At 60.6% G+C, this 445078-nt stretch carries 469 protein-coding genes, 5 tRNA genes and 4 pseudogenes (1 of these 478 only partly in view); 232 read left to right on the forward strand and 246 right to left on the reverse strand.

Annotated features, from left to right (window positions below; genetic code table 11):
* Positions 1-24 precede the first annotated feature (24 nt).
* The gene (locus SynRS9902_RS02625) at positions 25-660 is read left to right on the forward strand and encodes a protein phosphatase (protein WP_186509863.1); all 636 of its coding nucleotides are present in this window, start codon (positions 25-27) and stop codon (positions 658-660) included.
* Positions 661-666: 6 nt separating this feature from the next.
* On the opposite strand, the gene SynRS9902_RS02630 is transcribed toward SynRS9902_RS02625, so the two are convergent.
* A complete protein-coding gene (locus SynRS9902_RS02630) occupies positions 667-2874 on the reverse strand; it encodes an AAA family ATPase (protein WP_186509864.1) in 2208 nt (735 codons plus the stop codon).
* Positions 2875-3029: 155 nt separating this feature from the next.
* Between SynRS9902_RS02630 and SynRS9902_RS02635 the strand changes: the two genes are divergently transcribed.
* Genes SynRS9902_RS02635 through SynRS9902_RS02645 form a run of 3 tightly spaced genes read left to right on the forward strand, consistent with a single transcriptional unit; the run spans position 3030 to position 7837 of the window.
* Positions 3030-4103: an efflux RND transporter periplasmic adaptor subunit gene (locus SynRS9902_RS02635; protein WP_186509865.1), complete on the forward strand. Its 1074-nt coding sequence runs from the start codon at positions 3030-3032 to the stop codon at positions 4101-4103.
* 9 nt (positions 4104-4112) lie between these two features.
* A complete protein-coding gene (locus SynRS9902_RS02640) occupies positions 4113-7544 on the forward strand; it encodes an efflux RND transporter permease subunit (protein ID WP_186509866.1) in 3432 nt (1143 codons plus the stop codon).
* Positions 7544-7837 (forward strand): hypothetical protein, encoded by a 294-nt coding sequence (locus SynRS9902_RS02645; RefSeq protein ID WP_186509867.1) that lies wholly within the window; start codon positions 7544-7546, stop codon positions 7835-7837. Before SynRS9902_RS02640 ends, SynRS9902_RS02645 begins: the two co-directional genes overlap by 1 nt.
* 72 nt (positions 7838-7909) lie before the next feature.
* On the opposite strand, the gene SynRS9902_RS02650 is transcribed toward SynRS9902_RS02645, so the two are convergent.
* Complete coding sequence (locus SynRS9902_RS02650; RefSeq protein WP_186509868.1) at positions 7910-9568, reverse strand: alpha-D-glucose phosphate-specific phosphoglucomutase; 1659 nt, start codon at positions 9566-9568, stop codon at positions 7910-7912.
* A gap of 131 nt (positions 9569-9699) precedes the next feature.
* On the opposite strand from SynRS9902_RS02650, the gene SynRS9902_RS02655 reads away from it, so the two are divergent.
* Complete coding sequence (locus tag SynRS9902_RS02655) at positions 9700-10029, forward strand: hypothetical protein (RefSeq protein ID WP_255446178.1); 330 nt, start codon at positions 9700-9702, stop codon at positions 10027-10029.
* Positions 10030-10046: 17 nt separating this feature from the next.
* Complete coding sequence (locus SynRS9902_RS02660; RefSeq protein ID WP_186496112.1) at positions 10047-10286, forward strand: hypothetical protein; 240 nt, start codon at positions 10047-10049, stop codon at positions 10284-10286.
* Between the two features lie 12 nt (positions 10287-10298).
* Here SynRS9902_RS02660 and SynRS9902_RS02665 read toward each other — a convergent pair whose 3' ends face one another.
* From SynRS9902_RS02665 to SynRS9902_RS02705, 9 genes are all read right to left on the reverse strand, one after another.
* Positions 10299-10670: a hypothetical protein gene (locus SynRS9902_RS02665; RefSeq protein ID WP_186509870.1), complete on the reverse strand. Its 372-nt coding sequence runs from the start codon at positions 10668-10670 to the stop codon at positions 10299-10301.
* Between the two features lie 208 nt (positions 10671-10878).
* Positions 10879-12915: a class I SAM-dependent methyltransferase gene (locus tag SynRS9902_RS02670; RefSeq protein ID WP_255446179.1), complete on the reverse strand. Its 2037-nt coding sequence runs from the start codon at positions 12913-12915 to the stop codon at positions 10879-10881.
* 46 nt (positions 12916-12961) lie between these two features.
* Positions 12962-14284, reverse strand: coding sequence for a phospholipase D-like domain-containing protein (locus SynRS9902_RS02675; protein ID WP_186509871.1), 1323 nt, complete (start codon positions 14282-14284; stop codon positions 12962-12964).
* A 117-nt stretch (positions 14285-14401) separates the two neighbouring features.
* Positions 14402-14608: a hypothetical protein gene (locus SynRS9902_RS02680; RefSeq protein WP_115080616.1), complete on the reverse strand. Its 207-nt coding sequence runs from the start codon at positions 14606-14608 to the stop codon at positions 14402-14404.
* The gene (locus SynRS9902_RS02685) at positions 14599-15672 is read right to left on the reverse strand and encodes a DUF4912 domain-containing protein (protein WP_186509872.1); all 1074 of its coding nucleotides are present in this window, start codon (positions 15670-15672) and stop codon (positions 14599-14601) included. The genes SynRS9902_RS02680 and SynRS9902_RS02685 overlap by 10 nt, the downstream gene beginning before the upstream one ends.
* A gap of 184 nt (positions 15673-15856) precedes the next feature.
* Positions 15857-16627: a phycobilisome rod-core linker polypeptide gene (locus SynRS9902_RS02690; protein WP_370586318.1), complete on the reverse strand. Its 771-nt coding sequence runs from the start codon at positions 16625-16627 to the stop codon at positions 15857-15859.
* A 108-nt stretch (positions 16628-16735) separates the two neighbouring features.
* On the reverse strand, positions 16736-17329 hold the full coding sequence (locus SynRS9902_RS02695; protein WP_186509874.1) for a phycobiliprotein lyase: 594 nt from the start codon (positions 17327-17329) through the stop codon (positions 16736-16738).
* An 80-nt stretch (positions 17330-17409) separates the two neighbouring features.
* The gene (locus SynRS9902_RS02700) at positions 17410-17748 is read right to left on the reverse strand and encodes a hypothetical protein (protein ID WP_186509875.1); all 339 of its coding nucleotides are present in this window, start codon (positions 17746-17748) and stop codon (positions 17410-17412) included.
* Positions 17748-18392 carry a helix-turn-helix domain-containing protein gene (locus tag SynRS9902_RS02705; protein WP_186509876.1) on the reverse strand — a complete coding sequence of 215 codons (645 nt, stop codon included), beginning with the start codon at positions 18390-18392 and terminating at the stop codon, positions 17748-17750. Before SynRS9902_RS02705 ends, SynRS9902_RS02700 begins: the two co-directional genes overlap by 1 nt.
* A 158-nt stretch (positions 18393-18550) precedes the next feature.
* On the opposite strand from SynRS9902_RS02705, the gene SynRS9902_RS02710 reads away from it, so the two are divergent.
* From SynRS9902_RS02710 to SynRS9902_RS02730, 5 genes are read left to right on the forward strand one after another with little or no spacing between them, the layout of a single operon-like run.
* Positions 18551-18907, forward strand: coding sequence for a ferredoxin-thioredoxin reductase catalytic domain-containing protein (locus SynRS9902_RS02710; protein ID WP_038553034.1), 357 nt, complete (start codon positions 18551-18553; stop codon positions 18905-18907).
* Between the two features lie 5 nt (positions 18908-18912).
* Positions 18913-20352 carry a Fe-S cluster assembly protein SufB gene (gene sufB, locus SynRS9902_RS02715; RefSeq protein WP_186509877.1) on the forward strand — a complete coding sequence of 480 codons (1440 nt, stop codon included), beginning with the start codon at positions 18913-18915 and terminating at the stop codon, positions 20350-20352.
* Positions 20353-20394: 42 nt separating this feature from the next.
* The gene (gene sufC, locus SynRS9902_RS02720; protein WP_186509878.1) at positions 20395-21183 is read left to right on the forward strand and encodes a Fe-S cluster assembly ATPase SufC; all 789 of its coding nucleotides are present in this window, start codon (positions 20395-20397) and stop codon (positions 21181-21183) included.
* 2 nt (positions 21184-21185) lie between these two features.
* The gene (gene sufD / locus SynRS9902_RS02725; protein ID WP_186509879.1) at positions 21186-22364 is read left to right on the forward strand and encodes a Fe-S cluster assembly protein SufD; all 1179 of its coding nucleotides are present in this window, start codon (positions 21186-21188) and stop codon (positions 22362-22364) included.
* Positions 22361-23641 carry a SufS family cysteine desulfurase gene (locus SynRS9902_RS02730; RefSeq protein ID WP_186509880.1) on the forward strand — a complete coding sequence of 427 codons (1281 nt, stop codon included), beginning with the start codon at positions 22361-22363 and terminating at the stop codon, positions 23639-23641. The genes sufD and SynRS9902_RS02730 overlap by 4 nt, the downstream gene beginning before the upstream one ends.
* Before the next feature lie 6 nt (positions 23642-23647).
* Here SynRS9902_RS02730 and SynRS9902_RS02735 read toward each other — a convergent pair whose 3' ends face one another.
* Positions 23648-23845, reverse strand: a complete 198-nt coding sequence (locus SynRS9902_RS02735) for a hypothetical protein (protein WP_186510689.1) — start codon at positions 23843-23845, stop codon at positions 23648-23650.
* 77 nt (positions 23846-23922) lie between these two features.
* On the reverse strand, positions 23923-25860 hold the full coding sequence (locus SynRS9902_RS02740) for a prolyl oligopeptidase family serine peptidase (protein WP_186509881.1): 1938 nt from the start codon (positions 25858-25860) through the stop codon (positions 23923-23925).
* A 49-nt stretch (positions 25861-25909) separates the two neighbouring features.
* Here SynRS9902_RS02740 and def point away from each other — a divergent pair, with 49 nt between their 5' ends.
* The 4 genes from def to SynRS9902_RS02760 all read left to right on the forward strand — a co-directional run bounded on the left by def (position 25910) and on the right by SynRS9902_RS02760 (position 27626).
* Positions 25910-26515 carry a peptide deformylase gene (def, locus tag SynRS9902_RS02745; protein ID WP_186509882.1) on the forward strand — a complete coding sequence of 202 codons (606 nt, stop codon included), beginning with the start codon at positions 25910-25912 and terminating at the stop codon, positions 26513-26515.
* Between the two features lie 3 nt (positions 26516-26518).
* The gene (locus SynRS9902_RS02750) at positions 26519-26716 is read left to right on the forward strand and encodes a hypothetical protein (RefSeq protein ID WP_006850702.1); all 198 of its coding nucleotides are present in this window, start codon (positions 26519-26521) and stop codon (positions 26714-26716) included.
* A gap of 50 nt (positions 26717-26766) precedes the next feature.
* Positions 26767-27396 carry a DUF3747 domain-containing protein gene (locus SynRS9902_RS02755; RefSeq protein ID WP_186509883.1) on the forward strand — a complete coding sequence of 210 codons (630 nt, stop codon included), beginning with the start codon at positions 26767-26769 and terminating at the stop codon, positions 27394-27396.
* 80 nt (positions 27397-27476) lie between these two features.
* Complete coding sequence (locus SynRS9902_RS02760; protein WP_006851286.1) at positions 27477-27626, forward strand: hypothetical protein; 150 nt, start codon at positions 27477-27479, stop codon at positions 27624-27626.
* Here SynRS9902_RS02760 and SynRS9902_RS02765 read toward each other — a convergent pair.
* Complete coding sequence (locus tag SynRS9902_RS02765; protein WP_186509884.1) at positions 27620-29167, reverse strand: YifB family Mg chelatase-like AAA ATPase; 1548 nt, start codon at positions 29165-29167, stop codon at positions 27620-27622. The genes SynRS9902_RS02760 and SynRS9902_RS02765 overlap by 7 nt on opposite strands.
* A gap of 74 nt (positions 29168-29241) precedes the next feature.
* Here SynRS9902_RS02765 and SynRS9902_RS02770 point away from each other — a divergent pair, with 74 nt between their 5' ends.
* The 3 genes from SynRS9902_RS02770 to SynRS9902_RS02780 are packed head-to-tail and all read left to right on the forward strand — an operon-like array spanning position 29242 to position 31825.
* Positions 29242-29583: a histidine triad nucleotide-binding protein gene (locus SynRS9902_RS02770; protein WP_186509885.1), complete on the forward strand. Its 342-nt coding sequence runs from the start codon at positions 29242-29244 to the stop codon at positions 29581-29583.
* Between the two features lie 55 nt (positions 29584-29638).
* Positions 29639-31615, forward strand: a complete 1977-nt coding sequence (locus SynRS9902_RS02775) for an ABC transporter ATP-binding protein/permease (RefSeq protein ID WP_186509886.1) — start codon at positions 29639-29641, stop codon at positions 31613-31615.
* A gap of 9 nt (positions 31616-31624) precedes the next feature.
* Positions 31625-31825, forward strand: a complete 201-nt coding sequence (locus SynRS9902_RS02780; protein WP_186509887.1) for a chlorophyll a/b-binding protein — start codon at positions 31625-31627, stop codon at positions 31823-31825.
* Here the strand turns inward: SynRS9902_RS02780 and SynRS9902_RS02785 are convergent, their stop codons facing one another.
* From SynRS9902_RS02785 to psbX, 4 genes are read right to left on the reverse strand one after another with little or no spacing between them, the layout of a single operon-like run.
* Positions 31826-32302 carry a hypothetical protein gene (locus SynRS9902_RS02785; protein WP_115080593.1) on the reverse strand — a complete coding sequence of 159 codons (477 nt, stop codon included), beginning with the start codon at positions 32300-32302 and terminating at the stop codon, positions 31826-31828. It lies immediately after the preceding gene.
* Complete coding sequence (locus tag SynRS9902_RS02790) at positions 32299-32829, reverse strand: hypothetical protein (RefSeq protein WP_186509888.1); 531 nt, start codon at positions 32827-32829, stop codon at positions 32299-32301. Before SynRS9902_RS02790 ends, SynRS9902_RS02785 begins: the two co-directional genes overlap by 4 nt.
* 5 nt (positions 32830-32834) lie before the next feature.
* The gene (locus SynRS9902_RS02795) at positions 32835-33767 is read right to left on the reverse strand and encodes a Ycf66 family protein (protein ID WP_186509889.1); all 933 of its coding nucleotides are present in this window, start codon (positions 33765-33767) and stop codon (positions 32835-32837) included.
* Between the two features lie 49 nt (positions 33768-33816).
* On the reverse strand, positions 33817-33939 hold the full coding sequence (gene psbX / locus SynRS9902_RS02800) for a photosystem II reaction center X protein (protein WP_006851281.1): 123 nt from the start codon (positions 33937-33939) through the stop codon (positions 33817-33819).
* Between the two features lie 62 nt (positions 33940-34001).
* Between psbX and SynRS9902_RS02805 the strand changes: the two genes are divergently transcribed.
* Positions 34002-34349 (forward strand): YggT family protein, encoded by a 348-nt coding sequence (locus tag SynRS9902_RS02805; RefSeq protein WP_186509890.1) that lies wholly within the window; start codon positions 34002-34004, stop codon positions 34347-34349.
* Between the two features lie 2 nt (positions 34350-34351).
* On the opposite strand, the gene accC is transcribed toward SynRS9902_RS02805, so the two are convergent.
* Positions 34352-35698, reverse strand: a complete 1347-nt coding sequence (accC, locus tag SynRS9902_RS02810) for an acetyl-CoA carboxylase biotin carboxylase subunit (RefSeq protein ID WP_186509891.1) — start codon at positions 35696-35698, stop codon at positions 34352-34354.
* 120 nt (positions 35699-35818) lie between these two features.
* On the opposite strand from accC, the gene SynRS9902_RS02815 reads away from it, so the two are divergent.
* The 3 genes from SynRS9902_RS02815 (at position 35819) to msrB (ending at position 37624) form a co-directional block, all read left to right on the forward strand.
* Positions 35819-35900 (forward strand) — tRNA-Leu (locus SynRS9902_RS02815).
* A 9-nt stretch (positions 35901-35909) separates the two neighbouring features.
* A complete protein-coding gene (locus SynRS9902_RS02820; protein WP_186509892.1) occupies positions 35910-37193 on the forward strand; it encodes a glycosyl transferase in 1284 nt (427 codons plus the stop codon).
* A 29-nt stretch (positions 37194-37222) separates the two neighbouring features.
* Complete coding sequence (gene msrB, locus SynRS9902_RS02825; protein ID WP_186509893.1) at positions 37223-37624, forward strand: peptide-methionine (R)-S-oxide reductase MsrB; 402 nt, start codon at positions 37223-37225, stop codon at positions 37622-37624.
* Between the two features lie 25 nt (positions 37625-37649).
* Here the strand turns inward: msrB and SynRS9902_RS02830 are convergent, their stop codons facing one another.
* The 3 genes from SynRS9902_RS02830 to SynRS9902_RS02840 all read right to left on the reverse strand — a co-directional run bounded on the left by SynRS9902_RS02830 (position 37650) and on the right by SynRS9902_RS02840 (position 42823).
* Entirely contained in the window at positions 37650-38717 is a 1068-nt protein-coding gene (locus SynRS9902_RS02830; RefSeq protein ID WP_370586319.1) for a PRC-barrel domain-containing protein, read from the reverse strand.
* 90 nt (positions 38718-38807) lie between these two features.
* Positions 38808-42416 (reverse strand): chromosome segregation protein SMC, encoded by a 3609-nt coding sequence (gene smc, locus SynRS9902_RS02835; protein WP_186509895.1) that lies wholly within the window; start codon positions 42414-42416, stop codon positions 38808-38810.
* 50 nt (positions 42417-42466) lie between these two features.
* Positions 42467-42823 (reverse strand): hypothetical protein, encoded by a 357-nt coding sequence (locus SynRS9902_RS02840; protein ID WP_186509896.1) that lies wholly within the window; start codon positions 42821-42823, stop codon positions 42467-42469.
* Between the two features lie 59 nt (positions 42824-42882).
* On the opposite strand from SynRS9902_RS02840, the gene SynRS9902_RS02845 reads away from it, so the two are divergent.
* Complete coding sequence (locus tag SynRS9902_RS02845; protein WP_006850868.1) at positions 42883-43305, forward strand: YqjD family protein; 423 nt, start codon at positions 42883-42885, stop codon at positions 43303-43305.
* Entirely contained in the window at positions 43305-43691 is a 387-nt protein-coding gene (locus SynRS9902_RS02850; RefSeq protein ID WP_186509897.1) for a phage holin family protein, read from the forward strand. Before SynRS9902_RS02845 ends, SynRS9902_RS02850 begins: the two co-directional genes overlap by 1 nt.
* Here the strand turns inward: SynRS9902_RS02850 and SynRS9902_RS02855 are convergent, their stop codons facing one another.
* Positions 43692-44834, reverse strand: coding sequence for a class I SAM-dependent RNA methyltransferase (locus SynRS9902_RS02855; RefSeq protein WP_186509898.1), 1143 nt, complete (start codon positions 44832-44834; stop codon positions 43692-43694).
* Between the two features lie 411 nt (positions 44835-45245).
* Here SynRS9902_RS02855 and SynRS9902_RS02865 point away from each other — a divergent pair, with 411 nt between their 5' ends.
* Together SynRS9902_RS02865 and SynRS9902_RS02870 are read left to right on the forward strand one after the other, a co-directional pair.
* A complete protein-coding gene (locus tag SynRS9902_RS02865) occupies positions 45246-46202 on the forward strand; it encodes a tyrosine-type recombinase/integrase (protein ID WP_186509899.1) in 957 nt (318 codons plus the stop codon).
* 626 nt (positions 46203-46828) lie between these two features.
* The gene (locus tag SynRS9902_RS02870) at positions 46829-46990 is read left to right on the forward strand and encodes a hypothetical protein (RefSeq protein ID WP_170951979.1); all 162 of its coding nucleotides are present in this window, start codon (positions 46829-46831) and stop codon (positions 46988-46990) included.
* 906 nt (positions 46991-47896) lie between these two features.
* On the opposite strand, the gene SynRS9902_RS02875 is transcribed toward SynRS9902_RS02870, so the two are convergent.
* Together SynRS9902_RS02875 and SynRS9902_RS02880 are read right to left on the reverse strand one after the other, a co-directional pair.
* Positions 47897-48211 (reverse strand): hypothetical protein, encoded by a 315-nt coding sequence (locus SynRS9902_RS02875; protein WP_186509900.1) that lies wholly within the window; start codon positions 48209-48211, stop codon positions 47897-47899.
* 55 nt (positions 48212-48266) lie between these two features.
* Positions 48267-51149 carry an Ig-like domain-containing protein gene (locus tag SynRS9902_RS02880; RefSeq protein ID WP_186509901.1) on the reverse strand — a complete coding sequence of 961 codons (2883 nt, stop codon included), beginning with the start codon at positions 51147-51149 and terminating at the stop codon, positions 48267-48269.
* Between the two features lie 171 nt (positions 51150-51320).
* Between SynRS9902_RS02880 and SynRS9902_RS02885 the strand changes: the two genes are divergently transcribed.
* Both SynRS9902_RS02885 and SynRS9902_RS02890 read left to right on the forward strand, forming a co-directional pair.
* The gene (locus SynRS9902_RS02885) at positions 51321-51554 is read left to right on the forward strand and encodes a hypothetical protein (protein ID WP_186509902.1); all 234 of its coding nucleotides are present in this window, start codon (positions 51321-51323) and stop codon (positions 51552-51554) included.
* Between the two features lie 247 nt (positions 51555-51801).
* A complete protein-coding gene (locus SynRS9902_RS02890; protein ID WP_186509903.1) occupies positions 51802-52155 on the forward strand; it encodes a hypothetical protein in 354 nt (117 codons plus the stop codon).
* Positions 52156-52402: 247 nt separating this feature from the next.
* On the opposite strand, the gene SynRS9902_RS02895 is transcribed toward SynRS9902_RS02890, so the two are convergent.
* The 9 genes from SynRS9902_RS02895 to SynRS9902_RS02935 form a co-directional block, all read right to left on the reverse strand.
* Positions 52403-52549 (reverse strand): hypothetical protein, encoded by a 147-nt coding sequence (locus SynRS9902_RS02895; RefSeq protein WP_186509904.1) that lies wholly within the window; start codon positions 52547-52549, stop codon positions 52403-52405.
* Between the two features lie 382 nt (positions 52550-52931).
* The gene (locus SynRS9902_RS02900; protein ID WP_186509905.1) at positions 52932-53741 is read right to left on the reverse strand and encodes a glutathione S-transferase family protein; all 810 of its coding nucleotides are present in this window, start codon (positions 53739-53741) and stop codon (positions 52932-52934) included.
* Between the two features lie 77 nt (positions 53742-53818).
* Positions 53819-53971 carry a hypothetical protein gene (locus SynRS9902_RS02905; protein ID WP_186509906.1) on the reverse strand — a complete coding sequence of 51 codons (153 nt, stop codon included), beginning with the start codon at positions 53969-53971 and terminating at the stop codon, positions 53819-53821.
* Positions 53972-54313: 342 nt separating this feature from the next.
* The gene (locus tag SynRS9902_RS02910) at positions 54314-54727 is read right to left on the reverse strand and encodes a hypothetical protein (RefSeq protein ID WP_186509907.1); all 414 of its coding nucleotides are present in this window, start codon (positions 54725-54727) and stop codon (positions 54314-54316) included.
* 93 nt (positions 54728-54820) lie between these two features.
* The gene (locus SynRS9902_RS02915) at positions 54821-56812 is read right to left on the reverse strand and encodes a VapE domain-containing protein (protein ID WP_186509908.1); all 1992 of its coding nucleotides are present in this window, start codon (positions 56810-56812) and stop codon (positions 54821-54823) included.
* Positions 56813-56827: 15 nt separating this feature from the next.
* On the reverse strand, positions 56828-57076 hold the full coding sequence (locus SynRS9902_RS02920) for a hypothetical protein (protein ID WP_186509909.1): 249 nt from the start codon (positions 57074-57076) through the stop codon (positions 56828-56830).
* Positions 57051-57425: a hypothetical protein gene (locus SynRS9902_RS02925; RefSeq protein WP_186509910.1), complete on the reverse strand. Its 375-nt coding sequence runs from the start codon at positions 57423-57425 to the stop codon at positions 57051-57053. Before SynRS9902_RS02925 ends, SynRS9902_RS02920 begins: the two co-directional genes overlap by 26 nt.
* A 148-nt stretch (positions 57426-57573) precedes the next feature.
* Entirely contained in the window at positions 57574-58854 is a 1281-nt protein-coding gene (locus SynRS9902_RS02930) for a hypothetical protein (RefSeq protein WP_186509911.1), read from the reverse strand.
* Between the two features lie 1019 nt (positions 58855-59873).
* On the reverse strand, positions 59874-60098 hold the full coding sequence (locus tag SynRS9902_RS02935; RefSeq protein ID WP_186509912.1) for a hypothetical protein: 225 nt from the start codon (positions 60096-60098) through the stop codon (positions 59874-59876).
* A gap of 96 nt (positions 60099-60194) precedes the next feature.
* Between SynRS9902_RS02935 and SynRS9902_RS02940 the strand changes: the two genes are divergently transcribed.
* Both SynRS9902_RS02940 and SynRS9902_RS02945 read left to right on the forward strand, forming a co-directional pair.
* Positions 60195-60695: a hypothetical protein gene (locus tag SynRS9902_RS02940; RefSeq protein ID WP_186509913.1), complete on the forward strand. Its 501-nt coding sequence runs from the start codon at positions 60195-60197 to the stop codon at positions 60693-60695.
* 83 nt (positions 60696-60778) lie between these two features.
* Positions 60779-61303: a DUF2808 domain-containing protein gene (locus SynRS9902_RS02945; RefSeq protein ID WP_255446180.1), complete on the forward strand. Its 525-nt coding sequence runs from the start codon at positions 60779-60781 to the stop codon at positions 61301-61303.
* Positions 61304-61313: 10 nt separating this feature from the next.
* Here the strand turns inward: SynRS9902_RS02945 and SynRS9902_RS13570 are convergent, their stop codons facing one another.
* Entirely contained in the window at positions 61314-61448 is a 135-nt protein-coding gene (locus tag SynRS9902_RS13570) for a hypothetical protein (protein ID WP_255441776.1), read from the reverse strand.
* Positions 61449-61565: 117 nt separating this feature from the next.
* The gene (locus SynRS9902_RS02950) at positions 61566-61781 is read right to left on the reverse strand and encodes a Nif11-like leader peptide family natural product precursor (RefSeq protein WP_115081034.1); all 216 of its coding nucleotides are present in this window, start codon (positions 61779-61781) and stop codon (positions 61566-61568) included.
* Positions 61782-61864: 83 nt separating this feature from the next.
* Between SynRS9902_RS02950 and SynRS9902_RS02955 the strand changes: the two genes are divergently transcribed.
* Positions 61865-62551: an SDR family oxidoreductase gene (locus tag SynRS9902_RS02955; RefSeq protein ID WP_186509915.1), complete on the forward strand. Its 687-nt coding sequence runs from the start codon at positions 61865-61867 to the stop codon at positions 62549-62551.
* Between the two features lie 13 nt (positions 62552-62564).
* Here SynRS9902_RS02955 and SynRS9902_RS02960 read toward each other — a convergent pair whose 3' ends face one another.
* Genes SynRS9902_RS02960 through SynRS9902_RS02995 form a run of 8 tightly spaced genes read right to left on the reverse strand, consistent with a single transcriptional unit; the run spans position 62565 to position 71774 of the window.
* Entirely contained in the window at positions 62565-63416 is an 852-nt protein-coding gene (locus tag SynRS9902_RS02960; RefSeq protein ID WP_186509916.1) for a sulfotransferase domain-containing protein, read from the reverse strand.
* The gene (locus tag SynRS9902_RS02965) at positions 63400-64176 is read right to left on the reverse strand and encodes a sulfotransferase family protein (protein WP_186509917.1); all 777 of its coding nucleotides are present in this window, start codon (positions 64174-64176) and stop codon (positions 63400-63402) included. The genes SynRS9902_RS02960 and SynRS9902_RS02965 overlap by 17 nt, the downstream gene beginning before the upstream one ends.
* A gap of 3 nt (positions 64177-64179) precedes the next feature.
* A complete protein-coding gene (locus SynRS9902_RS02970) occupies positions 64180-65097 on the reverse strand; it encodes a hypothetical protein (protein WP_186509918.1) in 918 nt (305 codons plus the stop codon).
* The gene (locus tag SynRS9902_RS02975) at positions 65094-67379 is read right to left on the reverse strand and encodes an N-acetylneuraminate synthase family protein (protein WP_186509919.1); all 2286 of its coding nucleotides are present in this window, start codon (positions 67377-67379) and stop codon (positions 65094-65096) included. The genes SynRS9902_RS02970 and SynRS9902_RS02975 overlap by 4 nt, the downstream gene beginning before the upstream one ends.
* Before the next feature lie 39 nt (positions 67380-67418).
* A complete protein-coding gene (locus tag SynRS9902_RS02980) occupies positions 67419-68738 on the reverse strand; it encodes a DUF6716 putative glycosyltransferase (RefSeq protein ID WP_186509920.1) in 1320 nt (439 codons plus the stop codon).
* A complete protein-coding gene (locus SynRS9902_RS02985; RefSeq protein ID WP_186509921.1) occupies positions 68735-69763 on the reverse strand; it encodes a DUF6716 putative glycosyltransferase in 1029 nt (342 codons plus the stop codon). Before SynRS9902_RS02985 ends, SynRS9902_RS02980 begins: the two co-directional genes overlap by 4 nt.
* Entirely contained in the window at positions 69760-71067 is a 1308-nt protein-coding gene (locus tag SynRS9902_RS02990) for a DUF6716 putative glycosyltransferase (protein WP_186509922.1), read from the reverse strand. Before SynRS9902_RS02990 ends, SynRS9902_RS02985 begins: the two co-directional genes overlap by 4 nt.
* A 26-nt stretch (positions 71068-71093) precedes the next feature.
* Positions 71094-71774, reverse strand: a complete 681-nt coding sequence (locus tag SynRS9902_RS02995) for a cytidylyltransferase domain-containing protein (RefSeq protein WP_186509923.1) — start codon at positions 71772-71774, stop codon at positions 71094-71096.
* Positions 71775-71806: 32 nt separating this feature from the next.
* Between SynRS9902_RS02995 and SynRS9902_RS03000 the strand changes: the two genes are divergently transcribed.
* A complete protein-coding gene (locus tag SynRS9902_RS03000; RefSeq protein WP_186509924.1) occupies positions 71807-73804 on the forward strand; it encodes a capsular polysaccharide biosynthesis protein in 1998 nt (665 codons plus the stop codon).
* Between the two features lie 67 nt (positions 73805-73871).
* On the forward strand, positions 73872-75863 hold the full coding sequence (locus SynRS9902_RS03005) for a capsular biosynthesis protein (RefSeq protein WP_255446181.1): 1992 nt from the start codon (positions 73872-73874) through the stop codon (positions 75861-75863).
* Here the strand turns inward: SynRS9902_RS03005 and SynRS9902_RS03010 are convergent.
* The 3 genes from SynRS9902_RS03010 to SynRS9902_RS03020 are packed head-to-tail and all read right to left on the reverse strand — an operon-like array spanning position 75814 to position 78368.
* Positions 75814-77088, reverse strand: a complete 1275-nt coding sequence (locus SynRS9902_RS03010; protein WP_255446182.1) for a beta-ketoacyl-[acyl-carrier-protein] synthase family protein — start codon at positions 77086-77088, stop codon at positions 75814-75816. The genes SynRS9902_RS03005 and SynRS9902_RS03010 overlap by 50 nt on opposite strands.
* A gap of 11 nt (positions 77089-77099) precedes the next feature.
* Complete coding sequence (locus SynRS9902_RS03015; RefSeq protein WP_255446259.1) at positions 77100-77384, reverse strand: acyl carrier protein; 285 nt, start codon at positions 77382-77384, stop codon at positions 77100-77102.
* A gap of 42 nt (positions 77385-77426) precedes the next feature.
* A complete protein-coding gene (locus tag SynRS9902_RS03020) occupies positions 77427-78368 on the reverse strand; it encodes a GNAT family N-acyltransferase (RefSeq protein ID WP_186509927.1) in 942 nt (313 codons plus the stop codon).
* Positions 78369-78479: 111 nt separating this feature from the next.
* On the opposite strand from SynRS9902_RS03020, the gene SynRS9902_RS03025 reads away from it, so the two are divergent.
* Positions 78480-79622, forward strand: coding sequence for a polysaccharide biosynthesis/export family protein (locus SynRS9902_RS03025; protein ID WP_186509928.1), 1143 nt, complete (start codon positions 78480-78482; stop codon positions 79620-79622).
* Here SynRS9902_RS03025 and purB read toward each other — a convergent pair whose 3' ends face one another.
* The 4 genes from purB to SynRS9902_RS03045 all read right to left on the reverse strand — a co-directional run bounded on the left by purB (position 79623) and on the right by SynRS9902_RS03045 (position 83032).
* A complete protein-coding gene (gene purB / locus SynRS9902_RS03030; RefSeq protein ID WP_186509929.1) occupies positions 79623-80918 on the reverse strand; it encodes an adenylosuccinate lyase in 1296 nt (431 codons plus the stop codon).
* Between the two features lie 95 nt (positions 80919-81013).
* Positions 81014-81250 carry a hypothetical protein gene (locus tag SynRS9902_RS03035; RefSeq protein WP_186509930.1) on the reverse strand — a complete coding sequence of 79 codons (237 nt, stop codon included), beginning with the start codon at positions 81248-81250 and terminating at the stop codon, positions 81014-81016.
* Positions 81247-81654: a hypothetical protein gene (locus tag SynRS9902_RS03040; protein WP_186509931.1), complete on the reverse strand. Its 408-nt coding sequence runs from the start codon at positions 81652-81654 to the stop codon at positions 81247-81249. Before SynRS9902_RS03040 ends, SynRS9902_RS03035 begins: the two co-directional genes overlap by 4 nt.
* Positions 81655-81826: 172 nt before the next feature.
* Positions 81827-83032 carry a glycosyltransferase gene (locus SynRS9902_RS03045; protein ID WP_222929474.1) on the reverse strand — a complete coding sequence of 402 codons (1206 nt, stop codon included), beginning with the start codon at positions 83030-83032 and terminating at the stop codon, positions 81827-81829.
* A 71-nt stretch (positions 83033-83103) separates the two neighbouring features.
* Here SynRS9902_RS03045 and SynRS9902_RS03050 point away from each other — a divergent pair, with 71 nt between their 5' ends.
* Positions 83104-84192, forward strand: a complete 1089-nt coding sequence (locus tag SynRS9902_RS03050) for a hypothetical protein (protein ID WP_186509933.1) — start codon at positions 83104-83106, stop codon at positions 84190-84192.
* Here SynRS9902_RS03050 and SynRS9902_RS03055 read toward each other — a convergent pair.
* The 5 genes from SynRS9902_RS03055 to SynRS9902_RS03075 are packed head-to-tail and all read right to left on the reverse strand — an operon-like array spanning position 84189 to position 90405.
* Positions 84189-84968: a peptidylprolyl isomerase gene (locus tag SynRS9902_RS03055; RefSeq protein ID WP_186509934.1), complete on the reverse strand. Its 780-nt coding sequence runs from the start codon at positions 84966-84968 to the stop codon at positions 84189-84191. The two genes, SynRS9902_RS03050 and SynRS9902_RS03055, sit on opposite strands and share 4 nt — an antisense overlap.
* A complete protein-coding gene (locus SynRS9902_RS03060; RefSeq protein ID WP_186509935.1) occupies positions 84968-85291 on the reverse strand; it encodes a hypothetical protein in 324 nt (107 codons plus the stop codon). The genes SynRS9902_RS03055 and SynRS9902_RS03060 overlap by 1 nt, the downstream gene beginning before the upstream one ends.
* A 16-nt stretch (positions 85292-85307) precedes the next feature.
* A complete protein-coding gene (locus tag SynRS9902_RS03065; RefSeq protein ID WP_186509936.1) occupies positions 85308-86642 on the reverse strand; it encodes an HlyD family efflux transporter periplasmic adaptor subunit in 1335 nt (444 codons plus the stop codon).
* Complete coding sequence (locus tag SynRS9902_RS03070; RefSeq protein ID WP_186509937.1) at positions 86642-87568, reverse strand: hypothetical protein; 927 nt, start codon at positions 87566-87568, stop codon at positions 86642-86644. The genes SynRS9902_RS03065 and SynRS9902_RS03070 overlap by 1 nt, the downstream gene beginning before the upstream one ends.
* Positions 87568-90405, reverse strand: coding sequence for an ABC transporter transmembrane domain-containing protein (locus tag SynRS9902_RS03075; protein ID WP_255446184.1), 2838 nt, complete (start codon positions 90403-90405; stop codon positions 87568-87570). The genes SynRS9902_RS03070 and SynRS9902_RS03075 overlap by 1 nt, the downstream gene beginning before the upstream one ends.
* 185 nt (positions 90406-90590) lie before the next feature.
* Here SynRS9902_RS03075 and SynRS9902_RS03080 point away from each other — a divergent pair, with 185 nt between their 5' ends.
* From SynRS9902_RS03080 to SynRS9902_RS03115, 8 genes are all read left to right on the forward strand, one after another.
* Positions 90591-92054: a mannose-1-phosphate guanylyltransferase/mannose-6-phosphate isomerase gene (locus SynRS9902_RS03080; protein ID WP_186509939.1), complete on the forward strand. Its 1464-nt coding sequence runs from the start codon at positions 90591-90593 to the stop codon at positions 92052-92054.
* Positions 92055-92056: 2 nt separating this feature from the next.
* Positions 92057-93193 carry a GDP-mannose 4,6-dehydratase gene (gene gmd, locus SynRS9902_RS03085; protein WP_186509940.1) on the forward strand — a complete coding sequence of 379 codons (1137 nt, stop codon included), beginning with the start codon at positions 92057-92059 and terminating at the stop codon, positions 93191-93193.
* Complete coding sequence (locus tag SynRS9902_RS03090; protein WP_186509941.1) at positions 93193-94152, forward strand: GDP-L-fucose synthase; 960 nt, start codon at positions 93193-93195, stop codon at positions 94150-94152. Before gmd ends, SynRS9902_RS03090 begins: the two co-directional genes overlap by 1 nt.
* A gap of 22 nt (positions 94153-94174) precedes the next feature.
* A complete protein-coding gene (locus SynRS9902_RS03095) occupies positions 94175-96424 on the forward strand; it encodes a glycosyltransferase (protein WP_186509942.1) in 2250 nt (749 codons plus the stop codon).
* A 140-nt stretch (positions 96425-96564) separates the two neighbouring features.
* The gene (locus SynRS9902_RS03100; RefSeq protein WP_186509943.1) at positions 96565-97497 is read left to right on the forward strand and encodes a hypothetical protein; all 933 of its coding nucleotides are present in this window, start codon (positions 96565-96567) and stop codon (positions 97495-97497) included.
* A 357-nt stretch (positions 97498-97854) separates the two neighbouring features.
* Positions 97855-98934 (forward strand): polysaccharide pyruvyl transferase family protein, encoded by a 1080-nt coding sequence (locus SynRS9902_RS03105; protein WP_186509944.1) that lies wholly within the window; start codon positions 97855-97857, stop codon positions 98932-98934.
* 1351 nt (positions 98935-100285) lie between these two features.
* Positions 100286-101443 (forward strand): polysaccharide pyruvyl transferase family protein, encoded by a 1158-nt coding sequence (locus SynRS9902_RS03110; RefSeq protein WP_186509945.1) that lies wholly within the window; start codon positions 100286-100288, stop codon positions 101441-101443.
* Between the two features lie 251 nt (positions 101444-101694).
* Entirely contained in the window at positions 101695-104118 is a 2424-nt protein-coding gene (locus SynRS9902_RS03115; protein ID WP_186509946.1) for a glycosyltransferase, read from the forward strand.
* Between the two features lie 322 nt (positions 104119-104440).
* Here the strand turns inward: SynRS9902_RS03115 and SynRS9902_RS03120 are convergent, their stop codons facing one another.
* Entirely contained in the window at positions 104441-105913 is a 1473-nt protein-coding gene (locus SynRS9902_RS03120; RefSeq protein ID WP_186509947.1) for a hypothetical protein, read from the reverse strand.
* Between the two features lie 49 nt (positions 105914-105962).
* Between SynRS9902_RS03120 and SynRS9902_RS03125 the strand changes: the two genes are divergently transcribed.
* From SynRS9902_RS03125 to SynRS9902_RS03135, 3 genes are all read left to right on the forward strand, one after another.
* On the forward strand, positions 105963-107591 hold the full coding sequence (locus tag SynRS9902_RS03125; RefSeq protein ID WP_186509948.1) for a hypothetical protein: 1629 nt from the start codon (positions 105963-105965) through the stop codon (positions 107589-107591).
* A gap of 4 nt (positions 107592-107595) precedes the next feature.
* On the forward strand, positions 107596-108225 hold the full coding sequence (locus SynRS9902_RS03130; protein ID WP_186509949.1) for a hypothetical protein: 630 nt from the start codon (positions 107596-107598) through the stop codon (positions 108223-108225).
* Between the two features lie 85 nt (positions 108226-108310).
* Positions 108311-109111, forward strand: a complete 801-nt coding sequence (locus SynRS9902_RS03135; RefSeq protein WP_186509950.1) for a rhamnan synthesis F family protein — start codon at positions 108311-108313, stop codon at positions 109109-109111.
* Positions 109112-109120: 9 nt separating this feature from the next.
* Here SynRS9902_RS03135 and SynRS9902_RS03140 read toward each other — a convergent pair whose 3' ends face one another.
* Both SynRS9902_RS03140 and SynRS9902_RS03145 read right to left on the reverse strand, forming a co-directional pair.
* A complete protein-coding gene (locus SynRS9902_RS03140) occupies positions 109121-110398 on the reverse strand; it encodes a hypothetical protein (RefSeq protein WP_186509951.1) in 1278 nt (425 codons plus the stop codon).
* 44 nt (positions 110399-110442) lie between these two features.
* Complete coding sequence (locus tag SynRS9902_RS03145) at positions 110443-113748, reverse strand: glycosyltransferase (RefSeq protein WP_186509952.1); 3306 nt, start codon at positions 113746-113748, stop codon at positions 110443-110445.
* 137 nt (positions 113749-113885) lie between these two features.
* Here SynRS9902_RS03145 and SynRS9902_RS03150 point away from each other — a divergent pair, with 137 nt between their 5' ends.
* A complete protein-coding gene (locus tag SynRS9902_RS03150; RefSeq protein WP_255446185.1) occupies positions 113886-114443 on the forward strand; it encodes a hypothetical protein in 558 nt (185 codons plus the stop codon).
* Between the two features lie 479 nt (positions 114444-114922).
* Here the strand turns inward: SynRS9902_RS03150 and SynRS9902_RS03155 are convergent, their stop codons facing one another.
* A complete protein-coding gene (locus SynRS9902_RS03155) occupies positions 114923-115261 on the reverse strand; it encodes a P-II family nitrogen regulator (protein WP_006851285.1) in 339 nt (112 codons plus the stop codon).
* A 125-nt stretch (positions 115262-115386) separates the two neighbouring features.
* On the opposite strand from SynRS9902_RS03155, the gene queF reads away from it, so the two are divergent.
* Positions 115387-115776, forward strand: coding sequence for a preQ(1) synthase (gene queF, locus SynRS9902_RS03160; protein WP_006851779.1), 390 nt, complete (start codon positions 115387-115389; stop codon positions 115774-115776).
* On the opposite strand, the gene SynRS9902_RS03165 is transcribed toward queF, so the two are convergent.
* From SynRS9902_RS03165 to SynRS9902_RS03180, 4 genes are all read right to left on the reverse strand, one after another.
* The gene (locus SynRS9902_RS03165) at positions 115764-117062 is read right to left on the reverse strand and encodes a cytochrome c biogenesis protein ResB (RefSeq protein WP_255446260.1); all 1299 of its coding nucleotides are present in this window, start codon (positions 117060-117062) and stop codon (positions 115764-115766) included. The two genes, queF and SynRS9902_RS03165, sit on opposite strands and share 13 nt — an antisense overlap.
* 5 nt (positions 117063-117067) lie before the next feature.
* Positions 117068-117781, reverse strand: coding sequence for a cytochrome c biogenesis CcdA family protein (locus tag SynRS9902_RS03170; protein WP_186509953.1), 714 nt, complete (start codon positions 117779-117781; stop codon positions 117068-117070).
* A 54-nt stretch (positions 117782-117835) separates the two neighbouring features.
* Entirely contained in the window at positions 117836-119074 is a 1239-nt protein-coding gene (locus tag SynRS9902_RS03175) for an FtsW/RodA/SpoVE family cell cycle protein (protein ID WP_370586320.1), read from the reverse strand.
* Positions 119075-119183: 109 nt separating this feature from the next.
* Entirely contained in the window at positions 119184-119384 is a 201-nt protein-coding gene (locus tag SynRS9902_RS03180) for a hypothetical protein (RefSeq protein ID WP_114989513.1), read from the reverse strand.
* Between the two features lie 96 nt (positions 119385-119480).
* Here SynRS9902_RS03180 and SynRS9902_RS03185 point away from each other — a divergent pair, with 96 nt between their 5' ends.
* Positions 119481-120287, forward strand: coding sequence for a TlyA family RNA methyltransferase (locus SynRS9902_RS03185; protein ID WP_186509954.1), 807 nt, complete (start codon positions 119481-119483; stop codon positions 120285-120287).
* A 57-nt stretch (positions 120288-120344) separates the two neighbouring features.
* Here SynRS9902_RS03185 and SynRS9902_RS03190 read toward each other — a convergent pair whose 3' ends face one another.
* The 4 genes from SynRS9902_RS03190 to SynRS9902_RS03205 form a co-directional block, all read right to left on the reverse strand.
* Positions 120345-120545, reverse strand: coding sequence for a phycobilisome linker polypeptide (locus SynRS9902_RS03190; RefSeq protein WP_114994657.1), 201 nt, complete (start codon positions 120543-120545; stop codon positions 120345-120347).
* 5 nt (positions 120546-120550) lie between these two features.
* Positions 120551-121039: an allophycocyanin subunit beta gene (gene apcB / locus SynRS9902_RS03195; RefSeq protein WP_006849956.1), complete on the reverse strand. Its 489-nt coding sequence runs from the start codon at positions 121037-121039 to the stop codon at positions 120551-120553.
* Between the two features lie 39 nt (positions 121040-121078).
* Positions 121079-121564 (reverse strand): allophycocyanin, encoded by a 486-nt coding sequence (locus SynRS9902_RS03200; protein WP_114989510.1) that lies wholly within the window; start codon positions 121562-121564, stop codon positions 121079-121081.
* 408 nt (positions 121565-121972) lie between these two features.
* Positions 121973-124927 carry a phycobilisome rod-core linker polypeptide gene (locus SynRS9902_RS03205; protein ID WP_186509955.1) on the reverse strand — a complete coding sequence of 985 codons (2955 nt, stop codon included), beginning with the start codon at positions 124925-124927 and terminating at the stop codon, positions 121973-121975.
* Positions 124928-125073: 146 nt separating this feature from the next.
* Here SynRS9902_RS03205 and SynRS9902_RS03210 point away from each other — a divergent pair, with 146 nt between their 5' ends.
* From SynRS9902_RS03210 to SynRS9902_RS03275, 14 genes are all read left to right on the forward strand, one after another.
* A complete protein-coding gene (locus SynRS9902_RS03210) occupies positions 125074-126243 on the forward strand; it encodes a class I SAM-dependent methyltransferase (RefSeq protein WP_186510497.1) in 1170 nt (389 codons plus the stop codon).
* A gap of 46 nt (positions 126244-126289) precedes the next feature.
* Positions 126290-126628: a hypothetical protein gene (locus SynRS9902_RS03215; RefSeq protein ID WP_186509956.1), complete on the forward strand. Its 339-nt coding sequence runs from the start codon at positions 126290-126292 to the stop codon at positions 126626-126628.
* A gap of 24 nt (positions 126629-126652) precedes the next feature.
* Positions 126653-127378, forward strand: a complete 726-nt coding sequence (gene atpB, locus SynRS9902_RS03220; protein WP_006852023.1) for a F0F1 ATP synthase subunit A — start codon at positions 126653-126655, stop codon at positions 127376-127378.
* A 170-nt stretch (positions 127379-127548) separates the two neighbouring features.
* A complete protein-coding gene (gene atpE, locus SynRS9902_RS03225) occupies positions 127549-127797 on the forward strand; it encodes an ATP synthase F0 subunit C (RefSeq protein ID WP_006851467.1) in 249 nt (82 codons plus the stop codon).
* A 69-nt stretch (positions 127798-127866) separates the two neighbouring features.
* A complete protein-coding gene (locus SynRS9902_RS03230; RefSeq protein ID WP_114989507.1) occupies positions 127867-128331 on the forward strand; it encodes a F0F1 ATP synthase subunit B' in 465 nt (154 codons plus the stop codon).
* Positions 128331-128813, forward strand: coding sequence for a F0F1 ATP synthase subunit B (locus SynRS9902_RS03235; RefSeq protein ID WP_186509957.1), 483 nt, complete (start codon positions 128331-128333; stop codon positions 128811-128813). The genes SynRS9902_RS03230 and SynRS9902_RS03235 overlap by 1 nt, the downstream gene beginning before the upstream one ends.
* Positions 128813-129361: an ATP synthase F1 subunit delta gene (gene atpH / locus SynRS9902_RS03240; protein ID WP_115010103.1), complete on the forward strand. Its 549-nt coding sequence runs from the start codon at positions 128813-128815 to the stop codon at positions 129359-129361. Before SynRS9902_RS03235 ends, atpH begins: the two co-directional genes overlap by 1 nt.
* Before the next feature lie 57 nt (positions 129362-129418).
* Positions 129419-130939, forward strand: a complete 1521-nt coding sequence (atpA, locus tag SynRS9902_RS03245; protein WP_114989504.1) for a F0F1 ATP synthase subunit alpha — start codon at positions 129419-129421, stop codon at positions 130937-130939.
* A 13-nt stretch (positions 130940-130952) separates the two neighbouring features.
* Positions 130953-131903 (forward strand): F0F1 ATP synthase subunit gamma, encoded by a 951-nt coding sequence (locus SynRS9902_RS03250; RefSeq protein WP_186509958.1) that lies wholly within the window; start codon positions 130953-130955, stop codon positions 131901-131903.
* A 103-nt stretch (positions 131904-132006) separates the two neighbouring features.
* The gene (locus SynRS9902_RS03255) at positions 132007-132717 is read left to right on the forward strand and encodes a TIGR02466 family protein (protein ID WP_186509959.1); all 711 of its coding nucleotides are present in this window, start codon (positions 132007-132009) and stop codon (positions 132715-132717) included.
* 32 nt (positions 132718-132749) lie between these two features.
* Positions 132750-133079 (forward strand): 2Fe-2S iron-sulfur cluster-binding protein, encoded by a 330-nt coding sequence (locus SynRS9902_RS03260; RefSeq protein WP_114989502.1) that lies wholly within the window; start codon positions 132750-132752, stop codon positions 133077-133079.
* Positions 133076-133261: a hypothetical protein gene (locus tag SynRS9902_RS03265; RefSeq protein ID WP_186509960.1), complete on the forward strand. Its 186-nt coding sequence runs from the start codon at positions 133076-133078 to the stop codon at positions 133259-133261. Before SynRS9902_RS03260 ends, SynRS9902_RS03265 begins: the two co-directional genes overlap by 4 nt.
* A gap of 11 nt (positions 133262-133272) precedes the next feature.
* A complete protein-coding gene (locus SynRS9902_RS03270; protein WP_255446186.1) occupies positions 133273-134310 on the forward strand; it encodes a DUF3326 domain-containing protein in 1038 nt (345 codons plus the stop codon).
* Positions 134310-134738: a YchJ family protein gene (locus tag SynRS9902_RS03275; protein ID WP_186509962.1), complete on the forward strand. Its 429-nt coding sequence runs from the start codon at positions 134310-134312 to the stop codon at positions 134736-134738. Before SynRS9902_RS03270 ends, SynRS9902_RS03275 begins: the two co-directional genes overlap by 1 nt.
* Here the strand turns inward: SynRS9902_RS03275 and ald are convergent.
* From ald to SynRS9902_RS03300, 5 genes and pseudogenes are all read right to left on the reverse strand, one after another.
* Positions 134735-135873 (reverse strand): annotated as a pseudogene (ald, locus tag SynRS9902_RS03280) (alanine dehydrogenase). The gene SynRS9902_RS03275 and the pseudogene ald sit on opposite strands and share 4 nt — an antisense overlap.
* 73 nt (positions 135874-135946) lie before the next feature.
* Positions 135947-137632: an NAD+ synthase gene (locus SynRS9902_RS03285; protein WP_186509963.1), complete on the reverse strand. Its 1686-nt coding sequence runs from the start codon at positions 137630-137632 to the stop codon at positions 135947-135949.
* On the reverse strand, positions 137632-138213 hold the full coding sequence (locus tag SynRS9902_RS03290; RefSeq protein ID WP_186509964.1) for a nicotinate-nucleotide adenylyltransferase: 582 nt from the start codon (positions 138211-138213) through the stop codon (positions 137632-137634). The genes SynRS9902_RS03285 and SynRS9902_RS03290 overlap by 1 nt, the downstream gene beginning before the upstream one ends.
* A 1-nt stretch (position 138214) precedes the next feature.
* Positions 138215-139510: a GTP-binding protein gene (locus SynRS9902_RS03295; protein ID WP_186510498.1), complete on the reverse strand. Its 1296-nt coding sequence runs from the start codon at positions 139508-139510 to the stop codon at positions 138215-138217.
* A complete protein-coding gene (locus SynRS9902_RS03300) occupies positions 139507-140505 on the reverse strand; it encodes a CNNM domain-containing protein (protein WP_186509965.1) in 999 nt (332 codons plus the stop codon). The genes SynRS9902_RS03295 and SynRS9902_RS03300 overlap by 4 nt, the downstream gene beginning before the upstream one ends.
* Before the next feature lie 87 nt (positions 140506-140592).
* On the opposite strand from SynRS9902_RS03300, the gene SynRS9902_RS03305 reads away from it, so the two are divergent.
* On the forward strand, positions 140593-141918 hold the full coding sequence (locus tag SynRS9902_RS03305; protein ID WP_186509966.1) for an aminopeptidase P N-terminal domain-containing protein: 1326 nt from the start codon (positions 140593-140595) through the stop codon (positions 141916-141918).
* Positions 141919-141936: 18 nt separating this feature from the next.
* On the opposite strand, the gene SynRS9902_RS03310 is transcribed toward SynRS9902_RS03305, so the two are convergent.
* Positions 141937-143100 carry a calcium:proton antiporter gene (locus SynRS9902_RS03310; RefSeq protein ID WP_186509967.1) on the reverse strand — a complete coding sequence of 388 codons (1164 nt, stop codon included), beginning with the start codon at positions 143098-143100 and terminating at the stop codon, positions 141937-141939.
* Positions 143097-143843, reverse strand: coding sequence for a TIGR01548 family HAD-type hydrolase (locus tag SynRS9902_RS03315; RefSeq protein WP_186510499.1), 747 nt, complete (start codon positions 143841-143843; stop codon positions 143097-143099). Before SynRS9902_RS03315 ends, SynRS9902_RS03310 begins: the two co-directional genes overlap by 4 nt.
* Before the next feature lie 78 nt (positions 143844-143921).
* Here SynRS9902_RS03315 and SynRS9902_RS03320 point away from each other — a divergent pair, with 78 nt between their 5' ends.
* Positions 143922-144437 (forward strand): 30S ribosomal protein PSRP-3, encoded by a 516-nt coding sequence (locus SynRS9902_RS03320; protein ID WP_115010092.1) that lies wholly within the window; start codon positions 143922-143924, stop codon positions 144435-144437.
* A 169-nt stretch (positions 144438-144606) separates the two neighbouring features.
* Here the strand turns inward: SynRS9902_RS03320 and atpC are convergent, their stop codons facing one another.
* Together atpC and atpD are read right to left on the reverse strand one after the other, a co-directional pair.
* The gene (gene atpC, locus SynRS9902_RS03325) at positions 144607-145017 is read right to left on the reverse strand and encodes an ATP synthase F1 subunit epsilon (protein ID WP_186509968.1); all 411 of its coding nucleotides are present in this window, start codon (positions 145015-145017) and stop codon (positions 144607-144609) included.
* A gap of 74 nt (positions 145018-145091) precedes the next feature.
* Positions 145092-146555, reverse strand: coding sequence for a F0F1 ATP synthase subunit beta (gene atpD, locus SynRS9902_RS03330; protein WP_186509969.1), 1464 nt, complete (start codon positions 146553-146555; stop codon positions 145092-145094).
* Between the two features lie 223 nt (positions 146556-146778).
* On the opposite strand from atpD, the gene groES reads away from it, so the two are divergent.
* From groES to SynRS9902_RS03345, 3 genes are all read left to right on the forward strand, one after another.
* The gene (groES, locus tag SynRS9902_RS03335; RefSeq protein WP_006850452.1) at positions 146779-147090 is read left to right on the forward strand and encodes a co-chaperone GroES; all 312 of its coding nucleotides are present in this window, start codon (positions 146779-146781) and stop codon (positions 147088-147090) included.
* A 77-nt stretch (positions 147091-147167) separates the two neighbouring features.
* Complete coding sequence (gene groL, locus SynRS9902_RS03340; RefSeq protein WP_006851861.1) at positions 147168-148802, forward strand: chaperonin GroEL; 1635 nt, start codon at positions 147168-147170, stop codon at positions 148800-148802.
* 154 nt (positions 148803-148956) lie between these two features.
* On the forward strand, positions 148957-149379 hold the full coding sequence (locus tag SynRS9902_RS03345) for a hypothetical protein (RefSeq protein ID WP_255446187.1): 423 nt from the start codon (positions 148957-148959) through the stop codon (positions 149377-149379).
* Positions 149380-149404: 25 nt separating this feature from the next.
* Here the strand turns inward: SynRS9902_RS03345 and SynRS9902_RS03350 are convergent, their stop codons facing one another.
* Positions 149405-150832 carry a hypothetical protein gene (locus tag SynRS9902_RS03350; protein WP_255446188.1) on the reverse strand — a complete coding sequence of 476 codons (1428 nt, stop codon included), beginning with the start codon at positions 150830-150832 and terminating at the stop codon, positions 149405-149407.
* Between the two features lie 141 nt (positions 150833-150973).
* Entirely contained in the window at positions 150974-152137 is a 1164-nt protein-coding gene (locus SynRS9902_RS03355; protein WP_186509971.1) for a hypothetical protein, read from the reverse strand.
* A 135-nt stretch (positions 152138-152272) separates the two neighbouring features.
* Between SynRS9902_RS03355 and SynRS9902_RS03360 the strand changes: the two genes are divergently transcribed.
* Complete coding sequence (locus tag SynRS9902_RS03360; protein WP_186509972.1) at positions 152273-153385, forward strand: hypothetical protein; 1113 nt, start codon at positions 152273-152275, stop codon at positions 153383-153385.
* Positions 153386-153395: 10 nt separating this feature from the next.
* Here SynRS9902_RS03360 and secG read toward each other — a convergent pair whose 3' ends face one another.
* Positions 153396-153626 (reverse strand): preprotein translocase subunit SecG, encoded by a 231-nt coding sequence (gene secG / locus SynRS9902_RS03365; RefSeq protein ID WP_186509973.1) that lies wholly within the window; start codon positions 153624-153626, stop codon positions 153396-153398.
* Positions 153626-155263, reverse strand: a complete 1638-nt coding sequence (gpmI, locus tag SynRS9902_RS03370; RefSeq protein WP_186509974.1) for a 2,3-bisphosphoglycerate-independent phosphoglycerate mutase — start codon at positions 155261-155263, stop codon at positions 153626-153628. Before gpmI ends, secG begins: the two co-directional genes overlap by 1 nt.
* 107 nt (positions 155264-155370) lie before the next feature.
* Here gpmI and pyrR point away from each other — a divergent pair, with 107 nt between their 5' ends.
* Complete coding sequence (gene pyrR / locus SynRS9902_RS03375) at positions 155371-155922, forward strand: bifunctional pyr operon transcriptional regulator/uracil phosphoribosyltransferase PyrR (protein ID WP_186509975.1); 552 nt, start codon at positions 155371-155373, stop codon at positions 155920-155922.
* On the opposite strand, the gene SynRS9902_RS03380 is transcribed toward pyrR, so the two are convergent.
* From SynRS9902_RS03380 to SynRS9902_RS03390, 3 genes are all read right to left on the reverse strand, one after another.
* Positions 155906-156127, reverse strand: coding sequence for a ferredoxin-thioredoxin reductase variable chain (locus tag SynRS9902_RS03380; protein ID WP_115010087.1), 222 nt, complete (start codon positions 156125-156127; stop codon positions 155906-155908). The two genes, pyrR and SynRS9902_RS03380, sit on opposite strands and share 17 nt — an antisense overlap.
* A 30-nt stretch (positions 156128-156157) precedes the next feature.
* Positions 156158-157003 carry a hypothetical protein gene (locus SynRS9902_RS03385; protein WP_186509976.1) on the reverse strand — a complete coding sequence of 282 codons (846 nt, stop codon included), beginning with the start codon at positions 157001-157003 and terminating at the stop codon, positions 156158-156160.
* Positions 157004-157077: 74 nt separating this feature from the next.
* On the reverse strand, positions 157078-158652 hold the full coding sequence (locus tag SynRS9902_RS03390; protein WP_186509977.1) for an Hsp70 family protein: 1575 nt from the start codon (positions 158650-158652) through the stop codon (positions 157078-157080).
* 62 nt (positions 158653-158714) lie between these two features.
* Here SynRS9902_RS03390 and SynRS9902_RS03395 point away from each other — a divergent pair, with 62 nt between their 5' ends.
* From SynRS9902_RS03395 to SynRS9902_RS03410, 4 genes are all read left to right on the forward strand, one after another.
* Positions 158715-158999: a hypothetical protein gene (locus SynRS9902_RS03395; RefSeq protein ID WP_186509978.1), complete on the forward strand. Its 285-nt coding sequence runs from the start codon at positions 158715-158717 to the stop codon at positions 158997-158999.
* 42 nt (positions 159000-159041) lie between these two features.
* Entirely contained in the window at positions 159042-159269 is a 228-nt protein-coding gene (locus SynRS9902_RS03400; RefSeq protein ID WP_025362489.1) for a DNA-directed RNA polymerase subunit omega, read from the forward strand.
* Between the two features lie 10 nt (positions 159270-159279).
* Positions 159280-159651: a DUF1818 family protein gene (locus tag SynRS9902_RS03405; RefSeq protein ID WP_186509979.1), complete on the forward strand. Its 372-nt coding sequence runs from the start codon at positions 159280-159282 to the stop codon at positions 159649-159651.
* A 312-nt stretch (positions 159652-159963) separates the two neighbouring features.
* Complete coding sequence (locus tag SynRS9902_RS03410) at positions 159964-160209, forward strand: DUF2811 domain-containing protein (protein ID WP_006851681.1); 246 nt, start codon at positions 159964-159966, stop codon at positions 160207-160209.
* Here the strand turns inward: SynRS9902_RS03410 and SynRS9902_RS03415 are convergent.
* The 6 genes from SynRS9902_RS03415 to SynRS9902_RS03440 form a co-directional block, all read right to left on the reverse strand.
* Positions 160161-160889, reverse strand: a complete 729-nt coding sequence (locus tag SynRS9902_RS03415) for a hypothetical protein (RefSeq protein ID WP_186509980.1) — start codon at positions 160887-160889, stop codon at positions 160161-160163. The genes SynRS9902_RS03410 and SynRS9902_RS03415 overlap by 49 nt on opposite strands.
* A complete protein-coding gene (locus tag SynRS9902_RS03420; protein ID WP_186509981.1) occupies positions 160873-161319 on the reverse strand; it encodes an EVE domain-containing protein in 447 nt (148 codons plus the stop codon). Before SynRS9902_RS03420 ends, SynRS9902_RS03415 begins: the two co-directional genes overlap by 17 nt.
* A gap of 85 nt (positions 161320-161404) precedes the next feature.
* Positions 161405-162790, reverse strand: coding sequence for a UDP-N-acetylmuramoyl-L-alanine--D-glutamate ligase (gene murD / locus SynRS9902_RS03425; RefSeq protein WP_186509982.1), 1386 nt, complete (start codon positions 162788-162790; stop codon positions 161405-161407).
* Between the two features lie 42 nt (positions 162791-162832).
* Positions 162833-162904, reverse strand: a tRNA-Val gene (locus tag SynRS9902_RS03430).
* A gap of 73 nt (positions 162905-162977) precedes the next feature.
* Complete coding sequence (locus SynRS9902_RS03435) at positions 162978-163754, reverse strand: photosystem II S4 domain protein (RefSeq protein ID WP_186509983.1); 777 nt, start codon at positions 163752-163754, stop codon at positions 162978-162980.
* A complete protein-coding gene (locus SynRS9902_RS03440) occupies positions 163754-164254 on the reverse strand; it encodes a hypothetical protein (protein WP_114989480.1) in 501 nt (166 codons plus the stop codon). Before SynRS9902_RS03440 ends, SynRS9902_RS03435 begins: the two co-directional genes overlap by 1 nt.
* 106 nt (positions 164255-164360) lie before the next feature.
* Here SynRS9902_RS03440 and serA point away from each other — a divergent pair, with 106 nt between their 5' ends.
* The 4 genes from serA to SynRS9902_RS03460 all read left to right on the forward strand — a co-directional run bounded on the left by serA (position 164361) and on the right by SynRS9902_RS03460 (position 167775).
* A complete protein-coding gene (serA, locus tag SynRS9902_RS03445; RefSeq protein ID WP_114989479.1) occupies positions 164361-165947 on the forward strand; it encodes a phosphoglycerate dehydrogenase in 1587 nt (528 codons plus the stop codon).
* On the forward strand, positions 165947-166834 hold the full coding sequence (prmA, locus tag SynRS9902_RS03450) for a 50S ribosomal protein L11 methyltransferase (protein WP_186509984.1): 888 nt from the start codon (positions 165947-165949) through the stop codon (positions 166832-166834). The genes serA and prmA overlap by 1 nt, the downstream gene beginning before the upstream one ends.
* A gap of 155 nt (positions 166835-166989) precedes the next feature.
* Positions 166990-167289 carry a ferredoxin gene (locus SynRS9902_RS03455; RefSeq protein WP_006043345.1) on the forward strand — a complete coding sequence of 100 codons (300 nt, stop codon included), beginning with the start codon at positions 166990-166992 and terminating at the stop codon, positions 167287-167289.
* Between the two features lie 99 nt (positions 167290-167388).
* Entirely contained in the window at positions 167389-167775 is a 387-nt protein-coding gene (locus SynRS9902_RS03460) for a hypothetical protein (RefSeq protein WP_115010139.1), read from the forward strand.
* A 49-nt stretch (positions 167776-167824) separates the two neighbouring features.
* Here SynRS9902_RS03460 and psbV read toward each other — a convergent pair whose 3' ends face one another.
* Positions 167825-168337 (reverse strand): photosystem II cytochrome c-550, encoded by a 513-nt coding sequence (gene psbV / locus SynRS9902_RS03465; RefSeq protein ID WP_222929014.1) that lies wholly within the window; start codon positions 168335-168337, stop codon positions 167825-167827.
* Between the two features lie 73 nt (positions 168338-168410).
* Complete coding sequence (gene rnz, locus SynRS9902_RS03470) at positions 168411-169370, reverse strand: ribonuclease Z (RefSeq protein WP_186509985.1); 960 nt, start codon at positions 169368-169370, stop codon at positions 168411-168413.
* An 83-nt stretch (positions 169371-169453) separates the two neighbouring features.
* Between rnz and SynRS9902_RS03475 the strand changes: the two genes are divergently transcribed.
* The 3 genes from SynRS9902_RS03475 to SynRS9902_RS03485 are packed head-to-tail and all read left to right on the forward strand — an operon-like array spanning position 169454 to position 171870.
* Positions 169454-170863 (forward strand): SpoIID/LytB domain-containing protein, encoded by a 1410-nt coding sequence (locus tag SynRS9902_RS03475; RefSeq protein ID WP_370586322.1) that lies wholly within the window; start codon positions 169454-169456, stop codon positions 170861-170863.
* Complete coding sequence (locus tag SynRS9902_RS03480; protein ID WP_222929475.1) at positions 170823-171590, forward strand: glucosamine-6-phosphate deaminase; 768 nt, start codon at positions 170823-170825, stop codon at positions 171588-171590. Before SynRS9902_RS03475 ends, SynRS9902_RS03480 begins: the two co-directional genes overlap by 41 nt.
* 19 nt (positions 171591-171609) lie before the next feature.
* The gene (locus tag SynRS9902_RS03485) at positions 171610-171870 is read left to right on the forward strand and encodes a hypothetical protein (RefSeq protein ID WP_186509987.1); all 261 of its coding nucleotides are present in this window, start codon (positions 171610-171612) and stop codon (positions 171868-171870) included.
* Positions 171871-171900: 30 nt separating this feature from the next.
* Here SynRS9902_RS03485 and SynRS9902_RS03490 read toward each other — a convergent pair whose 3' ends face one another.
* The 3 genes from SynRS9902_RS03490 to truB all read right to left on the reverse strand — a co-directional run bounded on the left by SynRS9902_RS03490 (position 171901) and on the right by truB (position 173882).
* A complete protein-coding gene (locus tag SynRS9902_RS03490) occupies positions 171901-172071 on the reverse strand; it encodes a Nif11 family protein (RefSeq protein ID WP_071823080.1) in 171 nt (56 codons plus the stop codon).
* 105 nt (positions 172072-172176) lie between these two features.
* On the reverse strand, positions 172177-172920 hold the full coding sequence (locus SynRS9902_RS03495) for a YebC/PmpR family DNA-binding transcriptional regulator (RefSeq protein WP_186509988.1): 744 nt from the start codon (positions 172918-172920) through the stop codon (positions 172177-172179).
* Positions 172921-172973: 53 nt separating this feature from the next.
* A complete protein-coding gene (gene truB, locus SynRS9902_RS03500; RefSeq protein ID WP_186509989.1) occupies positions 172974-173882 on the reverse strand; it encodes a tRNA pseudouridine(55) synthase TruB in 909 nt (302 codons plus the stop codon).
* Between the two features lie 41 nt (positions 173883-173923).
* Between truB and SynRS9902_RS03505 the strand changes: the two genes are divergently transcribed.
* Positions 173924-174676 (forward strand): bifunctional 2-polyprenyl-6-hydroxyphenol methylase/3-demethylubiquinol 3-O-methyltransferase UbiG, encoded by a 753-nt coding sequence (locus tag SynRS9902_RS03505; protein ID WP_186509990.1) that lies wholly within the window; start codon positions 173924-173926, stop codon positions 174674-174676.
* 77 nt (positions 174677-174753) lie between these two features.
* Here the strand turns inward: SynRS9902_RS03505 and rpmA are convergent, their stop codons facing one another.
* Both rpmA and rplU read right to left on the reverse strand, forming a co-directional pair.
* On the reverse strand, positions 174754-175020 hold the full coding sequence (gene rpmA, locus SynRS9902_RS03510; protein ID WP_114989469.1) for a 50S ribosomal protein L27: 267 nt from the start codon (positions 175018-175020) through the stop codon (positions 174754-174756).
* 46 nt (positions 175021-175066) lie between these two features.
* Positions 175067-175432: a 50S ribosomal protein L21 gene (rplU, locus tag SynRS9902_RS03515; protein WP_186509991.1), complete on the reverse strand. Its 366-nt coding sequence runs from the start codon at positions 175430-175432 to the stop codon at positions 175067-175069.
* Positions 175433-175564: 132 nt separating this feature from the next.
* Between rplU and SynRS9902_RS03520 the strand changes: the two genes are divergently transcribed.
* From SynRS9902_RS03520 to kaiC, 3 genes are all read left to right on the forward strand, one after another.
* The gene (locus SynRS9902_RS03520) at positions 175565-176449 is read left to right on the forward strand and encodes a circadian clock protein KaiA (RefSeq protein WP_186509992.1); all 885 of its coding nucleotides are present in this window, start codon (positions 175565-175567) and stop codon (positions 176447-176449) included.
* Positions 176446-176811: a circadian clock protein KaiB gene (gene kaiB / locus SynRS9902_RS03525; protein WP_186509993.1), complete on the forward strand. Its 366-nt coding sequence runs from the start codon at positions 176446-176448 to the stop codon at positions 176809-176811. The genes SynRS9902_RS03520 and kaiB overlap by 4 nt, the downstream gene beginning before the upstream one ends.
* Before the next feature lie 65 nt (positions 176812-176876).
* A complete protein-coding gene (gene kaiC, locus SynRS9902_RS03530) occupies positions 176877-178415 on the forward strand; it encodes a circadian clock protein KaiC (protein WP_186509994.1) in 1539 nt (512 codons plus the stop codon).
* Between the two features lies 1 nt (position 178416).
* Here kaiC and SynRS9902_RS03535 read toward each other — a convergent pair whose 3' ends face one another.
* Positions 178417-180483 (reverse strand): ATP-binding protein, encoded by a 2067-nt coding sequence (locus SynRS9902_RS03535; protein WP_186509995.1) that lies wholly within the window; start codon positions 180481-180483, stop codon positions 178417-178419.
* The gene (gene purD, locus SynRS9902_RS03540; protein ID WP_186509996.1) at positions 180480-181787 is read right to left on the reverse strand and encodes a phosphoribosylamine--glycine ligase; all 1308 of its coding nucleotides are present in this window, start codon (positions 181785-181787) and stop codon (positions 180480-180482) included. The genes SynRS9902_RS03535 and purD overlap by 4 nt, the downstream gene beginning before the upstream one ends.
* Before the next feature lie 58 nt (positions 181788-181845).
* On the opposite strand from purD, the gene SynRS9902_RS03545 reads away from it, so the two are divergent.
* The 8 genes from SynRS9902_RS03545 to msrA are packed head-to-tail and all read left to right on the forward strand — an operon-like array spanning position 181846 to position 189660.
* Positions 181846-182754, forward strand: coding sequence for a hypothetical protein (locus SynRS9902_RS03545; RefSeq protein WP_186509997.1), 909 nt, complete (start codon positions 181846-181848; stop codon positions 182752-182754).
* Positions 182751-183503: a phosphoribosylaminoimidazolesuccinocarboxamide synthase gene (gene purC, locus SynRS9902_RS03550; RefSeq protein WP_186509998.1), complete on the forward strand. Its 753-nt coding sequence runs from the start codon at positions 182751-182753 to the stop codon at positions 183501-183503. The genes SynRS9902_RS03545 and purC overlap by 4 nt, the downstream gene beginning before the upstream one ends.
* A 42-nt stretch (positions 183504-183545) precedes the next feature.
* Positions 183546-185744: a BamA/TamA family outer membrane protein gene (locus tag SynRS9902_RS03555; RefSeq protein ID WP_186509999.1), complete on the forward strand. Its 2199-nt coding sequence runs from the start codon at positions 183546-183548 to the stop codon at positions 185742-185744.
* On the forward strand, positions 185744-186571 hold the full coding sequence (lpxC, locus tag SynRS9902_RS03560; RefSeq protein ID WP_186510000.1) for a UDP-3-O-acyl-N-acetylglucosamine deacetylase: 828 nt from the start codon (positions 185744-185746) through the stop codon (positions 186569-186571). The genes SynRS9902_RS03555 and lpxC overlap by 1 nt, the downstream gene beginning before the upstream one ends.
* Entirely contained in the window at positions 186568-187023 is a 456-nt protein-coding gene (gene fabZ, locus SynRS9902_RS03565; RefSeq protein WP_114989460.1) for a 3-hydroxyacyl-ACP dehydratase FabZ, read from the forward strand. Before lpxC ends, fabZ begins: the two co-directional genes overlap by 4 nt.
* 5 nt (positions 187024-187028) lie before the next feature.
* Positions 187029-187853, forward strand: coding sequence for an acyl-ACP--UDP-N-acetylglucosamine O-acyltransferase (lpxA, locus tag SynRS9902_RS03570; protein WP_186510001.1), 825 nt, complete (start codon positions 187029-187031; stop codon positions 187851-187853).
* Positions 187853-189034 (forward strand): lipid-A-disaccharide synthase, encoded by a 1182-nt coding sequence (gene lpxB, locus SynRS9902_RS03575; RefSeq protein WP_186510002.1) that lies wholly within the window; start codon positions 187853-187855, stop codon positions 189032-189034. Before lpxA ends, lpxB begins: the two co-directional genes overlap by 1 nt.
* Positions 189031-189660 (forward strand): peptide-methionine (S)-S-oxide reductase MsrA, encoded by a 630-nt coding sequence (gene msrA, locus SynRS9902_RS03580; protein WP_186510003.1) that lies wholly within the window; start codon positions 189031-189033, stop codon positions 189658-189660. The genes lpxB and msrA overlap by 4 nt, the downstream gene beginning before the upstream one ends.
* Positions 189661-189838: 178 nt before the next feature.
* Here the strand turns inward: msrA and SynRS9902_RS03585 are convergent, their stop codons facing one another.
* Positions 189839-190078, reverse strand: coding sequence for a hypothetical protein (locus tag SynRS9902_RS03585; protein ID WP_186510004.1), 240 nt, complete (start codon positions 190076-190078; stop codon positions 189839-189841).
* Between the two features lie 369 nt (positions 190079-190447).
* Positions 190448-190600: a hypothetical protein gene (locus tag SynRS9902_RS03590; RefSeq protein WP_186510005.1), complete on the reverse strand. Its 153-nt coding sequence runs from the start codon at positions 190598-190600 to the stop codon at positions 190448-190450.
* 231 nt (positions 190601-190831) lie between these two features.
* On the opposite strand from SynRS9902_RS03590, the gene SynRS9902_RS03595 reads away from it, so the two are divergent.
* From SynRS9902_RS03595 to SynRS9902_RS13575, 5 genes are all read left to right on the forward strand, one after another.
* Positions 190832-191122: a DUF3104 domain-containing protein gene (locus SynRS9902_RS03595; protein ID WP_186510006.1), complete on the forward strand. Its 291-nt coding sequence runs from the start codon at positions 190832-190834 to the stop codon at positions 191120-191122.
* 172 nt (positions 191123-191294) lie between these two features.
* Complete coding sequence (locus SynRS9902_RS03600) at positions 191295-191462, forward strand: DUF4278 domain-containing protein (protein ID WP_244272886.1); 168 nt, start codon at positions 191295-191297, stop codon at positions 191460-191462.
* Positions 191463-191597: 135 nt separating this feature from the next.
* The gene (locus SynRS9902_RS03605) at positions 191598-191750 is read left to right on the forward strand and encodes a hypothetical protein (protein WP_186510007.1); all 153 of its coding nucleotides are present in this window, start codon (positions 191598-191600) and stop codon (positions 191748-191750) included.
* 194 nt (positions 191751-191944) lie between these two features.
* Complete coding sequence (locus SynRS9902_RS03610; protein ID WP_170950489.1) at positions 191945-192112, forward strand: hypothetical protein; 168 nt, start codon at positions 191945-191947, stop codon at positions 192110-192112.
* Positions 192113-192334: 222 nt separating this feature from the next.
* Positions 192335-192517 (forward strand): hypothetical protein, encoded by a 183-nt coding sequence (locus SynRS9902_RS13575; protein ID WP_115010059.1) that lies wholly within the window; start codon positions 192335-192337, stop codon positions 192515-192517.
* Between the two features lie 31 nt (positions 192518-192548).
* Here SynRS9902_RS13575 and SynRS9902_RS03615 read toward each other — a convergent pair whose 3' ends face one another.
* The 7 genes from SynRS9902_RS03615 to SynRS9902_RS03645 form a co-directional block, all read right to left on the reverse strand.
* The gene (locus SynRS9902_RS03615) at positions 192549-192785 is read right to left on the reverse strand and encodes a hypothetical protein (RefSeq protein ID WP_114989453.1); all 237 of its coding nucleotides are present in this window, start codon (positions 192783-192785) and stop codon (positions 192549-192551) included.
* Positions 192782-194251: a leucyl aminopeptidase gene (locus tag SynRS9902_RS03620; protein ID WP_186510502.1), complete on the reverse strand. Its 1470-nt coding sequence runs from the start codon at positions 194249-194251 to the stop codon at positions 192782-192784. The genes SynRS9902_RS03615 and SynRS9902_RS03620 overlap by 4 nt, the downstream gene beginning before the upstream one ends.
* Before the next feature lie 63 nt (positions 194252-194314).
* Entirely contained in the window at positions 194315-194758 is a 444-nt protein-coding gene (locus SynRS9902_RS03625) for a hypothetical protein (RefSeq protein WP_186510008.1), read from the reverse strand.
* On the reverse strand, positions 194755-195327 hold the full coding sequence (locus tag SynRS9902_RS03630) for a GIY-YIG nuclease family protein (protein WP_186510009.1): 573 nt from the start codon (positions 195325-195327) through the stop codon (positions 194755-194757). Before SynRS9902_RS03630 ends, SynRS9902_RS03625 begins: the two co-directional genes overlap by 4 nt.
* A complete protein-coding gene (locus SynRS9902_RS03635) occupies positions 195327-195896 on the reverse strand; it encodes a hypothetical protein (RefSeq protein WP_186510010.1) in 570 nt (189 codons plus the stop codon). The genes SynRS9902_RS03630 and SynRS9902_RS03635 overlap by 1 nt, the downstream gene beginning before the upstream one ends.
* Positions 195897-195944: 48 nt before the next feature.
* Complete coding sequence (locus tag SynRS9902_RS03640) at positions 195945-196259, reverse strand: hypothetical protein (protein WP_186510011.1); 315 nt, start codon at positions 196257-196259, stop codon at positions 195945-195947.
* Positions 196260-196296: 37 nt separating this feature from the next.
* Entirely contained in the window at positions 196297-196998 is a 702-nt protein-coding gene (locus SynRS9902_RS03645; RefSeq protein ID WP_186510012.1) for a response regulator transcription factor, read from the reverse strand.
* Between the two features lie 320 nt (positions 196999-197318).
* On the opposite strand from SynRS9902_RS03645, the gene SynRS9902_RS03650 reads away from it, so the two are divergent.
* Positions 197319-198785, forward strand: coding sequence for a hypothetical protein (locus SynRS9902_RS03650; RefSeq protein ID WP_186510013.1), 1467 nt, complete (start codon positions 197319-197321; stop codon positions 198783-198785).
* Positions 198786-198889: 104 nt separating this feature from the next.
* Here SynRS9902_RS03650 and SynRS9902_RS13495 read toward each other — a convergent pair whose 3' ends face one another.
* The 3 genes from SynRS9902_RS13495 to SynRS9902_RS03670 all read right to left on the reverse strand — a co-directional run bounded on the left by SynRS9902_RS13495 (position 198890) and on the right by SynRS9902_RS03670 (position 203654).
* Entirely contained in the window at positions 198890-200917 is a 2028-nt protein-coding gene (locus tag SynRS9902_RS13495) for an acyltransferase family protein (protein ID WP_222929476.1), read from the reverse strand.
* A 789-nt stretch (positions 200918-201706) separates the two neighbouring features.
* Positions 201707-202405, reverse strand: a complete 699-nt coding sequence (locus SynRS9902_RS03665) for a hypothetical protein (RefSeq protein WP_186510015.1) — start codon at positions 202403-202405, stop codon at positions 201707-201709.
* A 658-nt stretch (positions 202406-203063) separates the two neighbouring features.
* Positions 203064-203654 carry a site-specific integrase gene (locus SynRS9902_RS03670; protein ID WP_186510016.1) on the reverse strand — a complete coding sequence of 197 codons (591 nt, stop codon included), beginning with the start codon at positions 203652-203654 and terminating at the stop codon, positions 203064-203066.
* Between the two features lie 460 nt (positions 203655-204114).
* On the opposite strand from SynRS9902_RS03670, the gene SynRS9902_RS03675 reads away from it, so the two are divergent.
* From SynRS9902_RS03675 to pyrF, 6 genes are all read left to right on the forward strand, one after another.
* Entirely contained in the window at positions 204115-204444 is a 330-nt protein-coding gene (locus SynRS9902_RS03675; RefSeq protein WP_011365051.1) for a DUF1825 family protein, read from the forward strand.
* Positions 204445-204519: 75 nt separating this feature from the next.
* Positions 204520-205767, forward strand: a complete 1248-nt coding sequence (gene tyrS / locus SynRS9902_RS03680) for a tyrosine--tRNA ligase (protein WP_186510017.1) — start codon at positions 204520-204522, stop codon at positions 205765-205767.
* 77 nt (positions 205768-205844) lie between these two features.
* Positions 205845-206087: a hypothetical protein gene (locus SynRS9902_RS03685; protein ID WP_186510018.1), complete on the forward strand. Its 243-nt coding sequence runs from the start codon at positions 205845-205847 to the stop codon at positions 206085-206087.
* A complete protein-coding gene (locus SynRS9902_RS03690; protein WP_186510019.1) occupies positions 206084-206518 on the forward strand; it encodes a TA system VapC family ribonuclease toxin in 435 nt (144 codons plus the stop codon). The genes SynRS9902_RS03685 and SynRS9902_RS03690 overlap by 4 nt, the downstream gene beginning before the upstream one ends.
* 244 nt (positions 206519-206762) lie before the next feature.
* Positions 206763-207749 (forward strand): phosphotransferase family protein, encoded by a 987-nt coding sequence (locus tag SynRS9902_RS03695; RefSeq protein ID WP_255446189.1) that lies wholly within the window; start codon positions 206763-206765, stop codon positions 207747-207749.
* Between the two features lie 76 nt (positions 207750-207825).
* Positions 207826-208551, forward strand: coding sequence for an orotidine-5'-phosphate decarboxylase (pyrF, locus tag SynRS9902_RS03700; RefSeq protein ID WP_186510503.1), 726 nt, complete (start codon positions 207826-207828; stop codon positions 208549-208551).
* 50 nt (positions 208552-208601) lie between these two features.
* Here the strand turns inward: pyrF and plsY are convergent, their stop codons facing one another.
* The 7 genes from plsY to SynRS9902_RS03735 all read right to left on the reverse strand — a co-directional run bounded on the left by plsY (position 208602) and on the right by SynRS9902_RS03735 (position 213581).
* Complete coding sequence (plsY, locus tag SynRS9902_RS03705; protein ID WP_186510021.1) at positions 208602-209213, reverse strand: glycerol-3-phosphate 1-O-acyltransferase PlsY; 612 nt, start codon at positions 209211-209213, stop codon at positions 208602-208604.
* Positions 209210-210229, reverse strand: coding sequence for a DUF3086 domain-containing protein (locus tag SynRS9902_RS03710; RefSeq protein WP_186510022.1), 1020 nt, complete (start codon positions 210227-210229; stop codon positions 209210-209212). The genes plsY and SynRS9902_RS03710 overlap by 4 nt, the downstream gene beginning before the upstream one ends.
* A 109-nt stretch (positions 210230-210338) precedes the next feature.
* Positions 210339-210731, reverse strand: a complete 393-nt coding sequence (locus SynRS9902_RS03715) for a HEPN domain-containing protein (protein ID WP_186510023.1) — start codon at positions 210729-210731, stop codon at positions 210339-210341.
* Complete coding sequence (locus SynRS9902_RS03720; RefSeq protein WP_186510024.1) at positions 210728-211069, reverse strand: nucleotidyltransferase domain-containing protein; 342 nt, start codon at positions 211067-211069, stop codon at positions 210728-210730. The genes SynRS9902_RS03715 and SynRS9902_RS03720 overlap by 4 nt, the downstream gene beginning before the upstream one ends.
* 39 nt (positions 211070-211108) lie before the next feature.
* Positions 211109-211510: a DUF3119 family protein gene (locus tag SynRS9902_RS03725; protein WP_186510025.1), complete on the reverse strand. Its 402-nt coding sequence runs from the start codon at positions 211508-211510 to the stop codon at positions 211109-211111.
* A complete protein-coding gene (locus SynRS9902_RS03730; RefSeq protein ID WP_186510026.1) occupies positions 211507-212256 on the reverse strand; it encodes an ABC transporter permease in 750 nt (249 codons plus the stop codon). The genes SynRS9902_RS03725 and SynRS9902_RS03730 overlap by 4 nt, the downstream gene beginning before the upstream one ends.
* Entirely contained in the window at positions 212253-213581 is a 1329-nt protein-coding gene (locus tag SynRS9902_RS03735; RefSeq protein ID WP_186510504.1) for an MFS transporter, read from the reverse strand. Before SynRS9902_RS03735 ends, SynRS9902_RS03730 begins: the two co-directional genes overlap by 4 nt.
* A gap of 131 nt (positions 213582-213712) precedes the next feature.
* Between SynRS9902_RS03735 and SynRS9902_RS03740 the strand changes: the two genes are divergently transcribed.
* A tRNA-Gly gene (locus SynRS9902_RS03740) sits at positions 213713-213783 on the forward strand.
* A 4-nt stretch (positions 213784-213787) separates the two neighbouring features.
* Here SynRS9902_RS03740 and SynRS9902_RS03745 read toward each other — a convergent pair.
* Entirely contained in the window at positions 213788-215893 is a 2106-nt protein-coding gene (locus SynRS9902_RS03745; RefSeq protein ID WP_186510027.1) for a glycogen-debranching protein, read from the reverse strand.
* 41 nt (positions 215894-215934) lie between these two features.
* On the opposite strand from SynRS9902_RS03745, the gene SynRS9902_RS03750 reads away from it, so the two are divergent.
* The 5 genes from SynRS9902_RS03750 (at position 215935) to SynRS9902_RS03770 (ending at position 218697) form a co-directional block, all read left to right on the forward strand.
* On the forward strand, positions 215935-216594 hold the full coding sequence (locus SynRS9902_RS03750; RefSeq protein WP_186510028.1) for an MBL fold metallo-hydrolase: 660 nt from the start codon (positions 215935-215937) through the stop codon (positions 216592-216594).
* A gap of 133 nt (positions 216595-216727) precedes the next feature.
* The gene (locus SynRS9902_RS03755; protein WP_006850925.1) at positions 216728-217003 is read left to right on the forward strand and encodes an HU family DNA-binding protein; all 276 of its coding nucleotides are present in this window, start codon (positions 216728-216730) and stop codon (positions 217001-217003) included.
* 66 nt (positions 217004-217069) lie between these two features.
* Positions 217070-217951 (forward strand): tRNA glutamyl-Q(34) synthetase GluQRS, encoded by an 882-nt coding sequence (gene gluQRS, locus SynRS9902_RS03760; protein ID WP_186510029.1) that lies wholly within the window; start codon positions 217070-217072, stop codon positions 217949-217951.
* A gap of 66 nt (positions 217952-218017) precedes the next feature.
* Positions 218018-218206, forward strand: a complete 189-nt coding sequence (locus SynRS9902_RS03765; RefSeq protein WP_115080922.1) for a hypothetical protein — start codon at positions 218018-218020, stop codon at positions 218204-218206.
* Between the two features lie 218 nt (positions 218207-218424).
* Complete coding sequence (locus SynRS9902_RS03770) at positions 218425-218697, forward strand: hypothetical protein (protein ID WP_255445891.1); 273 nt, start codon at positions 218425-218427, stop codon at positions 218695-218697.
* Between the two features lie 9 nt (positions 218698-218706).
* Here the strand turns inward: SynRS9902_RS03770 and SynRS9902_RS03775 are convergent, their stop codons facing one another.
* The 4 genes from SynRS9902_RS03775 to SynRS9902_RS03790 all read right to left on the reverse strand — a co-directional run bounded on the left by SynRS9902_RS03775 (position 218707) and on the right by SynRS9902_RS03790 (position 222867).
* Positions 218707-219486, reverse strand: a complete 780-nt coding sequence (locus SynRS9902_RS03775) for a prohibitin family protein (protein WP_186510030.1) — start codon at positions 219484-219486, stop codon at positions 218707-218709.
* Between the two features lie 113 nt (positions 219487-219599).
* Entirely contained in the window at positions 219600-220328 is a 729-nt protein-coding gene (locus SynRS9902_RS03780) for a succinate dehydrogenase/fumarate reductase iron-sulfur subunit (RefSeq protein ID WP_186510031.1), read from the reverse strand.
* A complete protein-coding gene (locus tag SynRS9902_RS03785; RefSeq protein ID WP_186510032.1) occupies positions 220325-222244 on the reverse strand; it encodes a fumarate reductase/succinate dehydrogenase flavoprotein subunit in 1920 nt (639 codons plus the stop codon). Before SynRS9902_RS03785 ends, SynRS9902_RS03780 begins: the two co-directional genes overlap by 4 nt.
* Entirely contained in the window at positions 222241-222867 is a 627-nt protein-coding gene (locus tag SynRS9902_RS03790; protein WP_186510033.1) for a succinate dehydrogenase cytochrome b subunit, read from the reverse strand. Before SynRS9902_RS03790 ends, SynRS9902_RS03785 begins: the two co-directional genes overlap by 4 nt.
* Before the next feature lie 184 nt (positions 222868-223051).
* Here SynRS9902_RS03790 and SynRS9902_RS03795 point away from each other — a divergent pair, with 184 nt between their 5' ends.
* A complete protein-coding gene (locus SynRS9902_RS03795) occupies positions 223052-224089 on the forward strand; it encodes a hypothetical protein (RefSeq protein ID WP_255446190.1) in 1038 nt (345 codons plus the stop codon).
* Between the two features lie 20 nt (positions 224090-224109).
* Positions 224110-225195, forward strand: coding sequence for a hypothetical protein (locus SynRS9902_RS03800; RefSeq protein ID WP_186510034.1), 1086 nt, complete (start codon positions 224110-224112; stop codon positions 225193-225195).
* 22 nt (positions 225196-225217) lie between these two features.
* Here SynRS9902_RS03800 and SynRS9902_RS03805 read toward each other — a convergent pair.
* Positions 225218-225290 (reverse strand) — tRNA-Thr (locus SynRS9902_RS03805).
* Between the two features lie 97 nt (positions 225291-225387).
* Between SynRS9902_RS03805 and SynRS9902_RS03810 the strand changes: the two genes are divergently transcribed.
* Positions 225388-225606, forward strand: a complete 219-nt coding sequence (locus SynRS9902_RS03810) for a DUF3493 domain-containing protein (RefSeq protein ID WP_370586331.1) — start codon at positions 225388-225390, stop codon at positions 225604-225606.
* Between the two features lie 603 nt (positions 225607-226209).
* On the opposite strand, the pseudogene SynRS9902_RS13580 reads toward SynRS9902_RS03810, so the two are convergent.
* The 9 genes and pseudogenes from SynRS9902_RS13580 to grrP all read right to left on the reverse strand — a co-directional run.
* Positions 226210-226767 (reverse strand): annotated as a pseudogene (locus SynRS9902_RS13580) (low-complexity tail membrane protein); the annotation flags it as partial.
* 14 nt (positions 226768-226781) lie between these two features.
* Positions 226782-230135: a translation initiation factor IF-2 gene (gene infB, locus SynRS9902_RS03815; RefSeq protein ID WP_186510035.1), complete on the reverse strand. Its 3354-nt coding sequence runs from the start codon at positions 230133-230135 to the stop codon at positions 226782-226784.
* 69 nt (positions 230136-230204) lie between these two features.
* Complete coding sequence (locus SynRS9902_RS03820; protein ID WP_114989435.1) at positions 230205-230483, reverse strand: YlxR family protein; 279 nt, start codon at positions 230481-230483, stop codon at positions 230205-230207.
* The gene (gene nusA, locus SynRS9902_RS03825; RefSeq protein ID WP_186510036.1) at positions 230480-231931 is read right to left on the reverse strand and encodes a transcription termination factor NusA; all 1452 of its coding nucleotides are present in this window, start codon (positions 231929-231931) and stop codon (positions 230480-230482) included. Before nusA ends, SynRS9902_RS03820 begins: the two co-directional genes overlap by 4 nt.
* A gap of 54 nt (positions 231932-231985) precedes the next feature.
* Positions 231986-232453 carry a ribosome maturation factor RimP gene (gene rimP / locus SynRS9902_RS03830; protein WP_186510037.1) on the reverse strand — a complete coding sequence of 156 codons (468 nt, stop codon included), beginning with the start codon at positions 232451-232453 and terminating at the stop codon, positions 231986-231988.
* Between the two features lie 110 nt (positions 232454-232563).
* The gene (locus SynRS9902_RS03835) at positions 232564-232821 is read right to left on the reverse strand and encodes a hypothetical protein (protein WP_186510038.1); all 258 of its coding nucleotides are present in this window, start codon (positions 232819-232821) and stop codon (positions 232564-232566) included.
* A 115-nt stretch (positions 232822-232936) separates the two neighbouring features.
* The gene (gene grrM, locus SynRS9902_RS03840; RefSeq protein ID WP_186510039.1) at positions 232937-234136 is read right to left on the reverse strand and encodes a cyclophane-forming radical SAM/SPASM peptide maturase GrrM/OscB; all 1200 of its coding nucleotides are present in this window, start codon (positions 234134-234136) and stop codon (positions 232937-232939) included.
* Positions 234133-234534 carry a GrrA/OscA1 family cyclophane-containing rSAM-modified RiPP gene (grrA, locus tag SynRS9902_RS03845; RefSeq protein ID WP_186510040.1) on the reverse strand — a complete coding sequence of 134 codons (402 nt, stop codon included), beginning with the start codon at positions 234532-234534 and terminating at the stop codon, positions 234133-234135. The genes grrM and grrA overlap by 4 nt, the downstream gene beginning before the upstream one ends.
* A gap of 40 nt (positions 234535-234574) precedes the next feature.
* Entirely contained in the window at positions 234575-235435 is an 861-nt protein-coding gene (gene grrP, locus SynRS9902_RS03850; RefSeq protein ID WP_186510041.1) for an extracellular substrate binding-like orphan protein GrrP, read from the reverse strand.
* A 183-nt stretch (positions 235436-235618) separates the two neighbouring features.
* On the opposite strand from grrP, the gene SynRS9902_RS03855 reads away from it, so the two are divergent.
* Together SynRS9902_RS03855 and rpiA are read left to right on the forward strand one after the other, a co-directional pair.
* Positions 235619-236683 carry a trypsin-like peptidase domain-containing protein gene (locus tag SynRS9902_RS03855; protein WP_186510508.1) on the forward strand — a complete coding sequence of 355 codons (1065 nt, stop codon included), beginning with the start codon at positions 235619-235621 and terminating at the stop codon, positions 236681-236683.
* A gap of 38 nt (positions 236684-236721) precedes the next feature.
* The gene (gene rpiA, locus SynRS9902_RS03860) at positions 236722-237441 is read left to right on the forward strand and encodes a ribose-5-phosphate isomerase RpiA (RefSeq protein ID WP_186510042.1); all 720 of its coding nucleotides are present in this window, start codon (positions 236722-236724) and stop codon (positions 237439-237441) included.
* Here rpiA and hisD read toward each other — a convergent pair.
* Complete coding sequence (hisD, locus tag SynRS9902_RS03865; protein WP_186510043.1) at positions 237434-238741, reverse strand: histidinol dehydrogenase; 1308 nt, start codon at positions 238739-238741, stop codon at positions 237434-237436. The two genes, rpiA and hisD, sit on opposite strands and share 8 nt — an antisense overlap.
* Before the next feature lie 108 nt (positions 238742-238849).
* Between hisD and rpsT the strand changes: the two genes are divergently transcribed.
* From rpsT to SynRS9902_RS03930, 14 genes are all read left to right on the forward strand, one after another.
* Entirely contained in the window at positions 238850-239146 is a 297-nt protein-coding gene (rpsT, locus tag SynRS9902_RS03870; RefSeq protein ID WP_011365018.1) for a 30S ribosomal protein S20, read from the forward strand.
* A gap of 48 nt (positions 239147-239194) precedes the next feature.
* Positions 239195-239983, forward strand: a complete 789-nt coding sequence (locus tag SynRS9902_RS03875) for a TatD family hydrolase (protein WP_186510044.1) — start codon at positions 239195-239197, stop codon at positions 239981-239983.
* 281 nt (positions 239984-240264) lie between these two features.
* Entirely contained in the window at positions 240265-243558 is a 3294-nt protein-coding gene (rpoB, locus tag SynRS9902_RS03880; RefSeq protein WP_038553495.1) for a DNA-directed RNA polymerase subunit beta, read from the forward strand.
* A 48-nt stretch (positions 243559-243606) separates the two neighbouring features.
* The gene (locus SynRS9902_RS03885) at positions 243607-245511 is read left to right on the forward strand and encodes a DNA-directed RNA polymerase subunit gamma (protein ID WP_115080893.1); all 1905 of its coding nucleotides are present in this window, start codon (positions 243607-243609) and stop codon (positions 245509-245511) included.
* A gap of 47 nt (positions 245512-245558) precedes the next feature.
* The gene (locus tag SynRS9902_RS03890) at positions 245559-249647 is read left to right on the forward strand and encodes a DNA-directed RNA polymerase subunit beta' (RefSeq protein ID WP_186510045.1); all 4089 of its coding nucleotides are present in this window, start codon (positions 245559-245561) and stop codon (positions 249645-249647) included.
* Between the two features lie 35 nt (positions 249648-249682).
* Complete coding sequence (locus SynRS9902_RS03895) at positions 249683-249835, forward strand: hypothetical protein (RefSeq protein WP_006850847.1); 153 nt, start codon at positions 249683-249685, stop codon at positions 249833-249835.
* A complete protein-coding gene (gene rlmN / locus SynRS9902_RS03900; protein ID WP_186510046.1) occupies positions 249832-250890 on the forward strand; it encodes a 23S rRNA (adenine(2503)-C(2))-methyltransferase RlmN in 1059 nt (352 codons plus the stop codon). The genes SynRS9902_RS03895 and rlmN overlap by 4 nt, the downstream gene beginning before the upstream one ends.
* Before the next feature lie 54 nt (positions 250891-250944).
* Complete coding sequence (locus SynRS9902_RS03905) at positions 250945-252699, forward strand: sodium:solute symporter family protein (RefSeq protein ID WP_186510047.1); 1755 nt, start codon at positions 250945-250947, stop codon at positions 252697-252699.
* Between the two features lie 30 nt (positions 252700-252729).
* Positions 252730-252855, forward strand: a complete 126-nt coding sequence (locus SynRS9902_RS13585; RefSeq protein ID WP_011365010.1) for a hypothetical protein — start codon at positions 252730-252732, stop codon at positions 252853-252855.
* A 30-nt stretch (positions 252856-252885) separates the two neighbouring features.
* Complete coding sequence (locus SynRS9902_RS03910; protein WP_114989424.1) at positions 252886-253698, forward strand: HEAT repeat domain-containing protein; 813 nt, start codon at positions 252886-252888, stop codon at positions 253696-253698.
* A 75-nt stretch (positions 253699-253773) separates the two neighbouring features.
* Positions 253774-253977 (forward strand): DUF2997 domain-containing protein, encoded by a 204-nt coding sequence (locus tag SynRS9902_RS03915; protein WP_186510048.1) that lies wholly within the window; start codon positions 253774-253776, stop codon positions 253975-253977.
* A complete protein-coding gene (locus SynRS9902_RS03920) occupies positions 253977-254369 on the forward strand; it encodes a DUF1257 domain-containing protein (RefSeq protein WP_011365007.1) in 393 nt (130 codons plus the stop codon). The genes SynRS9902_RS03915 and SynRS9902_RS03920 overlap by 1 nt, the downstream gene beginning before the upstream one ends.
* 3 nt (positions 254370-254372) lie before the next feature.
* Positions 254373-254723: a ferredoxin gene (locus tag SynRS9902_RS03925; RefSeq protein ID WP_255446261.1), complete on the forward strand. Its 351-nt coding sequence runs from the start codon at positions 254373-254375 to the stop codon at positions 254721-254723.
* A complete protein-coding gene (locus SynRS9902_RS03930) occupies positions 254723-255922 on the forward strand; it encodes an aldo/keto reductase (protein WP_186510049.1) in 1200 nt (399 codons plus the stop codon). Before SynRS9902_RS03925 ends, SynRS9902_RS03930 begins: the two co-directional genes overlap by 1 nt.
* Positions 255923-255931: 9 nt before the next feature.
* On the opposite strand, the gene rsmG is transcribed toward SynRS9902_RS03930, so the two are convergent.
* Positions 255932-256663, reverse strand: coding sequence for a 16S rRNA (guanine(527)-N(7))-methyltransferase RsmG (gene rsmG, locus SynRS9902_RS03935; protein WP_186510050.1), 732 nt, complete (start codon positions 256661-256663; stop codon positions 255932-255934).
* A gap of 25 nt (positions 256664-256688) precedes the next feature.
* On the opposite strand from rsmG, the gene SynRS9902_RS03940 reads away from it, so the two are divergent.
* Both SynRS9902_RS03940 and SynRS9902_RS03945 read left to right on the forward strand, forming a co-directional pair.
* The gene (locus tag SynRS9902_RS03940; protein ID WP_186510051.1) at positions 256689-257228 is read left to right on the forward strand and encodes a J domain-containing protein; all 540 of its coding nucleotides are present in this window, start codon (positions 256689-256691) and stop codon (positions 257226-257228) included.
* The gene (locus SynRS9902_RS03945) at positions 257200-257442 is read left to right on the forward strand and encodes a DUF3143 domain-containing protein (RefSeq protein WP_370586332.1); all 243 of its coding nucleotides are present in this window, start codon (positions 257200-257202) and stop codon (positions 257440-257442) included. The genes SynRS9902_RS03940 and SynRS9902_RS03945 overlap by 29 nt, the downstream gene beginning before the upstream one ends.
* Before the next feature lie 11 nt (positions 257443-257453).
* Here SynRS9902_RS03945 and bioA read toward each other — a convergent pair whose 3' ends face one another.
* Entirely contained in the window at positions 257454-258752 is a 1299-nt protein-coding gene (gene bioA, locus SynRS9902_RS03950) for an adenosylmethionine--8-amino-7-oxononanoate transaminase (protein ID WP_186510052.1), read from the reverse strand.
* Here bioA and SynRS9902_RS03955 point away from each other — a divergent pair.
* A complete protein-coding gene (locus SynRS9902_RS03955; protein WP_255446193.1) occupies positions 258727-259044 on the forward strand; it encodes a hypothetical protein in 318 nt (105 codons plus the stop codon). The two genes, bioA and SynRS9902_RS03955, sit on opposite strands and share 26 nt — an antisense overlap.
* Before the next feature lie 4 nt (positions 259045-259048).
* On the opposite strand, the gene SynRS9902_RS03960 is transcribed toward SynRS9902_RS03955, so the two are convergent.
* Genes SynRS9902_RS03960 through SynRS9902_RS03980 form a run of 5 tightly spaced genes read right to left on the reverse strand, consistent with a single transcriptional unit; the run spans position 259049 to position 262428 of the window.
* On the reverse strand, positions 259049-259204 hold the full coding sequence (locus SynRS9902_RS03960; RefSeq protein WP_186510053.1) for a hypothetical protein: 156 nt from the start codon (positions 259202-259204) through the stop codon (positions 259049-259051).
* A complete protein-coding gene (gene bioD / locus SynRS9902_RS03965; protein ID WP_186510054.1) occupies positions 259201-259860 on the reverse strand; it encodes a dethiobiotin synthase in 660 nt (219 codons plus the stop codon). Before bioD ends, SynRS9902_RS03960 begins: the two co-directional genes overlap by 4 nt.
* Complete coding sequence (locus SynRS9902_RS03970) at positions 259857-260621, reverse strand: methyltransferase (RefSeq protein WP_186510055.1); 765 nt, start codon at positions 260619-260621, stop codon at positions 259857-259859. The genes bioD and SynRS9902_RS03970 overlap by 4 nt, the downstream gene beginning before the upstream one ends.
* On the reverse strand, positions 260603-261292 hold the full coding sequence (locus tag SynRS9902_RS03975; RefSeq protein ID WP_186510056.1) for a S9 family peptidase: 690 nt from the start codon (positions 261290-261292) through the stop codon (positions 260603-260605). Before SynRS9902_RS03975 ends, SynRS9902_RS03970 begins: the two co-directional genes overlap by 19 nt.
* A complete protein-coding gene (locus tag SynRS9902_RS03980) occupies positions 261289-262428 on the reverse strand; it encodes an 8-amino-7-oxononanoate synthase (RefSeq protein ID WP_186510057.1) in 1140 nt (379 codons plus the stop codon). Before SynRS9902_RS03980 ends, SynRS9902_RS03975 begins: the two co-directional genes overlap by 4 nt.
* A gap of 54 nt (positions 262429-262482) precedes the next feature.
* On the opposite strand from SynRS9902_RS03980, the gene SynRS9902_RS03985 reads away from it, so the two are divergent.
* A complete protein-coding gene (locus tag SynRS9902_RS03985) occupies positions 262483-263403 on the forward strand; it encodes a bile acid:sodium symporter family protein (protein WP_186510058.1) in 921 nt (306 codons plus the stop codon).
* A gap of 9 nt (positions 263404-263412) precedes the next feature.
* On the opposite strand, the gene SynRS9902_RS03990 is transcribed toward SynRS9902_RS03985, so the two are convergent.
* Entirely contained in the window at positions 263413-263643 is a 231-nt protein-coding gene (locus tag SynRS9902_RS03990; RefSeq protein WP_114989413.1) for a hypothetical protein, read from the reverse strand.
* A gap of 246 nt (positions 263644-263889) precedes the next feature.
* On the opposite strand from SynRS9902_RS03990, the gene SynRS9902_RS03995 reads away from it, so the two are divergent.
* Positions 263890-266664 (forward strand): RNA helicase, encoded by a 2775-nt coding sequence (locus tag SynRS9902_RS03995; RefSeq protein WP_186510059.1) that lies wholly within the window; start codon positions 263890-263892, stop codon positions 266662-266664.
* Between the two features lie 2 nt (positions 266665-266666).
* Here the strand turns inward: SynRS9902_RS03995 and SynRS9902_RS04000 are convergent, their stop codons facing one another.
* Positions 266667-268100: a class II fumarate hydratase gene (locus SynRS9902_RS04000; protein WP_255446194.1), complete on the reverse strand. Its 1434-nt coding sequence runs from the start codon at positions 268098-268100 to the stop codon at positions 266667-266669.
* 60 nt (positions 268101-268160) lie between these two features.
* Here SynRS9902_RS04000 and SynRS9902_RS04005 point away from each other — a divergent pair, with 60 nt between their 5' ends.
* From SynRS9902_RS04005 to SynRS9902_RS04020, 4 genes are read left to right on the forward strand one after another with little or no spacing between them, the layout of a single operon-like run.
* Positions 268161-268676 (forward strand): DUF1997 domain-containing protein, encoded by a 516-nt coding sequence (locus SynRS9902_RS04005; protein ID WP_255446195.1) that lies wholly within the window; start codon positions 268161-268163, stop codon positions 268674-268676.
* A gap of 22 nt (positions 268677-268698) precedes the next feature.
* Positions 268699-269526 (forward strand): hypothetical protein, encoded by an 828-nt coding sequence (locus tag SynRS9902_RS04010; RefSeq protein ID WP_186510060.1) that lies wholly within the window; start codon positions 268699-268701, stop codon positions 269524-269526.
* A gap of 23 nt (positions 269527-269549) precedes the next feature.
* On the forward strand, positions 269550-270374 hold the full coding sequence (locus tag SynRS9902_RS04015) for an ABC transporter permease (protein WP_255446196.1): 825 nt from the start codon (positions 269550-269552) through the stop codon (positions 270372-270374).
* Between the two features lie 45 nt (positions 270375-270419).
* A complete protein-coding gene (locus tag SynRS9902_RS04020; protein WP_255446197.1) occupies positions 270420-271628 on the forward strand; it encodes a sugar ABC transporter in 1209 nt (402 codons plus the stop codon).
* A gap of 32 nt (positions 271629-271660) precedes the next feature.
* Here the strand turns inward: SynRS9902_RS04020 and SynRS9902_RS04025 are convergent, their stop codons facing one another.
* The 8 genes from SynRS9902_RS04025 to SynRS9902_RS04060 are packed head-to-tail and all read right to left on the reverse strand — an operon-like array spanning position 271661 to position 284031.
* Positions 271661-275140: a rhamnan synthesis F family protein gene (locus tag SynRS9902_RS04025; protein ID WP_255446198.1), complete on the reverse strand. Its 3480-nt coding sequence runs from the start codon at positions 275138-275140 to the stop codon at positions 271661-271663.
* 42 nt (positions 275141-275182) lie between these two features.
* A complete protein-coding gene (rfbB, locus tag SynRS9902_RS04030) occupies positions 275183-276319 on the reverse strand; it encodes a dTDP-glucose 4,6-dehydratase (RefSeq protein WP_186510063.1) in 1137 nt (378 codons plus the stop codon).
* A gap of 58 nt (positions 276320-276377) precedes the next feature.
* The gene (gene rfbD, locus SynRS9902_RS04035) at positions 276378-277262 is read right to left on the reverse strand and encodes a dTDP-4-dehydrorhamnose reductase (RefSeq protein WP_186510064.1); all 885 of its coding nucleotides are present in this window, start codon (positions 277260-277262) and stop codon (positions 276378-276380) included.
* Entirely contained in the window at positions 277259-277849 is a 591-nt protein-coding gene (rfbC, locus tag SynRS9902_RS04040; RefSeq protein ID WP_186510065.1) for a dTDP-4-dehydrorhamnose 3,5-epimerase, read from the reverse strand. Before rfbC ends, rfbD begins: the two co-directional genes overlap by 4 nt.
* Entirely contained in the window at positions 277839-278777 is a 939-nt protein-coding gene (rfbA, locus tag SynRS9902_RS04045) for a glucose-1-phosphate thymidylyltransferase RfbA (RefSeq protein ID WP_186510066.1), read from the reverse strand. The genes rfbC and rfbA overlap by 11 nt, the downstream gene beginning before the upstream one ends.
* An 8-nt stretch (positions 278778-278785) precedes the next feature.
* On the reverse strand, positions 278786-281797 hold the full coding sequence (locus SynRS9902_RS04050) for a rhamnan synthesis F family protein (protein ID WP_186510067.1): 3012 nt from the start codon (positions 281795-281797) through the stop codon (positions 278786-278788).
* Entirely contained in the window at positions 281794-282804 is a 1011-nt protein-coding gene (gene dusB, locus SynRS9902_RS04055) for a tRNA dihydrouridine synthase DusB (protein WP_186510068.1), read from the reverse strand. Before dusB ends, SynRS9902_RS04050 begins: the two co-directional genes overlap by 4 nt.
* Before the next feature lie 3 nt (positions 282805-282807).
* The gene (locus tag SynRS9902_RS04060; RefSeq protein WP_186510069.1) at positions 282808-284031 is read right to left on the reverse strand and encodes a sulfotransferase family protein; all 1224 of its coding nucleotides are present in this window, start codon (positions 284029-284031) and stop codon (positions 282808-282810) included.
* 237 nt (positions 284032-284268) lie between these two features.
* Here SynRS9902_RS04060 and SynRS9902_RS04065 point away from each other — a divergent pair, with 237 nt between their 5' ends.
* Positions 284269-284718: a DUF1823 family protein gene (locus SynRS9902_RS04065; protein ID WP_186510070.1), complete on the forward strand. Its 450-nt coding sequence runs from the start codon at positions 284269-284271 to the stop codon at positions 284716-284718.
* A gap of 14 nt (positions 284719-284732) precedes the next feature.
* On the opposite strand, the gene SynRS9902_RS04070 is transcribed toward SynRS9902_RS04065, so the two are convergent.
* On the reverse strand, positions 284733-285116 hold the full coding sequence (locus tag SynRS9902_RS04070; RefSeq protein ID WP_186510071.1) for a L,D-transpeptidase: 384 nt from the start codon (positions 285114-285116) through the stop codon (positions 284733-284735).
* A 129-nt stretch (positions 285117-285245) separates the two neighbouring features.
* Between SynRS9902_RS04070 and der the strand changes: the two genes are divergently transcribed.
* From der to proC, 6 genes are all read left to right on the forward strand, one after another.
* Positions 285246-286613, forward strand: coding sequence for a ribosome biogenesis GTPase Der (der, locus tag SynRS9902_RS04075; RefSeq protein WP_186510072.1), 1368 nt, complete (start codon positions 285246-285248; stop codon positions 286611-286613).
* Positions 286614-286616: 3 nt separating this feature from the next.
* Positions 286617-287525: an energy-coupling factor transporter transmembrane protein EcfT gene (locus SynRS9902_RS04080; protein ID WP_186510073.1), complete on the forward strand. Its 909-nt coding sequence runs from the start codon at positions 286617-286619 to the stop codon at positions 287523-287525.
* Positions 287526-287539: 14 nt separating this feature from the next.
* Positions 287540-287806 (forward strand): PipX family protein, encoded by a 267-nt coding sequence (locus SynRS9902_RS04085; protein WP_025362464.1) that lies wholly within the window; start codon positions 287540-287542, stop codon positions 287804-287806.
* Between the two features lie 4 nt (positions 287807-287810).
* Positions 287811-288473, forward strand: coding sequence for a YggS family pyridoxal phosphate-dependent enzyme (locus SynRS9902_RS04090; RefSeq protein WP_186510074.1), 663 nt, complete (start codon positions 287811-287813; stop codon positions 288471-288473).
* Positions 288474-288548: 75 nt separating this feature from the next.
* Positions 288549-289115, forward strand: coding sequence for a cell division protein SepF (locus SynRS9902_RS04095; RefSeq protein ID WP_114989400.1), 567 nt, complete (start codon positions 288549-288551; stop codon positions 289113-289115).
* Between the two features lie 44 nt (positions 289116-289159).
* A complete protein-coding gene (gene proC / locus SynRS9902_RS04100; protein ID WP_370586333.1) occupies positions 289160-289936 on the forward strand; it encodes a pyrroline-5-carboxylate reductase in 777 nt (258 codons plus the stop codon).
* On the opposite strand, the gene cobI is transcribed toward proC, so the two are convergent.
* The gene (gene cobI / locus SynRS9902_RS04105; protein WP_186510076.1) at positions 289933-290643 is read right to left on the reverse strand and encodes a precorrin-2 C(20)-methyltransferase; all 711 of its coding nucleotides are present in this window, start codon (positions 290641-290643) and stop codon (positions 289933-289935) included. The genes proC and cobI overlap by 4 nt on opposite strands.
* 68 nt (positions 290644-290711) lie before the next feature.
* Here cobI and SynRS9902_RS04110 point away from each other — a divergent pair, with 68 nt between their 5' ends.
* The 4 genes from SynRS9902_RS04110 to SynRS9902_RS04125 all read left to right on the forward strand — a co-directional run bounded on the left by SynRS9902_RS04110 (position 290712) and on the right by SynRS9902_RS04125 (position 292870).
* Positions 290712-291272, forward strand: coding sequence for an acireductone dioxygenase (locus SynRS9902_RS04110; RefSeq protein WP_186510077.1), 561 nt, complete (start codon positions 290712-290714; stop codon positions 291270-291272).
* A 21-nt stretch (positions 291273-291293) separates the two neighbouring features.
* Complete coding sequence (locus SynRS9902_RS04115) at positions 291294-291677, forward strand: hypothetical protein (RefSeq protein WP_186510078.1); 384 nt, start codon at positions 291294-291296, stop codon at positions 291675-291677.
* Between the two features lie 107 nt (positions 291678-291784).
* The gene (locus SynRS9902_RS04120; RefSeq protein ID WP_255446199.1) at positions 291785-292351 is read left to right on the forward strand and encodes a L,D-transpeptidase; all 567 of its coding nucleotides are present in this window, start codon (positions 291785-291787) and stop codon (positions 292349-292351) included.
* Positions 292352-292870 (forward strand): isoprenylcysteine carboxylmethyltransferase family protein, encoded by a 519-nt coding sequence (locus SynRS9902_RS04125; protein WP_186510079.1) that lies wholly within the window; start codon positions 292352-292354, stop codon positions 292868-292870.
* A gap of 9 nt (positions 292871-292879) precedes the next feature.
* On the opposite strand, the gene SynRS9902_RS04130 is transcribed toward SynRS9902_RS04125, so the two are convergent.
* The 5 genes from SynRS9902_RS04130 to hpf are packed head-to-tail and all read right to left on the reverse strand — an operon-like array spanning position 292880 to position 297546.
* Positions 292880-294049: a glycosyltransferase family 4 protein gene (locus SynRS9902_RS04130; protein ID WP_186510080.1), complete on the reverse strand. Its 1170-nt coding sequence runs from the start codon at positions 294047-294049 to the stop codon at positions 292880-292882.
* A gap of 32 nt (positions 294050-294081) precedes the next feature.
* Positions 294082-295461, reverse strand: a complete 1380-nt coding sequence (locus tag SynRS9902_RS04135; RefSeq protein ID WP_115080824.1) for an MFS transporter — start codon at positions 295459-295461, stop codon at positions 294082-294084.
* Positions 295462-295489: 28 nt separating this feature from the next.
* Positions 295490-296263, reverse strand: coding sequence for a DNA repair protein RecO (recO, locus tag SynRS9902_RS04140; RefSeq protein WP_186510081.1), 774 nt, complete (start codon positions 296261-296263; stop codon positions 295490-295492).
* On the reverse strand, positions 296264-296944 hold the full coding sequence (gene deoC / locus SynRS9902_RS04145) for a deoxyribose-phosphate aldolase (RefSeq protein ID WP_186510513.1): 681 nt from the start codon (positions 296942-296944) through the stop codon (positions 296264-296266).
* Positions 296945-296958: 14 nt separating this feature from the next.
* Positions 296959-297546 (reverse strand): ribosome hibernation-promoting factor, HPF/YfiA family, encoded by a 588-nt coding sequence (hpf, locus tag SynRS9902_RS04150; protein WP_186510082.1) that lies wholly within the window; start codon positions 297544-297546, stop codon positions 296959-296961.
* A gap of 11 nt (positions 297547-297557) precedes the next feature.
* Here hpf and lipB point away from each other — a divergent pair, with 11 nt between their 5' ends.
* From lipB to queA, 5 genes are all read left to right on the forward strand, one after another.
* Positions 297558-298256, forward strand: coding sequence for a lipoyl(octanoyl) transferase LipB (gene lipB, locus SynRS9902_RS04155; RefSeq protein ID WP_186510083.1), 699 nt, complete (start codon positions 297558-297560; stop codon positions 298254-298256).
* A 28-nt stretch (positions 298257-298284) separates the two neighbouring features.
* Positions 298285-300198 carry an AMP-binding protein gene (locus SynRS9902_RS04160; protein WP_186510084.1) on the forward strand — a complete coding sequence of 638 codons (1914 nt, stop codon included), beginning with the start codon at positions 298285-298287 and terminating at the stop codon, positions 300196-300198.
* A gap of 92 nt (positions 300199-300290) precedes the next feature.
* Positions 300291-300734 carry a YlqD family protein gene (locus SynRS9902_RS04165; RefSeq protein WP_114989554.1) on the forward strand — a complete coding sequence of 148 codons (444 nt, stop codon included), beginning with the start codon at positions 300291-300293 and terminating at the stop codon, positions 300732-300734.
* Positions 300735-300790: 56 nt separating this feature from the next.
* Positions 300791-302116 carry a dihydrolipoamide acetyltransferase family protein gene (locus tag SynRS9902_RS04170; RefSeq protein WP_186510085.1) on the forward strand — a complete coding sequence of 442 codons (1326 nt, stop codon included), beginning with the start codon at positions 300791-300793 and terminating at the stop codon, positions 302114-302116.
* A gap of 12 nt (positions 302117-302128) precedes the next feature.
* The gene (gene queA, locus SynRS9902_RS04175) at positions 302129-303229 is read left to right on the forward strand and encodes a tRNA preQ1(34) S-adenosylmethionine ribosyltransferase-isomerase QueA (protein WP_186510086.1); all 1101 of its coding nucleotides are present in this window, start codon (positions 302129-302131) and stop codon (positions 303227-303229) included.
* A 74-nt stretch (positions 303230-303303) separates the two neighbouring features.
* On the opposite strand, the gene cysK is transcribed toward queA, so the two are convergent.
* The 5 genes from cysK to psbD form a co-directional block, all read right to left on the reverse strand.
* Entirely contained in the window at positions 303304-304290 is a 987-nt protein-coding gene (gene cysK, locus SynRS9902_RS04180) for a cysteine synthase A (protein ID WP_186510087.1), read from the reverse strand.
* Between the two features lie 94 nt (positions 304291-304384).
* On the reverse strand, positions 304385-305842 hold the full coding sequence (locus tag SynRS9902_RS04185) for a PLP-dependent transferase (RefSeq protein WP_186510088.1): 1458 nt from the start codon (positions 305840-305842) through the stop codon (positions 304385-304387).
* Positions 305839-306981, reverse strand: a complete 1143-nt coding sequence (locus tag SynRS9902_RS04190) for a PLP-dependent aspartate aminotransferase family protein (protein WP_186510089.1) — start codon at positions 306979-306981, stop codon at positions 305839-305841. The genes SynRS9902_RS04185 and SynRS9902_RS04190 overlap by 4 nt, the downstream gene beginning before the upstream one ends.
* A 109-nt stretch (positions 306982-307090) precedes the next feature.
* The gene (psbC, locus tag SynRS9902_RS04195; RefSeq protein ID WP_011364942.1) at positions 307091-308479 is read right to left on the reverse strand and encodes a photosystem II reaction center protein CP43; all 1389 of its coding nucleotides are present in this window, start codon (positions 308477-308479) and stop codon (positions 307091-307093) included.
* Positions 308463-309518 carry a photosystem II D2 protein (photosystem q(a) protein) gene (gene psbD, locus SynRS9902_RS04200; RefSeq protein ID WP_006851499.1) on the reverse strand — a complete coding sequence of 352 codons (1056 nt, stop codon included), beginning with the start codon at positions 309516-309518 and terminating at the stop codon, positions 308463-308465. Before psbD ends, psbC begins: the two co-directional genes overlap by 17 nt.
* Positions 309519-309706: 188 nt before the next feature.
* Here psbD and SynRS9902_RS04205 point away from each other — a divergent pair, with 188 nt between their 5' ends.
* Both SynRS9902_RS04205 and SynRS9902_RS04210 read left to right on the forward strand, forming a co-directional pair.
* Positions 309707-310243, forward strand: coding sequence for a photosystem I assembly protein Ycf4 (locus SynRS9902_RS04205; protein ID WP_115009215.1), 537 nt, complete (start codon positions 309707-309709; stop codon positions 310241-310243).
* Positions 310244-310247: 4 nt separating this feature from the next.
* Positions 310248-310919 (forward strand): peptidylprolyl isomerase, encoded by a 672-nt coding sequence (locus SynRS9902_RS04210; RefSeq protein ID WP_186510090.1) that lies wholly within the window; start codon positions 310248-310250, stop codon positions 310917-310919.
* Between the two features lies 1 nt (position 310920).
* Here the strand turns inward: SynRS9902_RS04210 and ilvN are convergent, their stop codons facing one another.
* Both ilvN and SynRS9902_RS04220 read right to left on the reverse strand, forming a co-directional pair.
* Complete coding sequence (gene ilvN / locus SynRS9902_RS04215) at positions 310921-311451, reverse strand: acetolactate synthase small subunit (protein ID WP_011364939.1); 531 nt, start codon at positions 311449-311451, stop codon at positions 310921-310923.
* Positions 311423-312388 carry an alpha/beta fold hydrolase gene (locus SynRS9902_RS04220; RefSeq protein WP_186510091.1) on the reverse strand — a complete coding sequence of 322 codons (966 nt, stop codon included), beginning with the start codon at positions 312386-312388 and terminating at the stop codon, positions 311423-311425. Before SynRS9902_RS04220 ends, ilvN begins: the two co-directional genes overlap by 29 nt.
* A 37-nt stretch (positions 312389-312425) precedes the next feature.
* On the opposite strand from SynRS9902_RS04220, the gene SynRS9902_RS04225 reads away from it, so the two are divergent.
* The 5 genes from SynRS9902_RS04225 to SynRS9902_RS04245 are packed head-to-tail and all read left to right on the forward strand — an operon-like array spanning position 312426 to position 315801.
* Positions 312426-313556: a N2,N2-dimethylguanosine tRNA methyltransferase gene (locus SynRS9902_RS04225; protein WP_255446200.1), complete on the forward strand. Its 1131-nt coding sequence runs from the start codon at positions 312426-312428 to the stop codon at positions 313554-313556.
* 28 nt (positions 313557-313584) lie between these two features.
* Entirely contained in the window at positions 313585-313686 is a 102-nt protein-coding gene (gene petM / locus SynRS9902_RS04230; RefSeq protein WP_011364936.1) for a cytochrome b6-f complex subunit PetM, read from the forward strand.
* A 56-nt stretch (positions 313687-313742) separates the two neighbouring features.
* The gene (locus tag SynRS9902_RS04235; protein WP_186510515.1) at positions 313743-314705 is read left to right on the forward strand and encodes an NAD(P)H-binding protein; all 963 of its coding nucleotides are present in this window, start codon (positions 313743-313745) and stop codon (positions 314703-314705) included.
* A gap of 53 nt (positions 314706-314758) precedes the next feature.
* The gene (locus tag SynRS9902_RS04240) at positions 314759-314974 is read left to right on the forward strand and encodes a hypothetical protein (RefSeq protein ID WP_114988609.1); all 216 of its coding nucleotides are present in this window, start codon (positions 314759-314761) and stop codon (positions 314972-314974) included.
* Complete coding sequence (locus SynRS9902_RS04245; RefSeq protein WP_186510092.1) at positions 314974-315801, forward strand: methyltransferase domain-containing protein; 828 nt, start codon at positions 314974-314976, stop codon at positions 315799-315801. The genes SynRS9902_RS04240 and SynRS9902_RS04245 overlap by 1 nt, the downstream gene beginning before the upstream one ends.
* Here the strand turns inward: SynRS9902_RS04245 and SynRS9902_RS04250 are convergent.
* Positions 315734-316396, reverse strand: coding sequence for a pseudouridine synthase (locus tag SynRS9902_RS04250; protein ID WP_255446201.1), 663 nt, complete (start codon positions 316394-316396; stop codon positions 315734-315736). The genes SynRS9902_RS04245 and SynRS9902_RS04250 overlap by 68 nt on opposite strands.
* Positions 316397-316597: 201 nt before the next feature.
* On the opposite strand from SynRS9902_RS04250, the gene infA reads away from it, so the two are divergent.
* Positions 316598-316867, forward strand: a complete 270-nt coding sequence (gene infA, locus SynRS9902_RS04255; RefSeq protein WP_006041809.1) for a translation initiation factor IF-1 — start codon at positions 316598-316600, stop codon at positions 316865-316867.
* Positions 316868-316892: 25 nt separating this feature from the next.
* Here infA and trxB read toward each other — a convergent pair whose 3' ends face one another.
* From trxB to SynRS9902_RS04270, 3 genes are all read right to left on the reverse strand, one after another.
* Positions 316893-318275, reverse strand: a complete 1383-nt coding sequence (trxB, locus tag SynRS9902_RS04260; RefSeq protein ID WP_186510094.1) for a thioredoxin-disulfide reductase — start codon at positions 318273-318275, stop codon at positions 316893-316895.
* A 107-nt stretch (positions 318276-318382) separates the two neighbouring features.
* Positions 318383-318631 (reverse strand): hypothetical protein, encoded by a 249-nt coding sequence (locus SynRS9902_RS04265; RefSeq protein ID WP_186493679.1) that lies wholly within the window; start codon positions 318629-318631, stop codon positions 318383-318385.
* A gap of 96 nt (positions 318632-318727) precedes the next feature.
* The gene (locus SynRS9902_RS04270) at positions 318728-320083 is read right to left on the reverse strand and encodes a DEAD/DEAH box helicase (RefSeq protein WP_370586334.1); all 1356 of its coding nucleotides are present in this window, start codon (positions 320081-320083) and stop codon (positions 318728-318730) included.
* A gap of 144 nt (positions 320084-320227) precedes the next feature.
* On the opposite strand from SynRS9902_RS04270, the gene SynRS9902_RS04275 reads away from it, so the two are divergent.
* On the forward strand, positions 320228-320461 hold the full coding sequence (locus tag SynRS9902_RS04275; protein ID WP_186510690.1) for a hypothetical protein: 234 nt from the start codon (positions 320228-320230) through the stop codon (positions 320459-320461).
* A 48-nt stretch (positions 320462-320509) separates the two neighbouring features.
* On the opposite strand, the gene SynRS9902_RS04280 is transcribed toward SynRS9902_RS04275, so the two are convergent.
* The gene (locus SynRS9902_RS04280; protein WP_115008613.1) at positions 320510-321088 is read right to left on the reverse strand and encodes an EF-1 guanine nucleotide exchange domain-containing protein; all 579 of its coding nucleotides are present in this window, start codon (positions 321086-321088) and stop codon (positions 320510-320512) included.
* A gap of 125 nt (positions 321089-321213) precedes the next feature.
* Here SynRS9902_RS04280 and SynRS9902_RS04285 point away from each other — a divergent pair, with 125 nt between their 5' ends.
* Genes SynRS9902_RS04285 through SynRS9902_RS04300 form a run of 4 tightly spaced genes read left to right on the forward strand, consistent with a single transcriptional unit; the run spans position 321214 to position 325101 of the window.
* Positions 321214-322353 carry a Re/Si-specific NAD(P)(+) transhydrogenase subunit alpha gene (locus SynRS9902_RS04285; RefSeq protein ID WP_255445630.1) on the forward strand — a complete coding sequence of 380 codons (1140 nt, stop codon included), beginning with the start codon at positions 321214-321216 and terminating at the stop codon, positions 322351-322353.
* The gene (locus SynRS9902_RS04290; protein ID WP_011364925.1) at positions 322353-322649 is read left to right on the forward strand and encodes an NAD(P) transhydrogenase subunit alpha; all 297 of its coding nucleotides are present in this window, start codon (positions 322353-322355) and stop codon (positions 322647-322649) included. The genes SynRS9902_RS04285 and SynRS9902_RS04290 overlap by 1 nt, the downstream gene beginning before the upstream one ends.
* Complete coding sequence (locus tag SynRS9902_RS04295; RefSeq protein ID WP_186510095.1) at positions 322649-324070, forward strand: NAD(P)(+) transhydrogenase (Re/Si-specific) subunit beta; 1422 nt, start codon at positions 322649-322651, stop codon at positions 324068-324070. Before SynRS9902_RS04290 ends, SynRS9902_RS04295 begins: the two co-directional genes overlap by 1 nt.
* Entirely contained in the window at positions 324070-325101 is a 1032-nt protein-coding gene (locus SynRS9902_RS04300; protein WP_186510096.1) for an alpha/beta fold hydrolase, read from the forward strand. The genes SynRS9902_RS04295 and SynRS9902_RS04300 overlap by 1 nt, the downstream gene beginning before the upstream one ends.
* Positions 325102-325136: 35 nt before the next feature.
* Here the strand turns inward: SynRS9902_RS04300 and SynRS9902_RS04305 are convergent, their stop codons facing one another.
* From SynRS9902_RS04305 to SynRS9902_RS04315, 3 genes are all read right to left on the reverse strand, one after another.
* Positions 325137-326282, reverse strand: a complete 1146-nt coding sequence (locus SynRS9902_RS04305; protein WP_186510097.1) for a fatty acid desaturase — start codon at positions 326280-326282, stop codon at positions 325137-325139.
* A gap of 222 nt (positions 326283-326504) precedes the next feature.
* A complete protein-coding gene (locus tag SynRS9902_RS04310) occupies positions 326505-326867 on the reverse strand; it encodes a ferredoxin (RefSeq protein WP_186510098.1) in 363 nt (120 codons plus the stop codon).
* 2 nt (positions 326868-326869) lie between these two features.
* Positions 326870-328117, reverse strand: a complete 1248-nt coding sequence (locus SynRS9902_RS04315; protein WP_186510099.1) for a 1-deoxy-D-xylulose-5-phosphate reductoisomerase — start codon at positions 328115-328117, stop codon at positions 326870-326872.
* Between the two features lie 79 nt (positions 328118-328196).
* Here SynRS9902_RS04315 and SynRS9902_RS04320 point away from each other — a divergent pair, with 79 nt between their 5' ends.
* Positions 328197-329516 carry a sodium-dependent transporter gene (locus tag SynRS9902_RS04320; protein WP_186510100.1) on the forward strand — a complete coding sequence of 440 codons (1320 nt, stop codon included), beginning with the start codon at positions 328197-328199 and terminating at the stop codon, positions 329514-329516.
* On the opposite strand, the gene SynRS9902_RS04325 is transcribed toward SynRS9902_RS04320, so the two are convergent.
* From SynRS9902_RS04325 to SynRS9902_RS04360, 8 genes are all read right to left on the reverse strand, one after another.
* On the reverse strand, positions 329488-329952 hold the full coding sequence (locus SynRS9902_RS04325) for a DUF2721 domain-containing protein (RefSeq protein ID WP_186510101.1): 465 nt from the start codon (positions 329950-329952) through the stop codon (positions 329488-329490). The genes SynRS9902_RS04320 and SynRS9902_RS04325 overlap by 29 nt on opposite strands.
* On the reverse strand, positions 329949-330191 hold the full coding sequence (locus tag SynRS9902_RS04330) for a hypothetical protein (protein ID WP_255446202.1): 243 nt from the start codon (positions 330189-330191) through the stop codon (positions 329949-329951). Before SynRS9902_RS04330 ends, SynRS9902_RS04325 begins: the two co-directional genes overlap by 4 nt.
* 356 nt (positions 330192-330547) lie before the next feature.
* Positions 330548-331306: a beta-1,6-N-acetylglucosaminyltransferase gene (locus SynRS9902_RS04335; protein ID WP_186510102.1), complete on the reverse strand. Its 759-nt coding sequence runs from the start codon at positions 331304-331306 to the stop codon at positions 330548-330550.
* Between the two features lie 32 nt (positions 331307-331338).
* Positions 331339-334260, reverse strand: coding sequence for a glycosyltransferase family 2 protein (locus SynRS9902_RS04340; RefSeq protein ID WP_222929477.1), 2922 nt, complete (start codon positions 334258-334260; stop codon positions 331339-331341).
* Positions 334250-335809, reverse strand: coding sequence for a sulfotransferase family 2 domain-containing protein (locus SynRS9902_RS04345; RefSeq protein WP_186510104.1), 1560 nt, complete (start codon positions 335807-335809; stop codon positions 334250-334252). Before SynRS9902_RS04345 ends, SynRS9902_RS04340 begins: the two co-directional genes overlap by 11 nt.
* Positions 335810-336136: 327 nt before the next feature.
* The gene (gene cysS, locus SynRS9902_RS04350) at positions 336137-337618 is read right to left on the reverse strand and encodes a cysteine--tRNA ligase (RefSeq protein ID WP_186510105.1); all 1482 of its coding nucleotides are present in this window, start codon (positions 337616-337618) and stop codon (positions 336137-336139) included.
* A 46-nt stretch (positions 337619-337664) separates the two neighbouring features.
* Complete coding sequence (gene polA, locus SynRS9902_RS04355; RefSeq protein WP_186510106.1) at positions 337665-340625, reverse strand: DNA polymerase I; 2961 nt, start codon at positions 340623-340625, stop codon at positions 337665-337667.
* A 24-nt stretch (positions 340626-340649) separates the two neighbouring features.
* Entirely contained in the window at positions 340650-341816 is a 1167-nt protein-coding gene (locus SynRS9902_RS04360) for an efflux RND transporter periplasmic adaptor subunit (protein WP_255446203.1), read from the reverse strand.
* 51 nt (positions 341817-341867) lie between these two features.
* Between SynRS9902_RS04360 and ychF the strand changes: the two genes are divergently transcribed.
* On the forward strand, positions 341868-342959 hold the full coding sequence (gene ychF, locus SynRS9902_RS04365) for a redox-regulated ATPase YchF (protein WP_186510107.1): 1092 nt from the start codon (positions 341868-341870) through the stop codon (positions 342957-342959).
* 19 nt (positions 342960-342978) lie between these two features.
* On the opposite strand, the gene SynRS9902_RS04370 is transcribed toward ychF, so the two are convergent.
* Both SynRS9902_RS04370 and SynRS9902_RS04375 read right to left on the reverse strand, forming a co-directional pair.
* A complete protein-coding gene (locus SynRS9902_RS04370) occupies positions 342979-344115 on the reverse strand; it encodes a hypothetical protein (protein ID WP_186510108.1) in 1137 nt (378 codons plus the stop codon).
* Positions 344116-344121: 6 nt separating this feature from the next.
* Entirely contained in the window at positions 344122-345357 is a 1236-nt protein-coding gene (locus SynRS9902_RS04375) for an MFS transporter (protein ID WP_370586323.1), read from the reverse strand.
* 137 nt (positions 345358-345494) lie between these two features.
* On the opposite strand from SynRS9902_RS04375, the gene SynRS9902_RS04380 reads away from it, so the two are divergent.
* Positions 345495-347069 (forward strand): alpha/beta hydrolase, encoded by a 1575-nt coding sequence (locus SynRS9902_RS04380; RefSeq protein ID WP_186510520.1) that lies wholly within the window; start codon positions 345495-345497, stop codon positions 347067-347069.
* Here the strand turns inward: SynRS9902_RS04380 and SynRS9902_RS04385 are convergent.
* The 13 genes from SynRS9902_RS04385 to SynRS9902_RS04445 form a co-directional block, all read right to left on the reverse strand.
* Positions 347063-348082, reverse strand: coding sequence for an ABC transporter permease (locus SynRS9902_RS04385; RefSeq protein ID WP_186510109.1), 1020 nt, complete (start codon positions 348080-348082; stop codon positions 347063-347065). The genes SynRS9902_RS04380 and SynRS9902_RS04385 overlap by 7 nt on opposite strands.
* Positions 348082-349641 carry an ABC transporter substrate-binding protein gene (locus SynRS9902_RS04390; protein WP_186510521.1) on the reverse strand — a complete coding sequence of 520 codons (1560 nt, stop codon included), beginning with the start codon at positions 349639-349641 and terminating at the stop codon, positions 348082-348084. Before SynRS9902_RS04390 ends, SynRS9902_RS04385 begins: the two co-directional genes overlap by 1 nt.
* Before the next feature lie 88 nt (positions 349642-349729).
* On the reverse strand, positions 349730-349966 hold the full coding sequence (locus SynRS9902_RS04395; RefSeq protein ID WP_041435076.1) for a hypothetical protein: 237 nt from the start codon (positions 349964-349966) through the stop codon (positions 349730-349732).
* 101 nt (positions 349967-350067) lie between these two features.
* Entirely contained in the window at positions 350068-351375 is a 1308-nt protein-coding gene (locus tag SynRS9902_RS04400) for a homoserine dehydrogenase (RefSeq protein ID WP_186510110.1), read from the reverse strand.
* Between the two features lie 93 nt (positions 351376-351468).
* The gene (locus SynRS9902_RS04405; protein WP_114988587.1) at positions 351469-351891 is read right to left on the reverse strand and encodes a SufE family protein; all 423 of its coding nucleotides are present in this window, start codon (positions 351889-351891) and stop codon (positions 351469-351471) included.
* Positions 351892-351898: 7 nt separating this feature from the next.
* Complete coding sequence (locus SynRS9902_RS04410; RefSeq protein WP_186510111.1) at positions 351899-352342, reverse strand: hypothetical protein; 444 nt, start codon at positions 352340-352342, stop codon at positions 351899-351901.
* A gap of 11 nt (positions 352343-352353) precedes the next feature.
* Positions 352354-352902 carry a 5-formyltetrahydrofolate cyclo-ligase gene (locus SynRS9902_RS04415; protein WP_186510112.1) on the reverse strand — a complete coding sequence of 183 codons (549 nt, stop codon included), beginning with the start codon at positions 352900-352902 and terminating at the stop codon, positions 352354-352356.
* A complete protein-coding gene (gene ruvC / locus SynRS9902_RS04420) occupies positions 352899-353363 on the reverse strand; it encodes a crossover junction endodeoxyribonuclease RuvC (RefSeq protein ID WP_186510113.1) in 465 nt (154 codons plus the stop codon). The genes SynRS9902_RS04415 and ruvC overlap by 4 nt, the downstream gene beginning before the upstream one ends.
* A gap of 18 nt (positions 353364-353381) precedes the next feature.
* Positions 353382-354470, reverse strand: a complete 1089-nt coding sequence (bchI, locus tag SynRS9902_RS04425; protein WP_186510114.1) for a magnesium chelatase ATPase subunit I — start codon at positions 354468-354470, stop codon at positions 353382-353384.
* 20 nt (positions 354471-354490) lie between these two features.
* Positions 354491-355843: a DUF3370 domain-containing protein gene (locus tag SynRS9902_RS04430; protein ID WP_186510115.1), complete on the reverse strand. Its 1353-nt coding sequence runs from the start codon at positions 355841-355843 to the stop codon at positions 354491-354493.
* Complete coding sequence (locus tag SynRS9902_RS04435) at positions 355840-356985, reverse strand: serine hydrolase (protein WP_186510116.1); 1146 nt, start codon at positions 356983-356985, stop codon at positions 355840-355842. Before SynRS9902_RS04435 ends, SynRS9902_RS04430 begins: the two co-directional genes overlap by 4 nt.
* A gap of 28 nt (positions 356986-357013) precedes the next feature.
* The gene (locus SynRS9902_RS04440; RefSeq protein WP_186510117.1) at positions 357014-357760 is read right to left on the reverse strand and encodes an RNA methyltransferase; all 747 of its coding nucleotides are present in this window, start codon (positions 357758-357760) and stop codon (positions 357014-357016) included.
* A gap of 9 nt (positions 357761-357769) precedes the next feature.
* Positions 357770-358183 (reverse strand): c-type cytochrome, encoded by a 414-nt coding sequence (locus SynRS9902_RS04445; RefSeq protein WP_025362444.1) that lies wholly within the window; start codon positions 358181-358183, stop codon positions 357770-357772.
* A 56-nt stretch (positions 358184-358239) separates the two neighbouring features.
* On the opposite strand from SynRS9902_RS04445, the gene petG reads away from it, so the two are divergent.
* Complete coding sequence (petG, locus tag SynRS9902_RS13590; protein WP_071823076.1) at positions 358240-358356, forward strand: cytochrome b6-f complex subunit V; 117 nt, start codon at positions 358240-358242, stop codon at positions 358354-358356.
* 10 nt (positions 358357-358366) lie between these two features.
* On the opposite strand, the pseudogene rsmD reads toward petG, so the two are convergent.
* The 5 genes and pseudogenes from rsmD to SynRS9902_RS04470 form a co-directional block, all read right to left on the reverse strand.
* Positions 358367-358906: pseudogene (rsmD, locus tag SynRS9902_RS04450) on the reverse strand (16S rRNA (guanine(966)-N(2))-methyltransferase RsmD); the annotation flags it as partial.
* The gene (hisH, locus tag SynRS9902_RS04455; protein WP_186510119.1) at positions 358903-359544 is read right to left on the reverse strand and encodes an imidazole glycerol phosphate synthase subunit HisH; all 642 of its coding nucleotides are present in this window, start codon (positions 359542-359544) and stop codon (positions 358903-358905) included. The gene hisH and the pseudogene rsmD, both read right to left, overlap by 4 nt.
* Positions 359545-359570: 26 nt before the next feature.
* Positions 359571-359894: a thioredoxin gene (gene trxA, locus SynRS9902_RS04460; protein WP_006851354.1), complete on the reverse strand. Its 324-nt coding sequence runs from the start codon at positions 359892-359894 to the stop codon at positions 359571-359573.
* A 180-nt stretch (positions 359895-360074) separates the two neighbouring features.
* Complete coding sequence (locus SynRS9902_RS04465; RefSeq protein WP_115081876.1) at positions 360075-361238, reverse strand: GuaB3 family IMP dehydrogenase-related protein; 1164 nt, start codon at positions 361236-361238, stop codon at positions 360075-360077.
* Between the two features lie 63 nt (positions 361239-361301).
* Entirely contained in the window at positions 361302-361856 is a 555-nt protein-coding gene (locus SynRS9902_RS04470; protein ID WP_186510120.1) for a CAAD domain-containing protein, read from the reverse strand.
* A 91-nt stretch (positions 361857-361947) separates the two neighbouring features.
* Here SynRS9902_RS04470 and gyrA point away from each other — a divergent pair, with 91 nt between their 5' ends.
* Positions 361948-364545 carry a DNA gyrase subunit A gene (gene gyrA, locus SynRS9902_RS04475; protein ID WP_186510121.1) on the forward strand — a complete coding sequence of 866 codons (2598 nt, stop codon included), beginning with the start codon at positions 361948-361950 and terminating at the stop codon, positions 364543-364545.
* Positions 364546-364547: 2 nt separating this feature from the next.
* On the forward strand, positions 364548-365786 hold the full coding sequence (gene crtL, locus SynRS9902_RS04480) for a lycopene beta cyclase (RefSeq protein ID WP_186510122.1): 1239 nt from the start codon (positions 364548-364550) through the stop codon (positions 365784-365786).
* Positions 365787-365867: 81 nt separating this feature from the next.
* Here the strand turns inward: crtL and SynRS9902_RS04485 are convergent, their stop codons facing one another.
* Positions 365868-367463, reverse strand: coding sequence for a glycoside hydrolase family 57 protein (locus tag SynRS9902_RS04485; protein WP_186510123.1), 1596 nt, complete (start codon positions 367461-367463; stop codon positions 365868-365870).
* A 109-nt stretch (positions 367464-367572) separates the two neighbouring features.
* Here SynRS9902_RS04485 and SynRS9902_RS04490 point away from each other — a divergent pair, with 109 nt between their 5' ends.
* The gene (locus tag SynRS9902_RS04490; protein ID WP_115081872.1) at positions 367573-369195 is read left to right on the forward strand and encodes a 2-isopropylmalate synthase; all 1623 of its coding nucleotides are present in this window, start codon (positions 367573-367575) and stop codon (positions 369193-369195) included.
* Positions 369196-369205: 10 nt separating this feature from the next.
* A complete protein-coding gene (locus SynRS9902_RS04495; RefSeq protein ID WP_186510124.1) occupies positions 369206-370030 on the forward strand; it encodes a carbohydrate ABC transporter permease in 825 nt (274 codons plus the stop codon).
* On the opposite strand, the gene SynRS9902_RS04500 is transcribed toward SynRS9902_RS04495, so the two are convergent.
* Complete coding sequence (locus SynRS9902_RS04500) at positions 369947-370261, reverse strand: hypothetical protein (protein WP_186510125.1); 315 nt, start codon at positions 370259-370261, stop codon at positions 369947-369949. The two genes, SynRS9902_RS04495 and SynRS9902_RS04500, sit on opposite strands and share 84 nt — an antisense overlap.
* Before the next feature lie 61 nt (positions 370262-370322).
* Here SynRS9902_RS04500 and SynRS9902_RS04505 point away from each other — a divergent pair, with 61 nt between their 5' ends.
* A complete protein-coding gene (locus tag SynRS9902_RS04505; protein ID WP_186510126.1) occupies positions 370323-370568 on the forward strand; it encodes a Nif11-like leader peptide family natural product precursor in 246 nt (81 codons plus the stop codon).
* Between the two features lie 54 nt (positions 370569-370622).
* Here the strand turns inward: SynRS9902_RS04505 and SynRS9902_RS04510 are convergent, their stop codons facing one another.
* Both SynRS9902_RS04510 and SynRS9902_RS04515 read right to left on the reverse strand, forming a co-directional pair.
* A complete protein-coding gene (locus SynRS9902_RS04510; RefSeq protein WP_186510127.1) occupies positions 370623-370832 on the reverse strand; it encodes a hypothetical protein in 210 nt (69 codons plus the stop codon).
* A gap of 70 nt (positions 370833-370902) precedes the next feature.
* A complete protein-coding gene (locus tag SynRS9902_RS04515; RefSeq protein WP_255446204.1) occupies positions 370903-371421 on the reverse strand; it encodes a hypothetical protein in 519 nt (172 codons plus the stop codon).
* 18 nt (positions 371422-371439) lie between these two features.
* On the opposite strand from SynRS9902_RS04515, the gene SynRS9902_RS04520 reads away from it, so the two are divergent.
* The 4 genes from SynRS9902_RS04520 (at position 371440) to SynRS9902_RS04535 (ending at position 373175) form a co-directional block, all read left to right on the forward strand.
* Positions 371440-371688: a hypothetical protein gene (locus SynRS9902_RS04520; protein ID WP_186510128.1), complete on the forward strand. Its 249-nt coding sequence runs from the start codon at positions 371440-371442 to the stop codon at positions 371686-371688.
* Positions 371688-371990: an MTH1187 family thiamine-binding protein gene (locus SynRS9902_RS04525; protein ID WP_186510129.1), complete on the forward strand. Its 303-nt coding sequence runs from the start codon at positions 371688-371690 to the stop codon at positions 371988-371990. The genes SynRS9902_RS04520 and SynRS9902_RS04525 overlap by 1 nt, the downstream gene beginning before the upstream one ends.
* Before the next feature lie 82 nt (positions 371991-372072).
* Complete coding sequence (locus SynRS9902_RS04530) at positions 372073-372561, forward strand: hypothetical protein (RefSeq protein WP_186510130.1); 489 nt, start codon at positions 372073-372075, stop codon at positions 372559-372561.
* Between the two features lie 26 nt (positions 372562-372587).
* Positions 372588-373175 (forward strand): RluA family pseudouridine synthase, encoded by a 588-nt coding sequence (locus SynRS9902_RS04535; RefSeq protein ID WP_186510523.1) that lies wholly within the window; start codon positions 372588-372590, stop codon positions 373173-373175.
* Positions 373176-373189: 14 nt separating this feature from the next.
* Here the strand turns inward: SynRS9902_RS04535 and SynRS9902_RS04540 are convergent, their stop codons facing one another.
* Positions 373190-375280, reverse strand: a complete 2091-nt coding sequence (locus SynRS9902_RS04540; protein ID WP_186510131.1) for an HDIG domain-containing metalloprotein — start codon at positions 375278-375280, stop codon at positions 373190-373192.
* A gap of 70 nt (positions 375281-375350) precedes the next feature.
* On the opposite strand from SynRS9902_RS04540, the gene folD reads away from it, so the two are divergent.
* The 5 genes from folD to SynRS9902_RS04565 are packed head-to-tail and all read left to right on the forward strand — an operon-like array spanning position 375351 to position 379806.
* Positions 375351-376232: a bifunctional methylenetetrahydrofolate dehydrogenase/methenyltetrahydrofolate cyclohydrolase FolD gene (gene folD, locus SynRS9902_RS04545; RefSeq protein WP_115161470.1), complete on the forward strand. Its 882-nt coding sequence runs from the start codon at positions 375351-375353 to the stop codon at positions 376230-376232.
* 8 nt (positions 376233-376240) lie between these two features.
* Positions 376241-376918 (forward strand): TIGR02466 family protein, encoded by a 678-nt coding sequence (locus SynRS9902_RS04550; RefSeq protein WP_186510132.1) that lies wholly within the window; start codon positions 376241-376243, stop codon positions 376916-376918.
* Between the two features lie 40 nt (positions 376919-376958).
* Positions 376959-377849, forward strand: a complete 891-nt coding sequence (gene crtE / locus SynRS9902_RS04555) for a geranylgeranyl diphosphate synthase CrtE (protein WP_186510133.1) — start codon at positions 376959-376961, stop codon at positions 377847-377849.
* Positions 377846-378358 (forward strand): divergent PAP2 family protein, encoded by a 513-nt coding sequence (locus SynRS9902_RS04560; RefSeq protein ID WP_186510134.1) that lies wholly within the window; start codon positions 377846-377848, stop codon positions 378356-378358. The genes crtE and SynRS9902_RS04560 overlap by 4 nt, the downstream gene beginning before the upstream one ends.
* The gene (locus SynRS9902_RS04565; RefSeq protein ID WP_186510135.1) at positions 378355-379806 is read left to right on the forward strand and encodes an ATP-dependent RecD-like DNA helicase; all 1452 of its coding nucleotides are present in this window, start codon (positions 378355-378357) and stop codon (positions 379804-379806) included. The genes SynRS9902_RS04560 and SynRS9902_RS04565 overlap by 4 nt, the downstream gene beginning before the upstream one ends.
* 1 nt (position 379807) lies before the next feature.
* On the opposite strand, the gene SynRS9902_RS04570 is transcribed toward SynRS9902_RS04565, so the two are convergent.
* From SynRS9902_RS04570 to SynRS9902_RS04600, 7 genes are all read right to left on the reverse strand, one after another.
* Positions 379808-380494, reverse strand: a complete 687-nt coding sequence (locus tag SynRS9902_RS04570; RefSeq protein WP_186510136.1) for a GAP family protein — start codon at positions 380492-380494, stop codon at positions 379808-379810.
* Between the two features lie 146 nt (positions 380495-380640).
* Positions 380641-381015 carry a hypothetical protein gene (locus tag SynRS9902_RS04575; RefSeq protein WP_186510137.1) on the reverse strand — a complete coding sequence of 125 codons (375 nt, stop codon included), beginning with the start codon at positions 381013-381015 and terminating at the stop codon, positions 380641-380643.
* 100 nt (positions 381016-381115) lie between these two features.
* Positions 381116-381436 (reverse strand): acylphosphatase, encoded by a 321-nt coding sequence (locus tag SynRS9902_RS04580; protein ID WP_370586335.1) that lies wholly within the window; start codon positions 381434-381436, stop codon positions 381116-381118.
* Positions 381364-382791, reverse strand: a complete 1428-nt coding sequence (locus SynRS9902_RS04585; protein WP_186510138.1) for a cobyrinate a,c-diamide synthase — start codon at positions 382789-382791, stop codon at positions 381364-381366. The genes SynRS9902_RS04580 and SynRS9902_RS04585 overlap by 73 nt, the downstream gene beginning before the upstream one ends.
* Positions 382792-382805: 14 nt before the next feature.
* The gene (locus SynRS9902_RS04590; RefSeq protein ID WP_186510139.1) at positions 382806-384092 is read right to left on the reverse strand and encodes a glucose-6-phosphate dehydrogenase assembly protein OpcA; all 1287 of its coding nucleotides are present in this window, start codon (positions 384090-384092) and stop codon (positions 382806-382808) included.
* Between the two features lie 56 nt (positions 384093-384148).
* Positions 384149-385672, reverse strand: coding sequence for a glucose-6-phosphate dehydrogenase (gene zwf / locus SynRS9902_RS04595; RefSeq protein ID WP_186495812.1), 1524 nt, complete (start codon positions 385670-385672; stop codon positions 384149-384151).
* 168 nt (positions 385673-385840) lie between these two features.
* A complete protein-coding gene (locus tag SynRS9902_RS04600) occupies positions 385841-387031 on the reverse strand; it encodes an FAD-binding oxidoreductase (protein ID WP_186510140.1) in 1191 nt (396 codons plus the stop codon).
* A 161-nt stretch (positions 387032-387192) separates the two neighbouring features.
* Between SynRS9902_RS04600 and SynRS9902_RS04605 the strand changes: the two genes are divergently transcribed.
* On the forward strand, positions 387193-387714 hold the full coding sequence (locus SynRS9902_RS04605; RefSeq protein WP_186510141.1) for an SRPBCC family protein: 522 nt from the start codon (positions 387193-387195) through the stop codon (positions 387712-387714).
* Positions 387715-387841: 127 nt separating this feature from the next.
* On the opposite strand, the gene SynRS9902_RS04610 is transcribed toward SynRS9902_RS04605, so the two are convergent.
* Positions 387842-387914, reverse strand: a tRNA-Glu gene (locus SynRS9902_RS04610).
* Positions 387915-387961: 47 nt separating this feature from the next.
* On the reverse strand, positions 387962-389113 hold the full coding sequence (locus tag SynRS9902_RS04615) for a histidine kinase (RefSeq protein WP_186510142.1): 1152 nt from the start codon (positions 389111-389113) through the stop codon (positions 387962-387964).
* 108 nt (positions 389114-389221) lie between these two features.
* On the opposite strand from SynRS9902_RS04615, the pseudogene SynRS9902_RS04620 reads away from it, so the two are divergent.
* The 3 genes and pseudogenes from SynRS9902_RS04620 (at position 389222) to pepN (ending at position 393103) form a co-directional block, all read left to right on the forward strand.
* A pseudogene (locus SynRS9902_RS04620) lies at positions 389222-389808 on the forward strand (hypothetical protein).
* 106 nt (positions 389809-389914) lie between these two features.
* A complete protein-coding gene (locus SynRS9902_RS04625) occupies positions 389915-390325 on the forward strand; it encodes a cAMP phosphodiesterase (RefSeq protein ID WP_255446206.1) in 411 nt (136 codons plus the stop codon).
* 174 nt (positions 390326-390499) lie between these two features.
* Entirely contained in the window at positions 390500-393103 is a 2604-nt protein-coding gene (gene pepN, locus SynRS9902_RS04630) for an aminopeptidase N (protein ID WP_186510144.1), read from the forward strand.
* Here the strand turns inward: pepN and SynRS9902_RS04635 are convergent.
* From SynRS9902_RS04635 to SynRS9902_RS04660, 6 genes are all read right to left on the reverse strand, one after another.
* Positions 393093-393302, reverse strand: a complete 210-nt coding sequence (locus SynRS9902_RS04635; protein ID WP_115081849.1) for a transcriptional regulator — start codon at positions 393300-393302, stop codon at positions 393093-393095. The genes pepN and SynRS9902_RS04635 overlap by 11 nt on opposite strands.
* Before the next feature lie 91 nt (positions 393303-393393).
* Entirely contained in the window at positions 393394-393663 is a 270-nt protein-coding gene (locus SynRS9902_RS04640) for a hypothetical protein (RefSeq protein WP_186510145.1), read from the reverse strand.
* An 8-nt stretch (positions 393664-393671) separates the two neighbouring features.
* Positions 393672-393869 (reverse strand): hypothetical protein, encoded by a 198-nt coding sequence (locus SynRS9902_RS04645; protein WP_244273020.1) that lies wholly within the window; start codon positions 393867-393869, stop codon positions 393672-393674.
* Positions 393870-393996: 127 nt separating this feature from the next.
* Entirely contained in the window at positions 393997-394233 is a 237-nt protein-coding gene (locus SynRS9902_RS04650; protein ID WP_186510146.1) for a hypothetical protein, read from the reverse strand.
* Between the two features lie 75 nt (positions 394234-394308).
* A complete protein-coding gene (locus SynRS9902_RS04655) occupies positions 394309-394536 on the reverse strand; it encodes a DUF4278 domain-containing protein (RefSeq protein ID WP_186510147.1) in 228 nt (75 codons plus the stop codon).
* A 199-nt stretch (positions 394537-394735) separates the two neighbouring features.
* Complete coding sequence (locus SynRS9902_RS04660; RefSeq protein WP_186510148.1) at positions 394736-395134, reverse strand: hypothetical protein; 399 nt, start codon at positions 395132-395134, stop codon at positions 394736-394738.
* An 83-nt stretch (positions 395135-395217) separates the two neighbouring features.
* On the opposite strand from SynRS9902_RS04660, the gene SynRS9902_RS04665 reads away from it, so the two are divergent.
* Entirely contained in the window at positions 395218-395949 is a 732-nt protein-coding gene (locus tag SynRS9902_RS04665; RefSeq protein ID WP_186510149.1) for a peroxiredoxin-like family protein, read from the forward strand.
* A gap of 44 nt (positions 395950-395993) precedes the next feature.
* Here the strand turns inward: SynRS9902_RS04665 and SynRS9902_RS04670 are convergent, their stop codons facing one another.
* Positions 395994-396533 (reverse strand): rhomboid family intramembrane serine protease, encoded by a 540-nt coding sequence (locus SynRS9902_RS04670; RefSeq protein ID WP_186510150.1) that lies wholly within the window; start codon positions 396531-396533, stop codon positions 395994-395996.
* A gap of 44 nt (positions 396534-396577) precedes the next feature.
* Here SynRS9902_RS04670 and SynRS9902_RS04675 point away from each other — a divergent pair, with 44 nt between their 5' ends.
* Together SynRS9902_RS04675 and SynRS9902_RS04680 are read left to right on the forward strand one after the other, a co-directional pair.
* Positions 396578-398113 carry an NAD(P)/FAD-dependent oxidoreductase gene (locus tag SynRS9902_RS04675; RefSeq protein ID WP_186510151.1) on the forward strand — a complete coding sequence of 512 codons (1536 nt, stop codon included), beginning with the start codon at positions 396578-396580 and terminating at the stop codon, positions 398111-398113.
* A 43-nt stretch (positions 398114-398156) separates the two neighbouring features.
* On the forward strand, positions 398157-398357 hold the full coding sequence (locus tag SynRS9902_RS04680; protein WP_114988545.1) for a hypothetical protein: 201 nt from the start codon (positions 398157-398159) through the stop codon (positions 398355-398357).
* On the opposite strand, the gene SynRS9902_RS04685 is transcribed toward SynRS9902_RS04680, so the two are convergent.
* Positions 398348-398599, reverse strand: coding sequence for a DUF6737 family protein (locus SynRS9902_RS04685; RefSeq protein ID WP_186510152.1), 252 nt, complete (start codon positions 398597-398599; stop codon positions 398348-398350). The genes SynRS9902_RS04680 and SynRS9902_RS04685 overlap by 10 nt on opposite strands.
* On the reverse strand, positions 398577-399185 hold the full coding sequence (locus tag SynRS9902_RS04690; RefSeq protein WP_186510153.1) for a PCC domain-containing protein: 609 nt from the start codon (positions 399183-399185) through the stop codon (positions 398577-398579). The genes SynRS9902_RS04685 and SynRS9902_RS04690 overlap by 23 nt, the downstream gene beginning before the upstream one ends.
* 81 nt (positions 399186-399266) lie before the next feature.
* On the opposite strand from SynRS9902_RS04690, the gene SynRS9902_RS04695 reads away from it, so the two are divergent.
* A complete protein-coding gene (locus SynRS9902_RS04695; RefSeq protein WP_115009451.1) occupies positions 399267-399503 on the forward strand; it encodes a CopG family transcriptional regulator in 237 nt (78 codons plus the stop codon).
* A 19-nt stretch (positions 399504-399522) separates the two neighbouring features.
* On the opposite strand, the gene SynRS9902_RS04700 is transcribed toward SynRS9902_RS04695, so the two are convergent.
* Positions 399523-400596, reverse strand: coding sequence for a transporter substrate-binding domain-containing protein (locus SynRS9902_RS04700; RefSeq protein ID WP_186510154.1), 1074 nt, complete (start codon positions 400594-400596; stop codon positions 399523-399525).
* Positions 400597-400683: 87 nt separating this feature from the next.
* A complete protein-coding gene (locus SynRS9902_RS04705) occupies positions 400684-400911 on the reverse strand; it encodes a hypothetical protein (RefSeq protein ID WP_186510155.1) in 228 nt (75 codons plus the stop codon).
* Between the two features lie 41 nt (positions 400912-400952).
* Between SynRS9902_RS04705 and pdeM the strand changes: the two genes are divergently transcribed.
* The 5 genes from pdeM to SynRS9902_RS04730 all read left to right on the forward strand — a co-directional run bounded on the left by pdeM (position 400953) and on the right by SynRS9902_RS04730 (position 404178).
* The gene (gene pdeM / locus SynRS9902_RS04710; protein ID WP_186510156.1) at positions 400953-401627 is read left to right on the forward strand and encodes a ligase-associated DNA damage response endonuclease PdeM; all 675 of its coding nucleotides are present in this window, start codon (positions 400953-400955) and stop codon (positions 401625-401627) included.
* Between the two features lie 77 nt (positions 401628-401704).
* Positions 401705-403081 carry a hypothetical protein gene (locus SynRS9902_RS04715; RefSeq protein ID WP_370586336.1) on the forward strand — a complete coding sequence of 459 codons (1377 nt, stop codon included), beginning with the start codon at positions 401705-401707 and terminating at the stop codon, positions 403079-403081.
* 2 nt (positions 403082-403083) lie between these two features.
* Positions 403084-403653: a 4'-phosphopantetheinyl transferase superfamily protein gene (locus SynRS9902_RS04720; RefSeq protein ID WP_186510158.1), complete on the forward strand. Its 570-nt coding sequence runs from the start codon at positions 403084-403086 to the stop codon at positions 403651-403653.
* Positions 403654-403693: 40 nt separating this feature from the next.
* Positions 403694-403879, forward strand: coding sequence for a hypothetical protein (locus SynRS9902_RS04725; RefSeq protein WP_115009445.1), 186 nt, complete (start codon positions 403694-403696; stop codon positions 403877-403879).
* A gap of 56 nt (positions 403880-403935) precedes the next feature.
* Positions 403936-404178, forward strand: coding sequence for a hypothetical protein (locus SynRS9902_RS04730; protein WP_186510159.1), 243 nt, complete (start codon positions 403936-403938; stop codon positions 404176-404178).
* A 274-nt stretch (positions 404179-404452) separates the two neighbouring features.
* On the opposite strand, the gene SynRS9902_RS04735 is transcribed toward SynRS9902_RS04730, so the two are convergent.
* Both SynRS9902_RS04735 and SynRS9902_RS04740 read right to left on the reverse strand, forming a co-directional pair.
* Positions 404453-404851, reverse strand: coding sequence for a hypothetical protein (locus SynRS9902_RS04735; RefSeq protein ID WP_186510160.1), 399 nt, complete (start codon positions 404849-404851; stop codon positions 404453-404455).
* The gene (locus tag SynRS9902_RS04740) at positions 404851-405294 is read right to left on the reverse strand and encodes a hypothetical protein (protein ID WP_186510161.1); all 444 of its coding nucleotides are present in this window, start codon (positions 405292-405294) and stop codon (positions 404851-404853) included. Before SynRS9902_RS04740 ends, SynRS9902_RS04735 begins: the two co-directional genes overlap by 1 nt.
* A 469-nt stretch (positions 405295-405763) precedes the next feature.
* Here SynRS9902_RS04740 and SynRS9902_RS04745 point away from each other — a divergent pair, with 469 nt between their 5' ends.
* The 4 genes from SynRS9902_RS04745 to dcd all read left to right on the forward strand — a co-directional run bounded on the left by SynRS9902_RS04745 (position 405764) and on the right by dcd (position 407620).
* Positions 405764-406189 (forward strand): cupin domain-containing protein, encoded by a 426-nt coding sequence (locus SynRS9902_RS04745; RefSeq protein ID WP_186510162.1) that lies wholly within the window; start codon positions 405764-405766, stop codon positions 406187-406189.
* A gap of 81 nt (positions 406190-406270) precedes the next feature.
* Complete coding sequence (locus tag SynRS9902_RS04750) at positions 406271-406612, forward strand: hypothetical protein (RefSeq protein ID WP_038023460.1); 342 nt, start codon at positions 406271-406273, stop codon at positions 406610-406612.
* 246 nt (positions 406613-406858) lie between these two features.
* Positions 406859-407059, forward strand: a complete 201-nt coding sequence (locus SynRS9902_RS04755) for a hypothetical protein (protein WP_186510163.1) — start codon at positions 406859-406861, stop codon at positions 407057-407059.
* 36 nt (positions 407060-407095) lie between these two features.
* Positions 407096-407620 (forward strand): dCTP deaminase, encoded by a 525-nt coding sequence (dcd, locus tag SynRS9902_RS04760; protein WP_186510164.1) that lies wholly within the window; start codon positions 407096-407098, stop codon positions 407618-407620.
* A 541-nt stretch (positions 407621-408161) separates the two neighbouring features.
* On the opposite strand, the gene SynRS9902_RS04765 is transcribed toward dcd, so the two are convergent.
* Entirely contained in the window at positions 408162-408452 is a 291-nt protein-coding gene (locus SynRS9902_RS04765) for a 2Fe-2S iron-sulfur cluster-binding protein (RefSeq protein WP_025362165.1), read from the reverse strand.
* Between the two features lie 11 nt (positions 408453-408463).
* Between SynRS9902_RS04765 and SynRS9902_RS04770 the strand changes: the two genes are divergently transcribed.
* Complete coding sequence (locus SynRS9902_RS04770) at positions 408464-408604, forward strand: hypothetical protein (RefSeq protein ID WP_186510165.1); 141 nt, start codon at positions 408464-408466, stop codon at positions 408602-408604.
* Between the two features lie 122 nt (positions 408605-408726).
* On the opposite strand, the gene SynRS9902_RS13500 is transcribed toward SynRS9902_RS04770, so the two are convergent.
* Positions 408727-408936, reverse strand: coding sequence for a hypothetical protein (locus SynRS9902_RS13500; protein ID WP_114987942.1), 210 nt, complete (start codon positions 408934-408936; stop codon positions 408727-408729).
* Positions 408937-409073: 137 nt separating this feature from the next.
* Here SynRS9902_RS13500 and SynRS9902_RS13505 point away from each other — a divergent pair, with 137 nt between their 5' ends.
* Positions 409074-409226, forward strand: coding sequence for a hypothetical protein (locus SynRS9902_RS13505; RefSeq protein WP_186513271.1), 153 nt, complete (start codon positions 409074-409076; stop codon positions 409224-409226).
* Here SynRS9902_RS13505 and SynRS9902_RS04780 read toward each other — a convergent pair.
* Both SynRS9902_RS04780 and SynRS9902_RS04785 read right to left on the reverse strand, forming a co-directional pair.
* Positions 409223-409492 carry a hypothetical protein gene (locus SynRS9902_RS04780; protein ID WP_186510167.1) on the reverse strand — a complete coding sequence of 90 codons (270 nt, stop codon included), beginning with the start codon at positions 409490-409492 and terminating at the stop codon, positions 409223-409225. The two genes, SynRS9902_RS13505 and SynRS9902_RS04780, sit on opposite strands and share 4 nt — an antisense overlap.
* A 34-nt stretch (positions 409493-409526) precedes the next feature.
* A complete protein-coding gene (locus tag SynRS9902_RS04785) occupies positions 409527-410000 on the reverse strand; it encodes a CBS domain-containing protein (RefSeq protein ID WP_186510168.1) in 474 nt (157 codons plus the stop codon).
* 31 nt (positions 410001-410031) lie between these two features.
* Between SynRS9902_RS04785 and SynRS9902_RS04790 the strand changes: the two genes are divergently transcribed.
* The gene (locus tag SynRS9902_RS04790; RefSeq protein ID WP_186510169.1) at positions 410032-410568 is read left to right on the forward strand and encodes a CDP-alcohol phosphatidyltransferase family protein; all 537 of its coding nucleotides are present in this window, start codon (positions 410032-410034) and stop codon (positions 410566-410568) included.
* On the opposite strand, the gene SynRS9902_RS04795 is transcribed toward SynRS9902_RS04790, so the two are convergent.
* Positions 410537-411457, reverse strand: a complete 921-nt coding sequence (locus SynRS9902_RS04795) for an NAD-dependent epimerase/dehydratase family protein (RefSeq protein ID WP_186510524.1) — start codon at positions 411455-411457, stop codon at positions 410537-410539. The two genes, SynRS9902_RS04790 and SynRS9902_RS04795, sit on opposite strands and share 32 nt — an antisense overlap.
* 71 nt (positions 411458-411528) lie before the next feature.
* On the opposite strand from SynRS9902_RS04795, the gene hisA reads away from it, so the two are divergent.
* The 19 genes from hisA (at position 411529) to fba (ending at position 427676) form a co-directional block, all read left to right on the forward strand.
* A complete protein-coding gene (gene hisA, locus SynRS9902_RS04800) occupies positions 411529-412296 on the forward strand; it encodes a 1-(5-phosphoribosyl)-5-[(5-phosphoribosylamino)methylideneamino]imidazole-4-carboxamide isomerase (protein ID WP_114987937.1) in 768 nt (255 codons plus the stop codon).
* Positions 412297-412424: 128 nt separating this feature from the next.
* Positions 412425-412793: a Fur family transcriptional regulator gene (locus SynRS9902_RS04805; protein WP_226424454.1), complete on the forward strand. Its 369-nt coding sequence runs from the start codon at positions 412425-412427 to the stop codon at positions 412791-412793.
* 68 nt (positions 412794-412861) lie between these two features.
* Positions 412862-414457: a DUF3685 domain-containing protein gene (locus SynRS9902_RS04810; RefSeq protein WP_186510525.1), complete on the forward strand. Its 1596-nt coding sequence runs from the start codon at positions 412862-412864 to the stop codon at positions 414455-414457.
* A gap of 15 nt (positions 414458-414472) precedes the next feature.
* Complete coding sequence (locus SynRS9902_RS04815) at positions 414473-415039, forward strand: thylakoid membrane photosystem I accumulation factor (protein WP_186510170.1); 567 nt, start codon at positions 414473-414475, stop codon at positions 415037-415039.
* Positions 415040-415103: 64 nt separating this feature from the next.
* Positions 415104-416264 (forward strand): F420-0:Gamma-glutamyl ligase, encoded by a 1161-nt coding sequence (locus SynRS9902_RS04820; RefSeq protein ID WP_186510171.1) that lies wholly within the window; start codon positions 415104-415106, stop codon positions 416262-416264.
* A 38-nt stretch (positions 416265-416302) separates the two neighbouring features.
* Positions 416303-417334, forward strand: a complete 1032-nt coding sequence (locus tag SynRS9902_RS04825; RefSeq protein WP_186510172.1) for a hypothetical protein — start codon at positions 416303-416305, stop codon at positions 417332-417334.
* Complete coding sequence (gene ruvX, locus SynRS9902_RS04830) at positions 417334-417810, forward strand: Holliday junction resolvase RuvX (RefSeq protein WP_115132089.1); 477 nt, start codon at positions 417334-417336, stop codon at positions 417808-417810. Before SynRS9902_RS04825 ends, ruvX begins: the two co-directional genes overlap by 1 nt.
* 20 nt (positions 417811-417830) lie before the next feature.
* Entirely contained in the window at positions 417831-418385 is a 555-nt protein-coding gene (locus SynRS9902_RS04835) for a DUF3727 domain-containing protein (RefSeq protein WP_186510173.1), read from the forward strand.
* Positions 418373-418894: a YqeG family HAD IIIA-type phosphatase gene (locus SynRS9902_RS04840; RefSeq protein ID WP_186510174.1), complete on the forward strand. Its 522-nt coding sequence runs from the start codon at positions 418373-418375 to the stop codon at positions 418892-418894. Before SynRS9902_RS04835 ends, SynRS9902_RS04840 begins: the two co-directional genes overlap by 13 nt.
* Positions 418891-419964 carry a glutamate 5-kinase gene (gene proB / locus SynRS9902_RS04845; RefSeq protein WP_186510175.1) on the forward strand — a complete coding sequence of 358 codons (1074 nt, stop codon included), beginning with the start codon at positions 418891-418893 and terminating at the stop codon, positions 419962-419964. The genes SynRS9902_RS04840 and proB overlap by 4 nt, the downstream gene beginning before the upstream one ends.
* A 35-nt stretch (positions 419965-419999) precedes the next feature.
* Entirely contained in the window at positions 420000-421043 is a 1044-nt protein-coding gene (gene lpxD / locus SynRS9902_RS04850; protein WP_186510176.1) for a UDP-3-O-(3-hydroxymyristoyl)glucosamine N-acyltransferase, read from the forward strand.
* A 32-nt stretch (positions 421044-421075) separates the two neighbouring features.
* Positions 421076-422149 (forward strand): 3-isopropylmalate dehydrogenase, encoded by a 1074-nt coding sequence (gene leuB / locus SynRS9902_RS04855; protein ID WP_186510177.1) that lies wholly within the window; start codon positions 421076-421078, stop codon positions 422147-422149.
* 64 nt (positions 422150-422213) lie between these two features.
* Complete coding sequence (locus SynRS9902_RS04860) at positions 422214-423116, forward strand: phosphoribulokinase (RefSeq protein ID WP_186510178.1); 903 nt, start codon at positions 422214-422216, stop codon at positions 423114-423116.
* 67 nt (positions 423117-423183) lie between these two features.
* The gene (locus tag SynRS9902_RS04865; RefSeq protein ID WP_186510179.1) at positions 423184-423471 is read left to right on the forward strand and encodes a hypothetical protein; all 288 of its coding nucleotides are present in this window, start codon (positions 423184-423186) and stop codon (positions 423469-423471) included.
* On the forward strand, positions 423446-424153 hold the full coding sequence (locus tag SynRS9902_RS04870; protein ID WP_186510180.1) for an A24 family peptidase: 708 nt from the start codon (positions 423446-423448) through the stop codon (positions 424151-424153). The genes SynRS9902_RS04865 and SynRS9902_RS04870 overlap by 26 nt, the downstream gene beginning before the upstream one ends.
* A 55-nt stretch (positions 424154-424208) precedes the next feature.
* Positions 424209-425090 (forward strand): acetyl-CoA carboxylase, carboxyltransferase subunit beta, encoded by an 882-nt coding sequence (accD, locus tag SynRS9902_RS04875; protein WP_115081815.1) that lies wholly within the window; start codon positions 424209-424211, stop codon positions 425088-425090.
* A complete protein-coding gene (locus SynRS9902_RS04880) occupies positions 425087-425458 on the forward strand; it encodes a hypothetical protein (protein ID WP_186510181.1) in 372 nt (123 codons plus the stop codon). Before accD ends, SynRS9902_RS04880 begins: the two co-directional genes overlap by 4 nt.
* A gap of 1 nt (position 425459) precedes the next feature.
* Positions 425460-426542, forward strand: a complete 1083-nt coding sequence (locus SynRS9902_RS04885) for a Gfo/Idh/MocA family protein (protein ID WP_186510182.1) — start codon at positions 425460-425462, stop codon at positions 426540-426542.
* A gap of 60 nt (positions 426543-426602) precedes the next feature.
* Positions 426603-427676, forward strand: a complete 1074-nt coding sequence (gene fba / locus SynRS9902_RS04890; RefSeq protein WP_186510183.1) for a class II fructose-bisphosphate aldolase — start codon at positions 426603-426605, stop codon at positions 427674-427676.
* A gap of 87 nt (positions 427677-427763) precedes the next feature.
* On the opposite strand, the gene SynRS9902_RS04895 is transcribed toward fba, so the two are convergent.
* The 4 genes from SynRS9902_RS04895 to purS are packed head-to-tail and all read right to left on the reverse strand — an operon-like array spanning position 427764 to position 430811.
* On the reverse strand, positions 427764-428912 hold the full coding sequence (locus SynRS9902_RS04895; protein ID WP_255446208.1) for a CARDB domain-containing protein: 1149 nt from the start codon (positions 428910-428912) through the stop codon (positions 427764-427766).
* A gap of 44 nt (positions 428913-428956) precedes the next feature.
* Positions 428957-429910: an LD-carboxypeptidase gene (locus SynRS9902_RS04900; protein ID WP_186510184.1), complete on the reverse strand. Its 954-nt coding sequence runs from the start codon at positions 429908-429910 to the stop codon at positions 428957-428959.
* Positions 429910-430560, reverse strand: a complete 651-nt coding sequence (gene purQ / locus SynRS9902_RS04905) for a phosphoribosylformylglycinamidine synthase subunit PurQ (protein ID WP_186510185.1) — start codon at positions 430558-430560, stop codon at positions 429910-429912. The genes SynRS9902_RS04900 and purQ overlap by 1 nt, the downstream gene beginning before the upstream one ends.
* Positions 430557-430811 (reverse strand): phosphoribosylformylglycinamidine synthase subunit PurS, encoded by a 255-nt coding sequence (purS, locus tag SynRS9902_RS04910; protein ID WP_186510186.1) that lies wholly within the window; start codon positions 430809-430811, stop codon positions 430557-430559. Before purS ends, purQ begins: the two co-directional genes overlap by 4 nt.
* Positions 430812-430866: 55 nt before the next feature.
* Between purS and SynRS9902_RS04915 the strand changes: the two genes are divergently transcribed.
* Together SynRS9902_RS04915 and SynRS9902_RS04920 are read left to right on the forward strand one after the other, a co-directional pair.
* The gene (locus SynRS9902_RS04915; RefSeq protein WP_222929478.1) at positions 430867-431271 is read left to right on the forward strand and encodes a hypothetical protein; all 405 of its coding nucleotides are present in this window, start codon (positions 430867-430869) and stop codon (positions 431269-431271) included.
* Positions 431272-431309: 38 nt separating this feature from the next.
* On the forward strand, positions 431310-431624 hold the full coding sequence (locus SynRS9902_RS04920) for a Tat pathway signal protein (RefSeq protein ID WP_186510188.1): 315 nt from the start codon (positions 431310-431312) through the stop codon (positions 431622-431624).
* Here the strand turns inward: SynRS9902_RS04920 and SynRS9902_RS04925 are convergent.
* From SynRS9902_RS04925 to SynRS9902_RS04935, 3 genes are all read right to left on the reverse strand, one after another.
* On the reverse strand, positions 431585-432610 hold the full coding sequence (locus tag SynRS9902_RS04925) for a mechanosensitive ion channel family protein (protein ID WP_186510189.1): 1026 nt from the start codon (positions 432608-432610) through the stop codon (positions 431585-431587). The two genes, SynRS9902_RS04920 and SynRS9902_RS04925, sit on opposite strands and share 40 nt — an antisense overlap.
* 65 nt (positions 432611-432675) lie before the next feature.
* The gene (locus tag SynRS9902_RS04930; protein WP_186510190.1) at positions 432676-433293 is read right to left on the reverse strand and encodes a DUF938 domain-containing protein; all 618 of its coding nucleotides are present in this window, start codon (positions 433291-433293) and stop codon (positions 432676-432678) included.
* Positions 433294-433295: 2 nt separating this feature from the next.
* Complete coding sequence (locus SynRS9902_RS04935; RefSeq protein ID WP_186510191.1) at positions 433296-433613, reverse strand: metalloregulator ArsR/SmtB family transcription factor; 318 nt, start codon at positions 433611-433613, stop codon at positions 433296-433298.
* Between the two features lie 60 nt (positions 433614-433673).
* On the opposite strand from SynRS9902_RS04935, the gene SynRS9902_RS04940 reads away from it, so the two are divergent.
* The 3 genes from SynRS9902_RS04940 to SynRS9902_RS04950 all read left to right on the forward strand — a co-directional run bounded on the left by SynRS9902_RS04940 (position 433674) and on the right by SynRS9902_RS04950 (position 436292).
* A complete protein-coding gene (locus SynRS9902_RS04940; protein ID WP_186510192.1) occupies positions 433674-434696 on the forward strand; it encodes an ArsJ-associated glyceraldehyde-3-phosphate dehydrogenase in 1023 nt (340 codons plus the stop codon).
* Positions 434693-435943: an organoarsenical effux MFS transporter ArsJ gene (gene arsJ, locus SynRS9902_RS04945; RefSeq protein ID WP_186510193.1), complete on the forward strand. Its 1251-nt coding sequence runs from the start codon at positions 434693-434695 to the stop codon at positions 435941-435943. Before SynRS9902_RS04940 ends, arsJ begins: the two co-directional genes overlap by 4 nt.
* A 127-nt stretch (positions 435944-436070) precedes the next feature.
* Entirely contained in the window at positions 436071-436292 is a 222-nt protein-coding gene (locus SynRS9902_RS04950) for a hypothetical protein (protein WP_041435027.1), read from the forward strand.
* 32 nt (positions 436293-436324) lie between these two features.
* On the opposite strand, the gene SynRS9902_RS04955 is transcribed toward SynRS9902_RS04950, so the two are convergent.
* The 3 genes from SynRS9902_RS04955 to SynRS9902_RS04965 form a co-directional block, all read right to left on the reverse strand.
* A complete protein-coding gene (locus SynRS9902_RS04955; protein ID WP_186510194.1) occupies positions 436325-439579 on the reverse strand; it encodes an efflux RND transporter permease subunit in 3255 nt (1084 codons plus the stop codon).
* A 4-nt stretch (positions 439580-439583) separates the two neighbouring features.
* Positions 439584-440708 (reverse strand): efflux RND transporter periplasmic adaptor subunit, encoded by a 1125-nt coding sequence (locus SynRS9902_RS04960; RefSeq protein WP_186510527.1) that lies wholly within the window; start codon positions 440706-440708, stop codon positions 439584-439586.
* Between the two features lie 361 nt (positions 440709-441069).
* The gene (locus tag SynRS9902_RS04965) at positions 441070-441282 is read right to left on the reverse strand and encodes a hypothetical protein (protein WP_011364797.1); all 213 of its coding nucleotides are present in this window, start codon (positions 441280-441282) and stop codon (positions 441070-441072) included.
* A gap of 162 nt (positions 441283-441444) precedes the next feature.
* Between SynRS9902_RS04965 and SynRS9902_RS04970 the strand changes: the two genes are divergently transcribed.
* Positions 441445-441756, forward strand: coding sequence for a hypothetical protein (locus SynRS9902_RS04970; protein ID WP_186510195.1), 312 nt, complete (start codon positions 441445-441447; stop codon positions 441754-441756).
* Positions 441757-441885: 129 nt separating this feature from the next.
* Here the strand turns inward: SynRS9902_RS04970 and ppk2 are convergent, their stop codons facing one another.
* From ppk2 to SynRS9902_RS04985, 3 genes are all read right to left on the reverse strand, one after another.
* Positions 441886-442803: a polyphosphate kinase 2 gene (ppk2, locus tag SynRS9902_RS04975; RefSeq protein ID WP_186510196.1), complete on the reverse strand. Its 918-nt coding sequence runs from the start codon at positions 442801-442803 to the stop codon at positions 441886-441888.
* Between the two features lie 68 nt (positions 442804-442871).
* Positions 442872-444197 (reverse strand): ATP-binding protein, encoded by a 1326-nt coding sequence (locus SynRS9902_RS04980; RefSeq protein WP_186510197.1) that lies wholly within the window; start codon positions 444195-444197, stop codon positions 442872-442874.
* 1 nt (position 444198) lies between these two features.
* Positions 444199-444924 (reverse strand): response regulator, encoded by a 726-nt coding sequence (locus SynRS9902_RS04985; protein ID WP_186510198.1) that lies wholly within the window; start codon positions 444922-444924, stop codon positions 444199-444201.
* A 136-nt stretch (positions 444925-445060) separates the two neighbouring features.
* Here SynRS9902_RS04985 and SynRS9902_RS04990 point away from each other — a divergent pair, with 136 nt between their 5' ends.
* Positions 445061-445078, forward strand: partial view of an EF-hand domain-containing protein gene (locus tag SynRS9902_RS04990; protein WP_186510199.1) — the start only. 447 nt of this gene lie beyond the right edge of the window; 18 of the gene's 465 nt are visible here — the first part of the coding sequence; its start codon is at positions 445061-445063; its stop codon lies beyond the right edge, outside the window.

Consider the following 445078-nt stretch of genomic DNA (forward strand, 5'->3'; position numbering starts at 1 on the left):
ATTGACGTGCTTGTTTGTCGTCCCGTGTTTTCTCGTCTCGCTGCTGGCCTGCTGGCTGGTGCATCCCTCGCCGCTCTGGCCGTTCCTGCTGAAGCAGGCACCTCCCGCCCCGTTCGCTGGAACACCGGCGGCGCCGTCTGGACCACCACGTCTTCTGAATTCAAAACCTTCTTCAGCAACGGTTACATCACCGATCGTGCTTTGAGCTCCGGCATCAGCAGCTCCGGTTGGACTGCCGAGGAAATTCAGGAAGGCATGACCAAAACCTATGTCGTTGACATCATCGGCGTCTCCCACTTCCTGTACTCCGACGATGGCGTCAGGTTCCTGAAGGACCAGACCCGTTCTTACTTCCCCTACTGGAAGATGAAATCCACCTCTGTGGTGGCCTTGCGTTCCGCGATCATTGCCGACTCCATCGACGGTGCAATCTCTTCCGCCGGGATCATGGCCGAGCTGCCCGTGGACTTCCGTCTGGCTGACACCTGCGGCACCTTCGACGGCATTCAGAACGTCTGTGCCCCCAACCATTGCCAAGGCGAGGCCCAGTGCACCTCGCTGCTCTCCTGGTTTGTCTTCCTGCCCGCTTGTGTTCAGGCCAACTCTGGGCTGCCCGAGCCCGCACCTCGGGCTGTCGCGCCCGCCCGTCCTCTCTGGTGATCAGGCTCAGATCCCTTTACTTTTAGCCCCGGCTTCGGCCGGGCTTTTTTTTGGCCTGCCTCGCTCGCCTTGAATCAGTTGATGGCGCATCGGTAGTCGTAAACCGACTTCGCCCAGGCCGTTCAAGGATCGGCGCAACTGCGCTAGCACCTCCGTGCTGATCTCCCCCATGGCCTGCCGGTAGGGCGACCCTTCGGTCAGCCATCGCTCAGCCAGTTCCGTGCCCCCTGGAAGCGTGAGATGTTCCAGCCACTCCTCACAACGGAGCTGCCAGCCGGCGTTCTTTAAGGTCTCGTCCGGCCGCTGCTGCTGCTCAAGCCACTGCTGTTCCTGAGCCACAAGATCGCTGAACAGCTCTTTGGGATCGCCGTCTTGGAGCAATGCACCAGCGGGCCCCAGTTCGGCGCGGCTGATCAGCAGCCGTAAGCCTGTTGTCGGCTCGGCATGTTGGTTGATGGCCTCCAGCAGTGCTGTCCAGTTCTGCCCTTGCAGGTCGGCAGCGGCGAGGCGTCCTGCGATCCAATCGAAGGCCTGGAGTGCGGGCAGAGCGTCGAGGTTGCCGGTCAGCAGCTCTGGCCGATGTTCCGGCTCGAGCAGATCCATCTGTGCTGCCAGCCGGCTCCGGTCTGCTTCGTTCTCGCAAAGCACGGTCACGCCACCTTCCGGGGCGGCCCTCAATGGATCGAGGGCCCAGATCAGCGAGCGCATCCCCAGCAACAGCACCCGATCTCGACGGGTCCAGGGGATGTCCCGCCAGAGCCGCTCGCGCAGGCGCTGCAGTCGCTCTCCCTCCTGCCCGAGTTGACGCTGCACCCAGCGGTCCACGCCCGGACGGTCGGGCCCACTGCTCAGCAGCAAGGGCTGGTCGGCCGCCAGTTCTGCGGCTGCGGCGAGTTGGGCGGCCCGGCGTTCGGCCATCCGTTCGCGTCGTTCTCCTTCCCACCCGAGTTGTCCGGGCTGCCAGAACACTTCCCCTTGCAGGGCTGTGGGGAGGTATTGCTGCTCCACCCAGTGTTCGGCGTAGGCATGGGGGTAGCGGTAGCCCGCGCCATCGCCGAAGGCGGCTCCATCCCGATTGGCATCGCGCAAATGCCCGGGCACGTCCTGTTTTTGCGCATCGCGCACGGTTTTGAGGGCATCAAAGAAGCCCAGAACGCTGTTGCTCTTTTCGGTGCCCGCCAGGTACAACGCAGCCTGGGCCAAGGGATACAAGCCTTCGGGCAGTCCCACCCGTTCGAAGGCCGCGGCACAGGCTTCCACCACAACCATGGCCTGCGGGTCGGCCAGGCCGATGTCTTCCCCCGCTGCAATCAGCATCCGCCGAAAAATGAAGCGGGGGTTTTCACCGGCCTCCACCATGCGTGCCAGCCAGAACATCGCCGCATCGGCATCGGAGCCCCGCAGTGATTTGATGAAGGCGCTGATCGTGTCGTAGTGGGCATCGCCGTGCTTGTCGTAGAGCACGGCCCGCTGCTGGATGGATTCCTCGGCGATGGCCAGAGTGATCTGAATCACGCCATCGCCATCGGGTTCGGAGCTCTCCACCGCCAGTTCAAGGGCGTTGAGCAGGCTGCGGGCGTCTCCGCCTGCCACATCAACGAGATGGGTGGCGGCATCGCTGCTGATGGCGATGGCGCGGTCGCCGTAGCCCCGCTCGTCGTCTGCAAGGGCGCGTTGCAGCAGCCGCTGCAAATCCTCTGGTTCCAGAGGCAGTAAACGAAACAGCCGCGAGCGGCTGACCAGTGCCTTGTTGACTTCGAAATAGGGGTTTTCTGTGGTGGCGCCGATCAGGGTGACGGTGCCGTTCTCCACCCATGGCAACAGCGCATCCTGCTGGGCGCTGTTGAAGCGGTGCACTTCGTCGATGAACAGGATTGTGCGCAAGCCATGCCGTTCAAGGCGTTGGCGTGCAGCATCTACCTCGATTCGTAAGTCTTTGACGCCTGCCAGTACGGCGTTGAGGCTGCTGAAATGAGCGCGGGTGTGATTAGCAATGATCCGCGCCAGGGTGGTTTTGCCGACCCCGGGGGGGCCATGCAGGATTAGGTTGCCGACCCGATCAGCCTTGATGGCACGGTGTAGGAGCCGTCCGTCGGCAAGGATCCCGCTCTGGCCCTCAAATTCCTCCAGCGTGCGCGGGCGCATGCGATCGGCCAGGGGGGCCAGCCGCCTCCGTTGCTGCTCACCGTGAAAAGCGAAGAGGTCCTGGCTCAACGAACAATCGACGTTGACCCAGTGTCCCTGACGTTCTCAATCAGCGCTTGAGCTGGGCCGAATCGAACATTTTTTGGATGCCTGTTTCGACACGTCGAAACCTTCGCGGACAAGGTCTTATGAACTCCCCATAATCCGGCAAAAGCCTTTTTGCCGTGCGTCATCCGCAGCGACTCCTGCTCACCCTCGCGGCTCTGATCACGGTCAGTTCCTGCAAGAGCGAACCGCCGAAGCCGCCGCCGCCGAAGGTGCAGGCCGTCTCCACCCAGTTGGCTGAATTCACTGAGGGTGTCGACACCGTCAGCACCTTGGAGGCCAGCAACCTGGTCGAGCTCGCTGCTCAATCGGGGGGTCGGATTGAGGAACTCAAGATCAGCCAGGGTGATGAAGTTGCGCCCGGTCAGCTACTGGTGGTGCTCGATCAAGTTGAAAAAAAAGCCAAAGCCGACAACGCCAAAGCCAACTACGAGCGCTACGCCTACCTGGCTGAGACGGGCGCTGCGTCGCAGAAGGATCTGGATCGCTATCGCACCCAATACATCTCCGCCAAGGCGGAGCTCGACTACAGCAATCTCACCTCACCCGCCGCCGGCACGGTTGCTGATGTGAATGTGAAGGTGGGCGACGTGATTCGGCAGGGCCAGGTGTTCACCAGCCTCGTGCAGAACAACGAACTGGAAGCTCAGGTTGAGGTGCCGGCGGTGTTCTCGACGCGTCTGTCCCTGGGCCAGCCCGTGTTGCTCAGTGCCCCAGGCAGTGAGGATGTGATTGCAACTGGGCAAGTCGGTTCGATTGATCCCCGGATCAACAAGCAGACCCAGGGATTGTTGGTGAAGGCGATCTTCCCGAACACCGATGGGCAACTGAAGGATGGCCAGCGTCTGCGCACGCGGGTGCAGATCAAGGCTGAGCAACAACTGGCCGTTCCTTTCGCCGCTGTCACCCAGACCTCTGGTCAGAGCTTCGTCTTCCGCCTCGGCAGCTTTGAGGAACTCAAAGAAAATCCGGGCAAAGCTGATCTCGAGAAGCTCGAGAAGGGCATCAACGCCGGCAAACTTCCCGCCGATACCAAGTTCGCCCTGCAGACGCCGGTCATGGTGGGCGAATTGGAGAACCAGCTGTACCCGATCACCAAAGGCCTTGAAGCCAATCAGATGGTGGCCACAACCAATCTGCTCAACCTGAAACATGGCATGCCCGTGCAGGTGCAACCCGCCAAGGCGAACTGAGGTTGATCGATGTCTGCTTCCAATAACTTCATCACCCGGCCGGTTCTCAGCACGGTCTGCAGCCTGCTGATCGTGATCGTTGGTTTGATCGCGATTCCGATCCTTCCGATTGAAAACCTTCCCGACATTGCACCTCCAACGGTGAAGGTGCAGGCCACCTATGTGGGTGCTGATGCTGTTGCCGTTGAGCAGGGGGTCACCTCCGTGCTCGAGCAGCAGATTAATGGGGTGGAGAACATGGACTTCATCACCTCCAATAGTTCGTCCGATGGTGTGAGTTCGATCTCAGTTTCGTTCGACAGCGGCACCGACGGCAACATCAACCAGGTGAACGTGCAGAACCGCGTTTCCCTGGCGGAACCTCAGTTGCCGGAGGAGGTGCGCAAGTCGGGTGTCACGGTCAACAAGGCCTCCAACTCGATCCTGCTCGTTTACAACTTCGTCAACGAAGACCCCGCCAAAACCGAATATTCGGTGGAGACGATCAGCGGTTATCTCGACAAGAACCTCACCGACAACGTCAAACGGGTGAAGGGCGTCGGCGATGTCACCTACTTCGGCAACCGCAAGATCGCCTTCCGCCTTTGGCTGGACCCCGAGAAGCTGGCCGCCAACAACCTCACGGCCACCGATGTGGTCAATCAGCTGCGAAGTCAGAACCGTCTGGTGCCCGCCGGCAAGATCGGCGGCGCCCCTGCCCCTGAAGGTCAGGAATACACCTTCACGGTGCAGCTGCAGGGTCGTCTGACCAGCACCCAGGAGTTCGAAAACATCATTCTCAGAACCACTGATGCCGGTGGCTTGGTGCGACTCAAGGATGTGGGCCGCGTTGAGCTCGGCGGTGAGGCCTACGGCATTGATGCCATGGATCTCAAAGGCACGCCTTCTGTTGGCATCGCGATCTACCAGCTCTCCGGAAGTAATGCCATCGAGGTCTCCAATGGCGTCAAGGAGGTGCTGAATGAGTTCGAGCAGACCCTGCCGGTTGGCCTCGGGGTCCAGAAGATTTACGACACCACCGACTTCATCAACCAGTCGATCAAAGGGGTGACCAACTCCCTTCGGGACGCAGTGATCCTGGTGGTGCTGATCCTGTTCCTCTTCCTGCAGAACTGGAAAGCAACGTTGGTTCCGGCCATTGCGATTCCGGTGGCCTTGATCGGCACCTTCGCCCTGGTGCTGGCCTTCGGTTTCTCCCTCAACCAGCTCACGCTGTTCGGTCTTGTGCTGGCCACCGGCCTTGTGGTGGATGACGCCATCACCGTGGTGGAAGACACCTCCGCCAAGAAGGCGGAAGGGATGACCTCGGTGCAGGCCGCCATGGAAACCATGGATGAGCTGTTCGGGGCTGTGATTGCCACTTCCCTGGTGAAGATGGCGGTGTTCCTGCCGGTGTTGTTTTTCCCAGGTGCCACCGGCACCATCTACAAGCAGTTCGCCGCCACGATCCTTTTCTCGATCGGCATCTCCACCTTCAACGCTCTGACCTTCTCGCCGATGCTGTCGGCCCTGCTGTTGTCTCGCGAAACCAAGGAGCTCAGCCGCAATCAGTACGCCACGGCCGGTGTGGTGCTTGGTTTCATTTACGGCTTGCTCAGTGCTGGCAATGGAGCTGCAGCAGCGTTGATCCCAACGGTGATCGGTGCGGTGGCCGGCTTCATCGCCGGCAAGATCAGCGGTCTGCCCCTGCGTCTTCCCTTCACCGCCGGTGGTGCTGCGGTGGGTGTGATCACCACAGGGGTGATCGTCTCCAATCCGATCCCGGTGGTGCTGTTCACCGCCATTGGAGGTGGCGTTGGCTACTTCATCCCGGTGATCTTCACCAACTTCAACCGTTTGTATGGCGGCTTTGAGAAGCGCTATGCGTCGATTCTCGACGCAGTGCTCAAAGCCCGCCCGATTGTGATGGCGGCCCTGGCTGCCGGGATCCTGCTGACGGGATTCGCCTTCACCCGCATTCCCGGTGGATTCGTACCGATCGAAGACCAGGGCTATGCCATCGGTTTCGTGCAGGCTCCTGAGGGTGTCTCCAACGAGAAAACCCTGGCGATCAACCGTCAGGTGGCTCAGGTGTTGCGTTCCGAGGAGGACATCGCATCAGCGGCCTTGTTCAGCGGCGCCAGCCTCGATGGCAACGCCCCCAACAAGGGTCTGTTCTTCATCGGGATGAACCACTGGGATGATCGGCCCGGCAAGGACCACACCGTGGGAGCGGTGGTGAAGCGTCTCAACGCCAAGTTGTATGGCGCGATTGATGGGGGTCGGGTGTTTGTTGTTGAGCCCCCGTCGATTCCCGGTTATGGCACCGGTGGTGGTTTCGAGTTCCAGCTGCTCGACCAAAGCAGTGGCGTCTATTCGTTGAATGAGTTTTTCGGATCTGCTCAGCAGATCATTCAGACGGCGAACAGTGATTCCGTTCTCAATCAGGTTTACACGCTGTTCTCCCCCCAGGCTCCGCAGTACAAGATCGATGTGGACCGGGAGCAGATGGCTTCGCTCGGTGTCGATTTCGCCTCCGCGATGTCTGTTTTCAGTGTCAACTTCGGTGGGCAATACGTGAATGACACCTTCCAGGAGGGCAAGGTGCGTAGGGTGTATGTGCAGGCAGATGAGGTCAGCCGGGCCACCCCCCAGCGGCTGTCCGCCATCTATGTCGCCAATGCCAAGGGAGAGCAGATTCCCCTCTCGGAGTTCTTCACCGTGAAGCAGACGGTGGGGCCCAGTGTCATTCCCCACTTCAACCTCTACCGCTCGATCAAGATCGACGGCACCCCCAAAGAAGGCAACAGCTCCGGTCAGGCGATCGGGGCGATGAAGCAGATCTTCAATGCGGGTAGTTACCAGGGTCTTGGTTTCGACTGGACCGGTATCTCCCGCGAAGAAGTGAAGGCTGGATCCCTGGCGGTGGTGATCTTCGCGCTCGGCATCCTGGCGGTGTTCCTGGTGCTGTCGGCTCAGTACGAGAGCTACACCGACCCGATCATCATCTTGCTGACTGTGCCGACGGCCTTGCTGGGGGCCCTGGTGTTTCTCGGCGGTGCCGGCCAGGTGCTCAACATCTACGCCCAGGTGGGTCTTGTGATGCTGATCGGTCTGGCGGGCGGCAACGCGATTCTGATCGTCGACCTGGCCAACCAGAAGATGGGGGAGGGCGAGTCGGCGCTTGAGGCTGCCAAGTTCTCCGCCAAGTCGCGTCTGCGGCCGATTCTGATGACGGCGATTTCCTCCCTCACGGGCTTCCTGCCCCTGATGCTGGCCAGTGGTGCGGGTGCCCAGAGTCAGTCGTCCCTGGGCCTGGTGGTGTTCGGTGGTCTTTTGGTGGCCACCTTCCTCTCCACCCTTGTGGTGCCTGTCTTCTACGTGGTGATGAAGACGTTGCTGGGCCAGGCCGATGCCAAGCCTCTTGAGGACGGTCCTACCCCCACCCCGCAACCGAGCTGATGGTTGAGTTGAACAACGAGGTGAATAAGCGCAAGCCCTTCAGTGGCATGCGTGTGTTGATTGCAGTGGCCATTGGTGCCGGTCTTGGCCTTGCTGTGGCCTATTTCCTCAAGGTGCTGATCGACAACAGCCCGGCCGAGATTGCGCTGGGCCGTTTACGCCTCTTCTATCTGATGGTGATCAGCTCAGGTGGTCTTGGGGGCTTTGCGATTGAGACGATGCGTCAGCTGCAGGAGGAAGCCACTGATCCCGCCTATCGGCACAGCAAGTCCAACCGCGGCCGTCGTCCCTGAGGGATCCACAAGAGCCATCAAAAAAGCCACCCCGAGGGGTGGCTTTTGCATGTCAGACGTGATGGTCCGGGTTCAGGTGATCACGGTGGGTTGATCCATGCTCGTGCGTTGCTTGATCTCCGCCAGGTCGTTGATGGCACTGATCATGTCCGCTAGGGCGACCTGGGGATCCTGGTTGAGGTCACCGCTGCTGGGCACGTAGCTCTCCAGGTAGACGCGAATCGTGGCGCCTTTGGTGCCTGTGCCGGAGAGGCGCACCACCACCCGGCTGCCGTCGTCCAAAAGGATGCGCAGACCCTGGCCCGTTGTCACAGAACCATCAACCGGATCTGTGTAGCTGAAGTTGTCGGCTGTGCTGATCTTGCGCCCGGCAAAGGCTTGGCCAACCAGGCCAGGCAGCATGGATTCGAGGCGGTTGTAGAGGCCATGGGCGGCGTCGCTGGCGACGGCCTCGTAGTCGTGACGCGAGTAGTAGTGGCGTCCGAAGCGCTTCCAGTGTTCGGCCATGATCTCGGCGACGCTGCAGCGGCGCACGGCCAGGATCTGCAGCCAGAACAGCACGGCCCAAAGGCCATCTTTCTCGCGCACGTGGTTGCTGCCGGTGCCGAAGCTTTCCTCACCGCAGAGGGTGATCTTGCCGGCATCCAGCAGGTTGCCGAAGAATTTCCAGCCCGTGGGGGTTTCGAAGCAGTCAATCCCCAGCTCTTTGGCCACCACATCCACCGCAGCGCTGGTGGGCATCGAACGCGCCACCCCGGCCAGGCCATCGGCGTAGGCCGGAGCCACCGTGGCGTTCGCAGTGAGCATAGCGAGGCTGTCGCTGGGGTTCACAAAGCAGCGCTGGCCCAGAATCATATTGCGATCGCCATCGCCGTCGCAGGCGGCGCCGAAGCGGTACTCATCTCCCTCGAGCAGCAGTTCAGCCAGCTCGTGGGCGTAGGTGAGGTTGGGGTCGGGATGACCGTTGCCGAAGTCTTCCAGCGGTGTGCCGTTGCGCACGCTTCCCGCCGGTGCACCCAGCAGCCCCTCGAACAAGCGAGTGGCATAAGGCCCGGTGACGGCATGCATGGCGTCGAAGGCCAGGGGGAAGTCGCTGCGAAGCAGATCGCGGATCTGATCAAAGTTGAACAGCTCCTGCATCAAGTCGACGAAATCGTCGACACCGTCGATCACCTCCACCTGCATCGCGCCGATGCTGTGCAGACCAGGGGCATCCAGTGGGATTTCTGGAGCCTCAACAATCGTGTATTGCTCCAGGGTCTTGGTGCACTCGAAGACCGCATCGGTGAAGGAGGCGGGGGTGGGGCCACCGTTGGCGCCGTTGACCTTGACGCCGAAGTCACCGTTCTCACCACCCGGGTTGTGGCTGGCGGAAAGGATGATGCCGCCGATGGCTTGGCGCTGCCGGATCAGATTGGAGGCGGCAGGCGTGGAGAGGATTCCGCCGGTGGTGATGATCACCTTGCTGAGGCCGTGGGCCGCGCCCATCCGCAGGATCACGTCGATGGCACGGCGGTTGCCGTAACGGCCGTCTCCCCCCACCACCAAGGTGCCGCCCTGTACGCCCGGCAGCGTGCGAAGCGACGCCTCAATGAAACTCTCCAGGTAATGGGGCTCCTCGAACTGGCGACTGCTCTTACGGAGGCCGGAGGTTCCTGGCTTTTGGTCGGTGAAAGGGGTGGCCAGGGGCACCTGGCGTTGGGTCGATTCCGCAGGGGCCGAGGTGGTCATCACGACGGAGGGGTCTGTATGCGGAACCTAAACATGGAAATCCATTTGCATGGCGTCGGTCGCGACCAGTTGACGCCGCTACCCTTTGGCCCGCACCTATTGCGACGACCATGCATCGCTGTCTGCTGCTGTTGTTCGTCGGAATGGCCTGCACAACATCGTCAGTGGTTGCATCACAGAGCTGGAAACAGGCCCTTCCCCTGCCGGAGGCCTCTCAGGAGGCTGTGACTGCTGCCAATGCTGTAATCAATCAGTCAGGTTCGGAAGAGTGCCTGCGCGGCAAGTTTTCCAATGCCATCTTGAGATTGTCCAACAGTTGTGATGTCTCGGGCCACTTCTCCACCGCGTGTGAGTTGGCCTCCGAAATTGCTGGTCAGGAAAGCGAACTCAGCACGGGCGACATGATCGCCACATCCGAGACCCTGCTCGATCTGCTTGGCGATTCGGAGACATCCCACTGATCGCCTCTGTTTCTTCGATGGACGTCACCCATCCCGGTTCCAAGCCACTAGACGCTGATCAACTCAGTCTTCTCGAGACGTTTCGCGGCAAAGTTGACTCCAGGATCACCAACCACGGACTGACCGCTGCCGACGTGCAGATGTTTGTGGACGAAATCAAGAAGCACCCCGACGTCAGCGTTGCGCTCTTGGATGCCGTTCGCGGTGAGGTGGCCACCCTGATGCAGGGCCAGCGGTTCAGTTTCGACTTTGATTGATGCCCGTCAGGCTCAGGCCTGACGCGATTTGGGCTTTCCCTTTTTCATCACCGGCTCGGCGCAAACCCTTGGGATCCGCCGGGCGGTGTTTGTGATGGCGTCCTTACGGCGAAAGTCGTTTCTGTTGGCAACCTTGGCTTGATCCATCAGGGACCACAGCACGTCTTTGCAGAGCCCCGGCAACCTGGAGTGATCCATCAAAGGGTCAGCGAGCTGACGCACCAGCCTGCAGGCTTGCGTTGAGTTGTCGCGGGAGCAGGCATAAGCGGCCTGTTCAATTCTGCGGAGTTGATCCTTGGTGGGCCAGGGCTCGTAGGGCTTAGCCGCGGTCGCGGGACTGGCCATGGCGAGCAGCAGCAGGACCCGCGTGATCGTGGATGTCATGAAACCAGTCTGGCGTTCTTTTGTGCAGTTGAGCCAATCAATCGTTTGGAAGATCAATCAGCGAAGTACTGGACGATGCCATGATGGTGAAAGACTCCGAATGATCTGCTCGTCTCAGGCCAGAAAAATCATTCGTTTCAGTTCGTTGATAGCAATAGGTGGTTTTGTCATTAGTTGCTTTGGTCTTCGTTTGCCTTCGCGAATCTTCCTACAAAGGTTTGTAGGCCCAGAATTGATACATGCTTTGAAAAGTTGATGGATTGTTGCTCTCGAATTCACCCCAGTTGCTGAGTGAGGTGCCATTGGAGTCTTCGGGGAAGCAGTGCTGGTAAGCAGCTTTGATGGATTTCGGAAGCATGAATCCGCAAAATGTCAAGCGCTCGGCCTCTAAAAGTTTTTCCAGGGTCTCGGTGGTGAACTGATGCTCCTGAACGTGAAAGCAAAGGTCGCGACACTCGGAGAGCGAATAGAAGTCACTCGCAAGTTCAGATAAATCTTTTAGTTCGTGCTGATCATCGTCAAATACTTGCTTGCGAAAATTTCTGATGCCTTCTGGTGTGCTTTGAATGCCCAGGTTTTTGATCAGTTTTCGTGCTGCAGAGACTTTCTGTCTGGCAAGTTTGCTGTATAGACCAATCTTGAAATAGCCTCCCGGCTTGAGTTTGCTGTTCAGTGCTGCCAGGCCCTTGGCGGGGTTTTGCATGTGATGCAGCACCCCGCTGCACTCAATCACGTCGTAGATGTCTTGAAGCTGATTGGCATCCAGGATGTCCAGTTGCTGGAGCCGAACATTGCGCATGTTGGTCTCCTGAATTTTTCTTGCTGCGTAGGCCAGGCTGTTGGTGCTGATATCAATTGCCGTGATTTGCGCGTTTTTATAGCGACTGGCGTTAATGATTTGGTTGCCCGTTCCGCATCCGGCGATCAAGATCTTTGGGCTGGAGTTGGGTGTTGAGAGTTCATTGCAGAAGGAGGGATTTTTAATGGTTGTCTCTAAGGAGATAAACTCAGCTGTTGGTTTTGCAAAAAGCGGGTGAGTATGGTCTGCGTGTTTGTATCGAGGGTAGGGATTTTCTTCGTACATTTGTTGTACGTCGAGTGACACCTCGTTGGTTATTTTCTTGCTATGGCCGAGGCGGGCTTTGATGCCCTGCTCTGTTTCGATCTCGTTGAATTGGGTGTTGACGAAGGCTTTGCTCTCATCGCTGTTGACGGGATATGAGTTGATTGCTTCTTTCGTGGCGATGCTGTGGAGTGGGCGATAGCAGCCAATCATGGGCAAGTATTGATTGAACTCCTCTTTCACCTTCTTTGCATGTTTAATCAGATCATCGATCCATTGTCGCTCCTCATCTGATTGCCAATAGACGTATTCGTTGAGGAAGCATTGCGTCGCAAGCGCCTCCAGCAGGGGTTTGAGCTCTGGGGGTGTAGAGCTGTGGTTTTTGATGTGCGCTAGGAATTCCTTTCTTAGGCGTGTGAGGAATTCCTCTGTCTCCTTGTGGGTTGGGATCAGTAAGGTCAGCGCTGTTCTGAACCTCCAGTCTGATGCGAGTCGATGAAAGGCCTGGTTTTGGTCTGAAATGATTGGGTTTGAACCTACGGCCGCTTGGATGTCATCCAGGTGGACTTGCACGAAGAGTTGGCCGATTTTGCGATGGGAAAAGTCATCGCAATTGAGAAGCTTTTCGTAGGCTTTGTTGGCGGAGTCTCTGTTGAATGCGTTTACCTCGATGTCGCTGGCGAGGCTTTTCAGGTTCTGCAGCGCTTCGATGTTGCCTTCATCGCATTCAATGGCCTTGATGGTGGCTGTTAGCGCTTCGTCTGTTTTTCCCAGGTCTCTGTAAATACTGCCGAGATTCATCTGGACAGTTGATGATTCGTGATCCAGATCGAGTGATTTCAGCGTGAATTTCAGGGCTTGATCAAGATTTCCGGTGCCTCGGTGTAGATTTCCGATGTTGCTGTAAATCTGGGGGTCTTCAGGCTCGAATTCCAGAGCTTGTTCATAGTATTCCAGGGCTTCGTTAATTCGGCCGCTGTTTTTGCAAAGGATTCCAAGATTGCAAAACACGGCAGGATCAGATGTTCCTGCGGTGATCATTTTTTTGTAAATCGCTTCGGCTTCTCTAAGCCGGCCTGTTTTGTGGGAATAAATGGCCTGGTTGAACCATTTCTGAAAGTTCAGTTGCGGCTTTTTGGTTGATTTTCCTGCTTTACCATCTTCTCCTCCAAAACCAGCCACTACATTTTCCCACTCTAGGTTGAGTTTAAGGCTAAGCCAGTTCTCCTTACCGTCTCATTGCTCCGTCTCCGCATCGAATGTTTTGATGCTCAAGTTTGCGTTGGATCCGTGGCGTGATCCCCAGTTCAGCGCTTCCCCAAAGGCGATCCATTTCGCGGGTGAAGTGTTTGGCGAGTTGTGGTGAGTGGATGACCAGCAAGGTTTCGTCGTTGGTGTGAGCAGCGGAGGGCGACCAATTGAAGCTCCCCGTGATCACTGTTTTGTTGTCGATCACGGCAAATTTGTGGTGGAGTTTGTCGCCACGGGCAAGGCGGGGAGTGCCGACGCCTTTGAGGGCTTGATCCAATGGCTGATTACCCGCTTCCACTTTGCAGTTGTGATCAGGAAGGCTGACCCCTAGCAGGTCGAGTACTTCCGAGAAGGGGCGGCTCGCAAACCCAGGATCGGCGACCAGCCTGATTTCAACGCCTTGTTCGATCTTCCCCCGCAGCACGTTAGTGAGTTGCTGCGCGGAAAACACAAACAGGGCCATATCAAGGCTCTTTTTTGCGGGTTTCAGCTGCTCTGCCAACAAGTTGAGCCCGTGATTGCTGTCCCTCCTGGGATGGGGTGAAAACAGCACATCCATACGGATGTCGCCCGCCTTCACGGTTTGCACGCTCCCTTTTGCCTTCTGCAGGCCAAAGCGACTGTCTTGTTTGCTGCCAGGGCCATCGCCCCACATCTGGGTGAATTCCTGACGGAACACCAGGGCCAGCTCAGGGCTGTTGACCCGCAGCAGGTGATTCACATTGCCGCGACTGGACGGCCGGCCCGCATCACTGTGAAGGCCAGAACTGGTGAGATTGGCGCTGCCTGTAATCACTGTCATCTGGTCGATCACCAGAAACTTGTGGTGCATCAGGCCGCTGCCGCTGCTGCCGTCTTCGGTGTCGTCAATCAGCGGACTGTTCGCTGCTTGGAGTAGCGCCACGGCATCACCTTGGAAGGCTTCGTCGGCAGTGGTGGTGCCGTTCCGATCGCTGTCGGCCAGGCGGTTTAACTGATGCCAGCGCTGTCGTTCCCGTTGGTTCAACCGGCTGGGTCGTTGCTCACTCCAGGCCTGCCGGTAGTTGTTCTCGAGGATCACCTGAACAAGAACACCGCGGTGTTTTGCCGCGATCAGGGCTTGGGCAACCCTTGGCAGGATCAGCTCCTGAACGGCCACCAGCACCTCCTCGGTGGCGCCATCAATGGCTTCAATCAGCCATGCCTCCATGTCGTCACCATTGCGCCACTCCCCTGTCAGGGGTGAGCGGTAGCGCGATCTGGCGTTGTGATTGAAGACCACATCGATCTGCTTGGGCATCGGCAGTTCTGCCGGAGCCATGCCCACAATCGATCCCGGCTGGCTTCAACCTCCGCAGACAAGAGCCGCTGCCATCCAACCCAGCGTGTTCTTCAACATCGAGACCAAGACCTTGCCTTGATCAGAGTTCCCCGATTTTCAGTGGGGCATCTCCGATGTCTTCAGCATTGCCACAAACCAAAGTCCACTCAGAACAAGGGCGACGCCCACACCGGCTCCGATGCCCACCCGGGCCATCACCAAAGGCACCACCAATGGAAAGACCATCGCCCCCGCGAGGGGGGTGATGGCCACGAACCAGCGCAGGGTTGCTGGTGCTTTGGAATCGGAAGGGTTCAGAACCACTCGGCGCGAGCTTCGCTGGCAGGGTTGCTGTTGTCTTCAGGGGTCTCACGCTTGAAGTTGAGCGTGATGTTGCGCTTCTGCTCTCCATCTGAAGCCGTGGCTTCGATGGCATACATCTGCTCGCCATCCCGGAACGGCACCTGAATTCGGAAAGTACCGTCGGTGGAGAGAGGCACTTCTTCACCACCGATGGTGAGGCGAGCGGAAGGGTCGGTGGCGCCGTAGACGATCAGTTCGGCGTCAGCCACCAGCCAGAAGGAGCGTTGGCGGGGAGCCACGCCACCAAGGCCAGACTCGTTGCGGCCGCTGGCCCAGAGGCCAGCCCCCGAGTCATTCAAGCCACTGCTGTCGCCGGAAACGTCAAAGCCCTCCTGGAATTCTTCCGAGCCAACCCGACGGCGGCGGAACTGAACCGTGGCGCTTTGGTAGAGCCGCTCGTGCAGGCCACTGTTGCTGGACTCGATCGGCGCGACGGGAGCTGGAGCGGATTCAGCCGGTGCTGCCTCAAGGCTGAAGGGGACGAACTGATCAAGGATCTGCTCGCTCGGGTGAAGAGCAGGCACGCGGGCCACGGAGGAGAAGGCCAGGGACATCCAGCTGGCGCCGATGCGATAGCCCAACTCCACCCGGTAATCCCGGTCACAGAGAGGCACTGGCAGGTACCACTCGGTGCTGTGGCTGTCGACGGGGACTTCCTGGAGGGTGTGGGGATGGGCATTCCCGTCTTGCATGCCGGTTACGTCAGCCAGGCGCAGGCAAAGTCGGCTGGCGCCATCCTTCTGGGCCACCTTGCGATCGGCGTCGGAAATTTCCCAGAACACGTAGGCCCACTGGGGGTCGCGAGGCAGGAACACCACGCGGGTGTCGCTGCTGCCCATGGCCGGCGCATTGAGTTCCGCCTCGATCGCCTTTAGATCTCCACCACGCTTTTGCTGACGCTGGGCAACCTCGTCGACCAGGGTCTCCTTGCTTTTGCGGCTGTAGAGCGGCACCCCTAGGTCGCTGGCGATCTGACGCCGTTGACGAAGGGTGAGACGTGCCAGGGATGACAGGGTTTGGGACACGTCCAAAAACTCCAGGTTTCGTTTGGGATCATTGTGATCCGAAAAATTCCTTTTCGAAGCGTTAAGGGGCCAAGGGTCAGTGGATGCTGACCACTGGATGAACTTCGATCCCGGGGATCACAGTCAGAGGCACAAAAAAAGCGGAGCCGAAGCCCCGCTTTTCTGAACAAGTTTGGTGCTGGGATCAGCGACCGATGGTGCGATAAGGCACCTTGGTCAGGTAGTCCATATCGGCGCTGGTGCTTGGGCCGACTCGGCGGGGATTGCCGATTTCGCTCACCCAGGCCATGTAGTCCTGCGGAGACCCACCCTTTTTGATCTTCGCGCGTTCCGGCAGCCGCTTGGCAGGCCCGCCAGTAAAAACGAGTTGGGGGAAGCCAAGAATGTTCCGGTAGTACTCGTCGTAGCGGGGGGTGGTGATGTTGAAGGGAGTGTCACCGAGCTCGCGGCCGGGAAGCACACGGTTCCGCTGGTAGGGAACCGTGTCGTAACCGAAGGCGTCGAGGTACTCGGTGCTGTCAAGCAGAACATCCACCAGACCTTCCAGGCCTTTGGTCGCAATCACGATCGACCAGGAGAGCTCTTCACCCTTGCCGTTCACCTTGCGGCCAAGAATTCGTTCGCAGAGATGGCGAACAACCTTGTAGTTGCTGTTGAATCCGTAGAAGGTGCGCTTGAAGGTGTCGGAGAGCAGCAGGCCGCGAATGAAATCGCGAACGGTGATCTGGCCATCCTTCAGCTGGGACTCAAGGTTGACGTCCCGATCGGTTTTGAAGGCGTGGAAGAAGATCTGCCGGTAAGCGGCCTCCACGACGGTGTCGAAATTGTCGCGATCGTCTGCGATTTCCAGGGAGTAAGCCCGGGATCCCTCGTCGGAGCCGACACGAAGGTTCGGAACACCAGACCTCAGAGAGTTCTGAGTAATCGGTGCGTACTCCAGAAGAGGAATGGCCACGCGAGCTACAGCATCCACTGTGGGCGATCGTAGAAGTGCTCGGTCTTGCCCCCTTCAGCTGCTGTTGCAGCGATTACATGCCGTAATACTTTCTCTAAGTACTTCTGCTTACCAGCCGAAGGGGGCGAGGGCGGACCCATTTGAAGCCATCACCGGGCTGGGCTGGTCAACATCGTCCAGCTGCCGGGTCTCGATGCAGAAGGAGGCGTTGTTGGAGAGCCCCTGCACCGTGCTGGTGCGCAGCCGCACGTTCTCGCTGGCGAACCAGAAGCGCTCCAGCGAGCTCATCATTTCGTAGTCGGTCGTGAGGATCAGGCCGTTTTCGTCATCCATGCGGAACTGACCCGCCACCGGCGCTTTCTCGGCGTAACCGCGATCCCGCAGCAGCAGTCCCCGTCGTCCCGTTTCGTCTTCGGGGATCAGTCCGAACATGGTCTGGTCCTCGTGGGATTCACCGGCCCGATCCCAGGCCATCGATCCGCTCCAGCGCACCCAGCAGCCCCCCACGACCTGCTCAACGCTGGCGTTGTTGCGTTCGGCGATCTCCGCAAGGCGTTCGTCGCCTTTGAGCAGTTCCTCCACAACGATGAAGGAGGCGCCGGCTTCGGCGCGGCGATGCAGCAGGTGGTGCTGGCTGCGCTGTGAGGTCCAGCGGCCACAGCTCAGGCGAAAGAAGCTGAGGGCGTCAGAGATCTCAAGCATCGCCGGCGTTGAGGAAGTGAAGTGATGATGGCAGCCCGACCAGGTCAGTCACGACAGCCAGGCCACCCCCGACGGCCATGTCAGCCACGGCAGCGGGCTTCGGCGGCGCTGATCAGATCGTCGAGGGTCAGCGCCAATGGAAGCTTGCCCAGTTCAAGCGCCAGTTGATCCAGTTGATCGGCGGCAGCATTGAGCTGCAGCAGCAAGGTATCGAGGAATGCCGGATCGTCAGCGACCACGGGTTGCTGCTGGCACCAGCGGCGCCGTTGGTTTTCGTCCGGGATTGCACCAGTGCTCCCTGGAGCTGCCATGGATTGGAAGCTGTCCAGGCAGTGGCTCAGCAGCCGCAGGTGATGCCGATCGAGCTGGGGCAGCAGGGTGGAGTCGATGCGTTCAATCGCGGCTCGGTCGATGGCCATCAGCCCTGCGCCAACGGAGTGATGCGGAAGCCGCAGGCGTGGCCGCCCTCGAGCCGCCAATGCACCCGTTCCACCCGGCAGTCCGGCACGGTGCGCCGAATCAGCAGCAATTCCTGGTCGCAGACCGCGGGAAATTCTTCAGCAATGCGCTGCACGGAACAGTGGGCCTCCTCGAGCCGCCAGCTCACGCCGTCATCGTCCCGGCTGCAGACGGTCACATAGCCCTCGTCGCGCCGCAGCCGTGCCAGGTGTTCAAGGCGAGCTTCCAAGGAGGCTTCGCCAAGGCTTTGCCGGTACTGGCTGGCCTTCGACTCCGCCTGCTGATTGAGCAGCTGGCGCACGGTCGCTTCGGGGAGATGGCTGCGCATCGAATCCAGCAGGCCGAGGGCAAAGCGGCCGCTGCCGTCGGGGAACTGGGCCCGTCCTTCGTTGGTGAGGCACCAGCGGTTGCTGGGACGCCCCGGGCCGCTGGCATTGCTGCTGGCGCAGACCAAGCCGCTGTCGGCGAGGGAGCGCAGGTGCCGCCGCATGGCCTGAACGGAAATGCCCACGGCATCGGCAAGGGCGCCAGCATCCTCCTCCCCGCGCTCCAGCAGCAGGGAGAGCACGGCGTCGCGGGTGCTGGCGGGGGCCGAGGCGCTCATGAGGAGGCGAAACCTCCCCACACGATGCCATCGAATTGCCACGTCATGTCGGCCGTGTTGAGGGTCACAATGGGGAACCCGCTGACCGGAGGCCTGTTGGCCTAGGCTTCCAGTAAGGTAACCGCGGGGTTTCGTAATTCGCCGCTCCCTCCACCTCCATGTCCGACGCCCCTCAAGAGCCGACAGCAGAAAGCCTGGAGGTCATCCGCAAGTTCGCTGAAACCTACGCCCAGCGCACCGGCACGTATTTCTGTGCTGACCCCAGCGTCACCGCCGTTGTTCTGAAGGGTCTGGCGCGTCACAAGGACGATCTGGGCGGAGCGCTGTGCCCTTGCCGCCATTACGAAGACAAGGAGGCCGAGGTCTCCCAGGCCTTCTGGAACTGCCCCTGCGTTCCGATGCGCGAGCGCAAGGAATGCCACTGCATGCTCTTCCTCACCGAGGACAATCCCTTCGCTTGCCCTGAGAAGACGCAGACCATCACCACCGAAACGATCAACGCCACCGCCGGCTGAGCTGAATGACCAGTACCTCCACACGGGATCTCGTCAGCCAGCCGTACAAGTACGGCTTCGTCACCGAGATCGAGACCGACAAGATCGCCAAGGGTCTCAGTGAAGAGGTCGTTCGCCTGATCTCGGCCAAGAAAGAGGAGCCGGATTTCCTGCTGCAGTTCCGGCTCAAGGCGTTTCGCCACTGGCTCACCCTCGAAGAGCCCGACTGGGCTGCTCTGGGTTATCCCGAGATCGATTACCAAGACATCGTTTATTACTCGGCTCCCAAGCAGCAGGAGAAGAAGGCCAGCCTCGATGAGGTGGACCCGAAGCTGCTGGAGACCTTCGACAAGCTCGGCATCCCGCTGAGCGAGCAGAAGCGCCTCAGCAACGTGGCGGTGGACGCTGTTTTCGACAGCGTTTCGATTGCCACCACCTACAAGGAAAAGCTGGCCGAACACGGGGTGGTGTTCTGCTCCTTCAGTGAGGCGGTCAAGGAGCATCCCGAGCTGATCGAGCGCTACCTCGGCACGGTTGTCTCCAGCAACGACAACTATTTCGCCGCTCTGAACTCAGCTGTGTTCAGCGACGGATCCTTCGTCTTCATTCCGAAGGGCGTTGAGTGCCCGATGGAGCTCTCCACCTACTTCCGGATCAATTCCGGCGACACCGGACAGTTCGAGCGCACCTTGATCGTGGCCGAAGAGGGTGCCTCGGTGAGTTATCTCGAAGGCTGCACGGCACCCATGTTCGACACCAACCAGCTGCATGCGGCGGTGGTGGAGCTGGTGGCCCTCGACGACGCCTCAATCAAATATTCCACGGTTCAGAACTGGTACGCCGGTGATGAAAACGGCGTCGGCGGGATCTACAACTTCGTGACCAAACGAGGCCAGTGCCGCGGTGATCGCAGCCGCATCAGCTGGACCCAGGTGGAGACCGGTTCAGCCATCACATGGAAGTACCCCAGTTGCGTGCTGCAGGGTGCTGATTCGGTGGGTGAGTTCTATTCCGTGGCCCTCACCAACAACTGCCAGCAGGCCGACACCGGCACGAAGATGGTTCATGTCGGACCGCGCACCCGCTCCACGATTGTGAGCAAGGGCATCAGTGCAGGCCGCTCCAGCAACAGCTACCGCGGTCTTGTGCAGATGGGGCCCAATGCCAAGGGCGCCCGCAACTACAGCCAGTGCGATTCGATGCTGATCGGCGATCAAGCCGCTGCAAACACCTACCCCTACATCCGTTCGCAGCAGCCGCAGGCGGCCATCGAGCACGAGGCCAGCACCTGTCGCATCTCCGAAGATCAGCTCTTCTACCTGCAGAGCCGTGGCATCGGGTTTGAAGAGGCCGTCTCGATGATGGTCAGCGGCTTCTGCCGCGACGTCTTCAATCAGCTGCCGATGGAGTTTGCCGCTGAGGCCGACAAATTGCTGGCCCTCAAGCTTGAGGGGTCTGTGGGCTGATCCCCTCCCCCACCTTGTCTCTGTTTTTTAACGACGCCTTCCGTGATTCGCCCTGACGCTGAGCTGCTGCTCGACATCCAAGACCTGCATGCCTCCGTCGAGGACAAGCCCATCCTCAAGGGCGTGAATCTGCAAGTGAGGGCTGGTGCAGTCCATGCCGTGATGGGTCGCAACGGCAGTGGCAAGAGCACGCTCTCCAAGGTGTTGGCCGGACATCCGGCCTACCGGGTCACGGGCGGCAGCGTTCGTTATCGCGGCCAGGATCTGTTTGAGCTTGAGCCTGAAGAGCGGGCCCGTCTGGGGGTGTTCCTCGGATTTCAGTACCCCGTTGAAATTCCTGGCGTCAGCAACCTGGAATTCCTTCGGGTGTCCACCAATGCCCGGCGCGAAAAACAGGGGGAAGAGGAGCTCGACACCTTTGCCTTCGAGGATCACGTGCACGACAAGCTCAAGGTGGTGCAGATGGACCCTGCCTTCCTTGAGCGCAGTGTGAATGAAGGCTTCTCCGGGGGCGAGAAAAAGCGCAACGAGATTCTGCAGATGGCGCTGCTGGAGCCGGTGGTGGCGATTTTGGATGAAACCGATTCCGGCCTGGATATCGATGCCCTGCGCATCGTGGCCGGTGGTGTGAACCAGCTGGCGACGGAAGACAACGCCACGCTGCTGATCACCCACTACCAACGTCTTCTCGATGAGATCACTCCGGACTATGTGCATGTGATGGCGGCAGGCCGGATCCTGCGCACCGGCGGACGGGAGCTGGCCCTTGAGCTGGAGCAGACCGGATACGACTGGGTGGATCAGGAGCTGGCCGCTCAGGGAGCAGCTTGACCATGGCGAGCAGTGTTCTGGCGCCAGTGCAGGAGCGCGGTCGAGCCGCGCTCGAACAGTTTGGTCTGCCCAACCGCCGCCAGGAGCCCTGGCGTCTCACCGACCTCAAACGGCTTGCGGCGGTCTCGGAATTGCCGGCCAGTGCCTCGCCACTGTCGACGTCTCTGCCGGCCAGCCTGGATGGGGTGACCCGTCTGGTGCTCGATGGTTTTGATGATCCCCTGGCCAGCCAGGTGCTTCCGGAAGGAATCACGGCGCTGAATGCTGAAGAGCTGCAGCAGGCCCTCGGCCACACCCTCGATCGCTGCGGTTGTGCCCAGGTCTGGCCCGTGGAGTTCAACCACGCCAAAGCCCAGCAGATCCTGGCCCTCAGGGTGCGGGGACGGGTTGGTCCGTTGGAGCTGGTGCTGGCGGCCGGTGCCGGGTTGAACGCCACGCGGGTGTTGCTACTGCTGGAGGAAAAGGCTGAGCTGGAGCTGATGCAGGTGCTGCTGGCTGAGGGGGCGTCGGCCCACAGCCATGTGCTGGAAGTGCATCTGGGACAGGAGGCCCAGCTGCGCCATGGCGTGCTGGCGACGGCGGATGGCGCGTCATCGCTGATGGCCCATTTCGCTGTGGAGCAGGAGCCCCGCAGCTCCTATGCCCTCACTTCGGTGGTTCAGGGCTGGAATCTGGGACGGGTGGAGCCCCGGGTGGTGCAGGTGGATGGCCAGGCGCAGACCGTGCTTAAAGGTCTGGCCGTCACCGGCGCCGAGCAGCAGCTGGCCACCCACACCGCGGTGCGCTTCGACGGGCCGGAGGGGGAGCTGGATCAGTTGCAGAAATGCCTGGCCGGCGGCCAGTCCCACGCGATTTTTAACGGGGCCATCAGTGTTCCCCGCGATGCTCAGCGCACCAACGCCGCCCAATTGAGCCGCAACCTGCTGCTGTCTGATCGGGCCCGGGTGGACACCAAGCCCGAGCTGGAGATCGTGGCGGACGATGTGCGCTGCGCCCACGGCGCCACCGTGTCGCAGCTTCAGGACGATGAGCTGTTCTATCTCCAGAGCAGGGGCATTGCTGCGGCGGATGCAACGGCGCTGCTGCTGCGCGGGGCCTGCCAGGAGGTGATCGCCCAGCTTCCTGCTGCCGCGCAGGCGTGGCGCCCCCTGGAGCGCGTGATGGAGAGCCTCGCCCCATGACGATCGCCGCCGAAGCACGGTCCAGTGCTGATTTCGTGGACGTATCGTCTCGATATCGTGCTGATTTTCCGATTCTCGAGCAGCTGGCTCCGGACGGTCGCCCGCTGATCTATCTCGATCACGCTGCCACCAGCCAGAAGCCCCGTCAGGTGCTCGAAGCGCTGCAGCAGTACTACAGCTGCGACAACGCCAACGTGCATCGCGGTGCGCACCAGCTCAGTGCCCGTGCCACCGATGCCTTTGAGGCGGCCCGCAGCACGACGGCGGCCTTCGTGGGTGCGGCCAGTTCCCGCGAGATTGTCTTCACCCGCAACGCCAGCGAAGCCATCAATCTGGTGGCGCGCACCTGGGGGGACGCCAGCCTCAAGGAGGGGGACGAAATTCTCCTCACGGTGATGGAGCACCACAGCAACCTGGTGCCCTGGCAGCTGTTGGCGCAGCGCACCGGCTGCGTGCTTCGCCATGTGGGCATCACCGAATCCGGTGAGCTGGATCTGGAGGATTTCCGGGCCCAGCTCAATGAGCGCACCCGACTGGTGAGCCTGGTGCACATCAGCAATTCACTCGGTTGCTGCAATCCCCTGGATCAGGTGATCCCCGCAGCCCATGCCGTTGGCGCCTGTGTGCTCGTGGATGCCTGCCAGAGCCTGGCCCACAAGCCGATGGACGTGGCGGCCATAGACGCCGACTTTCTCGTCGGCTCCTCCCACAAGCTCTGTGGCCCCACCGGCATGGGTTTCCTCTGGGCGCGGGAGGCGCTGCTGGAGGCGATGCCTCCCTTTTTGGGCGGTGGGGAGATGATTCAGGACGTTTTCCTGGACCACAGCACCTGGGCGGTGTTGCCCCACAAGTTCGAAGCGGGCACCCCCGCCATTGGCGAGGCGGTGGGCATGGGAGCCGCGATTCGCTACCTGCAGGCGGTGGGTCTGGAGGCGATTCAGGCCTGGGAAGCTCAGCTCACCCGGCATCTCTTCGCCCGGTTGCAGGCCATTGATGGTGTGAGGGTCCTGGGGCCGACGCCGGATCAGCAGCCCGAGCGAGGTGCCCTCGCCACATTCCTTGTGGATGGCGTGCATGCCAACGACATTGCCGCTCTGATCGATGCCTCCGGGATCTGCATCCGCAGTGGTCACCACTGCTGTCAGCCCCTGCACCGCATGTATGACGTGACGGCTTCAGCGCGGGCCAGCCTGAGTTTCACCAGCACTTTTGAAGAGATCGACCGTTTCAGCGAAGAGCTCGCTTCCACGGTCGCCTTCCTGCGCGAGCACAGCTGAGCTGGCTCAGGCCGCCAGCTGATCGTTGCTTGCTGCGGCCTCGCGTTGACGCAGGGGAACAACCTTGTTGGTCTCGATTGCGTACTTCACCCAGCGGTAGGAGCGTGCGCCGGGACGGGGAGCTTCAGCGGACGGTTCAGGGCTGGCATAGCTGTTGCCGCGATAACGCAGGATCCGCATCGGTGCTGTCGAAACAGCTGCCACCTTTTCAGGCTTACCGCTTTTTCATGGGTTCCGTGGAGCACAGGTTGATGGTTCCTGCTGGTTGCTCGCTCAACCGATTACATCTGCTGAACGGGGTTGTGTGCTTTGTAACCGTCTGTTAGCCCCAATTCCCGCCTGAAAAAGGCCTCTGTTTGCTCGAGCACCTCGATCTGGGTGGCCTGGTTGCGGAAGCCGTGGCCTTCCTCCTCGAACAGACGCACCTCCACCGGGATGCCGTTGCTGCGCAGCGCCTCGGCCATGCGTTCGGTTTGTTCCGGAGGCACAACCTTGTCCTGCAAACCCTGGAAAAACAGCACCGGACAGCGGATTTGGTCGGCATGCAGCAGCGGCGACCGCTGCTCGTACAAAGCACGCGCTGCGGGCCATTCCCCCACCAGGCCATCCACGTAGCGCGCCTCAAACCGGTGCGTGTCCTCAGCCATGGCTGTGAGATCACAGACCGCATAGCGGCAGGCGCCGGCCCTGAACACCTCGGTGAAGCACAGCGCTGCCAGGGTGGTGAAGCCGCCGGCACTGCCGCCTTCGATGGCGATCTGGCCGGGATTGGCGCGACCGGCCTCGATCAGGGCCTGCGCTGCGGCGGCGCAGTCGGCCACATCCACCAGGCCCCAGCCCCCGTTGAGGCGCTCCCGGTAGTCCCGGCCAAACCCCGTTGAGCCGCCGTAATTCACATCCACCACGCCCCAACCCCGGGAGGTCCAGTACTGAATCGCCAGGCTGAGGCCGCGGCGAGCCATGGCCGTTGGTCCGCTGTGGCTTTTCACCAGCAGTGGTGCAGGCCCTGGTGGTTTGCCGCTGGGGGGGTAGTACCAGGCATGGGTGCGTTCACCCTGGTGACCGTTGAACCACAGCGGTTCGGCCACGCTGATCGCCTCAACCGACAAAGGTGACGTGATGGCGGGGCTGTGGCTCCAGATCGGGGTGGCCGGTCGCAAATCGATTTCCAGCAGCCCGGCCACGCTGGTGCTGTTGCTGGCCACGGCCACGGCGCGGCCGTGGCAGGCGCTCAATCCCGCAAGGTCGTCAAACGGTTGCGGCAACGGCTGCACCGTTCCATCCAGGCTGAGCCGTTGCAACGACCAGGCCCCGCGGCTGCAGACGGCGGCGATCAGCTGCTCGCCATCCCAGGCCGTGGTGCTCATCCCATAGATCCACTGGGGCATGGCCGTTTCGGCAGGCATCGGCCAGGGCCTCTCCCAGGCGGCGTCGGCACTGGGCTGGAGCATCAGGTTCCACCAACCGGAGCTGTCCTCCGCCACAAGCAACTGCCCGTCGGGCAGCCATTGGGGTTGAAACACCGAGATGCCATCGCCTCCGGCCAGCTGACGGGTCTCGACCAGTTCGCCCGTGTCGCTGAACTCCGCGCACCAGAGACGGCTGCTGTCCCAGGGCATGGCAGGTTGCTGCCACTCCACCCAGGCAAAGCGCTGGCCGTCTGGGCTCAGGCAGCCATAGCCGGCAAAGTCCGTCGGCTGGTGCAGCAGCAGCGGCGTCTGATCCGTTGCGTTCAGCGCCAGGCTCACCAGCTCGTCACGGCCTTCGATTTCACGGATTCCGATCCAGCGCTGCCTGGGCAGATCAAGCACGCCATCCGCCAGCTCCCAGTCCCCTTCCCTGCTGAGCCGTTGGGGTGCTGCCAGGGGCGTGGGTTGCTGGGGGCCGGTCTGCGGCAGGCGCCAGTCCTGACGCCAGAGGCAGCCGCGCTCGATCCAGGCCAGGATCAGCCTGTCCTGCTCCACCGCGGTGGCGAGTACGCCGCCGCCGTAGTCATGCACGCGGCTGCGCAGATTGCTGGGGGCCGGCGTCAGCTCCTGTGGTTCTGCTTCGGAATCACCGAAACGCCTGATCAAGGCAGTGGTGCGGCCGCGCTCCTGGGGGCGCTGTTCCAGCCAGATCAGCCACAGCGTTGCATCGGGGCCACTGACCAGGGTCGGTTCCTTGAGTCCCGGCAAACGGCCGACGGCATGTTGCGCGGATAACGGAGCGGCTCCCATAACGGCTGATTCAGGCCGCTTACCATGCTGAATCAACGCGGCGTTGGTCTTGGCAGGAAGCTTTGCAGAGTTGGCCCGTCAGGCCGATAAGTCGCGGGACACGATGCTGGTGCCCAAGACGGCCCTGGAAACCCCGCCGCTGGAGATTCACACCCTGGGCGATGACGTGTTGCGGCAGCCTGCGCGCCGCATCGGCAAGGTGAATGAGCAGGTGCGGGAGCTGGCTCGCGACATGCTGCGCAGCATGTACACCGCCAAGGGCATTGGCCTGGCGGCTCCTCAGGTGGGGATTCACCAGCAGCTCCTGGTGATTGATCTCGACCTTGAAAATGCCGCCACGCCGCCCCTGGTATTGATCAATCCGGAGATCACGGCAGCCAGCGCCGGGCTCGACACCTACGAAGAGGGCTGTCTCAGCATCCCCGGGGTGTATCTCGATGTGGTGCGCCCCACCGCGATTGAACTGAGCTTCCGCGATGAGATGGGTCGGCCCCGGAAGATGAAGGCCGATGGCCTGATGGCCCGTTGCATTCAGCACGAGATGGACCATCTCAATGGCGTGTTGTTCGTCGATCGCGTCACTGATGAAGACGGTCTGCAGAAGGAGCTCAAGGAGAAGGGCTTCGAGCGCCAAGATGTGCGGAGCGTCGCCTGAGTTATGCCGATGAAACCCCTGGCCGGCGTCTTCCTGGCCCTCGCCTGTGTTCTGGGTATCGCCAGCACCGGTTGTGTGTTTGAACTGGCCTACGGCGATCCTGATCTCGGGGTCAAAACCACCAGCTGGATCCTGGCCCTGGCGGCCCCTGGAACGGTGGGGACCCTTCTGTTCGCCATTCGCCTGAACAAACCGGCCTGATTGGGGGCGACCGATTCAGGCATCACTTTTACGATCCGCTCAGTTCCTCCATGGACGTGATGGCACGCTTTCGAACCGTGGCCGCTGCCGGCCTCGCTCTCGCAGCGACCTCTGCACCGGTGGCCCTGGCCCAGGGTTCGCTGTTCACGGCGGTGCCCGTCGAGTTGAGCAAGTTCGTGTTGGTGTCGGCCCCGATCGGTCAGGGCGAGCGTTCGCAGTTGAACATCTACGAGCAGCGCACCACAAAACGCCCCTGTTTCGCTGTGGCCGCGGGATCACCGGCCATGGTCGATCCCTTGTTGTCCACGTTTGATTTCACCGGGGTTTGCAACCGCTACATCGATGGCAATGGCTACTCCCTGCGGATCGGTGGTGACGACCTCGGCACCCGCTACCGGCTCAGCGTGGTGAACACCGGTCGGGATATCGAGTTGCTGGCCACGCCCACCAAGAATCCCTCCCAACCGACCATGCTCGTGGCTCGGGCCGGTGGCGCCGCCAGCGGATTCGTTCAGCTCAAGCTTGAGCCGGGCTGGACCTTGAAGCGACGGGCCTACGGCAAGAAGAGCCTCGGCCATCTCTACGTTTATCGGGACAGTGCGCCAGTGGCCGGATCCAGCCCAGCCAGCGAGCCGGTTGAGACTGAACAGAGTGAGAGTTCCGTAGCTCCGTCCTACTGAGCTGGCGCAGAACCGGTGAAAACACCTGTTGTCGTCCTCTGTCAGTGATTTCACACTGAAGACAGACCCCGGAGGACGTGATGAAAACAACGGTTGTTCAGTGGTTCCAGTGGTTCGGTGAAGCGATGACCCATGCCCTGGGTTCGTTCAACGACCGTCATCTCCAGCCCCCGCCGATCGGCACCCAGCCCTACAGGGACACGCCCGACAAGCGAGCCCGCGACTACTGAGCACCAGGCTGCTTGAGCAGATCAGTGCAGCGGAAGCAACTCGCTTCCGCCACGGCGTTTCGATCGATGCTGGCCCGGTCGTTGAGATCGGCAATGGTGCGCGCCACGCGCAACAGTTGAAGGCTGCTGCGCGTACTTAGCCCACGCTGGTTGATCAGCTGTTCCCAGAGCTCGAGTGCCGCCGCTTCGATGGCTCCGGTCTGCCGTAGCGCTGCTGCCGACAGCCGCCCGTTGCTGTCTCCACCGGGATTGCGCCTCTGCATCCGCTGCCGGGCTCGTTCAATTTGTGCGGGGGTGCACCAGGACGCTGCAGCTTGCGTGGGGCTGGGCTGCTTCAGCACCTCTGCCACCTCCTTGGCGGAGCGCCGTTCCAGTCGCAGTTGCAGATCGAGCCGATCCAAGAGCGGACCGGAGAGCCGCTGCCAGTAGCGCTGGCGCTGGCTGATGCTGCAGCGACAGCCATGGTCGCGGTCGCCATGCCAGCCGCAGGGGCAGGGATTGGTGGCGGCCACCAGGGTGACCAGGGCTGGGAACACCGTGCTCTGCTGGGAACGGCTGATCTGCACAGCGCCGTTTTCTAAGGGCTGCCGCAATTGATCCAGGACCGTCCGCGGAAATTCCGCCAGCTCATCAAGGAAAAGCACGCCACCGTGGGCCAGGCTCACCTCCCCAGGACGGGGCGAGCGTCCGCCGCCGAGCAAGGCGGCGGCGGAGCAGCTGTGGTGCGGCGATCGAAAGGGGCGCTGCTGCTGCAGTTGATCGATGCCATGCAGTTGGCCGGCGACGGAATGGATGCGCGTGATCGAGAGCGCTTCCTTGTGGCTCAGGGCCGGTAGCAGTCGCGGCAGTTGATGGGCCAGGCGGGTCTTGCCGCAGCCGGGAGGACCCACGAGCAGCAGATGGTGGCCGCCGGCTGCCGAGAGGGCCAGGGCGCGGGAGGCGAGGCTGCTGTCCAGGCAGGGCCAAGGCTCCGGCTTGGTTGGCTGGGTTGAGGATCGGGTGCTGCTGCAACCGGTCGCTGGCCAGGGTCGTTCGCCTTTCAGCTGCTCCACCAGCGTGCGCAGGTTGGCGGCGGTGCGGATGGTGAGCCCCTCAATCAGGCTGGCCTCCTGAGCATTCTCAGGGGGAACCACCAGGGCCTGGGCCTTGTGCTGCTGGGCCTTTGCAGCAAGGGCAATCACCCCGCGACAGGGCCTGAGGCTGCCGTCGAGCCCCAATTCGCCCGCACACCAGAGGCCCTCCAGCAGAGGGCGGGCGAGTCGCCCGCTGGCCACCAACAGGGCCAGGGCGATGGGGAGGTCAAAGGAAGGACCTTCCTTGCGCAGATCGGCCGGAGCCAGGTTGATCACCACGCGCACCAGGGGGCCGCGGAAGCCGCTGTTGCGCAGGGCGGATCGGACCCGCTCCCGTGATTCCTGAATGGCCTTGTCCGGCAGACCCACCAGCTGAACGCCCAGCAGGCCCGGGGCAAGATCCACTTCCACCACCACTGGTCTGGCCTCCAGACCTTGCAGGGATGCACTGAGACAACGTGCCAGCATTCTGTGGAGGGTGATGCAGGAGATTCATGCCCCTGCTGTCACACCGGTCCGGCTGTTCCCTCTTTTCAAGGCCCATGGCAGACGACACGATCTTCGGGAAGATCCTTCGTGGCGAGATCCCGTGCGATGAGGTCTACAGGGATGAGCAGTGTCTGGCCTTTCGCGATGTCGCGCCCCAGGCACCCGTTCATGTGCTGGTGATTCCGCGCAAGCCGATCGAGAGCTTGCGCTCCGGTGCTGCTGAGGATGCGGCCCTGCTGGGCCACCTCTTGCTGGTGGCTGCCCGCGTAGCCAAACAGGAGGGTCTGGACGATTTCCGCACGGTGATCAACAGTGGCGCCGGTGCTGGCCAGACGGTGTTTCACCTCCATGTGCATGTGATCGGTGGACGTCCTCTGGCGTGGCCTCCCGGTTGAGGTCAGCGGCGAAGCGGCGCGGCGACAGCCAGACTGAGCACAGTTCAGCAGTGGCATGACCCACCAGCTTCAGAACCTGCGCAATCAGGCCGCCAAGCTGCGTCGGCTTTCGCAGCCCTACTTCTTCCCCTACACCGAAGACAACGGCTGGCAGTTCCTTGGACTGCTGGTGAGCCTGCTCTTCTGTGTGGCCGGGATCGTGCTGTTCCTGGTCACCGGCTTGATGAACGGCCTGTCGTGGCTGTTGCCGGAGTTGTCCGGCCAGTACCTCGGTGGCGTCCAGTCGTCCCTGGCCATGCTCTGGTCCCGTGGATGGGGGGCGGGCATCAGTGCCCTGTTCGTGCTGGGGGCTGTGGTGTTTGCCTCCGTGCGGGGCCAACTCAGGCATCGCCGCTGGTTGCCTTGGCTGTTTCTCGGCCTGATCATCCTGATGCTGTTGAGCGTGAACGGCATCAACGCCGGCATCACATTCCTCGCCAGGGATCTGACCAATGCGTTGATCGCCAGGGATGGCGATGCGTCGTATCGCAACCTCTGGATCTACGGCGCCTGTTTTGCTGTGGCACTGCCAATTCGCAGCCTGCAGTTTTATTTCACCCAGAAACTTGGGCTGTTCTGGCGCGAATGGTTGTCGCTGAGCCTGGTGGACGATTACCTGCGGGATCGGGCCTATTACGTGCTCAATCCCAATGATGAAGCGGCCACCAATGTTGATAACCCCGATCAACGTATTTCCGAGGATGTGCGTGATTTCACGGCGCAGGCCCTTGGTTTTGCGCTGAATATTTTTGATTCGATCCTCACCTTTTCCCTCAATATCCTCATCCTTTATTCGGTGAGTGAGGGGCTCACCTTTGCCCTTCTGGCCTATGCAACCGGGGTGTCTGTCCTGATGATTGTGGCTGGCCGCAAGTTGGTGCGGTTGAACAATTTCCAACTGCGTTTTGAAGCGGATTACCGCTATGGCCTCGTACGGGTTCGTGACAACGCCGAGTCAATTGCCTTCTACGCCGGTGAGCAGCAGGAAGCCAAGGAGGTGACGCGTCGCCTGGCCACCGTCGTTGAAAACTTCAATCTGCTGATTGTCTGGGAAGTGCTATTGCGGGTGCTGCAGCGCTCCAGCATTTACGCCAGCAATTTCATCCCCTATCTGATCCTTGCGGCACCGATTCTCGCCGGTGAGATGGATTACGGCGGCTTCGCCCAGGCGAACGTCGCCTACAACCTGGTTGAGGGATCGTTGTTTTTCATCATTTACAACATCGAAGCCCTGGCCCGGTTCTCGGCATCGATCAACCGGCTGGAAGGATTTCAATCCAACATCTCCAACCTCGATCCGGAGGAGTGGAGTGATTACGTGCCGCGGATCGTTTCCTCGGAGCGCCTGGCGCTGCAGGGGGTGACGGTCAAAACACCGCGCACCGACAACGTGCTGGTGCGCGACCTCAGTTTTTCCCTGGGCAACGCTGAAGGGCTGTTGGTTGTGGGACCCTCCGGCTGTGGCAAGACCTCGCTGCTGCGGGTGGTGAGTGGCCTGTGGGGCTCGCCGACGGGCATCGTTTATTCCCCGGGGCAGGGCGATCTCCTTTTCATCCCCCAGAAGCCCTACATGGCACTGGGATCTCTGCGCGAACAGCTCTGTTATCCGCTTGATCAGGCCCGTTTCAGCGATGAACAGCTACGGGCGGTTTTGGATCAAGTGATGTTGGGCAAACTTCTGCAGCGCTATCCCGACCTCGACATCAAGCAGGACTGGCCTCGGCTGCTCTCTCTGGGTGAACAGCAGCGACTGGCCTTTGCGCGGCTGCTGCTCAATTCGCCCAAGGTCGTGGTGCTGGATGAAGCCACCAGTGCCCTGGATGTCGAGACCGAATCCCGTCTTTATTCCCTGTTGCGGGATCGGGAGGTGGCGTTCATCAGCGTGGGCCACCGGCCAACCCTGAAGGCCTTCCATGACACCGTTCTGGAGCTCAGCGGTGATCACGACTGGCGGCTGATCCCGGCGACCAGCTATGACTTCGGGCGTTCTTGAACCGGCCGGATGACCTCCACCAGCGAGACCCCTGAAACCACGTCCGTTCCGGAGACGTCCGCCACCACCAACGATGTGCCTGCCTTCGGCTGGAGTGGCTATGCCGAGCGGGTGAATGGCCGCTTCGCCATGGTGGGCTTTGTGGCGGTGCTGCTGATCGAGGTGCTCAGCGGCGACACCTTTCTGCACTGGGCAGGGCTGCTGCCCTGATCAGGGCAGGCGGATCAGATCCACATCCCAGCGTCCGTTGCGGCTCACCTGCACCGCCAGCCGCCGGCCCGAGCCATCCAGGCTGACGCTGCGGGGTACACCCGGTGGGTCCAGGGGCAGCCGTTGCGTCGCTCCGACGTTGCGCCGGTAGAGCACCAGTTCCGTGCGGTCCTCCCGTTGCTGGACAACGGCCAGGCGTTGTCCATCGGCACTGACGCTGACGCTGATCGGCTGGGCATCAGCACGGTTGAGGCCCGGCAACGGCACGGGGCTGCGGCTGCGCAGGTCGATCAGTTCGACCCGCTCCCGCCCATTGCGTTGGCCCAGGCTGGCCAGCCAGCGTCCCCCCAGGGAGGGATCCCTCCGGCTGTTCACGGATTGACGCAGCAGGCCGTTGAGGTCGGGCCGGGGAGTGGGCCTTGGGCTGCTGCACCCGCTCACCAACACCAGACTGAAAAGCAGAGCGACGCGGATCATGGCTCTGACGACAGCGCCGGTGTGGAGAGGCTCTGTCCCGGAGGACGGTCCGGCTCGAGCAGATCACTCAGATCCAGCAGTTCCACGCGCCATCGGCCCTGATCCGTCACCTGCAGGGCGATCTGCTGGGCATCCGGCGCCAGGCTGAGCTGCACCGGGTCCCTCCCCCCCGGCAGCGGCAGGGGGTGCATGCGTCCGTTCAGGCGGTCGGTGACCACCGCGAGTCGGCGGCGCCCCCTCTGGGTGATCGCTGCCAGGTAACGGCCGTTCCAGCTCAGGGAGGGCGAGCTATGGGGCTGATGTCGGCTCAGCTGGGGAACGGAGACAACCGATCCGTCGCTCAGGCGGCGCAGCTGCACCGTGGGTCGGCCGCCGCGATCGCTGACGACCGCCAGCCACTCACCACTGCCACTCAGGGCTGGGGCCTGCTGACTGGTGGCGAGCAATCCACCACCGGTCCGTTCACGACGACCGTTGCAGCCCATCAGCGCCAGGCTGGCGAGCAGGATCAGCAGCGGACGAGGCAACGGGCTCAGTCGTCGAAGCGGGAGCTGTTGTCTCGCGGTCTGCCGGACGAAGGCCGTGAACTGCGGGGGGGTTGGCGGTTGCTGCTGGGCCGGTTCGACGCCAGGGGCGGCTCAGGGGATCGCCTGGAGTCGCTCGCGGCGTTCGGGTTGGCGCTGGGGCGTCCCCGGTTCGGGGCCGAACTGCTCGGCGCTGAACTGCGGCTGGGGGCAAAGGCGGCATCCTCGGCTCCTGAAGGGGCGCGTTCGCCGGAAGGACGCTCAGGCCGCCCCATGGGACGGCTGCCACGGCGTTGTTCCTCTCGATCCGTCCGTCTGGAGCCAAAGTCGGGGCGTCGCTCATCTCTGGCTTCGCCGGCACGGAAACGAGCCATGCGGCGGGAGCGCTCGTCGTTTTGGTCCCAGCCGGAATCGCCTTGATCACGGTCTGCGGAGCGACGGCTGGCGGCTTCCTCAGGAATGGCGGCACGGCTGGCGCGGCGCGGTCGGTAGAACTCCTCTTCCGGCCGTTCTTCGGCGTCATCGTCACGGCCTGAGAAGCGCCGCCGCACCGGCTGGGGCTCATCAAAACGGTCGTAACCGCCGTCATCCCAGCCGCCCCGTAGGCCCCCAGGGCTTCCGCCCCGGGCCGGTGCTGGTTCGTCATCGAAATAGGCGGAACGCCGGGCCTGCTCCGTGGCCACGCCGCGCAGTCGCACGCTTTCGTAGGCGAAGAAAACTGTGGTTCCCGCCAGCAGGAACTGGCCGAACTGAAGAATCGGGTCGAGGCGCCAACCCTGGAAGAACAGGATGCCGCCGCACAGCAGCCCGATGGCTGCAAAGAACACGTCGTAGTCCCGCGCCAGGGCGGGCTTGAACGACCGCATGAAATAGAGCAGAGCTCCGCCAACGGCCAAAACGATGCCGACGATGCTGGCCCAATTGAGACTGGCGTTAACCAAAGCTCTGCTCCCGCTTAGGAGTCAGTCTACGAGGGGCGCCAGGGGCGGATCAGAGCTTGCGGTCGACCTGGTCGGTCTGGCTCAGCAGGAACAGGGCGATGGACGCAGGAATCACGACGATCACACCTCCCCAAAGGAGGCTGCTCAGGAAGTTGGAGAGGGAGGGGGTCATGGGGTTGCTGCCGTCTGCTTCAAAGCCGCGCCGATCTTAAGAAGCGATGCCGTCTTTCTACGATGAGGGGACGATTTGCTTTGAGCTTTGTGACGCCGCTGCTGCTGCAGGCCCTGCCAGTCCTCCATTTGCTTCTGGGCTTGCTGCTAGCAGCCTGGACCCTGGCGTTTCTGCTGCGCATCGTGCTCACCTGGTACCCCCAGGTCGATCTGAGCCAGGGCGCTTGGCCCCTGGTGGCATGGCCAACGGAACCTGTGCTCTCGCTGAGCCGCCGCGTGATCGCACCGATCGGTGGAGTCGACGTCACTCCAGTGATTTGGGTGGGCTTGATCAGCCTTGTGCGTGAGTTGCTGGTCGGCCAGCAGGGGCTGCTCTCCCTGATCCTGATGCACGCCCAGGCAGTGGCCTGAGCTCAGGGGAGCATCTCCTGCTCCACGAATTTGGTGTGCACATCGCCGTTGATGAACTCCGGCCGATCCAGCATCTCCAGATGGAATTCCACCGTGGTTGGAATCCCGGTGACGGCACATTCATTCAGGGCCCGCTTCATCCGGGTCATGGCGTGGTCGCGGTCCTTGCCCCAAACGATCAGTTTGCCGATCAGCGAGTCGTAGAAGGGCGGGATGTCGTAGCCCGTGTAGACGTGACTGTCGACGCGCACACCTGGTCCGCCGGGGGGCAGCCATCCCGTGATGCGTCCGGGGGCGGGACGGAAGTTGTGCCGGGCATCCTCAGCGTTGATCCGGCATTCGATCGCATGGCCAGTGAGCTGGATGTCCTCCTGGCGCACGCTGATGGGTTCGCCACCGGCGATGCGCAACTGCTCAGCGATCAGATCCACACCCGTCACCATCTCAGTTACGGGATGCTCCACCTGGATCCGGGTGTTCATCTCCATGAAATAGAAGCCACCGCTGCGATCCAGCAGGAATTCCACCGTTCCGGCTCCCTCGTAATTGATGCTTCGGGCGGCAGCAACGGCGGCTTCGCCCATGCGGCGGCGCAGGTCCGGATCCAGGGCCGGGCTGGGGGCTTCCTCCAGCAGTTTCTGGTGACGGCGCTGAATCGAGCAGTCCCGTTCACCAAGGTGCACCACGTTGCCGTGGCGGTCGGCCAGCACCTGTACTTCCACGTGGCGGGGCCGATCGATGAATTTCTCCATGTAGAGGCCGGGGTTGCCGAAGGCGGCTTCCGCCTCCCCCTGGGCCGCTTTGTACAGGCTCTCCAGCTGGCTGGCGTCCGGTACGAGGCGCATTCCGCGACCACCACCGCCGGCGGTGGCTTTGATCATCACGGGATAGCCCATTTCCTCGGCCAGGGTGGCTGCCTGGCTGGTGCTGCTGAGCAGACCCTCGCTGCCGGGCACCGTGGGAACACCCACCGATTGCATGGTCGATTTGGCGGTCGACTTGTCCCCCATCGAGCGAATCGCGTGGGGGGACGGCCCAACGAAGGTGAGGCCGTGATCACGGCACATCTCGGCGAACTTGTCGTTCTCCGCCAGAAAGCCGTAGCCGGGGTGGATGGCGTCAGCACCGCGGGAGGTGGCGGCCGCCAGGATGTTGGGAATGTTGAGGTAGCTCTTGCTGCTCAGGGCTTCGCCCACGCAGACCGCTTCATCGGCGAGCTGCACGTGCAGAGCGTCCTTATCAACGGAGCTGTACACCGCCACGGTGGCGATGCCGAGCTCGCGGCAGCTTCGAATGATCCGGAGGGCAATCTCGCCGCGGTTGGCGATCAGCACTTTGCCGATGGGCATCCCGCAGCATGTTCAGGCCTGACGCCGGATCGTATCAGCGCCGACCGAAGTTGCCGAGGAGCGAAGACCCCGCCCGGTATGATCTGACCTCGACAGCACCCGAGCGGTGAAGTCGACCACGCGGATGTGGTGGAATTGGTAGACACGCACGTTTGAGGGGCGTGTGGCTTCGGCCTTGCGAGTTCAAGTCTCGCCATCCGCATTTTTTTCTTTGGCCCGTCCCCGCGCAGCAGAACCAGGACCAGCCGTTGTTCTCGTTTCGAACGGTCCCGGTGAACTGACCACCTGGGTTCGACCCCTGGCTGAACGGCTGCACGCCAGCCTTCGCCTGCGTCCCCGGTCTCAGAGTGCGTCAGCGTCCCTGCAGCTGGTGTTGGTGCCCTGCCCCAATGCCACGGGCCAGGAGCGTGCGGCCGCGGAGCCTTGGGGCTTGTTCGAGCGCATCGTGCCGGCAGGACGCTTCTGGTCGCTGCTGCTGCGTCCCCAGCGCTACGGCCCATGGTCGCAGAAGGGTGTGGTGGTGTTTCTGGGCGGTGATCAGTTCTGGACCGTTCTGCTTTCGGCTCGTCTCGGCTACCGCCACATCACCTATGCCGAGTGGGTGGCGCGTTGGCCGGGCTGGAACGATCGGATTGCGGCGATGTCGGACGCGGTGCGGCGTCAGCTGCCGGTCCGTTACCAGCCCCGGTGCCGCGTGGTCGGTGATCTGATGGCGGATCTGTCGTCCTTCGCTCGTCGCGAGGAGCCTCTCCCCGAGGGTCAGTGGGTGGCCCTGTTGCCGGGATCGAAGCCGGCCAAGTTGAGCGTCGGCATGCCGTTTCTGCTCGATACCGCCGATCGTTTGGCCCGATTGCAACCCGGATGCCGTTTTTTGTTGCCGCTGGCTCCCACCACCAGCGTTGATGAACTGCTGCGTTTCGCCGGCGCATCCAACCCGATTGCTGCCCGCTATGGCGCCTCCGTTGCATCTGTGGAGCAAGGGGAGTTGGGGACGGAGTTGGTGACGGGTGCGGGCACACGGATTCGTCTGCTGGAGCAGCATCCGGCCCATGGCCCTCTGAGCCAGTGCGCCCTGGCCCTGACCACGGTCGGCGCCAACACGGCCGAACTCGGCGCCCTTGCGGTGCCGATGATCGTGATTGTTCCCACCCAGCACCTGGAGGTGATGCAGGCCTGGGACGGCGGGCTGGGGCTGCTGGCGCGTCTGCCGGGTCTGCGGCGTCTGATCGGGGTTCTATTGACCCTCTGGCGTTTGCGCAACAACGGGTTGATGGCCTGGCCCAACATCAGTGCAGGCCGTGCTGTGGTGCCGGAGCGGGTGGGGGCGATCACCCCGGAGGAGATTGCGAAGGAGGCCTGCGATTGGCTGAACGCCCCCGAGCGGCTTGAGGGCCAGCGCCAGGACCTCCAGGCGTTGCGGGGAGAACCCGGGGCGGTGGCCGCATTGGCCGCCGAGGTGAGGGGTTTGCTTCCCCGAGAGCTCAACGCTTCCTAGGCTGCGCCCCCAATCTGGTTCCGACGACCATGTCCCCGTCCAATCCGGTCGAACGCAGCGCCGAGGAGTGGAAGCAATCCCTGACGCCGGAGCAGTTCCAGGTGGCTCGCTGCGGCGGTACCGAGCGGGCGTTCACCGGGGCTTACTGGAACAACAAGGCCACGGGGATGTACCACTGCGTCTGCTGTGGTGCGCCGCTGTTCAGCTCTGAGACCAAGTTCGATTCAGGCACGGGTTGGCCCAGCTTCTGGGACGGTGTGAGTGCCGAGGCGATCACCACCAAAGAGGATCTGACCCACGGGATGGTGCGCACCGAAATCAACTGCGCTCAATGTGATGCCCACCTCGGACACGTCTTCCAGGATGGTCCCGCCCCCACGGGCCAGCGTTACTGCGTCAACAGCGCATCGTTGAACTTCAAGGCGTCCTGAACACCGTTCAGCGCCTCAGGCCCGATCACCAGGGATCGTCGAGATCCTGGCTCCGGCGCTGGGGCGCTGCATCCTCCATCGGTTCCACATCCAGGGGTTCGCTCGACTGCTGAACCGCGCGACGGGAGGCTGGCATCGCACGCCGTGGCGGCTGCTCTTCATAAGCAGGCTGTTCCTCGTAGGCAGGCTCCTGCTCGAAGGGTGCGGGTTCGTTGTAGGTCCGTGCTCGCTCAGTAGACCGCTCGTCGTAGCGGGCTGGTTCGGCGTAGCGCTGCTCGTCGTACCGCTGGGGCTCATCGAGGTAGCGGCGTTGCTGGATGGATTCCTGCCGCCGGTCCTCCAGCTCCACATATTCCAGTTCTGCATCAGCCTCAAACCGCTCGGCTTCTGAAGCCTGGAGACGCCGTTGCTCCTGCTCCTGGGGTTGTCCGGAGGTGAGCTGATTTTCCACGGGCACCAGGTTGACCCGGTAGCGCTCCCGCTCCTGCTCTTCCCAACTGGGGCCACCGACGCCCAGTTTTTCCAGAACGCCGCTGTTCAGCTGTTTGAGCTTGTCTTCGGCTCCCTCGTAAACAATGATCCGGTCCGGCCCGCTGCTGACGATCTCCTCCACCGGCATTTCCCAGGTGCTCAGCACCCCTTCCCCCAGCAGGGGCACGCCAAGGGCGCCCATCACCAGGGTGGTGAGCTCGCCGGTTTCAATGTCAAAGGCGAAGCCGAGCACCCGCCCCAGCTGTTCACCGGACTCGGTGATCACCTGGCAGTTGATCACTCGGCTGTAGCGCTCAGGGTTGAAGTTTTCGCTGAGGGAGTCGGCCGAATCCACCAGGATCACGTCGCCCACCTGACGGATCCGGTCCAGCGGCATCCAGCGCGGCAGGCCGGGCAGGAAACGAGTCAGGGGGTTGTCACGCAGTCCCACAGCCACCACTTCACGGCGGTCGATATCGACGATCACTTCACCCACCACCCCAAGACGGCGGCCGGTGTCACGGGTGATCACCTGGGTGCCCATCAGTTCGGAGCGCAACCAGAGGCGATCGCTGGGTACGCCAGTGGTGATGGTGTCGTTTGGGGTAGGGGTCGGGGTCAAGCGCGGGCCCTCGGCCATGGACATTCAGACCATTGTGGCGCAGGGGTTCCGCCTGTCACGTTCAGATTGCACAGCGAAAACTCCGATCGTTCAGGCGGCATCCGGTAAACCCACCACCTGGGTGTGGGCGCCGCGGGCCTGGGTCACCCCGATCGTGCGCTGGGCTGCGCCGATCATCGGGCGGCGGTGGCTGACCACCATGAATTGGGCTGCCTCGGCCTGACGGGCGATCAGAGCCGCCAGGCGCTCCACATTGACGCCGTCGAGGAAGCTGTCCACCTCGTCGAGGGCATAGAACGGCGACGGCCGGAAGCGCTGCAGGGCGAACAGGAAGCTCAAGGCGGTGAGTGATTTCTCTCCCCCCGACATCGAGGCCAGGCGCCGCACGGTTTTGCCCTTGGGATGGGCCACCAGGGTGAGGCCACCTTCCAGGGGCTCCTCCGGGTTCTCCAGTTGCAGGTGGCCATCACCATCGGAGAGCGAGGCAAAGATCTCGCGGAAATGGCCATCCACGGCGGTAAAGGCTTCCATGAAGGCGTCCTGGCGCAGGGTGGCCACGGTTTCGATCCGCAGCAGCAGTTCCTCCCGCTCGCTGTTGAGCACCTCGAGCCGTTCGTTGAGTTCGTTGAGCCGCTCTTCGAGGGCCTCGAGTTCCTCCAGCGCCAGCATGTTCACGGGTTCCAGCGCTTCCATGCGTTGCTGGATGGCCTGCAGATCGGTCTGCAAGGCTTCCAAGCCCGCCAGCCGCAGGGCTTCCGGGATCTCCGGCCTCGGGTCCGGCAGGGCCTGTTCCATCTCCTGCAGGCGCACCGCACCGCTGCGCTGTTCTTCAATCAATCCTTCGCGGTCTTCCTTGAGCCGCTCCAGATTCCATTCGGCCTGCTGCAGGGCCTGACGCTGGCGGCCCACCTCGGCTTCCGCGGCGTCCCGGGCCCGGCGCTGGCTGCCGAAGCGCTCCTGCAGGTCGGTCTGCTGTTGCTCGAGCTCTTTGCGCTTCTCCTGGAGGTCGGTCTGCTGCTGGCGCCAGGCCCCATGGGCACTGGCGAGGGCCTTCACCGCCTCCTGCAAGCGGGTTTTTTCGGCGGCCAGAGCCTTTTCTTGATCCCCCAGGCGTTCAATCGCCAGCTGCCGCTCGCGGCGGGCATTCAGCAGCTGGTCGCGTTCGCGGCGGGCCGCCTCCAGCCGTTGGTCGGCGGCTTCCTGTTCCGTCTGAAGTTGGGCCCAGGCGGCGGCATCGTCGTTGTTGCCGCTGTTGCGCTCCGCCTCATCCAAGGCCTGTAGTTCCGCGGTGAGTGGGGTGAGTGCAGTGCTGATGGCTTCGAGCCGCTGCTGTTGCTCGGTCTGGTCCTGCTGCAATTTGCTGAGCCGTTCGGCCCGCTGGCGGCTGCGCTCGAGCAGGGGGCCGTGGTTGCGCCGGGCGGCATTGCGCTCGGCGATCAAGGCCGCCTGTTGCTTTTCCAGTTCGCGCAGCTGGGGTTTCTGCTGCTCGATCAGTTGGGCCAGCTTTGACTCCTCCCGCCGGCAGGCCACCAGGGATTCCCCCAGTTCCAGCAGGCGCCGCCGCAGGGGTTCAGCTTCGTCCTGATCGCTGCTGCGGCCGAAGCTGAGGCTGCTGCTGCGCTGGGAGAAACTGCCGCCGGTCATGGCGCCGCTCTTCTCCAGAAGCTCCCCATCCAGGGTCACCGCCCGGGAGCGGCCCAGTTGTTGACGGGCGCTGGCCAGGTCGGAGAACACCAGGGTGTCGCCGAAGACGTAGGCAAACACCTGGTCATAGACCGGTTCGAAGCGCACCAGTTCCACGGCCCGGCCGATCAGGCCGGCACCGCTGTCCCCACCGGGGCGTGCTCCCCGGGCAAAGGCGGCTGAAGAGCCGCCGCCCCCTGGCGCGCGGATCTTGTTCAGGGGCAGGAAGGTGAGCCGGCCAGCACGGCGGCTCTTGAGCAGTTCGATGGCGCGGGCGGCGATGCGATCGTCGTCGACCACCACCTGGCCGAGACGGGCCCCCGCGGCCACTTCCAGGGCGAGGCGATGGCGATCCTCCACCTCTCCCAGCTGGGCCACAGGGCCGTGGATGCCATCGAGGCCGGCCTCCAGCAGCAGGCGCAGGGCTCCGGTGCCGCGGCTTTCCTGAAGGGCATCCCGCCGGCTCTCCAGCCGAGCGATCTCCCGTTCCAAGCGGGTCTGCTCCTGCTCCAGCCGGCTGCGGGTGCGCTGTTGGATGGCCAGTGATTCGGCGGTCTGCTGGAGCTCCTGTTTGCCGTAGGCAATGGCTTGCAGCAGGGTTTGCCAGGTCTCCTCCAGGGTTGCGAGCTGTTGCTGCACGGCGTCGCCGTCGGCGCCGTCCTGGTGCTGCTCCTGGGTGAGCTCTTCCAGCCGTTCCCGTTCCTGGCGCAGCCGTTCCTGCAACTGCTGCTGCTCCTCCAGTAGGGGAGCGACGCTGCTTTGCAACTCCTGCCGGCGACCGCTGCGGCGCTTCTGTTCCTCCACCCAGGCGCCGGAGCGGCCCGCCACATCCGCCAGCCGGCGGCGGGACATGTCCACCGCGGCTTCAGCGGCCCGGCAGTTGTCTTCGGCGGCGCTGAGGGCGTCCTGATGGGGATCGCGTTCCAGTTCCCGTGATTGCAGCTGCCACTGCTGGCGACGGGTGGCGAGGTCCTGGCGCTGCGCCTGCAGTTTCTGGCCTTCGTCCTGGTGGAGGCTGGCCTGGCGCTCCAGTTCACGGCTGCTGGTGTCGAGGCCAGCCAGTTCCGCCTGAACCGCCAGCAGCTGGTCTTCCCCCAGGGCCTTCACCTGCTCCTGGAGCAAGTCCAGTTCGGCCACGGCATTGTTCAGCTGCTCTCGGCCGCTGGCAATGGCCGCGGCGTCCCTCTGTTCCTGGGCTTCCAGCGCCTGTTGGCGCGTGGCCAGATCCTTGAGGGCCTGCTGGGCGGCTTCGTAGGCCAGCACCATCTCCTGGCGGCGTCCCAGTTGCAGCCGTTCCCGCAAGTCCTGGTATTGCCGGGCCTTGGCGCAGTCCTTCTCCAACCGTTGGCGGCTGGCCAGCAGTTCCTGCTCAATGATCCCGCAGCGCTCCTGGCGCTCCTGCACGTCATCGAGCTTGCGGCGGGTCTGTTCGATCCGGGTGTCGAACAGGGCAACACCGGCCAGTTCATCGATCAGGCCGCGGCGGTCGCGGTTGCTCATCGAGACGATGCGGGTGACGTCCCCCTGCATCACCACGTTGCTGCCCTCGGGATCAATCCGAAGGCGGCGCAGCTGGGTCTGCAGCTGCTGCAGGTTGCAGGGCACCCCGTCGGCGCTGTAGCTGGAGCTGTAGGAGCCCCCTGGCATCACCCGCAGTTTGCGGGTCACCGTCCATTCCGTTTGTCCCGGTTGAATCCAGGGCCCCTCCGCTGGTGCCTCCATGCCTTCCTCGGCGGCATCGGGTGTCCAGTCGCTCAGGTCAAAGCGGACGCTGACGGTTGTTTCAGCGGCCTTGCCGGCCTTGAGCATGCCGCTGTTGACCAGGTCCGGCAGGCGGTCAGCCCGCATGCCACGACTGGTGGCCAAGCCCAGGCAGAACAGAACGCCATCAAGGATGTTGCTTTTGCCGGAGCCATTGGGTCCGGTCACGACGGTGAATCCCTCTTCAAGAGGGATCGTCATCGCTCCGCCGAACGACTTGAAGTGCGTCAGCCCAACCTGATTGATATGAACCAACAGGATCTGGGGCTGTCAGCGAGTCGAAATTAGCGGAACCCACGAAAAGCTCAAGGGTTCGATAAGGAGCAGTGCCCGGAATTGATGCGCAGGCAGCCCTGAAGGTCGCCCTCGAGCTGCAGGGTGATGTCTGCATTCTCGGCTTTCGGGAGCACCCCGCAGTAGCTGCCGGCATGGATGCGTTCGGCCCAGCCCCGATTGCCCGAAACGGCAGCACTGCGGGGTTCCAGCCAAACCTTTCGATGGGCAGGCAGGGGAACCGCTGGTTGGGCCTCTGCGTTGAGTTGCGGCACTGTGGCCAGTCGCCATGTTCGGCAACTGTCCCCGTCCTCCAGCAGCAGATCGATATGGCATCCGCTGGGGTCGTCCGGAGCCCCGGTGTGACGGAGGAGGGCGTATCGCGGCAAAGACTTTCCCTCAGCCTTCAGTCTACCTACTCTTCTAAAGCTTCCTGCCAATGGTCTTCATGGCCTCGCCATCGCCGCAGTCCAACGGCAGATTCGAGCACCACTTCCGTGAGCGCTTTGAAAGCCTGCTGCCGACGATCCAGGAGCGCTGGCCGGATCTGGCAGAGCACACCCTTGAAGCCACCAGGGGCAGTGTGGATGAGTTGGTTCGTTTGATCGAACAGAACACGGGTCTGACGCCCCAAGGGGTTCGAGAGCAACTGGAGGAACTTCTCCACAGCGCCGGTGATCGCAGCCGCGACTGGGCTGACAGCCTGGATCCCCTCGAAGAGCAACTGGAACAGCTGCTGGATGAGTTGAACAGCACCCTGCGGCCGAAGATCGAGGCGCCGGTGCGCCAGCGACCACTGCTGGCTGTGGGTGTTGCCCTTGGTGTTGGCTTGCTGCTGGGCAGCATGCTTCGCGGGGGGCGGCGTTCCTGATGGCCGATCAGAACTCTCCCCGCGGATTTGGAGCTGCAGCTCGGGTGACCGCACTGGCGGCGTCCGTGATGGATCTGCACGTGCGGATTGCCCTGCAGGAAGTGGATCGGGAAAAACGCCGACTGATCAGCGGTGGCCTGTTCCTCGCCATCGGCGGCACGGCCATGTTCCTGGCCTTGCTGGCTGGCGAAGCGTCGTTGCTGCTTTGGATTCAGGCCCAGTGGGATCTGGATTGGATGCGCGCACTGTTGAGCCTCGCCGTGGCCAATCTGGTGCTGGCGGGCATCAGTTTGCGCATTGGCGGCCAGGTGCTGAAGGGTCCGTTCCTGCCTCAGACGTTGGAGGGATTGATGAAAACGGTACGGGCAGTGATGGGCCGGGTCTGATCAGCGAATGTCGTAGTGCAGCCAGCGGCAGTCAATGCCGCCGTTGCTCACGGGAATCCGTTGCTCGGCCTTCAGACGCAGGGCTCCCGTCAGGTTGCGATTCCCGCTGAGCAACCAGAGCTTCCAACCCTTGGCCTGGCCTTTTGCGTAGTTGCCAAGCTCTCGATACAACGCCTCCAGCTCCGCTTCATCGCCGATCCGTTGGCCGTAAGGGGGATTGCAGACCAACACCCCCGGCCCCTCCGGAAGGGGTTGATCGCTGAACGAGGCCGTGCAGATGCGGATGACTCCACTCAGCCCAGCGGCTTTCACATTGCCCCGGGCCTGATCGGCAATGGTGGGATCCGCCTCGATCCCCAGGAGTGGGGGAAGGGTGAGGTCTCCCCTGCGCCGTTGCCGGGCGCGATCAGCTTCTCGGTCCCAGAGCTCGGGCTGGAAATCGGCCCAACCCTCGAGGGCAAAGCGGCGCTCCAACCCCGGGGCCTGCTGCAAGGCGGCCAGGGCCGCTTCGATCAGGAGAACTCCTGAACCGCAGCAGGGGTCCACGAGGGGTTGGCTTCCATCCCAGCCCGTGAGGCGGATCAGCCCGGCCGCCAGATTTTCCTTCAACGGTGCCGCTCCCATGGCGGCCCTGTACCCACGACGGTGCAGGCTGCCGCCACTGCCATCAAGGCTTAGCTGGGCTTCCCCGCGGCCGAGGTGCAGGTGCAGGGAGAGATCGGGGTCGTCGAGATCGATGGAGGAGCGCTCCCCCCAGAGATCCCGTTGTGCGTCCACGAGGGCATTTTTGACCTGCAGCGCCGTGAAGTGGCTGTGGTTAAGCCCCGGGGCCGTTCCGGTCACATCCACTCGGAAGGTCATTGAGGGATGCAGCCAGTGCTCCCAGTCGAGCGCTTGACGGATGCCGTCGTAGAGGTCGTCCCGGCCCTGGCAGGGGAAGCACGCCACCTGGCGCAACAGCCTGAAGGGTAGTCGAGCCTGCAGGTGCAGCCGGTAGAGGCAGGCCATATCCGCTTGGAAGCTGACGGCACGCCTGCCGGGCTTCACGGCATGGGCCCCAAGGGCGCTGAGTTCGTCGCCAGCGGCTGCTTCCAGGCCTTGTGGCACAACTGCCACGGCGGATAGCCGGTTTGTTCGACCCAAGGGCGTTGTGCTCCAGGTCACCACTCCTGTCAGAATGACAGGGTCCGGCATCGTCGGACTAGGTGATCCACACCAGTGTTTCGGACAGCGGTTCGATTCCGCTCAGCTCCATTCCCCCTCACGGGGCTGCAATGGTTTCGACGGGGCATGAGGAGGGTGACTGAAGCCTGCTCGGTAAGAGCAAACCCGTAACTGCGAACAACATCGTTCGTTTCTCCCGTCAAGCAGCCCCTATTGCTGCCTGACCCTTTAAGGGAGATGGGGTGAGGTCAGCCTTATCACCCAAATGACTCGCGGGGGCTGGAAGGCCCCTCAAACCATTCCACCGCAAGGGAAGACGGCATTACGCCACTTCCCAAAAATCGCAGTGATGCCATTCCTGATGCCAACATCCCGCCTGTCCTGGCGGGCATGGATAAGGCGGAGGCCCTGGCGTACGTCAGCCGCCTCTTCGATGCCGCCCAGGCCGGTGCCGTGCTCTGGGGGGACAAGCTCCTCCTGAACCGATACTTGGCACAGTGCTCCCGCACCGGTTCAGCCGAGACCCAGGCGGGCTATCGGCGAGAGCTGCGGCACTTCACCCGCTGGCGGGATCAGCACCATCCCCACCTGCATCTGCGCGAGCTGGACCCTGCCCTCGTGGATGACTGGGTGTCCTCCCTGCGGGAACAAGTTGCCGCTGGCCTGATGAAGCCGCGGACCTACAACCGCCGGATCGCTGCCATCAGCTCGCTCTACCGCTGGGCTTCGGAGCCCACGCGGTCAGCAGTGACCGGCATCCCCCGGAACCCGATGCCGCGCCGCGCCACCTATGTGGTCCCGAAGCTGGCCAAGCCGATGTCAGAGGACGATCTCGGCATGGTGCTGGCCACCATCGCCAGAGCTGCTGCCACCAGCACCACCGCACGCCGTGACTTCGTGATGGTGAAGGGCAGCTATCTCCTGGGCTGCCGGGTTTCCGAGCTGTGCCGCTTGCAGTGGAAGGACATCGAGCCGCTGGATGGCGCAGGCCAGGTCCACCTCCTCGGTAAGGGCAGCAAGCCCCGCACCGTTCGCATAAGCACCACCACGCTGGAGCTGTTCGAGTTGTTGGGCCGCGGCGCTCCTGAGGACTGGCTCTTTCCAAGTAATAAAAGGAATGGGCCATTGACCCGGCAGGGGGTGGCCGCTCGCATGGCCAGATGGGGAAAGGCTGCCGACGTGCACCTCTACCCGCACCGTTGCCGCCACACCCATGCCACTCATGCAATTCGGCGGGGGGTGGATGTTTTCACGCTCTCGGCGACGCTCGGCCACAGCTCGACGGGAACCACGTCTAATTACGTTCTTGCTGAGCCTGGTGAGAGTTCATCTCTCCGGCTGGGTTAACGGTCCTTTCTGAGCCCGCCGATCACCTGATCCGGCGACCAGCTGGTGGCTCGCTCTGCCGGCACGTGCCGGTAAATCGGTCAGGCCCGGGCCTGTCGGTCGTAACAATCAAAACTCCTCTTGCGCATGAAAAAGCCGGGTGCAGTTCCCCCGCAACCCGGCCTCGACGCAAATCAAGTCGTTCTGAAGCTGGACTTGGCCCGTCCCGTAGTGACTCAGTTCTGGCTCAACTGTTCAGCTGAATACATGAGCTGAATGGCGCATTGACTCAGGGGACGCAGACGGCACCGACGCCGCGTAACTTCAACCTTGGGTATTAATTCTCATCGTGGGTGCTGAATCCACAGTTGCAACAACGGGTTTTCTACATTTCCGTAAGGCAGATTTTGCGACTTCTCCGGACAGCTCGACTGGAGAATTCAGATCAGGCGGGTAATGCACGATCCGCCTTTTTTGTGCCCGTTTCTCGACACCGCGTGGCTCTTCTGTGGAGGCTTAGCGGTCATCCGTACCTCCGCACCCAGGCCTCACTTCATAGCTTCAACGGGTCTGAATGCAGAGCTGCATCAGGCAGTTCGACGGTCTCCAGTTCTGAGGGGTTCTGGAGATTTTTTTATTTGCTTCCCATGGATCAAGCCGAAATCGACAACTGGAAGACCATCGCCGAAAGCATGGAGGCCAAGGGGGACACGGAGAGTTGGTTTTACCGTCGCGCTCGAGCAATTGCTGATGGCCAGCCTGATCCCATGCCCAACGTGTCAGAACTCATGGGAGGCACTGCTGCCTGATCGCATGTGTGGGAGACGCGGGCGAGGGAACCCGCGAACATTCCGTCTCCCAGAGCGTTTGCTGTGGTGCTCGCGCCGGATAGATCATCACCTGGATTCGCATGGTCCCCACCAAGGCCTACTAAGGCTTAATGCCTAATTTGTGTTCAGAGGGTTACATATGGGCACCCGCCAAACCAATGTCTTAGGGAAGGCTGTGGTGCCTTCATTGCGTCGCGCATGAGGGGGTATGGCTGAGGGGCCTACCCCTTTTTTTTGGCCGCCTCGTGCGCAACCCACCACCCGTCAAATAACGCTGAACTGACTCCCCGACCGGAAAGAAAGGGAGTCAGCTTTTTTGGACAGCGCCCCAATGACTGTGGATAGGCCATTGGATGGAGATGCCCAGCACAGGAACCTCCAAAGACACCATCGCCCCTGTCGTGGGCTGCGCTTTTTCAGATGAGGCGATGGCAGCGACCAAATGAATCGCTGAAACGTTGTGGCAATTGAAAACGCTGAACTGACCCCTCAGAGGAAGTAAGGAGCCAGCTTCTGATCAGCGCCCAATGGCATTGCCTAACCATTGGATGGAAGGCCCATGCGATTGAAACTTCCGCAGACACCATCACCCCGGCTGGGGGTGCACTGCCGTTCAGATGACGCGATGGCAGTGGCCAAATGACTCGTCGAGATGTTTTGGCCAACCGAAACGCTGATCTGACTCCTCGCATCGCTCATGACAGAGGAGTCAGTGGTGTTATCAGCGCCCAATGGTTTCGCTCCATTGGATGGAAGGCTCATGCGACTGAACTTCCGTTGACACCATCGCGGAGGCGATGGATGCAGTGACGTTCCAAATGACGCAATGGCAGCGACCAAAAGAGACGTCGGACCACCAGTAAGGACAGTTGTGCTGGTCCTTTCTTAGCGCCGGTATTGCTGGTTTGAGTGACCACGGAAACCCTTCTGGTCAGCACCCAACGCCATCATTCGATTCAGCGCCGTAATGGCACCGACTGCCGCTGAAAACTGACCTGCATTTTCAGCCTTGCGGGCGATGCGCTCTAAGCGTCCCACCTGCTGGAAAAGCAAGTCCCGCTGGTCGATCTCATCAGAGCCGTAGCAAGCGTCCAACCAGTCCTTGTGGGCCGCAGCGACGACATACCGTTGCTTGGAGACCCGTCCCGTGTGCGGGAAGAAGTTCCAGCAAAAGCGCAGCTCAGCTCTGTACTGCTCCATAACCTTCAGTCATCCTCATTTATTAACAGAAAGAGTGGATTTGTTTGCTGCCTCACTAAACGGGTTGAACAAAGAGATCCATACCAACAGCCCTTACATCGCTGTACTCTTGACCCTCAAGAAGTATTCCCCTCTTAGAGTTGACTGTGAGCAACACGCCATCTTCGTCTCCAATGATTTTATATTTTCCAGATTTAGGCAGGGCGATTCTGTCTCCTTGCTGAAGACTAAAGTCCACAACAAGGTCGAGCCCCTTTGAGTTCTTAAATACATCAGCTCCCGCACCACCGATGAGGACATCTCGACCTTTCGATCCGTTCAAGTAATCATTGCCATTAGAGCCCTTGAGGGTGTCTCTTCCGCTACCACCTCGAATTATATCGTTGCCATTTGATCCTTCCAGGATATCATCACCTTTTTTGCCAAATATATAATCAGACTTATTAGTGCCAGTCAAAATGTCATCACCCTTGGTTCCTCCGATATCATTTTCAGCATCGGGAAATTCATAGCTTTCGGCTGGCCCCTCTTGAAGGTCATTAATGGCTAATGAAACAGATTTCTCCGAGGAGTTACCAGCAGCATCGGTAGCTACGATAGCAAAAGAATAGGAAGATTTTGTTTCGAAGTCGGGATCATGGTTAAGAGAAACCTGTCCTGATTGTTCATCAATTGAAAAGGAACTTGCATCGTCGTTCCTGCCTGACTTAAGGCTATAGAAAATAGAAGAGTTATCGATTGCTTCAGCGGTATAGATGACCTGAGCTGCACCACTATGTTCATCAATAGCTGAAACAACTTCCGCTGATGTAAAGGATGGTGCAGTAGTGTCGATCGTTATGGCAACCTTGCCAGAATTAGAGGTGAGAACAGATTCGGTTATTGCAGGAATAAGGCGATCTTCCCACAATGGATCGGCAATAGAGACTACGCCAGATTGGAGCTGATCAGCAACTACACTGCTATCACCGCCAGAGGATTTATCACCCCAAGTTACAACAGAGCCGTCATCTTTGAGCGCTGCAAATGCCTTTTCGTTAGAAAAGATTTTGGTGACACCACCGCTAAGCTTGTCGGCCACTTCACTGCTATCACCACCAGATGATTTATCACCCCAAGTTACAACAGAGCCGTCATCTTTGAGCGCTGCAAATGCCTTACGGTTAGAAAAAATCTCGGTGACACCACCGCTAAGTTTGGCTGCCTCTTCTCCACTTATTTCTGGAAAATATAAGGATTCATAGCGGCGGATGCTGCTTTCTACGGTCGCCCAAGTGACCACAGAACCATCTTCTTTTAGTGCTGCGAACGCGTATTCGCTGGGGACAATATTAACTACGCCAGATTGAAGCTGTGAGGCGACGCTGCTGCTAGGGCCAATAACGGTGACTTCATCGTAGATTTCAGAGTAGAATGTTTCGTCTTCCCAAGTGACCACAGAGCCGTCTTCTTTCAGCGCTGCGTAAGCATGTGTGTTTGTAAATACATGGACTACGCCGGAACTTAACTTTTGTTGAGTAATCTCAGGTAAGTCACTATAATTATCCAACACGACGACTGAACCATCTTCCTTGAGCGCTACAAATACAGAATTAGTGGTAAATATTTTTCTGACACCGCCGTTAAGCTTAAAGGTCAACTCACGGTCGCCGCCAACCCTCTTGTTCGTAACAAAAATAACAACAGAACCGTCATCTTTCAATGCTGCAAATTTTGATTGATTGCTATATATACTGATGACGCCATCATTAACTTTGGCAGAATCAAAAGCATCATCAAAAGTCGGATATTGTCCCCAGGCGACAACAGAGCCGTCTTCCATAAGTGCTGCAAAGTCATTACTAGTGGCGACGACAGTGCTGACGCCTCCGTTCAATTCTTCGGGTAAACTTCCTTCGTATAAAGAAAAACCCCATGAAAAAACGGAGCCGTCATCTCTTAAGGCTGCATAACCTCTTTCGCTAGAAAAAACCTTAATGATGCCTGCATTGATTTCACCATAGGAATCTGGATCAGAACATGCGCTGTCTCCCCAGGGGACTAATAAACCATCATCTCTCAGCGCAACAAATGAGCCTATGGTGCTAAATATCTGAACAACATCAGAGTCGACCAGCCATTCACGTGTAAGGAGTCTACCACCACCACTGTTACATAGATTCAAACCAAAAGGTTCTCCCCAAGCGACGACAGATCCGTCGTCTTTCAGAGCTGCAAATGCCGATGTATTACTTTTCTCTTCATAAGTATTTTGCCAATAAGACCGAGTATTTGGGGTACTTTCAAGGCGAGCATCTGTTGCTTCAATGACCGTTGAGGTTTTGGCCGTGATGAAATATGATTTTTCGGCCAGCTCAGATTCATCTGGAACTGTAAATCTCCAGTTTCCGCTACTATCGGCCGTTGTACTACCAAGGGAACTCATACCCGCGAATAACTCAACCGTGACGCCAGGTGCTGCGGTACCTATAAAAGTGGGAGTAGTACTGTTGGTGAGATTGTCGACATCAGAGCTACCGACATCAGATAAAGTTTCCAGATCAGGAGTTGAAGGAGCAGACGGAAAATCTGAATTGTCAAATATGGCTACATTACGAGTAGGCATTGGATAATAATTACTATTGAAATACCATAGTTTTTCAACATCTTTGGCAGTTCCAATAAATTCGAGCTTAAAGGATTGATTGCCAGTAATGCCACTTAAAGGGCTTCCATCGCCAGTGAGAAGCAGGTCATCGGATGGGTGCTGCTGCCAGCCCCTATCAGAGATATAAAATGGATGCGAAGTCTCGTTGTCAAAGCGGTAAAAGGTATAACTTTTACTTGTATTGAATACAAGCTTTTCGATTTCTTGGCTGCCGTCTGAATTGGCATAAAAACGGTAATTAAGACCATTGTCAGCCGCAGAAACCCATATATTTTCGTTTTGAAGTGACATTCGGCTCTACAGGTGAAGTGAATTCATACTTTAGCGACTATCCTCTATGCAATTTCACATATTTGTATTTTTGTTTTTTCTCCAGCTATGAGTAAAAAAACTGCAATCAGCCCTGCAAGTGACGGTATCTGATTAGCCTGAGTCCCTATCGGTCATCAGAAGTAACAAGGATTGGTCAAGCGCAACGGCCAAGCGGCAACGCGTTTACGCGGCGTGCGCCATGGCGACAAGTGGTATGAGGAGAAGACCGAGAACGACGCCATGCACAAAGCTGCCGCTGAGGAAGGAGGCGACGCAATTCCGTTTGCTTCAGACAGTTGGTGTCGGTTGTTTGCAGTAGTCCCTAGTAGCGAAGTGACATTAAAAAAGGGGACGACTTTGAAAGTCAGCCCCCTTTTTTGTTGATTGCTAGGGCACCCCTCGCATCTATATTTTACTACGGATAGTTGTTATTTTTGGGTTGTTGCTTATGGGGAGTTATCTCCTTGTTAATGATTTCTCCCGAGCTGCGGAACGTTGTAAGCGTTCTTGCGTCAACTCATCGGCGCTACCCCGACGCGTTGCCCGACGTATTGCCCTTGTTCGCCGGGATCGTGTTGTTCACCCACCGCGAGCTGATCGCCCACCTGCTGAATACGGAACCTGACTAGCCATGGCACGCGCCACCGCACAAGAGACAGCGGATCGGGTTGAACTCCTCGCCGGAATGATCCTGGCCGGTTCCAACAACACCGAATGTCTCGCATATACGAGACATTCGTGGGGGGTCTCTAGGGCACAGGGCTACAAGCTCGTGAAGCGGGCCTGGGCGCAGATCAAGGACGACATCGGCGAGAGCGGCATCGACCGGCAGGAGCTGCTGTCGTGGTCAATCCAAACGCTGATGGCCGCGGCTGGACAGGCGATGCAGCAGAAGAACCCGGGCGCTGTAGTGAGTGCCATTCGCCAGCTCGATCACATGACTGGTACTGGGTACAACTCCCACCGCGGCCACCTACGGCACTGAATCGAATGATGGCCTTGCGCGCTGACCAGAAGGCTTTTCGCGGTCATCCATCCTCTGAACTGCGATCTCGCCGATACCGATCAGGGCTGAAAAACCAAATGATCAGCCGGGTGGTGAACCAGGCGAGCAAGACGCCCAGAACTATCGAGACAAGCGCCTCCACAACAAGTATTCAGAGAACATCAGCCGGAGCTGGATGTCCTCAATATGCCGTGCTGATCAAGGGCTGAAGAGCGACCGTTAACGGTCAGTCGCGAACTGGTTCGTCCTTGTCTTTAGAGGCCTCGACCTGAGGCTGAGGTTTGGCTGCTGACTTTGAAGCCAGAGTCGCCTCAAGACGCTGCAGCTGCGCTTCACGCAGTGCGGCGGAAATGCTGAGGGTGTGGTCAGTCATCGATTGGCGTTTCCAAAAGCGGAGGCGCAGGGCCTAATGCTGTTGAAAGGGGGCCTACGGGTCAGAAGACTGACGAACCATAAGGAACTACAGTTAGCTGACCAGCGAGCATTAATACCTAGGGTCAGCAACCCCTGACTGCTCAAGCCCTTGGACAGATGTGGTGGTGATGCCGCCCCCTGAGTCAATGCGCCAGTCAGCTCATGTATTCATCTGAACAGTTGAGCCAGAACAGAGTCACTACGGGACGGGCTAAGTCCAGCTACATAAACGACTGATTGCGTCGAAGCCGGGTTGCGGGGGGAACTGCACCCGGCTTTTTCATGTGCAATATGCGTTACCTCAACCGGCCAGGATTCATGGAGCCGAGACGCCTGGCAGATCAACTGGGAGATTTAGAAACCACAGCGAACTGTCCGGCGTTACGCGCAATCTCCACCTCGATTTCCTCCGGTGTTGCATACGGAGGGCCAAAGAAAGCAGGCCGAGAGAAAGGCACGGTGAGACCGGTACTAAAGGACGCACGCTGGTGGAGCATCTTGATCCAGGCGAGCAGATGGCTCATCGCCGAGATGTCGACATTTGCCCAATAAGCACTAGCGCAGTAAGGGAAACAAGCGACATCCACGAGTGTGCAACGCTGACCGAGCACAAAAGGGCCGCTCGATGACGCGAGCTGGTCGTCGAGCATGTGCAAACAGCGTTCCGCTTCGGCAATGAAGCGACCAATTGCGAAGGGATCGTTTTGGCCGCGAACCTTGGCGATTCGCTGAAAGTACATGGCTTGCCCCATCGAAGGTCCAAGGGCGCTGACCTGCCAATGGAGCCATTGCTTCGTCTGCAGGTGCAGCTGCAGGTCCTCATCGGCAGGGGGCAGCAAAGGGCTGGCGAAGCGAGCCGCGCTGTACTCCAGGATGGCTGCCGACTCGGCGACTGTTACTCCGCGCGCACGATCAATCAGTGCCGGAATCCGACCGTTTGGATTGATGGAAAGAAAACCTTTACTGCGCTGTTCACTCTTCTCAAAGTCCACCAGTGCCCAGTCATAAGGCACACCCATTTCTTCAAAAAGGATTGGGAGCTTCCAGCCGTTTTGGGTGGCATAAATCAGACAGCAAATTTCACTGTGTTCTGAAGACGACCACGCTTCCTCAAGCGTCACCTGCCTGGCGAGCCTTGATTTTTGGCTCATGTCATCGCCTCACTAATTACTCCATCCCAGATGAACGCTAGGGAGCCGATCCGATCGTTCAACTGAGTTACGTCCAGTCAGTAGGTGGAATCCTTGAAGCCGTAGCGATTCATGAGTTCCTCGGTTGAGATCGGTGTGCCCGACCCCTCCGCGAGCCCGGGGATGCATTTGAACTTGATCTCGCGGTAAAGCTTTTGGAGCGCAGCGCCGTTTTCTTCGCACTGCTCCATCGATGCCTGGGGAACCTGATCGGTAAAGGCGGCCCCCCTCGTGACAAAGAAAAAGATCAGGTATATGACTTCCATCGTTTGGCGATCCCTATTGCTGGCATAGCCACGCCTGGCACCTCCAACCTCACAGCACGGGCGGTGTGATGGTCCCCATCAAGGTCCCGACGCCAACCACCACAAACACCAGAAGCAGCATCCACTTCATCGATAAAAAGCCCTGCCTTGCGACGGGGCGATCCAACCCTGTGGGCAATGGTGAAGACCTCAGCCGGTTGTGGATCACCGGGTCAGTGAGCCCTCACCGGTTTGACGCAAGTAACGGTCGTAATGGGGTTGCGACTGTCACTCGGGTTGCGTCAACCTCCCGGCTTGGGCCTCGTCGGACTGTTGCTGCGCGGCCTCCATCTTTTCGTTCATGTCCTCGTGCCAGTCATCGGCGATCTTGTAACCGCCGAGGAAAGCCACAGCCTCTGAAACGTCCTGGAAGGAATACGCCGTGCCGGTTAAATTGACGACGTACTGCCAGCAGTTGTCGCCGTCGCCGTACTTCCTCCCGGTGATGGTGTTCTGGAAGGCCGTCCAGGTCCCGTCACCGATGTATTCGGCTTGGTCTGGGAGGGATTGGTAGCTGTCCGTGTATCGGAGCAGCTCTTGTTCCAGCTCCTGTAGAGCTGCGCGTTCTTTCGCGTAGGTGTCGCGTGCCTGATGGAATCTCTCCGCAGCGGAGAAGAACTGATCGCCAAGAGTGATGGCCATGATGTGGGTTGCAAAAAATGGATTGCTTAACCACCCGCACCACCCATTTCTCCAACTCTTGAAGAAAGGGTTGAGGGGTAAAAGAGAGAGTTGCTATTCCGGGCGGCACGGGTTCCAGAAGGCCCGGACCCACTTCTTGTTGATGCGGCAACGGTCGTACTTCCACCCGTGGTTCGCCATCAGTTCCCTGATGCGCTGGGCGTTGTAGTTGTTCTGCCGCTCAGGGGCGATGTCCAGGAAGGAATAGATCTGATCCCGGCTGACGTAGGCGGCGGTGCCATGCCGCTGGAGCCATTCCCCCAGGAGGTCCGACCACGGATCGATGAGATCGAAGTCACTGTTCCTGGCGAGGATCGCGTCCATCTCTTCATCGGTGCTCCAGTACTGGAACCCGTTGCGGAACTCGGCGTAGGCCCGAGCCCAGATGGAGTCCCTGGCCGCCGCCACGCGAGCCACCGGCAACTTGTCATCGCCGAGCGGGATCATCACGAAGCGGGAGCTGCCGGTGTTGTCCGACAGCGGGGATTTGTTGGTCGTCGCCCAGAACGTCGAGCGCCGCTGGATGGGCTCAGTGCCGGGAGCGTATTTACGCCGCACCAGATCCACCCGCCTGCTGAGGAAGGCTTTGAGCTTTTCGACCTGAGTCCGGCGTGTGATGCCGTTCAGCTCGTCCAGCTCCATCCCCCAGACGTGCTGCAACTTGGTCACGTCATCGATGTCCAGCGCCGGGGTGAGCCCGTCGCCGTAGAAGTCGTGCCCAAACAGCGCACGGCCCAGCTCGGTCTTGCCGATGCCTTGGCCGCCTTGCAGCACCGGCGTCTGCCGAAGCTGGCAGCCAGGAGTCAGGACCCTGGCCACGGCTCCCACCAGATAGCGGGGCATGAACTGGTCGGCGATCTCATCGTCGATGTCGAACAGGAACCGTGAGAGGTGGTTCCAGTCCTCATCGGGCAGAGGGTCTGCCTTGAGATTGTGCAGATAGACCGCGACGGGATCGAACTCGTTTTCGTTGGCGAGTTCGATGAAGGCATCGCGGGCCATCTTCTGGCTCCACCGGTGTGGGCTCGGTGGCACCGAAAGCCGGAGGTAGAGGTTCTCCGTCTGGGTGGGTGTTGCCTCGCGCCCGTTGATGTGAATCCCGCGGGTGCGGATGTTCAGCCGCGGCATTTCGCCGAGCTGCTCAGCCATGACCCTCAGGGCCTGGCCAGCCTCCACTTTCTTTTGACGTAAATCCTGATTTGACTCTTCCTCGTGGATCCGGAACACCGCGGCGTTGCCAACGGCTATCTCGCGATCCCCGCAGTAGGCCCAGGTGATCCCGCCCTTAACGATCGTCTCGCCCTTGGCCATCACTGGTGGACTCCAGCGAGAGCCGTAGTGGCAGAGGATCACGCGCCCGTCGACGTGGACCCGACAATCAGGCTCAGTCCGCCCACAGATTGGGCAGGGGATCGAATCCCTCCATTGGCCATCACCTGACGGCCTCATGAGCCTGGGGCTCATGCCGGTGTCTTCGCTGTTGATCGCCTGGAGCCAAAGGGACATCCACTCATCCGGGATGGTGGCGATCTCCTGTGGGCTGCCTTCCTGCCAGATGTATTCACCGCCTGATTGGCGGTGCTCACCGACAACGATGCACTGGCCCGTGGTCCAGAAGATCTCGACCTTCTCGTTCCCCTCGGCCTTGATCTCAGACTTGCCGCGAAGGTGCTCCCACTGCCCCCGGGGGACCCGGAAGAACAGCTTGTAGCGGTGTCGGTCAGTCGTTCTCCCCACACGCCATGTCGACGTGTCGGGATCGAGCCCAAGGTGGATCAGTTTGTGGATGGCGCTGAGTCCATCGATGTCGAAGCCGACGATGCCGCCAGCGTCTGGGCCGAGGCGCATGCCGACGCACAACACTCGATCACCCATCTCCGCGATCTGATCGGGAGTGAATGACATGTGTTGCCAGCCCTTCGCAGCGAAGCCGGTGGAAGGGTCAATGGGCGCCTTGTACTTCTCCCCTGCACCACAGGGGATGAGAGGGAGGCCAGTGAGCTGCGGGAGCAGCTCCTGCCTCCAGTAGTTGCTGACTGGTTTCATGCGAGGGGGTGCTCCTCAAACCGTCAGCGGCGCAGGGTCTCTGCCGAAGGTTTCCACCTCCGCCGAAGACTCCCGCTTGTGGTTCCACAGGCTTTGGATTGCCTGTTCCTTGTTCCATCTGACCTTGCGAGTGCCGAGGCCGATGAACTGCCAATCCCGGTGCTGTTGGAAGGGACCGTTGGGGTCCCGCCTCATCCGAAGAAGGGTCTCTGTACTGAGCTGAGCCGCCTCGGCGACTTCAGCGGTTGTGGACGCAATGTCCATTGCTCTGTTGGCGTCCCGATCCCGTGGACTTGTCTCGGTTGGCCTTCTCCAACGCCACCCACTTCTGAACAATTCGCCAGAAGTGCAGCCGCTGGCCACGAGTTAGGCGGTCAGCGTGTTGTGGCATGTCATGGCCGCTTTTGAACACCAGCACCACGCCCTTCTCGCCGAGTTGGACATGGCACCGCTGCCAGTGCGGTTCTGAAACGTCCCAGCCAAACCGGAAGGCGATGTTCACGAAGTGGATGAACTTCTCCCGATGCGGTTCAAGCCATGCGGGGAGCTTTTCGCCCTCCGTCCCGTGGATGGGGCGAAGGTGTCTTCCGGTGGGGGCGTTGAGGGTGGTCACCCGAAACGGTGGAATCAGGGTGGATGGGAATCACCCGCCAAAGCGGTGGCGGTGACAACTGGCCGCCTGTGTTCCTGTCCGAGGGCAACGTAACACCACTGGAGTGGTCAGGCAGCAATTAACGCTGCAATTACCACCACCGGTGGTGTCAGGGCAGCGGCATCGTGCTGGTCTCGGCGGCGAAGTCTCGGGTCCTGATCTTCAGGGTCATGGTCCGATAGCTGCGGGCGTGCACCGCCTCGCTGTGTCCCATCGCGTGGCAGATCGACGCCACCGCCACCCCCTCTCGGTGGCAGCGGATTGAGTAGGTGTCCCGGAAGCTGTATGGCCGCAACCACTCACTCGGGTCTTGGCTGGCGTACTGCTCCACCAGTTCCGCCCAATAGATCTGGACCGCACCGCTGGGCTTGCCGGTCGAACGTGACTTCCGGTGGATGTAGGTGTTCACCGAACTCCCGGAGAGCTTGCGGGCATCGCCATCCCTGCCGGTTGGGAGCTGCAAGGTTCCGTCGGCCATTGCCTGCTCCAAGGGCCACACCACCGGCTGATCGTTGGCGTCGCGGATGTACATCGCCTCCAGGAATCGGGGCTCGGTCTCCTCTTCGCCGCCCACCTTGCAGTAGTTGCACCAGATGGCTGGCTTGCCGGTTTCCGGGTGCGGGCGGCTGCTCAGGTGCTGTAGCTCGATGGGTCTTAACCCAAATTGCGTCAACAGCCTGAACACGTTGCCCCACCTGGGGTTTACGGAGTCCGCTAGCTCAATCAGGCGCAGCATCTCGGCGTCGCTCATCACCGCCTTGAGCTTTGGCTTCGGTGCCTTGGGGATCAGCTCGTCCTTGTCGAACTCGGTGATGAGCCAGCTCGCTGGAGCCTTGTGCCGGGACACCGCGAACTGCATGAACAGGCCCAGGTAGCGCCCGCACTCCACCTTCATCGTGGGAGCCCCGTCCCAGTTTTTCAGAGCTGCCTTCAACAGGCTGTAGCCATCGTGGGCCTTGCCGGTGTTGATGAGCTTCACGGCGTGGTCGATGAACGGGCGCCAGTTCTTCCGGAAGGTGGCGGCGCTGCACTTCTGCGACTGCTGCACCCGGGACGCCTCCATCGCGTCGGCAATTTGTGCCCAGGTCTTGGCCTTCTCCTCACCCTGGAGATCGCTTGTTGCGTGAGCGTCGGCGATCGCCGCCTTCAGTGTTTTCTCACCGTTGTCCCACGCCTTGTAAACACCCTCAATCCACCGGATGGCGTTGCGGTGGTGCACCTCGTCCCAGGTGTTGGGCCGCGGCAGGTAGGCGGTCTCAGCGGGGCGGCCACGCTCCCTGACGCGCAACACAATCCGGTCGCGGACGCGGGAGATGCTCCAACCGTTCCAGGGCTCTGTTGTCTCAATCAGGCGCTGTTCCCAGCGGGGGCGCGAGTCATCCGGAGCCAATGGAGTGATGCCAAAAGTGATGCCAAAAAGATCCTATTCAGTCGTCCTCTGTCGTCAAGGGTTGCCAACAGATCAAGGCTCTGACTATGTTCTGCCCGTGATCGTTGTTTCCGTAAGGAAAGCAGTCAGTTGTATCACCCAAATGACTCGCTGGGGCTGGAAGGCCCCCTCAACCATTTCAGGGCACGCGACTCAGCGGTCGTCCTTTTCGTTGTTCAGACGCTTAGGGGCTCATGGTCAGGTCAGCCGCCCTTGCAATACCTGATTCTCTCCGGAGACAACGGTGGGTCCCAACCAGCTCTGGGAGTCAACACGCAGATCGCTGAAGGGATGGTCTGAAGCAGCAAGCAAAACGCAATGACCAGCAACGCGAAGCCTGTGCCGGGGGCGTGGATGTTGGCTTGGAACCAGGGTTTATGAGCCATGCCATCAGTGTGCCGCTTATATGGAACCTCGTCCCGCCAGATGCGCGCCAGAAAGAGACATGCCTAATGGTGTCAACGGTTGGGCGACAGAGGATCAGCTGAGGCTGGCTTCTTGCTGAAAGCTCGTTTTATTGGGGCAGTAGCTGACGCAACGTGGTCCGCGCCCTCAAAGATCAATGGTTTGCTTTGGCCTTGGGAGCCGCTGCGCTTACTGCACTGTTCTGGCTTGAGTTGCTGGCCACCTAACAAGGATTTTTGAGACCAGATGTTGTCCTCACGCTGCTCTGTTTGGTTGATTGCTGTTGGGGTACTGGTGACTTGTGCTCCGGCTGCTCGTTCTGATGCGTGGGTGAGTTGCAAGCGTGATGCTTCTACAGGGCAGCTGCTCTGGCTGCGGGGGAAGTCAACGGAGCTTCTGAAAAATGCTGAGTACCGACCTGGTGCAACCAATCCTGATCTGGGCACTTGCTTGGTGAGCAATGACCAGCTGCGTCAAGCTCACGGTCTGAGGTTTTGATTGCCGCATGGTTTGGCGGCTGAGCCATGCCAGTTGGTTGATGAGATTGAACCTCTGTTGAGGCTTGGTTCAACGCATCAGCGACCCCAGCGACGCCTCAGCGGTGGGATCACCAGAAAATCCATCACCGCATAGGTCAACAGGCAGGGCAGAAATCCTTTTTCGACCAAATGGCAAATCTGCCGTTCAGGGGCCCATTTGCACAACGCCAACTCAAGCAGCCAGAACAGGGCCACCTTCACCGCAAATGGCGTCAGGGCAAATCGCCATTCCGATGCGCTCAGGCGCACGATGAACGGCACAGCACTCTTGAAACTGCTGAAAGTCTGATGGCGGAACCGCGCACAAGCGTAGGCTCAGACTGCGTCTGATGCGTCTCGCCTTTGCTGATTCATCTGGTGCTCGCTTCTGCCTTGCTGGCTTCCTGGGCGGCCCCTGCTCGAGCGATTTCACTGTCAGCGCGCACGGATCGGTTGATTGATCGGCTTGAGCAGCTGGGTGTTGTGATCGATCGGCTCGAGCGGTGTGGCCCCGGGGCCGAACGCGCCGCTTACAACATGGGCGTGAACCGTCTCTGTTTGTCGCAGGGGCTGCGCGATCAGCCAGGGCTTCAGTTGGATGTTCTGACCCATGAGGCCATCCATGTCGTTCAAGACTGTCTGGATGGCTTGGAGACGCCGTCGTCCTCCACGATCAGCTTGATGTTGCAGGCGCAGGGTGGTTTCAGCCCCGCGCAGGTTGATCGGTTTTTGACACATCATCTCGACCGTTCTACGGCTGCCCACGTGCTGATGGTGACCCAGTCGCTCGGGCCGCTGCAGCGCCAGCGGGAAGTGGAGGCCTATGCGCTTCAGGGCCAGACCGGCATGGTCGAATCCTTGCTGGCCAGGCATTGCTGATCCCCATCGAAGGATGGAGCTTGATCCTGAGATGTTGTTCTGTTTGGTATCGCTAGCCTAGATTGATTCGTTGGAACAATCGGGTGAAGCACCAGTGGATTGCGATGCTTTTGTCGGCTCCACTGATCGGGCTGCAGGTGCCCTCATCATTCGCGCAGTCGTTGTTTGATCGTCCCCCAACCCGGGTGATGATTCACAACCCTCAATCAACCGAAGGCTTGCGCAATCGCACCACGATTTCGGTTGTGGTTCCTGAGGATTCTGGTCATTCCTTGGGCGCGATTGTTTTGCGGCAGTTGCCCAATCTTGATCGGTGGGATTGGGGTCGCCTGGATCCTCGGGTTTATCTCGGCGACTATTCCCTTCGCGGCAAAGGAGTACGGGGCTTGGCCACCGCTTTTGTCTCAGTTTCTGAAGAGGATTTGAGTATCCAATTCAATCCAGCGATTGAGCCCGGACAAACTGTGAATGTTGTGTTCCGTGGCTTTAACCCGCAGTCAAGTATTTATCAATGGTCAACAGAACTGCTCGCGGATGGTGAGGACCCCGTCCGTTATCTCGGGCCCACTTTGCGTTTGAATGTTTATGAGCAGGATCCGTACCGTTAGTTCTTGTTCCCTAGAGCAAGTTTGGGTAGGCATTCAGGAGTCCCCAGATCACCAGTGCGGTGATTGAGGCAAAGATCACGGCTGTCCATGCCGCCAGATCGGCGTTGTTGCTGGACCCTTGCAAAAGCTGAAGTAGGCGTGCCATCAGAAGGAGTGCAAGCCCTTCGGTTCTGGCTCAGCTTGAGGACAAATTCCAGTCTTGTATGCGAGTCCTCATACGTTTTGGAGGCTCGACAGGTCCGAACGCCGTGCTCTAGTTCCTTTAGTGATATTCCCCGGGGTGCTGAATCTTGGTGACGCTGACGCCAGAGGAACTCTTGCCGGAGAACCGCAGAAGTTCATCGCCGGAGACTTCATAACCCAGTTCTTGGGCAATCAGGGCCGCAGCATCGGCGCTCACCGCCTGCAGCACTTGCTCCCTCAGCGAAGGATCTCTGGAGATGTGAGCAAAAAATTGCCGGAGTTGGTCCGTGCTCATGCGGTTGGGGATGTCGTGCCGATTCTGCCCGGTCTGGTGTTTCCTTTTGCCTGTTGACTGGTGCGCAGATCAGGTCTGATGGGATGACGCAACTAGCGGTGTCTGGCGCCTCCGGCAAAACCGGATGGCGAGTGGTGGTGGAGGCGCTCAAGCGTGGTCGGTCGGTTCGAGCCATCGTTCGCCCCGCTTCCGTGCTGCCACCTTCGTTGGCCCAGGCCGAGCAGGAGGGGCGCCTCGAGGTGCGTCGCCTGGAGCTGGACACGGCGGAAGCATTGCTCCATGCCTTGCAGGGCTGCACGGCCTTGGTTATCGCCACGGGTGCTCGCCCTTCGATCAATCTGGCGGGTCCCTTGCAGGTGGATGCCTGGGGCGTGCAGGCGCAGGTTCAGGCCTGCCGCTCGCTGGGGCTGAAGCGCGTGGTGCTGGTGAGCTCCCTCTGTGCCGGTCGTTGGCTGCATCCCCTCAATCTGTTCGGCCTGATCCTGGTTTGGAAGCGGCTGGGTGAGCGCTGCCTGGAGCGCAGCGGTCTGGATTGGACTGTGATCCGGCCTGGAGGCCTGAGTGAAGACGACAGCCGCAGCACCACGGAGGGAGTGCTGGTGACCGACGCCGATCAACAGCAGAGCAACAGCATTCCCCGCCGCCTTGTGGCACAGGTGTGCCTGGATGCTCTGGAGCAGCCTCAGGCCTGTGGTCGCATCCTGGAAATCACCAGCTCCCCAGCCCAGCCCAAGCAGCCGCTGGGCCAGTGGCTGGATCAGAACGCTTGATCTGAGAATGGGCTCAATTCCAAGCCCAGGTTGTGCTGGGCCGGCCTGTGCTGGCCAGGAAGCGTTCGCTGTCGGGGCGAATCAGATCAATGGTTTGTTGTTTGAGCTCGTCGCTCCAGCCGGGTGCCGCAACGTTTTTTCGTCCTTTCGATCCCGCTGGATTCAACAGCGGCAGTTGCCCCTTCTCCAGCAGTCCGGCGCAATCAGGCGTGGCGCCGATGAAGCGGAGGATGCGTTCCAGGCTGGTTTTGGGGTTCGCGCTGAGCTCTTCCGTCGTCATGCTCATCATCGATTGCTCCGGAAAGACGCGGCGGTAGCGCTGCCATTGCTGGTGATACAGCGAGGCATCGATGACGCGTTGCCTCAGGCGGGGAGAGCGGAGCAGTTGATCAAACGGCGGGCAGTCTTTGATGCGTCCGCGCCAGTGGCGCCAGTGGGATTCAATCCGGCGAAGGGGGTGGCGCACCAGATAGATCAGCGGAATGGGGCCGAGGTGGTGATGAATCAGCTCCGGAGTGCTGGCGTAGGTGCCGTAGGACGAGCTGTACATCGTGCTGGCTTCGCCCCGCAGGGGGCGTTGGGGATCCTCCGCAAACTGACTTGCGTACCACTGCCAGCCCCGCAGGTAGTGACGTCCGAAGAATTTCGGTTCCATCGACCGGCTGATCTGGATCTCGGGATGGCGGCCCAGGGCCGTGGCCAGGCTGGTGGTGGCTGACTTGGCTGCTCCGATGATGATGAAGGTGGGCAGCCGGGAGCGGTACAGCGCCGCAATGTGATCGTGCCTCCCCTGCAGGCTGCGCTTGATCTGATGCCGGCAACGCCAGGTGTCCAGCCAGCTCGTTGGATCAGCGTTCGAAGCCATGGGTCCGCAGCCAGTTGGACAGCTTCAAGCCCGTGCTATGCAGGGGGTTGATCGAAGGCAGAGGGGCGTTCTGGATCAAGTGATCCAGAGAAACATCGTTGTAAAAAAGGCGCACATCATCGCCATAGATCCGCATCGTTTTTTCGATCAGAGCATCGCTGTTGAAATAATCCTGCAGGCCGCCACGATCACTGCGCCGAACATTTTTCTGCGGTAACGACTCCATGACATCGATGCCGCGTCGAGCCAGGATGTCGCGCAGTTCTGCCCAGTGCTCGTTGATCTGTTCAACGCGCCCCACAAACTTCGGCACGATCTGATTGCCGATGCACAACAACTGATTCTGGGGCAAGACGTGAACGTCGTAGTGCTTGAACGGCGTTTCGATCAAGACATCGAGGAAGGCTTCAAACGACATGCCATGGGTGATCCCCATGTTTTGCATCGGTAGAGGTGGCGCCTCGATTTCGATCACTTTGTTGTTGTAGGCCGCGATCAGTCGGTCGAACGGGTTGCGCACGAAGCTGAAGCTGAAATGGCTGCGCCGATACTTGCGGGCACGGCGCAAGGTGATCAGTTCTGTTTCCTGATTGGTTTCGTGCTGCCAGAACTTGTCTGATGTTGTTTTGGTTCCTTTGGGAGGCCTCTCACTGAGCAGACGGCACAGGGCTGCTTTGATCGAGGAATTGGCCGCTTTGGGAACCCGCCCATAGAGCAGGTTGTGGCGCTTCATCCGGATGAAGTGGTGCGGTTGAGCCATGGATCAGCGGCTTTTGGCGAAATTCTTTTCGAGGAATTTGCGAAACAGTTTCCATTCGCTGCGATTGAACAAGGGCCGTGCTTGCACCGCCAGTTCAAGCCCCCTTTCGTTCAGGCCTGGATTGGTGGTTTTGTTCAAATTCTCGTTCTCGGTGTTGTCTTCCAGTTGCCGCTGGAGCAGGGGGGCTTGTTCAGGCAGTGCCTGCTTCAGCAGATTCCATAGGAATGTGCTGGGTTGATGGGGATCACTGAGCTTGTCGTAATTGATGCTCGCAAAATGAACCTCCCGTTTAGCGCCCAGCCGGCTCAGACTTTCGGCCAATGTTGTGGGGTTGGTGTAAGAAAAATCGGCGGTTTGACGGAATGACTCGAAACGGCTGGTTTCGGGCGTGTGGCGGCCTTCTTTCAGCAGTTGGGTGTGGCAGGAGCGGATGAAGGCCTCTGGATCTCTGCTGGCAAACAACACGGTCCATGCGATCGATCGCTGTTCGAGGCTGTCTTCCAGGCCGATCATCAACCGTTTGGTGCGTGACTTGGCGTAGCGATACAAGCCCGTTTTGCCTTCTTTGTTGGGTACTTTTTTGCGTCGTTCGTCGACAAGGCCGCTGCGCAAGGTTCCAAAAATGGCTTCGAAGGAGAAAAAGATGGTGTGGATCCTCTCCGGGTGCTCCCCCGCCAGCTCCAGCAGGGTGGCGCGGGTTTGGGATTTCAAGCTTTGGGGGGTCTTGCGATCCCAGCGGCCCCATTGCAGGTGTCGCCATAACTCCGGGCACCGCTTTTTGAAGGTGTTGGGGCCCAGATAGAGCACGCCATGCTGCAGCAGAAGCTTGCGGTTGGTCTGCAGGTTGCGCTGGATGTAGGTGCTGCCTGTTTTGTGCAGACCGCAGTGCAGCACGATCCGATTCGGTTTGAGCTGACTCATGCGACCTGCTGTTGTGGGCTGGCGGCAACACAGCTCTCGAGCCGTTCGAGGGCGAGCCAGGCCCCTTCGCCGTTGTTCTTGTGGCCCTGCCAGATCTCGGGGATGAATGAGGCGTTGGGGGCCAGCTTGTCCATGAGGCTGAACAGCTGAACCCAGTCGATTTCACCGTCGTGAATCTGCAGGCCCTCCCCATCGACCCCTTTGGCATCGGCCAAGTGCAGATGGGCCGTGACGGGAAGGATCGCCTGGAGGAAGGCGCTGAAGGAGGCGTTGAGATGGGTGCAAGCGAGCTTGGAGTGGGACACATCCAGGCAGACCCGCATGCCTGTCTCCTCGCAGAACTCCTGGATGAAGTCGGTGTCGACAAAGAGGTTGTGATAACGCTGCCCGCCGAAATGCCAGGGGAAGGGGGGCATGGTCTGGGGAATGATCTCCACCTCACCAGCGGTGTTGATCTGCTCAAGGCTGTCGATCAGCCGTTGGCGCAGCGGTCTCAATTCATGCGCCTCGAGGTGGTGGTGTTCTGAGAAACCGCCGACGTTGGTCACCAGCAGAACGGGATCGGGGCAGCGGAAGCGGCGGCGCAGGTCGCGGGAGATGTCGACCACGCGTTGGAGTTCCCGAATCGAGTGGCTCCGGTAGTCGTGATCAGCCGTGCAGAGATCCAGGGTGTGATCACCGGCGAAGAGTTCGGGGGCATGCACCACCAGCCCGAGTTGTTGCGGCGTGGGCAGCACCTGATCGAGCTCGACTTCGAGATCCTTGTAACTGAGGTGAATCTCCACGAGATCGAGATTGCTGCTGGCGGCAAAGCTCTGGATGTCGTGATATCTCACCGGCAGGCCAAAGCGATGCTGGAAGCGGTAGGTGCCAGGGCTGGCTGCTGGGGTTTCGAGGTCGGAGGGGAAGAAGAAGTCGCCGGCTGCTTTGCTCACCGGCAAGGTCTTGCCGAGCAGGTCGGCCAGACGGTTGGGCTGCAGCCCTTGCCCGGGGCTCTGGATGCCGACCATGGCCTCGGTGATCTCTGTGCCGGCGGGGACGTCGCAGGTGGCGACCAGGCTCTTGGCCAGCACCTCACGATTCATCATTTCGCCCTGGCTGATGCTGCGCTCGTCGCTGCTGCCCATCGACTCCTCCACCCGGCGGATGCCCTGGATCATCTGGGCAAATTCGTCGGGCAGCAGGCTCACCTTGTGGTCGTTGCCCTCCATGGCGCGATCAAGGGTGATGTGCTTTTCGATCACCACCGCGCCGAGGGCGGCGGCGGCGATGGGAACTTCGATGCCGCGTTCATGGCCGGAGTAGCCCACGGGCGCTTCGGCCAGGTCCCGCAGCCGCTCGAGATAGCGCAGGTTGACGTCCTTGAACGGGGTCGGATAGGTGGAATTGCAGTGGAGCAGCACGTAGCCGGCGCCCTCGTTTTGGAGGTGGCGGATCCCGGAGCGGATCTCCACTTCCGAGGCCATGCCGGTGGAGCAGATCAGCGGTTTGCCGGTGGCGGCCAGGCTGGAGAGCAGGGCGTGGTTGGTGAAGTCGGCAGACGCCACCTTGAAGCCTTCCATCCCCCAGCGGTTGAGCTTGTCGAGGCTGGCCTCATCCCAGGGGGTGCAGAGGGGCACCAGACCTTTGCTCGCCGCGTGGTCAAAGCAGCGGAACAGCTCGTCGTCGCTGAGCTGGAAACGTTCGAGCAGATCCAGGGTGTATTGGGTGCCCAGATCGGACGCCATGTCGTTGCTGTCGCCCGCATTGCGGTACAGCCGACTCATGTCCCGCATCTGGAACTTGGCGCAGTCCGCTCCCGCGGCGTGGGCCGCATCGATCAGTTGCAGGGCAGTGTTGAGATCGCCGTTGTGGTTGTTGCCGATCTCGGCGATCAGGAAACAGGGGGCGTCATCGCCGATGCGGTGGGAGCCGATCTGGAGTCCATCGGTGGCCCGCCGTGCCACGGCGACGATGCGGCCATGGCTGTCGAGCAGCGGCAGCGCAATGATGCGGGAATTGAGCAGGGCGCTGAGATCACTGGCGCTGGTGCCTTCGGGGGCAGAGCGGCAGTTGGCATTCATGGCCGCGGTGACCGGCCGGTTGAGGTCGATCTCGCCACACCCGGCAATCCAGCGGCGGAAGTCGCCATCGGTGAGCACCCCCTGGAGGATGCCGCTTTCTGAGACAACGAAGATCAACCGTGATTGGTTGGCCGTGATCTTGCTCAGCGCCGAAAGAATGCTGTCTTCGGCGAAGACAACGAACTGGGTGAAATTCCGCTCAATCAGGATGCCTCTCACCGTTCTGTCCGGCCACCTGGGTTGAGTCAGGCGTTGAACTTACTTCAGTTCTCTGTACGAGATCAGCAGGGCGATCTGCCGCAGCAGGGGGTTGGCTTGGCGCACGGCCCAGTAGCGGCGAGCGACGCCGCGGTGCAGGGGGCGCATCAACCGGGCCTGGCAGAGCAGCTCCCGGGCATTGCTCCAGTCGCCGGTGGCAATGGCGGCTTCAGCCCCCAGGCGCAGTTGGTTGAAGCTGGATTGGGCGTTGCCCGGGTAGCCGATGCTGCTGGGCAGGGGTTGTGGCGGTTGTTGTTTCAGCTCGTTCAGCGCCACGAGCAGGGCGGAGGGGCTGAACCGTTGCCCGTAGCCCATCCACTCCAGCCAGCGCGGATCGGGTGCTGGGCCTTCGGCATCGAGGGCATCCAGGTTGGCCATGGCCTCCAGGGAGCGCCAGACACCACTGCCGGCATAGACGTGGCCCCCATAGGCCGGCTGCAGGCCCAGATCACTGATGGCAATCGCCCGGCAGCCGAAGTCAAGGGCGTCGAAGAATGCCGTTGAGGAGAGGGTGGCCAGCAGCCTGGCCTGCTTCAGCAGCACCGGCAGGGGGCGGTAGTCCAGCCGCAGGTTGGCCGGAGGTACCCCCAGGGTTTGCTTCAGGGTTGTGCTGATGTGGGTGTCGACGTCATGAAAGGTGGCGTCTCCCGGGGCGATCCGGGGTTTGATCAGCACCTCCCAGTTGGGGGAGCGGCGGGCCAGATCGCTGAGCAGGCGCACGAGCCGGGCTCGCTCGGTGGTCGATGCCGGCATGATCACCTGCTCGGCAAACACCAGTCGTCTCGGCCGCTGGGACAGAGGGGCCAGGTCTGGCGAGGGCGCATTGCGCCGTAGACCGGTGAGCACGGTGCGCTGCTGCGCAAACGGTGTCCCCGCCACCAGCTGCTTCAGGGCGTCCTGATCGCGCGGGCCGCTGAGGCAGATCAGGTCGTAGCCCAGCCTCCAGCTCAATCCTTCAATGAAGTGGTCCAGCACCACACCGTTGAAACCACAGAACAGCAGGGGGCGCTGGGGATTCCGCTGCAGGGCGAGGCGGATGTCGTTGAGCTTGCTGCCCGTCAGGAAGACGCCGATGGCATCAAAGCCCTGCAGCCGGCGGTCGCGCAGCAGCCGGGCCAGGCTCTGACGGTGCAGGGTGGCCCGCTGGGCGAGACGCTCCAACAGGGCCTGGGGGGTTCCATCCCGCGGAATCACGTTGATGGTCCAGTGCACGTGCAGTGCGATCGGCGCGCTGCAGAGGGCCTCGCAGGCCAGCAGTTGGCTGTCGCTGTCGGCCACCAACAGCAGCTTGAGCGTGGGCCGGGTGGGGATCGCCGTCATGGATTCTCCCGGCGGGCGATGGCGTTCAGGGCTGAGAGCAGGCGGTCGGGCCCATCGGCGATCGCTGCGCCCATGCCATCAAGCCAGGCCTGGTTGGCCATCGGCAGCTCGCTCACGGCATCGAGGTGGGGGATGCTGCGCAGGCGGTGCATGGCGCCGCAGCCGAAGAAGCCTGTCGTGTTCTGTTCATCGTGGATGCCGTAGTCGCCCACGATGATCGGGATGCGGCCCCAGGCCATGGCCGCCAGGCTCCAGGGTGAGCTCACCGTCAGGCAGGCGCTGCAGGATCCCAGCAGTGGCAGCAGCTGTTCAGGGGTGGCTTCCACCAGGTTGTCGGCCAGGGGGGCGTCAGGGGGTAGCAGCGGCGTCGTGCCGCTCCAGCTGTGATCGCGTTGCAACATCACGGTCCAGTGGGGCCGTTGCCTGGCCCAGGTGTTGAGTTGGCGCAGCAGCTGATCGCGGGCCCCCAGGTGGGTGGGGATCTGCTCCTGGATCAGGGCGAGCAGGAGGGGCTGGTCCGCCGGGGCAGACGGTGCTGTTCTGGCAAACCAAAAGCCCGTGCTTATCACGGGGGGCACCGGCAGGCTGGCGGGCCAGTTGAAGCTGAGCGATTGAAGTTGACGGAGCTGGTGGTCGCCGCTTACCAGCAGAAGATCACAGCCCAGGCGCAGGCTGAGATCGCGGATCAGGGCGTCCCCCACCAAGGGCACGAGGGGACCGCTGAACACCAGCGCTGGAGCCCGCCCGCGGGCGCTGCAGAGGCCTTGATAGCTGCGAATGAACGGCTGGAGCTGATCGGGGTTCTGCAGGAACAGGCCAATGGCGGAGACCTGATCCAACAGGGGATGGGTGGGCAGATGCTGCAGGGTGATCTCCAGCTGAGCTGCAGGGGTGGCCAGGGGCTGGTGACCCTGGAGTGGTGGCCCTGCCGTGATGCAGCGCTGCCCCTGCTGTTCCAGCGCTTCTGCCATCAGCCCGCAGGCCGAACGCTCCAGCCCTCCGTCGCTGACCAGCAGCAGGGTCATCGTTCCCGCAGCAGTTTGGAGAGCCAGCCGAAGCCCACCACGCTGTCGCGCAGGCTGCGCAGCATGCGCCGGGTGCGGTGACGTTTGCGCTGGCTGGAGCGGGCACCACCGGAGCTGAGCATGCGCCGGCCTCCGTTCTGCAAGGCGGCCTTCTGCCAGGCAGTGCTGCCCCAGCTCAGGGGGCCATGGCCGGAGTGTCCAAGGGGTGCCGCCGGTCTGTTCAGCCGGTCCACCAGGGCCGTGATGAAGCGATCTTCACCGTCCCGTTGCAACCCTTGCTGCTCGAGCCAGTGGGCATCGTGGATCAGTTCGAAGGGGTTGGCCTTGATCGCGGCAAAGCTGGCGATGGCCCCCGAACTGGCGAAGAAGTGGTTGCCAAGGGTTTCGGTCACCCCCAGATCACCGACGATGCGGGTACTGATGCCCATCGCCATCGATTCCATCGCCGCCGTTGACGAGACGGTGATGGCGCAACCGCACTGGCGCAGCAGCAGGGTGGCAGGTTTGAAACTCAGGCGCAGATTCGGCTGATCGCGCGTCATCTTGTCGATCACGCCGGCCATCTCCCCATGGCGACGATGCAGGGTGCTCTCGATGCTCGACGTGCGCGGTTTGAAGATCACGGGGTGATCGGGCCAGGCTGCGGCCAGCTCCCTGATCTGCTCACACAGGAACCTCCGCTGCAATGGATGCACCGGAATCGAGGGCTGCTCGAAGAACACGATCGAGGGGTGCTCCGGGGCTTCCGCGCGCTGTTTTGTGCGCCAGAGAATCGGCAGCCCCGTCACCTCGGCATTGCTGCTGTCGAGGCCCAGGGCTTTGCGGCCACGGCCGTAGAGGGCCAGATCGTCTGCACTGTTGAGGCAGAGCAGATCGGCGCCCGAGCGGTCCATCATTCCTTCAAGGCCGAAGCGGAACAGGATCCCCGGGTACGCGCTGACCAGGCGTGGGCGCTGCTCCTGATCGCCCCAGAGCGCCTTCAGCTGCAGCAGGGCATCGCGGCTTCGCTGACCGTCCAAACCCAGGATCAGCGCATCCATATTGCCCGTCATGGCCTGACAGAGCTGGCGCAGATCGTTCCAGTTTTGTTTCTCGATGCGGGTCTTGGGGTCGATCCGCCGAATTTCGAGCCGCTGGCGCCGGGAGAGAGCCCTGTTGTTCAGCTGCAGCAGCAGCAGGGTGGTCTCGGCGCCCTCACGCCGGCAGGCCGCCAGCATGGTCATGGCCAGCTTGCCGAAGGAGTCGAAGCAGGCGACGGCGGTGACCTTGCGGCCGGCGAGGCGCTTTGGTTCTTCGGGCGCCATCAACTTCGAGCCTTTCCTCGGCAAAATTACTCGGATTTCTGGGCCGCGATGCTGCGGCAGAGGGCCAGATCCTCGGGCGTGTCGATTTCCGGCCCCACCTGCTCCAGCACCACTGGCCTGGCTGGGGGACAGAAGCGGCTACCGCTGCGCCGGAATGCAGCAACGTCCATGGCGTAGATCGCGCCGGTTTCGAGAAACGCCGGTTCGAGGTCCTGGCGGCGCTGGCGGGGCAGCTCAGGGTTGTGGTTGATGCCTCGCCCATCGGCCCGCCAGAGGAAGCCATGCCAGGGGGTGACGGCGAAGCTGCTGTTGCAGTCGTCTTCCTTCAACGCGGCCAACACCGCATCGATCTGGACCCCGGTCGTGAAGGGGGAGGTGCATTGCAGGAACACCATCTCGGCCTCGAGAGGGCCCTGCGCTTCCAGCAGGTCGAGGGCATGCAGCAGCGCTGATTCCGAACTGGCCGTGTCGCCGGCGATGGCGGCAGGGCGTTGAATCACCCCGGCGCCCTCGGCTTCGGCGGCCGCCGCGATGGCGTCATCGTCGGTGCTCACCATCACTCGGCCCACGGCCTTGCTGGCTTGGGCTGCCTGGATGCTGCGGCAGACCAGGGGCACATTCCCCACCGTTTGCAGGTTTTTGCCTGGAATGCCCTTCGATCCACCGCGGGCGGGGATCAAGGCCAGCGCGCCATGGGGGACTGCCATCGGTGAAGATTCAGTGCGACCTGTCTTACCCGATGACCAGGCCTGCTGCTCTGCGGCTCGGGGTTCCGGCCCAGGGAATGCTTGCGCACCGCACACTCCCGCAGCTCCTGGCGCCGGACCGTTTGGTGCCGGGGCGTCGCCGAGATGTGGACGTGCTGTTGGCCTGGGGGCGGCGACCCAGTGCACTGCGGGTGGAGTGCCTGGCCCGCCAGTGGGATCTGCCGGTGTGGCATCTCGAGGACGGTCTGCTGCGCTCGGTGGCCAAGGGTCGGGAGCATCCACCGCTCGCTCTGTTGGTGGATGAGCTGGGGGTGCATTTCGATGCGACGGCCCCCAGTCGAATGGAGCAGTTGATTGCGGCCCCGATCACGGTGGCTGAGGCCGACCGTGCTCGTGCGTTGCAAAGGCTCTGGTGCGAGCAGCGGCTTAGCAAAGTGAATCCCCCGATGGAGGCGCAGGCTCCGCATGAGCCCTACGTGCTGGTGGTGGATCAATCCGCCGGGGATCGATCGATCGCGCTCGGCTTGGCCGATGCCAGCAGTTTTCGGCGGATGCTTCAGGCGGCTTTGGATGATCATCCCGACTGCACCGTGGTGCTGAAGGTGCATCCGGATGTGATCTCCGGCCGCGCCCGGGGGCATTTCAGTGGCAAGGACCTGGCCCACCCTCGGGTCCGCTTGAGTGCGGATGGTGGCCATCCGGCTCGGCTGCTCGAGCGAGCCCGGGCGGTGTATGTGGTCACGTCCCAGATGGGGTTTGAGGCTTTGCTCTGGGGTCGTCCGGTCCACTGCTTCGGTATGCCGTTCTATGGCGGCTGGGGGCTTACCCACGACCGATGCGAAGCCCCACTCCGGCGGCGCCAGGGCGCCAGCCTTGAAGCTCTGGTGCATGCCGCGCTGGTTGGTGCCTGCCGTTGCATCGACCCCCACCGGCATCAGCCCTGCAGCATCGAAAGCTTGATGGCCGCCATCGGTTTGCAGCGACGCCTGCAGGCCCAACAGCCGCGGCGGTGTGTGGCCTTCGGCTTCACCCCTTGGAAACAGCGCAATCTGCGCCGCTTTTTGGCGGGCAGTCAGGTGCGGTTTCGCGCCCGCTGGCGGCGAATTCCTCAGGGCGTTGATGCCGTGGTGGTTTGGGGGCGGCGGGCCCGACCGCGGCTGCTCGAGGCCGCCGCGCGGCGGCAGCTGCCGGTGCTCCAGGTGGAAGACGGCTTCCTGCGCTCGGTTGGACTCGGGGCTGATCTGGTGGATCCGGTGTCCTGGGTGGTGGATCACCAGGGCGTCTACTACGACGCCACCCGCCCGAGCGATTTGGAAACGCTTCTGGCGACGGGGCAGTGGACGCCAGCCCAACGCCAGCGGGCCGCGGCATTGCGTGAGCGGTTGGTGGAGGAGGCGATCACCAAATACAACCTGCAGGCGGAAGCTTGGATTCGTCCTGCTGGAGCGCACCGGGTGGTGTTGGTGATCGGTCAGGTGGAAAGCGATGCCTCGATCCGTTACGGGGCTCCTGGCCTGCGTACGAACCGGGCCTTATTGGAAGCGGTGCGGGCAGCCGAGCCGGAGGCCTACCTGGTGTACAAACCGCATCCTGATGTTGTGGCGGGGCTTTGCCGTGCTGGAGCCGGCGAGGACGATGCCGCTGAACTCTGCGATGAGGTGCTGACGCAGGGCTCCATCCAGCAACTGTTCACTCAGATCGATGCCCTGCATGTGCTCACATCCCTGGCAGGGTTTGAGGGCCTGCTGCGCGGCCTGGACGTGCATTGCTGGGGCTTGCCGTTCTATGCCGGCTGGGGCCTCACCCACGACCGAGAGCGTTGTGGCCGCCGTCAGCGGCAGCTGTCGCTGGATGAATTAGTCCATGCGGCCCTGATTGAGTATCCCCGCTATGTCAGTCGCGATAGCGGATGGTTCATCACGCCGGAGCAGGCCATCGACGATCTAGTGGCTTGGCGGGAGGCTCCCCCGCAGCGGCGCACGCTTGTGCAGGCCCTGTTCCGCCACTGGGGACGGCTTCGGCGCCGTTGAGCCGTGCCAGGATTTTGCCCATTCATGGGCGGGTCGCAGTTTGGGCAGGGGACGGGCGCCAGCTCTCGTGCAGGTTCGAATCGACGGACCGGTGCTGCTGTTGATGGGCCCCATCGGTCTGTTCTTCGCCCGCTTCTGCCGCTATTTGCAGGGGTGTGGCATCCCCGTCACCAAGGTGGCGTTCCCGCTGCGGGAATTCGGCTTCCCAGGCGATGTCTGCGTGCCCTACAGCAAGGGGATGGATTCCTGGCGCCCCTTCCTGCGTCGGCTGATTGAAGAAAGGGGAATTCGCCACATCTTTATGTATGGCGACTTCATCATTCCCCACCGGATCGCCATTGAAGAAGCTCGCGCCCTCGGCGTTGAAGCCTGGGTGTTTGAGCTGGGCTATCTGCGCCCGAACTACGTGACGCTGGAGCGGGATCGGGTCAATGCCCGTTCCAATCTCAACAAGCCTGCAGCCTTCTACCGGGAGCTGCCCCCGTGTGACCAGCTGCCCCAGAACATTGTTCTGGACCCCGGTTGGCGCTGGCGCAAGGCCTGGAAGGCACCGACTTTTATTCAGCATGCCTTCACCCGCTACCCGATCATCGAGGGGGAGCACAAGCTTCAGCCTTCACCGGGATTTCTCTGGTGCCAGGTGCGTGGCACCTGGCGCTACTGGCTTTACCGCTGGCAGGAAAAAGCGGTCAAGCAGCGGTTGCTTGAGCACTGCTCGTTCTTTCTCGCGGTTCTGCAGGTCTCCAGCGATTCCCAGATTCAAATGGGGTCGCCTTACCGAGGCATGCACGACTTCATCGAAGACGTGATTCGATCCTTTGCCGGCCATGCCCATGCCTCCGACCATCTGGCCTTCAAGCACCATCCCAGGGATCGCGGCTACAACAACTACGCCTCATTGATTCGGCTGCTCGCCAAGCAATACGGCGTTTCTGGCCGGGTGCATTACTTCCACGACGGCCCCCTCAGCCGCTATCTGCGCACCTGCCGTGGGGTGATCACGGTGAACAGCACCGTGGGGCTTCAGGCCCTGTTCCATGCGGTGCCCACCAAGACGATGGGAGACACCTTCTACAACCTGGAGGGATTGACGGACCAGAAACCCCTCGACAGGTTTTGGTGTGATCCCCAGCCCAGCGATCGAGCCCTTTTCTATCGCTTCTACAACCATCTGGTGCTCACCACGCAGGTGAATGGCAATTTCGATGGAGATTTCCCTTTCCGCACCACATTTCCGATCGGTCCGGAAGCCCGTCAGCTTCCCCCCACCCCCATGCTGCCGACCCCGAGCTCAGGCAAGTTGCGGAACCCTGTTTTGTTGCTGGGGCGGCTGCTTTCCCGGCTGACTTGGGCTGGCCTGGGATTCACCTTGTATGGCCTGCAGCTGCCGGCGATGCTGCTGCGGAGACCTGACTGGGCCGCTGCATTGATGACCATGGCCTCCTCCGTGGCCCTGCGGGCCCTGGGCATTCAGGTGGTGGTGGATGACAGCCAACCCTCGGAACCGGCCGGCATGCCTTTGGTGCACATCTTCAATCACCGCAGCCCCTGTGACGGCTTGGTGATTCAAGGGGTTCTGCGCATGCCGGGGCTGACCACGGCGCAGCTGCACCTGCGTTGGGTGCTGCCGGGCTATGCCGCTGCCGCCCGCAATGCCGGTTCTGCGGTGTTGGATCACCGCCAGCCCCAGTCGCGCCTGGCCGGAATGATGAGTGCCTCCACGCTGTTGCGTGACCACGGCGAAATCATGATTGCCCCCAACGGTTCGCTGGTGACACCGATCGAGGAGCGGGTGTCTCCCAGTGCCTGGATGCTGGCCCAGCATTACGGCGGCCGGGTGGTGCCCTGGTTCTTCAGTTACGACGGATTGGAGGGGGCCGTCGGTGCCCGCTACAAACCGCTGCAGCTGTTGCTGGGTCGTTTAACGGCACCGTTGGGCACGATTCACTGCCGCCGTGGTCGAGCCGATGATCTCCGCCTGCCCGATGATCCTCGCGACCGGGAGGGATTCAGCGCTGCTGTTCAGCAGTACTACCGGGAGCAGACAGCACAAGGCTGATGTTGTGACCGCCAAAGCCAAAGGCGTTCTTCAGCATCAGTCGCTCGGAGCTTGAAGCAGCCAGCTCTACGGGCCCCTGGCAGGTCACCGCGAGCTCCACTTCAGGGTCGAGGGGGTCGGAATTGATGCTGCGGGGCAGCACCCCTTGCCGCAGTGCTTGCACGCTAAGAATCGCCTCCACCGCTCCCGCGGCTCCCAGCAGATGGCCAAGCTGGCCCTTGGGGGCAAAGACGGGGATGTGATCCGCGGCAGCCCCCAGGCTGCGGCGCAGCGCCCTCGCTTCGGCGAGGTCTCCCAGGCTGGTTCCGGTCGCGTGGGCCTGAACGGCGCAGAGATCGCCAGGCTCAACCCCCGCGCGCCTCAAGGCATCTTCAATCGCCAGGCTGGCCTGCGTGCCCTGGGGTTCAGGCGCCACGATGTGATGGCCGTCGCTGCTGCTGCCGCAGGCCAGCTGCCAACCCAGGGCTGCACCGCTGGGGGTGTCCTCCTCCCGCATCATCGCGAGAACGCCGGCTCCCTCGGAAAGCACAAATCCATCCCGGTCTTCGCTGTAGGGCCGGGAGGCCTGGTCAGGAGCATCGTTTCGGGAGGACAGGGCCCGCATGGCGGAGAAGCCCACGAGTCCCAGTCGGTTCACCGGCGCTTCGGTGCCGCCGGCAAGCACGAGATCGGCCCGCCCGTCGTTGAGCAGCATCTGGCCCAGCATCATCGCTTCGGCTCCTGATGCGCAGGCCGAGACAGGGGTGTGCGCGCCGCCATGCAAGCCCAGGTCGATCGCGACCTGCCCCGCTGCTGCATCGGGGATCAGCATCGGCACGGTGAGTGGGTTGACCCGGCTCGGTCCTCCCGCGGTCAGTTGGTTGTGCTGTTCATGCATCGTGTGGAGCCCCCCGATGCCGGTGCCCAGCACCACGGCCACGCGGGCTGGATCAATCCCGCTGGTGAACGCGGAAGCCATGGCCCAGGCCTCCCTGGCGGCCAGAAGTCCGAGCTGGGCGCAGCGGTCGGAGCGCCGCAACAGCAGAGGTTCCAGGGATGCGGTCGCTGCCTCGGGCACGCAGCCCGAAATTCGCACAGGCAGGTCTTCGCTCCAGGCTTCCCTCAGAGCTCGGATGCCGGAGCGGCCAGCCAACACGCCATCCCAGGTGGCCGCGGCGTCACTGCCGAGTGGGGAGACGGAGCCCCAGCCCACAATCGAAACCCGCTGGGAGAGTTGCTGTCGCACTGCTGCCACTCTCAGGCGGTTTGGGAACTGGGGGGATCGATGTTGAGTGATTCCAGATGGCGCTGGATGTCACCCACCGTCTTGAACTGCAGGAGCTGCTCTTCTTGGATGCGGATGCCGAAGCAGGTATCGGCCTCGATCAGAATTTCGTAAAACCCGAGGGAGTCGATCCCGATGTCTTCCATCAGGCGGGCATCGGCGGTGATGACCGCAGGGTCGGCGCCGGAAATGCGATGCAGGATCTCGACAAGTCGTCCCTCCAGCTGATGCTTATCGGGAGTTCCCTCGGCCAACACCACCACCCTTTTAATCAGGCCAAAGTACCAGTGTCGCTTCGTTTATCCCTCGCCTCGGTACCAGCTGAACCGCTGGTAGACGGGTTGGTGGTCAACCTCGATGAAGAAGCCGAGCCGGTCCTTCGGCAGGGCTGAGAGGTCGGCGGCCATCAGGATCTCCGTGATCTGGTTGAAATCCTTCGCCAGAGAGAGGTCGCAGACCTTGGCTTCCATCAGGTTGAAGTATTGGCGCAACAGCACCGGCAGACGGAAGTCCTCGCTGTGCTCCTGGCGGATCGCCACTTCAAGAGCCTGAACGTTGCCGATCGGGTGGGTGCTGTCGCTGGGCTGGATGTCGTTGATCGGGTGACGCGGTGGCGGCAGTGCTGGGCTCGTTCTGCGGTACGGAGGCCGCATCAAGGCACTGAGGAAGGTTGTATTTACGGCGTCGCTGTGGGCGAAGTGGTTGTAGGAGACCAGTCCGTGCAGGATGCTGAATCCTGAGCGGGCTGCGATCAAGAGCCCGCCGCGGAACAAGGCCATCAGGGAATGCGGTTGGCGTTGAAAGCGGTGGGCCAGGGCCACCCGACCGATCTCCACGTGGTGGGTCTGCTCCGCCAGCATCATCTTGATGCCTGGGTAGACGTGCTCCAGGTAGGATTGCTGGGTGCCGGGCAGGTCTTCCGCTGCCGTGCCTTGGGGGATGAACTGCAGCCGGGCGGATCCGGCAAGGGTTCTGCTGCTGGGTTCCAGCAGAATCAGATGGTCGTAGGCCCCATCCCGGCCGTCGAGGTCCCGGGTGCTGCCAGATCCGGAGAGCTGCTGACGGTAAGTGGATTCCCGCAGGGTGCCGACCGCATCAGCAACGTCCTCAAATCTTGAGCCGGGGATCAGATGCAGCTCAAGACCGTCGAGATGGAACAACAGGCTTCCAGCCGAGTTGATTTGGCTCCAGCCCGGAGGGAGCAGGACGTCGTGCTGCGCTGCTGGTCCGGTCTGCGTCATGGCCCATATGCCTGAACCGCATTATGCGGGAAGATTGGCGTCCATTTGGCCGCTGTTTGAGATCCATCCATGGTTGTGCCCAAAAGGACAGGTTTTACCGCATCTGTTGCTATGGCGGTTGTGCTCGCGGTGCCTGGGTTGTTGGGCGTTGGTTTGAAGGCTGAAGAGAGGATTAACTGGCTGAAGACACCGACGGCTTCTACCAGGTCTCCTCAAGCTCCGCCACCGCTGCCATCCACGCCCAGCCTGCCCCCCCAGACCTATCGCTACCGCTTGGCGCCTGGGGATCGACTGGTGACATCGGTGTTCAAGATTGAGGGCTATGAGGCTCAGGTTCAGGTGTTGAGCGATGGCACCATCAACCTTCCGAGGCTTGGCACGGTTGAAGTATGGGGCTTGACCCTGGAGGAGGCTCGCCAGCGGATCAAGGCTGGCTACAGCCGATTCCTTCGTCGCCCCCTCGTCTATCTCGACCTTGTTCAGCAGCGACCGGTTCGGGTGACGGTGACGGGAGAGGTCCTGCGCCCCGGCGTGTTCACGCTGCCGGTCGACAGTCAGGGATCCATTGGCATATCCAGTGACGCGACGAGCGTCGGCGCCGATGGTGGCGGCTGGCCGACGATGATTGATGTGATTCAGAAGGCTGGTGGAATATCTGCCACAGGTGATCTGGCCCGTTTGGAGTTGCTGAGGCCGTCCCCCACTCCTGGTGGACCAACCCAGAGCTACGTCTTTAACTACCTCACCGTTCTGAAAGACGGAGGCTTTGCCCCCAATCCGTTGATCTATGACGGCGATAGCATCCGGGTCCACAAAGCAACATCACCGGTCAATGTCGACCTGCTGACGACTGCTGCCTCCAACTTCGCGCCCGCAGTGATCAATGTGCAGGTTGTCGGAGAAGTCTTCTCACCGGGAATGGTTCAAATTGGATCCAACGATCCGTTATCTCGCGCGATCCTGGCGTCTGGAGGTGTGACCCGCCGGGGCAGCGTGAAACGGGTTGAATTGATCCGAATGGACCGTGAGGGACGCACCACTGTGAAGCAGCTGCGTTACGACCCCAATGCTCTGCTCAGCAGTGCCAACAACCCGCCGCTGCGAAACGGTGATGTGGTGGTTGTGGACCGCAATACCTTCACGAAGGTCACCGACACCATGAGCGACGCCATGCTGCCGCTCGAGCCGATCGTGGATGCGGCATCGGTTTACCGGTTGCTGGGTCTCCCGATGCCGTCGAACGGTGGTCGCTGATTAGATCCCCAGTCGCTCCCAGATCACGCCCAGGTTCTCCTGGTGCAGTGCTGTGCTGAAGCAGTCGGCCAGCTCAGCTGCGCTGAGTCGGCTCGTCACATCCTCATCTGCTTCGAGGTTGGCGCGGAAGTCGCCGCCTGCAGTGTTCCAGGCTGTGTGGGCGTTTCGTTGAACGACCTGGTAAGCCTTTTCGCGGCTCATGCCGGTGCCCACAAGAGCGAGCAACACCCGCTGGCTGAACACCACACCGCCATACACATTCATGTTGCGGCGCATGTTCTCGGGGTAGATCCCAAGACCCTTCACCACGCTGGTCATTTCCCGGAGCATGAAGTGCAGGGTCACCGAGCAATCGGGAAGCATCATTCGCTCCGTGGAGCTGTGGCTGATGTCGCGCTCGTGCCAGAGGGCTACGTTTTCAAGGGCAGCAATGGTGTAGCTGCGCAGCACCCGGGCCAGACCGCTGATCCGCTCACTGCGGATCGGGTTGCGTTTGTGGGGCATGGCGGAGCTGCCCTTCTGGCCCTTGGCGAAGTTCTCCTCCACTTCCAGCACGTCGGTGCGTTGGAGGTTGCGAATCTCGGTGGAGAAGCGCTCCAGGGAGGCGCCCACCAGGGCGAGGGTCTGCACGTAGTCGGCATGGCGATCGCGGGAGATCACCTGGGTGCTGGCGGTGTCGGGGGTAAGCCCGAGGATCTCGCAGGCGATGGCTTCCACCTGGGGATCGGTGTTGGCATAGGTGCCCATGGCGCCGCTCACCTGGCCCACGGCCACATCTTTCTCAAGCCGCTCTAGTCGGATACGGTTGCGCTCGGTTTCCGCCAGCCAGCCGGCCACTTTGAACCCGAAGGTGATCGGTTCGCCGTGGATGGCATGGGAGCGGCCGATCATTTCGGTGCCCTTATGGGCCCGGGCCAGTTCGCGCAGGGCGTCGGCCAGGGCATCGAGTTCGGTGCGCAGAAGGGCCACGGAACGTTTCAGCTGCAGGGCTACGCCCGTGTCCAGCACGTCGCTGCTGGTCATGCCCACGTGGATGTGACGCCCGGCATCACCCACGTGCTCATTCACGTTGGTGAGGAAGGCGATCACGTCGTGGCGCACCTCGGCTTCAATTTCGAGGATGCGCTCAACCTCGAAGCTGGCTTTGGCCTTAATGGTGTCGAGGGCCTCCTGGGGCACTCGACCCAGGCGACAGTTGGCTTCTGTGGCGGCGATTTCCACGTCAAGCCAGCTCTGGAACTTCGCCTGCTCACTCCAGACGGCTCCCATCTCGGGAAGGGTGTAACGCTCAATCACCGGCGCGCTCGGTTGAACAACCCAACAAATCTATGCTGCGACGTTCAGGCAAAAAAAAAGCCCCTTCCGTAGAAGGGGCTTTGAAGTGATAAAAATCAATCGGCAAAGTCGATTTCGATTCCTTTGAAATCTTCCTTCTGAAGTTTGTTATACCCAAACTTCTGATCGTTGATGATGAGCTTGTCTTTTTTATCGAAGTTTTCGATGGTAAGTCCCCCTTTCTTGAAGTCCTTGAAGTTTTTGAACTCGACTTTATCTTTGCCCCCTTCGCCAAGATCAATAGTGGAATCTCCGCCTTTGAACTTGAGCTTGGTGTTACCGCCAAAGGTCACAGTGTCTGAACCTTTTCCTGTTTTGATATCGACACCTTTAAGTTTTGTTTTGCTTCCAAACTTAATAGAATCAGACTTTTTTGTACCTTTGATTCAGTGTCAATGTAAGTTCCAGTTCGGGCTTGGAAATTCAGATCACCCTTGCCAGTTGCTTTGAAGGTTGATTTTTCAACTTTAGTAGCTTCAATACCGATTTCAAGCGTTTCACCCTTCTCAGTAGCCGCTTTGATGCTGGCATTCTTGAGGGGCTTTGAAGCAATGATGCCGGTAGGCCCATCAATGATTTTCGCTTCAAAGCCTTTGCTGGCGCTGCCAGTGAACAGAAGCTCGGCGAAAGAGTCAGTCGTAACTATCTCTGGAGGATTGGATCCTTCATCGATAATGACGGGTGGCTGAACAGACATCGTGAGTTAGGCGATGCGGTGAATGTAGCCCCCGGAAGTGGGTATTGGTGCTCATGAGGACGTTTCGGCAACCGTCTTTGCCTGTGTCGGTCATTGAGTCTCGTGCGGCACTGGTTCAGATCGTTTGATGCGACTGGGAATTGAGTGATGGGTGACGCTCGTCAGCGAGCGGTCAGGTTTTGCTGACTTTGGTGAGCTGGCAAAACAGGGTGTCGAAGTTTTTCAGTGCCACCTTCTGGCTGAAGCGTTGTCGCACAAGGCGTTGTCCTGCTTCTCCCAGTCGTTGTTGGAGTTCGGGTTTGTTCAGGAGCTCAAGAACGAGTTCGGCTAGCCCGCGCACATCCGAAAAGCTGTAGAACAGTCCATTCTCGTTGTCTGAAAGCTCAAGGCTTAGGGCGCTGCCGAGGTTGGTAATCACCGGAGCACCGCAGGCCAGAGCTTCAAGGTTGCTCCACGAGAGGGTGTAGGGATAGCTCGGGGCGAGGTGACAGGCGCTGCACTGAAGCAGCGTCACTAGGGAGGTGTGGTCGAGCATTCCAAGTACGCGGATGCTGCTGCGATCGGTCTGATTTGGTAATGCTGCAAGGGAATCCTCTAAAAAGCTTGTACCAATGGGTGTCTCAATGCCGTACCCGGGAGGGTCGCAATCACCTACTAAGAGAAGTTGGGCATCGGGTCGCTGTTCCAGCACCAACGGCCAGGCCTTTAGTACCTCGCGGATTCCCTTCAGCGGTTCCAGCGTTCTGGCCACGAACGTGACCAAGGGTTCCCCGGCTGAGAAGTAGTTCGCCCCGTACTGAAGCTGTGCCTGGCGGTTGGTTCCGTAATTGTCTAAAGGCAGACCTTCAGGTTGAACAATGATTTTCTGTCGGAGATGTGGTGGAAAGCTGGATTTTTGGCTGCGGCTGGCCACCAGAGCCGCTTGGCTCAGGTGGATCGCCTTAGCGGATATTGCGTTGTCTGCCGTAAAAAAATCTGGATCTGATATGTCGTCAGGCAAGGCAGGATCAAAGCCAAAACCAAGAGACTTGGCTGATCCCCAGAGTTCCGGCATCACCACCAATGGGACTTCTTCCCAGATCCCACTCAGGTGCAACGCCTCCCCCCAGCCGCTGTGTGCGATCACCACATCCGGAGAATGGCCGTTGTTGCGGAGTTGTTGGCAGAGTGCAGCAACGATCCGTCCGCGATCGTCCTTACTGGGTTGACTGTCTTTTGGCCAGGTGTAGCGAAAATGTTCAAGTCCGCTCCAAGCTGTTGAATCTTTAGGAGGAGTTGTGTAAGCAATAGCTGTTAATTGGTGACCTTCGGCGAGCCAGGCAGGGCCAAGATCCCTGAACTGGGCGGGAAAGTTCTGGTGGATCAATAGCAGATGCATGGGTGTCACCTTATTGCCTATGAGTGCGGCGGATGACCCGTACCATTGAGGGCCTTATAAGTTAGAAGTTCATGGGTCTGCGCACCTGGGTCAAGCAGCAGCTGGGGATGGCGCCACTCCCTGACGCGGTTGATTTGTTGGGGGCGCCTTCGATCTCTATGCCTGCGCCCAAGTGGATGGGTCTTGACCTAAGCATTCCCGACCGCTCTTGGTCTGTGGCTAGGTTGGAAGCATTGTTCTGGGACGCCGCCCAGCTCCCTACACCAAGCAGTCTGCAGGCGGCGCGGGTGGCACGGCATCGTTTGTCTCAATTCTGGCTAACGGCGCCGGTGGACCAGCTTGAGTTCCTCTACGTCAGCCCCTTGGGGGACTTGCAGCGGATGCTGTTGGAAGGACCGCTGCCGCGTCAGCCTTTGGCTGATGATGAACGTCAGTGGAGGGAATTGCTCGCAGAACGGATGGTGCAGCCAGAGCAGCATTCCAGGCTGCTGAATCTGCTGCTGGCTCTCATGCCTTACACAGGTCCCGATAAATTCAAACTGTCGCAGGCTGAAACCTTGCTGCCGGAGTGGCTTGTTTTGGACTACGCGACTCATTGTGATCCAGCTCTGAAGCTTCGGCTGGAGGGCCCTGCTGGTTATCTCAATCCAGCGGCTGAATCAGTAGGTGAAGCAAATGGTTCAGGTGATCCCGCTCTGCAGGATTTTGAATTGCCCGTGCTGTGTCAGCAACGGGGTGAAGAGGCATTGGCAGTGCTCAGCGATGCTGAAGTGGTGCGCAAGATCAAAGCCCTGATCACGTTGTATGGCCTGGCTCCTGATGACCAGGAGACTTTGGATGAACTAAGCGGTTTGCGGCGAGTGTTGGCGCAGTTGTGGCTTGATGTTGACGCTTCAGACCTTGAGGATCTGTTCAACACCGATGTGGGTGAGATCACCAGCCAGCTGATTAGCTCTGGTTTTGGTGCTGTGCTGGTGAATGCAGATGATGAAATGACCAGACCGCAACTCAAACGTTGTGCCGAGCAGCTGGATGTAGCCGAGCCTGACTATCAGGGTTTGATTTTTGCAACCTTGTTGTATTTCCCGGCCAACAAAATCGAATTCGATCAAGTGGAAGGTCTGCCGAATTGGTTGGTTGAGGCTCTAGGACACCTCTAAGGCGTATACGGCAGGGGGCTTGGGGTGTTGCCGGCCAGAAGCTGCGACACCCTCTCCTCCACCCATTCGTCAAACAGCTCATCAAGTAGTTCGTTGCGTGTTGCGTCGTTGAGTCGCGCACCCTCCCATTGGTCGAGCCGCAGAATCAACCAGATGTTCTCCAGGAAAAAAGGAGGCCAGAGTTGTCCTGGTTGGCTGGTGCGCAGCTTGTTCGCCACGGTGGGATGAGCCTGGGTAACGGGCACCGGGCCGATGCTGCCGCCGCTGCTTTGTTCAGCCCCCTCCGAGAACTCAGCCGCCAGCTGCTCAAAGCTGGCTTCAGCTTCTTGAAGACGTTGATGCAGCTCGAAGGCCAGGTCGCCATCACTAACCCGGATCAGCGAGTAGCTGATCTGATCGCGGTCCAGTTTGGTTTCAAGAAAGCGCAGGCTCACATCGTTACTGAACACCTGTTCCTGGAACCGTTGCAGGCGTTCGCCTTTGGTGGAGAAATAGGTGAGATCGGCCTGGCTCCAACCCTTGATTTTGAGGAATTGCTCTAGATCACGCTTATCGTGAATCTCCTGCTGCGCCACATAGGTGCGCACCGCTTCCATTTCCTCGTCTTGGCTGAGGTTCACGGCCTGACAGATCTCGTCGTAGACCGCGGCCTGGGCGATGGCGAGGCAGAGGCCCTGCTGGCGTGCCAGTCGATTCAGTTCTTCTGGCGATGCCCAGGGAACCCCCGGCATAAGTTCGATCCAGCCGTTGTGATTGGCAGTTGAGGAGGCCGGCATCAGGCGTGAAACTCGTTCCAGACCAGCCAGTAGACCAGATAACCGACCGGTGGCACCAGCAATAACGGCAGAACGGCAAAGGCTGACAATATTGGTTCGCCGGCCAGCAGTGGTATCGACCAGATCAGCAGATACAGAATCACCACTAGTCCGATGCGTTGGCGCTTCTGTTTGAGCCAGGCCCAGAGCCGGCGGCGGCGCAGATGGAATAGGGCCTGGCGCGAGCGACGTTCGCTGGGGAGGAAGGTCCAGAGCGGATGGATAGGGATCTCGCTGTTGTGCTGCAGTTGCGACGTGATCGAACGATGCTTCAGAGCTGACATGCTTTCGTTTTTTTCATTAGCGCAGCCTCTCCAGGCTGCGTAGGCGTTTCTCCATGGCGCCCGTGATCGTGGAGATGAAGCGGCGTTCCCTCAGGAACACATCGGCAGTGAGGCTCATGCCGGGTTGCAGAGGTACATTGCGTCGGCCTGCCTTCAGGGTCTGACGTTCCAGCTTTAGAACAGCGGGGAAATGCAGCCCCTGGGCCGATGTGCCTAGAACCCGTTGCTGCTCTTCCGAGGTGAGGGCATCTGAGCCGATGCGTTGCACGGTGGCAGGGATGAAGCCGTACTCATCGCGGGGAAATGACGTTAGCCCCACATCGGCCCGTTGGCCGGGTTGGATGAAGCCGATCGCGGAGTTGGGCAGATAGACCTTGGCCTGGAGAGGACCTGCCGGAATGATCTTCAGCAGGGGCTTGGCTTCGCCTTGGGGTTGCACCACACTGCCGCGGCTGACGCTGACATCAAACACGGTGCCCCCTACCGGTGCTGTGACCTCGATGTTTGAGATCAGCACATTGGTTTGTTCAATCTCTTCGCTGAGGTCCGCAATGGCCCTCAGGTTGGTTTCAATGGCCTTGCGCAGCTCAGCCTCATTCCCCGAAATGGTGGCCCTGGCTGTGGCTTCGAGGCGAGCCACTTCCCGCTCCTCGGCCTGCACTTCGCTGCGGAGTTTGTCCACTTTGGCTTGGGATTCCAAAGCTTGGAGTGCACTGGTAGCGCCATCGGCAAGCAGGCTCTGGTAGCGCTGAGCAATGTTCTCTGCTGTCGCGAGTGCCTGATGCAGGCCTTGTAGGCGCACTCGGCTGCGGGCCAGGGCCTCGCTTGCTGCGTTGTTCTCGCCGGTTTGCTGGCGGCGCTGGTTGAGCAGCTGCAGTTGTTGATTGGCGGTGAGCTTCGCGGCGTCTTGCTCCCCCAGGATCACGCGGTTGATCGCCACTTGGTTCTGAAGGCGGTCGCGGTTGCTGCGGGCGGCCTCCAAACGCGCATTAGCAGCGCGCGAATCAAAGCGAAGCAGCACGTCGCCCTGCGCGACCCGCTCTCCATCGTTAACCAACACGGTCTCGACGACCCCTGGGACCAGGGCTTCGATGTCCTGCACCGCCTGAATCGGTTGCAATTTGCCTGATACGGCTACGGTTTCCTGAAGTGGTGCGATCGCCGACCAGACGCCTGCAAAGGTCACGCTCCCTACGAGGCTCCATACGAGCACATTGCGGTTGCGATTGGTTTTCTTGAGCAGCACCGGCTGGCTGAAGCTCCAGGGCTTTGGTGTTGGCTCAACTGTGTTCGATGGTTCCTCGATGAAAGGATTGGGGCGTTGTTCTGGCTGCGGTTCGATGGCTGCCATTACTGACCTACCGAGATCTCTTGTTCGCTGGGTTGCAAGTCAATTTCTTCCAATTCTCCTAATCCGAGGATGTGAAGAGTCCGTTGCAACAGATCTCTGCTGACGGAGCCGGATGTGCGGCGGAGTTGCCGCTGAATCGAATCGACTTTGAAGCCCATCTGTTTGCTAATGGAGTTCAGATAAGTATCAGCATTTTTGCAGAGATCGTGTTCATATTCCAGGCTTATGTTGCAGTCAATTCTTGTTGTCTTGTTCAGCGTAACTTCCAGGAGGTGGCACTGGCTAAGGATGATGCGCAGTTGGTCGATCACCATCAATTCGAGCTGAGGATAAGCTGCTAGTTTTTCAACTAAATTGGTGTCGAAACTTTTTTGATCATCGTCGCTGCTGATGTGGGTTGGAAGTCCCATGCTGTTGAACAGGCGAGAGATCGCCTGCTTCAATTTGTGTTTCCGCTTCAGCTGAATAAGGTGGAAACCCTCAGGGCTATGTGTCTGAATGAGTTGTAGAAATCTGGCCGACAGCTCGGTGTAGGAGGCGCTGAGGGCTTGCTGTTTGGGTGTGCAAAAGAATCCAAGCCAGCCGATGTAATCAGCCATGAGTTTGAACACACTGCAGGAAGCTTGGTTGTGTTGTTTGAGGGTGTTGGCGAGTTGTTGGTGTAAGTCTTGCGGTGGGATGCCGTTGTTAAAAATGCCGGTGAGCGGGGGGATGAAAGACTCCGTGGGTTGATAAGGGAGCTGCCAGGCGGATGCGATGTCCTGGCAGAGCAGCGTGGAGCCTGTGCGTTGGGTGGTGAGGATCAGGATCAGTGGTTTGGACAGCATGGGCCACTGGGCTGGATCCACGCAGCCGGCGTAACGCTCCATGGTTGGACGCAGGTGCGCGAACTGCTGTTCGCTGTGAATGAGCTGGATCGGTGCCATTAGCTCAATCCCTCCTCGCTCTGGCTCTGATAGAGGGCGTAGTACCAGCCTTCTTGTTCCATGAGAGCTTTGTGTGTGCCCACTTCCATTACAGCTCCCTGGTCCATCAGCACAATCATGTCGGCCGGCCGCACGGTGGAGAGGCGGTGGGTGATGAAGAAGACGGTGCGACCTCGAAAGGCCTCAAATAGGTTCATACACACCTGGCGCTCGGTGCGGGCGTCGAGGGCACTGGTGGCTTCATCAAGAATGAGCATGCGTGGGTTCTGCAGCACCGCCCTGGCCAGGGCCATGCGCTGGCGCTGGCCACCGGAGAGTCCGGCGCCTCTCTCGCCCACTGAGGAGTTGTAACCCTGGGGCATGGCCATGATGAACTCGTGAGCGCAGGCCACCTTGGCAGCGCGGATCAATTCATCGGCGCTGGCATCGGGCTTCACCATCAGCAGGTTGTCCTTGATCGTGCCGTCGAAGAGCAGCGAATCCTGTGGGACGACACCGATCTGGCGGCGCAGGGAGTACAACTCAACTTTGTTGATGTCCATGCCATCAATCAGCAGGCGGCCAGCATCTGGCTCGTAGAAGCGAGGCAGCAATTTGAGAATTGTTGATTTCCCGGACCCGGAGCCTCCCACCATGCCCACAAAGGTGCCCCGGGGCACCTCAAGGGATACGTTATGGAGAATCTGGGGACCGCCGCTGCTGTAGCTGAAATCCACGGATTGGATGGAGACATTACCGGCTATCGGCGGCATCGGGATGTTGCTGGCCTGTAGGGCGGACTGTTCCGTGGGCCTGTCAACAACATCGGCAGCAAGCTGCAGGTTGCGGCTCTGAATCTTGAATTGCTGCCAGGTCTGCACCAGCTGGATCATCGGGCCTGTGACTCGGCCGCCTAATATTCGGAAAGCAAATAATGCTCCGATGCTGAGTTCACCTTTGCTGATTAGGTAAATCCCCACAACCATTAAGGCGATCTGGGTGAGTTCGCTAATGAACTTGGCGAGTGCTCCGATCGTTTCACTGCTTACCTTGAGCTTGAAATCTTCGCCGATGTAGCGGGAATATCGATCTTGGAACTGCCAACGGGTTTTGAGTTCCGCATTCTGAGATTTGATCGTCTGGATGCCGGTGATCGCCTCGGTGAGATAGCTGTTGGTGCTGATGGCTTCCTGCACAGTTCGTCCGATCTGATCGTCGATCAGGGGATTGGCGATGAACGCCAGCACGATGAACAGTGGTAATGAGCTGAGGGTGATCAGGGTGAGGGTGGGGCTGATCCACCAAAGCACTACTAGGAAGAAAAAACTAAATCCAAAATCAAGGATTGAGGTGAGTGCCTTGCTGATTAGGAAGTCGCGCAGCTGATCAAGTTTGGTGAAGTAGTAGGTGATCTGGCCTACAGGCCGTTCATCGAAAAAGCCTTGGGGAAGACGCACCATTCGATCAAGGATCGTTTCGCGCGTGTCCATGTCCACCCGGTTGGCCACTCCGGTGAAGATCAGGCTTCGCAGCACGGATACCACCGCTTCCATGACGCAGGCGGCGATGAGGATGATGCCAATGCTGATGACACCGTTGATCGAGTCAGTGCCCCCGCCCTGCGCCTGAACCATGCGGAAAATGCCGAGGCCGATCACGAGACCGAGCACGGTTGTGATTGCGGTGCAGGCGAGCACCTGGATGAGTTCCTGGCGATGGGGGGCCAGGTAGGGGCCATACCATGACCAGCTGAAGCGCCGCTCCTTGCTGCCGGGGCGGCGACGGAAGAGCAGCAGCTGCATCCGTTCGGCACCCGGTGCAATCAGCGCTGTGGGGGGGACAAGCAGGGGGCCCAGTTCTGGCTCGAGCAGGCGTAGACGGCCATCGGGTTCGATGCCTTCCAGCACGGCGAAATGGCCTTGGTGCTCTAGAACAGCCGGAGTTGGCACCCGCGCCAACTGGCCCATGGGGATTTGGCTGAGGGAAGCGGAAAGATCGAGGCTGCTGATCAGTTGGCCGATGTTGAACAGATTGAGTTGGGGCTGCCGCTCCAGCACCGCATTGATCTGATCGAGCAGGTTGTCGCGATTGAACGGCACACCCATATGCAGGGCGATGGCCTGGCAGATGGCCAGCGGAATGTCGCGGGGGCCGCTGGCCCGCGGCAGCTCGAAGAACTCAGGAGTAACCGTTGTGGATCTGGCTTGTTCAGCTGCTGCAGCCACGAGCTGGCCCATTTCTGCCTTCACTAGGGCCTGCTCGCGCTGCAGCCGGGGATCGGGCAGCCAGATCAGGCGTTGATGGCGAGAACTGGGTTGCGTGTCAGAGCCCCAGGGCGTGCCATCGGGCCAATACCACTGGCCGGGGGCCTCCAGGTCTGCGGGAGTGGGATTCACATCCACAAGCCAACGCAGCTGAGGCATCAGCCGTTTCCACTGCTCCAGCTGCTTCGCGCGTTCCTGATTGGCGTGGCTGAGTTGCTGAAGCAGATGAACAGCTTCGATTGCTGGAGTTTGCTTGGCGCAGAACTGTTCCAGTTCGGGAGTTTTGCCCCAGAGCTCATCGACTGCTTCGGCAGAAAGGTGCCAGACCGTAGTGGGTTCAGCCGCTCGCAGAACCTCGATCGGACGTTGATGCAGCCAATTGAGCCAGCCCACCAGTTCTCCGTCCCGGTGGCGCTGGACAGTGCACCATTGCTGGCTGGGAGGAAGTGCAGCAAGGCTGCGCAGGCTGCCGTCCTTGATCAGCAGCCATCCACCTCGAAGGTCGATTTCAGTACCAGTGTCTAATTTTTCGGCTGTTCCAAGGCCCTTGATCAGGCTGTGGAGCAATTCAGATTGCGTTGTTGATTCGCTCACCACAGGGCTGGATCGTCTAGCGAATTAACCGTCAAGTTACTTGGAATACACATGGCTCTCATCGCAAGTTGCGCCGGGTTTTCGGGTCTTCCCCCAAACCGGGGACAAAATCGCTGTTGCCTCTGATTGTCAATAAGGACTTTAGATAATCCGCGATGATATGGGCCTGCTCTTGGATCAATGTGATGAACACACCGCTGATCCCTGTGATCCTTTGCGGAGGCACCGGCACAAGGCTTTGGCCGCTGTCACGGGCGAGTTACCCCAAGCAGTACTGGCCGTTGAGCGGAGAGGGGGAGGCCACGTTGCTGCAACAGACCCAACAGCGGCTCCATGGCCTTGATGCCCTGGCGGCCCCCCTGCTGATCTGCAATGAAGACCACCGCTTCATCGTGGCCGAACAGATGCGGCAGATCGGAGTCGAGCCGAACGCAATTCTGCTGGAACCGATGGGCCGCAACACCGCTCCGGCGGTGACCGTGGCCGCACTGCAGGCCACGAGCAACGGCGAGGACCCGCTGCTACTGGTGCTGGCGGCAGATCATCTGATCCGCGATGCCGCCCAGTTCCGCCAGGCCATCGACGCTGGCCGCCAACCCGCCGAAGAGGGACGTCTGGTGACCTTCGGGATCGTGCCAACGGCTCCGGAAACCGGTTACGGCTACATCGAAGCCAGCGAACCCTTCTCCCTTGGGGGACCGGCCCATGTGCCGATCAAGCGGTTCGTGGAGAAGCCCGATCAGGCCACAGCAGAGCAATTCCTGGCCACCGGCCGCTTCACCTGGAACAGCGGCATGTTCCTGTTCCGCGCCAGCGCCATGCTGGCGGAATTGGAGCGACTGGCCCCGGAAGTGGTGAGCTGCTGCCGGGCAGCACTGGAGCAAGACACGGCCGACCTGGAATTCCATCGGCTGGAGCGGGAGGCCTTCGCCAAGTGTCCCAACGTGGCCATTGACGTGGCCGTGATGGAGAAAACGGAATTGGGCAGTGTGCTGCCGCTGGATGCGGGCTGGAGCGATGTGGGCAGCTGGAGCGCGCTCTGGGAAACCTCAGAACAGCGGGATTCTCAAGGCAACGTGCTGCAGGGCCATGTGATCGCCGAAGGCAGCCGCGACTGCTACCTGCGCAGCGAACACCGCTTGGTGGTGGGGCTGGGGGTGGAGAACCTGGTGGTGGTGGAAACCGACGATGCCGTGTTGATTGCGGACCGCTCGAAAGCGCAAGAGATCAAAACCGTGGTGAAGCAGCTAGAGGCCGAAGGCAGCCCGGAGGGCAAGGCCCACCGGAAGATCTACAGGCCATGGGGCTCTTACACGGGTGTGGTGGAGGACAGCCGCTGGCAGGTGAAGCGAATCTCCGTGAAACCCGGCGCCAGCCTGTCGCTGCAAATGCATCACCACCGGGCCGAACACTGGATTGTGGTGCGCGGAACAGCCATCGTCGAACGGGATGGAGAAGAGCAACTGCTGGGTGAGAACCAGAGCACTTACATCCCCCTGGGCTGCAAGCACCGCCTGTCAAATCCAGGGAAAATCCCCGTGGAGCTGATTGAGGTGCAAAGCGGCGAGTACCTCGGCGAAGACGACATCGTTCGATTTGAAGATCGCTACGGACGAAGTGATGTAATAATGGGAAGTACTCTGTCTTAAAGATGAAAAAGGCATTAATTACCGGTATCACAGGCCAGGACGGAAGTTATCTGGCTGAGCTGCTCTTGGAGAAGGGTTATGAAGTTCATGGCATCAAGCGTCGTGCAAGTAGTTTCAATACAAGTCGCATTGATCATCTCTATCAGGATCCGCATGAAACAGATCCACAATTAATTCTTCATTATGGAGACTTAACAGATAGTACCAACTTGATAAGAATTGTTCAATTAGTCCAGCCTAATGAGATTTATAATTTAGGTGCTCAAAGTCATGTGGCTGTCAGCTTTGAAGCACCGGAGTATACGGCCAACAGTGATGCATTGGGAACGCTCAGAATCCTTGAGGCTGTGAGGATTCTTGGTTTACAGGAGACTTGTCGCATTTATCAGGCCAGCACCAGTGAGCTTTATGGCCTCGTGCAGGAAGTGCCTCAAAAAGAGAGCACTCCTTTCTATCCGAGAAGTCCCTACGGTGTCGCAAAACTGTACGGTTACTGGATTACGGTGAATTATCGTGAAGCTTACGGGATGTATGCCTGCAATGGCATCCTGTTCAATCACGAGAGCCCCCGGCGTGGTGAAACCTTTGTGACGCGAAAAATTACGCGTGGCATGGCGCGGATCAACGAAGGGCTCGAAGATTGTCTTTATATGGGCAATCTCGATTCCCTGCGCGATTGGGGGCATGCCCGGGATTACGTGGAAATGCAGTGGCGGATGCTTCAGCAGGAGGGACCGCCTGAGGATTTCGTAATTGCGACTGGCCGGCAAGAAAGTGTTCGGAGGTTCATCGAACTCACCGCAGAAGCCCTGGGATGGGGTCCTTTGGAATGGGAAGGACAGGGATTGGATGAAGTGGGTCGTCGCAGCAGTGGTGAAGTGGTGGTCCGCATTGACCCTCGCTACTTCCGCCCGGCTGAGGTTGAAACTTTGCTTGGCGATCCAAGTAAGGCCCATAAAAAGCTGGGATGGACACCTACGACCACCTTGGAGGAGCTAGTAGCTGAGATGGTGGATGCGGATCGTGAAGAAGCACGCAAAGAAGCCATTCTGCGTTTGAAAGGATTCAAAGTGGTTGGATCAATGGAAAATCCACCGACTACTTCTGCAGCAATTCAGGCTGGGCGGAGCAAGGGCTGATGGAGAAGCTCATCAACAAAGATGATCGTTTTTTCGTTGCTGGCCATCGAGGTATGGCTGGTAGTGCCATCTGCAGGGCCTTACAACGCAGTGGTTATGAGAATCTGCTCTCAGCAAGTCGTGATCAGCTTGACTTGTTGGATCTTCAGGCGGTGCAACATTGGTTTGATGAAAATAAACCCACTGTGGTTGTTTTGGCTGCTGCAAAGGTGGGCGGCATTCATGCGAACGATACGTATCCGGCGGATTTCTTGCTGCAGAATCTGAAAATACAAACCAACGTGATTGAAACCGCATGGCGTGGTGGAGTTAAGCGCTTGTTGTTTTTGGGTAGTAGTTGCATTTATCCAAAATTTGCTGATCAACCGATTAAAGAAGAGGCTTTGTTGACTGGTGCTCTTGAGCCGACTAACGAGTGGTATGCCATTGCAAAAATTGCTGGAATTAAGCTCTGCGAATCATTGAGAAAGCAATACGGCTTCGATGCGATCAGCTTGATGCCTACCAATCTCTATGGTCCTGGAGATAACTATCACCCCGAGAATAGTCATGTTTTACCTGCTTTGATTCGTCGATTCCATGAAGCAAAGAAATCAGGTGCTGACAGTGTGACCTGTTGGGGAACAGGTACACCGCTGCGTGAGTTTTTGCATGTGGATGATTTGGGTGAGGCATGCGTATTTGCCTTAGAAAGTTGGAAACCAGACTATAATGATCTTCATTATCTTAATGTTGGCACAGGTAATGATGTTACAATTAAAGAGTTGGCTCAGGCTGTAGCACGGGCAACGGATTTCCAAGGTAAAATTATATGGGATAAAACCAAACCGGATGGAACACCTAAAAAACAACTTGATGTAAGTCGGCTAAAAAAGATTGGTTGGTCCGCCTCCATAACCCTCAGCCAAGGACTCCCTGATACTGTATCAATATTTTCCTCGCAAGTACGTCGAGGCTGAATTCGTCAATTTTAAATCTGCTATGAACATCACTGATTTCTCGCAAATTAAGTCCCCTCTTGATACCAATTCAATCTTGCCATGGGAATCAAGTTTAGAGCAACATCAACAAGCCATAAATGAGCAATTGCGCGATGATTTTGTTAATGTGCGATTTTCCTTAGTCATTCCCTTCTACAATTCAGGTAATTTTCTTGAGAAAACGATTAGAAGTATTCAATATAGCAATCTTGAGAACGTTGAAATAATTGTCTCGGATGGTGGAAGTTCTGATAATACCCATGAAATACTAAATCACTATAAAGAGCTTTTTGATGTCGTCATTTCCGAGCCTGATAAAGGTCAAAGTGATGCTATCAACAAAGGCTTTGCTTGTGCAACAGGTGAACTTCTTGGTTGGCTAAACGGAGATGATTTGTTACTGCCATATGCACTTGATTTTGTCAGAAGTAAATATCTTGATCTTCAAATGCCCAACTTCATGGTAGGAGATGCATATATGGTTGAGAAAAATTTTTCTATCATATCTCACAAGAAGTATTCAGAAGAGAGCATTAAATTTGAAAATCTGTTAGATTGGGCTACTAACCACTTGGTTCAGCCAAGTGTTTTCTTTTCTAAATCTGCTTGGGATGAAGTAGGTCCGTTAGACATCCATGATCACTATGCGATGGATGCAGATTTATTTCTTGGTTTAGCAAAAAAATACGGCGCAAAGCATTTAAAGCATCCAGGTCTTTCTTATAGTGTATATCATCCAGATTGTAAAACTCGTGGAAAGCAAGCTGAATCAATAACACAACTTTCGATAGTTCAATGTAAATATGGTGGTTTCAAGCAAGCCAGAAAATCTCTTGACTACCTTGTTGAAATTCATAATCAATATAAAGAAGCTTTTGATAATGCCAATAATACCCCTTTAGAAGTTGACACTTCTACTGATAATAGTTCGATTGTAAAACCAGATTCATCATGCGAATCTTCTAAATCGGAGTCTGATCAAAAGTTATCATTCAATATTGGAATTTTTAACACTTTTTCTTCTGGTGGAGCTGCTATTGCAGCTAGTCGTCTCAGAATTGGCTTACAAGAAAACTCATTTTCTGCACAATCATATTCATTATTTAATCAGACTCCAACTAAATCCCATGCTTTAGTTCGACCGTGGGATTCCCAAGCATCTCCTGAAGACCTTCAAGAGTCATGGAGTACAAAAAACTTAGGCCCAGTGTACGGTACCCATCAAACTACAGCACGAGAACTCTTTTCTTCAACTTATTCATCGGCTAGCAAAGAGCATTTAATAGAGCTGTTCGATTTCTTTGATATTTTACATTTTCACTGGGTAAGTGGATTGCTAGATTACAATCTTTTAAGCAATATACCAGATAATAAGCCTATCGTGTGGACACTACATGATATGAATCCCTTTACAGGAGGCTGTCATTACAGTGAAAACTGCCTAAATTTTGTTGAAGATTGCTCTAAATGTCATTTATTAAAAGCCGGCTCACTGTTTGCACAGGAGCAGCTTGATATAAAAGTTAGTGCGTTAAAAAGATTAAATAATATTCAAGTAATTACTCCCTCCTTGTGGCTTAAATCTTTGGCAGAGCAAAGCATTGTTTTTGGCGGAAGACCCGTCCACCATATTCCTAATATTATGCCTACTCATATTTTTAAGCCACATAACAGTGCTGTATCTCGCATTAAACTTGGTCTACCTCTTGACAAAAAATTATTGTTGTTTGGCGCTGATAATATCACTAATTTGCGAAAGGGTGGAGATTTACTACAATCTGTAGCTCAATTATTGTCTGAAGAATTTAGTCCAGACGATATAGAGGTTGTGTTTTTCGGGAATGGTCATTTAAACATCCCCTTCAGATCTCATAATCTTGGCCATATTAATGATGAAGAGAAGCTTGCATATATTTATTCTGCAGCCGATCTATTTATTTTCCCATCTAGAGAGGACAATGCCCCCATGTCGCTAGTAGAATCAATGCTTTGCGGTACTCCAGTCGTTGCAAGTGATGTAGGCAATGTGAGTGAGCTTGTTAAGCATAAAAGTAATGGCTATATATCTAAGTCAGAGGACATCTCAGACATGTGCGCTGGTATCCGTTGGTTGTTGGGTCTTAGTAAAATGCAGATGAGTAGAGTAAGAAGTTCTTGCCGCCTAGTTTCTGCTAGATACCATGATGAGTCTAGAATCATAGATCAATTATCATCAGTATATGACTCATCTCTTTCCTATAAGAATTTTTAGCAGAAATGAAACAAAAGCTTTTTTTTCACATAGGAACTCAAAAGACTGGGACTACTTCGATACAACGTGCCATGAGGTTACTTCGCCCTATACTTGGCAGGTATTATTTATATCCTGAACCGCTCATTGAAGAGAGCCATATGGTTGAAACCTGTTTGTTCTGTAAAGAAGCAGAATTTAAATTGCCAGAGCTTTCTTGGGCTCCTCGAATCGTAGATTACTTGAAAAATAAACCTCTTCCAAGCTTAGATACTCTAATTGACTCATGGTCTGAGCAAACTAAATCATATCAAGCCGAGATAAATTTACCTTATATTCCACCATTAGTGCTCAGCTGTGAGTTTGCGTACACAGCCTTGGAAGATTTTGAAACACTTGTATATCTAAAAAATAAATTTGTCGACTATGATGTTAATTTTGTAATTTATCTCCGGCGAGTAGATAAACATTGCAATTCCGATCTCTTGCAAACTCTCAAGTATGGAGATTGGTCCAATGTAGATGAATTTCGTCAAATAAAAAAAGATCGTAGGCATGATATTTGCAACCTTCACCTAGATTTGCCTAATATTCTTGGTACAATGGGTGCAGTATTTGGTAATAAAAAAATCATTGTTAGACCTTTTGAAAAGTCCTCTCTTTATAAGTCTGATGTTGTTGCTGATTTTCTTCGCATTATCGGCGTAGAGTTACCCCAATCTTATGAAGATACGCAGCAAAATGTAACTGCTCCTTATGATTTTCTCATCCATTACGTAAATAAGTTTGGAAACCCTATCAAGCGGAGTGCCCCAGTGTCTCAGTTGTTTGAAAAAATATTGTCCGAACGAGAATTACTCGAAATGCATACAGATGGATCAAAGTATGCTTACTCACCGAAGGAACGGTCCGAGATGATTGCATATGTAGGTGGATCATATAAAACTATTATGAATAAATTTTTTATGGTGGATTCGTGTTCCCTTGATTCGCAAGTGCAAGAAAATACAAACTGGGTAAATCTATCTAATTTAGATCCCGAGAGAATCAAACTATTTGATAAAATTATCGATAAAGTTTCGGAAACTATTTAGTCAGATATCTAAAGTCTTTAGTTCTTTCTTGTTTTAGTAGTAACGCCTGTTTTTTGCTTCTGCTCTGAAATATTGTTTTAGTTTATTCGTGGTCAAGCTGAACGGCTTATTTTCTTGATGTCTATGAGCTTTGTCGTTTATTTTATTTGATGTTTTATGCGGGACGCCCCGAATAAATTTTATTTCTAGCACTATTGCCTCATAATCTCTGATGGACTTTTAATCTTGACTTTTCCGATGGGCCCATGCTCCGTGCTATAGTGAGACTTCTTATGATTGCGTATGAATAAATATTGGCTTGATCTTAATTGTGCATCGAGTGTCCCTAACGCATATCAATATGGTTCTGATTTTTTGATGAGTCAAAGTGGTAAAAACGTTGGTAATTTTGTTTTTAGAAAAGCTGTTGATTCGCTGTTAGCTGATGTCTCTGACTTTCAACTTGTCGACTGGTCTAAGGCTGGTCAAGTAGATTTTAATGACGATACTCAAACAATTATATCCTGCGCAAATTGGCTTGGCATGACTGATGATGACGAAGACCGTAATTTATTTAGAGCTCAGATCGTAGAAAATATTTCTGGTAGATGCATTGTCTTAGGATTAGGTTCGCAAGCTTCTTCTGGGCAAGAGCTTTCTATAGGCCCAAATACTATCAGGCTTGCCAAGGCTCTTTCTACTAAAACAACTGTATTAAGCGTAAGGGATGCAACCACTGCAAATGCTCTGAAGGGGCTTGGAATTGATAATATTGTTGTAACTGGTTGTCCCTCAAACTTTATCAATACTAAATTGACGAAAGATTCATTTGAACGGAGTTCTATAAAGGGAAGTTCCTCATGGGGTGAGACTAAATTGTTTATAAGTGAAGCATCTGGAGGCAATCCACTTTCTGTCAAAGTAGTTAATAGAATTTTGTCGGTTTTAGACAAGAGTCCTGGTAGTAGATATGTCTTGCAATCTCCTCAATTACTTGAGTATCTTTATGGTGAGTCTGATGTTTTTCCAGGTTTTTACGAGTCTACACAAAAGTCTAATTTTCAGTCGGCAAAAGAAATTATTAGAAATTCCTCTCTTGTATTTTCAAGTGTTGACGAATGGTTGTTTAGTGCGACCTTTTATGATTTAGCATTCGGTATGCGTATCCATGGCACGATGGTTCCCCTTCAAGCGGGAGTGCCAAGTGTCTTAATCACTCATGATAAGCGAACAGCTGGATTGGCCTCAACAATGAGTATTCCGTCGTTGACTTGTGATGAATTCTTGGATTTGCAAAGCTTTCCGAATCCGTCAGCTCTCTTTGATCTTTTCATGGGAAATCTAAACAAATATTTTGATAAAAGGTATGAACTTGCTTTTATTTTTAAGGAACTAATCAATGCTAATGGCTTTAGCACTAAGCCTTCTTTTGCTAGCTTCTGTGAAAACTTGTGCTGAGATGTCGGCTTATTCTTTTGAGAGCTTTATTTAGTACCAAGTTTTGTCGTGCTTGCTGAACTATTCCAGCCTCAATAAAAACTCCCTTTCACAGTGGAGACTCTCATTGTTATTTTTATTTGCTTAAAATATTTAATGTTGGATTTCCGAATGCATTTACTGTCGCTTGATATTTCTTTAAGAGCCTTGTTGTCAGATCTAGGTTGGTATCCTTGAGTCTATAAATATTGGATCTTCTATCGCAAGCTTGTACGCTATTGATATAAACTGCATTGATTTTTAAAGCCAAAGTTTTGTTGATTACTGCTGCAATTGGTCTCTTTGTTTGATGTTATGTATCTCTATTACTTTAAATTCTTGAAGTTGGCAATAGGGTTCGGTCTCAATGTAGACCTCATTGGAAGTGTCACTTCTTAGAAAGCTGTTTGACCTTGCGTCGCTCTATTTCGTGGGGCAGCTTTTCAGCTTGGCCTCAAACACCCGTTATTCGTTAACGTCATATAGGCCTAAGAATGGATATTTAAGTGTCGCCTCTACCTTTCTTTGATAGGCTTTTTGCAATGGTTTTTCTGCTTGACCAGCTAATTTTGATGCCTTCTGTATGCATTTTCGCCGAGCTAGAAGATGTGGATTGATAAGCCTTATTGCAATGGAATATTTCCTACTAATTGTCATTATTGAGAGCAATCTTGAATGAGTGTAGACAAAATTCTATCTAGATTGTTTGAAGTTTTTCGTCAAGAGAGTTTTGGGGAAATGATTATAAGGTTCAAAAAACTAGATTGTTTGATATCACTTTACCGATCACTAGATTTCAATTTTGAGAGTTGTATACGATATTCTTAATTGGGATGAATCTTGATTTTATGCGAGCTTATATGCATTGGCTTTTGACAAATAATCTTCTACAAGATGGGTATTGAGTAATCTTTGTGTTGCCACCATCGTATAACTGAAATTTTGCGTTCTGATTTCACAGGGGCTTTGTATTAATACCTTCCCTCTTAATTACAGTCTTTTTACTTTGGAAGCTACTACTTCGTATTTCTACTAGCTGTAGTGGCTTTGGTTGCCTTTGGCCTTCTTCAACCAATTTAAGCAGCCTGGAGGAGAAAGAGCTATGTCCCAACTGACTGCTAATCGTTGCTTATCACAGCGGCATTGACCTTGCAACCGCTAGACGACGCTCTAGGGATTCATTGTTCATCTACGCTACAATTATTTCAATAACTGTTTAAAACCTCACCTGACTCAGAGTAGTTCTTGCATCACCTCCTCCTATTTTTCAATACTTTCTGTAGTTGCGGTGGGAGTGCCGGAGTTTATGCTAAAATAAAGAAAAATTGTCAAGATGAACAAATATTGGCTCGATCTGGCAAATGAATCAAGCGTTCCTAACGCTTACCAGTTTGGATCTGATTTTTTGATGAACCGAACCGGGCAAAATGTTGGCAATTTTGTTTTCAGGAAGGCTGTTAGTTCGTTATTAGATAATGTTTCAGATTTTCAACTTCTTGGCTGGAGTAAAGCTAAGAATGTTGTTTTTGATGATAATTCCGAGATAATTATTTCATGTGCGAATTGGCTTGGAATGAGCGACAAAGATGAGCAATCTAATTTAACTAGGGCTAAGGTAGTTGAAAATCTATCTGGTAAGTGCATTGTTTTAGGGCTTGGGTCACAGGCTTCGTCTGGACAAGAGCTTTCATTTGGTCCTAACACTTGCAGGCTTGCTAGGGCTCTTTCTTCTAAAACCACTGCTTTGAGCGTTAGGGATCTCAATACAGCGAATGCATTGAGGGGCCTGGGTATTACTAATGTAGTTGTAACAGGATGTCCCTCAAATTTTATCAATACTCAATTGACAAAAGATCTGTTTGAACGAAATTATTTGCAGAAGAGTACTTCATGGCGTACTGCTAAATTATTCATTAGTGAGGCCTCTGGAGGTAACCCTCTTTCTGGAAAGGTTGTTAAAAGAATGCTGTCAATATTGAGTCAAAGTCCAGGCAGTAGATATGTGCTTCAATCGCCTCAATTGCTAAAATATCTTTATCGAGAGTCTGATATTTTTCCGGCTTTCTATGAGAGGGCTATTGACTCTAGTCCGCAAATAGCAAAAGCAATTATTAAAAACTCTTCTCAGGTCTTTTCGAGTGTTGATGAGTGGTTGTTCAGTGCTTCTTTTCATGATTTATCTTTTGGCATGCGAATACATGGCACTATGATACCTCTTCAGGCGGGAGTTCCTAGTGTTTTGATAGCTCATGACAAGCGTACTTCGGGGTTAGCCTCAACAATGAGCATTCCATCCTTGTCTTGTGATCAATTTTTGGATTCGCAAGCTTTTCCAAGCCCCTTTTCCTTTTTGGAGCTTTTCATGGACAACTTGGATGCATACTTTGCCAGAAGATATGAGCTTGCTTTTGTTTTTAAAGAATTAATTGAGGCAAACGGTTTCCAAGTTAGCGACTCATTCTCCAAGCTTTGTCAGGTAACCAGAAGATAGATTGATGGCTTGCTGTCTAATTTTAGAATATTCTAAATTCTTTCTGTTTTATTGAATTGAGTGTCTATTGAGTTTTTCTGTTTTTCAATCTTGCTTCAAGGTATTCTTTTGCCTCGAGTCTTTGTACTGGTTTCTATTGCTTTTCTATGTGTTCAATGATGTGTTTTTAGATTTTTAGCTATTTGAGCTGGTATATTGAGTTTACGGGTGGGTAAGTCTTGTGCGCACCAATTTTATGATTGATTAACGAGTTGGAACCTTTTCAGTTCAACTGCATTCAATCCTTCCCTCAGGCAGCCTCTTCAGGAGGCACAAATTTTTATTCTGCGATTCGGCCTTGCGTGTCAGTAATGATGCCTTGTCTCAACGCAGCTCCTTTCCTGAATGATGCTGTGAGCTCAGTTCTTGAGCAGACAGCTTGCCTGGAATTACTCGTATCGGATGGCGGCTCCACCGATGGAAGTTTAGAGGAGCTTGAACGTTGGCACTTAATAGATCCTCGAGTAAAAATAGTTAGCCGCAGTGATAGCGGACCTGCTGATGGCCTTAACAAAGCTTTCAAGGCTGCGCGTGGTACTTTTATTGGTTGGCTCAATGCTGATGACCTTTATCCATTAGGCGCACTAGCTCGTGCGGTCTCTGCTTTTGATGCCCACCCCCATTGGTTGATGCTTTACGGAGAAGGTGAGGAATTCAATAGCGTCTCAGGCTTGCAGCGTCGTTACCCAACTTTTCCTCCTTCAGTTGGAATAGGTCGCTTTCGATTTCACTGTTTCATATGTCAACCGTCTGTTGTTTTTCGCCGCAGCATGGGTCTAATGCTTGGACCGTTTGATGGGCACTTGAGAACATCCTTTGATTTTGATTATTGGCTCCGTGCATTCGCTGCCTTCCCCCACAGGATTGGTTATGTACCTCACCTTCAAGGCCGTACTCGCTTGCATGATCAAACCATTACCAACACGCAACGCAGCCGGGTCGCTCTAGAGGCCACAGAGTTGATCGCCCGGCACTTCGGATCAGCACCAGCCACGCGTCTCCACAACCTTGGTCTGGAGTTGCAGCTCGGCCTTGCTGAAACCAAGCCCGGCCAATCCCAGACTGAGCTTCTACGTGAACTCACAGATCAGGTAGCTCCTTTACTTGATCCCGAAGAGCTAGAAAATTTTCGACATAACTGGCAGCTCAACGATCACCAGCTAGGTAAAGCGAGGATTTCCTCCAAACCATTTCATGGCAACACAGCACCTGAACAACCGATCGCACTACGGCTACTTCAAGCACTTCATCCTCAGCTGAACCCAGAGGCTCCAGGCTCACCCGTTGAACGCCATTTGCGCTTGCAGCAATTCCTTGATAACAACAGCAAGCGTTACCACTTGCTGAATATAGACAATTTATCATCGTTGGAACAACCGGCTTCACGAGGGATCTGTGCCCTGAAGAGAACTCGTCCCTTTGGTGTGAACTTGATTGGTCACGCCTTTGAGGTTTTCGGCATCGGTGAAGATATCCGCATGGCAGCGCGAGCACTGGAGTCTGCTGGTGTGCCCTGTTGTGTGATTCATTATCCTGCTGGCAATGGAGCCGCCTGCATAGACCTCAGTCTTGAGCACTTGGTTTGCAGTGATCCTAATTGTGGACCATACGCCTTCAACTTAGTGTGTATGGCTGCTCCTATCCAGGCACGCTGGCTGCTTGAAATGGGCTTCGATCAGCTGTATGAGAGATACACGATCGCATCCTGGCCTTGGGAAACGCGTCAGTGGCCAGGGGTTTGGGAGCCACTGTTTGATGTTGTTGATGAAGTCTGGCCATCATCCACCTTTACAGCCCACGCACTTCAAGAACCTGCAGCCATGGCAGGTGTACCAATGCGCGTGATGCCTATGGCTGCGGAGATCTCTGATCCAGAGCATTTCTGCTCGCCAACAACGCGTCAAGCAACACGTGACCATCTTGGTTTGCCTAGTGATGCCCTGGTGTTCGTTTACAGCTTCGATCTCAACTCCACAGCCATTCGCAAAAATCCGATGGCCGCTTTGCAGGCCTTTCAACAAGCCTTTCCCCTGCCCCAGTTGCTTTCTAGCCAGGGTCGCTTCCCTAACACACATCCACTCTCGGAACGAGTGGTATTGCTGATCAAGACCTTTCCCCCGCGCAACTTCGATCCGGAGTGGAACTGGTTACAGCTCAGAGCCCAGGAAGACCACCGCATTCATTTGCTCGAAGCTCATTTGGATAGAAATGCATTGCTTGCCACGTTTGGCTGTTGCGATGTGTTTCTCTCCCTGCATCGCTCAGAGGGCTTTGGCCGCGGCTTGGCAGAAGCGTTGCAACTCGGCCTTGATGTGATTGCTACGGACTACGGCGGTCACACCGATTTCTGTAATGGGCCTCTCTCACATCCCGTACGTTGCCTGGAAGTGCCTATCCCCCATGACACCTATCCTTTCGCAGATGGACATTACTGGGGTGATCCTGATCTTGATCACGCAGTTCAACTGATGCAAGATGTAGCAGAACGCCGCATAAATCTTGCGGTTAATTCAAATAATTATTATGCTAATATAACTTCTAATTGCAAAATTTTAACTGATTATCGAGAACGTTTTTCGCTGTCTTCTGTTGGTGAAAGATATAAGGATCGCTTGAGACAGCTATGGAGTGATTGAATTAAGCATGTCGCCTACGTTTCTCGGCCTAAATGATGCTGTTTCTTTTTACGCTTATTCAAATGAATATTGTTGTCATTATTTTTGCTCAAAATTCCTGCTAATTGTGTGTCGACCAGGGGTGAAACAAACGCATTCGTGATGAGTTTCAAATCGTAATCATCCGACTATATAATTCGGTGCAGTGTTTAATAAAGATGCATAGAACTATTTGAATACTATAGTTGGTGTTTTTTGTCGGCTGGAGCTGTCCTGGCGACGCGAGATTTCATGTCAGTTGTTTTTTTACAGAAGCACGACGATTTTTTCGCGATTATTAAATTTAATGATCATAGCCAAGTTTTTTGAGCAATTCAAAATAGTGATCTGACCTGCTGATTTGACTTGAAATCTCTCTTGGGATAGGTCTTCTTGGACGCGCCTCTATTTTTGTCACATCCTTCCGTCCACTGTCGCCACTTAGTCGTTGTTGCCCGAATCTTTCTTGGAAGCCATCGAGGAAATTGATTTTCAAAATATTACACAATTCCTTCATGGTTTCGCTTGGATCATTGCAAAATGTCTCGTATTTTATGATATTTAATGAGTTGTACTTTTGGATAAAAGATAGATATCTCTTGCTATACTCATTGAGAGTGTTCGGTCTGAACTGATTATTCCACCCTGCGTTTACGATGCCAAGATAGCTGTCAAGTGGATGTCTAACTGAGACAACTGAAACTAGTTCGTAGTCGTCTTGCAAGTAATCATTTACGGGGCAGGTTTCGGATATTTTTCTCCCTGTGCAAAAATCAGTGTGACTGTGGTCTCTTAGAATTAAGTCAAGATCTTTTCTCTTGCAGATTTCTATTATTTGTTGAATCTGAGATTTGAAATTACGTTTTATATCTTCCTCGCTTGGGTCCATTGTACTCCGCTCAAATAAAAGCAGCGGGTTGGTCGGTTCAAATTCATTTCCGCTTCTATTGAATGGATTTATTTCACTGACTAAAGCAACTTCTGGCATTGATGCAATGCACTTACTGATCAATGTTCCGCCAGTGCAGGCTAAGTGGTGAATTGTCCTTATTAATGGCTTATCGCGGTTCTTTGCTTCTTTCTTTCGCCGTTTTCTCCTTTCCATTGCATAAGTCAAAATCTCTTGATGGGTTGCGCTCTCTGTAGACGCATTAGTATGTCTTAAATACTTTGCAAGTTGTTTGATCTCATTCGTTAAATCACCGCAATTTGTGACGTCATTGTGATTCAGGAGGGCAATATTGAAAATCTTTGCGACTTGCTTGTTTAGCGCCAATTCTTGAAGAAGCCGTTTTTGGTCGCGTAGATGAATTGTTTCAATCTGTTCGGAATCGAGTTTTGAAACCAGTGGTTCAAGCCCTGCCAGGGTTACCCCCAATATATCTCTTGAATGGAGATTTTTTAGATTTAACGTACGAATGATTGCGCTTACTGCTAAATCCTTGTAGCCAGCCTTTCCAAGTATTATTGCTGTTGTTAGGAGACAGTATTTGTCTTCACTGCCTATCGCGATTAACTTTGCTGCAAGGTATGTATTTTTCTGTTTTGCTCGAGCTTCTGCTTCAATAAATAATGTTGCGTGTTTCGTCCACTCTGCGTTGCCCTGAAGTATTTTATGCATATTTTCGCCAGATTTATTGGTCCTATTCTTGTTATGATGGTTTTTGAAATAGGCATTCAGCAATTGTAGTTCTTTGGTCGCTGTCGTACATTTTTTTATCCATAACGCACCGTTATCTGTGTAATTACAAGAAATTGCTGCATCGCAATTGTCCATATGACCGTCGGATGTGCTAAAATTATAGCACTTTACTAGTTGTAGAGCTATGGATACTTTGGCTCTCCAGGAGTCGTTCGAGGCTTTAGAAGAGCGTTATGAGCTTTTGCTCAAGATAAGTGAAGATAATTCGTTGAATTTTTCGGTTCAAATAAAGGATCTTTCCGATGAGTGTAAGAAGGTTTCTAGCGAGAAAGCAGAGGTTCAGAAGATCGCTGAAGACCTGAGGATGCAGTTGTCGGCTCAGGCTTTTGAATTGGATTCAGAGCGAAAGATGAGGGCAGATGGAGTGCGGCGTGTCAAGGCTCTAGAGGTTGAGCTGGCCGGTATCAATAATTCACGAGTGAATGAGAGCGCAGAAGCGGCGAAGGCGCTTCGAGAATTGAAGCGACGGCTATCAGACAAATCCGACGAGCTTGAGAAAGAGTTAAGGCGTAAGGCATCTTTGTCAGCGCGTGCACAAGTCTTGGACGCAGCCTTGGCTGCTGCTGCTAGTGAGAATAGGTTACGTGAGAATGAAAAAAAAGAGTTGCTAAAGCAAGTTGAGGGGTTGCAGCATCAGGTTTCACTGACGTCAGCTGAACTGGAGAGCGAAAGAACGGAGAGGATGGCTACGGCTGAGCATCTGCAGGTTTTGGTTGGAGAATTAGCAGGAGTAAAGGAAGAGCATGAAGTGCAAGCTAAGGAGAAAGTAGAAGCGCAGAAGATTGTTGAAGAGCTTCAGCATCAGGTTTCACTGACGTCAGCTGAACTGGAGAGCGAAAGAACGGAGAGGATGGCTACGGCTGAGCATCTGCAGGTTTTGGTTGGAGAATTAGCAGGAGTAAAGGAAGAGCATGAAGCGCAAGCTAAGGAGAAAGTAAAAGCGCAGAAGATTGTTGAAGAGCTTCAGCATCAGGTTTCACTGACGTCAGCTGAACTGGAGAGCGAAAGAACGGAGAGGATGGCTACGGCTGAGCATCTGCAGGTTTTGGTTGGAGAATTAGCAGGAGTAAAGGAAGAGCATGAAGCGCAAGCTAAGGAGAAAGTAGAAGCGCAGAAGATTGTTGAAGAGCTTCAGCATCAGGTTTCACTGACGTCAGCTGAACTGGAGAGCGAAAGAACGGAGAGGATGGCTACGGCTGAGCATCTGCAGGCTCTTCAAGAAGATCTTTCGCTTTTGAATCATGAATTGGCTTCCTGTGAGGGAGTCTTGAAGCGTGCTCAACAAAGCCGGGATGATCACGCTCAAAGCCGTTACAACTTGGCGCAGCAAATTAATGAGTTAAAAAGTAAATTAATATTGACGAATGAAGCTCTTCAGATTGAGTCCAAGAAAGCTGGCTCTGCTTCGGATCATGTGAAGGTTCTTGAAGGAGAGTTGGCTCAAGTCAAATTCGAGCGTGATGTGCAAGCGAAGGATAACGATGACGTTAAAAAAGAAATTGAGCATGCGTTTTTTCAGCTGAATCAAGTGCAGGATGAGTTAGAGAGTGTGTTTCATGCTGACCAAACAAAGCAAAATTATATTGACGAATTGGAGCAGCGCTTAAATAGTGTTGAGCTCGAGCTGTCTCAAGTGAAAGTCGAGTGTGATGTTCAAGCGAAGGAGAAAGACGAAGTCAAAGAAGAAATTGAGCATACGTTTTTTCAGCTGAATGAAGTGCAGGAGGAGTTAGAAAAAGCAAAATTATATTGACGAATTGGAGCAGCGCTTAAATAGTGTTGAGCTCGAGCTGTCTCAAGCGAAAGTCGAGTGTGATGTTCAAGCGAAGGAGAAAGACGAAGTCAAAGAAGAAATTGAGCATACGTTTTTTCAGCTGAATGAAGTGCAGGAGGAGTTAGAAAGTGTGTTTCATGCTGACCAAATAAAGCAAAATTATATTGACGAATTGGAGCAGCGCTTAAATAGTGTCGAGGTCGAGCTTGCTCGAGTGAATGTCGACCTTGATGTGCAAGTCAAGGAGAAAGACAAGGCCAAAGAAGAAATTGACCATAAGTTTTTTCAGCTGAATCAATTGCAGGAAGAGTTAGAAACTGTGTTCCATTCTGACCAAGCAAAGAAAAATCATATTGAGGAGTTGAGGCAGCATCTAAATAGTGTCGAAGTCGAGCTTGCTCGAGTGAAAGTCGAGTTTGATTCTCAGGTCAAGCAAAAAGAAGAAGTCAACGAAGAAGCAGAGCTCACCTTGTTGCAGCTTCATCAGGTGCAGGAGGAATTAGAGCGCTCCTTCCTTGAGTCGCGAGTGCAAGGCGACCTGTTGCGTCAGCACAACACGCACGCTCTTGCTATGAGGCAGGCGATAGCTAATCTTATTGTTCGCTGTGTATAAACGCCTTCTGCAAATAATTTTGTGCTTTTAAAGGTACTTTCGTGTGAAACGTAGTAGTGGGTCGTTCGGCCTTGGAGATAATTTTATGTCTACTGCTGATTGCTTGAATCGTGAATCAGGACTTGCAGTTAGCCCTGAAGAGTATCGTCCTGACATTGCTATCGTTTTGCATCTCTTTTATGACGATCATCTGGATTTGTTCCTTGGGCAATTGGCTAATATTCAAGTCGAATTTGATTGTTTTGTTTCAGTAGGCTTATTTGGGTTTGACCGGGTTGTGGCTGGCTTTCAAAGGCTAGCTCTTCTACGCAGGCTTCAGGTGAAGCAGTTCCCCAATGTTGGCCGCGATATGGCACCCCTTTTTGCTGGTTTTGGGACTGAGTTGTTGAAGTATGAGTTGGTTCTGAAATTGCACGGAAAAAAAAGCTCGCACAGTGATCAACTGAAAGATTGGCTAAGCCTATGTCTGCATGGCTTGGTGGGATCTCCATCGATCGTTCAGCAGCACTTGTCTTTGCTTTCCGAAACAAAGCTTGGAATCATTTCCGTTCCTCCCCCGCAGCCTGTGGCATCAGCTATTGATCGAGATGGATGCTGGGGGGATAAGGCCCGAAGTTTTCATCGTTGTTACCGCGAGAGGGAGCGTCTGGGTCTGTCAGCCCTTCAGCCTGATGAACGGTTCAGTTTCCCCGTTGGATCGATGTTCTGGTGCAAGCCCGAGGTACTAAAGCCCCTCATGGACCTCAACCTCCGCTGGACTTCTTTTGATCGGGAGGCTGGTCAGTTGGATGGCACCTTGGCTCATGCTCTCGAGCGCTTGGTGGGTTTGGTTTGTACGCACAAACTTGGATTGGATTGCCGTACGGTTTGGCCTGTGGAGGATTGATTGGTTGGCTCAATCGCTCATGATTGAGTCTGCTGCAGCAAGGCGTTGTTCGGCCTGCATCAGGAAAACGTGATTAAGATCTAGCTCGTCCAGATGATCCTCCATTGGTGAAGTTTCGGTAGGCACCTGGCCCCCGTGACGCCGTTTGCGCAGCATGGCTTTCAAGGTCGTTTCAATCACTGCTTGATTCGGATCATTCAGGAGTGCATCGGCGAGTGTTTCGATCGCAATTTCAAGGTCGCCTGATTCCTCGATTTGCTGTGCTCTTTCTAGAACCAGCTCCTGCTCGGCGATGCTCAGGGCCGATTGAACATTGCTGGTAAATACTTCAATCTTGTGATGTAATAGGCCGTTCCAGATGGCGATGGCCGCTTCCAGTTGACCCAGATTGTGCAGTGCCAGCGCTTTGTTATGCAATAACCAAAGAGAATCGCAGCCGTAATCAAGTGCAAGGTTGATCAGGTCCAGCGAGAGCTGGGCTTGATCCTGGTTCCTTTGTGTTTCGGCCTCCTGCAGGATCAGGGTTTGCAGATCAGCGTCGTCGCTGAGCTCACCCGCACTCGGAAGAACCTGTGGTTGCAGATGGTGTTGCTGGATGCGTCCGATCAGGGCCTGCAGCAGTGGGGTGGACTTGATGGATTGCTCGCGCTGCTCTGAAGCTCGGTAAGCGGATTCTGCAACAGCAACAAAATTGGGTAGATCGTCGTGTTGAATCAGTTCATCCCAGAGGGTGTGGGCCAGGTCGAACCGCTTCAGAGAGCTCAGAGCAAGGGCTTTGTTGTGCAAGATCCACAGGGATGGACAGTCGTGTTGCAGCGCCAAATCCATCAGCGACAGCGAGAGCTCCACAGCGCCATTGCTGCGAGTTGCCTGCGCTTCCTTCAGCAGCTGTGTCTCTAGCTCATCCCGGGGCCTTGCTGCCAGATCGGAGCTGAGAAACTGCGGAGACCAGTTCCGTGATGCGCAGGCATTCAGCAGGGCGTCGAGAAGGCCTTGTTCAGAGTCGCCCGCCTCGATGGCTTCCGGATCAGGTTCGCGGTCTTGGCCTTGGCGTTGCAGCAGGCTGAGGGCTGCGGCTTTCAACTCCAGCTGTTCAACGCTATGGAGATCGAGGGCCTGTGCGATCTTGATCAGTCCGAGGCACAAGTCTGGCCGGCTGGCATCGAGGGCAGATTTGGCCTCATTGGACACCTGTTCGGCTGATAATGGATGCTCTCCGCTTGCGTCGAGATGGCGGGGCTGCCAGTGCTTCAGACTGCAGTAGTTCAGCAGCGGGTGGAGCGCCATATAATTGGAACACTTTGCTTCAATTTAGCATCGGCAATAGGTCTTTATTTGTTGGCATTCTTCCAGCCAAGATGTTTGGCGATGATCGATTGATAGCTGTGGTCTAGTTCGTTGACAGTATTGTTTGTTTTGTTGCGCATGGCTATTGCTGATGCCGCTTTGCAATCATTGCTGATCGCCGCATCCATCGCTAGGCGGCTGCGGTGCAGGGTGTGGCCGAAACAGGTTCGGAAAAATTCAGCTTCGATGGCGGAGCGTTCGTAGGTTTCCGCTGGGGAATAGTGATGGGAATGCTTCACGACCGCATCTTTGGCGTACACCTTGGCGTAGCCGCGGCGAATGATCGCTTCAGCCCAGAGTTGGTCTTCCCCAAAGGGAACGCAGGGTAAAGGCATCTCTTGCCAGATTGATTTACGCAAGCAACTGTTGTTGTCGCTGTAGAAGTGCAGCACCTGGCGCCAGGCCTGGTCATCAGCGCAGATCAACTCCTGTTTGCTGTTAAGACTTAGGGCTTTTGGGAACTTGTCGAGCCCAGCGAAATGACATTCGAGTTCGTTTTGAATCATCGGGCTGGCACCATCGTGGGCGATGTGACGGCCGAAGGCCCCTGCTGCCGCCGGTTGCGACTCCAGGGCGGAGACGAGGTTATCCAGCCAGTGCTCATCGGCAGGAATTGCATCCTGGGTGAGAAACGCCACAAACTCCGCATCACTATCCGCCACCCCGCGGTTGCGGGTGTGGCCGTGCTGAAACTCCCACTTGGCGATCTGTTGGATCGTCACATTCGGCTGGATTGCAGCAAAGGCTTGCAATTGCTCCAGGGTTCCATCGGTGCTGTTGCTGTCGATCAGCACACACTGAAATTCCCAGGGTGTTTGTTGTTGTTGGATTGCTGAAAGCACCGGAGCCAGGATCGTGCCGGCGTTATGGGTGGGTATCACCACCGAGGCTTTGTACTGCGGTTGCTTGGGTTGAACCGTTAGGGGCTGTTGGAACGCAATCCCTTCGCATGTGCAGGCACCATCCACCTCGCTGATCCGCCTAATCAGAGCCTGTTCAACAGCAATGCCAGCTTTTTCCCAGCTGAATTGGCTGACCCACTCCAGCCCAGCCTCGGCTTGTTTCTGCAGGGTTTCTGGAGAGTCCAGTAGCAATTGGATGGTGTTGGCCAGTCCTTCAGCGCTTGGAGGAGCCAGAGCAATGACCCCCTCCGGGTAGATCGCTTCGGTGCTCTCCACTGCCAGATCCACCACCGGCAGCCCGCTGGCCATCATTTCCTGGGGGATCAGCGAATAATTTGTGGCGGAGAGTGAAATGCCCAGGTCGCAGAACTGATAAAGCTTGGCCAGTTGCGCCGCATTGATGACGCCGTGATGGATGGCCGGACAACCCAGATGTTCGGGAGGCCGCGGATCACCGAATAGGTGCACCACAATATTTCGGTTGGTTCGGCACAACCGTTCAAGGCCGGCGAAGGCGAGTTCAACGCAGCGCCTTTCGGTGAAGCGCCGCGCGTAGACCGCCAGATGAAATGCTTGGTCATCTTCATGTTGACGCTGCCAACGCTCCCGCAGCTGTTCGGCGGTGCAGTTGTAAATGCGATGGTCGAACGCCAGCCAAAATGGGCGTGACCAGGCCCCGTAGCGTTCACGCATGATGTGATCCAGCCAGGGGCTGGCACAGATGCAGGCCAACCCCTGTTTGTAGGTGGCTTCGGCCTGCACCGCCTCGCTGCCGCGGGCATAGAAGAAGGGCTCGTAATCCTGGATGAAATAGAAACGCTCCTTGAAGCCCTGGGCTTGTGTCACCGCCTCCACCGTTTGCCAACTGGTGGCGATCACCGCATCCCCACTGCTGAAGAAGAAGGAGGTATCCAGCGGCAGCACCTTGGCCTGGATCGGCTGGTAATGCTTGAGCACGTCGTCGCGCAGATCAGCGGCATGGCGGCTGCGAACCGGATTCAGCACCCAGATCGTGACCCGATGCCCCTGACGTTCGAGGTGTTTCACCATCCGAAAGATGGTCATGTGGCCCCCGCCGCCGGGGCTGAAGTCGGGGATCACCCAGTGCAACTGCAGTGAGCTGTGATCTCCGGTGGGGGATGCGTTGAACCAGGTGAATTTTGGGTTGAAGTAAGCGCTTTCTGTGAACCGCGTCAGATGGGCGTTGCCTAATTCTTGGTGTTCGCTCAGGCTGACCACCGCGCCGCTTCCGAAGCGCTGCACCGTTTGCTTCAGCAACCGTTGTTGGCCTGCGTCACTGTTGTTGCAAAGCGAGGCGTAGAGCGGGTTGATCCCGAACTGGCGAAGCAGTGGTTCCTTCCCCAGAGCTTCATTGGTGCTGAACTCTGGGCTGGGGTCCAGACCTCTTTTCCAGCCTTTGTTCAGGTAATGGGTCAAGGCCGTCTCGGCCGAAACTGTTTGCCAGCGCTCCCTCTGTTTGAGGTAGAAGCTGCTGTTGAAGCTTGCGGCGCAGCGCAGGGCCATCGCTGCCGTAGGAACCCCACCATCGTTGGCGATCGCCTCCAGCAGGCAGCGCCCATGGAACAGCTTCTGCACCAATACGTAACGGGCGGCCTGCTGAAGGGAGCTGTCTTTGCGGAAGTCGGCCCAGATCAGGGGATTGATCTCCGGGCTGAGCAGCGCTTCTGCTTCTACATCGTGCTCCCAGAATGCTTTGGCTGCCTCCGTTGGTCTTGCAAAAGGGAGGGGTTCTGGCCCGATGTGGGTGAGAAAGCATTCCTCGAACAGCAGATGGTCGAATTCCATCACCACCCGCTGCTGCTTCAGCGGCTCGCTGGCGTCCAGCGCCTTCAAACGGCCTTGGGCATGAACGGCGATCGAGGCGGGGGGCTGACTCTGCAATACGTGGTGCCAGTGCTCCCGTGCCGCCAGCCAGTGCTCCTCTGCTTCGGCGGTCTCAGCCAGAGCCTGCTCGATCCGTGGGCTGTAGGGGCAGACCTCCGCGTGAGAACAGAGCAGATGCACGGCAGTGTTCACCTGCATGCTGTTCAAGAGGCCTGCAACGGTTTTGAGCACCTCCTCTGTTGTTCCCGATCGCGCTGATTCCTGAACACCGCGGTCCTGGTTGAGCCGCTGCAGGCGGGCGCGCAGGATCGCCCCTTGGGCGTACTCCTGCAAGCCGATGGCGTCTCGGGTTGTGGATGAAGGCAGTCCGGCGCGCTGTTGTAAGGCTGAGGCCAGCGCCTTCTGGTTGTGTCGTTGCAGCAGCTGGATCTCCTGCTGCACCGCAGCCGCCAAGGTGTCTGCTCCGGTCTGCTCGACCGTCAGATGCTGCGGTGTGTGGCCCGCCTCCAGCATCCAAAGCACCAGCTCCCGTGCAGACGCCAACACAACCCCAAAAAGTGGCCGAATCGTAAGGCCGTCGTTGGAATTCCCGCCACCGGTTACGACTGGCTTCGTCCCGGCCATTACCACTCGATCATCGCTGGGGATGGACGGTTGACGAGATCACGATCCAGCGGGTGATGACCCACGCCGAAGCCGCCTCCAACCGTGATGGCCGCTGGATGCATGACAACTTTGGACCGGTGGTGTGGGGAGGCAGTGGTGAACGCTGGGATCTGCTGAAGCTGGAACGCGATGGCCCCCTCGATGGCGGCGAACAGCTGCGGCGCCGGATTCAGGCGTTTCTCAATGGCACGGCTGAGCAGCCCGGTGCTGAACCCCTGGCTTTTAGTGGCACCACAGAGATTGAGGCGCGCTCCCAGCCGCTCAGCGTGCAACTGGATGCGATGAGGCGATCCTGGGCCCTGGCCACCGATTTGCTCGATTGCTACGGCCTCTCTTACGCCTGGGATGGTGAGCGCCGCAGGATGCTGCTCTGTGCGCTGGATGTGGCGCCCACCTACCGGGACGATGCTGTCCAGGCCGACGTTGGTTGCCCCCGTTTTGAGATGTCCCTCCAGGCTGCTTCAGCGCCGGTGATCCTGGTGGGCATCATCCGCTCCTCCTCTCAAGGGGGACCGGGCCTGGTGCCGGGTGTTGGAATTCGCCGAGGAATTCGGGATCTCGGTGCGCTTTGATCCCTTCGCCCTCAGGGAACGTCGCGGCGGGTAGGGCGGGGTCACCAGCTGCTCCAAGGGGGCCCCTGCATCCCGATGGTCAGGGCTTGGGGCGATTCCCGTCATCGGGTGCTCGATGCCTCTACATCCCCAGGCGAGATCTCGATGGCCACCCAGTTGGTACACCCACCAATCACTTCGGTCGTCTGAAAAGTTCAGACGCCATCAGCCATGCCCGAACGCTCGTTGGAGCAATCTGTCTTGCGCTGGCCCGAGCCTGAGCGGGTGCCACATGATGCCCATGCCTGAGCCCAGCAACAACAGCAGGGTGAATCCACCCTGCTGCAGGTCAGTGTTTTCGAGAGAAAGTGCGGGTGCAATGGCGCTTTTGGCAGCGATCAACGCAAGATCCCGTTGGATGAGGCCACTGGCGCCTCAAGCAACTGCAGCTATGGCACACGGGTGAGATGTCTTGCTGCTTTGATTCTCTCTCCCTTGTTTTAAAGAGCCGTGCTGTCGCGGTCGCCGGTGCGGATGCGAACCACTGATTCCACAGGGCTGATGAAGATCTTGCCGTCACCGATCTCACCGGTGCGGGCGGCATCGGCGATCGACTTAACCACCTCTTCGACGCGGTCGTCCTCGACCACCACTTCAATCTTCAGTTTCTGCAGAAATTCAACGGTGAATTCCGAGCCGCGGTAGCGCTCCACCTGACCTTTCTGGCGGCCGAACCCCCGCACCTCGCTCACAGTCATGCCGATGATGCCGGCCTCAACCAGCGCCACCTTGACGTCTTCCAGCTTGAAAGGACGAATGATTGCTTCGACCTTTTTCATGGGGGGAATACGGATCTTGTTTCAAGGATGCCGCGGTTCTCAGAGCCGTGCGTGGCCGCTGTTACAGAACGCTGCCGAAGCTTGACTTCCTAGGGTCGCTGATCAGAACTGGCCCCTACAGCCCTTTGACCCAGACCCCCCTCTACGGCGAACGCGCCATCGCCGAAGCCGAGCTGATCTGCTTCGACAACCCCCGGCCTGGGCGCCCCTACGAGGTGTCGATCGAGTTGCCGGAATTCACCTGCAAATGCCCCTTCTCCGGCTATCCCGATTTCGCGGTGCTGCGCCTGATCTATCAACCCGGGCCGCGGGTGGTGGAGCTGAAGGCGATCAAGCTGTATGTGAACAGCTACCGCGACCAGTCGATCTCCCATGAGGAGGTCACCAACCGCATCCTTGATGATCTAGTGGCGGCCACTGATCCGGTGTGGATGCAGCTGGAAGCCGATTTCAACCCCCGCGGCAACGTGCACACCGTGGTGCGGGTGAGTCACGGCACCCGTCAGCCCTGCTGATCGACCACCACCCGCTGCAGCAACTGAGGCAATTCAGTGGCGAAGGCGGCGAGGTTGCGGTTGCAGAGGCCACCCACGCTGAGGGTTCCATCGGCAGCGATGGCCCATAGCTGCCTGGTGGCCACGAGGCTCAACCCACCGCCCACTAGCAGCACTGCGAAGCCCAGGTACACCAGCGGTACTCCTGGATCCCGTTTGAGCAAAAGTCCGCTGGCCGGCAGCACCGCATCCACCCTCATCGGCAAGCCTTTCACCTCAGCTGCGGGACCACCCGGTCGCAGTCGGGCGAGCTGTTGGCCGTCGGCATCGAACACTGTGGCAGGCCCTTGTTCGCTCTCCAGGCTCAGAAACACCGGTTCCGTTCCATCGGGGCGTGTCGGCAGCACCAGGCCCCAGATCTGATCACCCAACTCCGGATAGGTCTGTAACGGCAGCTCCAGCACGGGGCTGCGCCCGATCTGCAGGCTGATCGTCGCCAGTGACCAATCGGCCTGGTAAATGGTGATGCCCCGGTGCCGCAGCGGGTGATTGACGCTGATCTCGGCATCCAGGCTTTGGTTGGGGCCCTGCAGCTGCAGAGCGGAGCGGAACTGTTCCGTGCGGCCCGCAGGGTCCCGATCGATGGCGAAGCGGTCCAGGGTGATGGTCAGTTGGGTTGTGCCATCGCGATCCAGCAGATCGAGGCTGCGGCCGGGGGCCAGGAAGCGTTCCAAGCGGTTCCCCGACAGCGCCCCCCAGGCTGCGCCAAGCATCAGCAGCACCAGGCCCGTGTGCACCAAGAGGGGCCCTACCCTGCCGATGGCGCCGCGCCTGGCCGCCAGCCGTTGTGGCTTGCGTTGCACGTCCCATCCGCCGGCCCGCAGCACCGTCTCCAGCTGCGTCAGACCCTGGCTTGGGTCAGCACAGGGCTGACTTTCGGCGATGGCCAATTTGCTCAGCTGGCGTGGGGTGCGGTAGTCGATCCAGCGCCGGGCCGCCATCAGTGCTGGCCACTGACGGCGCCAACTGCAGAGGATCAGGGCGAGACCCAGCCAGGCCAGCAGGGCCAGAAACCAGCCGCTGGAATACACATGATCGAGCTGCAACTGCAGCACCTGTTCGCCGTTAAGCAACCCCAGCCAGGGGGTATCGGCGTAGGCATCGATGTAGCTGGAGGGCGGATCCCCCTGGGGGATGCCGGTGCCCACGGCACTGGCCAGGGCAATCAGCAGCAGCAGCACGATCGCCAGCCGCAGATCGCTGAGCCAGGCGGCCAGGCGTTTCAGTGGGCCCATCCCGTTCGTCATTCCCATCAGCTCCAGCGGGCGAGCAGGGTGAGCAGACCGCTGGTGAGCAGCACCACTCCACTGGCTGGCGGCACCCAGCGACTGATGCCCCGCAGGGCGAGCAGTTTGGGAATGGCTGCTGCAAAGGTGCCCGCCAGCAACAGGGGCAGCACCTGGCCGATGCCGAAGCTGCTGAGCAGGGCTACCCCTGCCAGGGGACGTCCACTCTGGGCAATCCAGCCCAGCAGGACCGCCAACACGGGGGTGGTGCAGGGTGAAGCCGCCAGCCCGAAAGCCAGTCCTGCTGCAACCGGCGCCAGCGGGGCCGGCACCTTCTGACGCCATTGCTCAGGGTCTGGACCGCTGGGTAGTGGAATCCGCAGGACTCCCAGCAGGTTGAGCCCCATCGCTACCGCCAGGATCGCCACCAATGTTGGGATCAGTGCCGGCACCTGGCCGTAGATCCGGCCCAGCAATCCGCTGATGCTTCCCAGCAACACCAGGGCGCCGACGATGCCGCCGCAGAAGGCGAGGCTGCGCTGCCAGGCCGGTTGGCCATCGTCAAAGCCTGCCAGGTAGGCCAGCGTGACCGGCAGCAATGACAGGGAACACGGCCCAAGACTGGTGAGGGCGCCGCCACCAAACACCAATGCAAGCGTCAGTGGACCTGGATCCGCCAGGGCGCGCTGCAGCAGCTGTTCGCTGCTCTGGGCCAAATCGGAGAGCAGCAGCAGATCCACAGGTGCCCTTGAGTACGCAAAGCCTATCCAGGCAAGCCTGTCACCAGACCAGGCTCAGCGTTGACGCAACGACCGTTGGCGCCCGTTGGATCGTCGCCCGATCAAGCCGGTGGATTCCAGTGAACAGCGGATCAGCAGGCCCAGGATCACCAGGCTCGACATCAGCGAGTTGCCGCCGTAGCTGATCAAGGGCAGTGGCAGACCGGTGGTGGGCATCGCTCCAGAGGCCACCGCGATGTTCAGGATCGACTGGCCCACCAGGATCGTGGTGCAGCCGATGGCCACGAGCCGGGCCTGGTTGCTTCGGCAGCGCAGGGCCACCCGCAGCCCCACCCAGGCCACCATCATCAGGAACAGCAGCAGCAGCACCGAGCCCACGAATCCAAATTCCTCAGCGAACACCGCGTAGATGAAGTCGGTGCTCTGGATGGGCAGGTATTGGAGCTTTTGGGTGGAGAGGCCATAGCCCTGCCCCATCCAGCCGCCCGATCCGATCGCCAGCAGGCTCTGCACCAGCTGATAGCCATCTCCCATCGGGTCGTTCCAGGGATTCAGAAACGACACCACCCGGATCCGCTGGTATTCATTGATCAGAATGCTTGCGGTGCCCAGCAGCGATCCCGCCAGGGCGGTGCCCAACAGGCTGCGCCAGCGCAGCCCAGCCGCCAGGGCCACCATCCAGAGGGTGAGTCCCATCAGGGCCGCTGTGGAAAGGTTGGGTTGTTTGAGGATCAGCAGCAGCAGCCCTCCGAAGCTCCCCAGCCAAAGCAGCTTCTGGTCGAGGCTCATCCGGCTCCAGGGGGCGAACAGGTTGGCGGCCTGGAGCACCACGAAGGGTTTCACCAGCTCCGAGGGCTGCATCTGCAGTGGACCCAGCACCAGCCAGCGGCTGGCGCCGTTCACCGTGGTGCCCATCACCAGGGTGGCGGCGATCAGCAAGCAGCCCATCCACAGCCCTGGGCCTGACCAGCGCAGCCAGCGCCGCAGGTTGGTAGAGATCGTGATGCCCAGCAAACTCCAGCTGGCCAGGAGCCAGATCGCCTGCCGTTTCAGATAGAAACCGCCATCGCCCATTTCCCGCAGGGCCACCCACCAACTGGCGGACGCCAACACCACCAGCCCTGCCACACTCCAGAATCCTGCCAGCCCCATCAGCAGGCGAGCTTCTGCTGGCCAGAGCTGCCACGGCAAGGGCAGCAGCCGCTGGATCAGAGTCGACTTCTGAGTCTCTTGCTTACCCCGTCGTCTTGAAGCTCTGTGGAGGGCTGTCGCTTGACCCAAACGTTTGCTCAAACAGCATCAATGTTCCATTGAGCCGTGAAATGGTTGCCTTGCCAAGGCACTGATTGAACAGAATTGTTGGCTGGGAGTCTTTACACGACTTTGTGAGCAGCGGTTTCGCTTATGCAACGTTCAAGCGCTCATGCTCAACTTCCCATTGCACGTGGGATCCCCAGGATTGCTGGCGCACCCAGCAGCGTCCGCCGCGGCAGTGAAGCACCTGGAAAGGCGGCAGGTCGCAGGGCTGGTTGTCGAGTCGCACAAAGCTGCCTGGCTGCAACAGCGGCACCACCTTGGCGGGTTGGGGGCGGTGGTTGGACACGTCCTTCGACGCGAAGTGAGGCAATCCTCTTGGCAGAACAGGCTTCAGCCGTTGGATCGCCGGTTTTCTTCGGGATCGGTCTGCTTTTATGTCGCAATGGCGTCCAAACAGCGTCTTGATCTGGAACTCCTGACCCGTGGATTGGTCAGTTCACGCCAACAGGCGCAGCAGTTGATTCGTGCTGGAAAGGTGCGGGATGCCGCCGGCACCCTGTTGGATAAGCCCGGAACGGAGATAACGCCGGAGCGAGAACTGCGGGTGGAGCAGCCCCCCCGCTTTGTCTCCCGAGGGGGCGAAAAACTGCTAGAGGGTTTGAGGGCTTTCCCTGTGCCGGTGAAGGGGCGTGTCTGCCTGGACGGCGGCATCTCCACAGGGGGATTTACCGATTGCCTGCTGCAGCACGGTGCTTCTCGTGTTTATGGCGTTGATGTGGGTTACGGCCAGACGGCCTGGAGCTTGCGGACTGACGAACGGGTGGTGCTGCGGGAACGCACCAACCTGCGCCATTTGCAGCCCGACGATCTCTATGGAGCTGACGACCCCTGGCCCAGTCTGGCGGTCACCGATGTGTCGTTCATTTCCCTTCGGCTGATTCTTCCGGCGTTGCGCCGGTTGTTGCGGGGGGGCGAGACCGATGCGCTGGTGCTGGTGAAGCCGCAGTTTGAGGTGGGCAAGAGCCGCGTTGGCAAGGGCGGCGTGGTTCGTGACCCTGCGGCCCACCGGGATGCCATTGAATCCGTGATTGGAGCGGCGGCTGAATCGGGTTGGCAGCCCCAGGGCTTGGTGGCTTCGCCGATCACAGGGCCTGCCGGCAACCACGAGTACGTGCTCTGGTTGGGGGAGGGAGATGTCGCTGTTCTTCCGGATCTCGATGCTTTGGTGGCGCAGACCCTCCAGAGTTGATGGCCAATAAAAAAGCCCGGTGTTGAACCGGGCTCGGAATTCGCTTTGGAGCGGAGTTCAGTTGCCGACGTTGACCTGCTGACTCCCAGTGCAGAGCTCCACCTTGATGATGCGGCCACCCTGCTTTTGGATGCGCTGCTGTTCAGCGAACCAGCTGTCGTAGGGCACCCACTTGGTGAAGAAGGTGTTCTGCAATTCGCGCTGCGTCCGAACCTTTTCAGGGCTGGGGATGCAAGCGGTGACTTTGAACAACCTCATGGGGCTCAGTTGCCGAGACCGGAGCAGATGTAGTCGAAGTAGACACCCATTTCCTTGCCGGCATCAGGGCCGACCAGTCCGGCAGTGACTTCCTTCATGGCCTGGATGGCCTGGACGGTGGCGCCAATGGGCACACCCAGGGAGTTGTAGGTCTCTTTGAGGCCGTTCAGGACACGCTCGTCGAGGATTGAAGTGTCTCCAGCCAGCATGGCGTAGGTGGAGTACCGCAAGTAGTAGTCCAGGTCGCGGATGCAGGCGGCGTAGCGGCGAGTGGTGTACATGTTGCCGCCGGGACGGGTGATGTCCGAGTACAGCAGGGCCTTGGCGACAGCATCACGGATGATGGCCGAAGCGTTGGCGCTGATTGTGGCGGCAGCGCGCACACGCAGTTCGCCACTGGCGAAATACGACTCGAGGCTGCCCATTGAAGCCGTGTCCAGGTAGAGGCCCTGGACGTCCGACTTGTTGATGACGTTGGTGATGGCGTCTTGCATGGATCCGTGAGGAGGCGAGAGGGAAAATCAGCGTGAGGTTCAGGCGAGGGCGCCAACCACGTAGTCGAAGTAGGTGCCGGCTTCCTCTGCGTCGGCTCCGGTGAGGAGGCCCATGGCGACGATTTTCATTTCGCGCACGGCTTCTGCCATGGCTTCCAGGGGAGTGCCCAGGGAGCGATAGAGCTCTTTCGCGCCGATAACACCGATCTCTTCGATCGGAGTGACATCACCGGCAACGATGCCGTAGGTGACGAGGCGGAGGTAGTAGTCCATGTCACGCAGACATGTGGCGGTCATCTCTTCGCCGTAGGCATTGCCGCCGGGGGAGATGACGTCGGGACGCTTCTGGAACAGCTGACCACCAGCCTGCTTGACGATGCGCTCGCGGCTCTCGCACAGGACCTGGGCCACGCGCAGACGGCGTTGACCGCCGGTGACGAAGGCTTTGATCTGGTCGAGTTCGCCAGGGCTGAGGTAGCGGGCTTCGGCGTCCGCGTTGATGATCGAGTTGGAGACGATGCTCATGCAGTTCTGCCTCGAAACAAGCGGCCGCCCGTAGGAGACCGGTATCCGGTGAATAAGGGGTGATCCCGAAGGATCGCGTCCCAGACTAAAGGCTGGGACAGGGGGTCGAAGCGTTGGGAGTGAGACTTGTTCACATCGGTCAACACTGACCGTGGTGAGCTCGCTCCCTTGGATTCGGCTGATGCATTCTGCGCTGGCGATGGCCAGGGAGATTTGGCCGGGTAACAGTTCTTCACGGCGCATTTGTTCTGCGGAGAAGCCTTGGCATCACTGCGATTTGTGAGATCGCCCCTGATGTGTTCACGACGCACAAAATGATCCCGGTGAAGCCTTACTTCACCGGGATCGGATCACAAAAACCACCGTGATTTGTGGATGCTGTTTGTCAGCGAAATGGAGACCTGAGGATCAGATCGCGTCGCCTGTGGGAGGAGTCAGGCCTGCATTGCCGCGGTAGAGCGAGGCCGTGCGCTGGATGGTGGCTTGGTTGACCCCTGATGCGGTCGCCATGCCGTCGATGCGGGGCACCGTCGTGGTCATCCGTTCCGCCAACAGTTCAGTCACGGCAGCGCCATGACCCGCTTGAGCGCGGGTGATCAGGAAGCGGCTGGTTTCCGCTGGGGTGGTGGCCCGTCCCAGCAGAGCCAGACCTGCCGCGGATGCGGCCCGAAGCGGTGCCATCGTGGCGATTCGGTTCTGGAACGCTTCGCTCATCGCTACTTCAGCAATGAACTCGGTCAGGTCAATGTCCTGATTGCGCAGCCGTGATTCCGCGCTGATCAGACGCTCATTCCCTGTGGGGACACGGTTGAGAAGCTGCTTGTAAGTTGCATTTACAGCAGTCTGGAGTTCATCTTCGCTGCACGGCTGTTTCAGCTCCAGCGTCGCGGGAAGTCCACCCCGCAAACGGAATCCTTCAGCGCCTTCTGTGACAAGAGCCATCCCCATGCGTGGGAGTGCTTGACCGCTCCGCGCATTGGAAGAAATCAGCTCAACGCTCCACGACCGGCCACCAATGCTGGTTGGCGTTGAGTTGCTGGCTCGCCGCATCGGGAAGCCAGTCCTGTTGGACGCAAGACGTTGTTGACGCACTACTGACAGCCAACTGGGCGCAGCGGCGCTTCCGCTCATCGTTGTTGTGAACTCTTGGGTGGCTGTTTTTTGCGTGTCCGGCAGGTTGCGTGGCGTTACATCGCCACTGCTGCGGAATGCTTCGGATCGCTGTTGTGTTTCAGGACGGCTGCTGAGGGTGAGGTCAGCGGCAGCCTCGAGATTGAGAGCACGTGACCAGCCTGGAGTGCGGCGTGCAGTCACATCACCGGGTGTGATGAAACGTTCGTAGGGGACTGTGTCGGCCCCAAAAGCTTCGCTGTAGTCCTTGCTGTCGATCAGGGCGTCAACCACCCCGTAGAAGCCGTGGCGGGCAGCGGTGTCAAACAGGGCGTCGATTTCCCAGCGGCCGAAGGTGGGGCGTCCCAGCAGACGGCGGTGCATGACTTCGATCGCCTTCACGATGTAGAGGCCGCTCCAGTAGCGGCGTCGGAAAGCATCGGATTTGGCGACTGCCCGAACAAAATCCTTGAGGGAGATGTCTCCGTTTTCTAGGCGGGCTTCATCAGAGCTCATCCGTTCTCCCGCATAGCCGCCGTTGCCTAGCACTTGCACGTAAACAGCCTTGATCACAGCTTGGGTGCTGGCCTCAGTCGTACGGACGCTGGGCTGACCACCTCGCCCTGGATTCACAGTGCCACCCGTGGCGATCTGCTGAAGTCGCATCACACGCGGACCACCCTTGCGGGGGCGGCTCTTGCGGAAACTGTCGCTGTCCAGTTGGCCAGGGCTGTTGAGGCCGTTGCTCACGAGCAATCGGCGACTGTCGTAGCCGTAGGGGGCTGGTCGGGTGGCGACTGAGGCGGTTCCGCTGGGGAAGATGGCGCCGAATTTGTTCGCCACCGGATCATTGCCACCGCCGTAGACGTGCTGGTCGGCAAAGGGCTGGCGGTAGGAGGCGTAGAGGGTGACGTATTGCGGTGCGCCATCGAACGGGGCGCTGAAGTTGAACAACTTGCGGTTGGAGCCCCAGCCGGCACTCTCCTGAGCTTCCGTGCCGAGATCGCGCAGGTAGGGAACGGTTTCCTCTCCGAAGGCCTGGGCGTACTCCGAGGAATTCACCAGCACATCCACCAGACCGTTGAGGCCCTGGTCGCTGAGGATGGCGAACGACTTGCGGAATTCCTCAAGGGAGCTGATGCCCCGGCCGAGGAAGTGGCGGTAAGCCAGTTCCACCACGCGGCTGTTGACGAAACCGTCGTGGAACTGCTGGCGGTATTCCTTGCTGCGGCCAAGGGCGCGAACGAATTCGCGCATTGAGATTTGGCCCTGGCTGACAGCGCTGGCCTTATCGGCACAGGGAGTCTGGGAGTAGCCCTTGGCGATGTCGCGCTCAAACACCTGGCGGTAGGCGGCGCGGATGATTTCTGCTTTTTCGGCTCCGGACAGACCGGGACGCATTTCAAACAGCTGGCGTCCCTCTGAAGCCAGGGCATAGATCGCCGGCAGCTGCAGGCCCTGCTGCACTGCACTCCCCTGGCGTTGTTTGGTGCTGGGAGTGGGGATGGCCAGCTCCTGCAACAGCACGTTGAAGCAGTCGATGGTCATCTGACGGGCTTCAGGGCGATCCCTTAGCAGCTCAGCTGAGGCGGCACGCATTTCCTGAAGGGCCACATTGGTGGCGGCCAGGGAGCAGTTCTCGAGAAGGATGTCCCGGAGCCCGCGGGTGTTCACCGCAAGGATGCTGGGGTCTCCGGCGACCAGTGCGTAGCCCACGTAGCGCAGGAACCAACCCATGTCGCGCACCGACTTGCGCATGAAGGCCGGGCCGTATTTGGCCACGCTGATGGCGTTGAAGCCTGTGGGAAGTACCACTCGAATATCAGCATCCCCTCCGGCCCCTTCGAGAAGACGGGTCAGAAAGTTGCCTCTTTTTTTTGTGCCGCTATCGCCAGTAAACGTGCGCACCGACTGCTCAAAGGCGGCTTGGTCAGCTGCCAACGGAGTGCCTTCCTGACGTGTTGAACGTCCGGTTTCGCCCGTTGTTAGAGGCGCTTCAAGGAAGGAGAGGGGCGTTCCCCCCACAAAAATTCTGTTGGCGGCGCGGGCCACGATGGCCTCGGCGTTGGCCGCAATGATCCGGGACGCTTCGATCCGGTCCTGACCGGTGCGGAAGAAGGTCACAAGACTGTCCAACTCCCCGTTGTCAGGGAATCGGTCCTGCTGCTCTGCCTGACGGACGCTGGAGAGCGGCAGCGTGTCGAACAGTTGGGGAGACACGCGCGGGCTGCCGCTGCTGGCGGTCACTGTCATCGACGAAAGCAAGCCGGATCGCGCCACGTTACGGCTGCTGGGATGGCCCTCCGTGGCCCCATGAACAAATGTTTGCAGGCCTTGCGGTGCTGCAGGGGATCCACGGGTCTGACGTGAAAAGCTCGCAGGCGCGAAATCAGCGCTGCATGACCCACCCCAAGCCCAGTGATGCTGCGACTCCCGTGGTGAGTGCGTTTTATGACCGCTTCCCCTTCCCGGGGGATCCTCTGCAGGACGGACCGCCACCTGGATACAACTGGCGCTGGTGTCATCGCAGCGTTCTAGCTGCCGTGCACGGATCGATCCCTGCAGGGATGAACGCGCCGCGGATCCTCGATGCCGGCTGCGGAACCGGGGTGAGCACCGATTACCTCTGCCATCTCAACCCGGGGGCTGACGTGCTCGGGGTGGACATCAGTGATGGGGCTCTGGCGGTGGCCCGGGAACGTTGCCAGCGCTCCGGGGCGGCCGAGCAAGTGACCTCCCTGCGTCAGGAGCAGCGCAGTCTTCTCGATCTGGCCGACGAAGGGGCCTTCGACTACATCAATTCGGTGGGGGTGCTGCATCACCTAGATCAGCCGGAGGCTGGGCTGCGCTCCCTGGCGGATCGCCTGGCTCCGTCGGGTCTGCTGCATCTCTTTCTTTACGCCGATGCCGGTCGCTGGGAGATTCATCGCATCCAGAAAGCGCTGAGTCTTCTGAATGCCGGTACAGGCTCGGAGGGCCTGCATCTGGGCCGGGAGCTGTTCGAGACCCTGCCGGAAGGCAACCGCCTGGCCCGCCATCACCGGGAACGCTGGGCTGTGGATTGCGCCCCTGACGCGAATTTCGCGGACATGTACCTGCACCCGCAGGAAACCAGTTACAACCTCGAGCGCCTCTTCGCGTTCATCGAAACGGCGGGCCTGCATTTCGCCGGCTTCTCCAATCCGGAGGTTTGGGATCCAGCCCGCCTTCTTCAGGGAGAGCTGCTCGAGCGAGCCCAGGCCTTGCCACCGCGTCAGCAGTGGGAGCTTGTGGAGCAGCTGGATCCCGACATCAGCCACTTCGAGTTCTTTCTTTCCGCGGCACCGGTGGAGCGAGCTCGCTGGAGTGATGAGGCCCTCGGCCTGGCCAGAGGTTCGGTTCAGCCTTGCCTCTGGGGTGAACCCGATCCGATTCTTGGTCGCAACATGGAGCCCATTCAGCTCAGTGATACCGACCGCGCTTTGCTGCGGACTGTTGCTGAGCAGCCGGAACAGAGTCTGGGGGCCCTTGCGTCTCCTGATCAGATCCGCGATCTTGTGGATCGCCAGCTGCTGCTGTTGCAGGAATAACAGCAGCGAACGCGTGATAGATTCCGCGCGCCATTTCAGGCAGCGCTTGGAAGATTTTTACCGTCTTCAACGTCGCCTGCTGTTGGCCACCGTTCTGGTGTCATTCGTCACGGTTCCGATCGTGGCTCTCACCATGAATCTCTCGGTGGCCGGCAGTGTTCTTGTGGGCTCCTGCGCCGGACTTCTGTACGTGCGCTTGCTGGCTCGCAGTGTGGCCCGGCTCAGTGACCAGTCCCGTGGACTGGGGCGTTTTCAGCTCATCGTTCCAACCCTGCTTGTGGTTGGTTCGGCCAAGCTGCCCCAGCTCGATCTGCTGCCGGCCTTCCTGGGATTCCTTCTCTACAAGCCCGCCCTGATTCTTCAGCACGTCTTCGACGACCGCTGAGTCTGAGCACTTTCCTCTGCACCCATGGCTTTGTTGCCCTTACCACTCCCGTTCGCTGAACTGGAAGTGGGTCATCACCTGTACTGGCAGATCGGCGATCTGTATCTGCACGGCCAGGTGTTCCTGAGCTCCTGGATCCTGATCGGCATCCTCCTTGCTGTGGTGCTTGTCGGCACCCGCGGGATGAAGCGTGACCCGATCGGTCTGCAGAACCTGCTCGAATTTCTCTGGAATTTCATCCGCGACATCGCCCGCGACAACATCGGCGAGAAGTACTACCGCGACTGGCTGCCGTTCATCGGCACCTTGTTCCTGTTCATCTTCGTGAGCAATTGGGGTGGAGCCCTGATCCCCTGGAAGATCTTCGAACTCCCTGAGGGTGAGCTCGGCGCTCCCACCGCAGACATCAACACCACCGTGGCGATGGCTCTGCTGGTGTCACTGGCGTACTTCTATGCCGGCTTGAGCCGTAAGGGCCTGCGCTTCTTCGAGCTTTACGTGGAGCCGACCCCGATCATGCTCCCGTTCAAGATCATCGAGGAATTCACCAAGCCTCTCTCCCTCTCCTTCCGTCTGTTCGGAAACATCCTTGCCGACGAATTGGCTGTGGGCGTGCTGGTGTACCTGGTTCCGCTGATCGTGCCCCTGCCTGTGATGCTTCTGGGTCTGTTCACCAGTGCCATTCAGGCTCTGATCTTCGCGACCCTGGCGTCCTTCTACATCGGTGAAGGCCTCCACGAGGCCCACTAAAAACCGATCCCCTCTATCGCCAGAGAACGGCGATCTGCTAAACACATCCGCGCGCAGGTCCGGCATTGCACCCGGGCCCGTTCCTTCGGGAATGTCCCTGCGCGGGGGGAACCGATCCCCAAGTCCATTCCGTACAGCGCTTCCCAGCGCTTCCCCTTACACCACCCAACATGGATTCCATCACCTCCGCCGCTTCCGTTGTGGCTGCTGGCCTGGCAGTCGGCCTCGCCGCCATCGGCCCTGGTATCGGTCAGGGCACCGCGTCCGGCGGCGCTGTTGAGGGCATCGCCCGTCAGCCCGAAGCCGAAGGCAAGATCCGCGGCACCCTGCTGCTGTCCCTGGCATTCATGGAATCGCTGACCATCTACGGCCTGGTGGTGGCTCTGGTGCTTCTGTTCGCCAACCCCTTCGCCGGCTGATCAGTGCAGGGGGATCGCTGATCCCCCTCCTGAACGTCTTGTTTCGATTCCTTCCCAGCGCACCTTTCCATGACCTGGCTTCTGCTCGCTGAAGCAGGTGTTCCGGAGGGAGGTCTTTTTGACCTCGATGCCACCCTTCCGCTGATGGCGGTTCAGGTGGTTCTCCTCACCTTCCTGCTCAATGTCCTCTTCTTCCGTCCGGTCGGCAAGGTCGTGGAAGATCGTGAGGGCTACATCTCCACCAGTCGTGCTGATGCCAAGCAGAAGCTCGCCCAGGTTGAACGCCTGGAGGCTGATCTGGCTGAACAGCTAAAAGGTGCCCGCCAGGCCGCTCAGGCCGTGATTATTGAGGCGGAACAAGAAGTTGACCGGCTTTACCGCGAAGCACTGGCTCAGGCGGAAGCTGAAGCCAACCGCACCAAAGAGGAAAGCCGTCGTGCCATCGAGGCCGAGCGTGAGTCCGCCCGAACCCAACTCAAGGGCCAGGTGGATCAGCTGAGCACCACGATCATCAACCGTTTGCTGGCCGCGTGATGTCTCTGAATTTCAATCCGCTCGAAACCAATCTGGTCAACCTGGTCATTGTGATCAGTCTCCTGGTTTGGTTCCTGCGCGGTTTCCTGGGAGGAATCCTGGAACGCCGCCGCGCCGCCATCCTTCAGGACCTGCAGGACGCAGAGTCCCGCCTGAAGACCGCCACTGAAAACCTGAGCCAGGCTCAGTCCGAGTTGGCTGCTGCCCAGCAGAAAGCCGAGAAGATTCGTGCTGATGGTCAGGCCCGCGCCGCAGGCATTCGTGCCGAAGGCGAGAAGCGCACCATCTCCGTGATGGCTGCGATCAAGGCCGGTGCCGATGCTGATGCAGAGGCCGATGCCGCCCGGATCAAGGACAGCCTCCGTCGTGAAGCTGCTCTGGCGGCAATCGACAATGTTCTTGCCCAGCTTCCGGGTCGTCTCGACGCCAGTGCTCAGGCCAAGTTGATCGATTCCACCATCAAAAATCTGGAGAACGCCTGATGCCTCTCCTCAACTCTCTGGCCACCCCCTACGCCGAAGCATTGCTTCAGGTCACCGAAGCCCGAGGTGAGTCTGAAACCGTTGCTGATCAATGCAAGCAACTGCTTGCGATCTGGAACGATTCCGAAGACTTCCGCGACGCCATGGTGTCTCCGGTTCTTGAGCCGGATGCCAAAAAGCAGGCCCTCAAGGCCCTCGTGGGTGAGCAGGTCACCCCGTCCGTTCTCAACCTTCTCAAGGTCTTGGCGGATCGGCAGCGACTCCTTGCCTTCGATGCGGTGATGCTTCGCTACCTCGAGCTCTATCGCGAGCAGCAGGGCATCACCCTGGCTCAGGTCCGCTCAGCCCAGGCTCTCAGCGAAGAGCAGCAAGCGGCCCTCTCCAAGAAGGTGCAGGCCATGGCCGGCACCAACAAGGTCGACATCGACCTCAGTGTGGATCCGTCCCTAATCGGCGGTTTCGTCGTGAGTCTCGGATCTCAGGTGATCGACGCCAGCCTGTCTGGCCAGGTTCGTCGCCTCGGTCTGGCACTCGCCAAGGCGAGCTGACCTCACTTCTTCCTCCACCGCTTCTTCCCCCCCCACTCCCAGCTGGGATCACACGCCATGGTTTCCATCCGTCCCGACGAGATCAGCGCCATCCTCAAGCAGCAAATTGAGGACTACGACAAGTCGGTTTCCGTCAGCAATGTCGGCACCGTTCTCACCGTGGGCGACGGCATCGCCCGCGTTTACGGCCTGCAGCAAGCCATGGCCGGTGAGCTCCTCGAATTCGAGGACGGCACCGAAGGCATTGCCCTGAACCTCGAAGACGACAACGTCGGCGCGGTGCTGATGGGTGAGGGCTATGGCATTCAGGAAGGCAGCACGGTGAAGGCCACCGGCAAGATCGCCGCTGTGCCCGTGGGTGAAGCCATGCTGGGCCGGGTGGTGAACTCCCTGGGCCGTGCCATCGACGGCAAGGGTGAAATCGCCACCAGCGAGACGCGCCTGATCGAATCCATGGCGCCCGGCATCATTCAGCGCAAGTCGGTGCATGAGCCGATGCAGACCGGCATCACCGCCATCGACGCGATGATCCCCGTCGGCCGTGGCCAGCGCGAGCTGATCATTGGTGACCGCCAGACCGGCAAGACCGCCATCGCGATCGACACGATCCTGAACCAGGCGGATCAGGACATGATCTGCGTCTACGTCGCCGTGGGTCAGAAGGCTGCTTCTGTGGCCAACGTCGTTGAAGTGCTGCGTGAGCGCGGCGCCCTCGACTACACCGTGATCGTCGCGGCCAACGCGTCCGAGCCCGCTGCGCTGCAGTACTTGGCTCCTTACACCGGCGCCTCCATTGCCGAGTACTTCATGTACAAGGGCAAGGCCACCCTGGTGATTTACGACGATCTCTCGAAGCAGGCTGCTGCCTACCGCCAGATGTCGCTCCTGCTGCGTCGTCCGCCCGGTCGTGAGGCCTACCCCGGCGACGTCTTCTACTGCCACAGCCGTCTGCTCGAGCGTGCAGCCAAGTTGTCTGACGCCATGGGCAAGGGTTCCATGACCGCCCTGCCGATCATTGAGACCCAGGCCGGTGACGTTTCGGCCTACATCCCCACCAACGTGATTTCGATCACGGATGGTCAGATCTTCCTCAGTTCTGACCTGTTCAACTCCGGTCTGCGTCCTGCGATCAACGTGGGTATCTCCGTGAGCCGGGTGGGCGGTGCTGCCCAGACCAAGGCCATCAAGAAGATTGCCGGCACCCTCAAGCTGGAGCTGGCCCAGTTCGACGAGCTGGCCGCCTTCTCCCAGTTCGCTTCTGACCTGGATGCTTCCACCCAGCAGCAGCTGGAGCGCGGCAAGCGTCTGCGTGAACTGCTCAAGCAGCCTCAGTTCAGCCCCCTGATCCTGGCTGAGCAGGTCGCCATCGTTTACGCCGGTGTGAAGGGCCTGATCGACGACGTCCCCGTCGACAAGGTTGTTGATTTCTCCCGCGAACTGCGTGAGTACCTCAAGTCCAACAAGGCTGAGTTCATCACCGAAATCCAGGAGAAGAAAGTGATGAGCCCTGAGGCTGAGGCGATCCTCAAGGACGCCATCACCGAAGTCGTGTCCACCATGGTCGCCTCCGCGGCCTGAAGGAGCTGCCGACATGGCGAATCTCAAGGAAATCCGAGACCGAATTAAGTCGGTCAAAAACACCCGCAAGATCACCGAGGCCATGCGCCTGGTGGCTGCGGCCAAGGTGCGCCGCGCCCAGGAGCAAGTGCTCCGCAGCCGTCCCTTCGCGGATCGGCTGGCCCGGATCCTGGAAAACCTCCAGTCCCGCATGGGTTTTGAAGATGCGGCATCTCCCCTGATGCAGCAGCGCAATGTGGAGACCATCACCCTGGTGGCGGTCACCGGCGATCGCGGCCTGTGTGGTGGCTACAACGCCAACATCATCAAGCGCACGGAACAGCGTTTTGCTGAGCTGAAGGGAAAGGGCTTCGACGTGAAGCTGCTGCTGATCGGCACCAAAGCCATCGGCTACTTCACCCGTCGGGACTACCCGATCCAGGCCACCTTCTCCGGTCTGGAACAGGTGCCCACCGCCGATGAGGCCAACGCGATCTCCACAGATCTGCTGGCTGAGTTCCTGGCCGAAAGCACCGACCGCGTTGAGCTGATCTTCACCAAGTTCATCAACCTGGTGAGCTGCAAGCCCGTGGTTCAAACCCTGCTGCCCTTGGATCCTCAGGACATTGCTGATCCCGAGGATGAGATCTTCCGTCTCACCACCAAGGACGGCCTTCTGACGGTGGAGCCTGGTGCAGGCCCTGCCAACACCGAGCCGAAGATTCCTTCGGACATCGTGTTTGAGCAGACCCCTGAACAGTTGCTGAATGCACTGCTTCCGCTGTATCTGCAGAACCAGATGCTGCGTTCCCTGCAGGAATCGGCAGCCTCCGAGCTGGCCAGCCGGATGACGGCCATGAACAACGCCAGCGACAACGCCAAGGAATTGGCCAAGAGCCTCACCCTTGACTACAACAAGGCCCGTCAGGCTGCGATTACCCAGGAGATCCTGGAAGTTGCAGGCGGTGCGGCCGCTGTTGGCTAACCATTTCGGTTGATCTTTTTGGTCGATCAATTCATAGACAGCCGGCCCTTCGGGGCCGGCTTTTTTGTGCTGTGTTTACGGTGAAGCGGAGCGGTTTGAGGGCGTGGGCGTGCTTCAGCTTCATCAGCTCTTCCCCACCGTCGTGGCAACGACGCAACTTCCTCTCGACCCTCTGCAGCAGGCGTCCTGCATGCAGGCTCTGCTGGAGCTTCGCGGCGAGGCCGAGGGCAACCCCAATGAAGGCTGCGCCTGGACGGGGGACCTGCATGGGGTGTGGCAGCTGCATCAACAGCAGCCCTTTCAGGCCTTGGCTCAGTTGGTGGTTCAGCAGGCCTGGAGTTATCTCGATTCGCTTGGGTTTGAGCGAAGCCAAGTGGCCCTGCATCTGCAGCGTTGCTGGCCGGTGATCAGTGATTGGGATCAAGCGGTTGGCCGCCACCATCACCCCAATGCCCATCTCAGTGCTGTTCTGTACCTCACGGGTAACGGCTCAGGAGAAGAAGGCATGTTGCGGCTGCATGCGTCCGATCAACCCAATGAGTTGGTGGCGGGTTTGGCGGTGGGTTACGGCGGCCCGATTGCTGAAGGCCACCCGTTTAATCAGGCCCACTGGGATCTGGCCCCACGCCCCGGTTTACTGGTGCTGTTTCCGTCGAGCCTGCACCACAGCGTTCTGCCCAACGACGCCCCAGACGAGCTGCGCTGTTCCATCAGTTTTGATTTCGTGCTGACAGCACCCGTGCAGGGTGGTTCGCCGGAATATCTGGCGCCCCACCCCCGCCATTGGGACTCGCTGGACGAGCCCATTGCCTGAGAGAATGTTGCGTCTTCCTTGTTGAGCCCGGCATGTCCGACGTGGCCACTTACACCGTCCGCGCCGAGTTCGAAGGCGAAACCCACAGCTTTCCCTGCCGCGCTGACCAGACGGTGCTGAATGCTGCTGAGGCCGCTGGCATCACCCTCCCCAGCTCCTGCTGCTCCGGGGTGTGCACCACTTGTGCTGCGGTGATCAGCGAGGGCAGTGTTGAGCAGCCCGATGCCATGGGCGTGAAGGGTGAGCTTCAGCAGCAGGGCTACAGCCTGCTCTGTGTAGCTTTCCCGCGGGCTGATCTCACCCTCAAGGCGGGGCAAGAGGATGCGCTCTACGAAGCTCAGTTCGGTCAATACCAGAAGTGAGGCTCCACAGCCTGCAACGCCAGTTTCCTTGGCCCGCTGATGTGCCATTGGTTGAGCTGCGCAGCTGGATCCGTCAGCAGTTGGCTCAGGAGGGTGATCTGCTGCGGTGGGCTCTTACCGCAGTGCACTCCAGTGTCGATGGTGCTCGCACCCTTCAAGTGGAGGCAGTGATCAGCGCGTGAGCTCGGCACCGATGCCAACGCTGATGCTGGTGCCCACGGGCATCGGTTGTGACATCGGTGGCTACGCCGGTGACGCCCTGCCGTCTGCACGCTTGCTTGCTGCAGCGAGCGGCTGCCTGATCACCCATCCCAATGTGATGAACGGGGCTTCGCTGTATTGGAGTGATTCCCGCGTGCTCTATGTGGAGGGTTATGGCCTCGATCGGTTTGCCGTGGGTGACTGGGCCCTGCGGCCGGTGCGAAGGCAACGGATCGGGTTGCTGCTGGATGCCGGCATCGAGCCCGAGCTGGCCCAGCGCCAGATTCAGGTGGCTGAGGGCTGCCGCGCCAGCCTGGGTTTGGAGATCGGCCCGGTGGTTTCCACGGATGCGCCGCTTGAGGTGACGCTTGAGTGTGGTGCCAGTGGCGCCAGCTGGGGGCGATTGGGGTGTCCTGATGCCTTGTTGCGGGCCGGTGAACGCTTGAAGCAGGCCGGGGCAACGGCGATTGCGGTGGTGGCCCGCTTCCCGGAGGATCCGGAGAGTGACGCGTTGGCGGCGTATCGCCAGGGCAGTGGCGTGGATGCTCTGGCCGGTGCTGAAGCGGTGATCAGCCACCTGCTGGTGCAGCACCTACAGATCCCCTGTGCCCACGCTCCGGCCTTGGACCCTTTGCCCCTGGATCCGCAGCTGGATCCAAGGGCGGCGGGTGAGGAGCTCGGCTACACCTTCCTGGCCTGCGTGCTGGTGGGGCTGAGCCGAGCACCGGATCTGGTGAGCCTCCCCCGGCAGCCTGGCGATCTTGATGCGGCGCAATTGGGGGCGGTTGTGGTGCCCGCAGGCGCCCTAGGGGGTGAAGCGGTGCTGGCTTGTCTGGAACGGAATGTTCCGCTGATCACAGTGGAGAACCCCGCGGTGCTGTCGGTCACGGCCGATGCCCTTGGTTTGAGCCAGGGCGTTCTCCATGCCAGCAGTTACAGCGAGGCCGCAGGGTTGGTGCTGGCGCTGCGGGAGGGCGTGAGCCCGGCATCCCTTGGCCGGCCACTGCCACCGTTACAACGGTTGGACTGATGCCTGGCGGTTTCGGTGGAGCCCTCGATCAGAGCACTTGCCCCTGTGGGGGTGGTGTTTATCGCAGCTGCTGCGGGCCCTTGCATCGCGGCGATCAGCGTGCCGAAACGGCTGAACAGCTGATGCGCTCCAGATATTCAGCCTTTGCGCGTGGCGAGATCGACTATCTGCTGGCCACCCACCCCGAGCCGGATGTTCCAGCACAGCAGCGGCGTCGTTCCCTGGAGCGGAGTTGCCGGCAGACCCGTTGGCTCGGCCTGCAGGTGCTTGAGGTAATCGCCGGCGGCTCGCGGGATCTGGAGGGAACGGTGCGGTTTGAAGCGCGTTATCGCGGTGGGGTGCTGAAGGAAACCTCCCTGTTTCAGCGTCGCGATGGTGCGGAGGATGGTCCTTGGCTTTATGTGGGTGCACTCCACTTGGAGGGCTAACGCAGGCACGCCATCGGATGCCGCGGCGGCACCCCCAGTGCTTTGGCCACGCCGGGGTGGCAGACCGATCCCTGCACCGTGTTCAGGCCGGAGATGAGTTCCGGTCGTTCCGTCACCGCCTCCTCCAGGCCCCGCCCGGCGATGCCCAGGATGTACGGGAGGGTCACGCTCACCAGGGCTTCGGTGGAGGTGAACGGCACAGCTCCTGGCATGTTGCCCACGGCGTAGTGCTGCACGCCGTGGATGGTCACGGTGGGATTGCGGTGGGTTGTCTCCTGGCTGGTGGCGATGCAGCCGCCTTGGTCGATGGCCACATCCACGATCACCGAACCGGGCCGCATCTGCTTCACCATCTGCTCGTCCACCAGGGTGGGGGCGCGCCCACCGGGGGTAAGCACGGCTCCGATCACCAGATCTGCCGTTGGCACCAACCGTTCCAACAGCCCGCGGCTACTCACCACACTCATCAAGCGACCGCGCCGGTCGGCCTCCAGGCTGCGCAACCGCTGGGGTGAGCGGTCGAGCAGCAACACCTCGGCATCCATCGCGGCGGCCGTTCGTGCGGCATTCCATCCCACGGTGCCGGCGCCAAGCACCACCACCCGGGCCGGTTGCACGCCGGTGCAGCCCCCCATCAGCACGCCGCGGCCGCCGTGGGGTTTCTCCAGCAGGTGAGCTCCAACCTGGGCCGCCAAGCGCCCCGCGATTTCGCTCATCGGTGCCAGCAACGGCAGGCTGCCGTTCTCCAGCTGCACGGTTTCGTAGGCGATGGCGGCGGTGCCCGCCTCCAGCAGGGCCTCGCCAACGTTTGGATAAGCCGCCAGATGCAGGTAGGTGAACAGCACCATGTCTTTCCGCAGTAGGCAAATTCCTCCGCCTGCGGTTCCTTCACCTTCACCACCAAATGGGCGCCCCAGGCCTCGTCGCGGCTCACCATCTGAGCACCGGCGGCGGCAAAGGCATCGTCACCGATTCCCGCTCCGGCTCCGGCTCCGGTTTCGATGCGCACCTCCAAGCCTTGGCTCACCAGCTCCCGTACCGCATCGGGAGTCAGCGCCACGCGCTGCTCATCGAGCTTGATCTCCTTCGGCACACCGATGCTGGCCATCGGGGCCGAGAGAACGGAGGCTGCCATGGCGGCTTCAAGGGGATCCCTTCAATCTGGCTCCGCTGCGCGCAACCCGCCACTTCTCAAGGCTGGGATGGCTTTAGGCCGCTGCAATGGGCAACCGCCAACCGCTGCCGAAAGCCTGGGGGCTCACCTTGAGCAAGGGTGCCGCTTGGTGTCGCTTGAACTCGGCCCTTTTCAGCAGCCGTTCCACCCGTTCAACAAGGGCGGGATCATGGCCGGCCGCCACCAGGGTTGCTCCAGACTGGCGCTCCTGGATCAGGGCTTTGAGCAGGGCGTCCAGAGCGTCGTAGTCGGGCAGGGAGTCGCTGTCTTTCTGGTTGGGCCTGAGCTCGGCGCTGGGGGGTTTGCGTCGAATCGCCTCCCCCACCAGCTCCCCGTGGGTCGGGAGTCCCAGCGCCTGGCGGCAGCCCCGGGCGGCGTCGCTGTCGAGCCAGTCGCACAGGGCAAACACGCTGGTTTTGTAGAGATCGCCAATCACCGCGAGCCCGCCGTTCATGTCGCCGTAGAGGGTGCAGTACCCCACGGCCAGCTCGGATTTGTTGCCGGTGGTGAGCAGCAGTTGGCCCTGCTGGTTGGCCACGGCCATCAGCAGGGTGCCGCGAATGCGTGATTGCAGATTTTCCGCCGTCACGCCCTGGGGCGTTGCTCCGAGCGGGGCGGTCAGGGCCTGGTCGTAGCTCTCCATCAGGCCGGCGATCGGCACTGTCTTGGTCTGCAGCCCCAACCGTTCGGCCAAGGCCAAGGCGTCTTCGATGGATCCAGCCGAGCTCCAGGGGGAGGGCATCAACAGCGCTGAGACCGCCTCGTTCCCAAGGGCTGCGCTGGCGATCACGGCCACCAGCGCTGAGTCGATGCCGCCGCTCAACCCCAGCAATGCCTTGTTGAACCCGCATTTCCGGGCGTAGTCACGCACCCCAAGCACCAGGGCGCGGAACAGCCGCTCCAGGGGATCCATGGGTTGAATCTGGCCGTGGGACTGCACAGGGGTGGGATGGCCGCTGTCCCAGACCGCCAGGTGCTCTTCACAGACGGGGAGCTCCAGCTGCACGTCGCCATCGGCTCCCACCACAAAACTGGCCCCGTCGAACACCAGCTCGTCGTTGCCCCCCACTTGATTGAGGTAGATCAGTGGGCAATTGAGGCGTTGCGCCGCCGCCGCCGCCAGCTGTTGGCGCAAGGCTGGTTTGGAGGCATCGAAGGGGGAAGCCGCCAGATTGATCACCAGATCCGGCTGTTCGGGGATCAGTTGATCGATGGGATCCGGTCCGTCCAGGCGCTCGCGCTGCAGGCCGTCATCCACCCAGAGGTCTTCGCAGATGGTGAGGCCCAGTCTCTTCCCGTTGGGCAGGCTGAGCAGGCAGGGGCCATCACCGGGGCGGAAGTAGCGCCGCTCATCAAAGACGTCGTAACTGGGCAGCAGTTGTTTCTGGGCAATCGGCCGCCAGCCCAGGCGATTCACCAGCACCACACCGTTGTGCAGCCGTGGACTGCGGGCATCTGATGCGGGCAGCGCAGCTCCCACCAACAGGGTGACGCTGCTGTTCAGTTGGTTCACCAGCCACTGCAGCACCGTGTTCTGTTGCTGGATGCGGCTGGGCTCGAGCAACTGGTCCCGGGGGGGATACCCCCAGAGGGAGAGTTCAGGGGTGAGCACCAGCTCAACAGCCTGCTCTTCTGCCCTGCGCACGGCCTCCAGAATCCGCTTCGCATTGCCCTCGAAGTCGCCGACCACGGGGTTGAGTTGCGCCAGGGCGATGCGCATCAGCAGAGGCTCCCCGAAAGGCCGTAAAGATTGTGCTGGAGCAACAGCGGCCACACCGCTTCAGGGATCTGAGCTTGATTCGGTTGCTGGCGCAGTTGCGAACTGGCGGTGGCGGGAACCTCCAGATCCAGCAGCTCCACCCGTCCGCCCAGATCGCGCAGGGCCTGCAGCGTCGCCTCCTCGAGGGGCCAACCCTTGCGGGGGGCGATGACCAGGCGGCACTGCGGCAGCCAGCAATCGCTCTGTTTCCAGCGGGGAATCTGGCCAGCGAGATCACTGCCCACCACAAACACCAGCTCCCGATCAGGCCAATGCTGGGCGGCCCGTTGCAAGGTGATCATGGTGTAAGGGCTGCTCAGATGCTGGGCCAGCTCGAGACGTTCATCCTGCAGTTGCTGCACCAGCTGGCCGAGCAGCATCGCTCGCAACTCCAGGGGGGCATCGTGCTGTTTCAGGGGATTGTCGCTGGCCCATGTCGCCACCTGGCCGTAGCGGTTCAACAGCCCCTCCAGCAGCACCTGATGGCCGCGGGTGGGTGGATCGGCGCTGGTGCCCAGCAAAGCAATGGCAGCAGCGGTCATCTCAGGGCAGCAGTGGTTGGAGATCCTGTTCCAGGGCATTCGGCCAACGCAGCAGCCAGTGGTGCACCACGGGATCCCGTTCGGCCAGGCGGCGCAACAGCGCACCGGGTTGTCCACCGCGCCGTCGCAGCAACTGCTGGGCCACCAGACGCCCCGTTCGGCGGCTGGCATGCACCGCCAGGGCTGCCTGGGCCAGGGCCACCGGGGCTGCAGGGGCCAAGCTGCCGCCGCCGCTTACCGGCACCAGCAGCAGCAGGGCCTGCTTGAGGGCCGCCAGCCCCAGCTGCACCCCGCCCAACAAGGCGTTGTGGCTGGAGAGTCGGGTGAGAAGCAGCCGTGCCGCCGCTGGCGTCATCGGCAGGTTGTAGAGACGGCTGAGCTGCAGCACAAGGGCGGTGTCGCAGGCCATGCCTCCCGCCATATCCAATGCCATCACTGGGTTGACCGCCACACCGGTGGCCTTGGCGGCCGCATAACGACCGATCAGGCTCTGGGCCGTGCGGCGGTGCTGTTGCAGCCGCAGTTCTTGGCAGGCCCTCTGGAAGCGGTCGGCCTGGCGCAGCGACTGGATCGCCAGCAACAGGGTGCCTTCGTTCTCCAGCTGCCGGCAGAGCTGCTTCTGCAGGTTCTCCACTTGTGGCGTCGTGATCCTGCTGCGCACCCGCCCATCGGTCTGGATCTGGGGGATGCGGGGTGCTGCCGCTGACGCGGTGATCGGCAGATCCATCGGCAGCCGGGCGCGGATGCTGCGCAGCAGTTCGGCACGTTCCTGCTCTGGCCAGCGGTCGCTCCGGTTCAGCACCAGCTGCAGGGGCTTGCCGCTCTCCAGCAGCGTTTGTAAGGCCTCCAGGTCGGCCCGGGTCAGGTCGCTATCCACCACCAGCAGCACCAGATCAGCCCCCATGGCCACGCGGGAGGCCAAGCGAGCCCGCCCGGCGGCATCGATTTCATCAATGCCGGGGGTGTCCACCAGTTCCACCCTGGTCAGCCCGGCAATCTCCACGGGCCAGTCCACCGCCTGCTGATGGCGGGTGCTGCCGTGGGCGACATCCGTTGCCAGCAGGGGCTGATGGATCAAGGCATTGATCAGGCTGGATTTGCCGACCCCCACCCGACCGAATAGCGCAATGCGCAGGCGCCGTTGCTGCAGCCGTTGCAGCTGACGATCCAGTAGCTGCAGTTCACCCCCCAGCAGTCCCTGGTCCCGTGGACTCAGCTGAAGCTGACTGCGCCAGTGCTCCAGCAGCAGCTGGCAGCGCTCAACGGTATGGGGCGGGGTGGGTTGCATCCCGTTCATGCTGCCGGCTTGCGCCACCAGCCAGCCAGCACGGCCAGCACCGATTCGGCACCGATCACGCCGACAAAGCCACCGAATTCATCCACCACCACGCGCACGCCACCGCTGTCGCGCCGGAAGCCCGTCAGCAGCCGATCGGCCCGGATCATCTCGGGCACGTATTCCACCGGTTCGCAAAGGTCAACGGGTGTGAGCAGGCCGCGGTTCTCCAACAGAGCGGTGAGCACCCTCTCGCGGCTGGCCACACCAAGCACCTTGTCCACTTGATCGCCGAGCACCACCCACCAGGGGTCGTTGGTGCTCATCAGCTTGGCCCGTTGGGCTTCGATGCTGAGGCTCCCATCCAGGGTGGGTGCCGCCACCCGCGGCGTCATCAGGTCGCGGGCGGTGAGGTCGTTGAGCTGAAAAACCTTGCCGATCATCGCGGCTTCATCGGCTTCGATCTCCCCCTTCTGAGAGCCCAGGCGGGCCAGCAGACGGATCTCCTCTTCATTGGTGCTGAGTTCCGCTTCGGCGGTGATGGCCGGCAGCATCCGTTCCAGCAGCAGCACCAGCGGCCGCAGCGCCAGGCCGAGCCAATGCAAGAGGGGTGCGCTGGCCAGGGCCACCGGCAGGGCCAGACGGCTTCCGAGGGCTTTGGGCAGGATTTCACCCAGCAGGATCACCAGGACGGTGAGTCCCACCGAGAACACCGGCAGGGCCACACCGCTGATGTTTCGCTGCTCGAACACCCAGGCGGCATAACCGCCCAGCATCAGGCTGCCGAAAATATTGAAGCCGTTGTTGGTGATCACCAGAGCCGACAGGGTTCTGCCAAGTCGCTTGCGTAATTGCGCCAGCCGCCGGGCCCCGGCCACGGGGCGTTCCCGGGCCGCCAGCTCGTGCACCCGGATCGGACTCACGGTCAGCAGGGCAGCTTCCACTCCGGAGCAGAGGGCCGAACCCAGCAGCACCACCAAAACCAGCAGCAACAGCACCAGGAGATCGGAGCTCATTGCTGTCTGAGACTCCCTTCATCGTAGAGGCCCTGGCCAGTTCGGCCTTGCCAACTGCCATCCTGTTCCCCTGAATGCTCTGCTGCTGTGAACGGTTTCGACTCCGGCATCCACGCGCGTCGTCGCACCCTGTTCATGGAGCATCTCGGCGCTGCCGCCGCGGTGATTCCGGCCGCGGCCTTGGCGACCCATCATGCCGACTGCGAATGGCCCTTCCGGCAGGACAGCGATTTCTTTTATCTCACCGGTTTTGATGAACCGGACGCGGTGGCTCTGCTGCTCCCGCATCGACCGGAAGGCGAGCGCTACGTGCTGTTCGTGCAACCCAAGGACCCTGCTGCTGAGGTATGGACCGGCTTCCGCTGGGGCACCGAAGGCGCGGTGGAGCGCTATGGGGCGGACCTGGCTCATCCGCTGGATCAGCTGAGCGAAAAACTGCCCGAGTACCTCGCCGGTGCTGAAGCCATCGCCTTCCGGGTGGGCCGCCATACATCGGTGGAATCGATGGTGCTTTCGGCCTGGGGGCGGCAACTGGATACCTTTGCCCGCACGGGGACGGCGGCCCTGGGCCTGGTGGCACCAACGCCGATCCTGCATCGCCTGCGGCTGCGCAAGGAGCCCCATGAGTTGGAGCGTTTGCGGGAGGCCTGCCGCATCTCCTCAGAAGCCCACGAGCTGGCCCGATTGATCACCCGCCCGGGCATGAACGAAGCCGAGGTGCAGGCGGCAATGGAGGCCCATTTCCGCAGCAACGGGGCCCGCGGTCCTGCCTATGGATCCATCGTCGCTGGCGGTGATAACGCCTGCGTGCTGCACTACACCGCCAACACGGCCCCGCTTCAGGACGGTGACCTGCTGCTGATCGATGCCGGCTGTTCGCTGGAGGATTACTACAACGGCGACATCACCCGTACCTTCCCGGTGAATGGCCGCTTCACGGCGGAACAGAGGGAGCTTTACAGCCTGGTGCTGGAGGCTCAGGAAGCTGCGGTTGCCGTTGTGGCTCCCGGTGGCACGGCGGAGGCGGTACACGACACCGCTCTGCGAATTCTGGTGGAGGGCCTGGTGGACCTGGGCCTGCTGATCGGGGATGTGGACGGCATCATCGAGCGAGGCGACTACCGCCACCTGTACATGCACCGCACCGGCCATTGGCTGGGTCTGGATGTGCATGACGTGGGGGCCTACAGGCTTGGTGAGCAACCTGCGCCACTGGAGCCAGGCATGGTGCTCACCGTTGAGCCCGGTCTTTACGTCAGCGATCGCCTCAGGGTGCCGGAAGGACAGCCAGAGATCGACGATCGCTGGAAAGGCATTGGCATCCGCATTGAAGACGACGTTGCCGTCACCGAGGCCGGCCATGAGGTGCTCACTGCTGGCGCCCTCAAGAGCGTTGCTGCGATGGAGCGCTGATCTGAATCAGCTGGTGGATCAGCTCACCACCTGCAGGGCCACCCAGACCACGCCCACGGTGAGCAGCATCAGCCCATCCATTTCGCTGACGCGGCCGCTGATTGGCCGCACCAGGACGAGGGTCAGCACCAGCAGCACCGATTCGAGCGGATCCAGGCCGAGGATCACATCGGTGCCTGTGAATTCGCCGATCGCCAGCACCGCCGGCACCGTCAGGCAGAGGGTCGACAGGGACGATCCATACAGGGTGTTGAGCGATCGCTGCAGCTCCCCCTTCCCTGCGGCCTGCAGTGCATTGAGGGCTTCCGGTGCCACCACCAGCACACCCACCAGCAGCCCACCGAGGGAGCTGGGCAGGCCAAGGTCGTTGATGCCGGTTTCGATCAGGCTCCCCATCGATTCGGCGATCAGCACCAGCACCAACAGGCCGGCTGCCATCAGCACGCCGCTGTGCAGGATGGAGCCCTGGGGGCCATGTGAGAGCGTGGGGTCCTCCATCGGACCTTCCGCTAACGACAGGGTCCCGGAGGCCTGGGGCTGCGTGGTGTCGATGAACAGGTTGCGGTAGCGGCCCACCTGGCCGCGCAGAAAAATTCCGTAGAGGCTGATCGAAACAAATGTCAGCAGCCAGTTGATCGGAAGGGAGTAGTTGGCTTCGAGGCTGTCCTGGCTGAAGTTGGGCAGCACGAGCGCCAGAACACTGATGGTGGTGATCAGATTGATGTAGGCACTCGAGCCGCTCTGATTCACAGACGCCAGATCTTCCGGCTGCATCGGCTGGGTGCGCCCCTGTCGCTGCACCCTCGCCGCCACGATCAAGGTCATGCCCTTGACCCCCGTCAGGACGATCATTAGCACCGAGAACATTGAGTCGCGGGCCAGGGTCGGGTTGCTTTCACCCGTCAGCATCGTGGAGGCGATCAGGGCCAGTTCAATCACGATCACGGACCCCGTCAGCACCAGGGTTCCAAGAGGCTCCCCGAGCTGCTCCGCCAGTTGATCGGCATGGTGTGCCACCCCCCGTGCCATCAGCAGCACCAGCAGGCTGAGCAGGGCAAGTCCTGTCAGCACGGGCAGGGCGGGCTGCAGCAGCAGCCAGTCGAGCAGGTGGGTGGTTTCCAGGCCGATCAGGGTCAGAAGTCCGATCAGCAGCGGAGTTTCGCGGAGGACAGCTGCCCTCACGCCGTAGTTGGCTCCCAGGACAGCAAGGCTTTGGTGCTGGTCAGCACCTGATCAGCTCCTGCCTCCCTAAGCCGTTGTTCATAGATCCTGCGCGCCGGTGCCTGTTCTGGGGTATGCAGATGAGGCGGCGCCACCGCCAGGCTCACGAACCGTTGTTCCGGCCAGCGTTCCCGGGCCTGGATCACGGTGTGCACATCGGCCACGGTGTCGCCGAGATAGGCCACCTGTGCCTCCTCCGCATTGGCACCAAGGGTCTTGGCCAGGCGGATCAAGCCTGTGGGGTCCGGTTTGTCGGGGGCATCTCCCATCGCGATCAGGGGCGGGTCCTGGAGCCCCAGGCGCTGCTGCAGCACGAAGCGGGCTGAGGGCGGCTCAGCTCCACTCACAAATCCCCAGCGCAGCTTGCGGTTCGACAGCGTGGCGAAAAAGCTGGCGTCCACCAGAAGAGGCTCATCACCGATGAAGCCCGTCCATTGGCTGGGGTCTCCGTCCGGATCTCCGCCGAAGTAGAAGCCGCTGAACACATCAATCAGCGCGGCGCGTTCCGGCAGCTCGGCGCCATGGCGCCGCAGCAGTTCAAGGCTGGCGTCCCAGTCGTTGTTCCAGGCTCCCTCAGCCTTCAACGCATCGATGACATCAGCGCCGGGCTGCCAACCGCAGTAGTGCTGCACAGTGCATTGAAGGGCCCGTCGATAGCTTCCCGCGACATCGCGGATAACACCATCGATGTCGAACAGCAGGATGGTTGGGGATCCCAGAACGTCCTATGGGGAGCGGCTGGTAGGTTAGTTGTTTGTATTTCTGTCTTGAGCGCTGACACCATGACGGTCACCGAAGGCGCTGCCCCTACCGACCAGGAGGTCGCGACTCCGTCCGCCGACGCGGCTGAAGGCGCCACCCAGGCAGCTGAAACCACTGAAAAGCCTGCAGCCAGCGAAGGCGAAGGCCGTCCTGTGCTGAAGGGCGCCGCCGCGGCCCTGGCCACGGCCACCATCGATGCTGATGGTGTTCCTTCTGGTTACACCCCCAAGGCTGATGAGGGCCGCTTCCTGCTGAAGATCCTCTGGCTTCCCGACAACGTGGCCCTTGCGGTTGATCAGATCGTTGGCGGTGGCCCCAGCCCCCTCACCTCCTACTTCTTCTGGCCCCGTGAGGATGCCTGGGAAAGCCTGAAGACCGAGCTGGAAGGCAAGAGCTGGATCACTGACAACGAGCGGGTTGAAGTGCTCAACCAGGCCACTGAAGTGATCAACTACTGGCAGGAAGAGGGAAAAGGCAAGAGCCTCGACGAGGCCAAGGCCAAGTTCCCCGACGTCACCTTCTGCGGTACCGCCTGATTCCGCTTTTCAATTTGATCAAGCAAACCTGCCTTCGGGCAGGTTTTTTTATGCCTTCCCGTGGCTTGGCTGGTGTTGGGATGACGAACGGACAAACCACACCACGCAAAAGGCCAGGGGTTACCGCCCCTGGCCTTTTGCGACGTCATCCTTGAAATAGGGAGATGACTCAGTCGGCGGTTTTGCTGGCCTGAAGGCGAGCGCGGGCTTCATTCAGCTGTTGCTGCGCCTTGAGTTTTTCCGCCGAGGCAGGTTGGCCTTCCATGCCAGCCACCACGGTGGAGGCCTTCTGGAAAGCGGCTTCGGCGGCAGCGGCATCGATGGAGCTGCCAAGTTCGGCCTTGTTCACCAGAACGGTGACTTCATCGGCATCCACTTCGGCGAAACCACCCATCAGAGCGATGGAGTTCCATGCACCGTTGGCACGCACCCGCAGTACACCGATGTCGATGGCGGTGAGCAGGGAGATGTGGCCGGGCAGGATGCCGAGTTGACCGGTGGTACTGGGCAGGATCACCTCGTCGGCGCTGCCATCAAAGACGTTCTGGTCTGTTGCCAGCACGCGGAGGGTGAGGGACATGAACCTTGGTTCGAAAAGAGAATGGACTGTCGAGAAACACGTGATCGGGGGTGTGATTCACACCCCCGCAGGGATCACTTAGTTTCGGCGGCGATCTTCTCGGCCTTGGCTTTCACTTCCTCAATGTTGCCCACCAGGTAGAAGGCGGCTTCGGGGAGGCTGTCCAGCTCACCGGAAAGGATCTGGTTGAAACCAGCGATGGTCTCCTCCAGCTTCACGTACTTGCCGGGCATGCCGGTGAAGATTTCAGCCACGAAGAAAGGCTGGGAGAGGAACTTCTCCACCTTGCGGGCACGGTCCACGGTGCGACGGTCGTCTTCCGACAGTTCGTCGAGACCAAGAATCGCGATGATGTCCTGCAGTTCCTTGTAGCGCTGCAGGGTGGACTGCACGGCGCGGGCGGTGCGGTAGTGCTCGTCACCCACCACAGCTGGCTGGAGCATGGTGCTGGTGGAATCCAGAGGATCCACAGCGGGGTAGATGCCCTTGGAAGCCAGGGCACGGTTCAGCACCGTGGTGGCGTCGAGGTGGGCAAAGGTGGTGGCCGGTGCGGGGTCGGTCAGGTCGTCAGCAGGCACGTAAACGGCCTGGATCGAGGTGATCGAACCTTCAACGGTGGATGCAACACGCTCCTGCAGGGCACCCACGTCGGTGCCCAGGGTGGGCTGGTAGCCCACAGCGGAAGGCATGCGACCCAGCAGTGCGGACACCTCGGAGCCGGCCTGCACGAAGCGGAAGATGTTGTCCACGAACAGCAGGACGTCCTGCTTGTTCACGTCGCGGAAGTGCTCAGCCATGGTCAGAGCGGAGAGGCCCACACGCATCCGGGCGCCGGGGGGCTCGTTCATCTGGCCATAGCAGAGGGCCACCTTCGACTTGGACAGGTCGTCGGCGTTGATCACGCCGGATTCCTTGAATTCCTCGTAGAGGTCGTTGCCCTCACGGGTGCGCTCACCCACACCACCGAACACAGACACACCGCCGTGCTCCTTGGCGATGTTGTTGATCAGCTCCTGAATCAGCACGGTCTTGCCCACGCCTGCGCCGCCGACCAGGCCGACCTTGCCGCCCTGGCGATAGGGAGCCAGGAGATCGATCACCTTGATGCCGGTCTCGAACACCTTGGGCTTGGTCTCAAGCTCAGTGATGTTGGGGGCATCCCGGTGGATGGGAGCGGTGGCCGTGGTGTTGACGGGGCCCTGCTCGTCGACGGGCTCGCCCAGCACGTTGAAGATGCGGCCGAGGGTGCCTTCACCAACGGGCACGGAGATCGGTGCACCGGTGTCAACGGCTTCCATGCCGCGCACCAGACCGTCGGTGCCACTCATGGCAACGGCACGAACCCGGTGATCACCCAGAAGCTGTTGAACCTCAGCGGTCAGGGCGACGTCGTCACCTGCGGGGTTTTTCCCCTCGATGCGCAGGGCGTTGTAGATCTTGGGCAGTTTCCCGGCGGGAAATTCCACGTCCAGAACCGGGCCGATCACCTGACGGATCACACCCTTGGTGCCAGCAGATGCAGGAGCAGAAGCGACCATAGGAAGGAGAGTTGCGGGAACAGGCGCTGCGCGCTCGGACCCATTCAGAGCGGCGCAACCATACCACCGCTGTGGTTGCACCCCCTCCGGTTCGGTCACCCGCACAGCTTGGGGTATGGCCCGAGGGGTGGTCGCTTGCATACGTTGGCACTCATCGGCATCGAGTGCCAACTCGCGTCGATGCGTGGCGCATTGCGCCCTGTCCCTGCTCCTGCAAGTACCCATGGCTGCTGTTTCTCTCAGCGTCTCGACCGTTAAACCCCTCGGCGACCGCGTGTTCGTCAAGGTCTCTGAATCCGAAGAGAAGACTGCCGGCGGCATCCTTCTGCCTGACACTGCCAAAGAAAAGCCCCAGGTGGGTGAAGTGGTTCAGGTGGGCCCCGGCAAGCGCAACGACGACGGCAGCCGTCAGGCTCCCGAAGTTGGTGTGGGCGACAAGGTCCTCTACAGCAAGTACGCCGGCACCGACATCAAGCTCGGCAGCGATGAATACGTGCTGCTGTCCGAGAAGGACATCCTGGCTGTCGTCAACTGAGATCAATCCCGCTGCATTGCGGCTTGAGTCTCAGCTCAGCCTCCCTTAACCATCCTCTTCATTAGGAACCGCCTTCCATGGCAAAGCGCATCATCTACAACGAGAACGCCCGTCGCGCTCTCGAAAAAGGCATCGACATCCTCTGCGAAGCCGTTGCCGTGACCCTGGGTCCTAAGGGCCGCAACGTGGTGCTCGAGAAGAAGTTCGGTGCACCCCAGATCATCAATGACGGCGTCACCATCGCCAAGGAGATCGAGCTCGAAGACCACATCGAGAACACCGGTGTTGCTCTGATCCGTCAGGCCGCCTCCAAAACCAACGACGCAGCCGGTGACGGCACCACCACCGCCACCGTTCTGGCCCACGCCATGGTCAAGGCGGGTCTGCGCAACGTGGCTGCCGGTGCCAACGCCATCACCCTGAAGAAGGGCATCGACAAGGCTTCCGATTTCCTGGTCAGCAAGATCAAGGAAATGGCCAAGCCCATCGCTGATAGCAATGCCATCGCTCAGGTCGGCACCATCTCCGCTGGTAACGATGAAGAAGTCGGCAAGATGATTGCCGATGCCATGGACAAGGTTGGCAAGGAAGGTGTGATTTCCCTCGAAGAGGGCAAGTCCATGGAGACCGAACTCGAGGTCACCGAAGGCATGCGCTTCGATAAGGGCTACATCTCCCCTTATTTCGCCACCGACACCGAGCGGATGGAAGCCGTCCTCGATGAGCCTTACATCCTTCTCACCGACAAGAAGATCGGTCTGGTGCAGGATCTGGTGCCCGTGCTGGAGCAAATCGCCCGCACCGGCAAGCCTCTGCTGATCATTGCTGAGGACATCGAGAAGGAAGCCCTCGCCACTCTGGTGGTGAACCGTCTGCGCGGTGTGCTGAACGTGGCCGCTGTGAAGGCTCCTGGTTTCGGCGATCGCCGCAAGGCCATGTTGGAAGACATGGCTGTGCTGACCAACGGTCAGCTGATCACCGAAGATGCCGGTCTCAAGCTGGAGAACGCCAAGCTCGAGATGCTGGGCACCGCCCGTCGCATCACCATCAACAAGGACACCACCACCATCGTTGCCGAGGGCAACGAGGCGGCTGTCGGCGCCCGCTGCGAACAGATCAAGAAGCAGATGGACGAGACCGACTCCACCTACGACAAGGAGAAACTGCAGGAGCGCCTGGCCAAGCTGGCCGGTGGCGTGGCTGTGGTGAAGGTGGGTGCAGCCACCGAAACCGAGATGAAGGACAAGAAACTCCGTCTCGAGGACGCCATCAACGCCACCAAGGCGGCTGTTGAGGAAGGCATCGTTCCTGGCGGCGGCACCACCCTGGCTCACCTGGCTCCGGCCCTGGAGCAGTGGGCAGCCTCCAGCCTGTCCGGCGAGGAACTGATCGGCGCCAACATCGTGGCTGCTGCTCTTACCGCTCCGCTGATGCGCATTGCTGAAAACGCAGGTGCCAACGGCGCTGTTGTGGCTGAGAACGTCAAGGCTCGCGCTGGTGCCGAAGGTTTCAACGCTGCCTCCGGTGAGTACGTCGACATGCTGGCTGCCGGCATCGTCGATCCCGCCAAGGTGACCCGCTCCGGTCTGCAAAATGCCGCATCCATCGCTGGCATGGTGCTCACCACCGAGTGCATCGTGGCTGATCTGCCTGAGAAGAAGGAAGCAGCTCCTGCCGGCGGCGGCATGGGCGGCGGCGACTTCGACTACTGATCGACGTTCGGGTGGTCGGGAGACTACCCGATCACCCCAACTCAAGTTATGCCAAGAGGTCCTGCGGGGCCTCTTTTTTATGTTCTGATGCTGTCTTGCAAGAACTAGTTTTTACAAGACATCTGGTGTCTGGGGGCGGCATTGGTTGCCGGCCATGAAGGATGAGGGGTGCGGAAAGGTGCCGGCTAACGTCTTGCTGTGTATCGATGTGTCGGGACAAATGCCTCAGCGCCCCGGAGCTTTTGCCGCCCAGTTCGCTCCAGAGACGCTGCAGCGTTTCAAGGCCCTTTGTCGACAGCAAGACAAGGCCTACTCCAAGGTGTTGGAGCGTCTTGCTTTGTTGTACGTCGAAACGGATGGAGGCATTCTTTCCCCGGCCAGCACGGCTTCTGCTCCCTCAAAAGGCGTGCAAAAAAGGCAAGTTCAGGTTGAATCTTTGCAAAACAAGTTGCTGGAGGATCTGTTGAAGCGGGTTGAAATCCTTGAAAAGAAGGAAACAAAAGCGTTGTACGAGCTTGATAGGGTCTACAAGGAAATTGCTTTTCTGAAATCAGGTCTGAAAGTTCCAGATATCTAATTTCTTGCTATGAAAGTTTTGATGATCAGGGGTTTGACGCAGTTTGATCTCCCTCATCGCGCAATTCCAACATTTCTATGACCATGTTGATTATGACTTCACTCTTGATGCTATAGCTGATTAAACCAGTACCTGATCTCTCGGCTCTCTTGCCTTTTGCAAATAAATTTCCGACATCTTTGACGAGTGTTTTGTCTACTAACTTCACGGTTGTGTTGTTAATGCCTGTTGGGAAAACACAATGCTTTTCGTTTGAATGAAGGATACCTGGCTTTTTGCAAAATCGATGAGGTACAAGTTGACCAGCACCGGCATTTGCGATGAAAAAATCAGCAGATTGGCAGTATTGAATTTTTTTTCGATAGGTTTCTCCTACCAACGACAAAACAGAAGTGTTTGGAAATGGCGAGAGTTTTTTGCGTATTGAATTGATTACCTCAAGATCTTGTTTTATTGGTATCAATTTGCTTCCTTTTTCTGTTTTGTATGTACTGTTTTCGTAATTCGTGAATCCATCAATCAAAAAAACAAATGAATCGAACCAAGGCTTTAATTGTTCTATCAAGATAGGAAGAAATTCCTCTTGTTCGATCCAAATCCTTTTTTGACCGGAAATCCCAAACCAAAGTGTGAGAGTTTTGTTTTTTCCTGATGTTTTTTTGATATTTTTGATAAATTTATTCCATTGAAAATTGAGCGTATCAATACCTCGGGACCTCAGGCTGTCTTGATAGACGACTTTTTCCAACTTATTGGTGTATTTGTCAAGCCTCATTCCCATTTGGTTTGAACCAATGACTGATGGAAACATAGAAAATGTTGGTTCAGTTATGCGTTTGAGTCTCATTCCTTTGCCTAGGTATTTAGGCCTGAAAAACGAATTCTTGCTGACAACGGGCTTCGTATTTTTCAGGTGTACCATCCATTTAAGTTGGTCGTAGAAATGATGATAGGGCCTTGTTTGGTCAAGTAGATATCCAGCGAAAACTGCTTTATTGTTTTCCTGGCTTGTTTGGTTTTGTTTGTTTTCTTTTTTCAATGCTCTTTTCAATGAATTTATTATGGTTTTATCGTTGATGGATAACTTGTGTTTTCCGGAGTATGTTGAAGAAAATATCGCATCTGCAAACGATGTGCCTTGACACAAAATCCATTCATTGCTATTGTTTAAGTCGCTAAAAAATATAAAATTGCACATGCCCTCGCGTATACTTTTGGTGGGAAATGTGTCTATAGATTCCCGGAAAGGGTGAGGTAAGCATGGTGAATTTTGTGATTTATCAATTTTGTTGATCAACTCGAGTATTGGCTTAACCTTTTGATGCTCAATCGCATAAATAATCTTTTTCCACTCTGAGTTGCGGACCTTTTGAGTCAGTGTATTTGGTAGTTTTTTCGACGGAATGTTGAATTGAAGCTTGGCTGGAATGTGTGAATCAGTATTTGCTTTCACTTGCTTTTGGTTCTGATTTTGAAGGTATAGCATACACGCTCATAGCTTGTTTTTTTTATGCTTTCACGTAAAATGGGGAAAATTGATCTATCGTGGCTGTTGTATGAATGCTATATTGACATATGTATTCTGATACAGATGTCAGGGTTTCGCAAATTCTGTTTTTGCGCGTTCTAGTAGTCTTGAGATTTTTAGTGCTTGCGGTCGGTTCTGTCTTGCCAGTTGCAACAGTTCAATTTCTGTTTCTTTAGATACTCGTCCCGACTGGCTTAATTCGATGATTGCATTAACCGTATTATTAGAGAGTTTTTGTTGCGAATCATGGGTTAGGACCTCTGAGAGTATGTCTCCGATAAGATTTATGGATATGGTTTCTTCCTCAGCTATTTCTTTAAGGTTAACTGGTGGATTGGTTTGAGTGGCTGATTCTTGGGTAAAGTTTGATAGTGAGGCTAGCTTTTCGCTTGAATCAAGAAATTGATTGATTGATTGAATGTATGTTGCGTTGGTTTTGTAAATCTTCTTTAGCTGTTGTTTCGATATTCTGCATTGTTGTGATTTAACTTTTGGGTGATTTGTAATTAGTTCGTCTGAGATCCTTGTGCTAATCCACGGAAATTTCTTGGCGTAAAGTGCATTGATTACAGTGAGAGCTTCAAGCTCTTTGCGGCTTAAGCTCCTGTTGATAACCGCATCCTTCATTTTTGCCTCAGGGTAGACTTTTTCGGCTCCGATAATTTTGAAAAGCAGTTGCGAAATGTCCTGTTTGTGTTTTGAGTAGTTGATTAGCGTGTGTGGAATATTAAATTGTTGTATTAAGCTCATTGTTTCCGCTGCTTTGGCGTGATGAGATGAAATAAAGTTTCTTCTGCGAAGAAATTGGCCTAGGGTAATGCAGTCTCCATGTCGCTTGACGCGCTGTTGGTATTCAGAGGAGAGCATCTCATCAATCTCTCTGACCGCTAGGATCACATGAATGTCAAAATATTTGTCCCATATGTCTTTGTCTTTGATGAGTTCCGGCGTCAGCCAAAAAAGTGATTCGGAGCTTAAAACTATTTTAGAGCTATTTTTACTATTTTTTGTTAACTCAAGAAGTTGCTCGGCCAAGGTTGATCCTGGCTGTGCTCTCCAATTCCCAGAAGTTATTTCAAGGTGCGAGGCCTTATCTCGAAGGGATTTTGATATCGGATACTGTATGCCTATCTTGAATAAATCTTTGGCAGCGATAGCGAGAGCAGATTGAATTGCAGTAGTTCCGGTTTTTCCATGGCCAATGTGCAGGAAAAGTTTCGTTTTTTTCACTGCACTCCCTTATGTCTTTCTTACTTTAGCATCGGCTCTCGCGGGGGTGTTTGTATCGTGTCGTTTGAGATTCGGGTGTTGCCTTTGGTTGCTATTTTGCCCTAATCTCTGGTGAAAGAGGAGCGTGAGTTTTAGGTGGAGAGACGGCTGGTTATTCATGTTGGGGCTCAGAAGTGTGCATCCTCTTCGCTGCAAGCTTCTCTTCGGCTTGTGGTGCAAGCTTCAAAGGGCGCTCTCGGATTTTGTTTTTTGAATCCTGATCAACTTCGCAATGCTGATCAAGCCCTGCGCCAAAACCGTGACATCGCTTTTGACTATGTTGATCGTGTTTTGTCTGTCGAATCAAGCGCGCAGGTTGTTGTAAGCCACGAAATGCTGGGTAATCGACCGGCATTGGTGAGTTCGATTGCAGAGCGTGCATTGACTCGCCATGATTTTGGTCATGTTGTGATCTCTGGGTATTCAAGATTGCAGTCTAGCTATCATATTTCTGCTTTCTCACAGTGGTTTTTCCGCGATAGGAAAAGACTTCGCGAAGATCTCAAGGTATTGGCTAGGCATGGTCTGGATTGGAGGAAGTTTACGGCGTTAGAGCGAAGTCTTCTCTCGCTCTCACTTGTTGGGAAAGACCGCAATTGGTTTGGTAACTATCAACGTTTTTGTGGCGGTGTCAAAAGCCTTGGTGACTCCGTCACTGTGGTGAGTTCCCATATCCCAACACGATCTCTCCCTTATTCCTTGCTTGAGCACTTCCTGTCTTCGGCCGGCCTGTCCCTTGATCTTGATGACCTCAGCTCATTCGATGTTCGCAAAAATCCTTCCTTCAATCAAGCACTGATTCATGCCATGTCTGCCCATCTCAGCGCTATGCGGCCACATCAGCAGTCTTTCTTCCCAGGGCCCCACGAAGGCAATCGCTGGCTCTTTCGTGTGTGTAAACGACTCGCATCTGCAGATCAATTGATGACTGAATTTGATGCATTATTTTCCCCCGATCTTCAAAAGTCTCTTGTTGGACACCTGGATAGCAGAGCCTCTTTCAGCAACCAGCAGTATTGCGAGTTGATGTCTGTCGACTTTAACTATTTCAAGCCGTCGGATCAGGCCAAGCTGTTATCGGAAGACGAATTAATTGCTCTGGCTGGTGATGTCTCGCAGAGTCGCAATGATCAAGAAATAGCAAAATTCAATCGCCAAATTGAAAATGCCTGCATGCAGAGCATGCGTGCTGAAATTGTGAGTACCTAGACGGGTTCCTTCAGTTCAGCCAGCCTGCACTCAGGATCACGGCCAAGGAAAGGAATAAAGCGAGACAGCTCCAGGTCAGCTGGTTCAACGTTGCTTCTGCACTGCTGGCGCTGCTGAACATGGAGCTGCCGCTTGCCGCCAGGCCGCCCATGCCATCACCCTTGGGGCTATGCAGCAACACCAAGACGATCAACAGAAGGCCGGTGCCGATCCAGCTCCAGGACAAAATTGAGGTGAGCATCAAACGGAAAGAGGAAGGCGAGCGGTTTTGGGGGTGGAGTCCATGTTGGACATGGGTGCAATCAGGCTTTGGCCAGTCATGGCCGCCGGTTGCGGAAGGTCAAGAATTTGCAGCAACGTCGGAGCGATGTCGGCCAGCCCCCCGTTGTCGCGAAGTGTGATGGCGTTGCCATGGCCAGGCAGTTTGCGCCGTTCCCCTTCGATCAGGATCGCTGGCACAGGATTGGTGGTGTGGGCTGTCCAGGCTTGGCCATCCGGACCCTGCATCAACTCGGCATTGCCGTGATCAGCTGTGATTAGCATCGTTCCGCCTTGACGTCCGACAGCGTCAAGCAGGCGACCAATGCATCCATCAACGGTTTGGATGGCTTTCTTGGCGGCCTCCATCACCCCGGTGTGTCCCACCATGTCGGGGTTGGCGTAGTTGATCACAATCAGCGAATAGTCCGCCTTCTCAATGGCAGAAATGCAGCTGTCGGTGAGTTGCTTGGCCGACATCGCCGGTGAGAGGTCGTAGGTGGCGACCCTCGGCGAGGGAACCAGGTGACGGTCTTCTCCCGCCAGTGGCTGTTCGATGCCACCGTTCATGAAGTACGTGACGTGGGGATACTTCTCTGTTTCTGCGGTGCGGTACTGCTTCAGCCCTGCGTCGGCCACGACCTGCCCCAACAGTTGGTCGAGCGGCTCGGGAGGGAAGGCGACTTGAACGGGTAGGTCTTGTTCCACCTGGGTGAACGTGACCACATCCAACTCCGGCGTTTGGCTGCGCTCGAAGCCCTCGAAATCGGAAAGGCATAGCGCCTGCACGATCTGGCGTGCGCGATCCGGCCGGAAGTTGAACACCAGAACGCTGTCGCCGTCCTTGATGACGCTGTTCTGAAGCCGCACCGGTTCGAGGAATTCATCGGTGATGTTCTCGGCATAACTGTCCGCTAACACCTGCTCTGCCGTCCGGCTGTCAACGGCGATGTTGGGATCGGTGTAGAGGTTGTAAGCCTTTTCGATTCGTTCCCAGCGCTGGTCACGGTCCATGGCCCAGTAGCGGCCACAGAGGCTGGCAATGTGACCGACGCCGCTTCGGCTCAGGGCTGCTTCCACCTGGCTGATGTACCCCGGTGCGCTTTGGGTGGGTGTGTCGCGACCATCGGTGATGGCATGCACGGCGACATCGGAGATGCCTCTGTCGGCTGCCCACTGGATCAATCCAAAGAGATGGTCCACATGGCTGTGGACGCCCCCATCGGAGCAGAGGCCGAGCAGGTGCAGGGTGCCGCCCCGCCCTTGGGTACGTTCCGCCAGTTGCTTGAGCGCTTGGGTGTCGCCCAGTTGGTTGCTGCGCACCGTGTCGCTAATTCGCACCAACTCCTGGCGGATGATGCGGCCGGCTCCGATGGTGAGGTGGCCCACCTCAGAGTTGCCCATTTGTTGATCGGGCAGGCCCACATGGGAGCCACTGGCCTCAATCAACGTGTGTGGATAGGCATGCCAGAGGGCATCCATCACAGGAGTGCCGCTTTGCTGAATCGCGTTGTGCTCGCTTGCGTTTCTGTAACCCCAGCCATCAAGAATGGCGAGAACGACCGGTGCCACTGTCCCGGAGCGTCCTGAACCGTTGGTAGTGCTTTTCCCCACGTTCACCCGCGACCGACGGTTTTTAAGGACTCTTGCAGAATCAACTTAACACCACGCCAGCCCTCAAGCTGCAGTTTCAGCCAATTCCCACACCCCGCAGCGCTCAATCCTCCATGGCCGACCCTGAACGGATCGAAATTCTCTCGGAGCGTGAGCTTGGTCTAACGCTGTCGCGTTTGGCGTCGCAGGTTATGGAGAGTGCCGAAGACAGCCGTCGATTGATGCTGTTGGGGATCCCCACCCGCGGCGTTCAGTTGTCCAGGGTTTTGGCGCGGGAATTGGAGCGGTTAACAGGCCACGCCATCTCCCAGGGGGCCATTGATCCCACGTTCCATCGCGATGATCTGGAGCGCATCGGCACCCGTCTGCCCCAGCTCACGACTCTCCCCACCAGCATTGAGGACCGCCTGGTGATTCTGGTGGACGATGTGATCTTCACGGGGCGGACGGTGCGTGCCGCCCTGGAGGCCATGCAGAGCTGGGGGCGGCCGCAGCGGGTGATGTTGCTGGCCATGGTGGATCGAGGCCATCGGGAGCTTCCGATTCAGCCTGATTTCTGTGGTCGCGTTGTGCCGACCCGACGCAGCGAAACCATCGAGCTCCGCCTCAGGGATGTTGATGGTGAGGAGGGGGTGTTCCTGAGCCGACTCAGCCGGCAGGCTTGAGTTCGTCGGCGCGGAAATGGGCTTTGTAGCGGCCGAAGGCAACGATCACAGGAAGCGTTGGGCTGATCACCCGACCCTTCCAGTCATTGAGAACGTTCGCCACCTCTCCGGTCTGCCCTTTCATGTCAAAGGCTTTGCCCCGGTGTTCGGGATGGTTGAACACAACGACGGATGCCTCCACCGTCACCCTGTCGCCCGCCTGCATTGCACCTGAGTCATCCACGGGCTCATCTTGTCACGGGCTTGGGGACGAGCGTCGACAGAAACTTTCCGGTCCGTCCTCTTCGACGCGACCGCCAAGGTCGCTGCAGCCCATCGAAAAGGCCGTCCAGGGGTCCAGACCTTGGAGCAACTGATCCTCTACGGCGGCATCCAGCCGGTCACCGCTGATGACGTCGGCACGCACCGCTGGGTGCTGTTGGTGTTGCTGGGCCTCATCGAGGGCCTGAATGGCACTCTCTACCTCTTGACGGGTGGCACTTGCCTGCTGCTGCCACCAGGGATGGTCGAGTTTGTTGAGGCTGTCCAAGGCCTCCCACCAGCGTTCTTGCTCCACCAGTTGAACCAGCCGACGCTGTTCCAATTGGTTGCGGTTCCAGATCTCCATCAGCGTTGCACTGAGTTGGCTGATGGAGCTGCGCGCGCTGCCTTTGAGGGGATCCAGCAACGCGAGTGCCTGCTGCAGGTCTCCCTCACGAAACAGAGCAATCGCCTGATCCATCAGAGCCTGGCGCCAGCGTTCGAGGGTCTTGCGATGGAGGGCAAGGTCGCCATGGCCCGAGGCGACCAGTTGCTGCTGCAGCGTGAGGGCAGCGATCGAATCGCCTTGGTCCCAGAGATGTTCGGCGTGCTTCTGGCGGCAGAGGGCCTGCTCCTGCGGTGCGCCCTCCCCCAACCAGCGCAGGGAGGCGAGTTGCTCACTGGTGCGGATGCAGGCCTCGTAGTCGTTGGCAGCGAGGGCGTTCTGCAGCCGCTTCGGCAGTTGTTGTTCCCACCAATAGGCACCTGTCGCAATCGCCAGCACCAGTCCCAGGGTTCCAACACCCCAGAGCCGAAGCAGCAGTTGACGCGGTGCCGCCACGAAGGGTGGAGCTGAACGTTGGTTCTGTTCTATGGAGTGTCGGCTCCCGTTCCAAGGGCCTGTGGACGGACGTCTTATCGGACAGCCCCCAGCGTTGGCTGGGACCACGTCCGACCTGAACGCAGATCGTTGATCTCCAGCTGAAGCTGCGCTTCTTGATCAATGCTCCAGCGCAGCCGCAGGCAGTCTTCGCCCTGCTCTCCGGCGGGTTCTAGAGGCAGCACCAGCTCGGTGCCCGGCCAAGGCTGGTGGGAGACCTCCCCGGCGGTCTGCTCCTGCAGGGTCGGCAAACCATCAATGAAGACCACGCTGTGGCTCCCCTGGGGGATGGGCTCCCCCAGCACCAGCTCCAAGCTGCGTTGGCCGGTCCGGCTGGCGGCCAGCACCAGCTCGAGGGGGGCTGGGCTCGGCCAGGGTTGACCGGCCACGAAGAGGGGATGCCAGCGGTGGCTGTTGCTGCGCTGATCCCAGAAACGGAGGGAAACGCCGTGTTGCAGCACATCCCGAATGGCGACCCCTGGCGTGAGTTGAAGTGCACCCAGGGCCACGGCCTCCACTGGTGGCGGGGTGAGCAAGGGCGCTGGCGCCGTGTGCTCGGAGAGCCACTGGCGCAGGAGGGGCAGCTGGGCACCGCCGCCGACGGCTACTACGCCCTCCAGATCTTCAAGGCTGCAGTTGTTGCGGCGACCGCCGGCGAGACAGGTCTCCAGCAATTGTTCGAGGGCGTCTGCGAAGCCGCGCTCCAGCAGAAGCGCGTTGAGTTCGCTGCGCGACAGGCGGAGCACATGCTCCTGCTCATCCACCGCCAACTCCATCAGGGGCTCGCGTTCGGCCAAGGCGGTGTCGCTCAGCCGGCATTTGAGCCGTTCGGCGGCATTGAGCAGGGGGGTGCTGGCGGTTTGACCCGGGCAGCAGCGGTCCACAATCCAGCGATCGATGTCACGGCCCCCGAGGCGCAGCCCTGCCTTGCCCAGAACCTTTGCTGTGCGCAGCATCTGGCGGCTGTTGTCCCCCAGGCTGCGCCCCCCCAGCCGCAGCAGTTGGGCGATCGGTGCGGCACGACCTTCTCCTCCCTCCAGAGCCACCAGGGCTAGATCAAGGGTGCTTCCGCCCAGGTCCACCACCAGCAGAGTGGAACCAGCGGGAAGCCCTGCACCCATGGCGGCTGCCGTGGGTTCATCCACCAGGGCGATCTCGGCCACCGGCAGCGTGGTGCAGGCCTGCAGCAACCAGCTGCGATACGCCCGATAGCACTCCACTGGGGCGGTCAGCACCAGCCGCTCGACCGGGAGATCGCTGGGGAGCCGGCTCCAGATCTGTTGAAGCAGCTGTTCTCCTGCCCAGCGGGCTGCTTCTTGTTCTGGGGCATCCGCTTGACCGATGTGGCCTTTGAAGTCGCGATGTAGACGGCTGTCCACGGAGTCATTGAGGCCTGACTCGAGCACCTGCCGACCAATCAGGGGGCGTTGGGATGCCTCCCACACCAGGCTGGGAATTTCACCGGCCCGGCTGCAGATGGCGGGCAGGTTCAGCAGATCGGCCGTTGTGGAGGTCGCTCCCTGATAGGCCACCACCGTGGTGGTGCTGCCTAAATCGATGGCGAGTGTTCCGCCCCGTTGGTCTGAATGCTGAAGCTTTTCTTCGCCCACGCGATCTCGGACCGTGCTCAGGGCACGGTGAAGTCAGGATGAGACTAGGGGGACTGGCGGCCATGGATCGATTGCAACAGCTGATCTTCTCCTTTTACCGGGAAGATCCTGAACTGCAGGAGAGGCTGGAGCCGCTGCGGAGCTGTCGCATGCGTCGCAGCTGGGGCAGCATCCGCATCGAGTGCATCGACGATGCACATCTCGAGGAATTGAGTGGTTTGGTCACTGATCTGCGCTTGCCCCTGGCGGCCTTGGGAATGGGGCGCCAGATCGTGTTGCGGGTTCCAGGCTCCCGTCAGCGGGCTTACCCCATGCACGTGCCTTTTCACACCGACCAGCTGGCCTGAGACGGCCACCACTTAGTCTCAAGTTGTTTGATCTAGAAGCCTGTGCTTTCGGCCGGAGTCGATTCCAAGGATCTCGCCAAACGTGGCGAAAGCTTGATTCGTCAATCAAGCAACCGTTATCTGACGACGGTGCGGATTGCCTTCCGGGCCAAGCAGCGCCGCTTCGACGACTTTGACGGTCTGCTGGAGGAGTCCAGCGTTAAGCCGGTGCAGCGGGCCATCGTCGAATTGAGCGACGAGCAAGACCAGCCCGATCTGCTGCCTGGTTGATCCATCGGTTGTGATCCAGCAGGAGGGGGACGGATGGCGGGTGTCGCACGACCCCTCCCGCGGCGAATTTTGCGTTCTTGTGGGGGGAGAGCGCTGGGCGTTTGAGTTGACCGAGCCGGAGTGGCGGGATTTGGTGGAACTTGTGGCAACCCTGGAGCAGCAGCACAGGGGTCTGGTTGACCAACTGATGCCCGAAGAATCGATCGAGCTGGAGCTGGATCGTGGCGTGTGGTGGGGATGCTTGAGCGGTGATCGCAGCCAATGGGAGTTGCGCATCCTGCTCACCCCGTTGGAGGGACGTGCGGCGCAGGGGGAGTGGCCGGCCCCAGCGGCGGCGGCGGCCGTAGCGGCCTTGAGAACGTTGTGGGACTCGCAGCATTGATTAATCCAGCTAATCGTTTTTGAGTCATTGATTTCCCCGCCCTTTCCCCGTTGCTCTGCACAGTTTTTCCACAGGCCATGGGCCGTTAACGCCGCCCTGGCGGGTTTCTGTGGAAATCACCCGTTTGTCGTTGTTTTTGCTTGACGATGGCGGCGGGCTGCGCAGCTCCGTCTAGGCCGGCGCTTCGACCAGTGCAGGAGTGGCTTTCTGGCAGGGATCTCGCTTGGAGATTCGTGAGAATGGCCCCGTGTTGGTGGTTCTTGACGGCGGCGCCGTGGTGTGGAGAACTAGTGTTCGTTTCGAAAAGAAAAGATGCCGGAAGGCCTTGAGCAAGCCGCGGCTGAGACCAGTGTTGTGAGTTTCCAATCGGAAGTGCCGCAGCCCCTCCAGCAGGCCATGACCCAGTTCATCGAAGGACATCCGAACTGGGATCAATACCGTTTGGTTCAGGCGGCGCTTGCCGGCTTCCTGGTGCAGAACGGCCAGGCATCGCGGGAGATCACCCGGGTTTACGTTGGAAACATGTTCCGCCGGGAATCGCTGATCAATGGCGTCTGAGGCCGGCAGCAGGCCATCAGCACCAGGGCGCTGAAGGGGAGGCTGAGCAGCAGCCCCAGGGTGGCCCCGATCAGCCCCAGAAGATTGAGGCCGAGCAGCATCCCCAACAGCGCCAGCACCTTGAGCCCATTGCGGTGCACCAGCTGTCGGCTGTGGTCCATCGCCTGAAGCGCTCGGCAGCGCTCGTGCACGAGCAGGGGCAGGGCCAGGGTTTGGCTGAACAGCCAGCTCAGCAGCACCACTCCCCCTAGCAGCACGCTCAGACCTGCCAAGGCCGTGCTCCAGCGTCCGAGCGCCCAGCTCAACGACTGAGTCAATCCGACGCCCCCCAGCACCAGCACCAGCTCAAGCAGCACCAGGGTGAAGGCCTGGCGCAGCAGCTGTCTCCAGCTCTGTTGGGGGCGGTCGTCGCGTCGGTCGGGGAGCAGGCCATCCGTCAGTTGCAGCAGGCCCAGGAGAGGCAGCAGCGGAAGCACCAGGCTGATCAACACTGAGAGGTCCCCCAGCCGATTGAGCCATGGGGATCCCGCCAGGCGCAGGTCGTGGCCGATCACCGCAGGGCCGCTGGCACTGATCAACACCAGCGCCGCCAAGCCCACACAGCGCCAGGGCCCCCGGCTGAAGCCGATCCAGGCCCGTGGCAGCAGCGTGACCAGTGGGATTTCAGTGGAGCTGGCCAAGCCGTGAAAGGAGGTCGTTGGCGGTGTCGGTGGGGACCGGAAGGATCGAGAGCCTGTTGCCGCGTTTGATCACGGGCAGCTGCTCTTCGCTGTAGAGCTCCCGCAGCTGGTCGAGGCTGAGCAGGGCGTAGAATTCGCCGAGGAATCGCAGCCGTGCGCAGTCCCAGCGTGGTTTCTCGGGGCTTGATTTGGGGTCGTAGTACTTGGCCGTGGGATCAAATTGCGTGGGGTCCACCAGGCCGGTCTCCATCACTTCCATCAGCCCGATGATCCCGGGGGGCTTGCAATTGGAGTGATAAAAAAATGCTTGGTCTCCCACCTCCATGCTGCGCATGAAATTGCGGGCCTGGTAGTTGCGAATGCCGTCCCACAGCGTGGTGCCCTCGCGCCGCAGATCATCGATCCCGTAGGCGTCGGGTTCGCTTTTCATCAACCAGAAGGCCACGTCGCAAGGCTTGTTTCACACCATCATCGGACCGTTAGGCCCAGATGCATCCCATTGCGTTCGTTTGGTCTCAGGCGACGTCCAGCAGGGGGGTGATCAGGGTGCGGAAGTGGTCTCCTCTGGCCTCGAAATCCCTGTATTGATCAAAGCTGGCGCAGGCCGGTGACAGCAGCAGCGATGAGGCCTGATGCCGCTGCACGGCCGTTTCAGCCAGGTTCACAGCGCTTTCGAGCTCGGGGCACTGCAGCAGTTCGCCGGGGTATCCAGCTGCTTTGGCCAGGCTGGCTAGCTCATCGGCCCCCGCACCGAACAGGATCAGGCTGCAGGCCTTGCTGTGCAGCTGCTCGAGCCAGCCCCTGGCATCGCCCTGTTTGGTCTGCCCCCCGGCCAGCACCACGACGGGCCCCTGCACGGCCCGCAAGCCAACCTCGGCTGCGTCGTAATTGGTGGCTTTGCTGTCGTTGAACACGCTGGCTCCTGCCAAAGTGCCCAATTGCTCAAGCCGGTGCGGTACGCCCGGAAATGTGCGCAAGGCGTCGGCGATCTGCTGCGGGGAGAGGCCGACCTCGAGGGCGGCAGCGGTCACCAGTAACAGGTTTTGGCGGTTGTGGCAGCCCGGCATCGCCAGGGCATCAGCCGCAAACAAGCGGGTGGCGTTGTTGCGCACCATGCCCTCGTCATCAATCCAGAGGTCGGCGGGCTGATGGTCCGGACGCGTGCCCTCGGCGCTCACCCAGGTGCCGCGGTCCCAGCTGCTGCGTTGCTGGCGCAGGTCTGGATCATCGGCATTGAAGAGGGCGCACTCCGAGCGCTCGAGCAGCCCGCGTTTGATGGCCCGGTAGGCCTCCAGGCTGCCGTGGCGTTCGAGATGGTCTGGGGTCAGCGTGGTCCAGATGCCGATCTTGGGGGCCACGGCGGGGGCCGCCTCGATCTGATAACTGCTCAGTTCCATCACGAGCCAATCCGGCCGCGGTGTGGCCCCTGAGCCGATCTGGCAGGCCAGTTCAGCGGCGGAGAGGCCCATGTTTCCCCCCATCGGTGCCGTAAGGCCTGAGGCCTCCAGCACGTGGTGGAGCAGGTGGGTGACCGTGGTTTTGCCGTTGGTTCCAGTGATGCCGATCCAGGGGATCTGTTGAAGGGCATCCCAGGCCAGATCCATCTCGCCGCGCACCTGGATGCCCTCCGATCGCAGCTCAACCAGGGTTGGATGATCCCAGGGGATGCCGGGGCCGATCACCACAGCGTCCAGGTTGTCGCTCCAGGCGTGAAAGCTCTCCAGGGTCAGGGGCTGCCCCAGCACCACCTCAATGCCCTCTTCAGCGAGGGTTTTCGAAGTGTGTTGGAGGGCTTCGTTATCGCCCCGTTCGAACACAACTACATCGCGATTCTGCTGCTTGAGCAGACGCGCAGCCCCCAAACCTGAGCGACCCAAGCCAACGACAATCGTGCGTGTCATTGCGAGGTCTGAAGTTCGAAAACGCAGTCCCGACAGGGAAAGTGGGCGATACTGGATTTGAACCAGTGACTCCTACAATGTCAATGTAGTGCTCTACCCCTGAGCTAATCGCCCGACATCGATCAATTTGAAATCTTGTGATTTCATCGACCGAGGCTGAACAGTAGCAGCTGGTGGGCAGCTCAACTCAACTGCGGCGCAGTTCAACGCGCCAGCGCTCCCGTTTGGTGCGCGTGAGCGAGAGCACCTCCACCGAGCCGCGATCCTGCAGCTGCAGCCGGTCGCCCACCACCAGTTCACGGCTGGCTTGACGCACGTTGCCCCAGTTGAGCCGAAGGCGCCCGGCTTTGACGTGGGTGACGATCTTGGCTCGGGACAGCCCGAATCCAGCCGATGCAATCGCATCCAGGCGACAGGAGGCCTCCACTGTCTGCAGGGTGCGGACGCTGCGTTGCACAGGCTGCTGCAACTGCTCCACAGGACGGGCTTCGCAGCGAATCTCCACCTCGCGCACGGCCCCCAGGCGGCCATGCAGGGCTTCGGCAGCACTGGGGGTGCAGACCCCTTGCCCGCCGCGATCGCCGCGCACCCAGAGATCGCCGATGTTGTCTGCGTCGACGCCCATGGCCTTCAACGCTTCGCGCAGGTCCTCGGGGGAAAGGGGGTCGAAGAGGAAATTGCCTTCAATCAGCAGGCCTTGAACCGGGGCTGCTGGATCAGGGCTGTCGTCGCGACGGTGGCAGAGCAGCCGTTGGCGTTCGGCGCCTGGATAGCCGCCATCACTGATCCAGGTCAATTCACTGAGGCTGCCCAGGCGAGCCAAGGCTTCCTCCCGCAGCGGTGCGCTGAGGAAGGGACTCCAGGCCGGTTGCCAGGTGCGCAACACCTGCTCCGCGAGATCGACCAGCAACGTCAGCCTTTCCTGGTTCTGGGCCCCCGCCAGCAGCTCCTCCCGGGGCAGCATCACAGGTCGTCGAGGCGAACCACCTGCTGCGGCCGCGACTTTTGAATCACTTGCCAGGGGGCCTCGATGCCATTGGGTGTTTCCAGCAGCACCAGCCAGCGTCCTTCGTCGCGGCGGTTGCGCAGGATCCGCACGCCTGCATCGTTGTCTGAATCCACGCTGGCGGCTGCGGCGTAGCTCCCCATCAGGCCGGAGCCCATGCCCAGCAGGCCGCCGATCAGGGTTTCACCCCAGGGGCCAAAGCTGGCGAAGGTGGTGAGGGTGGTGATCTTGGTGAAGGTGACCCCTGCCAGGAAACCGAAGGGCATCAGCCAGCGGGCCATGCCCCTCTGCCGCTGTTGCCGCGTGAGGTTGGGGTTCAGCAGGGCAACCTTGTCGATGGCATCCCCGTCAGGGGGGATTGTCAGACACTTCAGCAGCGGCAGATCGGTGTCCCGGAGCCGCTGGGTCAGGCCTTCCGCCGCAGGGGCATCGGCCATCACCATCACACAGACGGGCATGGGGCATTCAGATCCAATGCGCTGAATTCTGAACCCTGTGCTTCGAACTGGAGGGGGTGGAGGATGTCGATCTCTACAGTTCACCGCGGCAGTTCTGCGCCTTTCGATGACGAAAGTTCTTGTCTCCGATCCGATCGACCAGGCCGGGATCGACATCCTTGGCCAAGTGGCGCAGGTGGATCAGCGCACCGGCCTCTCGGAGGAGGAGCTGATCGGGATCATCGGTGAGTACGACGGATTGATGATCCGTTCCGGCACCCAGGTGACCGCAGCGGTGATCGCGGCGGCGAGCCGTCTCAAGATCATCGGCCGCGCCGGCGTCGGCGTCGACAACGTTGATGTGCCTGCGGCCACCCAGCGGGGTGTGCTCGTGGTGAACTCGCCGGAGGGCAACACCATCGCTGCAGCGGAGCACGCTCTGGCGATGATGCTGACCCTCTCGCGGCACATCCCTCAGGCCCATGGCGGCATGCGGGCCGGCAAGTGGGACCGCAAGAAATACGTCGGCAACGAGCTCTACAAGAAGACTCTGGGGGTGGTCGGTCTCGGCAAGATCGGATCCCACGTCGCCCGGGTTGCCCAGGCCATGGGCATGGATGTGATCGCCTACGACCCCTTCATTGCTGCTGACCGGGCTCAACGGATGCAGGTGAAGCTGCTGGAGCTGGATGAGCTGTTCCGCACCGCCGACTACGTCACCCTGCACATCCCGCGCACCAAGGACACCGAGAACCTGGTGAATGCGGAGCTGCTGCGCACGATGAAGCCCACGGCGCGGATCGTGAACTGCGCCCGCGGCGGCGTGGTGGATGAGGCGGCGATCGCTGAAGCCATCAACAACGGTGTGATCGCCGGTGCGGGCCTGGATGTTTACGCCAGTGAGCCCCTGGCGGAAGACTCCCCCCTGCGGGCGGTGGAGCGTGGTCTGGTGCTGACGCCCCACCTCGGTGCATCGACGGAAGAGGCCCAGGAGAATGTGGCGATCGATGTGGCGGAGCAGATCCGTGATGTGCTGCTGGGTCTGCCGGCCCGCAGTGCGGTCAACATTCCCGGCCTCAGCGCCGAGATCATGGAGCGGCTCAAGCCCCATCTCCAGCTCGCCGAGACGGTCGGTCTGCTCGTCAGTCAGCTGGCTGGGGGTCATGTGAAGGAGATGGAACTACGCCTGCAAGGTGAATTCGCTAGCCATCCCTCCCAGCCTCTGGTGATTGCCGCTCTGAAGGGTCTGCTCAGCGCTGGTCTGGGTGACAGCATCAACTTCGTGAATGCCTCGCTGGAGGCCAAGGCCCGCGGCATTCAGGTGCTGGAGGTGAAGGATGAGAGCAGCCGCGACTTCGCCGGGGGCTCATTGCAAATCACCACCCGTGGTGATCAGGGCAGCCGCAGCGTCACCGGTGCCGTCTTTGCCGATGGCGATCTGCGCATCACCAGCATCGATGCCTTCCCGGTGAATGTGACCCCCAGCAGCCACATGCTGTTCACCCGACACCGGGACATGCCCGGAATCATTGGTCACCTGGGATCCCTGCTGGGCGAACACAACGTCAACATCGCCTCCATGCAGGTGGGCCGCAAGATCGTGCGCGGCGATGCGGTGATGGTTCTCAGCATCGATGATCCGATCCCAGCAGATCTGCTGCAGACGATCACGGCCATCGATGGCATCCAGGAAGCACACCCGGTCACGCTCTGATGTGGTGGCGTCTCACACTCCCGTTTCCTCCAGAACTGGAGGAATCGCTGGTGTGGAAACTGACGGATCTGGGGCTGCATCGCCATGCGGTGCAGCATGCGCCGGAAACGCCTGATCGCAAGACGCTGTTGGTCTGGCTCTCGAAACCGGAGTGGCCGGAGCCGCAGCGGCGGGAGCTGGTCGCCAGCCTGCAGCCGCTGGCGGAGCCCTTTGGTCTCAGCCTGCCCGATGGACACTGGGACGATGTGGCCGACGAGGATTGGAGCCTCAGCTGGAAACAGCACTGGCAGGCCGATCCTGTCGGTACGGGGCTGTTGATCCTGCCGGCCTGGCTGGAGGTTCCGCCGGAGCATGCCGATCGGCTGGTGATCAAGATGGACCCCGGCAGTGCCTTCGGCACCGGAAGCCACCCCACCACCCGGCTCTGCCTGGAGGCGTTGGAGCAGTCGCCTCCCGTGGGGTCGCTTGTGGCCGATCTGGGCTGCGGCAGCGGGGTGCTGGGCCTCGCTGCGCTGGGTCTGGGGGCGGAGTCGGTGGTGGCCGCTGACACCGATACCCTGGCGGTGCGTGCCACAACGGACAACCGCGGCCTCAACGACCGATCGGAGGCTGAGCTTCAGGTGGCTCTCGGTTCTGTGGAGACCCTGAGCGATCTGCTCGCGCCCCGCCGCGCTGATCTGCTGCTCTGCAACATCCTGGCTCCGGTGATTGAAGCCCTCTCCCCGGGTTTCGAGGGGCTGCTTCAGCCCGATGGGCGCGCTCTGCTCAGTGGGCTCCTGGTGGATCAGGCACCGCGCCTGAAGGAGGTTCTTGGGGGCTTGGGCTGGTCGGTCGCCGCCGAGGCGGCACAGGGCCGCTGGGGGCTGCTGGAGATCCGCCGCTGCTAGACCCTGCCCTATAAGCCAGGCTTATCAGAGTGGGGTCTCCGATTGGTCCTCCTCCCCAGTGGCCCCGGAATCGTCAGGTTGAGCACTTATTTGAAGTAAAAATGTGGCGTTCTGCAGGACCGGGTTTTCCGGAACCCTGTACGCATTCATCAATCATGGCTTCTTACAAGGTCACCCTGGTCTCCGAGAGCGAAGGTCTGAACAAGACCATCGAAGTGCCCGACGACCAGTACATCCTCGACGCTGCTGAAGAGCAGGGCATCGACCTCCCCTACTCCTGCCGCGCTGGCGCTTGCTCCACCTGCGCCGGCAAGATCACCGCTGGCACCGTCGACCAGTCCGACCAGAGCTTCCTGGACGACGACCAGATCGAAGCTGGTTTCGTGCTGACCTGCGTCGCCTACCCCACCAGCGACTGCACCATCAAGACCCACGCCGAAGAAGAGCTCTATTGAGCCTCTGTCCTTCAACAGGACGTGTCCTCAACCACCCCTTCGGGGGTGGTTTTTTTTGGTCTGGTCGTCTTCCATGCGTGTCCCTTGTCTTCTCCTGCCGTGAGCCGCCCCGAAGTCGACGATCTTCTGGAGCCCGGCAGCGTTCACACCAGCCCCGGCGGTCAGTACAGCTTCCGCGTCATCGGGCCCTGTTGCCGGTTGTTTGATCGCGAAGAACTGCCCTGGCCCTGCTGTCGTCTGGCCTGGCGCAGCAAGGAGCCGAGCTGGCGACGGATCGGACGGCGGTTTGTGCCCGACCTGGCGGCCCGGCGTTGCCCCTCCTACGCCGTGGAACTGCTGCAGCCGGGAGGACGACCCACACCCACCGTGCTGACCCTGTTCTCCGTTCGTTTCAGCCGGGATCTGCAGGAGTGGTGGTACAGCCGCCATCCCAGCTCCATGGCCCCTGAGCAGGTGAGTCCCCAACAAAAAGCCCCGACGACCTGAGGCCGCCGGGGACAAACGAATTTGATTGGAGTTGATCGGCAGAAGCTGATCAGAAGTAGATCTTTCCACCACCCCAGGCGCTGCCCTGGACTTTGGGCGACACCAGGATGTAGCCAGCCATCAGGCGCAGGTCCTCATCATCGAGATCGCGCATAGCGGGGTAGAGCTCAGCGTCGCGCATGCTCGGGTGCAGGTCAGCAATGCTGTACTCACCGTCGTAGGAGGTGGGGTCCTTCATGTAGTCGACCAGGGCCTCAACGTTGTCGCGGGCCGGGGTGGCCAGGGCCAGGGTCTCAGGATCCAAGCCCACGTTGTGGTTGGTCTTGGTGATGCCGCCGGCGTGGCAGGTGCCGCAGCTGGTGTTGAACACCTTGCGGCCAGCATCGATTTCACGATCGCTGAAGGTCACCTCTGTGCCGGAGGGATCTGCCGGAACCGTCAGGGTCTCAGCGTCCCACTGGGCCGCCTGAGCCGGAGAGATAACGGCTAAACCGATCAGCACCGGGATGAGGACCAGAAGGCCCTTCAGGGACCGTCGCAAGGAAGAGAACACAGAGGCCATGAAGGTAAGGGGGTGTGACGCATTCACCGCACCAAGCTCTTGTATCACGGGGAAGTGACCCTCTGTGGCCGGATCACGAACTGTTGCAGCGTGGTTTGACGTCAATGCTGAGGAAGTCCTTGGCCAGCAGCGTGTTGGGGAAGATCGCCTTGGCCTCGTTCAACAGGTCTTGGGGCGTGACCGGGTTGCCCGGCACGTAGCGCGGGCTGAGGTGGGTGAGCACCAGCTGCCCCACACCCGCTTCGGCGGCCGTCTGGGCAGCCATGGTGCTGGTGGAGTGCTGTTTCTGGAACGCCATCTCCGCCTCGCCATGGGCAAAGGTGGATTCATGGATCAGCAGATCCGCGCCGCGCGCAAGCTCGACGGCCGCTTCGCAGAACACGGTGTCGGTGCAATAGACGACGCTCACACCGGGCCGCTCCTCACCGCAGAGGCTGGTGCCGTCGATGCTGCGACCGTCCTCCAGGGTCACCGTTTCACCCCGCTTCAACTGGGCGTACACGGGGCCGGGTGGGATGTTCAGTTCCCGTGCTTTCTCAATGTCGAAGCGACCGGCCAGGGGCTTCTGTTCGATGCGGTAGGCGTAGGCCGGCACACGGTGGGTGAGCGGGGTGCAGCGCACCGTGAAGTCGTCGTCCTCGAACAGCAGCGTGCCCTGCTCGGCTGCATCCCGGACCCTGTGGACGGCGAGGGGATAGCCAATCCGGGTGGAGCTGGTGCGCAGCACACCATTGAGGTAACTCTCCAGGGGGTCCGGCCCGTAGAGATCCACCCCTGCGGCGCTGCTGCCGGCGAGCCCGAGGCTGGCGAGCAGACCAGGCAGGCCGAACACGTGGTCGCCATGCATGTGGGTGATGAACACCCGGCGCAACTGCGAAAGCCGCAGATCACTGCGTAAAAACTGATGTTGGGTTCCCTCGCCGCAGTCGAACAGCCACATCTCCGAGCGCTGCGGCAAGCGCAGAGCCACGGCTGAAACGTTGCGGGCCCGGGTGGGTACCCCAGAACTCGTACCGAGAAATGTGACCTGCAAGGCCGGTGCTCCTCAGGACTCATGCTGCCATCTGGCTGAACCCTGGAACAGGCGGCAAACTGGGATGCCTGTTGATCTCCAGCATGCGCCGCGCCTCCGTTGCCGTCGGGCTGGTGCTCGTCGCTGTGATCGCTCCATCACCGGCGGTGCTGGCCCGCGGCCGCGAGCCGCAGATGCGCGTGCTGCTGCTGGAGAACAACCGGGTCAGCCTGCGCTCCGATGGTGCACAGCCGCTGCGGGTGCAGGGACTCCCCGGCGGCGAGCGACGGCCACAGCGGCTGCAGCTCAGCCTTCAAGGGGCCCGCCTGAGCGCCACTGTCGATGGCCGATCGATGCGGCTGGCCCCGAGCACCCTGGTGACGGTGCAGAACGACGATCCACGGGGCATCTGGTTGGGGGGGCGTCGCTACCGCGGTGTGCTGCGCATCAGCGGCCGCGGCGGCACCTTGCGGGTGGTCAACAGCCTGGGCGTTGAGACCTATCTCGCCAGTGTTGTCGGCAGCGAAATGCCCCACCGCTGGCCCCTGGCTGCCCTGCAGGCCCAGGCCGTGGCCGCACGCACCTATGCGTTAAAACAACGCAGCCGCGGTGGTGCCTGGGATGTGAAGGGCACGGTGGCAAGTCAGGTGTACCGCGGTGTGGAGTCGGAAACCCCGAGCACACGCAAGGCGGTGGCGAGCACCCGTTCGCTGGTGCTCGTGCATGGCGGTCGCCTGATCGATGCCGTCTTCCACAGCAGTTCTGGCGGGGTGACCGAGGCGAGTGGGATGGTCTGGCGCCGCCAGCACCCCTATCTGGTCAGCGTCCCCGATCACGATCAGCACAGCCCGGTGCACCGCTGGGAACAATGGTTTGATTCAGCCGGGCTGCGTCAGCGGCTGCCCGAAACCGGTGGTCTCCAGGACGTTGAGGTGCTGAGTCGTTCCGCCAGCGGACGGGTGCGTGAGGCCCGCTTGCGCGGGCCCCGCGGATCGCTCGTGCTCAGCGGCGGCGAGCTGCGCAAGCGGTTGGGCCTCAAAAGCACGCTGGTGAACTTTGAGATGGTGACGGGGGAGCAGCGCCCCCCCATGGAGCTTCCGGTGCGGCGGGTGACTGCAACCGCCCGCCCGGGATCCCGTATTGAGCGGATCACCGCATCGGTGGCTCGCCAGCGGGGAGCACGGCTGCCCCTGTTGGTGGCCCCTCCGCCGGTGCTGGTCAGCAAGACGTCGGTGCGTCGTTGGTCCGCTGGCGGACTCCAGCTGCTGGTGAAGGGCCAGGGCTATGGCCACGGCGTTGGCATGAGTCAGTGGGGAGCCCATGGTCTGGCGGAGCAGGGGGCTCACTTCCGCTCGATTCTTCGGCACTACTACCGCGGGGCTGAGGTTGTTCCCTACCAGCCGCACCACGATCCATCGCTGGCGCTGAAGCCCCCAACGAAGCCACTCTGGAGAGACATGCCGGTCTGGCCCTTTGGCACGGTTTCCCTGTCGTCTGCAACGCCATTCCAGTGACACGGATCTCTGCGCTGTGTTGGCGGCCCATCTGGAGCGTCATCTGCGCAGTTGGCAGGGGCCTGATCCCCTGAAGCCCTTGGGCCTCGCCACGGGACGCACGATGGAGCCGCTCTATCGCACACTGGTGGAACGGCTGCTGTCGTGGTCTGCCGATGAGCTGGAGGCCCTGCGGGGCCGATGGTGCAGCTTCAATCTGGACGAATACCTCGGACTTTCGGCGGACGATCCCCGGGGCTACAGGGCCTACATGACCCACCACCTCGCTGCACCCCTGGGCTTGCCCGCCTCAGCGGTGCATCTGCCCGACAGCACTGCCGCTGACGGAGCGGTTGCCGCGCGGCGCTACGGCGAGCAGCTCAGCGGCTGCGGGGGTATCGGCCTGCAGCTTCTGGGGCTCGGCAGCAATGGTCATGTGGGTTTCAACGAGCCGCCTTGTCCCCCTGATCAGCACTGCCATGAGGTGGAGCTGACCCCTGCAACCCGGCAGCAGAACGCGGTGCTCTTCGATGATTGCGTTGAGGCTGTGCCGCAGCGGGCCATCACCCTGGGCCTGTGGGAGATCCTCGAGGCTGCTGAGATTCATCTGGTGGTGACCGGCGCCGCCAAGGCCGGCATCCTCAAGCGGTTGTTGGACTTAAGGGAGCCGGATCCTGCGCTGCCCGCCAGCTGGCTGCTGACCCATCCCAACGTCTGGCTCTGGTGCGATGCAGCGGCTTTAGCTTGAACAGCCGAAAGCAGCGGCGATGAGCATCGACCCCGTGGAACGGCGCCTTGAGCAGAGCTTTGAGGCGGAACGCTGGACGCGCTTCATTCAGGACTGTCAGGACCTTGAGCAGTTGCGCGAGACGGCTCTGGCGTTGGTGCAGCAGCTGGCCCAGCAGAAGGCGGCCAGTGCCTGGATGGCCACCCGGGCCTCGGAATCGGAAAACGCCAAGTTGGAGATGCTGGCGCGGATGATCCGTCAGCAACCCGATGGCGAGGAGAAGGCGACCGAGTCCCCCTAAGGGGGCCCCAGCCGCCGGCTTGGTCGGGTGTCAGTGTTCCTTTTGCCAGCGGCTCAGGTGTGCGGGCGAGAACTTGTGGCCGTGTTTGGCCCCGACCTTGACCACGCAGGAGTTGTCCTTGCCGCAGCGCTGCACCTCATCGCGGATCGAGTCGTTGCTCTGCACCCGCGACATGAACGTCTCCAGCTGTTTCATGGACATGGCGATCCTCCAGAAGGGATGTCTTCGGCCTAGCGCTGGGGGCGATCGGGGCTCAGGGCCTCAAGCTTTGGTGCGGATTTGCTGACGACAAACTTCAAGGAGGCGTCAGTCGAGCTCCAGTCCGTCGGCGAGATCGAGGTTGGCGCTGACGCTGCGCACATCGTCGAGCCCGTCGAGGGCATCCAGCAGCTTGAGGCAGCTGCGGGCGGTGTCGGGATCGTTCACAGTGACGCTGGTCTGGGCGGACCAGTGATGGCCCCATTCCCGCAAATCCCAGTCAGCCCGCCGCAAGCCGTCCTGAAGGCTCTCCAACGCCTCGAACGGGCCATGCACCATCACGGCCTCGTCCAACAGCTCATAGCCATCGGCGTCCAGCTCCAGGAGGCTTTCCAGTAACCGTTCCTCGTCGTCGGGGCCGGCGTTGAGGATCACTTCGCTGCGGTGTTCAAACAGGTAGGCCACGCAGCCGTTTTCCCCCAGGTTTCCGCCGTTCTTGCTGAAGGCCAGCCGCAGATCCGCCGCGGTGCGGTTGCGGTTGTCTGTGAGCGCCTCCACCAGCACCGCCATGCCGCCGGGGCCATAGCCCTCGTAGCGCACCTCCTCCAGTTGGGCCCCATCACCGGCTTGACCTGACCCCTTGGCGATGGCCCGCTCGATGTTGGAGGCGGGAACCCCTGCAGCGCGGGCTTTGCTGATGGCCGTGCGCAACTGAAAATTTCCGGCGGGATCGGCTCCGGCACGGGCCGCCACCATGATTTCCCGCCCCAGCCGGGTGAACACTGCCCCACGTTTGGCATCAACGACGGCCTTGGTGCGTTTGATCTGGGACCATTTGCTGTGGCCAGCCATCGCGTCAGGGCAGGGCGGGATGCGCTTGGAGAGTACTGAGCGACCGGGTGACCTCAGCCTGCTGCATCGAAGACCACCTTGGGGCGCAGCAGACCTCCGCTCTCGCGATGGCCGATCCCGGCCATGCTCCCATCCGCATTGCACACCACCACCGCCTCGCCAGCACCGGGATCCATTGCGATGCGTCGGCCGCAGCGCCAGTCGATCTGCTCGGCTTCGCTGAGATCACGCCGGGGCAGGCCCCCAAGGGCCAGCAGCGGAGAAAGGGGATCGGGCGGCACAGCGTCTTGCTCCGGCAGGGGATGGGCCTGGTGTGCATGGAACCCCAGGGCCTGGGTGCGGCGCAGGGAGGCCAGACAGCCTCCGCAGCCGATGCGGTCCCCCAGATCCCGGGCGATCGAGCGGATGTAGGTGCCGGCGGAACAGTGCACCTCGATGCTCAGCTGCCCCAGGGCTGCATCCCAATTCAACAGCTCCAGCCGGTGCACGGTGACGACCCGTGGCGGCAGATCCATGGCTTCACCGCGCCTGGCTCTGGCATGGGCCCGTTCGCCATCCACATGGACGGCGGAGACCTGCGGCGGACGCTGCTCAATCGCGCCCCGGAACGCCTCCAGGCTGCTGTTGAGCTCGGCTTCGCTGAGGGACGGCCAGGCCTGCTGCTCCAGCAGCTCTCCGTCCAGATCGTCGCTGCTGGTTCGCCGACCCAGCTGAATCACCCCGGTGTAGGTCTTCTCCCCGGGGAGGTAGGGCAGCAATCGGGTCGCCGGTCCCAGGGCAATGGGGAGAACCCCTGTGACGGCAGGATCAAGGGTGCCGCCATGGCCCACCCGTTTGAGGCCGTAGCTGCGGCGCAGGCGGCTGATGCAGGCATGGGAGGTGAGGCCTGCGGGCTTGTCGATCACCACGAAGCCGAAGGGGCCGTTCACCGGGGCTGGAGCGGGATGCCCTGACTGTTGCATTCCGCCGGCTGCGTAGGTTGGCCGCTCCCTGATGCTCATCCATGCCCCAGCTCCGCAGCAGCACGGATGTGGACGTCTCCGCTTTCCTGGCGGACGGTCTGGGCATCAAGCAACACCTCAGCCGCTACCTCGACCTGACGCTGGAACAGCTCGAGCAGCGATTGCCCAGCAGCACCGACGACCTGGCGGACCTGCACCCCGGTGCGTTCCGGCCGGAGGACGCCACATCCTTCTATGAGGACACGGTGGGGACGGGGCACCTGCTGGAGCTGGCGGCCTGGCATCTCTCCAGTGCGGACTACATCGCCGACACCCTGCGGCTCCAGGGCATGGCGGTGCAGGGCCAGGTGCTGGATTTCGGCGGAGGCATCGGCACCCATGCCCTCTCGGCGGCGGCGCTGCCGGAGGTTGACCACGTCTGGTTTGTGGATCTCAATCCCCACAACCAGGCCTTTGTTCAGCAACGGGCGCAAAGCCTGGGGCTGGCGGACAAGCTCTCGGTGCATCGCGACCTCAGCAGCACGGGCGATGTTCGTTTCGATGCGGTGGTCTGCCTCGATGTGCTGGAACACCTGCCGGATCCCTCGGCGCAGTTGCTGGAGTTTCACCAGCGGATGGCCCCCGGGGCCATCGCGCTTCTGAACTGGTACTTCTTCAAAGGCCATCAGGGCGAGTACCCCTTCCATTTCGATGATCCGGCCCTGGTGGATGGTTTTTTCCGCACCCTGCAGGCTCAGTTCCTGGAGGTGTTTCACCCCCTGTTGATCACGGCCCGGCTCTACCGGCGTTCCTGAGGCTGCGGCAACACAAGCTGCCAACAAAAAAGCCCCGGTGCCAGCTGGCACCGGGGCTTTTTTGTTGGCCTTGAAACTCAGACCGCTGCAGTGATGTTGATGCGCTTGCGGTTGCGCAGGCCACGGCGGATCGATTCGAACTTCACGATGCCGTCGGTGAGGGCAAACAGGGTGTCGTCCTTGCCTTTGCCGACATTGACGCCGGGCAGAACGGAGGTGCCGCGCTGGCGGATCAGGATGGAACCGGCGGTGACGGTTTCGCCGCCGTAGGCCTTCACACCAAGGCGTTTGGCGTTCGAGTCGCGGCCGTTACGGGTTGAGCCTGTGCCTTTTTTATGTGCCATGAGAAGAGATGCTGGTGGGGCGGTTGATGGAGAAGGGGGGGAGAGGTCAGCTGATGGCCTTGCCGCCCACGGAGATGGACTCAACCATCACCCGGGTGAGTTCCTGCCGGTGACCATTCTTGCGGCGGGTTTTCTTTTTGGGGCGCATCTTGTAAACGATCACCTTGGGTCCACGGCGATGGGCCATCACCTTCAGGGACACGGTCGCGTCCTTGATGTAGGGCTGGCCGAGGGTGGTGCCCTTGCCGTCCTTCACCAGGAGAACGTTCTCAAGCTTGATGGTGTCATCCACCTCAGCTTGAAGCCGATCGATGTCGTAGTAGCGGTTGGGCTGCAGCCAGATCTGGGTGCCAGACGCCTCAACGATTGCGTAGGTACCGCTCTGTTCCGCGGCTGGTTTGGTGTCGGCCATAAGGTGAGAAGACGCGTTCAGGCTCGGCGAACCGATTCAGGCCTGAGCCGCAATCGAAAGACAAACAAAGATCTTCGTCTCTGACGCGCCCCATCGTCAAGATTCAGATACTTCGATCTTCCGGACGCTCGGATGGCCAGGCCGGCCCTCACTGTTGCTCTTGTCTTGGGCAGCCCTGCTTTGGTGGAGTCCTGCCGTCAGTGGCTGCCGTCCAACCGTTATGAATCGGTTGTTTTAACCCTTGAGCCTGGCGAGGCTCTGGCGGATCTTCTGGGTCCCCGCCAGGACGACTTCGACGCTGTGGTGCTCGAGCAGAGCCTGCTCGATGCTTCAGCCAAGGAGCAACTGCTGGCGGCGGGTCTGCTCTTCCCCGCCGTGATCGTTGGGGAGGTGAAGGGGCAGGTGGATTACCACCCCGAGGAGTTGCATCTGCCTGACGACCAGCTGGCCCAGCTGGGATACAACGTGGATGCGGCCATTTCGCGTTTTCTGCGCCAGACTCGTGCTGACGGACGCACGGAGGACAGCAGCTCCTCTTCCCGCGCCGTCAGCAACCTTTCCGATCGCCTGCAGGAGCGACTCGGCTACCTAGGGGTCTTTTACAAGCGAGATCCATCGCGCTTCCTTGGCAGCCTGCCCCCCGAGGAGCGCCGGGATCTGCTGCTGTCGCTGCAACGCACCTATCGAGACCTGCTGGCGAGTTATTTCAGGGATCCGGCCGCGGCCAATCAGGCCTTGGAAAGCTTCGTCAACACCGCTTTTTTCAGTGATCTACCGATCACCCGCACCGTTGAGATCCACGTGGATCTCATCGATGAATTCTGGAAACAACTGAGTTTGGAGGGCCACAAACATGACTTTCTTCAGGATTACCGCCTTGCGCTCCTTGATGTGATGGCGCATCTGTGTGAGATGTACCGGCGCTCCATTCCGCCGGACCTTCCTCTGTCGGGCACGGCCTCCAGCCGTGTACGTCGCCCGACGGATCAGCTCGATGCCTCGGAGGAGTCGTCATGAGTCCCCGCAAGACCTACATCCTCAAGCTTTATGTGGCGGGCAACACTCCCAATTCGATGCGGGCGTTGAAAACGCTGCGCAACATCCTCGAGACCGAATTCCGGGGGGTGTATGCCCTCAAGGTGATTGATGTGCTGAAAAATCCGCAACTGGCGGAGGAAGACAAGATCCTGGCCACGCCGACGTTGTCCAAGATTCTTCCTCCGCCGGTGCGCCGCATCATCGGTGACCTCTCCGATCGCGAGCGGGTGCTGATCGGTCTGGATCTGCTTTACGACGAGCTGTCTGATGCGTCGCTCAGTTCGAGCTTGATCGATGCGGTCGATGAGGAGACCGACACGACGATTTCTTCAGATCCTTAAGCCACATGGTGCGCTCCAGCACGGTTCATCTCCTGCTCACTACGGTCAAGTCATAGGTGGTTGCCATGCAGTTCCCCCCGACCAGCGGTCAGCCTCAGATGCAGGTTCAAAAGCTCCCGACAGGGATCGAGGGCTTTGATGATGTGTGCCAGGGCGGCCTGCCGATCGGCCGCAGCACGCTGATCAGCGGCACGTCCGGCACCGGCAAGACGGTGTTTTCGCTGCATTTCCTCCACAACGGCATCAAACAGTTCGACGAACCCGGCATCTTCGTCACCTTTGAGGAATCGCCCCTCGACATCCTGCGCAACGCCGCCAGTTTCGGTTGGAACCTGCAGGAGATGGTTGAGCAGGACAAGCTCTTCATCCTCGACGCCTCACCGGATCCTGACGGCCAGGACGTGGCCGGCAGTTTTGATCTCTCCGGTTTGATTGAGCGGATCAACTACGCCATCCGCAAATACAAAGCGAAGCGCGTCGCCATCGACTCGATCACGGCGGTGTTCCAGCAGTACGACGCTGTGTTCGTGGTGCGCCGTGAGATCTTTCGGCTGATCGCGAGGCTCAAGGAAATCGGCGTCACCACGGTGATGACCACCGAACGGATTGACGAGTACGGACCAATTGCCCGCTACGGCGTTGAGGAATTCGTCTCCGACAACGTGGTGATTCTGCGCAATGTGCTCGAGGGAGAGCGGCGTCGGCGCACCGTTGAGATTCTCAAGCTGCGGGGCACCACCCACATGAAGGGCGAGTTCCCCTTCACCATGGGAACCCACGGCATCAGTATCTTCCCGCTCGGGGCCATGCGCCTCACCCAGCGGTCATCCAACGTTCGGGTCAGTTCAGGCGTGCCGCGCTTGGACGACATGTGCGGCGGAGGTTTCTTCAAGGACTCGATCATCCTGGCCACCGGAGCCACTGGAACGGGCAAGACGATGCTCGTCTCCAAATTCATCGAAGACGCCTGCCGCAACAAGGAACGCGCGATCCTGTTCGCCTATGAGGAATCTCGGGCTCAGCTGCTGCGCAACGGCACCAGCTGGGGCATCGACTTCGAGCAGATGGAGCAGGACGGGCTGCTCAAGATCATTTGCGCCTATCCCGAATCAACGGGCCTTGAGGATCACCTGCAGATCATCAAGACGGAGATCAGCCAGTTCAAACCGTCGCGGATGGCGATCGATTCCCTCTCCGCCCTGGCGCGCGGTGTGAGCCACAACGCCTTCCGTCAGTTCGTGATCGGGGTGACCGGCTACGCCAAGCAGGAGGAGATCGCCGGCTTCTTCACGAACACCTCCGAGGAGTTCATGGGCAGCCATTCGATCACCGACTCCCACATCTCCACGATCACCGACACGATTCTGCTGCTGCAGTACGTGGAGATCCGCGGAGAGATGGCCCGCGCCCTGAACGTTTTCAAGATGCGCGGTTCATGGCACGACAAGGGCATCCGCGAATTTGTGATCACGGGCAATGGCCCTCAAATCAAGGATTCCTTCTCCAACTTCGAGCGGATCATTTCCGGTGTGCCCCATCGGGTCACCACCGATGAGCGCAGCGAGTTGTCGCGCATCGCCCGCGGCGTCTCCACCGAGGATTGATCTAAAGCTCGACGGCCTCGGTAATGGCGTTGCGGCTGCGCCGTTCCGCCTGAAGTTGCAGCTCATCCTTGTCGGCCTCTGCCAGGGGCAGGTCGAACCAGAACGTAGTGCCAACCTCGGGTTCACTCGCCATTTGAACCTGGGCGCCGTGTTTCTCGAGAATCCCGCGCACAATCGAGAGCCCCAGCCCGGTGCCCACTTCCGTGTGAACGGCGTTCTCGACCCGGAAGAATCGATCGAAGATCCGTTCCTGATCGGAGCTACTGATGCCACAACCTGTGTCGGCAATCTCCACCCTCAACTTGGGCAGCGGTGAGGTGAGAGCGCAGGTTGGACCGTCAGTGCCGGTGATCGCGGTTCCCTCCACCGAACAGGTGTCGGGCCAGGGATAGGCCCGCAGCGCCAGGGGGCCACCAGGACGGCTGAACTTGAGGGCATTGCCCATCAGGTTGTCGAGCACCTGGAGCAGCAGGTCCCAGTTGCCCAGCACGTCAGGCAGATCTTCGGGAACATCGAGCACCAGTTCCACCTGGCGATCCTCGGCGTTTAGCCGGTAGGTGCGCAGGGTCTGCTCCATGGCCGGGCGCATGCTGATCGGCTCGAACTGCAGCGTCCGGCCCGACTCCAGCCGGGAGAGGTCCAGCACATCGTTCACCAGCCGGGTGAGTCGATCGGTTTCGTCGTTGGCGACCCCGAGAAATTCCTTCTGTTCATCGGGGCTGAGCTGATCGCCGAGGTCGTGCAGGGTTTCGACGTAGCTCTTGATGTTGAACAGCGGGGTGCGCAGTTCATGGGAGACGTTGCTGATGAAACGGCTCTGGGCCGCATTCAGCTCCACCTCCCGGGTGAGGTCCTGAATGGTGACGGCGATGCCCTTGAGGGTTTCACCACTGGCATCACGCACCGCTTGCAGGACGATGCGCAGGGTGCGGGCCGGTTCCCCCACGCTGCAGCGCAGGTCTTCGCTGTCAGAGCCGCCACCGAGCAGAGCATCGAGGGGGCTGTGTAGCTCGATGGCCAGCAGTTCCGGTAGTTCCCCCACCAGCTCCTGGCCTTCCAGGCTGCGCCCTTCCCAGCGGAACAGACGCCGCGCGGTGGGATTGGCCAGCACGATGCGGCCATCGGCATCCAGCAGCATGGCTCCGTCGGCCATGGTGGCGATCAACGACTGCTGCTTCACCTGGGCAGCGGTGAGCTCCTCGATGTTGGCCTCGTCGTAGGCCTCGAGCTGGGAGGCCATGGCGTTGAAGCCGGTGAGCAGTTCCCCCAATTCCCCCCCAACTGGTAGGTCAACCCGGGCACCGAAATTGCCGGAGGCAACGGAGCGCACCCCCCGCAGCAGTTCCTTCACGGGACGGGTGATAGTGAGGGCGTTGAACACAGCGCCCAGGATCACCAACACCCAGATCGAGATGAACACGGCCACGGTCACCTCCCGGGTGAGGGCTGCGCTGGCCAGGGCGGTCTCATTCGGGTTCACCCCGAGGCCTAGGACGCCGTAGTACTGCCCCCCCCGGATCAGGGGGACGAACACATCGGTGACGGCACCCTGAGGTGTGAGGTGTTGCCGCACCAGGGGGTTCTGGGGGCGTCGGCGCAGCTCGTCGGGCAGCTCCAGTCGTCGGTTGAGACGAAGCTCTCCATCGCCACTGCTGGGGGTAGCGCTGATCGGGATCCCTAGATAAACGACGCCTTCGGGGTCGGCGAAGAAGATGTAGCGGACGCTGCGGCTGGAACGCCAGAACTTTTCGGCGACGTTGGCCAGCTCACGGTCCTGGCCCTGCGCCACCAGCTCTGTGACATTGCCGGCCAGCAGCAGGCCCAGATCCCGGGCGTAGCGCGTATCATTCATCACGGCATCGCGCTGAATTCCGTTCAGCGCGAAGAAGGTGATGCCCGTCATCATCAGGCTCACCACCAGGGTGGCAATCGCCAGCAGCTTGGTCTGGAGGGTGAATTCCGCCCACCAGGCAGTAATGCGGTCCCAGAGGTTCTGGTCGTCCCCTGGCGGCTTGCCATTAGGGGGAAGCGCCCAATCAGCGATTGCTGCTCCGCTGCCGCTGCTCATCCGCCCGAGCGCACCTGATGGCCGATGTCTCGACGGTAGGTGATTCCGGCGTAATCCAGCTGATTGAGGCCGTTGTAGGCCCCGGCAAAGGCGGCATCGAAGTCATCGCCCTGGGCGACGACGGCCAGCACCCGGCCCCCTGCGGTGAGCAGTTCGCCGGAGCTGTCTCGGCGGGTGCCGGCATGAAACAGCTGATGGTTGGGGCTGGGGGAGAGATCGATGCGAATCGCATCGCCTTTGCGGGGAGCCTCCGGGTAGCCCTCGGCAGCCGCCACAACGCAGGCACTGCAGCGTTCGGCGATGCTCAGATGCGGGGCCAGATCGAGGCGTCCCAGGGCACAGGCCTGCAGTACGGCGCCAAGCTCAGGGCCGAGCAGGGGCATCAAGGTCTGGCATTCGGGATCGCCGAAGCGACAGTTGAACTCGATCACCTGGGGGCCGTCGGCCGTGATCATCAGGCCGGCATAGATCACGCCCCGGTACTCGATGCCCCGTTGGCGTAGGGCCTTGAGGGTGGGTTCGAGCACGATGCGGCGCACCTCCTCGAAGCCTTCGGCATCCAGAAGCGGGGCGGGGGCATAGGCACCCATGCCGCCGGTGTTGGGGCCGCGATCACCGTCCTTGAGCCGTTTGTGGTCCTGCGCCGGTGGCAAAAGCACCATCCGCTCCCCATCACAGAGGGCGAACACCGAAACTTCAGGGCCTTCCATCCGCTCCTCCAGCACCAGCTGGGAGCCCGCAGCACCGAATCGTCCTTCAAAGGCTTCGCGGATGGCGATTTCCGATTCCTCCACGGTGTCCGCCACCGTGACGCCCTTGCCAGCGGCCAAGCCATCGGCCTTGACCACCAGAGGCCGTTGCACCTCCTGCAACACCGCCAGGGCTTCGGCTTCACTGCTCACCGCCCAGTGGCCAGCCGTGGGTACTCCCGCCTCTTGCATCAGCTGTTTGGCCCAGGCTTTGCTCGCCTCCAGCTGGGCCCCCTCCGCTCCTGGGCCGAAAACGGCAAAGCCTGCATCGCGCAGGGCATCGGCGACGCCAGCGGCCAGCGGTGCTTCCGGACCTACCACCACCAGATCGACGTCGTTCTGCTGGCACAGCGCGATCAACCCACCGCTATCGGTTTCGCCTACCGCGAGGGCGCTGCCTTCCGTGCCTCCGTTGCCAGGGGTGATCCAAACCGTGTCCAGGCCCGGACAACGGCCTAGAGCCCAGGCCAGGGCCTGTTCCCTGCCGCCGCCACCGACGACGAGGGCACGTTGGAGGGTGGGCAGCGTGGTGGGACGGGTGGACGACATGGCCATGGTTGCGGGAGGAACGGTTTGGGCCTCGTAGGTTTTCCTTTGTAGACCGCAGCCCGCCATGGGGACTCCCCTTTTCCCCTTCGCCCTCACCCTTCTGGCTGCTGTCACAGCAGCCCCGGATCCGCAGGTGATGCGCGAGGAACGCTTTCAGAGCGTTCTCGCTGAATTGGATCTGGCCGCGGCGGAGCAGGCCTGTCTCAACCCCCGCATCGCCAACTCCGATGGCCGTCGCCAGGCCTTGCGCGATCGGCTTCTGGAATTGCATCCGGTGATCGATTCCTTGGAGCTGGTGCTGGCGAACGCCGAAGCCCTGATGAGCTGCGGTGCCCCCGAAGCCGCGGCCGTTGTGCTCAACCGCTACATCCCCCGCGTTGGCGATGAACGGCGTCAGTGGTTGTTGCTGCGATGGCGTGCAGCAGCGGCGGCCCTGGATCACCGCCAGGCGGCTTTGGCGCTGCGCCGTTTGGTGGATGGCGACCTGAAGGCCCTGGATGCGCCTCTGTTCCCTGATCAGCCGTTGCCGGATCAGGGCAATGGGCTCGATCAGTTGGCTTGGCATGAAGCGGCTCTGGGCCACAACGCTGTGGCTGTGGAGCTGCAGCTGTTGGGCGATCTGACGGGCGTTCAGGGGGCGAAACGACTGGCGCGGGCGGCGCAATGGCTCGATGCCGATCAGTTCGAGCAGGCCGATCAGCTGCTGGAAACCGCCTTGGACCAAGCCGCGGCAGCGGAGGCCTGGGGACTGGCCATGGACCTGCTGCACCAACAGCTGCAAATGCAGTTGGTGGCTGGGGGCGATGGCGCGCGGCCGCGGCAGCGGATCCAACGGCTGGCCACTGTTCTCGATGATCGTTATGCGCTCCAGCAACTGCAGCCGGAGGCCGAACCCGATCCCCTGCTGCGTTCACCGCGGGATCCCGGAGGCCATGCTGATGTAAGACCATCAGCCGTTGCACCGTCGCCATGACGCCCGATCACGGAGAGCTGCTTTACGAAGGCAAGGCCAAGCGGGTGTTCGCCAGCGCGGATCCCGACCGGGTGCTGGTGGAGTTCAAGAACGACGCCACCGCCTTCAATGCCCAGAAGAAAGCTCAGCTGGACGACAAAGGTCGGCTGAACTGCCAGATCTCAGCGCGGTTGTTCGAGCTGCTCGAGCGTGAGGGCGTGCCGACCCATTACTGCGGTCTGGCTGGGGAGTCCTGGATGCTGGTACGACGGGTGGAGATCATTCCCCTGGAGGTGGTTCTGCGCAACACCGCCACGGGATCGCTGTGCCGTCAGACGCCGATCGCGGAGGGCACAGCCATCGAACCCGCCCTCCTGGATCTTTATTACAAAGATGATTCCCTGGGCGATCCACTGCTCACTGATGCGCGCGTGCAGCTGTTGGGGGTGGCAGACCCGGCGCGACTGTCAGCGATTGAACAATTGGCCCGCCGGGTGAATGCCGTGCTCCTGCCGTTCTTCGAAGGGCTCGATCTGCAACTGGTGGATTTCAAGCTGGAGTTGGGTCTGGCCTCGGATGGAACACTCCTGCTCGCCGACGAGATCAGCCCTGACACCTGCAGGCTCTGGGATCGCCGCAACAGCAACGCCGAAGACCGGATTTTGGACAAGGACCGCTTCCGCAAGGATCTCGGTGGGGTGATGGAGGCCTACGGGGAGGTCCTTAAACGAGTCCAAGGCAGCTGCCCCAATCCCCGCAACTGCCTGTAAGGTCAGCGCACCTTTTGTGGCTTCGGCCCAGCCTGCGTCTCGATGACCCGCCGTTCGTCCCGCCGCTCTTCGGTTGCTGTTCGTCGCACGGTTCTGGGTCTGATTCTGGGGATCCCCCTAGTGGCTCCACCCGTGATGGCTAAGGAGGCCATACCAGGGAACCAACCAGCTGAGGGGGAAGAGGTCGTTGTCGACGACACGGTTAATGAAGTCACCCTGATGGAACAGCCCCGGGTGCTGATCTCCGAGGTGCTGATTGAGGGCATCGAGGGCCACCCGGAAGAGGAACGTCTCCAGATCTCCACCTACGACGCCATGCAGGTGCGTCCGGGGATGCGTGTGACCCGTGAGGAGCTGCAGAACGATCTGAATGGCATTCAGGCCACAGGTTGGTTCTCAGATGTGCGGATCGTTCCTCAGAACGGACCGCTCGGGGTTCAGGTGGTCGTTCAGGTGCAGCCCTTCCCTCCGCTGAGTGCCGTGGAGATCAGCGGTGAAGATGAGAATCTCCTCTCGGATGAGCTGATTGAGGAGACGTTTGCCTCCGATTACGGCCGCACGCTGAACCTCAACGATCTGCAGCAGCGGATGAAGGCCCTGCAGGCCTCCGTGGCCGATCAGGGCTATTCGCTGGCTCGGGTGTCCGGGCCGGAACGGGTCAGTCCTGCGGGTGTGGTCACGCTCAAATTGCTTCAGGGCAGTGTGTCTGCCGTTGAGGTGAAATTCCTCACCAAAGAGGGTGACGACACCGATGAGAAGGGCAATCCCATCCGCGGCAAGACCAGGGAGTGGGTGATCACCCGGGAGGTCTCGATTCAGCCCGGCGATCCCTTCAACCGCAACCAGCTGGAGCGGGACATCAAACGCCTGTACGGCACCCAGCTCTTCAGTGACGTGAAGGTCACCCTGCGGCCTGTTCCTGAAGAACCCGGCGACGTGGTGATCGTGCTGGGCATCGTCGAGCAGTCCACCGGCCAGCTCTCCGGCGGTCTCGGCTACAGCCAAAGCCAGGGTGTGTTTGGCCAGGTTCAGTTGCAGGAAACCAATTTCCTGGGCCGGGCCTGGAATCTGGGCACCAACATCACCTACGGCCAGTACGGCGGTCTGGCCAACCTCAACTTCACGGATCCCTGGATCTACGGCGATAAGCACCGCACGCGCTTCAGCACGTCGGTGTTCCTGAGCCAGCAGGTGCCCCAGGTTTTCCAAAGCGAAGACAACGGCAACATCCGTACAGCGAAGGACTACGCCGACAACGGCTCCAACAAGGCTTATGAGACCGGCCGCAGCTACGGATTCACCAATGGAGACAAGGCTCCGGGCGAGGTCAACAAGGCCGACAGCGAGTACCCCAACCGCAGCTGGTTCGACTACGAGGGCGACACGGTGGTGCTGCGCAAGATCGGCGGCAACTTCTCCTTCTCCCGCCCCCTCAACGGTGGTGATCCCTACAAGGACAGCAAGTGGAATGTGCTGGCCGGTATGTCGTTCGCTGAAGTACGGCCGATCAATTTTGCCGGCGATACCAGGCCCTATGGCGTCTCCAACAAAAAACTGCGCAAGGGCAAGGTCAACAACAACGACGTCATTTGCGTGTCGTACAACTGCGCCGACACCAACAGCCTGATGGGGGTGCGTTTCGCCACCACCTACAACAACTTCAACAATCCTCGGAACCCCACCAGCGGCAACTTCTTCACTGCCGGAACCGAGCAGTTCCTCGGCATCAACAACGACTCTCCCACCTTCAACCGGCTGAGGGCGAGCTACACCCAGTTCTTCCCCGTGGACTGGCTGAAGATCCACAAGGGTTGCCGTCCCAAGGCCGGTGAGCAGGCCGATTGCCCCCAAGCCATCGGAGTGCAGGTCAAGGGTGGCGCGATCATGGGCGAAGCGCCTCCTTACGAGGCGTTCTGCATGGGTGGATCAAACTCCATTCGTGGCTGGTACGACTGCGATATGGCGGTGGCCAAGGCCTTCAGCGAACTCACGATTGAGTACCGCTTCCCGCTGATCAGCATCTTCTCCGGCGAGGTGTTCATGGATGCAGGCACCGATTTCGGCACCCAAAAGGATGTTCCCGGCAAGCCTGGTTTGCTGCTGGGCAAGGACGGTTCCGGTGTCTCCCTGGGTACCGGTGTGATCGTGACCACGCCGGTCGGTCCGATCCGCGTTGAGGTGGCCACCAAAGACTTCACCTCCGATTACCGCTTCAACCTGGGCGTGGGCTGGAAGTTCTAGTGACCAGCTGGCCTCAGGACTACTCCGCTGCCTGGACACTGGCGGCGGAGACATCACGCTCTGGCGTTGGCCTCCACAGTGGAGCTGAGGCCACGGTGGAGCTTCGGCCGACGGATCAGCCGGGGTTCCACATGCGTTTGCCGGGGATGGAGCAGCCGATCCAGCTGCGGCCGGATCAGGTGCGCGACAGTCAGTTATGCACCACCTTGGATCTGGGTTCCAGCAAGGTGGCCACCGTCGAACATCTGCTGGCAGCCCTGGCCGGTTGTGGGCTCAGCCATGTGGAGATTGGCCTTAACGGCCATGAAGTTCCGCTGCTGGATGGCTCAGCCCTGGGTTGGGTGGAGGCGATCGCCAGTGTTGGGTTGGTGCCGGCGGCCACCCCGAGGCCGGCTGCACCGCGGCTGGAGCAACCCCTGTTGCGCACTCGCGGCAACAGTGTGATCACCGCCACCCCGTCCGATCGCTTTGGCGTAGTGGGCATCATTGATTTCCCGCAGGCGGCCATCGGGCGACAGCAATTCGCCCTGGAGCTCACGCCCCAACGCTTCGTTGACGAGATCGCTCCAGCGCGCACCTTTGGTTTCCGGGAGCAGGTGGAGCAGCTGCGTGCAGCCGGATTGATCCAGGGTGGAGCCCTGGACAATGCCCTGGTCTGTGACGGTGATCAGTGGATGAATCCACCGCTGCGGTTCGAGGATGAACCGGTGCGCCATAAGCTCTTGGACCTAATCGGCGACCTGGCCCTCGTCGGTTTTCCCCAGGCACAGGTTCTCGTGTACAAGGGATCCCACGGTCTTCACACTGATCTCGCAGCCGCTTTGTGACTGAATCCACCACCCCAAACGTCGTGCTTACCAGCGAGCAGATCGCCGGTTTGCTCCCGCACCGTTACCCCTTCGCGCTGGTGGATCGGGTCATCGCCCATGAGCCGGGGGTTTCGGCCACGGCGATCAAGAACGTGACCATGAACGAGCCCCAGTTTCAGGGGCATTTCCCCGAGCGTCCCCTGATGCCAGGGGTGCTGATTGTCGAGGCGATGGCCCAGGTGGGTGGTCTGATCGTGACCCAGATGCCTGATCTGCCGAAGGGACTGTTCGTTTTTGCCGGGATTGACGGGGTACGCTTCCGGCGCCCTGTGGTTCCTGGAGATCAGCTGGTGATCCGCTGTGAACTGCTCAGCCTCAAGCGCAAACGTTTCGGCAAGGTGAAGGCGGAAGCCACCGTGGACGGGGATCTTGCCTGCTCCGGGGAATTGATGTTCTCCCTGGTGGATTGAGCGGGATGTCGCAGCAAACGGCGTCACAGCAGATCCACCCCACGGCGGTGGTGGACCCCAAGGCCGAGCTGGCCTCCGGCGTGGTGATCGGCCCGGGTGCGGTGGTCGGCCCTGAGGTGGTGATCGGAGAGAACACCTGGATCGGTCCCCATGCCGTCTTGGACGGTCGGCTGACCATGGGCCGTGACAACAAGGTGTACCCAGGCGCCTGCCTTGGTCTTCCGCCGCAGGATCTCAAATACCGCGGTGCCAACACCGAGGTGTTGATCGGTGATGGAAACACGCTGCGGGAATGCGTGACGATCAACCGCGCCACCGAAGAGGGCGAGGTGACCCGTATCGGCAACGGCAACCTGTTGATGGCCTATTGCCATCTGGGCCACAACTGTGATCTCGGCAACAACATCGTGATGTCCAATGCCATTCAGGTGGCGGGTCACGTGGTGATCGAAGACCGTGCGGTGGTGGGTGGCTGTCTGGGAATTCACCAGTTCGTCCACATCGGTGGGATGGCGATGGTGGGCGGCATGACCCGCGTCGACCGGGATGTTCCCCCCTATTGCCTGGTAGAAGGCCATCCGGGCCGGGTGCGGGGGTTGAACCGTGTGGGCCTGCGGCGCAGTGGTTTGGCTGCCAACCATGACGGCGCTGAACTCAAGCAGCTTCAGGAGATCTGGACCCTGATGTATCGCTCCGACCTCGTGATTGCCGATGCGCTTCAGCAGGCCCGCAGCCAGACCTTGCTGCCGGCGGCTGAGCACTTCTGCCGGTTCCTTGAAGCCTCCACCGGTCAGGGCCGACGGGGTCCGATGCCGGTGCAGGGCCGCTGATGGTTCGGCTGCTGATCAGCACCGGGGAGGTCTCCGGTGATCTGCAGGGCAGCCTGTTGATTCGCGCCTTGCGGTTGGAGGCGGAACGACGGGGGCTTGAGCTGGAGGTGCTGGCTCTGGGTGGCCCGCGCATGGAGGCGGCGGGTGCGGTGTTGATCGCCGACACCGCGCCGATGGGGGCCATCGGCCTTTGGGAGGCTGTTCCGCTGATTCTTCCCACGCTGCGGCTGCAGTCCCGGGTGGATGCGCTGTTGGAGCAACAGCCCCTTGATGGGGTGGTGCTGATCGACTACGTCGGGGCCAATGTGCGCTTGGGCACACGGTTGCGGCGCCAGCAACCCGAGCTGCCGATCACGTATTACATCGCCCCCCAGGAATGGGCCTGGCGCTTTGGCGATGGCAGCACCACCCGTCTGCTCGACTTCACCGACAGGATCCTGGCGATCTTCCCGGCAGAGGCCGAGTTCTATGCCGCCCGCGGTGCGGATGTGAGCTGGGTGGGCCATCCGTTGCTGGACAGCTTCCAGAACCTGCCGGAGCGCGCCAGCGCCCGCCGTGAACTTGGCCTGGATCCTGAGGCGCCGGTGTTGTTGCTGCTGCCGGCTTCAAGGCCCCAGGAGCTGCGCTACCTGATGCCCCCGTTAGCCCAGGCGGCAGCCCTGCTGCAGCAGCGCCACCCCGATCTTCAGGTGCTTCTTCCCGCTGGGCTTGCAGAGTTCGAAGCGCCCCTGGCAGCAGCGCTGCAGGAAGCCGGCGTGCGCCATGGCCGGGTGATTCCCGCCGCTGAAGCGGATGGGTTGAAGACCACCTTCTGTGCGGCGGCGGATCTTGCTCTGGGCAAATCCGGCACGGTGAACCTGGAGCTGGCCCTGCAGGGGGTTCCCCAGGTGGTGGGGTACCGCGTGAGTCGACTGACGGCCTGGATTGCCCGCAACGTGCTGCGCTTCCAGGTGGATCACATCTCGCCGGTGAATCTGTTGCTCAAGCAGCGGTTGGTGCCGGAGCTGCTCCAGGACGAACTCACGGCCGAAGCTCTGGTGGAGAGGGCGCTTCCTCTGCTGACTGACACCCCAGAGTGCCAGGCCATGCTGGAGGGGTACGCACGGCTGCGGACCACCCTGGGTGCTCCTGGGGTCACCGATCGGGCAGCCAAGGCCATCTTGGATCAGGTGATCGGATGAAACGAACCCTGCTGCTGCTGTTCACCTGCCTGATGCTGCTCAGCTGGCCCCAGCGCACCATGGCTGAGCTGCAGACGGCGGTCTTTGCCGGTGGCTGTTTCTGGTGCATGGAGCACGACCTGGAACATCTTCCCGGGGTGCGTGATGCCGTGAGCGGCTACAGCGGCGGGCAGCTGGAGCGCCCCACCTACCGGCAGGTGAGCAGTGAGACGACGGGGCATCAGGAAGCGGTGCAGGTGCGCTTTGACCCGGATCAGATCAGCTACGCGGAGCTGCTGCGCAGCTACTGGCGCAATGTGGACCCCCTCGATGGCGGCGGCCAGTTCTGCGACCGCGGTGATTCCTACCGGCCGGTGATCTTCACGGCTGATGACGTCCAGGCGCAGGCGGCTGAGGCCAGTGCTGTGGCGGCGGCCCGTGAGCTCGGACAACCCCGGTCTGCCTTGAAGGTGGAGCTCCGGCAGGCGGCTCGCTTCTGGCCCGCCGAGGGATACCACCAGAACTACGCGGAGAACAACGCCGTCAAATACAACTTCTACCGGTTCAGCTGCGGTCGTGACCGCAGGCTCGATAGCGTCTGGGCCGACAACGCTGGCTCCGGTAACGCCTGGGGGAAGAAGGACTAAATCTTGATTACTGTCTGTATCGGTTGTGGATGAGACGTCACCCCTTGCTTTGACAGTGTGATGTCCGACATTTCAGCGATAAGTAGCACTTGTGTTGTTGTCACTCTTTCATTTGCGTTGATTGCTGTGATTTCCAGCAACCAAAACTTCATTGCTTCAAAAACTGGTGTCCGCCTTTTTACTCATCAGAACCTGTTCCAGCAGTGAAGCGGCCGGCAATGAAGCCGATGCCACCCGCAATAACTGCAGCCTGGAGTTGCCACATCAGACGCCGATGACGCCAGGCCGTTTTATTGAGCCAGATCCCAGCGCCTAATGCCAAGACCAGCAGGATGATCAGGCCAGCCTGATTTATTTTTTTCACGTGCCTTAGTGCTCCCCATGGGGTGGGAGCTCTATTTTTATTGAACTTGCTCAATCGGCCAACACCTTTCTCACTAGAAATTGGTGGTTTGTTGTCTCAGAAGTCTCCGCACAACCTCGCTTTAAATCGAGCCCCACACCAGGGTGGTTGTTCGCATCCAGCGCATGCTTCGTGCAGCTGAGCTCTTGTGCTGCATGGGGCGGTTCAAATCAAAACGATGGCAGCCTCATTCCTCGGCAGAGCGCCCCCGGATGCGCGCACGGTCGCTTAGCCAGATGATCACCCGCGAAATCGCCCACGCGAGGGCGACGCCTAACAGGATCGAGAGCAGCGACTCCAAGCACAGCACTTGAGGACACCGGCAACTGCCGGATGCTCCTCAATATGCCGATCTGATCAAGGAATGCGTCGGGACTGTTGCGATCAGTCGCTTGCTTTGGCGTCCTTGTTCTTGTCTGTTGCTGGCTGTGTTGTGGCCTGAGGCTTGGATGCTGCCTTGCAGGCCAGGGAGGCTTCCAGGCGCTGGAGCTGCGCTTCGCGCAGGGCATCGGAAATGCGGAGAGTGCGGTCAGTCATCGATTGGCGTTCTCGACGGCGGCAGGATCAGGACCTTGTGCGATCGAAAGGGGGCCTTCGGGTCTGAAGACTGTCGAAACTTAGACGCCAACGGGTCAACGTCCAGGGAGCAAAAGTGCTTACGTCAGTGTCTGGCAACGCGTCTGCGCTTCAACGCCAGCGCGATTGACGGCTTGCCAAACCCATATCGCCATGACTATAAGTACAGGTGTACTGATTCTTGGGTGGCTCATGTCGGTTGATCACGGTGATCTCGCGGTGAAGGCGGAGGCTCCCTTTCTCCACGTCCGCCCAGGGCACTTTGTGATCGTCGCTGGAGGCCAGCTCGATCAAGGGGATTGGTGGATGGGGCAGGTGCTCTTCTGCGAGGGAAGTGCTCGCCACCCCAGGCTTCCGTCGCTGTTTCAGGTGGCTGACGTGGATACGGGCGTTATCAAATGGATCAATGCCGACGCGGTCTCGGATGTGATCTGGTCGATGGATGGATGGCCCACCAGTGCGTCTGTCTCTTCCGGCTGTTGATCGAGTGGGGCCTTGATCAAGGGGCGGTGTGTATTCGCATGAACGACACGGGCTTGACGGTTGCCTTATGAGTAGTTTGTAGCGGTTGCTACAAAACGTTCACCCCCTCTTGAGGGGGCGCAGATGCTCCAAGCCATGGAACGGGGACTTGGATTTCTTCGAGGAACATCCAATGACTGCACTTCTCTATCGAGGCCACACCTACGCAGCTGCTCCAGCCACTCCCAAGGCCTGCGTTGAATTGACCTACCGCCGCGAGCACTACAACACCTGCCGCCAGGAACTTATCGGCGAAAGCCGCCGCACCCTCACCTACCGGGGCGTCACCTACACCAAGTAGCCCGAAGCACCCGTTGGTGCCTGCCCCTGCCCCCTTTCAAGGGCAGGGGCTTTTTGTTGGGCAGTCGGATGGAGGCAAGCCACGGTCCAAGGGAGATACCGACATCCTGTAGGGCGAGCCAGTCAGCATTCGCCGATGGAATCGGATCTCACCGCCATCGTGATCTCCTCGGTGTTTCTTGGGGTGGGTTTTGTGATTGCCAAGTTCTTCCCCGAAGCCGCGTTGCTGGCGGCGGTGTTCCTGGTGGGGTTGGCGATTCTCAACGTCGCCCTTGTTCTTGTGGCCTGATGCCCAAAAAAAGAGGGGGTGTTCCCTAAGCGCCCCCGCTCGACGCATTGCCACTTCACCGAAAGAAGCCCCGCAGGATGGCCTGGGCTCCCGTGGCTGGTCGTCGCCATTACGAAAAAAGGCCGGGCTCTGCGGGCGCCCTCGCTGCGTTGACAGGGGCCGCACCATACGCATGTTCATTATGAACTTTTTTCATGGCAAACGTCCGCGAGATGGTCAACACCCATCTGCCCGTCGCGCTCAAGCTGATCAACAGCGCCGCCCTTGTTGCGATTGCGCTTTCAACCCTCTGTGCTGCTGGCTCTCTGCGTGAGATGTCTGGCAGGTCTGCTGCTCCAGCGGCTGTCACTGAAGCCAACTGATCCCAATGAAATAGAGCGATACCCCGTATCGCTCCAGGGGATTTGCCGCCCGTTACTTGATCAAATCTGGTCGAATTCCTTAAGAAACCAACATCCAACCTGTTGAAAAGATTAAGCGCGGCAACCTGATTGATTCAGCAAGTTCTCAGTGAACAGACGGGTTTCCGGCCATCGACGATGCTTCAGCCCATGCTTACGATCAGGCGGTGAGAGGAGGGTTGTATGTATCTGCTGACCATTAAGGATGGTCTTGGTACCCGTCATATCGGTCCCTACGCGTCGCCGAAGCACGCATCGGATGATCTCGATCGGGTGTTGGAAACCTGCTCCGAGCGAGCACGGTGGCAGATTCATGCATTGGAAACCCCAGACCGCTCCCTCGAATTGCAGGCTGTCGCTTCCTGAGGATTTTTCGTCCTGAACCTGGGCGCCCTGATCAGTTCTGACGTCGTCCCGGGAATCCCCGGGTCAGACCGCTGTCGATCATCAGGCCGATGCCGGCATTGATGCAGATCAGGCTGAGGGTTCCGTACCAGAACCAGGGGCCTGCGTCCTTGCCCAGCATTTGAACAACCTTGCGGCTCACCGCTTCGCCGAACAGGCAGAGGCCCACCGGGAGCAGCAGCACCCCCAGCTGGGCCTTGATGTACCAGCGCACCGGGGAGCGGCTCATGACTGGGCCAGCACCCAGTTCACCAGGGTGCGCACCCCGTAACCGGTGGCACCAGCGGGATTGACGCCTTTGCCCTTGTCGCTCCAGACCGGCCCGGCGATGTCGATGTGGGCCCAGGCGGTGTCTTTGGCCACGAACTCCTTGAGGAACAGGGCCGCTGTGATCGAACCGCCGGGGCGCGGGCCGGTGTTCTTCATGTCGGCCAGCAACGACTTCAACCCATCCTTGTAGGACTGCCGCAGTGGCATGCGCCAGAGTCCTTCCCCGCCCGTCTGAGCGGCAGCATCAAGGGCCTCTGCCAGGTCGTCGTTGTTGGACCACAGCCCGGCCATCTCATCCCCAAGGGCAATGACGCAGGCTCCGGTGAGGGTGGCCAGATCGACCACGGCATCGGGCTTCTGCTCACAGGCGTAGAGCAGGGCATCGGCGAGGGTGAGGCGGCCTTCGGCGTCGGTGTTGTTGATCTCGATCGTCATGCCGTTGGCGGCCGTGACGATGTCGCCAGGGTGGACGGCGGAGCCGTTCACCATGTTTTCGCAGGAGGCCACCACCATGTGCACCTCAACGCCGGCTGGCTTGAGTTCGGCGATGCTGCGCATGGCACCAATCACAGCGGCACTGCCGCCCATGTCGAACTTCATCATGTCGATCTGGGCTGCCCCCACCTTGAGGTTGTAACCGCCGGAATCGAAGGTGAGGCCTTTGCCCACCAGGGCAACGCGGCGTTTCACCTCGCCCTCGGGGCGATAGATCAGGTGGATGAACTTGGGGGGCAGATCGGAGCCCTGGCTCACGGCCAGGAAGGCACCCATGCCCTTGGCTTCGCAGTCGCTGCGCTCGAGCACCTTGAGGTCAAGGCCATGGTCCTTGGCGATGCCAGCAGCCGTTTCGGCGAGGGCGGCCGGGGTGACCACGTTGGGGGGGGCTGCCACCAGCTCCCGGGCCAGTTCCACACCGGCGCAGGTGGCATTCACCGCCGCAAAGCCGCTTTCGGCGGCGGGGCTGAGGTCGATCAGCTCCAGGGCCTCAGGGATCCGGCGCGGGTCCGGCTCCTTTCGGAAGCGCTGGTCTTTGTAGAGGCAGAGCCGCACCGCTTCAGCACAGATCCGGGCGGCTTCCGTTGCATCGGTTCCCGCCCAGGGCAGTTGCAGGCCGAGGCTGCCCTCACAACCGATGGCGGCTTTGGCGGCCCGGGCAGCGGCACCGCGCAGGCGGTCGGTATCGATGGCGTCGCTCTCGCCCAGACCCAGCACCACCAGCCGTTGCGGTCCCCCACCCAGGGGCGTGATCACCAGTTGGTCCCCGGGCTTGCCTTTGAACTCCTGCTGCTTGAGGGCATCGGTGATGCCGGCAAAGCGTTGTTCCAGGGCCGTTGCCATGGCATCGACATCGCCCTGGGGCAATCCCACCGCCAGCACATCGCCGTTCCACTCCTGCAAACCGGCGGAGGACAGGGAGAAGCGCATGGGTGGACGCGTCAACAAAGGATGAGCGTAGCGATCCCGCGTGATGGGTTTGGTCCCTGCTGATCAGGGCGAACAGCGCTGATCCAGGGCGGTGATGATCAATTGCTCGGCATCGGGCTGGCTCTGAATCACAAAAGCCTCCTGTTCCACTGCGGCACTGTTGGGCTTGTAGTGGTTGCTCAGCAGGTAGCGGATCCGGCTGGCCACTGCTGGATCAACCGAGCGTTGCACGCCGATCAGCGTGAGCGACCCATGGGGACAGCTCTGGGCGGCATGGACCGCTTCGTGCAGCAGCACGGGGCGGGTGATGCCCAGCTCTTGCACAAGTGGAGAGATCTCCAGCCGTTTTTCTGCCGATATGAAGCGTCCGTAGGCCTGACCCGGGGGGTGTCGGACGTCGATCGTGAAGCCATGGCGCAGCAGGCTGCGTTGCAGCTGTTCCAGATCAGCTGCGGGGGCAGGAAGGCCAAGCAGCAGCAGGGCCAGCACCGTGCGGATTGAGGTCACAGATCGGCGGTGAAGGGGGTGGCCCAGCGCTGGCGGGTTTCCTTGTTGAACGGAGGCCACCAGCGTTGGATCAGCTGCTGCTCCAGGGCCCGCCGGGCGCGGGTGGCTCGGGGTACATCGCAGCTGAAGCGGATGCTCAGCTGGGCGCTCAGTTCACAGCGCTGCAGGGCTTCGCCGTAGGCGGCGAGGTAGGCCTTGCAGTCGTGATCGCCTTTCCAGCGGCGCTCGGCGGCCAGGGTCTCGCCCACATACAGCAGAAGCGGCTGCTCCAGCTGGGCTGGTCTGTCCATCACCAGGTAGATCGCGGCTCCACGGTGAGACGGCTCCGGCCAGCGCCAGAAACTCATCGCCAGCGGGGTTAGGGCCAGTGGATCGATGGCCGTGGCAGCGTCATCGGGGCTTGCACCGAACAGATCCCCCTGGGCCGCGCCGGCGCTTTCGCCGCGGAACAGCGGCGCCTGATGGGTATGCAGCCGCTCTTGCCAGGCGAGCAGCTGCTCCCGTTGCAGGGGCAGGTCGGGCCCATTGCTGAAGGCCAGCGCGCCAGTGGAGAACAGATCTCCCTGCATCAGGGCAGCGGCAGGCTGGGCCCGGCGCGTCGGCTGCCGAAACTCACCCGGCCGATCAGGGCTTCCACGCTGCTGGCGGGCAGGCAGAGCCGCTCCTGCAGATCGGCCAGATCCTTGAAACCGGCGCGTCGGCGTTCCCGCATCAGGTTGGCAAGCCGTTGTTCCGGCCAGCCAAGCAGGGCCAGCTGATCGGCGTTGGCGTTGTTGAGGTCGAGGGGAGCGGCCTGCGGCTGCGGTGGAGCATCGCCGTGCCACTGGAAGAGCAGATGGGGGGTCCAGAGCCTGGCCAGATCACTCGGCAGCTCAAGTAGCCGGAACAGATCATCGGCACTGGCGAATTGCACCCCACCCCGCTGCAGGCGCACCAGCAGATCGGCTGTGTCCTGGCTGCAGCCGGGCAGCTGCAGCCACTGATCACGGCTGGCCCGGTTCACATCCATCACCCAGGCCGGCGGCTCGGGCGCGATCGGTTCAGGCTGCGGCAACGCCGGCCGGGGTGGTGCTGGCAGCTGCCCTGTGGCCTGCAGCACCCGCCTGGCCAGGGGATCCAACCAGTGGCTGCGGGGCATTCTGCTCAGCAGAGATGGGCCGACCTTAACGAGGGTGCAGGGGCCGCGTCAGCGGAGCTGGCGCACAAGCTCCTCGCAGCCTCCCTGTTCCTCGATGTAGCGGAGCATCAGATCGCCGTAGCCGGGAGCGCTTTTCACCTCGTTCCGGTCGGTGTCGCTCACGCCCTTGCTGGTTAAAAAGCGAGTGGCGATGTCCTGGGCCTGGGCGGCCTTCATCTGTTTGGTTTCGATCAGGCAGCGGGCATTGGCCTCAGCAATGGTCACCAAAGCTGTGGTGCGCTCGCTGGCAGCGAAGCCGGCCTGTTGAACGAGGCTGCTGACGCTGAGGACCACCAGAACTGTGGTGGCGGCGCGTTGGAGCATGGCGTCTGCACCGTTGGAGTCCCCTCAGGATGCTCTTTCAGGGGGTCCAGCGGGGAATCGGCAGCGGTGGATCCACCAGGTTGCGCTGAAAGGCGATCAGCACCGCCTGGGTGCGGCTCTTGGCATCGAGTTTGCGCAGCAGCCCCGTGACGCAGTGCTTGGTGGTTTCAATCGAGAGATGCAGCTGATCGGCAATCTCCTGATTGCTGAGGCCTTTGCAGAGCCCGCGCAGCACGTCCTCTTCCCGCAGGCTCAGCACGTCGCTGAGGGAACGGGTGGCGCCTCTGGAGCCGCGGTCGTGGTTGGCCACGCCGGCAATCACCGGATCCATGTGGCTGCCATCGCTCTCCATGGCGCGCAGCACGCTGAGCAGGCCGCCATTGCCGATCCGCTCATGGCTGCAAAGCCCTTCGCATTGCGCCTTGGCCGCGGCGTGAATCGTGCTGAGCAACGGGCGTTGAATCAGCATCAGGCAGCGCAGCGAGGGCTGCTGGGCCTTGGCAGCCGCCACCAGGGAGGGGCCGTTGCCGCGCTCGAGCTGGTCGCTGCAGATCAGCAGATCAGCGGTTGTGTGGCTGAGACAGGCGAGGGCTTCCGCTTCGGTGCTGGCGGCCCCCACCAGGGAGCCGATGCCGTTGAGGCTGTGCACCAGGCCGCTGATCAACACGCGATCGGCGGAGGCCACCACGATGCGGCGCCTCTCCAACAGGGGCCGGTGGCGCTGGGGAAGCTCACGCATCGCGCCGAGCTGAGCGGTGAAGTCCACATCCTGGAGGCGGCCCGAAACTCACCATGAATCGGATGCCACCGGAGGGTGGTGCGGGTCAGCAAGACCGTACAAAACCTTCCCGTGAACGGCCATCAAAGGTGCGGCGATCACCCCCGTTGCCACTGGCACATCCTTGGCAGACTTTGCTGAAGCAGTGCGTTATGCCGACGATGGCCTTCTTCGAATCAGAAGTCAGGCAGGTGTGAAAAACCCAGTAGTGGTCTTGATAGTTCAGTTCCATTGAACTATTCTTTGAACTGCTAAGGCAGGGGTCTTTCTTGGTTGTCTCAATGTTGGAACTGCCTGCTGACCCCACAGAAGAGCAACTAAAAACACTTCAGACTTATCTAAAACTACAGAAGCAAAAGCATAAAAGTCAGTACGGGAAACAGGACTATTACCAAGAGCGTATTGAAATCACTAAAGGACTAATCCTCTTCCGACACAAACAAATGAAGTCGGATGTTTGGTACATGAGATTTTATGTTGGGGATAAAAAGTACAAGACACTTTCCCTTAGGACTTCTGATAAAGAAGTAGCAAGAGGTAGAGCATTAGATAGATGGAGGCAACTGACGAACCATCTTGAGCAGGGTGGTGAAGTCTTTGAGAAGACGACGATGGAATCGTTGGATCAGTACCTTGTCCACTTAGACGAACTGCTTGAGAGTCAGCAACTCAAGAAGCACACCATCAATGGTAAAAAGACAAGTCTGAAGAAGTTGAGGGTGTTTCTTGAACCCTATGGAAAACCAAGCGAGATTCCAGCACTTGTTCTGACGGACTACACAAAGTGGCGTCGTACTAAAAATTGGAACAAGAGCAAGCATAGGAATAATCACAAACCTCCAACAGATCAGACAATCAACAAGGAACTTACTGACTTCAAAGGTTTTTTTGATTGGTGTAAGTCTAAGAGAATCTATGTACAGGATATTGAGTATCCTTTTAGAAAGATTGATTGGAGTAAGTCTAAGGAGAAGAACCCTTCATTTGAAGTAGATGACTGGTTGTCTATCGTTTACTACCTCCGTACTTGGACAAGAAAAACTGAAAACCGAAAGGTCTACGGGATCTTTTATAGAAAAGTCTTTGCTGAGTTCCTAAAAGTCATGGCGAACAGCGGACTCAGGATCCAGGAGAATCTTTTGCTTAGATGGTCTGATATTGAACTTAGATCCAAGACGGAGAAGTCTTCTAAAGGTGATCGTGAACGAATCATTGCTCATATACAAGTTTCTCCAGATACGAAGACAGGAAGACGCTTAGTAATTTGTCCTGCTGGTGTGTACTTCAAGCGGATTCGTGATTTGTATTGTGCTCAGGAAGGCAAGGCACCTTCAAAGAATGATTATGTTTTTAGAAATATTGGGACAACACATTCAAGAGAAGATCATTTTATTGGTAGAGCATTGACTGCTGATCATTTTAGAAAGTTATGGTACGAACTATTGGAAGATCTGAGAGTTGATAAAGGTATTGAGTTTGAGAATCAGTACACAATTTATTCTTGCCGAGCGTTCTTTATCAATCAAAGATTGGAACTTGGTATTCCACCAGCAGTAGTTGCTGATCTTGTTGGAAACTCTATGAAGACTATGGAGAAGTTCTACAAGAATGTGAAACTGAAGAACATGGAGTCCGAGTTGGTCGTGATGAGAAAGAAGAAGTTAGAGGACGGCGACTTCCAGACCTTTGACTTAGAGCAGATGCCTCTTCCACAGGACAATAATAGGTGCTGTCAGGGAAACAAATAAATATCTCGAAGGCAAGGTGAAGCAGTAATTACATATTTTTTGTGACAGAACAAATACAAAAAGTTTTCGGATAATAGATTTTATTTTAAACGCTATTTAATCTTCTACTTTGTCGATATTAGATTTCTGCTAATCAGGAAGTTCTCGAGGTGATCACTAACGAATTTTCTTGAAGCATGTACCGATATGTGCCCGCTGTTATCTCGGTATAATCTAACTGAGTCAATATGACTGGGGCAGGTAGATGAATTGCATAGAAATTCGTGTAATCTGTAGACATGAAAATAAGGATTGCTGCGCTCGAGGTTGTTTAAAGTTTGAATTGTATTAGAAATTTCTTTGTCGTACGACTCTCTCGAAATTTCTGAATAAAGTGAACAACTATTGCCTTCGCCTTCCAATTCAAACCATTCTTTTGTCGCTCCCTTTTTGCATTTGTTGTCAATAAATTCTTCTAATCTATCCCATTTTGGTATTGGAGTAAGGAAAATAACATGCGCCTTAAGTCTTTGTCCCAGGGCGGCAATTGTTTTGACTGAATTTGGATTTATTTGGTAACGGATTGTGCCTACGAATATTATGTCGCCGTTTTTGGCATTCTTGATTAAATGATCTTTTCGGATAGCATTAGTTTCTTTGCAAGTTTTGCGCTTGTTTTCTTTTAAAAGCAAAGGATCAAAACTACAACTACTTTTGACTGACATCGTAATGCCAAGTCCGTATTCTTCTCGAAGTGATTCGAAGGCAGGTGACAAGTGATGCACATAACTGCTTCCAACGACGAAAACATTTGGAAAGTCCTTGATTTTTGGTGGCACACTGCATTGATTGATTATTGATTCACTTATTGGACCTTCATATATAAAGCAATCATTCCTCTGTATTGAAGTTCCAGTTATGAATGGAGTTGTTGCCTCGTGAGGTCCATCAATCTCGGTACAAGTGTTGTATTGGTAAGGTATGCAATCTGTTTTACTGCCAGAATAGAGTTTGCCTTTAAGCGGTATATAAAGCACAATAAGAACTCCCGAGAGAGTAACCAATACCCCTCCACCAACTATTAATGTTTTCCATCGCTTCCCAAACCAGTTGCCTTTACGAAGTGGGGTCTCAATCCATCGATAGGAAGTAACCGCCAGACCAAGCATCAGGGCGACTTGCAAAGGCACCGACCACCAGTGGATGCCAATAGTCCAGCGACTAATCGAGAGCACGCCCCAGTGCCATAGATAGAGCGAATATGAGATTAGTCCGATATAGACAACCTTGGGATTAGTGAAGACCTTGAATGCTGCTGTATGTCTTTTCAAGCAGGCGATTAGAATGGATGAAAAAGCAACAATTGCAATGGTTGATGCAGATGCCATAGACATCGGTAGAAACATCACACCAACCATCAATGCCACCACCAGAAGAGGTGGAAACCTCTCTAGAAATTGTTCAACAGATGGTCGTTTCTGAAATCCAACAAAGATTAGACACCCTGCTGCCATCTCCCAAAATCTGGATGGCATCAGGAAATATGCTGCCGATTGGTTAGTTGGATAGAGATAAAGAAATCCAATTAGCGATGCAATCGTTATTGCACCAACTGCTAAGAGTAGGTTGCGAGCACCATTCTTGGTTTGTCGTCCAAATCCTGAGAACCAAATCAGAAATGGAAATAAAATATAGAACTGCTCTTCAACTCCTAGAGACCATGTGTGTGTGAAGACATTTAGTTCTGTAGACTGAGCGAAATAATCTGTCGATTGATTTAGTAGATAAAGATTAGAAAGTCCAAATAGTGATGTTAGACCAGTTTTCAAAGAGGATTCCGGGGATGGATTGAACAAGCAGATCGCAATGCTCGTTATAAGAACAAAAACTGATAGGGCAGGGACTAGTCGTTTGATCCTTCGCTCATAGAACCCACTAATGAAATCTTTGAAATCTTTGCTTGGTCGACCAAACAGCGATGATGTTATGACATACCCAGATATAACAAAGAAAATATCAACACCTAGGTATCCACCTGGCAGGACATGTTTGTTGAAATGATTTATGATGACTGCAATTACAGCAAATGCTCGTAAACCATCAATCTCAGGTCTGTACCTGTTCTTTGCTGTCGATACGCCTGGCGAATTCATCTATCCTGATGTTAATACAATAAATTGTACTATAGTTTTAATTGTGCCTGGTCCGGCAGTATTGCGACAAATTATTTGCTGATTAGTCAATTTCATCAAGTAATTCGCCCATTACTTCAATCCACTCCTTACAACTAAACTTTCTCCCAGATTGATAGAGACTTCTAAACTTCATGTACGCTTTATTCAAACCAGCGATGTCTTCGTTGAGTTGTGAATGGTCAATATGCTCAAGACCTTTCCAGTGTTTGTCCAGTGAACTTAGTTTGTCGATTTTTTCTTTACGCTTCTGCTTCTTGGTCTTCTGCTTATTTGATTCTTCAACTCTCTGTTTGAATTGTCTAAGGGTGTTTGTATGTTCCATTCTTAGGTAAGCGGATTCTTGGGATTCTTTGATAGTCGTGTGATGTCCATGCTCATACGATCTTCAATGTATTGTTGGGCGGTGGTGTACTTGAATCTAAAAGCATCAAACTTTTGAAGTTTGTTTAGAGGGTCTTTTACTTTTTGGTTTGATGTGAGTGTGTTGTTTAACGCCATATTTATTTGCTTTGTGTGTGTGTTCCGAGTCTTAATAAATGACTGCTGATGTGCTGGGCGGATACTTCTTCTTTCCACCATTACACTTCATTCGCTGGTAGTCATTTATGAAGAGTCTTTTAGCATATCCTGATCTTGTGAATGGAAGTTCTTTGACTTGTTGATTTACCCATTCGTACAACCAATGTTCGTCCTTAGAAAATGTGATTGAGAATTGCTCCTGCTGTTCGTTTTGTAAGTAGTCTTGATTCATGGTTCGTTGTCGTTGTTGGAAAGGTCTGAATATTTGAAGCACAGATGACTGGGTGCTTGGTGCTTGAGATGATGCTTCTTGAAGTTCTTATCTTTGTTTAGGTAGTCAATCTTGTTGATGACTTCCTCCTCACGCTCCATAACTTTTGAATTGATATTGTTTGGAGAATTGGTAAGTCTGTCTAGTCCCCAGTGTTCGCCATTTCTTTTGTTGTTGTGAGTAATGTACTCACAGATGAAGCGAGCGATCAACCAATAGTCATAACGATTTAGTTGTGAAAATGCCTTTTGATAGTGGTGATGATATTTGTATTCAGGGTGCTTCTCAAGCATTTTGCTTGTGATCACTTGTTGATCTTTAGTGTCTCGCTTACATATCTTCTGTCTAACAATTCTGTTCCAAATTAGTTGGAATCTTTGATTGTGAAATCCTCTGGCGAGTAAGTCTGGATCTACTGGTTCCATGATCAGATGAATATGGTATTGACCATCAGCATGAGGTTCAATAACAAACCACATTTTTGGGAAGTCTCTGGTTGGTCTGTTGTCCTTCCAGTCTTTGAAGTTTTGATAGAAGAGATGGATGATTCGTTTACGAATCTGTCCAATATCTTTTTCAACTTCGTCGTAATGTCTTCCCCAGACTTTCTTGGCGTATGTCCAAGTAATGAAGTAGAGACCTTCTTTGATACTCATTGACTTCAGCATTATCTCTTTGTATGAATCCTTCAGTCTCTTGTCAATACCTTTTGTGTTTTGAGTTGAGTTGTGTACATGTTCTCTCTGTGTACATGTACTTGATTCTCTTTTCTCTCTACATAAACTTTTTTGTGTTCATGTGTTGGATTCTCTTTGTAGTAGCGAATGTGAACATCTCCATGAATATGAACCTCATGGGGATAATTGAATTGTTCATCCATACGGAACTTCGCCCACCACTCTGGGTAGGAATAAGGGTCAGGTATTTTCAAGACTTATGTTCTTCCGAAAACCAACTCGGGGTATGTCGTACTACGAGGTATTATCTGTCTCTATTTATTGTTATTATATCGTATTTATATTGTTCCGTCAACAATTAGACACGAAATCTTCTGTGTTCGCTGACTAAGAGCGAATGCTCAGTATAGTTTTATAAGTGATAAAAAGGTATGGCGGGTATCTGTGGCGGGCAATTTTTTTATATCGGGCGATACATCACCCCCAAAAGCAGTAGCGCTGGAGGTCGTAAAGGTTCCATGTTTTTGGAAAGGGGGGTCTTGTAAAAACTTTGGTGATTCAGTCTGTTGATCCGCTTTGAGCAGAGACTCCTGATGCTGTCTGTGCTCTTGGGCGGAAAAACAATGTTTGTCTACTCTTACTCATCATCCATGATCCGCCTGTACTTCTCAAATGTCTCTTCCCTGTCGCTGTCCAGATATTGCTGTAAAGAGACAATGCTTTTGTGTCCGCTTATGTCTTTGATCTCTCTAATATTCATGCCCCTTTGGAGCATGTGAGTCAAACGACTCCGCCTGAAACTATGGGTTGATGCTCCGATTACGCCATTCCAGTCAAATGCCTTCCTGAAGTATTGATCAACAGATTGGGTGGACACTGCCTTCTCACCCTTTTGGTATTTGGTGTTCTTGCTGTCTGTGAAGAACACATAGTCATCTTCCGTGAGTTGGTTGCTGTTGATCCAATGCTTCAACTCTTCCATCACTCTTGGGTGGACTGGGACTTGTCTTGTCTCCCGTGTCTTTGTTGAACCCTTCTCCAGAGTGATGAGTTGCTTGTTGAAGTTCAGGTTCCTCACTCGGATTGTCGTGATCTCTTTGACCCTGCCTGCTGAGTAGTACATCAACTCCGCCAGCAGTCCGTATTTCAAAGGCAGGTTGGAAGCGATGGTCTCTACCTCTTGCTTTGAGAGGCAAGTGGACTTGCCCGAACGATTCGTCTTGCTCATCTGATTGCTGCTGGAAGGTCTTTGAACCGAGTGGGCGACCTCTATCCGTCGCCAGATGGTTCAAGCACCAGTTTACTTGGTGTTTTATTTAAAAGACCAAGTATCAGATTCAGTAATGACGGGGTTTTGCCTTGCCTCCCTCAGGTCAACGCCTTTGACTGCCTCTTAGTAAAGAAAAACAACAAGTCTGTTTGACTTCTCAGGCATGGATCTGTACCTGAACCCAGTTGTTGACCGAACAACATGAAGTGTGGTCTTTCCCACCTCCCTGTTCTCAGCAATTTGGGCAGAATCCTTCCGACAAACCTTGAATTCAGATCTGAAACCCCAGCCGTCTCGGTCTTTGGGCAGTCATGAGACAGCAAAAGTTCAAATCCTTTGAACTGCTGCCTTCGCTCTCCAAGTCTGACTTGCTGCTTCGGTACTGAGTTTTCTATGTCCCTCTTTTCTGGAAATCAATATGGCGTTCTTTGATTCCGACATCGTTCAGGACGAAGCCAAGCGCCTGTTCAGCGATTACCAGCAGCTGATGCAGCTGGGCAGTGAGTACGGCAAGTTCGACCGGGAGGGCAAGAAGAAGTTCATAGAGACGATGGAAGAGCTGATGGGCCGCTACCGGGTGTTCATGAAGCGCTTTGAACTCTCGGAGGATTTCCAGGCCAAGCTCACGGTGGAGCAGCTGCGCACCCAACTCAGCCAGTTCGGCATCACCCCCGAGCAGATGTTCGATCAGATGAACTCCACGCTCGAGCGGATGAAGGCGCAGATCGAGCAGCCGCCTTCCAGTTGAAACAGCCCCAGCTGAACCAGCTCGACCTGAGCCGAGACTCGTACGATCGCCAGCGCTCGCTTGTTGCGTCTCCCCATGCCGGACTCCATCCCGTCATTGCCGGATTGGTTGTCGCGGGGCATGGCCGACCTGTTCCCGGCCGGGGATCCCAGTGATGCGGATCAGGCCCTGGCGGCCCGGTTGGCGCAGGCCGACAAGGAAGGCCGGCCGCTGCGGGTGAAGCTGGGCATTGACCCCACCGGCAGCAACATCCACCTGGGTCACAGCATCCTGTTCCGCAAGTTGCGGGCCTTCCAGGATGCGGGCCACACGGCGGTGCTGATCATTGGCGATTTCACTGCGCGGATCGGCGACCCCACCGGCAAGAGCGCCACGCGGGTGCAGCTGAGCAAGGAGCAGGTGGCCGCCAACGCCTCCACCTATCTGCGCCAGTTGGGACAGGACCAGCCCAAGGAAACGGCGCTGCTCGATTTCGAAACCCCCGGCCGCCTGGAGGTGCGATACAACTCTGAGTGGCTGGAGGGCATGGACCTGCCGGCGGTAATCGGCCTGCTCGGCACCGGCACCGTGGGCCAGATGCTGGCCAAGGACGACTTCTCCAAGCGCTACGGCAGCGGCACCCCGATCGCCCTGCATGAATTCCTCTATCCGCTCCTGCAGGGCTACGACTCGGTGGCGGTGAATGCGGATGTGGAGCTGGGCGGCACCGATCAGAAGTTCAACGTGGCCATGGGCCGCGACCTGCAGCGCCACTTCAACAAGGGCACCCAGTTCGGCCTGCTGCTGCCGATCCTGGTGGGTCTGGACGGGGTGCAGAAGATGAGCAAGAGCCTCGGCAACGTGGTGGGGCTGGAGGAGGATCCGCTCTCGATGTACTCCAAGCTCGAGAAGGTCGGCGACGGGGCGATCGACGACTACGTCACGTTGCTGACCGACCTGGATCTGGCCTCCTTGCCGGAGAACCCGCGCGAGAAGCAGAAGGCGATGGCCCTGGCGGTGACCGCCAGCCGTCATGGCATCGAAGCCGCCCAGAAGGCCCAAAGCGATGCTGCCACCCTGGTGGGCGGCAGCGGTGATGCCGGCGCTGATGTGCCCGAGGCCTCCCTGGCGGCGGTGAACTTCCCGGCCAAGGCCTTTTATCTGTTCAGTGCCGTGGGCATCTGCGCCAGCAGCAGCGAGGCCCGCCGTCAGATCAAGGGTGGTGCGGCGCGGCTGGAGGGGGAAAAGATCACCGACCCCAACCAGGAGTTCGCTTCCGCGGCGGAACTGGAGGGCAAGGTGCTGCAGCTGGGCAAGAAAACCTTCCGCCGCTTGGTGGCCTGAGAACGAGCTTGGCGCACATCATTGGGTGCTTTTTGAATTGATGCGCATTAATGTGCGCATCAGAGAGGCGATCGGCCATGCGTACAACGCTTGAGTTGCCGGATCCGCTGTTCGCGCGGTTGAAAGCAAGAGCTGCGATGAAGAAGGTGAGCCTGAAGCAACTTCTTCATGACTACGTGGAGCAAGGGCTGGATGCACCTGATCCCTCTGCCGCTCAGGCCTGCCGTTCCGCCCGTGATTTGCCGACACTTCAAGTGCCGTTGCAACAGCAGAACGTCACCTTCAGCAATGCGGGTTTGTTTGAGCTGTTGGAGTCTTGAGCGCTATCGCTGATCTGCCGGATCTCAACGTTTGGCTGGCGTTGGCGTCGCCGGCGCACCAGCACCACTCCAGTGCTGTGACGTATTGGGAGGAGCAGGCAGCCCAACAGGTGCTGTTCTGCACGGTCACGGCCCTGGGCCTGGTGCGATTGGTGATGCAGCCGAAGGTGATGGGTGATGCTGCATTGACAGCAGCTGAAGCCTCAGCCCTGTTGGCGAAGTTTGTGCAGCAACCTGGGGTCAGCTATGCACAACCATCCAACGAGGGCTGGGAGGTGTTCCATGGTTTCATGCACCAATCAGAGATATCGCCACGCCTGTGCACCGATGCCCACTTAGCGGCACTAGCGATCACGAACCAATGGCGCTTGGTGAGTTTCGATCGAGACTTTCAATTGTTTCCAGGGCTGAATCTGCTGCAGCTGCGTTGATTCCTTCGTTGGAGCAGGCGAGCATGGCGGCATGGTCGCTGGCTGATCTGATGCAGCGCAGGGCGGGCGAACGATGATTCCAGGGTTGCCTGATGCAGATAGCGCTGCGGTGTTGGCTTTGCTCAATGCACCGGTGGCGACCAGACCATCGGCAGCTGGAGATCTGAATCATTCGTAATCCCCCTTTTGGTGGATCCGCCGAACAAGAACGGGCGCGATGGTGTGTTCATCCGAGCGAAGAACAATGCCAGCACTAGCCCTTGAGCCTGAGTTCAGATCCGATCAGCAGATCACGGCTGATTTCTTGTCTTACCTGCAATCGCAATGGTCAGACTGCGTCGCCTATGAGGTTGAACCGACGCGGCTGACTGGTGGTGCTGATGCCCGGCTGTATCACTACAAGCTGATTGACCAGGAGCCAAGGGTTCTTCGCATTCTGCGTCCAGCGCGTGAGGTGGAGGAGCTTTTGCATCATCAGGTTGTTCATCAGATCCTGAATCAGCAGGGCCTCAATGCCCCCGTGATTCATCACGTTTGTGCAGATAAATCGGTCTTGGGAGGTGTTTTTGCGGTGATGGAGCTGGTGCCCGGTCAAACGGTGTTTGGGCTGGCTCCTGAGCTTCATGCCAAGGCCGTGGGTGAGTCGATGGCCACCATGCATGAGCTGGATGTGAGGCCCATTGTTGAGTCGTTCAGGCGGGCTGGTGTTCCGGATGAGCGATTTTTGGACCCTTTTGTTCGTCAAAAGGCATTGGATTTTTTTGAAGAGAAGACTCACTGGGCTGCTGATCTGATGGCTTGGCTGCGGGATCATTTGCCCCTTGATGGTGGGAATCTTGCTGTGATTCATGGTGATTACCAAGGCGGTAATCTGATGTTTGAAAATGGTGCTTTATCCGGGGTTCTGGATTGGTCGTTTTGTATTTCTGATTCCGCTGTTGATCTTGCTCACACAATGAATGATTATCTGGTTTTTATCCCCCAGATTGAATGCGGGATGTCATCTCATTTGTGGGAACAGATCATGGATGGGGTTCTTCAGGCTTATCAAGCCATCAGGCCTTTGAATCATGAGCACATCAAGGCCTGTCGTGTTTTTCATCTCTTTGGGGCGTTAACTGCCGGTCTTGCTGGTGGTGGCATCGAATTCATGCGAAAGCCTGAATCGCAGCGCGACTATCTGAGCTTCATTGAGCAAGCAACTGGCATCAGGCTTTCGCCCTCAGCCTGAACATCCGCTGAGGTTGAACATCCGTCGAGATGGGCTGGCCGGCGCGACAGGATGGTCTCCGGATCAATCGCTTGCCTTGGCTCCGTCGCTCTCCGCTGACCCCGCCGATCGGATCATCGTGGCCCTCGATGGCATGGCCCCGGATCAGGCGCTGCGCTTTGCCGCCCAGGTGGACGGGCTGTGCTGGGTGAAGGTGGGCCTGGAACTGTTTGTGCAGGCCGGCCCAGAAGTGGTGGCGCAGCTGCGCGAGCAGGGGCTGCGGGTGTTTCTCGACCTCAAATTTCACGACATCCCGGCCACGATGGCTGGTGCCTGCCGGCGGGCGGCGGCGCTGGGGGCCGAACTGATCACGGTGCATGCCTGCGCCGGCAGCGAAGCGCTCAAGGCAGCTCAGGCCGCGGCAGAGGAAGGAGCCCAAGCTGCTGGTCAGCCCGTGCCCACGTTGCTGGCGGTGACGGTGCTCACCAGCTGGGAGGAGCAACGGCTGCAACGGGAACTCGCCATCACCCAGGGCATCGCCGAACGGGTGCCGGCGTTGGCGCAGCTGTCGGCGACCGCCGGCATCGGTGGCTGTGTCTGCTCACCCCTGGAGGCCGCGGCATTGCGTGCGCAGCACCCTGAACCGTTCGCGTTGATCACCCCAGGCATCCGCCCCAAAGGTGCTGCTGTTGGTGATCAAGCCCGGGTGATGGGGCCGGCTGAGGCAATTGAAGCCGGGGCCAGCCAGCTGGTGATCGGCCGGCCGATCAGCAAGGCCGTCGACCCCAGAGCTGCTTTTGCAGCCTGTTGCGGGGAGCTCTAATCAACGCGCGTCACCTTTTTGGCTGAGCTGGTGGTGCTTAAGGAGCCAGCTCAGCCCTTGGCCTTTTGGCCAATCTTGGGTTCGGTGCCCGCCAGCAGCCGCTCGATGTTGCTGCGATGGCGCCAGAGCACCATCAGGCTGGCGACCAGCGACACCACCACGTAGGCGCTGCTGCCGCCGGAGAGCAGCATCAACAGCGGTAATCCGATGGCGGCCACCACGCTGGAGAGCGACACGATCCGGAAGATCGAGATCACGGCCATGAACAGGCCAAAGCAGGCCAGCCCCACCGGCCAGGCCAGCCCCAGGAACATGCCCAGGCCGGTGGCCACTGCCTTGCCGCCCTTCCAGCCCAGCCACACCGGCCAGATGTGCCCGGCCAAGGCCGCCAGGCCCGCCAGCACCTGCAGCCAGTCGCTGAGGCCAACGCTCTTGGCCAGCAGCACCGCCAGGGCGCCTTTGCCCAAATCGATCAGGAACACCACCAGGGCTGGGCCCTTGCCCACGTTGCGCAGCACGTTGGTGGCACCGGTGCTGCCGGAGCCGCAATCGCGCAGGTCGATGCCCTTGAGCCAGCGACCTGCGAGGTAACCGCTGGGGATGGCTCCCAGCAGGTAGCCGATGGCCAGGAGCAGCAGGGAGGTGAGGGCTGTTTGTATCACAGCAGGTCGTCGTCGTCGAGGCGTTCACCCGGTCCGGCCGCGAAGGCCAGCCAGAGGGGGAACTGAAGCACAGGGATGTCGACGCTGCGCTCGGCCGCATCGATCAGGATCAAGGGCACTTCGCCCCGCTCCTCCAGTCGGTCGGCCCGCTCCACCAGGGCTTCCGGGCGCTCGAACAGCACGATGCCGCTGCTGGGGCCGAAGTCTTCCCGGCCCAGGCCCAGGGCATCCTGCAGGCCGCGTCGCCATTCGCCGAGCCGTTCGGGGCCGCCGGCCAGCACCAGGCACTGGAACTGATCGCCGTATAGCTCACCGATCACCGCGATTAGAGCCGCGCTCGCCAGGATGTTGCGCGGCCGGGTGCCGCGGCTGGGCTGGGCGCCACGTCCGCCCTGATTGAAGAACCAGTCCTCCAGCAGGGCTGTGTCGCGGGCGTCGATGCTGCGCCGCAGGTTCCAGGGGTCGGCGTAGACATCCGGCTGCTTGAGGAAGCGCTCCAGGGTCTGTCGGATCAGCTCTTCATCGGGGCGGAAGGTGTCGGCTACTGCTGGCGGCGGTGCGCTCTCGCCAGCCTTCTCTGGCGCTGCTGCGTTGTCTGCTGCCTGATCGAGGGGGGAGGGCTGCACCACCATCGGCTGCACCACCAGCTCCAGGTTTTCCACGCTCTGCACAAGGTCCTGCAGGGCGCCGCCCAGGTACTCCTGGAAGCCCTTCACGCGTCGGGCAATCGCATCGGACTGGCCGGCGAAGTTGGCCTTCAGCTCGCTCTCGAGTTGCTGCTTGCGGGAGCTGAGGGCGGTGATCTCCGCCTGCAGGGCATCGCGGCGCTCCTGCAGATCCTTGAGGGCCAGCTCCATCACGGGGTTGGCCTCTGCGGCGGCGGGCTCGGCACCGGTGGCGCCGGCGGGGTCAGTGCTGGTTTCGCCGCTGGATTCCGCCGGAGCCTGCTCTGGTTCAGGCGCCTTGGGGGTCAGGTCGGTGTCGTCGGGCATTGCGTCAGCTGCCGTGCTCTCCATCCCTCCATTCCAGCCGACCAGAGGCCAAGACACCAGCAGGGACCTGGGTTTTTATCGATTTGGTGCAATATCGAGAGAATATCGATCCAAAATCGTGTAAATATCGTGCCTACGGTTGAAGGCTGGCTCTGGCGAAGGCCAGCACATGCTCTGCAACGCTGCGTGCTTGCTCGCTGTCCTGCTGGTCAAAGCGATCAGCTGGGGCTTCGCTGTCGCTCGAATAGCGCGTCTCGCTGTTCATTCGGCTGAGTGCTTTGAGCCGTATCTCGCGCAGTGGTTGAACATCCAGCCCTGCTGATTCGAGACTGTCGACCAAGCGTTCCAAGACGTGGCTGTAGGGCGGCAGTGAGCCCAGCGAAATCAACAACGCCTTGAGCGCTTTTTCGGTTGCCTGGCCGTAGTGGTAACAGGCCTGGCTGTGAAAGCCCTGTTCTGCCGTGAGTTCAGCCACGGCCCAGTCGCTGTTGGCCTGGCGCATCCAGGCGTCAACGCGTGGGGTCATGGTGCGCTCAGGCGAACGGCATCGCGTCCGATGGCGCGCCAGTAGGGGTCATCCCCGTTCCGCCGCTCCTGCCATTCCTGCTCCGTGAGGGCCAGCACGTCATCGGCCATCCCATGCCGCAGCACCGCATCCGCCAGGTCGCTGGCTTGATCGCGGTTCGAAGCAACGGCCAGCACATCCACATCCGAAAAACCGTCCCAGTCGCCCCTGGCCCAGGACCCGAACAGCCAGAGGCTGCCGCCAGGTTCCTCGCCCAGCACAAGGTCGGCCTGCTGCTGCAGCGCGCTGAGCCGCTCGGCCTGCTTGCGGCGGCGGATGTCGGCAACCGTGATGGCCATGCTCCGACGCTATGGGCAGATCGCCCTTGTCGCAAGCGTTCAGTCAGCGCTGGTGGCTGGCACTTCCAGCTCTCCCACCCGCAGTTCCAGTTGTTCCCGCAGCTCCTTGGGGCTGAACAGAATCGGCAGGAAGTGAATGCTCTGGGTTTCGCGGAAATAAAACAGGCCCGGCAGCCAGGGGGCGAACAATCGCCAGCTCAGCCATTGGTCGTAGGGGAAACGCCGTAGTTCGCGGCTGTTCTGCCACACGATCAGAGCGTCTTCCTTGAATTCCAGCCGCAGGCTGGCGCTCTGGATCAGCAGAAACAGGCCGAACAGCGCCACCACCAAGGTGGGCCAGGGGGAGAAAGGCAACGGCAGCAGCGCCAAGCCGAGGGCCACCACCAGCAGCGGCAGCCGCACATCCGGTTTGAGGGTGACGGGGGCGGGGGTTGAACTCATGCTCCGAACAGCACCTGGGTAAGAACGACATCCATCAGGGCCACCAGGATCAGGATCATCACCACCGCTCCGGTGGTGCTGGTGCCCACTTCCTTGGGGCCGCCACGGGTGGTCAGGCCCCAGCCGCAGGCCACCGTGGCGATGATCATCCCGAAGACCACGGCCTTCACCAGCATGAACGGCATGTCCAGTGGGGCCATCCAGGTGCGCACCGAAGTCCAGAAGACCGCCGGCGGAATGTTGTAGAGGGCTGTGCTGGTGAGTTGGCCCGACCACACCGCCACCAGGAAAAAGAAGAAGCACTGCACCGGTGCCATCACCACCATCGCGATCATCCGGGGCACCACCAGGTACTCCACTGGATCGGTGCGCAGCATCGTGATCGCATCGATCTGTTCGGTCACCCTCATCGTGCCCAGCTGGGCGGCGTAGGCGGTGGCCACCTTGCCGGCCAGCAGGCAGGAGGTGAGCAGGGGGGCGATCTCCCGCGCCAGGCCGATCGCCAGGATGCCGCCCACCGTTGATCCCGCCCCCTGGCGGGTGAGTTCTGCGGCTACCTGGATGTTGAACACCGAGCCGGCGGCCACCGAGATGATCAACACGATCAGCACGCTGCCCGGGCCAGCGTCCAGCAGTTGCTCAAACAGCTCGCCCCGATCAATCCGGCCGCGCAGGGTGGCGGCCACGGCCTGGCCTCCGATCAGCAGGCTGGCGCCCAGGCGTTTGATCGAACGGGACGTGTTCATCCGGCGGCCTTCTGCAGGTGGGCTCCACGGTCGGGCCAGCCTCGCATCACCACAAGGCCAAGCAGCACAAGGATGGCGGGAATCAGACCCATGCAGAGCCGGATCGCCAGCAGAGCTGAATCCGGCTGTTCGATGAAACTCAGCGCTCCACTGCAGTTGCCTCCCTTGGCGGAGATGTAGCCGGTGAGCGAGAGCAGGCTGCCGAACACCGACATGGTCAGGCCGATGATCAGCTTCTGGCCGAACACCATCCAGGCGGTGTAGAGCCCGGCGGGTTTGCTTGGGTCAGCGTCGATCGCATCGGGCAGCAGCGACCAGGGGATCAGGTAGGCCGTCGCTGCTCCCACCCCCACCAGGGCAATCAGCCCCACCAGCGGCAGCAGTTGCAGCAGGCCGGGATCCGCCGCCAGGGGTGGGAACAGCATCGAGAGCAGGCAGGCGCTGATCCACAGCCCCGCGCCCCAGCGCAGGGTGGCGACGCGGCCGATGCGGTTGCTGAGGTTGCTCCAGAGCTGGAGCCCCAGCAGGGCGGCGATCTGGAAGGGCAGCAGGATCCAGGTGGAGAGGTTGGCGGGCACATGCACCACCTGCACCAGCCAGATCAGGGCCACCACCTGCATCAGTTGCAGGCCGAACCAGAGCAGCAGATACAGCCCCAGCACCTGGCGGAAACGGGGGTTGGCCATCACCCGCTTCAGCTGCTGCATCGGCGGCTCGTTGTTGGGCACCGGCCGTTGGGCCCGCTTGGCGTAGGGGGCCAGGCCCCAGCAGCAGAGCAGCGTGGTGGTGGCGGCGATGCTGCCGGTGATTCGGCCCATGGCCAGGTAGCCCCCACCTCCGTCGGTGAGCACCACCGAGGCCACGATCAGTCCGCTCAGGCCTGCCAGGATTGATCCGGTGAACCGCGCCGCATTCAGGCGGGTGCGAATGGCGGTGTCCGGCGTCAGTTCGGTGCTGAGGGCCGCGTAGGGCAGGTTGACGCTGGTGTAGGCGGTCATCAGCAACACCGCCATCACCGCGTAATACGTGGTGCGCTGCAGTGTGTCGCCCGGGGGCACCCACCACATCGCCGTTAGGCTGATGCCCAACGGCAAGGCTGCGGTGAGCATCCAGGGCAGGCGCGGGCCCCAGCGGCTGCGGGTGTGATCGCTGAGCCAGCCGATCAGTGGATCATTCAGCGCATCCCACACCTTGCTCACAGTGAGCAGGGAACCGGCGACGAAGGCCGGCAGGCCAGCGGCGCAGATGAAAAAGGGAAAGAGATAGAAGCCCAGCTGGGTGGCGGCAAGTCCGGTGCCGCCGTCGCCCAGGCCGTAGGCCAGCATCAGCCTGCGGCGGGATCCCTGCAGGGATGCGTCGGTCGGTGTCACGCGGAGGCTTCGGGCAGGCGGATTGCCATAATGAATGCGTGCTCACGACACCACCAGCCCCAGGGGCAGTGGTTCGTTTGTACTACGCGGGTGTTGTGTAATGGTAAGACCTCAGCCTTCCAAGCTGATGACACGGGTTCGATTCCCGTCACCCGCTCTGATCACAACCGCAGGCCTGAGGTTTCCTCCTCGGCGAGCAGCAGCACGAAGCTCCGGCTCTGCAAGGGGATCTCAACGCCGCTGAAGCTGGCTGGCTCGGCTGGGAAATCCTTTGGGCTGGGCAATGAGGTGTCGATCACCCGTTTCCAGGGGGAGGCCGGAACCGGCAACTCAAAGCTAAGGCTTTCTTTGTAGGCGTTGAAGCCCATCCACAGCAGCGCCCCGCTGCTGCCGCGGTGGAGGCTGGTGGCCGTGGTGCGGCTCCAGGCGGCCCAGTCGGGTTTGGCCAGGTTCACCCCGTGCCATTGACGCCAGAGATCGCTTCGCTGCTCCGATGGTTGTTCCGCTGATTTGCGGTTGCTTTCCCGCGGCGGCACCAGCGGATTGAACAGTTGCGGCAGGGCCTGGCGCAGCCGCAGCAGCCGCTGCAGAAATTGCTTCAGCTCCAGGTCGCACTGGTCTTCATTCCAGACCATCCAGCCCAGGGGACTGTTCTGGCACCAGCTGTTGTTGTTACCCCCTTGGCTGCGGCCCACTTCATCGCCCATCAGCAGCATCGGCACGCCACGGGCCAGCAGCAGCGAGCTGAGCAGGTTGCGTTGCTGACGCCGCCGCAGGCTTTGCACCAGGGGGTTGCTGCTGGGGCCTTCGATGCCGTGGTTCCAGCTGTTGTTGTGGTTCTCGCCGTCGCGGTTGTCTTCGCCGTTGGCCAGGTTGTGCTTGCGGTTGTAGCTCACCAGATCCGCCAGGGTGAAGCCGTCGTGGGCGGTGATGAAGTTCACCGAACGCCCCAGGGCCACGGGCTTGCCGTCATAGAGATCGGGGCTGCCCTTGAACCGCTGGGCCAGGCTCCAGGTGCTGTGGTCGTCCCCTTTCCAGAAGCGCCGCACCCCGTCGCGGAAATGGCCGTTCCAGGTGCCGATCCGCTGGGCGGGGAAGTCGTCCAGCCGATAAAGACCGCCGCAGTCCCACGGTTCGCTCACCAATTTGAGATCACTCAGCTGCGGCTCGGCCTCCATGGCCGCGAACAAGGGCGGCTCATTCAGGGGTTTGAGCTGGTCGCCGCGGCTCAGGGCAATGCCCAGATCGAAGCGGAAGCCATCCACCCCCAGTTCCAGGGCCCAGCAGCGCATCGACTCGAGGATCAGCTGGGTGCTGATCGGCGCATTGGCGGCGATCGAGTTGCCGCAGCCGCTCACATCCTGATAGTCGCCGTCCTCGTTTTGGTGGTAGTAGACGTTGTCGGCGCAACCCCGCCAGCTCAGGGTGGGGCCATGGCGGTTGCCCTCGGTGGTGTGGTTGTAGACCACATCCAGCAGCACTTCGATGCCGGCGTCATGGCAGGCGGCCACCAGTTGGCGCACCTCATGGCGGGCCTGCAATGGATCGCTACTGCTGCAGTAGCCGTGGTGGGGTGTGAACCAGCTCAGGGGGCTGTACCCCCACACGTTGTCGCGGCCCGGGGGCGCATCGGCCGGGTCGAAGCAGAACACCGGCAGCAGCTCCACCGCCGTAATGCCCAGCTCCTTGAGGTAGGGCAACTTCTCAATCAGGCCCAGGTAGGTGCCGCGGTGTTCCACGGCGACCCCGGCATCCTCACGGCGGGTGAAGCCCCCCACATGCAGCTCGTAGATCACCGTGCGTTGCCAGCTGTGGCGCGGGCGCGGATGGGCCTGAAAATCGAACAGATCCCGTTCGCACACCACCGCCTTGAGGCAGGCATGGGCGTTGGGTGTGGGGGCGGTGGCCAGCACCCGGTCGTAGACGTCCCAGCCACTGATGGCACGGGCGGCGGGGTCCAGCAGCACTTTGGAGGGCTGGAAGCCATGGCCCCCCGGCGCCAGCGGCCCGAAGACCCGGTAGCCGTAACAGCAGCCTTCGCCGACCCCCTCCACTTCCACGTGCCAGTAGTCGCCCGAACGGTGACGCCGACCGTCCAGTTCGATCACCCGCTCCGGGCTGCGATCGTTGCCGTTGCTGTAAAGCAGCAATTCAATGCGGTCGGCCCCGGGGGCCGCCAGCACAAAGTTCACACCTCGTCTGGTGAGGCTGCTGCCCAGGGGCCAGGGAGAACCGGGGTGAATGCCACTCAAGGCCCGTTGGGGCATCTCGACTTCAAACTAGTGGTTTGGTCCGTTGTTTTGAACCAATGGCGATGACCACCACACTTGAGGCCGGCCGGCCGCCGCAGCAGCTGCGTGATGACCTCTGGTTGTTTCCGCCCAACCGCGACAGCCAGGGGGGCAGTTCCTGGTGGCTGGATCGGGATCCCGAGCCCGTGCTGGTGGACTGCCCGCCGTTGACGGAGGCCAGCCTCACGGCTCTGTGCCAGCTGGCGGGAACCCGCAGCCCGAGGATCCTGCTCACCAGTCGAGAAGGCCACGGGCGCCTGCGTCGCGTTCAGGAGCGCCTGGGATGGCCGGTTCTGGTGCAGGAACAGGAGGCCTATCTCCTGCCCAATGTGGAGCCGTTGGACACCTTCGCCGAGGAACACACCACGGTGAGTGGTTTGCGGCTGTTGTGGACGCCGGGGCCGACGCCAGGGAGCTGTGTGGTGTTCGCTCCGGCACCAAATGAACTGTTGTTCTGCGGGCGTTTGCTGACGCCATGGGCTCCGGGTCAGCTCGCGCCGATGCGCCATGCCCGCACATTCCACTGGCCCAGACAGCTGAACAGCTTGGCCAGGCTCAGGGATTGGATTCCTTCAGATGCCAGTCCCCAACTGCTTTCTGGGGCTGGGCTTGGTGCCTTGCGTGGGGAGCGGCTCGTGCCCTTCAGCGGTTGGAGCGATGCTGCGGACAACTGCTAAAGCGTTGCGGCACAACACGTTTCGCTTGCAGCAACCGGTTGCTCTCCATACGATTGGGCCGCTTGGGGAAGGCAGCGGCGAGCCCACGACGCCGTATCTGAGCCGTCTCCCGCCCCCCGACTCTCTCTAACCAATGAACAAAGCTGATCTGGTGAATCTGGTGGCTGCTCGCACCGAGCTCACCAAGACCGACGTTTCCATGGTTGTCGACGCCGCCATCGACACGATCATCGACTCCGTGGTGGAAGGAAAGAAAGTGTCTATCCTGGGTTTCGGCTCCTTTGAACCCCGTGAGCGCTCCGCCCGTCAGGGTCTGAACCCCAAGACCGGTGAGAAGATCGCGATTCCCGCCAAGCGTGTACCTGCCTTCACCGCCGGAAAGATGTTCAAGGATCGCGTTCAGGGCTGATCGACGTCTCAACCTCGTTGTCCGGGCGGCCCATCGGGGTCGCTTTTTTGATGGCTGTTTCTGGTGATGGCTCTTCCAGAGCATCTGCAGCAGCAGCTTGAGGCGGGTCGCGCCCTGGCTGCCAGCGGTGGCTACCGCGGCCGTTTCGCTCCCTCGCCCACGGGGCTGCTCCATCTGGGCAACCTGCAGACGGCCCTGCTTTCGTGGCTGGCAGCGCGTCAAGCCGGTGGTACCTGGTTGCTGCGCATCGATGACCTCGACACACCGCGCAACCGCGCCGGTGCGATCGAGGCGATCCAAAGCGATCTGCGCTGGTTGGGCCTGGAGTGGGATGGTCCTGTGCTGCTGCAAAGCGAGCGGCGTGGCATTTACCACTCCTGGTTGTCGTGGTTCCGCCGATCCGGACGTTTGTTCTCCTGTCGCTGCTCTCGCCGGGAGCTTGCCGATCAGCCGATCTACCCCGGCTTCTGCCGGACCGCTGGGCACAATTGGGGCTGGCAGCAGAAGCGGCTCCCCAGTTGGCGCCTGCGGGTCGCCGATGACAATCCTCACGGTAGTGGTGATGTGGTGTTGCGGCGAGCCGATGGCTTCATCGCTTATCAGCTCGCCACCGTGATCGACGAACTCAGCTTGGGCATCACCGATGTGGTGCGTGGTGCTGATCTGCGCGAGGCCCTGCCAGCCCAGCGAAGTGTTTTTGCGGCCCTGGGTGAATCACCGCCCCAGTTCCGGCATGGGCCGCTGCTTTGTGATGCCAGCGGCCAGAAACTGTCCAAGCGTGAGGCCAGTTACGGCCTGGAACCGCTCCGCGCCGCGGGGCTCGATGCGGCTGCGGTGATTGGTCGCTTGGCCTCAGGTCTTCAGCTGCTGGATCCTGGTGCGCGCCTTAGTGCAACAGAGTTACTCGAACACTTGACGCAGCAAGAGATCAATGCAGTGATTTCTTAAGGAACACTTCGGGATCAGCGGCGGGTTTTCCCCCCACACTGAATCCATCGTCTGATCCTTGGGGTCATGTGCACGTGCACCGTCTGTGGTGGCAGTGGGATGCAGCGGGTGTCGGGGGACCGCTTCCGCACCTGCATCGTCTGTCTGGGGACCGGTCAGATCAGTTCAGCGGTGCAGTCGGCACCGTTGAACCACCAGCCCATCAACACCCCAGGTCTGGCCAAACTCAGCTGTCCGACCCGGCCCCTGGCTTGATCCTCAGCCCAGGGGAGTCTTCTGATCGTTCTGGATCACGAAGTAGGCGGCCGTCGCCACAACGATCAACAGCGGCACCGCGGTGAACAGCAGCAGGGCAATGGCGGTCCAGTCGGTGTACACGGCGGGGCGATGGGTCGAAGTTGAGGCATCATCTCAGCAAATCGCCCCCCTGAGCCCTGCTCGCGCGCTCCGTCACAGTCCTGCTGCTCCTCGCCATGGCGGCCCCTGTGGTGCGTGCGTCGCCCTTGGCAGCCTTTCAGGCCCGAGCCAGGCGCTGCTTTGAGGCCGGTCAGCCTCAGCTCTGTGAACAAGCCTTGATTGAGGCGGAGGCACTGCAGCGACAGGCGTCAGCCCGCAGTGACTATCCATGCCAGACCCTGCTGTTGGGGGTACAGGCGGATCTGGTGATGCAGCAGCTGCAGGCGGGCCGCGGCGCCGATGCCATGGCCGACCTGCAGGCCGCAACCCGCGGCTGCGCTGGACCCTGATGAATCCCGTTATTGGCCAACGATCACCGGCGGCGTGCTGCCCCCACGAATGGGGGGAACCACTTTTGTTTTTCCGTCCCACTTGTCGAGGAACAGCTTGTAGAGAACGCTGTCATTGAGCGAGCGGGTCAAGGTCTGAAACTTCAGGGCCTCCTGCTCGGCGATCTGAACTTCTGTTTTGGCACGCAGAAGTTGCTGTTGCGCGATCTGCTTCTGCTCGATGGCAGCTCGGTATTCCTCAGCAATCTTGAGGCCCGTGATGTCCAGGCCTTTGACGGCCACATAGTCGAATTTGCTCAGCTCATTGGAGACGCTTTCCTGCACAAGGGTGGAAATGTTGTTCCAGTCGGTGGCGATGGTGTCGAGTTCATATTTTGAGAACACCGATTTCAGTGATTTCAGCAGTGATGGCTGAATGACCCTGGCGTAAATCGCAGAGTCATCAGTGGCAATCGTGCTGTAGATCCTGGGGGCTTCTCCGGGCTTGACCGCATATTTCACCGTTGCTGTGGCTTCGATCACCTGCAGGTCTTTGGTGAGCGTAGAAAAATTTTCGGGGATGACCTGCGTTCTGACGCTGAAATTATGGGTCGACTGAATGAACGGAAGTTTGAGGTTCAATCCTGGCTCTCTTGGGGTGTTGGAGACTTTGCCAAGGGTGGTGACCACGCCAACTTCACCGGCGGGAACAACAAACACACTGGAGAGCAGAGCAATCCCGCCAATGAATACCGTGGTCACGCCCACCACGGTTTTGGTGATTTGCTCCGGCTGGGGGTTGGCTTGCATGTTGTTGGCTTGAGTCGATCTTTAAAACAGTAGTGATTTGTTGTTGGTTATTGGCAAAAGGTTTCTGATGATCTCTGGGCTGGCGCAGCAGCGATTGTTGAATTTTTGCTCAGTCAGCTTCTGCGTTCCCGGTGCATCCAGCTGATCCAGTCTGCGGAAATCTCCTGGGGGCAGACCGCCTCGCATTCGAGGTTGCTGCTGCAGCTGCCGAAGCCCTCCGCCTCCATCTGGCGTTGCATGGCGTCGGCGCGGCTGGCCCGTTCCGGTTGCCCCTGCGGCAGTTGCCCCAAGTGCGCCAGCTTGGCGGCCACGAACAGGCTTGCTGAGGCATTGCGGCAACTGGCGACGCAGGCGCCACAACCGATGCAGGTTGCCGTGCTGAAGGCGCTGGTGGCCTGCTCCCTGCCCACGGGCAGGGCGTTGCCATCCGGCGCCTGGCCGGTGCCCGTTGAGCAGTAGCCGCCGGCGGCGATCAGCCGGTCAAAGGCCGAGCGGTCCACCATCAGATCCTGGATCGGAGGGAAGGCCTTGGCGCGCCAGGGCTCCAGGGTCAGCACCGCACCATCGTTGAACTCCCGCAGGTAGAGCTGACACACCGATGTGGCGGCCCGTGGGCCATGGGCCTGGCCATTCACCAGGAAGCCGCAGCTGCCGCAGATGCCTTCGCGGCAGTCGTGCTCGAAGATCACCGGCCGTTCCCCGGCGCTGATCAGTTGTTCGTTGAGCTGATCGAGGGCCTCCAGCAGGGAGAGGTTGGGGGAGACGTTCTCCAGCTGATGGCTCTGGTAACCACCGGGTTGATCGGCGCTGCTCTGGCGCCAGATGCGCAGGGTGAGTTTCATTTGTAGCTCCGGGTGCTGGGTTGCAGCGCGGTGAATTGCAGCGGTTCGCTGTGCCGGATCGGCTCACCGTTGTTGTTGTGCTCCCAGGCGGCGATGTGGGCGAAGTTCACGTCGTCCCGTCGGGCTTCGCCCTCGTCACTTTGGTGTTCCTCGCGGAAGTGAGCCCCGCACGACTCCTCCCGGGCCAGGGCATCCCGCAGCATCAGCTGGGCCAGCCCGAAGAAGTCTTTAACCCGCAGCGCTTTCTCCAGCTCGGCATTGGGGCCGCCGGCTTCGCCGGGCACCCGCACTTCGGCCTCGAACTGCTCCTCCAGCGTCTTTACCTGTTCCAGCCCCTCCCGCAGACCATCGGCATGGCGGCTGATGCCGCAGCGGTCGATCATCACGCTGCCCAGCTCGCGATGGAATCTGTCCACCGGGGTGCTGCCTGCGCTGTTGATCAATTGGCTGATGCGACGGCGGGTGCTCTCCAAGGCCTCGCGGCAGGCCGGGTGATCGGTGGCTACATCCTGCGCCGGGTTGCCCGCCAGCCAGGCCGTGACCGTGGACGGCGCAATGAAGTAGCCATCGGCGAGTCCTTGCATCAGGGCGCTGGCGCCCAGGCGGTTGGCGCCATGTTCGGAGTAGTTCGCTTCCCCCAGAACAAACAGGCCAGGGATGGAACTCATCAGGTGGTAGTCCACCCAGAGGCCGCCCATTGTGTAGTGCGGTGCGGGATAAATCCGCATCGGCTTCTTGTAGGGGTCATCGCCGCTGATGCGCTCGTACATCGTCATCAAGTTGCCGTAGCGGGCGGCAATGGCGTCTTTGCCTTCGGCTCTGATGGCATCGGTAAGGTCGAGGTAAACCGAGCGTCCCCCTGGGCCTACACCCCGCCCCGCGTTGCAGAGTTCTCTGGCCCGCCTGGAGGCGACGTCCCGCGGCGTCATGTTGCCGTAGGTGGGATAAAGCCTCTCGAGGAAGTAGTCGCGTTCCTCTTCCGGTATCGCATCGGGTTGGCGCGTCTCGCCGGGGTTCTTGGGCAGCCAGACCCGCCCGTCGTTGCGCAGGCTTTCGCTCATCAGCGTCAGCTTGCTCTGGAAGACATCGCCACTGGGAATGCAGGTGGGATGGATCTGGGTGAAGCAGGGATTGGCGAACAGCGCCCCTTTGCGGTGGGCCCTCCAGATCGCACTGGTGTTCGACTTCAGTGCGTTGGTGGAGAGGAAGTAGACGTTGCTGTAACCGCCGGTGCAGAGCAGAACGGTGCGGGCGGTGTGCACCTCCAGCTCACCACTCAGCAGATGGCGCGCCACCACGCCACGGGCCACCCCATCCACGGTGATCAGTTCGAGCACGTCCCGGCGGGTGAGCAGTTGAACGCGGCCCAGCTCCACCTGGCGCATCAAGGCCTGGTAGGCGCCATACAGCAATTGCTGGCCGGTCTGCCCCCGGGCATAGAAGGTGCGGCTCACCAGGGCCCCGCCAAAACTGCGGGTGGCCAGGCTGCCGCCGTATTCGCGCGCGAACGGCACCCCCTGGGCCACGCATTGATCGATGATGCCGCTGCTGATTTCCGCCAGCCGCTGGCAGCCCGCTTCCCGGGCGCGGAAGTCGCCTCCTTTGAGGGTGTCGGCGAACAGGCGGCTGACGCTGTCGCCATCCACCGCCACAGAACGTGCGGCATTGATGCCCCCCTGGGCCGCCACCGAATGGGCACGCCGCGGGCTGTCGTGAAAGCTGAGCACCGTGACCCGGTAGCCCTGTTGGGCCAGAGTCGCCGCGGCGGAAGCTCCCGCCAGGCCGGTGCCCACCACGAGCACGTCCATCTGCCCTTTGCGCAGAGGGCTGATCAGCGGCAGTCCTTCGCGGGTCCGTCGCCAGGCATCGGCGAGCGGCCCGGTGGGAATCCTGGGATCAGGCAAGCCCTTTGTCATGGCAACCCTCCAAGGGCCAGTCCCAGGCTGATCAGCAGGAAGCCTCCCCCGATTCCCGACGCCAAAAGGCGACCTCCCCAGCGGATGCTGGGGCCGTTGGCCGGGTTGAGCAAACCCAGGTTGCGGTGGGCTGCTTCCGCGCCGTGGAGCAGATGCAGACCAATGGCCAGGCTGCCGGCGGCATAAACCACCAGGTTGATTGGCTGCAGCAGCACCTGCAGCAGCACCTCTCGCTCCAGACCGTCAGCCGGCCGTGGCCAACGCAGTTGCTGCAGGTGCAGGGTGAGAAACCCCAATGTGATGAGGCCAGCAACCAGCTTGCTTCGGCTGGCAAGTGCCTCGAGCGGTTGACCGCGACGGCTACGCAGCGCCGCTGTGTTTCCAGCACCTCGATTCCGCAGCGTTTTGGCGATGGTGAGGCTGAGATGCACGGCTGCGGTGGCGGCCAGGCCGGCCTCCAACACCGGCAGCCATGGCTGCTGATGCAGGGCCGTGGCGTAGTGCTCGAACTGCACCGGCGCAATCAGGGCGGGCAACAAACCGGCCAGATGAACCACCAGAAACAGCACCAATAACAACCCGCTAACGGCTGATCCAATGCGCATCAAGGTTGGATCCTGCATGAACCCCGGGCCACAGGATTTCGGCAGGGACGATACCGGCTATCGACACGTTGTTTCGACATCAGGGTCGTCATTGATTCCCAGGTCAATCGTATTCAGAAAGAGGAAAGGGCTGGTTCCGTGCTGGTCGCCTTCGCGCACCCTTGTCATCGTGGGGACGTTGTAACCGCTTGCTGACGTGAGGGTGAGGTCCCGTCGTTGGACATGGCGGCTTGTCTGGCTTGCGTTGGCTTGCGCGCTAACCCTGTCTCTCGCGCAGTTGGGATGGGGAGCCCAGGCTGCTGTCGACCAGAGGCCGGCACCGATTGATTGGGGGGCGGCCCCGGTGGAGGTGATCGAGCCGGAAAGCCCGCCACTTCGGATCGGTGCCTACATCACCAACATCAACAACATCGATCTCCTGGAGGACCAGTTCTCTGTGGAGATGCTGCTCTGGACCACCTGGGCCGGTGATCCGCAGGCCGATCCCAGTGATCAGCTGATGATCCTGAATGGGATTTATGACGGCGACATTCAGCGGTTTGAGCGGGTCAGCCATGAGCAAACTGAAGCCGGGTCTTGGACGCTTTATCGGGTGCGCTCGGCCGTGGTCAAACGCTGGCGGCTGCAGCGCTATCCCTTCGACGACCAAATGCTGCACATCCAGATCGGTCTGGCTGATCCGCTGGCGTCCGTGAATCTGGATGTTGCTGAACCGGATCCCTTCGCTGTGTCTCCCGGTCTGGTGTTGCCGGGCTGGATCTTGAAGCAGCCCGGTGCCTATGCCTCCAGCGTCAGCCTGATGAGTGATCTTGGGCGCCCGTTGATGGATGGAGAGGTGCTTCGTCGTCAACCGGCCGTGTCGCTTGATCTGCTGATTCAGCGCCGCAGTCTCCTCTTCGTGGCACCTGATTTTCTCGGCTACATGCTCGCGATCGGCTTGTGCTGCATGAGTTTGCTGATTACCCACAGCCGGGATGATCTGATCCTGGCTGCTGTGGTGTCAGCGGGAGGCAATTTTGTCTACATCGCTGGGAAGCTGCCGGTCACAGCCATGGCGGGCTTCATCGGCAATCTGCAGCTGATCATTTTCCTGGGGATTTTGTATGTGGTTGCGGCTGATGAGTTGATTGACAGCCATCTGGTTGTTCTCAACGAGCGCGTCTCCCAGGTTCTGCGTGTGTTGCTGTTGCCCAGCTATGTGGGCATAACGCTTCTTGGCATCCTCTGGATTATTCCTTGACTCAACCATCCCCCACTGAGATGTCGGCGTCGCAGGCCAAGGGCCTCTGGGCCTTTGTTACCAGCGCATTGACGCTTTTGATCCTTCTGTTGGGAGTTCTGTCGATTCAGCCCCGGTTGTCGGAACGTCGCGAGCTGTTGCCCGATCGATATGTTCTCACTGCCGATGAAGTTGCAGCACTGCCGCAAGGCACGCTTCCCGTGGTGTTGGATCGACGCCTCGGTCAGGATCAGAACGACTTTCGCTTTCGCTTGCTGAAGCTGGTGCTGGAGCGCAGCGGCACACCATTTGCCCTGGGTTTTAGCGCTGCCGTTCAGCCGCAGGATGAGGCGATTGCAGCGCTCGCGGAAGGGCAGAAGGCAGCTCGGCGGAACCCTCTGCGGCTCTCGGTTGGTGTTTACGGTGCCGGCCCTGAGTTGAACCGTCGTCTGCGGGCGGTGCCCATTCCGGTGACGGGTGGAATCCTCGGGCTGCGGGCGGGATGGACCAATCAGGCATCCCTGGCCGAACTGCAAACGATCCGCAGCCTTCAGGACCTCCAACGCATCGTTTTGGTGCAAGGACTGGGCTGGAGCGATGTTGAAATTTTCGATCGTGCTGGGTTGCGCACCTACACCGCCCGGTCGGAAAAATTGCTGCGCTTGGTGAATGACAACCGGGTGCAGTTGTTTCCCCGCGGTGTGGCGGAACTTGAAGCGGAGGCTTCCGTGGTGAGGTCGTTGTACCCGCAGATGCTGCTGGATCCCCATCTGTTGATTGTTTATCCCTTTGCGGGTTTCTTCTTTGTGGCTCCAGAGAACACGGAGCTGGCAGCTGCGATTCAGACCGGTTTTGAACGGGTGATCGCCGATGGCTCGTACCAGCGCCTTGTTGAAGAAGCGATCATGACGCCCTGGTTGAGGCGCCAACTCAACCTGCGGTCGCGAAGGATCCTGGTGCTTCAGAATCCTGAGGCGGCTGACGTGTTGGCTGATGTGAATCCAGATCACTGGATTGTTCCCTGGAATGATCTTCTCAGTGGAAGGATCACCAGCGGGAATGATCTCTGCTCGTCTTCGGGATTGAAGAGGCTATGTGTTAAAAAAACGCGCATTGAATCCGGCTGATTCAACGCACCACTGCTTAAAAAGCCGATGACCTGACTTGAACAGGCGACCCACGCTTTACGAAAGCGTTGCTCTACCGGCTGAGCTACATCGGCGTCATGGGCAATTTAACATTTGCTCTGAATACAACTTGGACGTTTGCCCGATAATCCCCGCCCCAAATCTGGCCTTGATCCCGCCCTGCGGGAACGGTTGCTGAAGGAATCACAGACCCCTTGGCGTGGGCTCAGACGGCTCGTCTGGTTCGCTCTCTTTGCCTCCGCTGGACTTGGCCTGTTCACGATGGCTTTCCGTGCTTCCGCCGGCGACACCGTCGATCTGGCTGACTTCGGCATCCAGGGGGGTGCCCTCCTGCTCTTCTCCGGTCTGCTCTGGTTCGACCGCAACAGGAGCAGCAGCAGCGACGCTTGATTCTTCGGCGTCAACCGCACGGATGTCTTCAGCGTCGTCGTCTTCCGACATGTCGTCTTGATCCTCTGCATCGACCGGTTCCAGCGCTTCGGGCTCGACGACATCAGACTCTGCGGCCGTCGCGGTGTTGATGGCTGAACGTTTGCCGTCTGGCTCTTGGTTGTCTGGTGCTTCGTCGTCTGGCTCTTCGTTGTCAGGGCTGATGTAGGAGGCGCTGATGTCTTCAGTGCTGTCGTCCGGTTCCGGCGTGGTCTCTTCCATGTCTTCCACGTCCATGGCATCATCGGCGTCCTGATCGCTTGTTGGAGCAGCCTCTTCAGCGTCATCAGACGACTCCTCGTCAGCTTGAGCCTCGGCAACGACGGGCTCAGGAGCGGTTTCGGGATCAGCTTCGTCAGACACTGCAGCCGTCACCGGATTGTTGGCTGAAATATCCCCGTCGGGTGCTTCGTTGTCAGTGCTGGCTTGATCAGTAGTGGCTTGATCCGTGCTGTCGTCCGTCTCCGACGCGGTGTCGTCCACCCCGATGGCCTGGTTGGGCTCTTGCTTGATCGGCTCCACCACAGGCTCCGGCCACTCCAGGCCAGGGAAGTTGAGCAACTGCAGGCCCAGGCTGGTGCGTTGCGTTGCCACAGCATCAGCACGAAAAGCCGAATCGACAGGGGCGACGGTTCCTGGTGATCCAAGCAACAGCGCTGCGGCTTGGATCAGCTGCTGCACCTGCCAGACCATCAAGGCCAGCAATGGGCTGACCAGCAACAGGGTGACCAGACGGGATTGTCCCGACACCGGGGAAAATTCACTCGCCAGCACCGCTGAATCGTCCATCCACCAGAGCACGCGCAGCAGGACCACTGCGGCGATCACCACAGCGGCGCGGCTGCTCAATCCGCCTTGGGATGCACTGATGCGGAGTTGATCGCTGTTGCGGCTGGCCAGCGGCTGACGCACGAACAGCAGTGAGCCCCAGTCGGCGGGCCGTCGCCACAACGCGACGGCTGGGGCCAGGACCCCCACCCCCCAGATCAGAAATCGCTCCACACCGGGAACAGGACCCGGATCCGCGCCGGCCAGAACCAGGCGGATCAGCAGCAGCTCCAGGGGAATGGCTCCAAGGGCCAGGCACTGAAGCCAGAGCAGTGGCTCGCTGCGGGGCTGCACGATCGCTTGCGGGGTCAGGTGGTGAGTTTGCGGCGTTGGGTGACCATCTTGAAGGCTTCAATGCGATCGCCTTCTTCCCAGTTGGCGAACCGATCGGTGCCGACACCGCATTCGAAGCCCGTGGCCACTTCCTTGACGTCGTCCTTGTTGCGACGCAGGGAGTCGAGGTCGCCCTCGTAGACCACCTGTTTTCCGCGGTGCACCCGCACCCGGCAGTTGCGATGCAGCTTGCCGGTGGTGACATAACAGCCGGCCACGGCGCTCTTGCCGATGGTGAAGACGGCGCGCACCTCGGCTTCGCCCAGGGCTTCCTCCACCAGTTCCGGCTCCAGCAGACCTTCCATCGCCAACTGGATGTCTTCCAGCAGCTTGTAGATCACGTCGTAGTCGCGCACATCCACCCCGGTGGCATCCGCCGCTTTCTTGGCGCCGGAGGCCATGGAGGTGTTGAAGCCCACGATCACCGCGCCGGAAGCGGCGGCCAGGTCGACGTCGGTTTCGGTGATCTCGCCAGGTGCCGACAGCAGCACCCGCACCTGCACCTCATCCTTGGGCAGCTGCTCGAGCGATCCGAGGATGGCCTCCACAGAGCCTTGAACGTCGGCCTTGAGAATCAGGTTGAGTTCCTTCAGCTCACCGTCATTGGCCTGGCCGGACATGGCCGTGAGCGAGACGCGTCTTGACGCCATCTGCTGAGCAAGACGGGTGGCGCGGGCATCGGAGGCGCGATCGCCCACAACGGCCCGGGCAGATTTCTCGTCGGGGTACACCTCGAACTCGTCACCGGCGGTGGGCACCTCGCTGAAGCCCAGGGCCTCCACAGCAAAGGAGGGGCCCGCTTCCTTGAGGCGTTGACGGTTGTCGTCCACCATGGCGCGCACCTTGCCCAGCACCGGACCAGCGGCGACGACGTCGCCGGTCTTGAGGGTGCCGTTCTGCACCAGCAGCGTGGCCACGGGGCCTTTGGCCTTATCGAGGTGGGCCTCGATCACGGTGCCGCGGGCCAGACGATCCGGGTTGGCCTGCAGGTCTTCCACTTCGGTGACCAACAGCAGCATCTCCAGCAGCTTGTCGATGTTTTCGCCCTTGATGGCGCTCACTGGCACCATCACCACATCGCCGCCCCAGTCTTCCGCCAGCAGGTTTTGCTCAGACAGCTCCTGCTTCACCCGCTCGGGCGATGAACCTTCCTTGTCGATCTTGTTGATCGCCACCACGATCGGCACTTCAGCGGCCCGGGCGTGGCTGATGGCTTCCAGGGTCTGGGGGCGGACGCCGTCATCAGCAGCCACCACCAGCACAGCCACGTCGGTCACCTTGGTGCCGCGGGCTCGCATGGCCGTGAAGGCTTCGTGGCCCGGAGTGTCCAGGAAGGTGAGCTTGCGCTGCTCGTTGTTGTGCTCGATCTCAACCTGATACGCACCGATGTGCTGGGTGATGCCGCCAGCCTCACCCGCAGCGACGCGGGCCTGACGGATGGCATCCAGCAGGCTGGTTTTGCCATGGTCGACGTGGCCCATGACGGTGACCACGGGCGGACGTCGGATCAGGTGAGCCTTGTCGGCCTCTTCGATCATCTCGACGGTCTTCTTGGCCGCCTCCTCCACGTCGTCCTGCAGCACCGGCACACCGAATTCGTCGGCAACGGCCTCGATTGTGGGCATGTCCAGGGTCTGGGTGACCGTGGCGATGATCCCTTTGAAGAAGAGGGATTTGATGATCTCTGAGCTTTCGACGCTCAGCATGTCCGCCAGTTCCTGCACCGTGAGGTTGTCCTCCGGCACCACGATCATTTCAGGACGCACTTGCTTGGCTTCCCGGGCTGCCCGCAGCTCCATGGCACGCCGGCGCTGACGCTGACGGGCGGTTTCCTTCTTGCGCTTGCGCATCGCTGCCACCGGCTTGGGTGCGGTGCGCTTCTGCGACTTGGGCTTGGCGGGACGAGCCAGGCTCGCCGAGAGAACCATGTTCTCCTGTTCACCGGCGAAGCCGCCGGTCTGTGCCGCCAGGGAATCATCGTTTTCACCGATGATGTGCACCTTTTGGCGCTGCTTCTGCGGCGAGCGGCTGCGCAGAGCATCGAGCCGTGCGCTGTCATCCCAGTCGGGACGGCCTGGCCGCCGCTGGCCACCAGGGCCACCCGGACGGAAGCTGGGACGGCGGGGCGCCGAGGGGGCATTCGGACGCGACACGGGCGGGGTGGCTGTTCCTGCACCTGCACCGGTTTTGGTGGGTGCATCCGGACGGCGGGGTGCCGGTGCCGTTGGCCTGCCGACAGGCTTTTGCAGCTGCATGAGCTCACCGGGAGCCACCGGTTTGCGCATTCCAGCGGGCATGCCGGGACGTCCAGGCGCTCCCGGACGGGTGGGCGCACCAGGGCGACCGCTACCTGTGCTGCTGCCGTCGCGACGAATCGGCTTGCCGACCAGTTCAAGGGTGTTGCCGCTGCGGGGGGGCATCCCGGGGCGACCCTGTCGGGTGGGGGCTCCTGGGCGGCTTGGACTGCCCTGGCGTTGAGGCACGCCGGTGCCTGCCGGACGGCGGGGCACGGGTTTGCCCACCAGTTCAGGCCTCGGAGTGGGCCGTGAGGGTGCACCAGGCTTTGTGGGGGCACCGGCACGGGTTGGCGCGCCGGGCCGAGATGGAGCTCCTGCGCGGATGATCTGTGGCTTGGGCTGCCCCTGGCCAGGGGTGGGCCGCCCTGGGCTTCCAGAACCTGCGGGGCGTGGCGTCGGGCGAGCCGGTGTGGGCCGCGGCGTGGGTGCCGTGGGTTTGGCAGCAGCCTTGGGCTTGCTCACCGGTTCCGGTTTGCCTGCAGCCGGCTTGCTGACAACCTGCGGCTTGGCCGCGGCAGGTCGTGGAACGGGTTTTGCCGCCGTTGGTCGCGCTGGGGCTGCGGGGGGTTTCTGAGGAGTGGCGGGCCGCGCCGGTGCTGCTGAGGCTTTCACCGGTGCAGCCGCTGGCTTGCTGATCACCGGTTTGGACGTAGCCGCTGCGGGAGGCTTCGGGGCCGCCTGCGGTTTGGCAGCCGCTACGGGTTTGGCGACCACGGGCTTGGCAGCCACAGGCTTGGCGACCGGTTTGCTCGCCGCTGGGGCGGGCTTGCTTGGCGCGGCGGGGGCCGCTTTCTTCACCGAGAGGATGGCCTTGCCAGCTGCGGGCTTGGCAGGGGCCGCGGCAGTGGGTTTCGCACCATTCCCGCCTTTGCCGAGGAGCGAACGGATCTTTCCGGCTTCAGCGTCACTGATCGAGCTGCTGTGGCTCTTCGCAGCGATCGACAGCTTTTCAGCCGCATCCAGCACGTCCTTGTTCTCAAGGCCGAGGTCCTTGGACAGCTCGTAAATTCTGACTTTGCCGCTGCTGGTCATTCAGTTCGGGTCTCCGATCGGTCCGGGCATGGAATGCCGCGGTGGCCTCGCACAAGGTGGGGCCAATGTTCAGTCTGCCTCAGCGGATTCACCAACGCTTTGGTTAAGCCGCTGTTTCAACACCGCAAGCACTGTTTCGGGCACCTGACAACGCAGGGCTTTCTGCAGACGCTTGCGACGGGTCGCCTCCTCAAGGCAGTTCTCCTCGCGGCAGAGATAGGCCGAACGGCCCATCCCCTTATCGAGGAGAACTCCGTCCTGATGGTCGCGGATCACCCTCCAGAGTTGGCGGCGATCCAAGAGCTGGCGGCAGGCCACGCAGCGACGCAGGACGGGGCGGTCACTCACCGGACCTGCTCCTGATCGGGCTCGGCATCGGCCTCAGCCGCTGCGTCCGTGCTTTCAGCCTCGGCTTCGAACTCGGTTTCGCTGCCGGCTTCCACCTCAGCGGGCTCCTCGTCAGAGAACTCCTGCTCGGCCTGCTCCTCGCCGTACTCCTCCTCGTCTTCGGGCAGCGGATACAGCTTCCGCAGGCGTGCATCCTCTTCCGCCCGAGCGGCCTGTTCGGCGGCCAGCCGTTCTTCGACTTGCTGCTGGAGGGCTTCTTCCTCCTCGCGCTGGGAGATCAGCTCCGCCACCACGGCATCCTCTGCCTCTTGGTCGTATTCAGTGGAGTTCTTGATGTCGATCTTCCAGCCGGTGAGTCGGGCTGCCAGGCGCACGTTCTGGCCCTCGCGGCCGATGGCCAGGCTCAGCTGATCGGGTGGCACCAGCACATGGGCGTGCTGGCCCACGGGATCCACCAGGCGCACCATTTCCACCCGAGCGGGGCTGAGGGAGTTGGCGATGTACTGGCCAGGATCCTGCGACCAGCGGATCACGTCGATTTTTTCTCCACGCAGTTCGTTCACCACCTGCTGAATGCGGGAGCCGCGGGCGCCGATGCAGGCGCCGACGGGATCCACCTCGCGTTCGATGCTGTCGACGGCCACCTTGGTGCGGGGGCCCACGGAACGGGAGGGGGGATTTGCCTCACGGGCCACGGCCACGATCCGAACGGATCCTTCCTGAATTTCGGGAACTTCGTTCTCGAACAGGTAGACCACCAAACCGGCATTGGAGCGGCTGACGAACAGCTGCGGTCCCCGGCGGGGCACTTCGCTCACCTCTTTCAGGAAGACCTTGAAGGTGGCGTTGGCGCGGTAGTTGTCGTTGGGCAGCTGATCGCGCCGGGGGAGTTCAGCCTCCACTTCCGGACGGCCCAGGCCTGAGCTGACCGCCATGATCACCGACTGGCGCTCGAAGCGGATCACCCGGGCCGTCAGCACCGGATCCTCCAGATCAGCGAATTCCTCCTGGATCATGCGGCGCTGCTGATCACGCAGCTTCTGGGCCAGCACCTGCTTGGTGGTGGCGGCGGCCATCCGGCCGAAGTCCTCTTTCTCTGGGGTGACATCCAGCACCACCGTGTCGCCTACCTGGGCGTCATCGGCCACCTGCATCACCTCGGCGATCGCGATCTGATGGTCTTCGCTCTCCACCTCATCAACAATGATCTTGCTGGCGAGAACTCGGTAGCCCTCCTCCTCAAGGTCGAGGCCAACATCGAAGTTGCTGAAGTACTCCTCATCAAAAGGGTCTTCGCTGATGCCGATGTACAGGGTGCGCCGGTAGCGCTCATAGCCCTTCAGCAGGGCCTCCCGCAGGGCCGCCTCCACCACTTGGGGCGGCAGCTTCTTCTCTTCGCTGATGTCGTCGATCAGGTTGTTGAGACCGGGAAGCAGGACGAGAGCCATCGCGTTGGGTTAGGGGAAAAGAAAGGAGCGGTTGCAGGGGTGTGAACGCTGGGTTCAGCTGCCTGGACTCGTGAGGCGGACACCGATCACGCAATCCCGGGGAATCCGTTTGATTCGTCCGCGAATGTTGATCTGCAGCGTGTCGGCGTCGCGTTCGAGCAAGAGGCCCTCCAGGCGTTGCTCGCTGTCGTCCTTGTCGCGGTGATGAACCTCCACGGGGAACCCACGGAAGGTTTCAAAGTCGCGATCGCTGGACAGCTGGTCGCCGATGCCGGGACTGCTGATCTCCAGAACATACGCGTCAGTGAGCAGGGTGGAGGCCTCAAGGGCATCCCCCAGCACGCCACTGAAACCGGCGCAGTCATCAAGGCTCACATCCGCTCCACTTCTGTGGCGGATCTGCACTTCCAGGGTCATCGGGCTCATGTGGTTGAGCAGCTGAATGCCGCAAAGGGCAAAGCCTTTGCTGGCGGCCACATCGGTGACCAGCGTTTCGAGATCCGGAAGCAGAGGATGAGGCAACGCGAACTGAGGGCGGACGTCGGCCCGACGTGCATTTCAGTTGTGACCGATCCCCCGCAGGGAGATGCCCGTCGGACACACCTTCAATGTACGGGACCGTCTGCCCGCCGTCAGCTGTTGCCCAGATCGATGGCCGGTGCATCGGGAAAGGCGTCGCCCGGCTGTTCAGCGCCGCGCCCGTCGGAATCCTGATTGATGCAGAGGCGTCGACGCTCCGGATCGGTCACGTACTGGCAGACGCGGCTCCAGAGTTTGGTGCGGCTGCCCTGAGGGCCATTGCTGAACGTCACCACGTCGGGAAGGCCAGGGCGGTCTTCGATCACGACCTGGCAGAGCTCACAGCATTGTGAAGCGGCGGATTCGCTCAAGGGTGAAGCTTAAAAACGGCTCGACCCTAAGCAGTGGACGCAAGAGCCGCTGTGCGATCGGTGGCCATCAAAACTCGCCCATTTGCTGGAAGGGGCAGAACAGCGATCGATCGCATCAAGCCCCCGATGGATTGGGTGTGAGTGGCGTCAAGGGAGGGCCTTCTTCAAAGCGCTCCAACAGCACTTGCGTGGGGATCTGGGTGCCGAAGCGGCAGGCGTTGGTTTCGCTGGAGGCGAGGGTGCCGTGTTCCCAGAACTTGTTGCTGCCGTTGCCACCGCCGCAGAGGCCGAAGTACTCGCAGCTCTTGTGGCAGGTCTCCACGCCGCTGGTCATGTCGGCCATGAGCCGACGGAACTGCTCGGTGTGGGTGGACTCCACCAGCGAAAGATCCTTGATGTTGCCAAGGTTGAAGCTGCCGTAGCGGTCGCTGGCCACCGAAAGCAGCTCAGGGTCGAAGGTGGAGAAATTGCCCTCCCAATCCACGCTGAGGATCGAGAACGGGCGATTCAGCTCGTTCTGGGTCATCCGCGCATTGCCTTGGATCAGGCTGATCACCTGCTCGAATTCGCGCAGCACCACGGGATAGCCGTCCTGCTCGCTGAGCCGCCAGAAGGCCCGCAGGAAGTCGCGGTACTTCTCTTCCATTGCGGACCCCTGCATTGAGGAGCTGGTGTTGATCCCCTCCTGCTCCTCGACGTTGAAACCCACGTCGTTGATGCCGTTGTCGCGGAAGAAGCGATACATCCGCTCCGGTTGCTCCATGGCATCGGCGGTCACCACCGAGATGCAGTGGAAGGGCATATCGTTGCGATGCAGGGCTTCAACCCCCTTCATGGCCATGGCGTGGGAGCCGCGCCCGTTGCGGAAGCGCCGGTGGGCGTCGTGGATGTCCTCCGGGCCATCCACACTGATGCCCACCACAATCTTGTTGCGCCGGAAGCAGTCGCACCACGCGTCATTGATCAACGTGGCGTTGGTCTGCACGTGCTGGGTGAAGTCCAGCCCCTGGGCGTTGAACTGCTCCAGGCTGTGGTGAAGAATCACCGTCGCTTCGTCGTACCAACTGGTGGGCAGGGTGAGTGGTTCCCCGGCATGCCATACCAAGGCAAATTCCGGCCCGGCATAGGGGCTTTCCAGAATTCGCTGTATCAGCAGGGGCAGAAGATCCAGGTCAAAGACCCGCTTCTTCTGCCGGTCCGGCAGATAGCAATACGAGCAATCGAGGTTGCACAGCGAGGTGGACTGCACCACCACGAGGCCGATGGGCCCGAACCGGTTGAGGTCGGGCCCGACGTTTGGAGAGGAAACAATCACCAGTTGACGAAGCCGCCGCCGCCGTTGCCCCAGGCACCGCCACCGTTGCGCCAGCCGCCGTAGTAGCGACCGTTGCCCCAGGTGTTGCGGCTATTGCTCCACTTGTTGCCGCTCTTGCCGTTGCCCCACTTGCCTTTGCCGTAGCTGTTGCCGAATTTCTTGCCCTTGCCGTTCTTCCACTTGCTCTTGGCGACAAGCTCACCTTCGATCTCAGGATCCTGAAGCAGGCTGCCCCAGTCGGTGTTCCGCACCGCTTCAATCCGGGCTTCGATGCTGTTGGCTTTGGCCTGGCCGGTCAACTGCTCGGGAGCGGTGTAGGTGGAGCTGGCTTCGGCGGTTTGGCAGAGCACAGCGCTGGAGGCCAGCAGTGCTTGAAAAGCAATCAGAGAACGCTTCATGGTTGTTGATGGGCAGAGAACAAAAGCAATCGAGGAGTCGTCAGATTCCTGGTGTCGCTGGAGTGTTGATTTCTGCTGTGACGCTGAGGATCAGGCCATAAAGGGAGCGGATCGATTCCTGGCTCAGGCCCACATCACTGCCGGGGCCGATCCAACGGTTGATCATGCGGCGCGTTCCCGCATCACCATCCATGTAGGCCTGCATCATCTGGCCCAACGCGATGTTGGTGGAGGAGAGCAGCTTGCCGTTGTTTTGGTTGACGATGCAGCTGATGCCGGAGCGGCCGTAGGGACGGAAGGGCAGCAGTGCCGTCTTGTCGATGCGGCTGTTGGCGGCCAGCCACAGGGTGCCGCCCCCCAGGATGGAGACGTCACCTGTGTAGAAGGCGTCCAACGCTTCCTTGGGGGTGATGAAGTTCTTCAGCGTGGCGCCGGGCACCACGTTCTTCAGCACCTGGGCGGAAGCGGTGTCCTTCACCACACCAATGGTTTGTCCCTCCAGTGAGGCGGGGGTTCCATCGACGGTGGTGTCGCTGGCCATCAGCAGACGGGTGCCACCGATGCCGAAGGGAAGGCTGTAGGTGACTTGCGTGGAGCGGCCCCAGGTGAAGGCCACGCCGCAGGCGATGTCGGCTTTGCCGGTGATCACGGCGCCGATGCCGTCGTTCACCGACTTGGCCACCCGGTAGTCCACCTTGCGGCGCTTGGCCTGGATCCGGATCTGTTCAAGAACGTCAACCCCGAGGCCTTCGTAGCCGGCATCTGTCTTCTGATACAGCGGCTTGACCTCCTCAAAGATCATCGCCTTGAGCGTTGTGCTCTCCGCGGAGGCTTGAGGGGTGAGGGCAACCGGGCCAGCCAGGGCAAGCAGAGCTGCCGCTGGAGCCAGAATTGCACGCATGCGAAAACTGCGTTTGCTGATTTGTTAGCTGGAATGTCCAAGCTCGACCGCGCATCGCAATGGAGGTGCTGAGATTGCGATCGATTTGGACCAGGGACCGTTTCTCGGGCTGGATCCGATAAAAAGAAGGCAATTAAAGGTCTTGTGTTGCGGTACGCCCTGCGTCAACTCCTGGCCGTTCTGATGGCCGTATCGGTTCTGGTCGGTGAAGGTGAATCAGCGCAGGCCCTGGAGCACAGCTTTGTGGCCGATGCCGTTCAGCGGGTGGCTCCGGCGGTGGTTCGGATCGATACCGAGCGCACCGTGGAACGTCAGCCGTTTGACCCCACGCTGCTTGACCCCCTGCTGCGGGACCTGCTGGGGGACCCTCCGGCAGGTCCGGAGCGGGAACGGGGCCAAGGCTCCGGTGTGGTGATCGATGCCAAAGGGCTTGTGCTCACCAACGCCCATGTGGTGGATCGGGTGGAGTCCGTCAGCGTCACCCTGGCCGACGGCGAACAGCGGGATGGCCAGGTGGTGGGCACCGATGCGGTGACGGATCTGGCCCTGGTGCGTCTCGAGGGCGATCAACTGCCGCCAAGGGCTCCCTTGGGTGATTCGGAAGCCATGCAGGTGGGCGATTGGGCGATTGCCCTCGGCACCCCGTTCGGATTGGAACGCACGGTGACCCTGGGCATCGTCAGCAGCTTGCACCGCAACATCAACAGCCTTGGCTTCGCCGACAAACGGCTGGAACTGATTCAGACCGATGCCGCCATCAACCCCGGTAATTCCGGTGGGCCGTTGGTGAACGGCGATGGCCAGGTGATTGGCATCAACACCCTGGTGCGGTCGGGCCCTGGGGCCGGCCTCGGTTTCGCCATCCCGATCAACCTGGCCCGCCGGGTGGCGGATCAGCTCCAGCAGCAGGGTCAAGTGGTGCACCCCTACATCGGTCTGCAACTGGTGGCCCTCACACCGCGCATCGCGCGCGAGCACAACAAGGACCCCAATGCCCTTGTGCAGCTGCCGGAACGCAGTGGTGCCCTGGTGCAAGCCGTGCTGCCCGATGGCCCGGCCGAAAAAGCAGGACTGCGCCGCGGCGATCTGCTGATCACGGTGGATGAGCGCGACATTGCCGACCCTCAGGCGCTGCTCGAGGTGGTGGATGCCGCCGCCATCGATGTTCCCCTGCCTCTGAAAGTGCTGCGGGGCGGCCGCGAGCTCACCCTGTCCGTCAAACCGGAGCCCCTGCCTGGGATGGCCTGAAACCCCTTGCTACGGTCGCGCCCAAAGGACGTGACCTGATGGCTGATCTACAGACCCAGATGAAGCAGGCGGTGGCTGATGCCGCCGTGGACCAGATCAAGGACGGCATGGTGCTGGGCCTGGGATCAGGCTCCACCGCCGCCCTGATGATTCAGGGCCTGGGGGCCAAGCTCGCCAGCGGAGAACTCAAAGACATCGTCGGTGTCACCACGTCCTTCCAAGGAGAGGTGCTGGCCGCTGAGCTCAACATTCCCCTGCTCAGTCTCAACGCCGTCAGCCGGATTGATCTGGCCATCGATGGTGCCGATGAAGTCGACCCTGGCTTCCAGTTGATCAAGGGCGGTGGTGCCTGCCACGTGCAGGAGAAACTCGTGGCGGCACGGGCGGATCGGTTTGTGGCGGTGGTGGACTCCACCAAACTGGTGGACCGTCTCAACCTCGGTTTTCTGCTGCCGGTGGAAGTGCTCCCCGGGGCCTGGCGCCAGGTGAAGCAGCAGCTGGAAGCCCTCGGGGGCAGCGCTGAGCTGCGCATGGCCCAGCGCAAGGCCGGCCCTGTGGTCACCGATCAGGGCAACCTGGTGCTGGACGCCAAGCTCGACGGCGGCATCAGCGATCCAGTGGCCCTGGAGCAGACGATCAACAACATTCCCGGTGTGCTGGAGAACGGCCTGTTCGTCAACATCACCGATGAGGTGCTGGTCGGTGAGATCACCGATGGTGTGGCGGGTGTCCGCAGCCTGGAGAAGCGCCTCAGCTGAGGCGCCGCCGCACCGATTCAGCGTGGCTGTGCAGGCCTTCACTGCTGGCCAGCTCCTGCACAGCTGAACCCGTTGCTTCCAGGGCAGCCCGGTTGAAACCGATCAGCGAGGTGTGGCGCATGAAGGTCTCAACACTGAGGGCCCCGCTGAAACGCGCGGCTCCACAGGTGGGCAATGTGTGGTTCGGGCCTGCCAGGTAATCCCCCACCGCTTCCGGGGACCATGGGCCCAGGAAAATTGCTCCGGCGTTCTGAATGCGATCCGCCAGCGGCTCGGGCCGCTCCACCAGCAGCTCCAGGTGTTCGGGGGCGAAGCTGTCGCTAAGGCGGGCACAGCTTTCCAGGTCGTTGCAGACCACCACCAGCCCCCAGTCCCGCAGAGCGGCTTCGCAGATCTCCTGGCGGGGGTGATCGGCCAGCTGTTCGGCCACTGCGGCGTTGATTCCGTCGGCCAGAGCAGGGTCGGTGGTGATCAGTACCGCCGCCGCCAGGGGGTCATGCTCCGCCTGCGCCAACAGATCTGCTGCCACCTGATCGGGCTTGGCGGAGTGGTCTGCGATCACCAGCACTTCGCTCGGTCCCGCCAGGGAATCGATGGCCACCTGGCCGTACACCGCCTGTTTCGCCAGGGTGACGTAGAGGTTTCCGGGGCCACTGATCACATCCACCTTGGGCACGCTCTCGCTGCCGTAGGCCATGGCGGCAACAGCCTGGGCACCTCCGAGGCGGAACACCGTTTTCACGCCGGCCAGGTGGGCCGCTGCCAGTACCACGGGGTTCACCGCACCATCACGTCCGGCGGGGGAACAGATCACCACGTCTTTGACGCCGGCGACCCGGGCTGGCACCGCATTCATCAGCACGGTGCTGGGGTAAGCCGCCCGACCTCCCGGCACGTAAAGACCCGCCCGCTCCACCGGCCGCCAGCGCCGCCCAAGCTGTTCGCCGTGGGGGCCCGTCACCGCCAGATCGGCGGGACGTTGGCGTTGGTGAAAGTCGGTGATGCGGCGATGGGCCAGCTCTAGGGCATCCCGCAGGTTGGTCGGCAGCGACGTCCAGGCCTGTTCGAGGGCCTCGGGGCACACCGCCATTGGTTCGGGCCGGAAGCCATCGAACCGTTCGGTGAAGTCGGCAATGGCGGCATCACCGCGGTCGCGCACCGCTGTGAGAATGGATTCAACCCGCTCACGGGCTTCACCCTGCTGGGTTTGTGTGGTGCGGCTCGACAACCGTTTCAGCTCCGTCTGGGCCCGGTCCAGATCCCGCACGATGCGAAGGGGAGCAACGGCCGGCTGGCTCACAGACAAAGGAACAGTGGGAGAGTTCGGTCAAGTTAGGACTCCACAACCCAGGGAAGGGGGTCCTGTCAAGGAGTAAGGTGCTGGATTGTTCGCAACGTTGAAGCCTCAGTGGCCAATAACAAGTCAGCCAAGAAGCGGATTGAGATTGCTGAGCGCAACCGTCTGCGCAACCGCACCTACAAGTCGTCGATGCGCACCCTGATGAAGCGCTGCTTCGCCGCCTGTGACGCCTACAGCGCCACCCCTGGTGATGAAGCCAAGGCCAGCGTGCAGACCTCCATGCGTGCCGCCTTCAGCAAGATCGACAAGGCCGTGAAGGTGGGTGTGCTGCACCGCAACAACGGTGCCAACCAGAAGTCCCGCCTCAGTGCGGCCGTGCGCAAGGTGCTCGAGCCCGCCAGCTGATTCGGTTTCAACCGGCAGAATGGGCCGAAAGCGCGTTTCGGCCCAGCTGTGTCCCTCACCCCGACGTTGATTGACAGCCACTGTCACATCGTCTTCCGCAACTTTGACGACGACCTCGATGAGGTGGCCTCACGCTGGCGTGAGGTTGGGGTTGGTGCACTGCTGCACGCCTGCGTCGAACCCTCCGAAATCCCGGCGATCCGCGCCCTGGCGGATCGATTCCCGGAGATGCGTTATTCCGTCGGCGTCCATCCACTGGACACCGAGCATTGGCGGGATGACACGGTGGCGGTGCTGCGCCGGGCAGCTCTGGAGGACAATCGGGTGGTCGCCATCGGCGAGCTCGGCCTCGATCTCTTCCGAGACAAGAATCTCGAGGAGCAGCTTGCTGTGCTGCGCCCTCAATTGGACCTAGCGGTGGAGTTGAACCTGCCGGTGATCATTCACTGCCGGGATGCCGCCGAGCCGATGCTGGAGGAACTGCGGGCCCGAAAGGCGCAGGGCCGTTGCCCCGGAGGGGTGATGCATTGCTGGGGCGGTACCCCCGATGAAATGCACCAGTTCCTGGAGCTCGGCTTCTACATCAGCTTCAGCGGCACCGTCACCTTCCCCAAGGCGGAGCCCACCCACGACTGCGCCCGTCAGGTGCCGGAGGATCGTTTTCTGGTGGAAACCGATTGCCCCTTCCTGGCCCCTGTGCCTCGCCGCGGCAAGCGCAACGAGCCCGCCTTCGTGGCTTCCGTTGCCACGCGGGTGGCTGAGCTGCGCGGCGTGGATCTCGACAGCGTGGCCTGCAGCAGCACCGCCAACGCCCGGCGTTTGTTCGGACTCCCTTAACCGGAGTTCCAAGGGTGTCGAGTCCATATGTAAGATGTTGTATTGGTCTGGCCATGCGCAGGATTCCGTCTTGTGTGTGGTGCCTGAAGCGTCCATTTCCTTCCGGTGCACTTGTCGTCGTCAGCTGATCTGACCCGCGATTTCTGAACAGCAGCAGCGGCGCTGTCGGTTCCGTCTTGGAAACCGTCGGTGCCGCTGTTGTGTCGAATCGTCCTGTCAGGTGAGCTTCTGCCGCCAATCCAGTCCTCCCCAGTCCCTTCGTCCTCTCTGCCGGTCCCCGCATGAGCAGCAGCGCGATTCAGGTCGCCAAGACCGCCACCTACCTCCCTGATCTGGTGGAGGTGCAGCGGGCCAGCTTTAAGTGGTTTTTGGATCAAGGTCTGATCGAGGAGCTGGAAAGCTTCTCTCCGATCACGGATTACACCGGCAAGCTGGAGCTGCACTTCATCGGTAGCGAGTACCGCCTGAAGCGCCCCCGCCACGATGTGGAAGAGGCCAAGCGCCGTGATGCGACTTTCGCGTCACAGATGTATGTGACCTGCCGCCTGGTTAACAAGGAGACCGGTGAGATCAAGGAGCAGGAGGTCTTCATCGGCGAACTGCCGCTGATGACCGAGCGCGGCACGTTCATCATCAACGGCGCTGAGCGCGTGATCGTGAACCAGATCGTGCGCAGCCCCGGTGTCTATTTCAAGGATGAAATGGACAAGAACGGCCGGCGTACTTACAACGCCAGCGTCATCCCCAACCGGGGTGCCTGGCTGAAGTTTGAGACAGATAAGAACGACTTGCTCCACGTTCGTGTGGACAAGACCCGCAAGATCAACGCGCACGTGCTCATGCGTGCCATGGGTCTGTCTGACAACGACGTGCTCGACAAGCTGCGTCACCCCGAGTTCTACAAGAAGTCCATTGATGCCGCCAACGACGAGGGCATCAGTTCGGAAGACCAAGCGCTGCTTGAGCTCTACAAGAAACTCCGTCCGGGTGAACCCCCCTCAGTGAGTGGCGGTCAGCAGCTGCTGCAGACCCGTTTCTTCGATCCCAAGCGCTACGACCTCGGTCGGGTCGGCCGCTACAAGATCAACAAGAAGCTGCGCCTCACCATCCCCGACACGGTGCGCACCCTCACCCATGAGGACGTGCTCTCCACGCTCGATTACCTGATCAACCTGGAACTGGATGTCGGCGGCGCCAGCCTCGACGACATCGATCACCTCGGCAACCGCCGCGTACGTTCCGTGGGCGAACTCCTGCAGAACCAGGTTCGGGTGGGTTTGAACCGTCTTGAGCGGATCATCAAGGAACGGATGACCGTCGGCGAAACCGATTCGCTGACCCCGGCCCAGTTGGTGAACCCCAAGCCCCTGGTGGCGGCGATCAAGGAGTTCTTCGGCTCCAGCCAGCTGAGCCAGTTCATGGACCAGACCAACCCTCTGGCTGAGCTCACCCACAAGCGCCGCATCTCGGCCCTTGGACCCGGCGGTCTCACCCGTGAGCGTGCCGGCTTCGCCGTCCGCGACATTCACCCTTCCCACTACGGCCGTCTCTGCCCGATTGAGACGCCGGAAGGCCCCAACGCCGGTCTGATCAACTCCCTGGCCACCCACGCCCGGGTCAACGAGTACGGCTTCATCGAAACGCCGTTCTGGAAGGTGGAGAACGGTGTCGTTCTGAAGGATGGCGATCCGATCTACCTGTCTGCCGACCGGGAAGACGAAGTGCGCGTCGCCCCTGGTGATGTGGCCACCGAGGACGACGGCCGGATCTCGGCGGATCTGATTCCTGTGCGTTACCGCCAGGACTTCGAGAAGGTCCCCCCTGAGCAGGTCGACTACGTCGCCCTTTCACCGGTGCAGGTGATCTCCGTGGCAACGTCCCTGATCCCCTTCCTGGAGCACGACGACGCCAACCGCGCCCTGATGGGCTCCAACATGCAGCGTCAGGCTGTGCCGTTGCTGCGTCCTGAGCGTGCCCTAGTGGGAACCGGCCTGGAAACCCAGGTGGCCCGCGACTCCGGCATGGTGCCGATCTCCCGGGTGAATGGCACCGTTACCTATGTGGATGCCAACGCCATCGTTGTTCAGGACGAGGACGGCAACGACCACACCCACTTCTTGCAGAAGTATCAGCGCTCCAACCAGGACACCTGCCTGAACCAGCGCCCGATCGTCCGCTGCGGTGATCCGGTGATTGTCGGCCAGGTGATGGCGGATGGTTCCGCCTGTGAAGGCGGTGAGATCGCCCTGGGTCAGAACGTTCTGATCGCTTACATGCCCTGGGAGGGTTACAACTACGAGGACGCGCTGCTGGTCAGCGAGCGTCTGGTTACCGACGACCTCTACACCTCGGTTCACATCGAGAAGTACGAGATCGAAGCGCGTCAGACCAAGCTCGGACCTGAGGAGATCACCCGCGAAATTCCCAACGTCGCTGAGGAAAGCCTGGGCAACCTCGACGAGATGGGCATCATCCGCGTGGGCGCTTTCGTTGAAAGCGGCGACATCCTCGTGGGCAAGGTGACGCCCAAGGGTGAATCCGATCAGCCGCCGGAAGAGAAGCTACTGCGCGCGATCTTCGGTGAGAAGGCGCGCGACGTGCGCGACAACTCCCTGCGGGTGCCCGGCACCGAGCGTGGCCGCGTTGTGGATGTGCGCATCTACACCCGTGAACAGGGTGATGAGCTGCCCCCCGGCGCCAACATGGTGGTTCGGGTGTATGTGGCCCAGCGCCGCAAGATCCAGGTCGGCGACAAGATGGCTGGCCGCCACGGCAACAAGGGCATCATCAGCCGCATCCTTCCTCGGGAGGACATGCCCTATCTGCCCGACGGCACCCCGGTCGACATCGTGCTCAACCCCCTGGGTGTGCCGAGCCGGATGAATGTGGGTCAGGTGTTCGAGCTGCTGATGGGTTGGGCCGCGTCCAACCTGGATTGCCGCGTGCGCATTGTTCCCTTCGATGAGATGCACGGTGCTGAGAAGTCCCAGCAGACCGTCGAGACCTTCCTCAAGGAAGCCGCCAAGCAGCCCGGCAAGGGTTGGGTGTACGACCCTGAGGATCCCGGCAAGCTGCAGCTGAGGGATGGCCGCACCGGTCTGCCCTTCGATCAGCCCGTGGCCGTGGGTTACTCCCACTTCCTCAAGCTGGTTCACCTGGTGGACGACAAGATTCACGCCCGTTCCACCGGCCCCTACTCCCTGGTCACCCAGCAGCCCCTGGGCGGTAAGGCACAGCAAGGTGGTCAGCGTCTGGGTGAGATGGAGGTGTGGGCCCTCGAGGCCTATGGCGCCGCATACACCCTGCAGGAACTGCTCACGGTCAAGTCCGACGACATGCAGGGCCGCAACGAGGCCCTCAACGCCATCGTCAAGGGCAAACCGATTCCCCGCCCGGGTACACCGGAATCCTTCAAGGTGCTGATGCGCGAGCTTCAGTCCCTGGGTCTGGACATCGCCGTCTACACCGACGAAGGCAAGGAAGTGGATCTGATGCAGGACGTGAACCCACGTCGCAGCACCCCCAGCAGGCCCACCTACGAATCCCTCGGCGTCGCGGATTACGACGAGGACTGACGGATCAACGAACGAACCGATTCCCCGCTCCTTCTTCCTTAACCGTCAATGACCAACAGCAACCTCCGCACCGAGAACCACTTCGATTACGTCAAGATCACCCTCGCCTCACCCGATCGGGTGATGGAGTGGGGACAGCGCACCCTGCCTAACGGTCAGGTGGTCGGTGAGGTCACCAAGCCGGAGACCATCAACTACCGCACTCTCAAGCCTGAGATGGACGGGCTGTTCTGCGAAAAGATCTTTGGCCCGTCCAAAGACTGGGAATGCCACTGCGGCAAGTACAAGCGGGTGCGTCACCGGGGCATCGTTTGTGAACGCTGCGGTGTGGAGGTCACCGAGAGCCGCGTGCGTCGTCACCGCATGGGCTTCATCAAGCTGGCGGCCCCTGTCTCCCACGTCTGGTACCTGAAGGGGATCCCCAGCTACGTGGCCATCCTGCTCGACATGCCCCTGCGGGATGTGGAGCAGATCGTTTACTTCAACTGCTACGTGGTGCTGGATCCCGGCGACCACAAGGACCTGAAGTACAAGCAGCTGCTCACCGAAGACGAGTGGCTGGAAATTGAAGACGAGATCTACGCCGAAGATTCCGAGATCGAGAACGAGCCCGTGGTGGGCATCGGCGCCGAGGCCCTCAAGCAACTGCTGGAAGACCTCACCCTCGATGAAGTGGCTGAGCAGCTGCGGGAGGAGATCAACGGCAGCAAGGGTCAAAAGCGCGCCAAGTTGATCAAGCGTCTGCGCGTGATCGACAACTTCATCGCCACCAACGCTCGTCCCGAGTGGATGGTGCTGGATGTGATCCCGGTGATTCCGCCCGACCTGCGCCCGATGGTGCAGCTCGATGGTGGTCGTTTCGCCACCAGCGATCTCAACGATCTCTACCGGCGGGTGATCAACCGCAACAACCGTCTGGCGAGGCTCCAGGAAATCCTGGCCCCTGAAATCATCGTCCGCAACGAGAAGCGGATGCTGCAGGAGGCCGTCGACGCCCTGATCGACAACGGTCGTCGCGGTCGCACCGTGGTGGGTGCCAACAACCGTCCGCTCAAGTCACTGAGCGACATCATTGAAGGCAAGCAGGGCCGCTTCCGTCAGAACCTCCTGGGTAAGCGGGTCGACTACTCCGGTCGTTCCGTGATCGTGGTGGGTCCGAAGCTGAAGATGCACCAGTGCGGTCTGCCCAAGGAGATGGCGATCGAGCTGTTCCAGCCCTTCGTGATCCACCGCCTGATCCGCCAGAACATCGTCAACAACATCAAGGCGGCCAAGAAGCTGATTCAGCGGGCCGACGATGAAGTGATGCAGGTGCTGCAAGAGGTGATCGACGGCCATCCGATCCTGCTGAACCGTGCTCCAACCCTGCACCGTCTCGGCATTCAGGCCTTCGAACCCAAGCTGGTGGATGGCCGTGCCATTCAGCTGCACCCCCTCGTCTGCCCAGCCTTCAACGCTGACTTTGACGGTGACCAGATGGCCGTTCACGTGCCCCTGGCCATAGAGGCGCAGACCGAGGCCCGCATGCTGATGCTGGCCAGCAACAACATTCTGTCGCCTGCGACCGGTGAGCCGATCATCACCCCGTCCCAGGACATGGTGCTGGGCTCCTACTACCTGACCGCGCTTCAACCCGGTGTCTCCAAGCCCGACTTCGGCGATCGCAGCTGCACGTTCGCGGGTCTGGAGGATGTCATCCACGCCTTCGAAGACAACCGGATCGGTCTGCACGACTGGGTGTGGGTCCGCTTCAACGGTGAAGTTCAGGACGATGAAGAGCTGGATGCGCCCAGCAAGAGCGAATCCCTCAGCGATGGCACGCGCATCGAAGAGTGGAGCTACCGCCGCGACCGTTTCGATGAAGACGGTGCCCTGATCAGCCGCTACATCCTCACCACTGTGGGCCGCGTGGTGATGAATCACACGATCATCGACGCGGTGGCCGCCGCCTGAATCAAGCCAGACGTCCTTCCTCCTTAACTCCTGATCCGCGCGCAGCCATGACCTCGTCCTCGAAATCCCGCAAGTCCAAATCCAGCAAGGCCTCCAAGGCCGCCAAAGAGGCTCCCGTGAGCGCATCGCGTCCGCTCTCGAAGACCCCACCGCCGTTCCGCAACCAGGTCATCGACAAGCGGGCCCTCAAGCAGCTCGTCGCCTGGTCCTACAAGAACCACGGCACGGCGGTGACGTCGGCCATGGCCGACAACCTCAAGGATCTTGGCTTCAAGTACGCCACCCAGGCGGCTGTGTCGATCTCCGTCGACGACCTCAAGGTGCCCGAGGCGAAGAAGGATCTGCTGGGCCAGGCCGAGGAACAGATCACGGCCACCGAAGAGCGCTATCGCCTGGGTGAAATCACCGAGGTGGAGCGTCACACCAAGGTGATCGACACCTGGACCGAGACCAACGAGCGTCTGGTGGATGCCGTCAAAAAGAACTTTGACGAGAACGCACCGCTGAACTCGGTGTGGATGATGGCCAACTCCGGTGCCCGGGGAAACATGTCCCAGGTGCGTCAGCTGGTGGGCATGCGCGGCCTGATGGCCAACCCGCAGGGTGAAATCATTGACCTTCCGATCCGCACCAACTTCCGTGAGGGTCTGACGGTCACCGAGTACGTCATCTCCTCCTATGGCGCCCGGAAGGGTCTGGTGGATACGGCGCTACGCACCGCCGACTCCGGTTACCTCACCCGTCGTCTGGTGGACGTTGCCCAAGATGTGATCGTCCGTGAGGACGACTGCGGTACGACCCGCCACATCGTGGTGGACGCTGAGGACGGCAAATTCGGCAGCCGGCTTGTGGGTCGCCTGACCGCTGCCCAGGTGGTGAATGCCGATGGCGAGGTGCTGGCTGAGCGCGACACCGAAATCGATCCGCCGCTGTCCAAGTCCTTCGAGGCCGCTGGCGTCAAGGCCGTGAGTGTGCGTTCGCCGCTCACCTGTGAAGCCAACCGTTCCGTTTGCCGCAAGTGCTACGGGTGGGCGCTGGCCCACAACGAATTGGTCGACCTGGGTGAAGCCGTCGGCATCATCGCGGCCCAGTCGATCGGTGAGCCTGGAACCCAGCTCACCATGCGGACCTTCCACACCGGTGGTGTGTCCACCGCTGAAACCGGTGTGGTTCGCTCCAAGGTGGCTGGAACTGTCGAGTTCGGCAGCAAGGCGCGGGTGCGTCCCTACCGCACCCCCCACGGTGTGAACGCCCAACAGGCTGAGGTTGATTTCAACCTCACGATCAAGCCGTCCGGCAAGGGCAAGGCCCAGAAGATCGAGATCACCAACGGCTCCCTGTTGTTCGTCGACAACGGTGCTGACATCGATGCCGACGTCACCGTGGCGCAGATCGCCGCTGGTGCGATCAAGAAGAGTGTGGAGAAGGCCACCAAGGACGTGATCTGCGACCTGGCTGGCCAGGTGCGTTACGAGGAGGCGATCCAGCCCCGTGAGGTCACCGACCGCCAGGGCAACATCACCCTGAAGGCCCAGCGTCTCGGCCGGATGTGGGTGCTTTCCGGCGACGTCTACAACCTGCCGCCCAACGCTCAGCCCGTGGTCGGTAGCGAGACCCAGGTCACTGAGGGTCAGGTGCTGGCCGAAGCCAGCCAGCGCAGTGAGTACGGCGGTGAAGTGCGCCTGCGCGACTCCATCGGTGATTCCCGTGAGGTGCAGATCGTCACCACGGCGATGACCCTCAAGGACTTCAAACTGCTCGAGGAGTCCACCCACTCCGGTGAGATCTGGAACCTCGAGGCCAAAGACGGCACCCGTTACCGCCTCAACACCATCCCCGGCAGCAAGATCGGTTCCGGTGAGGTCATCGCTGAACTGGCTGATGACCGCTTCCGCACCGGCACCGGTGGTCTGGTGAAGTTTGCCCCTGGTTTGGCGATCAAGAAGGCCCGTTCCGCCAAGAACGGTTACGAGGTCAACAAGGGCGGCACCTTGCTGTGGATCCCCCAGGAGACCCACGAAATCAACAAGGACATCTCCCTGTTGATGATCACCGACGGTCAGTGGATCGAGGCCGGCACCGAGGTTGTCAAAGACATCTTCAGCCAGACCGCGGGCATCGTCACCGTCACCCAGAAGAACGACATCCTGCGCGAAATCATCGTCCGCAGTGGTGAGTTCCACCTCTGCACCGATGCCAAGGCGCTGGAGCGTTTCGAGGGTGATGGCCAGATGGTCAACCCCGGCGAGGACATCGCCAAGGGGCTGTCCGTTGACACGATGAAGTACGTGCAGACGGTGGAGACCCCCGAAGGCAAGGGTCTGCTGCTGCGTCCGGTTGAGGAGTACACCATTCCCAACGAGGCCCAGCTGCCTGAGCTGTCCCATGTGAAGCAGGCCAATGGTCCTCACCTCGGCATCAAGGCCACCCAGCGTCTGGCGTTCAAGGACAACGAACTGATCAAGTCCGTTGAAGGTGTGGAGCTGCTCAAGACCCAGCTGCTGCTCGAGACCTTCGACACCACCCCGCAGATGACGGTGGATGTGGAGAAGGCTCCCGACAAGCGGGCCAAGACCATTTCCCGTCTGCGCCTTGTGATCCTCGAGTCGATCCTGGTGCGTCGCGACACCATGTCCGACTCCAGCCACGGCTCAACCCACACCGAGCTGCAGGTCGAAGATGGCGTGTCTGTGAAGGCTGGCGATGTGGTCGCCACCACGCAGATCCTCTGCAAGCAGGCCGGTCTGGCGCAGTTGCCTGAAGCCACGGAAGCCGACCCGGTGCGTCGGATGATCGTGGAACGCCCCGAAGACACCACCACCCTGAGCACCTCCGGCAAGCCGGTGGTGAGCGTCGGTCAGCGGATTGTCGATGGCGATGCCCTTGCCGACGGCGAAACCGCCACCTGCTGTGGTGAGATCGAGGCCGTCAGCGGCAACAGCGTCACCCTGCGTCTGGGACGTCCCTACATGGTGTCGCCCGACTCTGTCCTGCACGTGCGTGATGGAGATCTGGTGCAGCGCGGTGATGGCCTGGCCCTGCTGGTGTTCGAACGCCAGAAGACCGGTGACATCGTTCAGGGTCTGCCCCGAATCGAGGAATTGCTGGAGGCCCGTCGCCCCCGTGAATCCGCGATTCTCTGCAAGAAGCCTGGCACCGTTGAGATCAAGCAGGGTGAAGACGACGAGTCCCTCGCCGTCAACGTGATCGAATCCGATGACGCCATCGGTGAATATCCGATCCTGCTCGGCCGCAACATCATGGTGAGCGATGGCCAACAGGTCACCGCTGGTGAACTGCTGACCGATGGCCCGATCAACCCCCACGAGTTGCTCGAGTGCTACTTCGAAGATCTGCGCAGCCGCAAGCCTCTGATGGAGGCCGCCCAGGAGGCGATCGCCAATCTGCAGCACCGTCTGGTGACTGAGGTTCAGAACGTCTACAAGTCCCAGGGCGTCTCGATTGACGACAAGCACATCGAGGTGATCGTCCGTCAGATGACCAGCAAGGTGCGGGTCGAAGATGCCGGCGACACCACCCTGTTGCCCGGTGAGCTGATCGAACTGCGTCAGGTGGAAGACACCAACCAGGCCATGGCGATCACCGGTGGCGCTCCCGCCGAGTTCACCCCGGTTCTGCTGGGTATCACCAAGGCGTCGCTCAACACCGACAGTTTCATCTCCGCCGCCTCCTTCCAGGAGACGACCCGGGTGCTCACCGAAGCCGCCATCGAGGGCAAGAGCGACTGGCTGCGTGGTCTCAAGGAGAACGTGATCATCGGTCGCCTGATTCCTGCAGGTACCGGCTTCAGCGGCTTCGAAGAGGAGCTGCAGAAGGAGGCTGGCCCCCACCCCGACATCCTTTCGGAGGACCCGGCCGGCTACCGCCGCATGCAGAACCTGCGTCCCGACTACACCGTCGACATGCCCCCTGCGGCCAGCGCCAGTGCGGTGCTGGATGACCCCAGTGACGCCGATCTCGAGGCCACTCGCACCCGCCACAACATCGACCCTTCGGCGAGCAATTTCGCCGCGTTCACCCGTCCCGACGCCGACAATGAGCTGAAGGAAGAGCAGGTGGTCGATGCTGAAGCCGTTGAGGGTCTTCAGGAAGAAGGCCTGCTCTCTGACGAATGAGCTCCGCTCAATCGTTCACCATTGCAGCCCCTTCCATGCTTGAGCCCACTGAGATCCCCAAGAGACGCCTGCCCAAATATGGGTTCCACACCCATACCGAGCGGCTGAATGGACGTCTGGCCATGCTTGGCTTCATCGCTCTGATGGCGGTGGAGATCAAGCTTGGCCATGGTCTGCTGATCTGGTGACCCAGGCTCTGCTGGGTCGCAGCGCGGCCGAGCTGCAGGACTGGGCCGTCGCCCAGGGGCAGAAGCCGTTCCGCGGCCGTCAGCTGCATGACTGGATCTATGCCAAGGGGGCTCGATCCCTGGCCGACATCACGGTCTTCCCCAAGACCTGGCGTGCCGCCTTGTTGGAGGACGGTATTGATGTGGGCCGGCTGAGGGAAGTGCATCGTTCGGTGGCCACGGATGCCACCACCAAATTGCTCCTCTCCACCGAGGACGGCGAAACCATCGAAACGGTCGGGATTCCCACCGACCAACGCCTCACCGTCTGTGTGTCCAGCCAGGTGGGTTGTCCCATGGCCTGCCGCTTCTGTGCCACCGGCAAAGGGGGATTGCAGCGTTCACTTCAGACCCACGAAATCGTGGATCAGGTGCTGAGTGTGCGTGAGGCGATGGACCGTCGTCCTTCTCACATCGTGTTCATGGGCATGGGCGAGCCCTTGCTCAACAGCAGCGCTGTGCTGGAGGCGATCCGCTGCCTCAATGATGATCTCGGCATCGGCCAACGGCGCATCACCGTCAGCACGGTGGGTGTTCCGAAAACCTTGCCGCAACTCGCGGAACTGGCCATGCAGCGGCTGGGCCGCGCCCAGTTCACCCTGGCGGTGAGCCTCCATGCCCCCAACCAGCGGCTGCGCGAGGAGCTGATTCCCACAGCCCATGCCTACCCCTATGAGGCTTTGCTCGGGGATTGCCGTCACTATCTGGAGGTGACCGGTCGGCGGGTGAGTTTTGAGTACATCCTGCTCGGTGAACTCAACGATCAGCCCGAGCACGCCGCAGAGCTGGCGGATCGCGTTGGTGGTTTCCAGAGCCACGTGAACCTGATCGCCTACAACCCGATTGAGGAGGAGGAGTTCAAACGACCAACGCCGCAGCGGATCGAGGCGTTTCGTCGTGTGTTGGAGCGGCGCGGTGTTGCCGTGAGCCTCAGGGCCAGCCGGGGGCTCGATCAAAATGCAGCTTGCGGTCAGCTCCGGCGTCAGCAGATGGCCCCCAATTCATCCGGCAGCTGACGGGTGGGCTGATGCTCTTTCCCTCAGCAGACTGCTGAGGAACAGGGTCTGCGCATGACAGCGATCGATTGGCTGCTTCTCGCTGCTTACCTCGTTCTCACCCTGGTGTTGGGGTTGTGGCTGGCCCGCCGCAACAGCGGCGAGGCGGATTATTTCGTTGCTGGCCGTCGTCTGAACGGTTGGTTGGCCGGCGCCTCGATGGCGGCCACCACCTTCTCCATCGATACGCCGCTTTACGTCGCCGGTCTGGTGGGTGCCCGCGGCCTGGCGGGCAACTGGGAGTGGTGGAGCTTTGGTTTGGCCCACGTGGCCATGGCTGTTGTCTTCGCACCCCTTTGGCGCCGCAGCGGTGTGCTCACCGACGCCGCCTTCACCGAGCTGCGCTATGGCGGAGCGGCGGCGGCTTGGTTGCGCGGCATCAAGGCTTTCCTGCTGGCCGTGCCGGTGAACTGCATCGGCATCGGCTATGCCTTTCTCGCCCTCCGCAAGGTGGTGGAAGCGCTTGGGCTGGTGTCGGGTCAACCCGCAGCACTGGGACTGACGGACACGGTCTGGCTCCTGATGGTCGTGGCTCTGCTTGTGATGAGTTACACCGTGGCCGGTGGGCTCTGGGCCGTCGTGGTCACCGATCTGGTCCAGCTTGTGGTGGCGTTGGCAGGTGCCCTGGCCGTGGCTGCGGCTGCCCTCCATGCCGCAGGAGGGATGACCGCGTTGTTGGAACAACTGCAGGCGCTGCAGCGGCCGGAGCTGCTGTCTCTGGTGCCCTGGACCTGGGATGACGCGGGCTTCCACTGGTTGCAGGGCAGCGGCATCAGCATCCCGATGTTCACGGCTTACATCGCTGTGCAGTGGTGGAGTTTCCGCCGCAGCGATGGGGGTGGCGAGTTCATCCAGCGCATGCTGGCCACCCGCGATGAGCAGCAGGCGCGGCTGGCGGGTTGGGTGTTTCTGGTGGTGAATTACCTCGTGCGCAGCTGGCTCTGGATCGTGGTCGCGCTGGCGGCCCTGGTGTTGTTGCCGGCTGGCGCTGATCTTGAGCTCGGCTATCCAGCCCTGGCCGTGCAACTGCTGCCCCCGGTGGCGCTCGGCCTGGTGGTGATCTCTCTGGTGGCGGCGTTCATGAGCACCGTGAGCACCTCGGTGAACTGGGGAGCCAGCTACCTCACCCACGACCTCTATCAGCGCTTTGTTCGCCCCTCTGCCGGTTCGCGGGAGCTGTTGCTGGTGGGACAACTCACCACGGTTCTGCTGCTCGTTCTTGGGGTGATCACCGCTTTGATCAGCGACAGCATCGGCACGGTGTTTCGGCTGGTGATCGCGATCGGGTCCGGTCCCGGTGTGGTTCTGGTGCTGCGCTGGTTCTGGTGGCGCGTGAATGCCGCGGCGGAGCTGTCGGCGATGCTCTGCGGCTTCTTCGTTGGGGTGTTCACCTCGGTGGTGCCCCTGGTTCGTATCGAGGATTACGGGGTTCGCATTGCGGTGATCACCGGTCTCTCCGCTGTGGTCTGGTTGACGGTGATGCTGAGCACACCGCCGGAATCGGACGCTGTTTTGGAGCGGTTTGTGCGGACGGTGCGTCCTCCGGGCCCCGGGTGGTCCCGCCTGCGCCAGCGCTTCGGCGTCATGCCGATGGAGTCGTTGCCGACCATGCTGCGGCGCTTCGTGCTGGCCTGTGGTGTGTTGTTTGGCGGCCTGCTCGGCACCGGAGGCTTCCTGCTGCATCAACAGTGGAGTGGCTGGATCGGTCTGTCGGTGCTGATCCTCTCGATCTGGCAGCTGCGGCGGCGAGTCGATGCCGTGCCCTCTTGAGCAGAATGACGCCTTGATTGGTCTGTTCCGGTGTCGTTTTTTCGTTCCACGCTTCTGCCGGCTCTGATTGTTCTTCTGTTTGCCCTGGCGTTGTTCGCTGTGAGTGCCCGCATCTGGCTTCCCGGTGACATGCTGGCTCCAGCCCCGATGGGTTGAGTCCTGGATTGGCTCCCGTAGCATCCCCGCATGACTGACGACCGCAGCCAACAGAAGGACCAGGGGCTGTCCAGCCTTTCTGTGGATCCTGATCTGCTGGCGCGTGAGCTGGCGGCGGAAGACGACGTTGATCCGCTTGATGCAATCCAGCTCGATGACGCCGAGCAGGATTCCTCCCTGGAGATTGCCCGGGCCTGTGACCAGGGCCTGGTCTTGTTGCGTGGCAACCACGGAGAACGGCTGCAGGGCTTGCAGGTGTTTTGTGAACACCGTGATCCCCGGTCGATTGCTCTGCTGCTGCCCTTGCTCCAGAACTCCTGTCCGGTGGAGCGGATGAGTGCCGTCTACGCCTTGGGCCGCAATCCATCACCGCCGGCTGTTGAGCCGCTGTTGCAGCTGCTTCAGCTCGATGCCAATGCCTACGTCCGCAAGGCTGCGGCCTGGAGCCTGGGCAATTTCCCCGATGCTCCGGTGCTCAATCCGTTGATCCGGGCGCTGCAGACGGATGTCGCAGCGGTGCGCCTCTGGTGTCCGGGATCCCTGGCGGAAGCCGGCAGCCGTTCCCCGGTCAAGGCCGACCCCGCGGCGGGGCAATTGCTGGTGAGTCTGCGCATTGACAGCGAAGCGGTGGTGCGCAGCAACTGCATCTGGGCTTTGGGCCGTTTGATGGATCAGCTGGTGCAGCCGCGGCAAGCCGAGATCGTTGAAGCCCTGGTGAGTGCCCTGCTCCATGACGGGGAGATCTCCGTGCGCGATGAGGCCAGAACGGCCCTCGAGCAGCTGGAGGATCCGCTGGTGCTGGAACGCCTGCAGGCTCTGATCAACGACGGTTTCATCCTGTAGCGCCGCTCTTGTAACGGCAAACGCAACATTCAGGGGTGACCCCCACTAGATTGCTGCGCAAATCACGCTTCTTCGATGCCCCAGAAGACCATTCGTTTCACCATTCGGCCTGACGGCCGTGTGGAAGAACGGGTCGAGGGTGTTGCTGGTGAAGCGTGCCAGCAGCTCACTGAAGAAGTGGAAGCTGCTCTTGGAACGGTTGAACGTCAGGAATCCACATCCGAAGCGTTTCTGCAGTCTGAGGTCCAGTCCCAGCCTCTTCCCGCTCATTTGAACTGATGTCGCATTTCAGCACCGTCAAAACCGAACTGCGTCAGCTGGAGCCTCTGGTGAAAGCCCTGGAAGACATGGGCTATGCCCCTGATCAGGGTGAACGTCCCGTGCGCGGCTACCGCGGCCAGACAGTCACTGCTGATCTGGCCATCGCCGTGCAGGACGGTGGTGACATCGGTTTCCGCTGGAACAGCGCATCGGAGTCCTATGAGCTGGTCACCGACCTTGATCTGTGGAAGCAGCAGATTCCTGTGGAACGTTTTCTCTCCAAGCTCACCCAGCGCTACGCCCTGAACACGGTTCTGGCTGCCACCACCAAGGAAGGCTTTCAGGTTGCCGAGCAGACCCAGACCGAGGATGGTTCGATCGAACTCGTGGTGACCCGCTGGGACGCCTGAATCCTGGCTGATCCTTCGTCTCACGCCTTTTCCGCCCCCGCTCGCCCGCAGGCGCAGGCCACCGGGAGGGAACCCCTGCTCGGGGGCGACATGCGCGATCAGGCTGTCTGGGTGGATGAAGCCGTCTGTATCGGCTGTCGCTACTGCGCTCACGTGGCTGCGAACACCTTTGTGGTTGAGCCGCATCTGGGACGCTCAAGGGCCATCCGGCAGGACGGTGACTCCACCGAATGCATTCAGGAGGCCATCGACACCTGTCCTGTGGATTGCATTCACTGGGTTCCCTTTGAATCGTTGGAAACGTTGCGGCAAAACCTGATTCGCCAGAATCTGCAACCCCGTCCCCAGGGTTGATGGCGCTTCCCACCCGCCGATTCGGCCGTACGGAGCTTGAGATCCCCCTGTTGTCTCTCGGGGGAATGCGCTTTCAGCAGAGCTGGACCGACCTTCCAGCTGATGAGATCACGTCTGCATCGCAGACCCAGCTCGAGGCGACCCTGAAGCGTGCGGTGAATCTGGGCTTTCACCATGTGGAAACGGCGCGGCACTACGGCAGCTCCGAACGTCAGCTGGGCTGGGCCTTGCCGCGCACACCCGACCCCTCCCGTCTGCTGCAGAGCAAGGTGCCTCCCCGGCCCGATGCCGACGCCTTCGAGGCGGAGCTGGAGCTCAGTTTTGAGCGGTTGGGCTGTGATCGCCTGGACTTACTGGCCATCCACGGCATCAACCTGCCGGAGCATCTTGAGCAGACCCTTCAACCCGGGGGCTGCATGGAGGTGGTGCGCCGCTGGCAGGCGGAGGGCCGCATTGGTCACGTGGGTTTCTCCACCCATGGCCCCACCGCCTTGATCGCAGAGGCCTGCGACTCCGGTGCCTTCGATTACGTGAATCTTCACTGGTATTACATCCGCCAGGACAACGGCCCTGCCTTGGATGCGGCCCGCCGTCAGGACATGGGGGTGTTTATCATCAGTCCTACGGACAAGGGCGGCCATCTGCATACGCCATCCCAACGGCTGTTGGAGCTATGTGCACCGCTCCATCCCATCGTCTTCAACGACCTGTTCTGTCTCCAGGATCCACGGGTGCACACCATCAGCGTGGGAGCGGCCCGGCCGGAGGATCTCGAGCTTCACCTGGAGGCGTTGCGCCTGCTGCCGGAGGCAGCGTCCTTGATTGCTCCAGTGGATCAGCGGCTTCTGCAAGCGGCTGATGAAGCATTGGGTCGTGATTGGATGGCCACCTGGTCCGTCGGGCTGCCCCCTTGGCATGCGACGCCTGGGGAGATCAACCTGCCGGTGTTGCTTTGGCTGTACAACCTGCTGGAGGCCTGGGATCTCGAGAGTTATGCCGAGGCCCGCTATGGGTTGCTGGGCTCCGGCGGCCACTGGTTTGCCGGGGCCAATGCCGATGGCTTTGATGGGGAGGTCAGTGCCGAAGAGCTGCAGAGCGTCCTGCAGGAGAGCCCATGGCGTGAGCGCATTCCGGAAATTCTGCGCAGCCTCAAGCAGCGGCTCAAGGGCGAATCCCAGATGCGCTTGTCGAGCGTCTGAGCGTTCCTCTTAGCTCCCCAGAGGATCCCGGCTGGGTGTTCCCACGGCCCTTGGGTAGCTGCGGGGGCAGGGGCCGTTCGGTTGCACCCGCAGCAGGTGACGCGTGCCGCGATCACCGGGCAGTTGCAGGTGTTGCACCTCGATCAGATGGCCCTTCAGCAGGTGCAGGGCCCTGTTGAACGGCACGGCATCGCTGTCCGTCCACTGGCCCCGATACAGCAGGGCCTGGCCGTCGCTCTTCAGCAAGGGCACCAGGTATTCGGCCACCACGGGAGCTGCTGCTACAGCCCGGGCCACGGCGCGATCGAAGCTGCCGCGGAAGTGGCGATCGCGCCCGGTGGTTTCGATCCGCTCGGTGCGCACCCGCACCCGATCGGCAAGGCCCAGGCTGCTGGCCATGGCCTCCACGGCGGCGGTCTTGCGTCCGACGGAATCCAGCAGGGTCACCTGTGCCTGGGGAAGGGCAATGGCGATGGCGAGGCCGGGGAAGCCTCCCCCGGTTCCCACATCAATCCAGTTCTGCGGCTCGTCCGCTGACTGGAGTTCCGCCGCCAGCGGCCAGATGCTGTCGAAGACCTGACCAATCCAGAAATCATCCCCGTTCACCAGGCGCGTCAGGTTGACCCGTTCATTCCAGCTCTGCAGCAGGCCCTGAAGCTCCACCAGCTGGTCGCGCTGCGCCTGCGATGGCTGCCATCCCAGGGCGTCCCAGAACGCCGGTTCAGGCGCGGTGGCGGCCATGGCTGCAGCAACAACTCTTCTTAGGATGAAGGACCGGCCGTCCTCTGTGTCAGAAGCCCGCCCCAGCCATCACGAGCGGCTTGGCGTGCGCCCCGGGGTTGACGCTGAAACCTTGCGCCAGGCCTTTCGACGCCAGTCCAAGGCCCTGCATCCCGACACCACACAACTGCCGCCCGAGCAGGCCAGCATTGCGTTTCAGGAGCTCAAGGAGTCCTACGACGTTCTGCTGCGTCAGAGCCAAGCAACCCTCAGTCCTGGCGCCAAGGTGCCGTCCTCGCCACCGCCCCTGCATAGCCAGCCCCATCCGGATGCCTGGCAGGGCATTGGTCAACGGAGGCCCCTCTCCGGTGGGGAATGGTTCTCGCTGGTGCTGTTGAGCATCGCGCTGTTGCTCAGCCTGGTGCTGGGGTTGGGGGTGGCGCTTGCCCAGGGCCGCGATTGGCAGGTGTCGCCGAGTTGGCTGGCGGATGAGCAGACTCAGAACACATCCGTGCGTTCGCAACCTGATGGCCGCCTTGCCCCCGGAGAGCACCCCGCTGAATCAGCACTCTCTCCCGGCGCTTGAGGCTTGGCTCCAGCAGCTTGGTGCCGTCCGCATGGACGACAACCCCTGCCAGTGGATGCTCGAGCGTTCTGAATGGCGAGCGTTGTTGCTGCTGGAACGGGAGGACCTCAAAGTGATCTGGCACCCGGGTTCCCTGGAGGCGATGGTGCAGTGTTCGCTGCCCTATGGCCTCTCCAGGGCCGATGTCGAAGCGGCGATTCAGGCGGGGCCCTGAGGCCAGCAGCTTCAGAGCTGATCGAGGGCCCTCTCCAGCACCGAATAGCAACGTTCCAGCTGGGCATCGCTGATGCAGAGCGGTGGCAGCAGATAGACCACCTGGCCCAGGGGGCGGAGGAAGACGCCGTTCTCCATCGCCAGCCGTTTCAGCTTCGGCCCCGCCGGGTTGAGGTAGCCCGAGCTCCCCTCCACAACGAGGTCGAAGCCGGCCACCGTCCCCGTCAGCCGGGGATGTTGCACCTTCCGATGGCGCGCCAACCGTTCGAGGTGCGGACGATGCCGTTGTTCGAACTGTTGAAAGGCAGCGGGGTTGCGTTCCAGCAGGTCGAGGCTGGCGTTGGCCGCGGCGCAGCCCAGCGGATTGGCCGTGAAGCTGTGGCCGTGCCAGAGGGTCAGGCAGGGGTCGTCACCGACGAAGGCTTCGAACACCGCTTCGCTGGCCATGGTCACGCCCATCGGCAGACATCCCCCCGTCAAGCCTTTGGACAGGGCCATCAGATCCGGCCGGATGCCCGCTCGCCGGCTGGCGAACCAGTCGCCGCAGCGTCCGAAGCCGGTGAGCACTTCATCGGCGATCAGCAGTGCTCCCGCCTGGCGGGTGCGTGCCTCCACTTGCCTCAGAAACTCGGGCCGCACCATGGCCATGCCGCCGGCCCCCTGCAGCAGCGGTTCGAGGATCACCGCCGCTGTCGGTGTCTCCAGCACGCGCTCGAGCACCTCGAGTGCCGCCGATTCCTTGGCCTCCACGGCATCGTCGTCCCACCAAGTGGCCGGCCAGGGCACACGGGCGACGGGAAAGAGCTTGTCTTCGAAGGGGGCGCTGAACAGGTTGCGTTCGCCAACGGCCATCGCTCCGAAGGTGTCGCCGTGGTATGCCCCGTCGAAGGCGACGATCTGATAGCGCGGTTGGCCCCGGTTGGCCCACCACTGGCAGGCGATCTTGAGCGCCACTTCCACCGCAGTGGAGCCGTTGTCGGAGAAGAACAGCCGTTGCAGGCCGCAGAGGCCGCTCAGGCGTACGGCCAGCTGTTCCGCAGGCTCATGGGTGAAGTCGGCAAAAATCACCTGCTCGAGGCGGGCGGCCTGATCGGCGATGGCCTTGGCCAACACCGGATGGGCATGGCCGTGCAGGGTGACCCACCAGCTGCTGATGGCATCGATCAGGGGCTCGCCGTGCTCACGGATCAGCAGGGCACCGTCTCCAGACACCACCCGTTGGGAGTTGGCTGCGCTGGCCATCTGGGTGAAGGGGGGCCACAGATTCGGATGGCGGATCGACCCCATGGCAGCAGCGGCAGCTTTTGCCATATTGAATCTGGAGCTGTTGGAGATGCCCCGGATGGCTGCCCCACGCACCCGTCGTCAATCCAAGCGTTTTGTTCCCACCACGCGGCCTGAGCCGTCGTCCAAGCGACGTCTCGTTGTCCCTGAGGGCGACTGGCAATCGATTCGCAGTGATCTCGAGCTGCGGGGTTGGTCGTCGTCCCAGCTGGAGGTGATCCAGGCTGAACTCAGTCACGGATGGCCGCTGCGGGTCGCCGTCCGCCATGCCGCGATGCGTCTGGGCACCTGCCCCACCGGTTCAAAGGCCCTGGGCTGAGGGGTCAGCGGCAGACGTCACTGTTCTTTTCCGCCTCTGTGGCGATGGCGTTGCAGTTCACCCAGCGCACCAGCTGCATCTCGATGTCGGTGAACAGCACCAGAATCCCAACGCAGAGTGCTGAAACAGCCAGGGTCGCGAGGGTTTGACGTGAAGTCACGGGGACGAGCGCTTCAACACTTTTCGGAATGTAGTGGTGAGATTCTGCTCGTGCCAAAGCCGCTCCAGAACCGTTGCTGAGAGCGAGGCCTGTGGCGGGAGCTGCGCCAGAACGGGGACGTCACCGAACTGCTTGAGGGCCCCCGGGTTGTCGGCATGGAGGGGGCCATTGAGGATCAGTCCCAACACCGTGAGATTCCGCCGTCTCAACGCTTCCAGGCTGAGCAGGGTGTGGTTGAGGGTGCCCAGTCCACTGCGGGCCACCAGAACGATGGGCAACTGCCACTCCACCAGTTGATCGATCTGGAGCCAGTTGCGGGTGAGGGGCACCATTAACCCTCCAGCCGTCTCCACCACCAGGGATCCCTGATGCTGGGGAATGGCGAGTTGGGCAGGGTCGAGTGGCGTATCGTCCAGTTCGGCGGCCCAGTGGGGGGAGACCGGCTCTCGGAAGGCATAGGCCTCGGGCAGCATCCGTTCCGGCGGGAGGTTCAACAGCTGCCGCACCCGTTCGCGGTCACCGCCGCCCTCCAGTCCGCTCTGCACCGGTTTCCAGTAGCTGGCCTGAAGCCCCTGCACGAGCCACGCGCTCACCACGGTTTTGCCGACGTCCGTGTCGGTTCCGCACACCACCAGGCGACTGTCGCTGCCGTTCATCGCTTCACCATCAGGACCCACATCCTCCAGGTCAGGGCGAACCCGGCTGATGCATCGGCTTGGGGCCAAGCCCGGAAGACGGCCTTCCATTGGCCTGGGGAGAGCTGGCCCCCGTTGGTGACGGAGGCGCCGATGTTGCTCATCGGTCGCAGCAGCCGCAGTGGATTGGCGGCGCGTTGGGTGAAGCTCAGGCACTCGTCCCGTTGCACCACCCCATCCGGCAGGGCTGCCATCAGTTGCTCCCGCACAGGCATGGACAAGGCCGTGCAAGTTTGATTCGCTGCCCGGGCGGCGTGCTGCCATTGCGGAAAACTTCCAGCCACCGGCACTGCCAGGGCCAGCCAGCCCCCCTTTGGCAGGGCATCCACCCAACGCCGAAGCTGCTGGGCTGGATCCGGTAACCAATGCAAAACAAAGCTGGAGGCCAGCAGTTGCGGAGGCTCACTCCAGTTCGGTAACCCGAGGCTCAGGTCATGCCGCAGGGTGTGTGTTCCCTGGGGGTGGCTGTTCAACATGGCCGCACTTCCGTCAAGACGGATCACCTGCTGACCTGGATGAGCGACTTCCAGGGCTGCGGCCAGATGACCGGTGCCGCTGCCGAGGTCAGCCCACAGTCCGTGCTGGATGGAGCAGCGACGGCTCAGTTGGGCAAGGCGCCAGGCCATGGCCCGTTGCAGCAACGCCTCGCCTGCATAGGTCGGTGCTGCGCGACTGAAGCGCTCCAGCACCTGGTCGGGGCGAATCACAGGGCCCCCAGCCATTGCTGCACCACCGAGAGCACCGTTGGTGTGATCAGTGCGTGGCCCCAATTCGGATCCCGATGCAGGGTCAGCGGCTGCGCTCCGAGGTCATCGATCAGCTGCTGTGCTGATGCGGCGTGCACCACAGCGTCCTGTTCGCCCTGCACCACAAGCACAGGCACCGCTTCAGGCCAGCCCGTCGGCAGGCTCTGGCAGCGCGCCAGAAGCTCCAGATCCTGCTGCAGCCGCTGGCGCCCCAGGCTCGTCAAACCCTGAAGCAGGGGGGCTGGGGGCAGGGCGCTGCGGGCATGGGGTGAAGCGGCTTTGTCGAGGAAGCGCTCCAGCATCGTCAGTTCCTCGTCGGTGCCCAGGGCCGCCTGCATCCCCTTCAGAGCCACCGCCACCGCGCGCCCTGCTCGCCCGTGGGGCACGAAGGCGCTGAAGCTCCCCAGCAGCACCACCGCATCGGCCTGCGCCAGCAAAGCTGCCGGCAGCAGGTGTAGCCCCAGGGAGTGGGCGATCAACAGGTTGCGTTCTGGGCCGGGGGGCCATGCCGGAGCAACGGTCTCCCCGCCGCTGTAGCCCCGGTCCGCGCTGGACCATTTCGCTCCCCCGTCTTCAAAGCGTTGACGCCAGTGGGACCAGGTGCCGGCCTGGCCAGCCCAACCATGCATCGCCAGGACCTGCATCATCGAGAGCCGAGGGCTGCGAGCAGTTGCTCCAATGTGCCCTCCGGCAGGTCCCGCCGCAGCACCAGGCGCAAACGGGCGGTCCCCTCCGGCACGGTGGGCGGCCTGATCGCCACCGACAGCAGCCCCGCCTGTTCCAGCTGTTGCTGGAGGTCGAGCGCGTCCTGGTCGTCCCCGACCAACAGCGGGAGAACGGGGCCGTGTCCTGCTGGTTTCGCCCAGCCCTGATGCGCCAGCGCTGTTCTCCAGCGTTGCGAGCGCTGGCTCAGCTCGCTTCCCCAGTTGGGGTGGGCTTGGATCAGGCGCAGGGCAGCCTGGGCTCCCGCCACCAGCGGTGGGGCCAGGGCCGTGGTGTAGCGGAAGGCCCCACTGGTTTGCAGCAGCCGCTCCATCGTGGTGTGGTCCCCAGCCAGAAACGCACCTCCGCTGCCGAAGGCCTTGCCGAAGGTGCCGCACACCAAGGCCACAGGCCGTTGGAGCCCATGGCAAAGCCCGCGGCCGCCGGGCCCCAGCACCCCCAGGCCATGGGCCTCGTCCACCAGCAGCTGTGCACCGTGGTGGGCACAAAGGTCGGCCATGCCCTGCAGATCAGGGCTGGTGCCTTCCATGCTGAACAGGCTTTCCGTTACCACCAGTGGTGGCCGCGTTGATGGCTTGAGCTGCTGCAGCCGTTGGCCGAGATCCTCAAGATCGTTGTGGGCAAAACGTTGCAGCCGCGCACCGCTGGTGCGGACGCCGGCCAGCAGCGAGTGATGGATCAGCCGGTCCACCAACACGGTGGTGTGCCTGTCACTCAGGGCAGTCAGGGCGGCGATGTTGGCTTGAAATCCGCTGGGGAACAGCAGCACCCGGTCCCGGTTCAACCAGGTGGCGAGGGCAGCCTCCAGCTCCAGATGGCGTGGTCGGGTGCCGGTGATCAGGCGAGACCCACCGGCACCGACGCCATCGCAGGCCATGGCCTCTGTTGCCGCTGCGAGCACATCGGGATGGCGGCTGAGGCCGAGGTAGTCGTTGCTCGCCAGATCAACGAGCTGGCCGGCACCCGCGGGATCCTGCAGCTGCCAGGGCTCCTGGCCGGAGTTCAAGCTCCGCAGGCGGCGGCGTCGGGCTGGGGGGATGGGAGAAGCGTGGTCCCGCATGACAACAGTCTGGAATCCGCCCTGATCAAGGATGGCCGCAGTCCTCTGATCGTCATGACCTGGGAGCGTTTCACTCTGCTCTTTCCGCTTTGGACGTTGCTGGGAGCACTGCTGGCCTTGCTGCATCCCCCGCTGTTCATCTGGTTCAAGGGTCCACTGATCGCCCTTGGACTCGGCGTGATCATGCTCGGCATGGGCGTCGGGTTGACACCCGCTGATTTCGTGAGGGTGGGTCGACGCCCCCGCGCCATGCTGCTGGGGGTGCTGGTGCAGTTCCTGGTGATGCCGGCCCTTGCCGCTGGGATCGCGGCGGCTCTTTATCTGCCTGCCCCGCTTGCGGTGGGCTTGATTCTGGTCGGCTGCTGCCCGGGGGGGACCGCCAGCAATGTGGTGGCTCTGATCGGCCGTGGCGATGTGGCGCTGTCGGTCGTCATGACCACGATCAGCACCCTGGCGGCGGTGGTGTTGACCCCGCGTCTCACGCAGGTGTTGGCCAGCCAGTACGTGCCGGTGGACGGTTGGGCCCTGTTCCTGGCCGTGCTTCAGGTGGTGTTGCTACCCGTCACCGTTGGGGTGGTGCTCAAGCTTGGTCTGCCCGGTGTGGCCCAGCGGATTGAGCCGGTGATGCCTCCCCTGGCGGTGATGGCCATCGTGATGATTGTCTCCAGCATCGTGGGCAGCCAGACGGCTGTGCTGCGTCAGCAGGGCCCCGTGCTGATCCTGGCTTGCCTGCTGCTGCATGGCGGTGGCTTCCTGCTCGGCTGGCTGATTCCCCGGTTGGCGGGGCAGAGCGTGCAGGCTCAACGCACCATCAGCATCGAGGTGGGCATGCAGAACTCAGGACTGGCCGTTGTGCTCGCCCGCAGTGGCGGGTTCGCCAGTCCCCTCACGGCGTTGCCGGGTGCCATCTCTGCAGTGATTCACTGCCTGATCGGCAGCGCCCTTGCCGCCGTGTGGAGGCGTCGCTCGCCATAGCCGGTCGCCCTAGGTCGAGTCCCCGTTGTGGAGTTCGAATAGCAGGCGGGCGGCGAGGCCACGGGAGATGCGTCGTGCCACGAGCAGATCGCAGATCCAGGTGAACAGCGGCGGCGCATCGGTGGTGGATGCCAGGCGTTGTTCAAGGGCCTTCAGCTCCTTCACGTCGCGGCAGCCCCTCAGGGCATCGATCAGGGTGTCTTCAGCCGGCCGCGGTTTGGTGAGCTGAGTGCTGGTCACAGGCAGTGGCCCTAAATCCCCTCTGTCATGGCACTGGCGCAGTGCTCCTGTCACCCTCCGCTTCTGCGCAGAGCAGGCACAAAAAAAGCCCCGGTGGGCGCACCAAGGCTCGAAGCATTCTCTTCATTATTTTTCATGATCTGGATTGGTTCCGTCAAAGGAGGTCGGCACATCTGATTGATTGCATTGGCGTGGCTTATTGCTTGTTTGAAAAGAGTGCTCAGCCAGGCTCCTTAAGATCATTCGATGAACCAATCGACACCGGCCACGCCCCAATCCGAGCCCGATGTCGATCGCAGTGCCCCACTGAATCCCTCGGAAATCTTTCCCTTCCCGCTGGATGATTTCCAGTTGGAGGCCATGGATGCCCTCAACCAGGGACATTCGGTTGTGGTCAGTGCCCCCACAGGATCCGGCAAAACCCTGATCGGTGAATACGCCATTCATCGCGCCCTGACCCACGGCCAGAAGGTCTTCTACACCACACCGCTGAAGGCTCTCTCCAATCAGAAACTGCGCGATTTCCGCGATCAGTTTGGTGCGGAGAACGTGGGTTTGATGACCGGTGACCTCAGCGTGAATCGTGAGGCCTCCATCGTGGTGATGACCACGGAGATCTTCCGCAACATGCTCTACGCCGAGGCGGATGAGCACGACGATCCCCTGGCTGATGTGGAGGCGGTGGTGCTCGATGAGTGCCACTACATGAACGACTCCCAGCGCGGCACGGTCTGGGAGGAGTCGATCATTCACTGCCCACCCACGGTGCAGCTGGTGGCGCTCTCCGCCACCGTGGCCAATGCCGGGCAGCTGACCGACTGGATCGAGAAGGTTCATGGTCCGACCACGTTGGTGATGAGTGACCACCGGCCGGTGCCGCTGCAGTTCAGCTTCTGCAGTGCAAAGGGGTTGCATCCACTGTTGAACGAAGCCGGTACGGGTCTTCATCCCAACTGCAAGGTCTGGCGCGCGCCCAAGGGGCACAAGCGCAAAGGGCGTTCCCAGAGGCCGCCGCAACCGGAGCCACCGCCGATCAGCTTCGTTGTGGCTCAGATGGCGGAGCGGCAGATGCTCCCAGCCATCTATTTCATCTTCAGCCGCCGCGGATGTGACAAGGCGGTGCGGGATCTGGGGGTGCAGTGCCTGGTGACCCAGGAGGAGCAGGCGCGGATCAAGGAACGCCTAACTGCCTACAGCCACGACAACCCCGAGGCCGTTCGGGATGGAATTCACGCTGATGCGCTGCTGCGGGGCATCGCTGCACACCATGCCGGTGTTCTGCCCGCCTGGAAGGAGTTGATCGAGGAGCTCTTCCAGCAGGGGTTGGTGAAGGTGGTCTTCGCCACGGAGACTCTGGCGGCAGGCATCAACATGCCGGCCCGCAGCACGGTGATTGCGGCCCTCTCCAAGCGCACCGAGCGGGGGCATCGCCCGCTGATGGGCAGTGAGTTCCTCCAGATGGCCGGCCGGGCCGGCCGGCGGGGCCTCGACTCTCAGGGCTACGTCGTGACGGTGCAAAGCCGGTTCGAAGGGGTGCGTGAGGCAGGTCAGCTGGCGACAAGTCCTGCCGACCCTCTGGTGAGCCAGTTCACCCCCAGCTACGGCATGGTTCTCAACCTGCTGCAGCGCCACGATCTGGCCAAGGCCAGGGAGCTGGTGGAGCGCAGTTTTGGCCGCTACCTGGCGGGGCTGGACCTCGTGGAGGACGAGGAGAACTTGTCCCAGCTGCGGTTGCAACTCAGCCAGCTGGAGGGCGTCGCCGGCGACATCCCCTGGGAAGATTTTGAGGACTACGAAAAAATGCGTGGGCGGCTCCGCGAAGAGCGGCGCTTGCTCCGCATCCTTCAGCAGCAGGCCGAGGAGACGCTGGCCAATGAGCTGACGATGGCCCTGCAGTTCGCCAGCACCGGCACCCTGGTCAGCCTCAAATCGCCGCAGCTGCGCGGGCGCGTCGCGCCCGCTGTGATCGTTGAGAAGGTGAAGGGGCCCGGTCAGTTCCCGCTGCTGCTCTGTCTGACCGATGAAAACGTCTGGATCCTGTTGCCCTGTCAGGCGGTGGTGAGCATCCATGCGGAGCTCAGTTGCCTGCAGGTGGATGGGCTGGAGGTTCCGGAGCTGTCCCGCTCCGGTGAGTTGCGCCATGGCGATCAGGCCAGCGGTGGTTTGGCGTTAGCCGTGGCCCACATGGCCCGGCGCCATGACATGACCACCCCGCAATACGACCTGGCTGGGGAGGTGTTGACCCAGGCCCGGCTGGTGCGGGATCTGGAGCAGGAGCAGGAGCAGCATCCGGCCCATCGTTGGGGAGATCGAAAGCAGCTCAAGAAGCACCGCCGGCGCATGGAAGATCTGGAGCTGGAGATCGCTGAACGCCAGCATCTGCTGCATCAGCGGGCAAACCGTCACTGGGAGACCTTCCTGGCCTTGATGGAGATCCTGCAGCACTTCGGATGTCTCGATGAGCTCGATCCCACGGAGATCGGCCGCACCGTTGCTGCCTTGCGGGGCGACAACGAACTCTGGCTCGGGCTGGCGCTGATGAGTGGCCATCTCGATGACCTCTCCCCCCCCGACCTGGCGGCGGTGTTCGAGGCGATCAGCACCGAGGTGAACCGCCCCGACCTGTGGAGTGGCTTCCCGCCACCAGCGGCGGCTGAGGAAGCCCTGCAGGATCTTTCGGGTCTGCGTCGCGAGCTGCTGCGGGCCCAGGAACGCGCCGGTGTGGTGGTGCCGGCCTGGTGGGAACCCGAGCTCATGGGCCTTGTGGATGCCTGGGCGCGGGGAACGTCATGGAGCGATCTGATCGCCAATACCTCACTTGATGAGGGCGATGTGGTGCGAATCATGCGCCGCACCGTGGACCTTCTGGCCCAGGTGCCCTACTGCGAAGCAATTAGCGAGCAACTGCGCAGCCATGCCCGTCAGGCGCTGAAAGCGATCAACCGCTTCCCCGTGGCTGAAGCCGAGGATCTGGTGCCGGCCTCCGCTGCGCTGAACCCGGCAACGGAGCGGGCCGCCTGAGTTCAGGCCTCTGGAGCGGCCATGGCGCCGGGATTCACCTGCTGATCAAAGTCGGCTTCGCTGATGTGGCCAAGTTCCAAGGCCGCCTGCTTCAGCGTCAGCCCCTGATGGTGAGCATGCTGAGCGATGGCACTGGCCTTCTCGTAACCGATGCTCGGGGTTAAGGCGGTGACCAGCATCAAGGAGCGATCCACGAACCGCTGAATCTGCTCCCGATCCGGCTCCAAGCCCTCCACCAGGTTCTGGCGGAAGCTGGTCATGGCGTCCTTGAGCATGCGGATCGACTGCAGCAGGTTGAAGCCGATCAAGGGCTTGTAAACATTCATCTGCAGATGGCCGCCTGCGCCAGCGGCTGCCACGGCGCTATCGAGACCGATCACCTGGGTGCAGACCATGGCCATGGCTTCGCACTGGGTGGGATTGATTTTTCCCGGCATGATCGAGCTGCCGGGTTCGTTGGCGGGCAGCCGCAACTCGCCCAGACCTGCCCGGGGGCCACACCCAAGCAGCCGCACGTCGTTGGCGATCCGGAGCAGGGCCACCGCCAGCAAGCGAAGTTGGCCCATCGCTTGAACGAGGGCGTCATGGCCGGCCATCACCGCGAAGAGGTTGTCAGCAGGACGAACCTTGACGCCGGCGACCCGGCTCAGCTCTTCTGCAACGGCATGGCGGAAGCCAGGCGGTGTGTTCAACCCCGTGCCCACGGCGGTGCCCCCCAAGGGAAGATCGCCAAGGCTGACCAGACAGTCCTCCAGCCATGCCTGGGCTTGTTTGAGTTGATCCCGCCAGGCGCCCACTTCATCGCCCAACCGCAGGGGCACTGCATCCTGCAGATGGGTGCGGCCGATCTTGACGATGGGCATCCAGGCCTGAGCTTTGGCATCAAGGGCCTGCACCAAGGCATCGAGCGCCGGCAGCAGCCCGTCCTTCAGGTGCTTGGCCGCGGCGACGTGGATCGCTGCGGGAAACACATCATTGGTGGATTGCGACCGATTGACGTGGTCATTCGGGTGCACTGGGGTGTGGCTGCCGAGGGCGGTGCCTGAAGCCTGAGACGCCAGATTGCTGATCACCTCGTTGATGTTCATGTTGGTCTGGGTCCCGCTTCCGGTCTGCCAGATCCGCAGCGGGAACTGATCGTTGTGCTGGCCAGCGGCAATGGCATCGGCCGCCGTGCAGATCAGCTCCACCTGTTGAGGGTTCAGAAGAGCATGCTCGCCGTTCACTGTGGCGCAGGAACGCTTGATCCAGGCCAGGGCCTGGATGATCTCGAGCGGGATCCGTTCGTCGCTGATGGCGAAGTTCTGAAGCGACCGCTGGGTCTGGGCCCCCCAGAGCGCTTCGGACATCACCTCAATGCCCCCCAGGCTGTCGGTTTCAATCCTGAACGGCTGCGTCATCGGGTCCACGGCGCGATCGAGCGTTGCATCGATCATCCGTGATCACTGTCCGTTGGTCGTGCCATCGTTCCGCTTCAACTGTTTCGGTGGTCTCCGGTGCAGGTTCACCGCTCCCATGGCATCGCTTTGCAGGTGCCTGATGCCTCTTTGCCTCAGTTGCAGGGCTACCTGGCGCAGCCTGGGCGCCCGTTGAAGGCTCTGTTGAATCGCAACAAGGTGGAGCGGCTCGCGGATGGCCGCTTTCTTTATGAATCCCGGCCATATCAGTTGCTGAATTTTCAGCTTCAGCCTGAGGTGGTGTTCCGCTCTAGCTGGGATGGCGATCAACTCACCATTGTTTTTGAGCACTGCACGATGCATGGCCTCGGACGGCTGCAGGACCTGGTCGAGTTCCAGTGCCAGGCCTGGATTCGACCCGAGCAGGAACGCTTGATGGCCAAGGCAGACCTCAGTCTTGAACTCACCGCGAATGGAGCAGGGGTTCTGTTGCCGAAGCCGCTGCTGAACCGCACCGGAGATCTTGCACTGCGTTTAGTGACGGATCGCTTGGAAAAGCGTTGTCGCACAGGATTGATCAAAGGTGCTTTGAAATGGGTTGCACGACACCCCTGAAGCTGCTTGATTTCCTGGTGGTATGTTCAGCGAATTGGATCCCTCTTCCTCCGGTGTTGTGGTGAGTGAGACTGCTTCAGCCAGGCCGGTATTGACGTTCCGGAACTTCTCTCTTCGCTGCGACCCGTCAGACCCTGCAATTTCTTTTAAAAATGTTTGGAACTGGAGTCTGCTGGAAGGAAAAAAAACCGTTGTTATCACAACTAATTCATTCTTGAAATATCAACTTGTTTCGGCATTGGCTGGACTTGTTTCTCCGATTTCAGGTCAAATCCTCGTTGATGGTGTGGTCGGTTGGCCTGTTGGTGGAGAAGGAGGATTGGATAGCAAGTTGCGGATCTCTCATGCCCTAAATTTTCTCGTTGCAGTTTACGGAGATTGCCTTGAAAAGTCCCTGGTGAGCATGGATGAGTTTTGGGATTTGTTGGCACAGATAGAAATTCATCCAGGACTGATCATTAGAGATCTTTCTTTGCCACAGAAAGATTACTTTTTTTTAGCGCTATCGGTTCTATTTTCTTTTGACTTGTATTTGATACCCAACACAAAATTTTTGATGTCTAAGTTTGCCAGCCCTCTTCGCCCGATTTTGCTAAAGCAGTTAGGAGCCAAGACCCTTATTTCTACTTCAGTTAATAAATCTTTTCAGCGTGAATTTTGCTCTGATGGCCTGGTTTTAGGGGCGCTTGGTGAAGTTCTGTATGCCGGTGGGCTAGTTGATGCTATCCAATGGGCTGATCAAAATCTTGGAAAATCTAATTCTTCTGATTCAGATGATGAGCAATTTGGGACAGGCTTGAATCTGTTGAATTTAGATTCTTCGGATGATGGAATGGACGATTTCGTTTAGGAGGTTTTGGTTCTATGAACTTCATGCACAAGTTTTTTTCTGGGATTCGCCGCCAAATTGCAATTGTTTTTGCAATCGCTTCTTATGATATTGATAGAAAGTCAACGGGTTCTTCGATTGGTGCATGGGAAAGTATTGTTAATCCATTGCAGATCATGCTGTTCTTTATCGGCATGCGAGTTGGATTTAGCCTTGTAAGGGGATCTAACAGATATGCGGCCGGCGGATCGACAGATATGTACTTTAATATTGTTGTATTTATAGCTACAGGGTTTTGTATTGCTTTTCTCTTCAGAATGGTCGCTATTAAAGCCCTCAGTGGTTTGAAATTAAGAGCACCTTTGTACTACCCTAGGGTAAAGCCTCTGGATATTCTTTTGGCCTTGTCCCTTAACGACTTCAGGGCATTAGCTACAATTTCACTTGGTATTTTTGGTCTGGTTTGGTATTTCACCTGGAGCTTTCAGCTTGACAGCCCAGGATTGGCGATCAGCGTCTATTTGCTGACTATTTTATTATCTCTAGGATTTGGGATTTGCCTTGTATTTTTGGGGAGGCTTAATAAGTGGATAACCAGAATCGTTAAGCGAATTTTGAATCGATTGATTATTTTTACTTCTGGAATATTTTTTGCTGCTTTTGAAATTCCTGAATATGTCAGGCCTTTCGTTACTTGGAATCCAGTGCTTCATGCTGTTGAGTTGTTTAGATATTCCTTGAATAATCAATATCCAATACCCAACATATCTCTTTCATATCTGATCGGGTGCTCTATGGTGCTTCTTGGGTTCTCGCTTGTTCTTTATCGAACGAACGAATCTTTGCTTCTTGAGGCTAATGATGATTAATCCCTGATTGTTGTCCGTTTTATTTTGTAGAGGTAATTTTTGATCATGCCTGACTCCATCCCTACTCCCAGCTCTTCACCATCTCTTCCTAAGGTGTCGTCATCGCCTTTCCAGATTCCCAGCTCACTGGCCTTTGGTCAACAGGCCCCGATTTGGCGTGAACGGTTAGAGAGGTTTACCAGGCCAAAGTTTTTGGTTTCAGCTTTTCTTGCGACCTCAGCTTTCTATTGTTTCGTCATTGGTAGGGATCGTTATACTTCTGTCTCTGAATTTGTGATCCAACAGGCAATCCCGCTCCAGGGTTCATCTGCCTCTGTTCTGGCGGGAGCCGCTTCTGCCCCTCAGGTGTTGACTTCTCTTGTGGATGGTCAGTACCTTCAGGTTTATTTAGAATCTTCCGATGTCAAATCTCGCTTGTTCTCTGATGGGAAAAAGCTTGAGCAGAATTACAGCAAGAAGTTCCCAGATTTTTGGACTGGTTTAAGCCCCAAGAGTTCTGCGCCCAAACAACTTGAGTTTTATCGCAAACAACTTTCGGTGGCACCTCAGCCCTTGAGTGGCTCAGTCATTTTAACTACGTCAGGATTTACTCCAGAACAGGCTTTCAATCTCAATAATGATTTACTAAAGCAGTCTCGACGTTTTGTTAATGAGGTCAATCAATCTATCAATGCTGATCAAAATCTATTTGCCAAAAAAGAGGTTCGTCTGGCAGAAATAAATATTAAGGCAGCAACTAGAAAGCTTGAGCTTTTCAGGGAAAGGCATGGAAATTTGAGTGTTGAGACTGAGCAAGCCACGACAAGTTCTTTCATTTCAGGACTTGAATCTCAACTGGTTGAATTGAAAGTTGAAGAGGCGGCATTGCGTCGTCAGTACCGAGATCCCAACGCACCTGAGGTGGCATTTGTGGCAGACCAGGTGAAGGAGCTTGAGCTTCAGATTCGTCAAGAGAGGAACCGAGCTCTTAGTAAAAATGGCCGAGATCTGAATGCTCTTGTGCTTGAAGAAGCAGGGTTGATTTCAGATGTTGAGTATGCGACCACAACTCTGCAATCTGCTCGTTTAGCTGCGGATAACAGTCGTCGCGAGAGTCAGCGCCAGCTCAAATTTGTGGTTGTACTCAGTCAGCCCCAGCTGCCTGTTAGTCCCGATCAAAACTGGCGCTGGCAAGCATTTCTTGGCTCGATCGGGATTGTTGTCGTGGCTTGGGGCGTCGGTGGCTTCCTTCTCAGTGCCATGCGCAGGAGCTGATCTCAAGCAACATCAATGAAAAACTCAAAGCTTTAGGGACGAATTCCACCGCGCCCTTTGCCAGCTAGGTAGTAGCCGCAGGCTCGTGCAAAATGACGCCTTCGACGCATCAACAACTCGTTTTCGCTGATGTTCGGGTACTTCTTTTGTCTAGACCGGTCATCAGCACAAGCTTGTTCAAACACTTCTAGAACTTGCTTTTTGGTGTAAGGCAATATTTCGTTGAGCATTTCTTTGTAAAAATGCCATTCTGTGTTCGCCCGCAGCACCGTTTCGCGGAAACCATATTCATGGGAATGGCGAACAATGGCTGTTGAGGCGTAGGCTTTTTTGTAGCCATGCCTGAGAATTTCACGCGCCCACAATTGATCTTCTCCATAGACAACATCCGGAAGTGGTAACGTCTCCCAGACTGATTTCCTCAGGCAGGAATTGTTGTCGGAGTAGAAGCGTTCGTGGGTGGAGACAACTCCATTGTCCGCCTGACGTTCGGCATTCAGTTCAATCGGTTGTCGATGACTTCTGTAAATCCAGCGATTGAAGTGTTGGTCCAGGTCGAGAGCGGTGAGTTGACCGTGTTCTGTATGGGCGATGTGGCAGCCAAAGACCCCGGCCACCCGTGGATCACTTCGCAGTGGGGCTATCAGATTCATCAGCCACATGCGATTTGCTGGGATGGCGTCCTGTGTGATGAAAGCGACGTACTCCCCTCGCGCCAGCTCCACGCCCAGGTTGCGGGTGCGCCCATGGCCGAAATCTTCTTTGCGAATTCTGTGCAGGCGGATCCGCTCGTCATGTGGGAGCGCTTCGATGCACCCATCGCTGGAGGCGCTATCAATCAATAAAACTTCAAAGGCTTGGTCGAGATCCTGTTCAAGACAGGACTCAACGACGGCTTGGAGCATCGTGCCCCCGTTGTAGACGGGGATCACCACCGTCACCAAAGGTGTTGTTGGTTGAACGGACTGCCTTGTTAACGGCACCGTTGGAAGTGACCTCTGAATGAAGCTCTCAATCAGTTTGTTGGAACCATCCCAGGTGAGCTGTTCCGTGGCGGCGAGACCAGCTTGGGCAGTGATTTCCCTGAACGATGCATCATTCAGCAAGCGACTTAGGGCAGAGGCCAGGCCCACTGGTGTTGCTTCGGCCAGCACGGCTGTATTGGGCTGATAGGAGATTCGGGTGTGCTCGGCATCAATATCGACCACAGGCAGCCCACAGGCCATCATTTCATTGGGAACTAGCGAGTAGTTGGTTCCTGAAAGCACGAATCCAACTGCGCACTGGCGATACAGATTGGCTAGGGCGTCTCCATTCAGAATCCCTGCATGCCTCACCTTCACTGGAATTCCAAGATCGGGTAGATCGTCTTCGCCGAAGGTGATGATCTCGAAGTAATCTCCCAGATCAAACAAGGCTCTCAGGGCAAGAATCCCCAGTTCGTAGAGCCGTCGTGGTGTGCTGCGTCTCACATAGAAGGCAATGGCATGGTTGTTGCGCTTCTGTTCACCATTGGGTTGATAAACACCGTGATCGACGGCCAGCGGGAAAGAGATGGCTGAATTGCCAAAGCTTTCCATTTTCTGCTTCAGCCAAGGACTGGCGCAAATGCAGGAAAAATTGTTTTCGGATGCATACGAGTGTTCGGTGAGGATGCTTGAGCTTCCTTGTGCAAAAAAATAGGGCTCGTAATCCTGGACAAAATAAAATCTTTTCTGAAATTTCTTCATCCCGAGCACCGGGTAGGTGCTCATGCGGTCGGTTGCAATGACAATGTCGCCGCTTACAAGGTCAAGGTCATCCTGAGTATTGCCCAGCATGTACACCTGGTCTGTCTGTAGAGGAAGGAAGTGCTGATCAATAACGCGTTTGTGCAGCGAACTCAGGCGATTTGGTTTATCGTTGCCTTTGAGCTCGGAATGAACCCAGATTGTGCATTTGTGCCCACAGCGTTCCAGGTAATCAATGGCTCTGAAAATGGTCATGTGACCACCAAGCCCTGGTGTGAAATTGGGAATCACCCAATGGATGTGCAGGGACTTTGGGTTGATGTTGCTCTTCAGCGACCATTCTGGAAGAAGAGGCTGGGGTTTGAATTGGATGACCTTCTCAAATCCCTGAATTTTGAGTTGATTTTTCCCTTCAATAATTGATTTATCGGTTTGATGTTGTTTTGAATGGGTGTATCCGCAGTATGTTGTTTGTAGTTTTTGCTTAAATATTTCAGTTGTCGAAAGGCCGATGAGGCGTTCAATGCTATGGGCAATGGTTCCATCAATTTGTCCGCCTTCCTCGTCGAAGTCGTTCCAGCTGAGATCCCAGTCAAGAATTGGTTTGAGCAGTTCTGGTTTGCACCAGAACATCGTCCCGGTTGGGAAGCAAAACCGACTGTTTCTTTTGATATGGTCGAGCTTGTAGCGTTTGAGGAAAGGGCTGGCTTTGCTGTAGTTGCCATCCTCATGCCCCCAGCAGGAATCATGCTTGATGCCGAGGCTGAGAGCGTAATTTTCAATCGGATATACAATTCCTGTCTCTGGCGATTGAAGGGCTTTGAGATTGGTTGCGGTAACAACGTCGCTGCCAATCAGGTTGTCCAGACAGTGAAGAAACCAGCCACTGAGTGCATTGCTGTGAGGGCTTTTTTTCGAGTGAAGCTTGAGGATGAGGTCGTAGTTGGGGATCTGATCCTTGAAGCCAACGACGAATGGGGCGACGTCGCGTCCGATGTTGCGGAAGGTTCTAACTTCAATTTTATGTGCATTATCAACTCGTGCGAAAGTGGTTTTCAGCGGCTCGACTGAATCTTCCTTTGTGGAAATGAATATGTCAATGTTAGAGGGTATATTCTTCAGGTAAGTGGCAATTTTTTCGGCCAGTTCGGGGTAGAAGATGTGCAGGAAAACGCCAACTTTTTTATTTTTTAGTTCGTCTTGAATGCAATCCAGTGTGTTTGGATCAGGCCTTTTGATGTCGGCCATTTTTCGCATGAAATGGATGTTATCCATTGAGTAGCGGTGTTCGTTCATGCCGAACTTGAAGCAGTGGACCATTGGGTTGAGTCCACTTTCTCTAACGTCGGGATATTTGCTCAGATAGTTTTCTGTGTCGAATAGGTCGCTCGGGTCGATGCCCTCCTGATGGCCCGATCGGCAGTAATGGAGGATTGCATCCCCGATGCTTGTGATTTTCTCGGCTTCTTCGGGTTCGAGTTGAGCTTTGTAGTGCTCAATATCGAAGACGTAAGCGTAATGAGCTAATTCACGGAAGTCGCGAATTATCTTTTTGCTTGTCTCTCTGTTTTGTAGGTCTTTGAGGTAATCCTGAAGCTCAGGCGTTATCTTTTTGCGCCTGTTGTTGGGAGGGCTTGGGCGCCTGGTTTGGCCCAGTCGATTAAGCTGCCTTCTTATTGCTTTGGGCAGGATCTTCTGCTTCCCCATTGCAGAAGCAGAGCGTTTCAGGGCCTGCCTCGTCGTGTTGGAGAGAGTGGAGAGCGGATGACGTCGCTTAGGCATGCCGCTCAACAAGCAGGTCTTTAAAAAGTGAGTTGAAACCTATCACTTGTTGGCTTCGTTTCTCATTGTTTTTATGCCCAATCTGCTGCCGTCATATCCCGCCCGCTCGCGTACTTTGCTGCACCATTCCTGATGGGATAGGTACCAGTGCACGGTCTCCGCCAAGCCCTGCTCCACATTGTGGCGAGGGCTCCAGCCCAGCTCGGAACTGATGCGGCCCGGGTCAATCGCGTAGCGGCGGTCGTGGCCAGGACGGTCGGTCACCGGAGTGATCAAGTTGGCGTGGGGAGCTGATCCAGGGCGGCTCTGGTCCAACTGATCGCAAATGGCGTGAACAACCTCTTTGTTGGTGCGCTCACCGTGGCCACCAACGCAGTAGCTGCGGCCGGATTCACCCTTGCAGGCGGCCAGAAGCAGGGCGTCGACGTGGTCCTCCACGTACAACCAATCACGCACATTCAGCCCGTCGCCGTAGAGAGGAATCGACTCACCTCCAGCGGCCTTCAGGGTGACCACGGGAATGAGTTTTTCAGGGAACTGCCATGGGCCGTAGTTGTTGGAGCAGTTGGTGAGCACCACAGGTAGCCCAAAGGTGTGGTGCCAGGCCTGAACGAGGTGATCGCTGGCTGCCTTGCTGGCGGAGTAGGGGCTGCGGGGGTCGTAGGGCGTTGTTTCTGAGAAGCGCCCCTCGGCGCCCAGGGAGCCAAAGACTTCGTCGGTGCTGATGTGGTGCATCCGGAAGGCATCACGGCGTTCCCCGCTCAAGCCCTCGTAATGGCCCCGCACCGCCTGCAGGAGGTTGTAGGTGCCGTTGACATTGCTCTCGATGAACATACCAGGGCCGGAGATGGATCGGTCCACGTGGCTTTCCGCTGCCAGGTGCATCACCAGATCGGGGTCTGCCTGCCGCACCGCAGCCTCAACCGCTGCTGCATCGGTCAGATCCACCTGCTGAAGCCTGTGCCGATCGTTCGCCGCGCCCTCCAGTTCGCTCAGCACCTCCTCAATCGAGGACAGGTCGCTGGCATAGCCCATCTTGTCGAGATTGAAGACGGTGGCTGTTGTCTCCCGCAACAGCCTGCGCACGACGGCGCCGCCAATGAAGCCTGCACCTCCGGTGACCAGAACTCTGCGGCGATCTCCCAGCAGGTCGGAGGCGGAAGGCATGGACGAAACCATTGGTGAGAGCGGGTGGTGGGGCGTTGTTTGGGGTTGGAGTGTTGGACTCAGTCGCCCTTCATGGCGTTTTGGCTTGCTGCAACACGGTTTTCAGCGCTTGCTGCCAGTGCTCGCCGTTGAGGTCCAGGGCGGCTCGGGTGGCGGTGCAGTCAAGAAGCGAATAGGCCGGCCGTTCAGCAGGTGTCAGGTAGTCCGCTGTGGTGATCGGTTGAACGGCTGCGGGTGTGTCGATGAGCCCCAACTCAGCACCGATTTGGCCAACGGCTACCGCCACGTCGTACCAGCTGGCGGCGCCGGCATCACTCCAGTGCATAACCGCTGGCAAGTCGCGGTCACCAGCGTTCTGAAGGGTTTGCCAGCAGGCTTGAGCGAGATTGAGGGTGCTGGTGGGACAGCCCACTTGATCGGCGACAACACCCAGTTGATCCCGTTCCCGGTGGAGGCGGAGCATGGTGAGCGCGAAGTTTTTGCCCACGGGCCCGATCACCCAGCTGGTACGCAGGATCAGGCCCCGGCCTCCTGCTCCAAAAATCGATTGGACCGCCGCTTCTCCAGCAGCTTTGCTTGCTCCGTAAACACCGAGAGGGTCGCGGGCCTGCTCGGGTTGATAAGGCGTTCCCTGGGTTCCGTTGAAGACGAAGTCGGTGCTGATCTGGAGCAGGCGTCCCCCTTGTTGGTCAAGAGCGCGGGCGAAGGCCTCCGGTGCCCCGGCATTCACGGCGTGGGCCAGTTCGGGCTCCGACTCGGCCTTGTCCACCGCTGTGTAAGCACCGGCGTTGAGCACCCAGTCGGGTTGGTGCTGTTGAACGGCGCCGCGGCAGGCTTCAGGGTCCGCAAGGTCAAGCTGCTCACGGCTGGTGGCCACCAGCTCGAGTCCCTCAGGGGCGGAAGCGATCAGAGCCTGACCCAGCTGACCGCCAGCTCCGGTGAGCAGCACCTTCATGGGAAAACGTCTCCAGCCACCTCAGCGGCTTTGAATCCTGCTGCTTCGGCATCTTTGCCCGAGAGGCTCACCTCGATCCCTTGCAGCCGCTCGATCGGCCAGGCAATGGCCAGATCTGGATCGTTCCAGACAATGGCCTGCTCACAAGACTTGTTCCAGAACCCTCGCGCCTTGTATTGCACCTCAGCAACATCGCTGAGGGTGAGAAAGCCGTGGGCGAAGCCCTCAGGAATCCAAAGCTGGCTTTTGTTCTCGGCACTCAGTTCAGCGCCGACCCAGGCGCCAAAGGTTGGTGAGTTGCGTCGGATGTCGACGGCGACGTCGTAGATCGCTCCGACCGTGGCACGCACCAGCTTGGCCTGGGGTTCCGGCGCGAGCTGGTAATGCAGTCCCCGCAGCACGCCTTGGATCGAGCGGGAGTGGTTGTCTTGCGAGAACAGCACCGATTCGCCGACGCCTTCATCGAACTTGCGTTGGTTCCAGCTTTCGTAAAACCAGCCACGGTCATCGCCGAAGGCCTGGGGCGTGATCAGCAGGGGACCCTGCATCACCTCGCCGGACGGTGTTTTGAGTTGTTCAAGCTGCATGGCTCACCTCCAGGCTGGATTGCAGGGCAGCGTGATCGCTCACGCTCTCCTCGAGCATTTGCAGCAGATAGGAGCCGTAGCCACTCTTCTTGAGGGGCTGAGCGAGTTGATCCAGCTGTTCCGCCGTGATCCAGCCCTGGCGCCAGGACACCTCCTCCGGGCAGCCCACCTTCAGCCCCTGGCGATGTTCGAGCGTGCGGATGTAGCTGCCAGCATCGTTGAGGGAATCGCAGGTGCCGGTGTCGAGCCAGGCCATGCCACGACCCATCAATTCCACCCGCAGCAACCCTTCATTCAGATACATCTGATTGAGATCGGTGATCTCCAGCTCCCCGCGTGCTGAGGGCTTCACCTGGCGGGCCCGTTCCACGACGCTGTCGTCGTAGAAATACAACCCAGTCACGGCGTAGCGGCTCTTGGGCTTCTGAGGTTTTTCCTCCAGGCTCAGCACGCGGCCATCGGCATCGAATTCGGCCACGCCATAACGCTCGGGATCACTGACGGGGTAGGCAAACACCGTCGCCCCTTGGGCTTGAGCGTTGCTGTTCACCAGCTGGGGCACCAGATCGTGCCCGTGGAAGAGGTTGTCTCCCAGCACCAGGGCGGCGGGGTGGCCTGCCAGGAAGTCGGCACCAATCAGAAACGCCTGGGCCAAACCGTCCGGGCTCTGTTGCATGGCGTACTCGATCGTCATGCCCCAGCGGTGGCCGTCGCCGAGCAAGCGCTGAAAGGCCTCCCTGTCGTGGGGGGTGGTGATGATCAGCACCTCGCGGATCCCTGCCAGCATCAGGGTGCTGAGGGGGTAATAAATCATCGGCTTGTCGTAAACAGGCAGCAGCTGTTTGCTGACGGCCTGGGTGATCGGATGCAGCCGCGTGCCGGTCCCCCCAGCCAGGATAATTCCCCGTCGCTTGGATGCGGTGCTCATCGACTGGCTCACCGACGTGAAGTCGGCGTCATTACAGCATGAGACCCCTTGCGATCACTTCCATTCAGTCGATGGCGCAGCCGTTCAAGCAGTTGCTGTAACCCTGGTTTCGGCCGCAGTTGGCGTTTGATGCTGGCCGCCAGCTGAGGGTTGCGTCGGCCGATCACCTCGGGCCAGCTGTCGACGGTTTGCCTGGTGGGGTTGTCGCGCAGCAGGCTCACCTTGAGGAAGGGGAAGCCCCGTTGCTCAATCAACTCCTTCCACGCGTAGTGCAGAACATTGCCGTTGGCGTTGTGGGTGTAGAGGCTTTCGAGCTTTAGTCCAGCTGCCCGCAGCTGCACCGGCAGGCCCACCTCGCATTGTTTGACCAGGTCCCGTTTGCGGGGCCAGATCTGCAGGCCCCCCCAGAAGCGATCAAAGCTGGGGCATTGCAATGCCTTGGGTTTGTAAGCCGTGAAGGCGGACGACAGATGCGGTTCGTACATCAGATCGTCCGTCAGCCCAATGACATCCGCTGTGCTGGCGTGCAGGCGTCGGAACAGATCGTCGAGGGGCGTGATCGGTCCCCAGAAGCTGTCGTTGGTGAGCACCACGAACGCCGCCTGTTCAATGTCTTGCCGATGCAGCTTCAGGGCTGCTTTCCAGCTGCCGAAGTCGTACCCCTGGTTGCGCCGGATCACGAGCGCGGAACAGCGTTGGCGCAGCCGATGCAGGGTTCGTGGATGCCAGCGCACCCCGCTGGCTGACGACACAACGATCACGTCGGCGAAGCGCTGGTAGGCATCAATCAGGGGAAAGAGATCGTCCCGAAACCGGTTGTCGGCTGAAAAATGCGCCAGCACAACGATCGGTCGTTGATGGTTGGGCTGGAAGTTTGGATGTCTCCAGTGCATCAGCACGGCATCGGCCACCGGGCCTTTCGAGCGCGGCGCGGGCTCCCGGGGTTGGTAGCGATTGCTGTGGGGGTGAATGCATGAACTGGTGAGGGGATCACCGGTGGCGAACAGCTCGGCGTGCTTGGCCCGCAGGTGACCCGACTCGCGTTGATGCCGGGCCAGTGCAGCGCCTTCGCGGTCTTTGCCGCGACTGATTGATTCGTGGTGAACGATCTCCACAAACGGGGTCACCACCACCGAACCACCGCTTTGCCTCAGACGCAGGCAGAGGTCCACGTCGTTGAACACCACGGCGAGATCTTCATCGAAGCCTTGAATGCGATCGAAATCGCTGCTGCGAAGCATCAGGCAGGCTCCGGTGGCGGCAGTGAATTCCTCCTGCACCAGCAGGGGGGTGAGGGTGGCCAGCACGGCGGGGCTGTGCAGGTGTTTGCCAGGCTCCACCACACAGCGGCGCTCCCCCTTCACCAGGGCAACTCCTTGATGCTGGATGCTCCCGTCGGGGTAGTTCAGCCTGGCCCCCACGGCGCTGGTGCTGCGGTAGGCGAAGGGGTCCAGCAGTGCCTGAAGCACCTCGGCGGATCGGAATTCGATGTCGTTGTTCAGCAGCAACAAATGGCTGCCCTGGGCATGGCGGCGGCCGATGTTGTTGAGCCGCGAATAGTTGAACGGCTCGTCCACCCGCACCACGCACACGTCATCGAGCTGTGCCTGTGCGTCCAGCCAGGCCTTGGTGGCGGCCTCCTCACTGCCGTTGTCGATCAGGATCAGCTCGTAGGCCACAGCTCCGGCGCAGCGGCGCAGGGAGGCGACGCAGCTCTGGGTGAGATCCACCCGGTCGCGAAATGGGATCAGAACCGACACCAGAACCCTGGGGTCGGGGCGGAGCTGCAGCTGATGGCAGGCGCCCAGCGATTGAGTGGGTGTGAGCTCCCCGCCCGGCAGGAGAAAGCCGGGGCTGTGTCGCTGGCTGATCGCCAGGATCTCAGTGCTGAGCTCAGGGGTCCAACAGTGGCGGTCGGCCGGGGAGGCAACGTCGGGCACGGTCGGGTTCGCCCGGATGGATCGCTGCAGCAACACCTCCGAGCAGTGGGCCACGGCGTCGCCGTGGCGGCAAACCTGCAGCGCCAGATCCAGCAGCAGGGCATGCAGCGAACCGGTGGATGCCGGCAGCTTCAGCTGTTGAAGCGTCGACCAGCGCAGGGTCACCAGGCCGCCGATGCATCCCCGGCAGAGCAGTCGAAACGGTGTGATGGCTGTTCTGTTCTGGCGGTTCCCCGCAGGAATGCCTGCGTCGTCACTCCAGCGCAGGGTTTCATCGCTGGTGAGCAACACCGCTTCAGGGTGTTGCGCTGCGCAGTGGGCCATGCGCAGGCCTGCCTGGGGATCCAGCTGATCACTGGCGTGGCAGAAGCTGACGAGGGTTTCGTCGTCTGGGAATGGAGCTCTGATCCATCCAGAGGGATCTTCGAGGGAGGCGTGTCGGATCTGGCCCCAACCTTCTGGTTGTGAGTTGCGCGCCGACTCGGCCTTTGCTTCTTGTGGGGTTGGGTGGAGAACCACCAGGATCGAGGCCGCTGAGGGAGTGGGCCCGCTTGGTGCCGGGTCCGGTCGGGGGGGCTGGTAGCGATCGAGATCCATGCCCAGGGGCCGTCCCTGCTGGAAGCGTTGACGGCCGATGCCCCCGAGGTGCTCCAGGGCACTGAGGGAGTCTTCACGTGCTGCTGGTCTCAACCCATCCCGATAGGCCTGGAGATGCACCGGCGGTAAATCCATGAACAGGCTGCGCTGTCCCAGGGCGATTTCGCCCAGGCGACCGCTGCGCAGCAGTTGCTTGGTGTCTGTGAGGTCCCGGTGGCAGGCCAGAAGATCGATGGGATCCAGCCCGCTGTCCTCAGGGGACCACTGGCTCGGGTTGCGCAACAGAGCGATGGGCAGCAACGACGGATCCAGCAGGTCTTGTGGGACCCAGGGAAGCTGCTGGTGGAGCTGTTGCTGCCAATGCTCGATTTCTTCGGCGCCGGCGCGACCAGACCTCCAGCGCCGCCAGGCCTGGGCATCAAGCGTGCTGTTGTCTTGGCCGCTTGCAGGCTCCACGCCCTGATCGTCGGGGCATCCAGTCAAGCGGACGCGGCAAGGGCGTCGATCTGCTGCGTCAGCAGCTCCCTGGCCTGGGCGGGCGTGGGGGCTCGCATCAGGTCATGACGGAGTCGCGAGGCACCGGGGAAGCCCGTGCAGGTCCAGCCCATGTGTTTGCGAGCGATCAGCAGACCATGGTCGCCGCGATCCTCCACCAGACCGTCCAGTTGATCGCGGGCCAGTGCAAGCCGTGCTGACGGGTTGGGTGTGGCGGGAATCGGAAGACCGGCTAGAGCGGCGTCGATCTGTCCCACCAGCCATGGGGCTCCCATCGTGCCTCGGCCCACCATCACTCCCGCTGCGCCGGTTTGCTTCAGGCAGCGCAGGGCATCGTCGGGGCTGTTGATGTCGCCATTCGCGATCAGGGGGATTGTGAGGGCGTCTCTTACTTGGGTAATCGCGCTCCAGTCCGCAGCGCCCTTGAAGCCCTGTTCGCGGGTGCGTCCATGCAGTGTGAGCAGTTGTGCACCGGCTTGTTCCAGCTGTTGGCACCAGTGCACGGGATCGGCATCACTGCCACACCAACCCAGGCGTGTCTTCACCGTGACGGGCACCGCCACGGCATCTGCCACCGCTTCCACGATCTTGATGGCCAGCTCTGGATCACGGATCAAGCCGGAACCACCCCCTTTGCGGGCAATCTTGCGCACAGGGCAGCCCATGTTGATGTCGATCAGAAAAGCCCCACTGGCTTCAGCCCGTCGTGCTGCATTAGCCATGGCCTGGGGGCGATGGTCGAACAGTTGCACGCCGATGGGCCCGGATTCCTCGGCGAGCGACTCCACCTTGCAGAGCCCATGCCCCATCTCGAGGCTGGTGGCATTCACCATTTCGGTGAACAGCAGTGCGTCGGGCGCCCAGCGCCGAACAAGGGATCTGAAGACCCTGTCACTTACACCGGCCAGTGGCGATTGGAGCACTCGCGAATGCAATTGGCGCGACTTCCCAGTGCCATCTAGTGATAAGGGATTCTCGAAAAATGGAATTGCCATCTTTCAGTCCTTGATGGATTTACGTTGGCTGCGGGATTTGAGTGCGCGGAGATTGGCTTTGTCTCGTCTTGATGAAAAAATGAATCTCAATGGACCAGCAAGCTGCCACCAGATTGTTCTGGTCAGATCATCAAATTGGTTCATGGCATCTTGGTAGCGCTTTCTTGATGATTGTCGGAGACGCTTGACTCGTTCGAGCTCATTTTGGGCGTCCAAGATTTTTTCTTTATTTTTGTCAACCCAAGAATGTAAGGTTTGAATGTCTTGTTTCAGTTTCCGTATTTCATTTTGTTGTTCTTCTGACTTTTTGTAGTGAATGGCGAAAAGATTTTTGAATTTAGATGCATTGCTTTCGTCAGATAAATCTTGATTGGCTTGGATTAAAGATTGGCGGGCAATTGCTACTGCGCTTTTGAGATCGGTTTCGTGGGTGAAGGCATTCTGGTTGAAATTTTTCAGCAGCGTATTGACTTTTCGGCTGACCGTTTCAATTGGGCTTGGCTCTAGAGGAGGTTGTTGATAGTGACGCAAGTTTTTGTCAAGAAAATGTTCGGAATAGATCTTGAATTTGTCTTCGTTGATTTGTCTTTCCAGGAAAGCGGAGAGTGCTTTGACTTCGTTGCGTGTGTTGTTGATTAGGCTGTCGTAGTTGATTATTAATAGTTCGTTATGGCTTAGGTTGTCGAGTAGGTTGATATAATATGTGCACCATATGGAAAGCGCTTTCTCTGTGCTAATCGAGTCGCGATTATGTATTGAGTGGGCTGTTGGTAATGGGTCTCGATGCGAGGCGATAAAATGCCATTTTATTTCGTTGTCTTTGCAAATCTTTTGCCAGAAAGGTATGAGATTGCATAGCCTTGGATCCTTGAGGCAAATGATTTCTTTGTTTTCGGCTTTGTTCTTTAAAAATGAATATGCCTTGGCCCCTTGATTCTCGGCTAAAATTATAAATTCTTCGGGATTGATAAGCTTTGGCTCATCCCAAAGTTGTCCTGTCTGCCTTAAGAGGTCGTCGTTAAAAGCGACAAAATCCTCGTCTTCCCAGTAACCCTTTACGTTATCTTCGCTTGCTCGCATTAAATTGGCGCTGTGTTGAATGCCGAGGGTTGTCATGGATCGAGACAGCGCGCTCGATCCGCTCCTGTGCATCCCGGTGATGAATACGATTTTAAGAGAGTTTTTTTGATCAATCTCTAGAGTATTTTGTTCTCCTTTGAAGCTCATGGTATCGATGACTTTGTTCTGTTTTGTTATCACTGGTGATTCGATTCTACACAGTTATGGATCCTTCATTGGCACAGGCTATTTGGTCGGGCCTTGTTTGTGAAAAGCCGTGTCTTGATGATTTGGAATGGCTTGCTCGTTGGCCGGTTAACCACCTCGTAGTCAGTCCAGTCTATTTAGAAGGTTTAAAGGTTTGGTATTTTGTATCTTTGCTTGATATTCTGTGTGCCTCTGGCGATGAAGCTTTGGCCTGTCAGTCGAAGTCTGTTGAATCAGATTTTGGAGGACCGCTGCAGCGATCGCTTTGTCTGCGAAAGGATTTGGGAACGTCTGGGCTATCAGCCTGCTGAACCGCGGTGGTGCGCCGGTCCCGACACACCCTCCGAATGGGCCGATGCCTTCCCTGAGGCTCCCGAGCTGATCGCGGAGCGTCCGGCGTCGGTTCGTTTGACCCGCTCGGTTCCCAAGGAACACAAACAGCTGCTCAAACAACAGCTCAATTTCGCGGGGTACCGCATCGGTGAGTTGTACCCCCGCCGAACCCGACGGGCCACCGCCGTGAACTGGCTGTTGGCCTGGCTGGCCCAGCGGAGCGAGCCCCTGCCGGAGCAGGGGCCCCTGGGCCCTGAGCTTCCCCCTCCTGCCGATCCGGTGCAGGGGCACCCCGGCGATCTGCCGGTGAAGTGATCCGGTGGCCTGACTCAGGCCTGAATCGTGATGGGTGTGCCTTTCGGGGTGTTGTGGAACAGCCAACGGGCGTGGTTCAGCGGCATGCGCACACAGCCATGGCTGCGGGGCACGCCGAAGGGTTTCCCGGCGTTCTCCTGCCAGGGGGCGGCGTGGAGGCAGATGGACTCGTTCGCGCTCACACACATCGTGAACGGCACCCCGGGAACTGTGTAGGTGCGTCCATACATCGTGGTGGATCGGTACTTCGTATAAACCTTGCTGTTGAAGATCGGTGTTGGCGTTGAGGCTTTGCCGGTGCTGACCGGAATCACGCGAACCACCTCCTGATCGCTGTTGTAGACGGTCAGGCGTTGGTCGGAGAGGTCGACCACAAGGCTGGCGACGAGTTCGAGCATGGCGAGGGAACACCTGACCTCGCCTTAGCTGTCTCGGTTGAGACTCATTAGTCTCGCCCCGAAAGAATTTCGTTTGTCCAGTGGCTTTATGGCGTCTCTGTAGGGTGAAAGATTGGCCTGAGCAGACCCTTGGCGCGTCCTGTCGTCGCAATCATCGGACGCCCCAATGTCGGTAAGTCGACCTTGGTGAACCGGCTGTGCCGCAGCCGTGAAGCCATTGTTCACGATCAGCCTGGCGTGACGCGTGATCGCACTTACCAGGACGGCTACTGGGGTGATCGGGAATTCAAGGTCGTCGACACCGGCGGATTGGTGTTCGAGGACGACAGTGAGTTTCTGCCGGAGATCCGGGAGCAGGCGGCTCTGGCGCTCGAGGAAGCCAGTGTGGCTCTGGTGATCGTGGACGGTCAGCAGGGTCTCACGGCCGCTGACGAGTCCATCGCGGAATTTCTACGCAGTCACCGCTGTCCCACGCTTCTGGCGGTGAACAAGTGCGAGTCGCCGGAACAGGGCCTGGCGATGGCCGGCGAATTCTGGGGCCTTGGCCTGGGTGAACCACATCCGATCTCGGCCATCCACGGCGCCGGCACCGGAGAACTGCTCGATCAGGTGCTCACCTTTTTCCCCCCGAAGGATCAGGAGGGTGACGAGGAGGAGCCGATTCAGATGGCCATCATCGGCCGGCCAAATGTCGGGAAATCCAGTCTGCTGAATGCCATCTGTGGAGAGCAGCGGGCGATTGTCAGCCCAATCCGCGGCACCACCCGCGACACGATTGACACCAGCATCATTCGCGAGAATCGTCCCTGGCGCCTGGTGGACACGGCGGGCATCCGCCGGCGGCGCAGTGTCAACTACGGCCCGGAATTCTTCGGGATCAATAGGAGTTTCAAGGCCATTGAACGCAGTGATGTGTGTGTTCTGGTGATCGATGCCCTCGATGGGGTGACCGAGCAGGATCAGCGCCTGGCGGGTCGCATTGAAGAGGACGGCCGTGCCTGCGTGGTGGTGGTTAATAAGTGGGACGCGGTGGAAAAAGACAGCCACACCATGACGGCGATGGAAAAGGAGCTGCGCTCCAAGCTCTATTTCCTCGACTGGGCTCCGATGTTGTTCACTTCGGCGCTCACCGGCCAGCGCGTGGAGAGCATCTTTGCCTTGGCCGCCCTGGCGGTTGAGCAGCACCGTCGCCGCGTCAGTACCTCCGTTGTGAACGAGGTGCTCAAGGAAGCACTGAGCTGGCGCAGTCCCCCCACCACCCGCGGTGGACGCCAAGGAAAGCTGTATTACGGCACCCAGGTGGCGAGCCGGCCGCCCAGCTTCACCCTGTTCGTCAACGACCCCAAGTTGTTCGGAGAGACCTACCGGCGCTATGTGGAGCGTCAGATCCGTGAGGGCCTCGGTTTCGATGGCAGCCCGCTGCGTCTGTTCTGGCGCGGCAAGCAACAGCGTGATGCCGAACGCGACCTGGCCCGTCAGCAGAGTCGTAAAGGCTGAGCCATGGACTGGTTGCGCCAGGTCCCCATGGGTCAATACGTCGATGGGTCCACGGGTTGGCTCCGGCGCTTGGACCCTCGGCTGAAGCTGGCCTGGTCTCTTGTCTTTCTGCTCACGCCTGTTCTGGCGGGGCCCCTCTGGCGGGTTGGCCTGGTGGTTGCTCTGGTGCTGATCACCTTCGTCAGTGGGCTGGCTCGCTCGCTGTGGTGGAGGTCTGTTCTGCTGCTGACGGCCTTGGCCGTTGTGGTGGGCCTCCTGTCGATGTTCTTGCCGGCTGTGGATCCCCCTGCGGCCTTCCCGCTGCGCAATCCGGCCGAGCTTCCGGGGCTCGAGACGGAAGGCCCCTCCTGGGATCTTTTGCGCCTCGGCCCCCTGCAGTTGGGCGGTCTCCAGCTGGGGCCGCTGGTGGTGGATCGGGCCTCGGCGCTGCTGGGGCTGCGAACGTCCACCTTGATTTTCACCGTGATTCACAGCGTCAACCTGATGCTCATTACGACCCCGCCTGAGGATCTGGTCTGGGCCCTCAGCTGGTGCCTGGCTCCATTCAAGTGGCTTGGATGTCCTGTGGAGCGGCTGGGGTTTCAATTGCTGCTGGCACTTCGCTTTCTGCCACTGGTGCAGGAGGAGCTCCAAAATCTGCTGCGCTCTCTCGCCAGCCGTGCCGTCAACCTGCGCCAGCTGGGCTTCAAGGCCGGTTTCGGCTTGGTGCTGGCCGTCGGTGAGCGGCTGCTGGCCAACATCCTTCTCAGGGCTGAGCAGGGGGCCGATGCCCTGGTCGCCCGTGGGGGGCGAATTCTCGGTCCGTCGTACTTCCGCATGCCGCCTGATCGGGCTGCTCCCCTGCTGAATGGCCTGGCGACGGTCGTGCTTGTGTTGGTGATTGGGCTCCGTGGTCAGTACGGTGCTTTATGAGCTCCGATCACGGCATGGCGTCCGAGCGATATCTGAATCACCCCACCTTCGGGATGCTCTATCGGGTGGCTCCGGCAGGTGAGGGCCGTGACGTCTACGCCACGTTGTATGCCCAGCGCATGTTCTTCCTGGTCACCCTGCAGCCCCGTGGCGCCCAGTTCGAAGTGATTCCCTACGGGGATGCGCGTCACCACGCTGAGGTTCATTTGGGCCGTTGCCGTCGTGATGGATCGGACGACCTCGAGTCCTGGAGTCAGCTGTTCGACCAGACGTTCATCTGAACCCTTGACCGATTCCTTCGCGGCGCGTTGGCAGGTGCTCCAGGCAGCCCGCCCCACTTCATCCAGGCTTCTGGCCGTCAGCAAAGGGCATCCAGCCGCGTCCGTGCGTTGCGTGGCGGAGCTTGGTCAGTGTGATTTTGGGGAAAGCCGTGTTCAGGAGGCTCTGCCGAAGCAGGAGGAGCTGATCGATCTGAACTTGCGCTGGCATTTCATTGGTCGCCTGCAAAGCAACAAGGTGCGGCCGGTGGTGAAGGCCTTCGACGTCATTCACTCGGTGGATTCTCTGGCGCTGGCCGAACGGGTGTCGCGCATCGCCGTTGAGGAGGGCCGTCAGCCTGAAGTGCTGCTGCAGGTGAAACTGCGGCCCGATCCCAGCAAAGGGGGCTTGTCGGCCGATGAACTCGGTGCCATTTGGTCTGATCTGCAGGCTCTGCCGGGGTTGCGGATCTCGGGTCTGATGACCATGGCGCCGCTCGAGATGGCTGCAGATCAGCGCAAGGCGTTGTTTTCCGACTGCCGTGCCCTGGCGGATCGGCTGGCCTTGGCGGAGTGCTCGATGGGGATGAGCACGGACTGGAAAGAGGCTGTTGAAGCGGGCAGCACCTGGCTCAGGATTGGTTCGGCCCTGTTCGGTCCGAGATTGGTGTCAACAGACGCTGCGAATTGACTTGCCCCGCCGCAGCGAAAACGGTATCCAGGGACATGGTTTTCGAACCACATTCAGACTGAGAGGAATCCCAAGGTGTCGCTGATCTCCCGTCTCCGTGCCGTCGTCGCTGGCGATGACTATCTCGATGGCGAATTGGATGATTTCGCCTACGACGACGAGCAAGATGACCAGGACCAGCGCGCCCTGCAGGCTGACGGTGGTGCACTGGCCACCATTGGAGACTCCAACCCGTTTGACCTGGGTGGTGATCTGCCTGGATCCAACGTGATCGGCATGCCCGGCATCAGCAATGCTGTGTCCGAGGTGAATGTGATGGAACCCCGCAGCTTCGATGAAATGCCTCGGGCCATTCAGGCGCTGCGGGAGCGCAAGACGGTGATCCTCAACCTCACGATGATGGAGCCCGACCAGGCCCAGCGTGCTGTTGATTTCGTTGCTGGTGGCACCTTCGCGATCGATGGACACCAGGAGCGCGTCGGCGAGAGCATCTTCCTGTTCGCCCCCAGCTGCGTCACCGTGACCAACACCGGTCAAGACGAAGCCTCGGCTCCAACGGTGGTGAGCCGTGAGGCCGATGTGGCGGATGTCGACGAATCCGCCAGCGCACCCTCGCCCGCCTGGGGGGCAGCCGCTCTCTGAAGCCCGCAGTGCAGCCCGCTTTCGGTGTGATCGGCCTGGGTCGCATGGCTCAGGCCCTTGTGGTTCCTCTCCTGGAGCGTGGACGGATTCCGGCCGACCAGCTGTTGGCGGTGGTCGGAGGATCTGGTTCCCTTGAGCAACGACGTGGGGGCCTTCCGCCTGGCATCGGTTTGGTTGCCGCTGATGACCCTTCCGCTCAGCAGGTCTGGACGGCTCCGATCCAGCTGCTTGCGGTGAAGCCGCAGCAACTCGATGCCGTTGCAGCAGCTTCAGGACCTGTTGTGGGTCAACCGCTGCTGATTTCTGTGTTGGCGGGGGTGTCTCTGGCGCGGTTGCAGCATTTGTTTCCCGGTCATCGCTGTGTGCGGGCGGTGCCCAACACCCCTGCGTTGGTGGGAGCTGGTTTGACAGCTCTGGCCTGGGGAGAGGGGATCGACCAAGGGCAACGGGATCAGGTGCGGCAGCTGTTCGCCGATGTGGGTGAAGTTCTGGAGTTGGCGGAAGCCAAGCTCGATGCGTTCCTTGCCCTCACCTCGTCGGGCCCTGCCTTTGTGGCCCTGGTGGCGGAAGCCATGGCTGATGGGGCTGTTGCTGCCGGTCTTCCCAGAGACCTGGCCCTGCGGCTGAGCCACCGCACCCTGGCTGGAACGGCTGAGCTGCTGGACCGTCGCGATCTGCATCCTGCCCAGCTCAAGGACATGGTCACCTCCCCGGGGGGCACCACCATCGCCGGCGTTCGCGCGCTCGAACGCATCGGCCTGCGCTCCGCCTTGATCGAAGCGGTGGTTGCTGCTGCGGAACGCAGCCGAGAGCTGGCCTAGGGCAGCACCTCCGGCCAACCCTGCCGGATCAGCAGCAGCGAGAAGTAGGGGCGAGGTTCGGCCGCAACGGCATCTGCGCAACAGATCTGCTGGTCGGGCCAGCCGACCCGCTCGGCAAATAGTGCTTGTTGCAGCAGGCCTCGCTGCTTCAGCAGGGGTTGCACCCAACTCCAGCGCCGACCCAGCTTCAGCAGGGCCAGAACCTGCTCCGTTGCCGCGGCGGTATCCAGCACCCGCTCCAGCTCCTCGGGTGTGTCGGGGCAAGGGCGCAACAGCAGTTGGTCCTGCTGCAGAGCGAGGGGCCAGAGGCCCGCAGCCGCGGCTGCCGAGCAGGAGGTGATGCCGGGAATCACGCTGATGGGACAGTCGGGCCACGCCTGACGCAAGGCCAGCAGCACGTAGCTGCAACTCGCAAACAGCGACGCATCTCCCTCACACAGCAGTGCCACCCGCTGGCCGGAACGGATGGCTTGCTGCAGCTCCTGCGCCGCTGCTCCCCAGGCGGTGCGCCGCGGTTCGGCGGCTTCCACCATCGGGAACAACAAGGGCAGACGCTGATGGTCGCTGCGGATCCAGGCCGCGGCGATTTTGGCGGCCATGCTGTCGGCCCCCGGTCGTCCGACCGGGTAGGCCACCACCTCCGCTTGGCGGATGGCTTCAACGGCGGCCAGGGTGAGCAGGGAAGGATCGCCGGGGCCGACCCCCACCAGTGTGAGACCCCCAGTCGTGGCGGGATCGATGATGGTCAGCAGTCGATGCGCCCGGGGTCCAGACGATGAGTCGTCTCAGCATCTTTCCAGACGAAAGCTCAGCCCATGCTGCGAATGGGCTCATGTCTGCGCTGGAGAGCAACGATCCGGCCGTGATTCAGTCGGAGCTCAGCCGCCGGGGCATCGGCTTTGAGCAATGGCCGGCGGAGCAGGGTCTGCCGGAGGGGGCCGACCAGGCCACCATCCTCCAGGCCTATGCCGATGCGATTGCCCGGGTTCAACGCGATGGTGGTTACGCCACGGTCGACGCGATTCGGATGACGCCGGATCACCCCGATCGCGAGCCCCTGCGCCGCAAGTTCCTTGAGGAGCACACCCATGCCGAAGACGAGGTGCGCTTTTTTGTGGAAGGGTGCGGCTTGTTTGTGCTGCACATCGGTTCCGAGGTGCTCAGCGTGCTGTGCGAACGGGGCGACCTGATGCGGGTCCCTGCCGGGACCCGTCATTGGTTTGACATGGGCTCTCAGCCTCAGTTCTGTGCTGTGCGTTGGTTCAACAACCCCGAGGGATGGGTGGCGCAGTACACCGGCAGCAGCATCGCCCAGCGATTTCCCAGGCTTGACTGAGGGGGCGTTCCAGGCACGTTGATGCGTCTCCACCGCTTCCTTGCTGCGCTTTTGCTGGGTCTGCCCATGGCAACACCCATCCCTGGTGCTGCCGAGGATGCTCCTTTGGCACCCGAGGTTCAGCGCCGGGTTGCCGTGGTGGTGCTAGCCCGCCGCATTCGCGGCTATGCCGCCATGGCCAAGGCCAGCAGCGACTGTCAGGTGGAGAAGGGGCGTCTGCCGCGCCGCCAGGCCAGCCAAGCCCTGGCGATTTCGCTCGAGGAGTTGGGCATCAGCCGGCGCGTGCTGACCAATCCCCTGGTGGTCGCTGTCAGCCCACGCCTGCAGCGCCTGCTGGATGACAGCTGCGCCTTGGATCCAACCAAGGAGCCTGAAGCGTTGCGGCTGGCCGAAAACGAGCTCTGAATCTTTTCTCGAGCTGGGTCTCAGAAGGGGACAGTGAGAGCGCTGGCTTTTATTTCCTCAGCGAATAAAAACCGCCCATAGGGTTCCGGCCTGTTTGCCTGGCTGCTGTGGTCGTTCGGTCGTGTCTCGCGTTGAAGCTGCTGGCGCTGTTGGTCGTGCCCTGTTCTGCCGCTGAGATGGATCTGGCCTCTGCCTCCAGGCTCCCCACCACGTCGTCATCCATCTCCACCTCCGCCAACGAGTCGGTCTTGGTGCTGAACCGCACCACGCGATCGCTCCCGCGCACGGGCGATCCCATCTGGAGTCTGCGTTTGGAAACCCCAGGTCAGCCCGTGCAGCACTTCGATGCCGTCAGCGGTCGGGCCCACCGTCAGAACGCCGATCGCCATCGCTCCGGCACCCGCGCGCCGCTCCCCGCCGGTCGCTACGTCCTTGGGCCGGTGGAGCCCCTGGGTCCCGCTGATCCACGCGAGCTCGGGCCGATCTGGATTGGGATTGAACCGCAGTTCCCCACGGGGCGAGGCCATCTGGGCATTCATCTCGACCCCAGTGCCAACCGCAATGCCAACAGCGGCACGCTCGGCTGTGTGGGCTTGATTCGCTGGGACGACATGCAGACCCTGGCGGGTTTGGTGCAGCGCCGTAACGTCCGAACATTGGTGGTCAGCGAGTGAATGTTCTCCGATTGGGGCTTCAGTTGGGGCGGCTGGTTGGACAACCGCCGGGGTGAGTGGTGGCTGCTGGCCCAGCTGCTGCTGATCACGGCCCATCTGCTGCCGGTCTGGCCAGCTCCCGCCAGCTTCGGTGTGGCGATTTGGCCCAAACCCCTGTTCGGCCTGGGCCTGCTGCTGTTGGCTTTGGGCCTGTTTCGGGCCCTTGAGGCGTTTCGCTGTCTCGGGGCCAGCCTTTCGCCGCTGCCGGCGCCCAAGCCGGCGAATCAGTTGATCGCCACAGGCTCCTACGCCATCTGCCGGCATCCCTTATACCGGGCGGTGTTGCTGTGTTCCGCAGGAGTGGTGCTGGCCACAGGCAGCCCGCTGCATCTGTTGCTGTTGGTCAGCCTGGCGGCTGTGCTGCGGGGCAAAGCCCGCTTCGAGGAGCAGGGGTTGCGGGTGCTGCATCCGGATTACAGCCAATACGCCGCAGTCACCCCAGCGATTGTGGGCTGGGTTCCTGGCTTGGACTGGCGCTGACGGCCTGGCTCAGGCGGCGACCGTGCTGGTTTGCATCAGGTCGGCATAGAGCTGTTCGAGGGCGTCGATGTTGCTGGAAATCGTGTAGCGCTCCAAGGCGCGGAGGCGGGCTTTGCGGCCCAGTTCCGCGGTCAGCACTGGCTGGTCCCTGAGCACCGGCAGCAGTGTGCGCAGCTGGGTGGTGACGCCCTGGGTGCTCAGTACGATTCCCGCCCCTTGCTCCAGCACCTCGCCATCGGCACCGGCATCGGTGGCCACGCAGGCTGTTCCGCTGGCCATCGCCTCCAGCAGGGCCAGCGACAGGCCCTCCACAAGGCTCGGCAGGATGAAGACCTCAGCGCACTGGAGCAGTGCAACCCGGGTGTCCAGGTCTGGCTCGTGGCCCCACCAGAGGATCCGATCGTCGTTGAACTGGTTCATCAGGCTGTTGCGAAGCGGCCCGTCGCCGACGATCACCAACCGGCAGCCCTCCGGTGAAACCAGCCGCCAGGCCCGCAGCAGGGCTTCAACGTTCTTCTCCGTTGCCAGGCGCCCCATGTAGAGGAAAATCCGTTCTCGGCCCAGCCGTTGCCGCACCTGCTGATGCATCAGCGAAAGGGTGCCGGGGCTGGTGGGGCACCAGCGGTCGGTGTCTACACCATTGGGAATCACCGTCAGTCGATCGGCGGGAACGCCCAGGCGCTCGAGAAAGTCCGCCTGAAGCTGTGCAAACACGATCACCCGGTCGTAGCGGGCCAGGGCCGGTGCATACAGCTGGTACGTGAGCTGTTGGGTGCCCGCCGTCAGGTTGCGCAGGCCTGCATCGAAGGGGGGATGAAAGGTGGCTACCAGGGGCACGCCCAGCTGCTGACAGAGCTCCGGCAGGCGGAAATCCAGGGGCGAAAGGGTGAGGCTGGCGTGCACGAGATCGGGCTGCAGCCGCTCCAGGGATTCCCTCAGCTCCCGCTGCGCCCCGGGGGAAGGGATCGTGTAGACCTGCGATTTGACCAGGTAGGGCAGGCTGACGTCCGGGTCGTTGGCCAGCAGCGATGTGTCGTCGCGCTCGGGGCTGCGCGGGTTATCGAAATGGATGAAGTGCACCTGGTGCCCGCGTTTGCGCAGGGCCTCTGTGGTGCTGATCCCGTAGGACACATTCCCGCAGAAGGGAGACTTCTTGCCGAGCCACGCAATCTGCGCCAAGCGGGTTGGGCCTCCTCAGGCGAAAAGGCAAGTTAGCAGCGCTGCCACGGTCGTTCGATCAACGCTGCCACCAGGGCCAACCCCGCCAGCAGCCACAGCACCGGTTGAAGACCAATGCTGCTCACCAGGGTGCCCGCCAGCACCAGCGGCAGGCTGAGGGCGATGTTGATCAGGTTGTTCTGCAGTCCGAACACCCTGCCGCGCTCGGTTTCGGGGGTTTCTTCCTGAATCGTGGTCTGGGCTGGGATCGCCACCAGAGCTGCGCCGATGCCCAGGATTCCGCAGAGGCTGAGGGTGAAGGCCAGGGATCCCCGCAGCTGGCTGAGCAGCACCAGGGTCCAGGTGATGGTTCCCAGGCCTGCTGCCGTGAGCCGGCGGCGGCTGAACCGATGGCCCAGCTGGGCGATCACCACGGCTCCAATCGCCATGCCCAGCCCACTCATGGCCAGCAGGGCACCAAAGCCTGAGGGCCCCAAGTTCTCGATCAGGGCAGCCAGCTGGAGCGCCAACACGTAAAGCGCTGCCAACAGGCTGTAGAGCAGCACCAGATGAATCATGGCGCCGCGCACCGATGGCACCCGGCGCAGCACCTGCAGTCCTTCGCCGATCTCCGTCCACACCGATGTATTGGAGGGGGGCTTGGGGGCTTCCTGCAGCTTCAGGCGCGACAGGCTGAGGGCCGCGAGGCCGTAACAGAGCGGAAGCAGCAGAAACTCGCCGCCATCGATGCCGATGATCGCCAGGCTGCTGTGCAGGGCACGAAGAATCGGTTCCCCCAGCGCGAAGCCCAGGATCGTTGCCCCCATGCTGGTGGCTTGGTAGAGGGAGTTGGCCGCCAACAGGTGATCTCCCGGCACCACCACAGGAATCGTGGCCTGTTCCGAGGGGGCGAAAAACTGGGTCAGGATCGACTCCAGGAAGGTCATGCCCACCAGCCCCCAGTAGCCCCAGGGCAGACCAAGCCAGACGGGCCCCGGCAGCAGACAGAGCGGTGCGAACACCACCAACAGGGCTCGGATGGCATTGCTGGCCACCATCACCCGACGCTTGGGCCAGCGGTCCGCCCAGACGCCAGCCACCGTTCCCAGCAGCATGGCCGGGATGGTGTTGGCCACAAAAATGCCTGTAGCCAGCAGGGTGATCACCTGGGTGCGTGTGCTGATGTCGAGGCCGTAATCCGAGGCCATCTCCGCCAGCACGCCACTTCCCTGCCCCTTCAGCAACAGGTGCTGATCGATCAGGAAGACCATCAGCACGATGTAGAACTTGTCCGCCAGCTGGGAAAAGATCTGGCCCAGCCAGAGTTTGCGGAAGTCCTTGAGGCGCAGCACGGCTTCCAAGCCACGCTTTCCCTCCGGGTTGCTGCCGGTGGGAAGAGCGGGTTCAGGGGTGGTGAGGCTCGGTCCGCTCAAGGGGCAATTGCATCGCGGCCATGATGGCTCACGCGCCTGCCAGGAGCGTCTCTCGCAGCATGGCCAGGGCTTTGCTGGGTCGGTTCAGATGCGTTCGGCTCCAGATCTCAACCACCCGCAGCAGCCGGCGCCACACGGCTGGGGGGCCCATCAGCGCACCGTCCCGGCGACGGGGCAGGTCGGCCCGGGTCAGTCGCTGGAGCAGGGCCAGTTCGGAGGGATTCAGCTGAATCGCCGCCCCAGGCTGCTCATCGATCGCAAAGCCGTCCTGCGGCAGCAGGCTGCAGCGCCAGTCCCACTGCCCAAGCGGTGGGTCCAGGGGATTTCCCGTGATGCAGCAGGTCTGCAATGGCAGTCCATAACCGCCCAGGGTGAGCAGATGGATGCAGGCCTGGACTGTGCCGGCCAGCACCAGCTCCGGGTCGGCTCGGTGCTCCTCCAGGCGTTCCAGGTGCAGCTGCATCGTGTCCAGCAGCCCGTCCACAGGGTCCTGGGCCGCCAGTTGAAGGCATAGATCACACAGCGCCTGCGCCGCAGCCAGGGTTTCCAGCTGTTGCCCGAGGCCGGAAAAACTGCGCAGCACCCGCAGTTGTCGCACCCGGGCCAGGCCGCTGCGTCCTCCCACCTGCAGTTCCAGCAGGGTGAGGGGGGCCGCGGCGGCCAGACTGCTCTTGGGACGGCGTGCTCCGGGAACGGCGAAGCGACTGACGCCCTCTGCATCACTGAGCAGGCTCAGCAGGCGGTCGTGTTCGCCGAGGGGTCCCACCTTGAGGGCGAGTCCGGTGAGGCGTCGTTCTGCCATTCAGGCCGCGGGGCGGCGCTGGGCCTGCAGAAGAGCCGGCGCGCTGCTGGTGCCCAGCAGATCGGCCCCCGCCAACAGCAGGTCTCCTGCGTGGCTGAGGCTATGGATCCCCCCGGCTGCCTTGATGGCGCAGCGTTTACGGATCAGCTGTTTCAACGCAAGGATCTGATCGGCATGGCAGGCCGGGCCAAAGCCGTTGCTGGTCTGCAGTCCCGCAGCGCCAGCATCAATGGCGGCCTCCACGGCCAGTTCCAGCTGTTCGCTCTCCAGACGGGCCATGTCCAGTACGGCTCGCACGGGAAGCCCCAGCTCGCAGAGGGCGGCGAGTTCCTCGGCAAATGCGCCTGACTCGCCGTTCGCCAAGGCGCTGAAATCGGGCACGACATCGAGCTCCTGGGCGCCATGGGCGGCACACCACTCCGCTTCCGCCAGCTTGAGCTCAGCGGGAATGGTTCCGAAGGGAAAGCCGATGACCGCCACCAGGCGAGGCCCTGCGTCGGTCGTCCCGATGCGTTCCCGCAGCAGCGGCAGCTGACGCGGTGTGGTGCAGATGGCCCGCACGCCCTCCTGCATCCCGGAATCACAGAGGGCTTGGAGCTGGTCCCGGGTCAGCAGGGGGTCGAGGATCGCCTGATCAAGCCGGGGGGGAAGGTCTGGGAGTTCTTGGGCTGGATCAGCCATGGCGGGCCGGGAGGTCACTCACGAGCCTGAATCACCCCATACCCACCGTGGTTGCGGCGGTAGATCACCTGCAGCTGATTGCTCTCCTTCTCCCGGAACAGGTAAAAGTCGTGGTCGATCAGATCCAGTTGGCGGCGTGCCTCCTCCAGGCCCATGGGCGGCATGGCGAAATATTTGCGCCGCACTCCCGGATCCGGCAGTTCCGCCTCACGCCCTTGCAGAAGGGATGATTCAACGGGGGATGCATCGTTGACCACATCCGTGCTGGGGGTGTGGCTGGCGCTGTGGCCGTGGCTGTGGTGGTGATCGCTGTGGCGTTCCTTCCAGCGACGCAGTTGGCGGGCCAGTTTTCCTGCGGCCAGATCGATGCTGGCGTACAGGTTTTCACTGCGTTCCTGGGCGCGGATCACCGTGCCGTTGGCAAAGACCGTCACCTCGGCGGTCTGCTGCGGCACCCGGGGATTGCGAGCCACCGAGAGATGGACGTCTGCCTCGCGCACAGCATCACCGAAGTGCGATGTGGCCCGCTCCAATTTGGTTTGGGTGTAATCCCGCAACGCCGGCGTGATCTCGAGGTTGCGACCATGGATCAGCAACTTCATGCCTCACTCCTGTGCCGGTTGTTATCGGCAAATTAGATACGGCGCACGATTCGGCCCACCCCCAGCGTGCATTTCTTTTCGAGCCCGGTGATCCGGTTCGATTAGATGCCGCCTGGTCGGCGCAACAGCGCTGGCAGAGCACTCTTCTTGCTGATCCATCGGCTCCGGAGGCGGTCTGGATCCTGCAGCACCAGACCTGTTACACCCTTGGCCGTGGTGCCAGCGAGGAGCACCTGCATTTCGATCCCGCTGACCCACCGGCACCCCTGTATCGGATCGATCGGGGCGGGGAGGTGACCCATCACCTGCCCGGCCAACTGGTGGCCTACCCGGTGTTGGACCTTCAGCGCCGCACGCCCGATTTGCACTGGTATCTGCGTCAGTTGGAACAAGTCGTTCTGGATGTTCTGGCGGAGTTGGGCCTGGAGGGTCAGCGTCTGCCGGGGTTGACCGGCCTCTGGTTGGACAACCGCAAGGTTGCCGCCATCGGTGTGGGCTGTCGCCGCTGGATCACCCAGCACGGCCTGGCCCTCAACGTTGATTGCTCGATGCAGGGGTTTGAGCGAGTCACCCCCTGTGGGCTCACCGGTCGGGCGGTCGGGCGGCTTGCGGACTGGTTGCCAGGGCTGACGTCGGCTGAGGTGCAGCCGTTGCTGCGGCAAGCCCTGGCCCATCGTTTCGGTCTGGTCTGGGAGGAGGAAGCGAGATAGACCTGAGCTGTTTGAACCCCTGCCTCGGATGACGGCCAGCTGGAGCCCGACAACCCGTGAAACGGACGCTTTGCAGCGTCATGCCCACGTTCAGAAGTTGCAGAGGGTCGATGCGGTGTGGCCCTGGCTCGCCGACCGCCACGGGCTGATTGCCGCCGTCGATGCGCCCCATGTGGCGCATCCCGAACGCTTCAATTTCGGCGAACTAGCGGAGCGCATCGCCACCGCTGCCGCCGCCTTCAGGCGCCATGGCGTGAACGATGGCGATGTGGTGGCTCTGTTTGCTGAGAACAGCCCCCGCTGGCTGGTGGCGGATCAGGGCCTGATGCGTGCCGGTGCCGCTGATGCCGTGCGCGGTGCCTCGGCCCCGGTGGAGGAGCTGCGCTACATCCTTTCGGATTGCCGGGCGACGGCCCTGGTGGTGCAGAACGCTGATGTGTGGCGTCGTCTGGCCCTTCCCCCAGAGCAAAGGGCTCAGCTCCGTTTCGTGCTTCAGCTGGAAGGGGAGCCTGCCGAGGGCGCCATGGGCTGGGAGGCGTTTCTGGCGTCAGGGGCCGGCCTTGATCCCGTTGCCCCGGCGGGGGGGAGAGACGCCGTGGCCACTGTTCTGTACACCTCGGGTACGACCGGCCAACCCAAAGGGGTCCCGTTGACCCACGCCAACCTGCTGCATCAGATGAGCTCACTGGCCTGTGTGGCCTATCCCGATCCCGGTGCTCCGGTGCTGAGTGTGTTGCCCATCTGGCATGCCTACGAGCGCAGTGCCAGCTACTTCTTCCTCTCCTGCGCCTGCACGCAGACCTACACAACCATCAAGCAACTGAAGAAGGATCTGCCGCGGGTCCGGCCGATCGCGATGGCCACCGTGCCGCGGCTGTGGGAGGCGGTTCAGGCTGGATTTGAGGATGTGCTCAAGACCTTCCCCCCCTCCCGGCAGCGCCTGCTGCGGGCGGCGTTGGCCAACAGCGCTGCCCAGCGCAAAGCCGTGCGCACGGCGCGCAACCTCCTGCTGGAACCGGTGTCAGCGGCCGGCCGGCTGCGTGCCTGCGGCTGCGCGGCCCTGCGCTGGCCCCTGCATGCCCTGGCCTCGAACTTGATCTGGCCGAAGCTGCGTCGCCAGCTCAGTGGCGGTCAGCTCGCCTATCCGATCAGTGGTGGCGGTGCTATCGCCCCCCACATCGATGCCTTTTTTGAAGCCGTGGGGATTGAGCTGCTGGTGGGCTATGGCCTCACCGAAACCAGCCCTGTGGTGAGTTGCCGCAGGCCCTGGCGCAACATCCGCGGCAGCTCCGGGCTGCCGATGCCCCAGACCGAATTCCGGATCGTCGATCCCGACAACGGCCAGCCCCTGGGCTTCCGGCAACGGGGGCGGGTGATGGTGCGGGGCCCCCAGGTTATGGCGGGCTACCTCGGCAAACCCGAGGCCAGCGCCAAGGTTCTCGATGCCGCGGGATGGTTTGACACCGGCGATCTCGGCATGCTCTTGCCGGATGGTTCGGTGGCTCTCACCGGACGGGCCAAGGACACGATTGTGTTGAGCAGTGGCGAGAACATCGAGCCCGGCCCCCTGGAAGAGGCCCTGGTGGCCAGCCCCCTGATCGAGCAGGTGATGCTGGTGGGTCAGGACGAACGCCAGCTCGGTGGCCTGATCGTTCCCCGTGCTGAGGCGATCGTGGCCTGGGCGGCTGAAGCCGGCGTGAGCGTGGCGCAGGATCTGGGCGGCCAACCCGGTGATCCGGCCCTGCTTCGTTTGTTGATGCGCGAATGCAACCGCTTGCTCAAGCAGCGGTCGGGTTCCCGGGGTGATGAACGGCTGGCCGGGGTGGTGCTTGTGGATCCCTTCAGCATTGAGAACGGACTCCTGACCCAGACCCTGAAGCAGCGCCGTGATCGCATCACCAGCCGCGATCAGCAGTTGATCGATGGCCTTTACGGACGTTGACCGCGGCTGACGAGGCTTTGCGGGTGGTCGGTTGTCCGGTGATTGACCCCACGTGCAAGGGCTGACACGCTTTGGCCGTCTCCCAAGAACCCATGTCCGACGGCACCTCCCTGACGATCAAGCGTCCGATCACCGTCCGCGCCGTCGTGACGCCCACCTGGAAAGAAGAAGCAGAGCGCGAGCTCAGCAATGGCATCGCCACCGCTGACCAACAGCTGGCTCAGCTGGAACAGGAAGGTCAGGACGTGGTGGACCAGGTGCGTCGTCAGAGCGCCAACCCCCTTGATCCCCGCGTGCAGGATCAGGTGGCGCAGATCCAACAGCAGGTGGCTGCCAAGCGCGCCGAGCTGGAGGAGCAGAAGCGCAACCTGCTTCAGCAGCAGGCCCAGGTGCGTGAGCTGGAGATGGACCAGATCGTTGAGCAGGGTCAGCTGGAGAGCAGCTGTGAGCTAAAGGTCGGCGACAACCTGGTGCAGAAGATGCAGGTGGCCATCGTTGTGAAGGATGGCGTTGTGCAGTCGATTGAGGAAGCCTGATCGGCTGGCCTCTGCTGACTCGTAAACTCCCCTGATCTGCCCTCCCGGAGACGGTTTTGGCGACCACAGACATCTTCATGCCTGCCCTCAGCTCCACCATGACGGAGGGGAAGATCGTGGAGTGGCTGAAACAGCCCGGAGACAAGGTGGCTCGGGGCGAGTCGGTTCTTGTCGTTGAGTCCGACAAAGCGGACATGGACGTTGAGTCGTTCCAGGACGGCTACCTCGCAGCGGTCCTGATGCCTGCTGGAAGCACGGCACCGGTGGGCGAAACCATCGGTCTGATTGTCGAAACAGAGGCTGAGATCGCCGACGCGCAGGCCAAGGCCCCCAGCGCTCCTGCTGCGGCGCCCGCCCCTGCACCGGCTCCGGCGCCCACTCAAGCTGCGGTTCAGACCCCAGCTCCGACTCCTGCCCCCGCCCCGGCACCTGTTGCTGCCCCTGCACCGTCGGCACCGGTGGTGAACGACGGTCGCATCGTGGCCAGCCCCCGGGCCAAGAAGCTGGCCTCCCAGATGGGTGTGGACCTGGCCACCGTGCGCGGCAGCGGCCCCCACGGCCGGATTCAGGCCGAAGACGTGGAGCAAGCCTCCGGTCAGCCCATCTCCGTGCCCCGGGTGGCGGAAGGAACGGCCCCCGCTGCTTCCTCGGCTGGCGCAGCAGCAGCAGTGGCCCCGTCGGCTCCGGCGGGCAACAGCTTTGGTCGGCCCGGCGAGACCGTGGCCTTCAACACCCTCCAGGGTGCGGTGAACAAAAACATGGAGGCGAGCCTTGCGGTTCCCTGCTTCCGCGTTGGTTACACCATCACCACCGACAAGCTGGATGCCTTCTACAAACAGGTGAAGCCCAAGGGCGTCACGATGACGGCGCTGCTGGCCAAGGCTGTGGCCGTCACCCTGGCGCGTCACCCCCAGGTGAATGCTGCCACCACCGCTGCCGGCATGGCCTATCCAGCCGACGTGAACGTGGCTGTCGCCGTGGCGATGGAAGACGGTGGCTTGATCACGCCGGTGCTGCGCAATGCCGATCGCACCGATCTTTATGAGATGTCGCGTCAGTGGGGTGATCTGGTCAAGCGCTCCCGCAGCAAGCAGCTGCAGCCGGAGGAGTATTCCACGGGCACCTTCACCCTTTCCAACCTCGGCATGTTCGGTGTTGATCGCTTCGACGCGATCCTTCCCCCAGGCACCGGAGCCATTCTCGCCGTGGCGGCATCACGCCCCACGGTGGTGGCGAACAAGGACGGCTCCATCGCCGTCAAGCGTCAGATGCAGGTGAACCTGACGGCGGATCACCGCGTGATTTATGGCGCCGACGGTGCCGCATTCCTGAAGGATCTCGCCGATCTGATCGAGAACCGTTCAGAAAGCCTGGCGCTCTGATCGGTCGCCCGCGTGCCTGACCCCAGGGACCTGCAACTCAGCAGCTACGACTACCCGCTTCCGCCTGAGCGCATCGCTCAGGCACCGGTTGAGCCCCGCCACAGCGCTCGCTTGTTGATGGTTCCCCCCCAGGGGGAGCCATCAATGGATGCTGCTCACGGCCAGGTGTGGGATCTGCTCGAGCAGCTGCAGCCTGGTGATCTGCTGGTGGTGAACGACACCCGGGTGTTGAAGGCCCGCCTGGCGGTGCGTCGTTCCGGGGGCGGACTGTCTGAGTTGCTGGTGCTGGAGCCGCGGGGGGAGGGCCGCTGGCTTTGCCTTGCCCGTCCTGCCAAGCGCATGCGGCCCGGCGACAGCCTCACGATTGATGGCACTTCGATCAGCCTGACGGTGCTTGCAGAAGACCCCGCCAGTGGTGGACGGGTGGTGCAGTTCCCCAGTGATTGCAGGGATGCCGAAACCATTGAGGGTTTGCTCAATGACGTGGGCGAGGTGCCTCTACCGCCCTACATCGAACGGCACGACCCCAGCGACAGCCAGCGCTATCAGACCCGTTACGCCGACCGCCCCGGTGCGGTGGCCGCCCCGACGGCGGGGTTGCATTTCAGTGATGAACTGCTGGCGGGCTTGCAGAAGAAAGGGGTGGATCTGGCCCGGATCACCCTGCATGTGGGCCTCGGCACCTTTCGCCCCGTTGAAACGGAAGACCTCACCGCCTTGGAGTTGCACAGTGAATGGGTGGATGTCAGCCCTGCTGTGGTGGAGTCGGTGCAGGCTTGTCGAGGCCGGGTGGTTGCGGTGGGCACCACGAGTGTTCGTGCCCTGGAGGGGGCCGCTCAAGCCCATGGCGGTGTTCTCAAGCCCTACACCGGGCCGGTGGATCTGGTGATTCAGCCGGGCTATCAGTTCAAGGTGATTCAAGCCCTGCTCACCAACTTTCATCTGCCCAAAAGTTCTCTGCTGCTCTTGGTGAGTGCCCTGATTGGCCGGGAAACCCTGTTGAAGCTCTACGCCGAAGCGATTGAAAGGAGCTATCGCTTCTTCTCCTATGGCGATGCCATGTGGATTGATGCAGCGGCGGTGCAGCCCCAGGCCCGCCCATCACCACGCTGAGGCTTGAACGGTCACGGTGAGGCCATAAAAAAAGCCCCGTCAATGACGGGGCCAAGGCTTCTGGTGGAGCCAGCTCAGACAGCCACCGGTTGCTCGATGATGCCGGTCGGCACTTCAGCAAACATCACCGAGGAGAGGTAACGCTCGGCCAGGTCGGGCAGCACCACCACGATGGTTTTGCCGGCGTACTCATTTTTCTCGGCCAGACGAATAGCGGCTGCAGCGGCGGCACCGCAGGAGATGCCCACCAGCAGGCCTTCCTCCTGGGCCAGGCGTAGGGCCATGGCAACGGACTCCTCGTTGGTCACCTGCTCCACCTTGTCGACCACGGAGAGGTCGAGGTTCTGGGGGATGAAGCCAGCGCCGATGCCCTGGATTTTGTGGGGACCGGGTTTGACGGCTTCACCGTTCATGGTCTGGGTGATCACCGGGCTGTTGGTCGGTTCAACGGCCACGGATTCGATCGCCTTGCCCGCTTCATTTTTGATGTAGCGGGAGACGCCGGTGATGGTGCCACCGGTGCCGACGCCGGCCACGAGCACGTCAATGGCGCCATCGCAGTCGTTCCAGATTTCAGGACCGGTGGTCTTGAAGTGGATTTCGGGGTTGGCGGGATTGTCGAACTGGCCAGGCATGAAGTACTTGGCCGGATCGCTTTCAGCGATTTCCTTGGCTTTGGCGATAGCACCGGGCATGCCTTTGGCGGCCTCGGTGAGGATCAGTTCAGCCCCGAGAACGGCCATGACCCGACGCCGCTCGATCGACATCGACTCGGGCATCGTCAGGATCAGCTTGTAACCCCGGGCTGCGGCCGTGAAGGCCAGAGCGATGCCGGTGTTGCCGGATGTGGGCTCAACAATCACCTTGCCCTTGGTGAGCTTTCCGCTCTTTTCTGCGTCCCAGATCATGTTGGCGCCGATCCGGCACTTGACGCTGTAGGCGGGGTTGCGCCCCTCAACCTTGGCCAGCACAGTGGCCTTGCAGTTTTTGGTGACGTTGTTCAGCTTGACCAGCGGGGTGTTGCCGATGGCCTGGCTGTTGTCGTCGTAAATGCGGGACATGGAGCTGCTGTAGAGGGGGCCCGAAGAAAACAAACTAATGATCAAAAGCCTCTCCTCACCCAGTTGTTAAGGGCTTTTTCAGAGTCTCACCGGTCTATTGGTCAGCAAACGCTTGCTCAAATCGCATCCACAGCGCCTCGGGGTCTTCCAGGCCGACGGACACCCGGAGCAGATCAGCCGGCACGCCGCATTGCTCTGCCCAGCTCAGTTCGTCGTAGTGGGCCAGCTGGGTGTAAGGGCACACCAGGCTGAAATCGGTGCCAAGGCTGGGGCCTTTGCTGATCCGAAGTGCGTCGTAAACCCGCTGCGAATGCTCTTGGCCTCCCTTCAGTTCAAAGGAGAGCAGGCAGCCGTGGCCAGCTCCGCTGCGCATCAAGGCGCGGAAGTTGGAGCAGCTCTTCGGATGCAGCACCCGCTTCACGGCCGGATGGGCTTCGAGCCTTTCCGCCAGAAGCAGGGCGTTCGCATCGAGTTGCGGCACCCGCTGAAGCACATCCCGGCTGGCGATCTCCAGGGCGATGGCATCGGCATCGCTGAGCGGGGCGATGGCTGGAACCGCCGCCAGCAGGGAGGCTGCCCAGGGCGACTGCGGGCTCACCAGCACACTGCCCGCCATCACATCACCGCGGCCGGCGAAGCTCTTGGTGAGTGAGGTGAAAATCAGATCGGCATAAGGCAGGGCATTGAGGTTGATGCCGGTGCCGATCGTGTCATCGGCAATCAGTGGAATCCCGCGGCTGCGGGCCAGGGCCGACACGCCCGGCAGATCCATGCAGCGCAGCAGCGGATTGCTGGGCAGCTCCACAATCACGGCCGCCGGCTGGAGCTGATCCAGGGCCGCTTCCACCTCGGCGAGGCTTTGCGGTTGCAACAGCTCGCCACCGTGAAACACCACCTGCGGCTGCTTCAGCACATCCACATAGGGGAAGCCCAGCTGCAGCGTGGGCTTCCCTGGCCGCAGCGTCTGGATGGCGCTGAGTGCCGCATACAGGCCGGCCATTCCCGCTGGATGCAGGCTGATCTGCTGGGCGTCGACGCCATGGATGCCAGCCAGGCGCTTTCGAATTCCCTCGCGGGCAGCGTCGCCGGATGTGCTGCTGGGGGCCGTCTCCTTCCCTAGGGCGATGGCGGCCTGACGGGAGGAGAGGCCCAGGCCGGTGTGCTGCCAGAACGCTTTGGCATGGGGGCTCGCCGCTGCATCACTGCGCAGGCAGGTCACCCCAGCAATGGCGATCAGCTCCGAGCGGCTCTCCGGTGCCTTGCGTTGGCAGTGGGCCAGGGCTGCCTGGGCTGCCGCCTCGGTGGGATAGGGCCAGACCGTGGTGCCTGCAAGTTCCGAAGGCTGAACCAGTTGTCGGATCAGCGGATGCAGGCCGAAGCGGGGATAGATCGTCTGCAGGGCATCGCGGCAGGCCGGATCCTTCTCCTCGTAGGCGACCACATCGCGCCAGCGCGGCAGCGCCACAGACACCGCATGGGGGGAGTCGGGTAAGGGATGGCCGAGATCAGAGCCCTGCCAGGCCGGATCGTTGAGCAGATTGCGGGGACTCACGCCAGCAGCTCCAGGGCCTGGTCCAGATCGGCCTGCAGATCGGCGAGGTCTTCGCAGCCCACCGAGAAGCGCACCAGGCCATCGTCGATGCCCAGCTTGGCCTTCACCTCGGCGGATACCGCCGCGTGGGTCATGGTGGCGGGGTGACAAATCAGGCTTTCGATGCCGCCAAGGCTTTCGGCCATGGTGAACCAGCGCAGTTGTTTGCAGAGGGCATAGGTCTGCTCCTGGCTGGCGTTGAAGCTCACCGTCACGATCGCGCCACCGGCACGCATCTGACGGGTTGCCACCTGATGCTGGGGGTGATCACTGCGGTGGGGGTAACGCACCCAGTTCACCTTGGCGTGCCCCGCCAGCTGATCGGCCAGCGCTGCGGCATTGGCCATCTGCTGCTTGAGCCGCAGCGGCAGGGTCTTGATGCCCCGCGTGATCAGCCAGCAATCAAAGGGGGAGGGCTGCAGCCCCAGGGCCTTCTGGGAGAACACCATCTTCTGGTGCCACTCGGGATCGTTGGTGCACACGGCTCCCCCGAGGGCATCGGAGTGGCCGTTGATGTACTTGGTTGTGCTGGTAAGTGAGAGGGTGGCGCCCAGCTCCAGGGGGCGCTGCACCAGGGCGGTGGCGAAGGTGTTGTCCACCACCACGGGGATGCCGAGGGGTTGGGTGATGGCGCAGACCGCTTCCAGGTCGATCACCTTGAGCAGAGGGTTGGTCGGGCTCTCCAGCCACACCATCGCCGGCTTCTGGGCTTGGATCTGCTCCAGTGCGGCCGGCTGGGTGAAGTCCACCCACGCGGTTTTCAGGCCGAACTTGGCAAACACCTGCTCGAACAGCCTCACGGTGCAGCCGTAGAGGTTCTCTTCGCAGAGCACCAGATCGCCCTGCTTCAGCTGGGAGACCACGGCGGTGATGGCGCTGACGCCGGAGGCGAAGACGGTGGCGTGGGCGCAACCTTCAACCGAAGCGAGCACCCCATCAAGGATGCGGAAGTTGGGGTTGCCGGAACGGGTGTAATCAAATCCGCCAGCGTTGCCATGGGCAAAGGTGCTGGTGGGGAAGATCGGCGGCATCACCGTGCCGGTGTCTCCCGCAAAGCTGTCGCCGTGGTGGATCACCCGGGTGTTCAGGCCTGTGTTCACGGACGATCCATCGATTCGGACAGGCTAAGAAATCGCCTCTCCCATCCCAATAAAAAACCCCCGCCGTATGGCGAGGGTTGATGACGATCGTTTGGGTTGAACCGGTGGATCAATCGAGGTCGGGCATGCCGAGCACAGGCTCAGCCTTGCGGTCGATGCCTTTCTCGAAGCCAGCAGCAGCAGCGCGAGCGCGGCCGGCGTGCCAGAGGTGACCAACCAGGAAGAAGAAGGCGAGCACGAACTGCGTTGCACCCAGCCACTGGCGGAGGTTCACGTAGTTCACCGAGTTGGGCTCGGTGATGATGCCGCCCACGGAGTTGATCGAGGCGTTGGGAGCGTGGGTCATGTACTCAGCCGCACGGCGCACTTGCCAGGGCTGAATGTCGTTCTGCAGCTTGTCGAGGCTGAGACCGTTGGGGCCACGCAGGGGCTCCAACCAGGGACCACGGAAGTCCCAGAAGCGCATGGTTTCACCGCCGAAGATGATTTCACCGGTGGGTGAGCGCATCAGGTACTTACCAAGGCCGGTGGGGCCCATGGCGGAACCGATGTTGGCGCCAAGGCGCTGGTCACGCACCAGGAAGGTGAAGCTCTGAGCCTGGGATGCCTCAGCGTTGGTGGGGCCCCAGAACTCGGAGGGATAAGCGGTGTTGTTGAACCAGATGTAGGCCGAAGCGATGAAGCTCATGAAGCTCAGAGCGCCAAGGCTGTAGCTCAGGTAGGCCTCACCGTTCCAGATGAATGCGCGACGCACCCAGCCGAAAGGCTTGGTGATGGCGTGCCAGATGCCACCGAAGATCAGGGTCAGACCCAGCCAGATGTGGCCACCGATGATGTCTTCCATGGAGTTCACACCGATGATCCAGCCCTCGCCACCGAAGGGAGCGCGGAACAGGTAACCGAAGATCACGCCCGGATCGAGGGTCGGGTTAGTGATCATGCGGACGTCACCGCCGCCGGGGGCCCAGGTGTCATAGACGCCGCCGAAGAACATGGCCTTGAAGACCAGCAGCAGGCAGCCGACGCCCAGAAGGATGAGGTGATAACCGATGATGTTAGTCATCTGATTCTTGTCACGCCAGTCCTGGGAGAAGAAGGAGGAATAGTTCTCCAGGATCTCCGGACCACGCAGGGCGTGATAAAGGCCGCCGAGGCCGAGCACGGCGGAGCTGATCAGGTGCAGGACACCGACCACGAAAAAGGGGAAGAGATCAGTGACCTCACCGCCGGGGCCCACGCCGTAGCCAAGGGTGGCGACGTGGGGCATGCAGATGAAGCCCTGCTCGTACATGGGCTTGTCGAAGGTGAAGTGGCTCACCTCGAACAGCATCATTGCGCCGGCCCAGAAGACCATCAGACCAGCGTGGGCCACGTGGGCACCAAGCAGACGGCCGGACAGGTTGATCAGGCGGGCGTTGCCGGACCACCAGGCATACCCGGTGGAGGGAAGGTCTTTGCCGCCAGTGGCGCCAAGACCGGGATTAGAGAGCGTTACCACGGGGCAGAACCTCTTCAGGGAAGACGAAGTTTTCGTGCGGCTGGTCAGCCGGTGCCATCCAGGCACGCAGACCTTCATTCAGAAGGATGTTCTTGGTGTAGAAGGTCTCGAATTCGGGATCTTCTGCAGCTCGGATTTCCTGTGACACGAAGTCATAGGCGCGCAGGTTGAGGGCCAGGCCGATGATGCCGATGGAGCTGGTCCACAGGCCCATCACAGGCACGAACAACATGAAGAAGTGCAGCCAGCGCTTGTTGGAGAAGGCGATACCGAAGATCTGACTCCAGAAGCGGTTGGCGGTGACCATGGAATAGGTCTCTTCTTCCTGGGTGGGCTCGAACGCCTTGAAGGTGTTGGCCTGCTCACCGTCCTCAAACAGGGTGTTTTCCACGGTGGCGCCGTGAATGGCGCAGAGGAGTGCACCGCCGAGGATGCCGGCGACGCCCATCATGTGGAAGGGGTTCAGGGTCCAGTTGTGGAAGCCCTGGAGGAAGAGGAGGAAGCGGAAGATCGCAGCCACACCGAAGGAGGGCGCGAAGAACCAGCTGCTCTGGCCGAGGGGGTACATCAGGAAGACGCTGACGAACACCGCAATCGGACCGGAGAAGGCGATGGCGTTGTAAGGGCGGATGCCCACCAGACGAGCGATTTCGAACTGACGGAGCATGAAGCCGATCAGTGCGAAGGCGCCGTGCAGGGCCACGAAGGCCCAGAGGCCGCCGAGCTGACACCAGCGAACGAAGTCGCCCTGGGCTTCAGGGCCCCAGAGCAGCAGCAGGCTGTGACCCATCGCATCAGCGGGGGTGGACACAGCGGCGGTCAGGAAGTTGCAACCTTCCAAGTACGAGGAGGCAATGCCGTGGGTGTACCAGGAGGTGACAAAGGTGGTGCCTGTCAGCCAGCCACCGATGGCCAGGTAGGCCGTTGGGAGAAGAAGGATGCCGGACCAGCCGACAAAAACGAAGCGGTCGCGCTTGAGCCAGTCATCGAGGACGTCAAACCATCCCCGCTGTGGCGCGCGTCCTACAGCGATCGTCATGAGAGGTGAACGGTGCGGAAAGCCGCAGGCTGTGGGATACGCCGCGACCTTAACAATCTTCACGCGACCTGCGGGGCTGATTTGCGTGAGCTGAAACGCCCTGTATCGCTCTGTTTCTTAGGGATTTTTTCCTATTTCGTCGTCGGGGCCTTTCTGCGGTCACAATGGCGCTTCGTTCTGGCTGGGTCATGTCCGCAGCAGTGCTCGAGCAACCCGTGCTCGGCTCCCGTCGTCTGTCGAATTTTCTGGTGGCTTCGGCCGTCACGATTGGGGGCGTGGGCTTCCTTCTGGCTTCGCTCTCGAGCTACCTCGGTCGCGACCTGCTCCCCTTGGGGCACCCCGCTGCGCTGGTGTTCGTGCCCCAGGGACTGGTGATGGGCTTGTACAGCCTGGCTGCGGCGTTGCTGGCCACCTACCTCTGGTATGTGATCGCCGTGAACGTTGGCGGCGGCAGCAATCGCTTCGATAAAGATGCCGGCGTGGTGACCATCAGCCGTCGTGGTTTCCGCAAACCCGTTCTGGTGGAAATTCCGCTTAAAGACGTCAAGGCGGTGAAGGTGGAGGTTCGCGATGGCTTCAATGCGCGTCGCCGCGTCGCCCTGAGAATCCAGGGACGCCGTGACATGCCGCTCACCCGCGTTGGAGAACCGCTTCCTCTGGCTCAGTTGGAGAAGGACGGTGCTGAACTGGCCCGCTTCCTTGGCGTCAACCTTGAGGGCCTTTGATCCGATGCGTCGTCTTCGTTCCTGGGCGCTGCTGCTGCTCATCCCGTTGTTGGTGAGTTGCAGCCCTTCCCCGCGCGCTTCGGTGGTGACCGGTTGTGCTGATGCTCAGGCGGCCTGCCTGCAGGGCCTGGCCACCGTCACCATGCAGACGAGCCAGGGCGAGTTCACGATTGAAGTGAACGGCGATGCCGCTCCCCTCACCTCCGGCAATTTCATCGATCTTGTGCGGCGCGGCACCTACGACGGCACCATGTTCCACCGCGTTGTTCGCGAGCCCGTTCCCTTTGTTGTTCAGGGGGGCGATCCGCAATCCAGTGATCGATCAGTTCCCCTGGGGCAGCTCGGTACCGGCAGTTTTGTCGATCCCGACAACGGCCAGGCGCGGATGATCCCGCTTGAGATCAAGTTCCGATCCGAGCCGCAGCCCCGCTACAGCAGGGTCAGCACCAATCCGGCAGAACTTGATGGCCTGGAGTTGACCCATGAGCGTGGCGCGGTGGCCATGGCCCGCTCCCAGGCTCCTGACTCCGCCAGCGCCCAGTTCTATGTGGCCTTGCGTCCCTTGCCGGAACTCGACGGTCGTTACGCCGTCTTCGGCCGTGTGGTGGATGGCATGGAGGTGGTGGATGCGATCCAGCAAGGAGATCGCATCACCAAGGCTGCGATCACGCAGTAACTCAGGCCGGCACCCGGCTTTGGCTGGGTGACACCTTGAGCATTTCGGTGTTCACGCCTGAGGCCCGCTCCAGGGCCACCTTGCCGGTGCGGGCGATCTCGAGAATGCCGAAGGGGGCCATCAACCGTTCAAGGGCCACCAGCTTTCCGGGATCCCCCACCACTTCCAGGGTCAAGGCTTCATCGGCCACGTCCACAACCTTGGCCCTGAACACCTGAACGAGTTCGATCACGGCGCCCCGGGATGCTGCCGGTGCTGAGACTTTGAGCAGCATCAGCTCCCGTTCCACGGCCGGGCGCTGGGTCAGGTCGAGCACCTGAAGCACATTCACCAGCTTGTCCAGCTGTTTGGTCATCTGCTGGAGCGTCTGGTCGTCGCCCTCAACAACCATCGTCAGGCGCGATTGCCCTTCGGCCTCCGCTGGGCCGACAGCCAGGCTGTCGATGTTGAAGCCGCGTCGGGCGAAGAGTCCTGCGATCCGGCTGAGTGCGCCGGATTCGTCTTCAACCACCACCGAAAGGGTGTGTTTCATCGCCGCTGGTCGTCCCCTGCCGGTCTGGTCCTCCCAAGTTACGGTCCAGCCAGGGCAACAACACAGCCAGGAAGCGATCAGGCGCTTCGTCATGGGGGCAGTGGCCGCAGCGATCCAGCACCCTCAGCTCGAGTTCTGGGTGGCTGGCGGCCACGGATTCCCCGATGGCCAGGGGCACAAACCGATCCTGACGGCCCCAGATCAGCAGCATGGGCACCCGCAGTTGCTCGAGCAGGGCTGGGGCGGTGGCGCCTCGGGGACGGTTGGCCATGCCCAGGCTCATGCCCCGCAGGGCCCGGGCTGCTGTAGGGCGCCGGGCCGGACGGGCGATCAGCTGCAGCAGCTCCGGGTCGGATTGGATTGACTGCCAGTAGGCCCCCTGAAGTCCGGCTTTGAGCAGGCCCGTGCGCACGATCAAGGGCACCACAAGTTCAAGCGGGAGCACGTGCAGCACTAGGGCGAGCAGGCGCCGTTGCCAACGCCGCCGCCAGGGCGCCCGTCGTTTCGGCAACGGTTGAATCAGGGCAGGGTCCGGCAGGGGCGCGGCGACCACCGCCCGCACCCGTTTCGGCGCCAGCACCGCCGCGGTGAGTGCGGTCAGACCCCCCAGGGAATTGCCGATCACCACTGCTGGCTCTTGCACCACCTGATCGAGGAAGGCGCACACCTGTAGGGCCCAGAGCCGGTTGTCCATCGGCCGCGCCGGCTGGGCGGATTGGCCGAAACCCAGCAGATCCAGGCTGTAGACCCGCCAGCCCTGGTCAGCCAGGCGCGGCGCGCAGTGGCGCCAGTGTCCGCTGGCGGCGCCGAACCCGTGCAACAGCAGCAGGGCAGGGCTCCCTTCAGGGCCGCTGACCCGCCAGTGGCAGGGCCAGCCCCTCCACTGCCAGGTGCTCTGGACACCCCACTCGGCAGTCTGGACAGCAGCAGGCGGCACCCTTCTGACCTCAACCGATCATCACTATCGCGAAGGTTTGGCTGAGCTCAGCCTTGGCCCAGGCTTTTTCAGGCCTGAGTCGCGTCCGGCCCGGGACCTTTCGGTGTTGCTGGCCCGTCACCAGAGCCTCAACGCCACGCGGCCCCTGCGCTGGCTGGATCTCATGGCCGGTTGCGGGATCAGGGCCCTGCGCTGGGGGTTGGAGGCGCTGGCCAACCCGGCCGTTGAAACGGAGCTCTGGATCAACGATGGGGATCCCGACCGGCTGCCGCTGATCCAGGCCAATGCGGCGGGACTCGGGTGTTCAAACCGGCTCACGGCTGAGGCTGCAGACCTGCTGCTGCACCGCTCGATTGTTGAGCGCCACTGGTTCGATTTCATCGACCTTGATGCCTTTGGTGCTCCTGGGCCTCTGATTCAACCTGCCCTTCAGTCTCTGCGCTTCGAGGGCGTGTTGTTTCTGGCCTCCACGGATGGTCGCTCCCCCACCGGCCACGACCGGCCAGGCGCCATCAGAACCCTTGGGGCTGCCGCTCGAGCCCATCCCTCCAGCTGGGAAATGGCCCTGCGGCAGCAGATCGGGCTGGTGGCGCGGCAGGCCTGGATGCTGGGCCGCGGACTGCAGCCGCTGTTCAGCTTCAGTGAAGGCCGCACCTTTCGCCTCGCCCTGCGCCTGCGGCGTCAGATCCCTGCGGGCGATGAACAGAAGCTGGGGCTGGTGGCCCGTTGCGAACGCTGCGGAGCCCAGCGGGTGCAGCCCCTGCTCAAGCTCAGCGGTTGGCCCGCCTGTGATTGCGTGGCTGGGCGGGGGCGCTGGAGCATCAGCGGCCCGCTGTGGATCGGTCCTTTGCAGGAGCCGCAGTTGTTGCAGCAGCTGATTGCCGAGGCTCAACAGCTGGGGCGTCAGCAGATCAGCCCTGCCACCCTTCGATTGATGCAGCGCCTGCAGGCGGATCCCGGTGATCGCCCCACGGTTTGGCCCACTGATGAGCTGGCTCGACGGCTGGGCAGCGGTGGACCACCAGCTCTGGGGCCATTGGTGCAGGCGCTCCAGGCGGCGGGCTATCGCGCCAGTGCCAGTGGCGTCATGCCGGGCCAGGTGCGAACTGATGCGGAATTACCGCAGCTGTTACAGATCTGCGCCAGCCTGCGGGGGGAAGGGATTTAAATGGGCGGGTGATCGCTTTGCCCAGACCATGGCTGCTGAGATTTTTGGAACTGCTGCGATCTTCTGGGTATTGATTCCCGTCGGCCTCGCTGGTGGTGCTCTGCTCCTGAAACTGCAGGGCGACGACTGAAGCAGTCGCTTTGGTACTGGGGCCATTAAGCTCCACCCTTCGTGATGAAGGCGCCGATGCAAGTGCTTGTGGTGGGTGGCACCGGCACCCTGGGACGACAGGTCGCCCGTCGTGCCCTTGACGCCGGCCACCAGGTGCGCTGCATGGTGCGGACCCCTCGCAAGGCTGCCTTTCTGCAGGAATGGGGTTGTGAGCTGACCCGGGGTGACCTGTTGGAGCCCGACAGCCTCGATTACGCCCTTGAGGGCATGGATGCCGTAATCGATGCATCCACCAGTCGCCCCAACGACCCCCGCAGCATTTACGAAACGGATTGGGACGGGAAGCTCAATTTGCTTCGTGCCTGTGAGCGCGCAGAGGTGAAGCGTTTTGTCTTTCTCTCACTGCTGGGTGCGCATCAGCACCGGCAGGTTCCCTTGATGGACATCAAGGCCTGCACCGAGAAGCTGCTGGAGTCGTCTGATTTCGACTACACGATCCTGCAAGGTGCCGCCTTCATGCAGGGGGTGATCAGTCAGTTCGCCATTCCCGTTCTGGAGAGCCAGACCGTGTGGGTCAGTGGCAGCCCCACGGCCATTGCCTACATGAATACCCAGGACATGGCCCGCTTCGCCGTCGCGGCGCTCGAGCGAGAGGAAACCGTGCGTGGCACCTACCCCGTTGTTGGCCCCAAGGCCTGGAACACCGGCGAACTGGTTCAGCTCTGTGAACGTTGCAGTGGCAAGACAGCCCGCGTGTTTCGTGTGCAGCCATTCCTGATGAACCTGATGCAGGGGGTGGCGTCCTTCTTTGAACCCGCCGTCAATGTGGCGGAGCGTTTGGCTTTTGCTGAGGTCACCGGCAGCGGTCAGACCCTGGATGCCCCCATGCAGAACAGCTACGCCGCCTTCGGTCTTGAGGCCTCGGAGACCACGGACATGGAGGGCTACATCGGCGAGTACTACGACACGATCCTGAAGCGCCTGCGCGAGATGGAAGCTGATCTCGACAAGGACGCGAAGAAAAAGCTGCCCTTCTGAACCTTGATCACTCTTGGTTCTTTTGTACTATCGCCTCAATTGATCCTGTTCTGATGGCTGTCGCTCAGCTCAAAAATCTGCAGCGGCGTCTGCAGTTGTTGTCCGATGAGGCGGAACAAGGCCTCAACCGCGTCTGTGGCCATGAGCTGTGGAAGTCGGTGGGCCCCGATGCGGTGGATGGTGTGGAGGACCCCGATCGACGGGCTGAGGCCAACTACTGGTACGGCCAGTGGAATGTGGTGCGTGAGCTGCAGGAGGCAATCGGCTGATGGCGGAACCGTGTTGTTCGTCCCCAGTGCCCCAGTCGCTGGACCAAACCCAGGCTGTGGAAGCGCGTTATGGGGCTGCTGCCCAAGAGCAGGAAGCCTGCCTTTGCACCCCGGTCGGCTTCGACCCTGCCCTGCTCAAGGTGATTCCTGATGCTGTCGTTGAACGGGATTACGGCTGTGGTGACCCCACCCGCTGGGTGAAGCAGGGGGATCGCGTGCTCGACCTGGGCAGCGGCAGCGGCAAAAACGCCTTCATCTGCAGCCAAATTGTCGGTGCATCCGGTCGCGTAACCGGTGTGGACCGCAACGCCGACATGCTGGCCTTGTCGCGTCAAGCGATCCCGGTTGTTGCTTCAGCCGTGGGCTTCGACAACGTCCGTTTTGTTGATGGGGCCATCGAAGCCCTGGATGCCCCCACGGCCACGGGTGAACCTCTCATCGCTGACGGTTCGATCGATGTGGTGCTGAGCAACTGTGTGCTCAACCTGGTGAACCCATCAGCACGCGACAGGCTCCTGGCCAACATTCGCCGGGTCCTGGCCCCCGGTGGTCGCGTTGCCATCAGCGACATTGTTTGCGATCAGGTGGTGCCCCTGCATTTGCAGCAGGACCCTGATCTCTGGAGTGGCTGCATCAGCGGCGCCTGGCAGGAGCAGGCCTTCCTCGAGGACTTCGAAGCTCTTGGTTTTGAGCAGGTTCGCTACGCCGATCGCAGTGAGCAGCCCTGGCGTGTGGTGGAGGGCATTGAATTCCGGGCGGTCACCCTCGTCGGTTCCCTCCCCTCCGATGTCCTCCCCGCTGAGCACCAGCGCTCGAGCTGCTGTTGATCAGGCGGTTGAGCCGTTCCTGTTCAGCTGCAGTCACCACTCGCCAACTGCCGGGTTGAAGGCCCGTGAGGTCCAGTGGTGGTCCGTTGTCCATCAGATCGATGCAGCAGCGCACCAGACGCAACGTCGGCAGGCCAACAGCCGCCGTCATCCGGCGCACCTGCCGGTTGCGCCCCTCGGTGAGGGACAGCTGCAACCAACTGCTGGGAATCGCAGCGCGATAACGAATCGGAGGTGTTCGTTCGGCCAACTGCGGTTGGTCTTGGCCCTGAAGCCAGCGCGCCTTGGCTGGCAAGGTCCGGCGCCCCTGAATCACAACCCCATCGCAGAGCTGTTGCAGTTGATTGGCGTTGGGCATTCCTTCCACCTGGGCCCAGTAGCTGCGCCAATGGCCAAAGCGAGGGTCGGTGATGCGCTGTTGCAGACGGCCGTTGCTGGTGAGGATCAGCAGCCCCTCGCTGTCGGCATCGAGCCGGCCCGCGGCATACACCTGGGGCACATCAACAAAGTCGCTCAGGCAACGCCAGCGGCTTCCTTCCTCCGGCGTGAATTGACTCAAAACCCCGTAGGGCTTGTTCAGCAGCAGCGTCGTCAAGTCAGCTTGCGTTTTCCCGCATCCTCCACAGGTTGACCACGCCAATGGAGATCAACAGCAGGCCGAGATCCAGGCTCAACGGGGGGAGAATCACGGCAGGGGGATGTGTGTCGGCGTTGGAGCCTAAGGGCTGTGTTGTCTCTGCGGGGTGCAAGTGGCCTTCTAAACTGGCTGGAGCAAGACTGAACTGGCCACCAGCGCATGATCGAAACCTCGGGCGTGATCGAGAAGGAACAGGGCAACGGGTTCTATCTGGTCACCCTCGAGCAGCCTGCTGGCCACCAATGCCTCTGCAGAGCCGCTGGAAAGCTCACCAAGTTCCGGATCAAATTGCTCGCGGGTGACAAGGTGCTGGTGGAGATCAGCCCCTACGACCTCACCCGCGGCCGCATCACCTACCGCGAGCGCAATGCCGGTGCTCCTGGCGGTCGTCCCGGCGGTAACCGCCCCGGCGGACCGCGCCGCCGCTGAGGGCCGTCGCTTAGGGCTGTCGCCCTCAGGCGGCAGCCTGAAGGCAAGCTTCAATCGCAGCTTTGAATTCACTGCGCTGTTTCACGCCGCGCCACTGCTTCACCATGGCCTTGTTGTGGAACAGTTGCACCGTGGGCGTGCCGTTCACTCCGGCCTGTTCAGCGATCTCCTGATCGGCTTCGATGTCGATCACAACGGCTTGGGCGGATCCATCCAGTTCTTGAATCACTCGCTGCAACTGGGGTTTCAGCACGTGGCAAGGGCCGCAGCTCGGTGAGGTGTAAATCACCAGCAGCGGCTTGGCGCTGTCGTGATACAGCTTGCGCAGGGCAAAACTTCCTTTCTGCCACAGCCCTTGGGGGTCGTAGGTGGCTTCCGTGGTCACATCCACATTCACCGGGCGTTCCGCCACCGCTGGCTCCACCTGCTCACGCTGCATCCGGGTAGCCAGGTTGTGGTGACTCAGCCAGCGCTCCGCTGCCAAGGCCGCCTTGCAGCCGCTGCCAGCTGCGGTGATGCCCTGTCGCCATTCGGCATCGGCCACATCGCCGGCCGCGAAAACGCCTTCCATGGACGTTTCCGGTCGTCCGGGTTGCGTTGTCAGGTAACCCTTGTCGTCCAGATCGATTTGCCCCTGAAGCAGATCGGTGTTGGGGGTGTGGCCGATGGCATAAAAGAGCCCCTTAACGGCGATGGTGGATGAACTGGCCTCGATGCGATTGCGCAGGGTCATCGACTGCATCCAGTCGTCCCCGCTTACGTCCTCGATTTCGCTGTTCCAGTGCACCGTGATCGCGTCGTTGGCCAACACCCGATCAGCCATGGCGGCACTGGCGCGGAGTTTGTCGGAGCGCACCACCAGATGCACATGGCTTCCGTACTTGGTGAGGTACACCGCTTCCTCGCAGGCGGAGTCGCCGCCGCCCACCACGGCGAGTTCTTCATTGCGGAACTGCGGTGTGGCGCCGTCACAGATCGCACAGGCGCTGATGCCTTTGCTCCAGAAGGTTTGCTCTGAGGGAAGTTGGAGGCGGTTGGCACTGGCGCCGGTGGCGATCACCAGGGCGTGGGTGCGGATGGTCTGCCCCTCGACCTCAATGCGGTAGGGCTTGGAGCTCAGATCAATGCTGTCGGCATCTGCTTCCAGCAGGTGGGTGCCCCAACGCACCGCCTGGGATTTCATCAGGTCCATCAGGTCGGGCCCGAGCACACCATCAGGGAAGCCCGGAAAATTTTCCACATGGGTGGTGGTCATAAGCTGGCCTCCGGGGATGCCACCGCGTTGGAACCCAGTGATCAGCAGCGGTTGGAGGTTGGCCCGTGCTGCGTAGATGGCGGCTGTATACCCGGCTGGCCCTGACCCAACAATGACCAGGTTTTCGATGTGATCCGTACCGGCTTGACCCACCGCTTAAGCGAACTGACTATGAGTAAAATCTAAATCCCTGCTGGAAGCTGGCGTGAGCAAGGGCTGGGAAATGAATGAATGAGGTTTAGAAGAACTTAAGGAAGCCTTCAGATTTCAACTTGTGAGTCGTTGGAGCTGGGGTCGTGAATCGGACGCCGTTTGCTCGGGTTGCGCGGGACCGCCAAAACATTGGCCTCAAGCATCTCCACGTTTTCGCCGATGCATGTGATCCATTCGCAGAATTCTTGCGTTATTGCATAACTGTCTTCATAGCGCTCTTCCTTGTCCAGGACTGCAATGCGCGTGGATGCCCAGCCCGTTGCAACGACGATCCGGCGTTCCATTGCGGCGTCCATGACTGTCTCCTCGATGTTGATCAGGTTGGCGGATCGGGGGTCCCTTTCGGCCGTCCATTTGCACAAATTCGCATTTTCCTCTGGCCAATGCTGTGCTCAGCGCTGCAAAAAAGCGGGTAATTCGGGCGTTTTCAGCCGGATCACAGCGCCGGCTCCGTCCTCCACTGCTTCCAGGGGAAGGCTCGGTCCGCGCCAGGCGCCAACCCCCGGCTGCTCGTCTTCGGCCACCTGCTCCTGAGGACGCAGCACGTAGGGCTCAGCCACAGACCATGAGCGGGCGTAGTCCATCAGCAGTGGGTCTGCTGGAGCAAACACGTAGGAGGCTTCCCTGGGAATGGCTTCACGGGCGGCCAGTTCCGGCGTCATCCGCACAGCCCGGGTGATGCCCTGCACAAAACGGCTCCGGGTCACCACGGTGGTCAGATAGGCCACCACCCGCAGACGTGGCGCATCAAAGCCCTCCGCGCACATGTCGATGCTCACCAGCCAATCGGCGTCACCGCTTTGGAAGGCGTTCAAGCGCTCCGTTGCTTGGGGGCTCTGGGAATGGATCAACTCCACCCGGTTGCCGTCGTCCATCAACACCCGGCTGATGGCTTCGGCATGGCTGATGTCGCGGGCGATGACAAGACCAGCAGCCTGCGGCTGTTGCTCAAGCAACTGGTTCAGCTTCTGCTGGGCGCGCAGCAGCACCTGCTGGCCAATGCTGCTGCTGTCGGCCAGGCGGATGGCGCGTCGCAGGTTGCGCGCGCGCCAGCTTTCCCGTTGCTCCGCCGAGAGGGGGGAAACGTCGCGGTCCGGGTGTCCTTCGCGGCTGTGTTCCACCCAGCCGTCCTGGAAACGGAACTCCAGGGGGCGCACATCCCCTGCGGCGATCAAGTCCCTGGGTTCAACGCAGAGATCCGGTCGGATCTGCTCAACCCAACCGCCGTCATCGAGCCGCACAAGCATGCGCCGGGCGGCGCAGAACGCCAGGTTGTCGGCACGAAAGGGGGTGCCCGTGAGCCCCAGGCGCAGCCGCACGCTGCCGGTCAGCTCCAGAAAGGTTTGCCCCCAGGCGGCGGCATCCAGCTCGTCGGGATCAACGCCGAGATGGTGGGCCTCATCGGCGATCGCCATGCAGGCGCTCAGGCCCCATTGCTCGAGCCGTGCCCCCAGAGCCTCGCGCTGGCGACCGGCCCCCTGATAGGTCACCAGCAAGCCATCAGCGTCTTGGCTTCGCTCCGGCGGGCAGGGCCACTCCTCCAGCCGCAAGCCAAGACGCGCTGCGGCGGATTTCCACTGATTGAGGATTGAGGTCCGGTGGCAGAAGACCAGGAAATGGTCCAGCCGGCCTTGATCGCGCATGGCGCGGAATCCCAGCAACGCCCCGAGGGTTTTGCCTGCCCCTGGGCCTGCAAACACCAGCAGGTCGCGGCTGCTGCCCTCGAGCTCGAGCCTGCGCCGCAGCAGCTGGATCAGCTGTTGCTGCCACTGCCTTGGTTGAACCTGGCGGGCTTGGGCCTCGTTCGTGGTCTGCCTGGCCGGGAGGTTGAAGCTGACGGCTGAGATATCACCTCCCGGGAAGATGAGTCTTTTTAACCATTCCTTTGCGCCGTGGCATCTCTACCGTCCGGCCATCAGCTCCATCGGGATCGGGTCCCGCCCATCGCCATGGCCCAGCGTCGTTTCTTCAGCAGCCCCCTCGATCAGCAGCGCGACCGGCTCGATGGCTGCTGGCAACTCGAATGCGACATCGATCCGTTGATTCTTCGGGCTCGCGTCCTGCACCGCCGCGGAGAGGTGAACGGGGCCGCCGGCCTCGAACAGGAAGTGCTGCCGATCGTCTGATCCGGCAGCACGTCTTGGATCATCAGCGCTTGCTTTAGAGCGCCTGCTTCAGAGCGCTTCGGCGTGGTTGACCACCAGGTGCTCCACTTCCTTCAAGGCCTCCTCCGAGGCGGAGCGAGCTGCCGTGAAATCCCCCTTGGCGGTGTCCAGCAGCTGCTGAGCGAGCCGATCCAGCAGCTCCTCTTTGTGCTCCTCAAGCATCGCCACGATCTCGGTCTCCACCAAGGTGCGCACCGCCTGAATGCGCAGGTCGTCGTTTTCGGCCTCCGCGAAGGTGCCCTGCACGAGTTCCTGGATGAACAGGCGGTGCACTTCGCTGCTGCGCAGGAAGCTTTCCGTGGCGTTGATCATCCCGTCCACCAGGGTGCGATCGGGTTCGCTCTCACCGTCGTTGAGCTTGAACTCCCAGTCGAGATGGCGTCGCTGCCAGCCGGCCGTATGCAAGCTCGGCATCACACTTTGCGAAAAGGTGTCGACGGAGATTTCATAAATCCGCTCCGCCAGCCGTTCACACCAGTCCTTGCCGTGCAACTGGAGGGTGGACTGCATGGTTTCCCGTTCAACGGCATGGCCACCGTGGTGGCTGTGGCAGAGGCCATCGGGACACTCGATTGCGCTGAGACCCATGGGGAGCACAGAGGGTCCACTTCACGTAGCAAGAACGACAGAAGTTCTGTGCGTTCTTCAGGAAGTTTCCCCGATCTCGAGAAGGCGACCTTCTACCCTGTGCCGGGTCGGTGGTTGTGTTCGCCTTGCCCAGACTTCTTATACCGGTGGAGTCGACGCCGGGAGAAAACCGCGTCGCGGCAACACCGGACACGGTCAAGAAATTTGTTTCGTTGGGCTGCAGCGTCGCAGTCGAACGCGGAGCCGGTACCCCCTCCGGATACCTCGATGAGGCCTACGCCGAGCAGGGCGCGGATCTCATTGGGACGGGAGATTCGTCGGCGTGGAGTCAGGCCGACGTTCTCCTCTGTGTTCAGTCTCCGAGCGCAGCCACCCTGGCCCGCCTGCGCCAGGGAGCGCTGGTGGTGGGTCTGCTGTCCCCTTATGCCAACGAAGAGCTGACGGCCGCCCTGCAGCGCAGCGGGCTTTCAGCCATGGCGCTCGAGCTGCTGCCCCGGATCAGCCGGGCCCAGTCTGCTGATGCGCTCTCCTCCCAGGCCAACATCGCCGGATACAAGTCGGTGCTGCTGGCCTCCGCCGCGCTGGACCGTTACTTCCCGATGCTGATGACGGCGGCGGGCACCGTTCAGCCGGCCAAGGTGGTGATTCTTGGAGCCGGTGTGGCCGGCCTTCAGGCCGTGGCCACGGCGCGCCGTCTGGGTGCTGTGGTGTACGTCAGTGACATCAGACCTGCCGTGAAGGAGCAGGTGGAATCCCTCGGCGCCCGTTTCATTGAGCCCCCCGAAATGGAGGACAAGCCTTCAGAATCCGGTGGCTATGCCAAACAGGCCTCCGACGCCTTCCTGGCGGCCCAGCGTCAGCAGCTGTCGGATCAGCTGGCGGAGGCCGACGTGGCCATCTGCACCGCCCAGGTGCCCGGCCGCCGCGCTCCGCGTCTGATCAGCGAAGACATGCTCGATCGGATGCGCCCCGGCGCGGTGGTGGTGGATCTGGCCGTGGCCCAGGGCGGCAACTGTGCAGACACCGTTCCTGGCCAGACCGTGGATCGCAAGGGTGTGAAGCTGATCGGTGGTAATGACCTGCCCTGCAGCGTTCCCAATCACGCCAGTGCGCTTTACGCCCGCAACCTCGTGGCTCTGCTGGAGCCCACTTTGAAGGACGGCGTCCTCAGCCTTGATCCCGAGGATGAACTGATCGCCGGCTGTCTGATCGCCCAGGACGGCACCATCCGTCGAGGCGATGTCCTTACCCCAGGTGCCAACTGATGTTTGTTGAATTCCTCTGGGTTCTCCTGCTTGGCAGCCTGCTTGGGCTGGAGCTGATCGGCAAGGTTCCCCCCACCTTGCACACTCCCTTGATGAGTGGTGCCAATGCCATTTCCGGCATCACCGTGTTGGCAGCACTCACCGCCATCATCAAAGCCGGCGACAACACCGTGCTGTTGCTGCTCGGTTCCGTCTCGCTGGGCTTTGCCCTGTTCAACGTGATCGGGGGCTTCCTCGTGACCGATCGCATGCTGGCCATGTTCAGCCGCAAGCCTGCTCGCAAGGAGAACCGCTGATGTCTGACCTTCTCAAATACGCGATCGAGCTTGTTGCGGTTCTGCTGCTGGCTCTCGGCATCAAAGGTCTCTCCAAGGTGCGTTCCGCCAGGGGCGCCAACCAGCTGGCAGCCGTGGCGATGGGCCTTGCGGTGCTGGGTCTGCTGATCAACTACATCGGCACCAGCGGCATCAGCATCGCCGCCTGGACCTGGATCATCGCCGGAACGTTGGTGGGTGGTGTGCTCGGCGCCATCACCGCCCAGCGGGTGCCGATGACCTCCATGCCTGAGACGGTCGCCCTCTTCAACGGCTGCGGTGGCATGTCGTCACTGCTGGTGGCTCTGGCTGCGGCGCTTTACCCGACGGCCCTCGATGCGGCAGGCCCTGTGGCCGTGGTGTCGATCGTTGTCTCCGTGTTCGTGGGTGCGATCACCTTCACCGGCTCGATCGTGGCCATGGCCAAGCTGCAGGGTTGGCTGTCCACGCCGGCCTGGATGCAGAGCAAGGCGCGCCATGCCGTGAACATTGCGCTGGCGGTGGCATCCCTTGTGGGTGCCGTTGAGATGCTGCGCAACGCTGATTCGAGCACGGGCCTCTGGCTGCTGGTGGTGGCCTCCGGCCTGCTGGGGATCGGGGTGACGCTGCCGATCGGCGGCGCCGACATGCCCGTGGTGATCTCCCTGCTGAACAGCTATTCCGGCGTGGCTGCCGCTGCTGCCGGTTTCGTGGTGGGCAGCCAGCTGCTGATCGTGGCAGGCGCCATGGTTGGCGCTGCAGGCCTGATCCTCACCCAGGTGATGTGCAACGGCATGAACCGTTCCCTGGTGTCTGTGCTGTTCGGTGGCGCCCTGGGTGCCACGACCGCTGCAGGCGGTGGTGGCGGTGAATACACCAACATCACCAGCTGCAGTGTTGAGGAGTGCGCTCTCACCCTTGAGGCCGCTGAACGGGTGGTGATTGTTCCCGGCTATGGCTTGGCCGTGGCTCAGGCGCAACACACGCTCAGGGAAGTGACGCGGGTGCTGGAGAGCGCTGGTATCGACGTGGCCTATGCCATTCACCCGGTGGCCGGTCGTATGCCGGGTCACATGAACGTCCTCCTGGCTGAGGCCGATGTGCCCTACGAGCAGCTGCAGGAGATGGATCAGATCAATCCCGAGTTCCCCGCCACCGACGTGGTGTTGGTGCTGGGTGCCAATGATGTGGTCAATCCCCAGGCCAAGAACGACCCCAATTCGCCGCTCTACGGCATGCCCGTTCTGGATGTGCAGGACGCCCGCACGGTGTTCGTGGTGAAACGGGGCATGAGCGCTGGCTACTCCGGCATCAAAAACGATCTGTTCGAGCTGGCCAACACCTCGATGCTGTTCGGCGATGCCAAGAAGGTGCTCGGAGATCTCCTGGTGGAACTCAAGGATCTGGGCTTGGGCAAGAAGTGATGGGCCGCGGCGTGGATAACCCCCAGCTGCGGGAGCGGCTGGGGGTTCCGTCGTTTGAGCAGCGCTGGCCCTGGATCGGTGGCGACCTGCAAACCCTGCGCGACACCCTGCGCGAAGTGGATCTTCCCCACGATCAAGGGGTTCCGATTGAAATTCCCGTGCCAGCCCTGCCCAGTGGAGCGGCGGCTGCCGGGTCGCTGCTGGCCCTGCTCGATCAGCCGGAAGGGGACCCCAAGGGCTTGGTTTTGCTGCTCCATGGCCTGGGGGGATCCAGTTCCCGGGAGGGCCTGAGGCGGATGGGTGTGGCGCTCCAGGCCGCCGGTTTTGCGGTGCTGCGCCTCAACCTGCGCGGTGCTGATCCAGGCCGCCACCTTGCGGGTGGCACCTATGCAGCACGCTGCAACAGCGATCTGCTGCCGGTGATTGCGCGGGCCCGAAGCTTGGCGGCGGGTCGCCCACTGCTGGGGGCAGGCATCTCCCTGGGCGGCACGATGCTGCTCAATGCCGCTCTGGCTTCCCCCGGCATGCTTGATGGCCTCTTCTGTGCCAGCAGTCCCCTGGATCTGGCGGCCTGCAGCGCCTCGATCGAGCGACCGCGCAATCGGGTCTACCAACGCTGGCTGCTCAAGCGGTTGGTGCGTCAGACCCTGGCGGATCCCTTTGGGGTGAGCGCCGACGAGGAAGCCAAGCTGCAGGCGACGCCCCCTCGTTCGATTCGTGAGTTCGACAGTGCCGTGACGGCTCCCCGCTGGGGATTTGCGGATGTGGAGGCCTACTACCGCGAGGCTTCACCCCTGCAGCATCTGGTGCCCGCCTGCAAAGCGATGCCGCCCACCTTGCTGCTGCAGGCCCTGGATGATCCTTGGGTTCCTGCCTCGTCTGCAATGGATCTGGCAGAGGCGCTGCCTCCGGAGGCTGCGATTCACACCTTGTTCACGCCACGGGGAGGGCACAACGGCTTCCATGGCCGCGACGGCTGCTGGGGCGACCAGCTGGCGGCGGCCTGGCTCAGGGACGTTGTTGCTGGTTAAGCCGTGATCCCGAGATGTTGTGGGGCCCTCTCGCTTCAGTAGTAGAAGGCCCGATCGCTTGGGTTCTGGTACACAGCGCCACCACAGCGTGTGGCAATCCTCCACAGCGCTTTGTGGATCGGTGTTGAGTCGTAGCGCACCAGCTCAGGGAACCTCTGCCTCAGCAGTTGAGTTCCACGCCAGGCGTTGTAGTGCGGAATCGATGAATTCACGTGATGGCACACGTGGGTTGAGCCGATTCCATGGTGCAGCAGATTGAGGATGGGCCCGTAGGGACGATCAACCGTTTGCAGGGCTCCCTTCGACCAAGTCCAGGTTTCGTTGGAGAAGTGAGGGATGTCGGCGTTGGTGTGCTGCAGCCAGGTGTAGGTGGTCAGCCACATGTTGATCACCAGGTAGGGCAGGCCATAGACGCACAGCACACGGAGCAGGGAAAACTGCACGGAGGCGATGATCAACAGGGCAACCATGGCGAGCAATCCCAGGTTGGATCGCAGCATCCACTTGCCGAATGAATGCGGGAAAAGACGGCGTTTGCCGTTGAAATTGCGCTTGCGATTCCAGAAATGAGAGGTGGGGGAGTCGTAGTCCTCGCCGCCGGTGGCGCCCAGGAAGAGATAAAGCTGCCAGCCAATCACGAGGTGATTGAACAGAGAAATGATCCCGAAGACGGTGGGATTCAACCTCTGCTTGAGCTGTTCGGTGGTTCGCCCCATCGGTGACGTTGCCCGCGGCGGAACATGGGTTTCTCCCTGTTCCAGGTGATTGCAGTGGGCGTGGTGAACCGCGTGGCTGTGGGCCCAGCTGTAGTACGGCACAAGCAAAATGCTGTGGAGCACAAAGCCCACAACGCCTTCAATCCGGCGGTTGGGGTGGAAGGCGTGATGGCCGCATTCATGGGCGATCACCCAGCAGCCCATCGCGATGGTGCCGGTGATCACGCCGTAGAGGAGCCAGAGGGGGATGGCGGCTGCCGAGAGCGGAAGAAGGGTTCCCAGGCCGACGGCCAGAAGCGAAAGCCCAGCAGACATGGCCAGACTCGCCCAGGACTTCGCTGGGCTCAGCTTGGAGAGCTCTGCTGGTAAGGCGCTGAGCAGCTCAGCCTTGCTCGGGTAGGGGATTGATTCAGCGCTGTCTTCAGGGGCTGGATTTGCGGGTCGGGTCGCTGTTGCAAATGCCAAATGGAAGCCTCAAGACAAGCGCTCATCTGTTGGCGCTTAAGGTTTTTATCATAATTGCCCGGGCTGCGACCCGTGGGCGCATGGTGCTCAAGAGCCCAATAGCAATTGTTCGGATTTCGTTGTTTGGAATTTCGGCTGAATTTCAAAATCCTTTTACTCAGAGTTCCTTTTATTGCGCGCTAATTGGGCCTTTCACTAATGCTTTATTGGATTGATTTGGGATCAAATTTCGCCTGAAAGGGCGCCAGTGGATGTCTCGAATGGTGTTCTTTTGAGAATCCATTCTTCAATGGGTTGGTGGCCGATGATGTGTTGTTCGATGATTCTTTTGACGCGATCAGGCGAAACCTCGGCGTACCAAATTCCGTCTGGCCAGACCAGAAGAATCGGCCCTCGTACGCACACCCTGAGGCAATCGGCTTTGCTGCGCAGAACAATTCCCTCGGGGCGTTCGGTGTTTTCGAGATTCAGTTCGCGAACAACGCTCTTTAGTTCATTCCAGGTTTGTGCCCCAAGCGCTGAATCGCAGCATTTGGCTTTGGTGGGGGTTGCGCAGAGCAGGAGGTGATGGCTGACCCGTTGCATGCCTAAGCGGCGAGCGCTCCCATGGGCAAACGGGTCACACCGCGGTTCACCTGTTCTCGCACGGCGGTTCGTGCCCACTGATCCACCCGCAGCACGTCGTCCAACTGGGGTTGGGCCATCAGATCGGGTTTATGACGCTCGCAGGCGGCCTCGATCACTGTGGGGATATCGAGGAAGTGAATCTTCTCCTCGAGGAACTGCGCCACGGCTTCCTCGTTGGCAGCATTCATCACCGCAGGCATGGTGCCGCCGGCGCGTCCAGCGGCGTAGGCCAGCTCCATGCAGGGGTACTTGGCGGGATCGGGGGCCCGGAAGCTGAGCTGCCCCACTTCCGTGAGATCCAGTCGCCGCCATGGCGTCTCGAGGCGTGAAGGCCAGCTGAGGCAGTAGAGGATCGGCAGCTTCATGTCGGGCCAGCCCAGTTGGGCCAGCATGGAGGAATCCGCCAGCTCGATCATCGAATGGATGATGCTCTGGGGATGGATCACGATCTCGATGTGGTCGTAATCCAGGCCGAACAGGTAGTGGGCTTCGATCACCTCCAGCCCCTTGTTCATCAAGGAGGCGGAATCCACGGTGATCTTGCGGCCCATGCTCCAGTTGGGGTGGCTGGTGGCATCAGCAACGGTGGCTTTTTCAAGGTCGGCGGCCGTCCAGTCGCGGAAGGCGCCGCCGGAGGCTGTGAGCTGAATCCGGCGTAGCCCCGGTGTGGGCACGCCGGTGGAGAGGCGTGCGTTTTCAGCCCAGGGGGTTCCTTGCAGGCACTGGAAAATTGCTGAGTGCTCCGAATCCGCCGGCAGCAGACGGCTGCCGCTCTTCTTCAGCTCCGGCAGCACCACGGGGCCGGCTGCAATCAGCGTTTCCTTGTTCGCCAGAGCCAGGTCTTTGCCGGCGCGGATCGCCGCCAGGGTCGGCAACAGACCGGCGCAACCAACAATGCCCGTCACCACCAGGTCGGCGCTGTCCCAGGCGGCAGCAACGTTGAGACCGTCAGCACCTCCCACCAGCTGGGGTGCATCGGTGCCTGTGATGCCAGCGTTCTGCAGACGCTCCTGCAGCTCGGGCAGGAGATCGGCATCTGCCAGGGCTACCACCTCAGGGCGATGCCGCTGAACTTGGTCAACCAAAAGCTTCAGGTTGCGGCCGGCCGTCAGGGCCACAACGCGGAACTGCTCTGGAAACTCCTCAGCGATCTGGAGGGTCTGGGTGCCGATCGAACCGGTGGATCCCAGCACGCTGATGGCTTTCATGCTGTTCCGGCAGTTGCGACAAGTCTCCCACCAGGACCGTTGAACGCTGGCAAGCTGGCGGACAGCTTGTGGAAAGCGCATGGCGAAGGAACAGTGGCGATCGGGCCTGGGGTTTGTCCTGGCGGCTGCGGGCAGTGCCGTGGGTCTCGGCAATCTCTGGGGCTTTGCTTACCGCGCCTCCCAGGGAGGTGGCGGCGCCTTCCTGCTGCTCTACGTGGTGATTGTGCTGTTGGTCTGCCTACCGGTGCTGGTGGCCGAAATGGTGCTTGGGCGCAGCACCGGCCAAAGCCCCCTGCTCGCGCCAGTGGCGGCCGCAGGTCGCCGTTGGCAGCCGATGGGTTGGCTGTTTGTGCTGGCGGCAAGTGGAATCCTGGCCTTCTATGCCGTGTTGATGGGGTGGACCGGGGCCACCCTGGTGCAGACCCTCACCCAGGGGCTCCCGGCGGATATCGTTTCAGCGGAAGCCTTTTTTGCCGGCCTCAGCGGCGGCCGCTCCGCCTTGATCGGCCAGCTGCTCAGCCTGGTGGCGACTGCTGCTGTGGTGGCGGCCGGCGTGCGCGGAGGCATTGAGCGGTTGTCCCGCTGGGGGCTGCCGCTGTTGTTTGTGCTGCTGATTGGCCTTGCGGTTTGGGCCGCTGGTCTTGATGGGGCCTCGGAGGGCTATCGCACATTCCTGCTCCGCTGGGACAACAGCCAGCTGCAGGATCCCACCACGATTCGCAATGCCTTCACCCAGGCCTTCTTCTCGATTGGCACGGGCATCGGCTGCATCCTGGCCTATTCGGCCTACCTGAGTCGGCGCGCCCACCTGCCGCGGGAAGCCGTGGCGGTGGTGGGGATGGACACCGCTGTGGGCTTGCTGGCCGGCATGGTCACCTTCCCCGTGGTGATGAGCTTTGGCCTCCAGGATGTGATCAGTGGCTCCACCCTGGGCACGATCTTCATCGCGCTGCCCACGGGCCTGGGTTCGCTGGGCGCCACAGGTCAGCTGGTGGCGGTGCTCTTTTTTGCTCTGGCCCTGATTGCAGCGATCACCTCAGCGGTGTCGCTGCTCGAGGTGCCGGTGGCCTGTTTGATCGATCGCCTGGGGTGGAGCCGCTCCCGGGCCGTCTGGGTGTCCGCGGCGTTGATCTTTGTGGCCGGTCTTCCAGCGGCCACCTCCATGGAGGTTCTCGGCTGGATGGATTCCGTATTTGGGGGCCTGCTACTTATTCTGGGGGGCTTGCTCCTGGCCCTGTTGCTGGGTTGGGTGCTCCCCACCCGTTTTCAGGAGGAGCTCAGCCATTCGGGGAGCCCGATCTGGCTGCAGCGCTTTCTGCTGGTGATGCTGCGCTGGATTTCGCCGCCGGTGATCGCTGTTGGTCTGGTGATCAGCGTGATTGATCTGATCCCCAGCTAGTGGTTTCGCTGGGCCCAAAGCTGGCTTGCAACTGCTTGGCGGTGATAGTGATCTCTCGCATGAAGCAAACAGCTGCCCAGGTGAGCATCAGCATTGCAGCCACGAAAAGCGGCGCCACAACTATGGAGAGATTGATCTGCAGGGCGACCGTCCGAAAAATTACGCCCATTACCGTTGAAATTAAAAGGATCGACAGGGTGCGCAGCCCAATGGCGCGAACCACAAGTCGGATGCTCTGACGGATCAATTTGAATTCAGCCTGCTCGTCGTCATCCAGTTCATGGCTGCGATGTCTCAGCTCTCTGGCGCGATCCACGCTGCGGCTTAATCGACTCGACAACACGTTCACCATTGCCCCAATGCCAGCCAACAGAAACACTGGCGACACCGAGAGCTGAATCGCTTTAAGCAGCGTCTCCGCTGGTGCCGCACTCATGGCTCACTGGGGGGATTCAGCATTGATTCCATTTTGCGAATCCTTTGCAGCATCTTGTCCCAGACATCTGCTTTCCAGGCTTGCTCTGCATCGCCTGTGGATTCGGCCAACTGCTTCTGATCGGCGAGCTTGGCGTCGAGGTCTTCACCGGCATCTAGGGCCTTCATGAGCTCCATCTCGAGCTTGGCGGTTTCCATGAAATTGAGCTTTTTCAGCCAGAGCATGAGCAGCAAGGACATTCCCCTTTATTCTGGAGCAATCAGTCGCACATCCGCTTTTTGTTGACTTTCCCTTAGACGATAGGAACAAGCTTCTACTCGGAGTTCTGGATCATTTCACCGGGAGGGTGGGGGGGCGGAAGAGATACAGGTTTTCAAGAGCATCTCCAGGAGTAAGTTGTCCTGAAAGATGATGATTATAAAGTCACTGAATGACTCGATGATCTTCTGTCATGTGAGCTAGAACGTAGTATTGCTCAAGCAAATCATGGTCAGCTGACGAGGCTTAACAGTTTGTGCTTAACAAGAGGCTTGCTACATAACAATTTAATCATGCAAACAGATCTTAATTGCCAAATCATTGGATAATTAATCAATTAACCACTACATCTGATTAATTTTCTAAGGTAGTTTTTGGATTGTATGTCCGAAAAATTAACAACTTTCCGGATGAAAAGATAGCCTCTGGAACGCGCATGATGGAGCAAGTTGCAATCGATTATCCAAGGTAGGGCCTGCGTTTTTGTTGAATCTTCATTGGCGAAGATGAAATTAGAGTTTTCGACTTTATTGCCCTTAATGATCAACTGATTGGCCCAAAAATATTCATCTGGTACTTCCTTGGAGGGAAATGAGTCGATCGAAATATCTTGAATTAATTGAAAGTCATTTTTATGCATACAGAAAAACATGTTCTGCTTCACAAGTTGAAGCGAAGAATTCACACCATAGAATGCTCTTATCCTATTGGATTCTCTGTTAACTTGATTGATTTGTTTTTCATTAAGGCCTACTGTGGGTTGTAATGAAAATAATGTCTTAGAACACAGCCTTTTTATTGTTTGAAAGTTCCAGAGAGGTAGTGAATCTCCGGATAAGAAGACAACTGAGTCACAATCATCTTTAAAAGCTGATTTTAGAAGCTGCTTAGTCGCCTTGACCAAACTGATTGATGCCCATTCCGTTTCTACCGGGTTAGGGTCAATAAAAACATTGTCAAGGGAAGTGTTAACAACACTTGTTTTGGCATGAATATATACAGAATATTCCGATGGGTCAGCCGAACTAAAAAAGTTCTTCCACATATCCTGCCACGAAATATTATTCTTAACCAAAAAGCAAAATCCGATCTTCATCCTGCTTCAATAAAAAATATTTGGTTATTTTATCATGAGTTGAGACTGCTATGAAAATCAAAAAGGTCAAAGTCAATTTCTTGGAATCCATGCGCTTGAAGAGCTTTATCTATTTCGTCACTCTTTTGGGATTGTGTAATTTTTTTGATGATATTAAAGTCACGAAGTTCTTTGCTTTTGCGAGGGCTCATACCCAATGAGGCGTCAACAGACCAGTGAGCAAATTCATTGACACTCGTATCTTTAAATTCCACAAATGTAAGCCTTTCTGATATTACACGCTCAATGCTATGAAGTGAGAATAACTGTTCCCAAAGAATTTCTTTTACAAAGAAAACTCCCGGAGTATTATCAAATATTCTGGCTTCTTTCTCAAAAACTGATGGACGCAAATAAAATTTACTATTCATGCCTTTGTACACTGTGAGCCCTTTCATGACACCATAAATCGTAGAGTCTTCACTAGAAGGAGTAGTTGTTGAGACTTGTTTTATAAAATCCTGAAAAGATTTTTCCATTGAGCTTGGTAGAAGCATGTCGCCATCCCATTTGCAAACTTTACTAAAGCTACATTTTTTTAGGCTGTAATTATAAAAAGCTGCAAGTGAATTTGGACTACTTTGATCTTCTTTGAAATTATCTATACCACATCTGGCGATGTCAAATTTATAGTGGTGAAGCTTAAGCTTTGATTTTAATTGAGGCAAATCTTTTGCAGCCCTGCCTATTTCAGAAATAGTGTTGTCAGAACTATTATTGTCAATTACAACAATTTCATCAAAGCAATTTTTTATCGAGTTCAAAACATCATAAATAGTATCTTCTTCATTCTTAATCCTAATCATTGCGCTTATGCCGGGCTTTGTTGGCCGCGAGCTAAATCGACTGTCCAGAAATAATGATTTGTTGCTAATAGAAGCCAAGCATGATCTCAATTCTTTTGATTGTCGGGAAAGAGATAATTGTGCTCTTTCGGGGAGCGGCAAGGTCTCTAAAAAATTGCTTTCGCAGAATTGTTTGTCACTTAGTGAAGGATAATTATTATCTGGACATTGAAAGTCTCTAGTCGAGTATATGGCTTTATAGTTCATATTAACGTCGAATAAAAGCGTTTCGGGGAATAACTTGCTTTCAAACTTCGCCTCATTAGGACTTGTATTTTCAATTCTCTCAGAAAATATATCTCTCAATTTGCTGCCATCGAATCCAATATGATTCTTGGTGATAAGTTCATCAAGTAAGGCTTGGCTTGATCTGCTTCTACTGATCGCTTGCCCACTTTTGATTTTATTTTCGAAGCTACTTAGATCAAATTCGGCTAAATAATTTGCTAATTTTAATGGATCACTTTTGTAACTTTCAAAAGAAATTATTGATGTAGGACCGCTTATATTTTTGAGGTCGGAAATTAAATATTCCCAGTTGCATTTTTGAAGATCATTTTTATCTATAAAATCTCCATCAAATTCTTTGAAAGGACGCCATTTAAGAAATTCAGAGTGTCTTGATAGGAGATAATCAAAATAGCTTCTTACTGTATAAATAATTTCAAGTCCTCCTTGGAATATCTTGGCTAGATACTGAAGATGGCTTAGATCATATCCGTTTCTCATGCATGCACAGGAGTAGTTGCATGCATTTTGATAAGTAGCTTCTGAGTTCCACTTTGCAAAGATCTCAGTGTTTGGTCGTATTAAATTTTCTTCTGAAATAATTATTACGCTTGGTGGTTTAAACGATAAAAGTGCAGATTGTTTGCAAATAGCGAAAGCCAGCCTTTCTCCTGTATCAGTAATTCCTTCTTCTTGCTTGGCTTTTATAAAGTCTTCTCTTAATTGCTCATAGTGTATATATATTGTGTTTTGTAAAGCCAAATCGTAACGCGCTTCGTGCAAAATATTTTGAATATAAGTTGTAGCTGTCTTGTGAGCTCCACAGTGAATCTTGATCCTGGAATTTTTAAAAAACTCGTTTAGCATTTCGCTCGGCTTAGTCTTTATATCAGGTTCTAAATCTTTGACGCTTAACAGCATATGCGATAATTCTTTGCTGTTTTTGGTGGTCTTATTTATATAATGCACCAAACAAGTCTGTCGTGAGTATTTCAGATAATCTTTTATTTTGCTGTTGAGCTGGGATTCATTTACATTTTGAAAAATCAACCTGCTGTCTTTAATCTCTCTCTTCAGAATGATTTTGAATGTATTTGAATACGCTCCAAATAGCAGTTCGGAGTATCTTAAGCCATAATTAAGTGAAAGATGGTGAGCCGTGAGTTCCTTAGAGTTTAGTGATGAATTGTTCGCTTTGAATTTGACCAACTCTTGGCGGTAGTAATAAATATTTGGAAGAAATCTTATAATCTGTAGAGACAGTAGTTTTCCATAAATGTGTTGCCATCCTTCAGGAAAATGAAGATTAAATAGTTTTATGCTTTCAAGATTAATAACGAGACGGCGATGATTGTGCCAATCATCTTGATTAACCAAAGAGACTGGATGGTCAAGCGAGATATTAACTGTTTTAGAAGATAATCCCAAATTATCTAACTTGTTTGAGTTTATTTCATTGCTTAGGTAAATCGCTTGTGCTTTCGACTGTGCAAGTTTTTCTACAATGTTGGTGATAGTTGATTTGTTATTTAAATCAATGTCTTCATCAATGCACCAGGCGTAATTTCCACTTGCATACGAGATTCCCTCATTGCATAGAGACGATAATGACTCGCGCTTCAAAAATGATAAATGTTTTGAACGTTTAAGAGCGTCCTTGCATACCAGGAAATCTACAATATATTGATCCTTGGTGTTTAATCGATTGGTTATAATAATAATCTCGAGATTTGAATAGTCTTGAGCTTGAGCCTGCTCAATGAGTCTTCTGTAATTTTGATGATTGTGATTGATGCTTAAAATAAGCGAGAATTTAGAATTGTTCATTTGATCACGCCTCATTTATGTTTTTTGAATTCTTTGCTGATGGTGTTATCCATAGCATTATTAATCTAACAACTTGATTTTTACTTGAAACGGCCCATAATCTGAGAAGAATACTGCGATTGTTTTTGTCCATTGAGTAGGCTTCGTTGAGCAATTCCTGTGCAGATCTATAGTTTTTATTTCTAATCCTTTTTTCTGCTCTACGTGTGAGTGTTGTTAAATCTAGGTCTGATGTTTTCTCGGGGGGCATATGGGAAGAATGATTTTGGATTTCTTCTTTTAATTTCCTATTCAGTTCTTGGAGTCCGTGAGATTCCACTAACAGCTCCTCCGCAGTTCTTCTAGAAAGCTCTTCTAGAGCAATGAGTTGTTTGTTCTTAATCCTTAGTTCACTCAATTTGTTTGCGTTATTGTTAACCGCTGCATGTAATTTTGCCTTATGAGTATCTTTTAGTGATTCTAATTTTGCCTTATGAGTGTCTTTTAGTGATTCTAATTTAGCCATGTGAGCATCTTTTAGTGATTCTAATTTAGCCATGTGCTTTTTTCTGATACTTTCCTTTTCTTCGCTTATTAGGTCCTTCCCGATGTTAAATAAGTCCACCGCGCGATTGCCCAGTGATATGAAGGTGTTCAGTGATTTTAGTTCTTGAGGGCTTGGTGGGGTTTGTGTGTGCTCATCTGCATGTGAGCTCAGAAGCGGTAAATTTTGATAATCTTCACTGTATCTGCCGAATGCAATCGCTATATTTTGCGAGCTTAAGAAACGTCTGCTTTGACTTAAAGGATTTTCATTTACGTGAGGAAAGCCTTCGATCTGGGGATGATCGGGATGCTTGCCTAAATGTTGATTGATGCTTCCTTTAAGGCTTGCCCACCCCTCTTTTTTGGTTATATCAATAATTTTATCGAAGAAAGGTAGTAATTCTTTGGGCACTATATCGCTGATCGGCGATGCATGAGAAGCTTTCTCGTCTTCAAAAATAGTTCCCTTGGTCAGGAGAATGTTTGCAATTTCATTGAAGTCGCTGAGGAAGTGATCTGTGTTTGTGTATGGTTGTGATAGTGGGTTGTCGTTTGTTCGTTTCTTCTTTATTTCTTGTTGGTAGAAATGTGTGCTTTCGAGAAGATACTTTGAGCATATCGATGAGCAAAGCCTATCGATGGGGTCTCGGGCAACAAGTATCTTTTGGTAATTTTGATCTGCAAAAATCCGCTTGAGGTTGGTCGGAGAGCAGTCTTGCGTGGATTTTAGATGTTTGTGTATGCATAACTCTTTTGTGTATTCGTGCGAAAATGTGTTTTCGTATTTCCTGCTTGGTTCGACTAAACGGTCGTACAATGACTTGAGGATCGATGTGGATCCGCATTTTTGAGGAGCAATGAGCAGTAACTGATATTTGTCGTTAATAAAGATGCAATTGCCGGCGAGTCTCTTAGATAGATATTGAATGTTGTCGTTCATTGTTTTTCTTGGCATTGCCATTGCTTTTTGGATTATCGCACGCCCTCGTATTTGGCGTGCTGGTCCGTCAATCCATGTGGCGGCATTCTGTAATTGCATTTTGAATCGCTTGTGTTTGCTGTGAGGAATAGGTGTGCATGATGGTGTTGCTTGCTTCGATAAGCATATTGTCTTGCTTCTCGTGGAGGTCTGCTTTCTATTTCGTTCTCAGTATTGGCTGTTGCGATCACATCTAGTGTTGCTTTTGATTCTTTTGCACTGTGATTGTGCGTATGTCGAGTGGTTGGTGACTGGGATCTCGGCTTGTTGATTTTCCTGAATCTTATCTAGCTGGCTTTTGATTTTCTTAGGGCTACTTCCCACAGGCATGTGCCTTCTAGATCTTGTTTGAGTCGTCAACCGACTCAGGAATATCTCCTACTGGTATCAGTTGCGGATCCACTCCGTCACTCCGCCGGGTTTGTCGATCAGCTCTACACCTTGGGCGCCGAGCTCATCCCGGATCCGGTCGGCCTCGGCGTAATCCTTCGCTGCTTTCGCAGCCTTGCGCGCCGCGATGGCTGCATCAATGGCGCCGTCGTCGAGGCTGGTGGCGGCTTCCGCTTCCGAGCGCAGTCCCAGCACCGCCGCCAGGTGTCGCAGCAGCTGCCAACGCCCCTCCAGACCCTCCAACTCCGGCTCAGGCAGTGCGGCGTCTTCTCCCCGTTCCAGCCTGTTGGCGAGAGCCCGCAGGGGCTTCGCCAGATCGAACAGCACGGCCAGTCCACCCGAGCTGTTCAGGTCATCGTCCATGGCGGTTATGAAGCGTTGCTCGAGTTCCACCAAAGCGGTGTCGGCTGGACCTCCATCGGCCGTCATGGCACCCTTTGCAAGCGGTGCGGCTGTGCTCCAGCTGAGGCTTTCGCCGTGGCGATCGCCAAGGCTCAGTGCTGCATTCAGACCCTTCCAGCCGGTGGCTGCGGCCTCAAGGGCCTCGGCGGTGAAATCAAGGGGTTTGCGGTAGTGAGCCTGCAGCACAAACAGGCGCAGGGTCATCGCCGAGACACCGCTTTCCAGCAGCGCACGAATGGTGGTGAAGTTGCCGAGCGACTTGCTCATCTTCTGTCCGCCCACATTGACCATGCCGTTGTGCATCCAGACCCTGGCCAGGTCTTGACCGGTGGCGGCTTCGGATTGGGCGATCTCGTTTTCGTGGTGCGGGAACACCAGGTCGGCTCCACCCAGGTGGATGTCGATCGTGTCGCCGAGTTCCGCCCGCACCATTGCTGAGCATTCGATGTGCCAGCCGGGGCGTCCCTCCCCCCAGGGGGAGGGAAAGCTGGGTTCTCCGGGTTTGGCCCCTTTCCAGAGCGCGAAATCGAAGGGGTGCTGCTTACGGGCCTCTTCGGCATCGGCCACACGCCCGGCGGCGTTGTCCTGCTGTTCGCTCAGATCGCGGCCGCTGAGCTTGCCGTAACCGGCATGCTTCATCACCGCGAAATACACATCCCCCTCAGCGCTGTAGGCCGCACCCTTGGCTTCCAGTTCGCCGATCAGCGCGCGGATGCCATCCAGGCACTGGGTGGCGCGGGGCATCCGGTCGGGCCGCAGGATCCCCAGGGCGTCCATGTCCTGGTGGAACGAGGCAATGTTTCGCTCGCTCACCTCCGTCATCGAGGAGTTCTCCTCGCCGGCCCGTTTGAGGATCTTGTCGTCGATGTCGGTGAAGTTCTGAACGAAGGTCACCTCGAGGCCGCGCCAGATCAGATACCGGCGCAGCACGTCCCAGTTGATGTAGCTGCGGGCATGGCCCAGGTGGCAGAGGTCGTAGACCGTCACGCCGCAGCAATAGATGCTCGCCTTCCCTGGGGTTAGGGGTGTGAACGGCTCGGTGCGGCGGGTGAGGGTGTTGGTAAGCCGCAGGGACACAGCCGTTCAGAAGCTGTGGCTGAGGCTACGGCCTGTTCGGCTGCGTTTATTTCGCCTCCATCCAGTTCGCGCCGACGCCGGCCTCCACCACCAAGGGAACACTCAGCGCAACGGCCTGTTCCATGGTCTGCACCACCAGCTCTCGGGTGGCGTCCAGGGCGTCCGGTGCCACCTCGAGCACCAGTTCGTCGTGCACCTGCAGCAGCAGCTGGGCCGGTAGGCCCTGACGCTGCAGGGCGTCTTGCAGCTGCACCATCGCCACTTTGATGATGTCGGCACTTGATCCCTGAATCGGGGCATTGGCCGCCGCCCGCAGTTGCTGCGCCTCCATGCCGCCGCGGCGAGCCACATCCAGGTCGATCTCCAGGGGGTCCTTGCCCAGCTGTCGCCCCAGGCCGTTGCGATCGAAGTGGAACGGCCGCCGGCGGCCGAGGATGGTTTCCACGTAACCGCGGCTGAGGGCGAGTCTCTCCTGCAGCTCGAGGAAGGCAAAGACCTTCGGGTAGCGCTGCTTGTACTTGGCCAGGAATTCCTTTGCTTCGCTCTGGCTCACGCCGGTTTCCCGGGCGAACCGCTGGGCTCCCATGCCATAGATCACACCGAAGTTGATCGTTTTGCCGAGCCGACGCTCGTCCGGGCTGACCTCGTCTTGGTCCAGCAGCAGCCTGGCGGTCAGCGCGTGCACGTCGTCGCCGCTGCGGTAGGCCTCCTGCAGCACCTCTTCTCCCGAGAGGTGGGTGAGGATGCGCAGCTCGATCTGGGAGTAATCAGCGCTGAGCAGGGTCCAGCCCTCCTGCGGCAGAAAGGCCTTGCGGATCCGCCGGCTGTACTCGGTGCGCACCGGAATGTTCTGCAGGTTGGGGTTGCTGCTGCTCAGCCGTCCCGTTGCCGTCACCGCCTGGTTGAAATCGGTGTGGACCCGCCCGGTTTCCGCCTCCACCAGATGCGGCAAGGCGTCGATGTACGTGCTTTTGAGCTTGCTGAGCACCCGGTGCTCCAGCACCAGGGGCACCACCGGGTGGTCGTTGCCGAGTTTCTCCAGCACGGTGGCGTCGGTGCTGAAGCCGGTTTTGGTGCGCCGGGATTTCTTGCGATCTAGGCCAAGGGTTTCGAACAGCAACTCCCCCAGCTGCTTGGGTGAGGCCAGGTTGAAGTCCACTCCAGCGGCTGCTTTGGCGTCGGATTCCAGCTGCTGCAGGGTGGAGCCCATCTCCTCGGAAAGGCCCTGGAGATAGGGCACATCGATGCGGATGCCGGTGGATTCCATCCGGGCCAGCACCGGTTCCAGCGGCTGCTCCACCTGCTCCAGCAATGGCAGCAACTGCGGACCCATGGCTTCCAGCTGACGTCGCAGCAGCAGGGCGAGGCGGCGGGTGACGTGCACGTCCATGCCGCAGTACAGGCTGGCGGGCTCCAGCGGCACATCGGCGAAGGTTTGCTTCTTGCCCACCAGATCGGTGAAGACGGTGGGTTGGAAGCCGAATTCCCGTTCGGCCATCAGCTCCAGACCGTGTTTGGCCGCGGCATCCCGCAGGTAATCGGCCAGCAGTGTGTCGATCACGACGCCCTCCAGGGCAACGCCATGCCGCAACAGGATCAAGCGGTCGTATTTGGCGTTCTGTAGAGCCTTGGGGTGGTTGCTGCTGGCCAGCCAGGGGGCGAGGGCGGTGAGCACGGTTTCCAAGGGCAGCTGCTCCGGGCTGCTGTCTTCGCTGCCTTTGTGGCCCAGCGGGATGTAGGCGAGTGCGTCCAGGGCCTCTCCCCAGCAGATACCGATGCCCACCAGTTCGGCGCGGAACGGGTTGAGGTCGGTGGTCTCGGTGTCGAAGGCCACAGGCAGGCTGCTGTCGGTGCAGGCCATCAGCCTTTGCACCAGGGCATCCAGTGCCGTTTCTGTCTGGATCAGCTGCGGCTTCAGGGCCGGCAGCCCCACGTCGTCGTTGGTTACCGGTTCGGTTGCGGCTTCGGCAGCTGGCTGTTCCGAGCTGGCTGAGCGGCGGGGGGTCTTGGCTGCAGCGGCCTCCGCATTGGCCCCGTAGCCCCCTTTGGAAAAGGCCGCCACAAAGCCCCCCACCTGGCGCAGAAGGCTGTTGAGTTCGAGATCTTCCAGGCAACTGCTCAGGCCATCAGCATCCACCGACGACAGCGGCAGGCTGGGTTCCTTGGGCAGGGGAACATCGACGAGAATCTCGGCCAGCTTGCGCGACAGGTAGGCGTTGTCGCGGTCGGCGCGCAGCTTCCCTTTCAGAGCTCCTTTAATGGCACCCCGGCTTGCTTTCGGGCCTTCGGCTTCCACTTCTTTGAGGGTGGCGTACACCGCGTCGAGATCGCTGTTGTCTTTCAGCAGGTTGATGGCTGTTTTGGGGCCAACACCACGCACGCCGGGGATGTTGTCGGAGCTGTCCCCGGTGAGAGCCTTGAGGTCCACCACCTTGTTGGGCATCACGCCGAGCTTGCCGAGCACCCCTTCTTCGCGGATCAGCGTTGGGCCGCTGCTTTTGGCGTAGGGCCCGCCGCCCATGTAGAGCACCGCGATGTCGCGGCTGTCATCCACCAGCTGGAACAGGTCGCGGTCTCCCGAAAGGATCCGCACGCCCCATCCCGAGTCGGCCGCTCGGTTCGCCAGGGTTCCCAGCACATCGTCGGCTTCATAGCCCGGTGCCATGCAGAGGGGGAGCTGCAGGTGCGTTTTAAGGATCTGCTGCAGCTGTTCGAGGTCCTGGAAGAACACCTCAGGCGCCACATCCCGGTGGGCCTTGTAGTTGGCGTCCGCCTTGTGGCGGAAGGTGGGCTCGGCTGTGTCGAAGGCGATGGCAACGCCTTCAGGCTTCAGGGTTTTGCTGTTGTCCAGCAGGGCTTTGAGAAAGCCGTAGGTCACGCTGGTGGGCCGGCCGTCTTTGGTGGCCAGACCGCCTTCCCCCCCCTTGCTGAAGGCGTAGAAGCTGCGGAATGCCAGGGAATGGCCATCCACAAGCAGCAGAAGGGGCTTGGCGGTGGCCTCGGGCATGACGGTGTTGAAAGTGTGGGTGGATCAATCGCGGCGATCGGCCCATGGGGGCAGATCGATGAACACGCGGGTTCCTGATTCGAGACCGTTCAGGATCGCAGTCTTGTCGCCGCTGCTGTTGCCCAGTTCCACCGGCTGAAAACGTGGTTGCTGGTTTTCATCCACCAGCAACACACCCTGTTGGCCGTCTTCAAGGGTGATCGCCACGGTGGGCACCAGGATTTCGGGCGCACTGCGCCCGGTCTGGAAATTGATGTCGGCGGTCATGCCGATCTTCAGTTTCTTCTGCGGGTTGACGAAGTTCAGCTTCACTTCAAAGGAGGTGACGCTGTTTTCTTTCGCGGCGCGGGGGGCCACCTCACTCACCGTTGCCTGGAAGCGCTCATCGGGATAGGCATCCACTCTGATCTCGGCGGTTTGGCCGGGCTGGATGCGGCCGATGTCGCTTTCTGGAACGCGGGCCCTCACCTCCAAGCCTTGCGAGAGCTCAACGATCGAGGCGCTGGTGGCACCGGCTGTGGCCGAGGCGGCTGTGGTGGGGGTCACAAACGACCCCGGTTCGGCGTAGCGCGCTGTGATCGTTCCTGAGAAGGGGGCGCGGATCGTCTTTTCTCGACTCTCCTGTTCCAGCTGCTCCACTCGTTCCCGGGCTGCCACCAGACCCGCCTGCCTGGCCAGCATCTCGAAGCGCGCATCGCTGAAGTCGTCAGCGCTGAGCGCGCCGCTGGCATACAGCTGGCTGCGACGTTCGAAATCCTCCCTCTTGTTCTGATAGTTGGCGTCGGCCTGACGCAGCAGAGCCTGCTTCTCCTGAAGCCGATCATCGAGATCGCCGCGATCCATCACCGCCAGCACCTGCTCGTTCTCCACCACATCCCCTTCATCCACCATCAGCTCCGCCAGCAGACCCGGCTGGCGCGGACTCACGTTCACCTTCTGCTGGGCCTGCAGTTCCCCGCTGGCGCTGATCACTCCAGAGAGCACGCCGCGTTCGGCTGTGGTGGTGAAGGGCGTCAGATCCCGTTGACGGTTGCTCCAAGGACCGAAACGCAGCAGCAGCCCACCCCCGCCCAAGGCCAGCAGCAGCACTCCCACCATTGCGGTTTTGCGCCGTCTGGATCGTGCTTTTGCCACTGAGGCCAGCTCTGCTTCAGGCGATGGGGACGCAGAGGAGCGCAAGGACTGCAGCATGGGCCCACAAAACTTCACAACAGTCTCGCCGCTGGCCGGTAGATTCCGCCGATGCTCAAAGCCGGAATTGTCGGATTGCCCAACGTGGGCAAGTCCACCTTGTTCAATGCGTTGGTCGCCAACGCTCAGGCGCAGGCTGCCAATTTTCCGTTCTGCACGATCGAGCCCAACGTCGGCACCGTGGCGGTGCCCGATGAGCGACTGGATCGGCTCACAGAATTGAGCAAAAGCCAGGACACCATTCCGACCCGGATGGAGTTTGTCGACATTGCTGGTCTGGTGAAAGGCGCCAGCCAGGGCGAAGGGCTGGGCAACAAGTTCCTCGCCAACATCCGTGAGGTGGACGCGATCGTTCACGTGATCCGCTGCTTCGAGGACGATGACGTCATCCACGTTTCAGGGTCAGTGGGTCCCTCCCGGGATGCGGAGGTGATCAATCTTGAGCTGGGTCTGGCGGATCTGGCTCAGATTGAGAAGCGCCGGGAGCGTCTTAAGAAGCAGATGCGCACCAGCAAAGAAGCGCAGGTGGAAGACGCTGCTCTTGAACGGATTCAGGCGGTGCTCGAGAACGGTGGTGCGGCTCGCAGCGTCGATCTGAACGATGAAGAAGCGGCGATGATCAAGCCCTTGGGGCTGTTGACCGCCAAGCCGATCATCTACGCCACCAATGTGAGTGAAGACGACCTGGCTGAGGGCAATGCCTTCTGCAGTGAGGTGGTTGAACTGGCCGCCAAGGAAGGTGCCGAAACGGTGCGGATCTCTGCCCAGGTGGAAGCGGAGCTGGTGGAACTGGGAGATGAGGAAACCGCGGACTATCTGGAAGGTCTCGGGGTAACGGAAGGTGGACTGCAAAGCCTGATTCGGGCCACCTATCGATTGCTCGGGCTGCGCACTTACTTCACCACCGGTGAAAAGGAAACAAGGGCCTGGACCTTCAAAGCCGGGATGACCGCTCCCCAGGCTGCCGGTGTGATCCATACCGATTTCGAACGAGGCTTCATCCGCGCTCAGACCATCGGTTGGGAGAAGCTGCTGGAAGCTGGCTCACTGGCGGAAGCCCGAAACAAAGGCTGGCTGCGCAGTGAAGGAAAGGACTATGTGGTGGATGAAGGCGATGTGATGGAGTTTCTGTTCAACGTCTGATCACGATCCGGTCCACGTTTTATCGGCGCAACATCATCCTGATCAGTCGTTTCAGCGGTGAGAAATGTCCAGCGGCTTGTTGTTGCTTGATGCGATTCAGCATGCGTTGCGCAACAGCATGCATTCGAACTTCGGCTTCGATGGATGGAGGGGCATAGGCCGTACGCCTGCGTTGTGTGGCTGGGTTGGATGTGGAGAAGGCATCGTTCCAGCTGCAGTTCCAAGCAGCCTGGGCAAACCGGTCGTTGTTGGCTTCGAAATGACGTGTCACCTTCTTAGTGAGCTTGCGTGAATAGCCCCAGAAGGATGGATCGTTCCAGCGTCGTTGACGCTCCTCGCTGAGGATGATTTGAGAGGAATTGCCAATGCTCTTGGGGGAAATGCCGTTCTCCCTGAGGAGTTGGCTGAGCACCCGTGCCAGCCACACGCCTCGGGTCCCTGGGCTGCGGTTGTAGTGCTTCTGGGGGCAAGATTTCCAGTGCAGTGTTGTTGAGAGGTTGATGGTGCGAATGAACTGCTCAAAAGGATCAACGCCTCCCTGGCGGAATGGCAGAAAACTCACGTTCAAACCCTTGGCCTTTGCTTTCAGCAAAGGCTGGAAGTAGTTCCAGAAATCAAACACATCCTGCCGGCGTTTGATTTTGCCTCGCTTGGGTTTCTCGTTCTGAAGTTTTCCCTGCAAGGCATCGTCAACAAACTGCTCAAAGGTTTGGTGGTGATAAAAACGCCGCAGTGAGTAGATGTAGCGCGAGTTGATGTAATCGAGCTGGCTGCGAATGAAAATCACGATGTGAAGCTCATAGCCCGCTGCATCCGCCAGAGCCTCAAGTTCCCGGATGCATTGGGGATCAGTGAGCGGCACGGCGAATTGCTCGGCACTGAGCAGACAATGCTGGCCCTCTGGCTGTTGCATGAAGAACGTTTTCCAGCGTTTTCTCCTTCGTTTGCATAGCTCAGCGGCCAGTTTTTTTGGTTTGGGTTTGCACTCGAGAGGGTCCTGCAGGCTGATGCCTTGGCTGCTCAGAAGCTCGCGATTGCGGTGCAGCCGTTCCTGGATGTAGGTGGAGGCTGTTTTATGCGTACCGGCGTGCACGATCAGTTGAGGCCGTTGGCTCTGAAGGGACTGATCTGCCTGGCCTGATCGGGTCTGCGTCATGGTCCTTCAATGCGGAGTCATTCTCCTTGTTTCCGCTGAACCAACAGAGCCGTCAGCCCTGGCGACCGCCGCTGGCTCGTTCTGGAGAACCCCAGCGTCAGCGGTTGTCGTCGCCCCGTAGCGCGGCTTGAGACTGCGCAGGCTGGGGAGCACGACCAGGCAGGCTCCACCCATCAGCAGCCAGAGCAGCAGGCCGTTGTTTTGAAGGTCGAGCAAGGCTCCTCCAGCCAGGGGGGCCACGATGGCGCTGATGGCGAAGCACTGGGAAAACAGTGCCATCGCCAACCCCCGGTGGTCCGGTGGTGTCTCTTCAATAACGGCTTCTGTTGCCGTGGGCAGGAACGCGGCCTGGGCGAAGGCCATTGGCAGCAGGGATGCCAGCACCAGGATCGTTCCGTTCTCGAACAGGGAGGAGAGAGCAATCAGGCTGCAGCCCAGACTGAATCCCGCCAGGCTCAAGCCGAGGCCGAAGGCAACGCTCCGCTCCGCCAGCCAACGGCCCACCGGCCACTGCACGCTCACCAGCAAGGTCAACTGAAGGGCGATCAGGGCACTGCTGTGGCTTTCGCTCAGGGCCGGTCGCACCAGCCCGCCGCGCACCAGATCGAGGGGAAGCGCACTTTGTTGAAGGGCCAGGATCCCTGTGGCCACCACACTGATCAGCAGCACCGGCAGCAGGGGAAGCAACCAAGGCAGTCGGGTTGTTGGCCGTGGCCGTTGACCAACCGACGCTGGGCTGTTGCTGCTGAGGTTGCGATAGGGCGGACCGTCCTGCAGAGGAACAAGGCTGATCAGCACCAACACAGCGCCCATGCACACCGCTTCAACGATGTACACCGTCCGCAGGATTCCAAGGGTGGCGGCAGCGGTTCCGATCAGCGTGCCGATGCCGATGCCGAGGGCATCGGCACTGCGCACCAGGGCGTAGCCCCGCCCGGAGGGAAGGTTGCCGCAACTGAGGGGAACGGCCAATTCGATGGCAGGCCAGTACAGACCCGCCGCACAGCCCAGCAGCAATTGTCCGAGCAGGTAGCTGCTGTAGTTGTCAGCCTGCAGCAGGATCAGATCAGCGGCAATGGCCAACAAGGTTGTGCCCCTCACCGGCCAGGAGCAGCGGATGCCGCGATCCAGGAGTGCACCGCTCAGCAGGCGCACCACCGTGCCGATCAGGGCAGAGACGGCCAGGCCGCTTCCCACTTCACGGGCTGAGAAGTCGATCGCATGAAAGATCAGCGGCGTCATGAAAATCACCCCGCCGGCACCGATGGACGCCAGGAACCTCAGTCGGGTGACATTTCTCAGGGGTGATGGAAACTGGTTCCACCACCGCAGAGGGTCAGGCGTTGCTGCGCGGACGCTTAACAGGACGATGCATCGCGATGGGCTTGATGGGCAGTCTGCTGCTCAGCACGTGCGGATCGTGGCCTGTTGGCTCCACAGAACGTGTGGAGGTCAAGATCGACGGCGTGGTTCTTCCGGTTTCGGTGGAGGAACTCGGATCCTTTGTGCGCTCGCCGACGGCTGATCCAGCGGAGCTCTCGCGATCGGAGTTGTCCACCTGGATGGGGCTTCTCGCACCCGAGAGTCGCGAGGGGCTGATTCGTCTGCTCCAGGCTCCGGTGCTCTCCCGCCGCAGCCTCGGGCGTCAGCTGCTCAGCAGCTGGGGTGCGGGGCCGCTGCTTGATGCCCTGGGGGAATTGATTCGCGTGGAGGACGGACGGCGCATCAACCGTTCGCTGGTGCTCTCCACGCTGGAGCAGCTGCTCGAACGGCAGGAAACCGTTTCAACGCTGGATGTGTTGGAGGCGTTGCCTACTCCGCAGTTGCGTCTTGATCTGGATGCGTTGGTGGCTGCTGCCAACCGCTGGCGGTTGGAATTGAAGCGTCACCAGTCCCTGATGCGGGCCTTGGCTCAGGAGGAGGCTCGGTTGCAGCCCCTGCAGGGCAGGGAGCGTTCTGCCTCGGCGGATGCGCCCCGTCACGCAACGCTTGCGGTGGGCCATCGTTCGCAGCCATTGCGGCTGGAAGGTTGGATCCCCCAGTCGCCTCGTGCGGACCGGACCTGGGTTTTGATGATGCCGGGGCTGGGGGGGGACCCCAACCACTTCCACTGGCTGGCGCGTTCGCTGATGCAGGCGGGCTGGCCCGTGCTGGTGCTTGAGCATCCCGGCAGCGATGCCGCCGCTGTTCAGGGTTTGCTCGAGGGGCGGCAGTCGTTCGATGGTGCCGCAGCCCTTCGTGATCGCTTGGCTGACCTGGCGGCGGTGCTGGAGGCACAGCAACGGGGCGATCTGAACATCCCCGGAACCGAGGTGGTGCTGATGGGGCATTCCCTGGGTGCCCTAACGGCTCTCCTGGCCAGTGGGGCGGAGCTGGTGCCCGGTATGGCCCAGCGCTGTGAAGCGGCCCTGGCGGGCTTGCCCCTCACCAACCTGTCGGAATTGCTTCAGTGCGAACTGGCGGCAGGCCGTGTGCTCGAGAGCAAAGCGATGGACTCGCCGCCTCGGGCGGTGGTGGGGCTCAACAGCTTTGGCGGGTTGATCTGGCCGCACCGCGCCAGTCGGGCGTTGCCGATTCCACTGTTGATGGTCGGTGGGACCCTTGATCTGATCACCCCTCCTCTGGATGAGCAGCTGGCTCTTTTGGCTGGATTGGCGGAACATCCCGCTAGCCAGGTGGTGGTGGTTGAGGGGGCCAGTCACTTTTCGCCGATTCGTGTGGATGGCCAGGGAATGGCGTCAGAGGGGGATGACCTTTTCCGGCTCGGCGAAGAGTTGGTGGGCGTCAATCCCCTCAGCGTTCAACGGGTGATTGCCCATGAGGTCATCCTTTTCCTCGATTCCCTGAGCTCCACGTCACCCCGCAACGATGCCGTTCACCTGATGGACGCCAGTTCCAAGACGCGCTGGCATCGCTTGGGCCGTCGCAGGGCCCAGCAGCTGCTGGATCAGTAGCGCACCCGTGGATCGAGGCTGGCCACCAGCAGGTCAACGACAACACTCACCAGCACCACCAGGGCGGCGATCACCACCACGATCCCCTGAACGACGGGGTAGTCCCTCTGGTTGATGGCTTCCTGCAGCCGCAAGGCAATGCCTGGCCAGGAGAAGGTCACTTCAATCAGCAGGGCTCCACCAATCAAGGAGGCCACGGTGATGCCAGCAATGGTGAGCACCGGCAGCAAGGCATTGGGCAGCCCGTGGCGCAGGATCACCTGGCGCTCACTGAGGCCGCGGCTCCGCGCCGCTTCCACGTAGTCGCCGCGCAGTGTGCGTCGCAGGTTCAGTCGCAGGGCGGTCGTGAAGGTGCCGCTGAGCAGCAGAGCCAGGGTCCCCGCGGGCAGGATCAGGTGACGCACGGTGCCTCGGAAAGCGGCCCAGTTGTTCTGCAGAGCGCTGTCCAGCAGGAAAAAGCCGCTGCCCTCGGGGGGGAGAAGGCTGGGGGGGAAGCGCCCGCCCACCGGCAACCAGCCCAGGCTGACAGCGAACACCAGCTGCACCAGCATGGCCACCCAGAAGGGCGGCAGGGCATAGGTGCCCAATCCGTAGAGGCGTCCGCCCAGGTCGATCTTTCCCTCGGGCCGGGCAATGCCACTGAAGCCAATGCTCAGCCCCACCACAGCAGCCATCACCAAGGCGATCACGCTCAGCTCCAGGCTGGCGGGCAGGGTTCTGCCGATGATGGTTCGAACCGGTTCCTGGTTGATCAGGGCTTGTCCCAGATCGCCGTGGATCAAGCCGTTGAGGTAGCTGAGGTACTGATCCAGCAACGATTGATCCAGGCCCAGCCGAGCCCGCATCGCGGCTTTGGCGGCGGAGGGGGCACGGCTGCCGAGCACTGCATCCACGGGATCCCCTGGGGCGACGCGCAGCAACAGGAACACCAGGCTGGCGATCAGCCACAACATCAATGGCGCCAGGGCGAGGCGGGTGGCGCTGTAGCGGGCGAGGTCTCGGGCGCGTCCCATCAGTTGTTCGTTGCTCCGTCCTGGCGGCGCTCCAGCTCAGCGAGCATCAGCTGACCACTGCCATCAAATCGTGGAGGGTTGAGGTTCAGCTGGGCCCAGGCCCGAGGTGAATCCAGCCAGACGGGGATGTAGGCGGCACCGTCGGCGGAGAGATGATCCACACGGTCCAGGGCGGTGCTGCGGGCATCACCCGTCAGCGTGTCGGAGTTCAGCAGGGCGGTCTGCAATCCGGGGGCACTCCAGAAGCTGCCGCTGATGGCTGCTTCTCCGTCCGTGCAGATGTTGCCCTCCACCGAGGTGCAGCTCAACAGCGGCGTCAGATAGGCCTCCGGATCGGGGTAGCTGCCGCGCCAATCCAGCATTACGGCTTTGAAGGCACCTTCCCCCAGCTGGCGGTAGATGGTGGTGGATTCGACGCCATCGAGATCCAACACCAGGCAGTCCGAGAGGTCCCGTTGCACCTGGGCCTGCCAGGTGAGGGCCAGCAATTTGTCGGCGGGCACATTGGAGCGGAAGGTGAGCGGAAAGCGCAGGGTGCTGCCATTGCAGTAGCCCGCTGCCTGCAGCAGCTCGCGGGCCTGCTCGGGGTTGTGTTCGGGCCATGGGGCCATGGACCCGCCGGCCAGGCTGGGGGGCACCAGAGCCCGTAGCGGACGGCGCAGCCCGTAGCTCACCCGTTCACTGATCTCGAGTCGGTTCAGGCTGACGGCCAGGGCCTGCCTGAGCTTGGGGTCTTGGAATGGCTCCCGGTTGCTCAGCAGGGTGATGTAGCCGATCTCCATCGCCGGACCCACCGACTCGTGCAGCTCCCCCGCGCTGGCCCGTTCATGCAGGGTGTGGCGCTGGTCTTCGTCGATCGAGGCGGAGAGCAGCAGATCCACCTCGCCACTGCGCAATGCCCCGTAGAGCGCCGTGGAGTTGCTCAGCGTGATCAGATCGAGGCCGTTGTTGCGCGGCGCCTCACCCCAGTACTGGGCAAAGGGCTCCAAGCGTTGCTGATGTTCGCTGAAGCGGGTCAGTTGGTAGGGGCCTGTCCCCACAAAGCGGTCGTGCAGAAAACGGTCCTGGTGGTTGCTGTAAGCCGTTGGTGAGATCGGGGTGAGGTTGATCGATGTCAGCAGGCCCTGCAGGGATGTGGAGGGGCGACTGAGGCGCAGCCGCAGGGTGTGGCTGTCGGCTTCCTCCACTGCCGCAATCCGATCGCCCACCACATAGCTGAGGGTTCCGATCTCGAGGAAACGCCGCAGGCTGAAGGCCATGGCTGCGGCATTGAACGGCGTTCCATCGTGAAAACGCACATCGGTGCGCAGGGGGACCGTGACGGTGCGACCGCTATCACTGAGAACCGGGGCCGATGCCGCCAGGCGAGGTTCCAGGGAGCCATCCCGCCTGAGGCGATAGAGCGGATCCCCCAGGGCGCTGATCAGCTGCGTGGCGCCGAGGGTGCTGGCCTGGGCTGGATCCAGGGAACTGATTCGCCCTGCAGAGGCTACCGTGATGCGGCTAGTGGGGGGCGGGCCCTGACACCCCATCTGGGTGATGGTGAGGGCCAGGGCCATCAGCGCGCCACCGCACGTCCATCTCGTGGGGCCATCGGTGCGCTTCAACGGGCCTCAACTAACACGGGTCGGCCCATTCAACAGGGACTTACCCGACCTGGCGAATCCTTTCCAACGAGATTTCGAACACCGGTGAGCCCTCGTTGCTCTGTAAGGGCCAACGGCGCACCCAGCAGCGGTCATGGTCACCATCCACGCCGATCACTTGATAGGTGTCGTCGTCACTGTCGAGATTGACGCAATCTCCCTGGTGCACCGTCATCGGATTCACCCCCTCCTCTAGGGGGCAGCCTTGACCGGGACTCGAGCAGGTGAGGTTCTGCATGAACCGTTTCAAGCACAGATCTGGGGATTCAGGGCTGTGCCGTGAAAGTTCTTGACACTCTGACGCACGCCAGGGGGCATTCGCCAGGGCGGAAGCTCTCCTTAGAGGCAGCCGAGGTGAGCAGCGAGGCCAGACACCTCCGGCAAAGCCTGGATGGCGTCCAGGGCTTCATTCGTCTGGCGTTGGCTCACTTCATGGGTGATCACAACGATCTCGGCCCCGGCGTCACTCGCATTGAACTGCACGATCGACTGGATCGACACGTTGCGTTCGCCGAAGCAACCGCCCACCTTGCCGATCACGCCGGGGGCGTCTTTTGTTTTGAAACGCACATAGTGGCGTTGGCGAATGTCGCCCGAGTCGACGAGGGAGCAGGGCCGCCAGCTGCTTGCTGCCAGCAGGGGATCCACGTTCCCGGGACCTTCACTGGCCTGGCGGATGCCAGCGATGTTGAGGATGTCGGCCACCACCGCAGAGGCGGTCGGGCCGGCTCCCGCACCGGGGCCATAGAACATCACCCGGCCGATGGGGTCTCCTTCCACAAGGATGGCGTTGTTGACGCCGTTCACGCCCGCCAGGGGGTGGTCCTTGGGCACCAGCGTGGGCTGCACCCGCAGGGAGAGGGGCAGGGGATCGCCGCTTTCGGCCATGCGCTCGGCCACCGCCAGCAGCTTCACGCCATAGCCCAGTTGATTGGCGTAATCCACATCCACGCCCTGCAGACCACTGATGCCGTCGGTGGGAACGGCAGCGCGATCCACGCTGCCGCCGAAGGCCAGAGTCGCAAGGATCGCGATCTTGTCGGCCGCATCAAGACCGTCCACATCCGCTGCCGGATCGGCTTCGGCGTAGCCCAGCTCCTGGGCATCCTTGAGCACCGCGTCATAGGCGGCCCCCTCCTCAGCCATGCGGGTGAGGATGTAGTTGGTGGTGCCGTTGATGATGCCGCTGACGCGGTTGATGCGGTTGCCCCCCAGGGACTGCTTCAGCGGCTCAATGATGGGAATGCCACCACCAACGGCGGCCTCGATCAGCACGTACACCCCGGCGGCGGCCGCGGCTTCAGCGATTTCCTGGCCGTGGCGTGCGATCACGGCCTTGTTGGCGGTCACCACGGATTTGCCGGCTGCAATCGCCTGGAGAATCAGGCTGCGGGCCGGCTCCAGGCCGCCGATCACCTCCACCACCACGTCCACGGCTGGGTCCTGAATCACCGCCGATGGGTCGGTGGTCAGCAGGCTTTCGTCCAGGGCCACGGGCCGGGGGCGGTTCAGATCGCGGACGGCAACACGGATCAGCTCCAGTTCACCCACCAGCGGGTGACGTTCGCTGGGGTTCTGGAGGATCGATGCCACTCCACCGCCAACCGTGCCCAGTCCCAGCAGACCCACGCCGACCTTTGCTGCCATCCCCTGTGATCCGTGTTGGAACGTTTGCGAGCGACTCTATGTATTGACGTGATTCGGCTTCTGTTCCTGTCCCTGTCCTGATCAGCGCTTGGGTCAGCTGTCCAGTTGACGGGCTTGCTCCTGCATGGCTAGGAGGATGTTGAGGAAGCCATTGGCGCGGGAGGGCGTCAGGCTGGCCTGCAGGCCTGTTGCCGCAATGAAGGCCGGGTCCACCGCCTGCACCTGGGCCGGCGTCAATCCATCCAGCCCCTGGATCAACAACGCCAGCAGCCCCTTGGTGATCAGTGCATCGGAGTCCCCCTGCCAGCGCATCACTCCCTCATCGAGGGCACCTCGCACAAACACCTGCGACACGCATCCCTTCACCTTGATGTCGTCGGTCTGCTCCTCGGCCGGCATGGGAGCGAGCTTCTTGGCCAACCAGAGCACGTACTCGTAGCGGCGTTTTGGATCGGCGGTTCCGCCCAAGCGCTCCACCATCCGGTCGAGGGCATCACTGCCGGTGCTGGTGGCCATGCTGGGCTCAGTCGTTTCGACGTCGCACGCTAACCAGCAGCCCCACCATCACCAGGCTGAAGGGGAACATGACCACCTCATTCAGATTCACTGCGCCGTCTTGAACGGGAAGTTCGAGGTAGTCGCGGTGGCCTGGACCACCGTCCACCTGGAGATCAACGGTGCCATTGCCCACGCTGCTGAGATCGAGGCTGAGGCGTCCCTCGGCATCGGTGCGGCCCAGTTCCTGCCCTGGCGTGCCATCGGCATTGAGCAAGCGAACAACGGCCCCTTGGGTGGGCTCACCGTTGGAGAAGCTGCTGCTCAATTGCAGATCGCCATCGAGATACTGCAGAGCACTTTCGATCTGATGGGCCTTGGCAGGGGCCAGCCCCGCACCGTGCAGCACCGAGCCGAGCAGAAGCAGTGGAGCCAGCAGACGCAGCATGGAAGGGCGATCGATGGTGCCCATGATGCGGCCCCTCAGGCGGGCCGACCAGCACCCTGTTCCGTGATCCAGCCTGTGAACGGAATATCCCAGGGCTCGCGGGGCAACGCTTCGGCGGCAAGGCAGGTTGAGGGCAGCACCACCCAGGCCGGCACGGCAGCCCAGGCGGGATCAGCCCTGAGCCGGTCGTAATACCCACCGCCATAGCCCAGGCGGATTCCCGCGCCGTCCACCGCCAGCGCTGGCACCAGCAGCAGCGCCAGCTGATCGGGTTTCAGAGCGTCTCCTGCGGCAGGAGCAGGAATGCCGCAGCCGTCGGGATGAAGCGGGTCCTCACCCCAGCTCCGGTAGATGAGTCCGCCGCAGCCATCGGCCACCGGCAAGGCCAAGGGCGGATGGGGACCATCCCGCAGCGGCCGTACATCCACCTCCCCCGGCAGTGGCCAGTAGATCCCCACATGGCGCCTGCCGCAGTTGGACTGGCCGATCAGCGCCGCCACGGCGTTCTGGATGGATTGCGTGGCCGCCTCTCCCAGATGACGCTGGGTTTTGAAGTGACGGCGCAGCGTCGGCTTGTTGCTCATCGCTGCAACCAGGCCGTCAGCGCCACCGCCAGGGCATCGGCCGCATCATCCGGTCGGGGTGGTTGCTCCAGGTTCAACTCCCGCATCACCGCCTCCAGCACTTCATCCTTCTCGGCATGGCCGAACCCCGCCACGGCGAGTTTGATCTGCATCGGAGGGAACTCCACCATCGGGATCTTGAAGCGGGCCAGGGTCATCACCACTACGCCACGCGCCTGCACCACGTTGATGGTGTTGCTGGATCGGTAGAAGAAAAACTTCTCCACGGCTGCCAGTTCCGGGCGCCAGATCCGGATCAGCTGGCGCAGGTCGCCAGCGATTTCCACCATCCGATCACCATCGGAGCGATCAGAGTCGGTCTGGATGATGCCGCAGTCGAGCATGCGTTGGCATCCGTCCTGAATGTCGATCACCCCGTAGCCCACCCGGGCGAGGCCCGGGTCGATGCCGAGGATCCGCATGGGCTGATTGTGGGGGGATCAGGCGGCGAGGGCCAGTTCGAAATCAGCGCGGTCGCTGCTCTCGCTGCGCTCAAACACCTTGCAGAACACCTTCACCACCCGGTCGCCGGAATCAACCTGCTCCAGGGGGTCCTTGCGCAGACGGTGGCGCAGGCAGCAGGACGCCACGCGGGCTACGTCTTCCTCGCTCACTTCCGTGCGTCCCTCAAAGGCGGCCAGGGCACGGGCGGCACGGTTGGTGACGATGTCACCCCGCAGGCCATCCACATCCAGCTCACCGCAGACGGCGGAGATGCGCAGGCGCAGATCGTCGTCGATGGTCACCTGCTCCAGGCGCTGTTGGGCCTCCACCACCCGCTGTTGCAGGGCATCTTGATTGCCCTCCACAGCGGTGCTGAAGCCATCGGGATCGCTGTCGAAAGCGGTGCGCTGGTCCACCACCTGCACCCGCAGCTCCGGATCACGCACGGTGCGCACTTCCACGCTCATGCCGAAACGGTCGAGCAGCTGGGGGCGGAGTTCGCCTTCCTCGGGGTTGCCGGAGCCGATCAACACGAAACGCGCGGGGTGGCGCACGGAGACGCCTTCCCGCTCCACTGTGTTCCAGCCGGAGGCGGCGGAGTCGAGCAGAACGTCGACGAGGTGGTCGTCGAGCAGGTTCACCTCATCCACGTAGAGCAGGCCACGGTTGGCCTTGGCCAGCAGGCCGGGCTCAAAGGCGCGCACGCCTTCGCTCAGGGCTTTTTCGATGTCGATGGTGCCGCAGAGGCGGTCTTCCGTTGCACCGAGGGGCAGGTCCACCATCGGCACCTGCCGCGGTTCGGTGGTCAGGGTTTCCCCCTGTTGCATCCGCTCGCGCACCTCACTGCTCTGCAGGTCGGGATCGCTGGCCGAGCTGTTGTAGGGATCGCCGGCGACAACGTCGATGTCTGGCAGCAGATCGGCCAGGGCACGGATCGTGGTGGATTTGCCGGTTCCACGGTCTCCCATGATCATCACGCCGCCGATGCGTGGATCGATCACGTTGAGAAGCAGGGCCAGCTTCATCTCCTCTTGACCGATCACCGCAGTGAAGGGGAAGACCCTGCGCTTCCGGGGTGCAGTCACGAGCAATTCTCTAGGCGTGCTCAGGATTGTTTCACAGGCTGCACGGTGATGACCTGCGGTGGCGTGGCATCAGCGGGATAGACCAGGCGAACGCGCACCTGCTTGGCCTCCCCTGGCTTGAGCATCAGCTGTCCCAGGGACGGCCCCTGTTGCCCCTGGCGCAGCACCAGGTGCTGGGTCTGGCGTCCCAGGGGAACACCCTCTGGATCCTCCAGACCCGTTGTCTGCACAGGCCCGCGGAACATCACCGGACCGTTGAGGTCATCGCGGAAGCGCAGCAAGGAGGTGTTGCTGTTGCCCTTGAGGGGCGAATCCAGCGACAACTGCAGCGTCACCGTGTCTGAGCCGGTGTTTTGCAGGGGCAGGGTGAGGTCGTACTCCACTCCGTAGTTGCCATGGGCGGCCCAGGCGGTGCCGGGATAGAAGCTTTTGAGTTCCGCGGTTTGCACCTGGTTGGTGGCGAGGGTGCCGCGCTCCAGGCTGCTGATCGGCCAGGAGATGGGGGCCGTGGGTGCGGCCAGCACCTGGCTGCCCGGGTCGGTGATGCGCGCCCGCCAGCTGCTGCCGATCTGAACACCGCTCACCCGGGAATAAATGATCTTGCCCTTGCTGCCCCGTGGGGTGGGTTGATGCTCCTTGCTGCTCATGCGTTGGTCCTTGAGCAGCTCCAGCCAGTGCTGCTCGCTTGGAGCCTTTCCGTCTTCACCGTGAGCGGCCAGGGTTGCCAGCGCCACAGGGCCGGAGCTGTGGAAGCGCAGTTGCAGGTTGCGGCCGTTCAGCAGGGGATCGAGACCGGCCACGGGAACGGGCAACAGCAGCAGCTGTGTGGGTGCGCCGGGAGCCAGGCTCCAGCGGCGGTTGGTCAGTTCCGCTGCGCTGCGGCCGGCCAACAGATCTCCGGCCACACGGCTGCCGGGTCCTGCCGCCACCACCTCGGTGGTTTCCGGCATCAGGCTCGGCAAGGGCAGGAAGGGGGCCTGGGTCTGGCCGGGCCCTGTGGCCTGCGAGAGCGAGGTGCTGCCTGCGAGCAGCTGCAGGGTCACGGGAGCATTCCCCAGCGGAGCCGCCAGCACCGCCAGCCACAGGGTTGAGCTGGGGCTGCCCTCCGCATCACCGGCGTACACGTGGTGGCTGAACAGGTCAAAGCGTCCGTTAAGCACCACCGGCACCGACGCCGCCTCCCCATCGGGGAAGGTCGAGATCAGGATGCCGTCTTCCTCGATCAGCTCGGGGTTGTTGTCGTTCACCATCAACACGCTGTCGAGGCCTCCCGGCATGGGGCGAACGCTCTGCTGACGCTCAATCACCTCCGCAGCTCCGGGCATGGCTGCAACAGCCAGCCAGGCAGCAGACAACAGCGGAGCGAGCTTCATGGCTTGGGCGGAACAGGGACGGGTTTGAGGTGCGGTGCCATGGCGGCGGCGAGCTGACGGATCAGTTCGGTGGATCGGGGGTCGTTGAAGGGGCCCTCCACCAGAAATCCCGCCACAGCGCGTCGTCCGTCGGGGAGTTCGATCAGCCCGGCATCGGCGTAGGCGACGCCGATGTCACCGGTTTTGTTGTAGACGCGGTACCCCTTGCGGGCCAGGCTTGCGTCCGGTTCGCCCTGGGCACCGCCGAGGCCGCGCAACAAACCTCTGGGCAGCAGCGTGTTGGTGATCGACGTGCTCATCACCTCGCGAAACAGATCCCGGCTGCGGGGGGCCAGCAGCTCGCCGCTGTCCACCAGGGCAATGGCCCGGCTGAGATCTCTGGCACTGGTGGTGTTGGTTCCGTCGAGATCCGGCAGCCAGTTGTTCACCACGGTGGAGGGCAGGTCCAGCTCCTGAAAGCGGGCGTTGATCGCATCCATTCCTCCCGCCCGGGCAATCATCAGGTTGGTGGCGGAGTTGTCGCTCACCCGGATCATTTCCGTGGCCACCTCATGGGTGGGAAAGCGGCTGCCCAGGGGCCGGGAGGCCATCCAACCGGCGCCTCCCCCCACCAACTCCTCGGTGAGCGTGAGCGGTTCGTTCCACTGCAGAGTTCCCTGATCCAGCAGTTCCAGCACCGCGAGCAGGATCGGAGTCTTGATCGAGCTGGCGGCAGCCATCGGCCGTTCGGCCTTCATGGCTGCAAAGCGTCCGTCATCGAGGATCAGCATGTAGGCGCTGGCCTGCAGATCGCCCTGTTGCGCGGCCAGCTCCAGCCAGCGCTCACTCAGCGCCCTGATTTCCTGCCTGGGGGCGAAGCGTGCCTGCTTCAGGCCATTCGCCACCGCAGGCGCAGCTTTTTTGTTTGGGATGTTTTCATCGCTGGGCGGCTCCACGGCGTCACCGAGCAGCGTGGTGATCAGCGCCTGATCGGCCAGCCAGCTGGGCAGTGCGATCTCCTGTTGCTGAATGCGCGGCGCCAGCAGCCGCAGGCCGCTGCCGGTGAGCAGTCCAAGACCCACCCCCATCAACACCAGCCGCAGGATGAGCTGGGCCGGACCTTTCCAGCCGGTGGAGCGACGTGACGAACGACTGCTGCTCAACCTTTCAGCCGTGAGTGTTCGGCAGAGATTAGGGGCGCTTGGCGCGGATGGCCCAGCGCACTTGGCGCACCATTCCCCGCAGCAGAGCCACCTCTTCGGCGCGCACCGTGGCGCGTTGCAGCAGATCCCGCACCTTGGCCATACGGGCAGCGGCGGTGTGCTCCAGCAGGAAACCGGCCTCCAGCAGCAGGTCAGTGGCGTCGTCAAGACATGCTGAAAGCGCCTTGGCGGCTGCCGGGTCCGGCGATGGTGGCTCGATGCAGCGGGTTTCCGTGGTCCCGCTGTTGAGGCGGGCCAACTCATGCAGCACCACCGCCACGGCGTGGGAGAGATTCAGCGAGGGATAGGCCTCCCCGCTCTGCAGGCAGAGAACCCTCTGGCAGAGCCGCAGCTCACTGTTACTGAGGCCGCGGTCTTCCCGTCCAAACACCAAGGCCACGGGGGCGTCTGAGTTGGAGCTGCTGCCATCGCCGGCCAGCAACCAACCCAGGGCCTGCTGGGGTGTTTGCAGGGGGATCTCGCCATGGTCCAGGCGTCCGCAACTGCCCACGGTACGGCGGCAGTCATGGATGGCCGTCAGCAGGTCGGGAACCACCACGGCGCCGTGAAGTAGCGCTTGGCCGTGCACGGCCATCAGCATGGCCTCCTCGCTGAGGTGGTCACAGCGGGGGGCCACCAGCCGCAGCTCGCTCACCCCGAAATTGGCGCAGAGCCTGGCCACGCTTCCGATGTTCAGGGGGCCGGCCGGCTCCACCAGCACGACAACGGCATTCAAGGCAGCGGCTCAGCTGAGGGTGTGCAGGTAGGCCAGCAGGTCGGCCATCGATTGCGGTTCCATCTCAAAGCTCGGCATGGGGGGAGTTTCGCCACTGATGATCTGGTGCACCAGAACGGGGTCTTTGAGTTGGTTGCTGACGCCCTGAAGTTGAGGGCCCACCAACCCCTGGCCGGCCAGGCCATGGCAGCCGGCGCAATTGATTCGGAACAGCTGGCCGCCGTGGTCAACCGCCCCCTGCAGCTCAAGGCTGGCCTTGATGTAGGGGTCCTGCTGGGCGCTGCCCAGTACCCAGAGCACCAGCACCACGCAGGCCGTGGCAGCCGACACCACGAGCGCGGCGATCAGGCCGCGACCCCGATCGCTCGAATCATTTGCATCAGCTGATGCCGATTCGGCCGCAATTCGTGACGGCTGGACCACAGACCCGGAGTTCCAATGAGAGAATTCTCCCTAATTCTGATTGCTGACGCGACGCGATGATCGAACCTCTGCTCTGCGGCATCGTTCTGGGTCTGATCCCCGTCACGCTGATGGGTCTGTTCGTGGCGGCATGGAACCAGTACCGCCGTGGTGGCAGCGCTCTGGGGGGCTGAGCAGCATCACGCTGCTGATGCCGTAGCGGCGTTGATCCACCACTGTCCAATCTGAGTCCGGTTCTGGGTTCAGGTTGGAGCGGTGTTCACACACCACCAGAGAATCCTGGTGAAGCCAATTCCCCTCGGCGAGGGCGATCAGGCAGGGTTCGTAGAGGCCCTGGTCGTAGGGAGGGTCGAAATAGACGATGTCGAAGGGCTCCTGGCTCCAGCCCTTGCGCAGCCACGAGATCAGTTCCCGCCGTTCGGTGCGGATCTCCGGAGCCGGTGAACGGCTTTCCGCCACGACACTGAGGTTGCTGCGGCTGACGCGGATGCACTGCGGGTCTTGATCAACGGCCACCACACAGCGCGCCCCCCGCTGCAGGGCCTCACACCCCATCACGCCGCTGCCGCTGCAGAGGTCGAGCCAGCGGCAGTCCCGCAGGTGCGGGGCAAGGATGTTCATTACCGCTTCGCGCACCCTGGAGGTGGTGGGCCGAGCCGTGCGACCCCCGGGGCTCAGCAGCCGTCGCCCCCCGCTGAGGCGCAGTTGCCCGCCACCGCTCATGGGCAGGGTTCAGCCCCGTTGCGCAGCCAGGTCAACCAGCGCTTGAGCATCTGTTCCCCGGTATCGGACGACTTCTCCGGATGGAACTGGCAAGCGCCGACGCGGCCCCGCCAGACCACAGCGGTCACCTCCTGATCGCCGAAGGGGGCAGAGGCTTTGAGGTCATTTCGATCGCTGGGAACAGCGGCGTAGCTGTGCACGAAATACACCCACTCGGATGGGGCATCGCTGCTGAGAAGCGGGCAGCTGCCGTGAAGCTTCAACGGAGCCCAGCCCATGTGGGGGATGCGTTCGCCGCTGTTGCTGGGCAGGCGGCTCACCCGTCCGCTCAAGAGCCCGAGGCCTGGATCGCTGCCTTCATCGCTCTGCTCGAACAGCAGTTGCAGGCCGAGGCAAATGCCGAGCAAGGGGCGATCTTCCTGACCCCAGCGCAGCAGGTGGGGCACCAGTCCGGTGGCCCTGAGGTTGGCCATGGCCGGATCAAAAGCGCCGACCCCGGGCAGGATCAGCGCATCGACGCCCTCCAGATCTTCGGCGTTATGGATCAATGAGCAGCCCTGATCGAGCCGCTCGAGGCATTTCTCCACCGAGTGGAGATTGCCCATGCCGTAATCGATTAACCCGAGGTTCAGACTCAACCGGTCGATCAGTTCTGGAGACGGATTCAGAGGTACTTGGAAATGGTGCCTGACAGGGTTGCCTTGGGAACAGCGCCCACGACGGTGTCAACCTTCTGGCCGCCCTTGAACACCATCAGCGTCGGGATGCTGCGGATGCCGTACTGGCTGGCCACGTTGGGGTTCTCGTCGGTGTTGAGCTTGAACACCTTGATCTGGCCGTCAAATTCCTTGGCGATCTCTTCCACGATCGGAGCCACCATGCGGCAGGGTCCGCACCAGGGTGCCCAGAAGTCCACGAGAACCGGCACGTCGCTCTGGAGCACGTCCTGCTCGAAGGATGCATCGGTGACAGCAGCAGCGCTGGACATATGAGCAGGGCAATTTAGGGAGAATTTAGCAACGGTTTCGAGCGAAAACACAGCTCTTCCCTGCTGAGAAGGGAACTGTGACAGTCGCTCTCCACAAAGAGTGAAAGCCCGATCGCGCCGGGCCGGGGGGTGTGAGGAGTGTGTGGGCCGAGGCCCGCACAGCTCCAATTTAGCCCTGCCTTACTTGCCCATTCCGAGGTGCTGGGCCTTTTGGTAGACCTTGCCTTCCGTCAGCAGGGAGGGTGCCACGACCACCTCCACTTGCTGCATCTCTTTGATGGTTTGGGCGCCCAGGGTGCCCATCGATGTCTTCAGGCAGCCCAGCAGGTTGTGGGTGCCGTCGTCCAACTTGGCCGGGCCGCGCAGGATGCGTTCGATGCTTCCGGTGTTGCCCACATTGATGCGGGTGCCGCGGGGCAGCACCGGGCTCGGGGTGGCCATGCCCCAGTGGAAGCCCCGACCGGGAGCTTCCTCAGCACGGGCGATGGGGGAGCCGATCATCACGGCGTCGGCGCCACAGGCGATGCACTTGCAGATGTCACCGCCGGTGACGATGCCACCGTCGGCAACGATCGGCACGTAGCGACCGCTTTCCTTTTCGTAGTCGGCCCGGGCGGCAGCACAGTCGGCCACTGCGGTGGCCTGTGGAATGCCCACGCCGAGAACTCCACGGGAGGTGCAGGCGGCACCGGGGCCGATGCCCACCATCACGCCGGCGGCGCCAGCCCGCATCAGCTGCAGGGCCACGTCGTAGGTGACGCAGTTGCCGATCACCACGGGAACGCCCATGTCGCGGCACAGGGCTTCCAGATCCAGGGTCTCCTGGCCTGCAGGACCGGTGTGATCCGTCGAGACCACGGTGGCCTGCACGAAGAAGAGGTCGGCTCCGGCTTCGGCGATGGCCTTGCCGAAACGCATGGCGGCCACCGGAGTGCCACTGACGGCTGCAATGCCGCCCTGGGCCTTGATGTCCTGGATGCGTTTGCGGATCAGCGCTTCCTGAACCGGCTGGCTGTAGATCTCCTGCATCAGCGGGACGAACTCGTCCTTGCCGACGGCGGCGATGCGATCCAGCACCTGGTTGGGGTCTTCGTAGCGGGTCTGAACACCCTCAAGGTTCAACACGCCGAGGGCGCCCAGTTGGGACAGGCGAACGGCCATGCCCACGTCCACCACGCCGTCCATGGCGCTGGCGATGATCGGGATCTCGCGCTCGATGCCGCCCAGGGTCCAACGGGTATCGGTGACCTCGGGGTCCACCGTGCGACCCCCAGGCACCAGAGCGATTTCATCGATTCCGTAGGCCCGGCGAACGGTCTTGGAGCGTCCGAGCTGAATGTCCACCGCGCGACTTCAATAAAGTCAGATCAAGCTACCAATCGGGATGATCGACTCAGCTTGATCGGGTCAGCTCGATCGGCCTGTCACGCGGGTCCAGGTGGAGCGGGCGCCCTTGATGAAGTTGTCCCGATCGCTGTTGCGGATCAGGTTGCGCAGCGCGAAGTTCACCAGCCAGATCACTCCGGCCAGCTCCAGCAGGCCTGGCACCAGAGGGATGCTGTTGATGGTGCTGAGCACGCCGGAGTAAACCGTCGCCACCAGGCTGAACACGATCAGGCCGCCCACCACCCGCAGCGGCAGCTGGGCTTTGGTCCAGAGCTCAGCCAGATCGTTCTGCTCGAGCCAGTCCTTCACCTTGCCCACCAGCAGCTCCCATTCGCCGCCGTCTTCATCGGCGCTCTCCTGAGCAGGGATCGACACGGTGGAAGAAATCACCGGGTCTGGTGTTGGAGCGGGGGTTGGTGCCGGAGTGGGCGCAGGAGTCGGAGCCGGTGTTGGTGCTGGCGTGGGTGCCGGAGTCGGCTCAGGTTCCGGCGTTGCGGCGGGCGTGGGCTCCGGTGTGGGGGTGGGGTCGCTGCCTGGGGTTTCGGCTTCAGGGCGCGGCTCGTCGACAGGACCCATCACGTCAGTTGAAAGCGGTCGGCACTTTATCCGGATTTTTCTGTTGCTTCCACTGTCCGAGATAGACTGATAAGGGACGTCTGATGCATGTATGACGGATTCTGTGGGGCCTGGCGGCGGCGGTCCCGGCGATTCCGACGATCGGATCATTCAGACGGACCTGCGCAACGAGATGTCGCGCTCCTATTTGGAGTACGCGATGAGTGTGATCGTGGGTCGGGCCCTGCCCGATGCCCGCGACGGCCTCAAGCCGGTGCATCGCCGGATTCTCTATGCGATGTACGAGCTGGGCCTCACCAGCGACAGGCCTTACCGCAAGTGCGCCCGTGTGGTGGGCGAAGTGCTCGGCAAATATCACCCCCACGGCGACACCGCTGTGTACGACGCCCTGGTGCGCATGGCCCAGGACTTCTCCATGTCGATGCCCCTGATCGATGGGCACGGCAACTTCGGTTCGGTGGACAACGACCCGCCGGCGGCCATGCGATACACCGAATCGCGGTTGCAGGCCCTCACCACCGACAGCCTCCTTGAGGACATTGAGGCCGAGACCGTTGATTTCGCCGACAACTTCGATGGCTCCCAGCAGGAGCCCACGGTGCTGCCGGCGCGGATTCCGCAGCTGCTGCTGAATGGTTCGGCGGGCATCGCCGTGGGGATGGCGACCAACATCCCGCCCCACAACCTCAATGAACTCATTGATGGCTTGCTCGCGTTGATCGCGAACCCGGAGATCACTGATCAGGAGTTGAACCAGCTGATCCCCGGGCCGGACTTCCCCACCGGCGGTCAGATCCTGGGGCGCGAAGGCATCCGTGAGACCTACCTGGGTGGCCGCGGCTCGGTGACCATGCGCGGCGTGGCCAACATCGAAACGATCGAGGCACCGGGGCGTCCCGATCGCGATGCGGTGATCATCACCGAGTTGCCGTACCAGACCAACAAAGCGGCGCTGATCGAGCGCATCGCAGAGCTGGTTAACGACAAGAAGCTCGAGGGCATCTCCGACATCCGCGACGAGAGCGACCGCGACGGCATGCGGATCGTTGTGGAGCTGCGCCGCGACGCCTACCCGCAGGTGGTGCTGAACAACCTTTTCAAGCTCACTCCGCTGCAGAGCAACTTCAGTGCCTACATGCTGGCGCTGGTGAACGGTGAGCCGATCCTGCTCACCCTGCGCAAGATGCTCGAGGTGTTCCTCGACTTCCGCGTCGAGACGATCGAGCGCCGCACCCGCTATCTGCTGCGCAAGGCCGAAGAGCGCGACCACATCCTGCTGGGCCTGCTGCTGGCCCTCGATCAGCTCGATCCGATCATTGCCTTGATCCGGGCTGCACCCGATACGGCCACGGCCCGGCAACAGCTGCAGGATCGCCATGGCCTCTCCGACATCCAGGCCGACGCCATCCTGCAGATGCAGCTGCGTCGTCTCACCGCTCTTGAGGCCGACAAGATCCGGCTCGAGCACGAGGATCTGGTCACCAAGATCGCCGACTACAAGGACATCCTTGGCCGGCGTGAGCGGGTGTTCGGGATCATTCAGGACGAGCTCGGCCAGCTGCGGGAGCGCTACCCGACGCCGCGCCGCACCGAAATCCTCGACCTTGGCGGTGGCCTCTCCGACATCGACCTGATCGCCAACGAGCGGTCGGTGGTGCTGCTCACCGAAACCGGCTACCTCAAGCGGATGCCGGTGAGTGAATTCGAGGCCACCAGCCGCGGCACCCGCGGCAAGGCCGGCACCCGCAGCCAGGGTGAAGATGCAGTGAAGCTGTTCATCAGCTGCAACGACCACGACACCTTGGTGCTGTTCAGCGACCGTGGTGTGTCGTACGCCCTGCCCGCCTACCGCGTGCCCCAGTGCAGCCGTGCGGCCAAGGGAACACCGGTAGTGCAGCTGCTGCCGATCCCCCGGGAAGAAGCGATCACCACATTGATTCCGGTGTCGGAATTCAGCGACGACACCGACCTGGTGATGCTCACCCGCGGTGGCTTCATCAAGCGCACCCGCCTTTCGGCCTTCAGCAACATCCGCTCGAATGGTCTGATCGCCATCAACCTGGAGGAAGGCGATGCTCTCACCTGGGTTCGCTTGGCCGTGCCCGGCGACAGTGTTTTGATCGGCTCCAAAGCCGGGATGACCATCCACTTCCGCCTCAGTGATGAGGAATTGCGGCCTTTGGGGCGGACGGCTCGCGGCGTGCGGTCGATGAACCTGCGCGAGGGCGATGCCCTGGTGAGCATGGATGTGCTGCCGGTGGAACTCGCCGATCAGGTGGCCGCCAGCGCAGACGATGAAGAGGATGCCGCCAGCGAGGGCCCCTGGGTGCTTGTGGCGTCGGCTTCGGGTTTGGGCAAGCGGGTGCCGGTGACGCAATTCCGTCTGCAGAAGCGGGCCGGCATGGGTCTTCGCGCGATGAAGTTCCGCACCGACTCCGACGAGCTGGTGGGGCTGAGTGTGCTCGGTGCCGGTGAAGAGTTGCTGCTGGTGAGCGAGAAGGGGGTGATCGTGCGCACCAGCGCCGATGCCATCCCTCAGCAGTCCCGTGCTGCTACGGGGGTGCGTCTGCAGAAGCTCGACAAGGGCGACCGGCTTCTGAAGGTGGTGCTGGTGCCGCCGGAAGCGGAGGACGATTCTGCTAACGACACCGAGTCCAACGACACTGAATCTGAGGCGCAGGACAGCTGACCTTGGCTGAGCCGGTGGACGTGCTGGTGCTGGGGGGTGGTCCTGCTGCCCTCTGCATCGCTTCGGAACTGAACCAACGGGGTGTGGCTGTTGCGGCCATTGCCCCGGATCCGGTCGACGATCCCTGGCCGAACACCTACGGCATCTGGGCCGATGAACTCAAAGCGGTGGGGCTTGAGCAGCTGCTGGAGCACCGCTGGAGCGACACCGTCAGTTACTTCGGCGAAGGTGGCTCAACGGCTCAAGATCAGAGCCATGCCCACGGGATCGACTACGGCCTGTTCGATCGGGCGGCCCTGCAGCGCCATTGGCTGGAGCGGTCTGAGGGTGTGGTCTTTCATCAAGACACCGTTCAGCGGGTGGATGTGAATGGCTCCACCACCAGCGTGTGCTGCGCATCGGGAACAACCTTGCAGGCGCGCTTGGTGATTGATGCCTCCGGCTCGCGCACGCCCCACATTCATCGGCCGGATCAGGGGCCGGTGGCGGGCCAGGCGGCCTACGGCGTGGTGGGGCGTTTCTCCAAACCTCCAATCGAGGAGGGTCGGTTTGTGTTGATGGACTACCGCTGCGATCACCTCAGCGAGGAGCAGCGCAGCGAACCACCCACGTTCCTTTATGCGATGGATCTGGGCGATGGGGTGTTCTTCGTGGAGGAAACCTCCCTCGCCTTGGCACCAGGTGTTCCCTACGACGTGCTCAAGCAACGGCTCCAGCAGCGCCTGGATCTGCGCGGCGTGGAGATCACTGAGGTGATCCACGAAGAGTTCTGCCTCTTCCCGATGAACCTGCCGCTGCCGGATCGCAACCAGCCGGTGCTGGCCTTTGGCGGTGCGGCGAGCATGGTGCACCCGGCCTCGGGCTACATGGTGGGATCGCTGCTGCGGCGCGGTCCTGATCTGGCTGATGCTGTTGCCGAAGCCATCGCCAATCCAAGCCTTGGTTCAGCGCCCTTGGCCCATCGGGGTTGGCAAGCGCTGTGGCCAATCGAATTGGTGCTGCGCCATCAGCTCTATCAATTCGGTTTGGGCCGTTTGATGGGCTTTAACGAGGCGTTGTTGCGCACCCACTTCGCCACCTTCTTTTCATTGCCTAGGGAGGAGTGGTTTGGCTTTCTCACCAACACCCTGCCGCTGCCTCGGCTGATGGGCGTGATGCTGCGCTTGTTTGCCTTATCCCCTTGGGGGTTGCGGCGGGGCTTGGTGTTGGGGGCGGCGAAGGATCAGGCGCCGCGGTTTTGAGATCGTTTCAGGAAAGACCCGATCCCTCAGTTGAGGGAGGGCTGAACATCTACGCATCCCTCAGATGAGGGATGCGTTTGTCTATGCGCTCGGCGCAGAAGGCTGAGGAGTTGGCTGAACCGCTGACCAGTCCAATGGCTGAATCAGCGGGAACAGGCGGTCGTCCGTCTGAACCTCTTCAAGCCAGCCCTCCGGCAGCTCGGTGCTGCCGTCGATCGCCTGCATCAGCTGCCAGAAGCGGCCCAGGTGGCGTTGCACCCGTTCTTTGGCCAGTTCGGTGGTGGTGCCGGCTCGCAGGATGAAGCTCCAATCCGACGACTGCGCCAGCAACAGTTCCCGAGCCGCCTGCTGCAGCCACTGCATCGCCTGCTCGCTGCCCACGCCGCGGCTGCAGCGCTGCACCATCGCGGCGCTGGCCTTTTCCCACTCAGGAATGATCCAGGAGTTGCTGTCGTTCAGCCAGTAGTCGTGATAGCCCCCTTGCCCCCAGCTTGAGGGGCAGGGATCGCAGAGCTGAAGCTGGCCAACGCTGTTCAGCACATCGCGCAGCCGGGTGAAGCTCACCCCCTGCTCAGGTGCCTGCCGAAACAGCTGGCTGAGAAAAGCCGGCCCTTCAAACCACCAGTGGCCGAAGAGTTCGGCATCGAAGGGGGCCACCAGCAGGGGGGACACGTCCATGGCAGCGCTGAGCTGATCCAGTTGCCGCCGGCGGCCCTGCAGGTAATCGGCGGCGTGCTCTTTCACCCGTTCCGCCGCTACCACCGGTTCGTAGGGGCGTTTGCGGTCCAACGGAGCGCTGTGGTCGGTGACCCGATGCAGCTTCAGGCCGAGCGGTCGCGGCTGGTCGAGCCCCAGGGGTTTGAGCTCTTCGATCGGCAGGTCCCAACCCAGATCCCGGTGGAACTCCCGGTAGTGGGGATCGCCGGGGTAGCCGTCCTTGGCCGACCACACCGGCAGCGTGGCGTCACTGTCACGCCCGAAGAAGGCCACCCCATTGCGGCTGCAGATCGGGGCGTACACCCCATAGCGGGGCCTGGGCCGGCCGTGCAGCAACCCATGGCCGTCCAGCACGGCGTAGCGCAGCCCCGCATCGCGCATCCAGCGATCCAGGCCCTCGTAATAGGCGCATTCCGGCAACCAGATCCCCAAGGGGCGTTCGCCAACGAGGCGTTGGTGTTCCCGCACTGCCGTGCGCAGTTGCCCGCGTACGGCTTCCGGGTGATGGCGAAGCAGGGGCAGGTAGCCGTGGGTGGCGCCGCAGGTGAGCAGGTCCACGACCCCCTGGCGTTGCAGGGCGGCGAAGCGTTGGATCAGATCGCCGTCACAGCTCTGCCAGGCCCGCTGATGCCGCTCGATTGTGGCCGCTAGGTGCTCGGCGCCTACGCGCAGGGATGGGTCGGCCTTCGGCAGCAGATCAAGCCTTTCCTTGAGCCAGTCGGGGAAGCGCTGCTTGAGGTCTTGATCGCTCAGCAGCGAAAGCAGCGTCGGCGACAGGCCGATGGTGAGTTTGGGCTGCTGGTGGGGGTCGGCGCTGGCCCGCTCCAGCGTTTCCAGCAGCGGCAGATAACACTCGATCAGGGCCTGGAAAAACCAGTCCTCCTCCAGGGAGCCAGGTTGTGCCGACCGCACGTAGGGCAGATGGGCATGCAACACCAGGGCGACAGCGCCTTTGGTCACGAACAAGCCCAAACGGTGGCTGAATTTAATCCGATTCCCCCTCGGGGGCTGAACTAAGATGGGTTAACTCATAGTCATTCCGACTAAGACCTCCGCTGGAGCCCCTTCCATGGCCAAGGACCCCGGTCGCGTCCTGATTTTTGACACCACCCTTCGGGATGGTGAGCAGTCGCCCGGGGCGAGCCTCAACCTGGAGGAAAAGCTGGCCATTGCCCAGCAGCTGGCGCGGCTCGGTGTGGATGTGATCGAGGCGGGGTTCCCTTTCGCCAGCCCCGGGGATTTCGCTGCCGTGCAGCGGATCGCCCAGCAGGTGGGTGGCGACAACGGCCCGATCATCTGTGGCCTGGCCCGTGCCTCACGGGCCGACATCAAGGCCTGCGCCGATGCCGTGGCGCCAGCCCCGCGTCGCCGCATTCACACCTTCATCGCCACCAGCGACATCCACCTCGAGCACAAGCTGCGCAAGAGCCGTGCCGATGTTCTCGGCATCGTCCCCGAGATGGTGAGCTACGCCCGCTCTCTTGTGGAGGACGTTGAGTTCTCCTGTGAAGACGCTGGCCGCAGCGATCCGGAGTTCCTCTACGAGGTGATTGAGGCGGCGATTGCCGCTGGCGCTACCACGATCAACATTCCCGACACCGTTGGCTACACCACCCCCTCGGAGTTCGGTGCGCTGATTGCGGGCATCAACCAGCACGTGCCCAACATCGGCGATGCCGTGATCTCGGTGCACGGCCACAACGATCTAGGCCTGGCCGTGGCCAATTTCCTCGAGGCCGTCAAGAACGGCGCCCGTCAGCTCGAATGCACAATCAACGGCATCGGCGAACGGGCCGGCAATGCCTCCCTCGAGGAGTTGGTGATGGCGCTGCATGTGCGGCGGCGCTACTACAACCCCTTCTTTGGCCGGGAGGAGGACAGCCCCACGCCGCTCACGGCCGTGCGCACCGAAGAGATCACCAAGACCTCACGGCTGGTCTCCAATCTCACCGGCATGGTGGTGCAGCCCAACAAGGCCATCGTTGGTGCCAATGCCTTCGCCCATGAATCCGGCATCCACCAGGACGGCGTTCTCAAGAACCGGCTCACCTACGAAATCATCGACGCCCAGACGGTGGGCTTGTCCGACAACCGCATCTCCCTCGGCAAGCTGAGCGGCCGCAGTGCCGTTCGCGCCCGACTGGAGGAGCTGGGTTACGACCTCACCCGTGAGGATCTCGATGAGGCTTTTGCCCGCTTCAAGGAACTCGCTGATCGCAAGCGCGAGATCACCGACCGTGATCTGGAGGCGATCGTCAGCGAACAGGTGCAGCAGCCGGAAGCCCGTTTCCAGCTCAAGCTGGTGCAGGTCAGCTGCGGCAGCAGCCTGCGCCCCACCGCCACCGTCACCCTTTCGGATGAAGAGGGCAGTGAAACCACGGGCTCGGCAGTGGGCACCGGTCCAGTGGATGCCGTCTGCCGTGCCCTGAATGATCTGGCGGGTGTGCCCAATGAATTGATCGAGTTTTCGGTGAAGTCGGTCACCGAGGGCATCGATGCCATGGGCGATGTGACCATTCGCCTGCGCCGCAACGGTGCGCTCTATTCCGGTCACGCTGCAGACACCGATGTGGTGGTGGCGGCTGCGATGGCCTTCGTGAACGCCCTCAATCGCCTGGTGGCCGGAGAGGAGCGCCAGTCATTGCATCCGCAGAAGGATCCTGTTGTTCTGGAGACCCGACCGACGCTCTAGAGCTGACGCCATGCGCACCTCCACCGCCAAGGCCGTTCAGCTGGTGCTGCTGATTCTTCTGACGCTGCTGGTGCTCACGCCGTTGCTCTGGTTGGTGAGCACCTCGCTCAAGGGCCCGGCGGAAGACATCTTCAGCAGTCCACCGGCGTTGCTGCCCGCCCAGCCGAGCCTCGATGCCTACGTGCGGCTGTTTCAGGACAATCCCCTCACCACCTATCTGTTCAACAGCACCGTGGTGAGTGGCCTGGCGGTGCTGGCCAACCTGCTGTTCTGCTCCCTGGCCGCCTACCCCCTGGCCCGGCTGCGCTTCGCCGGTCGGGGCCTGGTGCTGGGGTTGGTGGTGGCCACGATCCTGATCCCGTTTCAGGTGGTGATGATTCCGCTGTATCTGCTGATGGTGCAGCTGGGGCTGCGCAACACCCTGCTGGCCCTGGTGATTCCCCAGGCGGCCACAGCGTTTGGCCTTTATCTGCTGCGCCAGAGCTTCCTGGGTGTCCCCAAGGAGCTGGAGGAGGCGGCACGCATCGATGGCTGCAGTCGCCTGGGGGAATGGTGGAACGTGATGATTCCTGCCGCCAAAGCCGATCTCATCACCCTGGCGATGTTCGTGTTCATCGGCACCTGGAGTGATTTCCTCTGGCCGCTGGTCATCCTCGACGACCCGTCCCTCTACACCTTGCCTCTGGGGTTGCAGCAGCTCTCCAGCAGCTTTTCGCTGGATTGGCGGATCGTTGCCGCCGGCTCGGTGGTGTCAATCCTGCCGGTGTTGGTCTTGTTCGTTCTCTTGCAGCGCTTCATCCTGCCCAATGCCAGCGGGGATGCGGTGAAGGGATGAAGCGGCAGAGGTGCGCATGGCCGAGAAGGCATCCATGCGTTCCTGCATCACACCCATCTGTTGGCTGAGCAGCTCACTGTGGGCACGGTTCGGTGTGCGCTCCTCCAGCTGATCGATCCGCTCCTGCAGCGCACGGATGCGTTGGTTGTGTTGCCGCAAACCCTGCAGCAGGGTCACCACCAGAACACTCACCAGCGCCAGGCTGCCGCAGCTGATCAGTTTCAACAGCATGCAACCTCCCCACTTGGGCTGATGCTGACTTGAATGGGAGCACGCAACAAGTGGTGCAGGGATGTCTCTCGAGGATCTGGATCGGTTTTTCACGCTTCGCGACAGCGACCCTGATCTGGCCAAGGCCCTTACGCAGCCAATGGATCTTGAGCGCTTTCTCGGGCTCGCTGCAGAGCACGGCTTTGCCCTGAGTGAGGCGGATGTCTTCGCGGCACAGCAGCGTGAACACCACGCGCGAACGGCAGCTGAGCTTCAGCAGGATCAAGCCGCCGAATCACGCCGCCTGCGCAATTTCATCCAAGGCTGATCACCACCACGTTTCAGTTCACAGATTCGTTCACAGAACAGTCCACAGATCCAGTCACTGATCCAGCTTCACCACGTCCGGTGTTTCTCCGTGCACCTCGCCGATCCAACGGGCGTGGGTGACGGCACCCTCATGGGTGTGAAAGATCCAGGCCCTTTCGGGGGAGGGTTGCCGTTCAATCTGTTGATCCACGGCATTGACGCCGAGATAACCGCCGGCTGAACAGGACCGCAGCACGTAGCGTTCGGCGTACTTGGTGAGCATGGGTGGAGAGGGCTCTACCTGTTCGCTAGCGGTGCGTTTCGGTGGCTCCGCGCGTTCTGCGGAATTCTTTTCACTTTTCTTCCTTGAGGGTTAATAGGGTTTGCTGTTGCCAGCCCAACCCCATCGGTGCGGCAAAGCGGCTTTGATGCCCGCCCTCTCGGAACCATGGGGTGCTGAGGGCCTCGATCTCCAGCTCGTCCAGGTTGAGCGACCAGGTGTCCTGCAGGTAGCGGCGCAGCTGCTCCGGCTCGGGCGGATGGGGTTGTTGCCAGTGCACCACGGCCAACTGCCCCGGACGTGAGCGGAGAATCGCCAGGCGGTGATTCGGATCGCCATCGTTGGCGGGCTGAATCGATTCCTCCAGCTGCTCATCGCAGACGTAGAGCCGCAGCGGAGCACTGCCATCGGCCTGGGGAAGTGGATATTTGTTGAGATATAGGGCCCGTGCTTTTTGAAACGCTGCCCCCGGAGCCTTCACCATCAAGGCGTTGTAGGCCTGCTGCAGCTGTTCACTCATGCCCATTGCGTCCCGTTGCTGGCTCCAGTGTGGGAATGCCGCCGGGTCAGGACCATGGGAAGATGGTGACACTTCCGGGATTGGACTGCGATGGCCAAGCATCGCTCCCGCTACCGGTTGGTTGGCCTCGACGGTCAGCCGCATCCGGTGCTCGACGCCCCTTACGACACGTTGGAACTGGCCCTCGCTGATGCCAGTGATTGGTGCACGGGACAAGGGGCCCGCTGTTCCATGGGTCAGCAGGGCATTGCGGTTGAAGTGCGAACCGACAGCGGCAGCTGGCGCACCATCGACTACCCCGTCAGTTGCTTGAGCCGATCCAGTTCGATGGCGGGCTGATGTGGGTCAGCATTGATCTCTGCGTGGTGCCGATCGGTGTGGGCGTCAGCCTTTCGCACTACATCGCCGCCTGTGAGCGGGTGATCGCCGCCACGGGCCTCACCCACCAGCTGGGTCCCAATGGCACAGCGATCGAAGGCCCATGGGACGAGGTGATGGACTGTGTGCGCGCGTGTCATGCCGAGTTGCACGGCATGGGAGCCCCGCGTCTTTACACAACGCTCAAGCTCAACACCCGCACCGATCGGCAGCAGTCGTTTGCTGAGAAGGTCACGTCCGTGGTGCAGCTGCTTGACGACTGAAAATCTGTAGAACTTCGGTGGGAATCAAGCCGGCTTGAGCCGATCTTGAGACCAATGAGATTGTTCTGTGGTCCCTGGCTTGATGGGTCGCCGTTTCAGGGCTGCGCTGTTGGTTCTGCTGGTGTTGCAGCTCACGGGCAGTGCTGTTCAAGCCTCAACCTGGGATCGCATCGCCAGTTACCTGCGGCTGCTGCAGCGGGCAGGCGTGAAGGCCCTGGTGGCGCCCGACTGTCCTTTGGGCTTGCTGGGGGCCTTCCATGAGGGCAAGCAGGCCCTGTTGATGTGCGGCAACAACCTGCCCGACGATCCCGCCGTGGTTTGGGTGGTGCTTGCCCATGAATCAGCCCATGTGATGCAGTCGTGCCATGGCGGCAACCTGATGCCGGCGGCTTTGCTCAGCCGTGAGGTGGAGGCGGCCCTCCAGCAGGACCCCAATCCTTTTCACGAGTTGCAGCTGTATCACTCCAGTCAGCATCACGTTGAGGCGGAAGCCCGGCTGATTCAGGCCCTGCCCGCGGAGCAGGTGGTGGCCTTGTTTGAAAAACACTGCGCCAAGCGGCTCTCCCCTTGAAGCTGCTGATCCGGGACCCGTGGCTGATGGCGGTCGACAAGCCTGCCGGCCTGCTGAGCCAACCGGGCTTGGGGCCCGAGCAAGGCGATTCCGTGATCACCCGCCTGCAGCAGCAGGACCAAAGCCTGCGCCTGGTTCATCGCCTGGACCGCGACACCTCGGGGGTGCTGCTCTTGGCCCGAAGCGCTGACGCCCTGCGCCGCCTCAGTGCCCTGTTTGCTGAACGGCGGATCAACAAGCTGTATCAGGCGGATGTGGAGGGGGAACTCCACGGCCGCGGTTGCATCGCCAGCCCGTTGGCGCGCCTGTCGCGCCAACCGCCGCGCTACGGCAGCCACCCGGAGGGACGTCTGGCGCTGACGATCTGGAGAGCCCGCGCCGCTGGTGCCCGCAGCACGCGGCTCTGGCTGCGTCCGCTCACAGGGCGCTCCCATCAGCTGCGGGCCCATCTGGCCGAACGGGGTCACCCCATCGTGGGCGATCCCATCTATGGGGATGCCGGCCGGTCCTGCCGCTTGCATCTGCATGCCCAGGCCCTGAGCTTTCGCCATCCCTTCACCCAGGTGCGCGTCCGTTTGATCGCGCAGGAGGTTCCCTTTGTCACTGAGTGCTGAACTAGACGCTGCGATCAGCGTCGGGCGGGGATTGGATAGGGGATGCGGCGGTGGCGCATCCGCCGCCATACCTGCACGAAGGCACGAATCACCAGTTCCACTTCGCTGCGGTTGAGGCTGCTTTTGCGCAGTTGTCCATCCCGCTGCCGCGCTTCCACAATCCGCCGCACCGTGTCCACCGCCTGGGCATCGGAGGTGTCGGGGGGGAGTGATCGAAGCGCCGCTTCACAGCCGTCGGCCAGCATCAGGATCGCCGTTTCTTTGGAGCGGGGTACTGGGCCCCGGTAACGGAAGCGGCGCTCCTCAACGGCTCCGCCGCGCTCCTGGGCCTTGTGCAGGAAGTAGCCCATTTTCAAGGTGCCCTGGTGCTCAGGGATGAAATCGGCGATGGGCCGGGGCAGGCGGTGGCGCCGCGCCAGCTTCAGCCCCTCATCCACATGGGCTTGAAGCACCGTCGCACTCGCCTGGGGGTCATCCAGCGCGTCGTGGGGATTGGGGCCATCCTTCTGGTTCTCGATGAACCAGTCCGGCGCATGCAGCTTGCCCACGTCGTGGTACAACGAGCCGGTCCGGATCAGATCCACATCCGCGCCTATCGCCCGCGCCCCTTCCTCCGCCAGGCCGCAGATCATCAGGGTGTGTTCGAAAGTTCCCGGGGCTTCGCAGGAGAGGCGGCGCAGCAGGGGGCGCTCCTGGTCGGCCAGTTCCAGCAGCCGCGCCCGGGTGAGCAGGCCAAAGGAGCCCTCTAGCATCGGGATCAGCAGCAGGCTGAACATCAGCAGAACACCGAGCACAAAGGAATCGGTGGCCAGTTCATCCAGGCTTGGGTTCAGATTTCCCCAGAGCCGCAGGCCGGTGATCGGTTGCAGTTGCAGCAGCAGCCACTGCCCCACAAAGGCGCCAATCGGCAGCAGCACCGTGAGTTGCAGCAACTGGCCGCGGCTGCGCTGACGACCTGCGATCAAGGCTCCAGCGGCGGCCACCGTTGCCGCCACGATCAGGCGACCGTCTCCCAAACCCTGGACGGGTTCTGGCCAGAGCAGAGCGGCCACCCCCATCCAGACCAAGCCGCAGCCGGTGCCGAGGCCTTCCGCCAGCACCAGGGTGGGTGCCACCAGCACGGCCAGAGGGCTCACGGAGCTTTTGAACCAGAGCTTGGCTCCCTGCACCAAAAGCAGCAGGCCCACCGCCAGCAGCGCATGGCGCACCTCCAGGCCAGGCCGCTCACGCCGCATCACCAGCAGCATCACGGCGCAGGCTGCAGCGGCTTCAACGAACCGTTGGAACCAGATCAACGGTTGGGGTTCGCGGCGCACGCGGCCGAAATAATCCAGCACGTCGTAGGCCTGGGGACTTATCAGCTCGCCCTTGCGGGTGATCAGATCCCCCTTGCGCACCTCGATCGTGGGAATGGCCTGTTTGGTCAGCTGTTCCTCGATCAGCTGCTTGCTCAGGTTCGGGTCGGTGCGCAGGTTGGTGCTGCCGCGCATGGCGCTGGTGAGCACCTTGCCGGCCAGGGTGCGCGCCGCTTCTGGCTGCAGGGCAACCGCCTTGAGTTGCTGGTCGGCGGCCTTGCGCAATTGCTCAATGGCCAGGTTGCTCACCAGCCCTTGGCTGAGCATGCGATCAGCGGTGCTGCGCACCGCTTTATCCCAGGCCAGATGCTCCGATTCGCTGCGTCGTTCCAGCCACCTTTTCTCTTGATCAGAGAGGTTCACCGGCCCGATCCGGTCTCCTGATCCGGTGTCGGTGATCTCCTGCAGCTGCAGCAGTTGTTGCTCAAGCCGTTGTTTGAGTGCTTGGGTCTGCTCCTGATCGATCACCTGCACCACCGATCGCGCCACAAGCGAGGCCCGCTGTTGCTCGAGGGCGGTGCTGTCCTGCACCAGGGCATCCTTTGGAGCGATGGCTTCAAACGGGGCCAGCGATCCGGGTTGAAGTTTTGGCTTGATCAGCCAGGGCAGGCTTGAGGCTGCGGCCACGGAAAGGCATAGCAGCAGCACAACAAAGGTCTGCAGTCGCGTCCAGCGCAGCAGGCGTCGCCCTGGGCCTTCGAGCCGCACCCAGTTCCGCCAAAGGCTGCTCAGCCGGGGGACACGAACCAAAAAGGACCCTGTAGCGACTTAACGCTAGCTCTCCTCAGAGGGCATGCTGGAGGGAGTGCATGGGAATGCCATGGCCCTGCGTTTGGACGGCAAGGTGCTGGCAAGGGATGTGGAGCATCGTCTTCAAACCCTGATCGAACGGCGTCTGGCCGAGGCGGGGCGACCGCCGGGCTTGGCGGTGCTGCGGGTTGGTGATGATCCCGCCAGCGCCGTTTATGTCGCCAACAAGGAAAAAGCCTGTGCTCGGATCGGGGTGGCCAGCTTTGGTGATCACCTCCCCGGCGACACTCCTCCAGCGCAGGTGCTTCAGACGATTGAACGGCTGAATGCCAACCCTGCAGTGGATGGGATCCTCCTGCAGTTGCCCCTTCCGGCTGGCCTCGATGAGGGGCCGCTGCTGATGGCCATTGATCCTGAAAAGGATGCCGATGGTCTGCACACCCTCAATCTCGGACGGCTGCTCAAGGGGGAGCCGGGCCCGCGCAGCTGCACCCCCGCCGGGGTGATGGCGATGCTGCGCAGCAATGGCATCGATCCTGCGGGCAAGCGCGCCGTGGTGATCGGCCGCAGCATTCTCGTGGGGCAGCCGATGGCGTTGATGCTGCAGGCCGCCAACGCCACCGTCACCATCGCCCACTCCCGCACGGCCGATCTGGCGGCCCACACCCGCGAAGCCGACATCCTCGTGGTGGCAGCAGGCCGTCCTGAGTTCATTGGGGCCGAGCACGTGCGGCCGGGGGCGGCGGTGGTGGATGTGGGCATCCACCGCAAGCCGGAAGGCGGACTGTGCGGGGATGTTCGTGCGGCTGAAGTCGAGTCGATCGCTGCTGCGCTTTCGCCCGTCCCCGGCGGTGTGGGACCGATGACGGTGACGATGCTTCTGGTGAACACCGTTGTGGCTTGGTGCAGACGCCACAACCTTGACCATGATTTGGACGATCTCGTGCCCTGATCGGTTCCATGGCGCTGCACTGGCTGTTCCCCACCCCCGTTCTGCAGGTGGACCTTGAGCCGGATGCCGCCACAGCCGCAGCCATGCAGCAGCAGCTGGAGCAGTTCGATGCCCAGGTGTATCAGCACCCTAAGTTCAGCGATCGCAACAACCTCACCGGGGATCTTCTGGGCCATGCCGGCCTGGATCAGTTGCATCGCATGGATGCGTTCCAGTGGCTGAACGGGCAGTTGGCTGAACACGTTTCGGCCTATCTCCGTTCGCTGTTGGGCCCGGATCACGGTCTTGTGGCCCACATCCAGAAGGCCTGGCCTGTGGTGTGTGCGAAGAATGGCGGGACGGTGGATCTGCACAGCCACCGCAACGCCCAGTTGAGCGCGGTGTTCTACGTGTTGACGGATCCTGCGAACGAGAGTGGGGAGCTGGAATTTGAGGCGCCTGACGATTACTTCAGCCATGTGATGGCGATTCCCTACCGCGATGCGGCGGTTTCCGGTGGGGTGTTCGCGCCGCTGCCCCACCGTCTTCTGCTGTTCCCTTCGGACCTGCGCCATCGGGTGCTCCCCTACGAGGGAAGCGGCCCCCGCTATTCGGTGTCCTACGACCTGGCCATCACCACGGCGCCGGGCAAGGGACGCGAGATGCGAACACCCCATCCGATGGATTGGGTTCCCCTCGGCAGCTAAGGGCTCGGCCTGAGAGAATCCCGCCAGCCAGGGTCCACCCATGAGCGCCGAGTTCGATTTCAAGGCCTATCTCGGCAAGGCCAAAGAGCGGGTGGAAGCGGCCCTCGATGGATCGCTTGGTCCGGAGCGGCCGGAGTCCCTCAGGGAAGCGATGCGCTATTCGCTGCTTGCCGGTGGCAAGCGCCTGCGCCCGATTCTCTGCCTTGCCGCCTGCGAGCTGGCGGGCGGGGAAGCGACGCAGGCCCTGCCCACGGCGGTGGCGCTGGAAATGATCCACACCATGTCGTTGATCCATGACGACCTGCCGGCCATGGATGACGACGACCTGCGCCGTGGTCGTCCCACCAACCACAAGGTCTACGGCGAAGCCGTGGCCATCCTTGCCGGTGATGCCCTGCTCACCCGCGCCTTCGAAATGGTGGCGCTGCGCAGTCCGGATGTGCCGGCTGATCGTCTGCTCAAGGTGGTGGGAGAACTGTCGTTGGTGGCCGGCGCCCCTGGCCTGGTGGGTGGCCAGGTGGTGGATCTGGAAAGCGAAGGCAAGGAGGTGGATCTTGAAACCCTCGAATACATCCACCTCCACAAAACCGGAGCCCTGTTGAGTGCCTGTGTGATCACCGGGGCGATGATCGGCGGCGCCGATGAGGCGCTGATCAAGGCCCTGCGCACCTATGCCAGGGGGATCGGCCTCGCCTTCCAGATCATCGACGACATCCTCGATATCACCGCCAGCAGCGAGGTGCTCGGCAAAACCGCCGGCAAGGACCTCATTGCCGACAAGACAACCTATCCCAAGCTTCTTGGGCTCGACGAGTCCCGCCGTCGGGCCGATGCGTTGGTCAATGAAGCGAAAGAGGCGCTTCAACCCTGGGCTGAGAAGGCGATTCCCCTGCTGGCTTTGGCTGACTTCATCACCAGCCGCGACCGATGATCGACACCACGCCCTCCCATGCGGTGCTGCGGGAGTTCTTCGACAACAGTTCGCTCACCTGGGGCCTGATGGCCTGTGGGGTCGCTCAGCTCTCAAAGTTGTTCCTTGAGTTGCTTCTGCATCGCCGTTGGCGTCCGGCGGTGCTGATCGAAACCGGCGGCATGCCGTCGAGCCACTCCGCCCTGGTCACCGGTACGGCGGCCTGTGTGGGCTGGACCCTTGGCTTTGATCACCCCCTCTTCGCCCTTGCGGCGATGGTGGCGTTCGTCGTCATGTACGACGCCAGTGGCATTCGTCGCGCCGCCGGGCTGACGGCGGAACGGGTCAATGGTCTGCCTGATTCGCTCTGGCCGGACGCTCCGGAGAAACCCCTCAAGGAAAGCCTGGGCCACAGCCGGCTGCAGGTGCTGGTGGGCAGCCTGATGGGTCCCGCCGTTGCTCTGCCCGGTTTGGAATTTGTGGGATCACCGCTGCATCTGCTGTCGGGTCTTGGAGCTGGGCTGGGGTGACCGCTGCCGCGGACCTCACCGCTGATCAGCAGGAAGCGGCGGACGCCTTTGCGGCCTGGCTCAAGCAGCCCGTGGATGGCACGCCCTTCGTGCTCAGTGGTTTTGCCGGCAGCGGCAAAACCTTCCTCTCCATGCGCCTGCTGCGCCAGGTGGAGGCCAGTGGTTTGTGCTGGACCGTCGTGGCACCGACCCATAAAGCGGTGGGCGTTCTGCGCCAGGCGTTGGAGTTGGAGGGTCTCCAACCCACCTGGTACCCCTCCACCATTCATCGCTTGCTGCGGCTGAAGCTCAAGCGCTCCGCCGACGCTGAACTCTGTGAACCCACCGAGCAGACGGCCATGGCCCTGGAGAACCTGGGCCTGGTGCTGATTGATGAAGCCTCGATGGTGGATAGCACCCTGTTGGGCATTGCCCTCCAGTGCGCCCATCCGTTCAAGACCCGTCTGGTGTTCGTCGGCGACCCCGCCCAGTTGCCTCCGGTGGGTGAGCCGAACAGCCCCGTGTTTGCGATGCAACGGTCCTGTTCCGCCAGCTTGACCCAGGTGGTGCGGCATCAAGGCCCGGTGCTGCAGTTGGCGGCGGGGCTGCGGGAGGGGCGCCTGCCCTGCCAGATGCCGCCGCTGCTGCCGCCGATTCGTTCCCCGCAGGGGCAGGTGCGCAGCCTGGTGCAACGGGAGTGGCTGGATCAGGCCAGGCGTGCATTGCGCGACGCCTCGGTGCAAGACAACCCCGATGCAGCGCGCATCCTTTGCTACACGAACCGCACCCTGGATCGTCTGGTGCCCCATGCGCGCCGGGCCATCCATGGGGAGATGGCCGATCAGATGCCGGTGCTGCCCGGTGAGGTGTTGATCAGTCGCACCGCGGTGATGGCCCCGGCCTCAAGGGACGGAGAAGAGGCGGGTGAAGAACCCGACATGGTGCTCGGCTCCAACCGCGAAGTCACGGTGCGGGACGTGAAGCCTGAGGCCTGTGACCTGGCGGATTTCGGCCTCTCCTCCGCCGATGGGCCCGTGCCGGTGATCGAGACCCTCTCCGCATCGGTGAATGCGGGGGATCTGGAGCTCACCCTGCGCCTGCAGCCGCCGATTGGCAGCTCAGGTCGTCAGGAGCTCGATGCGGTGATGCAGCGGCTGCGCAAGCAGGCCCGTGATGCCGGCAAGAAAAACGGTCGCGCGATCTGGCGGCATTACTTCCTGATTCGCGATGCCTTCGCTTCCCTGGGGCCCGCGGCGGTGCTCACGGTGCATCGCAGTCAGGGCAGCAGTTTCGGGGATGTCTTCGTGGCGCCGGATGTGTTCCGGGCCGATCCAGCCATCCGCCAGCAGCTCTGTTACGTAGCCGTGTCCCGTGCCCGCACGGGGGTTTGGTTGCTCGGCGGGGAGACGTCGCCTGATCTGCGCGCCACCTGGCAGCGCCAATTCGACACCACGCGGGATTCCGAGTGAATCAGTTGATCATCAAACCGCTGATGCCCTGCCAGCCCAGATAGGAGCCCAGTCCGAAGCTGAGGCTGCCCACCACCAGCTCCCCCCGGCGCAGCAGGGCCGTTTTGCCGCGTTGCAGCAGCGGAAGAACCCGCTCGCGTCCGATCAACACGGCCAGGAACGGAACCAGCAGCAGGGCAGTGGCGGCGGTGCTGAAGCCGATGCTGCAGGCAATCTCCTCCTGCAGGGGCAGTTGCGCAGCCAGGATCACGGCGGCGCTTTTGGCGAACAGCAACAGGTCGTCGGGACTGATCACTTCAGTGACGCTGCTGATCAGCAACAGCAGGGGAAGCGGCATCGCGGCGAAACGATCCACGGCGCCGTTCCAGGCAGGGGCTGCTCCGTAATCCAGCACCCCTCGGATCAGTTCACGCCCGCCTAGGGCGATCAAGGCTCCGCCGCCGATCAGGTCCAGACCGGTGCGGTGGTCGGATCCATGGGTCATGTCCAGCAGCAGCCCATGGCCCAGCGTCAGCAGGCCGATCACCGCCAGGGCGCTGGTCAGCAGCCAGCCGCCCACAAACAAACTCCCGCGCCGCAGCGGCGAGCCCCCCAGCAGCAGCAACAGCAGCAGAACGATGTGGATGGGCGACAGCGCTACCCCAAGCCCGTAGGTCAGCAGTTCCGTCCAGATCCGGGGTTCCGCCATGGGCCTTGTTCAGAGCTTGCAGCTCACAGTCGCAGGATCAGGGCCGCCAGGCCAATGCTCACCCCCAAACTCAGAACGCCGAGCAGGGCTCTCCAGAAGGCTTTGTCTTTGATGTTGAGGAAGTTGCTCAAGACATGCCAGGGGCTTTATTCGCCAGTTGTGCCATCTGGCAGCAGGTAAGGAAAGGTGCGATGGATCGGGCGGTGCAGCGACCGCAGCGTTTTGTTGTAGTGCACGCCGGGCACAACGCTGTAGCGGCGCCCCAGCACCAGTGCATGGTCCAGATCGGCCTCGCAGCTGCGGATGTCGGTCTGCACAGGCCGCGCCTGCGTTGACACCGGTGCAGCGGCGGGAATCAGGGCCGAAAACTGTCCTTCCCTGAGCCGCCAGCTTTGACAGGCGTTGAGGGCTTCTGCCGCGGAATCGAACACCTGCTTGGTGGTTTCCCGTCGTGTGCTCATGGCCTCCATGCCGAGCAGGGGCAGCGCAGTGATCAACAGGACAAATCCGAAGCGGAGCATGCGGCAGGCGCGAAGGTCCTGCTTCAGCCGTAGCGAGATGGGCGGAGCGTGGAGACCTCCTTCCCAATTTTTTCGCGTCTATGTCTCAGCGCACTTCGTCTCAATAGCGCACTTCGAACCAGTCGTCGCCCGTGACCGGGAGCTGGCTGGGGGTCACACGAACCACCCGGGCGCCCGGCGGCCCGACCTCGCACCAGGCCCGCAGTTCAGACAAGGCCAGCGGTGGGCCTTCGGCCTGCACTTCCACACGGCCATCACTCAGGTTGCGCACCCAGCCGCTGATGCCGAGATCCAGGGCGCGCCGATTGCAGCTGGCGCGGAACCCCACCCGCTGAACCCGGCCTTCGATTACCCAGCGCCAGCGTTCGACGAAAGCTTGGATCCGTTGGGGCGGCTGGCGGCTGACGAAGCGTTTGGCGATCTTTTCTCCCCGGCTTCGAGCGCGGCGCGCCATCGGGAGCAGATCGTCGTAGAGCTTGCCCAGTGCAGGTGAACCCAGCTCGCGTGAACCGTCTGATCGACCCATCCTTCCGAATGTCGATGGACTTTCCATCCCTCAATGTCCCACAGCACTGACCTGTCGGAGGACGGCCGGTTGCTGTGAAGTTCCCAGCGGTGAAATTCATGGCCCACCAGCTGCTGACCGCTCTCGACCACAGGGCTGTCGCGCCGTGCCTGCAGGCGGCGATAGCCCACCTGCAGCGGGCCGCGCTGGGCCGTGAAGGGAAGCAGTCCCGCCATGGGGTGGCTGGTGCCATCGAGATCGGTCAGCTGCTCTCCGAGCACAAGCATCCCGCCGCATTCGGCGTAGAGCGGTCGTTGCTGCACGAACGCCCGCAGCGAGCTCAGGCTTTGCGTGCAGCCGCTGAGCTGGGCAGCGTGCTGTTCGGGGAAACCGCCCGGCAGGATCAGGCCCTTGGCGTCTGTCGGGATGGCCTCATCGGCCAGGGGGCTCCAGCGGAGCACGGGCATGCCCATGTGCTCCAGCAGTTCACTGGTTTCCTGGTAGCGGAAGTGAAAGGCGGCATCACTGGCCAAAGCCACCGGCAGGGGCTGGCCCTGCTCCACGGGGATGCTGGCCAGGGGATGCGGCCCAGGGCGGGGCGCCCGCAGCAGGGGGACCAGGCGTTCCAGGTTCAGGTGCTGGCTGGCCAGAGCGGCCCAGGACTGGCGTCGCTGCTCGGGGGCCTCCAATTCATGGGCCGGGGCCAAGCCGAGATGCCGGCCCGGCAGGGCTAGGGCTTCGCTGCGCGGCAGGCATCCCAGCAGTGGCACCTCCATGCGCTCCAGCACGTCGGCCAGCAGCTCCCGGTGCCTGGGGCTGCTGACTTTGTTAAGCACCACACCGGCGATGCGCAGCTGGGGATCGTGATCGCGGAATCCGCGCACGATGGCGCCGAGGGAGGCGGCCTGACCGCCGGCATCCAGCACCAGCACCACCGGCAGGTCCAGCAGGCGGGCCACGTCAGCTGTGCTTCCGGTCGTACCGCTGCCGATGCCATCGAAGAGCCCCATCACCCCTTCCACGAGGGTCAGCTCAGAGGCACCGCCGTAACCGTGAAACGCCTGGCGAACCCAGGGTTCTCCGCAGAGATTGAGATCGAGATTGCGACAGGGATGACCCGAGGCTTGGCTGAGCAGCTGGGCATCGAGATAGTCCGGGCCCACCTTGAAGGCCTGGATTCGGCGTCCGTTCTGCTGGGCCCAGCTCAACAGCGCCAGGCTCAACAGGGTTTTGCCGCTGCCACTGGCTGGTGCAGCGATGACAGCGGCCATGGCTCAGACGCGGATCAGCTCAGCAGCCTGGCAGCCAGCGGAGCAGCAGCGGCCAGCAGGGGGTTGGTGCTGTCGTGACCGCCGCCCAGGAGGCGGGCCACATCCATTTCAGGGGTGTCGTGCTGCACGGGAACCACTTCCTCATGCAGCTCGAGGTTGGCCATGCCTCCCCCCTCCAAACGCATGCAGCCCCCGGATTCAGCGCAGAGGATCACGCACACGCCCTGGCCGTTCTCCGGTTCAGCGATCAGCCGCAGCCCCACCATCTGGCCGGCGTGCACATTGGGCTGGGCTGTTGGCACGGCCATGAGTTGGAAGTTCACCTCGGTGCCATCGGAGCGTTTGAACTGGGCGGTGGTGCCGTTCTCGACCGCAGCGGTCGAGAGCAGCGTCCAGCCCAGTCGATCGGCGATCCAGGCGGCCAGCAGCAGCCCCTGGGCAGGGTGATGGCCCTCAACATCGATGTCGAGACGGGTGATGTGGCTGAGAGCATCCCGCCGTTGCGGCGGGTCGAACACCATGGCCAGGGTCTCGCGCCAGCTGCGCAGGCGCAGCCAGTTGAGATCGTTCACCGCCTGGCCGCTCTCCACGCGGCAACGCAGCAGCTCAAGGCACTGATGCGGATCCCCCAGAGCGGTGTCGATGATCAGGCGCCGTGGTGCGCTGGTGAGGCGTTGCATCAGCTCCGGTGCTTCGTCGATGCAGCCGTTCCACCAGACCCAGGCCGGCATCGACTCCGGCAGCAGGGGGTCGAGAATCGAAAGGCCCTCATGCAGGGCGCCATGGCCGCCCCGCAGCACCACCACATCGCCGCAGGCGGCGGTACCACCGCCTTCTTCAGGCAGCGGGCAGTAGGCGGCCACGAGTGTTTCCAGGGGCTGGGCCGCATCGATGGTGGGCGCAAGGGTGATCAGGCGCCGGGGCATCAGTGCACTCAGGGCTGGATCGATGTACTGCCCACGCAGGTCTTCGGCGTTCGCTTGCCCTTCCAAATCAGCCACCGCCTTCACCACGGCCCCATCCAGGGGCGGCGTGCTTAGTGGGAGGTCTGCATCCAGCACCGCCTGACGTCCCGCAGCAATCAAGGGGGCGGACTGCTCTCCCGTGATGGGGCCTGATAAACGACCACTGCGGATCAATTGCTGCTCGGCCCAGGCGGGTTGCCAGATCAGCAGGCAGAAGGTGTTGGCCCCCGTGCCCGTGCTGCCCTGCTGCTCGGGGGACCAGAGCTGTTCGAGGTAGTGGGGCACCTCCGCCGGTGCCAGTTCGAGCGGGGTTTGCAGGGTGAGCTGAGGGGACATGGTGACGGATGAACGAGACGTGGGGAGCTGAACAAAAGGGCTGTGAACGTGCGCGGTCAGGGGCGTCGCCAGAGCAGTCCGTCCTTCGCCAGCAGGGCATCCGCGGCGGCCGGTCCCCAGGTGCGGGATTCGTAGGGATGAACCGGCAGCTGCCAGGGACTGTCTTCAATCAGTTCCAGCAGCGGGGTGTAGAGCCGCCATGCCGCTTCCACCTCATCGCTGCGGGTGAACAGGGTGGGGTCGCTGAGCATGGCGTCAGCCAGGAGCCGCACATAGCCCTCATCGGAGGGTTCCCCGAAGGATTCGTCGTAGGAGAACTCCATATCGATCGGGCGGCTGCGCATGCCAGATCCGGGTGACTTCACCTCGAAGCGGAATTCGGCCCCCTCATCCGGTTGGATGCGCAGGATCAGCTGATTGGCCGTGGGGCCTCCGGTGGCTGCATCAAACAGATGTACCGGTGCTTCACGGAAGGTGAGCACCACCTCACTGGTGCGCTTGGCCAGCCGTTTGCCGGTGCGCACATAGAACGGCACCCCCTGCCAGCGCCAGTTGTCGATGAACAGCTTCATCGCCACGTAGGTCTCGGTGGTGCTGTTGGGATCCACGCCGGGTTCATGGCGGTATCCGGCCAGGGGCGATTCCGCGGAACCACCGGGTCCGTACTGGCCGCGGATGCAGCAGTTCCAGGGTTCGAGCTCATCGGCCAGGCGGGCAGCCTGGAGCACCTTGGCCTTTTCGTTGCGGATGGCCTCCGGGTCAAAGCGCCCGGGAGGTTCCATGGCGGTGATCGCCAGCATCTGGGTCAGGTGGTTCTGCACCATGTCCCGCAGGGCACCGGCCGATTCGTAGTACCCGGCCCTTTCCTCCACGCCAACCGTTTCAGCGGCGGTGATCTGAACACTGGAGATGTAATTGCGGTTCCAGATCGGCTCGAAGATCGTGTTGGCAAACCGCAGAACCATGATGTTCTGGACGGTTTCCTTGCCCAGGTAATGGTCGATGCGAAAGATTTGGTTCTCCTGACCGCAGGCCTGCACCACGCGATTGAGGGCCTGGGCACTGCCGTAGTCACGTCCGAAGGGCTTCTCGATCACCACCCGGCTGCGTTTGGGGTCCTTCAACAGGCCAGCGTCGGCCAGTGAACGGCAGCCACTGCCATAGAACTTGGGGGAGACGGAGAGATAGAAGGTGCGGTTGCCGCGGGTGGCGCACTGTTGATCGATCTGCTCAAGCCGACCGCCCAGCCGCACCACATCGTCTGGTTGTTGAAGGTCGACCGGTTCGTAGAACAACTTGCCCACGAACTGCTCCCAGGCCTGGGGATCGTCCTCGATCGTGCTGGCCAGTGCCTCCGCCATCTTTCCGCGGAACTCCTCGTCACTCCAAGGCCGTCGCGCACAGCCCAGCAGGGCGAACTCACTGGGCAGACGCCGTTGCTTGAACAGTTCAAACAGGGCGGGTACCAGCTTGCGGTGGGTCAGATCACCGCTGGCGCCGAAGATCACCAGACACTGCGGCGCGATCACGCGCTCCTGACGCAGTCCAACCCTGAGGGGGTTCGTCATCGTGGCAACCATGGAGTGTCCAGGCTTCTGACGCTGGTTTAGGCACGGAACCGGCAACAGACATGGACTCGCCGCTTTGTTTCCGTGTTGGTGTCAGCGTTTGTTGCCAACCCAAAAAAAAGTCCACCCCTCGGGGTGGACTGGAAACGATCGATGGCTGATGGATCAGCTCGTGATCGATCAATAGGTTTCCACGTGCCAGCGGTCGGCCTTCTTGAGCTGGGGACGCAGTTCGGCCCAATCGAGACCCTTGGCGGCCGCGGCGGCGGTCATGGCTTCGTCGATGCCCGGCTCCATGCCGCGCAGACCGCACATGTACACATGGGTCTTGGGGTCTTCGATCATCGCGAAGATCTCTTCAGCGTGCTCTAGAACGCGGTCTTGGATGTACATCCGGCCGCCCTTGGCGTTCTGCTGTTCCCGGCTGATCGCTTTGGTGTAGCGGAAGTTGTCGGGGTACTCCTTCTCGTAGTGGAGGAAGTCCTCGTCGTAGAGCAGGTTGGCGGTTTTGGGTGCGCCCATGAACAGCCAGGCTTTGCCGCGGAATTTCCAGCCGTTGGCCTCCTGTTCACGGGGCTCGAACATGCGACGCAGGTAGGTGCGCATCGGAGCGATGCCGGTGCCCGTCGCCAGCATGATGATGTTGGCTTCCTCGTCGTCAGGGAGAAGCATCTCCTTGCCGACCGGACCGGTGATTTTCACCTTGGTGCCGGGTTCGATGTCGCACAGGTAGGTGGAGCAGACGCCATAGATCTGCTCACCGGCGTCGTTCTTGTACTCGAGCTGGCGAACGCAGAGGGAGACGGTGTTGCCCTCCAGGTTGTCGCCATGGCGGGTGCTGGCGATGGAGTAAAGGCGCAGCTTGTGGGGCTTGCCGTTGGCGTCTTCCCCTTCGGGAATGATGCCGATGCTCTGGCCTTCGATGTACTTCAGCTGCGGGTCGCCGCCAGCCAGATCAAAGGTGATGTGCTGCACACGGCCGATCGCACCGTCCTTCAGCAGGGAGTAGTTCTCCGTCACTGTGCCCATGAACGGTGTTTTGGGCTTGTAGGTGTTGACCGGAACGTCGGCGTGGGGCTTCTTCTTCGGGGCGCTTGACGTCACGGCTTTCTTGGCGGTTTTTTTGGCGGGTTGTTTGGCAGGTGCCGGGGTGGCGACAGCGGGAGCTGCGGAACGCTCTTCGCCCGCACCATTCACAGAAACGATCTTGGCGCCCGTGGCCCCCAATCGTTTGAAAAGTGCGGAAAACTGGTTCATTGCAACGGTGTAGGTCTGAACTACGGACGGTTTGGCACCGACCTGGGGACCACGAGCCACAACAGTGAACAGAGCTTCATTGCAGTGCTCTGTCGCTGCATTGGACACCCGCATAGAAATCACCTGCCTTTGGTGGCGCGACTATAGGCGTGGCCTTTGATTTCACACAAAAAGGTTGCTGTTCGGAACAGAATCTGATGTGATCCAGGCGACCTCATTAGGATCCTCGGGTTCGGCCCCACATCTCGGCGTCTCTTTTGGTTTTCCCCCAGACAATGTTTGGACGAGGGCTTCAAACCTCCGCAGATTCAGGGACTGCGATCGAGCAGACCATGGAGCGGCTGCCCCAAGGGACACGGCGTCTGGCCGCCGAACTCAAATCTCCACTGCCTGTTCAGAGGCTCTGGGATGTGCTGACGGATTACGAGAACCTGTCTCGTTTCATTCCCAACCTCAGCACCAGTGAGCTGATTCAGCGCCAGGGTCAGACGGTGCGGCTCCAACAGGTGGGCAGTCAGCAGCTGCTGGGGCTTCGCTTCTCGGCCCAGGTTCAGTTGGAGCTGACGGAATACCGCCAGGACGGACTGCTGCAGTTCCGCATGGTGAAAGGGGATTTCCGACGTTTCGAAGGGTCCTGGCAGATCCGTCAGCGTCCCGAAGGCAGCTCATTGCTCTATGAGCTGACGGTTCAAGGTTGTCTCGGTATGCCGATTGGTCTGATCGAGGAGCGGCTGCGGGACGATCTCTCCAGCAACCTCAACGCCGTTGTGCAGGAAGCCCACCGCAGAAACAGCTGAACGAGCAGCAAGAGCTCAGCAATTTCAAGGCGTCTTCAACCGTTGTGTGGTCTGAGGCCTGAAAGCCTCGCAAAACGATTGATTTGGTATTCAATTCATCACCAAAATGAGTCTGGTGATGACGTCATACCCCCAAGGGGATTCGAACCCCTGTCGCCTCCGTGAAAGGGAGGTGTCCTAGGCCTCTAGACGATGGGGGCGAGGCCGTAATCAGAGAGCTGTCTGTGCTCCTGATCACTTGTGAACACTAGGGCTTGGACGGACCCTCCGTCAAGACAGCTTGACCCCATTCGACACCTTGTCCTTGCCAGATCGGCACCGTGAAGGTGAAGCAGGCACCCTCGCCAGGGTCCGACACCACCCAGATCTTGCCGCCGTGCACTTCAACGATGCGGCGGCAGACCGACAGGCCCACGCCGTAGCCGGTGGTTTGGTCGGAGGTTTGCGGCAGCCGCACCCGATCAAGAAAAATCCGTTGCTGTTCTGTTTCCGGAATGCCAGGGCCGCTGTCACAAACGCTCACCTCCACGCGCTGGCTGGTGCGGTGCAGCATCGTGAGCGAGATGTGCCCGCCGTCGTTGGTGTATTTCAGGGCGTTTTCGAGCAGATTCAGCAGCACCTGGCGCATGCGGCGCTGATCAGCGAAAACCTTGGGCAGGTCAGCGGGTATATCGGTTTTGATTTCGACGTTGCGACCCAGCCACAATTTTTCGAGCTCGAGGATCACTTCGGCTGAAACGCTGGCCAGGTCAAGCCGTTGTGGGTTGAACAGGGTTTCCCACCGGGTGGTGCCCACCTCCAGCAAATCCTTCGACAGCGCCTCCATCTCCTGCAGGCGGCGGGTGATCACATCCTGAAAGCGATCCATATCGATCTGGCCCAGCTTCTGGCTTTGCAAGGCCAAAGCCGCTGCCGTGAGTGGGGTGCGCAGTTCGTGGGCCACCATGCGCAACAAGCGTTCCTGGGCACTGACGCGATCGATCAGCGTTTCGTTCTCCTGGCGCAGCACCAGCAGCTGATCCTCCAGCTGGAGTTCCTTCTGGGTGCGACTGCCATCGAGTTCGGTTGGCCTGAGGCTGAGGCCAAGGCCGCTCACCACCCCATCCTGTTTCCAGCGGGGCACCCATCCTTTGAGTTGCTGAAGGATGTTGCTTCCCGCGAACACCTGCTTGGGGTTCGGCGCCAATTTGATCAGCGCTGGCGTCACCACGAGGCGATGCAGCTCAAGCAGTTCGGGTTGCTGGGCGGGATCGGCAACCTGCAGGGTGACTTCGAAGCCCAGGTCTTCCCGTTCCAAGAACTGCACCAGGGATCGGAGGTCCTGACCAGACAGGTGATGGCGAGCTGCCACCAGCAACAGCTTCAGGGTTTGCCGTGTCTTGGGAGCGTCCTTGACCACGCGGACTGCAAGACAGCAAAAACCGATGCTCACCTTATGGGTTTTTGACTGCACCGCCAGCAGCGCTAAGACGAACAGGAACACTCCGTTGCGTCATTGACGCGGTCCATGTCGCTTTTTTCTGCGCAAAACCGTGTTCCTCTGACCGTTCCCGGCGGAGTGGCTGCCCAGCCTTCGATTCAGGTGGATAGCAACCTGCGTCGCTGGTTCAGCCGCAATCTGGGGTTGTGGCGTTCCCGGCGGCAATACACCTTTAGTGATGACCAGGTTCTCCATTTGGACATGAACCTGAAAATGGAAGCGTTCGCATACCCCGGGTGGGTGAGAGCCGCTACCGCTTCAGCTGGTGGTCTGACCAGGACGATCAGCATTCCGACGAATTCTTTGCCCGCAAGCCCTGGTTTGAACGCAGTGGCGTGATGGAAGCCACGTTGTGGGGCCATCAACTCCAGAGAAGTCGTGGTTACTTGACGGGAGACCCGGTGCGCACTCGGCTGCGTCAGGTGGATGAGCACGAAACCATCCTCGAATCCCACTACCAGCAGTGGGACATCCTTGAGCACATTCGTCTTGTCGATCAGGACCGCTACCGCTACCGCGCCATCTACAGCTGGGAGAACGGTGATCTCTCGATCGTTGAGCACCACCATGAGATTCGAATGTCCGATCCCCTGCCACTGATCGAGGACGACTGAACGGCGCCGTTGCGCTGTTGGCCCAGTTCAACAACCGCGCCTGAGCTCCGGCCAGCTTTGGCATGGGCGGTAAGTTTCGAAAAATTTGACGCTGCCGGGACTCAAGGTGATTCGTCGTTCATTCGCTGCCGCAGCTCTCGTGTTGGCTGCCCCCTTGCTGTCACCGGTCACGGCTCTGGCTCAGGCCTCGAAGGACAAGCCCACCCCTGCCACAGCCATGGAGGTCAACACCTATGGCGTGATGTCGATTGCCACCTTCTGTGAGGCAAGGGCGCAGAAGATCGATTTCAGCAAGTCTCTGGCCGTGGCTCTTGCTGGTCAGTTGCATGTGATTTACGGCAAGCACGGTGGTTTGCTTCCCGGCACCAAAGACCCCTTGCCTGAGAAGCAATTTCTCAACAATGCGGGATTCATGATCGTTGGTGGTGCGCTGAAGTTCTGCCCTAAATCAGTTCCCGCTGCAGAAAAAGCACGCTTTGAAAAAGCTGCTGCTTCGTTGAAGTCCTCGAAAAAATAAGATCTTCCCAGGTTCTAGCGATCGAAAACTTCTGGCTTGCTGAGGTCAGGCGTTTTTTTGTGTCTGTTCCTCTGCTCTGATGCCGTTGCTCGCCTCATGGCCGGCGCCTTGGCTGAAACGTCCCGGTTTTGAGCGTCGTCCGTCAGGATCATTCGGTCCTCGCGTGGTTCGGCCATGACTGCAGCTGCTTCGATTCGTCTGGCGGACTACACGCCGTGGGCTTTTGAACTCCCTTCCATCGTCCTGGACGTGAATATCCAGGACGACCATGTCGTCGTTGCCTCCAGACTTAACCTTGAACCGCGTCGGCCTGGAGAGCCCCTGGTGCTGTGCGGCGTTGATCTGGCGATCGAATCCCTGGTGATCGACCAGGCGCCGTTGTCGACAGAGGAATACAGCTTTGCCGACGGATGTCTCACGATCCCCAACGTGCCGGGCCAGCCGTTTGTGCTGGAAACCCGTTGCCGTCTGGATCCCTACTCCAACAGTTCGCTCGAAGGCCTGTATGCCAGTGGTGGTCTGCTGAGCACCCAGTGCGAGGCCGAGGGATTCCGGCGCATCAGCCTGCACCCCGACCGTCCGGATGTACTGAGCCGCTGGCAGGTGCGGATTGAGGCCAGCCGCAGCAGCTGCCCAGTGCTGTTGAGCAACGGCAATGCGGTTCAGGAGGAATCCGTCGGCGCTGATCGTCATGCGGTCACGTGGGATGACCCCTTCCCCAAGCCCTCCTATCTGTTCGCCTTGGTGGCAGGAGACCTCAGGGAGATTCGTGATCACTACACAACGGCGTCGGGCCGGCAGGTCACCCTGCGCTTGCATGTGGAGGAGGGGGATGAACCTTTCACGGCTCATGCCATGGCGTCATTGAAACGATCCATGCAGTGGGACGAATCGGTTTACAACCTTGAATACGACCTTGATGAATACAACATCGTTGCCGTCCGTCACTTCAACATGGGCGCGATGGAAAACAAGAGTCTGAATATTTTCAACTCAAAGCTTGTTCTGGCGGATGCGGAAACGGCCACCGATGCAGAACTTGAACGCATCGAAAGTGTGATTGCCCATGAATACTTCCACAACTGGAGCGGAAATCGCATCACCTGCCGGGACTGGTTCCAGCTGTCGCTCAAAGAAGGTCTGACGGTGTTCCGTGATCAATGCTTCACCGCAGATCTGCATTCGGAGGCAGTGAAGCGCATTGAGGATGTAGCGATGTTGCGCAACACCCAATTCCGTGAGGATGCTGGCCCGACGGCCCACCCAGTGAAGCCAGCGGAATACCAGGCGATCGATAACTTCTACACAACAACCATCTACGAAAAAGGTGCGGAATTGATCCGCATGCTGCGCACCCTGCTGGGACCCGAGCGGTTCATGAAGGGAATGGAGGTGTACGTGCAACGTTTCGATGGCACAGCCGCCACGACGGAAGACTTCGTTCAGGCGATCGCCGATGGCGCCACCAGCCAGGGCGAGCGACTGGGCTTTGATCTGGACCGCTTCAAGCGCTGGTACCACCAGGCAGGAACTCCGGAACTCAGCATTGATCGGCAGTGGAACCCTGAATCGGGTGAGCTCACGGTGGATTTGCGCCAGGCGACGCCTCCGACGCCGGGGCAGGCGGACAAACAGCCCCTGGTGCTGCCAGTTGCCATGGCCCTAGTGGGGGAGCAAGGCCGTGTTGGTGAGGAGCAGCTGCTGGTGATGGAGGCTGAGCGCGCCAGCATCACCCTGCAGGGCCAGCCCGGCGACACCCCCCCTGCCCTTTCGGTGCTGCGCCGCTTCTCGGCCCCGGTGCACGTGCGTTTGGAGCAGCCGCTGGATGAGTGCCTGCAGCTGTTGGCTTCTGATGATGACCCGTTCTGCCGCTGGGATGCGGCCCAGCGCCTGGCACGCCAGGTGCTGTTGGCGCGGGCTGAAAACCAGCCGAAGCCTGCCGTGGAAGCGGCGCTGATCCAGGCCCTCGATCAGCGGATCTGCGCCTACGACGGTGGTGATGGCATGGATCTGGCGGCGCTGTTGGCGCTGCCGGGCATGGCGGAACTGGAGGCGTTGCAATCCCCGGTGGATCCGCTGGCGCTGGATCAAGCCTTCCGGGCGTGGACCCAGGAGATGGGCGTTCAATTGCAGTCGTCCCTGCGTCGCCTTCTGGAGCTGGCCCGGGCTGAGTGGACCCTGGCTTGGCCGGCGGGTCAGGGCGGCCGGGCCCTGACGGCCTTGGCCTGGCGCTGGCTTGCCGCGGCTGGTGATGCCACGGTTCAAGCGGAGGCATTGGCTGCTGTTTCCGGCCCCTCGATGACCCTGGCGCGGGGAGCCCTGCGGGCCTTGCTGCCGCAGGAAAGCGCAGAACGTGAGCAGGCGATGGCGCTGTTCTACGAGCGTTGGCAAGACAAGCCCGTGATCCTGGATGCCTGGTTCGCGATGGAGGCATCAGCCCCCAGGTCCAACGCGTTGGAGCGGGTTCAACAGCTGCTGGAGCACCCGCGCTTCGATCCCCTGGCGCCCAATTCCCTTCGCGCTGTTCTCGGTGGATTCACCGCCAATGTTCAGGCATTTCACGCCATCGATGGCAGTGGCTACCGGTTCATGGCGGAGCAGATCGCAGCGGTCGACTCCCGCAATCCGATCACCGCATCACGGATGGCCAAGGTGTTCAGTCGCTGCGGCAGTTACGGCCCCGATCGTCAAATGGTCATGCGTCAGGCCATCGATCAGCTGGCCGCCAAGCCTTTATCGGCGAACATCGCTGAGGTGGTGCAGTTGCTTACGACGTGACCACCACCAGCACGATCACCGCGATCAGCAGGATCACCAGCCAGCGTTTTGCGTTGCTGCGCCGCCTGCTGTGCGGTGTGGACCGTGCAGCTCGGCTACCGGCCGCAAGGCCGCAGTTCTGACAGACCAGCCGCCCGGCCATGGATCGGTCGGCACGAAACCGGCGGCTTCCGCAGTTCTGGCAGACGGTGACGGCCAAGGTCTCTCGATCAGCGCTTCACCAGCTTGCCTGGCGTGAGCCAGTGAGCCAGTGAGTCAGTGAGTCAGTCAGACAACAGCCCGTCAGCCAGTCAGTCCCGTTGCCAGCCATCGCAGCCGGCTTTGGCGCGTTGGCGCTTGGTGTGCCGGTAGCTCTCGTTCTGTTCGGCCAGAGCATCACTCGCCGCAGCGACAGCCGTGCTGTCCTTGCCTTCCGCAATGATCAAACGGTTGATGGCCATGGCGTTGCCCAGGCGATTCAGCACCTGATCGATCAAGCGACACTGATCAAATTCGGCGCGCCCCGCAGCCGGGATCCCCAGCAGGATCAGGCTCCAACACGCAGCACGCCAGCCTTTCATCGATCAGCTCAGGGGCTGTAGGTGATGGTGCACTGATAGCGGCTGCTGGCTCCCACATCAATGCTCTTGCAAGTGGTGTTGGTGATCGTTGCCCCTTTCGGGATTACCCGCATCGCCTCAGCGGTGGCGAACTGCTCGGACGGCCCTTGGGCTGTGGCTCGCTTGCCACCGGCAAGAGCCATGGATCCCAAAAGGAGGCTCGCCATCAACAGCGTCGCGTTTCGCATCGTTATGGACCTAAGGGGGGTGCTTCTCCTTTCGGTTTACACAGAACGCTTTCAGGTGACAGCCGTGTTGTGTTTAACAGCCGCCGCGCTCAGCAGCCAGTCCCGTTCAACAGCCACCCCGGCACCAGCGTTGGCGTTGCGGCCTTGGTTCAGCGTTGGCTTCGCTGGCTGGAGTCGGACCAGGGATTGGAGGTGGCGGCAACAACGCTGCGGGCTGAACGGGAAGACGTCGCGACCCCCATGCGGCATCGAAGGGAACCACCACGAGGGGGATCGGTTCCGCACTCTTTGCTGGCCAGGCCAAAGCACTGGACGCGATCAGGACTGTGATCAGAAGTCTCATCGCGCCATTGTGCCGATCCTGCAGCGTTATGCCGTCACGTCGGCTGCGTTCTCAGTGCCCTACCCCAATGCCTTTTCAGACTTTGGAGTAGGAGACGCCGCGGTAGGTGAGAGCAACGCTATTGCGAACGGATTTGATCTGCTCAGCCCGATAGCTTTTGCCCATGTATTTCAGTTGGATTGTTGGCCGCGTCGATACTGCTTCAGCTTTTGCATATTTGTTGCCCAAGAAAGTGAGTTCCATGGCGTGAATAGGGATGAGTAAAAACTTTTTGAGTTCTACGTTCTCGCCCGAATGCAGCAAGGTTCCGCTTGATACCTTGCTCTTTAGCCATTGTTAAGGCTGCATCAGCTTGATACAAGTTCTGCTCTTAAGCACTGTCCTGGCAGGAGAAAGGGTTGATTCGACTTGTGGGATTTTGTGTTTATTGATGTGAAGCCGTTGAAATATTTGTTGGTTTTGTGTGCGCTGTTGAACTTGTTTTGATTGATTCTCTCAGGCTTCAGGCTTCAGGCTTGGAGCGCTCCTCTGTTTGCGCTTTGCTGCAGCGTTGGCATGCAGCAATCCTGTCTTTGTGGTGTTCCGGCAGAGTTAGCCGGAATGGGTCCACGTCAAATTCGTAGCCACAGGAGCAGCGGGCATGGAACTTCAGTTTTTTCGCTTTTTTGAGTCGCATTAACAGGGTGACGTTGCCAAAAACCTGATCGGGCTTGAATCGCTCCAGCTTGGTGCGTTCCTCCGGCGCATGCTTCACCCGGGCCTTGTGCAGGGCGTTGCGCACGGAGTTTTCACTGCCTTTGCCCAGGATTTTGGGGATCTGCAGGATTGATCGCCCTTCCTGCAGATACAGACGCTTGATCTCTTCGATCTCAGCACTTGTGAAGCCAGATTTCTTGCCCACCTGCTTCCTTCCTTTGATTTGATTCTCTCAGGCGGTGCGAAGCGCCGTCCACGTTTCCTGAGGCGAAATGTCAGCCTGTCGGGATGATTCCACTTGACCCACTGCTGCAACGGCTGGCCGGAGTTGCCGGCATGGAGAGCGGCTGCAAGCGCCTCGTTGTTGTGCAGGGCCAGCTGGGGGATTTCGACTCGATCGAATACGCCCAGGCGCTGGTGCCAAGGCTTCCCCAGTTGGCGGCAGCAGGGGTCAAGGTTCAGCTGTTCGGCATCGGCAACGCCGCCAGTGCCGAACGCTTCGCGGCCTTCACCGGCTTTCCCCTCCAGCAGCTGATCGCCGATCCATCACCCCAGTTGCATCAGGCCCTGGGGTTGGAGGCCGGTTTGAAGCTCCCCGGTGGGCCCTGGCCTGGTTTTCTGCTGATGTGCGCCGGCGTGGGCTCGCCGGGCACCCTGCGCGAGGTTTTGCGCGGTTACACCGGTGATCGCTCGGCGGCCCAGATCTTCGACGACGAAGAGTGGGTTGAAGCCTTTCCTCTGCCGCGCTTCCGGGGGGCTCTGTTCCGCCGGGCCGGTGGTGCCGGGTTCCAGCGACCGTTTGAGCTTGCCACCAAGCGTTTGCGCAACATGAATGAAGTGCTCCGCAACTGGCGCACCTACGTGCCCTGTGACGACTACATCACCCAGCGCGGCGCAACCGTTCTGCTCGATGCTGATGACAGCGTGATCTACTGCCATCGCGATCAAAGCCTGCTCGGCCACTCCGCCACCATGGAACGTCCCTTGGCGTTTCTCGATGAGGTTCTGGCCCAGGGCTGAGCTCAACTGGCGGTGTTCAATCGGCTGTCTTCAATTGGACGTCTTCAGGAAGTAGTGGGCTCGCGATACACCGCAAGAGCCGCCACCAATCCGCCAACGAACCCTGCGCTGTGGCCGATCCAGCTGACGCCGGCGGGGGAAACGCCGGGGATCAAGGCGATCAGGGCTGAGCCGTAGAGCCAGAACGCCACCAGGCCCAGGGCGATGGAGAGGATGCGGCGTTCCAGCCAGCCGATCAGCAGCATGTAGCCCATCAGTCCGTAAACCACGCCCGAGAGCCCATGGCTGCGGGCGGGCCAGAACAGGGCCACGGGAATGTTGATCAGCAGCACCGACAGCCAGACGCTCAGGTAATCGCGCATCCCCCGGCTGAGCACCAGCCAGCTCAGGGGCAGAAACGCCAGGCTGTTGGAGATCAGGTGCCCGAAGCCGGCATGGCTGAGTGGCGCTGTGATCACCCCCCACCACGGTTGATCCGGCCCCATCGGCAGGTTCCACTGCCCCGCAAACAGCAGTTGGTCGATCAGCTCCTGCCCCCAGGCCAAGGCCAGGATCAGCAGGGGAAGCAGCAGTCGAGTGCGCATCGTCTTGCGCCAATGACCACAATGATGACGCGGATGCTGAGCGGATGATCAGAAGCGACGTCGACGTTCTGGTGATCGGCAGCGGCATCGGCGGACTCTGTGCCGCAGGTTTGTGTGCCCGCGCCGGCCGTGAGGTGTTGGTGCTGGAAGCCCATCACCAACCCGGTGGAGCCGCCCATGGCTTTCAACGCCAGGGGTATCACTTCGAATCCGGTCCATCCCTCTGGAGTGGCCTGGGGCGTTGGCCCAGCAGCAATCCCCTGGCCCAGGTGTTGCGCGCGCTGGGCCAGACCGTGGAGGTGATTCCCTATCGCAGCTGGGATGTGCTGTTGCCGGAAGGGGATCTGCGCATCGCCGTTGGGCACGACGACTTTGAGGCTGTGGTGCGCAGCCTGCGCGGCCCCGAAGTGGCCGCCGAATGGCGGCGTTTTGTGGAGGCGCTTCGGCCGATCGCCGCCGCTGCCGATGCTTTGCCCTTGCTGGCCCTGCGGCCTGGGGTGGATGGCATGGCGCAACTGCTGAAGCGCGGAGGACGTCTGTTGCCGCATCTTGCGGCGATGCGTCACCTCTCCGGCTCCTTTGGGCCCCTGGTGGATCGTCACCTCAGCGATCCTTTCCTGCGCCATTGGGTGGATCTGCTCTCCTTCCTGATCAGCGGCATGCCGATGGGAGACACCAACGCCGCAGCCATGGCCACGCTGTTCGGCGAGTGGTTTGAGCCGGATGCCCATCTCGACTATCCCGTTGGTGGTAGTGCCGCGGTGGTTGAGGCCCTTGTGCGTGGCTTGAAAGCTCACGGCGGAAGCCTGCACACCGGCAAGGCGGTGCAGCAGCTGCGGGTGGAGGGGGATCGCGTCGTGGGTGTGACGTTGGCCGATGGAACGCAGATCGCGGCGCGGCAGGTGATCTGCAATGCCGACATCTGGTCCACCCTTGCTCTGCTGCCGGAGTCCGTGGCGCCGAAGTGGCAGCGTCAGCGCCAGGCCACGCCGGCCTGCAACGGCTTCCTGCATCTGCATCTGGGCTTTGGTGCCACGGGGCTGGAGGATCTGCCGATCCACACCGTCTGGGTGGATGACTGGGAGCGTGGGATCGACGCCGAGCGCAATGCGGTGGTGTTGTCGATTCCATCGGTGTTGGATCCCTCGATGGTACCGGCTGGTCGCCATGTGCTGCATGCCTACACACCGGCCAGCGAACCCTGGGAGCTCTGGGCTGATCTGGAGCGCGACAGCGCGGCGTATCAGCAGAGAAAACAGGAGCGATGTGCTGTGTTCTGGCGGGTGCTGGAACGCCGTATTCCCGACATCCGCGACCGCTGTGAGCTGATCATGGAGGGAACGCCGCTGACCCACAGCCATTTCCTCAATGTTCATCAGGGCAGCTATGGCCCTGCCCTTTCAGCGGCGAAGGGTCTCTTCCCTGGCGTGACGACGCCCCTGGCCAATTTCTGGCTGTGTGGTGCCAGCACCTTCCCTGGGATCGGCATCCCCCCCGTCGCGGCGAGTGGTGCCATGGCGGCCCATGCCGTCCTCGGCCGAGAGACGCAAAACAGTCTGCTGCGGGAGCTGGAGCTTTGAAGCAGCTGCGTCATAACCTCCTTTTGGAACGCCGACGAAGTTCATGACTTCCAACGCCCGGATCGATTCGCTGCAGCTGATGCTCACTGATCTGCGCATGCGCAACGAGCCGATCCGTCACAAAGCGGCGTTTCGTGGTTGCCAGCCGGAATTTCAGGCGTTGGTGAGTCGTTTGATCGAGCAACTGGAAGGCGAACTGCTGGATGAGAAGCAGCGCTCCCGTGAAGCCTCACGTCAGGCCTGATCTGCGGCCGACCGGTAGGCGGCGGGCACGAGCACCAGAAACAGCAGCCACCAGGCCAGTACGCCCATGGCCAGGGGAAGGCTGATCCAGAGGCGGTGCAGCAGCGCCCAGGACCCGCCGACCATCAGGATTCCTGTGGAGAGGATCGACCAGGGCTGGCACCACCAGGGTTTCAGCGACCAGAAGCGAGGCTGTTTCTGAGGTGGCTGCTCCGGCTGATCAGCGGAGGGCGTCGAGTTCACCGGCGAGTTGCATGGCGGCGAGATCGTCGTAGCCACCAATCACCGATCCGTCGATGAACACCTGGGGGAAGGTGGTCATCCCACTGCGCTGCTGCACGGCCTGGAAGGCTGCGTCGTCGTTGACGGTGGTGACGGTGTGGGGCAGATCCAGGGTTCTCAGGATGCGTAGGGCGCGGCTGCACCAGGGGCATCCCGGCAGCACGGCGATCTCGATCCTTGGAGCTGCTGCTGCTGTCTGACGCGCGGGGCGCCCTTCGCGTTGCTCCAGCACGCCAATCAGCAGATCGACGCCCTTCTGCACGATCGTGCCGGGCTCCAGGTGGCCTCCCCACACCTGACAGGCCCCATCCGAGAGGCTCAGGTGCAGGTGCACGCCCTCGGGGGAAAAGGTTCCATTGAGGGTGATTACCTCAAGATCGCCCTCCAGCACGGTGGGCTCTGCCTGGCCGGGGCACTGGAACGACGCCTTGGTCAGGTTGCCGACCACGCCAAGAACAAAGCCGCTGATGCCGTCTCGCTGGGCCAGTTCGTCGAGGCTGAGGCGCAGATCACTGCCGGGAGCAAGCTTCAGCGGCAGGGGTCGCATGGCGCCTCAAAAAGTCCAAGATTACGCAATCTTGTCTAGCACGATATCGTTTATTTGATGTGAGCATATTTTCACGGAATCGTGTCTCTCCTTCAGGATCTGGTTCAGGAGCTGCAGCAGCGGATTGAAGGCCAGGCCGCGGCTCCCAGCACGGCTGCGGTGGCGGATGCGGCTGGTTCCGAGCGCATCAACGTCACCCTGCCCCGCGGGGTGATGGATGACCTCAAGCGTCATGCCCTCGCTGAAGGGCGCAGTTGCGGCAATCTGGCCGCCTATCTGTTGGAAGAGGCCCTGCGTCGTCATCGCCCATTGGGCTGAGTGGGCTGAGGCTTCAGGTTCAATCCAGCAGCCGGTTGGCAATGGCTGCAACCTTCCCCTGCCGTTGCAATTTGAGGATGGAGACGTCCATGGGCGTGCGCAAGGTGGTGTCCGGTTTGATCACAAAGCCGTAGGTCTCTTCCGAAAGGGTGAAGGGGGCGAGGCGCAGGGGGAGGTCGGGATTGTTTTTGAGGTGGTAGCGAATGGCCGGTCGATCAAAGATCAAGGCATCGGCCTTCTGATCCACCAACAGTTGAACGGCGCTCCTGAGGTTGGTGGCGCTAACGATCCGCATGTCGCCGCGTTGGGCCAGCTCCATGCCACTGGTGCCCTCCACCACAGCAACCCGACGTCCGTTCAGTTGTGCAGGAGCGCTGATGCCTGATTCGGTGGCACCGGAGAGGAACAGGGTGAACGCCGAAGCAAGGCTGGCGGTGAGGGACGACACCGCGATCAGGGAGATCACCATCCAGGCACCGGTGATGCCCCGGCCGGTTCGTGTGATCGGCGCCTTGTCGCCATAGCCCACCGTGGTCAAGGTCACCAGGGCGAACCACATGCCGCTGCTGATGCCCGGTAGCCAGTCCCGCGGAAATTGCTCACTGTTGCGGTTGCGTTCCGCCAGCCAGATCAGGCTTCCCACCACCAGCAGAACGCTGATCAGCACCAGCACCGAGGAGATCACCGCCCAGCCGAAGAACACCTGAACGCGGCTCAGGATCGAGGGCGGGCGCATCGGCAGCAACACCCCGGATTTGCCCAGGTAGTAGGGCTGGGTGAAGTCAATGCCCGGCATGGCCAGGCGGCGTGAGGTGATGCTGATCGGGCCCACCAGCACGTCGATCTCACCGTCATCAACCGCCACAATTCCGGCTTTGGGGGATGGCTGCTCCACCAGCTCGTAGCTGAGGTTGTTGTCTTCGGCGACGCGGCGCCAGATGTTGAGGCTGATGCCGCTGAGCTGATCGCCGTTCTTGATCACGAAGGGGGCCGATCCACTGATACCCACCTTCAGTTGATTGGCCTGCAGGGGCAGTGCGTTGCCGAGGCAGGCCAGCGCGAGAACGACGGACCAGCGCCGGACCCCTCGCATCAGCGCTGTTCCAGACGACGCACGATCACGGCCATTGCCGCCAGGGAACCCGCCAGCGCGATCAGCAGGGCAATGGTCATGGAAGGGTCAGGTCAACGATGGTGCGCTCAGGTTGGCATCCCTGGCCCCAAGCAGCCAGTCGGCAACTTCCATCCTCAGGGCGTAGGCACATTCGAAACGGCCTTCCTCTTCCAGCAGGCTCAAGCGTTGTTCGAGCGTGCGCAGGGTTGAACTCGCGACCTGGTGGAGGCCATTGCTCCGCGCCACAATGAGTCTTCTGGAGGCCCCCGAAGCTTGCGGCACGACGTCAGCCATCCAATGCAGCCAGCGCTACAGATCTGCGATCTGCACCGTTCATGACCGCATTTGAGTGGTCCTGGGGCGACAGCCCACTCACGTTCCTGCCCCAGCGGGCCCTGTGGCGGGCTGAGGGTCGGGAGCTGTTTGTTGCCGACCTGCATCTCGGCAAGGCCGAGGTGTTCCAGGCCCATGGCATCCCCATGCCCAGCGATGGGGATCAAGGAACCCTGAATCCGCTGCTGGAGCTCTGCCATGCCTGGTCACCGCAGCGGTTGTTTGTGCTGGGTGATCTCGTGCATGCCCGGATCGGCATCACCGCTTACCTGCGCGAAACCCTGCTGGCGCTGCCCGATCTCTGTGGTTGCCCGGTGGTGCTGATCGGTGGCAACCACGACCAGGACAGCTGGATTGAAGGCTTGCCCCAGCAGCCTTCTCAGCGTCTGGGCCATCTCTGGTTGAGCCACATGCCCGAACGGGTGCCGGAACCGGGGTTGTTGAACGTGTGTGGTCACCTGCACCCCACCACCCGGATTCGAAGCCGTTCCGATCAGTTGCGTTTGCCCTGCTTCGCCTTTGATCCGGATGGGCCGCGTCTGGTGATCCCTTCGTTTGGGCAGTTGACGGGAGGCCATGACTGCGGCGAGCGTTACCAGCAATGGCTGGTGGCCGAAGGCTCCATCGTTCCTTGGTTCGATCCAATCCCCAACAACCGAGAGCGAAGGGTCGCGTGACTCAGCCTGTTGCGCCGCGACCCAGGCCCCGACCCAAGCGCAGGATCCGTCTGCGCAAGCGCTGGCTCTTGCTGGCCATGCCGTTTGTGGTGTTCGGCGGCTTGGTCGCCTTGGCGCCTGTCGCTCCCGAGCGTTCCGACTTTGAGGATCAAGCTGGCCGTTCGGCCCTGCAGCGCGGCCGGAATGCTGGGCCGTTCCGCTACATCCCTGACGATGAGGTCTACGCGTTGGATCTCGATCCACGGCGGGTGCGCTTCGGGCTGCTGGAGGGTTGGGATCGCGAACAGGACGCCTACCAGGACAGCGCTGCCCTGGCCTACGTGTCCGGCCCGATGTACGAGCGCCATGTGGACGACGATGGCCGCGAGATCACGGTCCCCCTGGGTGATCTCAAATTCGGCAAGCAGGTCTGGCGCGGTCGTAACCGCTCGGCGTCACGCCAACGGGCCTTCGTCGGCATCCGCCACGACGGCAGCATTGATTTCGGCTACGGGGAGCTCACCGATGAGCGCAGCCGCACCTACGACACCTTCATCGGCGGCCTGCACAGCCTTTACAACGACATCGAGGCTCCGCCGGAGAGCTACAAGGGGGCCTACAGCATCAGCATGGGCCAGCGGATCCGCTACTACCTGCCGCGGATCCGCATGGTGATGGGCCTGCGTCAGGACGGCCACATGGAGGTGCTGATGAGCCGTGATGGCCTCACCCTCGAGCAGACCAAAGACCTCGCCCGTCGCCGGGGCTATCTGGCGGCCTACATGCCCGACCATGCCTCGAAGAGTCGTTTGATCATCCCTGGGGTGAAGGGCTTCACCGAAGAAGACGCCAACTGGATCAGCGGCGGTGCCACCAGCTTTGTGCACGTGCCTTATCTGCTGCGGTTGAGCCCTCGCCAGATCCCCCTGCAGGGCAATCTGATCGCGGCGCTGACGCCCAAGCTGGTGCTGGATGAGGGTTGCGATGGCCCGCTCGACTGTGTGTCGTCCTTCGGCAATCACCTCGCCGATCGCGCTCTGGCGGGCCTGAACCGGGTGATGGAACAGGGCGTGGAACCCCTTGCCCGGATGATCTGGGGACCCTCCAACACCCTCACCAAGCCGGGTTTGCCCGCGGATGCCGACGACCGCAGCGTCGATCTGGACCGTGCACCCTTAAGGGAACCCCCGATCACGGCGGATCCTTTGGTGTTGCGCGAGCCAAAGGCTGTGATCCGGGAGCCGGAGCCGGCTGAACTCGGTTCCGATGACAGCTCAGATGCCAGCTCCGATGAAAACTGGACAGAGCCGCAGCTGTTTATGCCGTTGCCCCCCGATCTGCCGCCGCCGATTGTGCTCGATGAGCCGATGCTCAACCCCGCCGAGGTTCTGCTGGATGAGCCAGCCCCATCGGTGATGCCGCCGCCAGCTTTGCCGCCCCTGCCGCCGGTGCCCGTGCCGCCTGTTCAGGATTGAGCTTGGATGCCGATTGGTCTTGGTGGTCGATCCCCAGCACGCAACGTCGGGTGTTGGTGGCCCATCTCGCTCAGCCCCCAACGCGCGCTGAGCAGCGGGCCTTGAGCGACAGCCTCACCTGCCGGCTGTTCGCCGATGCAGGCCAGATGGTTGCTGCGGACGACATCGGCCGCACGATCTACGGCAAGCCGCAGCTGCGCAATTCCCCGCTGCACCACAGCATTTCCAACACCGGATCCCTCAGCATCGGCGTGGTGGGGCCAGATCCGATTGGCATTGATGTGGAGGCGCTGGACCGGCCGTTGCGTGTGGCATCTGACCTGCTGACGCGGCGCATGTTTGCCTCGGCCGCTGAAGCGACGGACTGCCTGGAGCATTGGACGCTGATTCAGGCCTGGACGGCGAAGGAGGCGGTGTTGAAGGCAGCGGGTGTGGGGCTGGGCGGTGGACTGGCGAACGTGACCATCGCCTCGGACGGGGCCGCGGCATGGCTGCATGGTTCGCCTTATTCCCTCCGCCTCTGGATCCAGGAGGGCTTCAGCGTTGCGGTCGCTGAGGGCATCCGTGGCTAGAGGAAGGGATGGAGCATCGAGCAACAGCGTGAGATCTCTTTTGCAGCAACGTCTCGCCAAGGCCAACAACTTTCAGAAGGCGTTGATCACGTCTCTGCTCGCCTGGGTGGCTCTGGGGGTGTGGAGCTATCTGATCGTCGTGCCGATCCTTTCGGCTGTGGCGTTCCTTTGGCTCGGGGTGACGGGCTGGCTGGTGTGGCGGATCTGGCGTAAACCCGTGGGCTGAGCCAGGGAATTGCGGTTCAGCAACTTAGAGTTCCGGCCGGTCTTGGTTCGCGTTCGGTGGAATTCACGGTGGTGATTCTGAGTGAGCAGGTTGGCTCCTACCCACAAATCAACTGGACGGAATGGAAAGATCGCAACCGCAAGCAGATGAAAAGTCAGGGCGATGTGTGGTCCATGGCAACACTTTCTGGAGCCACGATCTGGGATTGTTTGGACAACAACAAGATCGACCGGCTCCACCTTGTTCAGTGGAAACCAGCTGATGACACAATGTATCAAGTGAGCCTGCCGCGCCGCTGAGGTTGAACTGGTAACTAGTGGTTCTTTGATATCAAAAAAAAGCAAAAAAGCACCTGTTCAACACGAGCAGGTGCTTTTTAATTGATGCTGAGGTTAAGTCTTTTCTCTTTAGAGCAGGAAGAGGAAGATGACAGTGAACATGGAACCCAGCAGGAAGATCGAGTCCTCCTTGCGGTTGATGTCAAAGGGCTCGTGGGGCTCTGGAATCATTGGACGGGCTGTTGAAGCCGGCAAGCTAAAGGACTCGGCTGTCCCTCGGCGGTCTGATGCTGTTTCAATCGCGCGAATCCCTGAGCTGAGCTCCATTCCATCGCTCACTCGATAACACCTCTTGGAGTTGATCCGCTGCAGACTGTTTCGCCGCATTCCAGTCTTGGTCTGAGAGTCTGATCAGATATTCGTGCTGAATGCCTGAGCCTCTTTGCCTTGATGTGATGATTGAAACGTCGTCGTAGGTGATGGGGAAGGGGTTGCCAGCTGGTGCTCCAAGGGCAGCCTCTGAGGCGAACAACAGGAAATCAAAAATCACTGGATTGAAATATTCTTCGCTTTCATCCAGATCCCCACAAGCCAGCATTTGTTCTCTGGTTTGTGGTGTGTAGGTCACAAAAGAAAAGCAGCAGGGATCACCGGTGGCTTGCAGGTAGAGCCCTTTGAACCGACGCGTGTTCATCAATCAGTCTGCCGCCAGATGGAAGAGTTCGGATCCCAGACGGGTTTGGCGTAGGTGCCCTTCAATTGCCGTTGAGGCTGATCGATGCCCAGCTGGCCATGGCATTGGCTTGCAAATTCAATCGAGCTTTTGTGGAACTCCTTCCAAGGCACCAAGGTTTTGCCATTCCAGATTGGCGGTAAACCTGTTTCTTTGAGCATCTGATCAAAGGCATCAAAGTTGGCCTGGAGTTGCTCGTTCGTAAGCACAGCTTCTGGCCGCGGCACCTTTAGAGCCTGTTTGAAGGGTGCGCTCTCCATGCATGCTTCAAAGCCCTTTGTGAGTTCTGCTTGATGGCTCGAGGCTTTCTGTTGGACCACTCCAAAGACAACGAGGCCAATTAGCAACAGGCCGATCGCGATGATCGCGCTGAGATGACCAGCCGGCTCTCTGGTGTTGTCCATCGGCGCGCTCTCCCTCGCCAAGCCTAAGAAGGCATTTTTTCTCTGGGGCCCACCACCGATGGGTTTACTGAGCAGACTAGAGTTACTTCTGATGGCCTGCGGATGCGAGTGCTGCTTACGGCTCTCCTCTCACTCGCTGCTTGTGCGCTGGTGTTGGCGACTGGGGCGAAGAGCACCGAGCGTTTCACGACCCACATCGGGTCTCGAATGCCGCCAGCAGAGCTGGGTTGCGTCCAGTCAGACCATGTTCAAACGGATGAGGGGCGCCGGCTCAGCGTTTTCAAATGTCCGATCTGAGGCTGCTCAGGCAAGGGTGATTGAACCTGCTGACCGCCCATAACCAAAAGATTGAACGTTGATGCTGCACGGACAGTCGGCAACGCAGCCAAAAGAATCAGTCAGCAGTCGGCAGCAAAACGTCCTTCGTAGAAAAAAGCTGAGAAGCTGACGACGCATTTGTGCTGATCCCATGTTTGGTCTGTTTCAGAAGAAGCCCGATGTCTGCAACGTTCTTGGTGATTCCATCACCCTGCGTCTCACCGCTGAGCAAACCGATGGGAAGTACAGCGTTGCTGAGTTCGCGACCCCTGGCGGAGTCGGTCAACCTCCCCATACCCATGCCTGGGACGAAACCTATCTGGTGCTGGAAGGAGAGTTGAACCTCAACATCAATGGCCAGCCAACCGTTGTGGGAACTGGCGGTTGCTATCAGGTCAAAGCCGGTGTGGTCCATGCCCCTACCCCCAACGGTGACTTCTGCCGTTACGTCATGGTCGGCCAGCCTGGCGGCGTTGAGTCTGTCTTCAAGAGCCTTAAGGCGAACCAGAAGGACCTCAGTGATATGGGCAAGGTTGTCGAGATCGTGACCAAGGAAGGGGTCAACATCGCTGGTTGATTCACGAGCGGTGCTCGCATTCAGAAGGGCGGCGGATCTTTTGATGGCCGCTCTTCCATCCACTCCCACGCTTTATCCGTAATGGCATCAAAATTTTTCCACGTTCATCATGAGTTCCGCGCTGGGAAAGCCCAGCAGTGGTGGGAGACAGCACAAGCGGCGATGGCGCCAGGTGGTGGTTGGGATGAGGCTGTAGCCAAAAACCTGGAAGCGGGGTTCTACAACCATTCGTTTTGTCCCATTGGCCCTGAGGGACCCGCCTTTTGCATCTGGGAAGTCCGAGAGGGAATCACTGCAGAGGAATTCCAGGAATTCATCGATGGCCCCAATGGCGTGAACTTCGGATTGGGGGCATGGATGAACATCTGCCGGGAGATCAACGTTGAGATGGCAGGAACACCTCCTTACCCGAGGAAGTTCTGATATCGAATTGTCGACAGCCTCGGGGTTCTGATGTTGTCGCTGTCTATCTCCCGACAAGAAATCACCCCGTCGTAAGGCGGGGTTTTTCACTGCCTGATCAGCCGTTGGCCGGCTTGGTCAACTTGTAAAGGTTCAAGGCGAACAGGGCCATTCCGAAGCTGCCGAATGCGATGAGCAGGTCTTGGGTGGTGAAAGCCACGACTCTAGTTACAAAACTTTGTGGACTAATGTAACGGAGGCGCAGGGATGCGTCGTCAAGTCGTTTCGAGGGGGCTGTGGGCGGTCCTTTTTTTTATGACCTACCCCTTTGGTGCCATCAAGATAGATCTTGAAAAAGCTTTCCGGCTTCCCGATGCTCCACCGCTTGAGCAGCCTCAGAAGCAAGATGCTGCCGAGCTGAGCGAGTCAGAACGGTCAACGGTTCTGTTTGAGCACCATGGCGTCTGAGGCGTCCATACTCATGGCCCAGCAAGGGATTGACCCATGGCGGTGCTTGGACGTCAGGCCATTCTTCAAGCGGTTGACGACGGCCTGATCGCGATCACGCCCTTCAATGCCGACCATGTTGGGCCGGCATCGGTGGATCTCACCCTCGGCTCCACGTTTCGGGTGTTTCGCAAGGTGCATGAAGTGATCGAAGTGCGCGATCACACCGACTACCGCGAATGCACCGACAAGCTGGAGATCCCTGATGGCGGGCACATCTTGATCATGCCGGGGGAGACCGTGCTGGGGATCACCCGCGAACGGATCAGGCTCGGCGCAGGTCTTTGCGGTTGGCTTGAGGGCCGCAGTCGCTTTGCTCGCCTGGGGCTGATGGTGCACATCAGTGCACCGTTCATGGGGCCGGGGATCGACAGTCAGCAGGTGCTGGAAATGAGCAACTTTGGTCCGGCTCCGCTGGCGGTGGTGCCGGGCACGCTGATCTGCCAGTTCATCTTTCAGCGCATGGATGGTGAAGAGCACTACGCGGGCCGCTTCGCTGGGCAGAGCCAGAGCAGTTTTTAGGAGGGTTGCCTTTCCTGATCCTGATTGTCTCCTTTGAGAGGAATTAAGTAACTCAACGTTGGTATCGAGCCGTTAACTCCCTGCACCGCAGCGGGTTTACATAACTCATCGGAGATGTACATCCTCCGCAATGTTTGCACTTCCGATTCTCTTTAGGTTCGTCCTGTTGGCGTTCGTCGGAGCAACCGTTGCATCTGTGGCTAACTCCAAAAAAGACTTTGCCTTGCTTGCTGGTGTTTTTCTGTTGGGTCTCGGAGCCCTAGAAGCAGTCCTTGCTTTCTTTGGTGTCTAAGCCTGGCGGCTTGCCTTGCTTTGGCAAGGCAAGCCACACCCTTGAAAGGTGGCTTCGCCGCTCCTCGCAGGTGCAATCAACGGGAGAGCCATGGCGGCATTGGGCACTTATTCCTGGTGACTTCACTCTGGGCGAATCAGGTGGTTGCTGAATGGAATGAATTGAGCTGGCCCAAAAAAGGGGAACAGGCGTTGATTGTTCCCCGGCGGGAGTCTTCGGACATGAACCTCGAAGATGGGGTTGGTCAGCTCAGAGGTCTTCTTCGGCTTCTCCTTTGATCTGACAATCACTTGTTGGGTAAGCCACGCAAAGCAGGGCAAAGCCTTTGGCGATTTGTTCATCGTCCAAAAAGCTCTGATCCGACTGATCCAGAGAGCCACTCGAGAGCTTGCCAGCGCAGGTGGAGCAGGCACCAGCTCGGCATGAATAGGGCAGATCAGCACCAGCTTCCTCTGCAGCATCAAGGATGTACTGATCGTCGGCACAGGCAAAGCTGGAGGAGCCTTCCGATGTGGTGATCGTGATTTGATACGAGGCCATTGGTTCAATCAATGATGCATCAATCAAAAATCCAATTGGATGGCGCTGCTGATGCATTCAAGGAAGACTTCGGGATCGATGTAGCAAGTCATACCGGATTAATTCCGATGTTATTAATCACTGATTTTGCAGGTCAGATTGATGGCTGGTGAGGGTTTTGATCCAATCACTCAATTCAGAAAACACCGGTTGCACTCAGGCAAATCAGGGTTGTGGCGAGCAGCACCCAGCCCACCAGCTGAAGCCATTGCGTGAGTGGCGTTCCCATGGCTTGTCAGTCGAGTGGGTCGTCCCAAAGCGGTGGTTCATCAAATTCTTCCAACAGAGAGTTGGCTTCTAACTCCTTGCCAGCCAGCAGCAGTTGAATCACTTGATTCCAGATGAATCGAGTCAGGCGTTCTGCCTCCTTTCCCTGATGCCCTGTCTCGAACTTGATCGGAGGCACATCACCTGTGTCGTCGTGAAATCGTGAGATGAGCGACACAGGATTGGGCGCATCAACTGTTCCGTCGTAACGCTCCTGGTTCGACGGTTGACGTATCAACTGACTCCGTTTGCTCGCACACGTTGAAAGCCAAACAAGGCCTCGCCATGGGCAACCCAGCGGCGCATGCTTGAAGCATGCAAGCCAAAACATCGGAAGGCTTAGAGGTTCTCGCGGCTGTTGTTGTCACCGCCGGACTGGTGGCGGGCAACCTCGTGTTGTTTTCGCCGTTGCGCGTGGATAACCGCGTGCTGCCTGCTCCGGCATCGCAAACCGCGGAACGCCCCTAGCGCTTGAACACACCGTTGCAGTCGCCTGGAGCAGGTTTCACAAAGCAGTGCACCTCAACAGACCAGTACCCCAGAGCCGGAAAAGCAAGGCCTTGGGCCCGGGCTTCGGCGTTAACGGCATCAACGCCTCGGGCCTGGATCAGCACGTTGCCCTCGCCATCCACCAAGTCCAGGAAATCCATTTCCTCGGTCTCGGCCGTGGGGTTGGCGTGGCCTTGCAGGGGAACAACCACCAGCACACAGGCCATGAGTAAGGAGCGCAGCATCGGCCTGGAAAGGGGGAGCGAAGGATGAGTTGAATCAGCCGTCTTGATGAGAGGCGAGGGCACGCACCACGTCGCCCCGGGTGATCACGCCGACAGGGCATTGGTTGCCGTCCAGAACAAACAGGCGTTGCGTGCCCCGTTCATGCAGTTGGGATGCCGCCTTGGGCAGCGCTAACGCCGTATCGCAGCTGTGGGAGTCCTTGCGCATCAGATCGCTCACCTTGGTGCCGAGCACCTGGTGCACCTGTTTGTCCCAGTTCAAGGGATTGCGCAGGTAGATCACGCTGTCCAACAGCATCACGTAGGGGCCGGCATCCACACCGCTCTCCCGCACCATCAGATCCTGCTCCGTCAGCTCGCCGATCAGACGACCCTCTGCATTCACCACCGGCAAACCACCCACATGATGGTCGCTGATCATCTGCACAGCCTGCTGCAACGGGGTGTCGGGCGTGACCGTCAGCACCGGCTGGGTCATCACATCAGCCACCGTCAGCTGCAGGACCATGATCAAGGTTCAGCTCCTCACATTCTGAGCGTTGTTTCTGTCTTTGCGTTCGATTGCCAACGGGCTCACCGTGGCACGAGCCGTTGCCGGTTTCCCGCTGATCCTTGCCCTGCAGTTCGGCTGGCAGGGCTGGGCCTGGTGGTTGCTGCTGCTGGCCGGGTTCAGTGATGCAGCCGATGGCTGGCTGGCCCGGCGCGCCGGGGGTGGCAGCAGCTGGGGCGCTCGCCTCGACCCCCTCACCGATAAGGTGCTGATCGCGGCACCGTTGCTCTGGCTGGCGTCGTCGGCTGTGCTGCCGCTCTGGGCGGTTTGGTTGTTGCTGGCCCGTGAATTGCTGATCTCGGGTTGGCGGTCTCAGGCCAGTGATGGTGGGCCGGCTTCGCTGTCGGGCAAAGCCAAGACAATCCTTCAGTTCCTCAGCCTGCTGCTGATGCTCTGGCCCTCCGGCTGGATCGCTGCTGCCGGGCTTCAGAGCCTCGGCTGGTGGCTGTTCTGGCCCTCCCTCGCCCTGGCTCTGAGCTCAGCTCTGGGCTACATCACGCCCCGATCAGCGCCTCGTCAGAACTGAAGTCTGGCGCTGCGGTTGGGTTCAGGGCGTAGTCGTTGCTGTAGCTGTCGGCCAGACCCTTCGCCAGGTCGAAGCTGGGTTGCCAGGCCAGTTCGCGTTCCACCCGGGTGATGTCGGTAAGGAAGTGATTGAGCCGCAGCGGGAAGGCCTTACGCGCCTTGGGGTCCAGGTCGCTGGGGTTGAAGCTGCGCAGTTCGAGGCCATCGGGATCGCGGCCGCAGGCCACGGCGGCGGCGCGGATCAGGCCCCTGAAGCTGATGCCCTGCTTGCCGGAGCAGTTGTAGATGCGATTGGCGGCAGCATCCACCTCGATGCAACGGGCCATCGCTTCCGCCAGATCCTCCACATGGCCCAGTTGGGTGATCGTGCTGCCGTCACCGGGCAGCGGAATCGGGCGGTTGTGAACGATGCGATCGAAGAACCAGCGTTCCACCGGGTTGTAGTTGCCCGGTCCATAGATGTAGGTGGGCCGGAAGCTGGTGAAGGGGATGCCTTCCTTGCGCAGCCAGGACTCGGTGTCGGCCTTGCCGGCGTGACGGCTCTGGGGATCGGTGGGGCTGGATTCATCCAGGGGCCACTGCTCCGAATCGGCGTACACCCCGGCTGAGCTCACATACACAAAGCGATGGCTGGGGGCCCCGGTGATGGCCACCACGCGGCTGCTGTCCTCCTGCTTGCGTCCGGAGCTGTCGACGATCACATCGAAGCTGCGGCCCTGCAGCGCGCTGAGACCTTCATCGCTGCTGCGATCGCCACACAGGTGTTCCACGCCGGCGGGGACGGGGTTCTTGCCGCGGGTGAACAGGGTGAGTGCATGGCCCTGGGCCTGCAGGCGGGCCACCAGGGGCCTGCCCACGAAGCGGGTTCCCCCCATCACCAGGATCTTCATGCACTTGGGCCCGAAAAGCGCAGCCATTGAAGCGTGGCGCTGCAGGATGGAGGGTCTCTGGTCCGACCCCGATGGAGATCATTCCCGCCATTGATTTGCTCGATGGAGCCTGTGTTCGGCTTCACCAGGGGGATTACGACCAGGTGACCCGATTCAGTGAGGATCCTGTGGCGCAGGCCCTCAGCTGGCAGAGCCAGGGGGCAACCCGTTTGCACCTGGTGGATCTCGATGGCGCCAAACGGGGTGAGCCGATCAATGACGCAGCGGTGCGGGCCATCACCGCCGCCCTCGACATCCCTGTTCAGCTCGGTGGTGGTGTGCGCTCGCTCGAGCGCGCCGAAGAATTGATCGCCTGTGGCCTGGATCGGGTCATCCTCGGCACGGTGGCGATTGAACAGCCGGAGTTGGTTCAGGAGTTGGCCCAACGCCATCCCGGCCGCATCGTGGTGGGCATTGATGCCAACGATGGCCGCGTGGCCACCCGGGGCTGGATCGAGCAGAGCGATGTTCTGGCCACCGATCTGGCCAAGCAGTTCAGTGCCGCCGGCATCGCGGCGATCATCACCACCGACATCGCCACCGATGGCACCCTCGCCGGCCCCAACCTGGAGGCCCTGCGAACCATGGCGCAGTGCAGCGCCGTTCCGGTGATCGCCTCCGGGGGCATCGGCTGCATGGCCGACCTCCTCTCGCTCCTGCCCCTGGAGCCCCTTGGTGTGACTGGGGTGATCGTTGGCCGAGCCCTCTATGACGGCCGTGTTGACCTGGCGGAGGCCATCGCCGCGTTGGGCGAGGCAAGGCTTCAAGACGTCACCGCCGTGGCGGCAGACATCGCCTGAGCTGGCCTAGGGCCTTATGGTTGAAGCAGAATGCACCTTCTGTGGTAAGTGCAGCCGCTGGCAAGAGCAGCACGCCGTCCCCCGCGGGCAGCTTGCAGGAGGTGTTTGAGCAGTGCCGGCGGCTGGGCATGCGTCTCAGCCGTCAGCGGCGCATGGTGCTCGACCTGCTTTGGAGCGAGAAGAGCCACCTCAGCGCTCGCGACATCTTTGAACAACTGAATCTGAGGGGCCGCAGCATCGGCCACACCTCGGTGTATCAGAACCTCGAAGCCCTGCAGTCGGCTGGGGTGATCGAGTGTCTCGACCGCGCCAGTGGTCGCCTCTACGGCTACCGCAGTGATCCCCACAGCCATCTCACCTGTCTGGACAGCGGTTCGATCGAAGACATCGACGTTGTTCTCCCCGACGACCTGTTGCGTCAGATCGAACAGCGCACCGGCTTTCGCATCGAGTCGTACACCCTGCAATTGAACGGCCGGCGCACCCTGGAGAACTGAGCAGAAGCTCGTTACCTTGAGCCCAACTGTTTCGGGTTCAACCCTTGGTCTCCCCTTCGCCGGTGCGGATGTTGCTGCTCGCTCCGGATCTGCTCGGGGAGTCGCTGGCGCTGAAACTCACCTCCGCCCGGGACGATTGGGAGGTGGTGCTTCGCCCTGAGCGCCTGACGGGTGCCCCGGCGTTGGTGATCTGGTCGATCGACACCGTGGCTTCATTGGCATCGCTTCAGCAGGAGCTCTTCGCCCTGCAGGAGCGTTGGCAGCCCGCCCCGGTTCTGCTGCTGCTGCCCAGCGAACTACGCCTGTCGCGGGAGCAGCTGCTGGAGCTGCCAGCGGCCGGCCTGCTGCAGAACGTCGATGCCCAGGGCCTGCAGAACGCCATCGAAACCCTGCTGCAGGGCGGCAGGGACATTCGCCTGGAGGCTGCGCCGGAGACGCCAAGCCAGCAGCAGACCATGGGTTTGGGCCAGTGGTTGCTGGTGAGTGGCCTGCAGCAGGTGAGCCGCGAGCTGCAACGGGTGGAGGCCCTGCTCAATCCGCCCCCGGAGCAGCCCTTGCTGTTCCTGCTGCTGCAGGGGCGCCGCCGCGAATTGCGCTTCGCCAAGGGCTTGCTGCTCTGGCTCTGGGGTCCACTGCAGATGGGCCTTGAGCATGCAGAACCCCTGGGCCCCTCCGTGTCCAGCGATGGATCACCCACCACCACGGCGATCAGCCTGCGCGAACGCAATGCCGTTGCCGTATGGGATGCCATCCGTGACCGCATCGATGCATCGGTTCAGGCTGGATTGACCAATTCCACCGGCCGTCTGCTGGCGATTGAGGGGCTGCACCCGGATCGCCGCCGGGAGTTGCTGCTGGCCCTGTTGCAACAGCTTGATCAGGTCCTTCAGCGCCTGCGCAGCCGCCAGGACGGCACGGCGATCGCTCAGGCCTGGGATTCGTTGCAGCCCGAGTTGCGCCAGCAGGCCCTCACCGCCCTGGCCGGCAGTTACGTCCAGATCCCTTGCGACGGAGAGCTGCAGCCGGTGGTGGCTTCGCTGCTCAGCCGTGCTGACCTCACCGGTGCAGACGGTGAGCTGCCCGATCCAACCGGAATGCTGGCACCGCTGGTGGCCGATCAACCGATGCTGGTGAACGGCCTGCTGCTGCCGGCCGATGACCCGCGGGCTTTCCTGCAACTGGAAACCCTGGTGAGCAATTGGCTGGTGAGAACGGCGGAACTGATTGGTGCCGAATTGCTTGATGCCTGTGGTGACTGGCCGGAGCTGCGCCGTTACCTGTTGCGGGACCCCCTCCTGGCCACCCGGGAACTCGACCGGCTCAGGAATCGCTTGAACACCCAGCTGCGCTGGGCGGATTGGGTGGAGCGCCCCATTCAGCTCTACGAAAGCCAGCGCACCCTGTTTCAGTTGCGCTCCGGTCGCATCGAACCGCTGCTGCTGACGGAGCCCCGCGACAAGGAGCTCAATCAGCTGGGTTGGTGGCAGCGGCAGGTGGCCTTAGTCCTGGAGGCCCGGGATGCCCTCGCACCCCAGGTGCAGGCCCTGGTGCGCCGCATCGGCGACCTTGCCGTGATCCTGCTCACCCAGGTGCTGGGGCGCGCCATCGGTCTGGTGGGGCGGGGCATTGCCCAGGGCATGGGACGCAGCTTCGGCCGCGGTTAGGCCCCTGGGTCCACAATGGCGATCCGCTGCTTCGGCTTGATGCTTGCTTTGGTGCGCTGTCTGATCACCGTTTCGATCGCGCTGCTGCTCCATGTCGCACCAGCCGCCGCTGTGTTGAACAGCGACAGCTACGACGGCAACATCTATGCCCTCTACGCCGGCAATGGCTCGTTGGTTCCTCCTGCCAGCACCCTGGAGGAGTCCCTCGCTGAGGGACGCACAGCCGTGATCGTCTACTACCTGGACGACAGCGCCGTGAGCAAACGCTTCGCTCCGGTGGTGTCGGAACTGCAACGGCTTTGGGGCCGCAGCATCGATCTGCTTCCCCTCTCCACCGATCCTCTGCAGGGCCGTGAATCCTTGGGCGCGGGTGATCCAGCCACCTATTGGTCGGGAACCATTCCGCAGGTGGTGGTGATCGGCACCGATGGCCGGGTTGTGCTCGACCAGATCGGTCAGGTTCCTCTCGCGGCGATCAACGAAGCCATCAGCGCCTCCACCGGTCTTCCCGCTCCGGATCTGGGACGCATTGACCAGGAAGGCAGCTTCAACGAAGTGAACATCGAAGTCACCGCCAACTGAGACGCCCACCGCCGTGGCGCCTACGCTGCCGGCCAGTTGTCCCGGTCGCTGAGCCGGATCCGCTGTGTCGCTGCTGCTTGCTCCGCTCGGCCTAGGACTTGCTGTGGCCTGGCTGGAGCTCCGCCATCGCCTCAGGCCGGCCTCACCGTTGCGGATGACCCCGCGCGACTGGCGGGTTGATGATCTGGGCGGGCGGCTCCGCATCGAGGGTGTGCTGGAGATCAGCAACCCTCATCCCCGCATGGAGATTTTTGTGCCGGAGCTGCGGGTCGAGCCCGTGCTGTTGGGGGCCTCTGATCCCGCCGGCCTGGAGGTGACAACGCGGATCATTGCCGACCATCCCGACGAGGAGACCCGCGCAGACGGCTACTGGGCGGCTTACATCGTCAAAGGTCGCAAAACCACGCGTGCCCGGGTCTCGATCGAGATCACCGGCCCGACCCCATCAGCTCGGGTCGACAGCCTCTGGGTGGATGCCCACTGGGTGAATTACGGACCCTTCGGTCGCCTGCAGCGCCGTCAGGGCGTGCTGGTGCCCTTGAGCTGTCCCCAACCCCTGCAGCCCGATCAAGCCCACTTCCGCCAGGGGGAAGGCTGCCGCGTCTTGCCGTTGCGCACCCACCTGCTCGGCCCCCTGGATGACGCCATCGACGTCCTGCGCACTTACGCCGCCGATCTGGTGCAGCCCGGCGACATCCTCACCATCGGCGAGACCCCCGTGGCTGTGATCCAGGGTCGCTACCGCCATCCCAGTGAGGTGGAACCCGGCATGGTGGCGCGCCTGGCTTGCCGTGTGTTTCACCCCACCAGCAGCCTGGCCACGGCCTGCGGCATGCAGACCTTGATCGATCTGGTGGGGCCCACCCGGGTGCTGGCCGCCTGGCTGGGGGGGCTGCTGATGAAGCTGGTGGGCATCCCCGGTGGCTTCTATCGCCTCGCCGGGGACCAGGCTCGCTTGATCGACGACATCACCGGCACCACACCGCCCTATGACCAGACCATTGTTCTGGGGCCATCCCGGGCTGAGCAGTTCTGTCGTGATGCTTCTGCCGAACTCGGGGTCGACGTTGCCATCGTTGACGTCAACGACCTCGGCCGAGTGAAGGTGCTGGCCTCCAGCCCCGGCTGTGATGAGGGCTTGCTGGGCCGGGCCCTGCGTCCCAATCCCGCCGGCAATGCCAATGAGCGCACCCCCCTGGTGTTGGTGCGGCCAGGCCTGGAATGAGCGATACATTGTGAGCAGTTGGGGTTGGAGGAAGTCCGGTGACAGAACCCAAGACCACCTCCATCCGCATTGAGCCCCTCAATCCAGCCCACCTGGCCCAGTGGGTTCAGGACGCGCCGATCGATCAGCTCTCACGGTTTCAGGGCTTTCTGATCGGTGAATGGCTCTCGAGAGTTGAGCAACGTTTCCCCGATCTGCTCCCCAGCCGTTCGCCCCGTTGCCTGATGGCCCTCGCGGGGGATCGCCCGGTGGCCAGTGTGGTGGCCCGGCCGTTCAACCGCCGCGGCAGCTGCTGGATCCTTCATCTGCCGGAGCTGCTGGGCCCGCTGGACGATCACAGCCATCGCACCATCCAGCAGTCCCTGCTTCAGCAGGCTCTGCAGTCGTGGACTGCTCAGATCTGCAGCTGGGTGATCCGCTGCCCGGCCACCGATGCCGATGCCATTGCCCTGCTGCGGGAGCTGGGCTTTCAACCGCTTCGTCCGTATCAGTGCTGGTGTCCACCAGGGGCTGGGGTTGATCCAAATGGCACCGATCCGTTGCCAGGGGGTCTGCGCTGGGCGGCCTTGAACCGCCGCACCGCCCAGTTGCTCTGGCCGATCGAGCAGGGCGGCAGCCACAGCCATCTGCGTCAGATCACCGACCGCCATTGGCTGGATCTGCTGGACCGTAACGGCCCCGGCTGCGGCGTGCTGATGGCTGGAGATGCTGTGTTGGCGGGCTGCATCCGCCTTCCCGATGCGGGAGAGGCAGGGTTCCTGGAACTGATGCGCGACGTCGCCTGGGATCCCCGGCTGGATCAGGCCCTTCCTCAGGTTTTGGACGGGATCCTTCAGCGCGGCCGCCCCCGCGGACTGCTCACGGCCTTTGACGATGCCCCCCTCAGCCGGATCCTGGAGGCGGAGGGCTGGACCCGCGGCGACGAGCAGCTGCTGCTCGGACGCAGCATGTGGCGGCGTCAGTCACCCCAGCGCAACCTGCAGCTGACCCGATCGCTCGATCAGGTGCTGGGCCGATTGCGGCCCCAGGGCACACCCTTGCCCACACCAAGCCTGGGTGATCGGCACTGATGCGGCCGCGTCCCTGTTCGATCCTCAGCCTCGATGTGGGCCGGCGGCGCATCGGCCTGGCCGGCTGCGATGCCCTGGGCATCAGTGTCACGCCCCTCGCTGCCCTGCGTCGTGGTCGCTTTGATGCGGATCTGGTCGTTCTGCGGGCCCACTGCCGTGAACGGTCGGTGCAGGGGCTTGTGGTGGGTTTGCCTCTGGATGCCGCGGGCCAGCCCACGGCCCAGGCGGAGCATTGCCAGCGTTACGGCCTGCGCCTGGCTGCCGCCCTCGATCTGCCCCTGGCCTGGGTGAATGAACACAGCAGCACCTGGGCGGCCGGTGAACAGTTCGGGCTGACGGGCGATCGCAGCGGACGTCTGGACAGTGCAGCCGCTGCCCTGCTGCTGGAGCAATGGCTGGCGGAGGGTCCGGAGCTCAAACCGGCCCAACAGAGTGCGTCAAGGTCGGGCGCCGGGGCGGGCGATGGTGGATCCTGAGCCCAGTCAGAGCCGCGTCGATGTCTGAGTCGGGCCCCGGTAAGAGCAGTGATCACCCCACCCTGCTGGTCCGCGACCGCGAGGGCCATGACCTGCTGTGCTTCCTCGAGCATCTGATCCCCATCGAGGGGCAGGACTACGCCCTGCTCTCGCCGGTCGACACACCGGTGTCGCTGTTTCGGCTTAATAACGATGCAGAGCCGGTGCCGATTACGGAAGTTGCCAGCAGCGAGCCGATTCTTTCGGTGGCTGATGTGGTGCTCCAGGAGCACGACCTGGTGCTGGTGCGATCGGCGATCACCCTCACCGTCAGTGGCGAACTGGAGGAGCCGGATCAGGACGAGCTCGACGAGCTGGAAGAGGACGACGACGTTGATGAGGACGCCGAGACCTTTGAGCTGCTGGTGAGCTTCATGGTCGACGCGGAGGAGTACGGCCTCTACATCCCCCTTGATCCATTCCTGGTGTTGGTGCGGATGGTGGATGGCCAGGCGGTGCTGCTGAGCGACGATGAGCTCGACCGCGTTCAACCCCTGATTGAGGCGGAACTGGAGGAGCGTGAATGGCCGGATTGACGGCACAGCACTGGTTGACCCCCGATTGGGATCCCCACCTCACCATTGCCCAGCTTTCGCTGCCTCACCTCACGGCCCATGGCCTGAAGGCCGCTGTGATCGACGTTGACCGCACCCTTCTGCCCGGTCGTGACGTGACCCTGCCAGGGCCGGTGCGCGACTGGCTGGTGGATGCCGGCCGCCGCCTGCAGTTGCATCTGTTCAGCAACAACCCCTCCCGTGACCGGATTGCTGCCGTTGCTGATCAGTTGCAGGTCGGCTTCACCTTTGGTGCCGGCAAGCCCCGCCGTGGTGCCCTGCGCAACGTGGTTCGCGATCTCGCGCTGCCCCCGGAGGCGATCGCGATGATCGGCGACCGCTTGTTCACGGATGTGCTCTGCGGCAACCGGATGGGGCTTTACACGGTGTTGGTTCGACCGGTTCGAGACGACGGCAAGCCCTGCCGCCATGACCGTGTTCAGCGGTTTGAACGCGCCATGGCCCGCGTGATGGGGGCGCCTTCAGCATGACCCTGTGGGTCGTGAAAATCGGCACCAGCCTGCTTCGGGGGGAGACCGCCACCACGATTGATGGCTACGCCCGCTGCTTTGCAGGGGCCATGGACCGCGGTGACCAGGTGGTGCTGGTCACCAGTGGTGCCGTTGGCCTGGGCTGCCAGAAGTTGGCCCTCACCAACCGACCCGACACGGTGGTGGCCCTGCAGGCGGCTGCAGCCATCGGCCAGGGCGCGCTGATGGCGCTGTACGAACGGGCCATGGAACGCCATGGTCGTTCCGTGGCGCAGGTGCTGTTGACCCGCTCCGACCTGGCCGATCGGCGTCGTTATCAGAACGCTTCGGGCACCTTGCGGCAGCTGCTGAGCTGGGGGGTGCTGCCGGTGATCAACGAGAACGATGCCCTCTCGCCGGCGGAGTTGCGCTTCGGCGACAACGACACCCTCTCGGCGTTGGTGGCCGCCGCCGTTGAAGCCCAGCAACTGATCCTGCTCACGGATGTTGATCGCCTCTATTCCTCGGATCCGCGGGTTGATGCCAACGCCGAACCGATCTCGGATGTTCGCCACCCTCGGGAGCTGGACTTCTTGGAACAGGGGGCCGGTGACGGGGGGCGCTGGGGCACCGGCGGCATGACCACGAAGCTGTCGGCAGCCCGCATTGCCACCGCCAGTGGCATCACCGTGCAGCTCGCCGATGGCCGCGATCCTGCACGCCTCGAGGCTTTGTTGTTGGGCGAACGGGGGGGGACGGTGTTCCATCCCCACCCCGAACCCCTGGGCAACCGACGCAGTTGGCTGGCCCACGTGCTGCGGCCTGAGGGTGAACTGCAGCTGGATGCGGGGGCCTGTGCTGCGCTGCAGCACCGTGGTGCGTCTCTGCTGCTGGTGGGTGTGACGGCGGTGCGGGGTGACTTCGCCGCCAATCAACCCGTTCAGTTGCTGGACCCCGATGGGGAGGACCTGGGCCGTGGCCTCTGTTCGATGGACAGCGACCAGTTGCGGGCCGCGATGAATGACCCATCGCCGGGGGAGTCCTCCCCGGTGGTGGTGCATCGCGATGGTCTGGTGCTTCGCAGCCGTTAACCACGTCTACGATCCGCCGGACTGCCCTGGCCTCCATGCGTTTCAGCACCCTGATCAAGGTTCTGCAGACCGGTGATGCAGGCCTGCGTTGGAGCCAGCCAGGCTTGGACCCATGGCTTGAGGGTGCCGCTTCACTCGATCAGGCCTCAGCCGCCCAGCTCAGCTTTCTGGAGAAGGGCAACGCCCTCACCGCGGCCTTGGGCGCCAGCGGCGTGGGTGCTCTGTTGCTGCCCGATCAACAGGATCTGATTGATCTGGCATCGCAGCGTGGCATCGCCTTTGCGGTTTTCGCGGATCCGCGTCTGGCCTTTGCTGAAGCCCTCGATCAGTTGCATCCCCGCCGCCGGCCCTTGGCAGAGATTCACCCTTCGGCGGTGATCGATGAACGGGCTGTGGTGGGCCCCGGCACAGCGGTGGGCCCGCGGGTCTGCATCGGGGAGGGAAGCCGTCTTGGCGCCGACTGCATCGTTCATCCCGGGGTGGTGATCTACGACAACGTGGTGGTGGGTGATGGCTGCGAGCTGCACGCCAATGCCGTGCTCCACCCCGGCAGCCGTCTCGGGCGTGGCTGTGTGGTGAACTCCAATGCCGTTGTCGGCTCCGAAGGGTTCGGCTTTGTGCCGACGGCGAAGGGCTGGCGAAAAATGCCGCAGACCGGCCAGGTGGTTCTTGAAGACGGCGTTGAGGTGGGTAGCGGCACCACCATTGATCGCCCTTCCGTTGGCGAGACCCGCATTGGTGCCGGCACCAAGATCGACAACCTGGTACAGATCGGCCATGGCGTCACCACTGGCCGTGGCTGTGCCTTCGCCTCCCAGGTGGGCATCGCCGGCGGCGCCCACATCGGCCAGGGGGTGATCCTGGCGGGCCAGGTGGGGGTCGCCAATCGTGTTGTCGTGGGCGATCGCGCCATCGCCAGCTCCAAGAGCGGCATTCACGCTGATGTGGCTCCCGGTGAGGTGGTGAGTGGTTTTCCTGCGATTCCGAATCGCCTCTGGCTGCGATGCGCCACCACCTTCAGCAAGCTGCCGGAGATGGCCAAGACCCTGCGGGAGCTCAAGCGGGACACCCCTCAGTAACCTCAGCGGTCGACCTGCCGCACCGCACCGTCATGGCTCAGCACCGCGTTGTTCTCCTGCCCGGTGATGGCATCGGCCCCGAGATCACCGCTGTCGCCCGCCAGCTGCTGGAGGTGGTGAGCCAGCGCCATGGCTTTTCGCTGAGCTTCGAGGAACAGCCCATTGGCGGTAGCGCCATTGACGCCACCGGTGAGCCGCTGCCCGCCAGCACCCTCGAAGCCTGCAAGGCAGCCGATGCGGTGTTGCTGGCCGCCATCGGCAGCCCCCGTTTCGACAGCCTTCCCCGCGAGAAACGGCCGGAAACCGGCCTGCTTGGCCTGCGCGCCGGCATGGAGCTGTTCGCCAATCTGCGGCCGGTGAAGATTGTTCCGGCCCTCATCGATGCCAGCAGCCTCAAGCGTGAGGTGATCGAGGGGGTGGACCTGATGGTGGTGCGGGAACTCACCGGGGGGATCTACTTCGGGCAGCCCAAGGGACGCATCCAGACCGAGGCAGACGAGCGCGGCTTCAACACCATGACTTACTCCGCCTCGGAGGTGGATCGGATCGCGAAGGTGGCCTTTGAGATCGCCCAGGAGCGGCGGGGCCGGCTCTGCTCGGTGGACAAGGCGAATGTGCTCGATGTGAGCCAGCTCTGGCGGGACCGCGTGGATGCCATGGCGCCCAGCTACGGCGCTGTGGAGGTGAGTCACATGTATGTGGACAACGCGGCGATGCAGCTGGTGCGTGATCCCCGCCAGTTCGATGTGCTGCTCACCGGCAACCTCTTCGGCGACATCCTCAGCGATGAGGCGGCGATGCTCACCGGCTCCATCGGCATGCTGCCCTCCGCCTCCCTCGGCAGTGAGGGCCCTGGTTTGTTTGAGCCTGTGCACGGTTCAGCCCCCGACATCGCCCTTCAGGACAAGGCCAATCCCATGGCCATGGTGCTGTCGGCCGCAATGATGCTGCGCATCGGTCTCAAACAGGCCGCGGCTGCCGATGATCTTGAGGCCGCTGTCGATGCCGTTCTGGCCGGTGGCTTCCGCACCGGTGATCTCATGGCAGAAGGCTGCACCCAGCTGGGTTGTCGGGCCATGGGTGAGCAATTGCTCAAAGCTCTGTAAGCCAGAGATTGGTGCAATCGGGCCCTGATCTGGCAGGATCGCCGGGCCCGTAGTCCCTGCGTCGATGTCGAAGCGTCATCCGGTTGTCGCTGTTACCGGTTCTTCCGGAGCTGGAACCAGCACCGTCAAGCGCGCCTTCGAGCACATCTTTGCGAGGGAAGGCATTACCCCTGCAGTGGTGGAAGGCGACAGCTACCACCGCTACGAGCGGATGCCCATGAAACAGGCCATGGCGGATGCCCTGGCCAAGGGTGAGAACTTCTCCCACTTCGGCCCTGAGGCCAACCTCTTCGACAAGCTCGAGGAACTGTTCCGCACCTATGGCGAAACCGGTGCTGGTCAGAAGCGCTACTACCTCCACAGCGTTGAAGAAGCGGCTGAACACAACGCCCGTCTTGGCGTCAACCTCGAGCCGGGCCAGTTCACGCCTTGGGAGGACATCCCGACCGGCACTGACGTGCTGTTCTACGAAGGTCTCCATGGCGGTGTGAAGGGCGATGGCTACGACGTGGCCGCCCTGGCCGACCTCCTGGTGGGTGTGGTGCCGATCACCAACCTCGAGTGGATTCAGAAGATCCACCGCGACAACGCTGAGCGTGGTTATTCCGCCGAAGCGATCGTTGACACGATCCTCCGTCGGATGCCTGATTACATCAATCACATCTGCCCGCAGTTCAGCCAGACAGACATCAACTTCCAGCGTGTTCCCACCGTGGACACCTCCAACCCCTTCATCTGCCGGAACATCCCGACCCCGGATGAAAGCTTTGTGATCATTCACTTCCGCAAGGGTGCTCGTGAGAAGTGGGGGATCGACTTCGGTTACTTGCTGAACATGATCCACGATTCCTTCATGTCCAGCCCCACCAGCATCGTGGTGAACGGCGGCAAGATGGGCTTCGCCATGGAACTGATCCTCACTCCGATCATTCACCGCATGATCGAAGAGAAGAACAAGCTCAGCTGATCGCTTCTCCTACCAAAAATCGTCTCTACAATGGGCCCATCTGAGTGATCAGGTGGGCTCTATTTCTTTGTCAACGCCCTCCTTTGAAATCCGCGGAGCCTCGGGGGCGCCCTCATCTCCCCGCTGGGATCGCATTGACAGCCGCTCGCTGATCGCCCAGGCCCGTCGCATTTATTTCACCTATCTCTCCAGCACTCCTGCGGGGCAGGAGCCTCTTGGTGTGGTGGTGGATCCGCGGGAACCTGATGGCCGCGTGGTCTTCGAGACCCCTGTTCTTCTGCCGGACGAAGAGTTCATTGCCATCGATCTGATCCGGGGGCGCACGAGCCGTGGTCGGACCCGATGGAAGGGTTGATCCTGGCTTGGACCGGCCTGCTGGGCGCTTGCCCCGCCAGGAATCGGTGGTCTTTCCCGGCAGCCACTGCCCCAAATGCGGCCATGCCATCCGCTGGCATGACAATCTCCCGCTGCTGGGTTGGCTGCGGCTGAGGGGCCGCTGCCGCGACTGTGATGCAGCGATCAGCTGGCGTTACCCCGCTGTGGAGGCCCTGAGTGCCGGCCTCTGGATCTCGGCGCTGTTGGTGTGGCCTGGTGCTGGTGGGGGGCTGCCTGATCTCTGGCTCCCCTGGGCTGGTTTCCCCCTGATCGCGCTGCTGTTGCCGCTGGTGTTGATCGATCTGGATCACCTTTGGCTGCCGGAGCCCCTGTGCCGCTGGGGAGTGGTGCTGGCCCTGCTGCTGTTGGAAGGCCTCAGTTCCCTGGCCGAACGGTTGTTGGGACAGCCTGCGCTGGGCCTGGGAGATGCCAAGTTGGCGGCGCTGGGTGGGGCATGGCTGGGCCCCGGGGGCATCGCAGCGGCGATGGCCCTTGCGGTTGTCTCGGGAGCCTTGGTCGGAAGCACCGCTCGTCTCAGCGGCCGGTTGGGCCCCAGGGAACCGTTCCCCTTCGGTCCCTTCATTGCCTTGGGCATCTGGCTGGTCTGGTTGACCGGTCCGCAGTGGTGGTGGAGCACCTGGGTGATGCTGTTGGGCGCTTGATTCCCCAGCGTCTCTTCCCAGTCCGGCTTTTAATGGTGTGAGCTGACGGCCCTGTGTGTCTCTGTTCGATTGGTTTGCTGATCGCCGCAAGGGTCAGTACGTCGCCAACGTCAAGCAGGAACCCGATGAAGGCGATGGGCTGTGGAGCAAATGCCCGGAGTGTGGTCAGGTCGTCTATCTCAAAGACCTGAAACTCAATGCCAGTGTTTGCGCCAACTGCGGCCATCACCACCGGATCGACAGTGCTGAGCGCATCGCACTGATTGCGGACCCCGACAGCTTCCAGGTGCTGAATGCGGATCTGTCACCGGTGGATCCCCTCGGATTCAAAGACCGGCGCGCCTACGCCGACCGGCTGAGGGAAAGTCAGGCCTCGACGGGGCTGCGGGATGGTGTCGTCACCGGGCTCTGCCGGGTGGAAGGCATCCCCATGGGCCTGGCAGCGATGGACTTCCGCTTCATGGGGGGATCGATGGGCTCGGTGGTCGGGGAGAAAATTACCCGTCTGATCGAGGAGTCCACCGCCCGCAAGTTGCCGCTGCTCATCGTTTGTGCCTCCGGCGGTGCCCGGATGCAGGAGGGGATGCTCAGCCTGATGCAGATGGCGAAGATCTCCGGCGCGCTGGAACGCCACCGCGAAGCCGAGCTGCTCTACATGCCCTTGCTCACCCACCCCACCACGGGGGGTGTGACCGCCAGTTTCGCCATGCTGGGCGATCTGATCCTGGCGGAACCGAAGGCGTTGATTGGTTTTGCTGGGCGCCGGGTGATCGAGCAGACCCTGCGGGAGAAGCTGCCCGACAATTTCCAGACGGCTGAATATCTGCAGGAGCACGGCTTCGTGGACACGATCGTTCCCCGCACCCAGCTGCGCTCCACCCTGGCCAATCTTCTGCGCCTGCACGGCTGCAAACCGATGGAGCTCACCAGCGCATGATCCGAGCTGGTTGTGTTCTGATCCTGGCCTTGGTCTGTTGGGTCGCCCCCGTGCTGGCGGGCCCCGTGGAATGGATTGAGGTGCCTGCCACCGACGCGGGCCAGCAGTGGTGGGATCGCGGCAGTGTGCGCATCGATCGGGATGGATACCGAACCGTGCTCAGCCGGTTCACCCCAGCGGCCACTGAAGACGGAGATCAGCCCTCCGGCGAGCTCTATGTGATGCAGCTGGACTGCTCCCAGGAGCTGTATCGCGACAAACAGGTGAATGGTTTGCCGCGTTTTCGTGCCCAGTGGCAGCCTGCCGGCGATGACGGGCTGATCACCTCCGTGATTGAGGCTGTCTGCACCGAACCCCTCCCCAGCTGAGATGTCCCCACAGCCCCTTGGTGTTGCCGTAGCCGGTCTCGGCTTCGGGGAGAAGGTGCACCTGCCGGCCCTTGCGGCAGCGACTGATCTCGAGGCAGTGGCGCTTTGGCACCCGCGCCAGGAGCGCTTGGATGCCGCCACAGCCGCCCATGGCTTGAAGGGATTCAGTGACTGGGATGCACTGCTGGCCGATCCCGCGGTGGACGCGGTGATCATCGCCACCCCACCGGCACCTCGCTTTGACCTGGCCCGCCGGGCCCTGGAGGCGGGCAAGCATCTGCTGCTGGAGAAGCCCATCGCGCTGCATGCCGATCAAGCCCGCGAGCTGCAGCGGCTGGCCCTGGCAAGGGGACTCTCAGTAGCTGTGGACTACGAATACCGGGCTGTTCCCCTGTTCATGCAGGCTGCACGCCTTCTGCAGGCCGGTGCCGTCGGCACGCCCTGGCTGGTGAAGCTCGACTGGTTGATGGGCAGCCGTGCCGATCCCCAGCGCGGCTGGAACTGGTATGCCCAGGCGGATCAGGGCGGCGGTGTGATCGGAGCCCTCGGAACCCATGCCATGGACATGCTGGGCTGGCTGATCGGTCCCCTGGGGAGCGTCCAGGCCCTGAACAGCGTTTCGATCAAGCAACGCCCCCACCCCGATGGTGGTCTGGCCGCTGTGGATGCCCCTGATGTGTCGCTGCTGCAGACCGTTGCCCATTGGCAGGGGAGGCAGGACCTGCCGGTGCCGGCGCAGGTCAGCCTCAGTTCCGTGTCGCGCAATGGTCGCGGGTTCTGCCTGGATGTGGTGGGGTCGTCGGGGTCGTTGTTGCTCAGCAGCACCAACCAGAAGGACTACGTCCATGGCTTTGAGCTGCAGCACGCCCCGCTCGGTGAGCCCTTCCGCGCCGTGGAAGCCGATGCCGACTTCGCCTTTCCGGAAACCTGGGCGGATGGGCGCATCGCCCCTGTGGCACGGGTGCTGGGCTGGTGGGCCGAGAGCATCCGCCGTGGGCAACCGATGCTTCCTGGACTGGCCGAGGGCGTGGCCAGTCGTGTGGCCTGCGATCAAGCAGCAGGCGGCACATTGGATCTTGCGTAACACGCGGTAAAATTGCCGGCGATTCGTCTTTGACGACCCCAACCCTCCGAGGATTTATCCATGGCGCTCGTTCCGCTTCGGCTCCTGCTCGACCACGCCGCTGAGAACGGCTACGGCATTCCTGCGTTCAACGTGAACAATCTGGAGCAGGTCCAGGCCATCATGGAAGCGGCTGACGAGACCGACAGCCCTGTGATCCTCCAGGCCTCCCGCGGCGCTCGCAGCTACGCCGGTGAGATCTTCCTGCGCCACCTGATCCTGGCCGCAACCGAGACCTATCCCCACATCCCCGTGGTGATGCACCAGGACCACGGCAACGCCCCTGACACCTGCTATTCCGCTGCCATCAACGGTTTCACCTCCGTGATGATGGACGGTTCCCTGGAAGCGGACGCCAAGACTCCCGCCAGCTACGACTACAACGTCAACGTCACCAAGCAGGTGGTCGACTTCGCCCACTCCGTGGGTGTGAGCGTTGAGGGTGAGCTGGGTTGCCTGGGCTCCCTGGAAACCGGCAAGGGTGAAGCCGAAGACGGCCACGGTTTCGAGGGCGAGCTGTCCAAGGACATGCTGCTCACCGATCCCGCTGAGGCTGCCGACTTCGTTGCCAAGACCAAGTGCGACGCCCTGGCCATCGCCATCGGCACCAGCCACGGCGCTTACAAGTTCACCCGCAAGCCCACGGGTGAAGTGCTGGCCATCAGCCGCATCGCTGAGATCCACAAAGCCATCCCCAACACCCACCTGGTGATGCACGGCTCCTCCTCCGTTCCCCAGGAATGGCTGGAGATGATCAACAAGCACGGTGGTGCCATCCCCGAGACCTACGGCGTTCCCGTCGAGGAAATCCAGGAAGGCATCCGCAACGGTGTGCGCAAGGTGAACATCGACACTGACAACCGTCTCGCCTTCACCGCTGCTGTGCGTGAAGCGGCCATGGCCGATCCTTCCAACTTCGACCCCCGCCACTTCAACAAGCCTGCTCGCAAGTACATGAAGCAGGTCTGCCTGGACCGTTACCAGCAGTTCTGGGCTGCCGGCAACGCCAGCAAGATCCAGCAGCAGAGCATCACCTACTACGCCGGCCTCTACGCCAAGGGTGCTCTCGATCCCAAGGCTACCGTCGCTGCCTGATCATCACGATCAATTGATCCATCCACGGGGGGCCAAAAGCCCCCCCTTTTTTTGTGGCTCTAAGTCCGGGCGCTGACCCTGGCGTATTCAGGGGATGTTGACCTTCAGCTCCATCCGGTTGTTCTGGCGTCGGTTCTGGGGTTCGATCACCAGCTCCTGGGGATCAGCGATCACGGCGATCGAGTGCTGCCCTGGGGGGAGTGGCCAGGCCAGGCTGAAGCTCTCGCTTTCTCCCGCACTCATCCATGGGATTTGCAGGTAGCGGTGATCGCTGAAGCGATCGTCAACAACCACCGCCACCCCCACATCACTCACATCAAGTGCACCGGCATTGCTGACACTGAAGTGGATTTGCCCATCCCCATAGGTGAGACTTTGGATGGCGAGATCACTGCAGAGCGACTCAATCGTCTGCAGCGGGTAGAGCGCCAGCTGTTCGATGCTTCCGAGGCGGGTGTTGGGGTGATCGTGGAGAACATGCCCCCCATAGGCCAGGTCGGTGCTGCAACCATGCAGATGCAGATGATCACTTGCCTTGGGTACCGTGACGCGCCCCCGTTCCGGCTCACAGTCGAAGAACCCGCAGCAATCCCATTGCATCGATCTGCCGAGATAGCGGATCGGATCGCCGGGCTGGTCTGGTGGCAGTGGCGCCAGGCGGTAGTGCTGGAGCCTGTCATAGATGCTCGTCTCGGTTTGGCTTCCCTCGTCTGAATCACGGGAGAACGCTTGGTTCCGCTGTTGTTGCCCCATGCAGAGCTTGGAGGCCACGGTGATCACCAGCTCATCCCAGTGCGCCAGCAGGCGGATGCCGTAGATGGGTGCTTCTGCCAGGGCCCCGCGCTTGCATTCCTGCTCGATTGCGGCACGGATCAGTTCCTGAGTTGAACGATGCGCCTGTTGCGTGAGCGGGCCCAGGTCCACGGGGTGGCGAAGGGCTGTGACATCCCCGGTGAAGCAGATGTAAGGGAAATGACCGCTGCCATCGCCCGGTTGCAGCCGAATGATGCTGCCGTTGTGGGCGATGCAGCGCCAGATGTCCGAGTTACCGGAAGCGTTGCGTAGAAAACTGAGTTCCCCGTTCTCCAAACTTGAGGTGGTGCCAAGCCCCAGCACGTCGCCTTGCAGGGGAATCCGTTCCAGCGGCAGATGCTCGCGGATGTCCCCTTGGATCAGATCGGACACCGTGTTCGCGATGGTGAGGTCGGCCAAGGGGGTGAGGCTGCACTGCTCCATCGCTAGCGGCAAAGGCCCAGACGCACCACGGTTTCATCCTGCGATCAGGCCATCAGGCTGAGCAGGCCGTGGTTGCCGTCCAGCTGTGCATGCGCTCCCAGGGGCAAGGCCTGGTTGGGCCGTCCATGGCCCAGCGGCAGATTCAGCACCAGTGGAATGCCCAGATCGCCCAGGCGTTCTTCCAGGATCTCGTCCATCGTGAAATCGCCGGGAAGGATGTCGTCTTCAGCCCAGCTGAAGCGGCCGCAGGCCACCCCCGCCAACTGCTGCAACAGGCCTGCGCTGCGCCACTGGGTCAGCATCCGATCAACCCGGTAGGGCGCTTCGCCCACGTCTTCCAGCACCAGGATGGCCCCCTTCAGGGAGGGAAGCCAGGGCGTGCCGATCAGGTGGGTCGCCACGGTCAGGTTGGTGACCACCAAGGGTCCGCGGGCGATCCCCCGCCGTCGTGGCTCGCCCAGCAGGGGCGCCACTGGCCGTCCGCAGAGCAAGTCCACCGTGCGTTGCCATTGCGCCTCTGTGCCGCCGCTGGATCCATGGATGGCCCCCGGCAGGCCAGCGGCCCACTGGGCCAGCAGCAGGGAGCTGGTGTCGGAGAACCCCAGGCTCCATTTGGGATGGCGCGGAAAACGAAAACCGGCTTCGAGCACGCGGGCGGCCCCCCAGCCCCCGCCAAGGGTCACCACGGCATCCACCGTTGGATCGTTCCAGGCTGACCTCAGATCCTCAACCCGTTCCTGGTCGGTTCCTGAGAAATAGCGCCATTGACGGGTGACGGCTGTGGGAATCTCCAGATACCACTGCTGTTGATCACAGCGTTCGCGCAAGGCTTGGAGGTCCGTGTCCGGATCCATCCAGGTGCCGGGGTTCACGGCGCGGATGCGTGATCCAGGCTTCAAGGGTTTCAGCCTGCGCTGGGCAGCCATGGCCCTGGGGGAGAGCAGGGCCGTGATGATCGTGGATGCCCCTGAGATCAGCAGCGTCCGGCGGGTTGGCATCAGCCCAGCAGGGCTTCCAGCATGCGGCGGCCGTCGGTTCCTCCCGTGGCCGGATCACAGGCCCGCTCGGGGTGGGGCATCAGGCCCAGAACGCTGCCGCTGGCGTTGGTGATGCCTGCGATGTCGGACACCGACCCATTGGGGTTGTTGCCGTAGCTCAGGGCGATGGCGTCGTCGTCCTGCAGCTGTTTGAGCGTGTCATCGCTGCACTGGTAGCGGCCTTCACCGTGGGCGATCGGCAGGGTCAGGGCCCCGTCGTTGTACCCCTGCATCCAGGCCGTGCGCTGGCTCACCACCTTGAGGGGTGCGTCTTCACAGATGAAGTGCAGATCCCGGTTCCGGGTGAGGGCACCAGGGAGCAGGCCCAGTTCCGTGAGCACTTGAAACCCGTTGCAGATGCCGAGCACGCGACCGCCCTTGGCGGCAAAGTCGATTAAGGACTGCAGGGCTGGTGCGAAGCGGGCAATGGCGCCGCAACGCAGGTAGTCGCCATAGCTGAAACCGCCCGGCAGAACGATGGCATCAAAGCCGCTGAGGTCGGTTTCCTCATGCCAGACCCGACGCGTGCCCATTCCAAGGCAACCCTCGGTCGCCCATTGCACATCCCGGTCGCAGTTGGAGCCGGGAAAAACGATGACCCCGATGCTCATGACTGCTCCAGCTCCAGGCTCCAGTCTTCGATCACCGGGTTGGCCAGCAAGCGATCACTGAGCAGTTCCAACCTGCGGCGGGCCTCGGCCTCATCAGGGGCCTCAATCTCCATTTCCACGGCTTTACCGATCCGCAGCTTGCTGAGGCCTTCCACCCCAAGTCGTTCAGCGGCACCACGCGCGGCTTCTCCGGCTGGATCGAGTACGGAGGGGCGCAGACGCACGAGGACGCGGGCTTGAAAACGCGGCACGATCAGCAACTGGTCTAATCAAATCCTGACAGACACCAAACCCTGAAGAGATCCGGTGCGCCTCAACGGCGTGACCATCGCCCGGCCCCATGGTGAAAAGGAGGCCTTTCGCAAGAGTGCTTCCGAGTCTGTGTCTGTGTTTCGCATTCAGCTCTGGACCGCGGCTCTGCTGCTGATGGGCAGCACTGAAGCTGGAAGCTCAGCAGCAGCGGCTTCGATGCGCTGCCGGATCGCGCAGCAGGCCTGGAGTCCCTGTCGGATGGTGGCTTCTAGTCCTGGAGAGCGCTGGGTGTTGACCTGGAATCAGCAGCGCGTCGAATTTGTCCATGACGGCAGCGGCCAGATGATGATGCGGGTTGGTGAGGGCGAGGACTGGCTGGAGGTGCAACCCTTCTGGACGGCTGACCACAGCCTCTGCTGGGGTTCCGTTTGTGCCACGGGTGCCGTTCCCTTGGAGTGAAACCTTGGTGATAGATCTGAATTGAGGGCAGATTCCCCATGGCAGTTTTTTCTCTCCCTTGTTCCAGCTGTGGAACACCCGTTGAGATTCCGGGGCGTTACGGCTTCAAGTTGAAGAGTGCAGGCGTCACCAACACGGTGTGCATCCGCTGCCGGCAGGGGGCATTTCTGGCGTCACGACGCGACAACATCTCCAGCCCTATCGCCCTTGCTTCCAGTTCTGATCGTCGTCGCCTGATCCCCTTCACCGCTGCTGTGGCGGCCTTGGCCCTGTTGATCGGGGGTGTTGTTTGGCGCTCTGCTGTGCCGACGCCTCAGGAGGCTTTGCCGGCGAGTGAATCTCCCTCCAAGTAGAGCGTCCTGCTTGGGAAGGCAAAGTCGATGCCTGCTTGGGCGAAGGCCTCCATGATTCCGAGGTTGATGGCTTGCTGTTCGTTCAGAGCGACCGTGAAATCACGGGTGTCGATGTAATAAACCAGTTCAAAATTCAAGCTTGAATCAGCAAATTCGGTGAAGTGGCAGCGGTTGAAGGTGCTGTGGGCCTGAGCGTCGATCACGGCCTGAACCATCGTCGGGATTGCCTTCATCTGCTCGACCGATGTGCTGTAGGTGACGCCAATGGAATAGATCATCCGGCGTTGCGCCATTTCAGCGAAATTGAGGATGGTTGAGCCTGTAAGGGTGGAGTTGCTCATCACCACCTGTTCGCCGCGCAGGCTGCGCAGATGGGTGGAGCGAACCCCGATGCGTTCCACCGTTGCTGAGGTGGATCCCACCGTGATGAATTGCCCAACGGTGAAAGGCTTGTCCAGAAGAATCATCAGGTAGGCGAACAATTCCTGGGCCGGTTCTTTCAGGGCCAAGCCAATGCCGATGCCGCCGGCACTGAGCAAACCCCAGATCACCGTCATCTTCACGCCCAGGCTCTGCAGCAGCACCAAGGTGCCGATCGCCCACACCACGGTTTTCAGCAGCGGGAGCAGGCTTTGGAGGAGTTGTTGAAGATCATCCGCGCCTGCACGGCGCACCAATCCGAAAAGGAATCGCGCTCCGATTCGGTTGACCAACCGAATCAGAATGATCGTGCCGACAATGCGCAGCGATGTGTCGTAAGCCCTTGCAATGTTGTTGGGCAAGCCCAAATCATCCTGGGCAAGAATCAGGGTGACCACCAAGCCGAAGGGCACCACCGAAGCGGCGAAGGCGTTGAGCACGAAGTCGTCGAAGTCGGTTTTGCTTCGCTTCGTGAACCGAGGAAAAACTGTCTTACAAAGGAATGCCAGGGTCAGAGTGATGGCTGAACCGATCAGGAGCTTCGCTAAGAAATCAGTCAGATCCATCGCTCACACCGGAGATACTGCCTGATTTTCGACGGCCTTCCAGACGCTGGCAAGCGAGGTGGGGCTCAAGCGCGCTGAAACACCAAAGTCAGATTGTTGGCGGGCATGGAGACCACGTTTTCGGTGTTGAAGCCAGCCTTGGCGGCGATGGCTGTTACGTGATTCAGCTCCCTCAACCCCCATTGATGGTTGCGTTCCCTGAGGGATTGGTCGAAGGCGGCATTGCTTGCACTGGTGTGAGCACCATTGCGCATGAATGGGCCATAAATGATCAAGGGGGCGCCGCTGGGCAGCAACAGGGCGGATTCCTCGAGCACGGCATCGGTGCAGCTGGCTGGGCTGATGTGCAGCAGGTTGATGCTCACAACAGCCTTCACGGCCCCTTGGAGGTTCCGGGGTAGGGGCCAGGGGCGGTGTTCAACATCGAGGTTGAGGGCTGCTGGCATCACCTGGCCCAGACCCTGGTGCTGGATCCAGGCGTTGATGCTGGCGCGATGGTCTGGATCCGGATCGCTGGCCTGCCAGCGCAGATGGGGAAAGCGCTGCTGAAAGCAAACGGCGTGCTCACCACTGCCGCTGGCCAGTTCCAGCACGGCTCCTGAGCCAGGCAAGAGCTGCTTCAGCAGATCTCCGATGGGGCCGCGGTTGCGTTCGGTGGCCGGGAAGAAAAGCCGTTGGTCCATCGTCAGCTTGGGCAGGGGGTAGCGCTCTGGCTGCAGTGGCGGCGCAGTTCGGCCAGCCAGGCTTCCAGGGCTGCCAGGGCATCCGGTTGCAGCCGGTAGTAGATCCAGCGTCCGCTCTGCCGATCCGTCAGCAGCCCCGCCTCTCGCAGCACCCTGAGGTGGAACGAGAGCTTCGACTGGGAGAGGTTGAGCTCACCGGTGAGGTCACAGACGCATCGTTCCCCCTGTGCCAGCGCATGGATCACGTCGAGACGGATCGGGTCGGCCAGTGCTTTGAGCAGCTGCCTCGACTGCTCCCTGTTGAGGGTGTTCTGGATCACAGGAGCAGTGTCCCCCGCTCTGTTTGGATCAAGATAATTTGATTGATCAAAGGAGCTGGTATGCGGATCGGCATCAATGGCTTTGGACGGATTGGTCGCCTGGTGTTCCGGGCCCTCTGGGGACGGCCCGGCATCGAACTGGTGCATGTCAATGATCCCGCTGGCGATGCAGCAACGGCGGCCCATCTGCTGGAGTTCGATTCTGTGCATGGTCGCTGGGATCGAGGAATCACCAGCAGTGCTGATGGATTCAGCGTGGAGGGATCCGCACTCACCTGGTCCAGCGAGAAGGACCCCACCGCCGTGCCCTGGAGCGATCGGGGGGTGGAGATGGTGCTTGAAGCCAGCGGCAAGATCAAAACGCCGGAGACGCTCAATCCCTATTTCGATCAGCTGGGCCTCAAACGGGTGGTGGTTGCCTGTCCCGTGAAGGGTGTGGTTGCCGGTGAGGACGCGCTCAACATCGTTTACGGGATCAATCACCACCTCTATGAACCGGCGCGCCACAAGTTGGTGACGGCCGCCTCGTGCACCACCAACTGCCTGGCGCCTGTGGTGAAGGTGGTGCACGAGAGCTTCGGCATCGAGCACGGCCTGATCACCACCATTCACGACATCACCAACACCCAGGTGCCGATCGATTCCTTCAAAAGCGACCTGCGCCGGGCCCGCTCCGGGCTCAGCTCACTCATTCCCACCACCACCGGCTCGGCCAAGGCGATCGCGATGATCTTCCCTGAGCTGAAGGGCAAGCTCAACGGTCATGCCGTTCGTGTTCCCCTGCTGAATGGATCGCTCACCGATGCGGTGTTCGAGCTCAAGCAGAGCGTCACGGTGGAGCAGGTGAATGCTGCGTTCAAAGCTGCTGCGGAAGGGCCTCTGAAGGGAATCCTGGGTTACGAGGAACGCCCGTTGGTGTCCTGCGATTACACCAACGACAACCGCAGCTCGATTGTCGATGCCCTCTCGACGATGGTTGTCGATGGCAACCAGTTGAAGGTGTTTGCCTGGTACGACAACGAATGGGGCTACAGCTGCCGCATGGCCGATCTCACCTGCCATCTGGTTGGGCTCGACGGATGAAGCTCTCTCCTCTCCAGCAATACGGCATCGTCACCGCCAACTACTGGGCCTTCACGCTCACCGATGGGGCCCTGCGGATGTTGGTGGTGTTCCACTTCCATCAACTCGGCTACACCACCCTCGAGATCGCGTTCCTGTTTCTCTTTTATGAGCTGTTTGGGGTGCTCACCAACCTGTACGGCGGTTGGATCGGTGCCCGCTACGGGCTACGGCTCACCCTCTGGGTGGGAACGCTGCTGCAGATTCTTGCGTTGTTGATGCTGATGCCCGTCGCCGCCAGTTGGCCGAAACTGTTGAGCGTGATCTATGTGATGACCGCTCAGGCCATCAGCGGCATCGCCAAAGATCTCAACAAGATGAGCGCCAAGAGTGCCATCAAGACGGTGGTTTCGGAAACGCCGGAGGATCAGCAGCAGGGGCAGCAGCAGCTGTTCAAGTGGGTGGCGATCCTCACGGGATCCAAGAACGCCCTCAAGGGTGTGGGCTTCTTCCTCGGTGGGGTGCTGCTCACTGCCTTTGGCTTCAATGCTGCCGTGGGCTGGATGGCGGCAGGTCTGGCCCTGGCCTTCCTGCTCACGCTGGTGCTGCCAGGGGAGATCGGAAAGATGAAGTCCAAGCCGGCCTTTTCGTCGCTGTTCTCCAAATCCCAGGGCATCAACGTGCTGTCCCTGGCGCGCTTCTTTCTGTTTGGTGCCCGGGATGTTTGGTTCGTGGTGGCCTTGCCCGTGTTCCTTGAGGCCTCCCTGGGCTGGAGTTTCTGGGAGATCGGTGGCTTCCTCGGTCTCTGGGTTATTGGCTACGGCATCGTTCAGGGATCAGCGCCTGGTCTGAGACGGCTCTGGGGGCAGACCACATCCCCGGGACCTTCTGCTGTGCAGTTCTGGAGTGCTGTGCTCACCGCCATTCCCGCCCTGATCGCGGTGGCGCTGTGGCGCCAGGTGGATGTGGCGGTCGCCATCACCGCAGGCCTTGCCGCCTTTGGGGTGGTGTTCGCGATGAATTCGTCGATCCACTCCTACATGGTGCTGGCTTACACCGATGCGGAGAGCGTCAGCCTCAATGTGGGCTTCTACTACATGGCCAACGCTGCCGGACGCTTGGTGGGCACCTTGCTCTCGGGGGCAGTGTTCATGCTCGGCCGAACCGAAGCCGCGGGCATGCAGGCCTGCCTCTGGGCCTCATCCCTGCTGGTGTTGTTGTCGTGGTTCAGCAGCCTCAGGCTTCCTGTTATGCGAAACGCCACTTGATCGGGGCATGGGTGAAGCAGGACTGGGCCAAACTCTGAATTTCTGCTGAATATCGCCGCGTTGGTAGGGATTCAGACACCCGCAAGCAGAGATTTTCTGCTGAATGGATGAAATCGCTTCTGATTCCATGCGCGACGAGCCTGGCAGCCCCGATTGTCGTTTGGTGATCGATGCCAAGCGATCCCTGGAGGATGTGCTGCGTTTGATCGCTGATCTGCCCCATACCGACCACATGCGCCGGCAGCTTTTGTCGGTGTACAACCAGCTGGAGGGCATGCACGACCTGAAACGCAGTGGTGGGGCCAATGTGTCGTTTCGTTCCGCCGATTGGAGTTCTTCAGCGAAGTGATGCTTCGTCTGCGGCATTGATGACCAACGAGATCAGCTGATCGGTTTGAACAGATGCTGTTCGAGTTTTTTCACCAACACATACACAGGGGGCACGACGCCCAGCGACAACACTGTCGCCACCACCAAGCCTCCAAAGATCACGGTGCCAAGCGACTGCTGGCTGTGAGCGCCGGCGCCATTGGCCACCACCAGCGGCAGGAAGCCCGCCAGGGCAGCGATCGCGGTCATCAGGATCGGCCGCAGTCGTGATTCGGCGGACTGCACCGCCGCTTCTGTGATGCTCAGACCTTGCTCGAGTTTCTGCTCGGCCACCTCCACGATCAGGATGCCGTTCTTGGCGGCGAGGCCGATCAGGGTCACAAGGCCAACTTGGGCATAGATGTTCAGATCGATGGAGCGCATCGCCAGGAAGGCCAGGGCGCCGAGCATGGCCAGAGGCACAGTGGCCAAAATGATTACGGGCGTGATGTAGCTCTCGTACTGGGCTGACAGCACCAGGTACACAATCAGCACGCCCAGCCCGAACACCAGCACGCTGGCGTTGCCGGCGGACAGCTGCAACGCGGCTAACCCGGTGAAGGCGGAGCCGATGTTGGTGAAGTCGGCGGCATTGAACAGCGCTTGAATTTTGGCCAGGGCCTGACCACTGCTCTTGCCGAGGGCTTCCATCCCCTGGATCAGCACCGTTCGGTTGAGGTTGTAATGGCTGATCACCGGTGGAGCGCTGCTCAGCTCGGCATCGGCGAACTGAGATACCTGCACCAGCCTTCCCTCGCGATCTCGAACGTAGTAACTGAGTACGTCGTTGATGCTCTGGCGTTGATCCGGTGTGCCTTGCACGTAGATGTTGCGCACCTGACCGCTTTCGTAGGTGAGACCGGAGTAGTTGCCGCCGGTGAGGGCAGCGATGGTGTCCATCGCCTCCTGATAGTCGACGTTCAGCGCCCCCATCACCTCGCGATTGATCGACAGCCCGACCGCGGGTGAGCTTGGGTTGAACTGGGTGTAGAGCTTGGAGAAATCCCCACTGGCATTGCCTTCCTTGATCAGTTGATCAGCCAGATACGAGAGTTCATTGAGGTTGTATTGACCATTGCTGAGGTCGTTGAACTGGAAGTAGAAGCCGCCCTGGGAGGAGAAGCCGGGCACCGCTGGCGGGCCTGATGCTGCCGCCAGTCCTGAACTCAGCTGGATCAGCTTGGCGTTCAGCCGCTTGATGATTGCGTCGGAACTGTGGCTAGCCCCTTTGCGCTCCTCAAGGGGCTTGAGCCCGAAGAAGAAGATGCCCTGGTCGGGGCTGGAGCCGTTGAAGCCGGAGCCGTTGATGATCGAGGCGTTGGCCACGTCATCTTCTTCACTCAGCACCTTGGCGATCTGCATGCCGAGCTGTTTTGTTTCCACCAGGGAAGCGCCGTTTTGCAGCTGAAAAATGCCCAGGCCGTAGCCCTGGTCTTCATCGGGGATGAAGGCGGTGGGCAGGGCGGTGAAGGAGAAGCTGGTGAGCATGATGCCAATGGCCAATCCGCTTAGGATCAGTTGGCGCAGTGCGATCAACCGGGTGAGCAGGGCGGCGTAGGCCCGTTGCAGGCGGTCAAAGCCGGTGTTGAACGCCGTGAAGATCCTGGGCAGGTTTGCCCCTGCCAGTGCTCCGATGCCGACGCCAGCCAGGTAGGTCCAGCTGCCAAAGGCCGCAGCGCTGAACCGTCCAAAGGCCAGCCCCACAATCACGCCCACCACGATCCAGGCGCGGCCCCGTGGTTCGGCCGGTTTTTCTCTGGGCAGGATCAAGCCCGAGAGCATCGGCGAGAAGCTCAGGGCGTTGAAGGCCGAGATGGCGATGGAGAAGGCGATCGTGAGCGCAAACTGCTTGTAGATGATGCCGATGCCTCCGGGGTAGAAGGCCACGGGAACAAACACCGCCATCAGCACTAGGGCTGTGGCCAGAAGGGCACCAAACAGTTCGCCCATGCAGGCCAGGGCCGCCTCACGGGGTTTCATCCCCTGCTCGATGTTGGTGGACACCGCCTCGATCACCACGATGGCGTCGTCCACCACCAGGCCTGTGGCCAGCACCAACCCAAGCAGGGTGAGTTGATTGATCGAGAATCCGAACACCTTGAGAAAGGCGAAGGTGCCGATCAGGGAGATCGGGATGGCCAGGCTGGGCACCACGGTGGCGCGCCAGTTCTGCAGGAACAGAAACAGGATCACCAGCACCAGCACGATCGCCAGGCCCAGGGCGTCAATCACCCCATCCACCGACGCCTCGATGAACTGGCCGATGTCATAGATCTGGTTCACCGTCACTCCGGGAGGCACGAGGGAGCGGAAGTCATTGAGTTGTTCCACCACCGCATTGGACACATCCAGGGCGTTGCTGGAGGGGGTCTGATACACCGCAAGAGTCAGTGCCTCATAGCCGTTCTTGTCGATGCCCTGCACGGCGAAGCTGTTGGTGCCGTAGCGCACCTCTCCCACGTCCTCGAGCTTCAGCAGGTTGCCCGAGGGAGAACGGTTGACGATCAGGTTGTTGAAGTCCTCCAGGGAGGTGAGGTTGCCGTTGTTCTCCACCACGATCGGGTAGGTGTAGGCCTGATCGCCTGATGCCGGCGGCCCTCCGACCAGGCCCCCCACCGCCACGCTGTTCTGGGATTGCACCGCGTTGAGAACGTCTTGTGCGGTGAGCTTGTTTGCGGCGAGTTTGTCGGGGTCGACAAACAGCCAGAAGGCGGGATTAGCCCCACCGAAAACGCTCACCGTGGCCACGCCTTCAACACGCGACAGGGGGTAGTAGAGCTGCTCGTAGACCAGGCCATTGAGGTAGGCGGCGTCGTACTGGCCTTCCGAGGAGCTGATTTCGTAGGCGAGCAGGATTGAGGGGTTGCTCTGTTTCACCGAGACCCCAGTAGCCGCAACCTGATCGGGCAGCTGCGGCATCGCCAGGGAGACGCGATTCTGCACGTTGACCTGGTCGATGTCGATGTCGGTGGTTTGATCGAAATAGACGTTGATCGAGCTGGAGCCCGTCATGTCGCTGGTCGACGCGATGTAGGACACTCCGGGCACCCCGTTGATCTGCTGCTCGATCGGGTTGGTGACCGCCTGCTCAGTCACCTCGGCATTGGCGCCGCCGTACACCGCGCTCACCTGGATCAGCGGATCGGCGATGTTGGGCAGGTTGGCGATCGGCAGGGTGGGGATCGCGATGAGTCCCACCAGCACGATCAAGATGCTGCAGACCGTGGTGAGAACCGGCTTCTTGATGAAGTTGTCGGAGAAAGACATCGCTTCAGTTGGCTTCGGTTTTCACCTGCACTGGCATACCGCTGCGCAGGCGGCTGGTGTTGCTGATGGCCACCTGATCCCCTGCCTTCAGCCCAGCCTTCACGGGGTAAGCGCTGTTTTGTAGGTCGCCGAGCTGCACCTTCGTCTGCACCACGATCGGGGTGTCTCCCGGCAGGCGCTCGAGCTTTTTGATCGCTTGCTCTGAGGTATTGGGGGAGGCCTTGATCTTCGGCAGGGCCTTGTTCAGGGGAACAACCCGGTAAACAAAAGGTTGTTGCGCCTGCATCATCACGGCCTGCACCGGCACCGCCAGGCTGGATTGGCTGCCGGTGATGATTTTGGAGGCAACGAACTGGCCGGTTTTGAGCTTGCCGGTGAGGTTGGGAAACTCCGCTTTCACCATCAGCGTGTTGGGGGCGTTGGTGCTGCCGCTGACCGCGTAATACGGCGACACGAAGCTCACCTTGCCCTCACCGCTCACCGGTGGTGCGGTCTGAGACACCAGCTTCACCGTTTGGCCTACCTTCACCGCCGAGGCCTCGGATGCGGGAATCTCCATCAGCGTCCACAGGATGGAGTTGTCGACAATTCCGGTGATCGTCTGCCCGGTTTTGACGTAGTCGCCGAGCTTCACCGAATCCAGATCACCGATCACCCCATCGATCGGCGCCCGTACAAATTTGTAGCCCAGCTCTGCGGCATCGGAGCGGGCGTCGTCTTTGGCCTGCTCGGCTTCTGTTGCGTAGCGATCCCGCTCTTTCGCGGAGACGGCACCCTGCTCGTAGAGGTACTCGTAGCGTTCAGCATTGAGGATGTCTTTACGGGCTTGGCTCCGGGCAGCGTCGAGGGCTGCACTCTGTTGAATGTTGTCCAGCACCAGGATCACTTGACCCGCTTTCACCTCTTGTCCAGCGGTGGCCAGGATCTGAACGACGGTGCCGTCGATCTGGGGCTTCACGGCCACATTGCTGGTGGATTCCAGTGGACTGATTGCTTCAATCTCAGGGGAAAACGTTGTGGTCTCGATTCGGCTGGTCTGGATCGAGAGAAACGTCTTGGTTGGTTTGGTGCCGCATCCGCTGAGGCCCAGCACCACCATGAGCAGTGCTGCCTTCATGGTGGATCGCATGACCATGGCGGGCAGTGGACGGCTGGGATTTTTTGAAGTTAGAGATGTTGGTTGTGGATGTCGGTGTTCTGATGCGAATCGCGAACGTATGGGCGCTCTGATGCTGCAACTCTGTTGATCGCCATAGGGCCTGGTGGTCAGCCCTCTTGCTACGGAGCAACCCGTGAATCTCCAGCACGTGGATTGCCAAGGTGATGGATGTTTCGGCGATAAGGTCAGGTGTCGCCTTTCGCTGTCCTGAGAGATGTTTGAAAACGACCGACGTCCGGCTTGGCTGAACTGGGTCTTCCTGGGGATGTTCCTCTGGTCGTCGTGGCAGCTGTTTGGTTTTTGGTCCCAGCGGCTGAGTGGTTGAAGAGCCTTAGACCAACACGCCGGTCAGACGCAGCGTTCCCCACAGGTCGAAGACGCAGAAAATCAGTCCGATCACGATGATGTCCCAGGCTTTGTGGCGGATGGCCCAGGGGGCAAGGAACAACTCCGCAATCCCATGCAGTGCCGTTCCAATGGTGATGTGCTCCAGCACCAGCAGACCATGGGCCACCAGGAACAGTGCGCTGGCGATACACCGCATTAGGACTTGCCAGGAACCGAGCAAAGCCTGCAGAACTGGATGGTCGATCACCTTAAAGCGTGCTGATGTCTGGACTCAAGCCCGCTGCAGATGACACTCTCCGTATTTCTCGGAATGTGAGGCACAAGATCGAATCGCTACGTTGAAGTTCTTGCCCCTTCGTTGTCTCTGATGCGCCTTCAACAATCGATTGCTGATCAACTCAGAAAGCGCAAAGAGTTGCTTTACAACCTTGGTGCGATTTCGTCCTATGCCTCAATGCTGACCTTCTTCTGGCATGGCGTCAGCATGCTGGTTGCCAAGGAACATCCCAAGCACACCTTGGTTGTGTATGCCGCTCTAACATTTTTTACGATTGTGGTGATGGCTCCCTACAAGTGGGACAAAAAGTGGATGCGGATCAAAACCTCGATTGGGATGTTGGTGTTTGGCGTGTCACTGTTGATCTATTTATTCTGCTGGTTTGCGTATTGATTTGGATTGCATGGATTGCATGGATTGCAATGGCTTTGGCCTAATCGCAACCCATCGGTCTGCCTGAGGGCGGCAGATCGATGGGTTGATTGGATTCACAAGCCAATCGTTTGTGAAGGAGTCGCTTGATCAGTCCTTGTAGGGGTAGTTGTTGGGTACAAAGAATTGCTCGTTGAAAGGAGGCCGTTTGTAGCTTCCTTGCTTCGGGCGCTTCGGCATCTTGATGGGTGGTGGGGTCATGTCTTCATAGGGCACCTTGCTGAGGATGTGGCGCAGGCAATTCAAGCGGGCGCGGCGCTTGTCATTGGCCTCCACGGTGAACCATGGGGCTTCCGGGATATGCGTCTTGGCAAACATGGTGTCCTTCGCTTTCGAGTACTCCACCCAGCGGTTGCGTGACTCGATGTCCATCGGACTCATCTTCCAGCGACGCTCTTCGTTATCAATGCGTTCCTGGAAACGTTTTTCCTGTTCGTCATCGTTGATGGAGAACCAGTATTTGAGCAGCAGGATTCCGTCCTGCACCAGCATTTGCTCAAACCGTGGGCACGACACATAAAACTGCTCCACTTGTTCGCGTGTCGCGAAGCCCATCACCTTTTCCACGCCGGCCCGGTTGTACCAGCTCCGGTCAAAGACAACGATTTCTCCGGCACTGGGAAAATGCTCCACATAGCGCTGGAAATACCACTGGCTTTTCTGATGCTCTGAAGGCGTGCCCAGGGCCACCACCCGGCATCCCCTGGGGTTCAAGGGCTCCGTCAGTCGTTTAATCGATCCTCCCTTGCCTGCGGCGTCCCGTCCTTCGAACAGGATGATCATGCGAAAGCCGGTGGCTTTCTTCACCCAGTACTGCATCTTCACCAGCTCCGTCTGGAGTTTGGCCAGCTCTTTTTCGTAGACCTTTTTGTTCAGCCGTTTGTGCTTGTTGGAGCAACCCTCCTGCAGCTCCACCATGATTTCCTGCGGTTGGTCGACGTCGCCATCGCTGTAGTGATCAATGGCCTCGAGGACGGCTGTCATGTCGTGGTCGACGGGCTGGCTCATGCTTTCGGTGGATCGCCAGTTCAGTTCTGCCAGTGCTGCAATCTGCGGGGTCGATCTGGTCCGATTTTTTACGGAATGTCTGGTGTTTTCGTCTCCTGCATCGGGAGGGTGATGATCACGGCAAAGCGGCCCGGGTCGCCGTTGCCCTGATGGAAGCTGAGCCGTCCAGCATGGGTGCGAACCACATGGTTCACGATTGCCAACCCCAAGCCGCAATGGCCTTGACGCCCCCGTGCTGAATCCAGCCGCTGAAAGGGTTGCAGGGCCCGTTCCCAGGCGTTGCTGGGCATTCCCTCCCCCTGGTCCCACACTTCAATGGCAACCTCCGCACCCTGTTTGCGCAGCTGTACGACAACTGGTGCGGTGCCGTGGCTGAAGGCGTTGTCGATCAGGTTGCTCACGGCGCGGCCCAGAGCCACCGGTCGAATCGGTAGATGGATCGGACTGAGCTTGAGCAGAAGCTGGTCCTTCGGTTGGCCTGCCACGGTCTCAGCCAGCCACTGATCCAACGGACAGGCAACACACGCTTCCCGTTCACCGCCTCCGGCGTAGAGCAGAAACTGGCCTGTAATCCGCTCCAAAGCCTCCAGATCGCTTTGGCAGCGCCTTCGTTCCTCGGTGTTGAGCTCCGGCATCGATAAACGAAACTGCAGCCGTGTGAGGGGTGCTCGCAGATCGTGGGCAATGCCGGCCAGCATCGTGGCTCGCTCTTTTTCCCCTTCTGCCAGGCGGCGCACCATTGCGTTGAAGCGACGGGAGATTCGCCGCACCTCAGCTGATCCTTGCTCGGGCACAGGCTCACGATTGATGTCTTCTCCCACCCGGGAGACAGCGTCCTCAAGCTTGCGAAGAGGACGGGCAACATCGAGGAGCAGATAAAGGACCCCGGTTATCACTGTCGCGCCCACCAGGGCCAGCAGCAGCAAGGTGGGTGGTGGCGGCCAGGTGCGTGCCATGGGCAGGGGGCTGCGCAGCCAGACCGGCTCCAGAGGAGAGAACAGTTCAATCCACACCTCCGGCGTGCCCGCCCTGCTCGGGGCAGGCCGGAGCTCACGGCAGTGTGAGAGGCGAGAGCAGAGCACCTGACGCAGCTCCTGGCGCCGCTGGGCCGAAGCCTGGGTCTCGCGATCTGGCGCCGCTGGTTGTGAGCTCACCTGGAGCTCCAAGCCCGTGAGCTCGCTGATCAGTGAAGGGGGATAACGCTCCAGGGTTAATTCGCTGAGGCGGATGTTCAACGCCAGGTCCCGTCCCAACTGCAGCGTCTGAATCCGCTCCAGCTGCCGGCCGAACAGCACCTGTAGCAGCAGCAGAGCCAGCATCCAACAGGCCAGCAGGGTCGTCCCCCAGGCACCGAAGCGAGCCAGTCTTTGTGTCAGTCCCCGTTGGCGAGGCATGTCAGCGGGATCTCGGCGTGCCGTCCGGAACAAACACGTAGCCGTACCCCCAAACCGTCTGCACGTAGCGGGGGCGGATTGGATCCGGTTCCACCAGCTTGCGCACCCGCGACACCTGAACGTCCATGCTGCGGCTGTCGGTGTCGCTGCCAGGGCCTCGGGCGAGTTCGATCAGACGTTCCCGCGAGAGGGGGCGATGGGGATGGCGTACAAAGGCGGCCAGCAGGCTGAACTCACCGCTGGTGATCACCACCGGCTCGTTGTTCTGCAGCAAGGTGCGGGCGGAGAGATCCAGTTGGTTGTCGCCAAAGCGGATGCATTCCCCACCTTCCACCGGCGTTCCCGCCGGCATGGCGTTGCGTCGCCGGAGCACGGCTTCAATGCGGGCCGTGAGTTCTCGGGGCAAGAACGGTTTAGCGAGGTAGTCATCGGCTCCCTGTTCGAGGCCGATGATCCGATCCACCCCATCGGCCCGCGCAGTGAGCATCACCACGGGAAGATCATCCCCGGCATCCCGCAGCCTGCGCAGAGCCGTCAGACCATCATCGCCGGGCAGCATCAGGTCAAGAACCACCAGATCTGGCCGTTGGCACTCCAGCCGTGCCTCGAATTGCTTCACATCGCAGAGGCTGCGCACGTCATAGCCCTGGTCGATCAGGTAGGTACCGACCATCTTTCTCAGTTCCGGGTCGTCGTCCACCACCCAGATCATGGTGTCCTTGGCCATGGCCATCAGCGGATGGGCTGATGGTATGCAGCGCTTCGGCGTCTGTCCTTCTCCGGTAGGACCCGGTCACAGCTCAGCCGCCTCCTGTCATGCATCAGTCATCGTCAGAGCTGTTCAGGCTCCATAGGCTGGTGGCATGACTGCGCTGAACGTC

This window comes from Synechococcus sp. RS9902 (genome assembly GCF_014279635.1).
Classification (GTDB): domain Bacteria; phylum Cyanobacteriota; class Cyanobacteriia; order PCC-6307; family Cyanobiaceae; genus Parasynechococcus.

Coding starts and splice junctions, on each gene's coding strand:
- SynRS9902_RS02640 (WP_186509866.1), top strand. CDS start 4,113: ATGTCTGCTTCCAATAACTTCATCACCCGGCCGGTTCTCAGCACGGTC.
- SynRS9902_RS02645 (WP_186509867.1), top strand. CDS start 7,544: ATGGTTGAGTTGAACAACGAGGTGAATAAGCGCAAGCCCTTCAGTGGC.
- SynRS9902_RS02650 (WP_186509868.1), bottom strand. CDS start 9,568: ATGACCACCTCGGCCCCTGCGGAATCGACCCAACGCCAGGTGCCCCTG.
- SynRS9902_RS02660 (WP_186496112.1), top strand. CDS start 10,047: ATGGACGTCACCCATCCCGGTTCCAAGCCACTAGACGCTGATCAACTC.
- SynRS9902_RS02665 (WP_186509870.1), bottom strand. CDS start 10,670: ATGACATCCACGATCACGCGGGTCCTGCTGCTGCTCGCCATGGCCAGT.
- SynRS9902_RS02675 (WP_186509871.1), bottom strand. CDS start 14,284: ATGGCTCCGGCAGAACTGCCGATGCCCAAGCAGATCGATGTGGTCTTC.
- SynRS9902_RS02695 (WP_186509874.1), bottom strand. CDS start 17,329: ATGCTTGAGATCTCTGACGCCCTCAGCTTCTTTCGCCTGAGCTGTGGC.
- SynRS9902_RS02700 (WP_186509875.1), bottom strand. CDS start 17,748: ATGGCCATCGACCGAGCCGCGATTGAACGCATCGACTCCACCCTGCTG.
- SynRS9902_RS02705 (WP_186509876.1), bottom strand. CDS start 18,392: ATGAGCGCCTCGGCCCCCGCCAGCACCCGCGACGCCGTGCTCTCCCTG.
- SynRS9902_RS02710 (WP_038553034.1), top strand. CDS start 18,551: ATGTCCGACGCCCCTCAAGAGCCGACAGCAGAAAGCCTGGAGGTCATC.
- sufB (WP_186509877.1), top strand. CDS start 18,913: ATGACCAGTACCTCCACACGGGATCTCGTCAGCCAGCCGTACAAGTAC.
- sufD (WP_186509879.1), top strand. CDS start 21,186: ATGGCGAGCAGTGTTCTGGCGCCAGTGCAGGAGCGCGGTCGAGCCGCG.
- SynRS9902_RS02730 (WP_186509880.1), top strand. CDS start 22,361: ATGACGATCGCCGCCGAAGCACGGTCCAGTGCTGATTTCGTGGACGTA.
- SynRS9902_RS02740 (WP_186509881.1), bottom strand. CDS start 25,860: ATGGGAGCCGCTCCGTTATCCGCGCAACATGCCGTCGGCCGTTTGCCG.
- SynRS9902_RS02750 (WP_006850702.1), top strand. CDS start 26,519: ATGCCGATGAAACCCCTGGCCGGCGTCTTCCTGGCCCTCGCCTGTGTT.
- SynRS9902_RS02755 (WP_186509883.1), top strand. CDS start 26,767: ATGGACGTGATGGCACGCTTTCGAACCGTGGCCGCTGCCGGCCTCGCT.
- SynRS9902_RS02760 (WP_006851286.1), top strand. CDS start 27,477: ATGAAAACAACGGTTGTTCAGTGGTTCCAGTGGTTCGGTGAAGCGATG.
- SynRS9902_RS02765 (WP_186509884.1), bottom strand. CDS start 29,167: ATGCTGGCACGTTGTCTCAGTGCATCCCTGCAAGGTCTGGAGGCCAGA.
- SynRS9902_RS02770 (WP_186509885.1), top strand. CDS start 29,242: ATGGCAGACGACACGATCTTCGGGAAGATCCTTCGTGGCGAGATCCCG.
- SynRS9902_RS02775 (WP_186509886.1), top strand. CDS start 29,639: ATGACCCACCAGCTTCAGAACCTGCGCAATCAGGCCGCCAAGCTGCGT.
- SynRS9902_RS02780 (WP_186509887.1), top strand. CDS start 31,625: ATGACCTCCACCAGCGAGACCCCTGAAACCACGTCCGTTCCGGAGACG.
- SynRS9902_RS02785 (WP_115080593.1), bottom strand. CDS start 32,302: ATGATCCGCGTCGCTCTGCTTTTCAGTCTGGTGTTGGTGAGCGGGTGC.
- psbX (WP_006851281.1), bottom strand. CDS start 33,939: ATGACCCCCTCCCTCTCCAACTTCCTGAGCAGCCTCCTTTGGGGAGGT.
- SynRS9902_RS02805 (WP_186509890.1), top strand. CDS start 34,002: ATGAGGGGACGATTTGCTTTGAGCTTTGTGACGCCGCTGCTGCTGCAG.
- accC (WP_186509891.1), bottom strand. CDS start 35,698: ATGCCCATCGGCAAAGTGCTGATCGCCAACCGCGGCGAGATTGCCCTC.
- msrB (WP_186509893.1), top strand. CDS start 37,223: ATGTCCCCGTCCAATCCGGTCGAACGCAGCGCCGAGGAGTGGAAGCAA.
- SynRS9902_RS02845 (WP_006850868.1), top strand. CDS start 42,883: ATGGCCTCGCCATCGCCGCAGTCCAACGGCAGATTCGAGCACCACTTC.
- SynRS9902_RS02850 (WP_186509897.1), top strand. CDS start 43,305: ATGGCCGATCAGAACTCTCCCCGCGGATTTGGAGCTGCAGCTCGGGTG.
- SynRS9902_RS02865 (WP_186509899.1), top strand. CDS start 45,246: ATGGATAAGGCGGAGGCCCTGGCGTACGTCAGCCGCCTCTTCGATGCC.
- SynRS9902_RS02870 (WP_170951979.1), top strand. CDS start 46,829: ATGGATCAAGCCGAAATCGACAACTGGAAGACCATCGCCGAAAGCATG.
- SynRS9902_RS02875 (WP_186509900.1), bottom strand. CDS start 48,211: ATGGAGCAGTACAGAGCTGAGCTGCGCTTTTGCTGGAACTTCTTCCCG.
- SynRS9902_RS02880 (WP_186509901.1), bottom strand. CDS start 51,149: ATGTCACTTCAAAACGAAAATATATGGGTTTCTGCGGCTGACAATGGT.
- SynRS9902_RS02890 (WP_186509903.1), top strand. CDS start 51,802: ATGGCACGCGCCACCGCACAAGAGACAGCGGATCGGGTTGAACTCCTC.
- SynRS9902_RS02895 (WP_186509904.1), bottom strand. CDS start 52,549: ATGACTGACCACACCCTCAGCATTTCCGCCGCACTGCGTGAAGCGCAG.
- SynRS9902_RS02900 (WP_186509905.1), bottom strand. CDS start 53,741: ATGAGCCAAAAATCAAGGCTCGCCAGGCAGGTGACGCTTGAGGAAGCG.
- SynRS9902_RS02905 (WP_186509906.1), bottom strand. CDS start 53,971: ATGGAGCAGTGCGAAGAAAACGGCGCTGCGCTCCAAAAGCTTTACCGC.
- SynRS9902_RS02910 (WP_186509907.1), bottom strand. CDS start 54,727: ATGGCCATCACTCTTGGCGATCAGTTCTTCTCCGCTGCGGAGAGATTC.
- SynRS9902_RS02915 (WP_186509908.1), bottom strand. CDS start 56,812: ATGAAACCAGTCAGCAACTACTGGAGGCAGGAGCTGCTCCCGCAGCTC.
- SynRS9902_RS02920 (WP_186509909.1), bottom strand. CDS start 57,076: ATGGACATTGCGTCCACAACCGCTGAAGTCGCCGAGGCGGCTCAGCTC.
- SynRS9902_RS13570 (WP_255441776.1), bottom strand. CDS start 61,448: ATGGCACGCCTACTTCAGCTTTTGCAAGGGTCCAGCAACAACGCCGAT.
- SynRS9902_RS02950 (WP_115081034.1), bottom strand. CDS start 61,781: ATGAGCACGGACCAACTCCGGCAATTTTTTGCTCACATCTCCAGAGAT.
- SynRS9902_RS02955 (WP_186509915.1), top strand. CDS start 61,865: ATGACGCAACTAGCGGTGTCTGGCGCCTCCGGCAAAACCGGATGGCGA.
- SynRS9902_RS02960 (WP_186509916.1), bottom strand. CDS start 63,416: ATGGCTTCGAACGCTGATCCAACGAGCTGGCTGGACACCTGGCGTTGC.
- SynRS9902_RS02965 (WP_186509917.1), bottom strand. CDS start 64,176: ATGGCTCAACCGCACCACTTCATCCGGATGAAGCGCCACAACCTGCTC.
- SynRS9902_RS02970 (WP_186509918.1), bottom strand. CDS start 65,097: ATGAGTCAGCTCAAACCGAATCGGATCGTGCTGCACTGCGGTCTGCAC.
- SynRS9902_RS02980 (WP_186509920.1), bottom strand. CDS start 68,738: ATGACGGCGATCCCCACCCGGCCCACGCTCAAGCTGCTGTTGGTGGCC.
- SynRS9902_RS02985 (WP_186509921.1), bottom strand. CDS start 69,763: ATGACCCTGCTGCTGGTCAGCGACGGAGGGCTGGAGCGTTCGGCCTGC.
- SynRS9902_RS02990 (WP_186509922.1), bottom strand. CDS start 71,067: ATGGCGCCCGAAGAACCAAAGCGCCTCGCCGGCCGCAAGGTCACCGCC.
- SynRS9902_RS02995 (WP_186509923.1), bottom strand. CDS start 71,774: ATGGCAGTCCCCCATGGCGCGCTGGCCTTGATCCCCGCCCGCGGTGGA.
- SynRS9902_RS03000 (WP_186509924.1), top strand. CDS start 71,807: ATGACCAGGCCTGCTGCTCTGCGGCTCGGGGTTCCGGCCCAGGGAATG.
- SynRS9902_RS03020 (WP_186509927.1), bottom strand. CDS start 78,368: ATGACGCAGACCGGACCAGCAGCGCAGCACGACGTCCTGCTCCCTCCG.
- SynRS9902_RS03025 (WP_186509928.1), top strand. CDS start 78,480: ATGGCGGTTGTGCTCGCGGTGCCTGGGTTGTTGGGCGTTGGTTTGAAG.
- SynRS9902_RS03040 (WP_186509931.1), bottom strand. CDS start 81,654: ATGTCTGTTCAGCCACCCGTCATTATCGATGAAGGATCCAATCCTCCA.
- SynRS9902_RS03045 (WP_222929474.1), bottom strand. CDS start 83,032: ATGCATCTGCTATTGATCCACCAGAACTTTCCCGCCCAGTTCAGGGAT.
- SynRS9902_RS03050 (WP_186509933.1), top strand. CDS start 83,104: ATGGGTCTGCGCACCTGGGTCAAGCAGCAGCTGGGGATGGCGCCACTC.
- SynRS9902_RS03055 (WP_186509934.1), bottom strand. CDS start 84,968: ATGCCGGCCTCCTCAACTGCCAATCACAACGGCTGGATCGAACTTATG.
- SynRS9902_RS03060 (WP_186509935.1), bottom strand. CDS start 85,291: ATGTCAGCTCTGAAGCATCGTTCGATCACGTCGCAACTGCAGCACAAC.
- SynRS9902_RS03065 (WP_186509936.1), bottom strand. CDS start 86,642: ATGGCAGCCATCGAACCGCAGCCAGAACAACGCCCCAATCCTTTCATC.
- SynRS9902_RS03070 (WP_186509937.1), bottom strand. CDS start 87,568: ATGGCACCGATCCAGCTCATTCACAGCGAACAGCAGTTCGCGCACCTG.
- SynRS9902_RS03080 (WP_186509939.1), top strand. CDS start 90,591: ATGAACACACCGCTGATCCCTGTGATCCTTTGCGGAGGCACCGGCACA.
- gmd (WP_186509940.1), top strand. CDS start 92,057: ATGAAAAAGGCATTAATTACCGGTATCACAGGCCAGGACGGAAGTTAT.
- SynRS9902_RS03090 (WP_186509941.1), top strand. CDS start 93,193: ATGGAGAAGCTCATCAACAAAGATGATCGTTTTTTCGTTGCTGGCCAT.
- SynRS9902_RS03095 (WP_186509942.1), top strand. CDS start 94,175: ATGAACATCACTGATTTCTCGCAAATTAAGTCCCCTCTTGATACCAAT.
- SynRS9902_RS03100 (WP_186509943.1), top strand. CDS start 96,565: ATGGTTGAAACCTGTTTGTTCTGTAAAGAAGCAGAATTTAAATTGCCA.
- SynRS9902_RS03105 (WP_186509944.1), top strand. CDS start 97,855: ATGAGTCAAAGTGGTAAAAACGTTGGTAATTTTGTTTTTAGAAAAGCT.
- SynRS9902_RS03110 (WP_186509945.1), top strand. CDS start 100,286: ATGAACAAATATTGGCTCGATCTGGCAAATGAATCAAGCGTTCCTAAC.
- SynRS9902_RS03120 (WP_186509947.1), bottom strand. CDS start 105,913: ATGGACAATTGCGATGCAGCAATTTCTTGTAATTACACAGATAACGGT.
- SynRS9902_RS03125 (WP_186509948.1), top strand. CDS start 105,963: ATGGATACTTTGGCTCTCCAGGAGTCGTTCGAGGCTTTAGAAGAGCGT.
- SynRS9902_RS03135 (WP_186509950.1), top strand. CDS start 108,311: ATGTCTACTGCTGATTGCTTGAATCGTGAATCAGGACTTGCAGTTAGC.
- SynRS9902_RS03140 (WP_186509951.1), bottom strand. CDS start 110,398: ATGGCGCTCCACCCGCTGCTGAACTACTGCAGTCTGAAGCACTGGCAG.
- SynRS9902_RS03150 (WP_255446185.1), top strand. CDS start 113,886: ATGACCCACGCCGAAGCCGCCTCCAACCGTGATGGCCGCTGGATGCAT.
- SynRS9902_RS03155 (WP_006851285.1), bottom strand. CDS start 115,261: ATGAAAAAGGTCGAAGCAATCATTCGTCCTTTCAAGCTGGAAGACGTC.
- SynRS9902_RS03165 (WP_255446260.1), bottom strand. CDS start 117,062: ATGACGAACGGGATGGGCCCACTGAAACGCCTGGCCGCCTGGCTCAGC.
- SynRS9902_RS03185 (WP_186509954.1), top strand. CDS start 119,481: ATGGCGTCCAAACAGCGTCTTGATCTGGAACTCCTGACCCGTGGATTG.
- SynRS9902_RS03190 (WP_114994657.1), bottom strand. CDS start 120,545: ATGAGGTTGTTCAAAGTCACCGCTTGCATCCCCAGCCCTGAAAAGGTT.
- apcB (WP_006849956.1), bottom strand. CDS start 121,039: ATGCAAGACGCCATCACCAACGTCATCAACAAGTCGGACGTCCAGGGC.
- SynRS9902_RS03200 (WP_114989510.1), bottom strand. CDS start 121,564: ATGAGCATCGTCTCCAACTCGATCATCAACGCGGACGCCGAAGCCCGC.
- SynRS9902_RS03205 (WP_186509955.1), bottom strand. CDS start 124,927: ATGACAGTGACCGCCAGCAGCGGCAGCCCGCGCGTGTCTCCCCAACTG.
- SynRS9902_RS03210 (WP_186510497.1), top strand. CDS start 125,074: ATGACCCACCCCAAGCCCAGTGATGCTGCGACTCCCGTGGTGAGTGCG.
- atpB (WP_006852023.1), top strand. CDS start 126,653: ATGGCTTTGTTGCCCTTACCACTCCCGTTCGCTGAACTGGAAGTGGGT.
- atpE (WP_006851467.1), top strand. CDS start 127,549: ATGGATTCCATCACCTCCGCCGCTTCCGTTGTGGCTGCTGGCCTGGCA.
- SynRS9902_RS03230 (WP_114989507.1), top strand. CDS start 127,867: ATGACCTGGCTTCTGCTCGCTGAAGCAGGTGTTCCGGAGGGAGGTCTT.
- SynRS9902_RS03235 (WP_186509957.1), top strand. CDS start 128,331: ATGTCTCTGAATTTCAATCCGCTCGAAACCAATCTGGTCAACCTGGTC.
- atpH (WP_115010103.1), top strand. CDS start 128,813: ATGCCTCTCCTCAACTCTCTGGCCACCCCCTACGCCGAAGCATTGCTT.
- atpA (WP_114989504.1), top strand. CDS start 129,419: ATGGTTTCCATCCGTCCCGACGAGATCAGCGCCATCCTCAAGCAGCAA.
- SynRS9902_RS03250 (WP_186509958.1), top strand. CDS start 130,953: ATGGCGAATCTCAAGGAAATCCGAGACCGAATTAAGTCGGTCAAAAAC.
- SynRS9902_RS03260 (WP_114989502.1), top strand. CDS start 132,750: ATGTCCGACGTGGCCACTTACACCGTCCGCGCCGAGTTCGAAGGCGAA.
- SynRS9902_RS03270 (WP_255446186.1), top strand. CDS start 133,273: ATGCCAACGCTGATGCTGGTGCCCACGGGCATCGGTTGTGACATCGGT.
- SynRS9902_RS03275 (WP_186509962.1), top strand. CDS start 134,310: ATGCCTGGCGGTTTCGGTGGAGCCCTCGATCAGAGCACTTGCCCCTGT.
- SynRS9902_RS03285 (WP_186509963.1), bottom strand. CDS start 137,632: ATGCGCATCGCCCTGGCGCAACTCAACCCCGTGGTCGGCGACTTCGAG.
- SynRS9902_RS03290 (WP_186509964.1), bottom strand. CDS start 138,213: ATGACCGCTGCTGCCATTGCTTTGCTGGGCACCAGCGCCGATCCACCC.
- SynRS9902_RS03295 (WP_186510498.1), bottom strand. CDS start 139,510: ATGAACGGGATGCAACCCACCCCGCCCCATACCGTTGAGCGCTGCCAG.
- SynRS9902_RS03300 (WP_186509965.1), bottom strand. CDS start 140,505: ATGAGCTCCGATCTCCTGGTGCTGTTGCTGCTGGTTTTGGTGGTGCTG.
- SynRS9902_RS03320 (WP_115010092.1), top strand. CDS start 143,922: ATGACGGTCACCGAAGGCGCTGCCCCTACCGACCAGGAGGTCGCGACT.
- atpC (WP_186509968.1), bottom strand. CDS start 145,017: ATGTCCCTCACCCTCCGCGTGCTGGCAACAGACCAGAACGTCTTTGAT.
- atpD (WP_186509969.1), bottom strand. CDS start 146,555: ATGGTCGCTTCTGCTCCTGCATCTGCTGGCACCAAGGGTGTGATCCGT.
- groES (WP_006850452.1), top strand. CDS start 146,779: ATGGCTGCTGTTTCTCTCAGCGTCTCGACCGTTAAACCCCTCGGCGAC.
- groL (WP_006851861.1), top strand. CDS start 147,168: ATGGCAAAGCGCATCATCTACAACGAGAACGCCCGTCGCGCTCTCGAA.
- SynRS9902_RS03345 (WP_255446187.1), top strand. CDS start 148,957: ATGAAGGATGAGGGGTGCGGAAAGGTGCCGGCTAACGTCTTGCTGTGT.
- secG (WP_186509973.1), bottom strand. CDS start 153,626: ATGCTCACCTCAATTTTGTCCTGGAGCTGGATCGGCACCGGCCTTCTG.
- pyrR (WP_186509975.1), top strand. CDS start 155,371: ATGGCCGACCCTGAACGGATCGAAATTCTCTCGGAGCGTGAGCTTGGT.
- SynRS9902_RS03380 (WP_115010087.1), bottom strand. CDS start 156,127: ATGCAGGCGGGCGACAGGGTGACGGTGGAGGCATCCGTCGTTGTGTTC.
- SynRS9902_RS03395 (WP_186509978.1), top strand. CDS start 158,715: ATGGATCGATTGCAACAGCTGATCTTCTCCTTTTACCGGGAAGATCCT.
- SynRS9902_RS03410 (WP_006851681.1), top strand. CDS start 159,964: ATGCCGGAAGGCCTTGAGCAAGCCGCGGCTGAGACCAGTGTTGTGAGT.
- SynRS9902_RS03420 (WP_186509981.1), bottom strand. CDS start 161,319: ATGAAAAGCGAACCCGACGCCTACGGGATCGATGATCTGCGGCGCGAG.
- murD (WP_186509982.1), bottom strand. CDS start 162,790: ATGACACGCACGATTGTCGTTGGCTTGGGTCGCTCAGGTTTGGGGGCT.
- SynRS9902_RS03435 (WP_186509983.1), bottom strand. CDS start 163,754: ATGCTGCCCCGGGAGGAGCTGCTGGCGGGGGCCCAGAACCAGGAAAGG.
- SynRS9902_RS03440 (WP_114989480.1), bottom strand. CDS start 164,254: ATGCCCGTCTGTGTGATGGTGATGGCCGATGCCCCTGCGGCGGAAGGC.
- serA (WP_114989479.1), top strand. CDS start 164,361: ATGACGAAAGTTCTTGTCTCCGATCCGATCGACCAGGCCGGGATCGAC.
- prmA (WP_186509984.1), top strand. CDS start 165,947: ATGTGGTGGCGTCTCACACTCCCGTTTCCTCCAGAACTGGAGGAATCG.
- SynRS9902_RS03455 (WP_006043345.1), top strand. CDS start 166,990: ATGGCTTCTTACAAGGTCACCCTGGTCTCCGAGAGCGAAGGTCTGAAC.
- psbV (WP_222929014.1), bottom strand. CDS start 168,337: ATGGCCTCTGTGTTCTCTTCCTTGCGACGGTCCCTGAAGGGCCTTCTG.
- SynRS9902_RS03475 (WP_370586322.1), top strand. CDS start 169,454: ATGCGCCGCGCCTCCGTTGCCGTCGGGCTGGTGCTCGTCGCTGTGATC.
- SynRS9902_RS03485 (WP_186509987.1), top strand. CDS start 171,610: ATGAGCATCGACCCCGTGGAACGGCGCCTTGAGCAGAGCTTTGAGGCG.
- SynRS9902_RS03490 (WP_071823080.1), bottom strand. CDS start 172,071: ATGTCCATGAAACAGCTGGAGACGTTCATGTCGCGGGTGCAGAGCAAC.
- SynRS9902_RS03495 (WP_186509988.1), bottom strand. CDS start 172,920: ATGGCTGGCCACAGCAAATGGTCCCAGATCAAACGCACCAAGGCCGTC.
- truB (WP_186509989.1), bottom strand. CDS start 173,882: ATGCAACAGTCAGGGCATCCCGCTCCAGCCCCGGTGAACGGCCCCTTC.
- SynRS9902_RS03505 (WP_186509990.1), top strand. CDS start 173,924: ATGCCCCAGCTCCGCAGCAGCACGGATGTGGACGTCTCCGCTTTCCTG.
- rpmA (WP_114989469.1), bottom strand. CDS start 175,020: ATGGCACATAAAAAAGGCACAGGCTCAACCCGTAACGGCCGCGACTCG.
- rplU (WP_186509991.1), bottom strand. CDS start 175,432: ATGGCCGACACCAAACCAGCCGCGGAACAGAGCGGTACCTACGCAATC.
- SynRS9902_RS03520 (WP_186509992.1), top strand. CDS start 175,565: ATGGCCAGGCCGGCCCTCACTGTTGCTCTTGTCTTGGGCAGCCCTGCT.
- kaiB (WP_186509993.1), top strand. CDS start 176,446: ATGAGTCCCCGCAAGACCTACATCCTCAAGCTTTATGTGGCGGGCAAC.
- kaiC (WP_186509994.1), top strand. CDS start 176,877: ATGCAGTTCCCCCCGACCAGCGGTCAGCCTCAGATGCAGGTTCAAAAG.
- SynRS9902_RS03535 (WP_186509995.1), bottom strand. CDS start 180,483: ATGAGCAGCGGCAGCGGAGCAGCAATCGCTGATTGGGCGCTTCCCCCT.
- purD (WP_186509996.1), bottom strand. CDS start 181,787: ATGGCCATGTCGTCCACCCGTCCCACCACGCTGCCCACCCTCCAACGT.
- SynRS9902_RS03545 (WP_186509997.1), top strand. CDS start 181,846: ATGGGGACTCCCCTTTTCCCCTTCGCCCTCACCCTTCTGGCTGCTGTC.
- purC (WP_186509998.1), top strand. CDS start 182,751: ATGACGCCCGATCACGGAGAGCTGCTTTACGAAGGCAAGGCCAAGCGG.
- SynRS9902_RS03555 (WP_186509999.1), top strand. CDS start 183,546: ATGACCCGCCGTTCGTCCCGCCGCTCTTCGGTTGCTGTTCGTCGCACG.
- lpxA (WP_186510001.1), top strand. CDS start 187,029: ATGTCGCAGCAAACGGCGTCACAGCAGATCCACCCCACGGCGGTGGTG.
- lpxB (WP_186510002.1), top strand. CDS start 187,853: ATGGTTCGGCTGCTGATCAGCACCGGGGAGGTCTCCGGTGATCTGCAG.
- msrA (WP_186510003.1), top strand. CDS start 189,031: ATGAAACGAACCCTGCTGCTGCTGTTCACCTGCCTGATGCTGCTCAGC.
- SynRS9902_RS03590 (WP_186510005.1), bottom strand. CDS start 190,600: ATGACTGACCGCACTCTCCGCATTTCCGATGCCCTGCGCGAAGCGCAG.
- SynRS9902_RS03595 (WP_186510006.1), top strand. CDS start 190,832: ATGTCGGTTGATCACGGTGATCTCGCGGTGAAGGCGGAGGCTCCCTTT.
- SynRS9902_RS03600 (WP_244272886.1), top strand. CDS start 191,295: ATGACTGCACTTCTCTATCGAGGCCACACCTACGCAGCTGCTCCAGCC.
- SynRS9902_RS03605 (WP_186510007.1), top strand. CDS start 191,598: ATGGAATCGGATCTCACCGCCATCGTGATCTCCTCGGTGTTTCTTGGG.
- SynRS9902_RS03610 (WP_170950489.1), top strand. CDS start 191,945: ATGGCAAACGTCCGCGAGATGGTCAACACCCATCTGCCCGTCGCGCTC.
- SynRS9902_RS13575 (WP_115010059.1), top strand. CDS start 192,335: ATGTATCTGCTGACCATTAAGGATGGTCTTGGTACCCGTCATATCGGT.
- SynRS9902_RS03615 (WP_114989453.1), bottom strand. CDS start 192,785: ATGAGCCGCTCCCCGGTGCGCTGGTACATCAAGGCCCAGCTGGGGGTG.
- SynRS9902_RS03620 (WP_186510502.1), bottom strand. CDS start 194,251: ATGCGCTTCTCCCTGTCCTCCGCCGGTTTGCAGGAGTGGAACGGCGAT.
- SynRS9902_RS03630 (WP_186510009.1), bottom strand. CDS start 195,327: ATGCAGGGAGATCTGTTCTCCACTGGCGCGCTGGCCTTCAGCAATGGG.
- SynRS9902_RS03635 (WP_186510010.1), bottom strand. CDS start 195,896: ATGCCCCGCAGCCACTGGTTGGATCCCCTGGCCAGGCGGGTGCTGCAG.
- SynRS9902_RS03640 (WP_186510011.1), bottom strand. CDS start 196,259: ATGCTCCAACGCGCCGCCACCACAGTTCTGGTGGTCCTCAGCGTCAGC.
- SynRS9902_RS03645 (WP_186510012.1), bottom strand. CDS start 196,998: ATGCGTGAGCTTCCCCAGCGCCACCGGCCCCTGTTGGAGAGGCGCCGC.
- SynRS9902_RS03650 (WP_186510013.1), top strand. CDS start 197,319: ATGTTGGAACTGCCTGCTGACCCCACAGAAGAGCAACTAAAAACACTT.
- SynRS9902_RS13495 (WP_222929476.1), bottom strand. CDS start 200,917: ATGAATTCGCCAGGCGTATCGACAGCAAAGAACAGGTACAGACCTGAG.
- SynRS9902_RS03665 (WP_186510015.1), bottom strand. CDS start 202,405: ATGAGTATCAAAGAAGGTCTCTACTTCATTACTTGGACATACGCCAAG.
- SynRS9902_RS03670 (WP_186510016.1), bottom strand. CDS start 203,654: ATGAGCAAGACGAATCGTTCGGGCAAGTCCACTTGCCTCTCAAAGCAA.
- SynRS9902_RS03675 (WP_011365051.1), top strand. CDS start 204,115: ATGGCGTTCTTTGATTCCGACATCGTTCAGGACGAAGCCAAGCGCCTG.
- tyrS (WP_186510017.1), top strand. CDS start 204,520: ATGCCGGACTCCATCCCGTCATTGCCGGATTGGTTGTCGCGGGGCATG.
- SynRS9902_RS03685 (WP_186510018.1), top strand. CDS start 205,845: ATGCGTACAACGCTTGAGTTGCCGGATCCGCTGTTCGCGCGGTTGAAA.
- SynRS9902_RS03695 (WP_255446189.1), top strand. CDS start 206,763: ATGCCAGCACTAGCCCTTGAGCCTGAGTTCAGATCCGATCAGCAGATC.
- SynRS9902_RS03710 (WP_186510022.1), bottom strand. CDS start 210,229: ATGGAGAGCACGGCAGCTGACGCAATGCCCGACGACACCGACCTGACC.
- SynRS9902_RS03715 (WP_186510023.1), bottom strand. CDS start 210,731: ATGACCCCACGCGTTGACGCCTGGATGCGCCAGGCCAACAGCGACTGG.
- SynRS9902_RS03720 (WP_186510024.1), bottom strand. CDS start 211,069: ATGGCCATCACGGTTGCCGACATCCGCCGCCGCAAGCAGGCCGAGCGG.
- SynRS9902_RS03725 (WP_186510025.1), bottom strand. CDS start 211,510: ATGAGTTCAACCCCCGCCCCCGTCACCCTCAAACCGGATGTGCGGCTG.
- SynRS9902_RS03730 (WP_186510026.1), bottom strand. CDS start 212,256: ATGAACACGTCCCGTTCGATCAAACGCCTGGGCGCCAGCCTGCTGATC.
- SynRS9902_RS03735 (WP_186510504.1), bottom strand. CDS start 213,581: ATGCTGGCCTACGGCCTGGGCGACGGCGGCACCGGACTTGCCGCCACC.
- SynRS9902_RS03745 (WP_186510027.1), bottom strand. CDS start 215,893: ATGCCCCAACGGGCCTTGAGTGGCATTCACCCCGGTTCTCCCTGGCCC.
- SynRS9902_RS03750 (WP_186510028.1), top strand. CDS start 215,935: ATGGCGATGACCACCACACTTGAGGCCGGCCGGCCGCCGCAGCAGCTG.
- SynRS9902_RS03755 (WP_006850925.1), top strand. CDS start 216,728: ATGAACAAAGCTGATCTGGTGAATCTGGTGGCTGCTCGCACCGAGCTC.
- gluQRS (WP_186510029.1), top strand. CDS start 217,070: ATGGCTCTTCCAGAGCATCTGCAGCAGCAGCTTGAGGCGGGTCGCGCC.
- SynRS9902_RS03765 (WP_115080922.1), top strand. CDS start 218,018: ATGTGCACGTGCACCGTCTGTGGTGGCAGTGGGATGCAGCGGGTGTCG.
- SynRS9902_RS03770 (WP_255445891.1), top strand. CDS start 218,425: ATGGCGGCCCCTGTGGTGCGTGCGTCGCCCTTGGCAGCCTTTCAGGCC.
- SynRS9902_RS03775 (WP_186510030.1), bottom strand. CDS start 219,486: ATGCAAGCCAACCCCCAGCCGGAGCAAATCACCAAAACCGTGGTGGGC.
- SynRS9902_RS03780 (WP_186510031.1), bottom strand. CDS start 220,328: ATGAAACTCACCCTGCGCATCTGGCGCCAGAGCAGCGCCGATCAACCC.
- SynRS9902_RS03785 (WP_186510032.1), bottom strand. CDS start 222,244: ATGACAAAGGGCTTGCCTGATCCCAGGATTCCCACCGGGCCGCTCGCC.
- SynRS9902_RS03790 (WP_186510033.1), bottom strand. CDS start 222,867: ATGCAGGATCCAACCTTGATGCGCATTGGATCAGCCGTTAGCGGGTTG.
- SynRS9902_RS03800 (WP_186510034.1), top strand. CDS start 224,110: ATGTCGGCGTCGCAGGCCAAGGGCCTCTGGGCCTTTGTTACCAGCGCA.
- infB (WP_186510035.1), bottom strand. CDS start 230,135: ATGACCAGCAGCGGCAAAGTCAGAATTTACGAGCTGTCCAAGGACCTC.
- nusA (WP_186510036.1), bottom strand. CDS start 231,931: ATGGCTCTCGTCCTGCTTCCCGGTCTCAACAACCTGATCGACGACATC.
- grrA (WP_186510040.1), bottom strand. CDS start 234,534: ATGAAGCGTTCTCTGATTGCTTTTCAAGCACTGCTGGCCTCCAGCGCT.
- grrP (WP_186510041.1), bottom strand. CDS start 235,435: ATGCGTGCAATTCTGGCTCCAGCGGCAGCTCTGCTTGCCCTGGCTGGC.
- SynRS9902_RS03855 (WP_186510508.1), top strand. CDS start 235,619: ATGGCCGTATCGGTTCTGGTCGGTGAAGGTGAATCAGCGCAGGCCCTG.
- rpiA (WP_186510042.1), top strand. CDS start 236,722: ATGGCTGATCTACAGACCCAGATGAAGCAGGCGGTGGCTGATGCCGCC.
- rpoB (WP_038553495.1), top strand. CDS start 240,265: ATGAGCAGCAGCGCGATTCAGGTCGCCAAGACCGCCACCTACCTCCCT.
- SynRS9902_RS03885 (WP_115080893.1), top strand. CDS start 243,607: ATGACCAACAGCAACCTCCGCACCGAGAACCACTTCGATTACGTCAAG.
- SynRS9902_RS03890 (WP_186510045.1), top strand. CDS start 245,559: ATGACCTCGTCCTCGAAATCCCGCAAGTCCAAATCCAGCAAGGCCTCC.
- SynRS9902_RS03895 (WP_006850847.1), top strand. CDS start 249,683: ATGCTTGAGCCCACTGAGATCCCCAAGAGACGCCTGCCCAAATATGGG.
- SynRS9902_RS03905 (WP_186510047.1), top strand. CDS start 250,945: ATGACAGCGATCGATTGGCTGCTTCTCGCTGCTTACCTCGTTCTCACC.
- SynRS9902_RS03910 (WP_114989424.1), top strand. CDS start 252,886: ATGACTGACGACCGCAGCCAACAGAAGGACCAGGGGCTGTCCAGCCTT.
- SynRS9902_RS03915 (WP_186510048.1), top strand. CDS start 253,774: ATGCCCCAGAAGACCATTCGTTTCACCATTCGGCCTGACGGCCGTGTG.
- SynRS9902_RS03920 (WP_011365007.1), top strand. CDS start 253,977: ATGTCGCATTTCAGCACCGTCAAAACCGAACTGCGTCAGCTGGAGCCT.
- SynRS9902_RS03930 (WP_186510049.1), top strand. CDS start 254,723: ATGGCGCTTCCCACCCGCCGATTCGGCCGTACGGAGCTTGAGATCCCC.
- rsmG (WP_186510050.1), bottom strand. CDS start 256,663: ATGGCCGCCACCGCGCCTGAACCGGCGTTCTGGGACGCCCTGGGATGG.
- SynRS9902_RS03940 (WP_186510051.1), top strand. CDS start 256,689: ATGAAGGACCGGCCGTCCTCTGTGTCAGAAGCCCGCCCCAGCCATCAC.
- SynRS9902_RS03955 (WP_255446193.1), top strand. CDS start 258,727: ATGGCAGCAGCGGCAGCTTTTGCCATATTGAATCTGGAGCTGTTGGAG.
- bioA (WP_186510052.1), bottom strand. CDS start 258,752: ATGGCAAAAGCTGCCGCTGCTGCCATGGGGTCGATCCGCCATCCGAAT.
- bioD (WP_186510054.1), bottom strand. CDS start 259,860: ATGAACGGCAGCGACAGTCGCCTGGTGGTGTGCGGAACCGACACGGAC.
- SynRS9902_RS03970 (WP_186510055.1), bottom strand. CDS start 260,621: ATGGCTGGGGGCCCTGTGATTCGCCCCGACCAGGTGCTGGAGCGCTTC.
- SynRS9902_RS03975 (WP_186510056.1), bottom strand. CDS start 261,292: ATGATGCAGGTCCTGGCGATGCATGGTTGGGCTGGCCAGGCCGGCACC.
- SynRS9902_RS03980 (WP_186510057.1), bottom strand. CDS start 262,428: ATGCGGGACCACGCTTCTCCCATCCCCCCAGCCCGACGCCGCCGCCTG.
- SynRS9902_RS03985 (WP_186510058.1), top strand. CDS start 262,483: ATGACCTGGGAGCGTTTCACTCTGCTCTTTCCGCTTTGGACGTTGCTG.
- SynRS9902_RS03995 (WP_186510059.1), top strand. CDS start 263,890: ATGAACCAATCGACACCGGCCACGCCCCAATCCGAGCCCGATGTCGAT.
- SynRS9902_RS04000 (WP_255446194.1), bottom strand. CDS start 268,100: ATGATCGATGCAACGCTCGATCGCGCCGTGGACCCGATGACGCAGCCG.
- SynRS9902_RS04010 (WP_186510060.1), top strand. CDS start 268,699: ATGTTCAGCGAATTGGATCCCTCTTCCTCCGGTGTTGTGGTGAGTGAG.
- SynRS9902_RS04015 (WP_255446196.1), top strand. CDS start 269,550: ATGCACAAGTTTTTTTCTGGGATTCGCCGCCAAATTGCAATTGTTTTT.
- SynRS9902_RS04020 (WP_255446197.1), top strand. CDS start 270,420: ATGCCTGACTCCATCCCTACTCCCAGCTCTTCACCATCTCTTCCTAAG.
- SynRS9902_RS04025 (WP_255446198.1), bottom strand. CDS start 275,140: ATGCCTAAGCGACGTCATCCGCTCTCCACTCTCTCCAACACGACGAGG.
- rfbB (WP_186510063.1), bottom strand. CDS start 276,319: ATGGTTTCGTCCATGCCTTCCGCCTCCGACCTGCTGGGAGATCGCCGC.
- rfbD (WP_186510064.1), bottom strand. CDS start 277,262: ATGAAGGTGCTGCTCACCGGAGCTGGCGGTCAGCTGGGTCAGGCTCTG.
- rfbC (WP_186510065.1), bottom strand. CDS start 277,849: ATGCAGCTTGAACAACTCAAAACACCGTCCGGCGAGGTGATGCAGGGT.
- rfbA (WP_186510066.1), bottom strand. CDS start 278,777: ATGAGCACCGCATCCAAGCGACGGGGAATTATCCTGGCTGGGGGGACC.
- dusB (WP_186510068.1), bottom strand. CDS start 282,804: ATGGCAATTCCATTTTTCGAGAATCCCTTATCACTAGATGGCACTGGG.
- SynRS9902_RS04060 (WP_186510069.1), bottom strand. CDS start 284,031: ATGAGCTTCAAAGGAGAACAAAATACTCTAGAGATTGATCAAAAAAAC.
- SynRS9902_RS04065 (WP_186510070.1), top strand. CDS start 284,269: ATGAAGCTTTGGCCTGTCAGTCGAAGTCTGTTGAATCAGATTTTGGAG.
- SynRS9902_RS04070 (WP_186510071.1), bottom strand. CDS start 285,116: ATGCTCGAACTCGTCGCCAGCCTTGTGGTCGACCTCTCCGACCAACGC.
- SynRS9902_RS04080 (WP_186510073.1), top strand. CDS start 286,617: ATGGACTGGTTGCGCCAGGTCCCCATGGGTCAATACGTCGATGGGTCC.
- SynRS9902_RS04085 (WP_025362464.1), top strand. CDS start 287,540: ATGGCGTCCGAGCGATATCTGAATCACCCCACCTTCGGGATGCTCTAT.
- proC (WP_370586333.1), top strand. CDS start 289,160: ATGGCTCAGGCCCTTGTGGTTCCTCTCCTGGAGCGTGGACGGATTCCG.
- SynRS9902_RS04110 (WP_186510077.1), top strand. CDS start 290,712: ATGAGTCGTCTCAGCATCTTTCCAGACGAAAGCTCAGCCCATGCTGCG.
- SynRS9902_RS04115 (WP_186510078.1), top strand. CDS start 291,294: ATGCGTCTCCACCGCTTCCTTGCTGCGCTTTTGCTGGGTCTGCCCATG.
- SynRS9902_RS04125 (WP_186510079.1), top strand. CDS start 292,352: ATGTTCTCCGATTGGGGCTTCAGTTGGGGCGGCTGGTTGGACAACCGC.
- recO (WP_186510081.1), bottom strand. CDS start 296,263: ATGGCAGAACGACGCCTCACCGGACTCGCCCTCAAGGTGGGACCCCTC.
- deoC (WP_186510513.1), bottom strand. CDS start 296,944: ATGGCTGATCCAGCCCAAGAACTCCCAGACCTTCCCCCCCGGCTTGAT.
- hpf (WP_186510082.1), bottom strand. CDS start 297,546: ATGAAGTTGCTGATCCATGGTCGCAACCTCGAGATCACGCCGGCGTTG.
- SynRS9902_RS04160 (WP_186510084.1), top strand. CDS start 298,285: ATGACGGCCAGCTGGAGCCCGACAACCCGTGAAACGGACGCTTTGCAG.
- SynRS9902_RS04165 (WP_114989554.1), top strand. CDS start 300,291: ATGTCCGACGGCACCTCCCTGACGATCAAGCGTCCGATCACCGTCCGC.
- cysK (WP_186510087.1), bottom strand. CDS start 304,290: ATGTCCCGCATTTACGACGACAACAGCCAGGCCATCGGCAACACCCCG.
- psbD (WP_006851499.1), bottom strand. CDS start 309,518: ATGACGATCGCTGTAGGACGCGCGCCACAGCGGGGATGGTTTGACGTC.
- SynRS9902_RS04205 (WP_115009215.1), top strand. CDS start 309,707: ATGTCCGCAGCAGTGCTCGAGCAACCCGTGCTCGGCTCCCGTCGTCTG.
- SynRS9902_RS04210 (WP_186510090.1), top strand. CDS start 310,248: ATGCGTCGTCTTCGTTCCTGGGCGCTGCTGCTGCTCATCCCGTTGTTG.
- ilvN (WP_011364939.1), bottom strand. CDS start 311,451: ATGAAACACACCCTTTCGGTGGTGGTTGAAGACGAATCCGGCGCACTC.
- petM (WP_011364936.1), top strand. CDS start 313,585: ATGGCTGCTGAGATTTTTGGAACTGCTGCGATCTTCTGGGTATTGATT.
- SynRS9902_RS04235 (WP_186510515.1), top strand. CDS start 313,743: ATGCAAGTGCTTGTGGTGGGTGGCACCGGCACCCTGGGACGACAGGTC.
- SynRS9902_RS04240 (WP_114988609.1), top strand. CDS start 314,759: ATGGCTGTCGCTCAGCTCAAAAATCTGCAGCGGCGTCTGCAGTTGTTG.
- SynRS9902_RS04245 (WP_186510092.1), top strand. CDS start 314,974: ATGGCGGAACCGTGTTGTTCGTCCCCAGTGCCCCAGTCGCTGGACCAA.
- infA (WP_006041809.1), top strand. CDS start 316,598: ATGATCGAAACCTCGGGCGTGATCGAGAAGGAACAGGGCAACGGGTTC.
- SynRS9902_RS04265 (WP_186493679.1), bottom strand. CDS start 318,631: ATGGACGCCGCAATGGAACGCCGGATCGTCGTTGCAACGGGCTGGGCA.
- SynRS9902_RS04280 (WP_115008613.1), bottom strand. CDS start 321,088: ATGGGTCTCAGCGCAATCGAGTGTCCCGATGGCCTCTGCCACAGCCAC.
- SynRS9902_RS04290 (WP_011364925.1), top strand. CDS start 322,353: ATGTTTGTTGAATTCCTCTGGGTTCTCCTGCTTGGCAGCCTGCTTGGG.
- SynRS9902_RS04295 (WP_186510095.1), top strand. CDS start 322,649: ATGTCTGACCTTCTCAAATACGCGATCGAGCTTGTTGCGGTTCTGCTG.
- SynRS9902_RS04300 (WP_186510096.1), top strand. CDS start 324,070: ATGGGCCGCGGCGTGGATAACCCCCAGCTGCGGGAGCGGCTGGGGGTT.
- SynRS9902_RS04310 (WP_186510098.1), bottom strand. CDS start 326,867: ATGCAACGGGTCAGCCATCACCTCCTGCTCTGCGCAACCCCCACCAAA.
- SynRS9902_RS04315 (WP_186510099.1), bottom strand. CDS start 328,117: ATGAAAGCCATCAGCGTGCTGGGATCCACCGGTTCGATCGGCACCCAG.
- SynRS9902_RS04320 (WP_186510100.1), top strand. CDS start 328,197: ATGGCGAAGGAACAGTGGCGATCGGGCCTGGGGTTTGTCCTGGCGGCT.
- SynRS9902_RS04325 (WP_186510101.1), bottom strand. CDS start 329,952: ATGAGTGCGGCACCAGCGGAGACGCTGCTTAAAGCGATTCAGCTCTCG.
- SynRS9902_RS04330 (WP_255446202.1), bottom strand. CDS start 330,191: ATGTCCTTGCTGCTCATGCTCTGGCTGAAAAAGCTCAATTTCATGGAA.
- SynRS9902_RS04335 (WP_186510102.1), bottom strand. CDS start 331,306: ATGAAGATCGGATTTTGCTTTTTGGTTAAGAATAATATTTCGTGGCAG.
- SynRS9902_RS04340 (WP_222929477.1), bottom strand. CDS start 334,260: ATGAGGCGTGATCAAATGAACAATTCTAAATTCTCGCTTATTTTAAGC.
- SynRS9902_RS04345 (WP_186510104.1), bottom strand. CDS start 335,809: ATGCAATTACAGAATGCCGCCACATGGATTGACGGACCAGCACGCCAA.
- polA (WP_186510106.1), bottom strand. CDS start 340,625: ATGCCCGAGGCCACCGCCAAGCCCCTTCTGCTGCTTGTGGATGGCCAT.
- SynRS9902_RS04360 (WP_255446203.1), bottom strand. CDS start 341,816: ATGCTGCAGTCCTTGCGCTCCTCTGCGTCCCCATCGCCTGAAGCAGAG.
- ychF (WP_186510107.1), top strand. CDS start 341,868: ATGCTCAAAGCCGGAATTGTCGGATTGCCCAACGTGGGCAAGTCCACC.
- SynRS9902_RS04370 (WP_186510108.1), bottom strand. CDS start 344,115: ATGACGCAGACCCGATCAGGCCAGGCAGATCAGTCCCTTCAGAGCCAA.
- SynRS9902_RS04375 (WP_370586323.1), bottom strand. CDS start 345,357: ATGACGCCGCTGATCTTTCATGCGATCGACTTCTCAGCCCGTGAAGTG.
- SynRS9902_RS04380 (WP_186510520.1), top strand. CDS start 345,495: ATGGGCTTGATGGGCAGTCTGCTGCTCAGCACGTGCGGATCGTGGCCT.
- SynRS9902_RS04385 (WP_186510109.1), bottom strand. CDS start 348,082: ATGGGACGCGCCCGAGACCTCGCCCGCTACAGCGCCACCCGCCTCGCC.
- SynRS9902_RS04390 (WP_186510521.1), bottom strand. CDS start 349,641: ATGGCCCTGGCCCTCACCATCACCCAGATGGGGTGTCAGGGCCCGCCC.
- SynRS9902_RS04395 (WP_041435076.1), bottom strand. CDS start 349,966: ATGCAGAACCTCACCTGCTCGAGTCCCGGTCAAGGCTGCCCCCTAGAG.
- SynRS9902_RS04400 (WP_186510110.1), bottom strand. CDS start 351,375: ATGGCAGCAAAGGTCGGCGTGGGTCTGCTGGGACTGGGCACGGTTGGC.
- SynRS9902_RS04405 (WP_114988587.1), bottom strand. CDS start 351,891: ATGGCCACCAGCACCGGCAGTGATGCCCTCGACCGGATGGTGGAGCGC.
- SynRS9902_RS04410 (WP_186510111.1), bottom strand. CDS start 352,342: ATGGGCACCATCGATCGCCCTTCCATGCTGCGTCTGCTGGCTCCACTG.
- SynRS9902_RS04415 (WP_186510112.1), bottom strand. CDS start 352,902: ATGAGCAACAAGCCGACGCTGCGCCGTCACTTCAAAACCCAGCGTCAT.
- ruvC (WP_186510113.1), bottom strand. CDS start 353,363: ATGCGGATCCTCGGCATCGACCCGGGCCTCGCCCGGGTGGGCTACGGG.
- SynRS9902_RS04430 (WP_186510115.1), bottom strand. CDS start 355,843: ATGAAGCTCGCTCCGCTGTTGTCTGCTGCCTGGCTGGCTGTTGCAGCC.
- petG (WP_071823076.1), top strand. CDS start 358,240: ATGATCGAACCTCTGCTCTGCGGCATCGTTCTGGGTCTGATCCCCGTC.
- trxA (WP_006851354.1), bottom strand. CDS start 359,894: ATGTCCAGCGCTGCTGCTGTCACCGATGCATCCTTCGAGCAGGACGTG.
- SynRS9902_RS04470 (WP_186510120.1), bottom strand. CDS start 361,856: ATGGGTCCTGTCGACGAGCCGCGCCCTGAAGCCGAAACCCCAGGCAGC.
- gyrA (WP_186510121.1), top strand. CDS start 361,948: ATGACGGATTCTGTGGGGCCTGGCGGCGGCGGTCCCGGCGATTCCGAC.
- SynRS9902_RS04490 (WP_115081872.1), top strand. CDS start 367,573: ATGGCCAAGGACCCCGGTCGCGTCCTGATTTTTGACACCACCCTTCGG.
- SynRS9902_RS04495 (WP_186510124.1), top strand. CDS start 369,206: ATGCGCACCTCCACCGCCAAGGCCGTTCAGCTGGTGCTGCTGATTCTT.
- SynRS9902_RS04500 (WP_186510125.1), bottom strand. CDS start 370,261: ATGCTGTTGAAACTGATCAGCTGCGGCAGCCTGGCGCTGGTGAGTGTT.
- SynRS9902_RS04505 (WP_186510126.1), top strand. CDS start 370,323: ATGTCTCTCGAGGATCTGGATCGGTTTTTCACGCTTCGCGACAGCGAC.
- SynRS9902_RS04510 (WP_186510127.1), bottom strand. CDS start 370,832: ATGCTCACCAAGTACGCCGAACGCTACGTGCTGCGGTCCTGTTCAGCC.
- SynRS9902_RS04520 (WP_186510128.1), top strand. CDS start 371,440: ATGGCCAAGCATCGCTCCCGCTACCGGTTGGTTGGCCTCGACGGTCAG.
- SynRS9902_RS04525 (WP_186510129.1), top strand. CDS start 371,688: ATGTGGGTCAGCATTGATCTCTGCGTGGTGCCGATCGGTGTGGGCGTC.
- SynRS9902_RS04530 (WP_186510130.1), top strand. CDS start 372,073: ATGGGTCGCCGTTTCAGGGCTGCGCTGTTGGTTCTGCTGGTGTTGCAG.
- SynRS9902_RS04535 (WP_186510523.1), top strand. CDS start 372,588: ATGGCGGTCGACAAGCCTGCCGGCCTGCTGAGCCAACCGGGCTTGGGG.
- folD (WP_115161470.1), top strand. CDS start 375,351: ATGGCCCTGCGTTTGGACGGCAAGGTGCTGGCAAGGGATGTGGAGCAT.
- SynRS9902_RS04550 (WP_186510132.1), top strand. CDS start 376,241: ATGGCGCTGCACTGGCTGTTCCCCACCCCCGTTCTGCAGGTGGACCTT.
- crtE (WP_186510133.1), top strand. CDS start 376,959: ATGAGCGCCGAGTTCGATTTCAAGGCCTATCTCGGCAAGGCCAAAGAG.
- SynRS9902_RS04560 (WP_186510134.1), top strand. CDS start 377,846: ATGATCGACACCACGCCCTCCCATGCGGTGCTGCGGGAGTTCTTCGAC.
- SynRS9902_RS04570 (WP_186510136.1), bottom strand. CDS start 380,494: ATGGCGGAACCCCGGATCTGGACGGAACTGCTGACCTACGGGCTTGGG.
- SynRS9902_RS04575 (WP_186510137.1), bottom strand. CDS start 381,015: ATGCTCCGCTTCGGATTTGTCCTGTTGATCACTGCGCTGCCCCTGCTC.
- SynRS9902_RS04585 (WP_186510138.1), bottom strand. CDS start 382,791: ATGGCCGCTGTCATCGCTGCACCAGCCAGTGGCAGCGGCAAAACCCTG.
- SynRS9902_RS04590 (WP_186510139.1), bottom strand. CDS start 384,092: ATGTCCCCTCAGCTCACCCTGCAAACCCCGCTCGAACTGGCACCGGCG.
- zwf (WP_186495812.1), bottom strand. CDS start 385,672: ATGGTTGCCACGATGACGAACCCCCTCAGGGTTGGACTGCGTCAGGAG.
- SynRS9902_RS04600 (WP_186510140.1), bottom strand. CDS start 387,031: ATGCGGGTGTCCAATGCAGCGACAGAGCACTGCAATGAAGCTCTGTTC.
- SynRS9902_RS04605 (WP_186510141.1), top strand. CDS start 387,193: ATGTTTGGACGAGGGCTTCAAACCTCCGCAGATTCAGGGACTGCGATC.
- pepN (WP_186510144.1), top strand. CDS start 390,500: ATGACTGCAGCTGCTTCGATTCGTCTGGCGGACTACACGCCGTGGGCT.
- SynRS9902_RS04640 (WP_186510145.1), bottom strand. CDS start 393,663: ATGAAAGGCTGGCGTGCTGCGTGTTGGAGCCTGATCCTGCTGGGGATC.
- SynRS9902_RS04645 (WP_244273020.1), bottom strand. CDS start 393,869: ATGGCGAGCCTCCTTTTGGGATCCATGGCTCTTGCCGGTGGCAAGCGA.
- SynRS9902_RS04650 (WP_186510146.1), bottom strand. CDS start 394,233: ATGAGACTTCTGATCACAGTCCTGATCGCGTCCAGTGCTTTGGCCTGG.
- SynRS9902_RS04665 (WP_186510149.1), top strand. CDS start 395,218: ATGATTCCACTTGACCCACTGCTGCAACGGCTGGCCGGAGTTGCCGGC.
- SynRS9902_RS04670 (WP_186510150.1), bottom strand. CDS start 396,533: ATGCGCACTCGACTGCTGCTTCCCCTGCTGATCCTGGCCTTGGCCTGG.
- SynRS9902_RS04675 (WP_186510151.1), top strand. CDS start 396,578: ATGATCAGAAGCGACGTCGACGTTCTGGTGATCGGCAGCGGCATCGGC.
- SynRS9902_RS04680 (WP_114988545.1), top strand. CDS start 398,157: ATGACTTCCAACGCCCGGATCGATTCGCTGCAGCTGATGCTCACTGAT.
- SynRS9902_RS04690 (WP_186510153.1), bottom strand. CDS start 399,185: ATGCGACCCCTGCCGCTGAAGCTTGCTCCCGGCAGTGATCTGCGCCTC.
- SynRS9902_RS04700 (WP_186510154.1), bottom strand. CDS start 400,596: ATGCGAGGGGTCCGGCGCTGGTCCGTCGTTCTCGCGCTGGCCTGCCTC.
- SynRS9902_RS04705 (WP_186510155.1), bottom strand. CDS start 400,911: ATGGCTGACGTCGTGCCGCAAGCTTCGGGGGCCTCCAGAAGACTCATT.
- pdeM (WP_186510156.1), top strand. CDS start 400,953: ATGACCGCATTTGAGTGGTCCTGGGGCGACAGCCCACTCACGTTCCTG.
- SynRS9902_RS04715 (WP_370586336.1), top strand. CDS start 401,705: ATGCCGTTTGTGGTGTTCGGCGGCTTGGTCGCCTTGGCGCCTGTCGCT.
- SynRS9902_RS04735 (WP_186510160.1), bottom strand. CDS start 404,851: ATGAACACGCGTCGGTTCAAAGGGCTCTACCTGCAAGCCACCGGTGAT.
- SynRS9902_RS04740 (WP_186510161.1), bottom strand. CDS start 405,294: ATGGACAACACCAGAGAGCCGGCTGGTCATCTCAGCGCGATCATCGCG.
- SynRS9902_RS04745 (WP_186510162.1), top strand. CDS start 405,764: ATGTTTGGTCTGTTTCAGAAGAAGCCCGATGTCTGCAACGTTCTTGGT.
- SynRS9902_RS04750 (WP_038023460.1), top strand. CDS start 406,271: ATGGCATCAAAATTTTTCCACGTTCATCATGAGTTCCGCGCTGGGAAA.
- SynRS9902_RS04755 (WP_186510163.1), top strand. CDS start 406,859: ATGCGTCGTCAAGTCGTTTCGAGGGGGCTGTGGGCGGTCCTTTTTTTT.
- dcd (WP_186510164.1), top strand. CDS start 407,096: ATGGCGGTGCTTGGACGTCAGGCCATTCTTCAAGCGGTTGACGACGGC.
- SynRS9902_RS04765 (WP_025362165.1), bottom strand. CDS start 408,452: ATGGCCTCGTATCAAATCACGATCACCACATCGGAAGGCTCCTCCAGC.
- SynRS9902_RS04770 (WP_186510165.1), top strand. CDS start 408,464: ATGATGCATCAATCAAAAATCCAATTGGATGGCGCTGCTGATGCATTC.
- SynRS9902_RS13505 (WP_186513271.1), top strand. CDS start 409,074: ATGCAAGCCAAAACATCGGAAGGCTTAGAGGTTCTCGCGGCTGTTGTT.
- SynRS9902_RS04780 (WP_186510167.1), bottom strand. CDS start 409,492: ATGCTGCGCTCCTTACTCATGGCCTGTGTGCTGGTGGTTGTTCCCCTG.
- SynRS9902_RS04785 (WP_186510168.1), bottom strand. CDS start 410,000: ATGGTCCTGCAGCTGACGGTGGCTGATGTGATGACCCAGCCGGTGCTG.
- SynRS9902_RS04795 (WP_186510524.1), bottom strand. CDS start 411,457: ATGAAGATCCTGGTGATGGGGGGAACCCGCTTCGTGGGCAGGCCCCTG.
- hisA (WP_114987937.1), top strand. CDS start 411,529: ATGGAGATCATTCCCGCCATTGATTTGCTCGATGGAGCCTGTGTTCGG.
- SynRS9902_RS04805 (WP_226424454.1), top strand. CDS start 412,425: ATGCGTCTCAGCCGTCAGCGGCGCATGGTGCTCGACCTGCTTTGGAGC.
- SynRS9902_RS04810 (WP_186510525.1), top strand. CDS start 412,862: ATGTTGCTGCTCGCTCCGGATCTGCTCGGGGAGTCGCTGGCGCTGAAA.
- SynRS9902_RS04815 (WP_186510170.1), top strand. CDS start 414,473: ATGGCGATCCGCTGCTTCGGCTTGATGCTTGCTTTGGTGCGCTGTCTG.
- ruvX (WP_115132089.1), top strand. CDS start 417,334: ATGCGGCCGCGTCCCTGTTCGATCCTCAGCCTCGATGTGGGCCGGCGG.
- SynRS9902_RS04835 (WP_186510173.1), top strand. CDS start 417,831: ATGTCTGAGTCGGGCCCCGGTAAGAGCAGTGATCACCCCACCCTGCTG.
- SynRS9902_RS04840 (WP_186510174.1), top strand. CDS start 418,373: ATGGCCGGATTGACGGCACAGCACTGGTTGACCCCCGATTGGGATCCC.
- proB (WP_186510175.1), top strand. CDS start 418,891: ATGACCCTGTGGGTCGTGAAAATCGGCACCAGCCTGCTTCGGGGGGAG.
- lpxD (WP_186510176.1), top strand. CDS start 420,000: ATGCGTTTCAGCACCCTGATCAAGGTTCTGCAGACCGGTGATGCAGGC.
- leuB (WP_186510177.1), top strand. CDS start 421,076: ATGGCTCAGCACCGCGTTGTTCTCCTGCCCGGTGATGGCATCGGCCCC.
- SynRS9902_RS04860 (WP_186510178.1), top strand. CDS start 422,214: ATGTCGAAGCGTCATCCGGTTGTCGCTGTTACCGGTTCTTCCGGAGCT.
- SynRS9902_RS04880 (WP_186510181.1), top strand. CDS start 425,087: ATGATCCGAGCTGGTTGTGTTCTGATCCTGGCCTTGGTCTGTTGGGTC.
- SynRS9902_RS04885 (WP_186510182.1), top strand. CDS start 425,460: ATGTCCCCACAGCCCCTTGGTGTTGCCGTAGCCGGTCTCGGCTTCGGG.
- fba (WP_186510183.1), top strand. CDS start 426,603: ATGGCGCTCGTTCCGCTTCGGCTCCTGCTCGACCACGCCGCTGAGAAC.
- SynRS9902_RS04895 (WP_255446208.1), bottom strand. CDS start 428,912: ATGGAGCAGTGCAGCCTCACCCCCTTGGCCGACCTCACCATCGCGAAC.
- SynRS9902_RS04900 (WP_186510184.1), bottom strand. CDS start 429,910: ATGCCAACCCGCCGGACGCTGCTGATCTCAGGGGCATCCACGATCATC.
- purQ (WP_186510185.1), bottom strand. CDS start 430,560: ATGAGCATCGGGGTCATCGTTTTTCCCGGCTCCAACTGCGACCGGGAT.
- SynRS9902_RS04920 (WP_186510188.1), top strand. CDS start 431,310: ATGGCAGTTTTTTCTCTCCCTTGTTCCAGCTGTGGAACACCCGTTGAG.
- SynRS9902_RS04925 (WP_186510189.1), bottom strand. CDS start 432,610: ATGGATCTGACTGATTTCTTAGCGAAGCTCCTGATCGGTTCAGCCATC.
- SynRS9902_RS04930 (WP_186510190.1), bottom strand. CDS start 433,293: ATGGACCAACGGCTTTTCTTCCCGGCCACCGAACGCAACCGCGGCCCC.
- SynRS9902_RS04940 (WP_186510192.1), top strand. CDS start 433,674: ATGCGGATCGGCATCAATGGCTTTGGACGGATTGGTCGCCTGGTGTTC.
- arsJ (WP_186510193.1), top strand. CDS start 434,693: ATGAAGCTCTCTCCTCTCCAGCAATACGGCATCGTCACCGCCAACTAC.
- SynRS9902_RS04950 (WP_041435027.1), top strand. CDS start 436,071: ATGCGCGACGAGCCTGGCAGCCCCGATTGTCGTTTGGTGATCGATGCC.
- SynRS9902_RS04955 (WP_186510194.1), bottom strand. CDS start 439,579: ATGTCTTTCTCCGACAACTTCATCAAGAAGCCGGTTCTCACCACGGTC.
- SynRS9902_RS04960 (WP_186510527.1), bottom strand. CDS start 440,708: ATGCGATCCACCATGAAGGCAGCACTGCTCATGGTGGTGCTGGGCCTC.
- SynRS9902_RS04965 (WP_011364797.1), bottom strand. CDS start 441,282: ATGCGGTGTATCGCCAGCGCACTGTTCCTGGTGGCCCATGGTCTGCTG.
- ppk2 (WP_186510196.1), bottom strand. CDS start 442,803: ATGAGCCAGCCCGTCGACCACGACATGACAGCCGTCCTCGAGGCCATT.
- SynRS9902_RS04980 (WP_186510197.1), bottom strand. CDS start 444,197: ATGCCTCGCCAACGGGGACTGACACAAAGACTGGCTCGCTTCGGTGCC.
- SynRS9902_RS04985 (WP_186510198.1), bottom strand. CDS start 444,924: ATGGCCAAGGACACCATGATCTGGGTGGTGGACGACGACCCGGAACTG.